A 455,518-nucleotide genomic window follows, 5' to 3' on the forward strand; every position below is an offset into this window, starting at 1 on the left:
CGTTCGACTGAAAATCGAAAGGTCACCGGATCGATGCCGGTCGGAGCCACGGAAGAGAACCCCCGGATCCGTTGCGGATGCCGGGGGTTTCTCGTTGCTGCCCAGGTGTGGGCGAACGACGAAGGCGGGTGCGGCCGCACCGGCCGCACCCGCCTCCACTCGTCACTCGTCAGGCCACGCCGTTGCCCACGGGGGCGATGAGGCGGTCGGCGAACAGGCGGCTGACCGCGACGCCGTCGACCTCGAGTGCCACGTCCATGTTCGGCGGCAGCTTCTTCGGGTTGGTCCGGAGCATGTCCTGCTTGCCGTTCGTGTTGTGGATGTACATCTCGAACTCGACCGGCGAGGCGTTGTACTCGGCCTCGATGTGCAGGGGGTAGGTCTGCATCAGCGTGCGGTCGAAGGCGTGCATGACCGTCAGCGGGTCGTGCAGCCAGAGCGCCGTGTGGTCGGTGGGGATGCCGACGGCGGTGTAGATGAGCTTCTCCTGCGGCGGCCACAGGTCGAAGATCTTCGTCGCGAGCTTCGCCGTGGGGCTGTCGCTCGTGCGGATCCGCTCCAGGTCCTCGTCCAGCAGCGGGGCACCCAGGGTGACGTCGATCGGGATCAGGCTCATCGGCATGCCAGAGCGCAGCACGAGCTCGGCGGCGATCTTGTCGTTGTTGAAGTTGTACTCCTCGATCGGGGAGCGGCGGACGCCCTTCTCGTCGACGATCGGCACGATGACGCCGGCCATCATGATGAGTTCCTTGATGTTGTCGACGACCTTCGGCTCCTTGATGATCGCGTGCGCGATGTTGGAGACCGTGCCCAGGGTGACGACGGTGATCTCGCCCGGGTTGTTCATGATCGTCTCGATCATGAAGTCGACGGCGTGCTGCTCCTCGTACGCCGGCTCCTCGCCCGGCTCGAGGATGCCGTCGCCTTCGAAGCCGAACATCAGGGCTTCGTCGCGCATCGGGACGCCGATGCCCTTGAACACCGGGATGTCGCTCCGGCCGGAGATCTCGAGGACCTTGGCCGCGATCTGGGCGCGCAGGTGGGTGTCGCCGTAGCAGGTGGTGACGCCTTCGACGATCAGCTCGGGGCTCTGGGCGGCGAACATCACGGCGACGGCGTCGTCGTAGTAGGTGCCGATGTCGGTGTCGAGGATGATTCGGGTCTGTGCCATGGGGGGTTCCTTTCGTTTCAGCGCAGGATCAGGTTGAGGACGGTCGCGACGGCCAGCGCGGCGCAGAGGACTGCGCGGGCCGCGTTCTGGCCTCCGCGGAGGATGGTCGGAGGGTTCATCGGCGTCAGAAGTCGTACTGGTCGACGTTCTCGGAGTCGAACACGATCGGCTTGCCCGCCTGGACGATGCCGCCCTTCTCGACGGTGTACTCGCCGAGCTTGCCCGCGGTGAACGTGTCGCCCTCCTTGCCGGTGATCTCGCCCTTCTTAAGGGCCTCGATCGCGTAGGTGGCGACGCGGCCCATGTCGGCCGGGTCGAACAGGACGAACTTCTTGATGGTGCCGTCCTTCAGGTACGCCTTGGTGGCGTTGGGCATGCCGATCCCGGTGAGCGCCACCTTGCCGGCGAACGAGGAGTTGCTGATGTAGCGCGCCGCCGAGGCCGTCCCGACCGTCGAGGTCGAGATGATGCCCTTGAGGTTGGGGTTCTTCTGCAGGGTGGCGGCAGTCTTGTCGAACGACTCCTGGTCGTCGTCGTTCCCGTAGAACTTCTCGACCACCTTGAGGCCGGGGTGGGAGTCGGCGACGTACTTCTCGATGCCGCTGATCCACGCCTTCTGGTTCTTCGCGTTCGGCGAGGCACCGAGGATCGCGAACTCGCCGTTCTCGCCGACCTGCTCGATCAGGAGGTCGACCATCGCCTTCGACAGGCTCATGTCCGGCACCGGCGACACGAACAGGTCGCGGTACTCGGGCGCGACGTCCGAGTCGAAGGTCACGATCTTGGTGCCCGCCTGGCGGGCGGTCGACAGCGCCTGGCCGAGCGCGCTGGGGTCGCTGGCCGACAGGACGATGCCCGACTTGCCCTGCTGGGCGAGCGTGTTGATGAAGGGGGTCTGCGCGTCGGCGGCGCCCACCTGCGGGCCCACCTGCGTGTACGACCCGCCGAGGTCCTTGGTGGCCTCCTTCGCGCCCAGGCCGGCCTGGTCGAAGTACGGGTTGCCCAGCATCTTCGGCAGGTAGCCGATGCTGAGGTCGTCCGAGGACCCGGCGTCACCGGCAGAACCGGCGGCGCAGCCGCTCAGCGTCATGGCCGTCGCGGCCGCGATGGTCGCCAGGACGGCGGTCAAGCGTCTCTTCGTCGAGAATGTGCTCATTTTCTTACTTGCCTTTCAGTGCAGGGACTCTGCCGGGCCAGTCGGCACGGCGTGGTGTCGTCGCGCAGAGGCGAACGTCTGTGCGGCCTGTGCGATGACAGGCGGGAGGACCACCGAGGCGACCAGGAGGCCGCCGACGGCGATGTTGATGGAGTCGTCGGAGCTGTTGAGGAAGCGCAGCGTGCTCTGCACGATGCCGATCAGCAGCACGCCGCCGATCACTCCGGCGATGCGTCCGCGGCCGCCGAAGATCGAGACGCCGCCGAGGACGATGCCCGCGATCACCGCCAGCTCCAGTCCGGTCGCGTTGTCGCCGCGCGAGCTTCCGTAGCGGAAGGTGTAGAAGACCCCCGCGATGCCGGCGAGCAGCCCGCTCAGCAGGAAGAGGGTGAACTTCAGCCGCACCGTGCGGACGCCCGAGAAGCGCGCCGTGTCCGGGCCGCGTCCGACCGCGAAGACCGCTCGTCCGAACGGGGTCGCATGCAGGAGCGTCGCGAAGACGGCGATGGCGATGAGGACGAGCACCATGATCAGCGGGATGCCCGTACCCGGGATGTTGGAGTTGGCCAGCAGCTTCACCTGGACCGGGAAGTCGGTGACCGACTCCGTCCCGAGCATCCCGACGGCGATCCCCCGGAAGAGCGCGAGCGTTCCGATGGTGACCGCCAGGGACGGGAGCCCGACGACCGCGACCAGGACGCCGTTCACCACGCCGACGACCGCGCCGCAGAGGATCGCGGCGGCGATGGCGACCGGCAGCGGCACCCCGTGGGCGAACAGCCAGCCCAGCATGACGTTGCTGATGCCGACCGCGCTCGCCACCGAGAGGTCGATCTCGCCGGAGACGAGCACCAGGGCGACCGGCAGCGCGCAGAGCAGGATCGGCGTGAGGTCGAGCAGGAGGTAGCTCAGCGTGAGCGGCGACGCGAAGTGCGGCACCGAGGTCACGGCGATGATCGCGACGATCGCGGTCACGGCCCAGATCATGGTCTCGTGGGTGAGGATCGTCCGTCGCCACAGCGGCTCGCCGTGGGCCGGATAGACCCGCTTCCGCACGGCGACGGGCGGTGCGATGCGTGTGTCAGTCATGTTCGTTCTCCCTGATCGCGGACAGGCGGCGACGACGTCGGAGCGCCAGAAGTCGGTCGAGCACGATGGCGCCGATGATGAGGAGGCCGACGACGGCCTGCTGCCAGAAGTCCGGGACGCCCATGATGGGGAGCGCCCGGTTGATGGTGATGAGCAGCACGGCGCCGATCGCGGCGCCCCAGACGGTCCCCGAGCCGCCGAAGATGGCGACGCCCCCGAGGACGGCGGCGGCGACGGCGCTCAGCTCGAGGCCGCTGCCGGCCTGCGAGTCGACGGCGCCGTAGCGGGCCGCGTACATGAACCCGGCGAGGCCGGCGATCGCGCCGCTCGCGACGAAGACCAGGAAGACCCGGCGCTTGCCGCGCAGCCCCAGGAGCGTCGCCGCCTGCGGGTCCGATCCGATCGCGTAGAGCTCGCGGGCGGTTGGCCGCTTGTACATGTACCAGGCGACGACGACCACGAGCAGCACGGCGATGACGCTGAGGTTGGGCAGGGACAGGAACCCGCCGACGCCGAAGCGCAGGAAGTCGCCGGGCATCTTCGCGGCGCCGATCACCTTCCCGTCCGCCCAGAGGACGTTGATGCCCCGGAAGGCGTAGAGGGCGCCGAGGGTGACGACGAGGGCCGGGGCGCCGAGGACGGCGACGAAGAAGCCGTTGACCGCTCCGGCGACCGCGCCGAGGAGGACGGCCATCAGCGCCACGAGGATGGGCGGCGTACCGGGCTGGTTGGCGAGCGTGCTGGCCGAGAGCCAGGCGCCGAGACCGAGCACGGACCCCGACGAGAGGTCGATGTTCCTGGTGATCAGGACCACCGCCTGGCCGACCGCGAGCAGCACCAGCAGGGCCGGTGTCAGCAGCAGGTCGCGGACACCGTCGGCGCCGAACAGGAAGTGCGGGTTGGATGCCGTGGTCGCCGCGATCACGACGATCAGGGCGACGACGACGGCGGTCTCCCTGGACAGCGCGACCGCGCCGACCCGGCGCGCCCACGGCGCGCCGAGAGAGGGTTGTGTGATCGACACGTCAGTTCTCCGTTCCATGTGTCGCGGCGTACATGACGGACTCCGCGTCCGCCGTCTCGTGGCCGAGCTCGGCGGTGATGCGCCCTTCGCGCATCACCAGCACCCGGTCCGCCATCCCGAGCACCTCGGGCAGGTCGGACGAGATCATGAGGATGCCGACGCCCTGGCGGGTGAGGTCCGCGAGGATCTGGTGGACCTCCGCCTTCGTCCCGACATCGATCCCACGGGTGGGCTCGTCGACGATGAGCACCCGCGGGTTGGTCGCCAGCCACTTGGCCAGGACGATCTTCTGCTGGTTGCCGCCCGAGAGCGTCCCGGCCCGGGTGTCGAGAGCGCGTGCCTTGACCTGGAGCTTCGAGAACCAGTCCGCCGAGACCCCCTCCTCCCGCGCGCTGCGGATCAGGCCGAACCGCGCGAGCGCCTTGCGGACGGCCAGGGCGGCGTTGCGGGCGAGTCCGAACTCCAGGATCAGGCCCTGGCTCCGCCGGTCCTCCGGGACCAGGCCGAGGCCCATCTTGATGGCGGCGCCGACGTTCAACCGGGGCACCGCACGGCCCGAGAGGGTCACCTCGCCGGCGTCGTAGGCGTCGACGCCGAAGACAGCGCGGGCGACTTCGCTGCGCCCGGCGCCGACGAGACCGGCGAGGCCGACGATCTCACCCTCGCGCACCTCGAAGTCGATGTCGTGGAAGGTGCCGAGGGAGGTCAGCCCGCGGACTTCGAGGAGCGTCTTCCCGCTCCGTCGCTCGCCGCGCGGGTAGAGGGAGTCGACGTCCCGTCCGACCATCTGCCGCACGACCTCCCGCTCGGAGGTGTCGGCGATGGCGGACGTCGCGACCCACGCGCCGTCCCGCATCACGGTGACCGTGTCGCAGAGATCCCACACCTCTTCGAAGCGGTGGGAGATGAACAGGATCGCGCAGCCCTCGTCGCGCAGGCTGCGGGCGATCGTGAAGAGGCGCTGGACCTCCGCCGGGCTCAGGGCCGCGGTCGGCTCGTCCATGATGAGGACGCGCGCGTTGATCGAGATGGCCTTGGCGATCTCGATCAGCTGCTGATCCGCGATGGACAGGCCGTCGGCGATCCGGTCGGGGTCGAGGTGCACGCCCAGGCGTGCGAAGAGGGCGCGCGCCTCCCGCCGCATGCGGCCGCGGTCGACGTTGCCCGATCGCGTGAGCGGCGTCTGCCCCATGAAGATGTTCTCCATCACGGAGAGGTCGGGAAGCAGCGTCGGCTCCTGATAGACGACGGCGATGCCGGCGCTCTTCGACTGCGCGGTGGAGTCGAAGACGACGGTCTCGCCGCCGAGGGACATGGTGCCATCGTCGGGCTGGTGCACGCCGGCGATGACCTTCACCAGGGTGGACTTGCCAGCGCCGTTCTCGCCCATCAGCGCGTGCACGGCCCCGGAGCGCAGCGTCAGCTCGCCGTCGCGGAGCGCCTGGACGGCGCCGAACGACTTGGCCACCTGACGCAGCTCGAGCACCGCGGCCCCGCCGGGCAGTTCGGGTGTCAGTTCGTCGTTGAACATGGGGAGGAGCTCCTACTCGTCCAGATCCGGATGGCAGCCGCAGGACTGCCCGATGGTGAGTTCGGCGGGGACCGCCCAGTGCAGCTCCGCCTGCTCGTCGGCGAACAGCCGGCGCAGGGCCGCTTGCGCGATCACCTTGCTCGGCTGCCGCACCGACGTGAGGGTGGGGCGCAGGACCGTGCCCTGCGTCGTGCCGTCGATGCTCGTCACGGCGAGCGCCTGGGGGACGGCGACGCCGTCGTACATGGCGGCGGCGATCACACCGCGCGCCTGGTCGTCGCTGGCGCAGAAGACGGCCTCCGTGTCGGGAGCGGTCTTCCGCAGCTCGGTCCATGCGTCGCGGCCGCCCTCGAAGGAGTACGGGTGGCGGAGGACCGCCGCCGGCTCGTGCCCCGCCGCCTCCATCGCGCGCCGGAAGCCCGTGAGGCGGTCGTCGCTGACGAAGGTGCTCTCGAGACCGGTCAGGCACGCGATCCTGGTGTGGCCATGGCCGACGAGGTGCCGGGTGGCGAGCTCTGCCGCCTCGGCGTGGTCGATGCTCACCGAGCGGATCTGCGCGGCCGGGTTCGGACGGTCGACGACGACGAGCGGGATGCCCGCGTCGACGGCCGGCTGGAGGGAGGCTCGTTTGCTCACGCCGATGAACACCATGCCGTCGACGCGGTGGCGGATGAAGCTCTGCACGTATTGGGACTCCCGGCGGCTGTTCTCGGCGGAGTTGCCGAGGAAAACCAGGCGGCCGAGCTTGGAGGCCTCCTCCTCGACGGCGAGCGCGAGCTCGGCGAAGAAGCTGTTCTCGATGTTCGGCACGATCATCCCGATGGTGTGCGTACCGCTGCCGGCGAGGGACTGCGCCATGGGATTCGGGCTGTAGCCCAGCTCTTCGATGGCCGCGAGCACGCGGGCACGGCGTTCGGGGCTGACGTTCTTGGGTCCGCCGTTGACGACGTAGCTCACCACGGCGACCGAGGTCCCGGCCAGGCGGGCGACGTCCTCACGGCTCACGGCCTTCTTCACAGGACCACCTCCGCGAACGACGGGTAACCTTCGGCGGCGCCGGCGAAGCGGACGGACGCCGAGCCGGCACGCACGGCGTGCTCGACCGCGCGTCCCAGCGACTCCCCACGGGCGAGGTGGGCGGCCAGGACCCCGACGGTGGCGTCTCCGGCCCCGGTGGTGTCGACGATGTCGTCCACCCGCGGCGCGGGGACGTGAAGCACGTCGGCGCCCTCCGTGTACACCGCTCCTCGCGCGCCGAGCGTGACGACCACGCTCCGGACCCGCTCGCGCAGCTGCTTCGCCAGCTCGACGCCGTCCGTCTCGACGGTGTCGAGCAGCTGCGCCGCCTCGACCTCGTTGACGACCAGCGGGTCGGCCCAGCGGATCGCGCCGCCGATCGACGTGACAGGCGCGAGGTTCACGACCACCCTGGTGCCCAGGCGCCCGGCCGTGTCGATGACGAGGCCGGTCACCTCCGGGGGCAGCTCCCCCTGGACCACGACGACCTCCGCCCGCACGATGGCGTTCTCGAGCTCCGAGAGCGGGAGGTCGCCCGCGGCGTTCGCTCCGGAGTTCACCACGATGAAGTTCTCGCCGCTGACCTCCCGCACCACGAGCGCCGAGCCGGACGGGACACCGGCGACCGCGATGACACCGGAGACATCGACCCCCAGCACCTGGAGCCGCTCGAGGATGCCGCGCGACTGCGCATCGTCGCCGATGAAGCCGATCAGGGCGGACCGTGCGCCGGCACGGGCGGCGGCGACCGCCTGGTTGGCGCCCTTGCCGCCGACGCCCTGATTGAGCGAACGCGAGATCACGGTCTCGCCACGGCGGGGAAGGATATCGACGCAGACCTGGTGGTCCAGATTGATGGATCCGATGGTCAAGACATCGACGGTGTCCGGAAGCGGCATCATTGCTCTCCTGAAGATTTCTACGCATTTGCTACGCGCGTAGATGAGACGGTAGCAGCGGCCGAGCACGCCTCCCCCTCTCGGGGAGGGCAGGACATCCGCAAAGCGAACATCGCGTCGGGATGGGCCGGAGCGTCAAAAGGAAAACCCCCGGTCGGTGTAGGAATCCGGGGGTTTCGATGGGGTTGCGAGAACCTTCGGCTACGACGCCGCCGGCCGGCTCAGCAGATCGGCGTGGTGGATGGCCGCCACGTTCGGGTGCGCGCGCAGCCGGTACCGCAGGGCGTTGTCGCCGTAGGTCTCGAGGATCGGGCTGTTCGTCGGGTCGGACGAGAGCCCGCGCGCCTCGGCCTGCAGCTCGGCCGGCAGTTCGAGGCGCGGGACCGTGGAGTCCAGCGCCGGGTTGAAGAAGAAGGGGATCGAGATGCGGTCGGTCCCGATCCTCGGGGACTCGACGCGGTGCAGCGTCGCCTTCAGGTACCCGTCGGTCGCCAGCTCCAGCATCTCGCCGATGTTGACCACGAACGCGCCGGGGATCGAGGGGGCGTCGATCCAGTCGCCCTCGTGCTCCACCTGCAGGCCGCCCTTGCCCGGCTCGACGAGCAGCAGGGTGAGCACGCCGCCGTCGCGGTGGGCGCCGACACCCTGCTGGGCGACGTCGTCGCTCGTGCCCGGGTAGCGCACGATCTTGATCAGCGAGAACGGGTGGTCGGCGAACGCCGCGTCGAACACGTCCGCCGGCGAGCCGAGCGCCACCGCCCAGGTGCGCAGCAGACGCAGGGCGAGCGCGCTCAGCTCTTGGCGCCAGCGCGTGATCGCCGCCTCCAGCTCCGGGAGCGCTTCCGGCCACAGGTTCGGGCCCTCCAGCCGCTGGAAGGCCGGGCCGCCGTCCACCGTCGCGCGCTCCTCGCCGATGTCGATCTGCTCGCGCCAGTCGACGGCACCGTTCGTCAGCTCTTCGCCGGTGCGGGTGTAGCCGCGGAACTGGGGGCTGTGCACGTTCTCGATCGCCAGCTTGTCCGCCTCCGGCAGGGCGAAGAAGCGCCACGAGACGTCGAGCACCTCGTCGATCAGCTCCTGCGGGATGCCGTGACCGACGAGGTAGAAGAACCCGACGTCATGCGTGACCTGGCGCAGCTTCGCCCGGAACTCCGACGCGGCGGCCTCCCCCTGGTCGAGTTCGGAGATGTCGAGGATGGGAAGCGAATCGAGTGACATGCGTCCATCGTCGCAAAGTGCTCGACGGATTTCCGCTGTGTTACCGACGGGCCATCGGCATCCGACTAGGCTCCCCTCCATGACGGGTCGGGTGCACGTGATCGGCGCGGCCACCTCTGCCGGGGCGCACGGTCCCGGGCAGGAGCTGGCTCCTGCCGCCTTCCGCCGGTACGGCCTTCTCGCCGGGCTGGCGGAGTCCGGCCTGGAGGTCGTCGATCACGGCGACGTGGTGACGGCCACGATGCGGCCCGACCCTGGTCATTCCGGTGTGGCGGATGTGGATCGTGTCATCGAGGCCGCCCGCACCGTGTCGCGGAGCGTTCAGGAGGTGCTCGAGGCCGACCCCACCGGGCGGGTCCTCGTGCTCGGCGGTGACTGCACCATCCAACTCGGCGTGATCGCCGGGGCGAAGGCGGTGCAGGGCGACTCGGTCGCCCTGGCCTATATCGATCTGGACTGCGACCTCACCTCTCCCGCGAACGGCAACGGCATCGCCGACTGGATGGGCGTCACCCACCTGCTGGACGCACCCGACGCGTACCGGCCGCTGTCGGGCATCGACGGGAGGCCGCCGTTGCTGACGGCAGACCGGCTCCGGCTCATCGCCGCCGACCGCGCCACCCCGTATGAGCAGCGGCGGCTCGACGAGCTCGGTCTGATCCGTTACACCTCGGAGCAGGTCTCGGCGAGCACGACGGACGTCGCCGCGGAGCTCGGCGCGTGGGCCGACGGCGTGGACCTGCTGTCGGTGCACGTGGACGTCGACGTGCTCGACCAGACCGCGTTCCTGATCGCCGAGGAGCAGCGCGACGTGCCGGGGCTGAGCCTGGCGACGCTCGATCGTCTGGTCTCGGCGCTCATGGCGCACCCGGCTGCTCGCGTCCTCACCATCACGGAGGTCAATCCCAGCCGCCCGCCGGACCCGGCAGCGGCGTTCGGCGCTCTCAACGACCTCGTGATCGCGGCGCTCGCCCGTTAGACAGGGCTCTCGCTCCCCCGCGGTTCCAGGATAACGGGGCACACCCCTCTTGCAGCAAGACCCCGGTGGTGGTCCAGAATCGTCAGGCTCTGCACGCCGGAAGGACCTGATGACCGCTGCTCACCTGTATCCGTTCGCCCTCGACGCCCACCCCACCAAGGCCGATCCGGCCCTCGTCGGCGACGACGTGCGGCACTTCGCCCGGCTGGAGCGGAGCCTGTCGGCCGAGCTCGAGGCGCTGGAGCGGCGGCTCGCCGTCGTGCTCGCGACGGCCGCCGAGGGCCAGGACGCGTACGAGCGCGATCTCGAGGTGCGGCGCCTCACGCAGCGCGCGGGGCTGTTGCGCAGGTACGGGCCCGACCTGTGCATCGGTCGGCTGGTGAGCGAGCAGGGGACGCTGTACATCGGCCGCATCGGCGTGACCGACGACGATGGCGACCGGCTGCTCGTGGACTGGCGCACCCCCGCCGCCGAACCCTTCTTCGGTGCGACCCGGGCCGAACCGATGGGCGCGCGGTCGCGCCGCCGGTACCGGTGGACCGACCGCCGGATCACCGACTACTGGGACGAGGCCCTCACCGACGACGCGTCGGAGCCCACCGCGGCCCTGGACGACCAGTCCGTGTTCATCGCCAGCCTCGGCGCTTCGCGGACCCGGCGGATGCGGGACGTGCTCGGCACCATCCAGGCCGACCAGGACAGGATCATCCGGGCGAGCGGGCGCGGCACCCTGGTGGTCGACGGCGGCCCCGGCACCGGCAAGACGGTCGTGGCGCTGCACCGCGCCGCGTACCTCCTGTACTCCGATCCGGTGCTGCAGAGCGGTCACGGCGGCGTCCTGTTCGTCGGGCCATCGCACGCCTATACCGACTACGTCGCTGACATCCTGCCCGGGCTGGGCGAGGAGGGCGTCCGCACGTGCACGCTCGCCGACCTGGTGCCCGGTGGTGACGCGGCGGGCCCCGAGGCCGACGCGCGCGTCGCCGCTCTGAAGGGCGACGCCCGCATGCCCGGCGCCGTCGAAGCCGCGATCCGGCTGGCGGAGCGGCCGCCGCGCCGCCCGACGGTCATCGACACCGCCTGGGGCGAGGTGCGGATCGGGCAGCGGGAGTGGGCGGAGGCGCTGGGAGCGGCGGATCCGGCCGCGACGCACAACGACGCCCGCGGCGAGATCTGGAACGCGCTGCTCGACCTCGTCGTCGACGTCGTCGCCGCACACCGCGGAGACGGCGGCGCGCGACGCGACGGGCCGTGGGGCGATGAGGGCTGGGGCGACGCCGGCTGGGGCGACGCCGGCTGGGGCGACGCCGGAGCGGGCTGGGAGAGCGAGGAGCGCCGGGGGTTCGACGACGAGGAGCAGTTCGACGCGTACGGCCTCGACCACGCGGACGCCGACGCCGACGCGATCCGGCGCGGCCTCACCGAGGACACCGAGCTGCGTCGCGAATTCGACACCGTGTGGCCGCTGCTCGACCCCGCCGCCGTCGTCCGCAGCCTGTGGACGTCACCGGACCTTCTGCTGCGCTGCGCATCGTGGCTGTCGCCCGAGCAGGTGGCCCTCCTCCAACGTCCGTCGTCCAGCTCCTGGACGCTGTCGGACCTCCCGCTGATCGACACCGCCCTCCAGCGCGCGGGCGATCCGCAGCGGGAGGTGCGGCGCCGGCGGGCCGAAGCCGCCGCGGCCGCCGACCGCGCGGTCATGGACGACGTGGTGCAGAACCTCATCGCCGGCGACGACTCCGAGCTCAAGACGATGTCGATGCTCCGCGGCCAGGACCTCCGCGGGGTGCTGGACACGCTCTCCACCCCGGTGGCGTCGGGCACCGAGCTGCTGGCCGGGCCGTTCGCCCACATCGTCGTCGACGAGGCCCAGGAGCTGACGGCGGCGGAGTGGGGCATGCTCCTGCGTCGCGTCCCCTCCCGCAGCCTGACCGTGGTGGGCGACCGCGCGCAGGCCCGGCACGGCTTCCCCGAGACGTGGGAGGAGCGGCTCGCCGGTCTCGGGCTGACCGATGTGACGGTGGCGACCCTCTCGGTGAATTACCGGACGCCGGCGGCCGTCATGGCGGAGGCGGCTCCCGTCATCCGCGCCGTGCTGCCCGACGCCAACGTTCCGACCTCGATCCGCGACAACGGCCTCCCGGTCCGACGCGCCGCCCGCTCCGAGCGCGACCGCATCCTGCGCGACTGGCTGGCGGAGCACGACGAGGGAACCGCCTGCGTGATCGGAGACGCCTCGTGCGCCGGCACCGAACGGGTCCGCTCCCTCAGCGCCGTCGAGGCGAAGGGACTCGAGTTCGACCTGGTGCTGCTGGCCGACGACTCCGGCCTCGACGGCCTGTCACGCGGTGCGATCGAGGCAGCGGTCAACCGGTATGTGGCCATGACGCGGACGACAGGGGAGCTGGTGCTCCTCGGTGATGGGTGAGCCCGAGAGGTGCTCGTCGACGGCTACCGGCGCTCCTCCGCGTCGCCCGCGATCAGCGTCCCCGTCATGACCCGCGCCGCCCGGCGGGCCGCGGCGATCACGGCCTCGTCGGGTGCGTCCGTGGCGGCGGCCGCCTGCACCGCCGCATTGATCGACAGGAGCGCCATACGGAGCAGGACGACCGTCTCCGGGGTGCGCTCAGGGAGGTGGTGGCTCAGGTCGTCGGCGAGCCGCGACAGGCCGGCGCCGACGCGGGGCTCCTCGCCCTTCGGGGTCGATCCGGCCAGCAGGAGCGGGTTCGCGGCGAGGAAGCGGATGCCCTGCAGCTTCTCGGCGGTGAAGGAGTCGACCCACCGCAGCACCGCGTCGGTGATCAGGGTCGGCGAGGGCGGTTGCTCCCCCACCCAGGCGAGGAGCTCCTCCACCTCGTCTCCGCGCTGATCGAGGAGCGATTGGACGATCGCCTCCTTGCCGTCGAAGTAGTAGTACAGCGATGCCTTGTTGATGCCGACCTCGTCGGCGATCTGCCGCAGGGAGGTCGCCTCGTAGCCCTGCTCGGTGAACAGCCGCAATGCCACCCGCTGCGCCGCCTCGCGGGTTTGCGCCCCGCGATTGCGTGCGGCGGACTCCTGTCGCTCGCTCATGCCCTCACTCTACCTACCCGGCGGTAGACAATCTACCTATCGGTAGGTAGATTGAGGCGACACGCGAGGAAAGGCGACGTCCATGGCCGAATACACCGTCATCCGGGAGTACCCGTATCCGATCGAGGAGGTGTGGGCCGTCCTGACCGAGCCGGAGCAGGTCGCACGGTGGACGACGACCGGGCAGGGCGGCCGGCCGGAGGGCTTCGCCGCCGTGCCGGGAACGAGCTTCCGGTTCGTCGGCAAGCCCACGATGGGCTGGGCCGGGGTGGTCTACTGCGAAGTGATCTCCGTCGACGGTCCGCGCTCGCTGCACTACACGTGGAGCGGCGACGAGGACTCCGACGATGTCACCGACGTGACCTACCTGCTCGAGGAGACGCCGGAAGGGACGCGGTTCACCTGGCACCACACGGGCTTCACGGGCGTGGGCGGCTTCGCGATGTCGAAGCTGCTCGGCAGCGTCCGGAAGAAGATGCTCACCGAGGGCGTGCCTCCGGTGCTGGAGGCGTACCACCGGGCAGCGCGCTGATGCTCCACGACCCCAGCGGAGCCGCCCGCAGCACGGCGGCGATGCCCGCCTGCTCGAAGGCGCGGCGCGTGTCCTCCGCTCCGTAGGCGAAGTGCTCCCAGCCGTCCTGGTGGGCGACGACGACGTGGGGCGCGCCCAGGATCTCCGCGGCGGCGGCCAGGCGGTCGGGGGTGAAGGTGAGCGGGCGGTCGTCGTAGCGGTTCGGGACGTGCGCGCCGCCGCCGTTGAGGAGCGCGACGTCGATCCGCGGGAACCGGCGCACGACCTCCACCACCGCGGAGAGGGAGGCGTTGTCGCCGCCCACGTAGACCGTCGGGCCACCGGGGGCCTCGATGACGAAGCCGTCGACCTCGCAGGTGACGTAGCCCTCGGGGGTCACCTCGTCGGCGGGGCCGTGCAGCGCCGGGGTGGCCGTGATCGTGAGGCCGGCGGCGTGCGCGACGCTCTCCCAGCGGGCGAGGCCCCGGGCGTTGGGACGTCCGAGGTCCGCCGCACCGCTCGGCGTGGTGAGCACGAGCGGCGCGGCCAGGGCCAGGTCGCGTCCGCTGTCGTCGAGGTTGTCCGGGTGCTGGGTGTGGCTCACGAGCAGGACGTCGATCGGGCCGAGCGCCGACGCCGGGAGGGTCGGGCCGGCCGTCTTCCGGAGGTAGCCGTGGTCGCCGGGCGGGTCGAACGTGGGGTCGACGAGGATGCGCACGCCGTGGATGTCGATGACCGTCGTGGGGCCGCCGATGACGCCGACGCCGACGCCGAAGGGAAGGCGGTCCGCGCCGATGGTGCCGGGGTTCGTGGTCGTCATGACGTCAGCATGCCACGGCGGGCACACTCTGTCGGCGGTCAGCCCGTCACTCCACGATCAGCGCCACCCCCTGCGGCCCCAGCTCCAGCCCCGTGGCCGACGCGCCGGTGAGGAGGTCCGTGCCCGGCAGGTCGAGCGTCACCGGGCTCGGCGAGTGGTTGATCGCGGCGAGCACGTCTCCGCGCTGCACCAGCTCGACTCCGGCGATGGACGGGCGGCGCTCGACGGACGCGGCCGTCAGGACCGCGTCGAGGAGGCGCGCCAGCGGCTCCGGGTCCAGGCGGGTGGCGATGTACCAGGCAGAGCCCTCGCCGTGGGAGCGACGGGTGATCGCCGGGTGTCCGGACAGGGGGCCGTGGTCGAACACGGCCTCCACCTCCGCGGCCTCCGCCCGCACGTACTCGGCCCACTGCGCAGCGGACGCGGCCCCGCCGATCACGTCACCGCGCACGGCCACCGCGGGCGGCTCACCGCCGCCGGTCGCGGCAAGATCCGGTGCGGCCGGCGGCGCGAACTCCTCGATCCAGACGCCCAGCGTGTCGCGCAGCGGGCCGAGGTAGCCGCCCGTGCGGACGTGGAGGTGCGGGTCGAGCACGCCGGTCAGGAATCCGACCACGAGGGTGCCGCCGTCGCGGGCGAAGCGGTCGAGGGCCTCCAGAGCCGGGTCGCCGGCGACGAAGAGCGTCGGGGCGACGACGGCGCGGTAGCCGGTGAGGTCGCCGCCCGCCCGGACGAAGTCCACCGTGACGCCCGCGGCGGCGAGCGCCGCGTACCAGGAGAACACCTCCTCCAGGTAGCTCGTCCTCGCCGGTGACGCCTCCTGCTCGACGGCCCACCAGGAGTCCCAGTCGAAGACGATGGCGACCTGCGCCGGGACCCGGGCGCCGAGCAGGCCGGGCCGGGTCGAGAGGGCGCGCAGCTCGCCGCCGAGCTGCTCGACCTCGCGGAAGACGCGGGTGTCGGTCCCGCCGTGCGGCACCATGCCCGAGTGGAACTTCTCGGCCCCCGCGACCGCCTGGCGCCACTGGAAGAACAGGATGCCGTCGGCGCCGCGGGCGATGCTCTGGTACGACCACGCGCGCATCTGGCCGGGCAGCTTGGCGGCGTTGCGCTCCCGCCAGTTGACCGCTCCCGGCGACTGCTCCATCAGCAGCCAGGGCGCTCCGCCGCCGAGCGAGCGCATGAGGTCGCGCTGCATCGCGGCGTACACCGGCGAGCGCGGGTCTGCGGGGTCGGGGTAGGAGTCGTCGGACACGACATCCACCTCTTGCGCCCACGCCCAGTAGTCGGCCGGCTTGAAGAACCCCATGAAGTTCGTCGTCACCGGCACGCTCGACCGTGACCGGATGATCGCCTTCTCCATCCGGAAGCAGTCGAGCAGCTCGTCGGAGCTGAACCGATCGAAGTCGAGCAGCTGGGTCGGGTTGCGGAAGGTCGGTGCGGCGCGCGGCGGCAGGACCTCGTCGAACGAGTCGTAGTGCTGCGACCAGAACGCCGTGCCCCAGGCGTCGTTGAGCGCGTCGACGGTCGTGTACTTCGCCTCCAACCAGCGCCGGAAGGCCGCCGCCGAGGCGTCGCAGTAGCAGTGGCTCACGTGGCAGCCGTACTCGTTGTTGATGTGCCAGAGCTCGAGGACGGGATGGTCGGCGTAGCGCTCGACGATCGCCTCCACCAGCCGGGCGGCGTAGCGGCGGTACACGGGCGAGCTGGGGCAGTACGCCTGGCGGCTGCCCGACGAGAGGGTGACGCCCTCCGCGGTGACGGGCAGCACCTCCGGGTGGGCGATGGCGAGCCACGGCGGCGGGGAGGCGGTCGCCGTCGCCAGGTCGACGCGCACGCCGCCGGCGTGCAGCAGGTCGAGCACCTCGTCGAGCCAGGCGAAGTCGAACTCGCCCTCGCGCGGCTCGATCCGCGCCCAGGAGAAGATGCCGACCGACACCAGGTTCACCCCGGCCCGGTTCATCAGCTCGACGTCGTTGCGCCACACCTCGGGCGCCCACTGCTCGGGGTTGTAGTCGCCGCCGTATGCGAAGCCGCCGGCCAGCACTGCGCCGGTCACTCCTTCACGCTCCCGCTCGCGAGACCGGTCGTCCAGTACCGCTGGAGGAAGAGGAACGCGATGACCAGCGGGATGATCGAGACCAGGGAGCCGGTGATGACCACCGAGAACAGCGCCTGCGAGCCTCCACCCGCCGCACTGGTCGCCTGCTGCTGGGCGAGGCCGACGGTCAGCGGGTACAGGTCGGAGCTGTTGAGCATGATCAGCGGGAGGAAGTAGTTGTTCCACGTGCCGACCAGCGCGAACAGGAACACGGTGACGATGCCGGGCGCGAGGAGGCGGAGGCCGATCTGCCAGAAGATGCGGAACTCCCCCGCTCCGTCGACCCTGCCCGCCTCGATCATCGAGTCGGGGATGGCGTCGGCGGCGTAGACCCGCATGAGGAACACGCCGAAGGGGCTGACCAGCGACGGCACGATCACGGCCGCCGGGGTGTTCGTGATGCCGAGCTGGCTGAACATCAGATAGGTCGGCAGCGCGAGAGCGGTCAGCGGGATCATGATGGCGCCCAGCACGACGCTGAACATGAGGATCGCACCCGGGAAGCGGTACTTGGCGAACGCGTATCCCGCCATCGTCGCCAGCAGCGAGGCGCCCACCGCGCTCACGAGCGCGTACACGAGCGTGTTGATCGCCCAGTGGGTGTAGATGCCGTTCTGCGCGGTGAAGACGGCGCCGATGTTCGAGAACAGCTCGAAGGTGTGCCCGAAGGCGAAGCCGAACGTCGTGAACAGGTCGGCGTTGCTCTTGGTGGAGGCGATGAACAGCCAGACGATCGGCAGCACGAAGTAGAGGGCGCAGATCCACAGCAGCACGGTGAGGAGCGTGCTGCGCCGGGTCTCGCGGTTGTACGCCTTCACCCTGCCGCCCGCGCGGTCTCTCGGCGCGGGGGCCGTGCCGGGAAGCCCGGCACGCGTCGCGGTCTCAGTCATTGCGCGCCTCCTTGCGCTGGGTGGACAGCTGGACGACGTACGAGACGACGGCGATCACGATCCCGAGGAGGAAGGCGATGGCCGCCGCGTAGTTGACGTCCTGGTTCGTGAACGCGAGGTTGTACGCGTAGTAGTTCGGCGTGTAGCCGTTGTCGATCACGTTGGGCGCGATCGCGTGCAGCAGGCTCGGCTCGTTGAAGAGCTGGAAGGTGCCGATGATCGAGAAGATGACGGTCAGGATGATCGCGGGCCGGATGCCGGGGATCTTGATGCTCCACGCCACCCGCCACTGGCTGGCGCCGTCGATCTCCGCCGCCTCGAACAGCTCGGTCGGGATCGACCGCAGCGCGGCGTACATGATGATCATGTTGTAGCCGACGAAGGCCCAGGTGACGATGTTCATCATCGACCCCAGCATGTTCTGCGCGTTCAGGAGGTCGGGGGCCGCGAGCCCGACGGCGCGGAAGGTCTGCGCGATGGGGCCGAAGTCGTTGCCGTACAGATATCCCCACATCAGCGTCGCGACGACGCCGGGGACGGCGAACGGCAGGAAGATCAGCAGCCGCAGCGCGATGGAGCCGCGCACGCGCCCGCTGTCGAGCGCGAGCGCGAAGAACAGCGAGAGCGCGAGCATGATCGGCACCTGGATGACGAGGAACAGCGCCATCCGGCCGAGTCCGGCGAGGAAGTCGGGGTCGGTGAAGGCGCGCACGTAGTTGGCGAACCACGCGAATGTCTGGCCGCCGATGAGCTGCGTCGTGAACAGGCTGAGATAGCCCGAGTAGAACAGCGGCAGGAGCAGCATCAGGACGAAGACGAGCATGAAGGGCGCCACGAACAGGTACGCGGCGCGGTTGAGCCGCCTCTGCGTGGCGCTGCGCCGGGGGCGCTGACTCGCGGCCTCCCGCGCGCGCACCCGGCCGGGTGCGGCGGACTGGGTCATGATGAACTCCCTTGTTCGATCGGGGGCGCCCAGGCGGCGGCGGGAGTCGCCTCCCGCCGCCGCCCCGCGCTACTTGTTGACGGAGAAGCCCTGCTGCGTGCCGTACTTCACGAGCGCCTGCTGCCAGGCGTCGAGCCCGGCCGAGAGGTCGCCCTTGGCCGAGAGCGCCTTGCCGACGGTCTCCGTGTAGCTCGAGTACGCGTAGTCCATGTAGGGCAGCCACTCGAACTTGGTGTCGACCGTGGTGGAGATGCCGGCGAACAGCTCGTTGACCTTCTGGCCTCCGTAGAACGGCGCCTGCTGGTCGACGAACTGCGGGTCCTTCAGCGTGGCCGTGGAGGTCGGGAACAGGAACTGCTTGTTCGCGAACATCAGCGTCGACTCCGCGTCGTTGTTGATGAACTTGGCCAGCTCGTACGCGGCGATCGGGTTCTTCGTCGTCTTCAGCACGGCGTCGGACGAGCCGCCCCAGTTGCCGGAGGCGGGCTTGGCGCCCGGCGTCTGCGGCAGCTCGGCGGCCCGCCAGAGGCCGGAGGTCTTCGCCGCCGTGCCCTGCAGGAACACCGGCGCCCAGGCCGCGGTCAGCCAGCCGGCGTACTTGCCGTTGGCGAGGCCCTGGTACCAGCTGTCGGTGAAGTCGGGGTCGGTGGAGACGTAGCCCTTCTGCACGAGGTCCTGCCAGTATGCGGCGACCTTCTTGGCCTCCGCGCTGTTGACGTCGACCGTCACGCCCTTCTTGCCGTCGTAGCCGAACGGCTTGACGCCGGCCTGCCACAGCAGCCCGAGCATCTGGCCGGCCTGGCCGGAGGCGAGGTTGGACATGAAGACGCCCGTCTTCTCCTTCACCGTCTTGGCGTCGGCCGCGTACTCGTCCCACGTCTTCGGCGGGGTGGTGACCCCGGCCTTGGCGAGGATGTCCTCCCGGTACAGGTTGCCCATGGGGCCCGAGTCCTGCGGGATGGCGTAGACGGCGTCGCCCTGCTTGACCTGGTTCCAGACCCACGGCACGTACTGGTCGCCGAGGTCGGACGCGCCGTAGGGGGCGAGGTTCAGGAGGCTGTCGGTGACGGTGAACGACGAGATGTACTGGAACTCGACCTGCGCGACGTCCGGGGCGCCCTTGCCCGCCTTCAGCGCGGTGCGCAGCTTCTGGTAGTGCGGAGCGCCCTGGCCGACGTTCTCGACGTTGACCTTGATCGCGGGGTACTTCTTCTCGAAGAGCGCCACCTCGTTCTTGATGTCGGGGACCCACGTCCAGAAGGTGAGGGTGGTCGGCGTCTTCATCGCCTTATCGATGTCGGCCTGCGAGACCGGCTTGGTGTCGCCGGTGGAGCCTCCTCCGCCTCCGGTGCAGCCGGTGAGTGCGAGTGCGACGGCCAGAAGGCCGGTACCCAGCGCCACTGCTGTTCTCGGAGCTTTCTTCCTCATGATCGTTCTCTTTCTCTTGGTGTTCCTTCTCACGCGTGTGAGTCGGCGACCTCGAACACGGCGACGCCGCGCGGTTCGAGGGAGTAGGTGGAGCCGGCGGCGAACCGCTCGCCGGTCTCGACGTGCACGGCGTCGGCGGGCACCGTGACCACGTGCTCGGCGGCGGACCAGTTGTGGAGGAAGACGAGCCTCCCGGCGCTGGTCCGTCCCGTGCTGACGGTCACCGGGCGGTCGGTGCGCCAGGTCGCCGCTGCGGTGTCGGGCACGAGCCAGCGCGCGAGGCTGCGCGCGAACGGCTCGTTGGGGACGGTGCCGACGTAGGTGACCCGGCCCGCGCCGAAGGCGGCGGTGGTGACGGCGGCCTCCGCACCGAGCTCGGTCGGCCGGTAGGAGACGACGGTCTCGGCGCCCTCGGGGTGCAGCACGTCGACCCAGGCGGTGGCCTGCGAGCCGGGCTCCAGCGCGAAGCCCCCGGCGGCGGTCACGTCGAGCGGCTCGGCCAGGTTGCTGTACTCGTCGTACCAGACACCCGCGGCGTCGTGCAGCCGGTCGGGCGCGACGCCCCTCCTGGCCCGGGCGAGCTCGTCGCCGTAGCCGGTGCGGATGCCGAGGACGAGGTGGCCGCCGGCCTCCGCGTAGGCGCGCAGGGCGTCGAGCACCGCGTCGTCGGCGACGTACTCCGCCGCCGCGACCAGCACGGGGTACCGCTTTACGAGGTCGACGGCCGAATGCTCGACGAACTGGCGGGTGTGCTGCACGCGGACCTGCGCGCCCGCCTCGCTGAAGCCGCGGTAGAAGGCGTCGACGATCCGGGCGTAGGAGCGCCGGTCGGCCTCCCCCTCGTCCGTGGCGAGCGGCGGGTAGAACTCGAACGACCACGTGGTGTCGGTCGAGTGCAGCATCAGCACGTCGGCGTCCGGCTCGAACCCGTCGAGCGCGCTGCCGAGGCGCTTGAGGCTCGCGCCCAGCTCGGCCACCTCCCGATAGATCCGGCCGGGCACCTGGCTGTGCGGCAGCACGCCGCCCCAGTACGTCTCCACACCGAAGTGGAGGGTGTGCCAGTGCCAGTACTCGACCATCCGGGAGCCGCGGGCGACGAGCGCCAGCGCCGCCTGCTTGATCTGGCCGGGGTACGGCGGCTGGTTCTGCCAGGGGCCGCCGATCGACTGCGCGTTGGTCTCGGTGACGAGGAAGCGCTCCTGGCGCGACGAGTAGGCGCGGTCGGCCCACTGGAGGAGCGCCCAGGGCCCGGTGTGCCACCAGTCGGCGCGGCGCGGGAGGTCGACGTCGGCCGAGAGGCCGTCCTGCATCAGGTAATACGGGTTGCCGGCCGTGATGTCGAGGGAGGCCGCGAGCTGGTCGTCCGAGATCTGCGGCCGGGAGTACGAGATGCACGTCGTGACGAACTGGTCGTCGCGGGCGTACTCGCGCACGATGCCGGCCTGCCACGCGATCAGATCGGTCGCCTGCTCGCCCTGGAAGCGCCTCCACTCCAGCTGGTACTGCGGCATCAGGTTGCCGCCCGGCCGCCACAGCTCGCTCCACTCGGCGATGCGGTGCGACCAGTAGACGAGTCCCCACTCCTCATTGAGGCGCTCGACCGTGCCGTAGCGGCGGCGGAGCCAGGCGACGAAGGCCTGGAAGGTGCTCTCGTTGTGCGGCAGGTTGTTGCCGGGCTCGTTGTCGACCTGGTAGCCGATCACGGCCGGGTGGTCGGCGTAGCGGACGACGACCTTGCGGATGATCCGCTCGGCGTACCAGCGGTAGACCGGAACGGACTGGTCCATCTCCTGCCGGGCGCCCCAGCCGTGCGCGTGCCCCTGGGCGTCGACCGACGCGATCTCGGGGTGGAGGGTCTGCAGCCATGGCGGGATCGCGTAGGTCGGCGTGCCGAGGATGACCGCGATGCCCCGCTCGTGCGCCGCGTCGAGCACCGGCTGCAGCCAGTCGAGGTCGAACTCGCCGTTGCGCGGCTCCCACGTCGACCACACCGACTCGCCGACGCGGATGACGGTGAACCCGGCCTCCACCATGAGGTCGAGGTCGCGCTCGAGCGTCCCCTCCTCCTGGTACTCCGCGTAGTAGGCGGCTCCGAAGAGCACACCGGGGAACGTGGGGTTCAGCGTCATCGTCGACCTTCCGCATCATTGCGCCGTGTCGTCGACGGGTCTCCGCCAGCGCGGATGTTGTCGACAACATTTTGAGTTGTGAGCAGAATACACAGCGCCGACCCCGCCCACAACAGTCGTGACGCGACCGTTACCGGAAGGGTCCGGGGACGGCCTAGCGGGAGGCGTCGGCCGGCTGGGCGACGGCGGTCGACCCGCGCGCGACGAGCTCTGGCAGGTGGTAGCGGGGCACCTCGCCGATGTCGCCGCCCTCGATCTTGGCGATCAGCATGTTCATCAGGTACGCGCCCTCCCCCTCGAAGTCGAGGCGGATGGTCGACAGCGGCGGGAGGTGGAAGCGCGACTCCGGCGCATCGTCCATGCCGATCACGCTGACCTCGTCCGGCACCCGGATGCCGCGCTCCGCGAGGCCGTAGATCAGACCGATCGCCATGCTGTCGTTGGCCAACGCGACGGCGGTCGCCTCCGCGGGCAGCTCGGCGGCGGCCCGGTAGCCCGACCCGGCCGACCAGTCGCCCTCGTACTCCCAGACCACCTGCAGGCCGCGTTCGGCCGCGACCTCCACGAAGCCCTGGCGGCGCTGGTTCGCCGCGATCCACACGGGAGGGCCGCTGACGTAGGCGACGCGCCGGTGGCCGAGCTCGGCCAGGTGCTCGGCGGCGAGCCGCCCCGGCAGCGCGCGCGGGTTGAGGCTGGTGGACGAGAGCCCCTCCGCCGAGTCCATGGCGATCGGGATGTCGAGCCCGCGGCTCTCGATCGCCGCGCGCACGACGTGCGTCTGCGCGGTCGCGAACACCCCGGCGATCTGGTGCTCCATGATCACGTTGAGCGCCTCGTCCACCGATTCGCCGTCCTCGCCGTTCATGGAGGCGATGTCGAGCACGTAGCCGCGGGTGCGCGCGGCGGTCGTTGCTCCGGCGACGATGCGGCCGGGGCCCGACAGCTCCATGCGGTGCGCCAGGATGCCGATGCGGTTGGACTGCCGCGACCGCAACCAGCGCGCGGCGCCGTTGGGGCGGTAGTTCAGCTCGTCGAGCGCCGCCTGCACCTTCTCGCGGGTCGTCGGCCGGATCCCCTCGAACCCGTTGAGATACCGCGTCACCGTCTGGTGCGACACGCCCGCGAGGCGAGCCACGTCGTAGATGGTGGCGCGCTTCATGTGACGCAGTCTAGCCACAGGCCGCGGGCAGGCGGCCGCCGCCCTCCCCCGATCGCCGGCCGAGCACGGCCGAGCCGCTGTACGGGCCTCCCGGCCCCTCGGCGAACCGGAGCACATTGCGGCCGCCGGCGGTATCGAGCCGGTACCGACCGGCCGCGAACGGGTCGTAGCCGTCCACCGGCAGCGGGCCGGCGCACGGCGGGACGTAGTGGAAGCGCCAGCCGTCCCCCTCCAGGAGCCGGATGCTGCGGTGATGCCACGTCGTCGTCATGACGACCACCCGGTGGCCCGGCACATCGAGCGGACGGTACGCGTTCACCGTGGTGAACGCGGCGGCGACCAGCAGGACATACCCGACGGGGAACGCCGCCAGGAGCAGCAGGGTGGAGAGCACCCGCGCGATCACGCGCAGCACACGCCAGGGGATGCGGTGGGCCAGAACCGCTACCTGCACGAGCGCGACGAAGCCGCAGGCCGCGGCGGCGAGCACGAGGAGCATGCCCGCCTGGATCGCGTCCGGGGCGCCCGCCGGGCCGATCAGCAGGACGTCCGGGCCGGCCGTGCACAGGCCCACGCCAGCGGCCGCAAGCGTGACGGCGAGCGCGGCGGGCGTCCAGGGCAGCAAGGTGGAGGCGCGCATCCCGCCACTCTCCCGGCCGGTGGGTCGCGGGGGCATCGGGCGCGAGAGGGAGAGGGGTCGGTCGGAAGGAGGGATCTCCGCCGCGTACCCGCTGTACAGTGCCGCCCGGGGGTATCGATGAACAACTGCAGCCAGGGCGGAGCGTCGTGACGTTCTTCACGCAGGAGCCGGAGCCGCGCGGTGGCCCGCAGGAGGCATCGGCGGCGGAGGGACGCCGCTCGGCCGTGCACGGCTTCGGCGCGGTGGGTCTCGTGGCGCTCCCGATCATCCTGATGGTCGCGTACGTGCTGGCGGCGTTCCAGGGCTGGCAGGCGACCGATGCCGAGCAGGCCGCCGTCGATCAGAAGGCGTTCCCCCTCCTGATCACCGCGGGCGTCGTCATGGGCGTCAGCGCCGTGACGGTCGTCGTGCTCCGCGCGGGTGTGCGCGGGCGGTTCGCCGGGGGCACCGCGTGGGTCGTGCTCGCCGTGCTCTCGGCTCCGATCGCCGCGTACCTCGTGTTCGCCGGGTTCGCGAGCCTCGACCGGGGGTGAGGCGCTGAGCCGTCGGGTCTAACCGACGGTGTCGGCCGGCACGCCCTCCTCCGCGTCGGCCGTCGCCAGCGCTCCCGTCTCGGACTCGGGGCGGCGCAGGACCATCCAGCCGTCACCGGGGCGCAGCGTCAGCTCGCCGTCGAAGCCGGGCGCGTGGGCGAAGAACGTCGCGCCTCCCGCTCGTCCGGCCGGGCCGCCGAAGACGGCCAGCAGCTCCTCACCCGCGGGAGACCGCAGGACGTACGCGCGCTTGGGGGCCAACGTTGCCCAGTCCTCGACGCTGTCGACCACCTGCTCGCCCGAACCGACGACCTCCGCACCCACGGCCACCCTCATCTCTCCGCTGCCGACAAACACGGCCGGGACGCAGCGGCATGCGGGCGCATGCGGAGCGGTCGGCCGACCCCACTGTCCGCCCGTTCTGCGGCGAGCGCAACGGGCTCATGCGCGGCCGGGTCTCAGCGGGGAGCGCGCGCCACCACCCGGAACTCCTCCAGCACCAGCTCGGTCGCGGCGGTCGCCTCCGGCCAGACCGACAGGTGGGCGTCGCGCCAGGCGGCCACCGTGTCGAGGCCCTCGCCCTCGGCGTGCGCGTGGTGGGCGTCGACGTCGTCGAAGCTGCGGAGGCGGACGCGGGTCACCTCGATGATCGCGATCGCCGCATCGGCGGAGTCGACCAGCCGGTAGAGCGCTCCGACGGTGGGGAGGGGCTCCTGCTCGGCCGCGTAGTCCGCCAGGAGCGAGGTGGTGGCCGTCTTGACGCCGGTGAGGATGCGGCGCGTGAGGTCGTCGCGCTCGGGGCCCGGGCGGCCGATGGTGGAGGCGGGGAGGCTGCGCGCCCGCTGCGCGAAGTCCAGCGCGGCGGAGGCTGGTCCGGGGCGGGTCATGCATCCGAGCCTAGGGGCGGGCAACGGTCCGGGCCCTGGGCCGATTCATGAAGACCATCCGGCGCATCCACAGGCTCCGTAAGAATCGGCAAAGAATACGGGGACATCGTGGGTCTCATGGATCAGACGCTCACGCTCCCCGTGCCGGCCCGCCGCGCGCGACGCGGCTCCACGGCGGTGCGGCTGCGGCGCGGTGCGCTGGCGGTCAGGGCGGCGCTCGTCCTCGGCGTCGTCGGGGTGCTCGCGATGTGGTGGCTGAGCGTGCCCGTCGGGTTCGGCGCGACGCCCGCGAACGCCGCCACCTCGGTCGGCGAGCTGAGCGGGATGGCCGGCGCGTTCCTCGTCTGCGCCCAGGTGCTGCTGATCGCCCGCGTGCCGTGGTTCGAGCGGGCGGTCGGGCTCGACCGGCTCGTGTCGTGGCACCGGTCTCTCGGGGCGTCGGTGCTGTTCCTGGTGATCGCACATGTCGTCTTCATCGTCATCGGCGGCGAGCTCGCCGACCGCAACCCGCCGTGGACCGAGTTCGTCACGGTGCTGCAGACGTACCCCGACATGATCACGGCGCTCGTCGGCACGATCGCGTTCCTCGCCGTGGGACTGAGCAGCGCCCGGCTGGTCCGGCGGAGGCTGTCGTACGAGGTCTGGTACTGGCTGCACGTCACCACCTACGCTGCGATCTTCCTCACCTTCTTCCACCAGCTGAGCGGCGGCGCGCACTTCGTCTCCGACCCGGTGAACCGCGTCCTGTGGATCGCCCTGTACCTGGGCACCGCGGCGGCCGTGCTGACCTGGCGGTTCCTCCTCCCCGGCCTCGACGCCTGGCGCGGACGGATGCGCGTCGCCGCGGTCGTGCCCGAGGGCCACGGCATGACGAGCGTCTGGCTCACCGGGCCGCACGTCGAGCGGATGGACGTGCGGGCAGGCAACTTCCTCCTCTTCCGCTTCCTGCGCTGGGGGCACCTCGGCACCGCGCACCCGTACTCGGTCTCGGCGGTGCCGCGCGACGGCTCCCTGCGGATCACGGTGGGTGCGCTCGGGGACCACTCGGGGAGGCTGCCCCTGCTGCGGCCGGGCACGCTCGTGTTCGCCGAAGGGCCGTTCGGGCACTTCACCGCCGACACGGCGAGCCGTCCGCGCATCCTGCTCGTCGCGGGCGGTGCGGGGATCGGGCCGATCCGCGCCCTCGCCGAGGAGCTGGCGTCGCGCGGCGCCCAGCCCGTCGTCCTCTACCGCGTCAGCGGCCGCGAGCAGCTCGCCCTGCTGGGGGAGCTGCAGGCCATGCCGGGCGTCGCCGTCGTGCCGCTGGTCGGCCGCCGAGCCGACCTGGGCTTCGACCCGCTCGGTCCCGGCTCCCTCAGCCGCATCATCCCCGACCTCCACGACTGGGAGGCGTTCATCTGCGGCCCAGAGGGCATGGCCTCGCAGGTCGAGCGCTCGCTGCGGGAGCTGCGGATGCCGAAGCGCTACATCCACCGAGAAGAACTGAGCATGTCATGAACAACCGATCCTGGCGCGGAACCGTCCTCTTCACCGTGATCCTCGTGGTCATGGGAGCGACGGTCGGGCTGAAGCTGTACGGCGTGGGGCAGGAGGCGGTCAGCGCGCCGACGTCGATCACGTCGACCCCGGCGGCGGGCACGACGGGCGGTGCGACCGGCGGCTCGACCGGCGGCTCGACGCAGGCGGCGCCGTCGACCGGCTCCGGCTCGTCGACCTCGTCCGGCTCCGGCTCGGGCTCCGGGACGAGCTCCACCGGCACCAGGACCATCACCGGCTCGGCCGTGCAGACACGCTACGGCGCCGTGCAGGTGCAGCTCACGCTCTCGGGCGGCACGATCACGGCCGTCGACACCCTCCAGGCGCCCGACGGGAACGGTCGCGACATCGCCATCAACCAGGACGCGCTGCCCATCCTGCAGCAGGAGGTGCTCCAGTCGCAGTCCGCGGACATCGACACCGTCTCGGGCGCCACCTACACGTCCGAGGGCTACAAGCAGTCGGTCCAGTCGGCGCTCGACCAGCGGTGAGGCCGCCGGAACCCCCGACCTATACTGCGCAGATGGACGAGACCCGGCGGGTGCTCATCGCGGAGGACGACAGCCGTCTCGCCGCGATGCTCGCGTCGCTGCTGCGCTCCGAGGGCTTCGAGCCGGAGGTGGCCGCCGACGGGCAGCGGGCGCTGCACCGGGGGCTCACCGGCGATTTCGACGTGCTGGTCCTCGACCGCGGCCTTCCCGCGGTCGAGGGGCTGAGCGTGCTGCGCGGCCTCCGTGACAGCGGGGTGACGACGCCGGTCCTCGTGCTGTCAGCGCTCGGCACGGCGCCCGACCGCGTCGACGGGCTCAACGCGGGGGCCGAGGACTACCTGGCGAAGCCGTTCGACATCGACGAGCTCGTGGCGCGGGTGCGTGCGCTCACGCGCCGCGCCTCCGCCACCGTGCCGACGGTGCGTTTCCCCGGCGGCAGGCTCGACCCCGACAGCCGCACGGTCACGCTCGACGACGGGTCGAAGACGCTGCTCTCGGAGCGGGAGTCCGCGCTGCTGGAGCGGCTGGCCCGGCGGCCAGGACAGGTCTTCTCGCGTGCGGTCCTGCTGGACGAGGTGTTCGCGGACGCCGACGACCCGGGGGTGGTCGACACCTACGTGCACCACCTGCGCAAGAAGTTCGGGCGCGCGCTGATCGAGACCGTGCGCGGGCTGGGCTACCGGATGGGCGCGCTGCCGTGACGGGCGGTACGGCCGGCGATCCCCCCGACCGCGAGCTGCGCTCCGCCTCCCGCCGGCTCGCCACCCAGTTCGCGGTCATCATCCTCGGGCTGGTCGTCGCGCTCGGCGTCGTCGTGTACGTGGTCGTCGCGGCCGGTCAGGCCGAGGCCGCGCAACGGGTGCTCGCCGACGCGTCGATGGTGGACTCGCCACACGATGCGCCGCGCAACCTCCTCGTCACCGTGGTGACGCCCGACGGGGTGCAGAGCTCTCCCGGCCTGCCGGACGGGCTGCCCGACCGGCAGGCCATCGAGCAGGTCATGGAGCACGGCGGGACGCGGTCGAGCACTGTGGAGGCCGGCGGCGAGCGCTACCTCACCGAGACCGACGTGCGGCACGGCCGGGTGGTGCAGATCTCGTACGGGCTCGGCGAGCAGGAGGAGGAGCTCGAGCGCCTCCTCGTCGCCCTCGTCGCCTCCGGCGTCATCGCGACGGTCGCGGCGGCGGGCATCGGCCTGCTGCTGGCCCGGCGCGCCATCCGCCCGCTCGCGGACGCGCTCGCCCTGCAGCGCCGCTTCGTGGCGGACGCCGGGCACGAGCTGCGCACGCCCCTCACGCTGCTCAGCACCCGTGCCCAGCTGCTCCGCCGCCATGTCGCCGGCAGCGACACGGCCGGAGGGGACGAGGAGGTGCGCTCCGGGCTCGACGAGATCGTCGACGACAGCCGGGCGCTCACCGAGATCGTGCAGGATCTGCTGACGGTCGCCGACCCGCGGCAGACCGCCGAGGTCGAGGGCGTCGACCTGGCCGCGCTCGCCCAGGCGGTCGCCCGCTCGGCGGCGGGGAAGGCGGAGGAGCGCGGGCTGCGCATCCAAATCGACGGCGCGCGCGAGGCGGTCGTCACCGGCGCCCCGGTGTCACTGCGGCGCATGATCGTCGCCCTGGTCGACAACGCGCTGGACCACGCGGCGACCGACATCGCGCTGCGCCTGAGCGAGGAGCGCGACGAGGTCGTGCTGAGCGTCACCGACGACGGACCGGGCTTCTCCCCCGGCGTGGAGGCCACGGCCTTCGAGCGGTTCGCCTCGGTGCGCGACCCGCAACAGGCCGACGGTCGCGCGCGGCACTACGGTTTGGGCCTCGCGCTCGTGGCGGAGGTCGTCGCCCGCCACCAGGGAACCGTCTCGGCGGCCAACGCGGAGCCGGGCGGCGCCGTGGTCACGGTGCGGTTGCCTCGTCGTCGGTGAAGGGCTTCGGCCGCATGGGCGGCGCCTCCCCCGGCCCCGCCCGCGCCGCGCGCAACGCCGCCAGGATCGTCGCCAGGTCCACCACCTCCTGCAGCAGCGCCCCGACGACCGCCGGGATCAGCCCGAACGTCGCGATCACCATCAGCACGACCGACGCCGCGATGCCGAGCCAGATGCTCTGCAGGGCGATGGAGACGGTGCGACGGCCGATGACGACGGCGTCGGCGACGCGGGCGACGGCGTCCACCAGCAGCACCACGTCGGCGGACTCGCTCGCCGCGGTCGCGCCCTTGGCGCCCATCGCGACGCCGACGTCGGCGCTCGCCAGCACCGGCGCGTCGTTGACGCCGTCGCCCACCATGATGACGGGGCGCTCGGTGATGGAGGAGACGCGCTCCACCTTGTCGGCGGGCAGGCACTCGGCCTGGAAGCGGGTGATGCCGAGCTCGCCGGCCACGCTCGCGGCGGTCTCGGCGGCGTCGCCGGTCAGCAGCTCGATGTCGCCGATGCCCAGCTCCCGCAGCCGCCGGATCGTGCCGGGAGCGTCGGGACGCGGCGGGTCCCGCTCGATGATGGTGCCGCCGAAGGCGCCGTCCACCGCCACGTAGATCGCCAGCTCGCCGGCGGCGAACGGCTGACGCTCGACGTCGGGTGCGAACGAGCGCACGAAGCGGAACTTCCCGACGGCCACCTCGCGGCCGCCCACCCTGGCAACCACTCCGTCGGTCGCGCGCTCCTCGGCGTCGGTCACCGGCCGCAGGGCGAGCCCGCGCTCCGCGGCGGCGGCCACGACGGAGGCGGCGAGCACGTGCGACGAGTACTGCTCGGCGCTCGCGGTCAGCGCCAGCAGCTCGTCCGCCTCCATCCCCGCGGCCGGGCGCACCTCGCGCAGCACCGGGCGGCCGGTGGTGAGGGTCCCTGTCTTGTCGAAGACGGCCGTGCGGGCGGAGGCGAGCCCCTCGAACACGGTGCCGTTGCGGACGATGATGCCCGAGCGGGCCGCCCGGCTCATCCCGCCGATGAACGCCACCGGCGCCGCGATCAGCAGCGGGCACGGCGTGGCGAGCACGAGCACCTCGGCGAACCGCACCGGGTCTCCGCTCACGAACCAGGCCGTGCCGGCCAGCAGCAGCGAGAACACGGTGAACGGCACGGCGAACCGGTCGGCGAGCCGCACCACCTTCGCCTTGCTCTGCGACGCCTGCGCGACCAGTGCGACGATCTGCTGGTACTGGCTGTCCGCGGCGAGCGCGGTCGCCCGCACTCGCACCGCCTCCGTGCCGTTCAGGCTCCCGCTCAGCACGGTGTCGCCCGCGGCCTTCTCGACGGGGAGGCTCTCGCCCGTGATCGAGGAGACGTCGAAGGCGGCGTCCGCCGACACGAGCTCCGCGTCGACGGGGACCACCTCGGGGGGGCGGACCAGCAGGAGGTCGCCGACCCGCACCTCCTGGATCGGCACGTCGACGACCGTGTCGCCGTCGTAGCGGTGCGCCGAGCGCGGGTCCCTGGTGAGGAGGGCGTCGAGCTCGCGCCGCGCCCGCCGGTTCGCGTAGTCCTCCAGCGCCTCCCCGCCGCTCAGCATCAGCACGACGATGAGGGAGGCTGCGATCTCGCCCACGAGCACGGTCGCGACGATCGCGACGATCGCGAGCAGGTCGACGCCGACACGGCCGGCCCGCAGCTCCCGGACCATCCGGACCGTGTAGCCGAGCGCAACCGCGAGCGCGTACGCGCCGCCGATCCACGCCGCTGCTTCCCACTGGCCGGCCAGGGCGAGGATCGCGCAGACCAGTCCGACGACGACGGTCAGCGACACGACGCGGTAGCGGAGCACCAGGCGGGCGACGCGCATACGGCCTCCCCCCTCCGGCTGCGCGGACCCTCGCGAGGATAGTCGCCGGCGCGGCGCGGGGATAGACCGGCCCGGCGCTACCGTGGGTGCTACCGCCCGCCGCTATCGCCCGCCGACGTTCAGCCCGCCGAACGGGAGCGCGCGGAACGCGTCGATCGTCGCCAGGTTCTTCGCGAGGCGGCGACGCCGTCGCGCGTCGCGCAGCTCCGCCTTCAGCCGGAGGATCGTGTCATCCTCGCGGGCCACCGCCGCGCCGGGGAGCTCGATGTCAGACATGTCGGTTCCTTCCCTCACGCGCGGCGCCGGAAACGTGCCACGCTGACCAGTGGTCGTCGCCGACCCGCCCGTTTCGACATTCCGCCCAGGCCGTGTCGAGATCGCAGGCTCGGCTCCGACCTGGGGGTGACGCTCACGAGCGGGAGGGAGCAGCGGACATGCCGACGGACGACACGATCTTCGACGCGAACGTGCGCGCGGTGATCCCGCTGGTCACCGCCGCCCTCGTGTCGCGCTACGGCGACTTCGCCGACTGCGAGGACGCGGTGCAGGAGGCTCTGCTCGAGGCCGCGGTGACCTGGCCGCGCGAGGGGCGTCCGCGAGACGTGCGCGGCTGGCTGCTCACGGCCGCCCGCCGCCGTTACATCGACGTCGTGCGGTCGAATGTCGCCCGGCGGGCGCGCGAGGAGCGCGATGCGGCCCTCGAGGTGCGCGACACCGACGAACGCGACAGGGAGGTGCGCGACACCGACGACTCCCTCGGGCTGCTCGTGCTGTGCTGCCACCCGGCGCTGCAGCCTCCCGCGCAGGTCGCGCTGACCCTGCGAGCGGTGTGCGGGCTGAGCACCGCGCAGATCGCCGCCGCGTTCTATGTGGGCGAGGCGACCATGGCCCAGCGGATCACGCGGGGCAAGCGCGCCATCGACGCAGCGGGGAGGCGGTTCGGCCTTCCCGGAGCACGGGAGGTCGCGGAGCGGTCCCCCGCGGTACGCACCGCGCTCTACCTCATGTTCAACGAGGGGTACGCGCCGACCGACGGCGCCTCTGCGGTGCACGCCGAGCTGGTCGCCGAGGCGATCCGGCTCACCCGGCTGCTGCACACGGCTGCGCCCGGCGACGCGGAGACGACGGCGCTGCTGGCCCTCATGCTCCTGACCGACGCGCGCACCGGCGCCCGCGCCGACGACGACGGCGGGCTGATCGCGCTGCCCGTCCAGGACCGGAGCCGCTGGGACCGGGCCGAGCTCGCCGAGGGCCGCCGCCTGGCCGCCGCCGCCCTCGCTTCCGGCCCCGCGACGCCCCTGGTCATCCAGACCGCGATCGCCGCCGTGCATGCCGCGGCGGACGACGCCGACGCCACCGACTGGCGGCAGATCCTCGCCCTCTACGACGCGCTCGTCCGCGTCGACCCCGGCCCGGCGCCGCGGCTCGGGCGGGTTGTCGCCGTCGGCATGGTGAGCGGTCCGCTCGCCGGGCTGGCGGAGCTGGGCGAGCTGGAGGCGGACGAGCGGCTCGCGGGCAGCCACCGCCTCCCCTCGGTCAGAGCCGCGCTGCTGGAGCGTGCGGGCGCACTGGACGCCGCCCGCGACGCGTACGCCACGGCCCGCGACCGCACCACGAACGACGCGGAGCGCCGCTGGCTCTCCGCCCAGGTCGAGCGGCTGTCACCGCCCGACGGACCCACCCCCACCGCCTGAGAAGGCCCCACCGCAGGAGAAGGAGAACGACCATGACCGACACCACCAACCAGTACCTGCTGCTCTACCTGACGGCGCCCGACGGCGAGCCGTGGAGCGAGGCCGACGACGACATCGCGGACTGGCTCGCCGCCGGCGAGGCTGCGGGCGCGCTGATCTTCGGCGAACGCGTGAAGGAGATGGCGGACGCGCGCATGGTCGCGAAGCGCTCCGGGCAGGTCGCCGTGACCGACGGGCCCTTCGCGGAGTTCAAGGAGTGGTTCGCCGGCTTCGACCTGATCAACGCCGCCGACCTGGACGCCGCCGTGGAGATCGGCTCCCGGCACCCCTGCGCCCGCTACGGCAAGGTGCTCGTCCTGCCTCTGATGGACCCGGTCACCTCGAACGAACTGCTCGAGGCGACCATCCGGGCGCGCAGCGCGGCGGTTTAGGGCGCCGGGCGCAAGCCCGGCCCGGCCGCATCCTGATCCTGGATGCGGCCGGGCCGTCGCTCAGTTGAGCGGGCGGCGGCGCAGCATCAGCAGCGTCCCCACGGCGAGCGCTCCCAGGGCGAGGATGCCGACGCCCCACGCGATGGTCGAACCCGTCCGAGCCAGGCCGGTCGGGTCTGCCGGATCGCCCTGGCCGGCCGGATCGCCCGGCCCTGCCGCAGTGACCACGTCGTCGATGGTCGCCGTCGACGGGTCGGAGGACACGTCGCTCCCGGACGGGGTGCCGGAGAAGGCCGTCGCCGTGTTCGTCAGCGGCTTCCCGTCGAGGTCGGCCGCCACGACCGTGTACGGCGCGGAGCAGGTCGCGGTCTGCCCCGGCAGCAGCGTGCCGAGCGAGCAGTCGAGGACCGGAGCCGTGCCGCGGCCGGAGAACGCGCCCTCCTTCACGCCGACCTTCGTGGCCGTCGTGTTGCCGGTGTTCGTGACCGTGAAGCTGTAGGTCACGACCTGCCCGGCCGCGGCGAGCTGCTTCGTGTCGGAGGTCTTCAGCAGCGCCAGCGAGGGCTTCGACGGCTCCGGCACGGTGACCGACGACGACGGCGGCGCCAGCGGGTCGGTGCCGGCGGGCCCGACACCCGTCGCCGCGGCCGTGTTCGTGACCGAGGCGGCGTCGATGTCCGCCTGCGTCACCGTGTACACGGTCGAGCAGATCAGCTGCGCACCGGGCGCGAGCGGATCGGCCGACGCACAGACCGGAGCGTCGAGCGTTCCCGTGCCGGTGAAGTGGCCCTCCTGAACCGCCGGGTCGGTGACCGTGACGTTGCCGGTGTTCGTGATCACGAACGTGTAGGTGATCTGCTGCCCGGCGACGAAGTCCGCCGGGGCCGACGGCGACGCCGACTTCACCAGCGACAGGGCCGGCTTGCGCTCGATCGACACGGTCGCTGTGGACGGGTCGGAGGTCACCGTCGCGACGCCCGCTGTCGCCGTGGCGACGGCGGTGTTGGTCACCGTCCCCGCATCGACGTCGGCCTGCGTCACCCGGTAGGTGAGCTCGCACGAGCGGTCGGCGCCGGGAGCGAGCGGGGCGCTGCCGCAGCCGGGCACGGCGATCCCACCGGTTCCCGAGAACCCGGTCTCGGCGACGGCCAGCGCGGTCAGGGTCACGTTGCCCGTGTTGGTGACATGGAAGGTGTAGGTCACCGCATCACCGGCGGAGGCGGCCGAGCCGGGGTCCACGGTCTTCTCCAGCGTGAGGGCCGGGGTCTGAACGGCGGCGACGGTAACCGTGGACGGGTCGGAGACGACGCCCGCGCCTGTGGCGGTCCGGCCGGATGCGGTCGCCGTGTTGACGATGCTTCCGCGGTCGAGGTCCGCCTGCGTGGTCTCGTATCCGGCCGAGCAGGTCACGACGTCACCGGGGGCGATGTCACCCGTGGGGCAGTCGATCGCGCCCAGAGCGGCGGAGCCGGTGAAGTCGCCCTCCGTCACAGCCACGTCGCTGAGCGCGACGTTACCGATGTTCGTGACCGCGAACGAGAACGTGATCGCGGTGCCCACAGCCGTGAACGACGCGAGGTCCGCCGTCTTCTCGACCGAGATGCCTGGCGCCGCGTTGACCGTCACGGTGGCGGTCGACTTCGCCGAGGTCACGCCGGCGTCGTTCGGGTCGACGCCGGTGGCCTCCGCCGTGTTGACGATGCTGCCGGAGTTCATGTCGGCCTGGGTCACCGTGTAGGTCGCCGTGCAGTCGACCTCCTGCCCGGGGACGAGCGTGGTGGTCGGACAGGTCGTCACGGGCGTCCCACCCGTGCCCGAGAACGCCGTCTCGGAAGCGGCCACGTCGTGGACGGTGACGTTGCCGGTGTTGCGGATCGCGAAGGTGTACGTGATCGTTTCACCGGTCGCATTCACGTAGGCGGTGCCGGCCGTCTTGGTGAGCGTCAGCTTCGAGACCGCCTCCTGCGGCGTGGTGGCCGTCGAGTCTTCCGCCGTGACCGGGCCGGTCGACGCGTTTCCCGTGGCGTTCGCGGTGTTCGACAGCGAACCGGAGTCGACGTCCGCCTGGGTCAGCGTGTACGTCGACGTGCAGGTGAACTGTGCGGCCGGATCGAGGGCGGTCGCCGGGCACGAGATCGCCGACGGGATGCCCGTTCCCGTGAACGTCTTCTCGTTCACCGCAATGCCGGTCACCGGGATGTTGCCCGTGTTCGACACGACGTAGCTGTACGTGATCAGCTGCCCCGCGTTGTAGGCCGCCGAGGAGGACGGCGTCGCGGACTTCACGATCGCCAAGCCCGCGACCTGGTTCACCGTGACGGTGGCAGTGGAGTCGGCCGAGGCGACCGTGACGCCGGCCGGGGTCTTGGCGCTCGCCGCCGCCGTATTCACGACGGAGCCGGCGGTCAGGTCGGCCTGCGTGATCGGATACGACGCCGTGCAGTCGATGGAGGCGCCGGGTGCCAGCGCGTCCGGCGGGCAGGTGATCGAGGACAGAGCGCCGGAGCCGCTGAAGGACTTCTCGGTGATGCCCAGGGTCTTCAGGGTCAGGTTGCCCGTGTTCGTCGCGGTGAAGGTGTAGGTCACGACGTCACCGACCGAGTCCACCGTGTCGGGGGTGGCCGACTTGGTGAGGCCGAGGGCGCCGTTCTGCGTGGCCGTCACGGTGACGACCCCGCTGCTGTTGCTCAGGCCGGGACCGCTCGGCGGGTCCGCCGTCGCCGTCGCCTGGTCCGAGATGCGCCCGTGGTCGAGGTCCGCCTGCGTCGTCACGTACCGGGCCGTGAACGTGGCGGACTGCCCGGGCACGAGGGTCGTCACGGCGCCGGAGCAGGTGGCTGCCGGGCTGCTCAGCGCCGAACACGTCGCCGCCGGGGCGATGCTCGAGGGTGCTGCGTCGGTGAGCGCGTCGGCGACCCGAACGTTCGCCAGCGTGACGGCCGTGTTGTTGGTGACCGTGAAGGTGTAAGTGATCGCCTGGCCGACGGCGTCGACCGTCGTGCGGTCGGCGGTCTTCGTGACGGCGGGCTGGGCGCTCTGCGCCTGCAGATCGGTCACGGAGGACTCGGCCCCGGTGCCGACCAGGGCGTCGCCCGCCGTCGCGTTGGTGCCGACGGTGTTCTTGGCGACCTGTCCGGCGACGACCACCGGGGTGGACACCGTGTAGGTGGCGGCGAAGACGGTGCCGACGGTGACGCGACCGGCATAGGAGAACTTCAGCGCCGTGGTCTTCGACAGCGGCGACGGGGCGGTGGCGGACCAGTCGTCGACGCAGCCGGGGTTCGTCGCGAGGACCTCAGGCCGGCAGGGGTTGACGGCCTGCGAGTATGCCACCGAGAGGCCGGACGGCAGCGTGCCCACACCGGTCAGCGTGACCGGGAACTGCGAGCCGCGCGCCGTGGTCTGGGAGGCCAGCGTGTCACCGACCCGCGGGAGCAGGTCGTACATGACCGGGTTGTCGAGCGTCGCCTCGCCGCTGTTCTTGAACGACACCGTATAGGTGGCGGCGCCTCCGGCGTTGCTGACGTGCCCCGGGTTGCCGATTCCGACCGGGGACGGGTCGAGGTTGCCCTGCACGGTCTTGTCGACGGTGAAGCCGGCCCGGATGGGAGCGATCTTCAGCGGAGCGGACTCGCCGCAGTAGTTCCCGGCGGTCGGGGCGCCGTTCGCGCGCAGGTCGGTGCTGGACCACGGGTTGAGCGGTGCGGCCGAGATGCTCGCCGTCCGCGCGTTGTTCAGGTAGCACTGCGTGATCGGAGCGCCATAACCGATGGTGACGTCGCTCTGATAGGTGCCCGCGCAGCCCGCCTCGAGAGTGAGGCTGACGAAGGACGCCGACGTGATCCGGTACAGACCGCCGAGCGTCGCCGTGCCGGCGGGGATGACGTACCGCACGAGGGTGCGGCCCGTCCCGTTGTGGTCCTGGGTGAGCGTTGGGGCGATCGCGGGGGTCGTGGACGGCCGGACGCCCTGGCTGAGCGGGTTGAGCGCGTTCAGCGTGAACGTCGTCGTCGGGGCGTTCACCGCCGTCGCACCGACCGGGGCCAGGTAGTCGATGTAGATGGCCTGCGACGGCGCGGTCGGGATCTCGATCCGGCTGCCGCTGTAGGTGTTCGTTCCGGTGAGCGTGACGTTCGCGGCGCAGGTGGTCCCGACCTGAGTGGTGTTGAGCGCCGGGAAGACGAGGGCGCCGTTGCCGGCCGGACGCGCCGTCACGAGTTCCACGCGCGACGCGGTCTGCGTCGCGACGAGCGGGGTCGACGAGCCGACGGCGTACGGCGTCGAGCTCACCGTGTTCTTGATCTCCGAGGGCGTCTGCGCAGACGGCGACGCGTAGCCGAACAGCCGGAGGGTGATGTTCGCCGCCGAGTTGGAGCCCTCTCCGGCGAAGGCCGGGATGTTCACTTGCGCCACGGCCGGTGTGGTCGGGATCACCCACCCCTTGCCGGTCGTGTACGGCACCGTGCCGGTCGAACCGTCGGTGTAGACCAGCGTGATCGCGTCGGCGGCCGTGACCGGGAAGTTGAAGGGCGTCAGAAGGGTCGGGATGTAGGCCGGGGCCGTGCAGTACGTGCCGACGGCGTTGGAGGAGTACACACCTCCGGAGAGGTTGGTCAGACACGGCATCGGGTCCTTGATGTCGAACATGACGCCGCCGTTCGTCGGACCACCGACGCTGCCCGCGAGGATGTCGAAGTAGGTCGACTGGCCCGTGCCGTCCCAGTCGCCGGGGTAGGTGTATGGCGGGGTGGAGCCGTCGGTGAATTTGTACTGCCCGAGGTTCCCGAGCGTGCTCGTGGCGACGTTCTTGCCGACCACGGTCGCCGCGGCGATCACGGTCGAGCACTGCGACGGGTTCGTGGCCGAGCCGGGGACACCGTCCAGGTAGGTCCACGTCGACGTCGACGTGATGCAGACCTTGCTGCCGACGGCGTCCGGCACGCCGTTGGTGGCCGCGTTCCCGGTCACGACGAAGACGATCCGGCTGGTGACGCCGCAGGAGGCTCCCGTCGGGTCCGAGTACCGGATCACGCGGGTGGCGGGGTCGTACACCACCGTGCCGGGGAGGTTCGACGAGCTCAGCGAGTACGTCTGGTAGTCGAAGCCGGCCGGAAGGGTGGCCGCGAGCTCGATGGTGGACGTGCCGAGGTCTCCCTGCGGTGCGGTGGTGTTCGCGGCGCAGTTGAACACCATCGTGTAGTTGAACGGGTTGCCCTGGATGACCTGGCCGGGGATCTGGATGGACTGCGTGATGTTGTGGGCGGCGGCCGCGGTCAACGTGACGGGCGCGGAGGTCGCGGACGCGGAGTTGGTGCTCGAGAGCGTGGCTGCGATCGACGCCGACGCGTTGTTCAGCGTCTGGAAGTCGGGCGGGGTCACCGTGAAGGTGCAGGTGGCCGTACCGGTGCTGAGGGTGCCGAGACTGAACGACACCCGGCCGGCCACCGACTTGTTCACCGCCGGACAGGTGCCCGTCTTGACCCACGAGGAGAAGTCCGTGTTCGTGCCGTTGCCGGTGACGGTCGTCGTCGGGATCGTGGCGACGGAGTCGGCGCAGCTTCCGGCGGCGTTGCTGCACGAGTACGTCAGCGTGTAGGTGACGGCCACTCCGCTGTTGACGGTCGGCGTCGTCGGCGACGTCTGGGTGACCGAGACGGTCATGTCGGCCGCCAGCGCGGGCGTCGGCGACGCGACCGCCACGAGCGCCACGGCCAGCGCGGCGACGAACCCCGCGACCCCGAGCCGCCGGCCGAGCGCACGGATCGAGAACCCCTCTCGGTCGTCTCGATGCCGCTTCTTCCGACCGCCTACGCCTTCGGCCACGTCCTGCCCCTCCACTCCCGGTGACGCGGCGGTCGTGGCCATACCACGCCCCCGCTCAGCGAAACGCTATCGACGGGAGGATGACGGCCGTCCGGTTTTCACCCCGCGCTCACCCTGGCCGCACCACCCCCTTTCGGGGCACGGCTCAGTCGTGCTCGGGGAGCAGGTGCCGCTCGCGGGCGACGGCGACGGCGTCCTCGCGATTGGAGACGCCGAGCTTGCGGTAGACGCTGCGCAGCTGCGTCTTGACCGTGTTCACCGACACCACCTGCACCGCCGCGATCTCGGACACCGAGCCCGTGCGCACCAGCCCCCTCAGCACCGCCAGTTCGCGATCGCTGAGCAGCGCCTCCGGCTCGACGTCGCGCAGCAGGAACCGGTCGGGGAGGTCCGCGGTCACCCGCGTGTACCCCTGCGCCGCGAGCGTCCCCGCAACCCGGTCGACGTCGGCGGGTGGCAGCAGCGCGAGCGGCAACCGCAGTTGGGTGCGCTCGAGCAGGGCGCCCAGCCGCTGGATCACCCCGTCCCGGCGCGGGGTGGGCGAGATGCGCAGGAGCACGGCCGACTCGATGGCCGCTGCTTCGGCGGCGTCGCGCAGCGAGAGGTGCTCGCTCCTCAGCGTCCGCAGCTCGTCCAGGGCGGTGCCGGTCTGCCCGAGGGCCAGGGCGACGCGGGCGCGCTGGATCTGCGCCCCGGGCCCGGGCGGGATGTCGCGCTGGGCCACGGCGAGCGCGGCGTCCGGGTCGCCGAGGGCGAGCAGCAGCAGCGACCGCGTGCGCGCCAGGTCGGAGCGCGCCCGGGTCGAGCGCCCCTCGGCGGCGCGGAAGTCCGCGAACTCGTCGAGGGTCGCCAGACCCGCGGCCGGGTCGCCATCGACGAGCTCGATCGCTGCGGCGACGCGGGCGATCGTCGTCCAGTGCTCGTTGGCGTGCCGGCCGGAGGTCATGGCGAGCAGCGAATCAAGCTCGGCACGCGCTGTCGCCGCGTCGAAGCCTTCGAGAGCGGCGACCGCCTCCGCGACCCGGTAGAGGGTGCCCGAGTAGCCGTTGCGCTGCTGGTCGGTCCACGGGCCCGTCCGCGCGTACGCGAGGTGCTCGCGGGCGTGCGGGAGGTCGCCGCGCAGGGCCAGGACGCCGGCGAGCAGGGCGAGCGCGCCCATTCCGTTGGAGGGTGGCGTCGGCGACGCCTCCGCCAACCCGCGTGCCGCCGCCTCCATCGCCGTCTCGGGATCGCCCGCGTACAGCAGCGAGACGCCGAGGACGGCGTAGATGCGCGGGAGGTCGCTGATCGAGCCGCTGTCCTCGTCGCTCAGCGCTTCCAGGTGGCCCAGCGCGGCGTGGGCGGCCGCCGCCGAGGACGCGGTGCGCCCGAGCAGGCGGAAGGCGGCGGACTCGCTGGTGCGGATGAGGACGCGGTCGACCGGATCGAGGCTCGTGTTCCGCATCGAGCGCGCGCTGCGGACCGCCATGAGGAAGTAGCGCAGCGCCCGGATGCGATGGAAGCGCAGCTTGTTGTACGCGATCCCGAGCTCCATCGCGAGGAGCGGGTTGGCCCGCAGCACGCCGGCCGGCGCCTTCTCGAGCACCGCGCGTGTGAGCTCGCTGTCGGCGGCGGCCAGCTCGAACCAACCGGCACGGACCACGGCCGTCGCCGCCGCCCAGTCCCGGCCGTCGACGGCGGCCCGGAGGGCGTCGAGGTGCACGCTGCCGCCGCCCTCGACGAGCCCATCGGCCGGTGCCGGCTCGGTCGCGTCGGTCACCGCCGCTGCGGTCCGAAGCGGTGCAGGGCGTCGGCGGCGAGACCCGCGAGAGCCGACGCGGCCAGCTGCCCGACCAGGCGACCGGCGAGAACGGCTGCGAGGAAGAGCGGGAGGCCCCGGTTGACCGGCGAGAACACCGGCAGCGAGACGATGAACAGGACCAGCGCCGAGACGGCTGCGGCGATGGTGAACACCCACCGGTCGCGATCGGCGAGCCACGGCGCCCGGGCGAGAGCCCACGCGACCGCGTCGTAGGCCGCGCCGCCGGCGACGAACGGGACGACGATCAGCAGCCCGATCGGGCTGATCGGCGCCGAGAGCACGCCCGCCAGGCAGCCGGCCGCCGTGGCCGCCCACGGCAGCCCGAGCAGGCGCCGGGCGAGGAACGGGAGGAAGCTGTAGCCTCCCGCGACCACCGCGTACAGCGGAGCCGAGAACGCCGCGGCGGCGGCACTGAACGGAGAGAAGGCCAGCACGATCAGCGCGCTTCCTGCGCCCGCCGCCACGAGCGTGAACAGCACCCGGAGGAGCGGCAGGCGCCGGTCCCCGGCCGTGGCGGACTGGTGCAGAGTCATGGCGATACCCCTAGTGCGAGCGGTCAGGTGTTGCAGACGGTCAGGAGGTGCGAGCGGTCGGGCCGCGCGCGCGTTCGGGTGATTCACATCTTGGCACGCATGAGAAAACGGAAGCAATGACGCCCCTCCTGCCCGGACCCTCCTGGTGTTCGCTACGCTCCGCTCAAGGAGCGAGGGGGATGCGATGACGACCGAGGACGACACGACTCCGGCACGCAGGACCCGCACCTGGCGCACGCTGATCGCGGTCGCCGCCGTGCTCATCCTGGTCGCGGGAGGGATGATCGCGGGCGTCGTCGGGACGCTTCTGCTCGCCGCGCCCCGCGGCAGCTGCGACGCGGCGGCGGTCGCCGACCGGGTGCTGCCGACGATCGTGACCGTGCAGGTGCGCGGCGACGGCGGGTCGGGCAACGGCAGCGGGCAGATCATCGACGGCGACGGGCACGTCCTCACCAACAACCATGTGATCGCGCCCGGGTCGACACCGGTGGCGCTCGTGGTGCGGCTGAGCGACGGCGAGGAGCTGCCCGCAACGCTCGTCGGTCGTGACCCCAAGACCGACCTCGCGGTGCTGAAGGTGACGAGCGAGGAGTCGCTCCCCGTCATCCGGACCGGCGACTCCGGCTCGCTCTCGGTCGGCCAGCCGGTCGTCGCGCTCGGGGCGCCGCTGGGACTGTCCAGCACGGTCACCGCCGGAATCGTCAGCGCGCTCGGCCGCACGGTTCCGGTGCCGAGCAACGACGCCACGAACGCGGTGCTCGCCGGCGCCATCCAGACCGACGCCTCCATCAACCCGGGCAACTCGGGCGGCGCCCTCGTGGACTGCGACGGCCGGCTCGTCGGCGTGAACACCGCCATCGCGACCGTTCCGAGCGGCGGCGGCCAGTCGAGCAGTGGCAGCGTCGGCATCGGCTTCGCCGTCCCGGTCGCTCAGGCGCTGCCGATCGCGCGCGAGCTCATCGAGCACGGGAGGGTCGACCACCCGAGCGCCGGTGTCTCGGTCACGCCGATCCCGCCGTCGGTGGCCGCCGCCTTCGGCATCACCGACGGGCTCTTCGTGCAGTCGGTCGCGTCCGGCGGCCCGGCGGACGAGGCCGGCATCCGGGCGGGCGACATCCTGACGAGCGTGAACGGGCGCCCCGCGACCAGCGTCGACGCGCTGACCGCGGTGCAGGTGACGAGCAGTGCCGGCGACACGGTCGACGTGGAGTACCTGCGCGGCGGGGCGAAGCACACGGCGACGGTGACGCTGCGCTGAGGAGGAGGCGGCGCTGAGGTCGTCAGCCGGCTTACTATCGAGGTAGGCTGACGGAGGCGGAAGGAGCCCCAGTATGCTGCGCGTCCTCAGGAACGTCGTCGTCGCGATCGTCGCGGTCGTCGCGCTGGTCGTCGTGGGCTTCCTCGCCTGGGCGTCGACGCCGATGATGGGCGACCGCGCAGCTGCGCTGACGGTCTGGCGCAACCCCGCCGTCCAGATCGAGGACGCGGGCGACGCCGTCGTCCTGACGCCCGCCGAGGGCGCCTCCGGCACCGGGCTGGTCTTCGTGCCCGGCGCACTGGTCGACCCGTACGCCTACCTGTCCACGCTCTCGGGTGCGGTGGAGGAGGCCGGCCTCACGGTGATCATCACCAAGCCGACCCTCAACCTGGCCTTCTTCGACCAGCGGCCGCTCAGCGCCTTCACCGCCCATGCCCCGGAGGTGCGCGACTGGTACGTCGGCGGCCACTCGCTGGGCGGGGTCCGGGCCTGCCAGCTGGCCCACTCCGCCGACGTGAAGGGACTCATCCTGTTCGGCTCGTACTGCGCGACCGACGTGAGCCGGACGCCGCTGCGGGTCCTGTCGATCGGCGGCGAGCGCGACGGCCTGAGCACGCCGCAGAAGATCGCCGCCGCACGGCACCTGCTGCCGGCCGACGCGCGGCTCGTGGAGGTGCCCGGCATGAACCACGCGCAGTTCGGTGCCTACGGGCCGCAGCCGGGCGACCGTACGCCGACCATCGACGACACGCAGGCGCGGGCCGCGATCACGCAAGCGCTGGTCGGATTCCTCGGCTGACCCGGCCGGGCGAGGCATGGACCGGCCCGATGACACGCAGCCCGAATCCCGGTCCTTGACGCCCGATTCCGCACGGCGCTAGCTTGGCGACGCCGGTCGCGGAGGGGGTTCGCAGACATGTCGGTCGCCGAGAAGACGCAGAGCAGTACCGCCAAGCTGTCCATGCTGACGATGGCCGGGATGGTCGTCGGCTCGATGGTCGGCGCGGGCATCTTCACCCTGCCCGGCCGGTTCGCGCAGGAGACCGGGGTCCTCGGCGCCCTGATCGCGTGGTCGGTCGCCGGGTTCGGCATGCTGATGCTGGCCTTCGTGTTCCAGCTCCTCGCGAACCGCAAGCCCGAGCTCGACGCGGGGGTGTACGCGTATGCCAAGGCCGGGTTCGGGCAGTACCTCGGGTTCTTCTCCGCCTTCGGCTACTGGGCGAGCGCGGCGATGGGGCTGGTGTTCTACTGGGTCTTCATCATGTCGACCATCGGGGCGGTCGTCCCGGCGCTCGGCGACGGCGACACCCTCCTGGCGATCGGCATCTCGTCGGTCGGACTGTGGGGGTTCTTCCTGCTGATCCGGCGGGGCCTCCAGCAGGCGGCGGTCATCAACCGCATCGTCACGGTGGCCAAGCTGGTCCCGATCGTGGTCTTCGTGCTGCTCGCGCTGTTCGCGCTCAAGCCCGAGGTATTCGCCGAGAACTGGGCCGGCGCCTCGTACGCCGGGCCGCTGTTCGACCAGATCACCGGGACGATGCTGGTCACGGTCTTCGTCTTCCTCGGCGTCGAGGGCGCGAGCGTCTACTCCCGGCACGCCCGCCGCCGGCAGGACGTCGGCACGGCGACCATCCTCGGCTTCCTCAGCGTGTTCGCCGTGTTCGCCTCGGTCACGATCGTCTCGTACGGGGTGCTGCCGATGGGCGAGATCGCGCAGCTGCGCCAGCCGTCGATGGGCGGGGTGCTGGAGGCGGCCGTCGGCCCCTGGGGCGCCTGGCTGGTGAGCATCGGCCTCATCGTCTCGGTGCTCGGGGCCTACCTCGCCTGGTCGCTGATGGCCGCCGAGGTGCTGTTCGTGGCGGCCAAGGACGAGGACATGCCGCGGTTCCTCGCCCGCTCCAACACGGCAGACGTGCCGGGGCCCGCGCTGCTGATGACCGCGATCTTCGTGCAGGTGATCCTCGTCGTCACCTACTTCTCGCAAGACGCCCTGAACTTCGCGCTCGATCTGACGAGCGCGCTGACCCTCATCCCGTTCTTCCTCGTCGCCTGCTACGCGCTCAAGCTCGTGACGACGAGAGAGACCTATCGGGAGAGCCCGAAGGGGTGGATGCGCGACCTCGTCGTCGCCGTGCTCGCGACCCTCTACACCGCGTTCCTGCTCTACGCGGCCGGGCTCCGGTTCGTCCTGGTGTCGCTGATCATCTATGCGCCGGCGACCATCCTCTTCGTCATGGCCAGACGCGAACAGGGCAGGAGGCTGTTCTCGGGCCGAGAGCTCGTCATCCTCGCCGTCTCGATCGCGGGCGCGGTCCTCGGGATCGTCGCCCTGGCGGTCGGCTGGATCACGATCTGACCGCATCCCATGGGAAGGAAGTCACGTGTCTGATGCAACCGCGCCCCACGGCGTCCACTCCGAGGTCGGGCAGCTGCGCAAGGTCCTCGTCTGCTCGCCGGGCCTCGCGCATCACCGGCTGACGCCGACCAACTCCGACGAGCTGCTGTTCGACGACGTGATGTGGGTCGACAACGCCGTCCGCGACCACGCCGCCTTCGTCGGCGACCTGCGCTCGCGCGGCGTGGAGGTGGTGGAGCTGCACGAGGCCCTCGCCGAGACCGTGGCGACCGCGGAGGCGCGCGACTGGCTGCTCGACCGCAAGCTCCAGCCGTCGCTCGTCGGGCCGGGGCTCGTCGAACCGACGCGGGAGTACCTGGAGACGCTCACGCCGGCCGAGCTGGCGCGGTTCCTGATCGGGGGCCTGTCGGCGCGCGACCTGCCCGAGCAGTACGGCAACGACCATCTCGCCCTGGCGCAGGACTCGACGGGAGGGTGGGAGTACCTGATGCCGCCCCTCCCCAACACCCTCTACACCCGCGATACGACCTGCTGGATCTATGGCGGCGTCACGCTGAACCCGCTGTACTGGCCGGCGCGACACGACGAGACGCTGCTCATGAAGGCCGTCTACCGGTTCCACCCCGGGTTCGCCGGCTCGACCGTGTGGTGGGGCGACCCGGAGGAGGATCAGGGCCGCGCCACCCTCGAGGGCGGCGACGTGATGCCGGTGGGCAACGGCGTCGTGCTGATCGGGATGAGCGAGCGCACCTCGCGCCAGGCGATCACGCAGCTCGCCGCAGCACTGTTCGACCAGGGCGCGGCCGAGCGGGTCATCGTCGCGGCGATGCCCCGGCTGCGCTCCGCCATGCACCTCGACACCGTCTTTACGTTCGCCGACCGGGACATCGTCACGCTGTACCCGCGCATCATGGACCAGGTGCGCACGTTCACGCTCCGGCCCTCCGACCACGCGTCCTCCGACCATGCGTCCCCCGGCCGGACGCCCGTAGTGGCGGTCATCGACGAGGGGCAGCGCGCGTTCGTCGACGTCGTCGCGTCGGCGCTCGGGCTGGACCGCCTTCGGGTGATCGAGACGGCGGGCGACAACTACGAGTCCGAGCGGCAGCAGTGGGACAGCGGCAACAACGCCGTGGCCCTGCGCCCCGGCGTCGTCTACACGTACGACCGCAACACCGCGACCAACGCGCTGCTGGAGAAGGCCGGCGTCGAGGTGATCCCGATCGTCGGCGCGGAGCTCGGCCGCGGCCGCGGCGGCGGGCACTGCATGACGTGCCCGATCGCGCGTGACGCGGTCGACTACTGAGCACGCGGCACGGAGTGACGCCGGGGATCCGTTAGGAATCCCGCCCGGGCCGTATGGATTCCGTTAGCACCCGCTGAGGGGCCTCCGCACCGGTGTTGGATCGGGCATTGCGCCTGTGGGCGTGCGGCCGCCGACCGGCGGGCGCCATCCCTCCTGACTGGAGTGTCTCTCGTGCTTGACGTCGTCTACGTACTGGGCGTGATCGCCCTGTTCGTGATCTTCGGCCTGGTCGGCAGGGCGGTGGAGAAGCTGTGATCGTCTTCGAGCTGATCGCCGCCGCCCTCGCCGTGGCCGCCCTGTTCTATCTGGTGGTCGCCCTCGTGAAGCCGGAGAAGTTCTGATGACCTGGTTGTTCGCGATCGCGGCCCTGCTCACGGTCGCCCTCGTCCTCGCGGTGCTGTACCGCCCGCTCGGCGACTACATGGCCTGGATCTACACGTCGCGGAAGGACTGGCGCGTCGAGCGCGGCATCTACCGCCTCATCGGCGTCGACCCCCGCTCCGAGCAGACCTGGCAGGCCTACCTGCGCAGCGTGCTCGTCTTCTCCGCCGTCGGCCTGCTGCTCCTCTACGGGCTGCAGCGGCTGCAGCAGTGGCTGCCGTACTCGCTCGGCCTCCCGGCCCCGTCGGAGGACCTCTCGTTCAACACGGCCGCCTCCTTCGTCGGCAACACCAACTGGCAGTCGTACTCGCCGGAGCAGACGCTCGGCTACACCGTGCAGTTCGCCGGGCTCGCCGTGCAGAACTTCGTCTCGGCGGCCGTCGGCCTGGCGGTCGCCATCGCCCTGGTGCGCGGGTTCGCCTCCCGCCGGTCCGGCACCATCGGCAACTTCTGGGTCGACCTGATCCGCGGCTCCCTGCGCCTGCTGCTGCCGATCGCGGTGATCGGCGCGATCGTGCTCCTCGCGGGCGGGGTCATCCAGAACCTCAACGGGTTCACCGACGTGACGACGCTGAGCGGCGCCACGCAGTCGATCCCCGGCGGCCCGGTCGCGTCGCAGGAGGCGATCAAGCTGCTCGGCACCAACGGAGGCGGCTTCTTCAACGCCAACTCGGCGCACCCGTTCGAGAACCCCACCGCGTGGACCAACGTGGTGGAGGTCCTGCTCATGCTGGTCATCCCGTTCGCCCTCCCGCGCACCTTCGGCCGCATGGTCGGCAGCAACAAGCAGGGGTACGCGATCCTCAGCGTGATGGGCATCCTCTACGTCGCCTCGTTCGCGATCCTCACCGCCCTCGAGACCGCCGGTCGCGGCACCGCCCCCGAGCTGGCCGGCGCGGCGCTGGAGGGCAAGGAGGACCGCTTCGGCATCCTCGGCTCGACGCTGTTCTCGACCACCAGCACCGGAACCTCCACGGGCGCGGTCAACGCGATGCACGACTCGTTCACGGCCCTCGGCGGGATGCTGCCGATGCTGAACATGATGCTCGGCGAAGTCTCGCCCGGCGGCGTCGGCTCGGGCCTGTACGCGATCCTCGTGCTCGCCGTGATCGCCGTCTTCATCGCCGGGCTGCTGATCGGCCGCACCCCGGAGTACCTGGGCAAGAGGATCGGCCCGCGCGAGATCAAGCTGGCCGGCCTCTACATCCTGGTGATGCCCGCGACGGTGCTGATCGGGACGGCGCTCAGCTTCGTCCTCCCCGGCGTCCGCGAGAGCGTGGAGAAGACCTCCATCCTCAACCCGGGCGTGCACGGGATGTCGGAGGTGCTCTACGCCTTCACCTCGGCGGCCAACAACAACGGCTCGGCGTTCGCCGGCCTGACCGCGAACACCCCGTGGATGAACACCGCGCTCGGCGTGGCCATCCTCGTCGGCCGGTTCGTGCCGATCGTGTTCGTGCTCGCGCTGGCCGGATCGCTCGCGGCGCAGGACAAGGTGCCCGCCAACGCGGGCACGCTGCCCACGCACCGCCCGCAGTTCGTCGGCCTGCTCACCACGGTCACCGTCCTCGTGACCGCCCTCACCTTCTTCCCCGTTCTCACGCTGGGTCCCCTGGCGGAAGGGCTGCAGTAACGATGTCCATCACCACCACCGCAACGACACCCGCGCCCGCGGGCCACGAGCCGCACGGCCCCGCGCCGCGGACACCCGCCGGCGCGTTCTCCTGGAGCCAGATCGTGCAGGCGCTCCCCGGCACGTTCCGCAAGCTCGACCCGCGCCTGCAGTGGCGCAACCCGGTCATGTTCGTGGTCTGGGTCGGCGCCGTGCTCACCACCGCACTGGCCGTGGCCGAGCCGTTCCTCGGCGGCCCGGCGGAGTCCGGCGGCACCGTCGTGCCCTGGTCGTTCACCGGGGCCATCGCGATCTGGCTCTGGCTGACGGTCCTGTTCGCCAACCTGGCCGAGGCCGTGGCCGAGGGGCGCGGCAAGGCGCAGGCCGACACGCTCCGCAAGACGCGCACGAGCACGACCGCGCACCGGGTCGCCGACTATGACGCCTCCGTCGATCCGTCCGCCGAGCGGGCCGTGATGGAGGACGTCTCGTCCGCCGACCTGCGCCTCGGCGACACGGTCGTCGTGGCCGCCGGCGACCTGATCCCCGGCGACGGCGACATCGTCTGGGGGATCGCCTCGGTCGACGAGTCGGCCATCACCGGCGAGTCGGCTCCGGTCATCCGGGAGTCAGGAGGCGACCGCAGCGCCGTCACCGGCGGCACCCGCGTGCTCTCGGACCGCATCGTCGTGCGCATCACGTCGAAGCCGGGCGAGACCTTCGTCGACCGGATGATCGCGCTCGTCGAGGGCGCCGCCCGGCAGAAGACGCCCAACGAGATCGCGCTGTCGATCCTCCTCGCCGCCCTGACCATCGTCTTCGTGGTGGTGGCGCTCACCCTGAACCCGATCGCGTCGTACGCCGCGAAGCCGGTGAGCATCGCGGTACTGGTCGCCCTGCTGGTGTGCCTGATCCCGACGACCATCGGCGCCCTCCTGAGCGCCATCGGCATCGCCGGCATGGACCGGCTGGTGCAGCGCAACGTGCTGGCGATGTCCGGCCGGGCCGTGGAGGCCGCGGGCGACGTCACCACGCTGCTGCTCGACAAGACCGGCACGATCACCTACGGCAACCGCCGGGCGAGCGCCTTCGTGCGGCTCGGCGGGGTGCAGGAGCAGGAGCTGATCCGCGCCGCCGCGCTGTCGTCGCTCGCCGACCCGACGCCGGAGGGCACCTCGATCGTGGAGCTCGCCGTGCGCGAGGGCGTCGACGTCGGGACCACCGCCCCCGGCGAGATCGTGCCCTTCACCGCCCAGACCCGCATGTCGGGGCTCGACCTGCCGGACGGCACGCAGATCCGCAAGGGCGCCGGCTCGGCGGTCATCGCCTGGCTGGAGGCCGACGGCACGCGCCTCGCCTCGAGCCTGGTGGCGGAGCTGGAGGAGCACACCGAGCACATCTCGCAGAGCGGCGGCACTCCGCTCGTCGTCGCCAGGAAGAGCGCCGACGGCACGGGCGAGGTCCTCGGCGTCGTCCACCTCAAGGACGTCGTCAAGGAGGGGCTCGCCGAGCGCTTCGCCGAGCTGCGCGCCATGGGCATCCGCACCGTGATGATCACCGGCGACAACCCGCTCACCGCGCAGGCCATCGCGAAGGAGGCCGGCGTCGACGACTTCCTCGCGGAGGCCACCCCCGAGCAGAAGCTCGCCTACATCCGCACGGAGCAGGAGGGCGGCAACCTCGTCGCGATGACCGGTGACGGCACGAACGACGCCCCCGCGCTCGCGCAGGCGGACGTCGGCGTGGCGATGAACTCGGGCACCTCGGCGGCGAAGGAGGCCGGCAACATGGTCGACCTCGACTCCGACCCGACGAAGCTCATCGACATCGTCCGGATCGGCAAGCAGCTGCTGATCACCCGCGGAGCGCTCACCACCTTCTCGATCGCGAACGACGTGGCGAAGTACTTCGCCATCATCCCGGCCATGTTCATGGGGGTCTTCCCCGGGCTGTCGGTGCTCAACATCATGGGCCTGCACTCCCCCGCCTCCGCGGTGCTGTCGGCCGTGATCTTCAACGCGATCGTGATCGTGCTGCTCGTCCCGCTCGCGCTGCGCGGCGTCCGCTACCGGGCCGCCAACGCCTCCGCCACCCTCAGCCGCAACCTCCTGGTCTACGGCGTCGGCGGCATCATCGCCCCCTTCATCGGGATCTGGCTGATCGACCTGGTCGTCCGCCTCATCCCCGGATTCTGAGCTCAGGAGCCGTACGCAATGAACACCACAACCCGCTCCACCGGCCGCCTCACCTGGGTCGCGATCCGCTCGATGGTCCTGCTGACCCTCGTGCTGGGCGTCGGCTACATGCTCGTGATCACGGCCGTCGGCCAGCTCGCGCTGCCCTGGCAGGCGAACGGCTCGACCGTGAAGGACGAGGCCGGCCAGGTGGTCGGCTCCGCCCTGATCGGGCAGTCCTTCTCCGACGGGGACGGCAAGCCGCTGCCGCAGTTCTTCCAGCCGCGCCCGTCCGCCGCCGGCGACGGGTACGACGGGAAGGCCTCCTCCGGCTCCAACCTCGGCCCCGAGAACCCGGACCTGATCGCGGCGATCCGCGAGCGCAAGGCGGCCGTCGCCTCCTTCAACGGCGTCGCCGAGAGCGCGGTCCCCGCGGACGCGGTGACCGCCTCCGGCTCGGGCCTCGACCCCCACATCAGCCCCGCGTACGCCGAGCTGCAGGTGCGCCGGGTCGCCGAGGCCCGCGATCTCTCCGAGGCGTCGGTGCGCACGCTCGTCGCCGAGCACACCCAGGGTCGCGACGTCGGGTACCTCGGCGAGCCGACCGTGAACGTGCTGCAGCTCAACCTCGCGCTCGAGAAGCTGAAGGGCTGACCATGACCCACCGCGGGCGGCTCCGGGTGCTGCTCGGCGCCGCCCCGGGCGTCGGCAAGACCTACACGATGCTCGAGGAGGGCAAGAGGCTGGCCGGCGAGGGCACGGACGTCGTCGTCGCGATCGTGGAGACCCACGGTCGCGCGGCGACGGCCGCCATGACGGCCGGGCTCGAGATCGTGCCGCGGCGGTCGCTCTCGCACCGGGACGTGGAGCTCGACGAGCTCGACCTCGACGCCGTGCTGCGGCGAGCGCCGACGATCGCGCTGGTCGACGAGCTCGCCCACACGAACGCCCCCGGCTCGCGCAACCAGAAGCGCTGGCGGGACGTGGAGGAGCTGCTCGCCGCGGGCATCCACGTCATATCGACCGTCAACATCCAGCACATCGAGTCGCTGAACGACGTGGTCGAGCAGATCACGGGGGTCCCGCAGCGCGAGACGATCCCCGACGAGGTGCTCCGGGCCGCCGACCAGGTCGAGGTGATCGACCTGGCCCCGCAGGCGCTGCGCGATCGCCTCTCGGGCGGTTTCGTCTATCCGGCCGAACGGATCGACGCCGCGCTCTCCAACTACTTCCGCCTCGGCAACCTCACCGCGCTGCGCGAGCTGGCACTGCTCTGGCTCGCCGACGAGGTCGACCAGGCCCTGCGCGACTACCGCACCGAGCACGGCATCGACAGCACCTGGGAGGCGCGCGAGCGCGTCGTCGTCACCCTGACCGGCGGGCAGGAGGGCGAGACCCTGCTGCGCCGCGGCGCCCGGATCGCCGCCCGCTCCTCCGGCGGTGAGCTGCTCGCCGTGCACGTCACGAGCCAGGACGGCCTGCGCGCCATCGACCCGGCCGCCCTCGCCCAGCAGCGCTCGCTGGTGGAGCAGCTCGGCGGCACCTTCCACCAGGTGGTCGGGACCGATATCCCGGAGGCCCTGGTCGCCTTCGCCCGCTCGGTCAACGCCACCCAGCTCGTCATCGGCGTCTCGCGGCGCAGCCGGCTCGCCGCCCTCCTCACCGGTCCGGGGATCGGCGCGACCGTCATCCGGGAGGCCGGCAACATCGACGTGCACATCGTCAACCACGACGCCGCGGGCGGCCGGTTCGCGCTCCCGCGCATCGGCGGGGCGCTGACCCTGCGACGCCGGCTGAGCGGCTTCCTGCTGGCGCTGCTCGCCGGCCCGCTGCTCACGTGGCTGCTGGTGACCTTCCGCTCGGCCGACTCGATCACCAGCGACGTGCTCGCCTACCAGCTGCTCGTCGTGGTCGTCGCCCTGGTCGGCGGCATCTGGCCCGCCCTGTTCGCGGCCGTGCTCTCGGGGCTGACCCTCGACTTCTTCTTCGTGGAGCCGTACAACACCATCACGATCAGCCGGCCCCTCCACCTCGTCGCCATCGGCCTCTACGTCGTCAACGCGGTCCTCGTCAGCGTCATCGTCGACACGTCCGCCCGCAAGACCCGCGCGGCCCAGCGCTCGGCGGCGGAGGCGGAACTGCTGCAGACGATCGCGGGCAGCGTGCTCCGCGGGCAGGGCGCCGTGCAGGCCCTGGTCGAGCGGACCAGGGAGGCGTTCGCGCTGCCCGGCGTACGGCTCGTCCGCGGCGACACCGTGCTCGCGACGAGCGGCGAGGGGCTCCCGGACGACCGGCACACCGCCCTCCCCGTCGGCGAGCATGCCGTGCTGGAGCTGCACGGCCCGGACCTGCCCGCCTCGGAGCGGAGGCTGCTCGCCGTCATCGTCGCGCAGCTCCGCGCGGCGCTCGAGCACAGCGACCTGCAGGAGGCCGCGGACGAGGCCCTGCCGCTCGCCGCCTCCGACCGGATCAGGACCGCCCTGCTCTCGGCTCTCAGCCACGACCTGCGACGCCCACTAGCGGCCGCGGCAGCCGCCGTCGGCGGGCTGCGCACCGCCGGCGCCCACCTCGACGAGCGCGACCGGGAGGAGCTGCTCGCCACCGCGCACGAGAGCCTCCGCACCCTCACCGGGCTCGTCACCGACCTGCTCGACGTCAGCCGGCTGCAGGCCGGCGTCCTCGCCGTCTCGCCCGTCCCCGTCGACGTCGCCGACACCATCGCGCCCGCCCTCGACGAGCTCGCCCTCGGGCCGGATGCGGTCGAGCTGCACGTCGGCGACGACCTCCCTCCCGCGCTCGCCGACCCCGGCCTCCTGCAGCGCGTCGTCGTCAACCTGCTCGCGAACGCCGTGCGGCACAGTCCGGAGGGCCGGCCGGTGCGGCTCAGCGCCAGCACCTTCGCGGGCAGAGTGGAGTTGCGGGTCGTCGACCACGGCCCCGGCATCCCGCCCGAGCGCCGCGACGACGTGTTCGTGCCGTTCCAGCGGCTCGGCGACACCGACAACACGACCGGCCTCGGCCTCGGGCTCGCGCTCTCCAAGGGGTTCGTGGAGGGGATGAGCGGCACGCTCTCGCCCGAGGACACCCCCGGCGGCGGGCTCACCATGGTGGTGTCGCTGCCGGCGGCGCCCGCTGAACGCGCCTCCACCCCCACCCCCGCCGCCACCACCGACCGGGAGGACGCCCGATGAAGGTCCTGATCGCTGACGACGACCCCCAGCTGCTGCGCGCCCTGCGCATCACGCTCGGGGCGAAGGGCTACGACATCCTTCACGCCGCCGACGGCGCCGAGGCGGTCTCGGTGGCGGTCGACCACCACCCCGACCTCTACCTGCTCGACCTCGGGATGCCGCAGCTCGACGGCATCCAGGTCATCCACGCGATCCGCGGCTGGTCGGACGCGCCCATCCTCGTCGTCTCCGGCCGCACGAGCGCCGGCGACAAGGTCGACGCGCTCGACGCCGGAGCCGACGACTACATGACCAAGCCGTTCGCCATCGAGGAGCTGTTCGCCCGCATCCGGGCGCTCACCCGCCGCACGACGCACCACGACGTCGACACCGTGGTCGCGCTGGGCGACGTGACGATCGACCTCGGCGCGCGCGCCGTCACCCGCACGACGCCGGAGGGGTCGACCCACGTCCGCCTGACGCCCACCGAGTGGCAGGTGCTGGAGGTGCTCCTCCGCAACCCCGGCCGCCTGGTGAGCCGCCAGACCATGCTGACCACGATCTGGGGCTCGGAGCACGTCAGCGACTCGGGCTACCTGCGGCTCTACGTCTCACAGCTGCGGAAGAAGCTGGAGGCCGACCCGGCCCACCCGCGCCACCTCCTCACCGAGCCGGGCATGGGCTACCGGCTGGAGCTGGACGCCGAGGAGCCCGCGGGCTAGCGGGGCACGCGGCGCAGCGACTCCTGCTCGGGCACGGAGTCGTAGAGCAGCCCCCACTCGCGCTCGTACCCGACCGGGTCGAGGTCGCCCGCGGCGCGCCGATCCTCCAGCTCGCGGAACCGGCCGATCACCTCCCGCACCCGCACCGGGTCGCCGTAGACGGCGTCCTCGTACGCGGTGCGGTAGAAGACGGCCGTCACCGTTCGCGACCGCGCCCGCAGCCCGGCCGTACGGCGGTGCAGCGCCCAGCACGACGCGATGTAGCAGGCGACGGCCAGGAACCCGGCGAGCACCGGAGGCACATGGTCGGCGGCGACGGCCATCCCGAAGACCCCGATCACCGCGCCGGCGAACGGCCACCACCGGCCGGCATGCAACAGCCGGCGCTCGGCCGTGGTCACGCCCGGCGGGTACACAGTGACGGTGATGCGCCGCCACACCGTGGGAGACGCGGGGGCGTGCTCCACGGCGCCCCAGCGGAGCGAGCCCTCGGTCAGACGCCTCAACAGTTCGCGCACGACTCCATCGTGTGCCGCCGACCGCCGGGCGATCCCACCCCTGACGGAACGCATACGCGTCTGCGCGATCTCCTGACGCTTCCCCTACGCCACGCGGGCCGACCGTAAGGGTTCCGTGTTTTTCCGGGCGGCCGCCGCATGGGTCTCGTCAGGGCCGCCCCTCCGCCGCCTTCGCTCGCGTAGACCGGAGCGCATGACCCTGACACGCATCCTCCCCACCCTGCGCCGCACCCTCCCCGAGCCCCTCCACCCGGCGCACTGGCCAGCCCACACCCGCGCGACCGTCGACGACGTGGTGGTGGCCGGCGTCTCGATGATCCGGCTGGCCGCGTGGTGCGGAACGCCGTGCCTGCACACCGACGAGACGCTCTCGGTGATCGTCACCCGCGTCCAGCACCTCGAGCGCCGCGCCGACGGCTCCCTCGCGCTGTGGTTCGACGCGGACGTGTCGACGGTCGACGCCGACATGGAGCAGGCGCGGCTCGTCGGCCGCCTCACCGTCGCGCCGGCCCGGCGGGTGCTGGTCGGGGGTGGGGAGGTCGAGCTGCCCGGCGACCTCGTCGTCGGCGACCTGGTGGTGATTCCGGCGCGGTCGATGGTGACGCTGCACGAAGTGGACCCGCGGCGGCGGGGGGCGGCGGGTGCGGCGTCGGAGGGAGGCCCGGCGTCGGCGGACGAGTGGAGCGGGCGCTGCGGGCGGTGAGCCCGACGCGTCCGGTCCTCCCGCCCCGCCGCCGCTCGATGCCCTAGGCCACCGCGCCCTCGTCCACCCCCACCTTCGCCTTCGCCCACGACCGCCCGCGCGTGTCCTTCAGGATCGTGTACTCCACGTCCACGTGCGGTTCGATCGCGCTGTACTTGTCGTTCGGGGCGCCGATGACGAGCTGGAAGCCGAGGCCGCGCCAGGCGCCGATGGCGCGCTTGGTGAAGTGGGCGTCCGCCTTGATCAGCGCCTCGTCCATGAAGACCGGGGCGTAGCGGGGGCGCTCGGCGCCGGCGTCGCCGAGCTGGTAGCGCAGGGCCGCTCCGACGATGAAGGCGATCAGCTCCTGGGACTCGCCGCCCGACTTCTCGCCGATGTGGTCGTAGAGGGCCACGTGCTGCTTCGTCGTCGCCTCCACCCGCTCGGCGCTGACCCGGACGTGGTTGCGCACGTCCACCAGCTCGGCGAAGTCGGGGGCGGAGCGGCGGAGGTGGCCGATCAGGCGGGACATGCGGCGGTAGGCCTGCTCGCGCTCCTCCTCCGTCGACGCGGCCTCGATGAGGGCGCGCACGTCGCGCAGCTCGCGGCGGAACCGCTTGCGGGCGTCCGACTGGTTCTCGCGCGTGGCGATCTGCAGGCGGTGGCCGTCGTCGTAGAACGGCAGGTCCTGCATGATCCGGTTGATCGGCTCGATGCGCTCCCTGATCTCGCGCAGCGACCGCGAAAGGGTCGAGTCGAGGTTGGTGAGGTCATTGCCCGAGAGCTTCAGGAGGCTGCCCCTCCACTCCTCCTCCAGCTCGTGGAGGCCGCTGGTCTCGAGCGCGACGAGCATGCGCTCGAAGTCGTCCACCGACGTGTCGGGGTCGGCCAGCAGGTTCGGGTTCTCCCAGCGGTCGAGGAAGGTTCGCATCACGCGCGCCATGCTCTCTCGGAGGTCCTCGTGGGCGTCCCGCGCAGCCCGGCTGTCCTCCGCCAAGCGCTGGGCGGCCATCCCGAGCGCCGCGTCGAAGCGGGTGAGGAGGGCGGAGGCGCCGAGCGACTCCCGCCCGCCGTCCAGGGTGAAGCGCTCGTCGAGGTACGCGGCCTGGTCGGCGGTCAGCGCGCGGCCGGCGTCCTCGGCGTCGTCGATGATCGACTGCGCCGCGTCGACGTCGTCGGAGATGCCGGCCCACTGCTGCTCCAGGCGGTCGTGCTCGCCCTGGTCGCGGCCGACCTGGTTCTGCAGGTCGGCGGCCTTCGCGCGCAGCTCGGCGATGCGCTCCTTCAGGCGGCCGATCTCCGGGTTGCTGCCGGTGACCTCCGCCTCCAGCGCCGCCCAGCGGTCGCGGTCGGCCTCGGCGGCGTCGACGTCGACCTGCTCCCAGGTCAGCTCGGCGACCCTCCCGGACGCGGCCCGGCGGTCCTCGAAGGAGGCGTACGCGGTGTCGGCGTCGGCCAGCGACGACTGCGCCGCCGCGAGGCGTGCGCGCGCCCGGTCGAGCTGCTCGTCGAGCTCGCGCAGCCGCCGTCCGCTGGAGAAGCCGAGCACGTTGAGCCGGCCGTGTCCGCCGTGCGCGCCGCGGCTGCCCTGCGAGATCTGCCCGGCGATGGTGACGGCCATGCGGTGGAGGGACAGGTCGGCCGGGTCGTCGACGCAGACGAAGCCGAACCGCTCCTCCAGCCGCTGCCGCAGCCAGCCGGTGAACGGCGACTCCCGGTAGTCGAGGCGCCCGGGGAGGGTCAGCGGGTCGCTTGCGCCTCCCGCCTCCAGGCCCGCCTGTACGCCCTCGTAGCGCAGCCGCTCCGGCGTGCGCACGGCATCGACGGCGGCGCGGAACCGGCTGAGGTGGGCGGCATCGATCAGCAGGGTGGTGGCGAACCCGCCGAGGGCGAGGTTGAACGCCTCGCGCCACGGCTCGAACTCGGTCCGCACCTCCACCAGCTCGCCGACGAACGGCAGCTCGTCCGGCGACAGCCCGGCGGCCTCGGCGAGCAGCAGCCGCGACTCGTGCAGCCGGCGCGGGATGCTGCCCGTGTGCAGCTCGGCGCTGCGGCGCTCGCCCTCCAGCTCGGCGACCTCGGCCTCCGCCGCCCGCTGCGCGGAAACGGCCTCGGTGTACGTCGCCAGCACGGCGCGGCGGGTGTCGGCGTCGGCCCGGCCGGCGGTCGCCCCGGCGATCAGGCCGTCGAAGTCGGCGCGGCTGCCGACCTCGGCGCCGAGCACCTGAAGGTCGGCGTCCAGCCGCTCGCGGTTCTGCCGCACGGTCGTCAGGCGCGCCTCGGCGGCACGCAGCTCGCGCTGAGCGGTCTCGAGCCGGTCGCCGCCGGAGGCGCGCAGCACGTCGGCGAGCCCCTCGCGCTCGACCTCCGCGGCCTCGGCGAGGGCCGCCTTCTCGCGCAGGGCCGCGTCGAGGGCGCGCGTGCGGTCGCGGACCTCGGACTCGACGGCGCGCAGCAGCTCCAGTCGGCGCTGCGCACGCCACAGCGACACCAGCGACGACGGGTCGGCCGGCACGCCCAGCTCGTCGATCAGCCGCATGCGCTCGGCCGCCGACGCCATCCGCTCGCGCAGGCCGCGGATCGGTTCCAGCGCGGCGACCTGCTGCTTGGCCTCCAGCATCCGCAGGCGGGTGCCCTCGAGCTCGTCGAAGTGCGCGACGACGGCGTCGGCCGTCGTCATCGTCTCCGGCTCCTCCAGCACGAGCCGCTTGTAGAGGTCGTCGACCGTGGTGATCTGCTGGCCCGCCTGGATGCGCGCGAGCAGGCTCATGGCCTTGGCGCCCGCCCCCGCCGCGCCGATGCCGAGCACCGCGTGCAGCCGGGCCGAGAACTCGCGGTCGGTGCCGATCGGGCCGAGGCCGGCGGCGCGCAGGGACGCGTCGGTGAAGCGCTGCGTCGCCGCCGCCTGCAGCGCAGCGAGGTCGAGCGGGCCGTCGACGGTCGCCCGCACCCGCACGGTGTCCTCGAGGATGCGCGCGGCGGCCGGGATGTACCAGGCGCGGACCGCGGTGAACCGCGACCCGTCGTGGTCGAGCCAGGTCATCGCCACGGCGGTCCAGGTGTCCTCGCCGTCGCCGCGGAGCACCCGCACCTTCGTGCCCTCCTCGGTGCGGGTCTCGTCGAGCTTTCCGCGGCCGTAGGAGAGGATGTTGCGCTGCTCGTCACCGCGCGGGCGCCCGGTAACTCCCCCGTTGGAGGCGCCGTTGAAGGGGGTCGTGTGCGGCATCATGAGCGCGATGTACGCGTCCATCAGGGTCGACTTGCCCGACCCGGAGCCGCCGCAGAGCAGGGTGGCTCCGGGCGAGAAGCGCACGCGGTGGGCGCCGTCGTAGCCGCCCCAGTTCACCAGCTGGAGGTCCTCGGCGAGCCACTGCTGGCCCCGGGAGGCGGCGGGGATCAGCCCGAAGAGGGTGTCGAGCATCGTCACAGGGCAGCGTCCTCCTCGGCGGGGGCGGTCTCGGCGTCGGCGGTCTCGGCGTCGGCGGTCTCGGCGCCGGTCTCGTCGTCCTCGTCCTGCACGGTCTGGTCGCGCAGCCACTCGCGCAGCTCGAGCAGGCGCTCGGCGCTCAGCACCACCTCCACGAGCGGGCTGATCCGGTAGCGGCCGGCCGACTCCTCGGTGACGATGCCGTCGCGCGCCAGCCGCTCCAGCGCCTTGCGCACCGCCTTCTGCCGCCGGGAGGTGCCGCCGTCGTGATCGGCGAAGTAGCTGAGCACGGTCTGCTCGATGTCCTCGACGTCGACCCGCACCGACGGCTCGCCCGCCGCCGACTCGCGCTGGTACACCGTGCGCAGGTGGACGAGGACCAGCGTCTCCGACCGGGTGTACGGCACATCGCGGAGCAGGATCGGCACCTCCACCTCGTCGGAGCGCACCTGCTGCTTGTACGCGAGCCCGCGGCCGTGGTCGATCACCAGGCGCACGTAGAGGTCGTTGAGCCGCGACTCGATCACCTGCTGGTGGTCGAGCAGCACCGTCCATTCCTGCCGGTTGCGCTCGGCTGCGAGGAAGCGGCGCTGGAGAAGGTGCACCAGCACGCGCCGTACCTCCGGGTCGAGCACGCCGCGGTCGCCGGGGAACAGCTCGTCGGGGTCGTCCTCCATCGCGACGGGCTCGATGAAGGGGGCGTCGGCGCCCACCTCATCCGGCTCCTTCAGCGTCACGGTGTCAGTCATGGTCGTGCTCCCTCATGGTGCGGGCGGTCACCGCGCCGAACGCGAACCGCCTGGACGTGCCGTCGGGTCGCAGCGCCTCGACGACGGAGACGCGTTCGCTCTCCGTCATGCCGTTGCGGTGCGCGATCTCCAGCAGGCCGAGCAGGTCGACCGGCCGCCTCGTCTCGTCGTCGGCGCCCTCGAACGCGTCTCCCAGGTCGAACTCGTCGCCGAGCCCTGCGACGTACGCCTCCAGCTCGGCGTACCGCGGGCCGCCCCAGGCGCGGGTGTCGTCGCCGACGAACTCGACGTCGGCGGGGTCGTCGGTCAGCGGCGCCGGCCGCCCCGGCGCGCGCAGGTCGCTCACCGACTGCCGCAGGTGGCGGATCGCGGCGTTCGGGAGGCTGCGCACCGGCGTCACCGGCGCGTCCGGCGACGACGTGCTGGTCCAGGCCTGCAACCCGGCGATCACATCCCGCAGCAGCTCGTCCACCTGCCGATCGCGCACCGGGTCGTGCGTCTTTACCTGCCCGGTGATCACGTGGGAGGCGCGGCGCTGCGCGGTCAGCACCTCCTGCACCCCCAGCTCGATGCGCCGGGCGACCGCCTGCAGCTCGTCGCGCTGGGCGGCGTCCATGAGGCGCGAGAACGGCAGGGCGAGCAGGTCGTGCAACTGCTCGGTGAGCGCGTCGATGCGTTCCGGGTCGCCGATCAGGCGCAGCGCGCCCGCGAAGGCCCGACCCTCGGCCGTGGCCTGCATGACGTGCTGGCCGCGCTCCAGGTACTCGCGCAGCACCTCGCCGGTCGGCCGCACGTCCCGGCGCAGGTCGGCGACCACGTCCCGCTGCATCGCCTTGATCGACTCGGCGACGCGGGTGAAGTCGGCGGGCAGCTCGCGGGCGAGGTGGAGGATGTTCTCGGCCTCCTCCAGCAGCTCCTCGTCGTCGGCGGGCTCGGCGAAGCCGTCCTCCAGGCGCGCGATCTCGGCGTCGAGAGCCTCGCGCTCCTGGCGCAGCCGGGCGAGCCGGCGGGCGGGGTCGACCTCGGCGTCGCCCGCGAGGCGCTCGACGGCCTCCAGCAGTGTGCGCACGCGCGAGTTGGAGACGCGGGCCCGGCCGCCGCCGGTGCGCCCGGTGATCTCGAGGGCGCCGACGGCGTGCGCCGAGAGCCGGTACACCTCGGTGTCGCCCTCGATCTGCGGCAGCAGCCAGCCCGCCCGCACCCACTCGCGGCAGATGTCGCGGGCGGAGCCGGAGGGCAGCCTCCGCTCGTCCTCGTCGTACCCGGCCGCGCGCAGCTCGTCGAGCACCTCGCCCAGCTCGGCGTGCGCGTCCGCGACCGCGACGGCCGGCCGGTCGGCGGTGAAGAGGAGGGAGAGCACGGCGACCACGAACGGCGCGGACCGCCGGTGCAGCAGGTGCAGGGTCGGGGTCTTGAACGCGTTCACGGAGCGCACGTACGCCGCCTCCGCGCGCGTATTCGTCATGAGTTCACGATAACCGGCGCGGCAGGGGGCTCCGGACGCTGCACGGGGTCAGGACTCGGCGCTCAGCGCGATCGTCCCGATCCCGAGCGCGGCGAGGATGCCGGCGGAGACGCGCTCCAGCCACGTCGTGACGGCGGGGCGCTTCAACCACGCCACCGCGCGCCCCGCGAGCAGCGCCACCGCGACGAGGTAGGCCGACCCGACCAGCGCGTCGATCGCTCCCAGCAGCAGGGTGCTCGGGATGGCGGAGCCGTCGTGCGGGACGAACTGCGGCGCGACCGCGAGGAAGAACAGGCCGACCTTCGGGTTCGTGAGCGTCGACAGCGCCCCGGCGAGGAACCCGGAGCGCAGGGAGGTGCGACGCACCTCCAGGTCGACGGCGTCGGCGGCCGTGTGCTTGCGGCTCGCCAGGAACGCGGCGACGCCGAGGTAGACCAGGTACAGGCCGCCCACGATCTTGAGCACGCGGTAAATCTCTGCCGACTGCTCCAGCAGAGCGGCCAGACCGAACGCCACCGCAACGGCCCACACCATCGAGCCGAGGGCGGAGCCCGCCGCGGCCGCCATCCCGGCGCCCGGTCGCGACAGGCTGAAGCGCAGCACGAGGAACGTGTCGGGGCCCGGCGTGATGGCGAGCACGAGGCACAGGCCGGCGAAGGCGAGCAGGCTGGCGGCGGTCATGCGGACAAGTATGCCGCGACCGGGACCGCTCCCTCCGCCTTCAACCGCTTCATGACGAGCGTCGATGTGAGCCGCTGGACGCCGGGGAGCCGGCCCAGCGTGCCGTCGTAGAGCCGCTGGTACGCGGCGAGGTCGGGCGTGAGCACGCGGAGCATGTAGTCCGGGTCGCCGAAGAGGCGCTCGGCGGCGACGATCTCGGGGATGGCGACCACGGCCTCCTCGAACGCCTCGATCGTCTCCAGGTCGGTGCGGCCGATGGTCGCGAACACGACCGCCTCGAAGCCGAGGCCGACCGCCTCCGGCGACAGCACCGCGCGGTAGCCGACGATGGCGCCGTCGCGCTCGAGCTCGCGCACCCGGCGGTGGCAGGCGGAGAGGCTGAGGCCGATGCGCGCGGCGAGATCGGTGACCGTCAGCCGGCCGTCCGCCTGGAGTTGCGCAAGGATCTCCCGGTCGAGTGCATCCACGCGAGCGATTCTTCCACGTGTTCGGCCGGTCGGCGCAGAACTTCGGAGCACATTCGGCGCCGTTTCCCGTAGCTTCTTCGACGAAAGGAGGCCGCACCGTGGATCCCGCCCTCGTCGCCCAGTTCTGGACCATCGGCCTGCTGCTCGTGCTCACGCCCGGCGCCGACTGGGCGTACGCCATCGCGGCGGGCGTGCAGACCCGCAACGTGGCCCCCTCGATCCTCGGGATGCTCGCCGGATACACGCTCGTGGTCTCGGCCGTCGCACTCGGCGCCGGCGCTCTGGTGACGCGCATCCCGGGTGCGCTGATGGCGCTGACCGTGATCGGCGGCGCCTACCTCATCTGGCTCGGCATCCGCACCCTGACCAGCCCGGCCGGGCCGATCACCGCGGGCGACGCGACGATCGACGGCGTGCCACTGAAGCGCTTCCTCCGCGGCGCGGGGGTGAGCGGGATCAACCCGAAGGGGCTCCTGCTGCTGCTCGCGCTCCTCCCCCAGTTCACGACCCCGCACGCGCTGCCGCCGACGCTGCAGATGTTCGGCCTGGGCGCCATCCACCTGATCAACTGCGCGGTCGTGTACTCGATCGTGGCGGTGCTCGCCAAGCGCCTCCTGCGCTCCCGGCCCCGCGCCGCCTTCTACGTGACGAAGGCGGCGGGTGTCGCGATGGTCGGGATCGGGCTGGCGCTGCTCGCGGAGCGGGTGGCGGAGGCGGTGGGGTGACGGCTTACATTATTTGATACGTGTAATTTCACACGTTACACTCGCGATGCTCGTCGAGACAGGCGAGAACACCACAGGAGGTGCATCGTGGGCCGGAAATCACAACCATCGGGTTGGTCGGCAGTCCTGGCAGCAGCAGTTCTACTGGCATCAGGGGCGGTCGCTGGTTGCTCGCAGCAGTATTCGTCTCCGATCGGGCAGTGCTCGCCCAACTACACCCTTACCAATCCCCACGGACGATTCGCCATCCAACAGGCGGGAAGGAATCAGTCGGTACAGTGGGGCGTCTATCCGAGCGCCGACATCCAGGCGCGCGCCCGACGTTACAAGCTCGACGTCTACGTCGGGTCCCGCCGTGTCGACTCGAAGACCCAGGCCTATGCCCCGCACGGTTCGATCTCCCAACGAGATGTCAGCGGCAAGAACGGGCAGATCGTGAAGATCAGCGGAACCGTCAGCGACGCAGCGAGCAATATTCTCTACCTGACCGTGCAATGCCACCTTGCCCGCTAGCCGATAGGACGTAGTCATGGTTGATGGCTTCACCGCAGCGGAACTGGTCGAAATCAGATCTCTGGTCCTCGCGGATGTTGCGACCTCGGGAGTCGCTCTTGGCGAATTCACCCTGTTCGACGGGCGAAGCAGCGCGGGCACCTCCCCGGATGCTTACCGCGTGATCGAGGGGGACATCGGCCCTACGGATGATCTTTTCGCACAGGTGGACGGGCACTGGATGCGGATTGCCGCCGACACGGTTCCCGATGCGGCCTCGATGGTCCTCGCGCAGCTGCAGGACGACATCATCGACGCGCTCGGCCGCGGTTGGCCGGAGATCGTCGATGCGAACAACCGCTTCGAGGGAGTCGCTGTGGCCAGAGGCGAATCTGCCGGCGAGCCCGCGGGCTGGTATGTGAACACCCGGCGGCTGTGCGCGATCGGTCGACTCGCTCGTCACCAGTGACCCTCATCACTTCGACCGGCCGGCCGCCCGCAACGGCTGCCAGCGCAGCCTCGGTATTGCTCGGCATCGCGGTAGCCCTGTCGCTGTTCCCTTCCGCCATCCCCTACCTTCTCGCAGGGGCAGTTGCGACGATGGTCGCGCCGACGCGCCACCAGAAGGTGCTCTCCGCCGCCCTCGTCGCTACCGTGGGCTGGACGCCCTGGCCTTTGCCTGCCGCCTTCGGCGCCGTCGCGTGGTGGATCTCTGGAGGGCGACCCCCGACTATTGGGCCGAGCACCCAGGCGGTCCACGCCCGCAGCCTGGCATGGCAGCTGCCTCGGCCGCGGTCCTCGGTCTGATCGGTGTCGCGATCTCCTGGGACAGGATCGGTGGCGACGCTTCGCCGCTGATGCCGCTCGAGCGGCCGCCTGTTCTCGTGACGATCGTCGTCGTGGCCGCCCTCGCGGCTGCGAACGCCGGGGCGGAGGAGGCCTTGTGGCGGGTTGCGCTGCTGTCCGAACAGTCCGCCGACCCAGCGCCGAATATGTGGCTTGCGCAGGCGATGTCCTTCGGCATCGCGCACTGGGCGGGCCTGCCGTACGGACCGGCCGGTGTCTTGGCATCCGGGACGTTGTCCCTCGTCCTGATGCTCGCGCGAGCGCGATACGGATTCCTGCGCGTGCTGATCATCCACGGGGTCGTCGATGTCGTCATCTTCGCCGCCGTGTTCATGTTCGCGATCTACCCGCCGAGTTAGCAGACCCCCAAACCCTTCACCTCGGAAGGCCGCTGCTTCACCCTCGCCGCGTCGGCAGCCGGGGAAGAGAAGGCGTCTGATTGCTCCCGAGGCCGCCGCGCCGGCACCCGACAAGGATTCGGCACTTCAGCCCGGGCACCCCCGGACGCTATGGTGATGCCGATCGGGGGTCGATCCCGCGGTCCGGCAGCCGGTCACCGAGTCAGCGGGGGAAGCCATGATGCGACGAAGCACTCGCCTCCGGGCGGCCGTCGGCGCGCTCGCGGTGGTCACGGCGGCTGCGGCGGCCGTTCTGGTCGGCGCGGGCGGCGCCCAGGCCGCTCCGGGCGACCCGTTCCCGGTCAACCCCGCCAACGTGTTCATCGCGCAGGGCTCGCCCACGGGTCTGTACACGGCGGTGCAGGGCGACGGCGCCATCCAGTTCCAGCCCGAGGGGCCGACATCGGCGATCGGATACAACGCCATCGGCTACCGCCAGGCGGACGGCTTCATCTACGGCATGGAGGATGTCGGGACCACCCTCGTGCGGATCGGTCAGGACGGCGTGGTGACGACCGTCGGCACCGTCGCGGGCCTCCCCAACACCGCCGCCGCCTGGAACGCCGGCACGTTCGGCGAGGGGCCGTACGCCGACACCCTGTTCGTCCGGGTCGCCGGACTCGGTGCGGCGGCGAACATCTACGCGATCGATGTGACGACCCTCACCGCGACGACGATCCCCCTGTCGCCGACGCCGGCGAACACGCCCGACCTGGTCTTCCTGGCCGGGGCGATTTGGGCCTTCCCGAACGGGCAGACGGCCTACCGGATCGACCCGGCGAGCGGCGCTGTGGAGGAGTTCGCCACCGGGCTCGCCCTCACGGGGTCGTTCGGCGCTCAGTGGGTCTACGGCAACGGCGACATCGGCCTGTCGGACAACAACACGGGTGTCATCTCCCGGATCCGGATCGACGACGCGGCGGGCACGATCCCCACGTTCACGCTGGTCAGCCAGCAGCCGGGCACCGCCAACGCCAACAGCGACGGCACCTCCTCCCCCGGCTCCCCGATCGACCTCGGCATCGTGAAGACGGGTACCGCCACCGCCGCCGCCGGCGGGCCGGTCGCCTACACGCTCACGGTGACGAACAACAGCAGCACGGAGTCCACCGGCTCGCTGGTCAGAGACGAGGTCCCCGCCGAGCTCACCGGCGTCACCACCGGAACCACCGGGTGCGATGTGACCGGCAACGCGGTCGAGTGCTTCCACGGGCCGCTCGCGCCGGGCGCCTCCTTCATCGTGACGGTGGAGGCCACCCTCGCCGCGTCCGCGACGGCGTGCTTCACCAACACCGCGACCGTGCTCGGCAACGAGGCGGACCCCGCACCGGCCAACGACGAGGCGTCGGCGCAGACGTGCCCGCTCCTCCCCGCCCTCGCCATCGACAAGACCTCCGCCGCGGTGAGCGGCGCCGGGGCGGGCGACATCGTGACGTACACGGTCGTCGCGACGAACGTCGGCGATGCCCCGTACCCGGCGACCGCCCCCGCGGTCGTTCTCGACGACCTCTCCGGCGTCCTCGACGACGGCCAGTTCTCCGGCGACCCGACCGCGTCGGCGCCGGGGACGCTGGGGTTCAGCGCGCCGATCCTCTCCTGGAGCGGTCCGCTCGCCATCGGCGCGTCCGTCGTGCTGCGCTACCAGGTCCAGGCCTCCGACGCCGGGGACGGCGTGCTCGCGAACGTGGCGTGGTCGCCGCTCGACCCGGCCGCCGCAACCGCCCCCGCGTGCGACCCGAGGGACTCGAACGGTCGTGACGTCGTCACCGGCGAGCCGTGCGCGCGCACGAGCCTCGCGCTGGCGACGACGCCACCACCACCGCCGCCGGGAGGGACGCCGGGCGGAACCCCCGGTGGCGGCGCGTCAGGAACGGCCGCCGGCGGAGGCGGTGTGACGACCGAGCTCGCGGACAGCGGCAGCACGGCACCGCCGTGGGGCCTCGCCCTGATCCCCCTGGTCGGCGGCGCGGCCGCACTGCTGCTGCCGGCGCGGAGGCCGACGTGGGCGACCGAGCGACGCGGCCGAGCATGACCGGGACCAGGACGGAGCCGGCCGGGAGCGGGTTCGTGCGCTTCCTGAAGCGCAAGTGGCTCGCGATCGTGCTGGTGGTGCTGGCGGTGATCGTGGCGATCCAGAACCTGGTGGGCGGCGATCAGGCGACCGTGTTCCTGCTGTGGAGCGAGTTGGTGATGCCGACCTGGGCGCTCGTCGTGATCGTGTTCCTGGTCGGAGGCATCGTCGGGTGGGTGTTCGCCCGCAACCGCGCGGCCCGGCGGGAACGGCGGCGGTGAACGGTCGCCGCGCCGCTTGACGGGAGGCGCCCGGCGGGGTTCTTTGGAACCATGATTGCTCTCATCGTGATCCTGCTCGTCATCTGGGCCATCCTGGCGATCCTCGGATTCGCCATCAAAGGCCTGCTCTGGCTCGCCATCCTCGGCATCGTCTTCTTCGTGATCACGCTGATCGTCGGCTGGCTGCGACGCGGGGCCAGCCGGAGCTAGCCTCCCGCCCGCCGAACAACACGCGAAGCGGGCGCGCCCGGCCGATGCCGTGGCGCGCCCGCTTTCCGCGTCCGCGGAGGGGTCTGCGCAGTGCGCTCAGGGCTGCTCCCGGTCGAGTGCGCCTCCCTCCGGCTCCTGGCCCGCCGCCGTCTCCTGCTTCTCCACCGGGGTGTCGGAGGGCGCAGGCGCGCCCCACGGCTCCACCCCCGCCGGCGGCTGGGTGGTGTCGGGCTCGTCCGGCAGCGAGCCGTCGGGGACCGGGTCGCCGGAGGAACGCTTCGGCTGCTGCTCGTCGTCGCTGGGAGTCAGTTCGTCTGTCATGTCCGCCATGCCACGCCTCCCCCTCCCCCGCGCGCTAGGGGTTGACACCGGTCCGCGCGCGTCATGCGGCGCGATCCATTGGACTTCGCGGCCGGTCAGCGGTACCTCTGGAGCATGGCCTCCTACGTTCCCGACCCCACCCGCTACGACGACATGCAGTACCGGCGCACCGGCCGCAGCGGCCTCGACCTGCCGGCGCTGTCGCTCGGTCTCTGGCACAACTTCGGCGACGACCGCCCGCTCGAGACGCAGCGCGCGATCATCCGCCGCGCCTTCGACCTCGGCATCACCCACTTCGACCTCGCCAACAACTACGGGCCCCCCTACGGCTCGGCGGAGCGCAACTTCGGTCGCCTGCTCGCCGAGGACCTGAAGCCCTATCGCGACGAGCTCGTCATCTCGTCGAAGGCGGGCTGGGACATGTGGCCCGGCCCGTACGGGCAGGGCGGCGGCGGCCGCAAGTACGTGCTCGCGTCGCTCGACCAGTCGCTGCAGCGGCTCGGCCTCGACTACGTCGACATCTTCTACTCGCACCGGCCCGACCCCTCCACCCCGCTGGAGGAGACGATGCAGGCGCTCGACACCGCCGTGCGCAGCGGCAAGGCGCTGTACGTCGGCATCTCCTCCTACGGGCCGGAGGAGACGCGCCGCGCCGCCGAGATCCTGCGCGACCTCGGCACGCCGCTGCTCATCCACCAGCCGTCGTACTCGATGATCAACCGCTGGATCGAGACGGAGGGGCTGCTCGACACGGTCGACGAGCTCGGCGTCGGCGTCATCGGCTTCACCCCGCTCGCGCAGGGCATGCTGACCGACAAGTACCTGAACGGCGTCCCGGAGGGGTCGCGCGCCAGCCGCGGCGACTCCTTCGACGCGTCGTGGCTGACGGACGACGCGCTCCGGAGGCTGCACGCGCTCAACGAGATCGCCGCCGCCCGCGGCCAGTCGCTCGCGCAACTCGCGCTCGCGTGGGCGCTGCGCGACCGCCGGGTCACGTCGCTCGTGATCGGCGCGAGCAGCGTCTCGCAGCTGGAGCAGAACGTCGCGGCCCTCGGCAACCTCGACTTCACCGACGAGGAGCTGGCGGCGATCGACGAGCACGCCGTCGACGCGGGCGTCGACCTCTGGGCGGGCGCGCGCCGCGGCGAGGTCTGAGCCGCACCCTCCCTTCGCCCCCTTCATCCAGTTGGCACGACATGCCGTGCGGCCGCCGGGCTGCACGGCATGTCGTGACGAATGGATCGAGGTGGGGGTGGGGATGACGGCGGGGTGAAGCCGGGAGGGCGTGGCCGCGTCAGCGGGTGAGCTCGATCAGGACCGTGCGGTGCGTGGAGACGCGGACCCCGGTCTCCTGGAAGCCGAGGTCCTCCAGGTCGTCCATCCCGTAGGTGTGCTGCTCGCCGTCGATGACCAGCTCCAGCAGCCACACCCGGCGCACACCGTCGAAGCGGCCGTGCTGCGCCGCCCGCGGCACCGAGTACGCCCGGTCGGCCCAGCCGATGTTGCGGTCGTACGGGACCTGCAGGGTGACGTCGCGCACCTCCGCGAAACCGTCCGGATAGGTACGCATCGCCAGTCGCGGGCGCTGCGACGGGCGCGCTCGCTCGTCGAAGACCACGGCGTCGCCGGGCCGGGCGTGCGCGGCCACGGCGGCGCTGACCTCCGCCCAGTCGCTGTCGTTCTTCGCATAGGGGCCGCGCTGCAACACGTAGACGGGCGCGCAGGCGGCCACCACGACGAGGGTGATCGACGCGGTGGCCACCATGGCGCGGCGGGCGGAGGTGCGACCGAGCCGCCGCCCGATCACGAGGACGCCCTCCGCCATCGCCAGCGCGGCGAAGGGCGCGGCGAACGTGGAGTAGCGGGCCGCGTACAGCGGGAAGACCAGGTCGGCGAGCACCAGCCCGCCGGTCGGGAGCAGCAGCACGCACAGCGCGACGGTGGTCGCCGAGATGGGTGGAGGCGCGCTCACCGCCGCTGCGCCGGCCCGGCGCCGCAGCCGCCAGGCCCGCCACACGGGCACCGCCGCGGCGACGATGAGCGCCCACGCGAGCACCGCGAACCACGGCGTCCAGAACCAGGGCGCCCAGAGCAGGGTCGAGTAGTCGAGCGTCTGCGCGCCGAGATAGCGGATCTGCCGCCGCTCCAGGAAGGCGACCACGATCAGCGGGGCCAGTGCGAGCACGGCGGCCGCCGTCGAGATCGCCCACGCCCGCAGGGCCGGGCGGGAGGCGCGCGAGAGGAGCACGATCGCCGCGTGGGCGAGAGCGATCGAGACGAAGTACAGGAACAGGTATGACCCGGCCGCCAGCCCGACGCCGTAGAGCACCCAGCCCAGGCGCCTCCGGGACGGGGAGGCGTCGCGGCCCGCGCCGTCGAGCAGCCAGAGCAGCAGCAGGGTCAGCCACACAGCGACGGCGGCGGTGAGGGCGTAGGAGCGCGCCTCCTCCCCCGCATAGGTCAGCCGCGGCAGCACGGTCGCGACGACGCCCGCGACGATCGCGGCGCTCGGCCCGCCGCGCCGGCCGGCGAGCAGGGTGACTCCCGCGACCGCGGCGCCGACGGCGATGGCGCTCGGCAGCCGCAGTGCGAACGCGCTCTCACCCGCGATGCGGATCCAGCCGTGCATGCCGAGGTAGTAGACGCCGTGCACCGCGTCCACGTGCGTGACCATGCGGGCGAGGCTGTCCAGCGGCCGCTTGGCCGAGAGGAGCGTGGCCGCCTCGTCGCCCCAGAGCGACGGGATCCAGCTGCCCGCGGCGCACACGACCGCCGCGACGAGCCCGAAGGCGAGGGCGATGGTCCAGGGGCGTACCGCCGCCAGCGGCTCGGCGCGGGTGCGCCGGGCCTGCCCGGTCAGAACGGTCATGGTCTCAGCCTCGGACTCGTCGGTGAACGGAAGGGAACGCTCAGCAGCCAACCAGGCGAAGCCGGACGACCCCTGGGCGCGTGGTGCGGGTCTTCGAAGAGAGGGGCCCCCACCACCCCGATTCACGGTACGCCGGGGCCCGGTGCAGTGGCACCGGCGGGTTCCGACCGGTGTGCGGGGCACGGCCTGGGGTGCGGGCCGTGGCTGGGTTCGGGCCGCCGGCGCTGCCCGTTCCCGTCGGCCGGGATAACCGGGCCCCGGGCACGACGAGGCACCGCCTGCCCGGGACCCGCCCCACGCACGCCGGGAAGGAGGCGACGCGAGAGCCGCGTCGGCGACCGCATCCGGCGCACGACAGGAACGGTAGGCCGGCCCGCGGCGGAGGAGCAGGGGATGACAGGCGTTTCGGCCGGTGGTATCCGCCCGCCGCGCCTCAGCCCTCGTCGACCGGCCGGATCAGCTCCGGCCCGTCGTCGGAGGTCTTGAACGGCGCGACCTGGTCGAACCGCAGCGTCTCCGCCTCGGCCACGCCGGCCCGCACCGCCTCGTCGACGAGCGCCTGGTCGCCGACGATGGACGGGTCGAGCCAGTGCAGCCAGAGGTCCGGCGGCAGGATGACGGGGTTGCGGTCGTGGATGTCGGCGAGCGTCTGCACGGCGTCGCTGGTGAGGATGGTCGCGGTGAGCGTCCAGCGCTCGGGGTCGTCGTCGGCCTTCGACTTGTCGCGCCACCACGAGTACAGCCCGGCGAAGCCCATCAGCTCGCCCTCGGGGTAGCGGATGAAGTAGGGCGTCTTGCTGCCCTTCGGCCCCTGCCACTCGTAGTACCCGCGGGCGAGCACGATGGCGCGGTGCGACTTGACCGGCTCGCGCCAGGTCGCCTTGTCGACGATGCCCTCGGCGCGCGCGTTGAAGGTCGGGAACTTGGGCTTGAGCGTCTCGGACCACGACGGCACCAGCGACCAGTGCGCCCGCTCGAAGCGCAGCTCGCGGTTCTTGGGCGAGTCGATGAGCACCGGGATGTCGTCGGTGGGCGCGATGTTGTAGTCGGCCTCCCAGTCGGCGCGCCACTCGTCGGGCCTGCGCCCGGTGGCCTCCACGAACTCGGTGATCTCGTCGTTGACCTTGTCGTCCATCGCGAACCTGCCGCACATGCCCGCCAGCGTAGTCGCGACCACCGACGAAGGACCCGTCGTCACATTCGTCGCGAATGCAGGTTCTGGGCGCGGCAAAGCACACATTCGTCACGAATGCAGGTTCTGGGCGCGGCAAAGCACACATTCGGCACGAATGTCGGGCGGAGGTGGAGGCGGGGTGGAGGCGGGGCGGAGTCGGCTCAGCGCACCACCGACGGCGACCACGCGTGCCGCAGGTACAGCGTCGGGCCCGCCGAGCCGTCGGCCGGCACGGAGTAGATGTCGCTGTCGCCCGGGGCGGTGGTCGAGGCCAGACCGTATAGCAGCGTGCCGTCGTCGAGCCAGAGGGCCTGGTCGTCCACACTCTGCTCGATCGGGAGCCGCGTCTCCACCCCGCTGGCGAAGTCGAGCACCGCGAGGGTCCAGTGCGGGCTCGCGGCGTCGGGGGTGAGGTTCTTCTTGTAGGCCACGCGGGAGCCGTCGGGCGAGAGGGAGGGGCACTCGGCGCCGTCCTTGATCGCGACCAGCGTGCGGCCGCGGAGGTTGCCGCGCACCAGGTAGGTGTGGTGGGCCGTCGCGCCGGTGGCGTAGAACGTGTTTCCGTCGTCGGCGAAGGTGACGCCCCAGAAGTTGCGGTCGGGCGCGGTGACCTTCTGCCCGTCGACGAGGAACGTGAAGTCCTCGAGCGAGCCGTAGTCCGCCCCGTTGACCCGGGAGATCGTGGTCTGGGTCGAGAAGGCGACGGTCCCGTACGCCTCGCCGGTGACGAACGAGGTCTGCGCGATGAGCTTCGAGTCGGCGGAGATGCGGGTGCGGCTGGGCACGCCCGGCAGCGGCCAGGACTTCAGCTCCTTCCCGTCGGCGGCGTACAGGGTCTCGGTGAAGGTCGTGACGACGCCGCGGTCGGTGTGGAGGCACGTCTCCACCTCCCTGGTCGCGTAGACGCGGTCGCAGGCCGGGCCGCTGACCGTCCGCTCGCCGGACGGGTCGTCGAGCGGCACGGAGGCGACGAGCCCGTACCCTTTCCCACTCGCCGTGTTGCGGAACACCAGTCGCGGGCCGGCCGGCAGCGCCGACGGCGAGGCGGTGGTCGCGGCGACCTCGCTGGGAGCGCCGGCCCGCGCCTGGTAGTCGGCGAACGCCACCGCTCCGTAGGCGATCGCGCCGCCGAGCAGCAGCACCGTGATCGCCGCCAGCGACCACCGGCGGACGCGGGGGCTCATGCGGTGATTCTCGGGGAGGTGCGGAATCCGCGCAAGAGCACGGCCACGAGCGGGATCACCACGGCGAGCGCCACCGCGGCCACGATCATCGCCGGGGTGCGGCCGAGCGCGAACCAGAGCACGCCGAAGCCGGTGGAGGCGACGAGCCGGCTCAGCGCCACGACCGTCTGCGCCGCCGCGATGCCGCTCGCCCGGCTGCCCTCCGGCGTGCTCTCGGCCGCGAGGGCGGCGAGGATGCCGTCGGTCGCGGCGTAGAAGGCGCCGAGCAGCAGCAGGCAGAGCACCGTCAGCGGGAGGCCGGCGACCGGCAGGGCGGCCGCGACGTACGTGCCGAGCAGTGCGAGGTGGCCGATGACGAACATGCGGGCGCGGCCGATCCGGTCGGACAGCCTCCCGAACGGCACCGCCAGCGCCAGGAACGCGATGTTGGTGCCGACGTAGAGCAGCGGGAACCAGGCGGCGGCGAACGCGCTGCGGCTCTGCAGCACCAGGTAGACGAAGCCGTCGCCGATGGTGAGGAGGCCGAGCAGGCCCGCCACCAGCAGCACGCGGCGCAACCGGGGGTTGGAGAGGTCGCGCCAGGCGAAGCGGGGGCGGGCCGTGCCCGACGTGCTGCGCTCGGCGCGCGGGCGCTTGTCGGGGATGACGAGGCCCAGCACGGCGACGCCGACGAGGGCGCACGCGAGCGACACGACGAAGACGGTGTGGTACCCGTCGGGGATCAGGAACAGGATCAGGAAGGCCAGCAGCGGGCCGATGGCAGCGCCGACCGTGTCGAGCATGCGGTGCACGCCGAAGGAGCGGCCGAGGTCTTCGGGCCGCGACGACGCGGTGATCAGCGCGTCGCGCGGCGCGGTGCGGATGCCCTTGCCGATCCGGTCGGCGGTCACGATGCCGACGATGGCGCCGAGGCCAGAGGCGAACAGCAGGAAGACGCGGGCCGCGGCCGAGAGGCCATAGCCGGCGAACGCCACCCACTTGGGCCGGTCGCCGCGGTCGGAGGCGTAGCCTCCCGCGATCCGGACGATCGCGCTGACGCCCTGGTACAGGCCGTCGACGAAGCCGAAGGCGATGGTGGAGAGGCCGAGGGCCCCGGTGAGGTAGAGCGGCAGGATGGCCGCGACGGACTCGGACGAGATGTCGGTGAGCATGCTCACGACGCCCAGGCCGACGACGGTGGCGGAGACGCGCGTGGCGCGCACCCCGTCCCGCTCGGCTCGCAGGGCCTGGTCGTCCGTGTCCTTCTCACGCCGGTCGGAGAGCGAGATGTACACGAGGGTCAGCCTTTCGCGGTGAAGGTCCCGAAGATGACGTACGTCGAGCCGTCCTCGGTGGGGGCGGCGGTCACCGTGACGGAGCTGCCGTCGCGGTCGAAGCGGAGGGCCGTCGCGCCGCCCTGCGCGGGTGCGGGGGTGTCGTACATCCCGTACTTCGCGAGCGCCGTGCGGTAGAAGGCGAGGATGTCGGTGACGCCGGAGGGGGTGGTCGCGGTCATGGTCACCTGGAGGCGGCTGCCCTGCGAGGCGACGGAGCTCGTCTTCACGCGGGCGCCCGGGGTGATGGGCAGCACCTTCTCGGGGTAGCCGGACACCAGGCCGCCGGTCGCGCTCGCGGTCCGCGGCAGCGGCGCGGAGACGGGAACGGGCAGCGGGTCGCTCGGCGGGAGGGCGGGCGACGTCTTCTCGACCGGCGGCAGCACCTCGGTGCTGTACCGCTTGCCCGCGGACGGCGTATCGGGACCGGCCCCGGCGCCCGAGCCGGGGCCGGCCGTGCTGGACGGCGCCGGGCCCGAGGTCGAGGGGGCCGAGGTCGAGGGAGCCGTCGGGGCGGGCGTCGCGGCGTGCGGACGCGCCGTCGGCGAGGCCGACCCGCTGCGCGAGGCGTCGGTGGCGGCGGGAGTCGGGAGCTGGGTGAGCGTGAAGGCGCCCGCCGCGATCACCGCCGCGGCGGCCAGCCCGGCGACGATGAGGGTGCGCTGCTTCATGGCCGTGCCACGTCTGCATCGATGGCGGCCGGGCTCAGCACGCCGTCGGCCTCGACGTAGCGACGCCCGCTCTCCGGGCACACCCAGGAGCCGGGAGCCTCCTCCCGCAGCGGGACGCCGGCCTCCCCCACCCAGCCGATGCGGCGGGCGGGGACGCCCACGACCAGCGCGTAGTCGGGGACGTCGGCGCGCACCACCGAGCCGGCGGCCACGAGCGCCCAGCGCCCGATGGTCACGGGGGCGATGCACACCGCCCTGGCGCCGATGGAGGCGCCGGTGCGCACGGTGACGCCGACCGCGTGCCAGTCGTCGGCCGACTTGAGCGAGCCGTCCGGGTTGACCGCGCGCGGGAACACGTCGTTGGTGAAGACGGCGGCCGGCCCGACGAAGACGCCGTCCTCGAGCACGGCCGGCTCGTAGACCAGCGCGTAGTTCTGCAGCTTGCAGTTGTCGCCGACGACGACGCCCGGTCCGACGTACGAGCCGCGGCCGAGGATGCAGTCCGAGCCGACCACGGCCTCCTCGCGGATCTGGGCCAGGTGCCAGACACGGGTCCTGGCGCCGACGGCGGCGCGCGGGTCGACGTCGGCGGTGGTCGCGACGACCGGCGGGTCGTCGATGGTGATGGTGTTCATGGCGTCGCCCCCAGGTCGTCGCTCGATGATGGTGGTGCGGCGCGCTCAGTACGCGCCGGTCGGATGGAGGAGCACCCGGGCGGTGCGCCAGAGGATCACCAGGTCGCCGGTGAGCGACCAGTTCTCCACGTAGTACAGGTCGAGCCGCACGCTCTCGTCCCACGAGAGGTCGGAGCGTCCGTTGACCTGCCACATCCCCGTGAGACCCGGCTTGATGTACAAGCGGCGGTGGACGTGGCTCTCGTACCCGTCGACCTCGCGCCGCAGCGGCGGGCGGGGACCGACGAGGCTCATGTCGCCGACGAGCACGTTCCACAGCTGCGGGAGCTCGTCGAGCGAGTACTTGCGGATGAAGCGGCCGACGCGGGTGACACGCGGGTCGTCCTTCATCTTGAACAGCAGGCCTGCGCCCTCGTTCTGCGCGCGCAGGGCGGCGAGCCGCTCCTCCGCGTCGATCGCCATGGACCGGAACTTGAGCATCGTGAAGGTGGAGCCGTTGCGGCCGACGCGCTCCTGCCGGAAGATCGCGGGCCCGGCGCTGTCGAGCCGCACCGCGAGACCGATGATCAGCAGGAACGGCAGCAGGAGGAGGATCGCGGTGCCCGAGACGACGACGTCGAGCAGGCGCTTCAGCACGTGCTTGCCGCCCTCGAACTGCGGGATCTCGACGTGGATGAGCGGCAGACCCTCGACCGGGCGGAAGTGGATGCGCGGACCGGCCACGTCGGTCAGGCGCGACGCGAGCACCAGTTCGGTCGCGGTCCCTTCCAGGGCCCAGCCGAGGTCGCGGATGAAGCGGCTGCCGCCGCGGGGCTGGCCGGCGACGATAACGGTGTCGGCGCGCAGCCTCCCCGCCGCCTCCGTCACGTCGGCGAGGCCGCCGACCACCGGCACGCTCTCGCCCTTCACGCGGATGGCGTCGAGTCCGGGGTCGTCGACGGCGGCGCCCACGACCTGGTAGGCGGCGCCGGACTTGTCGCGGATCTGGCCGGCCACGTACTCCACGTCGTCCGCGGCGCCGATGACGATCGCGCGGGAGAGGTAGTGGTCATAGCGGCGCTGCCCGATCAGCCAGCGGCGCCACATCCACCGGCTGCCGACGAGGGCGACGGCGCCGATGGGCAGCGCGAGCACGAAGTAGCCGCGGGCGATGTCGACCTTGGCCACCAGGAAGACGATGGCGAGCACGCCGAAGGTGAGGGCGCTGGCGCTCGCGACCCGGCGGTACTCGGTGACGCCGAGACCCATGATGCGCGGGTCGCGGGTGTGCGCGGCCGAGAGCGCGACCGTCCAGCAGACGGCGATGGCGACGGAGATCGCGAGGTACTGCAGCGGGAAGCCGGAGAGGTTCGTGGCGATGTCGTCGGGGCCGAACCGGATCAGGAAGGCCGTGCCGATGGCGCCGACGATGATCAGGGTGTCGGTGATCCGCAGCCGGGTGAGGTAGGCGTGCGCCCAGCTGCGCCCGTTGGCGGAGCGCGGGCCGGTGGCCGCCGCCGCCTCGGTGAGGCGGTCGAGCGACCAGCGGCTCGGGGCGGACAGGTCGCCGGCGAGCTGGCGGGGGCGGATGACGGTCATGGCTGGTTCCCCTTCCCCGGAACGGCCAGGACGGCGACCGAGTGGACAGAACCGGCGGCGGCTGGGGGAAAGCCGCGGTCTCGAACGGCCTTGCCGCCGCCGGCTCCGCTGGGGAGGGAGGCGCGACGGCGTGCGGTGCCGGCGCCGTGCGGCGCACGCGGCTCATGACGACGGTCCATCACGCATCCCCTGCTTGTTCGGGTCCACAGGTGCAATCGGGTTGTGCGACAACCGAGACCACAAGGAGCTCAGTCGTATCGGGTGTATAAAACTGACTGTTCCTCAGCTATCGCAGAACTGAGAATACATCGACTTTTGTGGTCCGTCGCTATCCCCCTTTCCGGGGGCCAAGCCTCCGGAAAGGCCCGCCGCTCAGACCGGGATGGCCTCGGCGACCAGGTGCTTGGCGATCTCCAGGGCGCTCGTCGCGGCCGGCGACGGCGCGTTGAGCACGTGCAGCTGGTGCGGGGCGTGCTGGATGACGAAGTCGTCGGCGAGGGCGCCGTCGGGCCGCACCGCCTGCGCGCGCACGCCGGAGCCGGCCCGGACGATGTCGGCCGACTCGATCGCGGGCACCAGCCGGGCCAGGCTCCGCGCGAAGGCGTTCCTGCTCAGCGAGCGCGCGACCTCCCTGGCCCCGGTGCCGAGGTTGCGGGAGGCCATGCGCAGGAAGCCGGGATAGGTCAGCGCCTCCGCCGCGTCGCGCAGCCGCACGTCGCGCCAGCGGTAGCCCTCACGGGCGAGCGCCAGCACGGCGTTGGGCCCTGCATGCACCGACCCGTCGATCATGCGGGTGAGGTGCACGCCGAGGAACGGCAGTTCGGGGTCGGGCACCGGGTAGATCAGCCCGCGCACGAGGTCGCGGCGCTCGGGCCGCAGCTCGTAGTACTCGCCGCGGAACGGCACGATGCGCACCTCCGGCTCGACCCCGGCCAGCCGGGCGATGCGGTCGGCGTGGAGCCCGGCGCAGTTCACGAGTCCGTCCGCGCGGGCCGCGCCCCGGGTGTGCTCGACCACGACGCCGTCGGGGGTGGAGCGGATCGCCGTCACCTCCGCGCCCGTGAGCAGCTCGGCCCCGGCCTCCTGCGCCAGCTCGGCGAGCACGCGGCACACGGCCGGGTAGTCGATGATGCCGGTGGACTCGACGCGGAGCGCCCGCAGCGCGTACACCTCCGGCTCGTAGTCGGAGGCCTCGTCGGCGTCGATCAGCCGGCAGGGCACGCCGTTCGCGACCGCGCGGCGGTGCAGCTCGTCGAGGCCGGCGAGCTCGCGGTCCTCGACGGCGACGATCAGCTTGCCCGGAACGGCATGCGGGATGCCGTGCTCGCGCGCGAAGGCGAGCATGGAGGCGTTCCCGGCCGCGCACATCCGCGCCTTCAGCGAACCCGGCTTGTAGTACGGGCCCGCGTGCACGACCCCGCTGTTGTGGCCGGTCTGGTGGCCGGCCCAGCGGGACTCCTTCTCGAGCAGGGTCACGGCGACGCCGGCCCTGGCGGCTCTGGCGGCCACGGCGAGGCCGAGGATGCCGCCGCCGACGATGACGATGCTGCGCGACATGGGGGTCCTCCCGGGTGGTGGTGGATGGTGCGCTGGCGCCGATGCTAGCCGTGTTTACGCAAAAATGAGCATGCCTCACCCCCACATTGGGGTGACCGAGGAATCCTCAGTAATGCTAGCGTCGTCGGCGTAGGTGAGAAATCTTCACCTGCTCGCCAAGGTCTCGTGGCGACGCCCTCGCCCGGGCCCATGAGCGCGATACCCGACCCGAAGGGAGTGCGCTGTGAGCCATTCATCCGTCCTGCCCGGAAGCACGCCCGGCCGTGCCCCGATGCCCGGCCGCGCCAGCCTGCCCGGCCCCGCCCGCGTCACCCTCGCCGGCACCGCCGTCGACCTGATGGACGCCGCGGAGGCGCTGCGCATCATCGAGGGGCATTGGCACCTCGACGACGCCACCCCGCTCGCCGTCTGCTCGGTCAACCTCGACCACATCCATCACTTCGGCACAGGCGCCCGCTGGCACGGCACCGGCAGTCATCACGCCGCCCCCGGCTCCCGCCCGATCGAGTGGCTCAACCTGGTCGACGGCGCCCCGATCGCCGCTCGTCTGGAGCGCGCCACCGGCACCGCGTGGCCGCGGCTCGCCGGCAGCGACCTCATCGGCCCGATCCTCGAGCGGGCGCAGGCGAGCGGCCTGCGCGTCGGCTTCTTCGGCGGCAACGAGGCCACCCACGAGCTGCTCCGCGAGCGCCTCGGCCTCGAGCGCCCTGCGCTGCGCATCTCCGGCTGCTGGGCGCCCTCCGCCGCCGAGCTCGCCGACCCCGCGCGCTCGCGCGAGTTGGCCGCCGAGATCCGCGCCGCCCGCACCGATGTGCTCGTGGTCTGCCTCGGCAAGCCGCGCCAGGAGGTGTGGATCGCCGAGTACGGCGAGCTCACCGGCGCGAAGACGCTGCTGGCCTTCGGCGCGGTCGTCGACTTCCTGGCCGGGCGCGTCGAGCGCGCGCCGCGCTGGGTCGCGGAGCACGGCCTCGAGTGGGCCTGGCGGCTGACCCTGGAGCCCAAGCGGCTCGCCCGCCGCTACCTCGTGCAGGGGCCGGGCGCACTGCTCGCCGTGCGGCGGTCACGTGTGGCGCGGATCCCGCTCGCGGCCCCGGCGACACCGGCCGTGCCGCGGGTGCGGACGGGCGGCGCTGCCGGAGCCTTCACCGCCTCCACCAGTTCCTCCTCCGCCTCCGCCTCCACCACCTCCGAGGCCCGCTTCGCCGGCATCGACGAGCGCCCGGAGGTCACCGCGATCACCGTCACGTACAACAGCGCCCCCCACCTCGATGCGTTCGTCTCCAGCCTGCGCCGCGAGGCGGCCGGAACCCGCCTGCGCCTGGTCGTCGCCGACAACGGCTCGACCGACGCGACCCGCGACCTCCTCGGCGCCCACCCCGACGTCACGGTCGTGCCGACCGGCGCCAACCTCGGCTATGCGGGCGGGCTCAACGCCGCGCTCGCGGCCGTCGGGCGCACGGAGGCCGTGCTGGTGCTGAACCCCGACCTCACGGTCGAGCCGGGTGCGGTGCGCGCCATGCTCGACCGGATGCGCCGCAGCGGCGCCGGCATCGTCGTCCCGGCGATCCGCGAGAGCGACGGAACCCTCACGAAGTCCCTCCGCCGCGAGCCCACGGTGCGCCGCGCCCTGGGCGACGCCCTCTTCGGCGAGCGCGTCATCCGCCGCGGCGGCGCGCTCTCGGAGATCGACTGGGACGACACCAGCTACCGCTACCCGCACCGCGTCGACTGGGCGACCGGCGCCGCGCTGCTCGTGCGCGGCGACCTCGCGCAGCGGCTCGGCCCGTGGGACGAGCGCTTCTTCCTCTACTCGGAGGAGACGGAGTACTTCCGTCGCGCCCGCGACACCGGCGAGACCGTGTGGTTCGCCCCCGAGGCGACGGTCGTGCACGCGCAGGGCGGCTCCGGCGTGCGCCCCGAGTTCACCGCGCTGATGGCGGTCAACCGCGTGCGCTACGCGGAGGCGACGGGAGGCCGGGCCTCCGTGCTCGGGACCCGTGCGGTCGCCGTGCTGCACGCCGGGCTCCGCGCCTACCAGCCCGCGCACCGGGCGGCGCTGCGGACGCTGCTGGACCGCGGATCGTGGCGGCGGCTGCCGCACGCGCAGCGGCCGGCGACGGCGGCTCCGGCCTCCACGCCCGGACCCGTCACGACCAGCCGCGGCAGCGTGCTGATCCCGCAGTCGACGCGGCCGACGGAAACGCCCGCCAGCGCGGTGCCCACCCCGGCCGCGGCGCCCACCCCGGTCAGCTGGCCCCGCGTCTCCGCCGAGCACGTCATCCGCCCCCGGCAGCACCGGGAGGCCGGACGATGAGCGAGCGGTTCGACCAGGTCGTGCTGACGCGCTTCAACCTCCCCTCGGAGGGGTACGAGAGTCTGGTCCGCGCCCAGGAGGGCTGGCTGCGCTCCCGGGTCGGCCTCTTCGAGCGGTACTGCCTGCCGTCGATGCGGGCGCAGACCGCCCGCGCGACCTGGATCGTGTACTTCGACCCGGAGAGCCCGCAGTGGCTGCTGGAGTGGATCGCACGCGTGAACGACGGCGACTTCCTGCCGCGCTTCCGGGCGACGATCTCGCCGGCCGAACTGGTGGCCGACATCCGCGCCGCGGTGCTCACCACCTCCGGCGCCCTCCGCGGCGGGCTCATCACCACGAACCTCGACAACGACGACGCGCTCGCCTCCGACTTCCTCGCCCGCACGGCCGCCGCGGCCCGCCCCGGCGAGCGCACCGCGATCTACCTCGCCGACGGCATCATCGCCGACCGCGACGGCGCCTACCGGCGCATCGACCGCCACAACGCGTTCTGCTCGGTGGCCGAGCCGTGGGAGGCGCCGGTCACCTGCTGGGCGGCGGCGCACAACCGGCTGGGCGAGACGATGCCCGTGCGCTCGCTGCGCGGGCGGCCCGCCTGGCTGCAGGTCATCCACGGCGAGAACGTCAGCAACCGCGTGCGCGGCCGGCTCGTCTCCCCCGCACGCTCGCGCGCCGCCTTCGGCGACCTGCTCGACGACCGGCCAGAGCCCGGCGCGCTGCGCATCGCCCGTGACCGCGTGCTCGGGATGCCCGCCAGGGCCGCCCGGGAGGCCGCCCGCGCCACGGCGAAGCGCACGGCGGTCGCGCTGCTCGGCCGCGACAGCCTCGACGCGGTGAAGTTCCGCGTCGCCCGCCTCACCGGCCACCGCGCCCGCTCGGACGGCGCGCGATGACCACCCGCTCCCTGCTCGCGATCGCCGGGAGGCGCTGGTACGTCATCGTCGTCGGCATCGCCCTCGCGCTGTTCGCGTTCGTGCTGCTCCAGCAGGAGGGTGCGTACACGACCCAGGCCCGCGTCGCCTTCATCGGCCCCGGCACCACCCGGGTCGGGCAGACCGACGACGGCAAGCTCGAGACGCTCACCGCCTTCGCCGCCGCCGTCGAGCGGGAGTACCACCACGGCAAGCAGAGCGACCGCACCTCCGAGAACGCCACGCTGTACGGCGCCGGCCTGAACGAGGGCGTGCAGGTGCTGCTGCCCAACACCGGCGGCCAGTGGCAGATGACGTTCGCCAACGCCGCCATCGACATCTCCGTCGTCGGCCCGACGCCGGAGTGGGTGTCGGACCGCCGCGACGCCGCCGTCGCCCGCGTGCAGGCGATCGCGACGCGGCTGCAGCAGCAGTCGGGCGTCGCTCCGGCCGAAACCATCACCACCACCGTCATCCCGGACGCGCCGCAGGTCGGCCGTATCTGGTCCACCAAGAGCATGGAGGCGCGGGCGCTGCTCGTGCTGGTGCTCATCGGCGGGAGCCTCTCGCTGGGCGCTGCGGCGCTCGTCGACGGGGCGGTCTCACGGCGCCGTCTCCGCCGGGCGCACACCGTCCGTCCGCCCGTCACGGCGGCGGCCCGACCCGCAGGGGGAACCCCATGACACTGAAGAGCCTTCTGATCAGCCTCGGCCGCAGGTGGTACGTCACGCTCGCCGGCGTGCTGATCACCGCCGGGCTGTGCGGCGCCGCGTACCTGAACACCTCGCCGACGCTGGAGCGCTCGGCGAGCGACCTCCTCGTGCCGGGCAAGACGACGATCCCCGAGGGCGGCAACCCGTACCTCTACCTCGGCGGCCTCGGCCAGGTGGCGGACGTCCTGGTGAGCTCGTTGCGGTCGGAGCAGGTGCTCGGCGGCATCACGGACGACTTCCCCGGCACGACGCTCGCGGTCGGCCGCGACGCCAGCACCTCCGGCCCCATGATCACGATGACCGTCTCCGGCAAGTCGGATGCCGCGGTCGAGGGCGCGCTGACCGCGCTGGCCGCCCAGGTGCCGAAGGCGCTCGAGCAGCTGCAGACCACGGCCGGCGTGCCCGACCAGGCCCGCATCAGCGTCCTCACGCTGACGAAGGACACCACCAGCACGGTCATCCAGAAGGGCCGCATCGAGGTCGTCGGCATGATCGCCGCCGCCGGGCTGGTGCTCACGGTGCTGCTCGCCGGACTGGTCGACGGCCTCGTGCGCGGGCGGCGTCAGCGGGTCGCGCAGCCGCAGGACGACCCGCAGGGCGGGGCCGCGCGCGAGCCGCGACGGGGTGGCAAGCCGAAGCGCAAGGCGCACGGCGCGGTGCCGGTGCCCGAGGCGGAGAGCATCAGCGACGCGAAACGTGCGGAGGTGGAGCCGGAGTCGGAGACGGCGTCAGCCCCCTCCCCCGAGCCCGCGCCCGTCGCGGCCTCGGCAGACGACGTCGATGGCTCGGATGACATCGACCGCGCCGACGAGGTCGACCGTGCCGATGACGCGGACAGCACCGCCGACATCGCCGACGAGATCGATTGGGACTCGTTCTTCGCCGAGACCGGGCACCGGCCCGTCCGCGAGAGCCGTGAGCGATGAGCCGCACGGCGGCGCCTGAGCGCGCATCGACGGACAACGGCGCGGCCTCCCGCCTCGCCGCCGCCGACCGCGCCCGCACCGCCCTCGGCCGCTTCCCGAGCCGCGGGCCGGACGCGGTCACGGTCCTCACCGTCTACCTCGTGCTGCTGCTCGTCGTGCCGTCGAGCATGTCGTTCGCGGCGCTCGGCTCGGTCGCCGGCCGCCCCGCCTCGGCGTGGGCGCTCGCGGCGACCATCTGGTGGTGCTGGTATCACCTCCAGCGCTCCCGTCCGCTGAAGGCGCCGATCCAGCCGGTCCGGCTCGCGGTGGCGGGGCTGCTCGTCGCCGCGGGCATCAGCTACGCGTGCGCGATGCTGCGCGGCCTGGTGGGGCCGGAGATCAGCGTCGCCGACAACGGGCTGCTGCGGCTGGTGTCGTGGGCGGGCATCCTCCTCGTCGCCAACGACGGCCTCGACGACCTGGAGCGGTTCCGGACGCTGCTGCGCCGCATCGCGATCGCGGGCGGGCTCATGGCCACGCTCGGCATCCTGCAGTTCATCACCGGGGAGTCGCTGATCTCGTGGATCAACATCCCGGGCATGAGCTCGGCGGTGTCGTTCGCCGGTGTGGATGTGCGCTCGGGCTTCGTGCGCGCGGCCGGCACCGCCTCCCATCCCCTCGAGTACGGCGTCGTGCTGTCGATCGCGTTCCCGATCGCCGTCTCGCTCGCGCTCGAGGACCACGGCCGGTCGCGCATCGTGCGCTGGTTCCCCGTGCTCGCGATCGGTGTCGCCTCGCTGCTGTCGGTGTCGCGGTCCGCCCTGATCGGGCTGGTGGTGGGGCTGCTGCTGCTCTTCCCGACCTGGACGCGCAGAGTCCGGATCCTGTTCGCGACCGTCGGCCTCGCAGCCGCGGCGGCGGTCGTGGCGGTGGTGCCGGGGCTCGCGGGGACCATCCGCGGGATGTTCACGGGCATCTCCGGCGACTCCAGCGCTCTGTCCCGCGTCGACAGCTACGACAGCGCGGCCGAGTACTTCTCGCGCTTCCCCATCGTCGGGAAGGGGTTCGGCACCTTCCTGCCGAGCTACCACATCCTCGACAACCAGTACCTGCTGCTGGCGATCGAGCTGGGTGCGCTCGGCATCCTCGCCTTCGCCTCGCTGATCGGGGCCGCCTTCTGGTGCGCGCACCGGGCGCGGCGCCTCTCGCCGACCCCGCTCGACCGCTCGCTCAGCCAGGCGATCTTCGCCTCGGTGGCCGCGGGAGGGACGCTGATGGCCTTCTTCGACGGCTTCTCGTTCCCGATGTCGGTCGGGATGCTGTTCCTGCTCCTCGGGATCTGCGGCGGCGCCCGGCGGGTGATGATGAGCCGGCCTGCCGTCTGAGCGGGCATCCCCCTCAGAACGCCCGGAACACCGCCGCGATGTCCTCGCCGCCGTGGCCCTCTGCGCTGGCGCGCGCATACACCGCGTCGAGGCCCGCGAGGAGGTCGGTCGCCACCCCCTCCGCGCCGGCAGCGTCCGCGGCGAGACGCACGTCTTTCAGCAGGCCGTCGAGCGCGAACGACGGCGGGAACTCGCCCGCCAGCATCGCGCCGCCTTTGATGTGCGCGTAGGCCGAGTCCGACTGGCCGCCCTCGATCGCCTGCAGGAACAGCCGCGGGTCGAGGCCGAGCGCCTTCGTCAGGGCGAGGGACTGCGCGGTGCCCGCGGTGATCGTCGCGATCCACGCGTTGGCGGCGAGCTTGAGGCGGGTGGCGGCGCCGACCGCGTCGCCCGCCACCACGGTTTTCTGTCCCATGGCATCGAGCACGGGCCGGATCCGCTCCACGGCGGCGGCGTCGCCCCCGGCCAGCATGACGAGCCTGCCCTGCTCTGCCGGGCCTTTCGTGCCGAGCATCATCGCCTCCACGAGCGTGAAGCCGCGGTCGCCGTACTCCTGCACGATGCGCGCGGTCGCCTCCACGCCGATGGTGCTGCACTGCACGAAGACGGCGCCAGGCCGCAGCGCGTCGGCGGTCTCGGCGAGCACCTGCTCCACGGCGACGCCGTCGAACAGGATCGCCAGCACGACATCCGCACCGGCTACCGCCTCGGCGGCCGACGCGGCCACGGTCGCACCCGGCGCGTCGTCCGAGGGCCGCGCGAGCGGCTCGGCGCGCTCGGGCGTGCGGTTCCACACGGTCACGCGGAAGCCGTCGCGCAGCAGCGTGCGGGCGACGGCGGCGCCCATGGTGCCGGTGCCCAGCACGGCGACGTGGAGCGGGGAGGCGGAGGTCTGGTCGGCGTCGGTCATGAGCGGTTCCCTTCGAGCGTGCTCCGTCCATTCCAGCACGGCTAGGCTCTCCCCTGTGCGCCGCCTCCGCTCGTTCACCATCGTCGCCCCCGGCATCGCCTTCGCCGAGGGGCCCGCCGCGAACTGGGTCGTCTTCACCGGCCGCGATGCCGTCGAGCTGGTCGACGCCGGCTATCCCGCCGACCGCGCGCTCGTGGAGGCCTCCATCCGCTGGGCGGGCGGCGACGTCTCGCAGCTGCGCCGCATCCTCCTCACCCACGGGCACTCGGACCACCTCGGGGCGAGCCGGGAGCTGGCGGCGCGGACCGGTGCGACCGTGGAGACCATGCCCGAGGAGCTCGGCAACGTGCGCCGCGACATCACCGAGCAGGTGACCGTGGCCGACCTGTTGCCCTCGATCGCGAAGCGCGGCACCGTCCGCTGGGCCGTCTCCGCGATCCGCGCCGGCGGGCTCGGCGAGGTGGGGGTACCCGACGCCGCCGCGCTGACCGGCGACGACGTCGAGCTGTCGACCGGCCACCGCCTGCGGGTGATCGCCACCCCCGGCCACACGAGCGGCCACACCGCGTTCTTCGAGCCGGAGGCGGGTGCGCTGATCAGCGGCGACGCCCTGGTGACCGGGCACCCGCTGCTGCGCGACTCCGGCCGCCCGCAGCCGCTCCCCGCGTTCTTCCACCACGACCGCGAGGAGGCCGCCCGCTCGGCCGCCGCCCTCGACCTGACGGGCGTGCGCCTGCTCCTCCCCGGCCACGGCCCGCTCCTGCGCCTCTGAGACACAGAGGTCCCGACACGCCGCTCGCCTCGCGGGCGGGCGGCGTGTCGGGACCCTTCTGCGATCCCGGCGACCGCGCTACAGCGCGATCTTGTAGATGTGGTACGTGTACTCGTTCGCGAACGTGTCCGTGAACGTGCCGTTCGCGCCGACCGTCAGCGACCGGTTCTCGTTGACGACCTCGACCGACTTGCCCGTCACACCGGCGGGGAGGGTGAAGGTGCGCGAGCCCGGCTTCGACGAGCCGTCGATCATCGAGAAGACGTACGCGTAGCCGTCCTTCGCCTTCAGCATGGTGTTCAGGCCCGGGCCGAACGACCACTGGTACGACTGCGTGTTGATCACGGGCGCCAGGGCGTGGATCCGGTTGTTCACCTCCTTGGCCGCGGCCACCTGGGCCGCTCCGCAGAAGTTCTTGTTCACCTGCGCCTGCCGGAACACGTTGCTGGCCTGGCAGTTGCCGCTGAAGCTCTGGTTGAAGTACACGATGCCGCGGGCCTCGTTGATCACCGAGCTCATCACCGCGCCCTCGAGCTGCCCGGGCGTGATGTACACCGGAGGCGCGCTCGGGCCGGGCCCGCCGTTGAGGTTCTCGACGAACTGCCACAGCGGCTGCAGCTTGCCGTCGGCCGCGTCCTGCTTGCGCAGCGACTGCATGGTCTTGCCGTAGCTGGAGGCGGTGCGGCAGTTGGCCTGGTCGATCGGCGTGATGTAGACGTCCCGGTACGGCTTCCAGTCGCAGTAGGGGATCGTGTACCAGTACATGTCGAGCGAGACCGCGTCGGTGAAGTTGTTCACGAACGCCTGCGAGTCCGCCGCCTTCATGTCGGTCGCCATCACCATCTGGGTGAAGTTCGCGTACTTGAACCGGCCGTCGTTCCCGAGGGAGTCGACGATCTGCTTGAGGTACGCGTGGCCCTCCGCCGGCGAGTACCGGCCGTCGACCTCATCGTCCAGGAAGTCGCCGACCCAGTTCGTGCTGTTGGCGTTGAACGAGCTGTTCAGCTTCTCGCCGATCCAGTACACGTCGTTGTCGCCGAACAGGCTGTACGGAGTGGCGGCGTCCATCCCGATGTAGGTGTTCAGGCCGAGCGACTTGTCGTACGCGACCTCGGCGTTGGAGCTGATGCCGTTGTACCAGGAGACGATCGGGAAGAACGACGGGTCGTCCCAGCCGGCCTTGTCGGTGGCCGGGAACTTCTTCCAGTACGCCGGGCCGCCCTCCCACGCGATGCGGGGCAGGTTCAGCGCAGAGGACCCGCCACCGCTTCCACCGCCCGCGGGAGGCGGCGTCGTCGGCGGGGTGGTCGGCGGCGTCGTGGTCGGGGGCTTCGTCGGCTGGGAGGTCGGGGCCGGGCTCGGCGCGGGGGTCTTGGTGGGCGTCGGCCGCGGCGCCGTGGTAGTGGTCGGCGCGGGCTTCGGCGGCGTGGTGGTGGAGCCTCCCGCCGGGGTGAACAGCACGTCGACGTAGTAGTTGCTGTTGAACCAGTTGGCGGTCGGGTAGCCGCCCGCCTTGCCGTACGCGTACACACCGCCGCCGGCCGGGACGGTCAGGTCGCCGACCTTCTTGGCGGTGGTGAAGTAGTTGATGTCGTCGGCGTAGCCGCCCTTGGGCGCGAAGTACGACGCGACATAGGTCTTGCCCGCGGTGACCGCGACCGGCGCGGTGAAGTACGCGGTCTGCCAGCCGGACGCCGACTCGCCCGCGAAGGCGACGGACGCCAGGCGCTTGCCGCTGGTGTCCCACAGCGAGCCGGTGTGCGGGCCCGCGTTCTGCGGTCCTCGGTAGTAGCGGATGCCGTTGACGGTGCCGTTCTTCGCGGCGCTGAACCGCATCCCGAGCTCCACCGGCAGGCGCTCGGAGTCGCTCACCACCTTCGGGCGCGAGCTGCCGAGCACGCTCGCCTGGGCGGGGAGCGCCCCGCCGACGATCGCTGTCGTCACACTCACCGCCGCGACCACGGCGACGCCGATGATCGCCCGCAACCGTTGCCGCTTCGCCGTGGCGTCCGGTCCGCTCCGGTGTCGTCTCCTGGCGTGCATCGTCGATGGGCGCGCAGAAACCATCCTGGTTCGCTCCTCTTCAGAGTCGGTCAATCGGGTGGTCGCGCCATCGATCGGACCAGAGAGTAGCACGAAGCGGTGAACGACACGTACCCCGGATACGGGGTGGACACGTCATCCTCCTTGCGGACCGGGCTCCAGCCCGAGCTCCGTGAGCAGCTGGTCGGCCCTGGCGCGCCACGAGTGACGCTGGGCGAAAGTACGCCTGCTCTCGCGGTCGGAGGCGGTGCCAGGGGCCGCCACGGCGGCGACGACGGCGTCGGCGAACGCGTCCGGATCCCCCGCGATCTGCACGAGCGGCGTCTGCAGCCCGCGCGCCGACGGCAGGTCGGTGCTGACCGTGTGGAGGCCGGAGGCCAGGTACTCCAACGTCTTCAGCGGGAAGCTGGCCCGGTTGAAGGCCGAGTCGGCGTACGGCGTCATGCCGACGGACACCGTGGCGAGCCGGCCGGGGATCTCCTCGGGCGGGATCTCGCCGAGCCAGGTGACCGTCGGGGCGTCGAGGAAGGCGCGCAGCCGCTCCCGCGTCCCGGGGTCGCGGGCGGTGAGCGGCCCGATGGCGAGGATGGGGACGCCACGGTCGCGCACCGCCTCCAGCACCCGCAGGTCGAGCCGTTCGTTGAGCTGGCCGACGAGGCACGCCACCGCTTCCGGCGCCTGCTCGGCGACCGGCGGGATCAGGCAGCCGTTCGGGAGGACGACCTCGCGCGCTCCCGACGGCGGGCGCTCGACGTCGGCGGTGACGGCGGCGATGATGTCCGCCTCCGCCGCGTTGCGCCGCAGGGAGCGCTCGACGCGGTCGCGCGAGAAGCCCATCAGGTCGGCGCCGGCCAGCCAGTCGTCGGTGAGGTAGAGCACCTTGCGGCCGGGGACCCCGCGCGGGAATCGCTGCAGCGGCGACGCGAGCACCGTGCCCGCGCAGCCCACGCCGAGATCGGCCACTGCGCGGCGCACCGACGCACCGACGAGGGCGTTCGCGACGTCGGCGATGAGCGGCCGGGTGAAGCCGGGAGGCGCGGTGGTCCGCACGCGGCGGATGCCGGGGGCGACCGCATCGCCGGAGGCGGAGGCCGCGGGGCTGCGGTCGGCGCCCTTGGTCAGCACCGACCGCGGCGGGTCCACCCACAGCACGTCGACCCGCTCGGAGAGCGCCTCGGCCATGCGCCGGTCCGTCCCGGCGACGTCGTTCCAGCGCGACCCCGGGATGTAGACGACGGTCTCGGTCATGCTCATGCCCTCCGCCCGATCGGTCGTGTCACATCGTCTCGCGCCGCGGCGGCGGCCGCCAGCACATCCGCGTGGCCCGCCGCCATCGCGGCGAGGAGGTCGGCCGCCGGGGTCGGGTGCGTGCGCCGCTCCTCGGGGGACCGCGACGCGATCGCGTCGACGGCCGCGCCGAGCTCCGCCGCGTTCGGCTGGTGCCGGGTGCGGCGGCGCGCCCGCGCGACGGCGGCGTCCGACACGGCGTCGGCCGGGCCGGTCGGGTTCGGGATGAGCACCGAGCGGCCGGCGTCCCGCGCGACGAGCTCGCGCGCGCCGCCGAAGTCGGCGAGCACCAGCGGCAGCCCCGTGGCCGCCGCCTCCGTCGCCGCGATGGGCCAGCCCTCGAAGAACGAGTCGAGGATGAAGACGTCGGCCGCCGCCAGCAGCGTGCGGGCGTCCGACTGGCCCAGCAGCCCGACGCGCGCCGGGTCGGCCGCGGACCGGCGGATCGCGTCGGCGCGGCCGAGCTCCGCCCAGTCCCAGGCGTCGCCCGCGATCACGAGCCGCACCGACGGGTCGGTGACGTGCGCGAGGAACGACGACACCAGCCCGCTCGCGTTCTTCTGCGAGTCGTACCGGATGAGGCTCGCCAGCACGACGGCGTCGCCGAGGTCGGCGCCCAGCACCCGCCCGAGCGCTGCGCGCGCGGCCCGGCGCTCCTCCGGCGAGGGCGGCCCGGCGGAGAGGGCGGCGTTCGGGACGACGAGGATGTGCGACCGGAGGTGCTCGGGCACGTGCGCCGCGTGGAACGCCCGCACGGTCTCGCTCACCGCGACGGCCGCGTGCGAGTGGGCCAGCAGATCGCCGAACCGGCGCCAGCGCGCCGGCGTGAAGTGGATCTCGGTGTTGTGGAGCACCGGGACCAGCGGGAGGCCGCTGGCGAGCGCCGCGTCCTCCAGGTGATCGGGGGCGCCGTGGAGCTGGATGACGTCGGGCGCGCGTTCGCGCAGCACGCGCTCGGCCTCCTCCGCCGTCCCGCACGCGACGACCTCCACCCCGCGCGCCCGCAGCCGCGCCGCGCGGGGCCCGTCGTCGGTGGAGAGCACGAGGACGCCGACGCCCGCGCCCGGGAGAGCCGTGGCGAGCATCTCGATGACGGAGCCGATGCCGCCGACCTCGATCAGCCCGGTGACCATGGCGCAGGTGAGCAGCGGCGGCTCCGCGCTCGCGGTCCCGGCGGCCTCGCCGGGCGCCCGGCGCTCGGCGATCGGGCCGAGGGAGGGAAGCGAGCGGCGGAACAACCGCCGGGTGACCGGGTGCACGTACGCGTATCGGAGGCGCGGCGGGAGCAGGTCGGTCGCGGTGACCAGGCCGCCGAAGGCGAGCGCGGCGCAGCGGGCGGCGAAGCGGGATGCGGCCATGATCACGCCTCCCCGTTCTTCGCTGCCGGGGCCCCTGTCGCGGCCGTCGGCGCAACCGTCATCGGCGCAACCGTCACCGGGACCTCGGGCGCCGGCTCGACGGGGACCGCCTCGGCGAGCGCCTCCTCGGCGAGCGTCTGCTCCCCGGCCGGCGCGCGCAGCTCGCGCAGCCTCCTCCGGATCCACGGCCACATGAGCGCCGCGTACACGAGCACCGCCGCGAGCCCGCCGACGAGGATCGCGAGCACGGAGTTGCCGATGAACGCCTCCGCCGCGGCCGCCGCGAGCACCGCCGGGATGGTGGCGACGGTCGGCAGCCACACCGCGCGGGCCAGCTCGCCGATGCGGACGCCCGCGAGCCGCAGCGCGATCAGGTACGCGGGAAGGGTGACGACGACCGCGACGATGACGTGCGCCCACGCCGCTCCGACGATCCCGTAGCCCTGCGTGGCCACCACCATCGCGACGACGAGGGCGACGAGCCAGGCGATCTGGATCCAGAGCACCGGCTTCGATCGGCCCTGCGAGTACAGGTAGGCCGCCGCGATGTCGAAGGCGACGCGGAGGCTGCCGTACAGCCCCAGCACCGCCAGCACGGGCGCACCCGGCAGCCACTTGTCGCCGTACAGCACCTCGATCAGCGGCACGCTCAGCGCCGCGAGCACCGTGCCGGCGGGCAGCGCGGCCGCCCAGGCGATGGCGGTGACCGTGGCGAAGGCGCCGCTCCCGCCCTGCGTGCGCGAGAAGTACGGCAGCGAGATCGAGCGGACGACCTGCGACAGCGCGTTCATCGGCCAGCTCGAGATGGTGAAGGCGAGCACGTAGAAGCCGAGGGCCGTCGCGCCGGCCACCCGCGCCAGGATGATGTTGTCGACGTTGAGCAGGGTCCACGAGAGGAGGTTCGCGGCGGCGATCGGGACGCCGAACGCGAGCACGCCCTTCACCACCGTCCGGTCGATGCGGTACCGCGGCACGACCCTGGCGAGCACGAACTGCAGCGCCGACGAGACGACCTGGGCGGCGACGCGGCCGATCGCGAGGCCCATCACGCCGAAGCCCAGGGCGACGAGAACCAGCGTGACGACCGTCGAGATGACGAAGTCGGTGAGCCCGACGAAGAACAGCTCCCGCTGCTGGAAGCGCCGCTGCAGCATGGCGTTCGGCACGATCGTGCCGCCGGCGAGGAGGAGGGTCAGCGCGAGCACCGCGATCGCCGGTCCGGCCTCCGGGCTGCCGAGCAGGGTCGCCAGGCCGCCGCTGAAGCCCGCGGTCACCAGCATGGTGATCGCGCCGGTCGCGAGGCCCAGCGCGCCGACCGTCGAGGCGATGCGCTCCGGCTCGCGCGAGCGGATCAGGTCGGCGGTCAGGCCGAGGTCGGCCACGGTCATCAGGATCGCCTGCACGGTGAGCGCGACCGCGTACACACCGAACTGCTCGGGGGTGAGGATGCGCGCGAGCACGATCCCGACGACGACGCCGCCCATCCGCAGCACGATGGTGCTGACCCCGCTCCAGGCCGCGCCGCGCGCCGCCTTCGAGCGCAGCGACGCCTCGGCCTGCCCGCTCACAGCCCGACCGCCTGGTCGCGACGGTAGCGGACCTTCCAGCGCAGCCCCTCCACCCGCCGCACGAGCCGCGAGCGGGCGCCGGCCAGCACGGTCCAGCGCCACGCGGCGGAGTGCACGGCGTCGGGCGAGATGCCGCGGGCGAAGTCCTGCAGCTCGACGGCCGCGCTGCGCACCTCCCCGGTCGCCTCGAGGAAGGCGGCGCGCAGGAGGGCCTCACGGGCGACCGAGCGCCGGGCCTGCTGCCGCAGCCGGTCCGCCTGCGGCAGCACGGAGCCGTCACGCTCGAAGAAGCGCTCGAACACCTCGTGCGCCTGCCGCATGTCGTCGGCAGCGCCCCCGAACTGCGTCGAGTGCATGTTGGCCCCGTGGATGCGGTAGTACGCCTGGCGAGGACCGCCGACGAAGCCGACGTCGGCGAGCGTCGCCGCCTGCAGCCACAGGTACATGTCGGCCGCGTGCGGGAAGTCGACGTCGTACCCACCCGCGCGCTCGTACACCGAGCGGCGCAGCACGGCCTCCGGGTTCACGATGCAGTTGCGTCCGCGGCGCACGACCCGACGCACCCACTGCTCGCCCGGCCAGACCTGCCAGCGGACGCGGCCGATGCGGGCCGCGGGAGGCTCGCCCTCGAACCAGTCGACGCCGCCGTAGACGAGCCCCACCGAGGGGTGCGCCTCCATCAGCGCGACCGCCCGCGTCAGCGAGTCCGTGGTCAGCGCGTCGTCGGCGGAGAGCAGGACGACGTAGTCGCCGGTCGCCCGCGAGAGGCCATCGTTGTAGGTGCGGATGTGGCGCATGTTCTGCTCGTGCTCGACCAGCGTGACGCGCTCGTCGGCGGCGGCGAGCCCCCTGGCGACCTCGACGCTGCCGTCGGTCGAGCGGTCGTCGACGATGATCACCTCGACGTCGACGCCATGCTGGTCGAGCGCGGACGACACCGCCGTCGGCAGATACCGGCCGTAGTTGTAGTGCGGGATGACGACGCTCACCGTCGGCCGGCGGGTCAGCGCCCTCGGGGCGGCGAACCTCATGGCCGCACGGCTTCCGCGAGCTCCTCCGCGACGAACTCCTGCTGGTCGGCGGTGATGTGCGGGTAGAGGGGGAGGGAGAGGATCTGCCCGGCCGCCGCCTCCGCCACCGGGAACGCCCCGGCGCCGAGACCATGCCCGCCGTACGCCGCGGTCAGGTGCAGCGGGGTCGGGTAGTGGATGGAGGCGCCGATCCCGGCCTCGTTGAGCCGCGCCATGACGCGGTCGCGGTCGGCGACCCGCACGACGTAGAGGTGCCAGACGTCGAGGTTGCCGGGGACGCTCTGCGGCAGCCGGACGCCGTCGACCCCGGAGAGCAGGGCCTCGTAGCGGGAGGCTGCGACCCGGCGCCGGCGGTTCCAGTCGGCGAGGTGGCGCAGCTTGACGCGCAGCACCGCGGCCTGGAGCGAGTCCATGCGCGAGTTGAAGCCGATCACGTCGTGCACGTACTTCTTCTCGCTGCCGTGCGAGGCGATGAGGCGCACGGTGCGCGCGATCTCGGGGTCGGCCGTGGTGACCGCTCCCGCGTCTCCCGCCGCACCGAGGTTCTTGCCCGGGTAGAACGAGGTGGAGGCGACTAGGCCCAGGCTGCCCGCCCGGCCGTCCGCGCTCTCGGCACCCTGGGACTGCGCGCCGTCCTCGACGATCGGGATGCCGCTGCCGCCGAGCGCGGCACGCAGCGCGCCCACCGGGGCCACCTGTCCGAACAGGTGCACCGGGACCACGGCCTGCGTGCGCGAGGTGACCGCCGCTGCGGCCGCCGCCGGGTCGAGCAGCAGGTGCTCGTCGTCCACGTCGGCGAAGACGGGCACCGCGCCGATGCGCGACACGGCCTCGGCCGTCGCGATGAAGGTGTTGACGGGGAGGACGACCTCGCCTCCCGCCGTCACGCCGGCCGCGCGCAGCGCCAGCTCGAGCGCATCGGTGCCGTTGCCGACGCCGACGCAGTACCCGGCGCCGGTGGCCTCCGCGTACTCCTGCTCGAACGCGCCCACGTCGGAGCCGCCGATGTACGAGGCGTTCGCGAACACGCCGTCGACGGCCGCGCGGATGTCGTCGCCCGTCTCGGCGTTCTGCGCCACCAGGTCGACCAATGGGACTCTCACAGTCTTACCCCCAACTCCTTCGCCGGAACCCCGGCCCAGATCTGTCCGTCCGGGACGTCTGCGAGCACCACGGCTCCCATCCCGATGGTCGCGTCCGCCCCGATGGAGACCCTCTGGCGTACGGACGAGTTCATGCCCAGGTACGCGGCCTCGCCGATGCGGGCGACCCCGCCCACGGCGACCCCGGCGGCGAACGTCGCGAAGTCGTCGACGATGTCGTCGTGCGTGAGCGTGCAGTGCGGCATGAGCACCACATGGCGGCCGACCAGCACGTCGGCGGTGAGCACGCAGCCGGCGAGGACGATCGTCCCCGGGCCGAGCGCGCTGCCGGCGCCGATGCGGGCGGAGGTGTCGACGAGCGTCGCGAAGCGGTCGTCGCCGATGCCGAGCGCCGCGAGGCGGCCGACGATCATCCGGCGGCCGGCCCCCGCGCCGACGCAGACGGCGAACCGCCCGGGGAGGCGCGCGGCGAGCTCGATGCCGCCGAGCACCTCCACGCCCCCGACCGACTGGCCGTGCAGGGTCGTGTCGTCGTCGAGCACGCCGACCACGCGGTGGCCGCTCTGGTCCATCGCGATCACCTCGCGGGCAAGCCCGCTCGCAGCGATCAGGATCACGTCCGTCATGCGGCACCCCGCAGCAGCGCCGCCGAGCGCAGCGCGTCGACGACCCGCCGCTGCTCGGCGTCGGTCAGCTCGTGGAAGAGCGGGAGGATGAGCGTCCCGTCGGTGAGCCGCTCGGTGACCGCGAGCGACGCCGATCCGGTGTCCCGGTCGCGGTACGCGGGCTGCCGGTGCGCGGCCATGATGCCGCGGCGGGCCGAGACGCCGGCCTCGGCCAGCACCTCCATCGTCCGCTCGCGCGTCGACGGGAAGCCGGGCTCGACCTCCACCCAGTACGACTGGAAGTTGCCGGTGCCCCAGGCGGGGTCCCGCACCGGGCGCAGCCCGTCGATGTCGGCGATCAGCTCGGCGTACCGCGCGGCGAGCTCGCGGCGGCGGGCCACGATCTGGGGCAGGCGGCCCAGCTGGACCAGCCCCACCGCGGCCTGCAGGTCGGTCATCCGGTAGTTGAAGCCGACCTCGGTGTAGACCTCGGCCGGGGCGAGCACGCTCGCCTGCCGGTCGGCGGCCGAGATGCTCATGGCGTGCTCGCGCAGGCGGCGGGCTCGGTCGGCCCACTCCGCGTTCGCGGTCGTCAGCATCCCGCCCTCGCCCGTGGTGAGCAGCTTGCGCGGGTGGAACGACCAGGCGGACACGTCCGCCCCCGCCCCCACCGCGCGGCCCTTGTACCGCGAGCCGGCGCCGCAGGCCGCGTCCTCGATGAGGACGATGCCGCGCGGCTCGGTCACGGCGCGGATCGCGTCGAGATCGGCGGGGACGCCGCCCTGGTCGACGACGATCACCGCGCGCGTCGCGGGGGTGAGCGCCGCCTCCACCGTCTCCGCGGTGAGGTCGCCCGTGAGCGGGTCGACGTCCGCGAAGACCGGCCGCGCCCCGACGTACGTCGGCGCGTTGGCGGTGGCGATGAAGGAGAAGGACGGGACGACCACGTCGTCGCCCCGTCCGATCCCGGCAACGACGAGCGCGAGGTGCAGCGCCGTCGTGCAGTTGGAGGTGGCGACCGCGTACGGCGCGTCCATCGCCGCGGCGAACTCCTCCTCGAACCGCGCGACGCGCGGCCCCTGGGCGACCCAGCCCGACGCGATGACCTCGGTGACCGCGTCGATCTCCTCCTGGCCGAGCCAGGGCTTCATGACGTTGATGCGGTTCACGAGTTCACCAGCGCCCGTCCTGCGGCGATCTCCTCGCGGAGCGGACGCCACCACTCGACCAGCTCGCGCAGGCCCTCCTCGAGCCCCACCTCTGCGGTGAAGCCGAGGTCGCGCTGCGCGGCGGAGGTGTCGGCCAGCCGGCGGGTGACGCCGTTGACCGCGCGCTCGGGCCCGTGCTCGACCGACAGGTCGGAGTCCATGGCCCGCAGCAGCGCCTCCGCGAGCCCCAGGAGGCTCGTCTCGGTGCCGCTCGCGATGTTGTAGACGCCCTCGTGGAGGTCCGCGGAGGCCGCGAGCAGGTTGGCGCGGGCGATGTCGCGGGTGAAGACGAAGTCCATCGTCTGCTGCCCGTCGCCGAAGATCAGCGGCGGCTTGCCGTCGGCGATCCGCTCCATCCAGCGCACGAGCACCTCGGTGTAGAGGCCGTGCACGTCCATGCGCGGGCCGTAGACGTTGAAGTAGCGGAGGATGACGTAGTCGAGCCCGTTCATCGCGCGGAAGCTGCGCAGCATCCCCTCGTTGAACGACTTCGCGGCGCCGTAGAAGGTGTCGTTGTTGTGGTGGTGGTGCCGCTCGGTGGTCGGGAACTCCTCCGCCAGGCCGTAGACCGACGCGCTGGAGGCGCTGACCAGCTTGTCGACGCCGTGCTCGACCGCCGCCTCGATCACGGTGAACGTGCCGTCGACCAGAACCTCCAGGGCGAGCCGCGGCTCCTCCGCGCACTGGGTGATGCGGATGGCCGCCTCGTGGAAGACGAGGTCCTTGCCGCGGGTCACGTCGTGCACCAGGTCGCGGTCGCGCAGGTCGCCCTCGACGAGCGTCACCCGGCCGGAGGCCAGGGCGTCGTCGAGGTTGGCCAGGCGTCCGCGCACGAGGTTGTCGAGCACGTCGACGTGGGCGGCGCCCGCGTCGAGCAGCTGGTCGACGATCTGCGAGCCGATCGTGCCGGCGCCGCCCGTCACCAGGACGGAGGCGCCCTGCAGCGCGGTCACAGCGCACCCGCCAGCGACTCCTGAGCCTCGGCGGGCTGGGCGGTCTCGGTGGGCACGGCGGACCCGCCGGTCGCGAGGCTGCGGCTTGCCGCCTCCAGCACCGACAGCACGCGGAGGCCCGCCTCGCCGTCGGTGCGCGGGGCGCGGCGCTCGCGGATGCTGTCGGCGAACTCCGCCGCCATCTGCGACAGCGCCTCCCGCTCGGGGAGGGCAGGCGACCAGGTGTCGCCGAGCCGGTAGGAGACGGTGGCCGCGGTGCGCTCGACGCCGTCGACGGCCTGCAGGCCCAGGTCGACGCCGCGGTCGTAGACGCTGATCCGCTGCTGCGGGTTCAGGTCGTCCCAGACCAGCGTGCGCTTGGTGCCGCCGATGACCATCTGCCGGATCTTCGTCGGGCTCAGCCAGTTGACGTGCACGTGCGCCATGGCGCCGTTCGGCAGCGGCAGCACGAGGTAGCCGACGCATGACTTGCCGGCGCCGAGCGGGTCGGCGCCGTGCGCCGACACCGTCTCGGGCCGGAGGCCGCCGGGGACGACGAAGTCGATGATCGACAGGTCGTGCGGCGCGAGGTCCCAGAAGACGTCCACGTCCGGCTGGATCAGACCCAGGTTGATGCGGGTCGAGTCCACGAACAGGATGTCGCCGAGCGCACCCTCCGCCACCAGCTCGCGGATCTTCAGCACCGCTGGCGTGTAGCAGTAGGTGTGGTCGGCCATGAGGACCAGACCGCTCGCCGACGCAGCAGCGACCATGGCGCGACCCAAGTCACCTGCGTCGGCGAGCGGCTTCTCGACCATCACGTGCTTGCCTGCGGCGAGGGCGCGCAGGGCGATGCCGTGATGGGTGCGTGCGGGAGTGGCGATGGCGACGGCGTCGACATCGTCCCTCTGCAGGAGCTCGTCGAGGTCCGTGTGGACGTCGACCCCTCCCACGCGGGCGGCGAGACCCTCCGCCCGGTCGCGATCAAGATCGCAGATGGCCGCCAGGTCCCATTCGGGACTGGCAGCGAAGTTGCGGGCCAGGTTCGGGCCCCAGTAGCCGGCGCCGATCACGGCGATGCGCAGTCGTGTTTCCATCAGTGCTCCCCAGCACCTTTCTTGATATCGGGACCGCCGTCGGGTCGACGGCCCCTGGTCGGGTTGTCGGCCCCGCTACCCTCCGGCGACGAACAGCACGTCGGCCCAGTAGTTGTGCGAGACCACATGATCGGGAAAATCGGTCGAGTATTGGTAGACGCCGCCGTTGGCGGGCGTCGACAGCGGCCCGTTGGTCACGGGCGCCGCGAGGGCTCCTGGATCGACCGCGTAGGTCGCCCCGGTCGTGTAGTAGGTGGCGCGGTACTCGGTGTTCGCCTGCACCGCCACCGGGGTGGCGAAGGCGACGGACTGCCAGCCGCTCACCGTCTCGCCGGTGGAGGGCGCGGTCGCCATCACCTGCCCGGTCGGCGACCAGAGGTACACGGTGTGCGTCCCGGTGTCGCCCGCGCCCTTGTAGAAGCGGATCCCGGTGATCGTGCCCGCCTGCGAGGTGGTGAAGCGCACGCCGACCTGCAGCGGCGGGGTGTCGGGCCAGGTCTGGTTGGCCGGCGTCGCCGTGGTCGGGAAGATCGAGACGCCGGCGGGGGCCGGAGTCGGCGTGGGAGTCGGCGTCGGGGTGGGAGTCGGGGTGGGCGTGGGAGTCGGCGTCGGCGTCGGCGTCGGCGTGGGAGTCGGCGTGGGAGTCGGCGTCGGCGTCGTGCCGCCACCCGTCGTCCCGGTGCCGCCCCCGGTGGAGCCCGCGGCCGGCTTGAACACCACGTCGACGAAGTAGTTCGTGGCCTGGTAGCTGAAGGTCGGAGCGCCGAGCGTCGAGCCGTACAGGTACCGGCCGTTGCTGCCGCCGGGCGCGGTCAGCGGCCCGCTCGTCATCGCGGAGGCGAAGCCGTTCGACGTGTACGCGTAGTTGCCCTTCGGGGCCAGGTACGACACGACGTAGGTGGTGCCGGGCGTCAGCGTGACCGGGGTCGAGAGCTGCGCGGTCTGCCAGCCGGTGGCGGTCTCGTTCTGGAACGTCACCTCCGCCAGCTTGTCCGTGCCCGACCACAGCGCCCCGATGTGCGTGCCGGTGTTCGTCGCCCCCTTGTAGAAGCGGATCGCGGTGACGTCTCCGGCCTGGCTGGTGCTGAACGCCATGCCGAGCTGCACCGCCGAGGCGTCGTCGGTCGCCGCGGGCACCGCAGGGGCGGCGTTGCCGAGCACGGTGTAGGAGGCGACTTCCGCGGCCTTGACCGTGAAGCTCCACTTCTGCGTGGCGAGCGTCGCGCCCTCGGTCGATGTCACGCCGCCGAGCGTCATCGTCACGGCCGCGCCGGACGGCAGCGCGGCCGCCGGGGTGAACGTGATCGTCTTCGCGTCGGCCGAGAGGGCGGCCGAGCCGGCGATCGGCGTCGAGCCGGTCGCGGCCGTGAGGCTCCAGCCCGGGCCGACCGGGGCGGAGAGGGTGACGGACGGCGTGGCGGCCGGGTCGACCTCCACGGCTCCGCTCGCCGGGTCCGCCGAGACGACCGCGATCGGGTCGGGCAGCTTGGCCAGGACCACGTCGACGAGGTAGCTGGTGCTGACCTGCGTCGTCGGGGCGACGCCGTCGGCGTAGCTGAACGTGCCTGCCTCCGCCGGGGCGGTCAGCGGGCCGCGCGTCACGGCCGAGCTGAAGGCGCCCGGCGTCGCGGAGTAGTTCCCGGTGGTCGTGCGGTACGAGACCGTGTACTCGGTGCCCTTGGTGACATCCACCGGCTGCGAGAAGGTCAGCGTCTGCCAGCCCGCGGTCGACTCGTTCTGGAACGTGCCCTCCGCCACCTTGTTCGTGCCCTGCCACAGCGCGCCGACGTGCGTGCCGGTGTTCTGCTGGTTCTTGTAGAAGCGCACGCCGGTCACCTGACCGTCGATGCTCGAGACGAACCGCATGCCGAGCGTCACCGGCTGGTCGGGCACCTGCAGCACGCTGGGCGTGGTGGTGTCGGTGAAGACGCTGCACGGGCAGGTGCCGGCAGCGGTGTCCGGCTTGGCCGAGGTGAAGCTCCACGAGCCGCCGGAGGACAGCGCGATGCCGTTCGCGTCGGTCGCCGTGAGGGTGACCGAGAACTTCACGAAGCCGTCCAGTGCGGAGCTCGGGGTGAAGGTCGCGGTGCGGGTCGAGGAGGCGTACTGCACGGTCCCCGCGACGCTCGCGCCGTTCTGGTCCTTCACCGTGAAGGCGATGTTCGCGCCGGGCACATCCCGCGACAGCACCGCGCCGATCGTGGTGTTCGCCGGCACCGACGAGGAGCCGGGGAGCGGCCACTGCCCGCTCGCCACCAGGGGCGAGGTGTCGGTCGGCGTGAAGATCGGGTCCACCCAGTAGTTGGCGCCCTGGTACACGCTCTGCGGGTACTGGCCGAGCGTCGTGTTGTAGGTGCCGCCCGGCTCGGCGCCGTAGCCTCCCGCGACCGTGAAGGGCGCGTTCGTCTCGGGTGCGTACGGCCACTGGTACGGCGTCGCCGCGTAGTGCCCGTTGGGCGCGGAGTACGAGATCGTGTAGGCCGTCCCGGCCGTCACGGCGACCGGCGATGTGAAGTTCGCCGCCTGCCAGCCCGAGGCCGACTCGGTGCCGAAGGTCACGTTCGCCAGCCGGGTGCCGGAGGCGTCCCACAGCGAGCCGGTGTGCGTGCCGGTGTTCGCGGCCGACTTGTAGAAGCGCACGCCGCTGATGAAGCCGTTCTGGGTCGGGGTGAACCGCAGGCCCAGCTCGACCGCAGCGCCGTCGCCGCCGTCGGCCGTCTTGGGCGCCTCCGAGCCGAAGTACGAGTACGGACCGGTCACGTTGACCGTCCGCGAGACCGGGGTGGAGACGTTCGCGCTGTCGTCGGACGCGCGGACCCTGAGCGACACCGCGCCGATCCCGTGCTGCGAGTAGGTGTACGTCCACGAGGTCGTGCCCGTCGCGGGGTGCCACGTCGTGCCGCCGTCGACCGAGACCTCCACGCCGGAGACCACGCCGCCGGAATCGCTCGCCGTGCCGCTGAAGGTCACCTGCGTGCCGTTGGGGATGCTCGCGTTCGCGGCGGGCGTCGAGATGGTGACCGTCGGCGCTGTCTTGTCGGTGCTGGCCGTCGCCGCCTTCAGGGTCGTCGAGAGCGTGCCGGCCTGCGCGCCCATGTCGGCGAGGAGGTTGACCTGCGCCTGCTGCATCCGCACGTCCGCCGCAGGCCCCTGCCCGTCGTGCTCCGCGTCGAGGCCCCAGGTCCACTGGATCGTGCCGGCGCTGAACACCAGCGCTCCGCTCGCCGCCTTGTAGAGCGTCATGCTGTGCGTGGTGGTGCCGGCGGCGACCACCTGCCCGAAGTCCTGCAGGTACTGCGGCACCGCGCCGGTGGTGGTGGAGACGCGGATCAGCCCGGCCGGCCGGAAGCCGTTGTCGACGTCCTCGTCCGACTCGTAGCCGACCGTGTGCGCGGCGAGCGCCGTGCTCGAGCTGAACATCGACGACAGGCCGGTGTTGCGCCAGAGCCGCTGCTTGCCCTGCGCCTGGGTGACCGTCACCGCGAGGTCGCTGAAGTTCGCCATGTACATGGTCCCGGTGAGCCCGTTCTCGGGCAGGCCGGCGCCGTTCGCCTGCGACGCGAAGCGCGGGTCCCGCCAGGTGCCCGTCCACTCCGGTGTGCTGGTGTCGATCTTGTCGTCGCCCCAGGTCTCCTTGTACGACACGAGCGTGCGGTACGCGGTGGAGGGGCCGGCGATGGAGTTCTCGTACCGGGTGTGCCAGTAGGCCTCGTTGCCCGAGAGGAACTGCAGATTCACCCCGGCGTCCCGCGCGGCCAGGACGTTGGCGCGCTGCGCCGCCGACCAGTACTCGTCGTGCCCGACCGAGAGGAACACCTTGTGGTTCTTCAGCAGCGAGCCGTACCGGTCGGTGTCGACGCCGCTGAAGTAGGTGGTGTTGTACCCGTTCTTCTCCAGGAACCGGACCATCGGGTACTCGGCGCTGAAGTAGAAGTCGCGGCCGTCGTTGTCGCTACGCGTGACCACGGGCCGGTTGTAGCTGATCTTGTACGCGCGGTTGTTCTGGCCGCCCTGGTAGAAGTCGGACCCGCCGTACGTGTTGTACGCCTGCCAGGTCGGGTCGGAGGTTTGGAACAGCACCGGCGCCGTGCTCGCGTCGTTGCGCACGATGAAGGTGATGTGGCTCTTGCCGTGGGTGTCCCCGCGCTCCAGCACCGCGATGTAGACGCCGGAGACGGCGTTCGGCGGCACGGTCCAGCTGGCGGTCTGCGCCCAGTTGCCGCAGTCGTAGAGGTCGGTGGTGTCGTCCTTCTTGCACTCGGGCTGTTCGCCCACGATCGTCACGGGCACCGAGTCGATGCGGCGAGCGCCGTCGCCGCCGTAGTAGCCGGTGCGGTAGATCGTCATCGTGTACGAGGAGGCGTCGGTGTCGACCTTGAAGCCGATGGTGCCGCCGATGTTCACGCTGATATCGGTGGAGAAGCCCTGGATCGACGGGTCGCCGGACCCGTTGATGTCCCACACGTCGGGGTCGGTGCCGCCGAGCGCGTTCTCGCAGACGATCGGATTCGGCTGGGCGTTGCAGCCGGCGTCCGCCTGGGCGGGACGGCTGACGGCCACCGCGGCCCACGCGGCGAGCGCGAGCACCACGACGATGGCGATGGCGACCATCACCCCGCGCCGGCGGTCGAGGCCGTCGAAGCGCATCCAAGCAGACTGAGCTTTACTCACGTCTGAGAGAATCTCACAGATTGCTGAGGATTGCTCACCCCCTTAACGGGGGAGGACGGGGGGCCACCCCATTCGGTAGCATCCCGCAAGAAGTGATCTTTACTCACTTTACTCGCGACCCGACACGAGAACAGGTCTCCACCGATGCCAGCGAACACCCCCGACGCCCGGCCGGCCCCGCCGACCGGAGCCGTCATCGTCCCCGCCCACAACGAGGAGCGCGTGATCGAGCGTACGCTCCACCGCCTCCTCCCGCTCCTCGCGCACGACACGGTCGAGGTGATCGTCGTGGTCAACGGCAGCACCGACGGCACGGCCGCCGCCGCCCGGCACGTGCCCGGCGTCACCGTGATCGAGAGCGGCATCGGCTCCAAGCCCGCCGCCATGAACCTCGGCGACGCCGCCGCCACCCGCTGGCCGCGGCTCTACCTCGACGCCGACATCGACGTCGAGCCGGAGGCGGTGGAGGCGGTGTTCCGGTCGCTCGCGGATCCCCGCGGCCCGCTCGCCGCCCGCCCCGCCTCCGTCATCGACACCTCGGCCTCCTCCTTCCCCGTGCGCGCGTACTACCGCGCCCGGGCGCGCATCCCCGAGCGGGGCACGCGCCTCTGGGGCGCCGGCCTGTACGCCGTCTCTCGCGAGGGGCACGAGCGCTTCGACGCCTTCGCCGACGTCACGGCCGACGACTCCTGGTTCGACGCGCTCTTCGCCGAGGACGAGAAGGAGGTGCTTCCCACCTCCCCCGCGCGCGTGCACGCCCCGACGAACACCGCGGCGCTCCTCGCCATCCTGAGCCGGCACCGCCGCGGCTACGTGGAGCTCGACGGTGACGCCGCCGCGCAATCCACCGACCGGGTCGCGGCGCTGCTGCGGACCATCCGCGGCCCGCGCTCCGCCTTCGACGCCTGCTGCTACGCCGCCCTCGCGGCGGCCGCCCGCCTGCGCACCCGCCGCACGGTCGGCGCCGGCACCCGCCGGTGGGAGACCGACGGCACCACCAGGGCCGGACGGCCCGCACACGGGACGGTGGGCGCCCGATGAGACTCGACAGCCTCCCCGCCGACGACGAGCACTACGGCCTCGTCGTGGTCGGCGCCGGCCCCGTGGGCCTCGCCCTCGCCCTGGAGGCGTCGCAGACCGGCACGCACGTGCTCCTGCTCGACGCCGGCGCCGAGGACGCGGGCCGCCGCGACAAGCCGCCGGCGCGCCGCCGCAACGACACCATCGTCGACCCCGACCGGCACGCCCCCGAGCTGCAGACCACCCGCGTCGGCCTCGGCGGCGCCTCCTGGATGTGGGGCGGCCGCTGCGTCACCTACGAGCCGGTGGACTTCGAGCAGCGCGACCATGTGCCCGACTCGGACTGGCCGATCGGCTTCTCAGCGATCGAGCCCTGGCGCGCGAAGGCGCAGGAGTACCTCGATTGCGGCGCCGGGCCCTTCGCCTCCGCCGAACCGGACTGGCCGGGCCTGGGTGAGTTCCGCATGTCGCAGCTGGAGCGCTGGGCCCGACAGCCCAAGCTCGGCCCGCGCCTCGGCGCGCGCGTGCTCGCCGACCCGCTGATCGACCTGCTGAGCGACGCGCCCGTCGTCGGCATCGCCTTCGACGACGACGGCAGCACTGTCCGCGGCCTCCGCATCCGCCACGGCGACCGCCCCGCGATCGTGCGCGGTGACCGGTACGCGCTGGCGGCGGGAGGGATGGAGACCGTGCGCCTGCTGCTGGACGCCCAGCGCACCCTCCCCACGGCGTTCGGCGGTGTCGACGGCCCGCTCGGCCGCTACTACATGGGCCACGCCACCGGCAGCATCGCGAACATCGTGCTGACCGACCCGGCCGACATCGCCCTCCTCGACTTCCACCGCGACGAGCACGACAGCTACGTGCGCCGGCGCTTCTCCCTCCCGGCGGAGGCGCTGAACGAGCACCGCCTGCTCAACGCGAGCTTCTACCTCGACAACCCGCCGTTCTACGACTACCGGCACAAGAACGCGACGCTGTCGGCCGTCTTCCTGGCGCTGGCCGTGCCGCCCGTCGGCCGCCGCATCCTCGCCGAGGGCATCCGCGTGCGCCACATCGGCCCGGAACCGCGGCGCTACGGGCCGCACATCGTCAACGTGCTGCGCAACCCGGTGCGCGCGGTGATCGACTCGTGGGACATCCTGCGCCGCCGCTACCTGTCGCGCGTGCGCAAGCCCGGCTTCCTGCTGCGGAACCCGGGAGGCACGTACGCCATCCACTACCACTCGGAGCAGATCGCGAACCCCGACAGCCGCGTCCGGCTCGACGGCGGCGTGAACCCGGACGGCACGCCCAGCATGCTGATCGACTTCCGCTACACCGACCAGGACGTGGACTCGGTGCTCCGCTTCCACGAACTTCTCGACGACCGCCTCCGCGCCTCCGGCAAGGGCCGCGTCGAATACCTCGACCCGCCGGAGCGCCGCGCTGCGGGCGTCTGGGAGCAGGCGATCGACGGCTTCCACCACATCGGCACCACCCGCATGAGCGCCCGCCCGGGCGACGGCGTGGTCGACGCCGACTGCCGCGTCCACGGCGTCGACAACCTCTACATCGCCTCCAGCAGCGTCCTCCGCACCTCCGCCGAGGCCAACCCCACCTTCACCACCGTCTGCCTCGCCCTCCGCCTGGCGCACCACCTGGCGGAGACGCCTGCGCTCACCCACCCCCGGAAGGACGAGGCCGCGGTCGAGGGCTGACGCGTAGCTCTGGAGTCGCGGCCGCGCTTCCGGCTCACCTCCGGAGTTGCGCGCACCACTGCGGCGTGTCGCGACTGCGCTCCGGAGTTGCTGCGGCCGACGCCAACTCCGGAGCCCTGCTCCGACACGCCGCACCGCGGCGCCCTCCTCCGGACACGCGCCGGCGCGTCGCGCCCACCCTCCGGAGTTACCGCACGCGTCCCCGCCCGCTACTCCCCCGCGAACCGATCCGTCGCCTCCACCAACGCATCCAGAATCCCCGGCTCGTCGAAGGCGTGCCCCGCGTCCGGCACCATCCGCAGCTCCGCCTCCGGCCACGCCCGGTGGAGGTCCCAGGCCGTCATCGGGGGCGTGCACACGTCGTATCGGCCCTGGACGATCACGGCCGGGATGCCGGCCAGCCGGCCGGCGTCGCGGATCAGCTGCCCCTCCTCCATCCAGCCGCCGTTGACGAAGTAGTGGTTCTCGATGCGCGCGAACGCGACAGCGTAGCGCGGCTCGGTGAAGGTGGCGACGAGGTCCTCGCGGGGCAGCAGCGTGATCGTCGACGACTCCCAGCGCGACCAGGCCACGGCCGCCGGCTCGTGCACGGCGGGGTCCGGGTCGTTGAGGAGGCGGTGGTAGGCGCGGATCAGGTGCGCACGTTCCTCCACAGGCACCGGCTCCACGAACCCTTCCCACAGATCGGGGAACAGCGCCGCCGCGCCGCCCTCGTAGAACCAGTCGAGCTCCTGCGCCCGCAGCGTGAAGATGCCGCGGAGCACCAGCTCCGTCACCCGCTCCGGGTGCGTCTCCGCGTACGCCAGCGCGAGCGTCGAGCCCCACGACCCGCCGAACACCTGCCAGCGTTCGATGCCGAGGTGCTCGCGCAGCCGCTCCAGGTCGGCGACCAGGTGCCAGGTGGTGTTGACCGAGAGGTCGGCGGAGGGGTCGCTCGCGTGCGGGAGGCTGCGACCGCACCCCCGCTGGTCGACCAGCACGATCCGGTAGCGGGACGGGTCGAACAGCCGCCGGTGCGCGGGCGTCGTGCCGCCTCCCGGGCCGCCGTGGAGGAACACCACCGGCTTGCCGCCCGGGTCGCCGCTGGTCTCCCAGTACAGCTGTTGGCCGTCGCCGACGTCCAGCATCCCGCTGTCGTACGGCTCGATCTCGGGGTACAGGCTCCGCATGGGTCGACCCTAGCGGCCGGCCGACGCCCCGCTCACAGCTCGGAGCCCGACACGCTGAAGGTGTCGCACGACGGCGTCCCGCCCTTGTACCCGGCGGTGAACCAGCGCTGCCGCTGCTCCGACGAGCCGTGCGTCCAGCCCTCCGGGTCCACGCGACCCGTGGCGGACTCCTGGATGCGGTCGTCGCCGACCGCCGCCGCCGCACTCAGCGCGTCCTGCAGCTGCGTCTCGGTGATCGGCTGCAGGAACGGCACGCCGTTCTCGTCCTTCGTGGTCGCCGCCGCCCCGGCCCAGGCCCCGGCGAAGCAGTCGGCCTGCAGCTCGGTGCGCACGCTGTCGGAAGTTGGTCCGGTCTCGCGGCTGGAGTGCGCCTCCATGATCCCCGTCAGGTTCTGGATGTGGTGCCCCCACTCGTGCGCCACCACGTACAGCTCGGCCAGCGGCCCGCCGCTCGCCCCGAATCGCGACCGCAGCTCGTCGAAGAACCCGGTGTCGACGTACACGGTCTGGTCGGCGGGGCAGTAGAATGGACCGGTCGCGCTCGTCGCCCCGCCGCACCCGGTGGAGGTGGAGTCGGTGAACAGGATGAACTCCGGCGACGCGTACCGGCCGCCCTGCGCCGGCACCTCGTCGGACCAGTACGCCTCGAGCGAGGCCGCGGCGCCCTGCATGCGGCAGTCGATGCTCGCGTTGGCGTCGGCGCCGGTCTCGCAGTTCTGCAACTGCTCGCCGGTGCCGATCTGCTGCGTCTGGGCGACGTCGCCGCCGAGGAACGGGGTGATGTCGACGCCGAGCAGCTGCGAGATCAGCACGACCGCGATGGCGCCGATCCCGACCCCGCCGGCGGCGATCCCGGCGGTGCGGCCCCGGCGGCGGACCTTGCCGCCGCCGATGTCGGAGTTGGGGTTGAACGTCATGCCGCACACCGTACGCCCGGCGCTACGCTCGCAGAATGGACACCGTCCCCGCCGCGACCCCGCCTCAGCCCGTCACCGTGACCGTCACCGGGGCGGGAGGCCAGATCGGCTACTCCCTCCTCTTCCGCATCGCGTCGGGCCAGCTCCTCGGCCGCGACGTCCCGGTGCGGCTGCGCCTGCTCGAGATCCCGGCCGGCCGCCGCGCCGCGGAGGGCACGGCGCTGGAGCTGCAGGACGGCGCCTTCCCGCTCCTTCACGGCATCGACGTCACCGAGGACGCGACCGCCGCCTTCGACGGCGTCGACATCGCCCTGCTGGTCGGCGCCCGCCCACGCGGACCCGGGATGGAGCGCGCCGACCTCCTGGAGGCGAACGGCGCGATCTTCGGCCCGCAGGGCGCCGCGATCAACGCCGGTGCCGCCGACGACGTGCGCGTGCTCGTGGTCGGCAACCCCGCCAACACGAACGCGCTGATCGCGAGCGCGGCCGCGCCCGACGTGCCGCCCGAGCGGTTCACCGCGATGACCCGCCTCGACCACAACCGGGCCGTCGCGCAGCTGGCCGCGCACCTCCACGTGCCGGTCCGCTCGGTCGACGGCGTGATCGTGTGGGGCAACCACTCCGCCTCCCAGTACCCCGACCTCAGCCATGCCACCGTCGACGGCCGCCCGGCGACCGAGCTGGTCGACGAGCGCTGGCTCGCCGACGAGTACATCCCGCGCGTCGCCAAGCGCGGCGCCGAGATCATCGAGGTGCGCGGCAGCTCCAGCGCGGCGTCCGCGGCGAGCGCCGCCATCGACCACGTGCACGACTGGGTGAACGGCACCGGCGACCGCTGGACCTCCGCCGGCGTCGTCTCGGACGGCAGCTACGGCGTGCCGGAGGGGCTGATCTCGTCCTTCCCGGTGCGCTCGGCCCCGTCCGGTGCGGGCGACGGCGCCTGGCAGATCGTGCAGGGCCTCACCATCGACGCCTTCTCGCGCGAGCGCATCGACCGCTCCGTGGCGGAGCTGGTAGAGGAGCGGGAGGCCGTGCGCGCGCTGGGCCTCATCCCCGCCTGAACGTCGAGTTGACGCAACACGCCGCCCGGCGGTCGTGCCGGGCGGCGTGTCGTGACAACTGGGATGGCCGGCCGGGATCAGCGCTTCTTCTGCGACTTCTCCGGGACCGGCAGCGTCCCCGCCGCGCGCCGCTCCGCGTAGTACGCCCGGGCCTCCGCCTGGCGCTCGGCCTCGGCGCCGCTCGCGATCTTCGCGCGGACGAGCTCCGGCCCGTAGCCGAAGGCGTCGACCAGGTCGACCGCGTGGGGGCGGATGCGGGTGAGCAGCCGGTCGATGTACGCCGTGACCGCCTGTGCGCGCTGGGGTGAGAGCCGGCCGTTCATCAGGTACCAGGCCAAGTGCTTCTCGATCAGGCCGAAGCCGAAGAGGTCGCGCAGCCAGGTGAGCACCTGGCGCGTGCCGGCGTCCTCGGTGTGCTCCAGCGCCTCCGTGAACGCCTCCCACTGCAGCAGCTCGCCGTGGGCGCGGGCGGCCTCGATGAGCTCGTTCTGCTGCGCGTTGAACAGGTCGGCCGCGGCCTTCTTGCCCAGCTTGGAGGCGGGGCGCAGGCGGCCGGCGATCTGGCCGATCATCGTCTCCACGCGGTCGGTGAGCAGCTCGCGCTGCGTCGCGGGCTCCTGCAGCCAGTTCACCGAGCGGGCGGTCGAGCCGAAGTCGCGGACCGTCTGCGCGACGCTCCGCAGGCCCGTGCCGTGGTACGCGCGGCCGGCGGCCTGCGTGACGACGTACCGGGCGAGCGCGCCGGCGTCGGCCTTCGCGAACTTGCGGCTGAAGTCGGTGAGCAGGCGCTTCGCGACCAGTTGCAGCAGCACGTTGTTGTCGCCCTCGAAGGTGACCCAGATGTCGAGGTCCTGGCGCAGGGAGGTGAGGCGGTTCTCCGTGAGGAAGCCCGCGCCTCCACAGGCCTCGCGGGCCTCCTGCAGGGTGTCGAGCGCGTGCCAGGTGCTGAGCGGCTTGAGCGCCGCCGCGATCGTCTCGAGGTCCTGCCGGTCGGTGTCGCTGTCGGCCACGCCGCTGAACACGTCGTCGAACTTGTGCAGGAACACCTCGTGGGCGAAGCTCGCCGCGTACGTGGTCGCCAGCAGCGGCAGCAGGCGGCGCTGGTGGCGCTGGTAGTCGAGGATCACCTCCTCGTCGGTGTCGCTGCCGGCGGTGAACTGGCGGCGCTGGTCGGCGTAGGTGATCGCGATGGTCAGGCCCAGCTTCGCGGCGATCGTCGCGGAGCCGTCGAGCGAGACACGGCCCTGCACGAGCGTGCCGAGCATGGTGAAGAAGCGACGGCCTGGGCTCTGGATGGGCGAGCTGTACGTGCCGTCCTCGGCGACGTCGCCGTACCGGTTGAGCAGGTCGGTGCGCGGGATGCGGACGCCGTCGAAGTGCAGCCGCCCGTTGTCGACGCCGTTGAGGCCGCCCTTCTGTCCGTCGTCCTCTCCACCGATCCCGGGGAGGAAGTCGCCGTTGGCGTCGCGGATCGGCACGTAGAAGGCGTGCACGCCGTGGTTCACGTTCTTGGTGACGAGCTGGGCGAACACGACGGCGGCGGTGGCGTCGACCGCGGCGTTGCCGAGGTAGTCCTTCCACGCGGCGCGGAACGGGGTCTGCAGGACGAACTCCTGCGCCTCCGGGTCGTAGGTCGCGGTGGTGCCGATGCTGGCGACGTCGGAGCCGTGCCCGGTCTCGGTCATCGCGAAGGCGCCCGGCACCTCCAGCGACATGATCGCGGGCAGGTACGCCTCGTGGTGGCGTTCGGTGCCGAGGTGCAGCACGGCGGCGCCGAACAGGCCCCACTGGACGCCGGACTTGATCTGGAGGGACGGGTCGGCCGCGACCAGCTCCTCGAACGCGGCGATGTTGCCGCCGTTGTCCTCGCCGCCGCCGACGGACTTCGGGAAGGCGCGGTGCACCTGGCCGTTCTCGACCAGGAGTTTGAGCTGCTCGAAGACGCGCTTGCGGTGCTCGGCGACGGGGAGGCCCTCCACCTTCTGCATCTCCGGGCGCTTCGCGAGCTCGCGAGAGGCGAGGCGGACCTCGGCCCAGTCGCCCAGGAGCTGACGGCCGAGCGATTCGACGTCGACGCGCGGGGTGGCGCCGGCGGGGGCGCCGGTTGCGCCTGCATCCTGCTGGGCGGCGGGCGGGGTGTCGGAGGCGTTGACGGCGGCGGACGCGGCGGCAGGGGCGGACGCGGCGACGCGCTCGGAGGTGTCGACCATGAGGCTCCTCTTCGATTCTCGTCGGGACGCTGACACGCTACGACGCCCGGCCGCGGGCGCGAAACGCTCGGTGCGCGGCCTACAAACCGGCGGGAGGGCGTCCCGATGACGCGTTGCGGAATCCTCCAAATGGGGGACGGGCGGGTGCTGTGCTGTCTACAAGGCGGAGGTGGCCGGCCGGACACGCAGAAAGGGTCCCGACTCGCCGTCCGCCTGTGGGCGGGGCGGCGTGTCGGGACCCCTCTGGTGAGGTGATTTCGGGTTCGGTACGTCGGCGGAATGCCGACCGGGCGCTCGGCGCCAGGCGCTAGGCCGCGCGCCGGGGAGCCTGGCGGCGTGCCGCGCGCGGGGGCTGCTGCGCGCGGGTGGCGCGCGGGACGCGCGGGGCCGCGGTGAGGGCGGCCCGGGCGGCGGCGGCTCCGCGGAGCTGCACGACCGCGCCCTCGGCGAGCTGGGCGTCGCGGTCGACGCGCGCGCCGTTGCCGATCATCGTCTTGGCGCCGAGCTTGGCGTTGCTGCCGATCTTCGCGCCGCTGCCGACGACGCTGCCCGCGCCGACGTGGACGTTCGCGCCCACGAACGCGCGGTCGCCGATCGTGGCACCCGAGTCGATCCAGCTCCCGGCGCCGATGTAGGCGTCGAGGCCCACCCGGGCGTCGGCCTCCACGTACGCTGTCGGCTCAACGTAGGCCGACTCGGCAACACGCGCGGAGGGCGCGACGAGCCCTCGTCCGTTGGCGTGCCGCTTGTACTTGATCACTGCGCCGGTCTCGTCCTCGAGCTCCTCGATCATTCGTGCCATCTCATCCTCCTTCGAGATCGTCGCGATCCAACAGTGGGGAAAACGCGTTCCAGGATCGGAAAATTCCCTGGTCGCCCCAGGGAACGGCGCGTTCATGGCCCCATGAGACCGGCACAGTACGCCGCGCTCCCGCGGCGGACCAGGGGTGCGCAGCGAATCGGACCGCGCCGGGAGGGTGTCCGGGCGGCGTCAGGAGGAGATCGGGAGGCGTCGCGAGGAGGAGTCAGGAGGCTGCGGCCACCACCTCCAGCAGGGCCTCGCCGTACGCCTCGCGCTTCTTGGCGCCGATGCCCGAGATGCCGTCGAGGTCGGTGAGCGAGGCGGGGCGCGCCGCCGCCACCGCCCGCAGGGTCGCGTCGCCGAACACGATGTACGCGGGTACGCCCTGCGACCGGGCCTCCCCCGCGCGCCAGGTGCGCAGCGCCTCGAACAGCGGCTGGTCGGCGGCCGAGACCTCGGCGGCAGCCGCGCTCCGGCCGGAGGACCGGCTCGCGCGCTCGGGACGCTCCGGCTCGCGCCGGAGCACCACGCGCCGCTCGCCCGAGAGCACGGACGCGCTGGCCGGGGTGATGGTCAGCACGCCGTACTCCCCCTCCGGCGTGAGCAGCTCCTGCGCGATGAGCTGGCGGACCACCCCGCGCCACTGGCTCTCGCTGAGGTCGTCGCCGATCGCCCAGGTGGCGAGCCGGTCGTGGCCGTACTGGTCGACGCGCGGCGTGCGCTTGCCGCGGAGGATGTCGACCAGATGACCGGCGCCGAACCGCTGGTTGCGCTCGCGCTGCAGCCGCACGACCGTCGAGAGCAGTTTCTGGGCGGGAACCGTGCCGTCCCAGCTCTCCGGCGGCTGCAGGCAGGTGTCGCAGTTGCCGCACGGCGTCGAGCGCTGCCCGAAGTAGCCGAGCAGGTTGACCCGTCGGCACTGGACCGTCTCGCACAGCGCGAGCATGGCGTCGAGGTGCTGGGTGAGCCGCCGCCGGTGGGCGAGGTCGCCCGGGGAGTCGTCGATCATCCGGCGCTGCTGCACGACGTCTTGCAGCCCGTACGCCAGCCACGCGGTCGAGGGGAGGCCGTCACGGCCGGCGCGGCCGGTCTCCTGGTAGTACCCCTCGACGGACTTCGGGAGGTCGACGTGCGCGACGAACCGCACGTCGGGCTTGTCGATGCCCATGCCGAAGGCGATGGTGGCGACGACGATCACGCCCTCCTCGCGGAGGAACCGCGACTGGGTGCGCGCCCGCAGGCCCGCGTCGAGGCCGGCGTGATAGGGCAGAGCGGTCAGACCGCGGGCGGAGAGGAACTCGGCCGTGCGCTCGACCGAGTTGCGCGAGAGCGCGTAGACGATGCCCGCGTCACCCGGGTGCTCCACGGTGATGAAGTCGAGGAGCTGCTTGCGCACGTCGACCTTGGGCACGATGCGGTACTGGATGTTGGGCCGGTCGAAGTCCGACACGAAGTGCTCGGCGCCCTCGAGCCGGAGCCGCTGGGTGAGCTCCTTGTGCGTCGCCTCGGTCGCGGTGGCGGTGAGGGCGATGCGGGGGACGTCGGGCCAGCGGTCCGCCAACTCGGACAGCGCGAGGTAGTCGGGCCGGAAGTCGTGCCCCCACTGGGAGACGCAGTGCGCCTCGTCGATGGCGAACAGGGCGATGCGGCCCCGCTCGAGGAAGCGCTTGGTCGCCTCCGACGACAGCCGCTCGGGCGCCACATAGAGGATGTCGAGCTCTCCGCCGAGGTATGCGCGTTCGACCGCCGCGCGCTGGCCGGCATCCTGCGTGGAGTTGAGGAAGGCGGCCCGCACGCCGACCGCGGTCAGCGCGTCGACCTGGTCCTGCATGAGGGCGATCAACGGGGAGACCACGACGCCGGTGCCCTCGCGGACCAGCGACGGGATCTGGTAGCACAGGCTCTTGCCGCCGCCCGTCGGCATCAGCACGACGGCGTCGCCGCCGGCGGCGACCCGGTCGATGATCGCCTCCTGCTGGCCGCGGAAGGCGTCGTACCCGAACACCTCGCGCAGCGCCTCGCGCGGGGACGCGAAGCGCGCCGGCGTCGCCCGCGGCGCGGCCGGTGGACGAGGAGGAGCGACACGCGCACCCGCGCCACCCGCGCCACCCGCGCCGCCCGCGCCACCCGCGCCGCCCACGCCACCCACCGGCGCCACCGCCCACGTGGGCTCCGCGAACGGATCGCCCGCGTAGCCGTCGACCAGCGACGGGTCGTCGGCGACGTCGGGGAAGGGCGGCTCCTCATCCGGCGGCGGCGCGTCCCGATCGTCGGGCACCCAGGCGTTCCAGTTCATCTCTCGATCGTAACGAGGGCCGCCGACCGCCCGGTCGGCGGGGCGCCGAATCTGTGGAGAGCTCGCGGCCTCCACAGATGCATTTCCGGGCGTCTGCACCTCTCGCCCCCGCCGCGGACGCTCGGGTAGCATCGCGGACATGCCTCGCCTGATCGTCACCCAGTTCATGACCCTCGACGGGGTCGTGGAGGCGCCGGGCGGCGAGACGACGCACCGCCACTCCGGCTGGACCATGCCGTACGGCACCGACGACCTGGTCGCCTTCAAGCTGCGGGAGGTGCAGGAGGCCGGCTCGCTGCTCCTCGGCCGCCGCACCTACGAGCAGTTCGCCGAGGCGTGGCCGCCGCGCGAGGGGCCGTTCGCCGACGCCATGAACGCGCTGCCCAAGACGGTCGTGACCTCCCGCGCCGGCGAGCTCGGCTGGAACGCCACGGCCCTGGTCGCCGACCGGCAGCTGGGCGGGGTCCGCGCGGCCGTGCAGGGGCTGAAGGAGCAGGAGGGCGACGCGCCCATCCTCGTTCCTGGCAGCGCGTCGCTGGTGCGCTCGCTGCTGGTCTGGGGGCTGGTCGACGAGCTGCGCCTCCTGACCTACCCGGTGCTCGTCGGCGGCGGGGTGCGCATCTTCCCCGACGACCGCGAGAAGTGGGCCTTCGAGCTGACGACCCTCGACCGCTTCGAGTCGGGCGCCGTGCTGCACATCTACCGCCTGGCCGGGAGCTGATGCCGGCCGCCCTGCTGGGGCTGCTCTCGGCACTCGTCTACGGCTCCGCGGACTTCGTCGGCGGCGTGGCCGCGCGTCGCGTCGGCGCTGTGCGCACGACGGCGCTCGGGGCGGTGAGCGGGCTCGCGCTGCTGCTCCTGGCGCTGCCCGTCGTCGGCGGCGCGTGGTCGGCATCCGCGGTCGGCTGGGCCGCGGCCTCCGGCGTCGTCGGGTCGGCGGCCATCTTCCTGCTGTACGCCTGCCTGGCCGTCGGGCCGATGAGCATCCTGTCGCCGCTGACCGCGGTGGTGTCGGCCGTGGTGCCCATGATCGTCGGCCTGATCGGCGGGGACCGGTTCGCGCCGATCGGCTACGTCGCCCTCGGGCTGGCGCTGGTAGCGGTGGTGCTCGTCGGGTTCGTTCCTGAGCGAGGGGCCGTGCGCCCCTCCGGTCGCGCGCTGCTGATGGCGGTCGGAGCGGGAGCCGGCATCGGCCTGTTCCTGGTGCTGCTCGACCAGACCCCGGCCGACTCGGGCCTGGTGCCGCTGATCGTCAACCGCGCCGTCAACGGGGCGATCATGTGGAGCGTCGTGGGCGCGATGGTGGTGGCGGCGCGGCGGGCGCGGGCGCCCGGCGACCGCCTCCCCGGTGCTGGCCTCCCCCGTGCCCGCCTCCCCCGTGCCGGCCTCCTTCTGGCCGCCCTCTCGGGCGTGATCGACGCGACGGCGAACACGATCATCCTGCTGGGCCTGCGCCTCGGCGACCTCACGACCATGTCGGTGTTGGTCGCGCTGTACCCGGCCGGCACGATCCTCCTCGCCGCCCTCGTGCTGCGCGAGCGCGTCGCGCCCGTGCAGTGGGCGGGGCTCGCGCTCGCCGTGATCGCCGCCGCCCTGCTCTCGATCGCCTGAGACGCACCGCCGACCCCCCGAGCGGGGGCAGGACGCTGCGGGTAGTGTGGGCGACCGAGCACGACCATGCAAGGAGGAGCGCCATGTCGGCACCCCATGACCCCGCTGACGACCTGGAGAACCGGCGCGAGCACCTCGGCGACGTGAGCCAGGCGGTCCAGGACTTCGCCAGCGAGCAGGAGGGCTACCACAAGTCCCTGTCGTCGCGGCAGCTGCAGATGATCGCCATCGGCGGCGCCATCGGCACCGGCCTCTTCCTCGGCGCCGGAGGGAGGCTCGAGCAGGGCGGCCCCATCCTCGTGCTCGTGTACGCGGTGTGCGGCTTCTTCGCCTTCCTCGTGCTGCGCGCGCTCGGCGAGCTGGTGCTGCACCGGCCGTCGTCCGGATCGTTCGTGTCGTACGCGCGCGAGTTCTACGGCGAGAAGATGGCGTACGTCGCCGGGTGGATGTACTTCCTCAACTGGGCGATGACCGCGATCGTCGACTCCACCGCCGTCGCCCTCTACGTGAAGTACTGGAGCGCCTTCTCGTCGGTGCCGCAGTGGCTGCTGGCGCTGATCGCGCTGATCGTCGTCGTGAGCCTCAACCTCATCTCGGTGAAGGTGTTCGGCGAGATGGAGTTCTGGTTCGCGCTGATCAAGGTGGGCGCGCTCGTGGCCTTCCTCCTCGTCGGCATCGTCGTGCTGGCGGCCGGCTGGCCGACCGACCTCGGCCCGACCGGCATCCCGATGCTGGCCGAGAACGGCTGGCTGCTGCCGAACGGCGTCGGCACCATCGCGATGGCGCTCGTGCTCGTACAGGGCGTCGTCTTCGCATACGCGGCCATCGAGCTCGTCGGCATCGCGGCCGGCGAGACCGCGGAGCCCGAGAGGATCATGCCGAAGGCGATCAACAGCGTGGTCTTCCGCATCGCCGTCTTCTACTGCGGCTCGGTGCTGCTGCTGGCCCTGCTGCTCCCGGCGAGCGCGTACAGCGGCGACGAGAGCCCCTTCGTCACCTTCTTCACGCACCTCGGCGGTCCGCAGACCGGCGCGATCATCGGCTCGGTCATGAACTTCGTGGTGCTCACCGCCGCGCTGTCGAGCCTCAACGCCGGCATGTACTCCACCGGCCGCATCCTCCACTCGCTCGCGCAGACCGGCGCCTCCCCCGCCTTCACCGGCCGGATGAATGCTCGCGGCGTCCCGTACGGCGGCATCCTGCTCACCGCGGCGATCGGCGTGCTCGGCGTCTTCCTCAACCTGGTGGTGCCGGAGGAGGCGTTCAACATCGTGCTGAACGTCGCCTCCCTCGGCATCATCACCAGCTGGGCGATGATCGTGCTCTGCCAGATGCAGCTGCGGAAGTGGTCGCTGCAGGGAAAGCTGGAGCGACCGTCGTTCCGGCTGTTCGGGGCGCCGTTCACCGCGTGGCTGACGCTCGCCTTCCTCGCGGCGGTGCTGGTGCTGATGGCATTCGACTACCCGACGGGCACGTGGACCGTCGCGTCGCTCGTCGTCATCATCCCGCTGCTCGTGCTCGGCTGGTACCTGCAGCGCGGCCGCATCCTCGCCATCGCGAAGCAGCGCGAGGGCTACACGGGGGCGCACCCGGTCATCGCGGCGCGCCCGGGTCAGGAGCGGGGTCAGCAGGAGCGGAGCCAGGAGGAGCGTCGCCGGCGCGGCTCCACTCCGGGCGGAGACGCTCCACGCCGTCGAGGATGAGGTCGAGGCCGGTCGCGAACTCGGCGTCGTAGTCGTAGCCCTGCGCGGCGAGTTCGGCCACGACCTCCATCAGATACGGGAAGGCGGCGGCCAGCTCGGCCGGGGGCCGCTCCTCCTGCTGCTGCTGGGCGAGCTTCTGCGCGGCGAGCGCGCCCGACTCCTCGGCCGTGTCGAAGGGGAGGGTCTTCTCCTGCAGCGCGAAGCCGTAGACGTAGGCGTCGAGCACCGACGTCACGTGCACGGTCGTGCGGAAGGAGAAGCCGGCGCGACGCAGGCACCCCATCATCGCGTTGTGCTGGAACAAGTTCGCGGGGCCCGGCCGCATCCGCGTCTCCATCAGCCCGACCGCCCAGGGGTGACGGCGGAGGGCCTGGCGGAGGGAGGCTGCGCGGGCCCGCATCGCCGGGCGCCAGCTCTGCAGGTCGGCGGCGTCGGGCGGGTCGGCGGCGTCGGGCGGGTCGGCGGCGTTGGGCGGGTCGGCGGCGTCGGGCGGCTCGACCTCCGCCCAGACCAGGTCGACGATGCCGTCGATCAGCTCGTCCTTGTTGGCGACGTGCTTGTAGAGGGCCATCGGCACGACGCCGAGCCGCTGGGCGAGCGCGCGCATGCTGAGCCCGTCGAGGCCCTCGCGGTCTGCCATCGGGAGGGCGGCGGCGAGCACGGCGTCGCGTGAGAGGCGCGGGCGGGAGGCCCCCTTCGCTCCGGTCGCTGCGGTCACTTGACGAAGTGTACGCCGTACACCTATGCTGCAGCAAACGAGGTGTACGCCGTACACCTCCGCCGCCGGCATCCGTAGAAGGAGCAGCATGACCGCCCTCGCCACACCCCTGTCCGTCCGTCACCGGCGCTCCTCCCTGACCGCCGGTGTGCTCTTCCTCGTCACGTTCGTCTCGGCCATCGTGGGCGCGCAGCTGTACGGAGGCGCGCTCAGCGACCCGCGCTGGGTGCTGGGCGGAGCCTCCGACACCGGACCCCTGATCGGCGCCGTGTGCGAGCTCGTGCTGATCGCGGCGAACATCGGCACCGCGCTCGCGCTGCTACCCGTGCTGCGCGAGCGGTTCCCCGCCCTGTCGCACGGCTACGTCGCCGCACGGCTGGTCGAGTGCGGCTTCATCGCGGTCGGCATCCTGAGCGTGCTGACCGTGGTGACGTTGCAGCGCGCGGCCGGCGACTCCGGCTCCGGCTCCGGCTCCGGGTCCGGCTCCGCTGACGGCGCGGCGCTGGTGACGACGGCCGGGGCGTTCGTGGCGCTGCACGATTGGACGTTCCTGCTCGGCCCCGGCTTCGTCGTGGGGCTGGGCAACGGCCTCCTGCTCGGCTGGATGATGCTCCGCTCGGGGCTCGTGCCGCACTGGATGGCGTGGTTCGGCCTGATCGGCGGCCCGCTGGTGTCGCTCTCGGGCATCGCCGTGATGTTCGGCGCGTACGGGCAGTTCAGCCCGGCCTCGGCGGTGCTGACCCTTCCCGAGATCGTGTGGGAGGCGTCGCTGGGCATCTACCTGACCGTGCACGGCTTCCGCCGCCCCGGGGTGGTGGGAGATGTGGCGCAAATGTCGGCTTAGGCGCGCTCCTTCCCTACATTCGGCACGAATGTCGGGCCGGGTCAGGAGGGGGCGGGGAGCAGCTGCGCCGCCTCCTCCAGGGCGGGGAGGGCGGCCGCGATCGTGCGGCGCTGCGCAGGCGTGAGCTCGGCGAGCACGGCCGAGACCGCGCGGGCGCGGTCGGTGCGGGCCTCCAGCAGCAGGGCGATGCCGGCGTCGCTGGCCGAGACGAAGAAGGAGCGGCCGTCGTCGGGGTCGGGCTCGCGCGCGACCAGGCCGCGCCCCTCCAGGTCCGAGATCACCCGCGTGATCGTGGGAGCCGCGACCACCTCGATCGCCGCCAGCTCGCCCGGGCGCAGCGGGCCGCGGCGCACGATCGTCGACAGCGCCGAGAGCTGACCGTGGCTGAGGCCGCCGGTGGAGGAGCGGATGCGGCGGTTCAGCCGGCCGATCGCCAGGGCCAGGCGGCCGGGGACATCGTCGTCCTCGGCCGTCGGCCGTCCCAGATCGTCATGCTCGGTTCGCACCGACTTCCTCGCCTTCGTCGCTGGTCGACCGCGCGGGCGCCGCGGTCTCCCCATGAACATACTTCGCCCCGCCGAGGAACGACGCCACGGCTCCGATGATGCTCATGATCGCCGCCGCCCAGAACACGACGACCAGTCCGTCGTGGAAGGGGCCGGAGATCAGCTGCGGGAAGAACTCCTTGCCGACCAGGGTCGCGCCGTCGACCTTCGGGCTGTCGAGGATCCCCGTGGGGCCGAGCAGGCTCTGGATCGGGTTGTAGCCGAGGAACGCGGCGAACAGGCTCCCGACCGGCGGCGTCTGACCGATCTGCGCGGCGACGTGCTGCGGCACGCCGTGCGAGGTGAGGCCGTGGGTCAGCGCGGTCGGGAGGGTCGTCGACAGGCCCGCGATCATCAGCGAGAAGAACACGCCGATCGAGAGCGAGCTGCCCGCGTTGAGTGCGACGCCCGCCATGCCGGAGGCGGCTCCGCGCTCGTTCGCGGGCACGCTGTTCATGATCGCTGTGCGGTTCGGCGATGAGAACAGTCCGGAGCCGACGCCGTTGAGGCCGGTCAGCAGCGCGAACTCCCAGTAGTCGAAGTTCACGGGGATCAGCAGCAGGCCGATGAAGGTCGCGGCGACCAGCACGAGTCCGACGGTCGCGAAGGCGCGGGCTCCGAACCGGTCGGACAGCGCTCCGGAGATCGGGCCCGCGACGAGGAAGCCGATCGTGATCGGCAGCATGTAGATGCCCGCCCACAGCGGCGTCGACTCGTAGCTGTACCCGTGCAGCGGCAGCCAGATGCCCTGCAGCCAGATGATCAGCATGAACTGGAGGCCGCCGCGGCCGATCGACGCCAGCAGTCCGGCGAAGATGCCCGACGAGAAGGCGCGGATGCGGAACAGCTTCATGTCGAACATCGGAGCCGGAACCCTCCGCTCCACGAGCACGAACGCCACGAGCAGCAGCACACCGGCAGCGATGGAGCCGATCACCCACGGGTTGCCCCAGCCCTGCGAGCTGTCGCCGTAGGGCTGGATGCCGTAGGTGATGCCGGTGAGGAGGGCGACCAGGCCGACGCCGAAGGTCGCGTTGCCGAGCCAGTCGATCCTCCCCGGGTTCTTCTGCCCGACCTCGTGCAGCGACTTGTACGACCAGATGGTGCCGATCACGCCGAACGGGACGGACACGAAGAAGACGGCCCGCCAGTCCACCTCGGCCAGCACGCCGCCGAGGATCAGGCCGATGAACGAACCGGCGATGGCCGCCACCTGGTTGAGGCCGAGCGCGAAGCCGCGCTTGTGGGCCGGGAAGGCGTCGGTGAGGATCGCGGTCGAGTTCGCGAACAGCATCGCGCCTCCGACGCCCTGCACGAACCGCCAGGCGATCAGCCACAGCGCGCCGGGGCCGCCGGTGAACGGGTCGAGGCACAGCGCGATGGCGGAGATCGTGAAGATGACGAACCCGAGGTTGTAGATCCGCACCCGCCCGAACTGGTCGCCCATCCGGCCGAACATCACGACGAAGACGGCGGTGACGAGCATGTAGCCCATCAGCATCCACAGCAGGTACGACACATTGTCCGGCTCGAGCGGGTTGAGCTTGATGCCGGTGAAGATCGCGGGCAGCGAGATGATCACGATCGACGAGTTGATCGTCGCCATGAGCATGCCGAGGGTCGTGTTGGAGAGGGCGACCCAGCGGTAGTGCGGGTGGTCCTTGGTGAAGATGCCGGAGCGGGGCACGGGAGGGAGTCCTTCGGGGATCGGGACTCGCACGGCGATGGGCGAGAGCGCACGGTGTTGTTCAGGTGCATTAACTATATGCCCGGGCTATGGATTCGGGAAGGGCAGTGACGGCGGAGAGGAGGCAGAGAAAGGCCGCATCCCCGGGTCGTGTCGGACCCGGGGATGCGGCCTGGCGCGGCGGCCGTGGCCGAAATGGAAGCATTCCCCCCGGTGCTTCCCGGCCGCCGCCGTCGGTCGGCCTCAGCCGACGGTCGCGCCGGCGCCGGAGATGGTGCCGTTGGTGTGGACGGTCGCGGTCATGGACCACGACGTCGTGATCCAGGCGGGCTGGTTGACGTTCCATCCGCAGTACAGGTTGCGGGAGGTGGTCGAACCGCTGTCGCTCTTGCTCACGTTGCTGATGGTCCAGCCCGTCACCACGTAGTTGGTGAAGCAGGCGTGGGAGCCCGTGTACCCGGAGTAGCTCTGCGTCACCCAGACCCGCGAGCCGTTGTAGTAGAACGTGCCGTTCTGCGTCTGCGTGTAGGCCACCCCCGTGACGAACTGCGACCAGTGGTTGGACGAGACGGCGAGCGTCCCGTTCGGCGAGGCGGTCGCGAGGATCTCCGACTTCTGGGCAGCCGACAGGCCGGGATCGGCGAGCACCTGTGCTCGCGTCGAACGCTCCGGGGTACCGAGGCTCACACCGGTCGTGTACGTGCAGTCGGAGGCGGCCCTGCCCGCCGAGAGACAACCGGGGTCGACGAGCGTGCCGGTGGTGGACTGGCCGGCGGCGATCGTCGCCGCGCCCGACGAGTCCGTGGTCCCCGCCTGGGCGGGCAGCGCGGCTCCGAGCACGACGAGTGCGGCGCCGGCGATGGTCGCGCACGCTCCGAGGAGTGCGCGATCCCTGAGTGCTTTCATCCGTGTATTCCTTCCCCGATACATGGTGGATCCGGGCCTCCGGAAGGAGGTCGCTACAAGGGGATGTCCGGCAGATCCTGGCCGGTTCCCACGAATCCTGCGACGCGCCGGAGCCCTAGGAGAACCCGTTTCCGGCGTGCTAACGTCGCCGCTCACAGGCCTCCGCGAGCGGCAGATCGCCGACGCACGAGAGGTGGAGGAGGTTCTCATGAACGCCCCTGACGTCGTCGGCTGGGTCCTCATCGTGGTCGGTTTCGTCGCCCTGGCGGCGTGGCTGACCTTCATCGTGATCGCCGCGGTCCAGATCGTCCGTTCGAGCCGGATGGAGTACACGAGCAAGGTGCTGTGGATCGCGGCGCTGATCGTGTTCCCGCTCATCGGAGTGCTGTGCTGGTACGCCTTCGGCGACCGCACGCGCCGCATCGAGAACGCGGTGAGCAGCCACCTCCGCTGAACCGCTCCGACCCTCGTGTTAGCCTCTGTTCGATCTCAACAGGGGGAGTCGAGGGTGGTCGACGAACGGGCCGACGCCGCTCTGTGGCTGGAGGCCACCAGCGGCACCGAGCGCTCGTTCGCCGTCCTCTTCGACCGGTACCGGAGGCGCGTCTTCCGCAAGGCGTACGCGCAGCTGAAGAGCGTGCACGACGCCGAGGACGTGGTCGCGATCGTCTTCCTCGAGGCCTGGCGCAACCGGGCGAAGGTACGCATCGTCGACGGGTCGATCCTGCCCTGGCTGCTGAGCGTCACGAGCTACGTGCTGCTCAATCATGCGAGAAGCGCCCGGCGCTGGAACCGGCTGCTCGCGGCGCTCCCCGAACCCGAGCAGCACGCCGACCACGCCGACATCGTGCTCGACCGGCTCGACCACGACGCCGAGCTGCGCGCCGTGTACGAGGCGATGGCCGTGCTCACCGCCCAGGAGCGATCCATCATCGACCTCAGCGTGATCGAGGAGCTCCCGCTTGCAACCGTGGCGGCCGTGCTGGACATCCCCGTAGGAACGGTGAAGTCCAAGCTGCACCGCGCTCGCGAGAAGATCCGCCGCCGGATGCCGAGCCATCTGACCAACGACACCCGCAGCGAGCTCACCGCCCGACTGTACGGAGCCGCCCAGTGACACCCCTCTACGACGACGGCGACATGCCGGAGATGACCGAGCAGCGTACGGACGCGATCCGCGAGACCCTGCTCACGCAGGTGCGCACCGAGGCGAGCCGTCGGCGGCGTGCGCTCCGGCGCAGGTTCGCGCTCTGGGGCGGCATCGGGGTGCTCGCCATCGGCGGTGCGGCGACGGCGGCCACCGCGATCCTCCACTCCCAGGAGGTCACGAACACCGACATCGTCTACTGCCTCGCGTCGCCGCAGCGCGGCGCCGACGGTCAATTCACGTATGCCGCCGCGACGCTGCACGACGAGGCGAGCGGCGAGGGAACGGTCTCCGACCCGATCGGCGTCTGCCGGGACATGTGGCGCCGCGGAGCGCTCGACAAGGACACGGACCAGCTCGCCGCCACCCCCGGCCCGCACGAGGTGCCGAAGGAGCTGCAGCTCTGCGTCATGGGCGACGGGAGCCCGGCCGTCGTTCCCGGACGGCCCGGCATCTGCCAGTCCGCCGGGCTCGCCCCGGAGCGGTAGCGCTCAGCCCGCCGGCCGGAACACCAGCGAGAGGACCCGGTCGTTCAGCGCCCCGAGGCTCGCGCAGTTCGGCGTGCACAGCAGCTGCGATCCGCCGTACGAGGGCGCGGAGTACAGCGAGACATGGCATCCGGCGAACGCCTTCGCCGAGCTGATGACGTTCCGCCACCCGGCGTCGAGCGCTGCGAAGCCGAACGTCACCCCGGCGCAGCTCCCGCTCCCGTAGAAGGACAGACTCCCTCCCGCGTAGCCGGCGTCCTTGTAGACGGTGCCGAGAACAGTGCTCGCCGTGGTCGCCGCGGCCAGGGCGGAGGTGCCGCGCGGCGCTGTGACCACGGCCAGGTAGGCGCGGAGCTCGTCCGGCGTCCGGAAGCAGACGGGGGTCGCGGGGTCCACGCCCGACGCGAGCGGCTCGATCCGGACCGCGCAGTATTCGCCCGCCGAGGGCGCCGCCGGCTCCTGGTTCGGCGGTGCGGCGGCCGTGGTCGTGACGGACAGGACGGCGGCCAAGGCGGCCGCCGACACCAGCGCCGGTGCGCGCTTCATGCATACTCCTCGAGGACACGGCCGCGCCCGTGTGCGGGCGAAGGCCGACGGTGCAGCGTCGGCGGATGCCGACGCTCACACGGGTATGTCCGCGACGTGAGCGCTGGTTGCGCCTCGCGCGCCCTCCCTCTACCGCCCGTTCGGGTTCCGGTCCGTCGGCGTCTGCACGGAGTTCGCCTCGGGGTCCTGAGCCGGCACGGCCTCCCACTCCCCGTCGTCGCCGCGCCGCCACTCCACGCGGTCCTCGACGCCGACCCGCACCCGCTCGCGGCGCAGCCAGTACGTCTCGTCGGGGCTCCAGCCCGCGATGACGGAGGCGGCCTCCTCGGTCACCGGGATCGCTCTGCCCGCCAGGCGCAGGTAGCCCGCGACGCTGAGGTGCACCCCGTCGTAGTGCTGCGCGACCGCCGCCCAGTCGGGCCGCAGCCAGACGCCGGCGCGACCCGTGGTGCGGTACCAGTCGTGGCGGTGGGAGGCCGTGGCCGTCAGCGGGAAGCGGCGGCACAGGCCGGCCCACGCCTCCGGCGAGTCGACCTCGTACACCGAGGCGCCCTCCACCCGGACCGGGGCGGAGACGGCGCGGTCCCAGCCGAAGCCGTCCTCCACGAGACGGAGGCCTGCGGGGGCCCCGGCGAGGGTGCGCGTCGTCGTGAGCGTCGCCGGGCGGGTGAAGGGGATGCTCCACCAGGCGCCCGACCAGGGGGCCTCGGGGTCGGTCGGTCGGTCGGTGGCGGCGGCGAACTCCTCGGCCACGGCCTCCTCGCGCCATTCCGCCCAGTCGGGGTCGGCCGCGGCGTCGGCGTCGACGTCGGCGGGGACGTCGTCCCGCATGCCCTCCGGCGTCTCGAACACCACCTCCCACTGGTCGCGGGGCTCGATCGGCTCGCCCCAGGTGCGGGCGTCCGGGTGGGCGAGCACGGCCTCCATCACCCGGAGCAGCGCGGGTCGCAGCTCGGGCAGGGCGGCGAGCACATCCTCCCCGTCGGGCTCCTGCCAGTAGCGCGCGCTGTCGACGGCGCTGGTCAGGGCGGGCAGGAGGCTCGGGAGGCCGGCGACCGGGGCAGCGGCGAGCACGGTCGCGAGCTGGGGGACGGTGAGCCATTCGGGCTCGGGCGGCTCCGGCTCGCCCTCCGGCACGAGCGTGAACGTGACCGTCGACCGCCCGCTGCTCACGTCGAGGTCACCCGCGAGCCGCATGACAGACGCGCCGATCAGCCAGTGGTCGGGGTCGTCGCCGTCGAAGGACTGGAGCGCCGCCTCCAGCGCCAGCCGGCGCCCGCGGGGTCCGTCGAGCAGGGCAGCGGCGTCCAACGTCATCCGCTCACCCTATCCGCGCGAGCCCGGGCGGGGTCACGCGAAGAGGAGGCGGCGGGCGGTGTCGACGAACCAGGCGCGCAGTTCGTCCTCGGTCCAGCCGAAGTCGCGCACGTAGAGCTGGTACGGGTCGAGGCCGGTCAGCAGGGCCAGGGTGTCGGCGTGCTGCTCCACCGTCGCGTCGGGGCGCAGCCAGCCGCGGGAGTCGAGGATGCGGGCGAGCGCGCGCGCATCCTCCCGCCTCCGTCCGGCGAGGGCGCGGTAGACGGCCGCGAGCTCCTCGTCGTCGTCGGCGGCCGAGCTGAACGCGCGCCAGATGCCGATGGCGCGGGAGGCGCTGGTGACCGCGAACTCCGCCGCCGCCTCCAGGAACTCCTCGCGGTCCTCCAGCGCCAGGATCGGCGCCGCGAAATCGCGCTCGACCGTGCCCTGCTGGCCCTCCTCACCCGCGAGGGACTGCTCGAAGGCGGCGAGGATGAGCGCGCGCTTGGGTCCGTTCGCGGCAACCGACTCCACCGACACCTCGGCGCGCTCGGCGATCTGAGCGAGGGTCGTGCGGGCGTAGCCGCGCTCGGCGAAGCACTCCGCCGCCGCCGCGACGATGCGCCGCCGCGTCTCCGCCGCCTGCTCGGCCCGGCGGGCCGAGTTGTAGCGGCGCTTCGCAGGGGTCTTGCGCCCGTCGGCCGGATCCATTACCTTGCTCATATTCAATACAGTACCACCGTGTTCAATACTTCCAAACCCGAAGGAATGTCTCCATCATGGCCCACCTCCTCCTCTGCAGCTCACCGATCTGGGGGCACGTCGCCCCCATGCTCCAGGTCGGCGCCGACCTGGTCGCCCGCGGGCACCGCGTCTCCCTGCTGACCGGCGCGAAGTACCGCGCGCGCGTCGAGGAGGCGGGGATGCGCTTCCTGCCGCTGCCCACCGAGTGCGACTACGACGATGCGAACCTCGACGCTTGGCTGCCTGGGCGCGCGGGAAAGAAGGGCCTGGCCGCCGTCCGCTACGACATCACCGGCATGTTCGTGCGCGTGATCCCCGGCCAGCACCGGGCGCTGACCGCCGCGCTCGACGCCGACGCGTACGACGCGATCCTCTGCGAAGGCGTGTTCACCGGTGTGCTCCCACTGCTGCTCTCGACGCCGCGCGGCAACCGCCCGCCCGTCATCGGCATCTCAGCCCTACCGCTCACCGCGCGCAGCGTCGACACCGCACCGTACGGGCCGGGCATGGCGCCGGGCAGCGGTCCGCTCGCCCGCGTGCGCAACCGCCTGCTCAACGCCATGATCTACGGAGGCGCGCTCAAGCCGATCACCGACGCCGCCAACGAGCGGCTGTACGTATGCGGCTCGCGCCCCCTCGACGGCACGATCTTCGACATGGTGCGGCTATTCGACCACACGTTCGAGCTCGGCGCGGCCGGTCTCGAGTACCCCCGGCGCGAGCTGGCCGGGCACGTGGAGTTCGTGGGCCCGCTGGGCCTGCCGGCCGCGGCCTCCACCGCCCTGCCCGAGTGGTGGGCGGACCTGCGCGGCTCGCGTCCGGTCGTCCACGTGACGCAGGGCACCATCGACAACGCCGACCTGTCGCGGGTGCTCGCGCCGACCCTCCGCGGGCTCGCCGGAGAGGACGTGCTCGTGGTCGCCTCCACCGGCGGCCGCCCGGTCGACGAGGTCACCCGGCTGCTCGGCGGCACGCTGCCGGGCAACGCGCGCGTCGCGGAGTTCCTGCCCTACGACCAGCTGCTGCCGCTGACCGACGTCGTCGTCACGAACGGCGGCTTCGGCGGCGTGCAGCAGGCGGTCGCGCACGGCGTGCCGCTCGTGGTCGCCGGCACCACGGAGGACAAGCCGGAGGTCGCCGCCCGGGTGGCCTGGTCGGGCACTGGCCTCAGCCTCCGCACCGGCACCCCCACCCCCGAGAAGGTGCGCAAGGCCGTGCTGCGCGTGCTCGCCGACGACCGGTATCGCGCGGCGGCCGCGGGCATCGCGCGCGAGGTCGAGGCGCTCGGCGACCCGCTGGAGAGGATCGTCGCGGCGCTTCCGACGAGAGAGACGCGACGCTCGGACGCGGCCGGGCGCTAGCGGACCGGGGCCGTCGCCTCCGCCTCGTCGAAGTCCCAGCCCACCAGCGCTCCGTTGACGGCGGCGCCGGACATCGCGCCGGCGCCGATCGACATCGGGACGGTGGCGTTCGGGTTGACGACGTTGCCGATCGCCCAGACCCGTTCGTCGCTGGTCCTGCCCGCGAAGTCGACGGCGAGGAACGAGCCCGCGGGCATGTCGTTCCGGTCGAGCCCGAGCGGCGCGAGGACGGAGTCGTGCGGGCGAGGAGCGCCGCCGGTGAAGATCGCGTCCAGTTCCACCTCCCGGCCATTGTCGAGCCGCACGCCGGTGACGGCCCGGCCGTCGCCCAGGACCTCCACGACCCGTTCGGACACGAGCTCGACGCCGCGCGACCGCAGGCGCCGCTCGGTCTCCGCAGAGAGCCCGCCGAGGCCGGCGGTGAAGACCGTGACCCGGTCGCTCCACTGGCGCACGAGCTCGGCCTGGTGCAGGCTCAGCGGCGAGCTGGTGAGGACACCGAGGCGCTGGTCGCGCACCTCCCAGCCGTGGCAGTAGGGGCAGTGCAGCACGGAGGCGCCCCACCGCTCCGCGAGCCCCGGGACGTCCGGAAGCTCGTCGCTCAGACCGGCGGCCAGGATGAACGCGCGGGTCGTCGTGGTGACGCCGTCGCCGCCCGTGATCGCCAGGCCGTCCCGCAGGCGCGTGACCTGCTCGACGGTCCCGTCGGCGAACGCGACGCCGTACCCGGCCGCCTCCTCGCGGCCGCGAACGAGCAGTACAGCGGGCGACGTCCCCTCGTTGCCGAGCACGCCGTGCATGTGCTCGGCGAAGCGGTTGCGCGGCCGGCCGGCGTCGATGACGAGGACCCGGCGCCGGGCACGCCCGAGCATCAGGGCGGCGGAGAGGCCGGCGGGACCGCCGCCGGCGATGATGACGTCGTGATCGTGCATGCCCCCAGCCTGGACGGCTCGCTGTCGAAAGTGCAAAGATGTTTGCTAAATCGGCAAGGAGGTCCGGAATGGTGGATGAGCTGCGTCAGCTCGGCGGCCGGCTGCGAGCGGCCCGCCAGGCACAGGGGCTCACGCTGCAGGACCTCGCCGACGGCGCGGGGATGTCGGTCAGCACGCTCTCGCGGCTGGAGTCGGGCAAGCGCCAGGCGAGCCTCGAGCTGCTGATCCCGGTGACGCGACGGCTCGGCCTGCGGATCGACGACCTGCTGCGGCCGCAGACGGCCGACCCGCGGGTGCGGCGCGCGGTCATCCGGCGCGAGGGAATGATCATCGCCCCGCTGACACCGGAGAACTCGCCCGTCGCCACCTACAGGATCACGTATCCGGTCCACCCGGAGACGCCGGCCCTCAAGGTGCACGACGGCTACGAATGGCTCTACGTGCTCAGCGGCCGGCTGCGCCTCCTCCTCGGCGAGCAGGACCTCGTGCTCGGGCAGGGGGAGGCGGCGGAATTCGACACCCGCACCCCGCATGCGATGAGCGCCGCCGGCGACGAGCCCGCCCAGGTCATCAGCATCTTCAACGAGACCGGCGCGCGGATGCACACGCATACGGCCGACTGAGCAGCGTCAGCCCACCAGCTCCCGCGGCTCCACCACCACGTCGACGAGGGCGCCGTTGCGCCAGAGTGTCAGCTCCATCCGGCGGCCGATCGCACGCTCGACCATGAGCCGCTGCAGCGCGGTCGGATCGGTGACGTGGCTGCCGTCGAGCGACACGACGACGTCGCCCGGGCGCGTGCCGGCCTCGGCGGCGGGGCTGCCCGGCACCACGGAGACGACCTGGATGCCCATCGGCGCGCCGACCTTGGCCGCCGCTTCGGGGGCGAGCCGGACCTTCGTGCCCGCCACCCCCAGCCAGGCGCGGCGGACGCGCCCGGCGGCCGTGAGCGCCTCCACGATCTCCAGCGTGGTGGCGTTGATCGGCACCGCGAGCCCCAGGCCGACGCCCGCGACGGCGGTGTTGACCCCGACCATGCGGCCCGCGCTGTCGGCCAGCACGCCGCCGCTGTTGCCGGGGTTGAGGGCCGCGTAGGTCTGGATCACCTCGTCGATGACCCGGCCGGAGGAGGTGGGGAGCGAGCGGCCGAGCGCCGACACGATCCCCGCGGTGACGCTCCCGGCGAGGCCCAGCGGGTTGCCGAGCGCGACCACGAGCTGCCCGACCCGGAGCCGCGCCGCGTCGCCCAGCGGTACCGGCCCCGGCGTCGGGTCGACCGCGCGCAGCACCGCCAGGTCGGAGAGCGGATCGGCGCCCAGCACCTCCGCGCCGGTCGAGCTGCCGTCCGAGAAGGCGAGCTCGACGGCCGTGGCCCCGGCGACCACGTGCGCACTGGTGAGCAGGTGGCCGTCGGCGCTGATCACGGAGGCGCTGCCCGCTCCGGCCCCGCTGCGCGTGCGCACCGTCACGGCCGCGACCGACGGCAGCACCGAGGCCGCGACCCGTACGACGGCGGCGGAGTATGCGTCGAGTGCAGCGTCGTCGAGTGCAGCGGCGTCGAGGGCGGCGGGGTCCAGCGCAACGGGTTCGAACCCCTCGGCATCGCGCGCCTCGCTGCCCCGCGCCTCTCCGCCGCCCGCGACCGCGTCGTCCATATCGTTCATGTCAGCAGTGTCGCTCCGCGCGGAGGCGGGAGCGAGCGGTTTCGCGCATGGCGGACGATCACCCCCGGCCGTGCGTCACCGGCCGCCGGAAGGGCGCGCCGATCGTCGGCACGACCGCCCGTCGCCGCGCCAGCAGCAGCACGACCGCCAGCACCGCGTACACGCCCGACACGAGCCAGCGCGCCTCCGTCGACGAGAAGACGAACGTCGCCGCGAACAGCACGAACAGCGCCACCGCCCAGCGGCCGCTGAACCGCAGGCCGAGCAGCATCGAGACGCCGAGCAGCGTCTGCGCGGCGGTGAGCACGAACTCCTCGGTCTGGCGTCCGTCGAGCGGCAGCATCCACCCGCCGCCGCCGAGCGCGTGGGCGATCGGGAGGGTGCCGACCAGCGCCGTCCACTGGTTCACCTTGCTGGCGAGCAGGATGCCGACGGCCATCGCCGCCCTGCCGCGCGCCGCGAAGACGATCGCGATGACGAACTCCGGCGCCTCGGAGGCCAGCGGCGCGAGCCACTGCACGAGCAGGAAGTCGTCGATCCCGGCCGCCCGTCCCCCGGCGATCAGGCTGTGCGCGAAGGGCTCGGCGAGCAGCAGGATGACGACCGCCGACAGCGCGAAGATCACGATGACCGTGACCCGCCTTGCCACGGTGGGGAGCGCGCCGATCGCCTGCGGAACCCCGACGAGCTCCGGCTCCTTGCTCTCGCCGCGAGCCGCTCGCCAGAGGTAGTACGCGAAGAGCGCGAGCAGCACAACGCCGAGCATCACGTGGATGCCGCCGGTCAGCGGGATGAGCAGCGTCAGCAGGGAGGCGATCAGCAGCAGTCCCAGCTCCACCCGGTTGTCCTCGGGCAGGCGCACCGCGAACGGCCGGCGCTCGATGCCGGGGTCGAGGGGGCGGCGGCGTGCGCGGGAGGCGCGGAACACGAGGAACGCGACCAGCAGGATGAACGGCCAGCCGAACCCCAGCAGCAGCCGGTTCGAGCCGGTCATGTTGGCGGCGGCGTACGGCGCCTGGCTCGGATCGGACCCGGCGCTGAAGGCGAAGTACAGGTCGATCGCGTACTCGGGCAGGATCGCGATGATCGCGAGCAGCCCGACGGCCAGCCCGCCGGAGATGTCGACCTCGGCCGCCTCCCCGGCCCACGCCAGCGCGAAGGCGGCGGCGACGATGGCGAGCCCGAACATCAGGATGCCGACGAGCGGCTCGGGCTCGACGCCGCTCAGCCGCAGGGCGACGCCCTGCGCGGCGACGAGTGCGACGACGCCGAGCGGGAGGACGAGCCGCCGGAACGGCCGGCCTCCTCGCGGCGAGGTGCGGTGACTGCTCTGGCTCGTGGTGGGTGCTGTGGACATAGCCGGTCCGGCCTCTCGGTCGAGGCGGCGGACAGCACGCAGCAAGGAGAGTCCGGTCGCCGTGATGGGACCGAAGGTCTCGCTCGCCCGGGCCGCGACGCGCGGGAGCGCCACCCCTGCACGTGCATCGGCGGTCGCCCTGCGGCGGCGGACGGGAGGCACGCCGGGCCGCGATGGCGCGGCCAGTGTGTCGACGTGCCCGCACACCCCGGTGGCCGCACGTGCGGCCGGCGGGCGCGGAGCTACTCCCCTTCGCGAGATCGATCCTCGCAGGCGCGGCCCGCCCGCCGCCGCCTCAGCACAGCCATCGGCGGCGGATTGGCAGCGTTCTGCACGGCCTAACTTCTCGCGACGCCCACCCGATCACCACCGCACATTCGGCACGAATGTAAGGAAAGACGCGACCTAACCGCACATTCGGCACGAATGTATCGCGCCGGCGACCGGCGCAGGTTTCAGGCCCCCGCGACCTCCTCCGCCGCCCGCCGCAGCACGAAGAACTTCGCGCCGTAGGCACCGATGCTGAGGGGGAAGCTGCGGAGGTTGTCCACGGTCCCGATCTCCTGGTCGTCGGCGGCGTCGACGACCGCGGCGCCCTTGGGCAGGGCGTCGGAGCGGACGGTGCCGTCGACATCCTCGGAGCTCATGTTGAGCACGGTCAGCTGCACCTGCGGCAGGCCGTAGTCGTCGAGCGTCTCGAGCTCGTGCACCAGGACGAGGAGGCCCGGGTGCGCCACGTCGGGCACGTCGACCTGGCGCGCGCTCGCGATACCGGAGCGGGAGCGGATGCGCAGCAGCTCGCCCAGCCGGCTCGCGAACGAGTCGGCGTCCTTCAGCTGCTCGGGCAGCGGACCGTACAGGGAGCGGGCGCGCGGCATCCCGGACGCCGAGCGCTCCGCCTCCGGCGCGAGGCCGAGCAGGTCGTGCGCGCCGCGCTCGACCCAGCGGGTGTCGCCCTCGGCGATCAGCTCGGCGACCTCCTCCTGCGGCAGGGTCAGAGCGCCGAGCAGGTCCCACCCGGACAGCGCGAACACGCCCGGCTGCCACGCGTTGAAGGCCGCGAGCAGCAGGTGCGCGTCCCGGATCGCCGGAACGTCGGCCTCGGTGATCGAGTCGAGGGTCGCGTGGCCGCGGGTCGCCGCGATGAGGGAGGCCGTGGTGCAGGCGATCCCGTTCGTCGTGAACACGAGGTTGTAGTCGGCCGTCGGCGCGGTGAGCGCATCGGTGAGGTCGGCCCGGATGATCTCGGCGAGCTCGCCTCCGGTGATCTCCTGGTACCGGAACGGGTAGATGTCGTCCCGGTGCAGGGTCGCCCAGTGCACCAGCTCGTAGGTGAGCTCGTCGTGATTCTGCAGCCCGTGCACGAGGCTGACCGGCTCGACCCCCAGCTCGAGGGAGGTGCGCAGCGTCAGCCGCAGGAACTCCGTGTCGCCGGTCGCGAGCGCGTGGTGGTACGCCGGCCGGTTGATGAAGTCGTACGACAGGTCGGCGCCGACAGCGCCCGTGTCGCGGATGTCCTCCACGGTCAGGTTGAGCTCCTGGAAGGTGAAGCCGCCGACCTTGCGCACCATGCCCGCGATGACGTGGTTGGCCGCGTGCGAGAGCGGGTGCCCCTCCGACCAGGCGGGCAGCCCCTCCGCGCTCTTCTCGACGCCGAGGAACCCGTTGGCGTCGAGCCGCAGGGCGCTCGTGCCCAGGTCGCCGAGCGAGTGGAGGGCGTCGCCGATCACCAGCCGCATCCCCGAGAACGTCGGGTCGAGCCAGTTGACCGAGGGCTGCCCCTCCTTGAAGTAGTGGAGGTACACCCAGCGCCGCGTGACGCCGTCGACCCCCACGACCGGCGCGGTGACGCTCCAGTTGGTCTCCTTGACGCCGGGCGCGAAGAAGATGACGCGCTGCAGCTCGCCGATGATGTAGCCGCGGGCCGCGAGCGCGGCCTCGGTGTCGGCGTCGAGGTTGACGGAGTCGCGGTGCTCGGGGACCGTCGGCAGGAGGTGCCACTCCTCGGGCGGGATCTCGACCATGTGGTAGATGCCCGGGTAGTCCTTGTACGCCATCTCGGCCAGCCGGAAGTCGGCTCCCTTGCCGGTGTGACCCGGCACGATGTCGTCGATGACGACGCCGCCGTGCTCCTCGGCGACATCGGTCATCCGGCGGAAGGTCTCCTCGTCGCCGAAGATCGGGTCGATCTGCGTGCCGATCCGGTCGAAGTGCCCGTCGACGCTCGGCGTCTCCTGCCAGCCGCGGATGCCGCCGGCCCGCTTCACCGGCCCGGTGTGCACGCCGTTGATGCCGATCGCCTCGAACGCGCTCCACAGCTCGGGATCGGCGAGCGCGTTCAGGAACGACTCGCCGGGCCGCGTGATGAGCGAGATCGGGTACGCGGTGAACCACACGTCGGAGGTCGACACCGCGCGCCGGGCGTCCGGCCGCGCGTACGGGTTGCGCCACATGCTCGGCGACCCGGACAGCTGCCGGCTGAGCACGTCGGCGTCCTTGAGCATGGACTGCCGCACCAGCCACTCCACGTACGCCGGGTTCAGCCCGTTCGCCGCACGAGGGTCGGAGAAGCTGCGCCGCAGGGTGCCGCTGCGGAGGTTCGCGCGCGGCCGCAGACGGCGCGGCCGGGCCGGGTACAGCTGCTCGTCGTAGGTGATCTCGGGGGCGTCCTGCTCGTCGTCCTCCTCGGACTCCGGCACCTGCCCCTCCACCTCGAGCGCATCCGCCACCCGCTCCGGGCTCTCGACGATCTCGTCGTCCACCTGGGCTCCTCTCCCGTACGTCGTAACAACCCTATTCAGCCCGCATCGGAAGCGCAGGCCAAGGGGTCTCTCCGAGATAGTGATGAGAAGGGTCACGCGAATGTGACATTTCACATGTGAACTGATTGTGTTCCTTCAGAGTTGCGGATCTCGTCGCTCCCAGGCACGTGGGCATGGGACACGTCCGCTCCGTTCGACGACGAACGAGAGGAAGAGCATGCGTCGTTCAAAAATGCTGGGGGTCATCGCTGCTGCCGCTGGAGTCGCGGGGCAGCTGACCGGATTCGCCTGGGCTGATGCCGACGAGGTCACGACCGCGAACGCCATCGCCGCCGTGCAGGAGGCCGCACCGGACGTGATGGCCGATGCTGCCGACGCCCCGGAGGCCGCGGATGTTGCTTTCCCGGTACAAGCTGAGCATGGCATCGAAATGGGTGGTGACGCCGATCCGATCACCATCGGGTTGCCTTTTGCCGAGGCGGCCTCCGACGCGATGGAATCGGACGTCACCGGCGTGGTCGTCTATGACAACAAGAACGGATCAGCCACGGTTCCGGTCCCGCTCGAGGATGGTGGCGTTCAGATCAACACGGTGATCTCAGGCCCTGACGCGCCCGCCCGTTACGACTATCCGATCGATCTTCCCGAGGGACACTCGATGCGGTTGAACGACGATGGGTCAGTGTGGGTTCTCGACGCATCGGGCGTCCCGACCGTGGGAATCGCCGCCCCCTGGGCGAAGGATGCGACCGGGCGGCCGGTTCCTACGCACTTCGAGATCAGGCAGAACGTTCTCGCCCAGGTGGTCGACTTCACGAGCGGCACCGCATTCCCGGTCGTTGCTGATCCGAGTGTGTCTTACTACTCGTACAACTGCGTGTCGCCGACCGGCAGCAGCTATTTCATGAAGCCCGGCGAGAACCTCGTCAACTGCAAGGGCAGCTACCTGCAGAAGTACATCAGCGGCAAGATGGTCAAGTCCGTCGGGCTGAAGTACAACGGCGGCGCGAAGGTGAAAGTGACCGGCGCGGGCTGGTGCGTCGCGTCGCTCACCGGCGCCGTGCCCCTGGCGTTCTACCCGCCGACAGCCACCTTCATGTGGTCACTCACCGCTGGATCGGCGCTTCTCGGCGTCTACGGCAGCTGCAAGGGCTTCTAGGTGACCGGCATGAGCAACACTCGCGCAACCACCCGGATGACGGGACACGTTCCGCGACACATCTGGTTCCACCTCCTCCTGGCGGCATTTGCCGCGGGGGCGATCGTCGCCTTCGCGTCGGTGCCGCTTCGGATGAGCGGTCTCGTCTCATTCCTGACCGTCATCGTAGCGATCACGGTCGACCGATCCACCCGGTTCATCGGTGGCACCCGACCCAGGGGCCGGCGTGCGACCACGTATTCGGTCCTGGCCGGACTCCTCTTCGTCGTTTCCTTGGGCCTCGCCGTCGCCGCCGCACACTTCGGCGAGGCGCCGTGGGTCGCGTGGATGCTTGCCGTCGTCGTATTCGTCGTAGCCCTGGCCGGCGCCTGGGTACCGGACGAGGCGGAGCAAGACCCGCCGATCCAACGCTGACGCCCCTAACGCCCCAGGGTCAGCTCCGGCTTCCACTGCGGCGAGCGCACCGCCGCGCGCAGCCGCTTGAGGGCGGCCGGTGTCGCCGTCGCCGGGTAGAGGGACACCAGGAGGCTGTCGCGGAGCCGGGAGTGCTCTTTCGAGGTCGACGGGTCAAGGCCCGCGACCTCCGCGAAGACGCTCTCGAACTCCGGGAGTTCGGTCTCCGCCTCCGCCGTGCTGGGAGGCGGCGAGCGCGCATGCGAGCGATCCATTCGCGTTGGGTCTGGGCCTTGCACTTCGGCCAGCGGGCGAGGAAGCCGGCGACGTCGCCCGCCTCGGCATCCTCGGTCATGCGGCTCCCCTCCGTGGGCGGAACGGGCCTCGATCCTACCGCAGGAGGCGGTCGCAGGCCTCGCGGTAGCGGGCGTACGCGGCCACGATCTCCGCAGCCTCGACGTCGTCTGCCGGCCGGATCGGCGGCTCTGCCGCCGCCGACACGTCGCCGAGCGTCCAGAGGCCCGCCCCGACGGCGGCCAGCGCCACCGCCCCGCGTGCAGAGCCTCCCTCGACCCGGACGACGTCGACCTCCGGACCGACGGCCGCTGCGAAGGTGCGGCACCACTCCGCCGAGCGCGTGACCCCGCCGACGATGCGCAGCTCACGCGGGGTGCCGACCACGTCCACGACCGCCTTCACTGCATCGGCGCAGGCGAAGGCGACCCCCTCGAGCACCGCCCGGGCGAGGTGCGCTGAGCCGTGCCGCTCCTCCTGGCCGATGAAGGCGGCCCGAGCGCGATCGTTCTTGATCGGGACCGTGGAGCCGAACATGAACGGCAGATACGTCAGTCCCGCGCTCCCCGCTGGAGCCTGGATGACGGCATCACCGATCGGGGAGCCGGCCAGCAGCGTGCGCTCCGCCCACCGGATGCTCGCGCCGGCGGCATAGAGCGAGGCCATCGTGACGAAGCTCTCGCCGGTGGCCGAGAGGAAGACGAACCCGGCGCCCGGGTCCGGGAGCGGCGAGAGGCCCATGATTTGGGCCGCCGTGCCCACGTTCACGCTGATCTGGTCGGAGGCGACGACCCCGGAGCCCAGCACGACCGCCGGCACGTCGCCGGCGCCCGCGATCACGGGTGTGCCCATGACAAGACCGGTGGCGGCGGCAGCAGCAGTCGTGATAGCGCCGGCCATCTCCTCCGGTCGCAGCACCTCGGGAGCGAGGGCGGGGTCGGCCCCGACGGTCTCCCACAGCTCGCGCCGCCACTCGCGCGTGGTCACGTCGTACAGCAGGGTGCCCGCCGCGTCCGTCCGGTCGGTCGCCCACCGGCCGGTCAAGCGGAAGCGGAGGTAGTCCTTCGCCAGCACGAGGCGCCGCGCGCGGGCGAGCGCGTCCGGGTGACGCTCGGCGAACCAGGCGAGCTTGGGGGCGGTGAACGCGTCGACCACGTCGTTGCCCGTGTGCCGGCGGAACGCCGGGTCACCGCCGAGTCGCCGCGTCTGCTCGGCGACACGGCGATCGGCCCAGGTCATGGCCGGCGCGACCGGCTCGTCGTCCGCTCCGATCAGGAGGAGGGAGTGCATGTGACCCGACATCCCGACGGCCCGGACGGCCGACGCGTCGAGCCCATCGAGCGCCGAGCGCAGTGCCGCGACCGCCGCCTCCCACCAGTCCGCGGGGTCCTGCTCGTGGGCGCCCGGCTCGGGAGACCGGGTGGGGTACTCGCGCACCGCGTCGGCGACCGGACGCCCCGTCGCGGCGTCGACGACCAGCACCTTCAGAGCGGTGGTGCCGGCGTCGACGCCCACGACGAGGCCGTCAGGGTGAGCGGTCACTCTCAGGCGGCCCGCTCGCGCTGGGTTGTGAAGCCGTACTCGCGCAGGAAGTCGAGCGACTCCTCCGCGACCCGGTCGAAGTTCGACAGGCCGATGCCGGCCGGCTCGCCGACCCCGATCGGGCCGCCGACCTGCCAGCCCTCCCACTCGACGCTCACGAAGCCGTCGAAGTCGATCTCGGCCAGGGTGTCGAACGTCTCGCGGAAGTCGACGAGGCCGCCGCCGAACCAGATGTGGTTGGTGTTCACGATCGTGGGGAGGCCGACCTCGTCCTTGATCTGCACGATGTCGATGTACTTCGCGAGGCGCTTGATGCCCTGCGGCACGGTCATGAACGGCTTGACGGCGACGTAGAAGGCGCCGGTGTCCATGGTCATGCGGAGGTTGGAGGCGCCGATCTCGTCGAACATCCGCTCCACCGACTCCACCTTGTTGAGGATGGTGCCCTGCAGCAGCTCGATGCTGACGTTGAGGTCGAGCGTCGCCGCGTAGTCGCAGACCTCGGTGATGGCCTCCTTGGCCTGGCGCCACGCCTCCTTGCGAGTCATCAGAACGTTGAGGGGCGGGTCGTAGTAGCCGTCGCCGAGCAGCGTGCAGGCGGACTTCGCGCCGAGGGCCTTTGCGGCGTCGAGGGCCTCCTTGAACGAGGCGATGCCGCGCTCGCGGTCGTACTCGCGCGGGCTGACGAACGTCGTGTGGTTCGCGACGTAGCCCACCTCGATGCCGGCCGCCTCCGCCGCCGCCTTGGTGTCGGCCAGGCGCTGTTGGTACTCGGCCTGCGGGCCGTTCTTCAGGTGGCCGAGCAGGAAGTCGACGGCGTCGTACCCGTAGTCGGCCACCTTGGTCGCCGTCTCGGCCGAGGTCAGGTCGCCCCAGGAGTTCCAGGCCGGACCGGCGGCCTCCAGGCGGCCCCACGGCATGTTCGGCCAGACTTCGAAGCTGATCTTCATCGTGTTTCTCTTCCTTGTTTCGTTTCTCGTGCGGGAGGCGGTGCTAGATGTGCGGGATGCGGTCGCGGAACCGGTCGGCCAGCGCCCTGTTGTGCTCGGCCGCGCCGGGCATCCCGGCACTGAGGTAGATGTCGGGCTGCGCTCCGCCCTCGGACTGCAGGGCGAGCGCCTCCACGATCACGGCGTTCAGCAGGGCGATGCCGACGGCGCTGGAGCCCGGCCCGGCCTTGGGCAGGCCCGGCGCGATGGAGACGAGCGCGTCTCCGGGTGGGCAGTGGTTGTCGAGCACGATGTCGGCCACGTCGTGGAGGCGTCGCCCCGGCGCGCTGGTCGAGCGTGCGTACGCCACGGACGTGATCGCGATGACCGGGAGGTCCCGACGCTTGGCCGCCAGCGCGACCTCGATCGGCAGGGCGTTCGAGCCCGAGTTGGAGACGACCAGCATCGCGTCGACGCCCGAGCGGATCGGATAGTGGCCGAGGATGTCCTCCGCGTGCCCCTCCTGGCGCTCCAGCTCGGTGCTGCGCTGGGCGCTCACGTGCAGCATGTAGTCGTCCTGCAGGATGGGCGAGATGCGCGCCGACCCTCCCGCCCGGTAGAACGCCTCCTCGGCGAACACGTGCGAGTGGCCGCTGCCGAAGACGTACAGGATGCCGTCGCGGTCGAACGTGTCGGCCACCGTCTTCGCCGCGCGCAGGACGGCCGGCAGCTCGGCCTGCGCGGCCTCGGCGAGCACCTCCTGGACGCGGCTCAGATACACCTCGGACGTGCTGGTGGACTCGGTGATGACGGTCACTTGGTGGCTCCCGCGATCAGGCCGCCCACGAAGTAGCGGCCGACGAACAGGAACAGCACCACGGTCGGGATCAGCGTGGAGACGGTGCCCGCCATGACCAGGCCCCAGTTGACCGTGTACTGGCCGACGAGGGCGCTGAGCCCGATGGGCAGCGTCTTGAGCGTGTCGCTGACGATGAACTGCGAGGCGAAGACGAACTCCGTCCACGAGTACACGAACGAGTACACCGCGACGGTGGCGACGCCCGGCGCCATGAGCGGCAGGACGACCTGCACCATCGTGCGGAGCGGCCCCGCGCCGTCGATCGACGCGGCCTCGTCGAGCTCGGCCGGGATGGAGTGGATGAAGCCGCGCAGCAGCCACGTACAGAACGGCGCCGTGAAGGCGACGTTCACCAGCACGAGCCCGGCGTAGCTGTCGATCAGGCCGAGACCGGCGAGCGTCTTGTAGAGCGGGACGATGAGCAGCGTCCCCGGGATCATGTACGACACGAGCACGATGCCGGCGATCTTGCCGCTGCCCGGCACCTGCAGCCGGTACAGCCCGTACGCCGCGGCGAGCGACACGATCAGCGTCACGACCGTGGTGGCGACGCCGACGATGATGCTGTTGCGCAGGTAGACGCCGTAGTCGGTGGTCAAGAAGAGCTGCTCGAAGTTCGACAGCGTGAACGACTGCGGGAACCAGGTCGGCACGGCCTGCAGGATCTCCTGCCTGCCCTTGAACGCCGAGCTCAGCACCCAGTAGAGCGGCCCGAGGACGAGGATCGTCAGCACGATCATCGCCAACAGCGCGGGGAGGCGGTTCAGGCGCAGCGTGGCCCTCATGCGAAGTCCTTCGGTCGGGCGAAGCGCACGAACAGCACTCCGGCGATGGCGAGCACGATCACGGTCAGCACGCTCGCTGCCGCGGCCTCGCTGGACCGGAATGCGCTGAACGCGGTGTCGTAGATGTAGACCGGCATCGTCGTGGTCGCGCCGGCAGGGCCGCCCTTGGTGGTCAGGTAGATCGTGTCGAGCACGTTGAACGACCACAGCGAGCCGACCAGGCCGAGCGCGAAGAGCACCGGCTGGAGGAGCGGGAAGGTCACCGACCAGAACGTCCGCCAGGCGTTCGCGCCGTCCATCTTGGCGGCCTCGAGCACCTCGTGGGGCACGGTCGCGAGCGCGCCGTAGATGACGACCGCGCTGAGCGGGAACCAGTGCCAGCTGTTGACGAGGATGACGGTGAGGAGGGCGACAGGGCCGTCCGCGAACGGGGCGCCGATGTCGATCCCGACGCCGGCGAAGATCTTGTGGATGATGCCGTACTGGGAGTTGAGCAGCCACTGCCAGATCACCGCGACCGCCACGGTCGGCACGACCCACGGCAGCACCAGCCAGGTGCGGGCGCTGCGCGACCACCAATTGCTGCGCTGCAGCAGCAGCGCGGTGGCGAACGCGAGAATCGTCTGCACGATCATGTTCACGATCAGCCAGATGCCGGAGCGGCCGAGCGCCGACCAGAACTTCTCGTCGGTCAGCACCTTCGCGTACGTCTCGAAGCCGACGAAGTCCGCCGGGCTGCCGATCACGCGCTGATCCTGAAGGCTGGTCACCACCGCATTGACCAGGGGGAAGGCGATGACGACGGCCATGATGATGACGATCGGCGCGACCAGCGCGTAGCCGAGCACCTTCGTCGAGGCGGACATCTGGCGTCCGCCGGCCGCCGCCGAGCGGCGCGGACGGACCGAAGCCGTCCGCGCCACCCGGGTCGTTGCAGGAGCGGTCATTTGTCGATCGCGTCCTGCATCTGCTGCTGGGCCCACGACACGGCCTCCTTGGCGCTCTTGCCGTTGACGGTCATCTGCTGCACCGCCTGGGCCAGGATGTTCTGGCCCGAGATCTCGCCGATGGAGTCGATGTACTGGCCGTCGACGAAGCCGAACAGCTCACCGGTCTCCGACTGCTTGAGCATCGCGTCGACGCACGTCTTGTACGTGCTGATGACCGGGTTCTCGCGCCAGTTGCTCTCGGTAGCGCCGTTGTCGGTCACCGGGAGGAAGAGGCCGGGCTCCGCGTTCAGGAAGTCGCCGTACTGCTTCGGGTCGAGGACCCACTTGAGGAACTCGCCGGCGGCCTTCTGCTTGGCGTCGTCCTTGCTGAGGACCATCGCACCGTTGGAGTAGTAGATGCTGCCGGTCTTGCCGCCGTCGTCCGCGACCGGGATCGGCGCGCAGCCGAGGTCGGTGGCCGGACGGCCGGACTCCTCCTCGAAGGGAGCCAGATACTGGCCCTTCTCGACGGCCATCGCCGTGGCGCCGCTGTTGAGCGCCGCCTGCGGCTCGGGCCAGGAGTAGTTGCCCGCGTCCTTCGGCGACAGCTCGGCGAGCTGCTTGTACAGCTCGAACGCGGCAACGGTCTTCTCGTTGTCGATCGAGACCTTGCCGTCCTTCGTGAACATGTTCGCCGCGCCTCCGGTGACCATGAAGCTGTAGAGCACCTGGTCGGTGGCGAGGTTCTTGCCCGACGGGACCGCGATGCCGGTCTGGCTGCCGGTGGACAGCTTCTTGGCGTCGGCGACCAGCTCGCTCCACGTGGCCGGGGCCTTGTCGATGCCGGCCGCCTGGAACAGGTCGTTGCGGTACCAGAGCATCTGCACCATGCCGTAGAGCGGCACGGCCCAGACATCGCCCTTGTCGGTGTATGGCGCGGTGGCGGCCTTGATCAGGCCGTCGGACTTCTTCACGTCGTCCACGACGTCGTTCACCGGGTCGCCGAGGCCGAGGCCGCGGACGTAGGTGGCGAAGTCCGGGATGGCGAACAGGATGTCGGGCTGCTTGCCCGACTGGGCCGCCGCCGCGATCTTCGTGTAGACCTGGCCCCAGTCCTGCACCTGGATCTTGACCTTGTAGTCCGGGTCGGTCTTGTTGTACTCCTCGGCCAGCTGCTGGAACGCCTTCTCGCGGGAAGGGGTGTTCTCCATGTGCCAGAGGACGATCTCCTTGTCGCCGGAGCTCGCCGATGGCGAGCCACCGCACCCGCTGAGCCCCACGACCGTCGCTGCTGCTAGAGCAATCGCGACAAGTGCTTTAGAACGCATTGCATTTCACCTCTCTGTGATCCGGCGCTCAACCGTGCGGAATTCGGGCTGTTACTGTGTGCTTGTGGAATCGAGCGACCGTGTTCACCTACGATAACTGCTATAGATCAATTCCGCCACAGATTTGTATCAATAAGGTTTCGGACGCATGACTCTTTTGTTTCGACGCGCACAGCGCAAGGAGGCGTAGACCGTGGGCGCACCCCGCTACATCGAGATCCTCGACCAGCTGCGCGAGCGCTGCGCCGGGCTCGCACCCGGCACCAAGCTCGCCTCCGAGCGGGCCCTCGCCGAGGAGTTCGACGTGAGCACGATGACCGTGCGCCAGTCGCTCGCACGCCTCGCCGACGAGGGCTGGGTGCACCGCTCGCAGGGCAGCGGCACGTACGTCAGCCGGCCGACGGTGACGATGGGGCCGAGCCTCACCTCCTACACGGAGGACATGCGGAGGCTGGGCCTCGAGCCATCGTCGAAGGTCCTGCGCTTCGAGACCATCAAGCCCGACCTCGAGACAGTGACGCGGCTGGAGCTGCGCCCCTCCGAGCGGGCGATCGTGCTGGAGCGCCTGCGGTTCGCCGACGGTGAGCCGATGTGCCACGAGATCGGGGTGTTCCCGTCCCGGCTGGCGGACGCGCTCGGCGCGGCGGACCTCGCCGGGTCGGTGCACGAGGCGCTGGCGGAGTGGGGCGTCGCTCCGTACTCGACCTTCCGGCGCGTCCGCGCGGTCGTGGCGCCGGAGCGCGAGTGCGAGCTGCTGGGGCTCCCGTCGCCCTCCCCGGCGCTGGAGATCAGCGACACGTTCGCCGACGCGCTGGGGCAGCCGTTCCAGCACGTGCGCACGCGCTACCGGTTCGACCGCTACGAGGTCCTCAGCAAGATCGACCGCCTGCCTGGCGCTGCGCGCTGAGCGAAGACGGCCACGGCCGCCTTCAGTCCGCATCCGGCACCTTGATGCCGTGGCCCGTGAGCACGGCGACGACCGGACCGTCTGCACGCTCGGCCTCCCACTCGGCGGCGACCAGGGCGATCGCCGACGACGGCTCCACCCAGAGACCGTCCGCGCGAAGCCGCCGCGTCGCGTCGGCGATCCCCTCCTCGTCGACGGCCACCGCAGCGCCGCCCGTCGCCCGGATCGCTTCGAGCGTCAGCTCCCCCTGCCGCTCGTAGCCACGCAGGGCGTCCGCGATGGCGGTGGCGGAGGTGGTGTGCCAGCGCGCCCCCGCGTCGCCCAGGGTGCTTCGCCAGATAGCCGGGTCCTCCGGCGACGCCTCCCAGGCCCGCACGATGGGCGATACCGCCTGCGCCTGCACACCGATCAGCCGCGGAACGGCTCCGCCGCGCAGCGCCTGCAGGTCGGCGAAGCCCCGTTCGATGCCGCGCAGCAGCGGCCCCGCCCCGATCGGGACGCACACCACCGCCGGCACCCGGCCGAGCTGCTCGACGAGCTCGAACGCGACACCGCGGTACGCCTCGCCGGGAACCGGGTTGCGGAAGGTCGTCGAAACGTTGAGCCAGCCCTCCCCTTCCAGCGCCAGCGCCTCGGCGTAGGCGGCGCTGTAGTCGCCCGTCACCTCGGTCACCTCGGCCCCGTACGCGCGGCACGCGCGGAGCTTGGCGGCGGCATTGCTCTCGGACCCGACGATGACACGGCAGCGCAGCCCGGCCCTGGCCGCGTAGGCGCTGGCCGAGGCGGCCGCGTTGCCGGTGGAGGCGACGACCAGGCCCGCGTAGCCGCCGTCGAGCGCGAACGAGACGGCGAGCGCCATCGCGCGGTCCTTGAACGAGAGGGTGGGGTTCGCGCTCTCGACCTTGAGCCGCACGCCGTCCGGTCCGTCGAGCAGCGGGGTCTCGCCCTCGCCGAGGCTGACGTGCGCGGTCACGCGCGGCAGGAGGGCCGCGCGGCGCCACACGCCCGGCGCCGAGCGGTCGACCGGAGGTTCGGCGGCGAGAGGTTGCGCCTCCACGACCACGACCCCGCCACACCGCGGGCAGGCGTAGCGGAAGCCGCCGTCCGACCAGTCCCCCTCGACGCAGGCGAAGCGCACGTCGCGGCCGCCGGATGCACGCGTCGTCGTCATGAGACCTCCATCGCCGATGATTGTGGAAAGGTGTTCTAAAAGCTACACTCACGATCGTCCCAGCCCGAAATCCGAACGGAGGCGCCGCGTGGAGGTGCTCGAGCTCACCCAATCCCTCGTCGCCATCGACTCCCAGAACCCGGGGCCGCTCGAACCAGCGGTCGCGGGGTTCGTGCTCGACTGGGCCGGCGAGCGCGGGTTCGCCACCGAGACCATCGAGGTGCGGGCCGGCCGCCCGAACGTCGTCGTCACCGCCGACCGGGGCCCGGGCCCGCGCCTCGGGCTCTCCGGGCATCTCGACACCAAGCCCGTGGGCGACGCGCTCGCGCTGTGGGACACCGACCCGCTCGAGCTCACCGTGGTCGGCGACCTCGCGTACGGGCTCGGCGCGACCGACATGAAGGGCGCCGTCGCCGCGATGATGGTCGCGCTCGAACGCTTCGCCGCGCGACCGGGCGCGGGCTCCCTCAGCCTGGTCCTCACCGCGGACGAGGAGCAGGGCTCCGACGCCGGCGCCAAGGCGCTCGCCGAGACGGGCCGCGTGCCTCGGCTCGACGCGCTCGTGATCGGCGAGCCCAGCGGGATCGACGAGCCGTGGGAGGCGCTCCACCTCGTCTCGCGCGGCATCTGCTGCTTCGAGGTGGAGGTCGTCACCCGGCAGGGCCACAGCGGCCTCTCCCCGCGGCTCGGCCGCAACGCGACCCTGGTCGCCGGCGATCTGCTGCGCGCCTTCGAGTCGTTCCGCCCGACGGTGTCGCATCCCGGCGCCGTCCCGGCGACCCCGACGGTCAACCCCGGGATCTTCGTGAGCGCCGGCGTGAGCTGGGGCACCTGGCCCGGAAGCTGCCGCGTCGGCGTGGAGATCCGGCTGGTGCCCGGCATGGACCGCGACACGGTGCGCGCCGAGGTCGACGCCTTCGTGCGCGCGAACCTCCCCGAGGAGGCGGACTACCGCATCCACTACGTGCCGAGCGGCCAGGGCTGGATGCCCGCGGTCGAGCTGGCGCCCGACACCCCCGTCGCGATCGCCGCCCTCGGCGCGGCGGAGGAGGTGCTCGGCCGCCGGCTGCCGGTCGCCGCGTTCCCGGGAGGGACCGACGCGACGTACTTCCTCGGCGCCGGCGGCATCCCCACGGTGACGAGTCTCGGTCCGGGGTGGATCAGCGTGGCCCACGGGGCCAACGAGTGCGTCGGCGTCGGCCAGCTCACCGAGGCCGCCGACCTCTACACCCGGCTGGCCGAGCTGTTCAGCGCCGGACGCGGCGCAGAGGCCCGCCCGATGGTGGCGGCGACGCCCGCGCGGGAGGGCTCCGCTCGATGACCGCGCGCCGGATCACCGACACGGTGTGGGCCGTCGGGGGCAGCAGCGGGCCAGAGCGCACCAGCGACCACGACGGCATTCAATACCTGCTCTGGGACGGCACGGACGGGCTCCTCATCGACGTCGGCACCGGGCTCGGCGCCGACGCCTGGCTGGCCAACGTTGGCGAGGTGTGCGCGGATGCCACCCCCTTCGGCGCCTTCGTCAGCCACTACCACGCCGATCACGCGGGAGGCGCGGCGGCCGCCATGCACGCGGGCATCGACGTGTACGCGGGTTCGGTCACGGCGGCCGCGCTGGCCACCGCCGACGAGCAGGCCACATCGCTGGAACGGGCGAGGCGGGCCGGCGTCTACCCGGAGGACTATCGGCTGGCCGCGGCGCCGGACGTGCGCATCCTCCCTGACGCGTCCGCGCTGACGATCGGCTCGTTCACCGTCACCGTCCTCGACGCCCCCGGACATTGCGACGGCCATCTCGTCTTCCTGGTCGACCACTACGGCCGTCGCTCGCTGTTCAGCGGCGACACGCTCTTCTCCGGAGGGAGGGTGAGCATCCAGGCGATCCCGGACTGCCGCCTCGACCTCTACTCGGACACCGTGCGCGGGCTGGCCGAGCTGGAGGTCGACGAGCTCTTCCCCGGGCACGGCGAGCCGGTCCTCGCGGACGCCTCGGTCGATATCGCGCGGGCGGCCGAGTCGTTCCGGCGCCTGGTCCCTCCGCCCAACATCCTCACAGCCTGAGCGATGCGGCCACCGGGCCGCGTCAGAGGGTGATGGGGCGGCCGAGCCGCGCCGACTCCACAATCGCCTCGGCGATGGCGACACCCCACACGGCCTGCTCCAGCGGCATGAGCGTGTTGGCCCGCTCCCGGCGGAACACCGACGCGGCATAGGCGACCTCGCTGCGCAGAGCGCCGCCGACCCGGCCGTCCTCCTCCGGCCAGAGGGAGAGATCGGGCGCGAGGCTCAGCTCGTCGGTCCAGACGGTGAGGGCGTCGCCGATGAGACGCTGGCGGGCGGTGCCGGCCGATCCGATGACCTGCACCTCGCCGTCGATCGAACCGTCGAGGGCGAGGAGGCCGGCGAGGCTCTGCGGTCCGCGTGCCGGCACGGTCCACGCCGACTCGATCGTGCTGGTCGCCCCGGACGCGAAGGTCACGATCGCGCTGATCACGCTCGGCGCCGCGTCGCCCGCCGCGCCCGACTCGCTCGCGTAGACCTTCGTGGCGGGCTCGCCGTGCAGGAACACCGCGAGGTCGATGTCGTGGATGCACGACTCCCACACCGGATGGACGCGGTCGCCGAAGTCGGCGAACCAGGCGCGGCTGAAGTCGCGGCGGAGCCGCGTCGCCCACAGGGTGCCCAGCAGGCCGTCCTGCAGGGCGGAGCGGAGGTAACGATAGGGCTGCGCGAAACGCGAGATCTGGCCGACCACGACCTCCCGGCCTCCCGCCGCGGCGGCGGCCGCCGTGCGCTCGGCGGCCTGCGTGCTGAGGGCGAACGGCTTCTCGACGAACACGTCGCATCCGCGCGCGATGGCCCCGTCGGCGAGCGAGGAGTGCGACCCCTCGTCGGAGGCGACCACCACGGCATCCGCGGGCGTCCGTTCCAGCACGTCTGCGAGGCTCGCCCCGTGCCGGCCGACGCCCCAGCGGGAGGCGACCTGCTCGGCACGCGCCGGGTCGACGTCCACCACGCCGACGACCTCGGCAGCAGCCTCCTGCCAGGCTCGCAGGTGCAGTTCGCCGAAGCGCCCCGCGCCCGCGATGACCACGCGCAGCGGTGCGACGGTGCCCTCCGCCGTCATCCGATCGGGCCCTGGTGACCGATGGCCGAGGAGACGCGGCGCGCGGCGTCGGCGACCAGCTCACCGATGACGGCCATCCGCTGGTCGTCGAACCGCTCCGCGGGCACCGAGACGCTGATGGCGGCGATGACCCTGCCCGTGTCGTCGAAGATGGGCGCGCCGACGCAGTCGACCCCCGGCTCGTTCTCCTCCCGATCGACGGCGTAGCCGCGCTCCCGCGTGTCACGGAGGACGGCCTCCAGCACATCAGCGGCGATCTCACGGCCGAGGAGATTGATCGTGGCCTCGCGGACGGAGTCGACGACCGGCTGCGGCGAGTAGGCCAGGATCGCGCGGCCGAGGGAGGTGAGCACCGCCGGCGCGGTGCCACCGATGCGCGACGCGGTGCGGACGGCGTGGACGGTCTCCAGCTTGTCCACGAACACGATGTGCGGCGACGCGAGGGTGCCCAGGTGGATCGCCTCGCCGGTCCGCTCGCGCAGCTCGGACATGACGGGCAGCGCCTCGACCCGGAAGTCCAGTCCGCCGAGGAAGCCCCGGGCGAGCACGAGCGACGCCGGTCCGAGAGCCTGCATGCCGTTCGGCGTCTCACGAACGAGCCGGCGCTCACGAAGCGCTCCGACCATGCGGTGCACGGTGCTCAGCGTGATGCCGGTCTCGCGCGCGATCTCGGCGAGCGAGATGCCCTGCGGCCGCGATGCCAGCAGGAACAGGATGCTCATGGCCCGGTCGAGCGCCCGCAGCCCGTCGGGGCCTTTGCGTCTGGGGTCGTCCTCCGCGGCCGTCTGCTCGATCGTGGTCACGTCGTCCCCCCTATTTCGGAATACCCGTCCATTATCGTATCGAGTCCCGCCGGGGTTCGGCCAGTGCGGGCGGAGGCTCAGTGGAGGATCAGCATCCCCACGATCCCCACCACCACGACGACGAACACGAGCAGGTCCGTCCAGGTGGCCACGGCCTCCTCCGCCCCCTTCCCCCGTTTGGCGACGTGCCGCAGTCCCGCGAGCCCCAGGTAGAGCGCCCCGGGCAGCGCACCGAGGATGCCCCAGCCGGGGACGAACGGCGCGAACAGCGCCACCGCGCCGAGGCTCAGGTTCGCGTAGCCGAGCTCGTGCACGACCTGCTCGGCACCCGCGTCGTCGATGCCGAGGATTCCCTTCGTCGTCCGCGCGGGGTTCGCCAGTTGGCTGATCCCGGCCACGAGGAGGCGTGTGCCGACGCCCCAGAAGGCCCACCACATCCCGAACACCACCAGAGGGCTGCCGCCGGAGACGAGGAGGTGCACCGCGCCGGAGACCAGCGGCAGCACCACCGTCTGCGCGATGACGAGCGTGATGTACATGCGGACATCATGCGGGCCGCCGCCGCCTCCCGGCCAGACCCCACCTCCCGACGGCCCCACCGCTAGGGTGGCGATACACGTACGTCGGAGAACGAGAGGACACCGATGACCGCCTGGGGCATCCTCGGAACGGGCGGCATCGCCGCCGCCATGACGCGCGACCTGCAGCTGGCCGGGCACACCGTGACCGCCGTCGGCTCGCGCACGCCGGAGTCGGCGGCGCGGTTCGCCGCGGCGCACGGGCTGGAGCGGTCGCACGGCAGCTATGAGGAGCTGGTCGCCGATCCGGGCGTCGACGTCGTCTACGTCGCCACCCCGCACCCGCAGCACGCCCCGAACGCCCTGCTCGCGCTCGGCGCCGGCAAGCACGTCCTGGTCGAGAAGCCCTTCACCATGGACCAGCGGGAGGCGCAGCAGATCGCCGACCTCGCCGCCGCCAACGGCCTCGTCGCGCTCGAGGCGATGTGGACGCGCTGGCTGCCGCACATGACCCGCATGCACGAGGTCATCTCCGACGGCACCATCGGCGAGGTGCGCATGGTCATCGCCCACCACGCCCAGCGCACCAGCCAGGACCCGGCAGGCCGCATGCTGGCCCCTGAGCTCGGTGGAGGCGCGCTGCTCGACCTCGGCATCTACCCCGTGTCGTTCGCGTGGGACGTGCTCGGCGCTCCCGACCGCCTCCTGGCGCAGTCGACACCCACCGACACCGGCGTCGACCGGCAGACCACCATCCTCCTCGGCTACCCCGGCGGCGCGCAGGCGGTGCTGACCTGCGAGCTGGATGCGCGGGGCTCCAACAGCGCGATCGTAGTCGGCACCGAGGGGCGCATCGAGCTCGACGCCACCTTCTTCGCCCCCACGACCTTCCGCGTCATCGACCTGGACGACACCGTGGTCGAGACCTTCACCTCCCGGGTGGAGGGGCGCGGGATGCAGTACCAGGCGGCCGCGATCGAACGTCTCATCGCGGCGGGCGGCGGAGAGGACCCGCGCCTGCCGCTGTCCAAGTCGGTCGCGATCATGGGCACGCTCGACGCCGTGCGCGAGCAGATCGGGCTGACGTACCCCTGACCGCCGCCCGCGCGCGAGCAGATCGCGGACGTTATCAGATCATGCGTTCTGGAGGGTGAACGGCGGGTGTCGCCCGCGTCACCTGAGCGTCTCCTCAGGTTCACGCCGCGTCCGTAGGGTGCACAGGCCACTTCGGCGACTTCCCACCCGATCAGGAGCCTCAGCGCCGCCATGCCTCGCATCCCCCTCCGCACCCCCATCGCCGCCGCGGTCGCTGTCGGCCTCGCCGGACTCGGCCTGACGGCCGCGGCGACGCCCGCAGCGGCCGCCCTGCCCGCCGGGGCGCTCTTCATCTCGGAGATCGCGCCCGACAACGCCGGCAGCGACAACTTCGAGTACATCGAACTGCAGAACACCACCTCCACCCCGATCGACCTCGCCGCCGAGGGGATCGTCGTGCAGTACGCGGCGAGCAGCCCGAAGAACCTCGCGCTGAGCGCCGGCGCGGTGGTGCCGGCGAACGGCGTCCTCGTCGCGCGCATCGACTACACGGTCGCCGGCGGCGTCGACGTCTCGGCGCACCCCGACGAGGAGTTCCGCTCCTACTGGGCGGGCGTCACCGGCACCCCGGACAACGGCTACCCGATCGCGCACCTCACCGGGCAGGACGGCATCGCCAACGCCGGCAACCGCACCTTCCTGCTCGCCGACTCCGCGGGCACGGTGATCGCCTCCTCGCTGCTGCCGACGCGGACCGCGACCGCCGACAAGGTCGCGCAGTTCACCAACCCGGCCACCGGCACCACGGCCACCCTGATCGCCGACCTCGCCGCCCCCACCCCGGGCGTCGGAAGCGCGGTGACCCCTGTCACGCCGACCGACCCGACCGATCCCACGGACCCGACCGACCCGACCGACCCCGGCACCCCGCCGGTGCCGCAGCCGGACCCGTCGCTGACGACCACGCCCCTTCAGATCACCGAGCTGCAGCCCGACTCCCGCACCAACGTGCCGGGCACCAGCAGCGACGCGTACGAGTTCATCGAGCTCTACAACGCCACCGACCGCGACATCGACCTGTCGGACTACACGATCACGTACCTCTACCCCGAGACCGGAGCGAGCGCCGACTGGCCGTTCACCCCGGCCGACGCCGTGATCAAGAGCGGCAAGACCGTCGTCCTCTGGATCAAGAGCGCGACCAACGCCGCCTTCACCGCTGCGCAGTTCAATGCAGAGTTCGGCAGCGCGCTCACCGAGGGCGTCGACCTGCTGACGATCGACTCCGCCGGCATGGCCAACAGCGGCGCCCGCGCCATCCAGGTCACGACGAAGAGCGGCATCCCCGTCAGCAAGGCCCTGTTCAGCCTGAACGGCACCGACGACGCGGTCGCCGGCCAGCCTGTCCAGTACGGCCCGCCGGCCGCCGGCTCCGTCGAGCAGACCCGCCTCGCGCTCGGCACGCCCACCCCCGGCGCGGTGGCCGCGAACCAGATCCCCGCCGGCCTGATGGTCGTCCCCGCCGACACCACCGCGCCGGTCGTCGCGGACACCACGCCGACGACCATCACGCCGGGGTCCGATTTCGCCTTCGGCTTCACCGTGACGGACGACGTGCAGGTCAGGCGCGCCACCCTCGAGCTGACGAACAGCGCCGACAGCACCCCCGCACTGCACGAGCTGACCGTCGGCGCGGGCGGCGCAGCGAGCTACTCCATCCCGGCGGCCGACCTCACCGGCAAGAAGTGGTTCGACTACGTGCTCACGGTCTCCGACGGCAGCAACCACGTCACCACGACGAGCAAGCGGGTGCTGGTGGAGGGCGCGGTCGACGAGCCGCTGACGCTCAACCTCACCGACGGCCAGTTCGTGGCGGGCACGACCCCGGTCTCCGGCATCGCGGACGCGCTCGACGACGACGTGACCGTCTCGGTCGACGGCGCCGACGTCTCCCCGACCCGTCCGGACCTCGGCGGCACCCCGGTGTTCGCCTTCGAGGCCAGCGGCGTCAACACGTTCTTCCGCAACGGCGTGCTGATCGGCGACGACATCCTCACCATCTTCGACGAGGGCATCCCGACCGGCTGGAAGACGATCCCGACGACGGTCCCGCTCTCGTACGTCACGAAGGGCAAGACCCTCACGGTCAGCGTCTGGGCCGGCACGAAGGCCGCGCCCGAGCTGAGCCCCGAGAACAACGACGACTTCGAGATCCGCAACCCGCGGCTGGTGCTGCCGAACGGCCACACCCTGACGCCGAGCGGCTACACGCCGGGCGCCTCGCTCAAGATGGGCGACAGCGCGGGCAAGCTCGACTACTACGACGCCGTGTTCACCCTGCCGGACGACGCCTTCACCGCCCAGACCTACGACTGGGACACCACGAAGGTCGCCGACGGCGAGCACACCGTCTCCACCCGCACCACGACCGACGCGCAGATCTCGGCGACGGTGAAGGTCGACAACACCGTGCCCGCCATCACCACCTCCGTGGAGGACGGCAAGGAGTATCGCGGCGGCTTCACCATCGACGCGTCGATCGCCGACGCGGGGTCGGGCATCCCCGCCTCCTCGGTCCCGGTGATCACGCTCGACGGCGAGGACGTGCGGCACCTGCTGCCGATCAGCACCTCCTCCGTCACCCTCCCGGCCGGCACGCACGTGCTGCACGTCGAGCAGTCCGACGCCGTCGGCAACCGCGCCGTGCGCGACGTCACCTTCACCACGCCGGTCGAGCAGCCGACGGTGAGCGGACTCACCCCCGGCGACGGGACGACCGTGAAGCAGGGCGATGTGACGCTCGGCGCCACCGTCGCCGACCCGAGCGGCGACCGCCTCACCGCGGAGTTCCGCACCGGCGAGCACCTCGACACCACCACGGGCGGCGTCACCTCGAGCAGCGGCACGACCTCCGTCGCGACCGAGGTGCAGAAGCCGACGGCCCTCAGCATGGCGAAGCTGGACGCGCTGACCGGCACCGACGGCGTCGACACGAGCGTCTCCTCCGACACCGCCCTCCCGTACCAGCTGTTCGACGTGTCGGTCCCGGCCGGCGCGGGCGACGGCTACCAGGCGCGGCTCACCTGGACGGGCTCCGCCAACGCCGAGGCGAAGGTGCTGCTCTACGTCAAGAACGTGACCACCGGAGCGTGGGAGGAGGTCGACCGGCACATCACCGGCGCGGCCGACGACGGGAAGACGTTCACGCTCACCGCCCTGGTCGCGGCGAAGGACCACGCGGAGGGCGGGAGGATCACCGCGCTCGTGCAGCACTCCGAGGGCTACGCGGCCGGAAACCTCAGCACCCGCGACTCCACGATCACGCCCGCCAACCCGGGCGACACCCCGCGCTCCGACTACGACTTCACCATCGGCTGGGAGTCGGACACGCAGTATTACAACGAGAACAAGACGGGTGTGGAGTACCAGCACCAGGTCGACATCCACGACTACTTCCTGCAGCAGCGCCAGAACATCAACCTGCAGTACGTGGTGCACACCGGCGACATCGTCGACAACTCCAAGGTCCCCGACCAGTGGACGCGCGCCGACGCCCAGTACGACCGCCTCGACGCCGCGGGCCTGCCGTACGGCGTGCTCGCCGGCAACCACGACGTCAACCACAAGGACGAGGACTACACCGAGTACTCCGCGAACTTCGGCGAGGCCCGCTTCGGCGCCAACCCCTGGTACGGCGGCGGCTACCAGGACAACCGCGGCCACTACGACCTCGTGTCGGCCGACGGCCTGGACTTCATCTTCGTCTACATGGGCTGGGGCGTGTACCAGGACCAGATCGACTGGATGAACGAGGTGCTCGCGCAGTACCCCGAGCGCATCGCGGTGATCGACCTCCACGAGTACCTGCTGACCACGGGAGGCCTCGGCCCGGGCCCGCAGGCCGTCTACGACCAGGTCGTCGCCACCAACCCGAACGTCCGCATGGTCATGTCGGGCCACTATCACGACGCCTACACCCGCGTCGATGGCTTCGACGACGACGGCGACGGCACGGCCGAACGCAAGGTCTACCAGATGCTGTTCGACTACCAGGGTCTGCAGGAGGGAGGCATGGGCTTCCTCCGCCTGCTGCAGTTCGACAACGAGGGCCGCGACGTGACGGTGCGCACCTACTCCCCGTCGCTCGACCAGTACGACACCGACGACCCGACGGTTGCCGACGACCCGGCGAACCCGAACAAGTACCAGGAGTTCACCATCCCCTACTCCGACCTGAACATCACCCCGCGCACCCGCGTGCTCTCGACCGACTCGTTCACCGCCGACATCCTCGGCGACCGCGTGATCGGCACCTCGACCGACGTGGCGAGCGGCTCGACGGTGACGGCGTCGTGGAAGGGCGCCCCGGTCGGCACGGCCGGCTGGTACGTGCGGGTCACCGACCCGTACGGCGCGGTGACGGACTCGCCGGTGCAGCACGTGACGGTGACCGCGGCCGGGGGCGGGAACCCCGGTGGCGGGAACGGCGGGAACCCGGGTGGCGGGAACCCCGGTGGCGGCGACGGCGGCCCCGGCGACGGTGGGTCCGGCGACGGCAGCGGCTCGGGAGGCGGCACCGCCCCCGCGGGCGCGGGCGACCCGTCCTCGGTCGGCGCCGACGGCTCCCTCGCCCACACCGGCACCGACGCGGACGCCGTGACCGGAGCGGTGCTCGCCGCGATCCTCGTCGCTTTCGGCGGCCTGGCCGTCGCGATCCGGCAGACGCGGCGCCGCCGGCACGGCTGACGCGCGGAACGATAGAGGGTCCGGCGGTTCGACCGCCGGGCCCCTTGTCGTCAGCCCTGCTGATCGAACTTAGTCACAGTCCTGACAGCGTCCGACGCTCGCAGATACAGCACGCGAGTACTTCCGTCCGGAAAGGGCGTGAAGCCGAACCGCTCGTAGAAGCCCACGGCGCGGTCATCTTTCGCGTGAACGATGATGGCGCGCATGCCGATCGTGTCCGCCACCCGAATGGACTGAAGCACTGCGTGCTCCAGCAGCGACGAGCCCAGCCCGTTCCCCGCATGTCGCACGTCGACGGCCAGCCGTCCGATCAGAACTACGGGGATGGGATCGGGCATGTTGCGGGATAGCGCAGCCGGCGCGTCTTTCCGCACCAGGGAACTCGCGGCCAGGCAGTAGTAGCCGGCGACACGTCCGGTATCCTTGGTGACAGAAACGAACGTGCGCGAGCCGCCACGCGCCTCATTGTGACGGGCCCAACCGCGAAGCCAGCGGTTCAAGCCGTCATGACCGCAGTCGAATTCGGAAATGATGTCGCCGGCTCTCAAGGAACGCGGCCCGTGGTAGCTGCTCAACGCAAGTGGTGCTTCGTCGTGCGGGTCAGTCGATGAACACGGAAGGGCGGCGCAGCAGATCGGTGAGCCCGTCGATTGTTCGTGCAGGTTCGTCGAGAAGCGCTGAGAAGCGATCGAAAGTCTCCGCCTCCATCTGCAGTTCATGCTCGCGTCGAATGACCTCCGTCGCTCGCTCCGTCAGTGCGATAGTGGCGAACTCTGACAGGTTGCGCCCCTCGATAGCAGCAGCCTGCTCGATGAGCTCCTTCTGGTGCCCGCTAACGCGGACTTCCAGTCTCTTGTCCTTCATGGTCGCCATGATTCGAGTGTACGGCAATTTTCCGTACGTGAGGGCACCTAATTTGACAGCACCCCCCGTCGCAGCCCCAGCATCCCCTCCACCGCGCCCGCGAGCAGCGGCCCGCGGTCGCGCGCACCGCCCCAGCGAACGAGGCCCTGCGCGTTGAGGCCGTCGATCATGCCCAGCAGCAGCCAAGCCACGGTCGCCGGGTCCTCGGCGGTGAAGTCGCCGGAGGCCACGCCCTCCTCGACCACGCGGCGGATGATTGCCTGCCAGGCGTCCATCTGCGAGCGCACCGCATCGGCGAGCGCGTCGTTGCGGCGGCCGAGGGCCCACGCCTCCACCCAGACGACCGTGACCTCGTCGCGGGTGCCGTCGAGCAGCGTCGCGACGAGGGCGGAGATGCGGGAGGTCGGGTCGGGCCGCGAGCGCAGCAGACCCTCCACCTCCACCAGCTCGGCGGAGACGATCGCGGCGAAGGTCGTCGCCACCAGCTCATCCATGACCGGGTGGTAGTGGGCCACCAGCGCGGGCGTGACCCCGGCGCGCGCGGCGACGCCGCGGAGCGTCACCGCGGCGAGGCCGTCGGCGAGCGCCAGGTCACGGGCGGCGGCGGCGAGCTCGGCGCGCCGCTCGGCCGGCGGGCGGCGGCGGGTCTGCGGCTGCGCTGCTCTTGACATCGTGCGATCAGTATAGGTACTTTCGGTCGTGTTGTTGATCGCGCGATCAACAACTTGCACCGCCGCACCGACGCACACGGAGGCTCCCATGACCTGGCGCATGCCCGCCGAGACCGCACCGCACGAGCGCACCTGGATGGCCTTCCCGCGCGCCGGCCTCACCCTCGGCGACGACGCCGCCTCCGCCGAGGAGGCGTACGCCGCCTGGACCGCCGTCGCGCACGCGACCGCCGAGTTCGAGCCGGTCACCATGGTGGTCGACCCGTCCGAGCGCGAGCGCGCCCGCCGCATGCTGGGGTCGCATATCGAGCAGGTGGAGGCTCCGCTCGACGAGTTCTGGATGCGCGACTTCGGCCCCACCTTCGTCCTCGACGACGAGCGCCCCGGCGTCCTCGGCGCCGTCGACTGGGTCTTCAACGGCTGGGGCGACCCCGACTGGGCCGAGTGGGAGAAGTCGGCCGAGATCGCACGCTTCGTCGCCGCGCAGACGGGCGCCGAGCTGGTCAGCTCGCTCCTCGTCAACGAGGGCGGCGGCATCCACGTCGACGGCGACGGCACCGTGCTCGTCACCGAGACCGTGCAGCTCGACCCGCGCCGCAACAAGTACGCCGACAAGGCCAGGGTGGAGGCGGAGCTCGCCCGCACCATCGGCGCCACGCACGTGGTCTGGCTGCCCCGCGGCCTCACCCGCGACTACGACGACTTCGGAACCAACGGCCACGTCGACATCGTCGCGACCATCCCCTCCCCCGGCCGCCTGCTGCTGCACACCCAGCGCGACCCGGAGCACCCCGACCACGCGGTCAGCCGCGAGCTGCGCGCCCTGCTCGCCGACACGACGGATGCCGCCGGCCGCAGCTGGGACATCGTCGACCTCCCGGCGCCCGCGACCCTGCGCGACGAGGAGGGCTTCGTCGACTGGAGCTACGTGAACCACCTCGTCGTCAACGGCGGCGTGATCGCGTGCGGGTTCGGCGAGGAGAAGGCCGATGCGGAGGCGACCGAGATCCTCGAGGCCGTCTACCCGGGCCGCCGGGTCAGCATGATCGACTCGCGCCCGATCTTCGCGCGCGGCGGCGGCATCCACTGCATCACCCAGCAGCAGCCCGCCCTGCCGAAGGTGGTCAGCGAGTGAGGGACCGCGCCCCCTTCGACGTCGTCGAGGCCGGCATCGCCGAGCTGCGGGAGGCGCTGGAGGCCGGCAGCACCACCGCCGTCGAGCTCGTCACCGCCTACCTCGCCCGCATCGACGCCTACGACGCCGCCGGTCCGCGCCTCAACGCCGTGGTCGTCCGCAACCCGGACGCACTGGAGGAGGCCCGCGCCTCCGACGCCCGGCGCACCCGCGGCGAGACGCTCGGCCCGCTCGACGGCATCCCGTACACCGCCAAAGATAGTTACCTCGCGAAGGGGCTCACCGCCGCGGCCGGCTCGCCCGCGTTCGAGCACCTGGTCGCGCAGCGCGACGCCTTCACCATCGAGCGGCTGCGGGCGGGAGGCGCGATCCTCCTCGGCCTGACCAACATGCCCCCGATGGCGAACGGAGGGATGCAGCGCGGCGTCTACGGACGCGCCGAGAGCCCGTACAACGGCGACTACCTGACGGCCGCCTTCGGCTCGGGGTCGTCCAACGGCTCCGGCACCGCGACGGCGGCGAGCTTCGCCGCGTTCGGCCTCGGCGAGGAGACCTGGTCGTCGGGCCGCGCCCCGGCCTCCAACAACGGCCTCTGCGCCTACACGCCCTCGCGCGGGGTCATCTCCGTGCGCGGCAACTGGCCGCTGGTGCCCACGATGGATGTCGTGGTGCCGCACACGCGCACGATGGCCGACCTCCTCGAGGTGCTCGACGTGATCGTCGCCGACGACACGGAGACGCGGGGCGACTTCTGGCGCGCGCAGCCCTGGGTGCCGCTCCCGGCCGCGTCGGCCCTGCGGCCGGCATCGTACCCGGCGGCCGCCGCCGACGCCTCGCTCGCCGGTGCGCGCGTGGGCATCCCGCGCATGTACATCAACGCCGACCCGGAGGCGGGCACCGCCCAGAACCCGGGCATCGGCGGCCCGACCGGACAGCGCATCGAGACGCGGCCGTCGATCGTGGAGCTGTGGGAGGCCGCCCGCCGCGACCTCGAGGCCGCCGGTGCGACCGTGGTCGAGACCGACTTCCCGGTGGTGTCGAACTACGAGGGCGACCGGCCGGGCGCGCCCACCGTGTTCACGCGCGGCCTCGTCTCGGCGGAGTACCTGCACCGCGAGATCGTGGACCTCTCGGCGTGGGCGTGGGACGACTTCCTGCGCGCCAACGGCGACCCCGCCCTCTCGACGCTCGCAGACGTGGACGGCGCGACCATCTTCCCCGCGCCTCCCGGAGCCCTGCCCGACCGGTACACCGGCTTCGACGACGACATCACCGAGTACCCCGCGTGGGTGCGCGAGCATCCCGGCGCCGCGCTGACCGACATCCCCGAGCTGGAGGCCGGACTCCGCGGCCTCGAGGAGACCCGCCGCGTCGACCTGGAGGAGTGGATGGACGCGAACGGCCTCGACGCCGTCGTGTTCCCGGCCGTGGCCGACGTCGCGCCCGCCGACATGGACGTGAACCCCGCCTCCGCCGACCTCGGCTGGCGCAACGGCGTGTGGGTGGCGAACGGCAACCTCGTCCCGCGGCACCTCGGCATCCCGACCGTGACCGTGCCGCTCGGCACCATGCCCGACACCGGGATGCCCGTCGGCCTCACCTTCGCAGGCCGCGCTTACGACGACACCCGCCTGCTCGCCCTGGCCGCCGGCTTCGAGCGCCTGGCTCCCCGCCGCACCGAGCCCCCGCGCACCCCGCGCCTCTGACCGTCCGCCCGTCTGCCCCCGCTGGGTAACCGTCGAGTACGCACGAATTCGACCCGAAACCGCCGAGTACGCGGACAGTGCGCGTACTCGGCGGTTTCCGGCGCGAGGTCCATCGGAAGAGGGAGGCGGATGCGGCTCGGGGTGGACGCGGAGGCGGCAGGGCGGCTGGCAGCGTGGAGGGATGCCCCACGCACCGCGCCTCATCCGCACCGCCCTCGCCGTCTCGCTCCTCGTCGCTCTGAGCGGTTGCACCTCCGTGGGCCTCGGGGCGCCCCTTGCGAGCGGTGGCGGTGGCGGCGACACCGCACCCGGAGCGCAGGGCGGCTCCGGCGCGATCACGGACGCCGGCCAGCTCACCGACGACGACGGGTACATCGCCGACGGCTCCTCGCTGACCCTCGACAATGACCTCCCCGCCGTCCAGCGCCTGAACCCGGCACTGCTCGATGCCCTGCGCGCCGCCGACGACGCGGCCGAGCAGCGGGGCACCGAGCTCACCATCGCCGACGGCTGGCGCTCCGAGCGCTACCAGGCGTATCTGTTCGCCCAGGCGGTCGAGCAGTACGGGAGCGAGGAGGAGGCGTCCCGCTGGGTGAAGCGCGGAGCCGACTCCGAGCACGTCTCCGGCGACGCGGTCGACATCGCGACGGCCGACGGCGTGGACTTCCTCAACCGGTTCGGCGCCGAGTGGGGCCTCTGCCAGGCCTACGCCAACGAGGCCTGGCACTTCGAGCTGCTCACCGAGCCGGGCGGCGAGTGCCCGGCGCCGGCGGCGGATGGGCGGGGGTAGCCTCCACCTCCCCCGCTAAGCTGGATGCCGTGTCCAAGGTTCTGAGCAGTCTTCCGGTCGGCGAGCGAGTCGGGATCGCGTTCTCGGGGGGTCTCGACACCTCCTGCGCGGTCGCGTGGATGCGTGAGAAGGGTGCGATCCCTTGCACCTACACCGCCGATATCGGGCAGTACGACGAGCCCGACATCGCCTCGGTCCCCGGCCGCGCCGGCCAGTACGGCGCCGAGATCGCCCGGCTGGTCGACGCCAAGCGCGCCCTGGTCGAGGAGGGCCTGATCGCGCTGCAGTGCGGCGCCTTCCACATCCGCTCCGGCGGCAAGACGTACTTCAACACCACCCCGCTCGGTCGCGCGGTCACCGGCGTCATGCTGGTGCGCGCGATGATGGAGGACGGGGTCGAGATCTGGGGCGACGGCTCCACCTACAAGGGCAACGACATCGAGCGGTTCTACCGCTACGGCCTGGTCGCCAACCCGCGCCTGCGCATCTACAAGCCGTGGCTCGACGCGGCGTTCGTCGAGGAGCTCGGCGGCCGTAAAGAGATGAGCGAGTGGCTCGTCGCGCGCGGCTTCCCGTACCGCGACGCCACCGAGAAGGCGTACTCGACCGACGCCAACATCTGGGGCGCCACCCACGAGGCGAAGCGCCTGGAGGAGCTCGACGCCGGCCTCGACATCGTGGACCCGATCATGGGGCTCGCCGCCTGGCGTGAGGACGTGGAGGTCACCCCGGAGACGGTCTCCGTCCGCTTCGAGGCCGGCCGCCCGGTCGCCATCAACGGCGTCGAGTTCGACGACCCGGTGGCGCTCGTGCTCGAGGCCAACGCGATCGGCGGACGCCACGGGCTCGGCGCCTCCGACCAGATCGAGAACCGCATCATCGAGGCGAAGAGCCGCGGCATCTACGAGGCCCCCGGCATGGCGCTGCTGCACATCGTCTACGAGCGCCTCCTCAACGCGATCCACAACGAGGACACGGTCGCGAACTACCACAACGAGGGCCGCCGCCTCGGCCGCCTCATGTACGAGGGCCGCTGGCTCGACCCGCAGTCGCTCATGCTGCGCGAGTCGCTGCAGCGCTGGGTCGGCTCGGCGATCACGGGCGAGGTCACCCTCCGCCTCCGCCGTGGCGACGACTACACGATCCTCGACACGACCGGTCCGGCGCTCAGCTACCACCCGGACAAGCTGTCGATGGAGCGCGTGGGCAACGCCGCGTTCGGTCCCGGCGACCGCATCGGCCAGCTGACCATGCGCAACCTCGACATCGCCGACTCCCGCGCGCGGCTGGAGCAGTACGCTGCGGCCGGCCTGATCGGCGGCCCGACCGGCGAGCTGGTCGGTGCGCTCGAGGAGGGCAGCGCCCGTGCGATCCTCGAGGTCGACGTCGCACCGGCCGACGAGGAGCTGTCGCGCGAGATCGACGCGAGCTCCGAGGGCGCCGCGTTCGACTCCGGCACCGACTGACCGGCGCCGCCCCATCCATTCGTCACGACACGCCGCCTGGGCACCCGCCCAGGCGGCGTGTCTCGTCAACTCGACGGGGCTGGCACGGCTCGTAGGATGAGGGCATGACTCGCGACGCTGTCGAGGCGGAGGTGCACCGCCCCGAGAACTGGCCGCTCGGCCGGCTGCTCGGCGCCGCCTCCCGCGCCGTCGAGCGTGCCTGGGCCGACGCCCTGGAGGCCCGCGGCCTCACCCACGCCGGCCTGATCGTGCTGCACCTGCTCGAGAACGGCGTGAGCTCGCAGGCCGACCTCGCGCGCATCGCCCAGGTGGAGGCGCAGACCATGTCGCGCACGGTGGACCGGCTGGAGCGGGAGGGCCTCGTCACCCGGACCCCCGACCCCCGCGACCGCCGCCGCCACGTCCTCGCCGTCACCCCGGCCGGGCGCGACGCCTTCGCCGGCGTGAGCGGCCTGGAGGACGAGGTGTTCCCCGAGGTCGACGACCGCGACGCGCTGCGCCGGGCGCTGATCCAGATCGTGGCCGAATCGTTGCCGGGCGGTCGCTGAGCGGTCGGCGGCGGCCATTATTCCCATGACACCGCTCATGCACGGGGACGGCGTCCTCGACGGCACCCCGGGCGGCTCTGCGACGTACTTCCTGGGCCCGGTCGACGGACGGTACCTGGTGTTCCAGGTCGCGCCGAACGCGTCCGGCGCCCGCACCGTCGAGCAGATCGCGACCTCCGACAAGCCGTCGATCATCGACTACTGCGACTGACTCAGGCGTCCTTCGGCACCCGCACGTTCAGGCTGCGCGGGTCGATCCACGTCTTGAGGGCGGAGGCGCGGCCGAACAGGTCGCCGTCCAACTCGACCTCCTGCGCGCGGCTGAGCTTGAGCACGAACTCGCGGCCCTTGAGGTAGTTCATCGCGCGCACCTCCTTGTTCTCGCCCATCAGCCGGCGGCCGACGGAGGTGCGGCGCATGATGCCGTTCTCCCAGAAGATCTTGACGATGATCTGCACCCAGCCGACGAACCCCTCCGGCCGCAGCACCACGATGTCGAACTCGCCGTCGTCCACCGCCGCCTCCGGCAGCAGCAGGATGTTGGCGGGGAGGCTGCCGCAGTTGCCGATGAGCACCGTGTGGGCGCGCATCCCGTGCACCCGCCCGCCGTCGAGCTGGTAGCGCAGCCGCAGCTCGTTCTTGTCCCGCAGCACCTTCCCGATCGCCTTCACGTACGCCAGCCAGCCCGCCTTGGCCTTGAGGTCGTCGTCGGTGGCCGCGATCATCTGGGCGTCGATGCCGAGGCCGGCCATCACGAGGTAGGCGTGGCGGCGCGTGCGGTTGTCGCCGTCGGCGTCGCGCAGCTCCACGACGCCGACATCGATGGGGCGGTCGGTGCCGTTGAGCGCCGTGTCGAGCGCGTGGTCGACGTCGTCGAGGGTGAGGTCGAGGTTGCGGGCGAGGAGGTTGCCGGTCCCGCTGGGCAGCAGGGCCAACGGGGTCCCCGTGCCGCGCAGCACCTCCGCGACCGTCCGCACGGTGCCGTCGCCGCCCGCCGCGATCACGACGTCGGCGCCGCGGTCGAGGGCCTCGCGCGTCTGACCGGTTCCCGGGTCCTCCTCGGTGGTCTCGATCCAGTGGGTGGGCTCCCAGCCCCAGCGCTCCTCCGCGGCCGTCAGGGCGGCGCGCAGGGCGTCCGCGTCGACCTTCACGGGATTGACGACGATCGCGGCAGTGCTCATGCGGTTCCTTCGGGGTGCGGCGGGCGGACGTGCCGTGCGGGGAGGTAGAGGCTGCGTGCGGTCCCCCGCGACAGGCGGTGCCTCCCGACAGTACCTGCGGTGGAACCGCTGCGTAACCCGGCTCCGCGTCATGCCAGGCTGGAGGGATGCACCACCTGCTCGACAACCCCGCCTGGCACGCGCTGACCGGCGCGCACCGGTCGCTCGCGATCGGCGACGATCGCGCGCGCCGCTACCGGGCGGACGTGTCCCCCTTCGCCGCGGTCGCCGATCCCGGCGATCCGGCGGCCTTCCGTCACCTCGGCGAGGTCGTGGGCGCCGGCGCGACCGTCGGTGTCTTCGCCGACGAGCCTCCCGCGGGCTGGCAGACGCTCGCAGCCTATGACGCCGTCCAGTACGTCTACGAACGGCCGGAGGCGCCGGTGCTGCCCGCGCTCGACGGCGAGGCGCGCCTCGTCCCCCTCGGCGACGCCGATGTGCCGGAGGCGCTCGACCTCGTGGAGCGCACCCGGCCCGGCCCGTTCCTGGAGCGCACGATCGAGTTCGGCGGCTACCACGGTGTCCGCGTCGGGGACCGGCTGGCGGCGATGGCCGGCCAGCGGATGCGGCCGGAGGGTTGGTGCGAGGTGAGCGCGGTGTGCGCAGACCCGGCCTTCCGCGGGCGCGGCTACGCGGCGCAGGCGATGGCGGCCGTGATGGCCGGCATCGTCGCCCGCGGCGAGCGGCCCTTCCTCCACGTCGAGGCCGCGAACGACCGGGCGGTGGCCGTGTACGAGCGGCTCGGCTTCCGGGCGCGGCGCTCGGTCACGATCCTGGTGTGCCGGGCGGGGTAGGCCCTCCGGCGCTACTTCTTCGCGCCTTTGCCCTTGCCGCTGTTGCTGCCGGGGCCGTTGCCCTTGGCCGGCTTGTCCTGCTTGGCCGGCTTGTCCTGCTTGGCCTCCTTGGCCGGGCCGTCTCCGGCGCCGTTCCCGTTACCCGATCCGGTGCTACCCTGGTCGCCGCTCCCCTGGCCGCTGTTGTCGTCCACCGCCGGCTGGGCGTCATCGGGGACGGTCTGCGTGTCGGGCGCGACGGCCGGAGCGACCGTGGCGGGAGGCGCCTGCACCGTCGGCGTGGGGCGCGGCGTGTGCACGGTCTCCGTGCCCGGGGCCGCCGGAGCCGGCGCGAGGAGGCTGCCGACGACGAGCGTGGTCGCGGCGACCGCCGCGATGCCTCCACCGACCACGAGCCCGAGCGCCGTGCGGCGACGCCGGGTGCGACGCGGACGCGAGAGCGGCGCGGTCGGCGCCGTGGTGCCGACCGTTGCGGCCCGTCGCCCCGAGAAGCCGGCCGGCCCGGTCATGGCCGCTGCGCCACCGTCTGCGGCTCCGATCACCGTGACCCCGGCCGAGACGCCGCCCATCACGCGCGTCTCCTCCTGCTCCGTCTCCCCCCTCTCCGCGGCATCCGGGGTCCACCCGGCGAGCTGGGGCGCCAGTTCGCGCGCCATGATCGCGGCTTCGAGGGCCGTGGGCCGGAGTGCTGGGTCGCGGGCCGTCATCGCGGCGAGCAGGCCGCGCCAGTCCTCGGGGAGGCTCCCCGGGATCCGCGGGTCGCGGATGACGCGGGCCGCCACCGCCTCCACGGGCGTGCCGGGGAACTCCGTGCGGCCGGTGAGCGCCTCCAGCACCACCAGACCCAGGGCGTAGATGTCGGCGGGAGGCCCGGCCTCCGCCCCCGACGCCTGCTCGGGGCTCAGGTAGGCGGCCGTGCCGATGATGGTGCCGACCGTGGTGAGCCGCTCCGCGCCGACGAGGTGCGCGATCCCGAAGTCGGCGAGCTTGACGATCGGGCGGCCGCCGGGCACCGCGGGATCGGCGACGAGGATGTTGGCGGGCTTCAGGTCGCGGTGGACCATCCCCGCCTCGTGGACGGCGACGAGCGCGTCGGCGATGTCGGTCGCGATCGTCGCGGCGAGCTCCGGCGCCACCGGCCCGTCGGCCATGCGGGAGCGCAGGTCGCTGCCCTCCACCAGCTCCAGCACGAGGAAGGTCGGCGTCGTGTCGCCCTCGGCGGCCAGGTGGGCATCGTGCAGCGCGACCAGATGCGGGTGGCTCAGCCTGCCGAGCAGGGTGGCCTCCGCGCGGCGGCGGGCGTCGTCGACGGCCGTGCCTGCGGGGAAGAGCTTGACAGCCACCGAGCGGCCCAGCTGGGTGTCCAGGGCGCGGTACACCGATGCCATGCCGCCGCGGCCGAGCCGTTCGTGCAGCTCGTACCGGCCGAGCAGGAGTCCGTCTTCCACGTCGGGGAGCATACGCGCGTCAGGGAGGCGGGCCCACCCAGGGAGTCGGAATTCGCGTGGCCGTGAATACGCTCACAGTCCGGCGCGACCCGGTTGCATCCTCGCGTCGGTAGGGCCTCAGTGGAACGCGTGGAGCACGTTCGGGAGCCGCAGGAGCCGCAGGATCAGACTGCGAGCGGCCCGCGCCCGGGCGGCGCCACCGACCGGGAGGGTGCCATCAGCCCGGGCGGTGCTCCCCGTCCCGACAGCGACGTGCTCGAGGCGTTGCAGGTGTACCGGGCGGCAGAGGCCGCGATGCGCCGCCGGACCGGGGCCGCGATGGGGATCGGCGACAACGACCTCCTGGCGCTCCGCCTCATCCTCGACAACACCGCCGCCGGCCGCCCCACGGCCGCGAAGGACGTGAGCGCCTATCTGGGAGTATCCAGCGCCTCCACCAGCGCCCTGATCGACCGTCTCGTCCGCGGCGGATTCGTGGAGCGGCGCCCGAGCCTCGTCGACAAGCGGTCGACCGAACTCGTGCCCACCACCGCCGCTCTCGGCGACACCGGCCCGCTGCTTGCGGCCGCCCAGGAGCAGATCGCCGCGGCCACCGCGGAGCTGAGTCCCGACGAGGCGCAGACCGTCACGCGGTTCCTGCAGAAGATGCGCGAGACGGTGGACCGCATCTCGTCGCGCACCGCGAACGACTAGGACGAAGCCCTCCCCAAGTCAAGGGGATTGCTAGGCAAATGAACGAGTTGTTGGGTGGATCGTGTCAAGGAAAGGACACTTCTCCATGAACATCCTGCTCATCATCATCGCCATCATCGCCATCATCCTTCTGCTCACGGGCGGCTTCGTCTCGTCCCTGAACTTCCTGCTCTGGGTCGGCATCATCCTGCTCGTCCTCGCGGTGATCGTCTGGCTGGTGCGGCTGCTGACCGGCAGCCGCCGGGTCTAGTAGGAGGCTCTCCATGAGCCTCGGCACGGGGATCGTGCTGTTCGTCATCGGCGCCATCCTCGCGTTCGCACTGAACGTCCAGGTCGACTGGGTCGACCTCCACCTGGTGGGCTACATCCTGATGATCGCCGGCGCCGTCGGCATCATCATCGGGATCGTCCTGCTCACCCGGCGTCGCAGCTCGGTCGCGACGACACGCACGGCGGTCGATCCTGCGACCGGCGAGCGGGTCACCCGCCGCAGCAGCGAGTCGGACGACATCGTCTGACACCCCCTCTCTCGATGGGATGAGCCCCGCACCGGAATCCGGTGCGGGGCTCGTCGCGTTGCGCGGGGCGGTGCGCTCGGGTCACTCCATCGAGTCGAGGATGGCCACCAGGTCCTCGAACCGCGTCAGCGGGTTCAGGATGGCGAACCGCGTGTTCGGGCGGCCGTTGTGCGAGCTCGGGGTCACGAAGGCGCGCTGCTCGTCGAGCAGGCGCGCGGACCAGCGGGCGTAGTCCTCCTTGGTCCAGCCGTCCTTCTCGAACACCACGACCGACAGTTGCGGGCGGCGCACCAGCCGCAGCCCGTCGCGCCGCTCGATCTCGGCCGCGATGCGCTGCGCGAGCTCGAGGGAGGCCGTGACGGCCTCCCGGTACGCCTTCGCGCCGTGGCTGGCGAGCGAGAACCAGAACGGAAGGCCGCGTGCGCGCCGGGTGAGGTGCGCGGCGTAGTCGGACGGGCTCCACTCGGCCGTCTCGGTCAGCGTGTCGAGGTACTCGGCGTGCTGCGTGTGCGCGCGGCGCCCGGTCTCGGGGTCGCGGTAGATCAGGGCGCAGGCGTCGAACGGGGCGAACAGCCACTTGTGCGGGTCCACGATGACCGAGTCGGCCTCCTCGACACCCGCGAACAGCGGTCGTCCCAGCGGCGACAGCATCCCGGCGAGGCCGTAGGCGCCGTCGACGTGCAGCCAGAAGCTGTGCTCCGTCTTCAGTTCGGCGATGGAGGCGATGTCGTCGACGATCCCGAAGTTGGTCGAACCGCCGGTGGCGACCACCGCGAACACCGCCGGACCGTACTCCTCCAGCGCCGGGCGCACCACGTCGCCGGTCAGCACGCCCGACTCGCCGGGCTGCACCGCGACCACGTCGACGTCCATGACGCGGGCGGCCGAGGCGACCGAGGAGTGCGCCTCCGCGCTGCACACGATCACCCAGCGGCCCGCCGGGTTGCCGCGGTCGGCCCGCGCGGTCTCGCGCGCCGCGACGAGCGCGGACAGGTTGCCCAGCGTCCCGCCCTGCACGAATACGCCCCCGGCGGTCTTCGGGAGGCCGAACTCGCTCGCCAGCCACGCCAGCACCTGGTTCTCGGCGTAGACGGCGCCGGATCCCTCCAGCCATGAGCCGCCGTACACCGCACTCGCGGAGACGACGAGGTCGAAAGCGGTGGCCGCCTTCGTCGGAGCCGTCGGGATGAACGAGAGGTACTGCGGGTGGTCGGTCGTGATGCACGCCGGAGCCAGGACGTGCTCGAACAGCGCCAGCGCGCGCTCGCCGCCCATCCCCTCCTCCGACACGGTCTGACCGGCGAGCCGGCGCAGCTCGAACTCGGGCAGCGGCTTGTCGAGCGGGGTGTCGGTGCTCAGGATGCGGCGGCGCGAGTAGTCGAGCACGAGGTCGACGAGACCGCGGGTCTCGGGGGTGACGGCGTGCATGCGGTCGGGCGTGTTGTTCATGGAACCTCCGCAGCAATGCTTCCACACGAGGCGTGCAGGTTCGCGTATGCAGGCGCATCTTTTGTGCGCGTGATCGCCGCATCGTGCACGTTTTGCGCGCGCTTGGTGCGTTGAGGCGTGACTAGTTGCGAGTTCGCGCGACCAGACGCCACGAGATGCCACCACTCGACGGCGGCGCCGGCACGGGTGCTAGCGTCGGACGGTGCGCGCGAACCTGACCCCCGAGGCCGACATCGCGGCGGACGAGCCGCTGGTCGCACGCCTCATCGCCGAGCAGCACCCCGACCTCGCCGCGCCGCTGCGGCTGGTGTCCGACGGCTGGGACAACCGGGTGTTCCGGCTGGGCGACGACCTGGCCGTTCGAATCCCGCGCCGGGAGGCCGCTGCCCATCTGGTCGAGCATGAGCAGCGGGCGCTCCCCGCGATCGCGGCGCGCGTCGGCGTGCCCGTGCCCGCGCCGGTGCGGGTGGGTGTACCGAGCGCGACGTTCCCGTGGGCGTGGAGCATCCTCCCCTGGTTCGAGGGAGTGGACGGCGCCGCGGTGGACGGCGCGGCGCGGCGCGGCATCGCGGACGAGTTGGCCGCGTTCGTCGGCCGGCTGCACGTGCCGGCACCCGCCGACGCCCCGCACAACCCGGTGCGCGGGGTGCCGCTGATCACGCGCGACGCCGCGGTGCAGGAGCGGCTGGACCGGCTCTCCACGCGGCTCGACGTCGCGCCGCTGCGCGCTGCCTGGGCGGAGGCCCTGGCCGCGCCGCCGTGGGACGGGCCGGCGCTGTGGCTGCACGGCGACCTCCACCCCGGCAACCTGCTGCTGAGCTCCTCCGGCGGGCTGGCCGCCGTGCTCGACTTCGGCGACGTGACCGCGGGCGACCCGGCGACCGACCTCGCGACGGCCTGGCTGACGTTCGACGAGGAGGGACGGGAGGCGTTCCGCGCGGCCATGCCGCAGCCTCCCTGCGCCGATGCCGACCAGTGGGCCGCGACCTGGACCCGCGCCCGCGGCTGGGCGGTCACGATGGGCTCGGCGCTGGCCGCGCACTCCGACGACAACCCCCGCATGGCCTCGCTCGGCCGTCACGCCCTTACCCAGCTCGCCTAGCCCACCTAGCAAGCCGCCGAGTACGCAGATTGTCTGCGTACTCGGCGGTTTCCGGGGGATTTTCTGCGTACTCGGCTGTTGCCTGCCTGGGGGGGGAGGGGAAGGGGAGGTTACTGGGCGAGCGTCAGGAGGTGGTCGTCGCCCGGCGCGGTCGGGACGAAGTCGGCCTCGATCTCGGCGCGCTCCAGCAGCTCGTTCATGCGGCGCTGGCGGTGGCGCGGGATCAGCGTGACGACCGTGCCCTGCTTGCCGGCGCGGCCGGTGCGACCGGCGCGGTGCAGGTACGTCTTGTACTCGTCCGGCGCGTCGGCCTGGATCACCAGGTCGATGTCGTCGACGTGGATGCCGCGGGCGGCGACGTCGGTCGCGACCAGCACGTTCACGCGGCCGCTGGTGAGCTGCGACAGGTTGCGCGTGCGGCGCGACTGGTTCAGGTCGCCGTGGAGGCTGACCGCGGGAATGCCCGCGTCCTCCAGCTGATCGGCCAGCATCTCGGCGAAGGCGCGGGTGCGGGCGAAGACGAGCGTCTTGCCCTCGCGGTCGGCGAGCTGCTCGATGATGGCGCCCTTGTCGCGGTGCTCGATCACGAGCACGCGGTGGTCGATGGTCGAGGACGCCTGGTCCTCGCCCGCCACCTCGTGCACGGCCGGGTCGACGAGGAACTCGTCCACCAGCTGCGCAACGCCCTTGTCGAGCGTCGCCGAGAAGAGCAGCTTCTGGCCGCCGTCGGCGGTGTGACGCAGGATGCGCTGCACCGGCTCCAGGAAGCCCAGGTCGCACATGTGGTCGGCCTCGTCGAGCACCGTGATGACGACCTCGCTGAGGTCGAGACGGCCCTGCTCCACGAGGTCCTCGATGCGGCCGGGGGTGCCGATCACGATGTCGACGCCGCGCTGCAGCGCACCCACCTGGCGGCCCTGCGGCACGCCGCCGTAGATCTGCGTGGTGAAGAGGCCGACGCTGCGAGCGATCGGCTGCACCGTGCGGTCGATCTGCAGGGCGAGCTCACGGGTCGGGGCGAGGATCAGCGCGCGGGGGGCACGGCCGAGCTGGCGCTTGCCGCCCGCCTTGCCCGACTCCGCCCAGAGCTGCATGAGGCGCTCGACCATCGGGGCGCCGAACGCGATCGTCTTGCCGGAGCCGGTGCGGCCGCGGCCGAGCACGTCCTTGCCGGCGAGCACGTCGGGCGCGGTCGCGGCCTGGATCGGGAACGGCGTCTCGGCGCCGAGCTCGGCGAGCGCGCGCACGATGTTGCCGCCGAGGCCCAGGTCGCCGAAGGTCACGCCCTCGACATCCGCCGCCTCGATGGCCTCGGCCTCGAGGCGCTCCAGAACGACGTCGTCGGTCGGCGTGAAGGCCGGCTTCTCGTCGCGGGACGGGTAGAAGGAGGAGTCGCGGCGCGGGCGCTCGCCCTGATCGAAAGAGCGACGGGGGCGCTCGTCGCGGTCGAAGGAGCGGCGCGGACGGTCGTCGGCGTCACGACGCGGGCGGTCGTCGCGGTCGAACTGACGACGGGGACGGTCGTCCTGGTCGAAGGAGCGACGGGGACGCTCGTCGCGGTCGAACGAACGACGCGGACGGTCGTCGGAGTCACGACGCGGGCGGTCGTCGCGGTCGAACTGACGGCGGGGACGCTCGTCCTGATCGAAGGAGCGACGGGGACGCTCATCGCGGTCGAACGACCGACGCGGACGGTCGTCGCGGTCGAACGACCGACGCGGACGGTCATCGGAGTCGCGGCGCGGACGGTCGTCGCGATCGAACTGACGACGCGGACGGTCGTCGCGGTCGAACGAGCGGCGCGGACGGTCGTCGGCGTCACGACGCGGACGCTCGTCACGGTCGAACGACCGACGCGGACGGTCGTCGAACTCGCGGCGCGGACGCTCGTCACGGTCGAACGAACGACGCGGACGGTCGTCGCCGTCACGACGCGGACGCTCGTCACGGTCGTACTCGCGGCGCGGGCGCTCGCCCGCGCGGTCGCGGCGCTCCCACTCGCGCTCGGTGCGGCGCGCGTCCTTGCCGCGCGGCTCCCAGTTGGGGCGCTCGCCACGGCCGCGGCCGGAGCCGGACTCGTCACGGCTGCCGTAGGTCGCGCGGCCACGGGCGGCGCGGTCCTCGTCGGTCCAGCGCGCCTTCTTGCCGGCGGCCGGCTCCTCGGCGCGGTAGCCGCGGTGCTTCGGGCTGCGGCTGCCTGCGGAGGCGGAGGCGCCGCGGGCGGCGGGGGCGCCGCGTCGGTCGTTCTTCTTGTACGGGGGCATGCGTGATTCTTCCTGGGTTCGTTTCTGGTGCGCGGCGGCGCGCAGAAACGCACCGGAGAATCCCCGGCAGAGCATCGCCTGGGGCCGTTCACATCGTGATGATCCGCACCGCCGATCGGGTGCGGAACCGGCCCGCTTGACTGACAAACCCATCCGCGCAACAGAACGCGGTGTCAAGAGCCGACTGATCGAGCTTACCGGATGGATGCTGTGAAGCGTCTGCTGATCGGCGAGACCCTCCGAATCCTGGGTGCCAGGGGTACAAAGGGGTCATGCCCTCCATCGACGCCCTCGACGCGATCGTGATCGGCTCCGGACCCAACGGCCTCGCGGCCGCGCTGACGCTGGCGAGGGCGGGGCTCTCCGTCCGCGTCTACGAACGCAACGCGACGCCGGGCGGAGGGATGCGCACCGACGAGCTCACGCTGCCCGGATTCCTGCACGACCAGTGCTCCGCGGTGCACCCGCTCGCGTTCGCCTCCGGCTTCTTCCGGAGGTTCGAGCTCGACAAGCGGGTGCGGTTCGTGACGCCCACGGCCTCCTACGCCCATCCTCTGGACGGCGGACGCGCGGCCGTCGCCTACCTCGACCTCGAGCGCACCGCTGACGCGCTCGGCGTCGACGGCCCCGCGTGGCGCGCGATCATCGGGCCGCTGGCCCGCGAGGCGGACGCGGTCGCGCAGTTCACCGGCTCGCAGCTGTTCCAGGTGCCGCGGCATCCGCTGGTCGCGGCGCGGTTCGGGCTCACGGCGATCGCGCAGGGCGGCCCGTGGTGGAACATCCCGTTCCGCACCGAGGAGGCGCGCGCGATGCTGACCGGCGTGTTCGCGCATACGACCCTCCCCCTCCCCAGCGTCGCCGGAGCGGCCGCGGGGCTCACGCTCGCCTCCTACGCGCACGCGCGCGGCTGGCCCGTGCCGATCGGCGGGTCGCAGTCGATCGTGACCGCCATGGTCGACGACCTCGTGGCCCACGGCGGCGAGCTGGTGACGGGCGTCGACGTGCAGAGCCTCGCCGACCTCCCCGACGCCCGCGTCCTCGTCTTCGATACGCATGTGGAGGCTGCTGCGCGGCTCGCGCAGGACCGCCTGCCCGCCTCCTACTTGCGCCGGGTGTCCCGGTTCCGCTCGGGCAACGGCGTCTGCAAGGTCGACTTCGCGCTCTCCGGCCCGGTGCCGTGGGCGAACCCCGAGCTCAACGAGACGGCGACCGTGCACCTCGGCGGCACCCGCTCGGAGGTGGCCCGTGCGGAGACGACGGTCGCCTCCGGCCGCGAGAGCGACGACCCGTACGTGCTCGTCTCGCAGCCGTCGCTGTTCGACGGCTCGCGGGCCCCGGCGGGCAAGCACGTGCTGTGGGCGTACACGCACGTCCCGGCCGGCTCGCGCGACGACCGCACCGAGGCCGTCATCCGCCAGATCGAGCGGTTCGCTCCCGGGTTCCGTGACCTCATCCTCGCCACCGCGGTGAAGACGGCGGTCGACATGGAGGCGTACAACCCGAACTACAGCGGCGGCGACATCTCCACGGGCCTGCCGAGCTTCTCGCAGCTGATCGCGCGCCCGGTCGCCTCGCCCGACCCGTGGCGGATGCCCGGCCAGGGCCTGTACCTCGCGTCCGCCTCCGCCGCGCCCGGCCCGGGGGTGCACGGGCTCGGCGGCTACTACGCCGCTCGCAGCGCGCTGCGCCACGACTTCGGGTTCCGCAGCATGCCATCGCTCGCGCCCGCCTGATCCCTTGCGCCGCGTCGCCCGATCCCGACCCGTTGGAGGCTCCCATGTCCGTCACCATCCGCCGCATGAAGGCGACCCCCGAGCAGATCTTCGCCGTGCTGGCCGACCCGTGGCTGTACCCGACCTGGGTGGTGGGCGCGTCACGGCTGCGCGCGGCCGACGACGGCTACCCGGAGGCCGGCTGCCGCCTCCACCACTCCATCGGCGTCTGGCCGCTCGTGCTGAACGACGAGACCAGGGTCGACGAGTGGACGCCGCCGCGGCGTATGGTGCTGCAGGCCAAGACGCGGCCGTTCGGCGAGGAGCGCGTGACCATCGAGGTCAAGCCGCGCGGCGACGGCAGCGTGGTTCGGATGGAGGAGCACCCGACCTCGGGGTTCTCGGCGCTGCTCCCGAAGCCGGTCGCCGACGTCATCCTCGACATCCGCAACCGCGAGACCCTGCGGCGGCTCGAATGGGTGGCCGTCGGCCGGCAGGAGTAGGCCGCGAGCTGGACGCCGGCTGTCAACCCGGTTCTGCCCGCCCCGATCCCGGCCTACCGTGAGGCCCGACATCGTAAGCGAACGAGAAGGAGAACCGATCGTGGCGACGGCGACCAAGGCGGACAAGAGCACGAAGGACACCAAGACGGCGGCGAAGAGCGGCCCGCGCACGACGAGCGTGCGACGCAGCGACGTGGGCGTGGCCTCCACGCGGCGGGAGCACGCGGAGCGCGGCTTCGTGGCATCGCCCGAGCTGGCGAAGAACCTCCAGCGCGTGCACGTCGACCTGATCGAGCTGCACCTGCAGGGCAAGCAGGCGCACTGGAACGTGGTGGGCCGCAACTTCCGCGACCTGCACCTGCAGCTCGACGAGATCGTGGAGGCCGCGCGCGAGTTCAGCGACGACGTCGCCGAGCGCCTGCGCGCGCTGCACGCGACCCCGGACGGCCGCAGCGCGACCGTGGCGGAGCAGACGAGCCTCCCCGAGTTCCCGAACGGCGAGGTCGACACGGCCGAGACCGTCGACCTGATCACCGAGCGCCTGGAGGCCGTGGTCGGCACCATGCGCGACGTGCACGACGACGTCGACGAGGAGGATCCGACCTCGGCCGACATCCTCCACGCCATCATCGAGCGCCTGGAGCAGCTGGCCTGGATGGTGAGCGCGGAGAACCGCACGCCGAATCGCGCCTGACATTTATATGTACTAGACAAGATTGTTCATTTCATGACACTCTCGTTCCGGGTCATCAGGGCCCGGAACGAGAGGACATGCATGAAGAAGCTCACGATTTCACTGGTCGCCTCGGGATTGGCCGCCCTGGTGGTGCTCGGTGGCGCAACCGCCGCCAACGCCACCGTCGCCTATCCCGAAGGCGGTACATGGGATTACGGAGTCAAGTGGGGCGGCGGTGGGACCGACTTCGTCAAGTCGGACTACCACCACATGACGCGGACGCATAAGTCGACCGCCTGCTCGACGGGCGCATGCTCGTACTCGGGGTGGACGGTCCCTGCTCGCTGGGCGCTCGCGTCGACGGTGGCGAGCACCTGGGGCAACGCGTCGTACTACGACGTCCAGTGATGCACGGGCTCGCGAGCCGGCGTCACCTCGCAGTCGTTGCCTCCATCGTCGTCATCGCACCGTTCACGGCAGGCTGCGCTTCGACGGCGTCCTCGCCGTCCCGCTCGACACCGGCGCGAGGTGAGGCACCTCACCTCACCGGTCCCTGGGCGGCGGAGTTCCAGCGGGAGTACGAGCGAGCGACTACGGAAGCGATCCGGGCCGCCTTGGCCGACGGCACGATCTCGGACCAGGAATACGCAGAGATGAGGGCCGCATACACCGAGTGCCTCAAGGCGGGCGGCATCACGCTCACTAGGTACGACCAGTTCGGCTCCGAGACATCGTTCAAACCACCGCTCACGGCTGATACCGCCCACAAGGCCGCGCAGGAATGCAGTGAGACGTCGGGCGAGTTCCCCATCGCCTTCCTTTATTGGAACGCCCGGACGAATCCTGCCAACACCGACCAGGTGCCCTTGATCGTCGAGTGCTTCAAGCGCAACGGACTGGTGGAGAAGGGCTATACGGTGCAGGACTACTACGCCGGGGACTTCTCGTTCGAGACCAATCAGGAGAAGTCCGAGAAAGCGCAGCGCTGCAACACCGATCCGAGCGGGCGCCTGGGTGGGTAAGAGGCCGCCGTCACGGGGCTTCGGCCTGGGATGGCTCGCAGTGGCCGTTCTCGTCGCGGCGGCGGGAGGTGGCGCAGTCTCGGCAGCGACAGTCGTGCCTCCTCCCGCCGATCTGCGCCACGCTGCACCGATCGCCGAGGTCGCGGTGGGCCACGACGTCTTCGACGACGCGAGAGAGGTGAGTGTGGCGGTGTCGAGTCCGACGCCTGTTCCGATCACCGCGCCCGCCGGTGGGCGGCTGACCGCATTCGACTGCCAGCCCGGGAGCACATTCGCGTCAGGGAGCGCCCCGCTCTCCATCGACGGCGTGCCGCGGTTGGCCTTGGCGACCAGCGTGCCGCTCTGGCGAGATCTGAACGCCGGCAGCCGAGGGGCCGACGTACTCGCCCTGCAGGACGAGCTGACCAGGCTCGGCTATCCCGTCGCGCGCGACGGCGAGGTGGGGGCCAACACGCTCGCTGCCGCGCGGTCGGCCTTCGAGAGCGTCGGCATGGACCTCGAACCGACGGCCGTCATCCCGGCGTCGTCGGTGCTCTGGCTGCCGGCCCCCTCCTCGACGGTGGCATCGTGCGACCTGGCCGTCGGCGTCCTTACATCCGCGGGAGCCATCCTGGGCGCCTTCACAAGTATTGCTCCCACCGCGTCAGTGGTTTCCATGCCGACCGACTTGGTAGACGGAGACCGCGTTGTCGAGGCAGCCGGGGCGCGTGTCCTCGTCGACCCCTCCGGAACGATCAGAGACCCCGGCGGGCTGGCCGCCCTCGCTGCTGCCGGCTCGGGACCATCCGCCGACTCGGGAGGCGCCGACACGGCCGCAGGAGGCGCTCAGGGCCTGGGCCGGATCAGCGGACGCCTCATCCTGGCCGAGCCCGTCGCCGTTTCGATCGTGCCCCCCGGGGCAGTAGACGGACTGTCCGGCTCGCACGGCTGCGTGCACTCCGGGACACGGTCCTACCCCGTGCGAATTCTGGGCTCACGGCTTGGGCAGACGATGGTGACCTTCGAGGGCCCGGCGCCGAAGCGGGTCGCGCTGGGCCACCGGACGGAGACGCCGTGCACGTGACGTTGGAGCGTGTCGGACACCGCTACTCGGACGAGTGGCTGTTCCGCGGACTCACCCGTACGCTCACGCCGGGGGCCGTCTATTCGTTGACGGGGCCCTCGGGCTCCGGCAAGAGCACGCTGCTGTCGATCCTCTCCGGCTGGCTCCCGCCACGAGAGGGCGCTGTCGAACGTCCGAAGGACCTCCGTACCGCTTGGGTCTTCCAGAATCCGCACGGCACCGCGCACCGCACCGCGCGCGATCATGTCGTACTGCCCTTGCTCGCCCATGGCCTCAGCACGAGGGAGGCCGACGAGATGGCGGAACGGCATCTCGAGACGGTCGGCCTGCACACCCTGACCGATCGGGCATTCCACGAGCTCTCGGGAGGAGAGGCGCAACGCCTCATGCTGGCACGCGGACTCGCCTCCGCACCTCATCTGCTGCTCGTCGACGAGCCGACCGCACAGTTGGATCAGCGCACCGCAGCAACCGTCAACACGGCCATCCGCGCGATCGCCGCCGACCACACGATCGTCGTCGTGGCCACGCACGATCCGCGCACACGTGATGCCTGCACCGATCACATCGCGCTGGACGCTTACTCGACCGGATCGGCGCAGGCATGAGACTCCGCGCCGTTCTCCGGGAAGCTTGGCGGAACACCCTGACGGGCACGTCTCGAGCCAGAACGCTTGCCATCACGCTCGCCCTTGTCATGCTGCTCCTGAGTGGAGCTGACATGTCCTCGATCTGCCAGTCGCTTGCGGCCGCGGAGGCGTATCGGTCGACTGGCGCGTCGATCACGATCATGACGGCGGACGGCCAGGTCGATGGGTCGCGTTGCGACGGCCTGGCGCAGCTGCCGGGAGTCGTCGCCGCGGGTGCGCTGCGCGCAACATCCACTCCTCTCCGGGCGACCGTGCTTTCTTCTGCTCCGCTACCGGTGGAGGAGTCGTCACCGGGCTTCGTCCACATACTCGGAGCCCCGCCCCGTCGTGCGGGGGTCCTGGTCGGAGCGGAGGCAGCGACCTCCCTCGGTCTGACCTCCTCCAGGAGTATCGCCACCGGCACGAGCACCGTTCCCGTGGGCGGCGTGTATCCCTGGCCGGACGACGGAAGACGTCCTGGCCTGTCGTATGCCGTGGTCTCCCCTGTTCTGCCCGACAGGCCGTACGACGAATGCTGGGTGAGCGTGTGGCCTCCGACCGAGGAGGTGATCAGCGCTCTATTGCTGACCCGCACCTTGTCGGTGGCCGAGGCGAAGCCACCATCCATCTCGCAACTCAACAGCAGGCTCGGCACCGGGTTCCACGGTGACACGTTGTTCGCGGAGCGGATCACCCGCTTCGCCGGCGGGGTCGCGTCCCTCGCCGGACTCGCCCTGGGCGTCGTGGCCACTCGCGCGCGCCGCCTCCAGTTCGCCTCGGCGCTGCACGCGGGCGTGTCTCGCCGGGCGTCGCTCGCGATCCTCCTTGTCGAGACGTCACTCTGGTGTGCTCTCAGCGCCGCTCTCGCGCTGCCCTGCATCTGGCTCGCCGCCGTCGCGCTCGGCAAAGCACCGTGGGAGGTGTTCCCGGCGGGGATCGCCGCGGCGGCTCCGGCAGTGCTCGGCACGTCGGCAGGCGCCGCTCTCGCAATGGCGATGACGCGCGAACAGCACCTGTTCCGTTACTTCAAGGTTCGCTGAGCGCGGCCTCCTGCCAGCCGGCGCGATTCTGCGCTAGACCCCCCGGATCCGCCGCGACAGCTCGGCGGCCGCGTCGCGCACGCGCGCGGCCAGCGCCTCCCACCGCTCCGGCGGTACGTTCTCGCGCGGGAAGGTGACCGCGATGCCCGCGGCCGGCCAGCCCGCGTGGTCGCGCACCGACACGGCGACCGAGGCGAAGCCGGGGGTCACGTCGCCGTCCTCGGTGGCGTAGCCGCGCTCGCGCACGGCGGCGACCAGGCGGCGCAGCTCGGCGTAGGAGTGCGGGCCGGCTCCCGTGCGCTCCTCGAACGCGTCGCGATCCGGGTACAGCGCGCGCAGCTGCTCGGCGGGGAGGGAGGCGAGCAGCGCCCGTCCGCTCGCCGTTAGGTGGGCGGGGAGCCGCACCCCCACGTCCGTGACGAGGCGCGGACGGCGCGGCGCCCGCTCCTCCACGATGTAGACGACGTCGCGGCCGTGCAGCACGGCGACGTGACCGGACTCGCCGAGCGCGTCGACCAGGGCGGCGACGATCGGGCGGCCGAGGCGGCTGAGCGGCTGCTGCCGCGAGAAGGCGCTCGACAGCTCGTACGCGGCGACGCCGAGGCCGTAGCGGCGCGCCTCCGGGAAGTGCAGCACGAAACCGTGCTCGGCCAGCACCGCGAGCAGGTGGTACACCGTCGACCGCGGCAGCCCCAGCGCGGAGGCGATGCCGGCCGCGGGCACCGGGCCGCGCTGCGCCGCGAGGTGGCCGAGGATGCGCAGCGTGTTCTCGGCGGCGGGCACCTTGCTCTCGCCCATCCGTCCCCCTCTCGTCGGCACCGGCCCGTCTGGGATACCGGACACCTCCGAGCCTAGCCACCGCGCGCGACAGCGGCGCCCCGTCGCATCATCGAGGCATGCTCCACACCGCCGGCACCACCGCACCACTTCCCGACGCCGCCACGACGCCTCCCGTCACCGTCGGCGCCCGCCCGCTCACCATCGCCGACGTCGTCGCCGTCGCCCGGCACGACGCTCCCGTCGCGCTCGACCCCGCCGCGCTCGACGCCGTCGCCGCCTCCCGCGCCCTCGTGGAGGCGCTGGCCGACGACCCGCAGCCGCACTACGGCATCTCGACCGGCTTCGGCGCGCTGGCCACCACCTTCATCCCGGCCGAACGCCGCGCCCAGCTGCAGGCGAGCCTCGTGCGCTCGCACGCCGCGGGCAGCGGTCCGGAGGTCGAGCGGGAGGTCGTGCGCGCCCTCATGCTGCTGCGCCTCGCCACCCTTATGACCGCACGCACCGGCGTGCAGCGACGCACGGTCGAGACGTACGCCGCCCTCCTCAACGCCGGGATCACCCCGGTCGTGCACGAGTACGGCTCGCTCGGCTGCTCGGGCGATCTGGCACCGCTGGCGCACTGCGCGCTCGCGGCGATGGGCGAGGGGAGGGTGCGGGTCGCCGGCGAGCTGCTCGACGCCTCCACCGCCCTGGCCGACGCCGGCATCGAGCCCGTCGTGCTGGCCGAGAAGGAGGGCCTCGCGCTCATCAACGGCACCGACGGGATGCTGGGGATGCTCGCGCTGGCGCTGCACGACCTCCACGGCCTCCTCGTCACCGCCGACATCGCCGCCGCCATGAGCGTGGAGGCGCTGCTCGGCACCGACGCGGTGTTCGCCGACGACCTGCAGCGGCTGCGCCCGCACGCCGGGCAGGCTGTGTCGGCGGGCAACCTCCGTGCGCTGCTCGCCGGGTCTCCGCTCGTGGCCAGTCACAAGGGCCCGGAGTGCACGCGCGTGCAGGACGCGTACTCGCTGCGCTGCGCGCCGCAGGTGCACGGCGGCGCTCGCGACACTCTCGCGCACGCGACGCTCGTCGCCGAGGGCGAGCTGGCCTCCGCGATCGACAACCCCGTGCTGACCCTCGACGGGCGCGTGGAGTCGAACGGCAACTTCCACGGCGCGCCCGTCGCGTACGCGCTCGACTTCCTGGCGATCGTCGTGGCGGATGTGGCGAGCATGTCCGAGCGGCGGACCGACCGGTTCCTCGACCCGGCGCGCAACCAGGGTCTACCGCCGTTCCTGGCGCACGAGGTCGGCGTCGACTCGGGGCTGATGATCGCGCAGTACACCGCGGCCGGGATCGTGTCGGAGCTGAAGCGGCTGGCCGCCCCGGCCTCCGTCGACTCCATCCCGTCGTCGGCCATGCAGGAGGACCACGTCTCGATGGGCTGGGCCGCGGCGCGCAAGCTGCGGCGAGCGCTCGACGGGCTCGGCCGCGTGCTCGCGATCGAGCTGCTCACCGCCGCGCGCGGCGCGGAGCTGCGGGCGCCGCTCGCCCAGGGCGCCGCGACCTCCGCTGTGACGGCGGCGCTGCGCACGGTCGCCGCGGGGCCGGGCCCCGACCGCTTCCTCGCGCCCGAGCTGGAGGCCGCCACCGCCCTCGTCGCGTCCGGCACCATCCGCACGGCCGCCGAGCAGGCCCTCGCCTCCCCCCTCCCCTGACCCGCCCGTAGCCGCCGAGTACGCACGAAATCGACCGAGAACCGCCGAGTACGCAGAGAATCCGCGTACTCGGCAGTTGGAGAAAGGACTCCACGAATGCAGGGAGCACGTCCCGTCCGCGCCCCGCGCGGCACCGCCCTCAGCGCCAAGAGCTGGCAGACCGAGGCGCCGCTGCGCATGCTCATGAACAACCTCGACCCCGAGGTCGCCGAGCGCCCCGACGACCTCGTCGTCTACGGCGGCACCGGCCGCGCCGCCCGCAGCTGGGAGGCGTTCGACGCCATCGTCGCCAGCCTCCGCGACCTGGAGGCCGACGAGACCCTGCTGGTCCAGTCCGGCAAGCCGGTCGGCGTCTTCCGCACCCACGAATGGGCGCCGCGCGTGCTGATCGCCAACTCGAACCTCGTCGGCGACTGGGCCACGTGGCCCGAGTTCCGCCGGCTGGAGGCGCAGGGCCTCACCATGTACGGCCAGATGACCGCCGGCTCCTGGATCTACATCGGCTCGCAGGGCATCCTGCAGGGCACCTTCGAGACCTTCGGCGCCGTCGCCGCGAAGCTCGCCGCCCGCCAGGGCGGGTCTGACGAGCACAGTGGCGGGACGCTGGAGGGCACCCTCACCCTCACCGGCGGCTGCGGCGGCATGGGCGGCGCGCAGCCGCTGGCCGTCACGATGAACGGCGGCGCCGTCCTCATCGTCGACGTCGACCGGGCGCGCCTCCAGCGCCGCGTCGACCACGGCTACCTCGACGAGCTGGCGCCCGACCTCGATTCGGCCGTCGAGCGCGCCCTCGCGGCCAAGGCCGAGCGGCGCCCGCTGTCGGTCGGCGTCGTCGGCAACGCGGCAGAGGTCTTCCCCGAGCTGCTGCGCCGCGGGGTCCCGATCGACATCGTGACGGACCAGACGAGTGCGCACGACCCGCTCAGCTACCTCCCCGCCGGGTACGACGTCGAGACCTGGCACGAGCGCGCCGCCGCCGACCCGGAGGGCTTCACGGCCGCCGCGCGCGCCTCCATGGCGGCCCAGGTGGAGGCGATGGTCGGCTTCCTCGACGGCGGCGCCGAGGTCTTCGACTACGGCAACTCGATCCGGGCGGAGGCGCAGCTCGGCGGGTACGAGCGCGCGTTCGACTTCCCCGGCTTCGTGCCTGCGTACATCCGCCCGCTGTTCGCCGAGGGCAAGGGCCCGTTCCGCTGGGCGGCGCTGTCGGGCGACCCCGCCGACATCGCGGTCACCGACCGGGCCGTGCTGGAGCTGTTCCCGCACGACGAGCACCTGCGCCGCTGGATCACCCAGGCGGGCGAGAAGGTGCACTTCGAGGGCCTCCCGGCCCGCATCTGCTGGCTCGGCTACAAGGAGCGCCACCTCGCCGGCCTGCGCTTCAACGAGCTCGTGGCGAGCGGCGAGCTGTCGGCGCCCGTGGTCATCGGCCGCGACCACCTCGACTCGGGGTCGGTCGCCTCCCCGTATCGCGAGACGGAGGCGATGGCCGACGGCTCCGACGCCATCGCCGACTGGCCGCTGCTGAACGCGCTCCTCAACACGGCCTCCGGCGCGACGTGGGTGTCGATCCACCACGGAGGAGGCGTCGGGATCGGCCGCAGCATCCACGCGGGCCAGGTCGTCGTCGCCGACGGAACGCCGCTGGCCGCCGAGAAGATCGAGCGCGTGCTGATCAACGACCCCGGAACGGGCGTGATGCGGCACGTGGATGCGGGGTACGAGCGGGCGGTCGAGGTGGCCGAGGAGCGCGGGCTGCGCATCCCGATGCGGGAGGCGGCGGAAGGGCGGGCAGCGACTTCGCGAGCCGCCGCCACCGCCGCCACCACCCCGGTCGCCGGAGCCTGACGTGACCGCCACCCTGCTGACCGGCATCGGCGAGCTGACGACCTTCGACCCGCAGCACGAGGGTCCGCTCGGAATCGTGCGCGACGCCGCCCTGCTCGCCGTCGACGGTCGCGTGGAGTGGACGGGCCCAGCCTCCGCCGCTCCCGTCTCCGACGCGGACCGGGTGGAGGATGCGGGCGGCGCTGCGGTCATCCCGGGCTTCGTGGACAGCCACACGCACCTCGTGTTCGCCGGCGACCGCGCCGCCGAGTTCGAGGCGCGCATGGCGGGCCGCCCCTACAGCGCGGGCGGCATCCGGAGCACGGTCGCGGCCACCCGGGCGGCGTCGGACGAGCACCTGCGCGCCCGACTCGCCCGGTTCGTCACCGAACTGCGCGCCCAGGGCACGACCACCTTCGAGATCAAGAGCGGCTACGGCCTGACCGTCGCCGACGAGGAACGGCTGCTCCGGCTCGCGCGCGAGGTCACGGACGAGACGACGTTCCTCGGCGCGCACGTCGTGCCTCCCGAGTTCGCGGACGACCCCGATGCCTACGTCGATCTCGTCACCGGCCCGATGCTCGACGCGTGCGCGCCGCACGCCCGGTGGATCGACGTGTTCTGCGAGCGGGGCGCCTTCACCGTCGAGCAGTCGCGTCGAGTCCTGGAGGCGGGCGCCGCCCGCGGACTCGGCGTGCGCGTGCACGCGAGCCAGCTCGGCGAAGGCGCCGGCGTCGCGCTCGCGGTCGCGCTGGATGCGGCGAGCGTCGACCACTGCACCTACCTGACCAATGACGACGTACAACTGCTGGCTGCGTCGGAGACCGTCGCGACCCTCCTGCCCGGAGTCGAGTTCTCGACGCGGCAGCCCTACCCGGACGCCCGCCGTCTCCTCGACGCGGGCGCGACGGTGGCGCTGGCGAGCGACTGCAACCCCGGCTCGTCGTTCACGTCGTCGATGGCCTTCTGCATCGCGGTCGCCGTGCGCGACATGGGGATGACCGTCGCGGAGGCGCTGCGGGCCGCGACCCTCGGCGGCGCCCAGGCGCTGCGCCGCGACGACGTGGGCCACCTCCGCCCCGGCGCCCGCGCCGACTACGTCGTGCTCGACGCCCCCTCGGCCGTGCACCTCGCGTACCGCCCGGGCGTCCCGCTCGTGCGCGCGACGCACGTCGCGTAGCTCCGCGCCGCGCGCCCTTCGCCCTGGCCGCCGAGCACAGGAAGAACGTCGCGGATCGGGCGAAATCGCGACGTTCTTCCTGTGCTCGGCAGCCAGCGGCCGGCGCCTACCGGCCCCGCGCCGCCAGGCCGGCCGCCGCCTCCAACACGAGCAGGGCAGCGAGGCGCACCGTGCGGCCATCCGGGGCGTCGGCCGTCGCGTCGACCTCGGCGATGTCGATCGACCGGACCAGCGGGGAGGCCGCGGCCAGGCGCGCGAGCCGGCGCAGCTCCCACGCGGCGATCCCGCCCGGGACCGACGCCGGGCACGCGGGCGCCACCGACCGGTCGCACACGTCGACGTCGAGGTCGACGTGCACCGGGCCTCCCGCCGCCCCCGCGATCGCCAGCGCCTCGGCCATGACCTCGTCGAGCGGCCGCTCACGCAGCTCGTCACGGGTCACGACGTGGATGCCGTGCTCGGCCGCGCGGGCCGTGTACGCGGCCGAGTTGGCGAAGTCCGCGATCCCGAGCTGCACCACCCGGCGCCCGTCGAGCCCGGCCTCCAGCAGGCGACGGACCGGCGACCCGTTCGAGACCCCGTCCCGCAGGTCGTGGTGGGCGTCGACCGTGATCAGCCCGGCGGTCGCGAGGTCGTCCGCGGCCGCGCCGAGCATCGCCGGGACCGTGAGCGCGTTGTCCCCGCCGACCGCGACCGTGAGGGAGGCCCGCTCGGCCACCCGGCGCATCGTCGCCGTGGCCCTGGCCTCCCCCTCCACACCGTCGGGCTCGTCCACATCGCCGGCGTCGACGATGCGCAGCGCCTCCACGTCGAGCCCCGGAGCGGAGGCCGAGTACCGTCGCAGCGCCTCCCGCACCGCCGCCGGCGTCGCGCCCGCACCGGTCGGCGACAGCGAGGTGCGCCAGGTCGGGATGCCGAGCAGCGCGAGGTCGACCCGCTCGCCCTCGGCGACATCATCGAGCGCCGGCCAGTCACCCGCCCGCGGCCACAACGGATCGACGGACAGCGGACGCGGCGACGCACTCATGCCCGCACGCTACCAACGCCCCACATGCCCGCCGCCCCCGGAGACCCGGACGACCGTCCGGCATCCCAGACACGGCCATCGACCCTTCGCCCACCGCGCCGGGCGCCCTCCACCGACTACGCGCAGAATCTCCCGGAAGCCGCCGAGTACGCGCACTCTCCGTGTACCCGCGAGCTGCCGACTCCGCCGACTCCGCACGAATTCCGCCGGAACCCACCGAGTACGCAGAGAGTCCGCGTACTCGACGGGTGCCGACCGACGTCAGAGCTGGCGGCCGCCCGCCGGCGCCGTGAAGACGGGAGGCTCCGGCCGGTCGTCCTCCGGCCCACCGGCACCCGGCCCACCGGCACCCGGCCCACCGGCACCCGGCCCATCGGCACCGCCGCCTCCGCGCGCCGCCTTCCGCGCCAGCCGTCGCTCGCGCGCACCCTCCACGAGGTTGTACAGCGTCGGGAGCACGACCAGCGTCAGCACGGTCGACGACACCAGGCCGCCGATCACGACGATGGCGAGCGGCTGCGAGATGAAGCCGCCGTGGCCGGTGAGGCCGATCGCCATGGGCGTCAGCGCGGCGATGGTGGCGAGCGCCGTCATCAGGATGGGCCGGAGTCGCCGGGAGGCGCCGTGCTCCACCGCGTCCGCGACCGACAGCCCGCGCGCCCGGTACTGGTTGACCAGGTCGATGAGCACGATCGCGTTGGTCACGACGATGCCGATCAGCATCAGCACGCCGATCAGCGACGCCACGCCGAGCGGGATGCCGGAGACCAGCTGCAGGAGGATCGCACCGGTCGCCGCGAAGGGCACCGACACGAGCAGCAGCAGCGGCTGCCGCAGCGAGCGGAACGTCGCGACCATGACGATGTAGACGATCAGGATGGCCGCCAGCAGCGCGATCCCGAGCTGCTGGAATGCGTCGGTCTGGTTCGACGAGACGCCGCCGACCTTCGCCGTGGCGCCGTCGGGCAGGTCGGCCTTGTCGAGCGCCGCGGCGACCTCCGTGTTGGCCGTCGTGAGGTTGTCGGTCGCGGGCGTCGCGGTGACGGTGGAGGTGCGGAGTCCGCGCTCGGTGGTCACGGTCGCCGGGCCCTTGGCCTCCTGGACGGTGGCGAGCGAGCTGAGCGGTACCGGGCCGGCCGCGGTCGGGATCTGCAGCTCCGACAGCCCCGCGACGGTCGTCGGCGGGTTCGCGTTCTGCAGGTAGATCGTCAGGGTCGTGTTGTCGATCGCGACCGAACCCACCTGCGTCGGCTGCATGGTCTGCGACACGATCGTGCCGACCGCGACCTCGCTCAGCCCGGCCTGCGCCGCCTTCGTTCGGTCCACCGCGACCGAGATGTACGGCAGGGAGGCGCTGAGGTTGTCGGTCACCTGCGACAGCGACTTCTGCTTCTTCAGCTCCGCGACGACCGAGTCGGTGGCCTTCTGGAGGTCCTGGTCGCTGCTCGCGGTGATGTCCACCTCGATGTCGGTGGAGGCACCGAACCCGCTCTGCGACGACACCGTGATGTCGCCCTGCCCCTTCAGGTCGCCGAGCTCGCCCTCGATGGTCGACTGCAGCTTCTCCTGGTCGGCGTCGGGGTCGGTGGTGATCGAGAAGGTGGTGTTGCCGCCACCGCCGCCGGTGAAGGCGTCGCGGAGGCTGGAGCCGCTCGATCCGATCGACACCTGCACCGTCTGCACGCCGTCGGTGTCGAGCAGCTTCTGCTCGACCGTCTTCGCCGCGTCGTCCTTCGCCTGGAGGCTGGCCCCCGGCTCCAGGGTCTGCGTGACCGTGAGCGAGTTCTGCCCGCTCGACCCGAGGAAGTTCGTCTTCATCAGCGGCGCGAGGGCCGCCGTCCCGATCAGCACCACGATGGCGAGCACGACGGTGAGCGCCGAGTGCCGCAGGGTCCAGCGGATGATCGGGAGGTACCCCTTCTGCAGCCGCGACGGGTGCTCGAGCTCGTCCTCGCCGCCGGCCGCGGCCTCCTCGACGGAGAGGTGGCCGGCCCCGGCCTCGGCGCCGCCCTCGTGCTTATGCGCCTTCGGCGCGCGCAGGAACCAGTACGCGAGCACCGGCACGATCGTCAGCGCCACGAGCAGCGACGACAGCAGCGCGATGGTCACCGTGAGCGCGAACGGCCGGAACAGCTCGCCGGTCACGTCGCCCACGAACGCGAGCGGCAGGAACACCGCGACCGTCGTGATGGTGGAGGCGGTGATCGCGCCCGCGACCTCCCGCACGGCCCGCACGATGGTCACCGCCCGGTCGGCGCCCGGCACCAGCTGCCGCTTGATGTTCTCGATGACGACGATGGAGTCGTCGACCACGCGCCCGATCGCGATGGTGAGCGCGCCGAGCGTGATGATATTGAGCGTGTAGCCGGTCGCCCACATCACGATGAAGGTGATCAGCACGCTGGTCGGGATGGAGATGGCCGTCACCAGCGTCGACCGGATCGACAGCAGGAAGATCAGGATGACGATCACCGCCATCAGGAGGCCGAGCAGCCCCTCCTCGGTCAGCGACTGGATCGACTGCTCGATGAACGGCGCCTGGTCGAAGACGACGGTGATGGTCGTGCCGGCGCCCAGCTTGTCCTTGAGGTCGGGGAGGAGGTCGCGGACCCCGTGCGACACCTCGACGGTGTTCGCCGAGGGGAGCTTGGTGACCGCGATCGTCAGCGCGGGCTTGCCGTCGACGCGCGAGAGGGAGGTCACCGGGTCGTCGACCTCGGCGACCGCCGCGACCTCGCCGATGGTGGCCGGCGCAGCCGGCGCGACGACGCCGGGGAGGGCGGCAGCGGCCCCGGAGGCGCCTGCGGCGGCGCCCGAACCGGCGGCTGCGCCAGAGCCCGCGGCGGCACCCGAGCCCGCGGCGCCACCGCCCGCGGCCGAGCCGCCCGCGGCAGAACCCCCGGCCCCGGCTCCGGCCGAGCCCCCGCCCGACGCCACCAGCGGCAGCGCCGCGATGTCGTCCACCGACCCGAGCTGCGTGCCGGACTGGATGGAGAGCGTCTTGTCGTCCTCGGTGATCGACCCGCCGGGCAGCAGCACGCCGTTCTGCTTGAGCGCGTCCGTGATCGACTGGCGGCTCACACCCGCGGCGGCGAGCTTCGCGTCGTCGGGAGTGATGGTGATGCGGCGGCCGACCTCGCCGACGAGCTGTGCGTCGTTGACGCCGGCGACGTCCTTGATGTCGGGCAGGGCGAGCCGGGTGATGTCGTCGCTCAGCTTGCGCTGGTCGTCGCCTCCGCTGACCGCCAGCTGGATGACGGGGAGGTCGTCGATGCTGCCGGAGAGCACCTGCGGCTCCACGTCGGCGGGCAGGGTCGACGAGATGCGGTTGATGGCGCGCTCGATCTTCTGCTCGGCCGTCGCCAGGTCGGTGCCGTAGGTGAATCGCGCGGTGATGATCGACTGGTTCGTGCTGCTGACCGCCGACGTGCTCTCGAGGTCGGGCACGCCCTGGATGGCCGCCTCGATCGGCGTGCTCACGTCGTTGTTGACGACCTCCGGCGACGCGCCGGGGTAGCTGGTCAGCACGGCGAGCTGGGGGAACGAGATGGAGGGGGCCAGCTCCTGCTTCAGGTTCGTCAGCGCGAGGCCGCCGAACACGGCGGCGACGATGGTGACCAGCGCGATCAGGGCGCGGTTCTTCATGCTGAGCACGGCGAGAAAGTGCACGGATTCCCCTCGGGTGAAGACAGGACCCTCCGATCCTGCCACCCGTGACCGGGAGCGCGCCTCATGCCCCGGTACCACTCTCGGGCCGCAGGGCGGCGCGGCGCGGGAGCGGCGTGCCGCTCAGACCACGCTCGGCAGCGCCCCCGCGTCGAGGAACGGCGACGGCTCGGCCGAGGTGACGGCCCAGGCACGCGCCAGCGCGGCGACGGCGCGCGCCGTCTCCTCCGGGGTGTACGTGATCGGGATGCGCAGGAAGCGCTCGAACGCACCGTCGAGCCCGAACCGCGGCCCGGCCGCGATGAGCAGCCCGTGGTTGCGGGCGGCGAGCGCGAGGGCCGAGCTGACCGGCGCGCCGATCCCCACCCAGGCCGCGAGTCCGCCGCGCACGGCGGGCACCTTCCACTCGGGGAAGGTCTCGCCCACGAGCCGGCGCACGGTCTCGCGCCCCTGGCGCAGCTGCTCGCGACGCTCCTCCACGATCTGCGGCACCTGCGGCAGCATGCGCGCGACCACGAGCTGCTCGAGCATCGGCGTGCCGAGGTCCGTGGACGGCTTGGCCGCGATCAGACGCTGCACCACCGGGCGGTCCGCGCGGATCCAGCCGATGCGGAGGCCGCCCCAGAGCACCTTGCTCGCCGAGCCGATCAGGATGACGGGCGCGTCTCCGGCGCTCCGCTCGCCGTACAACGGGAACGGCAGGTGCTCGCCCGCCCGGTCGATGTCGAGGTCGGCCGTCGTCTCGTCGGCGACGACGACCGTGCCGTGCGCGGCGGCCGCGGCGATGACGCGCTCGCGCGTCCGCGGCGACATGGAGGCGCCGGTCGGGTTGTGGAAGTCCGGGATCAGGTACGCGAGCGCCGGGTTGGCCCGGCGGAACGACTGCTCGACGGCCTCCACGTCCCAGCCGTCGCCGTCGTCGTCGAGCGCGTGCGGACCGGCCGCGGGCGGGGTGACCGTGATCGGCACGAGCCTCGCCCCCGAGAGCCGCAGCGCCTCCATCGCGTGCGGGTACGTCGGCATCTCGATCAGCGCGCGGTCGCCGCGGCCGAGGAACGTGCGGGCGATCAGCGCGATGGCCTGCTGCGCGCCGACCGTGACGAGCACCTGGTCGGGGTCGGTGGGAAGGCCGCGCTGGCGGTACCGCTCCGCGATCGCCTCGCGCAGGTGCGGCAGCCCGACCGGGTCGTAGCCGGAGTCGGGGAGGAAGTGCGGCAGTTCCTCCGCAGCGGCGCGGGCGGCGGCGGGGAGGGTGGAGGCGGCGGGCAGCGCTGCCTTGGTGAAGTCGAGCAGCCCCTCCCCTCCGGTCGTCGCCAGCGCGAGAGCCGGGCCGGGGAGGCGGACGACGCTTCCGGAGCCGCGCACGCTGTCGGCGAAGCCCGCCTCGCGCAGCTGCCGGTAGGCGGCCGTCACGGTCGTGCGGCTGAGGTCGAGGCGACCGGCGAGGTCGCGCTCGGCCGGGAGCCTGGTGCCGATCGGGATGCGGCCGTCGAGCACGAGCAGACGGATGCGGTCGGCGAGCTGGAGGTACTGCGAGCCGGGGCCGCGCCACTGGCCGAGCAGCGTCTCGAGCGAGCGGGCGGTGAGGTGGGCATCCGACATGCAGGCCACCTTATGCGAATTGGCATCTTGAGGGAAGTCCAATCGATCCGATTGGATGGTCCCCGTGACCGCCTCCCTCCTCCTCACCCGCCGCATCGTGCAGCTGCTGCTCGGCCTGTTCCTCTACGGGATCGCCATCGCGCTCATGGTGCAGGCCGGCATCGGCCTCTCGCCATGGGACGTGCTGGCGCAGGGAGTCTCGATCAAGTCGGGCATCGCCTTCGGCCTGGTCACGAACCTGATCGGCGTCGTCGTGCTGGCGTTCTGGATCCCGATCCGCCAGCGGCCCGGGCTCGGCACCGTGCTGAACGTGCTGCTGGTGGGGCCGAGCGCGCAGCTCGGGCTGTGGCTGATCCCGCCGATCACCGAGCTGTGGGCCCAGGTGCTCGTGTTCATCGCGGGCCTGCTGCTGCTCGCCGTCGCGACCGGCCTCTACATCGGGCCGAAGCTCGGGCCTGGTCCCCGCGACGGGCTGATGACGGGCGTCCACGCGCGCACCGGCTGGCCGATCTGGGCCGTGCGCACCGGCATCGAGGTGACCGTGCTGATCATCGGCTGGCTGCTCGGCGGCAACGTCGGCGTGGGCACGCTCGCCTTCGCGCTGCTGGTGGGTCCGCTGTGCAGCATCACCCTTCCGTTCTTCGCCATCCGGCTGCCGCGGGACGCTGCAACGTCCGCGCACCTGGAGGGCGAGTTGGAGGGCACGGCCGAGCAGTCGGCCGGCCTCCAGGACGAGCGGGATGCCGTCCGTTTCGACGTGCGAGACGGCATCCTGCTCGAGTCCGACGCGGCGGCACGCGGCCGCATGGCGGACCACGCGGACTCCCCGCTCGTGGGCCGCCGGCAGCCCGACGCCGCGCCGCCCGCGCCGAAGCCGGCGCGCACCTCCCGCGCCTCCCGCCTGATCGCCGCCCACTGGCTCGACGACCGCCTCACCGGCCGCGCCCACCACTCCCGCGCCTAGCCTGCAACCGCCGAGTACGCACGAATTCGCGCCGAAACCGCCGAGTACGCAGACTTTCCGCGTACTCGCGAGTTCCCCGGGCCGGCGAGTACGCGCGAAGTACAGCGAAAACCGCCGAGTACGCGGAAAGTCCGCGTACTCGGCGGTTAGCCAGCGAGGCTAGTGATCAGTGCAGGTGGGCGGCCGCGTACGCGCGGAGCGCGTCGCGCACGAAGGTCGCGCCCTCCACCCCGCCGTAGTTGGCGGCGAAGCGCGGGTCGGCGACGTACATGTCGCCCAGCCCCTCGAGGTACGCGCGCGGCGGCACGCCGGTCTCCGAGCCGGGCGTGCCGGGGATGCTCCCCAGCCACTCCGCGTGCCGGCGAGCCAGCGCCTGCGCCTCCCCCGAGTCGGGCGCGACGCCGCTCGCCGCCGCCGACATCCAGTCGGCCGCGAGCTGGTGCTGCCGCTGCTGCCAGTCGCGCCGCTCCTCCGGCGTCATCCCCCGCCACCAGCGGTCGGAGGCGGCGTACGCGTCCTTCCCCCAGCGCTCCTCCACCTCGTCTTTGTACTGCGTGTGGTCGAACCCGTCGAACATCTCCTCGACCATGAGCTCTCCTCCTGTCTCGATCGCCTGAATGGTCGTCTCGACCGACGCGATCTGCCGCGCCAGCCGTTCCCGCTCGCTCCGTAGCCACCCGAGGTGGTCGCGCAGGGCGGGCGCCGCATCCGACCGGTCGTCGAGCACCCGGGCGATGGCCGGAAGGCCCAGCCCGAGGTCGCGGAGCAGGAGGATGCGCTGCAGCCGCACGAGGGAGTCGCGGTCGTAGTACCGGTAGCCGTTGCCGCCGACGCGACTGGGCGTCAGCAGCCCGATCTCGTCGTAGTGGCGGAGCGTGCGGCTGGTCATCCCGGCGAGCCCGGCGATCTCTTGCACGCTCCATTCGGTGGCCGTCGCCATGACCGCTCCTCCTCTCGTGCGCTTGCCCAGCCCACGCTAGAAGTTGACGTTACGTCAAAGTCAAGTCCGTGCACACAAGCGAGCGGCCACCCTCCACGAAGGGAGGATGGCCGCTCGATACAGCAGGAGGCTCAGCCGATGCGGATGAGCTTCTTGTTGACGAACTCGTCCGCGCCGAACCGGCCCAGCTCACGGCCGGAGCCCGAGCGCTTGATGCCGCCGAAGGGCAGCTCCGCGCCGTCGGCGAGCACGACGTTCACGAACACCATGCCGGCCTCGATCTGGTCGGCGACGCGCAGGGCCTGCTCCTGGTCGGTCGTGTAGACGTACGAGCCGAGGCCGAACGGGGTGTCGTTGGCGATACGGACCGCGTCGGCCTCGTCCTTGGCGCGGTACACCTGCGCCACCGGGCCGAAGAACTCCTCCTTCGACGCCGGGTTGTCGGTCGTGATGTCGGTGAGCACGGTGGTCTCGAAGAACGCGCCGTTGCGGCCGCCGCCGCGGACCAGCGTGGCGCCGTTCTCGACCGCGCGCTTGACCTGCTCGTCGAGGTTCTCGGCGGCGCGGAGGGACGAGAGCGGGCCGAGCGCGGCGTCGTCGGCGTTCGGGTCGGTCGCCTCCACCTCCGCCAGCTTGGCGGTGAACTTCTCGAGGAACGAGTCGTACAGCCCGTCGGCCACCACGAAGCGCTTGGCCGCGTTGCAGGACTGGCCGTTGTTGTCGAGGCGGGCGTCGACCGCGGCCTGCACGGTCGCGTCGAGGTCGTCGGTCGAGAGCAGCACGAACGGGTCGGACCCGCCGAGCTCGAGCACGACCTTCTTGAGGTTGCGGCCCGCGATCTCGGCGACCTTGGCGCCGGCGCGCTCGGAGCCGGTGAGCGAGACGCCCTGCACGCGCGGGTCGGCGATGACGCGCTCGATCTGCCCGTGGTCGGCGTAGATGTTCACGTAGGCGCCCTGCGGGAAGCCGGCGTCGAGGAAGATGCGCTCGATCGCCGCGGCCGACTCGGGGCACTGCTCCGCGTGCTTGAGCAGGATGGTGTTGCCGATGATCAGGTTCGGCCCGGCGAACCGCGCCACCTGGTAGTAGGGGAAGTTCCACGGCATGATGCCGAGCAGCACGCCCAGCGCCGAGCGGCGGATGACCGCAGAGCCCTCGCCGTCGAGCAGCGTGATCGGCTCGTCCTTGAGGAACTCCGTCGCGTTGTCCGCGTAGTACTCGTAGATCGCGCCGGCGAAGTCGGCCTCGCCCAGGGCCTGCTCGCGCGTCTTCCCCATCTCGCGCACGATGATGTCGGCGAGCTCCTCGCGGCGCTCGACGTGCAGCTCCCCGACCCGGCGCACCAGGGCCGCGCGGTCCTCGACCGTGGTCGTCTTCGACCAGGTGCGGAAGGCGTCGTCGGCGGCCGCGATCGCGGCGTCGAGGTCGGCGTCGCTGATGGTGTCGTAGGTCTTGACCGTCTCGCCCGTGGCGGGATTGGTCACGGCGTAGCTCATAGCGTTCCTCTTCTCCATCGGATGGGCAGGCGTATCCGCACGACACTACGCGTCAGACGATCGGCACGCCTCGACACAGTGTCCCAGTTCTCGAGCCGCGATCGCCAGCGCGTACAGGGAGGACGGCGGCGCGGGAGGGGGTCAGGCCCGCAGCTCGACCCGCTCGTCCGCGGCGGCGAGGCCCGCCTCCGCCCGCCCGGGCCGCGAGCGCGCGATCAGGCGGAGGGAGGCGACCGCGACCCAGCCGACCAGCGTCGTGATCGCCAAGGCCGACGCCACGGCGGCCACGACCCCGACGACGGGCGCCGGCGCGAGCACCTCGGTGAGGAACGCCGCGACCGCGGCGAAGGGGAACGTGAACGACCACATGCCCAGGCTGAACGGCGTGCGCCGGTACACCGGCAGCAGTGCCGCCTGCACCGCCACCAGCAGCACGGTCAGCCCGGCGAGCCCGTCGACGACGGGGCCCTCGGCGCTGCCGGTCAGCGCGATCCAGGCGAGGCCGCCGACCGCGGGCGGGGCGACCAGGATCGCGAGGGTCGGCGTCAGCGGTGCGGGGAGGGCCGGCACGGCCACGAGCCGCACGAGCAGCGCCGCGAACACGACGACCCAGAACAGCATCCCGACCGCGAAGGCCGCCCAGCCGAGCCCCGTCCAGCCGATCTGCGCCGCGGCGGACGCGGCGACCAGCCCTGCAGCCACGGTCGGCAGCAGGTATCCGCCGTGCGCGGAGGCGGGTGTCGCCTCGCCACGCAGCCAGCGGGCCACGAGCCAGCCGGCCAGCACCAGGGCGGCGGCGATGGAGGCGAGCACGAGCGCGCTTCCGGCGACCGGCAGTACGCGCGCGAGCCGGGCGCCCAGCAGCATCCCGACCACCGGCACGAGGGCGGCCACGGGTCCCTGCGCGGGGTGCCGCAGCTGCTCGGCGAGCGGAAGGCGCACACGCACCCCGCGCACCACGTGCGCGACGATCATGGCGACCCAGCCGGCCGCGGCGATGAGCCAGAACACGTCAGCGACCACCTCGGGCAGGCCGAGCACGGAGGAGGAGGCCGTCCAGGCCTCGGCGAGGCCGGCCAGCCCGAATGGGACGGCGAGGGTGTTGAGCGGGATGCGTTCGCGAGGCGTCATGGCTGACATGACGCTGAGACTAATGGTTTTGTTCCCGATAATCCATTAGATACGCGTAGACTGACCGCATGGCCTCCTTCACCCTGCTGGGCGAGCCGCTCGCGATCGACCTCGTCAACACGCTCAAGACGGCGCACACCCCCGCGCTCGACCAACTCGACGCCGACGGTGCGGTGGAGGCGTTCTGGGCGTTCGAGGCGACGCGCGGCACCGCGCAGGGCGAGCCTCCCCTCGCTCCCCTGGAGGCGGAGGAGACCCGCGGACTGCGCGCACTGGCGGGCCGCATGCTGGCGGCGATACGCGCTGGAGAGGCGCCCGACGCGGCCGACCTCGCCGAGGCGAACCGCCTGCTCGCTGCGGCGCCGACGCGGGTGGAGCTCGTAGCCGGCGACACCGGCCTCGCGGCACGCACCCCATCACCCGCCGACGGCACGGTCGACGGGACGCGCGCCGCGGTGCTCCGCTCGCTCCTCGACGCCGCCGACGCGGCCAGAGCCGGGCGTCTGCGGGCGTGCGCGGCCGACGACTGCGATCAGCTGTTCGTCGCCACCAACGCCAAGCGGCGCTGGTGCACGCCGGAGGGGTGCGGCAACCGCGCCCGGGTCGCGCGATTCGCGGCGAGGGCGCGCGTCAGCGCGTGAGCGGGTTCAACGCTTCACCCGCTGCTTGCCCGCCGCCGGAGTGACCGCAGGCGTCTCCGCGGGCGGAGCAGCGGGAGGCGTCACCGGCGCCGTCGAGCCGGCCCCGCCCTCCTGCTCCCCCACGCCGAACGGCACCGAGTGGATGTGGATGCGCGCGTGCGGCTTCGACGCCGGCACCAGCGGCCGCCGGGCGACCGGGCGCACCGGCTCGCCGCGGCGGTCCTGACCGGGCAGCGGGCGGGAGCGACGGCCGTAGATCAGCGACGACGAGTCGAGCAGCCACGGCACCAGCGCGACCGTCACGCCGTGCACGAGCATCAGCTGCTTGCTGATCCGGCGGGCGCGGTGGTTGTGCAGCAGCGACTCCCACCAGTGGCCGACGATGTACTGCGGCAGGTACACGGTCACGACCTCGGAACCGTGCTCCTCGCGCCGGTGCTTGATGTATTTGACAAGCGGGAGGCCGAACTCGCGGTACGGCGACTCGATGATCGTGAGCGGAACGTGGATGTTCTGCTCGATCCACTGCCGCTGCAGCTTCTGCGTCGCCTCTTCGTCGATGGAGACGTGCACGGCCTCGATGGAGTCGTGCCGGGCGGCGATCGCGTAGTCGAGCGCCTTCAGGGCGGGCTTCTGCATCTTGCCGATCAGGACCACGGCGTGGTCGCCGACGCTGCCGAAGGTGGTGACCGGGTCGACCTCCACCTCCTTCTCGACATCGCGGTAGTACCGGTTCACGCCGAGCATCAGGAACCACAGGATCGGCATGAACAGGAACACGAGCCAGGCGCCGTGCGTGAACTTGGTGATGGTCACGACGACGAGCACGATCGCGGTCAGGCAGGCGCCGAACGCGTTGATGCAGAGCGACCGCACGATGCTCGTGCGCTCGCGGCCCGTCTGCCCACCGGAGCGCAGCAGCGTGATCCAGTGCTTCACCATCCCGGACTGGCCGAGGGTGAACGAGACGAAGACGCCGATGATGTAGAGCTGGATCAGGTGCGTCAGGTTCGCCTGGTACACGAGCAGCAGCGCGATGGCGGCGAGCGCCAGCAGGATCATGCCGTTCGAGTACACCAGCCGGTCGCCGCGCGTGTTGAGCGCCTTGGGGGCGTAGGAGTCGCGAGCGAGCACCGAGCCGAGCAGCGGGAAGCCGTTGAAGGCGGTGTTCGCCGCCAGCAGCAGCACCACCGCGGTCGCGGCCTGGATCAGGAAGAAGAAGACGGTGTTGTTGCCGAAGGTCGCGGCCGCGATCTGCGCGATCAGGCTGCGCTGCGGCTCGGTCGCGCACTGCGCCCAGCCCTGCAGGTCGCACGGGTTCTCGGCGTAGTGCACGCCGCTGATCAGGGCGGTCGCGGTGAGGCCGGCGAACAGGACGATCGCGATGCCGCCCATCATGCCGAGCGTGGCACGGGCGTTGCGGATCTTCGGGGTGCGGAACGCGGGGACGCCGTTGGCCACGGCCTCCACACCGGTGAGGGCGGAGCAGCCGCTCGAGAAGGCGCGCAGCAGCAGCAGCACGACCGCCGCCTGCGTGAGCCCGTCGGCGTGCACCTGGAACGACGCCGACTCGGCCACCGGCGCGTCGCCGAAGACGGTCCGGACGAGCGCCGTGATGATCATCACGAAGATGCTGCCGATGAAGATGTAGGTCGGCACGGCGAAGGCCTTGCTCGACTCGCGCACGCCGCGCAGGTTCACCGCGGCGATGATGACGACGCAGAGGATGGCGAGCTCCACCCGCCAGGCCGAGAGGAACGGCAGCGCCGAGATGATGTTGTCGACGCCGGAGGCGACCGACACGGCCACCGTCAGCACGTAGTCGACGAGCAGCGCGGAGGCGACCACCAGGCCGGCCTTCTCGCCGAGGTTCTTGTGCGCGACCTCGTAGTCGCCGCCACCGGAGGGGTACGCCTTCACCAGCTGGCGATAGCTCAGCACGACCGTGATCAGGAGCACGACGACGGCCGCCGCCACCCAGGGCGCGAAGCTCAGGAACGCGAGTCCGCCGAGCAGCAGGATCATCAGCAGCTCCTGCGGCGCATACGCCACGGAGGAGAGCGCGTCCGACGCGAAGATGGGTAGGGCGAGGTGCTTCGGGAGCAGCTGTCCTTCGAGCTTCTCGCTCGGCAGCGGGTCACCGATCAGCCAGCGCTTGGGGGACTTCCCCTCGATTGTCACGAGATGCGAGCATACGCGCCGGGAATACGCTGTCAAGTCGGCGCGGCGTCGCCGCAGAACCGTGCGGGTCTGCAAAGACTTGACCCCGCGCAGCCGCCTGCCCGGCCGCCGCGGAATCGCGCGGCGGCGCGAGCAGGCGCGGCCTCACTGGGAGCCGGATGAGCATGAGCCGAGAGTTGCTGCGAGTGTCTGGAAAGCCGTTCCGACCGGCGGATTCATGACCGGCCGAGCGCCTGCAGCACCGCGCGCTTCGCCCGGGTGAGCTCGTCCTTCAGCAGCGTCACGACCTCGTCGGGCACCGTGCCCCGGGACGCCTGGAGGCGGAACTCCGTGCGCAGTTGCTGGCGGAAGTCGTTCAGCAGGGCGTCGGCCTCGCGGGCGGCCGCGCTGGCCGCCGACCGGACGTCACGAGCGGCGTCCTTGCGCTCCTGGCGCGGGTCGACGCGTTCGCCGCCGCGCCGCGCCTCCTGGGCGGCGGAGGCGAGCTCCGCGCGCAGAGCACGCATGGCGCCGTCGACGCCGGAGCGGACCTCGTCGGCGAGGCGGCGGACCGAGTCCGTCAGCTCGTCCTCGATCGCGTCGAGGTCCGAGCGGCGGGCGGCCAGCTCGGCCCTCCCGGCGTCGGTGATGGCGTAGACCGTCTTGCGGCCGTCCGCGGTCTTGGTGACGAGCCCCTCCTCCTCCAGCTTCGCCAGCCGGGGGTAGATGGTGCCGGCGCTCGGGCTGTATGTGCCGCCGAAGCGGTCCCCGAGCGCCTGGATCAGCTCGTAGCCGTGCCGCGGCCGCTCGTCGAGCAGGCTGAGCAGGTACAGCCGGAGGCTGCCGTGCGAGAAGACGGGGGTCACGCCGTCGCCCCCTCGCTGCGGGCGTCCGAGGCGCTGCGCAGCACGGCCACGTCGCCCGAGACGGAGTTGACGCTGACCTCGACCCACGAGCCGTCGAGCGAGCCGGAGGTGCCGGTGTAGCCCTTGCCCGCGTGGCCGACGACGGTGATGTTGTCGAGCTGCACCTTGCCGGACACCGTGTTGACGCGGTACCGCGCGCCGAGGGCCTCCGGGAGGCGGATGGTGGAGTCGCCCGAGACCGTGTTGATCTGGATCTCGTCCGGCGTGCCGGAGATGTCGACCATCACGTCGGACGAGACGCCGTCGACCGAGAACCGGCGGATGGCGCCGGTGGCCGTGACGTCGCCCGAGACGGTGTGCGCGACGATGCGGCCGGTGTGGTCGCGCGCCGAGAGCTCACCGTTGACGGAGTTGAGCTCGATGTCGCCGGTGAGGCCGTCGACGACGACGTCGCCCGAGACGGTGCTGAGGCGTGCGTCGGTCGCCAGCCCCGAGATGAGGGCGGAGGCGGAGACGACCCCGAACTTCAGGGCGACGTCACGCGGGACGAGCACGCTGATGTCGGCCTTGGCGCTCGACCGCATCGAGGAGAACACCTCGATGAAGTTGTCCCAGCGCAGCTGCGGGTGGTCGATCTCCAGCCGGTCGCCGTCGATGGTGATCTTGAGGTCGCGGCCCTGGACCGAGTGGACCTCGACCCGCGCGCCCGGCTCGTCGTGCCCGATGACGTCGATCTGGCCGCCGAGGAGGCCGACCTTGAGCGTGCGGACGACCTCCACGTCGATGGTGCGGCTCTCGCCCGGCTGGACCAGCCACTTCTCCTGTGCCATTGCTTCTCTCCCTGTGTCGGTGGTTTGTTCGGTGACTCGCGATATATCGCGATGTTGACAAAAGTCACGATATATCGCGTTGCCGGGTCGGGGCAAGCGTCCGCGGGAGATCTCAGGGTGCGCTCAGGGTTCCCCCCGAGCGGCGGCGTGCGGGCGGGTCAGCGCCGCAGCCAGGGCTGCAGCACCCGCGTGACGAAGGGGAGAAGGAGGTACGTCATCGTCGGCGTGAGGCACAGCGTCGTGATCAGCACGGTGGCGAGCGGCCACAACGCGTGCCACCCCGGGATCAGCCAGCCGGTCAGGTACGTGAAGGCGAGCGAGAGCGGGAAGAACCCCAGCCAGATCGTCACCGCCTGCTTCCACCGCGGCGGTGCGGCGGGCGCACCGGGCTGCGGCTCGTCGAACCAGCCCTCGATGCCGGTGCGCCGCTCCACCCGTGACACCTCGACCAGCTCGCGGCCCTCGTACAGCCAGTCCGCGCGGTCGTCGGAGGCCTCCCACGCCTCCAGCGCCTCCGCGTCGGCGAAGCGGTACAGCATGTGCCACTCGTCGGAGTGCGCGTTGGCGCGCACCCAGCCGGAGCCGAGGAAGCCCTCGTACCGGTTCGCGAGGTTCACGCCGGCCTGCACCCAGCGGGTGACCTCCGGCAGGCGGGTGCCGTCGACGCGGCGGGTGATGGAGACGGTGATCGGGACGCGGAGCGCTCGTGGCGCCTCCTGGAGCGGCTCTTGTGGAGTCATGCCTCCATTGTCGGCGGCGCGCGTTTCGCCGGTGTTTCGCGCCCGCCCGGACGTCAGTTCGGGGAGACGAGGGCGTCGCCGGAGCGGACGACCAGCCGCGGCGCGATCAGGCGGTGGCGGGGGTCCTCGACCGGGGCGTCGGTGTCGACGCGACCGCCGTGCGCTCCGGTCAGCAGCTCGAGCACGCCCGCCGCCACCTCGTCCAGCGGCTGCTCGACGCTCGAGAACCCGAGCGAAGCCGCGATCGGGGTGTTGTCGTAGCCGACGATCGGGATGCTGCGGCCGACGACCGTGAGCGCGCCGAGCGCGAGGGAGTCGGAGGCGCAGACCAGGGCGTCCAGACCGCCTCCAGCAGCCGCCGCCTCCAGCAGCCGCCGCATCGCCTCCGCGCCGGACGGCACCATGTCCTCGGAGGCGGCCTCGAGCGACGCGAGCCCGGCCTCTGGAACGGTCCCGGCCTCCCGCATGGCCTCGAGCCAGCCGAGCCGGCGGTCGTCGCCGGTGCCAGAGCCCGCGGGCCAGCCCAGGTAGCCGACGCGGCGCGCCCCGAGCCCGAGCACGTGCCGGGTCGCGTCGCGCAGGCCGGAGCGGCCGTCCACATCCACCCAGAGGTGCTGCGGGTCGGTCATGTCGTCGATGCCCCACGGGCGGCCGAAGGTCACGAAGGAGCGGCCGTGGTCGATCAGCCACTGCGTGCGCGGGTCGCCCACGAACGTGGAGGTGAGCACGAAGCCGTCGACATCGGCCGCGTCCGACAGCCGGCGGAACTGCTCGATCTCGTCGTCGGGGTCGTCGGCGGTGAAGAGGAGCACGCGCAGTCCCTGCCGGTCCGCCCGCTCGGTGAGGGCGTGGAGGAACCGGTCGAGGATGCTGCCCGAGATGCCGTCCTGCGTGGTCGGGTCGAGCCGGATGCCGATGGTCGAGCTCTTCTGCGTGCGCAGGCGGCGTGCGGAGGCGTGCGGCCGGTAGCCGAGCACGCGGATCGCGTCCTCGACGCGCTCGCGAGTGGCGGGGCGGACGAGCTCCGGCGCGTTGAGGACGTTGGAGACGGTCTGGCGCGAGACGCCGGCGATGTCGGCGACATCGCTCACCGTGGGCTGCGCTCCCATGCGGCCTCCTCCCGTCTTCACTCTGTTGAGACCCTAGCGGTCGGGTTGACACCCTCGGAACACGATGGTTATGGTGTGACCACTCCCGTTTGATCGTTCAAAGTGCAGGCTAGCACTGCATGATTTGATCGATCAAACACCGTCACGGGAGACCAGTCAGGGCCAGAGGAGGTCGGATGCGCGCAGCGAAGCGAGGCGTCCCCGCACCCCTCTCCGCACTCGTCCCGCGTCTGTCCACAGCCGCCGCACTCCGGCCGGTTCTCCACGACTTCGCCCCCAGAGCCCGCGCGCGCTCGTAGCGCCGGGCACACTCACACCAAGGAGAAGGAACACCACCATGCACCGTCACATCCCCCGCTGGCTCGCAGGCGGCGCCGTCGCCGCTGCGGCCGCGCTCGCCCTCACCGCGTGCGGCTCCGGCTTCAACGGCGGCAGCAGCAGCGACGACTCGGGCAAGCTCACGTCGTCCGACAAGGCGCTGACCGTCATGATCGGCTCGTCCGGCGACGCCGAGACCGCCGCGGTCAAGAAGGCCGTCGGCGACTGGTCCAGCGACTCCGGCACCAAGGCCAGCGTCGTCGCGGCCACCGACCTCAACCAGCAGCTCTCGCAGGGCTTCGCGGCGAAGAAGCCGGCCGACGTCTTCTACCTGTCGACCGACGCGCTCGCGGGCTACGCCTCCAACGGCTCGCTCCTCGCCTACGGCGACCAGCTCAGCAACAAAGACGACTTCTACCCCAGCCTCGTCAAGTCCTTCACCTACGACGGCAAGTTCTACTGCGCCCCGAAGGACTTCTCGACCCTCCAGCTCGTGGTCAACACCGACCTGTGGAGCGCGGCCGGCCTGACCGACACCGACTACCCGAAGACCTGGGACGACCTCCAGGCCGTCGCCAAGAAGCTCACCACCGGCAACCAGGTCGGCCTCGGCATCTCGGGCGAGTACGCCCGCGTCGGCGCCTTCATGGTCCAGGCCGGCGGCAACCTGATGAACGATGACAGCACGAAGGCCACCGCCGACAGCGACGCCAACGTGAAGGCGCTCGACTACGTGCAGCAGATGCTCAAGGGCGGCGAGCTGAAGTTCGCCAAGGATCTCGGCGCCGGCTGGGGCGGCGAGGCGTTCGGCAAGGGCTCGGCCGCGATGACCATCGAGGGCAACTGGATCACCGGCGGCCTCAAGGCCGACTTCCCGAACGTGAAGTACAAGATCGTCGAGCTCCCGAAGGGCCCGGCCGGCCAGGGCACGCTGCAGTTCACCAACTGCTGGGGCATCGCCGCCGACAGCCCCAACCAGGCCGCAGCGCTCAAGCTCGTCGAGAAGCTGACCAGCAAGAGCGACCAGCTCGCCTTCTCCGAGGCCTTCGGCCCGATGCCGTCGATCAAGTCGGCCGCCGACGAGTGGAAGTCCGCCAACCCCGAGCTGGTGCCGTTCCTCGATGCCGCCGACTACGCCAAGGGCGTCCCGACCGCCAAGGGCTCCGCCGACGTGGTGACCGACCTCAACAGCAAGCTGGAGTCGCTGGCCACCGGCGACCCGAAGTCGATCCTCGAGGCCACCCAGAAGAACCTCGAAACCCTGGTCAAGTAAGGGACAGTCAGCATCATGTCTAACGCCACGAGTCGGTCTCGCCGTTCCGGAATCCGGCGCGGCGAGGCCGGTTCGGGGTGGTTGTTCACCGCCCCGGTCATCCTGCTGCTCGGCGTCTTCCTCGTCGTCCCCGTCCTGATGGCGCTCTGGGTCAGCTTCTCCGACTGGGGCGGGCGCGGCAGCCCCTTCTCCTCCGACGTGAACTTCGTCGGGCTCGACAACTACCGGCAGCTCCTCGCCGGCGGCGGCCTGGCCGAGCAGGACTTCGGCATGTCGCTCAAGAACAACGCCTGGTACGTCATCCTCGTGGTGCCGATCCAGACGGCGGTGGCGCTGTTCCTCGCCGTGCTGGTCAACCGGGCCGTCCTGCGCGGTCGCGGCTTCTTCCGCACCGCCTTCTACTTCCCCTCGGTGACCAGCTCCGTCGCGATCACCGTGCTCTTCCTCTTCCTGTTCTCCACCTCGGGAGCGGTCAACAAGGCGCTGTCGTGGCTGGGCATCCACGGGCCGAACTGGCTGAACGACCCCCGTGGAATCATCCACAACCTGCTCGGCGTCTTCGGCGTCACGCAGGGGCCGCAGGCCCTCACCGGCAACGACATGCTCGGCATCTCTTGGTGGGACTGGCTGGGCGGGCCCTCGGTCGCCATGTCGGTGTACATCATCATGGCGATATTCACGACCAGCGGCACCTTCATGCTCCTGTTCATCGCCGCCCTCCAGAACCTCGGCGGCGACGTGACGGAGGCGGCCATGATGGACGGCGCGAACGGCTGGCAGCGGTTCTGGCGCATCACGCTCCCCCAGCTCCGGCCGACCCTGTTCACCGTGCTGACGCTCGGCCTCATCGGCTGCTGGCAGGTGTTCGACCAGATCTACACCGGCGGCCGCGGCGCCCCCGGCAAGACGACGCTGACGCCGGCCTACCTCTCCTACAAGACCTCGTTCGTCGACCAGGAGTGGGGTCAGGGCGCCGCGATCGCCTTCATCCTGTTCGTCATCATCGTGCTGTTCACCCTGTTCCAGCGCTGGGTGCTGGCGGAGCGCGCGGTCTCCAAGCGCCGGCTGCGGCTGTACCAGCCGGCCATCTCGGCCGCTACCGCAGCGGCGAACGCCGGCGGATCCACCGCGGGCGGCTCGGCGCCGGCCGGCGGCGACGACGCCCGCACGAAGGGAGCCCGGCGATGACCACCGCGACACAGTCCATCCCCGCAGACGCCACAGCGTCGCCCATCACGCCGCACCGGGCGCCCGGCCCGCGCCGCCGCTCCACCGGGACGGTGGTGGCCACCTCGATCACGTACGCGATCCTCGTCGTGCTCGCGGTGATCTACATCATGCCGTTCCTCATCCAGCTGGCGACGTCGTTCAAGACCGACGCCGACGCCTCGGCGAACCCGATCTCCCTCATCCCCGAGACGTTCACCAACGCCGCGTACACGCGGCTGTTCGTGAACTCCGACTTCCCGGTGTGGTTCGGCAACTCCGTCATCGTGACGGTGTTCGTGACGCTGGGCCGCGTGTTCTTCGACTCGCTCGCGGGTTACGCACTCGCCCGGCTGCACTTCCGGGGCCGCGGCGTGATCTTCGCCGCGCTCGTCGCTGTGATGTCCGTGCCGGCGGTCGTGCTGCTGATCCCGAAGTTCCTCGTCATCAACCAGCTCGGCATCTACGACTCCTACACCGGCATGATCCTGCCGCTGCTGACGGATGCCGCCGGCGTCTTCATCATGAAGGGCTTCTTCGAGTCCATCCCCACGAGCGTGGAGGAGCAGGCCAGGATCGACGGCGCCGGCACGTTCCGCGTGTTCTGGTCCATCGTGCTGCCGATGGCGCGGCCGGCCCTCGTGACCATCATCATCCTGTCGTTCCAGGGATCGTGGAACGAGCTGGCGCACTTCATCGTCTCCACGCAGGATCCGGGCCTCACCACCCTGACCAAGGGCGTGGCCGGCCTCGCCAGCGGTCAGCTCAGCCAGGGCAGTCAGTACCCGCTCAAGCTCGCCGCGGCGGCGATCATGACCATCCCGGTGGCCGTGATGTTCTTCATCTTCCAGCGCCGCATCATGAACTCGAGCGAGGGAGCGGTGAAGGAGTGACGGCCGAACGACCCACCATCCTCGCCACCTGCGGCGGGCTCGACGGCGGCACGTGGACGGACTCCGTCTACGGGCCCCTCCTGCTGCACGCGATCGAGCTCGCCCGGGTGAAGGGGCGGCGGCCCCGCGTCGCTCATCTCAACACCGCGGGCGGCGACCAGCGGCACGTCGAGGGCGCAGAGCTCGAGGCCGCGCGGGCGGCCGACGTCGATGCGAGCCACATCCGCTTCTTCCCGCACCCGAACATCCCGGACCTGCGCGCGCACCTGCTGGCTCAGGACGTCGTCTGGGTCAGCGGCGGCAGCGTCGTGAACCTGCTCGCCGTCTGGCGCGCTCACGGGCTCGACGCGCTGCTGCGCGAGGCCTGGCAGGCGGGCGTCGTGCTCGCCGGCGGGTCGGCGGGGGCGCTCTGCTGGCACGAGGGAGGCACGACCTCCTCGTACGGCCCCGCCGTCTCCGCCGTCCGCGACGGCCTCGGATTCGTCCCCGGCTCGCTCGCCGTGCACTGGGACTCCCAACCGGCGCGACGACCGGCGCACCTCGCAGCGGTGAGCACCGGCGGCCTGCCCGGCGGGTACGCCCTCGAAGAGGGCACGGGCCTGGTGTACCAGGATGCCCGCGTCGTCGACATCGTCACGGAGCGCCCCGGCGCCGCCGTCTGGCGCGTCGAGCGATCCGGCGCCGAGGCGGTGGAGTCGCGGCTCGAGCCGCGGCTGCTGCCCGGCGCCTCCGGCTCCGCCCCGGGCACCTCCGGCGTCGGCCCCGCCGGCTCCGGCCTCCCGACTCCCCCTCTCCCATCCGCACCACTCGACCAGGAAGCACCCGCCGCACGATGACCCAGCCGCTCCAACCGCTCCTCCACGACAGCGTCGTGGTCCTGACCGCGCCCAGCCAGGCCTGGTCGAGGCCCGACGGCACGGTGGACGGCGCGGGCATCCAGGGCTTCTACCACTCCGATCTGCGCGTGCTCGGCCGCATCGGGCTGTCGCTCGATGGCTCGGCGCTGGAGCACATCGCCACGGCATCTCCCGACGCCGCGACCGCCGTCTTCACGTCGCTCGCCCGCGGCATCGACGACGAGACGGCCGACCCGCGCGTGCGCCTCGACCGCACGCGCGAGGTCCGCGCCGGCGTGCTGCGCGAGACGATCGTGCTCCGCAACGCCCTCCGCACCCCGGTCACCTCGACCGTGGAGGTGGAGGTCGCCGCCGACTTCACCGCCATGCAGCGCATCAAGGCGGGCCTCACCGGCGCGGAGCATCCCGTCGAGACAGTGGCGGAGGAGGGCGGCGTCGTGTTCCGCTCCGGCCGCGTCTCCGCGCGGGTCAGCGCCGAGGGTGCCCAGATCGACGCGACCGACGGTTCGGTTCGGCTCCGCTGGCCCGTGGAGGTCGCGGGAGGCACTGAGGTCGTCGTCGCCTGGCAGGTGGAGGTCGACGACCCGACCGCCGTCGTGGCGGGGGCCGCCCCCTCCGACGAGTGGGCCGCCTTCCGCGCCAGCACGGGCGACTCGCGGCTCGCAGCATGGCTGGAGCAGGCGGTCACCGACCTCCAGGCGCTCCGCATGTCGACGACGGATCGCCCGGGCGACGTCTTCCTCGCCGCGGGAGCGCCGTGGTTCTTCACGCTGTTCGGTCGCGACTCGATCTGGGCGGCGCGGATGCTGCTTCCGCTCGGGACCGAGCTCGCCGCCTCCACCCTCCGCGTGCTCGCGCAGCTGCAGGGCACCGCCGAGGTCGCCGAGACCGCCGAGCAGCCCGGCAAGATCATGCACGAGCTGCGGCCATCGGTGCTGGAGATACCCGGCGAGGGCGTCGTCCTCCCTCCCCTGTACTACGGCACGGTCGACGCGACGGCGCTCTGGGCGATGCTGCTGCACGACGCCTGGCGCTGGGGCATGCCCGCCGCCGAGGTGGAGGCGCTGCTCCCGCACCTGGAGGCGGCACTCGCCTGGATGCGCGACTACGGCGACAGCGACGGCGACGGGTTCCTCGAGTACGTCGACACCACCGGCCACGGGCTTGCGAATCAGGGCTGGAAGGACTCGGGCGACTCCATCCAGTGGAACGACGGCTCCCTGGCCGACGGCCCCATCGCGCTGTGCGAGGTGCAGGGCTACGCGTACGAGGCCGCGATGGGCGGCGCGGCGCTGCTGGAGGCGTTCGGTCGTCCCGGCGCCGACGAATGGCGCGCCTGGGCGGAGGCGTTGAAGGCGCGGTTCGCCGAGTCGTTCTGGATCGACGATCCGGCCGGCGCCTACCCCGCGGTGGCGCTCGACGCGGCGAAGCGGCCCGTGGACTCGGTGACCAGCAACATGGGCCACCTCCTCGGCACCGGCATCCTCACGCCCGAGCAGTCGGCGCTCATCGCCGACCGGCTGGTGTCGCCGGAGCTCGCGTCCGGCTACGGCCTGCGCACCATGTCGAGCGCGGCCGGCGGCTTCTGGCCGCTGAGCTACCACGGCGGCAGCGTGTGGGCGCACGACACCGCGATCGCGATCGCCGGCCTCGCCCGTGAAGGCCACACGGAGCAGGCGGCCTCGCTCGCCGACGGACTCCTGGCAGCGGCGGAGGGCTTCGGCTACCGCATGCCGGAGCTGCACTCGGGCGACAGCGCCGCCGACACGCGCGCGCCCATCCCCTACCCCGCCGCGTGCCGCCCGCAGGCGTGGTCGGCAGCGGCCGCCGTCGCGGTGCTGACGGCGCGCCTCGGCCTGCGCGCCGACGCCCCGGGCGGCCGCTTCGACATCGCCCCCGACCCGGCCGCAGGCGCGATCCGCGTCTCCGGCCTGCGCTTCGCGGGCGAGCCCCGCGACGTCGACGTTCCGTAACGGTCGCCCCAGAGACCCCGTCGCCCCCTGCGCACGGCGGAGGCCGCGCCGCCCACCCGAGCGGCGCGGCCTCGTCTCGCCCCGTCCCGACGGCGACCCGCGAGTACGCGCAAAGTCCGCGTACTCGACGGGTCGGGCGCGAGTTCGCGCGTACTCGACGCGTGCCCCGACGGCCACCGACTCCCGAGTGCGCGGAAAGTGCGAGTACTCGGCGGGTTCCGGGCGAATTCGCGCGTACTCGCGTCGCCCGGTGGCCACTGGCTGCCGCCGCGGGAGTGCGCTGACTCGGCTGGGTCGGCGCGAAATCGCGCGCACGCGCGAGCGATCGAGTGGCGCGCGGCGTACGCCGCGGGGCGAGTGGCGCTACAGCTGCGCCATGATCTGGCGGGCGATCACGCGGCCGGCCCGGTTCGCCCCGATCGTGCTCGCCTGCGGGCCATAGCCGGCGAGGAATATGCGCGGGTCCTGCCAGGAGGCTCCCGAGCCGACGGTGAGGCCGCCCTCCTTCTCGCGCAGCTTGAGGGGTGCGAGATGGCGCAGTTCCTGCCGGAAGCCCGTCGCCCAGATGATCGCGTCGGCCAGGGTGAACGAGCCGTCCGGCCAGCGCACGCCGTCGGGCTCGATGCGCGTGAACATCGGCCGCTCCACGAGCAGCCCGCGCTCGACCCCGGCGGCGATGCGCCGGGTGCGCGGCACGCCGGTGCCGGAGACGATGCTCGGCAGGGCCTTCCCCGCGCGGGCGGCGGCGTCCTGCATCGCGACGGCCGCCACGCCGCCTTCGATGGTCAGCTCCGACTCGTCGCGGAAGTCCACCGGGCGTCGCGTCGCCCACGTCAGGGACGACGCCACCCCCTCCAGCTCCAGCAGGAACCCGATGGCGCTCGTGCCACCGCCGACGACGACGACCGACTGGCCAGCGAACTCTTCGGCCGAGCGGTAGGTGGACGTGTGCACATGCCGGCCGCGGAATTCGTTCATCCCCGGGTACCAGGGCACGAAGGGTGCACCCCACGTCCCGGTCGCGTTCACGACCACCCGGGTGACCGTCTCGCCCTCGCTGTGCCGGACGACCAGGTCCGCGCCCTCGTTGAAGACGCTGTCCACGGTCACCGGGCGGTGCACGTCGAGGCCGAAGTGCTCCTCATAGCGGCGGTAGTAGCCCGCCACGATGTCCCGCGCGGGGAGGGAGCGGTCGGCGGTCGAGAAGCTGAGCCCGAGCTCCGCCATCCCCGGCAGATCGTTGACGTGGTGGGCGCTGCCGAGCTTCAGGGCGTCCCACCGATGCTGCCAGGCGCCGCCGGTCGAGGGACCCCGGTCATAGACGATGAAGTCGACCCCGGGAGCCAGCTCGAACCGGCGCAGATAGTAGGCCACGGCGAGGCCCGCCTGCCCCGCGCCGATGATCACCACCTGGGTCTGGATCCTGGTCGTGGTCACGCGCTCATCCCACCATTCCTCGCTGTGCGCCGACTCCAGGCCCACTAGGGCCTGCATGCTAAACTCGATGCTAGTTTTCTTGTTTCTGTTCGATTCCCGGGAGCCACTCGCCCGGGCGGGACCAAAAGGGGGTCACGCATGGGGCGCGGCCGTCAGAAGGCAAAGCACACCAAGATCGCTCGCCAGTTGAAGTCCTTCAGCCCGGACGTCAACTACGACGCTCTCGAGCGTGAGTTGACCGGACATTCTCACCACGAGGATCATCAGTACGACGATTGGGCGGACAAGTACGAGCCCGAGGGCTACGACCCCGAAGACGACTACGAGGACACGGAGACCGAGACGCCCAAGCGCGCCTGAGGTCTGGTGCGCGCCTGAGGTCCGGGTGGGCGCGGCTGTCGCGGCAGGCGCAGCGGTGCAGATCGGCGCCCTCCTGACGCGCGTGGCGCAGGTCGTTCGCGACGAGCTCGCGGGCAAGGCACCCTGGCCCTGACCGCGCGTCGAGCGTCGCTTCACGGCCGCCCGGCCCCTCGACGCCACGCGGGCGCCGCCAGCACCCCACGGCGACACCGGCATCGCCATCAGGCGCGGGCGTCCCGCATCCCGACGCCCCGGACGACGCTCACGACCCCGAGAACGCCGGCACCCGTGAGCGCGGCCGCGACGATCATCAGCAGCAGGTCCTGACCGGCGGGCGTCTCGCCCACGGCGGTCGGGTCGGCGGCGGGCAGTGCGGACGACGGGCCGTCGACGGTCTGCTCGGAGACGGTCGCTGACACGCTCGAGCCGGCAGCGCCTCCCGTCCCCACCGCAGCGGGGGCGGGCGGCGCGGCCACGGCAGGTAGCCGCACGGTCGCCGAGGCCGTGGTGACGGCGGTGGAGGCGCGCTGCAGCAGCACGAAGAAGGTGCCCGCCGGTGACCCCGCCGGCCGGGCCAGCAACGGGACGCGCACGGTCGCCGAGCGCACGCCGTCGTGGAGGGTCACTCGCGTCGCCGTGGCCGTGTAGTCGACGCCGGCCCGCGCAGTGCCGTCGGCCGTCGCGAGGTCGACCGACGCCTCCCCCGCGGCCGTGGAGCGGGAGACCGTCACCACTGCGGAGGCGCTGCCCGCGACAACGCTGTTGACGGCCACGATGAGAGGGCCGCTCGGCGCGGACGCCAGCACCTCGCCGGAGGCGGTCGAGTGGAGGATGCCCGAGCCCTCCTCCGGCACGAAGCGTGCGGTGACAGTGTGGCGGCCGGCAGCGGTGACGGTGAGGTCCGCGCGCGCGAGGCCGCCGACGACCGGTGCGCTGACCGGGGCGGCGCCCGCCACCGAGAACTGGACGCTTCCTCCCGCGGGAGCGGCCAGCAGCAGCCGCGAGACGGCGGCGGTGGCGGTGAACGCGGATCCCGCCTCCACGCCGTCGGGCAGCGCGAGCGTCACGGTGGTCGCCGCGGTGCAGGCGGGAGCGGAGTCGTCGAGCGCGGCGACCGCTCCGCCGAGTCGCCACTGCAGCGACGGCTCAGCGCGCGCGTCGAGCGAGAGGAGCGCGACGCCGTGGTGCTCGCCCGGCTGGAACGTGGTCGGCTGGCCGCGGTCGGCGGCGCCTGCGGAGATGTCGTTCGCCCCGCCTCCCGCCGGAACGGTGACGGCGGCGGAGGCGGTCGACCGGTAGCCGAGCACGATCGTGCGCGAGACCACGTCGCCGAGCGGGGCATCCTGGACGCAGTCGACCAGCGGGGTCAGCCCCGAGGCGTCGGCGCTCGGGGAGGGAGTCGCAGATGGCGTGGATGGAGCGCCGGGAGCGGCGGCAAGCGGGCTCGCCGCGGAGGCGCCTCCGCTCTGCTCACCACCGCTCGCGAGCGCCGGCCCAGCGGTCAGGAGCAGGGTCACCGCCGCGAGGCTCACGCCGCACGCCAGGCGCAGGCGGAGGGACGAGCGGCTCACGCCGCCACTCTAGCGAGGTCGGGGCCTCGTCCGCTCCGACCAGAACGGGGCACGAGCCGGAACGTCCGCCGAGGGGCGTCGTTCTGCCGCGATTCCACGCGAATACCGGCACCACGACGCCCCTCGTCCGTCCGTTGTGGGCTCAGCGCGCGGGCGGCCGAAGCCGGGCGCGGCCGGGTTACTCCGCGTACGCCCCCACGAGCCGGACCGCGCCGCCGTCCACGCCCTTCGCGCCCTGCTCGAAGCCGGTGAGGTCGCGCGCCGACATCGACACCGTGCCGACGGGCCAGGTGGGGATGCCGTCGGCGGTGATCGCCGCGGCCACGGCGTCCGCCGCCTCCGGGGCGACGACGGCGAACATCCCGATGCCGAGGTTCCAGGTGCCCTCGGCGGACTCCAGGGTGCTGCCGGCGAGGTCGCTGAGGACGCGGAAGACCGGGGTCGGCGACCAGGTGCCGCGGTCGACCTCCACCCACGAGCCGACGGGGAGCACGCGCGCGAGGTTCGCCGCGATGCCGCCGCCGGTGACGTGGCTGAGCGAGTGGATCGCGTCGCCGAGGGCGGCGTCCTGCAACACGCGCAGCAGCGGGGCGGTGTAGAGCCGGGTCGGTTCCAGCAGCGCCTCGCCGACGACGCCGCCGAACTCGTCCAGACGGTCGGTGAAGGCGATGCCGCGCTGGGCGAGGATGTGGCGGACGAGCGAGAACCCGTTCGAGTGGATGCCCGAGGAGGCGAGCGCCAGCACCACGTCGCCGTCGCGCACGCGCTCTGCGCCGAGCAGCCGGTCGGCCTCCACAGCACCGACGGCGGCGCCGGCCACGTCGTAGTCGTCCGGCCCGAGGAGGCCGGGGTGCTCGGCCGTCTCGCCGCCGACGAGCGCCGTGCCCGTCTCCTCGCAGGCGCGGGCGATCCCCGCGACGATGGCGGCGATGCGCTCCGGCACGACCTTGCCGCAGGCGATGTAGTCGGTCATGAACAGCGGACGCGCGCCCACGACGACGATGTCGTCGACGACCATGCCGACGAGGTCCTGGCCGATCGTGTCGTGCTTGTCGAGCGCCTGCGCGATCGCGACCTTCGTGCCGACGCCGTCGGTGGAGGTGGCGAGCAGCGGGCGGCGGAAGTCCTTGAGGAACGACACGTCGAACAGCCCGGCGAACCCGCCGACGCCGCCGAACACCTCGGGGCCCTGCGTGCGGGCGACCGCAGCCTTCATCAGCTCGACGGCGCGATCCCCCGCGGCCGTGTCGACGCCGGCGGCGGCGTAGGAGGCGGACGAGGATGCGCTGCTGTCGGTCACCGGACAATCGTACCGGGGCGGGTCGGGGTGGGGCGGCGAGGCGGCGTCAGGCCGCAGGCACTCGCGTCACCTCGCGGCCGTGCAGCGGCTGCACCGGCCGGTGGTTGCCGGCATACGCTTCCGTCAGGGCGCGCAGCTGCGCCGTCGAGAGGGTGACGCCCGAGAGGTAGACGTTCCAGCGGACACCCTCCGTGCACGGCGGGGTCGTCAGCGAACCCTCGTACTGTGCGCTCGCCGACCCCGCCGGCAGCAGGGCCGCCGCGTCGATGGCGTGGGTCAGCTCCGCCTCCTTGCCCGACGTCGGGATGGCACCGAGCAGTTCGTCCAGTGCCGGGTTGTCGGCACCCGGGTCGAGCAGGACCGCCAGCACCACGACCTCGCCCTGCTTGGATTTGTGGACGAGGTGGAGTTCCGCGGTCGCGTGCTTGCCGTCGACGGTGTGCTCGCTGGTGGCGTGGAAGTGGAACTGCTGGAGGAAGTACCGGGTGCCGTCGAGCTCGATGGCGTCGGCGGTGAGGTCGGCCGGGACGGCCTCCACCGTGTGTCCGGTGTTCTCCACCGTGAACGAGGTGGGGTGGTAGTCGATGCGCACGGCCTGCGTGGCCGAGCCGCTCTTCAACGTGCCCGTGACGATGTCGATGGGCGACTCGTGGGAGGCGCTGGTGTTGCGGCACGTCTTCGCGACCGCATCCCAGTGGGCCGGCCCGGTCGCGCCGTTGTACGACCAGTCGCTCGCCGACGGCACGGGCGTCGCCGTGGCGGCCGTGCCGGGCCCAGCGCAGCCTGACAGTACCAGCACCGCGGCGCCAACGAGACCCGGCGCCACCGCGAGCAGCCGCCGCCGCGGATGCCGCCGCCCGAGAGAACGTGAAAGAGGGACGACGGAACCGCGGATGACGCTCATGACATCAAAAGTATCAGATGCCAGTTACGTCGCCGCGGGAGTCGAGTGCTACTCCTGCCGCCCCGGGTCGCCGTACGAGACGAGGCGCTCGTACTCGGCGTCGGGGCCCGGCTCGCAGCCGTCCGAGGTCGCGTCCGAGCCGTCGTCGGTCGCGGCGACGGCGGGGCGCTCCAGGAGGTTCTTGCCGAGGTGGTGGGCGTCCGGCAGCTCGATCGGGTACTTGCCCGTGAAGCACGCCGTGCAGAGGCGCTCGCGCGGCTGCTCGGTGGCGCCGATCATCCCGTCTTCGGAGAGGTAGCCGAGGCTGTCGGCGCCGATCGACTGGCGCACCTCCTCCACGCCCAGGCCGGTGGCGATGAGCTCGGCACGGGAGGCGAAGTCGATGCCGTAGAAGCACGGCCAGGTGATGGGCGGGCTGGAGATGCGGACGTGCACCTCGGCCGCCCCGGCCTCCCGGAGCATCGAGACGAGCGCGCGCTGCGTGTTGCCGCGGACGATGGAGTCGTCGACCACCACGAGGCGCTTGCCCTTGATGACCTCCTTGAGCGGGTTCAGCTTGAGCTTGATGCCGCGCTGGCGGATGGTCTGCGACGGCTGGATGAAGGTGCGGCCCACGTACGAGTTCTTGACCAGGCCCTGCCCGAACGGGATGCCGGAGGCCTGCGCGTAGCCGATGGCCGCCGGGGTGCCCGACTCGGGCGTCGGGATGACGAGGTCGGCCTCCACCTCGTGCTCGCGCGCCAGCTGGCGGCCCATCTCGACGCGGGCCTCGTAGACGCCGCGACCCGCGATGGTGGTGTCGGGGCGGGCGAGGTAGACGTACTCGAAGACGCAGCCGGCGCGCTTCTCGGTGGCGAAGCGGCTGCTGCGGAGGCCGTTCTCGTCGATGACGATCAGCTCGCCCGGCTCCACCTCGCGCACGAAGCTCGCGCCGACGATGTCGAGCGCCGCGGTCTCGGAGGCGACGACCCAGCCGCGCTCCAGGCGGCCGAGCACCAGCGGGCGCACGCCCTGCGGGTCGCGGGCCGCGTAGAGGGTGTGCTCGTCCATGAAGACCAGGCAGAAGGCGCCGCGCAGTCGCGGGAGCACCTCCAGCGCCGTCGCCTCCAGGGTGTGGTCGAGGTCGCCGGTCAGCAGCGCGGTGACGACGGCGGTGTCGGTCGTGTTGCCGCGGGTGAGCTCGCCGTCGAGCTCGGGGTAGCGCTCGTGCACCAGGTCCATGAGCTCGGCGGTGTTGGTCAGGTTGCCGTTGTGGCCGAGCGCGACCGTGCCGCTGGAGGTGCGGCCCAGCGTGGGCTGCGCGTTCTGCCAGCTGGAGGCCCCGGTCGTCGAGTACCGCGTGTGCCCGACGGCGATGTGGCCGGGGAGGGAGTTGAGCGCGTTCTCGTTGAACACCTGCGAGACCAGGCCCATGTCTTTGTAGATCAGGATCTTGGAGCCGTCGCTGGTCGCGATGCCCGCCGACTCCTGGCCGCGGTGCTGGAGCGCGTAGAGGCCGAAGTAGCTGAGCTTGGCGACCTCCTCGCCGGGGGCCCAGACGCCGAAGACGCCGCAGGCGTCCTGGGGTCCCTTCTCGCCGGGCAGCAGATCGTGACTGAGAAGACCGTCGCCACCGGCCACGGGGAACCCCTTTCTCGAGGTTTGGGGGATGTTCAGCTCTCGACGGGCGGGTCGCCCGGCTTCGGCTCTTCGGGGACGTGCACGTCGATTCTATCCGCGCGCACGTCGCGCGCCCTCCTCGCCGTCATCCGGTCGAGGATGAGCGCCAGCACGGCGCCGAGGGTGATGCCGACGACGACGCAGATCGCCAGCAGGAAGCCGAAGACCGCGCCGCGGTCGTATGTCGGGTTCTCCGGGAAGGCGAAGGTGAGGATGAGCGCGACGATCGCGAACAGGATCGCGCCGGTGAGCATGAACCGGAAGTAGCGCGGCGACCGGCGCACGCGCACCTGCGCCTCGGTGACGGTGGCGCCTTCTTCCGGGTCGTTGCTCATGCACCCATTCTCCCAGACGGAGGCTGGGACGACGCCGCGTCAGAAACGCAGCGGGAGGAGGCCCTCCAGCGAGGCGCGCTGCCCGGAGGCGTGCACGGCGCCCGACGCCACCCCGTCGTCCCAGCTCAGGTCGCCCGCGGCGAGCGCCAGCCAGGTCGCCGGGTCGGTCTCGATGACGTTCGGCGGGGTGCCGCGGGTGTGCCGGGGACCGGGGATGCACTGGACGGCGCCGAACGGCGGGACCCGCACCTCCACGGTGTTGCCGGGGGCGCGCTCGGCGAGGAGCTGCAGCAGGTAGCGGACGGCGGTGGCGGTCGTGTCGCGCGGGGCATCTCCGGCACGGGCCGCCCTGACGGCGGCGCCGCCCTCGGCGTCGGGGATCTTCGCTCGGGCCATGCGGCCATCTTCCCACCGGCCCGACCTCTAGCATGGTTCGCGTGAAGATCCTCGTCCTCGGTTCCGGTGCCCGCGAGCACGCCATCATCACCGCACTCCTGGCGGAGGAGGCCGGGCACGAGATCGTCGCCGCGCCCGGCAACGCCGGCATCGCGGCCGACGTCGCGGTCGAGACGGGGCTCGACCCGCTCGACGGCCCCGCGGTCGCCGAGTACGCCATCGAGCACGACATCGAGCTCGTGGTGATCGGGCCGGAGGCTCCACTCGTCGCCGGCGTGGCCGACCCGCTGCGCACCCGCGGCATCCCGGTTTTCGGGCCGGGGAAGACCGCGGCGCAGCTCGAGGGCTCGAAGGCGTTCGCAAAGCGGATCATGGAGGCCGCCGGCGTCCCGACCGGGCGTGCGGTCCGCGCCGCGACGGTCGCCGAGGCGGAGCGCGCGCTCGACGAACTGGGCGCCCCCTATGTCGTCAAGGCCGACGGGCTCGCGGCCGGCAAGGGCGTGCTGGTCACCTCCGACCGCGCCGCCGCGCTCGACCACGCCACGCAGTACCTCCGCCACGGCAGCGTGCTCGTCGAGGAGTTCCTCGACGGGCAGGAGGTGTCGCTCTTCCTCGTCAGCGACGGCCACGACGTCCTCCCGCTGAGCCCGGCGCAGGACTACAAGCGCCTGCTCGACGGCGACGCCGGGCCGAACACCGGCGGAATGGGCGCCTACTCGCCGCTGCCCTGGCTCCCCGACTCCTTCGTCGACGAGGTGATCGACACCATCGCGCTGCCCACGGTTCGGCAGCTCGCGAAGGAGCAGACGCCCTTCATCGGCCTGCTCTACTGCGGCCTGATCGTGACGGACCGCGGAATCCGCGTGATCGAGTTCAACGCGCGCTTCGGCGACCCGGAGACGCAGGTCGTGCTCCCGCGACTGGTCACGCCGCTGTCGTCGCTGCTGCTCGCCGCCGCGACCGGGGCGCTCGCCGGCATGCCGCGGCCCGAGTTCGCGCTCGACACGGCGGTGACCGTCGTGCTGGCGAGCGAGGGCTACCCGGAGGCGCCGCAGACCGGGCGGCCGATCAGCGGGCTGGCGGAGGCCGCGGCGGTGCCCGAGGTCACGATCGCGCACGCCGCGACGACGGTCGACCCGGCCACCGGCGGGCTCGTCGCTACTGGCGGCCGCGTGCTGTCGGTGGTCGCGCGGGGGACGACATTCGCGGAGGCGCGCTCGCGCGCCTACGAGGCGGTCTCGCGCATCGACCTGCCGGGCGCGCAGTACCGCACCGACATCGCGGCGCGCGTCTCGTAGCCTCCCGCCCCTCCCCAACCGGCGAGTACGCGGACTCTCTGCGTACTCGGCGGTTATTGCTGGAATTCGTGCGTACTCGGCTGTTGGGCGGGTCAGCCGAGGAGGCGGGTGAGGAAGGCGTTGCGGAAGCGGCGCTCGGGGTCGAAGCGCTCCGTCAGGGCGCGGAAGTCGCCGAGGCGCGGGTAAAGCGTCGGGACGACGCCGTCGCGGTCCAGGTAGAGCTTGCCCCAGTGCGGGCGGGCGCCGAGCGGGAGCAGCGCCTGCTCGAGGGCCGGGAGCACCGCCTCCACACCCTCCTGATCGCGCAGCCAGGTGAAGTGCAGGCCGACGACGTCGGTCTCGTACGCGCTCGACATCCACAGCGCGTCGGCGGCGGCGGTGCGGATCTCGCTCACCTGCAGCACCGGCGCGATCAGCGGGCCGAGGGCGCGGACCGCCTCGATCGCCTCCACCGCCCGCGGCCGCGGCACGAGGTACTCGGACTGGATCTCCGCGCCGTTCGACGGGGTGAACTCGAACCGGAAGTGGGCGAGGCGCTCACTCCACGGGCCGGGGACGCCGAGCTGCTGGGTGGTGTTGCGCACGTCCATGGCCGGGATCATGTGCCGGGCCTCGGTGAGCGCAGGAGCGCCGAAGAAGTCGTCGCCGACGGTCGCCTCCACGCCGTCGAGCTCTTTGATCCAGGCGAGGTCGAGCGCGGGCTCGTCCCAGGTGGTGAAGAGCGAGACGCTGTACGCGGCCGAGGTGATCTCGTCGAAGCGGCCGGTCACGGCCTCCCACGGCACGCCGCCGAACAACCGCTGGCGGGCGTCGAAGGTGGGGCGGATGTCGAGGGTCACCTCGGTCACGACGCCCAGCGCGCCGAGCGAGACGACGGCGCCGTCGAAGCCTTCGTCGCCGCGGCGCAGCTCGACCGTCTCTCCGGAGGCGGTGAGGATGCGCAGGCCGGCGACGGCCGTCGCCAGGTTGCCGTTGCGGTCGCCCGACCCGTGCGTGGCGGTCGCGATCGCGCCGGCGACGGAGATGTGCGGGAGGGAGGCGAGGTTGTGCAGCGCCCATCCGGCCTCCTGCAGCTCGCGAGCGAGGTCGCCGTAGCGCACGCCGCCGCCCACCGCGACCGTGCGCGCCTCCTCGTCGATGCGGATGCCGGCCGGGAGGCCCGCGGTGCTGACGAGGAGCTCGTCGTCGTCCGCGAGGTCGTTGAAGGAGTGCCTGCTGCCCAGGGCGCGCACCGACCGGGCGGAGGTCACGAGGTCGCGCAGCTCGTCGATGGTCCCGGGCCGCGCGATGCGCTGCGCGCGGTACTCGTAGTTGCCTGCCCAGTTCAGCTCGCCCACGCGGACCTCCTCGCGACCGGCGTCCGTCGCCGGATCGTCCGTTCAGTCTAGGGAGGCGGCGGGCCGGGCACGGCCTTCCTCACACCGCCGAACAGCACTCTTGCCGCGCCGCGAACGCCACGCGTATCGTCAGCGCCGAGCGGGGCCGGGCCGTGCGCGCCAGGCCCGTGGAGGGAGGGCCGTCATGGCCGGATTCGAGTACGGGCCCGCGGAGTTCATCGTGGCGCAGTTCGACAGCGATCGGCCGTCGGAGGGCGTGGTCGAGGCGATCCTCGACCTGGTCGAGAGCGGCACCGTGCGGCTGCTCGACCTGCTGTTCGTCTCCCGCCGCGAGGACGGCACGATCGAGATCCTCGAGCTGGAGGAGATCGGCGACGAGATCGGCATGGCCGACGTCGAGCTCGACGCGAGCGGGCTCGCCGGCGACGAGGACGTGGAGGCGATCGCCGAGCTGATCGAGCCGGGGACGACCGGCGCGGTGCTGGTGATCGAGCACCTGTGGGCGAAGACGCTGGCGAGCCGGTTCTTCGAGTCGGGAGGCGAGGTCGTCCACATGGAGCGCATCCCGGCGCCGGTCGTGAACGCGGTCGTGGCGGGGACGTTCGACGAGTTGCTGGCCGACCAGCCCGGTGACGAGGCAGCAGGCGACGGACCCGCGTACGGCGAGGGCGAGCAGGCGGCCGAGCAGGAACGCACGACGGCCGCGAACTAGCGGACGCCGGTCGACAGGACACAAGGAGGAGACATGCCACTCGGACGAGGTGGACGGCCCGGCCTGATCGGGATGGCGGCCCGCACGGCCGTCGTCGCGGGCACGGCCACGGCGGTGTCGGGCAACGTGGCGCGGCGCCAGCAGCGCCGCGAGCAGGGCCGCTACGAGCAGGAGCAGTACGAGCAGCAGCAGGCCTATCAGCAGCAGCAGGCGATGGCGCAGCAGGCGGCGCAGGAGCAGGCGTACCAGCAGCAGGCGTACCAGCAGCCGCCGGCAGCGCCCGCTGGAGGTGGTGGCGGCGGCGGCGACATGATGGCGCAGCTGCAGCAGCTGGCGACCATGCACTCGCAGGGCATCCTGTCGGATGCGGAGTTCGCGACGGCGAAGGCGAAGCTGCTCGGCTGAGGCCGCCGCCGAGCCGCTCGCCGAGCCCGCCGGCGGCCAGCCCGTACGATGGTCGGGTGAGCGAACTGGCGGGCTGGAACCACACGTATTCGGGCAAGGTGCGCGACCTGTACGTGCCGGAGGGCGCGAGCGGGCTCGACGACGCCGACGCCGTGCTGGTCGTGGCGAGCGACCGCGTGAGCGCGTTCGACCACGTGCTCGAGCCGGGCATCCCCGGCAAGGGCGAGCTGCTGACGACGCTGAGCCTGTGGTGGTTCGACCGGATCGACGTGCCCAACCACCTCCTCCCCGACCACGCCCTCGCCGGCGACCGCGTGGTCGAGCGCATCCCGGCGGAGGTCTCCGGCCGCGCGATGCTCGTGAAGCCGCTCGACATGTTCCCGATCGAGTGCGTCGTGCGCGGCTACCTCACCGGCAGCGGCTGGGCGGAGTACCGGGAGGCGCAGAGCGTGTGCGGCATCCCGCTTCCGGCCGGTCTGGAGAACGGCGACCGCCTCCCGGAGCCGATCTACACCCCCGCGTGGAAGGCCCCGCTCGGGCAGCACGACGAGAACATCAGCTTCGAGCGCACGGTCGAGCTGGTCGGGGCCGACGTGGCCGAGGAGCTGCGGAGGCTGTCCCTCCACGTGTACGAGCGCGGCTCGGCCATCGCGGAGGCGCGGGGCGTGATCATCGCGGACACCAAGTTCGAGTTCGGCGCCGACCGGTCGACGGGCGAGATCACGCTGGCGGACGAGGTGCTGACCAGCGACTCCAGCCGGTACTGGGACGCCGAGGCGTACGCCGCCGGCACCACGCCCGAGGCGCGCATGGCGAGCTTCGACAAGCAGATCGTGCGGGACTGGCTGGCGGCCAACTGGGACAAGACGGGCACGCCGCCCGCGCTGCCCGCCGACATCGTGGAGCGGACCGCGGCGCGCTACCGGGAGCTGCTGGAGCGCCTCTCCCGCCCCTGACCCTCTTGCGCAGGCGACCGCTGCGGTAGCGTCGGGCGGGTGAGCGTGGGCGAGGAGCAGACGGTGCAGACGGAGCTGCCGGCGACGGCGGCGGTGGCGGACGCGGCGGTGCGGCTGGGAATCGCGGTCGGGACAGCGCCTGTGGGGCTCGTGCCGCTCCTTCCCGGGCGGCCGTTCCAGGGGCCGGCGGCGCCGGTGACGCACCTGGGCAGCGTGGACGTGCTGCTCGAGACCATCGACGACGCGTCTCCCGGAGCCGTGCTCGTCATCGACAACGGCGGCCGCGACGACGAGGCGTGCGTCGGCGACCTCATGCTGCTGGAGGCGGCGGAGGCCGGGATGACCGGCGTCGTCGTCTGGGGCCGGCACCGCGACACCGCGCAGCTGCGCGAGATCGGCCTGCCCGTGTTCAGCCGCGGCGCGCACCCGTACGGTCCGCGGCGCGTGCCGCCGGCGGGCAGGGCGATGCGGAGTGCGTTCCTCGACGGCGTGCCCGTGACTCCTGCGGACTGGATCCTCGCCGACGACGACGGGGTGCTGGTCATCGGACCCGAGCGGCGGGCGGAGCTGTTCGAGACCGCCCTGCGCATCCAGCAGGTCGAGGGCGCCCAGTCGGAGCGGATGCGGGCCGGGGTCTCGCTGCGCGACCAGCTCGATTTCCGCCGCTACCGCGAGCAGCAGGCGGCCGACCCGACGCTCACCTTGCGGCGGTATCTGGCCGAGACCGGCGGAGCCATCGAGACATAGGGCGGAATTTCCGCTCTCACCGGGCGTTGAACCTTCTATGCCCGAGATACTCCCCGCCTCCTCCGCCATGGGTGCGGTCACCCTCCGCGTCGCCGACCTCGACGCGATGACCGCCTACTACCGCGACGCCGTCACCCTCACGGTGCTGGCCGCCGAGGGAGGGAGGGTCGTGCTGGGCCGCGACGGTGTGCCCTCGGTCATCCTCGAGCACGCTCCTGAGCTGCGCCATGCGGGCCCGCATGAGGCGGGGCTGTTCCATACGGCGATCCTGTTCGATACGCAGGAGGCCCTGGCCGCCGCGGTCTACTCGGTCGCCCGCCGCGCCCCCGGCACCTTCACCGGCAGCGCCGACCACCTGGTGAGCCAGGCCTTCTACTTCACCGACCCCGAGGGCAACGGCGTCGAGCTGTACTGGGACCGCGACCGCAGCCTGTGGAGCTGGACGCACGGCCAGGTCGAGATGGACACGCTCTACCTGGACCCCAACGCGTTCCTCCGCGAGCACCTCACCGATCGCGGGGCGGCGCTGGCCGAGGGCGACCGGGCCGCAGGCGCGGCGGACCCGGCGCTGGAGCTGGGTGGCGCGTCGGTCGGCCACGTGCACCTCTCGGTCGGCGACGTCGCCACGGCGCGCGCCTTCTACGTCGACCGGCTCGGCTTCGAGACGACCGCCGCGCTGGGGTCGTCGGCGCTGTTCGTCTCGGCCGGCGGCTACCACCACCACATGGCGATGAACACGTGGAACAGCCGGGGCGCCGGGCCGCGACGGCTCGCGCTCGGGCTCGGCGAGGTGGTCATCCACGTCCCGACCGCCGACGACCTGGGCGAGCTGACCGAGCGGATGCGGCACTACGGCGTGCAGGCGCGCGACGACGGCCGCTCGGTCGCCTTCGACGACCCGTGGGCGAACGCCGTGCGGGTCACCGCGGGGTGATCCCGGTGCACATGGGCCGCCGGGCCGGAGCTGCCGAGTCGTGAGCACATGTCACGACTCGGCGCGAAACGTGACATCACTTCACGACTCGACGGAGGCCGCGAGGCGGAGGTAGCTCTCGATCTCCTCGCCCAGATCGAGGTCGGCGTGTGACGGCCCGACGAACGGCGGGCGGGTGACGCGGTTCGGGATGACGTGTCCGGTGCCGTGCTGGGTCACGAGCCGGACGCCTGGCCACTCGACGCGGGTGATGCCGACGAAGGTCGCGGCGGCGCCATCCGGCTCGGCCCCGGCCACGGCCTCCACACCCTCCCCCGCATACGCCTGCGCCGTGGCGAGCGCGCTGCGCACGGTTCCCTTGGTGCGGCCCAGCAGGCGCGTCGCTCCGCCGTCGTACGGGACCACCGGGTCGGCGGTGCCGTGGACGATCAGCAGGGGGATGCGGTCGGGCGCGACGCCCGCGAGCGCGAAGTCCTCCTCCACCGGCAGCCCCGCCGCGACGATGACGGCGCCCGCGAGCAGCCCGGGCGCCTCCCGCACGATGCGATGGATCAGCTGGCCGCCGTTGGAGTACCCGATCGCGATGGCGGGGCGGCCGAACCGCTCGACGACGGCGCGGACGAAGCCGACGTCGTCGACATCGGCCCGCTGCGCTGCGGAGGTCGCGGTGAGGCGGCCGTCGTTCCAGGCGCGGCGGTAGCCGTCGAGGTAGACCAGGTCGGCGCCGGTCCGCTCGGCGAGGGCGTCCAGGGTGCGCCCGCTGAACCGGCGCATGGTCGCGCCCGTCTGCGTGGTGCCGTGGAGGGCGAGGAGGAGCGGTGCGCTCGCGTTCGATCGGACAGGGGCGACGTGGAGGTACGTACGGCGGCGACCGCCGATCAGAAGGGTCTCACGGGTCATGGTGCCGAGCGTAGCACAAACGGATTATCTATCCATTTCGATGATCCATCCGTTACAGTGGTCGCCATGACCACGCTCCGCCGGGACGCACTGCGCAACCGCGACCGCATCCTCGCCGCGGCGCGGGACATCGCCGCCTCGGGCGAGCCGCTGCAGCTCAACGCCGTCGCGCGCTCCGCCGAGGTGGGGGTGGGCACGGTCTACCGGCACTTCGGCACGCCGGAGGCCCTCGCCGAGGGTCTGGTGGAGTGGCGGTTCACCGAGCTCACCGACGCAGCGCGTGCCGCGGCGGACGAACCGGATGCGGCGCTCGCGCTCCGGGCCTTCCTCTCCGCCGCGCTCGAGGCCTACGCGGCGGACCCGTTGTTCGCGGACGCCACCGTCGCCTCCACGCCCTCACGACCGGAGACGGTCGCCCTGCGCCGCGAGCTGATCGGCGCACTCGCGGCGCTGGTCGATCGCGTGTCCGACCGGCTGCGGGCGGGACTCGACCCGGCCGACCTCATGATCCTGATGTGCGGGCTCGGTTACGCGGCGCGGCTCCGGCCCGAACGGGGACCGCAGTACCTCGAGGCGATGCTCGACGGCGTGCTGCGCTGACGACCGATCGGCCGCGGAGACGACGATGCCCTCCCGCTGCGGCAGCGGGAGGGCATCGCGTCGTTCGTCGTCAGTCCACGACGGGTGCGGCGTGGGCGCCGTGCGGAGGCTCCTCGCCGGCGCGCGCGTCCGTCAGCGGCGCGGCGTCGGCGGCGTGCGCGCCATGCGACACGGCGTCCGCGGGGACGGGAGCCGCGTGGGCGCCGTGCGGCGCGCCGACGAGCTCACCACCGGCCGGAGCGGCGGCACCGGCGGGAGCGGCGGCACCGGCAGGAGCGGCGGCACCGCCCTCACCGGCACCCGCGGCCCGCGGACCCCACGCCGGCGGCTTCGGCCGCGCCCAGAAGGCGACGATGACCGCGCCGACCAGCGCCACCGCGGCGGGCAGCAGCAGCGACTCCGCCATCGCCTGGGTGAAGCCGGCGTGCAGGAAGTCGGGCAGCTCGGCGCCGGCGTTGATCTCGCTCGGGGCGGCGCCTCCCGGCGTCCGCGGCAGGTCGAGCGCCAGCCGGCCCTCGATCAGGGCGGCGATGGAGGCGGAGCCCAGCACCGCGCCGATCTGGCGGGTGGTGTTGAAGACGCCGGAGCCCGCTCCCGCCTGGTTCATCGGCAGGTTGCGCGTCGCGGTCGTGGAGATCGGGCCCCAGACTCCCGACATCGCGATGCCCATGAGGGCGCTCGGGATGAGCAGCCACCAGATCGAGATGTCCGGCGACAGCATCCGCGAGTAGAGGAACAGCGCGATCGCGAACAGCAGGAGGCCCGGCGTCGCGATGTAGCGCGGATTCACCCGGTCGATGATCTTGCCGACGAACGGTGCGAGCACACCCGAGAAGATGGCGGTCGGCGCGAGCATCAGCGCCGACTGGGTCGGGGTCAGGCCGCGCACGGTCTGGAAGTAGAACACCAGCGGCAGCGACATGCAGGTGACGGCGAAGCCGACCATGGTGATGGCGCCGTTCGACAGCGAGAAGTTGCGGTCGCGGAACAGCGCGAGCGGCAGGAGCGGCTCCTTCTTGTTGACCGCCTGCCAGACGACGAAGGCGATCAGCACGACGATGCCGGCGACGATCATGGTCCAGACTCCGGCGTTCCAGTCGAAGGTGTTGCCCTCCTGGATGCCGAAGACGAGCAGGAACATGCCGGCCGCCGAGAGGATCACGCCGACGATGTCGAAGCTGTGCGAGTGCGTCGGCAGCTTCGGCACCAGGCGCATGGCGAGCACGAACGCGACGACGCCGACGGGCACGTTGATGAAGAAGATCCACTCCCAGCCGAGGCTGTCGACCAGGATGCCGCCGAGCAGCGGGCCGACGAGCGTGGCGACACCGGCGACGGCGCCCCAGAGACCCATGGCGGCGCCGCGGCGGTCCGGCGGGAAGATGCGGGTGATGACGGCCATGGTCTGCGGCGTCATCAGCGCGGCGCCGAGGCCCTGGACGACGCGGGCGGTGATCAGCATCCCGATTCCGCCTCCGGGCATCACGCCCGAGAACCCGCACCACGCGGAGGCGAGGGTGAAGATCACGAGGCCGATCAGGTAGATGTTCTTCGGGCCGAAGCGGTCGCCGAGGCGGCCGGTGATCAGCAGCGGCACGGCGTACGACAGGAGGTAGGCGCTGGTGACCCAGATCACCGCGTTGTAGTCGTTGCCGAGTTTCAGGCCCTCCATGATGGAGGGGTTCGCGACCGACACGATGGTCGTGTCGATCAGGATCATGAAGAAGCCGATGACCAGCGCCCAGAGGGCGGGCCAGGGCTTGAGCTCGCGTTCCATAGGTCTTCTCTCAGTGTTTCTCGTCGGTCCAGGACAGTACGCCCGTCCGGAGGTCGTGGATGAGGCCGTCGAGCCAGTCGGCGTCGGCCTGTGCGAGCGCACGCTGGTAGCGCACGTCGAGCCAGTACTTGTCCGGCAGGCCCTTCGCCTGCACGGTGTGCACGGCGTGATCGAGCCGCGCGATGTCGTCGCGGATCAGCGCGACCCGCCGCGACAGCAGCTCGATCACCGAGTCGAGCGGGAGGTTGTGGGCCTCCCCCAGCCCGAGCGGGAACTCGGGGTACTCGTTGACGGGGGTGGCGATGATCTCGGCGACGCGCTCGCCGAGCGCCCGGGTGCCCTCGTCGGTGATCTCGTAGGTGGTGCGCTCGGGCCGGTTGCCCTCGCGCTCGGTGCCGGTCGCCCGCACGAGGCCCTGCGCCTCCAGCCGGCCGACCGTGTGGTAGAGCGAGCCGGGCCGCACCTTGACCACCCGGTCCTCCGACCGGTGGAGGAGGGTCTGGTACATCTCGTACGGATGCGTCGGACCCTCCGCCAGCAGCGCGAGCGCGGCGACGGCGAGGTTGGTGAGGGCGGCGGGCATGGGCTCCGGATTCGTGTTGGGAGGAGGGGTGCAGGGACACCGGGGTGTTCCGCGATGATTATTCCACGTGGAATATACGGCGCGGACTAGGTCGATGTCAAGCTCTGCAGGGGTGGAAACGCCCTAGATCAGCGCACTGTTGAGCTCCAGCAGCTGCTCCTGGAAGAGGCGCGCGCCTCCCTGGGCCGGATGCCGGATCGCGGGCGCCTCGATGCCGGCCATCGCGAGCGCCCCCTGCGCCTTGCGGCCGACCGCGACCACCGTCTCGAAGCCGAGCGCGCGGACCAGCTCGAGCGCGGGGGCGGCGCCTGCGCGCACCTCCGCCGGACGCGGCGTGCGGTTGGTGCGCGGGTCGCCCGCCACGAACGGGTGGTGCGGATAGATCGGCCACGACAACGGGATCGGACCGCGCCACTCCCGCAACGTCGCCCAGACGACGCGGCTCGACGCCTCCCACGGCGCCTGCGGGTCGGCGGGCAGCTCCAGTCCGGGCACGACGCCCGCCTCGGCCTCGCGCACCGACGTGAACGGGACGCCGGTGACCGTCATCCCTCGCCAGCCCGGCGCCTCGCCCAGGAGCAGGACCGACGCGTGCGGTAGGGCGAGGTAGCGGCGCAGGTTGCGCTCGCGACGCCGCCCCTCCTCGTCCTCGCCGTACAGCAGCTCGGCGTCGTCGGGCACGGGGGTGGCACGGATCAGGCGGAAGAACTCGCCGAGGGGGTCGGTCATGGCGTCGCTCATGGCGTCCACAGTGCCACGGCCGCGGCGCAAGGTCTGGGCGTGGGGCCGAACGCCCGCTCAATGCCCGCGGACCCGGCGGAACTCCCGCGCCAGCCGCGAGTACTCTCTGCCTTTGTCACGCCGCTGTTGGGTGCCCCGCCCGACCGTGCCCTCGTTGCGTCGCGCTTCTGCGAGCGTGCTCAGGTAGCGCCGGTAGCGGCTGGCGTCCAGCTCCCCAGCGGCGAGGGCGGCGGTCACGGCACAGCCCGCATCCCGCACGTGTGCGCAGTCGGCGAACCTGCACGCATCCGCCAGGGCGGTCACCTCCGCGAAGACACTCTGGACCGCGGACGGCGAACCCATCCCGATCTCGCGGAGGCCAGGTGTATCCACGATCGAGCCACCCGCATCGGGGAGCATCCGAAGAGACCGTACGGTCGTGGTGTGCCGCCCTTTGGAGTCCCGCTCCCTGACCTCGCCCACCGCAGCGACGTCAGTGCCGCCGAGCCAGTTGAGCAGCGTCGACTTCCCGACACCCGAGTGGCCCAGGAGCACCCCCGTCCGACCGGCCGGCAACAGGGCGAGCAACTCGGTCCGGCCTTCGTCGGTCCAGGCGGAGACGAAGGAGGTGGGGATGCCCGGAGCAGTCGTCTCGATCAGCGACCCGACGGCCGCCCGTTCCTCCGCTGACCCGAGGTCGCACTTCGTGACGACGTAATGGGGAACGGCCCCCGACTCCCACCCGAGCGACGCCAACCGCTCGAGCACTCCAGGGCGGTGGGCCTCCTCCAGGGAGACAACGAGGAAGGCGACGTCGACATTGGCGGCGAGCACCTGGGCGGCACCGCCCTCCTTCGCCCGCACGACGCTGCTCGTGCGCTCCAGCCTCCGCATACTCTGCTCAGCGTCGAGCTGCACCCAGTCGCCCACCGCCAGCTCCGCGCCACGCAGAGGAACCAGGAACCCGTCCGTGTCGCCGTCGGCCGCCAGCACGGCGGCGGTCCGATCGATGCGGATGACCCGAAGCGTCTCCCCGGCAGGAGAGGCGACGTCGATCGTCTCAGCCATGCGCGGCCTCCCTTCTGGCGGGCGCGCGCAGGCTCAACTGGTCGACCTCCGCGCTGAGCATCGTCGCTGCGAGTGCCGCCACCTCTTCACGGCTAACGCCCTGCACCGTCTCCATCAACTCCGAGAGCGCAGGTACACGGTCGAGGTACTGGACCGAGGAGAGCAGAGACCGGAGACGAGGCTGCTGATCCGTCCACGCGGCGTGTGTTGCGCACGACACCTGGCGGACGGCGTATTCGAGCCGGCCCTGGGAGAACGCGCGCCCTGCCACCGCCTCGAGAGCGCCCCGGATGCGTCGAGCCACCTGGGATGCATTCTCCCGCGACGTGGGAGCGCAGATCGTGAAGCATCCCGCCAGTCCGTAACCGGTGTAGAAGGCCCGCGGCGAGTACACCAACTGGTTCTTCGCCCTCAGCGCGGAGACGAGAAGCGAACCGAAGCCGCTCCCCAGCAAGGCTGCCAGCACAACCGCGACGGCTCGGCCTCGGTCCCGCACCGCCGGCGCCGAGAACGCCTGGATGACGGGGATCACCGCGCCGCCGTCACCCTCCTCCACCGCGACGGCACTCCGAAGCGGTGGCAACGCCTCCACTCCGTCGTCGCGCCCGCAGCCGTCTGCCACGGACGGTTCCGTGCCGAGAGACTCGCACACCATCGAGACGACCTCGCGGTGCTCACGAGGTCCAACGATCCCGAGGTCGATGGCGCTCGGCCGATACTGCAGCGACCAGAAGCGACCAATCTCCTCGGCACTGAGGTCGAGGATGTCCGCCCGCGATCCGATCGGCGGATGCTCGAGCTCCGAGCCGGCGAAAACTCGAGACTCGGCCAAAGTGAGGGCGGATCGCACGGCATCCTGGTCCGCCCCGGCCAGTTCCGCGAGAATCACGCGCTTCTCGGCGTCCAACACCCGCCTGTCGAAGCCGCCGGCGGTCGAGACCGCATGAAACAGTGCCTGGATCGCGTCCGCCGAGTCCGAACACGGCAGGCGGACGCTGAAGCAGGTCGCCTCCTTGCCGGTGACAGCGGCGGGGTGCGCGCCGAGGGCGTCCATGGCGGCTGCGAGCCCTGAGGTCCGAACCGTCGCCGCCTTACCGAGTACGAGGTGCTCGAGGCAATGCGCGCTCCCCCTTGCCGACCGTGCCTCCTGAGCAGACCCCGCCCGGACGTTGAGCGCTATCGCGTCCATCGGCAGACCAGGACGGCGGACGGACGCAACGCGCATGCCGTTCTTCAAGGTGGTCACACTCATCGCGTGGAGTCTCAGTACAGGTCCAACGCGGCGCGCCGTTTGGCGAGCGACTCGAGCAGCTTCATCAGCACCAATGCTCCGGCGGTCCAGGCGGCCGCGACGGCCAGTTCCATCAGGAGCGGGGCAGCGAGCGCAGGGAGGGCACCGCCGGACAGCAGGTCCCGGATACCGTCGATGCTGTGAGTCGTCGGAAGCACATCGCCTAGTCCACGGACCCAGCCCGGCAGCGCGGCGCGATCGATGTTGGCCCCTGAAACGACCATGAGCAGGAGGTAGGCAGCGGTCGCGATCTGAAAGATCTCTCGGTAGATCAAACCGAACGCGCTCAGAGCCAAGCCCATCGCCGAGCAGGAGACAGTCGCGACACCGATCGCGAGGGCGTATCCACCGACCTGGGACAGGGTGGGCGCCCGGCCGACCGCCAGCAATCCGACGCTGGACGTGAGCGCGGCGACCGCGAAACCGCACGCCATCCCGGGGAGCATCCGACCGACGAAGACGGCGATCCGCGAGGTGGGCGCTCCGAGGACCATGCTGAGGGTGCCGAATCGCCGCTCGTCCGCGATCACGCTCACCATGCCGGCGATCCCGGCGGTAGCGGCCACCTGCACGCCGTTGCCCACGATGAAGAAGACGGGGTTCTGGTAGTCGAACGCGGCACCCACTGCGACGAAGAAGACGATCTGCAGGGCCGGCGTGAGCACAAGGGACGTCACGAAGAGCCCCGGGGTGTTCCAGGCGAAGAGTGCGCGGAATCCCAGGACGCCGGACAGAACGACGGTCCGGACGGTTCTCATCGCAGCCTCAACGTGCCTCGTGTGCGAGCGAGCAGGTCGATCCGCTTCAGAAGGACGACGCCCGCAGCGAGATAGCCTGCGGACAGGAGCACTGCGGGGCCGGCCGCCTGAAGCGCATCGCCGCCGTGAGTCGCCGCATCGACCACCTCCATCGACCATCCGAGGGGGAGCAGTCTGCCCACCAGCTGTAAGGGTCCCCAAAGGGCGGCAGCGGGGACCAGGACACCGCACACGACCCAGATCGGGTACTCCATGACGTTGGTGATCTCGATTCCTTTCCGTGTCACGACGTACACGCCTGCCAGCAGAAAGCCGATTGCGGTGAGAGACACGAACGACAGCGCGAGCCCGGCCAGCAGGGACGGCCAGTCCACGCCTTCGCTGCTCACGCCGAGCACACAGGTCGCCCATAGCCACGAGGCGGCGCTCGAGTACAGGCCCAGCGAGACCGTCGCGCCTGCGAAACCGAGGACGGGGGCGACCAAACTGCGGGGGGCGCCGATCAGCAACTCGAGAGTGCCGCTGAAGCGTTGCATGAAGAGGGCCTCGGCTGCACCGAAAAGCGTGGTGGACCACGCGCCCATCAGCCCGGCGCCGATGACGGCACGCGCGGTCGCCTGGCCGCCGGACATCAGCACGGCGACCGTGCAGTAGGCGATCGGCGTTGTCACGGCCATCCCCAAGAAGAAGGGCGATCGGGACAGCAGGCGCAGCTGCAACCACCAGGAGGCGACGAAGAGGCGCATCATGCGTCCGCCTCGATGATGGAGACGTACGCATCCTCGAGCGTCGGCCTTCGGTCGAAAGCACGTCCGAATCGATGGTCCGGCATGCGGGAAAGGACGTCGGCGATGGTGGTGTCACTGCCGACCGCGAGGCGGATGACAAGGCGCTCCACTTCGCCTCCGGGGATGCAGTCGACCGTCGACACAGAGGGCATCTGTTCGATCAGCCGGATCGCCGGCGTCGGGTCGTCGTAGGTCTCGACCTCGAGCACGCGGCCGAGGTCCACCTCCGACTTCAACCGCTCCGGTGTGCCCAGCCGCCGGACGGAACCCTGCACGATGACGGACACCCGATCACACAGCTCATCCGCCTCGACCATGGAATGCGTCGTGAGGAGGATGGTCCTGCCCTGACGGCGGAGTTCCGCGACCAGACCGCGCAACGCCCTCGACGCGACCGGGTCGAGTCCCGACGACGGCTCGTCGAGGAAGAGGATCTGGGGGTCATGGATGAGCGCCCGAGCGATGTGCAGCCGCTGCTTCATCCCGCGGGAGAAGGTCTCGACACGCACCCCTGCCTTGTCGGCGAGGCCCACCGTTTCAAGGAGCTCGTCGATGCGCGTACGAAGGCGACGAGGGTGGACACCGTAAAGCTGGCCGGCGAACCGGAGGTTGTCCCTCGCCGACAGCCGGTCGTACAGCCCGCGCTCGCCACCGAAAGCCACGCCGATTCGTCGGCGCACCGCATTCGCCTCGTGGACGACATCCATCCCGGCGACGCGCGCGGCCCCGGTGGTCGGAGTGAGCAGCGTGGACAGGATCCGGACGAGGGTCGTCTTGCCTGCGCCGTTCGGGCCGAGCATGCCGAAGATCTCGCCGTCCGCGATGGTCAGGGTGATGCCCCGCAACGCCTCGACCGCAGCTCCGCCCCGCTGACCTGCGAAGGTGCGCGAAAGGTCTTCGATCTCGATGGTCACGTCATGCTCCCAGAGGTGTAGTCAGCCAGAACTGCTCCGGCAGGCCTTCGACCTGCTCGGCGTCGCGTGGTCGGCCCAGCTCCAGATAGCACCGCCGCAGCATCTTGCGGACCTGGCGGACGACGAAGGGGTCGTACTCCGACCGCAGGAGGTCATGCGCCTCCAGTAAGAGAGGAAGTGCGTCCTCCGGCAGGCCCGCCCGAAGATGCACGTAGGCGAGCGTTGAGAGCGACGTGTGCAACGAGCCAGGATCGTGCGCCCGCGAGAACTCCGCGAGCTCGCGAAGGTCGCGCGTCGCGGCCGCGAAACGTCCCTCGTAGATGTCCAGCTGGATGAGGTTCAGCTTCGCCATCCACTCGTAGCGGCGGCCTTCCTCGAGTCCGATGACGCATCCATCATCCGCGAGCGCATTCCCGCTCTCGAACTGCCCGATCGCCGCGATCACGATCTCGCGAGCTGCGCCGGAGGCTTTCCTGCGGATCGCGATGAGCCCCCGGAAGTTGCACAGCATCCCCGATGCGATCAAGCGGTCTCGATGTCGGATGCCCGCATCGGCCGCCTCGCGCTCCAATGCGTCGATCAGCGACTCCGCCGCTTGGATGCGTCCCCGCCGCTTCGCCTGGATGGACGCCCAGCGCAGGCCTGAGAACACGCGCTCCACCGGGTGAGGCATCGAGCTGAGAGCGGTCGAGAAGAGGATGTCGCTCTGCGCCTCGTCTCCGCAGAGCCCGAGCACCACGGCCGCCAGAGCTCGGGCGCTCGACTCGGGGAGCGAATCCCCCCATCGGTCCGCGCTGTCGAACACCTGCCTGGCGACGCCCCGGGCGTCCTCCCAGATGCCGAAGGCATTGACGTATTTCAACATCGAGACATATGCGGACAGTGGGTCCTGATCGGCTGAGACGGCAGCGGCCGCCTCCGGTCTGTCGGAAGTCAGCCAGCCGTGCACTCGGGCCGCGGTGCCGTCCATCTCCTGCGGACCGACCGATGTCAGTTCGAGGATCGCCTGCTCCAGGTCAGGCAGGCGCGAGACGAGGGCTCGCAGATTCAGCCGGAGCATCGCGGACGAGCTGGTGTCTCGCCGGAGCCGCAGATCGGTCAACGGAGCATGATCGCGCCGTGCCGCGGCCAGGTATGCGTTGCCCGGGAGAGCGACGTGACTCATCACGTCCGCGAACCGCGGGTGCGCGACCTCTGGCAAGGTCAGGGAAGCGTCGGCAAGCGACTTCGCCAACGCCTGAGTGGTGGGGTGGACCAACGTCTCCGTCTCCCTTCAGCGGACGGAGGGGCCGCCCCAGCGGGCGGCCCCTCGTGGAATCGGGGAGATCACATCATCGCGGCGCCGTGGTTCCACCCGGCGAAGAGGGAGGCCACGAAGCCCTGCGCGTCGCTCATCTCGGCCACGATCTCGTCGTAGTTCTCGTTCATCCTCGTCATCCTTTCCGAACAGAGAGCTCTGGTGAACTCCTCTGTCTATGGTGGCGAGGCGGGAACGAGCGCGGACGCGAACGGTGGCACTTTGCGCGGTCGTGGCACCGGATTCAGTAGGGGATGAGGCGTTTCACCCAGCCGGAATGACCGGCTGCCGTGTCGGTGGCACCGGAAACGACGACGTCAGGGCGTCAGCGCGTCAGTGCTCTGCACTTCTCGCGGTGCGGGACATGCGGTCGATGGCCGCGAGGGCGACGGCCGAGAGGATGAAGACGACGTGGATGACGACCTGCCAGAACACGCCCTGCGGCGTGTAGCTCTCGCCGGCGATGGAACCGCCGCCGACCGCGCCCAGGTCGCCCACGGCGATGAAGGTCTTGAGCAGGTGGATCGACGAGATGCCGATGATCGCCATGGCCAGCTTGACCTTCAGCACGTTGGCGTTGACGTGCGACAGCCACTCGGGCTGGTCGGGGTGCCCCTCCACGTTCACCCGTGACACGAAGGTCTCGTACCCGCCGATGATCACCATGATGAGGAGGTTCGCGATCATGACGACGTCGATCAGGCCGAGCACCGCCAGCATCACGTAGGCCTCGTCGACGTGCGCCGGATCGCTGACCACCTCCTCGGTCAGGTGCCACAGCTCCACGACGAAGACGTACACGTAGACCGCCTGGGCGACGATCAGGCCGAGGTAGAGGGGCGCCTGCAGCCAGCGGCTGAAGAAGATCAGCGAGCCGATGGTGCGGCTGGCCGGTCCGCGGGGGCGGGGAGGCGGCGTGGAGCGGCTGGTGGAGGCGGCTGGCGGTGCGGGAGGGGCGGGCGGGGTCTCGATCACGGGCGTTGTCCTCACGGTCGGGGCGGGGACGAGCCTAAGGAGTGAAAGATGTGAGAACGCTCAGGATGCGGATGCGGGGTTCGGCAGCCGATGAGGGCTCAGGGCCGCACGGCGACGCGCGGGTGGTCCGAGCCGGCGAGGGCGGCATCCACCTCGGCCAGCGCGAACGCCTGCCCGACCTGGTCGGCGAACGGGTACCGCTGCCAGGCGTCGGCGAGGTAGCGCACGGCGGCGTCGAGATGCTGCGGCGCGTACGTGTGCACCCCGCGGATGGTGAGCAGCTTGCGCATGAACTGCTCGGGCGCGATGGTGAGGTCGGGCCCGGGGGAGCCGGAGCCGGCGAGCACGAGCACGCCGCCCACGTCGATCGCCGAGAGCAGCGAGCGCACCGCCGACGCCGCCCCCGAGAACTCGAGCGCGATCGTGGGCGCCGCGGCGCGACCGCCCGCCTTGGCGAGCGCGGTGGCCAGCCCGGTGGGCGAGTCGGACGCGCTGCGCGGGTCGACCACGGCGACAGCGCCGAAGGCGAGGGCGCGCTCACGCCGATCGGGGCGCGGGTCGCTGACGACGACGCGGGCCCCCGCATCGGTCGCCATCGCGGCGGCGGTGAGGCCGCGCATCCGGGCGCCGGCGACCACGACCAGCGAGCGGTCCAGCGGGACGATGGAGGTCGCCGCTTCGAGCGCCGCCGCCACGGTGGCCGTGGAGCAGGATGCCGGAGCCAGCACGGCGGCGGGCACATCCTCGGGGACGGCGACGATCGCGGTGCCGTCGAGGAGGTGCGCGTGGGTCGCGAACCCGCCCGACAGCTCCCAGCCGCGCCGCATGCGCTCGTGGCCGTAGCGCTGCAGCGTCATGCACTTCTGCGGGAGGCCGCGGCGGCAGCGCGGGCAGGTGCCGCACGGCACCGCGACGGACCAGACGACCCGCTCTCCGAGGCTGACGCGACGGCCGTCCGTCGTCTTCGCGCCGCCGCGACCCAGCGCGACCACACGGCCGACCTGCTCGTGGCCCAGGACGAGCGGTGTCGCCGACGGCCGCTGCCCGCGCACGGCGCGGAGGTCGGAGCCGCAGACCGTCGCGAGCTCGACCTCCACCAGCACGTCACCCGGCGCGAGCCGCACACCGGGCACGGCGACGGCCTCGTGGGCGTGCCCCTCCCCCGGCCAGACCATCGCGGTGGCCGACGGGTAGGCGCTGATCGACATCCCGAGTCCCGCCGGCGGCGCGACGACGCGCGGCGTGACCGCCCGGACGGTCACCGGCGGCCGCGTCGGCCGGAGCCGGCAGTGGCGGCGGTGCCGGCAGTGGCGGCGGTGCCGGCAGTGGCGGCGGTCTCCCAGCGGTCGTACGGGTCGAAGAAGTCCTCGGGCTCGAGTGCGTCGAACAGGTCGTCCTCGAGCGAGCGGAAGCCGGCTCGGAACGCCCGGCCGCGGGGCACGGCGCCGGCCGCGTCGATGACGGCCGCGTCGTCGAACTCGCTGGTGATGAGACCGTCGGGAGTCATGGCCGCCTTTCCTGGTCCGCCGCTGCGGGCGCTGCCCCCCACCGTCCGGCGCGGACATCCGCCACGTTAGGAGCGGGGAGCGACGGAGGCGGGACGCTCCGGTAACCGCCAGGTGAACGAAGACCCTCCGGGGGACGAACCCGTTGCATCCTCGTGACGATCGACGCAGAATTGCAGCATGACCGCCGACAGCAACACGCGCGCCTTCGACCCCGGCATCGTCACGGACTTCCGCGAACGCATGTCGTACGGCGGCTACCTCGACCTCGACACCCTGCTCAGCGCCCAGAAGCCGGTCAGCGTGCCCGAGCATCACGACGAGCTGCTGTTCATCATCCAGCACCAGACGACGGAGCTGTGGTTGAAGCTGGTGCTGCACGAGCTGCTGTCGGCGCGCGACCTGCTCCGCGCCGACGACCTCTCCCCCGCCCTCAAGCGCATCGCCCGGGTGAAGCACATCCAGCGCACCCTCACCGAGCAGTGGTCGGTGCTCGCGACGCTCACCCCGACGGAGTACGCGGAGTTCCGCGGCTTCCTCGGCAACTCGTCCGGCTTCCAGTCGTACCAGTACCGCGCGGTGGAGTTCCTGCTCGGCAACAAGAACCGCCGCATGCTCAGCGTGTTCGAGAACGACCCTGCCGCACACTCCCTCCTCTCCGACCTCCTGGAGTCGCCGAGCGTTTACGACGAGTTCCTGCGTCTGCTCGCCCGGTCGGGCTTCGCCGTGCCGCAGGACGTGCTCGATCGCGACGTGACGCAGGCGCACGTGTTCTCGCAGGAGCTCGTGGAGGTGTTCCGCGGCATCTACGAGCACGCCGACGACCACTGGCGCGAGTACGAGGCGTGCGAGGAGCTCGTCGACCTGGAGGACAACTTCCAGCTCTGGCGCTTCCGCCATCTGAAGACCGTGCAGCGCACCATCGGCATGAAGACGGGCACCGGCGGCTCGAGCGGCGTCTCGTTCCTGCAGAAGGCGCTCGAGCTCACCTTCTTCCCGGAGCTGTTCGCCGTCCGCACCGAGATCGGCGTGGAGCGGTGAGCGACCCGCACGTGGCCGGCAAGGCCGCGGTCGAGCCGGCCACGGTCGACCAGTCTGCGGTCGGGCCGGCGAGCGCGTCACCGGCGCCCGGCACGCGCATAGCCTTCGACGCCGTCTGGACCGGTACCGGCTTCCTCCCGCCGACCGTCTACGAGCTCGTCGGAGACCGCCTCCATCGCACCGACCTCCCCGTGACCGCGGCGAGCGCACATCCCGGCGGCACCCTCTTCCCCCGGCTCACCGACCACCACACCCATCTCGGCCTGACGGACCGGCGGGCGGTGTTCTCCGGGGGCATCACCCATGCCGTCGACCTCGGCTGGGTCCCGTCCGTCGCGGCCTCGTGGCTGGCCGAGGACGCCGCGCTCCGGCACCCGGCGGCGGCGATCGCGGGCGCGCTGATCACCGCGCCCGGCGGGTATCCGGTGAACGCGGGCTGGGGTCCTCCGGGGTCGTCGGCGGAGGTCGGCGGCCCGCGCGAGGCGCGGCAGGCGGTGCGAGAACAGCTCATGCGAGGAGCCTCCCGCATCAAAGTCACCCTCAACACCGAGGCGGGCGAAACTGTGGATGACGCCACGCTGGCCGCGCTTGTGGAGGAAGCGCACGCGGCCGGCGTGCCGGTGACGGTCCACGTCCAGGGCGACGGGCAGACCGCCCGCGCCGTCCGTGCGGGGGCGGACCAGCTCGCGCACACGCCGTTCACCGAGCGCGTCGACGACGAGCTGGTGCGGGAGGCCGTGCGCCGCGGCATGACCTGGGTGACGACGCTCGACATCCACGGCTGGGGCGATCCCACCCCGCAGCACGGAATCGCGCTCGACAACCTCCGCCGGTTCACCTCCGCCGGCGGTCGCGCGCTCTACGGCACGGACCTCGGCAACGGCCCGCTGCCCGACGGCGTCGACGCGCGCGAGCTCGGCGGGATGGTGGAGGCCGGGATGACGACCGCCGCGATCCTCCAGGCCATCGCCGGCAGCCACCCGCGCCACGAGACGGTCGGCCCGCGACTGGCCTGGGTGCCGACGCCTCCGCCGGGAGCGGACAGCCCCGGCGAGGTGGACGCCGCGCTCCCCGCCTCCGCCGTCCCCGCCTGGCTCGCGACCGCCCGCGGCCTGCTCGCCACCGACTTCACCACCCCGACACCCACCGAGGACGCCGCATGACCGACTTCGACACCGCCCCCTCCTCCCTCCTCGCCCCCGACCCGCTGAGCGCCGCCCGCGCTCTCGACGCCGGCGACCCGCTCGCCGCCTATCGCAGCCGCTTCGTCGGCACCGACGACGGCGGCGTCGTCGCCTACTTCGACGGCAACTCGCTCGGCCGGCCGACGCTGGCGGGGGTCGAGCGGGTGCAGCGGTTCCTCGTCGACGGCTGGGGCGGGCGGCTGATCCGCGGCTGGGACGAGGAGTGGATGGAGCTGCCGTTCACGATCGGCGACGCGCTCGGCCGGGCGGCGCTCGGCGCTGCGGCGGGGCAGACGTTCATCGGCGACTCCACCACCGTGCTGCTCTACAAGCTCGCGCGCGCCGCCGTGGACGCGCTGCCCGAGCGCAGCGAGATCGTGCTCGACACCGACAACTTCCCGACCGACCGCTACGTGCTCGACGGGATCGCGCGCGAGCGGGGCCTGCGGCTGGTGTGGATCGAGTCCGACACGGAGGCGGGCGTCACGCCCGAGCAGGTCGCCGCCGTCGTCGGCCCGCAGACCGCGCTCGTGGTGCTCAGCCATGTGGCGTACCGGTCCGGCTTTCTGGCCGACGTCGCCGCCATCACGCGCATCGCGCACGACGCGGGCGCCCTGGTGCTGTGGGACCTCTGCCACTCCGCGGGCTCCGTGCCGACCGAGCTGGACGCCTGGGGCGTCGATCTCGCCGTCGGCTGCACCTACAAATATCTGAACGGCGGCCCCGGATCACCTGCCTTCGGCTACGTGCGCCGCGAGCTGCAGGAGCGGCTCGTGCAGCCGATCCAGGGATGGATGGGCGTGCGCGACGTCTTCCTGATGGGGCCCGAGTACCAGCCGGCGGCGAGCGTGCGCCGGTTCCTCAGCGGCACCCCGCCGATCGTGGGGATGCTGGCCATGCAGGACACCATCGCCATGATCGAGGAGTGCGGGATGGAGGCCGTGCGCGCCAAGTCCGTCGCCCTCACCGACTTCGCGATCGCGCTGGCGGAGGAGTGGCTGACCCCGCTCGGCGTCGCTCTCGCCAGCCCGCGCGACCCGGAGCGGCGCGGTGGCCACATCACGCTGAGCCACCCGGCCATGCGCGAGGTGACGGCGCTGCTCTGGCAGCGGGACGTCATCCCCGACTACCGCGACCCCGGCGGGCTGCGGATCGGGCTCTCGCCGCTCAGCACGAGCTTCGAGGAGACGTGCACCGGGATGGCCGCCGTGCGCGACGCGCTCGGCGAGCTGACGCATGACGAGTGAGCGGGCGGTCGCGACAGCGGTGACGGCCGCGACGAGCGCTCGCGCGGCGGCCTCCCGCGAGAACCTGGCCGCCCGCGAAGACCTAGAGGCTCGCAGCGGCAGCGCCACGGCCCTCCTGCGCACGGTGGTCGGCGCCGTGCTGCGGCCGATCGGCGGCTGGCTGAGCGCGTCCGGTGCTGTCGCGCTCATGGCGTCGCTCGACGTGCCTGCCGCGACCACGCGGTCGAGCCTCGCGCGGCTCTGCGCGCGCGGCGTGCTGGTGCGGGAGCAGCGGGAGGGCGTGGCCGGCTACGCCATCGACCCGGCGGCCCTCCCGATGCTGGAGCGCGGCGACGCGCGCATCTTCGGGCCGCGGCAGGAGGCCGAGCGCTGGTGCCTGGTGTCGTTCTCGTTCCCCGAGCATCAGCGCTCGCTGCGCCACCGCCTCCGCTCGCGACTGTCGGCGCTCGGCTGCGGCACGGTCGCCGACGGGCTCTGGATCGCGCCCGCCGCGCTCGAGTCAGAGGTCGCGGAGGCGATGGAGGCGGCGGGAGGCTCCGCGACGCTGTTCGGCGAGGCGGCGGTGCGCGGCGATCTCGCGGCCGGGCTCGCCCGCTGGTACGACCTGCCCGCGATCCGGGCGCTGCACGACTCCTTCCTGTCCCGCTTCTCCGGGCTCGACGGCTTCTCCGGGCTCGACGGCTTCCCCGGACTCGACGGCTTCGGGCTCGACGGCTTCGAGCCCGACGGCGCAGCGGCGCCCGCCGACGACCGCGCCGCCTTCGCCGCGTGGATCCGCGCGCTCGACGAGTGGCGGGTGATCCCGTACCGCGACCCGGGACTCCCCGCCTCCGCGCTGCCGGACGACTGGCCGGGCGCCGCCTCCGCCGCCCTGTTCGACCGGTTGCGACGGGAGCTGGAGCCGCGGGCCGTGCGGCACGCCGCTCTCAGCAGCGCACGGTAGAATCGACTGCATCCCCCGGAGCGCGAAGGAAGCGGAGCACGCCTGTGTCGACGATCGTTGTGGAAGTGATGCCCAAGGCCGAGCTGCTCGACCCGCAGGGCAAGGCCGTCGCCGGAGCCCTCGCGCGCACCGGCCGCGGCCGGTTCGACGTCCGGGTCGGCAAGCGGTTCGAGCTGACCGTCGACGGGCCGATCGACGACGAGACGCGGGAGGCGGTGCGCGAGATCGCCGCCGAGATCCTCTCGAACTCGGTCATCGAAGACGTCGTCGGCATCCACTACCCGACCGGTGAGCGCGAAGAGGTCACGGCCTGATGGCGGACACCATGCGCATCGGCGTCATCACCTTTCCCGGCTCGCTCGACGACCGCGACGCGTTGCGGGCCGTGCGCCTCGCCGGCGGCGAGCCCGTCGCGCTCTGGCACGGCGAGCACGACCTGCAGGGCGTCGACGCCCTCGTGCTGCCCGGCGGCTTCAGCTACGGCGACTACCTGCGCGCCGGCGCGATCGCCAGCATCTCGCCGATCATGACCGAGGTGGTGGACGCCGCCGCGAAGGGCGTGCCCATCCTCGGCATCTGCAACGGCTTCCAGATGCTCGCGGAGGCGCACCTCGTCTCGGGCGGCCTGATCCGCAACGACCACGGCAACTTCATCCGCCGCGACCAGCACCTGATCGTCGAGAACGCCTCCACCCCGTGGACGAACGGCTTCGAGCAGGGCCAGGAGATCGTCATCCCGCTCAAGAACGGCGAGGGCGGCTTCATCGCCTCGGCCGAGGAGCTGAAGCGGCTCGAGGGCGAGGGCATGGTCGTCTTCCGCTACCAGGGCGTCAACCCGAACGGCTCGCTCAACGACATCGCCGGCGTGCGCAACGAGCGCGGCAACGTCGTCGGCCTGATGCCGCACCCCGAGCACGCGGTCGAGCCGGGCTTCGGCCCCGACACCTCCGCCGCGATGCGTTCCGGCACGGACGGGCTCACCTTCTTCACGTCGGTGATCCGCTCGGCGCTCGTCGAGGCCTGACCCGCCGCCTCCCCCTACCGCAACCGCCGAGTACGCAGACTTTCTGCGTACTCGGCGGTTTCTCGTGGAATTCGCGCGTACTCGATGGTCAGCGCAGGCCCCAGGAGGCGAAGTAGGAGGTGAGGTCGGTGCCGGCGACGGCCGACGCCGTCTTCATGAACCGCTTCTGCATGCCCGCCGTGTCGGTGGGCGACACGACGCCGGCCGCGGCCTCGGCCCTGTACTGCTTGTTCAGTCGCGGATAGAAGTCGTCGCCGAACTTGGCGCGGAGATCGTCGAACATCCCCAGCTTGACGAAGAGGTCCGTCTCGTCGTCGTAGACCCGCGTGGCGTCCGGCTTGGCGAGGTAGGCGGTGATCGCGTTCGCGGTGCCGGTCTGCGCGAGCCGGTTGGCCTGGCCGAGGCCCAGCTGCACGGCGATGGACGAGATGTTCACGGTGACCTCGCCGAGGCCTGCCCACTTGTACTGCTGTGTCTGGTACGTGTGGCCGATCTCGTGCCACAGGCCCCACTGGTCGGTGACAGGAGCCGTGAAGAGGTGGTCCGCGGCACCCGTGCCGACCTGGAACGAGATCCGGTCCTGGGTGGCATAGGCGTAGCCCGCACCCGTATCCGGACTGGAGATGTACACGCGGGCCGGCGACTTGCGGTCGAGACCCGCGCCGTCGAGCGAGAGGCCGTAGGTGCGGTCGGTGACGTTCACCACCTGATCCCAGGAGGCCAGGCGGGCGTTGTCGAGGTTGGCCTGGTTCTTCAGCACCGTGGGGCGCTGGAAGGCGGCGACCGTGCGCTCGGTCGACGTCACGACCAGGGGCGAGTCCGGGAACAGCGAGAGCTCGAGCGCGAACTCGGCCGGCGAGGTCTGGCCCAGCGTGAACATCGGGACCGGCGCTCCACCGCTCACGGTGACCTCGACCGGGCCGCCGGCGACTTTCTCGAGATACACGAGACCGTCGCGGTCGGCGATGACGGTGGAGGTCCCACCCGCGAGCGCGGTGGTCTTCACCCCGAGGTCGCTGCCGCCGTTGAGCGCGGCATACGGACCGTACTGGCCGACCGCGAGCCGGACGTCCGAGGTTCCGCCGGGAAGCGCCACGCGTAGGGAGTCACCCTTCTTCACATAGCGGCCGACGGGCTCCAGGGTGCTGTGCCGCAGACCGCGGTTCTCCCGCTTGCGGTCGGCCTCCGCGTCGCCCCGCGAGGCCAGCTGGAGGGTCGAGGCGGCGGCGCCGACCTGCACCCGGGGAGCGCTGGTCAACGTCGTCGACGCGAGCAGAGTCGCCGTGCTCTTGTCGTACGCGCCACCCGGGGCGCCGGGTACGACGCCGACCTCGATGCGGGTTCCTCCTCTCACCGGAGTGGAACGGTGGAGAGTGGCGACCCCGTCCGCGATCGTCACGCGGTCGAAGTAGTAGGACTTCCCCGTAGCGGCTTCGGCGGAGTACGCGCCATCGACCCACGCGATCACCCGCTTCGACGAACGGTATACGGCCTCCGGAACCGCGACGGTGTACCCCATACGGCCGTCGGCAGCGACCGTGGCCGACTGGCCCGCGATCGTCGAAGCGAGCACCAGGGCCTTCGCCGGGTCGGTGGAATTGCCCGGGACGCCGGGCTGCAGCCCGAGCCGTACCGTCTGCCCGGAGGCGACGGTCGTCGTCGAGGCGAGGGTGACGACGTCGCCGCTTCCGCTCACCGCGAGGTAGTAGGCGGATCCGTTGTACGTCTCGGCCGCGTACTTGCCGTCGACCCACAGCACGACGCGGTTGGTGGAGCGGTACAGCGTCGAGCTCATGGTCACCTGGAGCTTGCCCGCCGCCGAGACGGTCAATGAGGGGATGAGTGCGGAACCGCTCAGGGAGGACGCCTGAAGCGGAAGCGCGGCGGGGTCGGGGGTCGCGGCGCCCGCGGGCGCTGCGACGAGGAGTCCCGCGGCGGCCAGCGCCACCGCGGTCGCGGACGCGAGCAGGGCGCGTCCACCATGTCGGGTGTGGTGTGTCATGGCGGCAGCGTAGGAATGCTGCCACGCACCCACAACGAGGGGGTGCCTCCGCCGGATACTCGAGCCGGGGCCGCCGGGCACGCAGACCAGTGAGGCCTACCCGGCGGTCTCCGTGTCCGCGCCGCCGATGAGCGGGCGCGGACACGGCGACTTACGCGCGGCGGCGGAGGCGATGCGTCAGGAGGACGCCGCCGGCCGCCAGCACGAGCAGGGCGGTCAGGAGGAGCGGCAGTGGGTCCGCCGCTCCGGTCTCGGCCAGTGCCGAGGGGCCGGCGTCGGAGACTGCGGTCGCCTCGCTCCCGTCGCCGGAGTCGTCCACGACATCACCGTCACCGGGGCCGCCGTCACCAGGGCCGCCGTCACCAGGGCCGCCGTCACCAGGGCCGCCGTCACCCGGCCCACCGTTTCCCGGCCCACCGTCCCCCGGGTCCCCGCCACCGGGTCCGCCGGGCGCCGCCGCCACGCGCACGTCGGCCGTCGCCGTCACGCCGTTGACCGTCACGGTCAGCGTCGCGGTGCCCGCGGCGAGCGCCGTGACCTCGCCCGTCTCCGGGTTGACGCGCAGCACGCCCGTGGCGGCGACCGCCTTCTCGAGCTTCGTGCCGAGGCCGTCGTCGACGACCACGCCGTCGCCTCCCCACTGCGCCGACACCGGCCAGGCGACCGGCACCTCGCGGGTGCCGTCCTGCACGAGGGTCGCCGAGACGGCGGCCGTCTCGCCGGCGGTGAGCACGGCGGGGGCGGTCAGGCGGAGGGAGTCGACGCGCGGCTTGATCTCGGCGCGCATCCAGCGGGTGCGGTCCGCGACCGTGACGGGGTCGGTGCCCACGACGCCGGAGGAGGGGTTCAGGCCGAGCAGGGTCCAGCCGGTGAAGCCTCCGGTCGCCGGGGTGCCCGACGGGCTCTTGCCCGAGTTGCCGTTGATCAGCTGCGAGACGCCGGAGGTGCTGGTCGCCGAGAAGGCGCCGACGTGTCCGTTGATCACCGCGGCCGACTTGCCGCTGTCGGAGCGGAACTCCGCGACGCGGGCGGTGAACGCCGCCGCCTCGTAACGGTCGCCGAGCTGGCTCGCCTTGTCGGGCTGCGGGTCGTCGGCCGGGTGGTGGGCGAAGACGAGCACACCGGTGACCGAGCGATCGGCGGCCGCCGCGTCGAGCTGGTCGTCGAACCAGGCCAGCTGCGCCGGGTCGGAGCCGCGGAAGGTGCCGGCCGAGCTGTTGAGCGTGATGATGCGCGTGCCTCCGACCGTCGCCGTATGGTTCGTGGCGCCGAACACCGCCTGGAAGTTGGCGATCGAGCCTCCCATCACCTCGTGGTTGCCGGGGACGTACAGGTACGGGACGGCGTCGCCGACCTCCTCGTCGAGCACCTCCTTCGCGAGAGCGAAGTCGGCCGGGCTCGCCTCGTCGACGAAGTCGCCGTCGATGACGAGGAAGTCGGGCTTGGCCGCGACGATCTCGCGGAGCGTGCGGCGGGCGGCCTGCACGAGGTCGCTGTCGGGGTTGCGGCCGACGAACTGCGCGTCGCTCATGACGGCGATCCGCTGGCCGCGGCCGTCGACCGAGCCGTTCGCGACGACCACCGGGTCGTGGACCACGGGCGCGGCGGGCTGCTCGACGTCGGGGGCGACCACGGCCTCCAGCCCGGCGATCTCGACGTGGCCCTTGTAGCTCGCGGTCGACTTGGTCTCGAGCATGCGGATGCGCTGCAGCGACAGCGGGTACGGGGTGCCGGCCGGCACAGGGAACCGGATCTGCTTCCACCCCGTGAAGTCGACGAACGGGCCGTCGAGGTTCACGGTCGTGCCCGCGCCGTTCTTGAGCTGGATGCGCGGCCACGCGCCGGAGCCGTCGCCCTTCAGCCACAGCGTGAGCGCCTGCGGCTGGCCGGCGACCTGGCGGCCGAGGCTGCCCGCGGTGCTCATCTCGGGGAAGACGGCGTAGAAGCCGCGGGTCGCCGTGCTCGTGGTGAAGTCGTAGTCGAGGGCGAGGGCGGGCTCGCCGTTCGGGCCGGTGCTCGTCGTCATCGTGCCGGTGGCGCGGTCGGCGGCGGTCTTCCAGTCGGCGCCGTCGGAGAAGTCGGCGACGGACTCGCTGCGGTAGCCGATGGTCACGGCGACGTCGACGCTCCTGCCGCCCGCCGTGAAGGTGACGGTGGCCGAGCCGGAGCCGGTGGTCGGCGTGATGCGGAACGCGTCGCGTCCCTCCGCGGTGACCGTGACGTCGGGTCCGCTGGTGACGGCGACGTCGGCGGCCTCGAGCGGTGCGCTGAACCCGTCGCCGTCGACACCGCTGACCGTGATGGCCGCGGTCTGCCCCGGGTCGGGCAGCGCGACGACGGTGCTGCTCGGCCGGAGGCGCTGCAGGTCGCCGAGCACGCGGACGGGTGTCGTGGCGGTCTTGCCCTGCGCGGTGTAGCTCACTGTCGTGGCGCCGGGCGTCGCACCGATCACGCGGGCCGTCGCTCCGTCCACGGACGTGATGGTGGCACCGGCGGCCGCCGAGAACGTGCCCGATACCGCGACACCGGCGTTGTTCGCGTCGAGGCCGACGCCGCTCAGGGTGCGGCCGAGGCCGGGGAACACCGCGTCGCTGTCGGGGAGTGTGGAGGCGGGGGCCACCTTCACGTCCTTCGCTCCCGTCGCGGGTGCCGTCGAGAAGAAGGCGAGGCTGTTCGCCACCGCGCGCTCGGTGCCGTCCGACGGCCGGTTGATCACGGCGGGCTCCGTGGTGCCGGGCCGGCGCGCGATGAGGGTGGTCGAGCCGCCGCCGTCGAGGTTGACGGCGTTGTACGCGCCGAGGTCGAGCAGCAGACGACCGAGCTCCTGGATGGTCATGCCGCGGCCGTCGCCCTGTCGCCCGTCGATCGAGACCACGGTGACCTCGGTGCCGTCGCGGCTGACGCCGACGGCGGTGCGCGCGGCCTCCACCTGGTCCTCTGTGGTCTGCACGCCGTCGACGATCATGCGCTGCGAGCCGCCGACGGCGAGGTCGACATCGCTGCCGACGGTGACGTCGACCTGCTGGCCGACCGTCAGCGCGCCGAGCGTGGCGGCGCCGGCCTCGCGGCCGATCAGGACGCCGGTTCCGTCGGGGATGCTGGTCGGCCCGGAGACCGCGGCCGGGTCGGTGGTCACCGACTCCACGACGCCGTCCTTGACGGTGACCATTGCGACGCTCGCGGCGAGCGCATCCGGCGCTCCGAGCGGGCGGCTGAGCGGGTGGGCTCCCCAGGCGGCGGTGTACCAGCCGATCTTCCCGGAGGCCAGGCTCGGGGTGTTCACACCGCCGAGCGTGAGGGGCGCCCCGCCGTCGATCGCGACCGTCCCTGACACGAGCAGGTTCTGCACCGCCGCGACGCCGTCGGTGATGGTGAAGCTCTGCCGCGGGGATCCGGCGGCGCTGCGGACACCGGTCGTCGGCGAGATGTTCGTGCCGACCGGGGCCCCGGAGTAGTTCATGTCGAAGTAGTCGCCGTTGACGGCGGCGATCGCTCCCGAGCCCGTGATCTGCTCGCTGACGGGCGCACCTCCGGACACGCTGCCGCCGTCGAGCACGTCCAGCTTGAGCGTCGGCGTGCTGAGGTCGGCACGCATGACGTGGCCGGTGACCCAGCCCGCGGACTGCAGGCGGCGGAAGTCGGTCAGCGTCAGCCCGGGCGCGAGCGCGTCGGTGGAGGCGGTGAGGAGGCTGGAGCCGTCTCCCGCCAGGTTCAGCCCACCGGTGTCGGGGGCGGCGGCCGCGGTGTCGCCGCCGAGCGTGCTGTAGGCCGGGACCGCGGAGGCCGCGAGGCCGAGCGCCAGGGCGAGCGCGACGACGCGGGCGGGGCCCACGCGGCGGGAGGGAGGGGTGGCGACGTTCTCAGAGCGCATGCGGGGGCCTTCGTGTGCGGGCGGGGGGGTGCCATCGAACGCTAGGGATCACATGTGTATTGGCAGGGACCGGGCGGTTACGGGGACGTGAACCCGCCTCCCGCACCCCGGTAGACTGGCCCCATCCCCCCGCCGCCCGCTCAGCCTGGAGTGCCCGCGTGACCGACACCACCCTCCCGACCCAGAACGTCGTCGACACGGTCGCCAATGCGGCCGCGACGCCCGAGAAGGAGCAGCCGTACGCCGCGCTCGGCCTCAAGGACGACGAGTACGCGCGCATCCGCGAGATCCTGGGCCGCCGCCCCACCAGCGGCGAGCTGGCCATGTACTCGGTGATGTGGTCGGAGCACTGCTCGTACAAGTCGTCGAAGATCTACCTCCGCCAGTTCGGCCAGAAGGTCAGCTCGGCGATGAAGAAGAACCTCATGGTCGGCATGGGCGAGAACGCGGGCGTCGTCGACGTCGGCGAGGGCTGGGCCGTCACGTTCAAGGTGGAGTCGCACAACCACCCCTCCTACATCGAGCCGTTCCAGGGCGCGGCGACCGGTGTCGGCGGCATCGTCCGCGACATCATCTCGATGGGCGCCCGTCCGGTCGCGGTGATGGACCAGCTGCGCTTCGGCGCCATCGACGATCCCGATACCGCACGCGTCGTGCACGGCGTCGTCTCCGGCATCTCCTTCTACGGCAACTGCCTCGGCCTGCCGAACATCGGCGGCGAGACCTACTTCGACGCGGTGTACCAGGGCAACCCGCTCGTCAACGCGCTCTCGGTGGGCGTGCTGCGCCACGAGGACCTGCACCTCGCCAACGCGTCCGGCGTCGGCAACAAGGTGGTGCTGTTCGGCGCCCGCACGGGTGGAGACGGGATCGGCGGCGCGAGCATCCTCGCCTCCGACACGTTCTCGGCCGGCGGTCCCACCAAGCGCCCGGCGGTGCAGGTCGGCGACCCCTTCGCCGAGAAGGTGCTCATCGAGTGCTGCCTCGAGCTGTACCGCGACAAGCTGGTCGAGGGCATCCAGGACCTCGGCGCCGCGGGCATCTCGTGCGCGACCAGCGAGCTGGCCTCGAACGGCGACGGCGGCATGCACATCACGCTCGACCACGTGCTGCTGCGCGACCCCACCCTCACGGCGGAGGAGATCCTCATGTCCGAGAGCCAGGAGCGCATGATGGCGGTCGTCAAGCCCGAGCTGCTCGACGCCTTCCTCGCCGTCACGGCCAAGTGGGACGTCGAGACCAGCGTGCTCGGCGAGGTCACCGACACCGGCCGCCTGGTCATCGACTGGAAGGGCGAGGAGATCGTCAACGTCGACCCGCGCACGGTCGCGGTCGACGGCCCGGTGTACGAGCGCCCGGTCGCCTACCCGGCGTGGATCGACGCACTGCAGGCCGACAGCGCCTCCACCCTCCCCCGCCCCACCACCGGCGACGAGCTGCGGGAGCAGGTGCTCGCCCTCCTCGGCAGCGCCAACCTCGCCGACAAGGGCTGGATCACCGACCAGTACGACTACTTCGTCGGCGGCAACACCGCGCTCGCCTTCCCCGACGACGCCGGCATGATCCGCGTCGACGAGGAGAGCGGCCTCGGCTTCGCCATCGCGACCGACGCCAACGGCCGCTACTGCCAGCTCGACCCCAAGCAGGGCGCCAAGCTCGCCCTCGCGGAGGCGTACCGCAACGTCGCCGCCACCGGCGCCGTGCCGGCCGCGGTCACCGACTGCCTCAACTTCGGCAGCCCGGAGAACCCCGAGGTGATGTGGCAGTTCTCGCAGGCGGTCGAGGGCCTCTCCGACGCGTGCCTGGAGCTGGAGGTGCCGGTCACCGGCGGCAACGTCTCCTTCTACAACCAGACCGGCGACACCCCGATCTTCCCGACGCCGGTCGTCGGCGTGCTCGGCGTGATCGACGACGTCGCCCGCCGCATCCCCGCCGGCTGGCAGGACGAGGGCGAGAACATCTACCTGCTCGGCGTCACCCGCGAGGAGCTCGACGGCTCGGCGTGGGCCGGCACCATCCACGGTCACCTCGGCGGTCGTCCGCCCGCGGTCGACCTGGGCGGCGAGCGACGGCTGGCCGAGACGCTGCACGCGGCGGCGCAGGAGGGGCTCGTCTCCTCCGCGCACGACCTCGCCGACGGCGGTCTGGCGCAGGCCCTCGCCGAGAGCGTCATGCGCTTCGGCGTCGGCGCGCGCGTCTGGCTGGGCGAGATCACCGAGCGCGACGGCGTGGACGCGGCGACCGCCCTGTTCAGCGAGTCGACCGGCCGCGTGATCGTGTCGGTGCCCCGCGAGGACGACGTGAAGTTCCGCGGCCTGTGCGAGGGCCGGGGCATCCCGGTGCTGCGCATCGGCGTCACGGACGCCGAGGTCGGCACGCAGCCGGTGCTCGAGGTGCAGGACCTCTTCACCGTCGGCGTGGAGGAGCTGCGCGGCGTGCACCGCTCGACCCTCCCGGAGCACTTCGGGCCGACGGTCGCCTAGCGGTTCACGCAGAGGGGTCCCGACATGCCGCCTCCCGCTCCGGCGGACGGCGTGTCGGGACCCCTTTGTTTGTCACAACACGCGTCAAACCGATGCTGCGGATGCTGCGGATGGCGCGGATCAGGCGGAGCGCTCGGCGACGGCCAGCTCGGCCTGCCGCCGGGTGAACAGCCGCACCCGCTGCTGCGTCAGCAGGATGCCCCCGAGCACGACCAGCGCGCCCACCGGCTCGTTCCAGCTGAGGTGCTCGCCCAGGATGAGGATGCCCAGCGCGACGCCGACGACCGGCGTCACGTACGTCACGCCGGAGGTCGCGGTCGGCCCCCACGCGCGCAGCACGTTCATGTTCCAGATGTAGACGACTCCCGTGCCGAGCGCGCCCAGCGCCAGCAGCGACAGCAGCACCGGCCATGAGAAGTCGATCGGGCTCCACGCGACGATCGGGGTCAGCACCACCATGATCGCGGCCGCCAGCCCGATGTTGAGGAACGCCGTGGTGGTCGCAGGGATGTCGCGGTGGCTGATGAACTTGCGGATGTACCCGAAGCTGAAGCCGTAACAGGTCACCGCGCCGAGGCAGGCGAGCTGGCCCCACACGCTGCCGCTCAGCGCCTCCACGCTCCACGGCCCGACGATGACCACGACGCCGACGACGCCGATCAGCACGCCGAGCACCTGGTCGCGGTTGAGCTTCTCGACCCGGAACGCGGCGGTCGCCAGGATGGCGGTCGTGATCGGCGTCACCGCGTTGTAGATGCTGGCGAGGCTCGACGAGACGTATTGCTCCGCCCAGGCGAAGAGGAGGAACGGCACGACGCAGTACGTGATCGCCACGACCACGAAGTGCAGCCAGACGATCGGCTCGCGCGGCAGCCGGCTGCGCATCACGAGCATGATCACGCCGAGGGTGAGCGCTCCGAAGACCAGCCGCGCCCAGGCCACCTGCCCGAACGAGACGCCATCGAGGGCGACCTTCATGAACAGGAAGCTGGCGCCCCAGACGAGCCCCATCGCGACGAACTGCAGAGCGACTTTCACTCCTCGACGGTAGCGGCAGCCACCGACGGTCCGCGCGCGGAAATCGGACAGGGATGGCAGAGATCCGGCCAGCGGGCCTTTGATAGCGTTCCCGAGGGGGGAACATGAACAGACGGAACAGCCCGCGTCGCGCAGCGGCTGCCGTGGGGATGCTCGCGGCGCTCACGATCGCGCTCTCGGGATGCGCGCTCTTCGCCGGCGCGGAGCCGCGGGCGGTGTCGCACACCCGGCACGCGACTCCGAAGCCCACGCGCACGCCGGCCGCGCCGACGCCGAACGCGACGCCCACCCCGACCCCGACGCCGACCGCGCCACCGGCTCCCCCGCCCACGCTCGCGTCCCTGCCGGCCGGGACGACCGTGGCGGAGGCCGACGTCGCCTCCCCCAAGGGCAGCATCCACTTCCACTACCGGGTCGTGGCCGACGGCGACAACACCTACTCGATCGAGTACTCCGGCTTCACCTCGACGGTCCCCGTGCCGATCTCGGTGACGCTGATCGACGTCCCGCCGCGGGTCGGCGACGGGATCACCTGGCACGGTGTGGGCGACCATCCCCTCGGCGGACCGACCACCTCGGCCGCGCCGTCGTCGTCGGTCCCGCTCGACAACGTCGGCAACCCGTCCGACCTCGGCACGCTCCTGACCTACTCCTCGGCACCCTCCGCGGACGGGGTCCCGGTGGAGTTGGGCCCCGGCAAGATCCTGGCCGTCGACCGGGTGCGATGGTCCATCCCGACCAGGGACACCAACGTGCACCCGGCCGACAGCGGACCACGGCCGGGCGCCAACGGCCGGGTCAGCGAGACCACCGACTCCGGAGCGCCGGCGACCTACGTTGTCGGGACCGACGACACCTTCGACGCCGTCGCGGGGCGGTTCGGGATCAGCGCCCAGGCGCTGCTCTGGCTGAACCCCGGCGAGCGCTCGTTCGACGGCGGGCTGAACCTGTTCGAGGGCACCTCCGTGAACCTCGACCCCCAGGTCCTCTGAGGCCGGCCTACCCGGCGGTGACGGGGTGCGCGAGGATGGGGCTGCGCTCCCGGGAATAGACCGGCGCCCGTCACGTTATATGCGTTTGCATACAAACGGCGAGAACGACCACAAGGAGTCAGCCATGCAGTTCGGGATCTTCTCCGTCAGCGACATCACCCGCGACCCGGTCGCGGACGCCACGCCCAGCGAGGCGGAGCGCATCGACGCGATCGTCAAGATCGCGGTCCACGCCGAGGAGGTCGGGCTCGACGTCTTCGCGGTCGGCGAGCACCACAACCCGCCCTTCTTCTCGTCGTCCCCCGCCGTGCTGCTCTCGCACATCGCGGCCCTCACCGAGCGGCTCGTGCTGTCCACCTCCACGACCCTCATCACCACCAACGACCCGGTGCGCATCGCCGAGGAGTACGCGATGCTCCAGCACCTGTCGAAGGGCCGCATGGACGTCATGCTCGGCCGCGGCAACACCGGCCCGGTGTACCCGTGGTTCGGCAAGGACATCCGCCAGAGCCTGCCGCTCGCCCTCGAGAACTACAACCTGCTGCACCGGCTGTGGCGCGAGGACGTCGTCGACTTCGAGGGCCACTTCCGCACGCCGCTGCAGGGCTTCACCTCCACCCCGCGCCCGCTCGACGACGTGGCGCCGTTCGTCTGGCACGGCAGCATCCGCACCCCGGAGATCGCCGAGCAGGCCGCCTTCTACGGCGACGGCTTCTTCGCGAACAACATCTTCTGGCCGAAGGAGCACTACCAGCGCCTGATCGCCTTCTACCGCGAGCGCTTCGAGCACTATGGCCACGGCACCGGCAAGCAGGCGATCGTCGGCCTCGGCGGCCAGGCGTACATCGCGAAGAACTCGCAGGACGCCAAGCGCGAGTTCCGCCCCTACTTCAACGAGGCCCCGGTCTACGGCAATGGCCCGACCATGGAGGAGTTCGAGGAGGCCACCCCGCTGACCGTCGGCAGCCCGCAGGAGGTCATCGACAAGACGCTGACGTTCCGCGAGTGGGCGGGCGACTATCAGCGCCAGCTGTTCCTCATGGACCACGCCGGCCTGCCGCTGTCGACCGTGCTCAAGCAGCTCGACCTGCTGGGCGAGGAGGTCGTGCCCGTGCTGCGCAAGGAGCTGGAGGCCCGCCGCGACCCCGAGGTCCCCGACGCGCCGACCCACGCCTCCCTGGTCACCGCCAAGTACGGCGACGAGGCCCCGCGCCAGCCGCGCCCGAACGCCAACCGCGGCGACAACGTGACCGGCGCCTCCCCCTACCAGGACACCGAGGAGCAGTTCCAGGCGAGCTACCCGTCGCTCTGAGCGACGGCCGGCCTGAAGCAGCGATCTCGTCTCGAAAGAAGGAATGATGACTGACACCGAGCGCCGCCCCTTCCGGGTGGTCGTGGTCAACGCGGGCGTGAGCGACCCGTCCTCCACCAAGATGCTGGCCGACCGGCTGGCCCTGCGCGTGGAGGCGGCGGCGCAGCGCGGCGGCGACACCGTCGAGACGCTGCACCTGGACCTGCGCGAGCTGCTGCCCGAGCTCTCGGGGGCGCTCGCCTCCGGGCACCTCGGCCCGAAGTTCACGAAGGCGATCGAGGCGCTGCGCGACGCCGACGGGATCATCGCGACCGCGCCCGTGTACAAGGCGGGGCCGAGCGGGCTGTTCAGCTCGTTCTTCCAGGTGCTCGACAACGACCTCCTGATCGCCAAGCCCGTGGTGCTCGGCGCGACCGCCGGCACCGCACGGCACGCGCTGGTCGTCGACGAGCAGATGCGGTCCCTGTTCGCCTTCCTGCGGACGATGACGACGCCGACCTCGGTGTTCGCCTCGACCGAGGACTGGCAGGACAAGGCGCTCGGCAAGCGCATCGACCGGGCGGCGCGCGAGCTCGTCGTGCTGATGGCGTCGGGTGTGGAGGCGCAGATCAAGGACAGCTCGTGGGAGCACTACCAGCACGTGTTCGGCTCGGCCGGCGGCAGCGAGCTGGGGATCGACCTCAATTCCGACCTGATGCGGCTCGCCGCGGGAGGGTCGCTCGGCCCGCAGAAGTGACGTGTCCGCGCGCCTGACATTCTCCACAGCGAACACCTTTCGGGGTCCCGTCCACAGCGGGGCCCCTTTCGCTTCCCCGGCGGTACCGCTTCGATAGGGTGGCGGGTAGACGAAGGGGGTTTCCGTGGACGTGCTGGCGGTGCTGCAGTGGATCGGGGTGATCGTGTGCCTGATTCTGGCGCTGAGCGGGCTCATCCCCGTCGTGGCGGCCGCGGCGACGTTCTTCACGATCCCGTTCCACGCGTGGATCAACCACTACGGCAAGGCGGCGCCGTACCTTCCGCGGGTGGCCATCGTCGTGCCGGCGTGGAACGAGGGCGCGGTGATCGGCGCCTCCATCGACCGGTTGATGAAGCTCGACTACCCGCGTGAGGCGCTGCGCATCTACGTCGTCGACGACGCCAGCACCGACGACACCCCCGACGTCGTGCGCGACCGCGCCGCGCGGTACCCCGGCAATGTGCACCTCCTGCGGCGCGAGCAGGGCGGCCAGGGCAAGGCGCACACGCTCAACCACGGCATCCGGCTGATCCTCGAGGACGACTGGATGGAGGCGCTCCTCGTGATGGACGCCGACGTCATCTACACCCCGCCGTCGCTGCGCAAGATGACCAGGCACCTCGCCGACCCCGAGGTCGGGGCGGTGTCGGCGTACATCCGCGAGGGCAGCACGTCCGGGCGCAACTATCTCACCAAGTTCATCAGCGTGGAGTACGTGCTCTCGCAGCCCGCCGCCCGCCGCGCGCAGAACGTGCTCGGCGCGCAGGCGTGCCTCGCCGGCGGCGCGCAGCTCCACTCGCGCGAGAACCTCGTGGCCATCGGCGGCCGGATCGACACGTCGTCGCTCGCAGAGGACACGATCACGACCTTCGAGACCCAGCTCAAGGGCAAGCGGGTCGTGTTCGAGCCGCACGCGCACGTGCTGGCGGAGGAGCCGGCCGCGGTCGACGCCCTCTGGAAGCAGCGGCTGCGCTGGGCCCGCGGCAACGTCACCGTGACGGCGCGGTACAAGAACATCTGGTTCCGGCCGTCGAAGGTGCACCACCTCGGCGCCTGGACGTTCGGGATCGTGTGGTTCAGCCTCTGGCTGCTGCCAGTGATCATGGTGGTGTCGTCGATCGGGCTCGCGGGGCTGCTGCTGCTCGACAGCACCTTCGCGACCGCGGTGTTCCGGGTGCTGTGGATCTCGGCGGCGCTCGCCTACCTGTTCGTGCTGATCCTCGGGTCGCTGACCGACGCGACGACCACGCGGCGCGAGCTCGGGCACGTCCTGCTGTTCCCCGGCATCGTCAATGTGCTCGTCATGCTCGTGGCGCTGTTCCCCGAGGTGATGCTGGTGTGGCTGCCGGGGCTGTTCGGCGCGACGCTCGATGGGCCGACGCTGTGGGTGCTGACCCTCGCGATCTACGTCTGGATCCCGTTCTCGATGGTCGTCGCCTGGCTGGCGCGGGTCTCCGAGCGCACCCGGGCGGGGCGGTGGCTGGCGCCCGCGCTGATCTACCTCGCCGGGTACGGGTCGCTGCTGTGCGCGATCACATTCGACTCCTACCTGAAGGAGCTCGCCGGCGCCGAGGCGCGGTGGGACAAGACCGAGAAGGTGGGCCGCGTCGGCGCCGAGTCGTGAGGGCGACCCGGCGCGACGCGCGCCGGGGTTACTCGACGACGGTCAGCTTGACCGGGATGTTGCCGCGGGTGGCGTTCGAGTACGGGCACACGTGGTGCGCCTTCTCGACGAGCACGTCCGCCTGCTCGCGGCCGACGCGCGGGATGTAGACGTCCAGCTCCACGGCGAGGGCGAAGCCGCCGTCGCCGTTCGGGCCGATGCCGACGCTGGCCGAGACGGCGGCGTCGGTCGTGTCGAGCTTCTCGGCGCGGCCGACCGCGTGGATCGCGCTGAGGAAGCACGCGGAGAACCCGGCCGCGAACAGCTGCTCCGGGTTGGTGCCGTCGCCGGAGCCGCCGAGCTCGCGGGGCGGGCGGGTGTCGAGGTCCAGGCGGTCGTCCTCGCTGCGGACGTGGCCGTCCCGTCCCCCTCCGGTGGCGTGCGCGATGGCGGTGTATGCGATGTCCATGCCCTCAGCCCATCCCAGCCGTCTGGATAACGGCTGGGAGACGCGTCACCATCGCGGGTGTACGGCACGCGCGGCGGTGCGCTGGCGGGCCGGGAGGCTCGGGTAGCGTTGATCCGTGCCTCCCGTCGTCCCGCCTCCCGCCGCCCCTGCCCGCAGCGGAGGAGTCGCCTGATGCGGGTGCGCGGACTGGTGCAGCCGAGCGCGACCCAGGAGGTCACCGCCGAGGCCGACGACGCCCAGACGGCGCGGGCTCTGGTCGAGGAGCAGGTCCCCGAGGGCTTCGAGCTGCTCCAGGTGCACAACGCGATGCCGCGTGGGGGCCGGGTCATCGCGACCGGCGTGATCCGCCGCACCGCGATCCAGGAGCTGGAGGCCGAGGGCGCCGACTACGCCGCCGCGCGCGAGGCGCTGCGGGCGTCCGTCCCGGCCGACCACCTCCTCCTGTCGATCGTCGTCGTCGACTGAGCAGCCCCCTCACCGCTCGCCGGAAGGGCTACGGGAGGGGGAAGGGCTGGGCGGCCGCGGCCTCCAGGAGCGGCCAGAGGCGGGCCCCGGTGCGCGGTGAGCGCGACGCGCGGGTCGGGTGCGCCTGCACCGGGATGCCCTTGGTGCGGGCGAGCGGGCCGAGGTAGTCGTCGCCGGTGAGGGCCGGGTCGAGCATGGCCCGCACCGGAGCCCAGGCGCCGTGGTCCTTGCCCTGGGTCCAGGCGGCCTGCAGGTTGTCCACGAACCGCTTCGCACGCGAGGGGTGGTTGACGCCGCGGATGCCGGGCGTGCGTCCCGAGGTCGAGTAGCCGGGGTGCACGACCAGGCTCGTGACGCCGCTCCCTGCCGCCCGCAGCCGGCGCTCCAGCTCGAAGCCGAACGCCTGCAGCGCGATCTTCGAGCCGGAGTACGCCCGCCAGGACGAGTAGGAGCGCTCGAGCTGGAGGTCGTCGAGCCGCAGCCTCCCGAGCCGCGTCGCCAGCGAGCCGAGCGAGACGATGCGGGGGCCGATGACAGGCTCGGCGGCGGCCTCCGCAGTCCGCTCCAGCGCCGGGAGCACGCGCGCGACCAGGCGGAAGTGCCCCAGCACGTTCGTCGCCAGCACCAGCTCGTTGCCGTAGCGGTCGCTGCGGCGCGTGCGCGGCGCATGCACGACGCCGGCGTTGAGGATCAGCCCGTCGAGGCGGTCGCGTTCCAGGAGGGCGTCCGCGGCGGCGTCGACGGAGGCGCGGTCAGCGACGTCGAGCGGCGTCGCCTCCACCCGGGCGCCGCGCACGCGGCGGCGGATCGCGGCGACCGCCGCCTCCGCCCGCTCCTGGTCGCGGCAGGCGAGGATCACGTGTGCGCCGGCTCCCGCGAGCTGCTCGGCGGTGAAGTAGCCCACTCCCGCGTTCGCGCCCGTGATCGCGATCGTGCGGCCCTGCGCGTCCGGCAGGTCCGCGGGGTTCCACACCATGCCGTCAGGCGCCGTTCTCGGTGGCGATGCGCTCGTGGTGGTGGATGACCTCGGCGATGATGAAGTTGAGGAACTTCTCGGCGAAGGCGGGATCGAGGTGGCTCTCCTCGGCGAGCGCGCGCAGGCGCTCGATCTGCTCACGCTCGCGCTCGGGGTCGGCGGGAGGGAGGCCGTGCGCCGCCTTGAGCGCGCCCACCTGCTGGGTGAACTTGAACCGCTCCGCCAGCATGTGGATCACGGCGGCGTCGATGTTGTCGATGCTCTGCCGGATGCTGTGCAGGCGCGCGACGGCGTCGGCGACGGACTCGTTCTCAGGCATGCTCCGACCCTAGCGGGTGGGGGAGACGGGGATGGACGGAGAGCTCACAGGCTCGGCGCCGGGTCGGCCAGCACCCTGTTCAGCACGGGCCGGGTCGCGAGCAGCGCCAGCCGCACCAGGAGCACGCCGGCGAGGAGGCATCCGGCGATCACCGCGAGGCTCAGGGGCGCGACGATCAGGCTGGCGCCGGCGAGCGGGAACACGACGACCGCCGCTGTCAGCGCCGCCGTCACCGTGGTCACGCGCAGCGGCGACATGATCGCGCGGGTGCGGGCGGCCTCCAGCTCCTCCCTCGGCATCCCGAGCCGGTCGAGGCTGACGTAGAGGTCGCGGCGGTCGAGCACGGCGGCGGCCTGATTGACGCCCGCCGAGCACGCCACCATGAGGAACGACGCCACGACGGTGATGACGATGCCCGTGCGGATGTCGGCGAGCAGCTGCGCGGACTCCTCGTCCTGCCCCATCGCGCCGAGGAGGGCGACGCCGACGCCCGCGAAGACCGCCATGAAGCTCGTCATGGCCACGCCGGACACCTGCCGCCACGCCGCCTTGGGCGACTCGAGCACCGTGCGCGCGGCGATCAGGCGGCGGGCGGTGCGTGCCCGGCGCGACTGGCGGGCGGCCACGACGCGCAGCAGCCAGGGGCCGACCAGGTTCAGCACGGCGATCGTGCCGCCGAAGCCGAGGGCCAGGATCGTCAGGATCACCACGACACCGCCGGCGAGCTGCAGGGCGCTGAGCGCGGCGAAGGCGACGGCCACCACGGCCACACCGATCAGGAGGCGCGCCCAGTGGAGGCGCGGAGCCTCCTGCTTCGTCCGCACGCCGAGCGGGGAGAGCACGACGCGACGCAGACCGACGAACGCGCTCACCGCGGCGAGCGCCCCGATCCCGACGACGCCGACCGCCAGGGCGGCAGGAGGGAGCTGCACCGCCGCCCCGAGCGGCTCCCCGCGGAACGGGATCAGGCCGACGGCCGGGGCGACGGCGACGAACACGACCGTGCCCACGACGGCTCCGGCGAGCGCCAGCACGGTCGACTCGATCACCGTGAGCGCGGTGACGAGACCGGGCGTCGCACCGAGCAGACGGAGGGTCGCCAGCCGGTCGTCGCGCCGGCGGGCGGAGAGGCGTGCGGCCGATCCCCCGAGTGCGACGAGCGGGACGACGAGCAGCGCGAGCGCGACGACGGCGAGCGCCTGATAGAGGAACGCGGTCTCGTCGGTCCAGGAGAAGAAGGCCTGCGCGCCTCCCGCCACGATGAGCAGGAGGGCGGTGACGACGGAGAAGGCGACGATCGGCAGCACGACGGTGGAGCGATCGGCGGCGCCGCGACGCGCGAACAACCACGCGAGGCGGAGTGTGGCGGTCATCGGGGTGGCGCTCCTCGGGCTGGTGGTCATCGGGGTGGCGCTCCTCGGGGCGGCGTTCACCGGGTCACCGCCTCGTCGACGATGCGGCCGTCGGCCAGGCGGACGACGCGGGAGCAGCGCGCGGCGACGTCCTCGTCGTGGGTGACGACGACGAGCGAGCGGCCGCGGCCGGTCGTGGAGGCGATCAGTGCCTCCATCACCTCCGCCGAGGTGTGCGAGTCGAGCGCGCCGGTCGGTTCGTCGGCGAAGACGACGGCGGCGCCGCCGACCTGTGCGCGGGCGATCGCGACCCGCTGGGCCTGGCCGCCGGAGAGCTGGCCGATGCGGCGGTCCTCGAAGCCGGAGAGGCCGAGCGTGGCGAGCCAGGCGGCCGCGGTCTGCTCGGCGGCGCGGCGGTCGTGGCCGGCGAGGAGGAGCGGCAGCGCGGCGTTCTCGATCGCCGTCAGCTCGGGCAGGAGGAGGCCCTGCTGGAAGACGAAGCCGAACGCCTCGCGGCGCAGCCGGCTGCGCTCCCCCTCGCCGAGGGCGGTGACCTCGATCGGACCGCGCGCGCTCGCGAGGACGACCGAGCCGGCGTCCGGCCGGATGATGCCCGCCAGGCAGTGCAGCAGCGTCGTCTTGCCCGAGCCGGAGGCGCCCATGATGGCGACGGACTCGCCGGGCAGGACGCGGAAGTCGACGCCGGCGAGGGCGGTGGCCGGGCCGTACGTCTTGGTGAGGCCGGTGGCGGCGAGGGCGGGTCTGCTGCTGGATGTCATGCCTCCAGCCTTCCGCCGCCGAGTTGTCCACACATCGGCCGACGGCGGCATCTCTCCACGGATTCCGTCATCCTCGCGGCGTAGCACCCGCGGTCGATACGGTGGAGCCATGGAGCAGAACACGCCGTCTTCGTCCGCCCCCATCGACGAGCAGGCCGCCAGCGACGAGCACGCCGCCAGCGTCGACCGGGCCCCCATCGACGAGCAGGCCGCCAGCGCGTTGACCGGGTCCGGGCTGCGGCTCGCCCTGGTCGACACCTCCGACGACGCCGCCTTCACCGAGTGGATCCGCGCCGACTTCCGCGGCTTCCACAGCCCCGCACCCAAGGAGGAGGTGCTGACGGAGGCGCGCGGCTACCTCCGCGACCGCCGCACCACCGCGGTCTACGACGACGCCATCCCGTCGCCGACCCCGGTCGGCACGGTGAACTCGTGGGTCGCGCCGCTCACCGTGCCCGGGGGCGCGCGCGTCGACGCCTGGGCGATCAGCTCGGTGACCGTCGCGCCCACGCACCGGCGACGGGGCGTGGCGAGGGCCCTGCTGGGGTCGGAGCTGCGCACGGCGGCGGCGCAGGGCGTTCCGCTCGCGATCCTGACCGTGTCGGAGTCGGTGATCTACGGCCGCTGGGGCTTCGGGCCGGCGACCTTCGCCTCCGAGTGGCGCATCGACACCAAGCGCGTGCGCTGGGCAGGCCCGCAGACCGGCGGGCGACTCTCGTTCACCGACCCGGAGTCGTACCGCGAGACCGGCTACCGGGTGCTCGACGCGGTGATGGCCTCCCGGCCGGGCGAGATCGGGCTCTCGCCGTATCTCGCCGACCGCCTCATCGGGCCGCTCAAGGGCACGCCCGACGCCGAGCGGTTCCGCCTGGTGCGCTACGACTCCGCCGACGGCGAGCCGCAGGGCTTCGTGAGCTACACCGTGAAGGGGGAGGACGACTTCACGCGCCACAAGGTCGAGGTGGAGTACCTCGCCGCGGCGACCGACGAGGCGCTGGTGGCGCTGTGGCGCTTCCTCCTCGAACTCGACCTGGTCGCCGAGGTGCGCGCCTGGACGCGCGGCGTCGACGAGCCGCTCCCCGCCCTCGTCTCCGACGTGCGCGGGGCACGGGTCACGGCTGTGGAGGACCACCTCTGGGTGCGCATCCTCGACCTTCCCGCCGCGCTGGAGGCTCGCGGGTACGAGCGCGACGGCTCGCTGGTGCTCGACGTGTCCGACGACCTGGGGCTCGCGAACGGGCGGTACCGGCTGACGGTAACCGACGGCGTCGGCCGGGTGGAGGCGACGGAGGACGCACCCGACGTCATCCTCCCGGTGTCGACGCTGGGCAGCGTGTACCTCGGCCACGACCTGGCGCGCGGGCTGGCGCTCGCCGGCCGGATCACCGGCGACGCGGCCGCCCTCGACCGGCTGTTCCGCACGGCGGTGCCGCCGCGGCTGAGCACGTGGTTCTAGGGAGCGACGTGCGCTCCTAGCCGGGGCGACCGATCAGCAGGGGCGACGTGCGCCGCCCCGCTCAGTCGACCAGGTCGTGCCGCACCACGATCTCGTCGCGGGCGGGGCCCACGCCGATCGCGGAGATGCGGGCGCCGGACATGCGCTCCAGGGCGAGCACGTAGTCCTGGGCGTTCGTCGGGAGGTCCTCGAAGGTGCGGGCGCCGCTGATGTCCTCGGTCCAGCCGGGGTACTCCTCGTAGATCGGCTTCGCGTGGTGGAAGTCGCTCTGCGACGACGGCACCTCGTCGTGGCGGACGCCGTCGACGTCGTACGCGACGCAGACCGGGATGCGGTCGATGCCGGTGAGGGTGTCGAGCTTGGTGAGCACGAAGTCGGTGACGCCGTTGATGCGGGCCGTGTAGCGGGCCACGGGGGCGTCGTACCAGCCGGTGCGGCGCGGGCGGCCCGTCGTGGTGCCGAACTCGAAGCCGCGCTCGCGGAGGAACTCGCCCCACTCGTCGAACAGCTCGGTCGGGAACGGGCCGGCGCCCACGCGCGTGGTGTACGCCTTCACGATGCCGATGACGCGGTCGATGCGGTTCGGGCCGATGCCGGAGCCGGTGGCGGCCCCTCCGGCGGTCGAGTTGGAGGAGGTCACGAACGGGTACGTGCCGTGGTCGACGTCGAGCATGGTCGCCTGGCCGCCCTCGAACAGCACGTACTTGCCGTCCTCCAGGGCGCGGTTGAGCTCCAGCGACGAGTCGACGACCATCGGGCGGAGGCGCTCGGCGTACGAGAGCAGGTCCTCCACGATCTCGTCCACGCCGATCGCGCGGCGGTTGTACACCTTCACCAGGAGGTGGTTCTTCTGGTCGAGGGCGCCCTCCACCTTCTGCCGCAGGATGTTCTCGTCGAAGAGGTCCTGGATACGGATGCCGACGCGGTTGATCTTGTCGGCGTAGGTCGGGCCGATGCCGCGCCCGGTCGTGCCGATCTGGCGCTTGCCGAGGAAGCGCTCGGTGACCTTGTCGATCGTGCGGTGGTACTGGGTGATGACGTGCGCGTTGGAGCTGATGCGCAGCCGCGAGACGTCGACGCCGCGGGCGATCAGGCCGTCGAGCTCCTCGAACAGCACCTCGAGGTCGACGACGACGCCGTTCGCGATGACGGGCGTGACGCCCTCCGTCAGGATGCCCGACGGCAGCAGGTGCAGGGCGTACTTCTCGTCGCCGACGACGACCGTGTGACCGGCGTTGTTGCCGCCGTTGAACTTCACGACGTAGTCGATGCGGCTGCCGAGCAGATCGGTGGCCTTGCCTTTGCCTTCATCGCCCCACTGGGCGCCGATGATCACGATCGCGGGCACGTGCTCACGTCCTCTCGGGTGGTTGACGCAACGGTGGATCCCCGACGACCGCTGCACTCGATCCTATCGCGCCCCGGACGAGGGGTCGGGGGAGGGGGGTCGGCGACTCAGAAATTGCAAATTTGTAGGATGTAATACTTCTGGTCGATATGTTGAATGAGTCTGCGCTCTTGTCCAGCGCAGATTGGAACCGGGCCTTGCACTCACTCTCACGGGCACGAGACTCGAAGCGGTCGTCCGCGATCACCGCTTGCGTTGGCATCGCGATGCTCGCGGCCCAGCTCTTGTTCGCGGCGCCGGCCATGGCCGACACGCACGCTCTGGACAGCTTCGTGAAGATAACCGGGATGACGCGGACGAAGTCACAAGGCCTCTACATCTACGTGAAACGGCTGAAAACGATCTCGCCTCGCGTTGGCATCCGGGTCGCGATCATGCAGCCTCGCGCGTCGCGGTCGACCGCCGCTCTCGACTCCTGGGCCATATCCGGAGCCCCCGGCTCCGAGACGCTGATCACCCAATTCCCACGAAAGATCGGCGTCTTCCGAGTGGTGCTCTCCCTCGCAGCTCCCGGGCTCTACGAGGAACGCAGTACCATGCAGCTGAATGCGCCGCCAACCTTTATAGCCACAACACGCGTGACGCCCGCACTCGTCGTATCGAACATCGTCGCCCAGCACCTTCCCGGAATCGCCCTCATGTTCTTTCCCCAAGTCAAACTCGTGAAGGTCAGCGGTTATGTGATCGAGGGCTGGGCTCTTTATAAGGACATTGAACAGGCCTTCAGCGGTGCCCTCAGGGGTTGCCCTCCACTCAGGGCCGGCCAGGTGATCACTTCGACATCGTCGGTGAAACAGATCGGCCCCTCTGTGCAGGTATGGCTCACGACTAGGATCTGGACGAGTCAGGCCAACAAAGACCGCGGCCTCACCCCCGCATGCACGCTGACCACGAAGCTCACCGAGTACAGCTAGGACAGCGAATGAAAGCCACGCACAAAGCCGCGCGTTACATGATCGGCGTCGCCTTCGGGTTCGTCGGCCTAGCGGCCGCATGGGGCCTTCTCTCATGGACCGTGTCAGCCCTCCGCCCGACGACGGTGGCGGATCTCTTTGCGCACCCGGGCTTCTCTGTCGTGAGCGCAATCGCAACACTCGCTGTCATCTCCGCTCTCGGAACCGGCGCCATGCGGTCATTCGACGCGGCAGCCGCAGGAGTTGCCGCTGCACGTGCACGCAGAGCTGCCGAGCAGCATGCCCGGGTCGACGCATCTCCGCCCCGATAGAGCCGGCGGCCAGCGGTCCGGCCGGACCACACCCAGGAAGAACGCCCGCGCGACCATTGCGGGCCGGTTTACCGCCCCGAGCTTCCGTCTGATCGACTCGATGTGTTGCGCCACGGTCGATCGGGAGATGTGCAGATACGTCGCAAGCTCCGCATGAGACCGACCTGCGCAGATTCCCTCGAGGACCTGCGCTTCGCGCGGCGTCAGATGCATGGCGGTGCAGGCCGGGTCCTCACAGCGTCCTCGATCCACCGCCTGTCGCCTCCGATGTCGAATCACCCTGAGCGATGAATCAACCGGGTAAGGTCGCGCGACGAAGCTTCAACTCTCGTGCTGAGGCTCCCACCATCGGGACGCTCGCCGCATCCGTGCCTGCTCTGAACACGGCCTCCCCTCGCCGTTGCCGCAGAGTTGAGCAACGCTCTACATTGAGCCGATGTCGTCCCTGCTGTACACGCTGGGTCGCTTCGCCTACCGGGCGCGCCGGTGGGTGCTGGCGCTGTGGCTGGCCGCCCTGGCGCTGCTCGTCTCTGTCGCCGCACTGCTGAGCACCGGCACCGACAACACGTTCACGATCCCGGGGACGGAGTCGCAGGAGGCGCTCGACGCGTTGGCGCGCACGTTCCCCGAGGTCAGCGGCGCGTCCGCCCAGCTGATCGCGGTCGCGGCGCCCGGCGGGGACGTTCGCGAGCCCGCCTTCCAGTCCGCGGTCGAGCGCACCGTCGGCGAGCTGAGCGCCGTCCCGCAGGTGACCTCCGCCTCCGATCCCTACAGCGGTCCGTCGTCCGGCAACGTCAGCGTCGACGGATCTGCGGTCTTGGTGCCGATCCAGCTGTCGGTCGGCACCACGCAGGTGCTGCCCAGCACGAGTGAGGCGCTGCAGGAGGCCGGGGTTGCGCTGCAGAAGGAGCTTCCGGCCGGGTCGCAGGTCGCCGTCGGCGGCCAGCTCTTCTCGCAGACAGCCGCCGGGATCAGCGTGACGGAGCTGCTGGGGCTCGCAGTCGCGTTCGTGGTCCTGCTCGCGACGTTCCTGTCCGTGGTGGCGGCCGGGATGCCCCTCATGACCGCCATCCTCGGCGCCGGCGTGACGCTGTCGATCGTGTTCGCGGCGACGCAGTGGCTGACCATCGCCTCCACGACGCCGCTGCTCGCCCTCATGCTGGGTCTCGCCGTCGGCATCGACTACGCGCTGTTCATCATCTCGCGGCACCAGGAGCAGGTGCGGCAGGGCGTTCCGCCCGAGGAGTCCGCCGCGCGGGCGGTCGCGACCGCGGGGTCGGCGGTCGTGTTCGCGGCGGTGACCGTGATCATCGCGCTACTCGGGCTCGCCGTGGCGAACATCCCGTTCCTGACGACGATGGGCGTGGCGGCGGCGCTCGGGGTGGCGATCGCGGTGGTCGTCGGGCTGACACTGACGCCGGCGCTGCTGGGGTTCGCGGGCGTGCGCATCGTGGCGAAGCGGTTCCGGCCGGGGGCGGCGGAGGCGCGCGCGGCGGAGGCGGAGGCGCGGGTGGCGGAGGCGCGGGCGGCGGAGGCGCGGGAGGCGCGAGAGGCGCGGACGAGGCGGCGCAAGCCTCCCCGCCCCCACCGCCCCCACCGCCCCCACCGCCCCCACCGCGACCACCCGATCGCTCGCGGCTGGGTGCACCTCGTCACCCGCCTGCCGATCGTGACCGTCGTGCTCGTGGCCGCCGGACTCGGCGCGCTCGCGCTGCCCGCGGCCTCCCTCCGCCTGTCCCTGCCGGACGCAGGGTCGCTCGACGAGGGGGAACCGGCGCGCGTCGCCTACGACCTCGTCGCCGAGCACTTCGGGCCCGGGTACAACGGCCCGCTGATCGTGACCGGGTCGGTCATCGGCAGCACCGACCCGGTCGGGCTGATGAACGACCTGGGCGCCGAGCTGAAGACGGTCCCGGGCGTCGCCGCGGTGCCGCTCTCGACGCCGAACCCGTCCGGCGACACCGGCATCGCGCAGGTCGTGCCCGACGGCGCACCCGACTCCGAGCAGACGCAGGCCCTGGTGGCGCGGCTGCGAGCGCTGCACGACCACTTCGAGCAGGAGTACGGCATCGACCTCTCGGTCACCGGCTACACCGCGGCGGGCATCGACATCTCCGCGCGGCTGGGCGGCGCGCTCCTCCCCTTCGCCCTCCTCGTCGTCGGGCTCTCGCTGGTGCTGCTCGCGATGGTGTTCCGCTCGATCGTCGTGCCGGTGACCGCCGCGCTCGGCTACCTGCTGAGCGTCGGTGCGGCGTTCGGGGTGACGAGCCTCGTCTTCATGAGCGGTTGGCTGGCGGGGCCGCTGGGCGTGGCGCACGTCGGCTCGATCATCAGCTTCATGCCGATCATCCTGATGGGTGTGCTGTTCGGGCTGGCCATGGACTACGAGGTGTTCCTGGCGAGCAGGATGCGAGAGCGGCACCTGCGCGGCGACCCGCCGGGCGACGCGGTGCGCAACGGCTTCGTCGGGTCGGCGCGGGTGGTCACGGCGGCGGCGGCGATCATGTTCGCGGTGTTCACGGCCTTCATCCCCGAGGGCGACGCGTCCATCCAGCCGATCGCGCTCGGGCTCGCTGTGGGAGTGGTGATCGACGCGTTCGTCGTGCGCATGACGCTCATCCCGGCGGTGCTGGTGCTGTTCGGGAGGGCCGCGTGGTGGTTCCCGCGGACGCTCGACCGCGCCCTCCCGCACGTCGACATCGAGGGCGAGGGGCTGCAGCAGGAGCTGGACGCCGCCGACTGGCCCGAGCCGGCCGAGCCGTACGCGGTCGCGGCGTCCGGAGTGCGGGCCGGAGGCTCCGATCCGGTCGACGCGCTGGTCCCTCCTGGCGGCGTCCACGTCGTCGCGGGACCCGACCACACCGCGGTGCTGCTGGCGATGGCCGGCCGCGCACCCCTGACGAGCGGCCGGCTCAAGGTGGCCGGGCTGCTCCTGCCCACCCGCCGCGGCTCGGTACGGCGCCACGTCGGTGTCGCGCTGCTCGGCGGCCCGGGCGGTGCGGTGGAGGCCGTGCGCGCCGCTCGCACCGGACGCCCGGCCGTGCTCGTGGTCGACGCGGCAGACGCGGTGAGCGGCGGCACGCGCTCGCTGGTCGCCCGGGAACTGCGAGCCGCCACGGCCGGTGGGACGGCGGTGATCCTGGGCGCGGAGACGGCGGAGGGGGTGGCCGCGCTGGTGGCGGAGATCGCTCCCACCGCCGAACCCCCGGACACGTCGCTCCTGGTTGACGAACTCGAACGACGGGAGCCCATCCCATGACCCGAAACCGCGATCACCGGCCTGTGGAGACGGCTCCCGTCCCACCTGCTCCCTTCGAACCTCGCCCCTTCGGCGCTCTGGCCGGCGGCGAGCGCACGCGCACCCTGACCATCGCGGGGCTGGCCCTGGCGCCGCTGCTGGTCGTCGGCGTCCTCGCCTGGGGACTCCTCTCGCCCGGACGCCACCTCGACCGCGTCACCGCCGCCATCGTCAACGACGACGTGCCGGTCACCTCCTCCGACGGCGCGACGGTCCCGCTCGGCCGCCAGTTCGCCGGAGCGCTCATCGCGGGCGGCCAGAGCGCGACCGCGGCGGCGGGCGCGACGACCACGACGGCGGGCGCGCCCACCACAGCGCCCGTCTCCACCTCCACCTCCACCACCGCGGCGTCGTCGCCGAGCCCCACACCGAGCCACATCCCCACCCCCGTCCCCACCGAGCCGGCCCCGACCGACGACGCCTCGAACTTCGCGTGGGTGCTGACCAACGACGACGAGGCCGCCGCCGGGCTGGCGAGCGGGCGGTATGCGGCCGTTCTGACCATCCCGCCGTCGTTCTCGGCCGACGCCACCTCGCTCGGCGGACCCGCGGACAGCGCGCAGCAGGCGACCGTCACCGTGCAGACCAGCCCGTCGGCCGCCATCGTCGACCCGGCGCTGACGGCGGCCGTGACGGAGGCGGCGACCGCCTCCCTCAATCGGCAGCTCACGGTGCAGTACCTGAAGAACGTGTATGCCGGCTTCACCTCGATCGACCAGCAGATCGGGCAGGCGGCGACCGGCGCCGAGTCGCTGTCGGAAGGCGCGGCTTCCCTTGCCGCGGGCACGCAGTCCCTCGCCGACGGCACGGCTTCGCTCGCGGCGGGCACCCAATCGCTCAGCGCAGGCGCTGATTCGCTCGACTCCGGACTCGCAAGCCTTGCCGCGGGCACGCAAGCGTTGCCCGAGCAGACGGCTCAGCTGGCCGCGGGGGCGACGGCGGTATCGGATGCCGTCGGCGCGCTCGCGGCCGCCACGGCGAACGCGACGACCGGTTTCGGCCAGGTCGTCGCCGAGGTCTGCGCGACACCGGCCGCCGGACTGTGCGCGCGAGCGACCGCGGCGCTCCAGCAGTTGCAGCAGGCGAATGGAGGCGCGGCGACCCTCGCCCGGGCCGCCGGAGCCGTGGCAGCGGGCAACGACGCGCTCGCGGCCGCCATGCCGCAGGTCGTGGACGGCATCGACGCCTCCGCGTCCGGCGCGTCGGAGGTCGCCGCGGGCGCGGCGCAGTCCGCGGACGGCGCCGAGCAGGTCAGCGGCGGGGCCGCGTCCGCCGCCTCGGGGGCTCAGCAGACCGCGGCGGGCGCTGCGCAGCTCGCCTCCGGGCTCGAGCAGGCCACGGCCTCCATCCCGAGCTACACCGACAGCCAGGCCTCGGCGCTCGCGGCCGTCGCCGCCGAGCCGGTGATCGTCGACCAGACCCCGCCGTCTCCCGGACTGCCCGCCCTCCCGCTGTACTGCGTGCTCGCCCTGTGGGTCGGGGCGATGCTGACCACGCTGGCGCGGCGGGCGATCCCGACGCACCAGCTGCTGTCCTCGGTCGCGTCGGGCTCGATCGCGCTGCGCTCGGCCGCGCTCGTCGCCGCGATCGGGGCGGGCCAGGGACTGCTGGTCGCCGGCGCCGCGCAGTTCGGCCTCGCCCTCGATCCCGGCGCCTGGACGCTGTTCGCGCTGGCGTGCGCGGGCGCCGGGGCCGCGTTCTGCCTCGTCAACCAGGGACTCGCGGCGGCGTTCGGCGGAGTGGGGAGGCTGGCCGCGCTGGGGATCGCGGTGGTCGCACTCGTCGCGGGCTTCGCCTCCACCGCTCCCCCTGCCCTCGTCTCGCTCGCGGGCGCGCTGCCGACGGCGCCCGGCCTGCAGCTCCTGCGCGGCGCGGCGAGCGGAGACGGCGGGAGCGTGTGGGCCGGCGCGGGGCTGCTGCTCCTCTTCGCGCTGGGCGGGGTCGCGCTGACGTTCGCGGGGGTCGCGGCCCGGCGGTCGGTGCGGCTGCCTCGCACTGGCCGGGAGGTGACACCGACTTCCGCCTAAGTTGCACACCACTGTGCAAAAAAGGAGTAGGATGCCGGTATGCCCACTTCCTCCCCCCGTGCTCCGCGGCGCGACGCCGCCGCGAACCGGGAGGCCATCCTCGTGGCCGCCGCCGCGGCCCTGAACGAGGACATCGACGCCTCCCTCGAGACCATCGCCGCGCGCGCCGGGCTCAGCCGCCGCGCCATCTATGGGCACTTCTCGACCAGGGACGAGCTCCTGATCGACGTCTACACGCGCGGGGCCGCCCGGCTCGCCGCGCTGCTCGAGCCGGTGTCGCACCCCGACTCCCGCGTCGAGATCGCGCTGCTCGGAGCGACGCTCTGGGCCGAGGTCGAGCACATCCGGGTGAGCGCGGCCATGGCCGTGCGCGGACCGCACCGCGCGCTGGTCGGCAGCGCGATGGACCCGGCCAGGGAGCGCCTGCGCGAGACGGTCCGCCGCGGCCGCGAGGCGGGCGAACTGCGCACCGACCTCGAGCTGGAGACGGTGACCCGCCTCATCGAGAACGCGGCCGTCTCCGTGCTCGACGAGGCGACCCGCTCCGGTCTCTCCCCCGCCACCGGCCATCGTCTCGTGATGCTCGCCGGGCTCGGCGCTGCGGGGCTGAGCTGGCGGGAGGCCGACGCGCTGGTCGACGGGGCGCCCGAGCTCGCGTTCGAGGCCGTCCAGGCGCAGCACGCGACCCAGGTCGCTCCCGCCGCCTCCGCCTCCGCCCCCGCGGGGGCCGCCCGGTGAAGGTCGTGCTCGACGGCGTCGCCAAGGGTCCCCGGCACGCCGCCCTCCCTCCCACGTCCGCGTCCTTCCAGACCGGCCAGGCCGCGCTGGCCCGCGCCGAGACGGAGCAGCGGCCGACCGTGCTCGGGCTGATCGCCTCCGGGCGGATGCGGCCCGACACCGGCACCGTCACCATCGACGGCGCGACCGACTACGCCGCCATGCGCCGCCGCATCGCGCTCGTGGACGCCCCCGACGTGAGCGAGCCCGCCGCCGACGTGAGCGTGGCCGGGATCGTCGCCGAAGAGCTGATGTTCGCCGGCCGCGCCTCCCACCCCCGCGCCGTCGCCCGCAAGCTCGCCGAGCTCGACGCGGCCGATTACGCGCGCTGGTCGATCGGGACGCTGCCGCCGACACTGCGCATCCGACTGCTCGCCGAACTCGCGCTCATGCGGAAGGGGGTGGAGGCGCTCGTGATCGTCTCCCCCGACCGCCACGGCGGCGACCCGGTCGAGTGGTGGCGGTTCGCCCGCGCGCTCGCCGGGCGCGGCATCGCCGTGCTCCTGATCGCCGGCGACGCCTCCGCCGCGGCCATCGCGGCCGCCTCCTTGGTCTCGCGCATGGACGAGACCGCACCCCAGAACGCACCTCGCACCTTCGACGAGGACCCGGGCAGGGACGACACCGACGACCTGCCCGACCTGATCGTGACGAAGCCCATCGTGACGAAGCCCATCGCGACGAAGCCCATCGCGACGAAGCCCATCGTGGAGAAGCCCATCGTGACCGAGCCCATCGAGGAGGGCGCATGAAGATCCCGCAGATGATCGCGGCGGAGTTCCGCCGCCTGACCGCCAGCCCGATGTCGATCGTCGCGCTCGTCGCGCTGATGGCCGTCCCGGTGCTCTACGGCGGCCTGTACCTGTGGGCCAACCAGAACCCGTACGCCAACCTCGACAAGGTGCCCGCCGCGATCGTCGTCGACGACGCCGGCGCCACCGTCGACGGGGTGGAGACCAACTACGGCGAGAAGGTCGCCGACCAGCTGGTGAAGGACGGCTCGTTCGACTGGACCGTCGTCTCCTCCCCCTCCGCCGCCGCCCGCGGCGTGGACGACTCGGCCTACGACTTCAGCATCACCTTCCCGGAGGACTTCTCCTCCGCGCTCGCGTCGGCCTCCGGCGAGAACCCGCACCGGGCGGTCGTGACCCTGACGACCAACGACACCAACAGCTACCTCGCCTCGACCATCGGCACGCAGGCGGCGGAGAAGATCCGCACCTCCATCGTCCAGCAGGTCAACGAGCAGGCGGCGAAGCAGTTCCTGGTCGGCCTGGCCGACATCCGTTCGAGCCTGGTGAAGGCGGTGGGAGGCGCCGACCAGCTGGTCGACGGCAGCGCGAGCGCGCAGTCCGGCGCCTCCGCCCTGGCCGACGGCACCGCGCAGCTGGCCGACGGGTCGCAGACGCTCGCCACCTCGCTCGGCACCCTCGCCTCCGGCGCTCAGCAGGTGAGCGACGGCGCCGCCCAGCTCAAGGACGGCGCCGCGCAGGTCGCGGCCGGCAACGACCAGCTCGCCGCGAAGGCGACGGAGGCCGGCCAGGTCGCCGCGCAGGTCGCCGCCGACGCGCCGGCCGTCGGGCAGCAGCTCATCGAGCGCTTGAAGGCCGCGGGAGCGACCCAGGAGCAGCTCGACCAGGTGCAGGCGGCGCTCGACCAGATCGACGGCAAGGTGCAGGGCGGCAACTCCCAGGTGCAGGCGCTCGTCGGCCAGGTGAACCAGCTCGCCGCGGGTGCGGACCAGGTCTCTGCGGGCGCGACGCAGCTCGCTTCCGGTGCCTCGCAGGTCGCGTCCGGCTCGCAGCAGGCCGCGTCGGGCTCGCAGGAGCTCGCCTCCGGCGCGGCCAGCGCCTCCACCGGCGCCGCACAGCTTCGCGACGGCCTCACCACGCTGCACGACGGCACCGTCAGCCTGCGCGACGGGCTGAAAGACGGCGTGAAGCAGATCCCGGACTCGTCGGCCGACCTGCGCCAGAAGCAGGCGTCGACGATCGCCGACCCGGTGAACCTGAAGAACGACACCATCACCTCCGCCGGGACCTACGGCGCCGGCCTCGCGCCCTTCTTCGTGGCGCTGGCGGGCTGGATCGGCATCTACGCCCTCTTCCTGATCGTGAAGCCGGTCTCGCGCCGGGCGATCACGGCCCTCCACTCGCCGATCAAGGTCACGCTCGCCGGCTGGCTGACGCCGGGCCTCCTCGGCGCGGTGCAGATGGTCGGCCTGTTCGCTATCGTGTCGGGCGCGCTCGGCTTCCGCATCGACAACCCGCTCGGCATGTACGGGCTGATGGCGCTCGCGTCGGTCACCTTCGCGGCGATCATCCTCGCGCTGAACGTCTGGCTGGGCAGCGTCGGGCAGTTCCTCGGCCTCGTGCTGATGGTGCTGCAGCTCGTGACGGCGGGAGGGACGTTCCCGTGGCAGACGCTGCCGGGGCCGCTCGCCGCGCTGCACCACGTGCTCCCGATGTCGTTCGCGGTCGACGGCATCCGGCAGCTCATGTACGGCGGCAATCCCGCCACGGCCTGGGCGGATGCGGGCGTGCTGGCGCTGTGGATGCTGATCGCGCTGCTGCTCGCGACGATCGGGGTCACGCGGATGACGCACTTCCGGACGCTGCGCGACCTGCGGCCGTCGCTGATCGGGTAGCGCGGAGCCCTGGCGCCGGCGGGGCTATCGGCCGGGCGGGGCCTCCCACTAGGGTGCTGCCTGTCGGCGCCGGTCGCCCGGCCGGACGCCGCGGGACGAGGAGGGACGACCATGGCCGATCTCGAGGTGCAGGCGGCGCTGTCAACGGCGCGGCAGGCGGCGAGCGCCGCCGCCTACGACATCCAGAAGCTGCCGGAGGACTCCATCGAGCGCCAGGCGTTGCACAACCTGAGCACGGCGATCGACGCGATCATCGAGGCGCTCGACACGGAGTGACGCCGGGCGCGGTCGCGTCGGAGGGCCCCGGTATGGTGGCCGCGTGACGGCTCCCCTGCGCATCCTCCACCTCAGCGACACGCACCTCACCGGCGACGGGAGGCTGCACTACGGCATCGTCGACAACCTCGCCGGGCTCGACCGCGTGCTCGCGCGCGCGGGCGGTGCGGAGCAGGTCGACGTGGTCGTGGTCTCCGGCGACCTCTCGGACGACGGGAGCGCCGCCTCCTACCGCCTGCTCGCGGGCACGCTCGAGCCGTGGGCCGCGCAGCGCGGCGCCCGCATCGTGTACGCGATGGGCAACCACGATCTCCCCAATGGCTTCGAGGAGGTGCTCGGGGCTCGGGAGGCCGTGGTCGACGTGCGCGGCTTCCGTGTCGTGACCGTCGATACGACCGTGCCGCGCGCCGGGTACGGCCGTGTCGGCCAGGAGCGGCTGGAACGGCTGCGTGCCGTGCTCGCGTCGCCCGCTCCGCACGGGAGCGTGATGGTCCTGCACCATCCGCCCGTCCCTCCGACGACCGGGCTGTTCGAGCCGCTGCGGCTGGTCGACCCGGAGCCGCTGCTGGCGATGTGCGACGCGACCGACGTGCGACTCATCCTCGCCGGGCACTTCCACCACGGCCTCGTGACGCAGGCGGGCGAGCGCGGCATCCCCGTCGTCGTCGCCCCGGCGGTTGCGAACACGACCGACGTGCTGTGGCCGGCGCCGGGCGAGCGCGCGGTCCGCGGTGCCGGCTTCGCCTGGGTGACGCTGCCGGCCTCCGGCCCGCTGCGTGCGCACCTGATCGGGGCACCCTCCCCCGACGACGGCGAGACGGTCTACGAGCTCGACGCCGACGCGATCGCCCGCATCGCGGCCGACGCCGGCTACCCCGGCTGACCCGCTAGCCGCCGAGCTGACGGCTCACGACTTCGGGAACGGGACGTGCGCGCGGATCCACGCGTGCATCGCGACGGCAGCCGCGGCGGACGCGTTGATCGAGCGGGTGGAGCCGAACTGCGCGATCTCGACGACCGCGTCGGCCGCGGCGAGCGCCTCCTCCGACAGCCCCGGCCCCTCCTGACCGAACAGCAGCACGCACGCGCGAGGGAGGTCGAACGTCTCGATCAGCACCGACCCGGGGACGTTGTCCACCGCGATGATCGGCAACCCGGCCTCCCGGGCCCAGGCCACGAAGGCGGCCACGTCGTCGTGGTGCTGGAGGTGCTGGTACCGGTCGGTGACCATCGCGCCGCGCTTGTTCCACCTCCGGCGCCCGATGATGTGCACGGTGTCGGCCGCGAACGCGTTGGCGCTGCGCACGATCGAGCCGATGTTCATGTCGTGCTGCCAGTTCTCGATGGCGACGTGGAACGGGTGCCTGTGCTGGTCGAGGTCGGCGACGATCGCCTCCATCCGCCAGTACCGGTACCGGTCGATGACGTTGCGGGTGTCGCCGTGGCGCAGGAGGTCGGGGTCGTAGTGCGGGTCGTCCGGCCATTCGCCCGCCCAGGGGCCGACGCCGTGGGTGGTCAGCTCGTGGGTGGGCGTCGGTGCACCCTCGGGAGCCGGGCCGCCGTCGTGTTGTGCGTCGGCCTGCTGCCGGTCGGGCTGCTGTTCGCTCACCGGGACAGCGTAGCCGGGCCCGCCCGGACGCCCTCGGCGCGAGGCAATAAGCTGGTCGCGTCCGCCCACCGGCCACCCGGCCCGCACGAAAGGATCCCCATGTCCCGTCGCGACGAGATCGAATGCTGGCTGACCGACATGGATGGCGTGCTCGTGCACGAGAACCAGGCGCTGCCCGGCGCGCCCGAGCTCATCCAGCAGTGGCGCGACCAGGGCGTCCCGTTCCTGGTGCTCACGAACAACTCCATCTTCACGCCGCGCGACCTGGCCGCCCGCCTGCGCGCGTCGGGCCTGCACGTGCCGGAGGAATCGATCTGGACCTCCGCACTGGCCACCGCCGACTTCCTCAAGTCGCAGGCCCCGGGAGGCTCGGCCTACGTGATCGGCGAGGCCGGCCTGACCACCGCGCTGCACGAGGCCGGCTTCATCATGACGGACACCAACCCCGATTACGTGGTCGTCGGCGAGACCCGCAGCTACTCGTTCGACGCGATCACGAAGGCGATCCGCCTGATCGGCAAGGGCGCCCGCTTCATCTCGACCAACCCCGACGCGACCGGCCCGAGCGCCGAGGGCCCGCTGCCGGCGACCGGCGCGGTGACGGCGATGATCACGAAGGCGACCGGGATGGACCCCTACGTCATCGGCAAGCCCAACCCGATGATGTTCCGCTCGGCGATGAACCGCATCGGCGCCCACTCGGAGAACACGGCCATGATCGGCGACCGGATGGACACCGACGTGGTCGCGGGCATCGAGGCCGGCCTCCACACCATCCTGGTGCTCACCGGCATCAGCGACGAGGCCGAGATCGGCCGCTACCCCTTCCGCCCCGACGAGATCCTGTCCGGCGTGAACGAGCTCGTCACGAAGGAGCCCGTCGAGACGGAGCTCTGAGCGGGGCGGTCGGGCCACGTCTTCCCGGCTGCTGCCCCGGCCCGGGCGCGACGCGCCCCGGCGCCCGATCCCGCCCCACCGAGTTGGCGCAACACGCCGCTTCCACCCGCGCCGAGACGGCACGTCGTGACAAACGGATGATGGAGGCCGGCGTCAGCCGGTGGGACCGCCTCCAGCGACCGACGAGGTGAGCGGCTCGCCCGTCGAGCGCGATGCGAAGCAGTAGTACGAGCGCTGGCCGGCAGCCCACTGCTGGTCGGTGGCCGGGAACGATCCCTGCACCTGGAGTCCCGTGTACTGCGCGCCCGCGTCGAGGTCGATGACGCCCGGCGCGGTGCACAGCGCGCCGATCTGCTGGGCCAGGGCGTCCGCGCCCGGGTACGGGGCGGCGAGGTCGGCGGAGAGCACGTCGGTCCACACCATCTGGGCGGCGTGCGGAGTCGCGCAGTCGACGACCGTGAACGTCTCCGCCCACGGTGTGGTGAACGGCTGGATGCACTCGCCGCCGCCGAGCGCATCCCACTTCTGCTCGCCGGCGGCGGCAGGGGCGGCCGGCTTCGGCGTGACGGTCGGGGTGGGCGTGGGAGTCGGAGTCGGAGTGGCGGACGGCTTCGCCGACGACGGTGCGGAGGCCGCAGGGACCGCCGGTGCCGCGGCTCCGAACATCGAGGGGAGCCGCGTACCGAGCGCGAACAGCCCGACCAGGACCAGGAGAATCGCCAGCCCGCCCGCGATCGCGAACAACAGCCGGTGCTCCTTGAGGTCGAACGGCCCGCGCGGCCCGCTCGTCGTGGTCGAGGTCGCTGACGCGGCGGCGCCGCCTCCGGACCCTGCCGCGGCGGTCGCGGTGAACGGCGAACCCGCGGCGGTCCGAGCGGCGACGCCGGCCGCGGTCGCAGAAACCGTGTCCGATCCGGCGCCGGCCACCGGACGCGACGGCTGCGTCTCTCCCGGGGGAACGCTGTGGCTGAGGGAGGACGCGGCGTGGGCTGCCGCGCGCGGCGGCTCCTCGGCGCGCGGGGCCGCCGCCTCGTCCGCATCGGGCTGCGTCGAGAACGCAATGGTCGGAGCGTCGAAGTCGAACACCGGTGTCGGGGCGGTCAACGGCGGGACGCCCTCGGCGGCGGCCGTGCCCTGGGCCTGCGGGCCCTCGCCGGCCGCACCGGGCTCGTTGGCGCCGGGCTCGTAGGCGCCGGGCTCGTCCGCGTCCGGCTCGTCCGTGCCGGTGGTGGTCTCGTCGTCCGTCGGGAAGAGGATCGCGTCGATACCGGACGGTTCCGTCGGCGTGGCCGGTGTGGCGGACCCCGGCCCGGGGTCGCCAGAAGCAGGGGCAGCCACGAGAGGTGCGACGGCCAATGAGTCGGCGGCCGGCTCTTCCCCACCGCTCACGTCGGTCGCATGATCTCCGGCGACTTCGCCGTGATCGGTCTCCTGCTCGGAGACAGTGTCCCCGAACAGGAGGGCGAGGCCGTCCTCCTCGTCGTCCTCGCCGTTCGGGGCGAACGCATCCGGTCCGGGACCGGTGGCGACCTCGTCCGGCGCTCCCGCATCGGCGATGTCGGTCGCGGCGAAGGGCTCGAACGCGGGGCCCGCATCCACCGTCTCTGCGATGGCGTCGTCCGGCTGAAGGTTGGAGGCCGCCTCCACCGGCTGGGTCGCGTCCGCGCCCGGCCTCGGCAGCGCGTCGACCGACGGGGCCGCGTCAGCAGTCACACCGACGGGAGCCACGTCAGCAACCGCTGAACCGACGGGGGCGGACGCCGCGTCATCAGCCGCGATGCCTGCAGAGGTGGATGCCGTGTCAGCACCTGCGGCCGACCCGGTCCCCGTGTCCGCGAGGAGGGCTGCGATCTCAGCAGTGTTCAACTGAGCGGTCGGCACGTCGGCCCCGCCCGTCGGCTCGAAGATGTGGGAGGCGGGAGGCGGCGGCAGCACCGGCTCGGCGGCTGCCGGCGGCTCATTGTGCGCCGCGAACGCCGGAGGGACGGCGGGCGCCGACGGAGTGGTGACGGCCGGCGGCACCGGCGCAACAGGAGGAACCACCGGTTCGGACGCGAACGGGGGCACGAACACGCCCGCCGGCATGTCCGTCGTCAGGCCGTCCGACGCGGGAGGCTGCTGCGCGCCACCCCGCGGACGAACCGCGTCCCGCGGAAGCGGGATGATCCCCGTCGTGTCCCCGATGACCGACCACTTCGGAGGCGTGTCATCGGCGGCGGGACCGAGGCCCAGCAGGGCGGCGAGCCCGTGTCCTCGCTGGTCCGCATCATCCGACGCGTCCTCCGTCGTGGCCGGCGACGGCTGCTCATCGACGGGAGGCTGCACGGCCGATCGCTCGGTCGCCGCGCCTTCGCCGGGTGCGTTCTCGGCCGGCCGGTCCTCGTGCTGCGCCCCAGGCGGCTGCGGCATCCGGAGGGAAGCGGCGAAGCTCGGCGCCTCGAACGCGCCGGGAGCTGTCGGAGTGGTCGGAGTGGTCGGCTCGGGCGCGACAGGCTCGGGCGCGACAGGCTCGGGCGCGACCGCCATAGCCGCCTCCGACACAGGGGCCTCCGCAGCCCCGCGCACCGGCTGCACGCCGGGTGTCAGGTTCCAGTGGAAGCCTCCCGCCTCCTCCGGTTCCTCGTCGACCCGCGGCTGGTCTGCGGCGCGGAGCAGGGCCTCGAAGCCGCCCTCCTGGTCGATCGGCGGAATGCTCGCCGCCGCCGGAGCGGTCTCCTCCGCGACAGGCGCGGCCTGGTCGGGAGGCGTCGGTCCCCCGCCGGTCACCGCCGGATCAGCAGCGGAGCTCTCCTCAGCACGACCGAACACGGCCGGACCAGAACCGGTGCCGGGCCCACCGCCAGGCGCCGGAGCGACCGGCGCAGACGGCGCCTCCCCGGTGTCGGCACGTCGACGCACCCGGCGCCCCCCGGTCAACTGCTGCAGCAGCCACTCCGAGCTCCCGATCTCCGGCTCAGGCTCAGGCTCAGGCTCAGGCTCAGGCGTGTCCGGCGAACCAGCCGCCTCCACAGACCCCGGCCCAACCCCCTCCGCCGTCTCCTCCACCGCGTCGCCGCGCGACGGCGCCACCGGGTCGGGACGCTCCGGTCCCTCCGGCTCGCCGGGCTGCGGCTCGCGGTGCTCGGCCACTACTCCAGCCCCAGGTCCTTCAGGCCGATCGCGGCGTAGTAGGGGTAGCCGGCGGCCTCGATGGCCTCGCGCGCCCCGGTGTCGCGGTCGACCACGACGGCGACGGCGGCGATCACGGCGCCCACCTTCTCGAGGGCCTCGGCGGCCTTGAGCGGGGAGCCTCCCGTCGTGGAGGTGTCCTCGAGCACGATCACGCGCTTGCCGGCGAGGTCCGGGCCCTCGACCTGCTTGCCGCGGCCGTGGTCCTTCGGCTCCTTGCGCACGACGAAGGCGTCGTAGGCGAGCCCGCGCGCGGCGCCCTGGTGCAGGATCGCGGCGGCGACGGGGTCCGCCCCCATGGTCATGCCGCCGACGGCCGACACATCCTCCACCCCGGCGATGAGGTCGAGCATGACCTGGCCGATCAGGGGCGCGACCCGGTGGTCGAGGCTGACCTTGCGCAGGTCGACGTAGTAGGTGGCCTTCTTGCCGCTGGTCAGCGTGAAGTCGCCGTGGAACACGGCCTCGGCCGAGATGTAGTCGATGAGCTGCTGTCGTGCGTCGGTCACATCCCTGATTCTAGGGCGAAGGGCGGCGTCGGCCCCGGCCGATACGATCGGGGCATGCGCATCGCCACCTGGAATGTGAACTCCATCCGCACCCGCGTCTCCCGCGTCGTGGACTGGGCGGTGCGCGAAGACGTGGATGTCCTGGCCATGCAGGAGATCAAGTGCAAGCCGGAGCAGTTTCCGTACGCGCCCTTCGAGGAGGCCGGGTACGAGGTCGTGCTGCACGGCCTGAACCAGTGGAACGGCGTCGCGATCGCGAGCCGGCTGCCCATCGCCGACGTCGAGATCGGCTTCCCCGACATGCCCGGCTTCCTGAAGGACCACGACGGCCCCGACCTGCCCAAGGAGGCCCGCGCGATCGGCGCCACGATCGAGGGCGTGCGGCTGTGGAGCCTGTACGTGCCCAACGGCCGCGCGCTCGCCGACCCGCACTACACGTACAAGCTGGACTGGCTGGCCGCGCTGTCCGCGGACACGCGCGCCTGGCTGGCGGCCGACCCCGACCTCCCGCTGGCGCTCATGGGCGACTGGAACGTCGCCCCGCTCGACTCCGACGTCGGCGACCCGAGCCTGGTCCCCGGCCTCTCGACGCACATCTCGCCGCCCGAGCGCGCCGCGTTCGCGGACTTCGAGGCGGCGGGCCTGACCGACGTCGTGCGCCCGCTGGTGCCAGAGGGGTACACGTACTGGGACTACAAGCAGCTCCGCTTCCCACGCAACGAGGGGCTGCGGATCGACTTCATCCTGGGGTCGCGGGCGTTCGCCGACCGGGTGGAGGCTGCGAGCATCCACCGCAACGAGCGCAAGGGCGACGCGCCCAGCGACCACGTGCCCGTGCTCGTGCAGCTCGCGGACCCGGCCGCCGCCGAGGACGACGACGACCGGCCGATGATCTTCGGCTGATGGACGCGCCGCCGCCGGTCCGCCCGACGAAGCTCTGGGACGTCATCACGACCACCGTCCTCCTCGTGGTCGGCCTGGTCGTCGCGGCGATCCTCACCTTCTTCGCCTTCTTCCTGGTGTTCGCGAGCGACCCGTGCGGCTCGTCGACCCCGTGCGACACCGGGCGCATGGGAATCGGGTTCTTCGTGGCGCTGCTCGGTCCCGGCGCCGTGACGCTCGTCGCGATCGTGGTGGCGATCGTCCTGCTCGTGCGGAGGCGGATCGCCTTCTGGGCCCCGCTCGCGGGCATCCTGCTCGCGATCGGCGTGTGGATCGGCGGAGCGGCCCTCGTGATCTCGGGCGTGCCCGGCGCAACCTTCTGAGCCGTCCGCACCGACCTGCGCAAGCTTTCGTTACGCCGCGTTGCGGGCTGAGGACGCGGCTGCGGGAGGCTTCGGTAGCGTCGGACCATCATGGCCGCCACCGCCGCATCCACCGCCTCCCCCGTCGAGTTCGCCGGCGTGGGCCGGTCGTTCGCGGCGCAGAAGCGGCGGGGTCACGACTCCGGGGTCCGGACCGTCCTGCGCGACATCACCCTCCGCGTCGAGCCCGGTGAGGTCGTCGCGATCCTCGGCCCGAGCGGCTGCGGCAAGTCGACGCTGCTGCGCATCGCCGGCGGCCTCGACACTCCGACCGCCGGCACCGCGCTGATCGACGGCACGGCCGTCTCCGGCATCGACCCGCGGTGCGCGATCGGCTTCCAGGAGCCGCGGCTGCTGCCGTGGCGCTCCCTCGCCGACAACGTCGCCCTGGGCCTGCCGCGCGGCCTCGACCGCGCAGAAGGCCGTCAGCGCGTCGCGCGCCTGCTCGACCTGGTCGGCCTCTCCGGCTCGGCCCACCTGCGGCCGCGGGAGGTCTCCGGCGGCATGGCGCAGCGCGCCTCGCTCGCGCGCGCCCTCGCCCGCAACCCCGGCGTGCTGCTGCTCGACGAGCCGTTCGGCGCCCTCGACGCGCTGACCCGGCTGAAGATGCAGGACCTCCTGCTCGACGTGCACGCGGCAGCGCCCACCACGATCCTCCTCGTCACCCACGACGTCGACGAGGCCCTCCAACTCGCCGATCGCATCATCCTGCTCGGCGCGGCGGAGGACGACACCGCGGAGCCGCCCGGCGCCACCGTCCGCCGGGTCACCACGGTCCCCGGCGAACGCCCGCGCGACCGCGGTTCGGCGGAGCTCGCCGAGCTGCGCGCCGAGCTGCTCGACGGGCTCGGCATCGACCGGCACGGGAACGCGCACCACCCGGGCGCCGCAACGTTCTCCACACCCGTACCCGCGCGCGGCTGACTCCACAGATTCCGGATCGGGCACCCGCCGGGCGAGCGCCCTCGCGAGGATCGTCCTGTCGCCGCCGCACCGCACGCAGCACCACAGCACAGCACCTCCGCTCCGCCGGCGTCGCACCGCCCAGCACCCACAGACCAGCACCGACCAGCACAGACCAGAGAGGCCACCATGCGCCGCACTCCCACCATCGTCACCGCCCTCGCGGCCGCCGCCGCGGCGACGGCCCTGCTCCTCACCGGCTGCGTGGCCGGCGAGGGCTCGGCCGCCGAGCCGAAGAGCACCTCCGGCACCACCCAGGGCGGCACGCTCAACATCGACTTCGCCACCTACAACCCGCTCAGCCTGGTCATCAAGAAGGAGGGCTGGCTCGAGAAGGCGCTGAAGAAGCAGGGCATCACCGTCAACTGGGTGCAGTCCGCCGGCTCCAACAAGGCCAACGAGGCGCTGCGGTCCGGCGCCATCGACGTCGGCTCGACCGCAGGATCGGCCGCGTTGCTCGCCCGCTCGAACGGCTCCCCGATCAAGACGATCGACATCTTCTCGCAGCCCGAGTGGTCCGCGATCGTGGTCGGCCCGAACTCCGACATCACCTCGGTGGAGCAGCTCAAGGGCAAGCAGGTGGCCGCGACCAAGGGCACCGACCCGTACTTCTTCCTGCTGCAGGCGCTGGAGGCCAACGGGCTCTCGGCCGGCGACGTCACCATCCAGAACCTCCAGCACGCCGACGGCTGGGCCGCGCTGCAGAACGGCTCGGTGCAGGCGTGGAGCGGGCTCGACCCGATCATGGCCAACGCCGAGAAGTCGGGCGCCAAGCTGATCTACCGCAACGTGTCGTTCAACACCTACGGCTTCCTCAACGCGACCGAGTCCTTCCTGAAGGACAAGCCGGATGTCGCGCAGACCGTCGTGAACACGTACGAGTACGCCCGCGCCTGGGCGCAGGAGCACCCGGACGAGACGGCGCAGATCCTCTCCGACGTCGCCGGCATCGACAAGCAGGTGGCGACGACGGTGATCACCGAGCGCACCAACCTCGACGTCTCGCCGATCCCCGGTGACGCGCAGGTGAAGGTGCTGAAGAAGGTCGGCCCGATCTTCGTCGAGTCCGGCGACGTGCGGGCGCAGAGCGATATCGACGCCGCGCTGAAGTCGCTGCTCGACCCGTCGTTCGCCAAGGCCGCCGACCCGAGCGCCATCGCGGGCTGATCCCGCCATGTCGTATCAGAACGCACCGGAGGGCGACGGCCCGCTGATCGTGGTCGGGGGCCCCGGCGAGGGGCTCTCGGGCATGTCGGTCGCACGCGAGCGCGGGCGGCCGCCGGCCGACCCGGTCGTCGTGGACGGCGGCGGAGGGGCCGCCGCGCGCACGCCGTTCCTGTCGCGCCGTTGGGTGCGGATCACCGGAGGGCTCGTCCTCCCCGTGATCCTGCTCGTGGTCTGGCAGGTGGCCTCCACCTCCGGTGCGTTCACCTCGGCGCAGCTACCGTCCCCGGCGATGGTGTGGGAGGCCGCGGTCGACCTCGCGCAGCGCGGCCTGCTCGGGCTCTACATCGCCATCTCGACTCAGCGCGTGCTGATCGGCTTCGCCTGCGGAGCGGCGCTCGGGCTGCTGCTCGGCGCGGTCGTCGGGCTGTCCCGCCTCGCCGACATCCTGTTCAGCTCGACGCTCGCCGCCGTGCGGGCGGTGCCGTCGCTGGCGTGGGTGCCGCTGCTGATCCTGTGGTTCAAGATCGGCGAGGAGTCGAAGATCATCCTGATCGCGATCGGCGCCTTCTTCCCCGTCTACACGACCGTCGCTGCCGCGCTCCGGCACGTCGACCGCCACCTGGTGGAGGCGGGGCGCGCCTTCGGCCTCCACGGCGTCCGGCTGTTCTTCACGGTGCAGCTGCCCTCTGTGCTCCCCTCGGTGATCTCGGGGCTCCGGCTCGCACTCGCGCAGGCGTGGCTGTTCCTCGTCGCCGCGGAGCTGATCGCCTCGTCGATGGGGCTCGGCTTCCTGCTGAGCGACTCGCAGAACAACGGCCGCACCGACCGGCTGTTCCTCGCGATCATCCTGCTCGCCCTGCTGGGCAAGCTGACGGACTCGTTGCTCGGGTTGTTCGAACGCTGGTCGACGCGACGCTGGACGTGACGCGGCGGGCGTCGGCGGGCGTTCTCCGCCGACGGCTGACCGCCGCACGCTATCAGTCGATCGCGCCGCCCTACGTGTTGATCGCCTCCGTGACCTGCACCGGACTCTCGAACGTGCGGTCCGGCAGATTCTTGAGCGCGTCCAGCACCTCCTGCGGCGCATTCTCGCGCTCCGCGGGCGCCTTCCCGCCACACCTACCCTCGATTCCCCGGCTCGCAAGTCCTTGCAGCGCCTTCCGGCGAAGGGTTGGTTCGGTCGCGTTCCCACAGACCGAGACCAGACGCGCAAGGAGGTTCCGATGGAACGCGGAAACACGAAGCACGGTCCCGCCCAGGACGAGCAGCTCAAGCACGAGGCGCAGTCGATCGTGCAGGGGCACGGCGGCAGCAGCCACGTCGAGGAGTGGCGGCAGACGGAGCCGATGCCCGACGACACCGACGACGCGGAGGTGATCGCGGCCTCCGGGATCGACGGGGAGGAGCGCGACGCCGGCGCCCCCGTGTCCGGCGCATCACCGGCCACGGATGCCGACCTGGGCGGCGAGGACGAGGTCATCTTCAGCACCGAGACGGAGGGCGGAGCCGGCGACGAGACCCCTGCCGGCCAGGGCGGTGGTACCGTCGCCGATGCCCCCGGCGCCGAGGAGGCGGCCACCGCAGGCGACGAGGAGGCGACCCCATGAGCGCCCGCGACCTCCTCTCCGGTCCGCTGGCCGAGCCGGGACCATGGGTGACCGTGCTCGCAGACGTCTCCCGCGACCTCAACGACCCCAAGCGGACGAACGACCTGCGGCACCGCGCCATCCTCGACTCCCTGCTGGAGCAGGGGGCGACACAGGCCGATCACGACGCCGTGCAGCAGGCGCTCGCGGCCGAGCACCACAGCCCGAGCCCCTCCGCCCGCTTCCTCGCGGTCCGTGAGGGGGCGGTCGAGGTGAACCAGGTTCTGCTCACGCAGATCCAGGGCGACGGCTGGGGCCGGGTGGGCAACGCGCTCGACCCGCTTCCGCTGCTCGCCAGGGACGCCTTCGACTTCGACGCGCTGCTGGTCGAGGCCGAGCGGGACGGGGCCACCATCTGGCACCGGCGCTCGGAGTTCTCGGACCTGCGGGAGACCGACCCCGGCGAGCGCGTCGAGGGCGCGACGGACAGCCTCCACAAGGTCCCCGGCGGCGGGTGGTCGCACCTGCGCTACCAGCACCACACCGAGGAGACCTGGAAGCACAACGAGAAGGAGGTCGCCCAGCGCGTCTCGGAGCTCGTCGAACGGTTCCACCCGCGCATCATCGTGCTCGCCGGCGACCTCAGGGCCGTGCAGCTGGTGCGCGACGCGCTGCCCTCCGCCGCGACCGAGTTGCTCGCCGCGGAACCGCTCGAGGCCTCCGCCGGCGACGACCGTGAGGCGCTGTTCCAGCGGTTCGAGCGGCTCATCGCTGACGTCGCGGCGACCGACGAGTACGCGCGCACGCAACGCCTGTTCTCCCGCTCGGAGGGCGAGAGCCGCACGGAGGCGCTCGGCATCGGCGAGGTCGTCTCTGCGCTGCAGGAGAGCCAGGCGGCGACGGTCTTCGTCCCGCAGGCCGCACCGCTCGGCGACGACGAGGGCGAGCGCACGGTCATCGCGCTCGATGCGGCGCCCTGGGTCTCGACCGCGCCGGAGCAGGACTTCGGCGCGGGCGAGCTGGGCACCGTGCCCGCCTCGGTCGGCATCGCCCGCGCCGCGGTGCTGACCGATGCGGAGGTCGTGGTCACCGCCTCCGGCGAGCTGCCGGACGACGCCCCCGCCGCCGCACTGCTCCGCTGGCCGGTCGGCCCGCCGCAGCCGGAGTAGCCCGGTCGACACGCGAGGCGCATCCATCCCAGTTCGGCGCGCACTCTCGCACGATCGCCCGCCGATGTCCAGGCCCTCGCCCGTCCCCGCGGCGGGGGCCTATCGTCGGCGCCGATCCCACCCCGATCGTTCGAAACGAAGAAGAAGGAGATCCCATGGCTTCGGTCACCGAGTCCATCGACGTGGACGTCCCCGTCAGCACCGCCTACAACCAGTGGACGCAGTTCGAGTCGTTCCCGCACTTCCTCGACGAGGTCGAGGAGATCCGTCAGATCGACGACACCACCAACCACTGGCGCGTGAAGATCGGCGGCGCCGAGCGCGAGTTCGACACGCAGATCACCGAGCAGCATCCCGATGAGCGCGTCGCCTGGAAGAGCGTCGCCGGCGAGGTGGAGCACGCCGGTGTCGTGACCTTCCACCGCTTGTCCGACACCACCTCCCGCGTCACGGCGCAGATCGACTGGGCACCGTCCGACCTGCTCGAGAAGGCGGGAGCCGTCTTCGGCGTCGACGACCACGCCGTCAAGAAGGACCTCGAGAACTTCAAGAAGTTCATCGAGAGCCAGGGCAGCGAGACCGGCGCCTGGCGCGGAGACGTGGAGCCCGGCCCGCAGGTCTGAGCGCGACCCGAGCACATCGAAGCGGCGCCGTCCCGGAAGGGCGGCGCCGCTTCTGTGTGCGGGCTCCGCTACAGGATCGGCCGCCCGCCCGTGACCGCCACGCGAGCGCCCGAGACGTACGACCCGTCGTCGGAGGCGAGCAGCACGTACACCGGCGCCAGCTCGGCCGGCTGCCCGGCGCGCCCGAGCGGGGTATCGCTTCCGAACTGGGACACCTTCTCCTCCGGCATGGTGGCAGGGATGAGCGGCGTCCAGATCGGCCCGGGCGCCACGCTGTTGGCGCGGATGCCGCGCTCGCCGAGCAGCTGCGCGAGCGACGCCGTCATGTTCGCGATCGCCGCCTTGGTCGCCGCGTACGGCAGCAGCGTCGGCGACGGCATGTCGGAGTTGACCGACGACGAGCCGATGATGCTCGCGCCCGGCTTGAGGTGCGGGAGGGCCGCCTTCGTCAGGTGGAAGAAGGCCGACAGGTTCGTGGCGATGGTGTGGTCCCACTCCTCGTCCGTCACCTCCTCCAGCTGCGGGTGGTCCATCTGGTAGGCGGCGTTGCTGACGAGGATGTCGAGCCCGCCGAGCTCCTCGACCGTCGTCGCGACGAGGTCGCGGCAGTGCTGCGGGTCCGAGACGTCGCCCGGGAGGAGGAGCGCCTTGCGCCCCGCCTCCCGCACCCACTTCGCCGTGTCCTCGGCGTCGTCCTGCTCGCTGAGGTACGAGATCGCCACGTCGGCGCCCTCCCGCGCATAGGCGATCGCGACGGCCTTGCCGATGCCGCTGTCGGCGCCGGTGATCAGCGCGACCTTGCCCTCGAGCTTGCCGCTGCCGCGGTAGCTCTGCTCGCCGTGATCCGGCCGCGGCTCCATGGCGTCGGTGGAGCCGGGAGGCTGTTGCTGCTGTTCGGGAAAGGACATGCGTTCCTCCGCTTCGTCGATGGTGATGCCTCCACGGAACACCTGTGATGCGCGGCCGTCAGGGGCTTGGGAGGCGCGCGACCGGCGCGTACCGTGCAGCGAATGGACGACACGCGCAATCCCGCCGGCACCGAGGGCGGCGACCTCGGCGACCGCGACCTGACCGCCAAGGACCGCTCTTACAGCCCCTCCAGCGAGCGCGAGACCGCCGCCAAGCAGGACGACCCGACCGGCGACGACGTCATGCCCGGCACGGGAGGCCCCGACGACACCGGCGACGTCGACGTGCCGCCGGAGGACGACCTCGACCCCGCGACCATCGTCCAGCGCGGCGACCCCGGCCCCGGCCCGGTCGACACGGACCACGTCGGCACGGACGACGTGGGCGGCCGCCGCCCCGGCGACGGCTGACCGACTCCGCCCGGTCCTCCCCTCATCCACTTGGCGCAACACGCCGCCTCGCACAAAGGCGAGACGGCATGTTGTGCCAACTCGATGGATCAGCAGCAGGAACTCAGCGCCGCCCGGCGCCCGCCGTCTCGCGCCGCCGCCGCGCCAGCACGTACAGCCGCTCGACCACCCACAGCAGCACGCCGATCGCGAGCAGCACCAGCGCGATGCCGTACTGGCCGCCGGGCCGACCCGACGTCCACGGGAACACCAGGTACAGGCACGTGATGGCGCCGATGATCGGCAGCACCCGCGGCGTGCGGAAGTGCTTGTGGTCGACGGGCTGCCGCCGCAACACCAGCACCGCGATATTGACGACCGCGAAGACCGCGAGCAGCAGCAGGGAGGTCGTCCCGCCGAGCAGTGCCACGATCGAGCCCTTCGGGTCGATGGACACGTAGATGATCAGGCCCACGGCGAGCGCGGTCGTGAACAGGATCGCCGCCCACGGCGTGCGGCGCTTGACCGCGACCTTGGAGAGGAACGGCGGCAGCACGTTCTGCCGGCTCATGCCGTAGAGCAGGCGGCTCGCCATCATCATGTTGATCAGCGCCGTGTTGGCGACGGCGAACATCGAGATGAACGGCAGGAGGTCGTTGATCGGGAATCCGGGGGCCGCGGCCTCCACCGCGGTCACCAGCGGCGTCTCGCTGCCGGCCAGCTCGCCGATCGGCACCAGCGCCACCACGGTGATCGACACGAGTACGTAGATCACGGCCGCGATCCCGAGGCCGGAGAGCATCATCTTGGGGAAGATCCTGCTGGGGTTCTTGGTCTCCTCCGCCATGTTGACCGAGTCCTCGAAGCCGACCATCGCGAAGAACGCCAGCGAGGTCGCGGTGCTCACCGCGAGCAGCACGCTCTTGTCCTCGGGCGTCTCGAATGCGACGACCTGCGACCAGTCCGCGTTGCCTCCGGTGATCGCCCACAGCCCGATGAAGATGACCAGCAGGAGGCCGGAGAGCTCCACGAGGGTCAGCACCACGTTGAGCCACACGCTCTCCGACACCCCGCGCAGGTTGACGAGCATGATCAGCACGATGAAGGCGAGCGCGATCAGCAGGGTCGTCAGGTTGTCGTCGGGGATGCCGAAGCCGACGGTGAGGTTCACCGCGAACGCCCGCGACGCCGTCGACGCCGACGTGATGCCCGAGGTCATCACCACGAAGCAGACCAGGAACGTGAAGAAGTGGATGCCGAACGCCTTGTGCGTGTAGAGCGCCGCTCCCGCCGCCTGCGGGTACTTGGTGACCAGCTCCAGGTACGAGAACGCGGTCACCGTGGCGACGCCGAACGCGAGCAGGAACGGCAGCCAGGCCGCGCCTCCGACCTCCGCGGCGACCTGGCCGGTCAGCGCGTAGACGCCGGTGCCGAGGATGTCGCCGACGATGAACAGCAGCAGGAGGCCGGGGCCGAGGGCCCGCTTGAGCTCCGGCTGCTCCGGCTCGACGGTCTTGACCACCTGGGTCCAGGACGGATCGCTCACGATGTGCCCCCTTCGGCGCTGCGTTTACTCTCTGGTGCGGAACACTGTATGTGAATCCCCACAGAAATCCACCACATCGGGGGTGATCCGTGCATTCTGCCGTGCGGAGGCTCAGTCCTCCCGCCCGGTGAAGGCGTCCATGGAGTGGTAGACACCGAAGACGCGGTCGGCGACGGCATCCCACGCGCGCTGCGGCAGCACGCCCTGCAGCGTCTTGGCCAACCGCACGGAGCGCGGCAGCATCAACATCGGCTTGCCGGCGAGCATCGCGCGCCATACCCGGTCGGCGACGTACTCGGGCGTGAGCACCGGCGTCAGCAGCGGACCGCGCGCGCCCTCGAACATCCCCGTGCCGACGTAGCTCGGCGCGACCGTCGTCACCTTCACGTGCCCGAAGCCCTGCTGGTCGAGCTCGAGGCGGAGGCTGTCGCTCCACCCGATCACCGCCCACTTGCTCGCCGCGTAGACGCTCATGCGCGGGTTGGCGATGGTGCCGGCGGCGGACGCGATGTTGACGATGCGGGCCTCCCTGGCACTCTGCAGCATCCCGGGGAGGAACTCGCGCGTCGTGTACATCGGTGCCAGCGCGTTGACCTGCATGGTCGCGCGGGTGTCGTCGCCGTTGTCGTGCTCCCAGAAGTACTTGCCGCGCACGATACCCGCGTTGTTGATCAGCACGTCGATGCCGTCGAGCTCGCGCCGCACCGCCTGGGCGGTCTGCGCGATGGCGCCCAGCTCGCCGAGGTCGAGCACGTACGGCAGCACGGTGGAGGCGGGACGCCCGGTCGCGGAACTCGGCGACCGCGGCGGCGCGCCCCACGCGGCGGCGGTCCGCCCGGCGAGGATCTCGGCCCGCAGCCGGTGCGTCAGCTCCGCGAGCGCCTCCGCGTCGCGGTCCCACAGCACGACCGCCCGGGCGCCCTCGTGCACCGCCCGCTCGGCGTACAGTCTGCCCATCCCCGATGCCGCCCCGGTGATGAGCACGCGTGCGCCACGAACCGTTCTCGCCATGCCCTCCATCATCGCAGGAGGGTCGCGGATCGGACGGCTCAGACCGGAGCGAGCGCCTCCAGCGGCCCGCTCGGAAGGCGCACCTCGATCGCGTCGCCGGGCCTCACGACGCCGCCCGACAGCACGACCGCCATGGCGCCCGCCTTCCGGACGACGTCTCCCTCCTGGTCGACACCGACGACCTGCTTGAGCAGCCCGGGCCGGAAGCGGTCGATCTGCACGCACGGATTGCGCAGCCCGGTGAGTTCGACGACGGCCTCTGCACCGACGTGCAGCCGGGTCCCGCGCGGCAGGGCGAGGAGATCGAGACCCTCGGTGGTGATGTTCTCGCCGAGCTCCCCCGGCGCCACGTCCACCGTCACCTCGGCGAACAGCTCCCGGTGGATGAGGTGGACCTGCCGGAGGTTCGGCTGCGAGGGGTCGCGCCGCACCCGGGAGAGGTGCTGCACGGTCGCGCCGAAGTGCGCATCGCCCTCGACTCCGAGACCCTCCACCAGGGTGATCTCGTCCTCCCGCGGCTTCGAGAAGCGGTGCTCGTCGTCCCTGCTGACACTCACCACGCGTGCGCTCGTCATACGACCATGGTGCTGCATGCGCGGAACATCCGAGCAGACCAGCACATCCGTTGCGTCCCGGCGCCGGCCGGCGCACTTTTCCGCCGATATGGGCAATAAAACGTCCGGGATGCGCGGATAGGCTCGATGTGGGCGCCGTTCCGCGTCCGTCCACACCGTTGCCGCTGTGCGCGGCCGACCCGATGACGGGAGGTTCGTCATGTCTCAGTTCGTCCAGCAGTTCACTCAGGACGCGATTGTCGGGGAGCCCGAGGTCGTCGAGGACGGCCGGCCCGTCCGCGAGGTCGCGAACGACCCCGCCTGGCTGCGCCTCAAGGACGCCGCCACCGCCCTCCAGTCCCTTCAGGTGAAGGACGGCTCGGTCGAGCAGGAGGCCGACAAGCCGGCCGCCGCCGCCCACGTCGACACCATCGTGGACGCCATCGCCGCGCTCGCGCCGGCGTTCCCGCACGACGCCGCCTACCTCACCGCGCTGCAGGCCGACTTCCGCCGCTGGCGCGACGAGGGCTTCGGAGTCCCGGACTTCCTCGACGCGCTGAATGCGTTCCAGCCGCAGCAGCACCGTGTCGACGGCCTGGGGCACCTCGTCGTCTTCCCGATGTATACGCAGAACGGCTCGTCGAACCGGCTGGTGGAGGCGGTGCTCGTCGAGGTCATCTGGCCCGAGTTCATCGCCGAGCTGGAGGCGGGCGAGTACGGCAACAAGCTGTTCGTCGCCCTGCGCTTCGTCGACTTCACCCCCGGGTACGACACCAACTCCGCGGTGCTCTTCCCGGAGACGGTCGCGATGCGCGAGATCCCGCAGTTCACCTGGGGCGCGATCTTCCAGGACCGCGAGGCCGCCCGGTACCGCCGGGTCGTCCGCGCGGCCGCCGAGATCACCAAACTCGAGCTGCCGGCGGACGCCGCCGCGATGCTGGACGACCAGACGCTCACGGAGGAGACCTTCGTGATGTGGGACATCATCCACGACCGGTCCCACATGCGCGGCGACCTGCCGTTCGACCCGTTCATGATCAAGCAGCGGATGCCGTTCTTCCTCTACTCGCTGGAGGAGCTGCGCTGCGACCTGACCGCGTTCCGGGAGTCGGTCAAGCTGGAGCGCGAGCTCTCGGCGCTGCCCGACGCCGAGCTGTCGGACGCGCAGCGGCAGATCCGCGACCACGCGCACCTCGTGCAGTACGCGGTCATCTTCGACCGCATCTTCCGGTTCGCGATCACCGGCAGCCGCGTGCGCAACTACGACGGGCTCGGCGGCCAGCTGCTGTTCGCGTGGATGCACCAGCACGACGTGCTGCACTGGACCGACACCCAGCTCACCATCGACTGGGAGAACGTCCCCGATGTGGTCGTCGCGCTCAGCGACCGGATCAACGAGCTCTACTGGCGCTCGATCGACCGGCCGAAGGTGGCGCACTGGCTGGCCGCCTACGCGATGCTGACCGAGACGCTCACCCCGCACCCCGCCTCCAACTGGGCGCGCGGGCTGTCGGACGAGGTGCTCTCCGGGCCGCCGAAGGGCTACACCGACCAGGTGCTCGACGACGAGTTCCCGCTCTCGATGTTCTACGAGGCGCTGAACAAGAAGATGGCGGGCGTCATCGAGTCCACGGCCGGCATCACCGGCGCGACGGACGCGTGAGCGACGCCCCTCTCGCCGGCCGGCTGGTGCTCGTCGCGGGTGCGACGAGCACCAGCGGGGAGGCCGTGTCGCGCGCGCTGATCGGCGCGGGCGCCACGGTCCTCGCCGTCGGCACACGGCCGGAGGCGCTGTCCGCGCTCGAGGCGGCGGTCCCCGGCGTCGACACGCGCACCTGCGACCTGGCCGACCGCGACGCGGTGGCCGAGCTGGCGATGCGCATCCACGTGAAGTTCGGCCGCATCGACGGCCTGGTGCACCTGGTCGGCGGCTGGCGCGGCGGCGGCGGCATCGCCGGGCAGTCCGACGAGGACTGGGAGTTCCTGGAGCGCGGGTTCCGCACCCTGCGGAACACGACGCGCCTTTTCTACGACGACCTCGTGGCGTCGCCCGCGGGCCGGCTCGCGGTCGTGTCGTCCACCGCGGTCGACAAGCCGTACGCAGGAGGCGCGAACTACGCCGCCGCGAAGGCCGCGGCCGACGCCTGGACGCGCGCCGTCGCGCAGGGCCTCGCCAAGCAGGCTCCGCAGTCGGCGGCGGCGATCTTCGTCGTCAAGACGCTCGCGGGCCTGGAGGAGCGTCTCGGCGAGGAGGTCGTGCGGCTGTGGTCGACGGAGGCCGCGGCCGTGAACGGCGCGCACCTCCCGCTCGGCGACTCCTGAGCCGGCCCGCCGACGAGCGCTACGCGGCGGGCTCGCCCAGCCGCCGCAGCAGCCCGGCGCCCACGAGTGCGCGCGCGACAGCGACCACGTCGGCGACCGGTGCCCCGCCGGCGGGAACGCCGTGCGCGTGCACCACGCGCTGCACCAGGTCTGCGACGCCGGCCGGCCGCGCGCACGCCTGCCAAACGACGGGCGCGATGCCGTCGAGCACCCCCACCCGGCCGCCGGCGAGCACGATCAACCGGTCGCCGTCGGGCAGCGTCTCGGCGTCGGCGGCCTGCGCGTACCGCAGCTCCTTCGCCTTCGCGGTCGGCCATTCGAGGAGGGGACGCACCAGCTCGGCAAGCTCCGCGGCCTCGGCGTAGCGCACGCGGCGGACGCCGTCGCACGCGTCGATGACCGAGCTCAGCCTCCGGAGCCCGTTCGGCCGAGCAGACAGCGCGCTGACCTGACCGACGAGATCACCGACGGCCTCGTGCAGCGGGAGGCCCGACAGTCGCGGCCCGCCGATCCGGTCCCCTGGCGCGCGGTCGAGCAGCAGGATGGCGCTCAGCCGCGGCGCGCTCCCGAGCCGGCGGAGTCCGAGGTCGTCCGGGCCGAGCTGCAGCTTCGGCGATCCGGGCCGCGGGTCGACGACCGAGAGAGGGCGGGGGAACGGCACGACGGAGGCGTCGTCGCGGATCGCGACCGTCTCGTCGGTGACGTAGCCCCACCGCTCGGCGAGGATGCGGGCCGCGGTGGTCTTGCCCCGGCCGGACGGCCCGACGAGCGCGACCGTGCGGCCGCTCACCGGGTCGCTGACAGCGGCCGCGTGCAGCAGCAGGAGGTCGCGCGAGCGGCGGCGGATGACGTTCGTCGTGAGAGCCGAGGTGAGGCGGGCGGAGACCTCCGCGAAGTCGGGCGAGGCGATGTCCGCACCGGCGGCCACCTCCTCGCGATGAGAGGTCAGCGCCGCCGAGACCGTCGCGCCCTCGCCGTCGTCGTCGGCCGGACGGGCGCCGCAGCGGGCCCAGGCGCGCGTGACCGCCCCCACCTGCTCGTCTGACATGCCGGCGAGCGCGACCCGGTAGGGGCGCTCGAGCAGCGTGAGGTCGAGGAGAGAGGGCACCCCACCAGCTTAGCGGTGAAATATGTATATGACATGTGCGACTGCCGTGCGGGAACCGCATGCCGGGAATGCGAGGATGGACGGGTGACACTCCAACTCCACGACCTGAACCTCCGCGGGTTCGCGTCCGACAACTACGCCGGCGTGCACCCCGAGATCCTCGACGCCATCGCCGCCGCCAACCAGGGCCACCAGATCTCCTACGGCGAGGACGTCTACACCGAGCGCCTGCACGAGGTGTTCGCCGAGCACTTCGGCGAGGGCGTGCAGGTCTACCCCGTGTTCAACGGCACCGGCGCCAACGTGATCGGCCTGCAGTCGATGCTCCCCCGCTGGGGCGCCGTCATCTGCGCGAAGACCGCGCACATCAACACGGACGAGGCCGGCGCACCCGAGAAGGTGGCCGGCATCAAGCTGCTCACCGTCGACACCCCTGACGGCAAGCTCACGCCCGAGCTGATCGACCGGGAGGCGTGGGGCTGGGGCGACGAGCACCGCGCGCAGCCGCTCGTGGTCTCCATCACCCAGACGACCGAGCTCGGCACCGCCTACTCGGTCGAGGAGGTCCGTGCGATCGCCGATCACGTGCACGCCAAGGGCATGAAGCTGCACATGGACGGCGCCCGCATCGCCAACGCCGCCGCGACGCTCGGCGTGCCGCTGCGCGCCTTCACCACCGACGCGGGCGTCGACGTGCTCAGCTTCGGCGGCACCAAGAACGGCATGCTCTACGGCGAGGCCGTGGTCGTGCTGAACCCGGAGGCGTCGGAGGGGCTCGTCTACCTGCGCAAGCTCAACATGCAGCTCGCCTCCAAGATGCGCTTCATCTCGGCGCAGCTCATCGCGCTGCTGACCGACGACCTCTACCTGCGGTCGGCGTCGCACGCGAACGCGATGGCGGCGCGCCTGCGCGGAGCCCTCGAGGCCGGCATCGCCGACGGCAGCATCCAGGGCGTCGGATTCAGCCAGGCGACGGAGGCGAACGGCGTCTTCGCGACCCTCCCCGCCGGCGTCGCCGATCGCCTGCGCGAGCACTTCCGGTTCTACGACTGGGATGCGGCCCGCAACGAGGTGCGCTGGATGTGCTCGTTCGACACCACCGAGCAGGACATCGACGACTTCGTGGCCGCGCTGGTGCGCGAGCTGCGGGCCTGAAGCAGCTCACCCCCCAGACTGGGGACAACCGGGGTACAAAATTGTCCTCCATTATGCCGACATGGAGGACCCGTTCCGCGCTATGCTTCAAGAGCGGTCGGGGGAACCCGAAAAATCCCCGATCGTAACCCCGAACGTATGCCGGGCTGTGTGGAAGACCCTAGCTCCCACACCGCCCGGCATCGTGGTCTCCGGGGCCGGTCGGTTCATCGGGCCGCAGGGCCCGCGACGTCAGGCGTCGCCCATCATCAGGCCCTCGATCGTGTGCTTCTGCGTGATCGGCGTCAGCTCGTCCACCACCGGGCAGACCAGGTGCTGCGTGATCCGCTCGGGCAGCGAGTCGTAGAACTCCCGCGTGACCGCCATGTCGTGGTGCTCGGCGTTCCCCGCGCCCGGCGCATCCACCCCGAGCACCAGCACGGGCCGCGACTTCTGTGAGGTGTTCTCGGTCCCCCGGTGCAGCGTGAGCGCCGACCGGGCGGAGATGTCGCCGCGCTGCGGATACTTGCGCACGGCGCGCTCCAGGAACCGCGGGTAGAGCTCCTTCTCCGGGAACATCTCGTGCTCGAAGCCCTCGGGAAGGTCCCACTGCGTCCCCGGCGCGATCTCGAACGGTCCCATGTCCTCGTCGGTGTCGACGGCGGTGAGGTTGAAGGCGAGGGAGGTCAGCCTCCCCGTCTCCTTCGTCTCGTCCGGCATCGGGAAGTCGCGGTGCCACGGCTGGTCCTTCGCCCCCGGGCCCGGCACGTCGAAGCCCAGCTCGACGATCTGGTAGTCGGGGCCGAGCACGGCCTCGCAGACGCCGCGCACCCAGGGGTGGTCGACGAGCTCGACCCAGCCGCGCATCTGCTCGGGATGCATCTCGACGTAGTAGCGCTTGGTGCCGCGACCCACCGCGCCGCCCGGGCGGCTCAGCGCCTCCGCGAACGCGACCTCGATGTCCTCGCGGAGCTGATCTGCCCACTCGGTCGAGAACGCGCCCTTCTTGCCGACGACGCCGTCGGTGTAGAGGGCCGTGACCGCCTCCTGCAGCTCCGGCTCGAGCCCGGTGGTGTCGGGAGGCGCCGGGGTGACGCGGGGAACGGTGTCGGTCATGGTTCGTCCTTTCGTCGGTGAACGGAGAAGTCAGCCTTCGGAGTACTCCAGCCGCCCCAGGTGCAGCATGCGGCGGGTCGCCTCCGCGTCCCAGGAGTGGAACGCGATGATGTCGGAGCCGTCGGGCGCGATGGTCAGCGAGTTGTGGCCAGGGCCGCGGAGGTCGTCACGCGTGCTGAGCAGCGGCGGCTGGTCGACGTGCTCCCACGGCCCGAGCGGATGGTCGGCGACGGCGACGCCCACGGCGTAGCCCGGCCCGGTCCACGCGCCGCCCGAGTAGGTCAGCCAGTAGCGACCGTCGCGGCGCAGCACGGCCGGCCCCTCCAGCGTGTGCCAGTCGTAGCGGCGGCCGTGGATGTCGCGGTCGCGCTCGTACAGCTGCCAGTCGGCGTTCGGCGCGAGCGCCGCGACCACAGGCCCGGCGAAGGAGGTCATGCTCGCGTCGAGCGGCGCCACGGCCAGGTGCGTGCCCGGTCGCTCGTGGTCGAGCACGTCGCGCGCGAAGAAGAGGTACCAGCGGCCGTCGTCGTCGCGGAAGGGGTGCGCGTCGATGGCGAACACCTCCCCGGGCGTGAGGTCGACGCCGAGATCGCGGAAGGGGCCCTCCGGCCGCTCGGCGCGCGCGACCCGGAGGTGGTGACCGTCGATGCCGCGGCCCACCGAGTAGTACATCCAGTAGGCGCCGCCCCCGAACGCCACCTCCGGCGCCCAGTAGTCCTCGCCGAACGACTCGGGGAGGCGCTCCAGCACCGCGCCGGCGCTCCGCCACTCCACGAGGTCGGGCGAGAGCAGCGCCTCGAAGACGCGCTCGTCCTCGCGGCCGGGGTGCGTGCCGTACGCCGCATAGCCGCCCCCAGGGAGGCGCAGCACGAACGGGTCGGCGAAGTACCCCTCCCAGACCGGGCCCCAGTGCTCGGCGACGCGGAGGTGCTGCTCCGTCATCGCGTGCCCTCGAGCTGCGGCTGCGGGAGGCCGTTCTTCCACGTCACCGGCACGGCGTGCATGCCGCGATAGACGACGGCGTCATCCCACGAGTGGAACAGCATCCAGTCCTTGCCCGTGAATGTCACGAGGTCGGCGCCGCCCGGACCGACGTAAGCGCCGCCGGTGCCCTCGGTCGAGAGCAGCGGCTTCTTCTCCTTCGTGTACGGGCCGGTCAGCGCCGTCGCCGTCGCGACACCGGTCGCATAGGAGCCGCCACCGTAGTCGTTCGCGGAGTAGAGGAGCACGTACTCGTCGTCGTGCCGGACGATGACGGGAGCCTCCACCAGGTTCCCCTCCCACTCCTGCGTCTGCTTGACCAGCCGCACCGCGTCTCCCGTCAGCGAGGTGCCGTCGGCGGAGAGCGGAGCGAGCTGGAGCCAGGTGTCGAAGCCGCAGCAGTTGCCGTCGTTCTTCCAGACCAGGTGCCGGCTGCCGTCCTCGTCGGTGAAGACGCTCGCGTCGATCGCGCCGCCCTCGTCCACCGGGCAGACGAGCGGCTTGTCGGCCGTGGAGGTGAAGGGCCCGGTCGGGCTGTCCGCGAACGCGACGCCGATGCACTGGTGCCTGCTGGCGGTGTCGGCGGCGGTGAAGTAGAGCGCGTACCGGCCGTCGGCCAGCTTCGCCGGACCGGGAGCCCAGGTCTTCCCGGGCGTTGCCCACGAGGGCAGCTCCGGCAGCGCGTCCTCGTCGCTCACGGTCCACTTCTTCATGTCGCGGCTCGACGCGACCTGCACGTTCACGGCCGGTGTGTTCGTCGCGTACGCGTAGACGGTGTCGCCGTCGACGAGCGCACCCGGATCGGGGAAGTCGTCGTCGATCTGGAACGGCGCGAGGGTCGACGCGTCGGTCGCGGCGCCCTCCGGCGCGGCGCCGGACGAGCACCCGCCCAGCGCCGCGACCGCGAGCACGGCCGCGCCGAGCGCGACGACCGCCCGCGCCCTGCTCATCCCTTGACCCCGCTGGTCGCGACGCTCTCCACGATCTGCTTCTGGGCGAAGAAGAAGAGGATGAGCACCGGCACCGACGCGATCACCGCCCCCGCCATGACGATGGCGTAGTGGGTGGAGTACGCGCCCTGCAGCTGCGACAGACCCGGCTGGAGCGTCAGGTTCTCGGGGCTGAGCAGGACGTACACCGGCCAGAGGAAGTCGTTCCAGTTCGACAGGAAGCTCAGCACCGCGAGGGTCGCGAGCGCGGGGCGGGCGAGCGGCAGCACGATCCGCAGGAAGATGCGGAAGTCGCCGGCGCCGTCGATGCGGGCCGCCTCCTCGATCTCCACCGGCAGCCCGACGAAGAACTGCCGCAGGAAGAACACGCCGAACGCGCTCGCCGCCCCCGGGATCGTGATGGCCCAGATGGTGTCGAGCCAGCCCAGGTTCTGCACGATCAGGTAGTTCGGGATCAGGAAGATGACCGGCGGCACGAGCAGGGTCGCCACGATCAGGCCGAACACGATCCGCTTGCCCCAGAACTCCAGCCGGGCGAGCGCGTAGGCGGCCAACGAGGCGGTGACCAGGATGATCACCGTCTGCAGCGCCGCGGCGGCCAGGCTGTTCAGGAACCAGCGGAACACCGGCTGCTGCCCGCTGGAGAGCGTGGTGTACGCCTCCACCGAGAACGGGTTCGGGACGGCCGAGTACGGGTTGCGGATCGCGTCGCCGTCGGTCTTGAAGGACGTCATCAGGATCCAGAACAGCGGCAGGATGATGATCAGCGCGAGCACGATCAGCACCGCGTACAGCACGCTCTTGCGCAAGGCGGCCTGGGTGGTGGGCTTGCGGCGCTGCGGCACAGCGCGGCCGGCCTGGGCCTCCTCGATCTCGGGGGTCGTCGTCGTCATGAGGCGCTCTTCTCTGCCCGCTCGCGCTGGAGGCGGAAGTTGATGATGCTGATGATCGCGAGGAAGGCGAACAGCACGTAGCTCATCGCGGAGGCCGCCGCCATGTTGTTCTGCGAGAGGCCCTGGTCGGCGATGTACATGATCGCCGTGCGCGTGGTGTTGCCCGGACCGCCCTTGGTGATCAGGAACGACTGCCCGAACATGTTCGCGCTCGCGAGGATGGTGATGGTCACCACGAAGGTCATGACTGGCCGCAGCCCCGGCAGGGTGACACTGAAGAACTGGCGGACCGCGCCGGCTCCGTCGAGCGCGGCGGCCTCGTACAGGTCGGCGCTGATGCCCTTGAGGCCGGCGAGGATGATGACCGTGTTGAACCCCATGGTCCACCAGACCGTCACGCCGACGAGCGTGAACCAGGCCCATGGCACGTCGACCGTCCAGGGCAGGTTGTCCGGCAGGCCGATCATGCCGAGCAGGTGGTTGACGATTCCGGACTGCGTGTCGAGCAGGTACTTCCAGATCACGCCGATGACGGCGACGCCGAGCACGTACGGCGCGAAGAAGATGCCGCGGAAGAACGATCCGGCTCGGATCTTCTGGTTGAGCAGCACCGCGACGAGCAGCGGGATGACCAGCAGGAAGGGCACGCTGCCGACGGTGAAGATGAGCGTCGCCAGCATCGACTGCCAGAAGTCGCCGGAGGTCGCCGACCCCGCGGTGAACAGCTGGATGTAGTTCTCGAGCCCGACGAAGGACTGGTCGACCCGGAACGGGCTCCAGTTGGTCAGGCTGATCCACAGTCCGAAGATCGACGGGTACAGCACGAACACCGCGAACAGGACGAGGAACGGCGCCAGGAACAGGTAGGCCGTGCCGGTCCGGCGCTTGCCGGTGCGGCTGCGGCCCTCGGCGCGGCGCGGGCGTGGCGCCCCGGTCTCCCGGGGCGCCACGACAGAAGCGGTGCCGGTCACGTTACTTCCCGGAGCCGTACTTCTGCTGGTTCTGCTTCAGGAGGGCGTTGGCCTTCTGCACGCCGTCGTCCAGCGCCTCCTTCGGCGACTTCTTGCCGGTGATGGCCTCGTTGACCGCCGTGGTGATGGTCGCGCCCACGGTGGTGATGCCGGGGGCCGAGGTCTCGTAGTGCGCGTACTGCAGCTCGTCCAGGAACGGCTTGAGGTGCGGGTACGTCTGGAGCAGCTTCGGGTCCTCGCGGACCGAGTTCTTCGCCGGCAGCTCACCGGTCTGCGGCCAGTCTGCGGAGTGGTCGTTCATCCACTTGACGAAGGTCGCGGCGGCCGCGGTCTTGTTCTTGTCCTGGCCCTTGTTGTTGGCGAACATCCAGTGCGTCGAGCTCGACCAGACGGCCTTCTGGTCGCCGATCTGCGGCACCGCGACGGCCTGCCACTGCAGCTTGTCGAACGCCGTGTTCGTGGTCTGCCAGACGCCGTTCCAGTTGAAGGCGGTCTTGCCGGCGATCAGGGCGTTGATGTTGCCATCCTGCGCGACGTCCTTCGGGCTGTAGCCGTTCTTGATGAGGTCGGTCATCCAGGTGAGCGCCTTGACGCCCGCGTCGGAGTTGAACGTGGCCTCGGTGACGTCCTTGTTGTACAGGTCGCCGCCGAACTGCCACAGCAGCGACTGGAACTCGAACGTGCCGGTGAACACGTAGCCGTCCACCCACTCGCCCTGGACGCCGGCCGCCTTCAGCTTGTCGAGCGCGGCGAGGTACGACGTCTTGTCGGTGGGCAGGTTCTCGGCGTCGACGCCGGCCGAGGTGAGCACCGACTTGTTGGCGAACAGGCCGAGCGGCGTCACGCTCCACGGCACCGCGTACTGGCTGCCGTTGTACTGACCGGCGTCGAGGAGGCCCTCGGGGAAGTCGCTCGCCTTGTACCCGAGGGACTTGACGATCGAGTCCGCCTTGAGCACGAGGCCCTGCGCGGCGTAGGTGGCGATGTCGTCGCCGTGGCCGACGGCGACGTCGGGGCCCTTGCCCGCCTTGATGGCGAGCGGCATCTTGCGGGCGATGTCGGCCCACTCCATCGGGACGTCCTTGACGACGATGTTGTCGTGCTCGGAGTTGAACTTGTCGATCAGCTTGGGGACCAGCACGGGAGCGGCGCCGCCGGTCCAGCCGTTCCAGAAGCTGATGGTGACCTTCGGGCCCTTGTAGTCGCCGGAGGAGACCTCCGCGCCTCCCGAGCCTCCGCTGCCGCCGCACGCGGTGAGCGCCAGGCCGAGCCCGACGGTTGCCGCGATCGCGATCGCACGTGCGGCTGTACGCATCTTCATGTGATCTCTCTCCCTTGAGTGCAGTGCCCGCCGCGGCGGGGTCATGCCGCCGCCGGTGGCGACGCTATGCATGTTCCGCGAATTTACAGCGCTATACGTTCGCCGTCAAGCGGCCTGCGCTGTAAAGTGAGCAGGCCCGCCACGGCGCGGGCGAAGGCGAGGGGGTTCGGGATGGCCGTCAGACTGCAGGATGTGGCGGAGTACGCCGGCGTCTCGATGAAGACCGTCTCGAACGTCGTCCACGACTACCCGCACGTGAGCCCCAAGATGCGGGAGCGCGTGCGGAAGGCGATCGACGAGCTCGGCTACCGGCCCAACATCATGGGCAGGCGCCTGGCGACCGGCCGCACCGGCCTGCTCGCGCTCGCCTTCGCCGACGTGACCCTGCCGTACTTCGCGCAACTGGCCCGCGTGGTCGCCGACGAGGCCGAGCGCCGCGGCTACCGCGTGCTGCTGGAGCAGACGGAGGGCACGATCGAGGGCGAGCGAGCGGTGGTCAGCGCCAGCGAGTCCGGCCTCGTCGACGGGATGCTGTTCCAGCCGAGCGTCATGAACTCCGCCGAGCTGGCGCAGAGCCGCACCGACGTGCCGATCGTCGTGCTCGGCGAGAACGCGGCCCCGCTGACGCTGGACCGCATCATGATCGACAACGTCGCGGCGGCCACGGCGGCGACCGAGCACCTGCTGGCCCTCGGGCGGCGGCGGATCGCGTTCGCCGGATACGAGGAGCACGGGCCGACCCGCACCTCCCAGCTGCGCATCGCCGGCTACCAGCACGCCCTCGAGGAGGCGGGCCAGACCGCCTCGCCCGACCTGCTCATCGCCTCCGAGACGGTGTCGGCCGCCGCCGCCGCGCAGGCGGTCGGGGCCGCCCTCGACCGCGGCCTGCGGTTCGACGGCCTGGTCTGTCGCGACGACCTGGCCGCGATCGGCGCGCTGCGCGCCCTGCAGGAGCGCGGCCTCCACGTGCCGGACGACGTGGCGATCACCGGCTGGGACGACACCCCGATGACCGCCGTCACCTACCCGTCACTGACCTCGGTCGCGCCCGACCTGCGCGGGCTCGCCGAGCGCGCGATCGAGATGCTGCTGGAGCGGGTGGAGGGCTACGACGGCATGGGCCGGCACGAGCTGGCCGCCTTCTCGCTGGTCGAGCGGGAGAGCTCCTCCGCGTCCTGATCGACGCCTTCCTGTCGCTTTACAGCGCTGCACGAATGCGGCATGCTGGGGTGATGCTCAGCGACGACCTCGCCCTCGCCGACGCCCTGTCGGACGAGGCGCCCCGCCTCCCCCTCGCCTCCCGGCTCGACGGAGCGCACCCGCGCCCCCAGCTCGTGCGGGCGGCGTGGACCGATCTGTCCGGGCCGTGGGGCTTCGCCTTCGACGACGAGGATCGCGGGCAGGGCGAGCACTGGGAGCGCGAGGGCACGAGCGCAGACTTCGGCGCCACCATCCAGGTCCCTTGCCCGTTCGAATCGCCCGCCTCTGGCATCGGTGACACGGGCTTCCACCCGGTCGTCTGGTACCGCCGCGTCCTGGAGCGCGACGAGGTGCCCGCGGGCGAGCGCGTGCTCCTGCACTTCGGCGCGGTGGACTTCCGCTGCGCGGTGTGGGTCGACGGGAGGCTCGCCGGGCGGCACGAGGGCGGCTCCACGCCCTTCTCGTTCGACATCACCGACTTGATCGACGGCGAGCGCGCCACGATCGTCGTGCGCGCCGAGGACGACCCGGCCGACGTCTCCCAGCCGCGCGGCAAGCAGGACTGGCGACGTCACCCGCACTCGATCTGGTACCACCGCACCACCGGAATCTGGCAGCCGGTCTGGCTGGAGGGCGTGCCTGCGGCGCACGTCGAGCAGCTGCACTGGGTCGCCGACGTCCCGGCCGGCGAGGTCACCGCGACGCTGCGCTTCTCGCGCGCCCTGCCGGCGGGGTCGGTGCTCGACATCGTCGTGACGCGCGAGGGCGAGCGGCTCGCGGCGGCGGCCGTCGAGGTCTCGGGGAGGCGCGCGGAGGTGCCGCTGCGCCTGGCGGTGCAGGAGAACGGCCAGGCGTACGAGGAGCTGCTCTGGTCTCCCTCCCACCCCACGCTGCTCGACGCCGAGGTGCGGCTGCGGCCTGCCGGCGGCACGGCGGGTGCGGCATCGGGTTCGGCCTCGGGGGCGGATGACCGCGTCGCGTCGTACTTCGGACTGCGCTCGACCGCGGTCGCCGGCGGACGGTTCCTGCTCAACGACCGTCCCTTCTATGTGCGGTCGGTGCTGAACCAGGGCTACTGGCCCGAGTCGCACTCGGCGGCGCCGAGCGCGGACGCCCTGCGGGCCGAGGCCGAGCTGATCCTCTCGCTCGGTTTCAATGCCACCCGGCTGCACCAGAAGTACGAGGACCCGCGGTTCCTGTACTGGGCCGACCGGCTGGGCCTGCTGGTCTGGGGCGAGGCGCCGGCCGCCTACGCCTTCACGCCGGAGGCGGTTCAGCGCACGGTCGCCGAGTGGACCGCCATCCTCGACCGCGACCGCTCGCACCCGTCGATCGTGACGTGGGTGCCGCTCAACGAGAGCTGGGGCGTGCAGCACCTCGCCGCCGACCCGCGCATGGTCTCCTACTCGGCCGGGCTGGTCGAGCTGACGCGGGCCGTGGACCCGACCCGCCCGGTGATCTCGAACGACGGGTGGGAGCACGTGCGCTCCGACATCCTGTCGATCCACGACTACGACCACGACGCGGAGCGGGTGCGGGAGCGCTACGCCTCGCGCGAGCAGGTGCTCGGCTCCGCGTTCACCCTTCCCGGCCGCCGCCTCATCGTCGGCCCCGAGCAGCGCACGGACGCGCCGCTCATGCTGACCGAGTTCGGCGGCATCTCGTACACCGAGAACGGGCCGGAGGACGCGTGGGGTTACTCCGCCGTCTCCAGCCCGGCCGAGCTGGTCGAGCGGCTCGACGCCCTGGTGGGCGCGGTCGTCGCCTCCCCCGCCCTCGCCGGCTACTGCTACACGCAGCTCGCCGACACCGGCCAGGAGACGAACGGCCTCGTCTTCGAGGACCGCCGCCCGAAGGCGCCGCTCGAGGAGCTGCGGCGGATCTTCTCGCGGCGGCCGTAGCGATCGGGGCGCTCAGCGCGTGAAGTAGCTGTAGCCGGATGCGCGGCGGAAGCCGAGCGATGCGTAGAGCGCGTGCGCGGGCGCGTTGCCGGCGAGCACCTGCAGCCACAGGCGCTCCACGCCGCGGCGCGGCGCCTCGGCGGCGAGCGCCTGCATGAGCGTGCGGGCGAGGCCGCGGCGGCGGGCGGAGGGTCGGGTCGCCACCGCGTACAAGCCGCCCCACTCGCCGACGATGGCCAGGCGGGCGACGGCGTCCGGCGCCTCGGGGTCACCGGTGGAGGCGTAGAGGGCCGGGCCTCCGGTGAGGATGCGGCGGGCGACCTCGCGCTCGGTGGCGCCTCCGCGGCCGTCGACGGACCACCAGGTGTCGAGCCAGGCGTCGGACGGCGTCGGGGCGACCTCCACCTCCACTGGCCGATCGGCGTGAGAGGCAACGGCCGGGAGCGTATCGGCGACCATGATGTCGGTCGGCGAGCGCTCGCGATAGCCGTGCGCCGTCAGCGCGGGCGCGAGAGCTGCCGGCGTTGCCGGGCTGACCTGGAACACAGCAGGGAGGTCGCGAACGGCGTACCAGCGCTCGGCGGAGGCGATGGCGGCATCGAGGTCGTCCGGCTCGCCCACCGTGAGCACCGAGTTGGCGCGGTTCGTCACGCCCGCCGCGGCCCGCAGCGTCCACGGGCCGAGGGGTTCGCGGTCGAGCGCGGGCCAACCGCGGTCGGCGAGGCCGTCGAGGAGCGCCGGGTCGAGGAGAGCCGGGTCGAGGCCGGTGGACGGATGCCGCATCCCACGAGGCTAGCGGGAGGCGTACCGTGCACGGCATGACCGACACCACCGCTTCCGACCCCCTCCCCTCCGCCGAGATCGCGGGACTCAGCGCCAAGACGGTCGCGCATGTCGTCCACTACCGACGCAAGACCTACGTGACGAAGCCGGCCGAGGGGTACGCGCTGCTCAAGCGGGTGCGCACGCTGCTGCGCGACGGGACCACGGACCTCGTGCCGCTCGTGCACCGGGACGGCTTCGTGTGGCTGTCGGTCGGGCCGAACATCCCGATCGCCATCGACGAGATCGAGACCGACCCCGGCCACTCCGAGAAGCACACCCTGAAGCGCCTCGGCCTCGATTGACCCTCTCCCCCGCCCGCCCGTCCCGCAGCCAGCCGCCGAGCACAGGAAGAATGTCGCGATCCGGGCAGAATCGCGACATCCTCCCTGTGCTCGCGGGCTGCGGGCGGGTCAGGCTCCGGCGACGGGGACGAGCTCGCGCTTGCGCGGGCGCGCCGCGGGAGCGGCGGGAGCCGCAGGAGCAGCAGGTGCGGCGGGCCGCGCCGGCAGCGCCGGGGCGACCGGCTCCTGCGCGGCCGTGAACTCGCGCAGCCACGGCACGAGCTGCGGGCCGAGGTCGTCGCGGGCCGCGGCCAGCTGCACGATCGCCTTGATGTAGTCCAGCCGGTCGCCCGTGTCGTAGCGGCGACCGCTGAAGATGACGCCGTGCACGCCACCCGTCCACGCCGGGGCGGTCGCGAGGCCCTGCAGCGCGTCGGTCAGCTGGATCTCGCCTCCCTTGCCCGGCTCGGTCTTCTCGAGGATGTCGAAGATCTCGGGCCGCAGCACGTAGCGCCCGATCACCGCGTAGTTCGAAGGGGCGTTCTCCCGGCTCGGCTTCTCGACCAGGCCGGTGATGCGCACCACGTCGTCGTCGTCGGTCTCGACCACCGCGGCGGCGCCGTAGAGGTGGATGGACTCCGGCGGCACCTCCATCAGGGCCACGACGGTGGTGTTGAGGGCGTGCTGCACCTCCAGCATCCGGCTCAGCAGCGGGTCGCGCTCGTCGATGATGTCGTCTCCGAGCAGCACCGCGAACGGCTCGTGGCCGATGTGCGATTTGGCACGCAGCACGGCGTGACCGAGACCCTTCGGGTCGCCCTGCCGGACGTAGTGGAGGTCGGCCAGCGAGGTCGAGTACGCCACCTTCTGCAGCTTGTCGGTGTCGCCCTTGCGCGCGAGCGTGTCCTCCAGCTCGGTGTTGCGGTCGAAGTGGTTCTCGAGCGCGTTCTTGTTGCGGCCGGTGATCATGAGCACGTCGCTGAGACCGCTGGAGACGGCCTCCTCGACCACGTACTGGATGGCCGGCTTGTCGACCACCGGGAGCATCTCCTTCGGCATCGCCTTGGTCGCCGGAAGGAAGCGGGTGCCGAGTCCCGCGGCGGGGATCACGGCCTTGGTCACGTAACTGGTCATGCTGGTCTCGTTTCTCTGTGCGTGCGGCTTTGTGCGTTGCGGCTCTGTACGTGCAGTTCGGCTAGCGGAGGGGCGCCGCGGCGAGCGCGGCGAGGTCGTCGGCGAGCGGGGCGGCCTCGGGCACGCGGCCCATGCCGTGCACGGTCCAGCCGGCGGCGCTCCAGGCGGAGGCGTCGAGGCAGTTGCGCGCGTCGATCACCGTGCGGCCGTCGACGATGCCGCCGAGGGCGACCGGGTCGGCGCCGGTGAACTCGTCCCACTCGGTGAGCACGACCGTCAGGTCGGCGCCGGTCAGTGCCTCCTCCATCGAGTCCGCGTAGCCGAGGGTCGGGAAGAGCCGCTGCGCGGTCTCCCGCGCCTGCGGGTCGTAGACGACGACCTGCGCGCCGCGCAGGTGCAGGGCGGCCGCAACGTTCAGCGCGGGCGAGTCGCGCACGTCATCCGTGTGCGGCTTGAACGCGGCGCCGAGAACGCCGATGCGGCGGTTGAGCACCGAGCCGCCCAGCGCCTTCAGCGCCAGGTCCATGACCCGCTGGCGGCGGCCCATGTTGATCTCGTCCACCTGCTGCAGGAGGCCGACCGCTGCGTGCGCGCCCAGCTCGTTGGAGCGGTGCATCAGCGCCCGGATGTCCTTAGGCAGGCAGCCGCCGCCGAAGCCGAGGCCCGCGTTGAGGAACTGCCGGCCGATCCGCTTGTCGTGGCCGAGGGCGTCCGCCAGCAGCGAGACGTCGGCGCCGGCCGCGTCGCACACCTCCGCGATCGCGTTGATGAACGAGATCTTGGTGGCGAGGAAGGCGTTCGCGCTCACCTTCACCAGCTCGGCGGTCGGCAGGTCGGCGACGAGCACGGGCGAGCCCTCGGCGATCGGCTTCTCGTAGATGCGGCGGAGGGTCGCCTCCGCCTTCGCCGAGGTGCCGCCGAAGACGAGGCGGTCGGGCGACAGCGTATCCTCGACGGCCTTGCCCTCGCGCAGGAACTCGGGGTTCCAGACCAGCTCGACGTCGATCCCCGCGGGCGCGGCGTCCGCGACGATGGCACGGAGGCGCGCTCCGGTGCCGACCGGGACGGTCGACTTGCCGACGATCAGGGCGTCGTGGGTGAGGTTCTGCGCGATGCCGCGGGCCGCGGCCTCCACATAGGAGAGGTTCGCGGCGAACGAGCCGGACTGCTGCGGCGTGCCGACGCAGATGAAGTGGACGTCGGAGACGGCCACCGCCTCCGCGATGTCGGTCGTGAACGTGAGCCGGCCGGCGGCGACGTTCGCGCGGATCAGCTCGGGCAGGCCGGGCTCGAAGAAGGGGGCGCGCCCCTCCTTCAGCTCCTCGACCTTGCGCGGGTCGGTGTCGACGCCGATGACGTCGAAGCCGAGCTCGGCCATGGCGGCCGCGTGGGTGGCGCCCAGGTAGCCGGTGCCGATGACGCTGATGCGGGGAGCGGGCTGCGCGTCCCGGCTCTTCTTCGTGGTGCTGGAGCTGGTCATGATGCTGTCCTTCCGAGTGGGCGGAGCTGAGGGCGTCGGCTCAGGTTGGCCGGGGTCAGGGGGCCGGGGTCAGGGTGAAGTCGTCCTCGGGTCTGGTGAGGCCGGCGATGAACGCCGAGAGGGTGTCCGCGCGGGAGTCGATGCGCCAGTCGTTCGTGGCGCGCACCCCCTCCACGTAGCTCGTCACGGCGAGGTTGAACCACGAGAAGCCGATGATGTCGCTGTTCTCGGGCTTGGAGAACGCGTCGAAGAAGGAGGTCACCCACTTCGGCTTGTAGCCCCCGGTCTCCGAGGCGCCGACCTCGGAGAGGATGATCGGTTTCTTCGTCAGCGCCCGCAGCTCGTCCAGGCTGGCCCCGAACGTGTAGTCGAACGTGATGTCCTGACCGGCCTTGTACGGCGGCCGCAGGTAGCCGGAGAGGCCGACCCAGTCGACGTAGTCGTCGCCCGGGTAGAGCGAGGCGAGGTAGCCGTCGGCCTTGTGGGAGGCGGGGAGGTTGTTGACGATGTTCGGCGACCAGACCCAGATCACGAGGTCGTTGGCGCCCTCCGCCTGGAAGATGTCGTGGACGTGCCGCCACATCTTCACGTAGTCGCCGGGGTTGTTGCCGTTGATGGAGTTGCCCTTGCCGTCGGTCTCGGCCCACGGGTACCAGATGCCGTTCATCTCGTGGTCGAGGCGGATGGCGAGCGGGAGGCCGGTGGCGACGATGTCCTTGGCATACTGGCGCAGGTAGTCGTCCCACTTGCCGTCGATGATGGTCGGGAGGGAGTACTCCGGCCGGTCGACCGTGTCGTTGCCGTCGCTGATCGGGCGCGACTCCCACGTCATCATCGGCAGACGGCCCTGCTGCCAGGAGCGCGTCACGGCGTTGGCGCGGAAGGACTCGTCCCAGCCGCTGAAGTACCCGACCAGGTTGGGCGAGACCCCGACCTTCGTGCTCGTCGCGTCGAAGGTGGCCCAGTTGAAGGGGGCCTGCTCGGTGTACATGCCGTAGTAGCGCGAGGCCGGCTGCAGGAGGTCGGCGCGAGGCGGTGCCGTGATCGGCGTCGGGGTGTCGCCGCCGCCGGAGCCCCCGTCACCGGGGCCGGTGCCGCCGCCGGAGCCGCCCGACCCGGTGCCGCCGGAGCCGCTGCCGCCGGAACCGGAGCTTCCGCCGCTGCCCGAGCCAGAGCCTCCCGTCGCACCGGAGGCGTTCGTCGCGCCGTGCCCGCCGGTCTTGGCCGCTGCGAGCTGAGCCTTGACGTTCGCCAACTCGCTCTTCGCGGCGGACGCCGCCTGCTGCGCCGTGGCCAGCTGCTTGGCGGCGCTGGCCTGCGCCGAGAGCTGCTGCTGCTGGAGGGCCGTCAGCTTGCCCTTCTGCGAGGCGATGGTCTGCGTCGCGCGCTCGAGGTTGCGGCGCAGCTCGGTGTTCTGGGCGGCGTACGGCGTGATGGCCGTCGTCGCCTGCTCGACCACCTTGCGAACCGGGGCGCCCGTCGGCGAGGTCCAGACGTAGGCCGAGATGCCGAACAGCACGCCGGTGAGCACGAGCGCCGCCAGGGCGGTGGTCCGGGAGCGGGTCTTCGACGGGGCCCACCAGTGGTGGGCTTTTGCGGTGACGGTCGAGCCAGAGGACAGGGAAGGGCTAGACAAGGAAGAGAGCCTCCAGGGTCAGGATCGCGAAGCCGATCAGGTACGGGACGGCGGCCAGCGGGTTGAGCCGGCGCCGTGCGGGTGCGGTCGGGGTCGTGGTCGTGGCGGCCCGGCGGGAGGCGCGGGTCGCGGGGGCGGGAGCGGGAGCGGCGGCGGTGAGGGTCTCGGTCCTGGTCGCGAGCTCTGTCCGAGTCGCGAGCGCGGTGGCCGTGGTCATCCCGCCGACGGAGTCGGGCAGCGTGCGCGTCGGCGCCGGTTCGGCCGCCTGTGCCGCCAGCTCGATCTCGGCGTCCGAGCTGATCTCGTTCGGGCCTCCGGAGTAGGCGCCGGCCCTGGTGCCCCACCCGCTGGCGTGCGCCATGCGGAAGAAGCCGATGAGCCGGATCGGCATGAGGAAGAACGTCGAGACGATGATGAAGATCGGCAGCCGGAAGAAGTCGCTCGGCTTCTCGGAGAGGTGCCGGATCTGCCGGATCGACATGCTGATCACCGACGACGCCACCATCAGCGCGACCACGGTGATGATGCCGCCCTGGATGCCGTAGGACTGCAGGAACCCCTGGTAGAAGTTGTAGCCCTGCCCGGTGATCGACCGGTACACCCAGCCGCCGAGCACGCCGGCGAGGACGAACGGCAGGATGATGTCCATCACGAAGAAGAACGCCAGGACCGGCGCGTGCCCGAGCATCCACGGGAGCATGCGGAGGGTGTTGTACTGGCTGCCGCGAGCCCAGCGGAGCTGCTGCTTGAACAGCTTCTTCACCTTCAGCGGGGCGTCCGTGTAGACGAGGCTGGTGTGCTGGTAGACGGTGCGGTAGCCCTCCTTCAGCGTGAGGTTCGTCAGCGTGCGGTCGTCGGAGACCTCGAGGAAGACGCCGAGGAACTTCTCGGTCATGAACTTGTCCATGACCCGCATCAGGATCGACCGCCGGAACGCGATGGTGCGGCCGGGGAGGCAGCCGATCTGGCCGACGACCGACTGCGCCGGCATCGAGTAGAGCGCCCGCGAGTTCTCCAGCCAGTCCGCCCAGCGGGTGATCCAGCTGCGGGTGGGTTCCAGGATGCGCTGCTTGGTGGTGACGCCGCCCACGCGCTGGTCGGCGAACGGCTTGACCAGCTCGGCCAGCGTGCCCTCGGTCCAGATCGTGTCGGAGTCGACCAGCACGGTGATCTCGCCGGTCGACATCTTGGTGCCGATCATGACCGCGTTGCGCTTGCCGGGGATCGGCGTGTGGACCCAGCGCACCAGGGGCGCGAACTCCTCGCAGACCTCGGCCAGCTCGGGGTTCGGCGCGCCGTTGATCACCACGATGATCTCGCCCGGCTTCTGCTCGACCATGCGGCCGAGCACGTCGCGGAAGAGGTCGAGCGGCTCGTCTACCACCGGGACGACGACGCTGGTCGTGCCGTGGAAGTCGTCGGTGTACGGCCGGTAGCGGCGCGACATCAGCACCTTCACCAGCCAGATGACCCAGATCAAGGCCGAGTAGACGGCGAACAGATAGAACTCCGGATGGCCGCCGATCATGTGCCGGAGTTGCAGCAGGAAGATGAACACGGACGTGACCTCGCAGTGCTGGAAGGGGGGTGGCATCCACGTCGGTGGGGATCTGGTCAGGCTCGGGTGGCCCCAGTTCTACGGGAGTTCGGAGATGCCCCGCAAGTGGGGGTGCACCGGGGTGACCACCCGGGCCGGAGGGGCCGTCAAGGGGCCCTGTCCGCGTGTCGGCGGACAGCCTCCATGGCCCGTCATCACCGGCGTGTCGCGGGCAACGCCCCGCGCAGAAGTGCCGGTCAACTGAGCAATCGTCGACACGGCCGCACGGCGGCGGCGAGACGTACCGTTGGAAGGTTTTGTCCCCCGCTTTGTACCCCGATCGCCGGCCGCGCCGCGGTCGCCCCGTGTTACGAAGTTTTACATCGGCGACACATGGCGTTCACGTGCCGGAGACGCTCGCTCGACATCTCAGGACGGTGTGGACGGGCCGAGCGCCGGAGGTGTCGCCGCGCCGTCGGGCCGAGGCTCCTTGAGCTCGACCAGGATGGTGTGCGTCGGGGAGTCTCCGATGTTGCGGCCCAGGTGCGACTGCTCCGCGATCCAGAGCGCGCGGCCGGCCTCTAGCTCGACCTCCGCCTCGCGGCCGTCGACCTCGAGCCGGCGACGGAACCCGCTCAGCGTCACCATGACCGAGTCCGGGTGGTGATGGAGGTGCGTGGTGTCGCCGGGCTCGTCGTCGTAGGCGAGCACGCGCACGCGGTCGTTCTCCCAGAGCACCCGATAGCGTTCAGGGTCGGTCCGGACGGGATCGTCGTCGACCATGCGCACAGGCTACAGCGCGGCGAGCCCCGGGGATATGCTGGCGCCGAGATCGCTGCCCCGGCGAACGGCTGCCGGGCGGTATGGCTGCCGAGAAGGCGAGGACCCCGTGATCCGGACGCGCACGACACCGACCACCAGGCGGGCGAGGAGGGGTGCCGTCGCGGTGGGTGTCGCGGTCGCGTCCCTCCTGCTGTTCACCGGCTGCGATCTGTTCGCGCCGCAGGACACCCTCGACATCAGGGACGTGACCGACGGCGCCTCGGGCTCGGTGGGCGACGTCCATATCGCGAACGCGGTACTGATCACCGAGAACAAGGGCGACCCCGCCAATCTGGTCGCCACCCTGGTCAACGAGTCGAACAAGGACCAGGAGGTGTCGATCCACGCGGGCGGCGCGTCGGAGTCCGTGTCGCTGACGGGGTCGGAGGTGCTGCAGCTCGGCACGTCCGGAGGCCAGAGCATCGTGTTCGAGAACCTCGACGCGACGCCCGGCGGCCTGACCGACATCACGTTCGCCGGCGCCGACGAGTCCACGACCCTCCAGGTGCCCGTCCTCACCGGCGGGCTGCAGGAGTACCGCGACCTGGTGCCGACGCAGACGCCGACCTCCACGCCGGGGTCGACCTCCACACCGGGGTCGACCTCCACACCGGAGCCGACGCCGACCGCGAAGACGGACGAGTCGAACGGAGGCTGACCTCAGCCCTCGTCGGCGGTGTCGGCCGTGCGCGCCGCGGCGATGACCGCCGTCATGGTCCGGTGCAGCTCACGCAGGTCGTCGGCGCCCATGCCGAGGCGGCGCATCATGGTCGCCGGGATGGTCTCGGCGTAGGAGCGCAGTTCGCAGCCCGCGTCGGTGAGCCGCACCTCCAGCACGCGCTCGTCGGCGCTGGAGCGCTCGCGGGCGACATAGCCCAGCGCCTCCAGCCGCTTGATCAGCGGCGACACCGTGCCCGGCTCGAGGCTGAGGAGGTCGGCGAGCCCGCTCACCGAGAGCGGCTCGCGCTCCCACAGGGCGAGCATCACCAGGTACTGCGGATGGGTCAGCCCCACGGGCTCCAGCACCGGCCGGTAGGCCGCGATGACCGTGCGCGCGGCGACGGCGAGGGCGAAGCAGACCTGGCTCTCGAGCGCGAGCGGATCGGCCGCCTGCGCGGGCCGTTCGGTGACGTCGGTCATCGCTCGGGGCAGTAGAAGCGGGTGGAGGTGCGCGAGTCGGCGGTGCGCTCGATGCGGTGCTCGCTCATCGGACGCCCGCACATCGGGCACGCAGGGTCGGCGGGGCGGATGTCCGGCCCCTCCGGGTGCCCGGCGCCGATGTCGGCCGGACCGGTGAAGGTGCGCACCACGTCGTTCGCCTTCTCGTAGAACCGCCAGAATCGGCCCGTCATGCTTCGGCCCTCCCATTCGTTAGTACACCAACGATTATTGCACTAATCGAATGACAGGGGGCTGGGAGCCCCTCGGAATAACGCCGGGGTCGATGTGTTTACATGGGTATAGCTGGGCAATGGAGCCTCATCGATCCATCGACATCCGATCCACGAGGAGCACCAATGTCTCTCACCGACCTCGCCCCGCGCACCGCGGACACCACCGCCCGCCTCCTCCCGGCGCTCGCCGAGCGCTGGAGCCCGCGCGCCTTCGACGCCGACGCCGCCATCGACGAGTCGCTGCTGCACGCGGCGCTCGAGGCAGCCCGATGGTCGCCGTCGGCCAACAACACGCAGCCCTGGCGCTTCATCGTCGCCCGCCGTGGTGGCAGCGCCTTCGACACGATCGCTGAGAACCTGGCCGGCTTCAACAAGGCCTGGGCCGGATCGGCCAGCGTCCTGATCGTCGCCGTCGCGGAGCCGACCGACGCCGAGCGCAACGAGCGCCCGTGGGCCGAGTACGACCTGGGCCAGGCCGTCGCGCACCTGTCGGTCCAGGCCCACCACGACGGCCTCCACACCCACCAGATGGGTGGGTTCGACCGGGAGGGCCTGCGCCACGCCTTCGACCTGGACGACCGCCTCGTGCCGGTGTCGGTCATCGCGCTCGGCACGCTCGGCGACCCGGAGGGGCTGCCGGAGGTGCTGCGCGAGCGCGAGCTCGCCCCGCGCACCCGCCGCCCGCTCGACGAGACTGTGCTCGTCGACGCCTGAGCGCGCAGCACGCGCACACGACGAAGGCCCGGATCCATTGAGGATCCGGGCCTTCGTCGTGTGTATCACGCCCGAGAGCGCGTCACGCAACAGCGCATCACGTAACAGCGCATCAGACGGGACAGACCGCCGAGGCGATGCCGATGCCGTAGCCGTAGAACGCGTTCGTGTGCACACCGAACGCCTTCAGCGACACGGTCTGGGCGGGCTGCCCGGCGAGCGCCGTCGCCTTGCTCACCGTGCCGTCGGCGTTGCCGGTCCAGATCCAGACGGTGCCCGAGGAGTCGAGCGCCTGGTAGAAGCCGTCGGAGGCGACGACGTCGACGATGGCCTTGCCCGTCAACCCCGCCACAGTCACCGACATCCAGTCCCAGTTCGATGCACTGAAGGTCTCCAGCACGCCTCCATCGCGGGTGAGCATCGCCAGGCCGGCCACCTGGTTGGCGGTGGTGGCTGTCCAGCCCGAGAATCCCGCGATACCGGTGTAGCGCTGCTGCCAGGTGCTGGATCGGAATGCGTTGCCGATCGTGAACAACCGGCCGTCAGCGGTGAGGACCGCCACTGCATTGTCGCCGGCAAACGTGTCTGTGATGTTCAACGGAGCGCCGGTGAGTTCCTTCGTGCTCAGCGCCGCCTCCGCGTTCGCGGTGACCTGGTAGACCTTGCCCGACGGCATGACGAAGACGCCTCCGGTGTAGAACTTGCCCGAGTTGGTGCACCACGTGCTCAGGTGCGTTGCTCCGGCGCTGCCCGCGATGCCCCGCAGGGCGGTCATGCTCGAGCCGTTCATCGCTCCGCCGCCATAGAAGACGCCGTCCGTCGTCAAGAGGTAGAGGGCGTTGTCGTGCACGCGGACATCGAGGATCGCCCCCGTGAACCCGGTCAGCCGGGTGGGCGCCGACAGTGCGCCCTGGCCGGATGACGTGGCGTACCATGCCGCGACGCCGTCGGTCACGAGGATGCCCGCGTACCATCTCGAGGTCAGCGTCGACCACACGGCGGCCTTGGTGATGCCGGTGATCGCCGACATCGTGCCGACGATGCCGTTCGGCGCGAACGCGTCGCCCCAGTAGGACACGCGCCCGGCAGGGTCGACGGCCACGAACGCGTTGTTCGCCACGGCGACGACGCGAGACAACGGCCACACCGCATCCTGCTTGACGACCGGGGCGGAGGAGTCGACCTGCGACCAGGTGAAGAGGGCACCGGCGGCGATCTCGGTGACCGGGACGGTGACCGCACCCGTGCCGGTCGCCTTGGGCGTTGCATACGTCGCGTTCACGGAGTAGGCGCCGAGAGCGCCGACCGCTCGCACGGCGGGGACGGTGACCGCCCCGCCGACGATGCTGAGGTCGATCTCGTGCGGGTCGGTCCAGCCGACGAACTGCAGGCCGTCGGGGAGCGTGACATGGACGACACCGCCGTCTTTGGCGGGCACACCGTCGACGGTCACCGCGAACCGGATCGTCGATGCCGGGATGACGCTGCAGCGGGCGACACCGGGGAGGGTGGGCGTGGCCGGCGTGACCAGCACGACCGGCGGATCGGTGGACGCGGCGGCGGCCGGGCTGGCGGCGAGGAGGGAGATCGCGGGGACGGCCCAGGCGGCGCCGGCGATGGCGGTGCGCCGGGAGAGGGAGGGGCGGTCCGTGCCCGCAGCCGGGCTCGGCGCAGAAGCGGAAGGCGCAGAGGGGGAGGGCGCCGAGGAGGACGGCGGAGTGATGTGCTGGTTCATGCTCAGATTCCGGATTCTGGATTTCAGGACGTTCCATGGTAACCCATGCGTCGGCGATCCGGAAGCGCTCGCTGTGGAGACGCGTACGCCGCGGGGATGCACACCGAGACTGCCTGCACCCGGCGCATCCCCGCGGCGACGTCTCCATCACAGCGCAGCGGCGGCGGGACCACGCGACCGCTGACCGCATCCCGCGCCGTCTCTGCGTGGTCGGCCGGCCGACGGACGTGGGGCGGCGCATCGGCTTGGGGGTCGACGGAACCCCGGCGAGCGCTGAAGGGGCGCTCGCCGGGGTGCCTGCCACGCAGCCTGGTGAAGGGGTCAGGCGGCGGTCTGGGTCGCTGCGAAGGGCAGCGTCACGTCCAGCGACTGGCCGGCGACGGCGATCGTGGCGGACGCGGGAAGGGTGACGGTCATCGCAAGGGTGTGACCGGTGCCGCTCGTCCCGTTCGCGCCGATGGCGAAGTCGGAGAAGGCGGCGCCCGACAGCGCACCGGAGTACAGCACGTCCGAGGTCGCGGAGTCGACGATCTCCAGCTGGAGCACGTCCTGCAGCGCGTCCACCGGCGTGCCGGCGGAGTTCACGACGGTCGGGGTGGCGAGGGCCAGGGTCGCGTCGAGCGAGCCGGAGTTGAAGACGGTGAGGTCGCGGGTGACCGAGTCGCCCGGCGTCAGGCGGTCGAAGCCGTCCGAGAACTGCACGGCGTACGCCGCCGGGTTGCCCTGCTGGTCGTCGTCGAACTTGAGGTCGAGCGAGCCGGTCGCGAGCTGGGTCTGGACCTGCCCGGAGTCGGTGAAGGCGGCCACCGTGGTGGTGACGCCCACGGCGAGGACGACCGCGGCGGCGGCGACGATCCTGGCACGGGCGGAGATGGCGAGAGGCATGGGTGCTCCTGTGTTCCTGTGCGGGCAGCTCGCACGGACGATCGGTGGAAGCCACCGCGGGGGAGCTGGTCCGAGACTGCCTGCACCCGGCGCATCCCCCGCGGCGACACATCGATCACAGCGCAGGGCGGAGGGGCGTTCACCACTCAGCGGGCGGTGCGGAGCCCTGCTGAGTGGCGGGGTGAGTGCGTCCCGGCCTCTCCGGGGAGCGGAGGCGGGCGCCTCAGGCCCGCACGGTGGTCTCGGGCGTCAGCTCCGCCCGCGTGATCCCCGTCTTCTGGCGTACGCGGTAGAGGTGGTTCTCCACGGTGCGGAGGCTGAGGAACAGCGCCTCGGCGATCTGCCGGTTGCTGAGGCCGTCCTTCGCGAGCTCCAGCACCTCCCGCTCCCGGTCGGTCAGCGGCGCGGGGCGGTCGGGCGTCTCGGCGGCGAACTCCCTCCAGCGCTCGGCGACGGCCGCGCCCGCGACGCGCTCGACGTCGTTCCCGGTCAGCGCCGCGCCCGTCTCGTCGAGCCAGCGCTCCGCCGCCGTGCGCAGCGCGGCGCGCTCCAGCGGCCCGCGCGCGCGGTGATGGGCGAGCGCGCGCAGCACTCGGGCCGCATCCCCTGCGGCGAGCGCCCGGTGGAGCCGGACGGCCGGCTGCAGCAGGGAGGCATCCACCCGGGACCAGGCGTCCCCGAGCTCTGCCAGCCGCTCGGGCGGCAGAGGTGCGGCGATGTGCAGCCAGCACAGCAGTGCGGGGAGGACGGCGCCGCGGTCGCGCTGCCGGAGCCCCGCCTCCCACAGCAGGTCGCCCGCCCCGGTGTCGGCGGCGTCGGCGGCGTAGCGCAGCTCGGCCTCGCTCCACTCGGCCATGATGTCGAGCCGCGGGCGCACCAGCGGATTCAAGCGCCGCAGCTCCGCGGCGAAGCTCTGCGCTCCGCGCAGGTCGCCGCGCCGGGCGCTCAGCACGGCGGCCAGGCCGAGGACGCGTTCGTCGAGCGCCGCGCTGATCGGGCCGGGCCGGCCGACGCGCAGGGCGGCGCTCAACGCGCGCCAGGCTCCCTGCTCGTCGCCCGCCGCGAGCTGCGCGGTCGCGAGCCCGCGCGCATGGATCTTGACGGTGAAGGGGTCGCCGCGGTCGAAGCCCTCGGCCAGCTGCGCACGCGACCAGGCGATCGCCTCCGTCACCCGCCCCGAGAGCAGGAGCGCGTCGGCTCGCGTCGCTGCCAGCCGGTCCAGGAGGTCGGCGGGGGCATGGGCGGAGGTCACGGCGTGCGCGAGCTCCTCGGCGTCGGCGGTGCGCCCCTCCTCGAGCGCGGCCTCTGCTCGCAGGAGCTGCACCGTGTTGCGCAGCGTCGGGGGGACGTCAGCCGGCTGGGAGCCGAGCACCTGGCCCAGCGGGACGCCGGCCCGCAGCGGGCGGAGTAACCCGTCGACCGCCTGGCCGATCGCCGGCCCCCAGCCGCCCGCGTCCCAGCCCGCCGGGACGAGGGCGGCCGCCTCCTCCTCACGTCCGGTCGCGAGCTGCCACTGGTGGCGCAGGACCACGTACGCGGCGACGTCCTCCGCCGTGTCGCCTGGTCGCAGCTCCGTCGCCGCGAACACCTCCGACAGCCGCACCTCGTCGCCGATGGTGACCATGAGGATGCGCAGCAGCGGGAGCGCCCGCGTCACGTCCCGCTCGGTCAGCCACTCCCGGCGCAGGGCGGCGATGCGCGAGCGCAGGCGCTCGGTGAGCAGCGTGATCGCCACCGGCAGGCGGGGATCGGGAGGGTCGAGCTCGCCGACCGTCTGCCACCAGACCGGGTCGGCGTCGACCACGGCGGTCGCTTCTGCGGCGTCCTCGCCGAGCCGGGCCTCCACGTCGTCGGCGATGGCGGCGCGGTCGACCGGGTTCAACCGGGCCAGCAGGGCACGGGAGAGGGCGGGAGGCGAGACGACGACGGTGCGATCGTCGTCGGCCGCCGCGGTCACGACGCGTCCGGCGGCGGCGAGCGCCCGCAGCGTCTCCGCTCCCACGAGCCGGCGCGCGCTGAGCAGCGGGACGGCGCCGCACCACGCGAGCAGCCGCAGAGCGTATGCCCGGTCCTCCGGCAGGTGTGCGAGGAAGACGGCGAGCAGCTCCGCCGGCTCGCTCACCTCGGTGACGCCTGAGCCGGACCAGACCCCCGCCTCCCGGCGTACGGAGCCCGCGCGCACCCCGGCCTCGAACAGCAGCAGAGCGATCAGCGGGTTGCCGCCCGAAGCGGTGGTGAGCTCGGCCACCAGCCCCGCCTCCACGGTTCCACCCGTGTGCTCGCCGAGCAGCTCGCCCATGCCGCGGATGCCGAGCGGAGGGACCTCCACCAGCGAGGCGGTCAGGCCGAGGTCGCGCGATGCCAGCGACACCTCCTGTCCGCCGGAGACCACGGCGGCGACGCGCGCGCCCACCGTCTGCGCCACGGCGAGGAGCAGCCCCAGGGAGGCGCGGTCCGTCTCCTGCACGTCGTCGAGCAGCACCAGCGGCCGCGGTCCGTCGAGGGTGCGGGTGAGCCACGCGAACACGTCGGCGGCTCCGGGGCGCGGCTCCACCTCGGCGAGGAAGCCGGGGACACCGTGCATGGCGGAGAACGGCACCTCCTTGGCCGCCCTCCTCGGCCGGACGAGCAGAGCGGGCCGCCCCGCGTCGTGCGCGCGCCGGGACAGCTCCGCGAGCACCCGGGACCGGCCCGAGCCGGCATCTCCGGTGACGACGACATCGAATCCCGCGTCGAGGCGCTGCAGCGCCGCGTCGACCGCCGCCCCGTGCACGGCCATCCCGAACCCCCGTCCCGGCGCTCGCCGGCGGGCGCCATCGGGCGCAGTCTAGCGGCGGCGGGCGTGCACTCAGCCAGCGGGACGCGACCCGCGGCACGACACTCAGTACGCCACTCCCCTGCGTGCCGGAGAGCGCGCTGAGTACTGCGGTCCGGGGCCGCATACGGCGTACTGGAGGCACTCCCCTGCCTGTGAAAGGAGCCCCATGTCCACCGCCACCGCCACCGGTCGCCGCTCCACCCGCGTCATCGGCCGCGCCGCGAAGATCGTGCTCAACACGGCCGCCGTCCTCGGCCTCCTCATCGCCGCCGCGGTCGCCGCCGCCCTGCTCGCGGGCGTGCGCCCGATCGTGTTCGTCAGCGGTTCGATGCACCCGGCCATCGATGCCGGTGCGCTAGCCCTGACCAAGCCGGTCGAGGCGGGCGCGATCCGCGAGGGCGACATCGTCAGCGTCGTCCGGGACGACGACGTGCGGGTGACCCACCGCGCCGTCGAGACGAGCGAGTCCGAGGGGCGTGTCCTCCTCACGATGCGCGGCGACGCGAACAACGCCGTCGACGCCGACCGCTATGACGTCAGCGACGGCGCCGATCGCGTCTTCTGGCACCTGAACGGACTGGGCACCTTCCTCACCTCGCTCCGGACCCCCTGGCTGATCGCCGGGGCGGCCGCCCTGCTGCTCATCGCCGTGATCCCCGGGAAGAGGTCAGCCCGTCGTCGTGCCGAGAAGGCGCGGAGGCGCGCGGAGGCGGCCCGATGACCGGTCCGGCTCTGACGATCAGAGCCGCGCTCGCCGCCGGGACCGTCGCCGTCCTCGCGGCGCTGGTCGCGGTGACCCCGACGACGGCCGCCTTCGTCGACGACGCCGCCGCGCAGACCGCGCTCGCGACGACTCCCCCACGCGATGTCGCGTTCACCGACGTGGAGGCGGGGCTCGACCACACACTCGCCCTCTCCTCCGACGGCAAGGTGTACGGCTGGGGACGGAACACGCACGGGCAGGTCGGCGACCCGGTGAGCGGCAACTTCACCACGAGACCGGCTGCCATCGCGGTGACCCCGCACCGGGTCACCGGCATCGACGCCGGGCGCTACGTCTCCATCGCCCTCGACGAGACCGGCGCCGTGTACACCTGGGGCGCCTCCACCGCGACGACGGCGGGAAGCACGCCGACGCGGGTCGGCGGGCTCCCGGCGAACATCGCCGGCGTCTCTGCCGGCGCCATGTTCTTCCTCGCCTGGACCACCGACGGACGGTTGTACTCGTGGGGAGACAACGCCAGCGGCAAGCTCGGCCGCGGCGTGGAGAACGTCACAGACCTCGTCCCCGGGCAGGTCACCGCCGCGGGCGTCGCCACGGGCATCGCCGGTGCCGACGCCGGGCGCGCCGGCGGGGTCGCCTGGAGGGCGTCCGGCACCGTCTACCAGTGGGGCGAAGGCCGCTGGGGCGCGCCGGGGATGACCACTGGCGGCGTGCCGGCCGGAGCGATCGCCACGGCCGTGCAGGGGTCGGAGACGACGATGCTGCTCATGGCCTCCGGCGCCCTGTACTACGCGCTCGGCGCCGGGGCGTTCCAGGCGCAGACGGCGATCACGGGAGTCACGCGGGTGGCCGCGAACCACGCCGAGACCCACGACACCGAGACCTTCATGGCGACGACCTCCGCCGGCACGCTCTACGCCTGGTGGGACAACGGTGTCGGCAGATTCGGCGACGGCACGACGACCCGCTCGGACTACCCGCGCGCCATCTCGCTCGCGGCCTTCGGATCGCCGCGGCTCAGCGACATCTCCGCCGGCGTCGGCCACTCCGCCGTGCTGACCGAAGCGGGCACACCCCTGCTCACAGGCGCCAACAGCTACGGCCAGCTCGGTGTGCTCGGCAGCCTGACGAACTCCGCCACCTACATCCCGCTCGCCCCGGTCGCGGTCTGGCCGTGATCCCGTCTGGCCGTGATCCCGTCGTCGCGCCGCCGGATCAGGGGCGGACGAGCGACTTGATCGCGCGCCGCTCGTCCATCGCCGCGTACGCCTCGGCGATGTCGCGCAGCGGCAGCTCGAGGTCGAAGACGCGGCCGGGCTCGATGGCACCGGACCAGACGTCCTGCAGCAGCTCCTCCACGTAGTTGCGCACGGGAGCCACGCCGCCGTTGACGCCGATGTTGTCGTTGAAGAGGGGCCGGACCGGGAGCTCGGGGCCGCCATTCGGGACGCCGACATAACCGACCATGCCGCCGGGGCGGGCCGAGCGGATGGCCTGGTCCATCGACTCCTTGGTGCCGACCGCCTCCAGCACGCAGTCGGCGCCGATGCCGTCGAAGAGCGCCTTGACCGCCGCGACGCCCGCATCTCCACGCTCGGCGACGATGTCGGTCGCGCCGAACTCGCGCGCGAGCTGCTGACGCGACTCATGGCGCGACATGGCGACGATGCGCGAGGCGCCGAGCCGCGCCGACGCGAGGACCGCGCACAGGCCGACCGCGCCGTCGCCGACGACCACGACGGTGCTGCCCTCGGTGACGCCGGCCGAGACGGCGGCGTGGTGGCCGGTCCCCATCACATCCGACAGGGTGAGGAGGCTCGGGATCAGCTCCTCGCGCGGGTACTCGGGCGTCGCCACGAGCGAGCCATCGGCGTGCGGCACGCGCACCCGCTCGCCCTGCCCGCCGTCGGCGTAGCCGCCGAGCTGGTCGTTGGCGCCCCACCAGCCGCCGTGCAGGCAGGAGGTGCTGACGCCGTTGCGGCAGTTCACGCAGGTCATGTCGCAGTCGTAGAACGGCGCGATCACGAAGTCGCCCGGCTTGATGGTGCGCACCTCCGGGCCGACGGCCTCCACCACGCCCACGAACTCGTGGCCGATGCGCCGCGGCTTCGGCGTCGGGGTCACCCCGCGGTAGCCCCAGAGGTCGGAGCCGCACACGCAGGCGGCGACGACGCGGACGATCGCGTCGCCCCCGGTGGACAGGACGGGGTCGGGAACCTCTTCGAGGCGCACATCGCGCTCTCCGTGAAGGACGGTGGCAAGCATGCTCCCAGGCTACGCCCGGCGCGTGCGCCTCCGTGCCGCGAGCGCGAGGCCGCCGAGGAGGAGCGCTCCGGCCAGGAGGGCCAGCGCGGAGACGTCGAGGCCGGTGGAGGCGAGGTCACCCGTGGACGGCTGACCGGCGGCAGCGGGACCTCCCGCGCCCTGGCCCGGCGTGGACGGGCCCGGCGTGGACGGGCCCGGCGTCGACGGGCCCTGCGCTGCCGGCAGCACGATCCCGCTGCGCAGCTCGCGCACCGAGCCGTCCGGCGCCGTGCCGACCGCGAGCAGCGTGTGCGAACCGGTGTAGCCGGCCGGGAGCACGACGGTCGCGGTCGCGGTGCCCTGGGCGTCCGCGTCCACCACGGCGAGGACGACCGGCGCGGAGTAGATGCCGAACGTCACCGGCGAGAAGGCCGCGAAGCCTGTCGCGACGAGCGTCACGCTCTGGCCCGGCGCCGGGTTGCCGGGCACTCCGCCCAGCGGGCCGTCGGCCGCGGGGGCGAACGGTGGCAGCGGCAGCACGGCGGCGTCGGTCACCGTGATCGCGATGTCCCGCGTCACGTCCGGCATGCCGGGAGCGGTCGCCGTGAGGGTGGCCGTATAGGTGCCGGCCGGTTCGGTCGTGATGCCGGTGATCGTGGCCGTTCCGTCCGGTCCCTGCGTGAGGGTCAGACCGCTCGGGAGGCCGGCCGCCGTGATCCCGGACACCGCCGGGAAGGCGTGGGCGGTCGTGATCGCGGCCCGCACCTCCACACCGCGCGTCACCGCGAGTGCGCCGGAACCGGTGAAGGAGGTCGCCTCGTTCACGGTCAGCAGGACGGCTTGCGTCGCGGGCGCGGAGGCGCCGTTCGTCGCCGAGACGGTCACCGCGTAGGTTCCTCCGGCGCCCGTCGGGGGCGTGCCGGCGATCGTCGCCGTGCCGTCGCCGTTGTCGGTGAACGAGACCCCGTCGGGCAGCGGACCGGCGACGGCGATCGTCGTCGCGACGGGCCAGCCGGACGTCGTCGTGACGGTGAACGTGCCGGCGGCTCCGACGGAGAACGACGCCGCGTCAGCGCTCGTGATGACGGGCGCTTCGCTCGCATCCAGCGTGAGGACCTGCGTCGCCCTCGGGTCGTAACCGTTCTCGGCCGCGAGGGTGAGCGTGTACCGGCCCGCCGATCCGGCCGGCGGTGCGGCGGCGAGAACGGCCGTGCCATCACCTTGGTCGGTCAGCGTCGCCCAGACGGGGAGGCCGGCGCCGGTGATCGCCGCGGCGGGTGTGCCGCTCGTGGTCACGGTGAACGTCTGAACGCCTCCACCCGCGGCCATCGTCGCCGTGTCCGCACTGGTGAACGCCGGCGAGGTGCCCACCGCGAGTCGCGCGTCGGTGCTCGCCGAGCCCACGGCGTTGGTGAAGGTGGCGCGGTAGACCTTCCCGGCATCCGCGAGGGCGGCCGGGAACGACAGCGACGTGCCGGTCTCGCCGTCGAGCGGACGGAACGTCGTGCCGTCCGTGGACACCGACCACTGGACGCTCGGCGCCGGGAAGCCGGAGGCCGCGGCCGTGAATGTCACGGTCTCCCCTGCCTTCACCGAACGGTCGGCCGCCGGAGTCGTGATCTGCGGGGCTTCACGGACCGTGAGCGCCACGGTCTTCGACGCGGGTGCGCCGACGCCGTTGGTCGCGACGATCGTGACCGTGGCGACGCCGCCGGGGCCCGTCGGCGTGCCGCCGAACGATCCGGAGCCGTCGCCGTTGTCGGTGAAGGTGATGCCGGCGGGCAGCCCGGAGGCCGTGAGCGCGGGCGCCGGGTAGCCGCGCAGCGCGGTCGCCGCCAGGGCGAACGAGGTGCCGACGGTGGCCGTGGCTGAGGAGGCGACGGCAAGAGCCGGCGCCTCCCGCACGGTCAGGGTGAACGCCTGGGTCGTGGCGGGTCCGACGCCGTTCGACGCGGCGAGCGTGATCGGGTACACCCCGCCGGCGCCGGCGGCCGGCGTGCCGCCGAGCACGGCGGTGCCGTCGCCGCGGTCGACGAGGGTCACGCCGTTCGGAAGGGATCCTCCGGCGAGCGACACCGCGGTCGTCGCCGGCCAGCCCGCCCTGGTGCTGACGAAGAAGCCGTCGGCCTCGGAGGCGGTGAAGGTGGCGGCCGGCGCGCTCAGGAAGGCGGGGGCCTGCGTGACCGTCAGGGCGAAGCTCTGCTGGGCCGTCGGCTGGAATCCGTTGGCCGCGCTCAGGACGAACGGATACACGCCGCCCGAGCCCTGCGGGGCGGTGCCCGACAGCAGACCCGTGCCGTCACCGTTGTCCGTGAGGGTCAGCCACGCGGGGAAGCCGGAGCCGGACCTCGAGAGGGTGGCGGCCGGGTATCCGGACGTCGTGACGGCGAAGGAGAGCGCTGCGCCCTCCGCGACGGTCGCCGCCGCCGCGCTCGTGAAGCCCGGCGCGGTGCCGACCGACAGCGTGGCCGCGGTCGTGACGGCGCTGCCTGCGACGTTGCTGAAGACGGCGCGGTACAGCGCCCCGTCGTTCTGCGCCCCGGCGGTGAAGCTGTACGTGGTGGAGGTGGCTCCCGCGAGATTCGCGTAGTTCGCCCCGCCGTCGGTCGAGCGCTGCCATTGGACGGTCGGCGCCGGGAAGCCGCTCGCCGTCGCCGTGAAGGACGCGGTCGATCCGTCGGTGACGGCCTGAGCGGCCGGGTTCAGCGTCACGGCGGGGGCCTGATGGACGTTCAGCGTGAGCGTGCCGGTTGCGGGCGAGCCCGCGCCGGTCGCCGTGAGGGTGACGGTGCTCACGCCTCCCGAACCGGTCGGGGTGCCCGAGATGGTGGCGACGCCGCTCCCGTTGTCGGTGAACACGAGCCCCGACGGCAGCGTCCCGGTGAGGGCGATGGCGGCTGCCGGATACCCGCTCGTCGTGATGGGGAAGCTGAACGGCGTGCCGATGCGGGCCGTGCCCACCCAGCCGCTCGTGAAGGCGGGCGGCTGCTGCACGGTGAGCGTGAAGCTCTGCGTGGCGCTCCCCTGACCGTTGGCCGCGGTGAAGACGAGGCCGCCCTGACCGCCCGTCCCGTTCGCGGGCGTGCCCGCGATCGTCGCGGTGCCGTCGCCGTTGTCGGTGAAGGTCAGACCGTTCGGGAGGGCGCCGGTGCGCGAGATGGTGGGCGTGGGACGGCCCGAGGTCGTCACGGTGAAGCTGCCGGCGACGCCCGTGGTGAACGTCGCGGAGTTCGCGCTCGTGAAGGCAGGGGCGGCGGTCATCGCGTACGTGAGGGCCTGCGTCGCCGGGCTCCCGACGCCGTTGGCCGCGGTGACGGTGATCGGGTAGTCCCTGGCCTGCCCGGTCGGCGTCCCCGCGATGGTCGCCGTGCCGTTGCCGTTGTCGGTGAAGGTGACGCCGGCGGGCAGCGAACCGCTCGCCGCGAGCGTCGGGACCGGATACCCGGTCGTGGTGACGGTGAACGAGCTCGCCACCCCGAGGGCGCCGGGGACCGTCGAGGCGGAGGTGATCGCCGGCGGCGCCGCAACGGTCACCGGCGTCGCGACGCGCGCCTGATCCAGCGCGGCCGTGACCGTCGCCGGACCGACAGTCGACGCGGTGAACGTGGTCGCGCCCGAGCCCGAGGCGAGGGAGGCGGAGGTCGGGGAGACGGTGCCGCCCGTCGCGGTCCACGCGACGCTCAGGTCGCGGAAGGCGGCGAGGGAACCACCGGGCACCGCTGTCCCCGAGGAGTCCTGGAGCCGCACCGAGACCGTCGAGGTCGGAGAACCGGGGAGCGCGACCTGCGCGGGGACCGCCGAGCCGGCCAGCGTCAGCTGCGGCTGCACGGCCACCCCGCCGGAGACGGTGTCGCAGCCCGCGGCGCCCGGCGTCCCGCCGCAGCCCCACCATGTGCGCGTCATGTCGGCCGAACCCGACACCAGGCGCGCGGCGGGCGTGGTGTTGCCGGTGATGCGGTTGTAGCGCGCGGTCAGCGCACCCGCCGTCACATCGATCGCGGAGGGGGAGCCCGCCGAGGCCGTGTTGCCGGTGAAGGTCGACCCCGTGATGCCGAGCGAGCCTCCATCGAGCCAGACGCCCGCCGCGTGGGACGAACCGCCGGTGGTGGAGTTGGCGGAGAAGACCGAGTCGGCGATGCTCATGGGCGCCGTGGCCGCGCTCCCCGCGATCGCGACAGCGCCGCCGCCGGTCGCGCCGGAGGTTCCCGACGCCGTGTTGCCCTGGAACGTGCTGTTCGAGATCGAGAGCGTCTGCGCGCCTCCCTGCGCCGCCTGGTAGTACACCGCGCCGCCGGAGCTCGACCCCGAGCTGTTGCTGCGGAACACCGCGCGGTCGATCGAGAGGGCGCCGCCGATGAACTGGATCGCCCCACCCGGGTTGTTCGTGGCGGTCGAGGCCGTGTTGGCGCGGTTGTTCTCGAACACGGAGTCGGTGATCGTCAGGGAGTCGGTGGCCGCGACGACGCTTCCCGCGCCGCCGATGACGGCGGCGCCTCCGAAGGTGTTGTCGACGCCGTCCGCGATCGTGACGCCGCTGATGCGCACATCGATGCCGCCGACGATGTTCGCGTCGAGGTTCAGGACCTGCTGGGTGCCTCCGCCCGAGATCGTGACCGCGGAGGCTCCGGCGCCGACGATGCTGATGCTCGTGCCGGAAGTGCGACCGACGAGGAGCGGTCCGCGGGTCAGCGCGTACGTACCGGCCGGGACGTTCACGACGGTCGTGTCGCCGGCGTTGTTCGCCGCGCACAACGCGTCGCGCAGGCTGACCGGCGGGGCGACGGTCGTCGCGCCGCTGCTGCAGACGCCGGCGTCGCTGTCGGTCGTGGTGGACACCTGCAGGGTGCCGCTCGCCTGGGCCGGAAGCGCCACCCCGACGAGCGAAGCGACGACCGCGAGCGAGACGGCGAGCGCGGCGGGGAGGAGAGGGCGTCGGAGCGAGGACGGCATGCGGGGGCTTCCGGTGGATTCGGGTTCGGGAGGCGGAGCGATCGTGCTGCCGACGCGGTTCGGGCGCGCGAGAGTGCGAGTGTTCTCACACTAGTGGTGATGAAAATCGCACGTTGTCCCCTTTCTGCGGGACAGAGCGCCCGCCCGCGGATGCCCTAGGCTCTCCCCATCCCCCGCCCGAGGAAGGACCGCCGTGCCCGAGGTGTCCCGCCGTACCGTCATGGCCTCCGTGCTGGGCGGGCTCGGCGTCGCCGTCGCGGCGCCTGCGACCCCCGTGCTCGCAGCGGCCGGTGTCGCGGCGCCCGTGAGCGCCGCTCCTGCGGCTCCCGGCACTGCCGCGCAGCCCGCGCTGCCGGTCCGCTCGCTGTTCACCCCCGCCATCGGCCGACCGTTCCGCGCGGTGGACGGCGACCGCACGCTCGACCTGCGGCTGACCGCCGTCGACGACCTGGGCCCGGACAGCGCCGGCGACGAGCACCGGTTCGCACTGCGGTTCACCGCCTCGGGGTTCGACGCGGCCGACGGCACCTTCACCCTCCGTCGCGCGGGCGCACCGGACGTGCAGCTCTTCCTGACCCCGATCGGTCCGCGCGGCCTGACCCGCACGTTGCAGGCCGTCGTGAACCGGACCGCCTGATGGCCGTGCGCACCGTCGCCCTCCGGCCGGCCCTCGCGTCCGACGAGCCCTTCCTGCGGCGCGTCTTCACCGACGCCCGCCGGTCCGAGTTCCCCGGTGTGCCCGCGGCGGACCTGGAGCCGCTGCTCGCCCTGCAGTACCGGGCGCACAGCGCGGACAGGGCGTCGCGGCACCCGCACGCCGAGGTGGCGATCATCACCGACGATAGCGAACCGGTCGGCTCGGTCACCGTCGACCGCAGCGACGGGCGCCTCCACCTCGTCGACATCGCCGTGCTGGCCGACCACCGCAGCCGAGGGGTGGCGACGGCGGTGCTGGAGGACCTCCTCGCGTCCGCCGAACACGTCACCCTCACGGTGTGGGCGCTGAACACGGCCGCGCGGAGGCTGTACGAACGCCACGGCTTCTCGGTCGTCGCCGAGCAGTTCGGCTACGTCCTGATGGCGACGGAGGCCGCCGCGTGACCGCGCGCCGCCTCACCCCGCGAGCGATGAGCGAGGAGGACTGATGTCGGAGCCCTACATTTGCGAGATCCGGCTGTTCGGCGGCAACTTCGCCCCCGCCGGCTGGGCCTTCTGCTGGGGACAGAGCATGTCCATCCAGCAGAACTCCACGCTGTTCTCGCTGCTCGGCGTCAACTACGGCGGCGACGGCGTGAACACCTTCAACCTCCCCGACCTGCGCGGGCGCTTCCCGCTGGGCTGGGGCACCAACCCGCAGACGCAGGTGGCGTACCCGATCGGCGGCGCCGTGGGCCAGGAGGCCGTCACGCTGACCACCGCTCAGCTCCCGATGCACGGGCACACCGTCCAGGCGGGCGGCGCGTCCACCACGGCGAGCGCCGCCGGCGCCTACCCCGCGGCGTGGGCGGACAATCCGTACTCGACCGACCAGACCGCACCCGCCGCGATGTCGCCCGCGGAGGTGCTGCCGACCGGAGGGTCGCAGCCGCACGAGAACCGGCAGCCGTACCTGGGCCTGTCCTTCATCATCAGCCTGTACGGCGTCTACCCCTCACGGGGCTGAGGCGGGAGGAGACCGCACCGTGTCCGAACCGTTCATCGGCGAGCTCCGGCTCACCGCCCTCAACTACGTGCCGCCCGGCTGGGCCATCTGCAACGGCCAGACGCTGCCGATCTCGCAGAACGAGCCGCTGTTCGCGCTGCTCGGCACCCGCTTCGGCGGCGACGGTCAGACCACGTTCAACCTCCCGGACCTGCGCGGCCGCGTGCCGCTCGGCCCCGACAACGTGCAGTACTCCCTCGGCCAGACCGGCGGCGAGGCGGCGCACACGCTGACGCAGCAGGAGATGCCGGCGCACGGGCACGCACTGGGCGTTGCCACGACGGCATCGGCGGCGTCGCCGGCCGGGGCCGTGCTGGCGCAGCCGGGCAAGGCCGCCTACGCGGCGACGGCCGCCACGACGATGTCCCCCATCACCGCGGCCGGCCCCGCCGGGCAGTCGCAGGCGCACGAGAACCTGGCGCCGTCGCTCGGCCTGACGTTCATGATCGCCCTCCAGGGCGTCTTCCCGAACCCGGAGTGAGAGAACCGTGTCCGACTACTTCCTCGGCGAGATCCGACAGATCGCCTTCGACCGCGCCCCCAAAGGCTGGGCGCTCTGCCAGGGGCAGCTGTTGTCGATCGCGCAGAACACCGCGCTCTTCTCGCTCCTCGGCACGCAGTACGGCGGCAACGGGCAGACGACGTTCGCGCTCCCCGATCTGCGGGGCGTCACCCCGCTCGCCGCGGACGACAGCGGCCGCTTCCCCGTCGGCGCCCGCGGCGGCGCCGCGCAGGTGACTCTGACGCAGGCGAACCTGCCCGCGCACAACCACCAGCTCGTGGGGACGTCCGGCAACGGCACGACGCCGTCGCCGCAGGGCGCGCTGTTCGCGACGCCCCGGGTGGGCCGGGCGGCTCAGCCCGCCTACGGCTCGACCGCTGCCGTCAGCACGGCGCCCGACACCCTGGCGGTGCAGGGCGGCTCGCAGCCGCACAACAACCTCCAGCCGTACCTGACGGTGAACTTCATCATCGCCCTCAACGGCATCTACCCGTCCCGCGGCTGAGCGCGCGGGACGGGTAGTCCGTACCTCGGGCGAGTGGTCCTACTCGCGCACGGCCCCGACGGTCAGCCGGTCGCCGCTCGGGTCGAGGTCGACCCGCACCAGGTCGCCGTCGCGGATCTCGCCGGCGAGCAGCGCGGTGGCGAGCCGGTCGTCGATCTCGCGCTGCATCAGCCGGCGCAGCGGACGCGCGCCGTAGATCGGGTCATAGCCGCGCTCGGCCAGCCAGCGCCGGGCGTCCGGGGTGACCGCCAGCTCCAGCCGGCGCTCCGCCAGGCGGCGGACCAGCCGGTCGATGTTGAGCTCCACGATCTCGCCGAGCTCCTCCTGGGTGAGCGCCGAGAACACGACGATGTCGTCGAGGCGGTTGACGAACTCCGGCTTGAAGGCCTGGCGCACCTGCTGCAGCACGGCCTCCTCGCGCTCCAGCTCATTGAGCGACGGGTCGACCAGGAACTGGCTGCCCAGGTTGGAGGTGAGGATGAGGATCGTGTTGCGGAAGTCGACCGTGCGGCCCTGACCGTCGGTCAGCCGACCGTCGTCGAGCACCTGCAGCAGCACGTCGAACACCTCGGGGTGCGCCTTCTCGACCTCGTCGAGCAGGATCACCGAGTACGGCCGGCGCCGGACCGCCTCCGTGAGCTGGCCGCCCTGCTCGTAGCCGACGTACCCCGGGGGCGCGCCGACCAGTCGCGAGACGGAGAACTTCTCCCCGTACTCGCTCATGTCGATGCGGACCATGGCCTTCTCGTCGTCGAACAGGAAGGCGGCGAGCGCCTTCGCCAGCTCGGTCTTGCCGACACCGGTCGGGCCGAGGAACAGGAACGAGCCGGTCGGCCGGTCGGGGTCGGAGATTCCGGCACGGGTGCGCCGGACCGCGTCCGCGACCGCCTGCACCGCCTTCTTCTGGCCGATGATCCGCCGGCCCAGCTCGAACTCGAGGTGCAGCAGCTTCTCGGTCTCGCCCTGGGTCAGCCGGTCGACCGGGATGCCGGTCCACGCGGCGACGACGGCGGCGATGTCGTCGGCCGTGACCTGCTCGTTGACCATGCGCGGGTGGTCGGTCTCGGCCCGCTCGGCCTCCGCCAGCTCCCGCTCGATGCTCGGGATGGTCTCGTACTCGATACGCGAGGCCTCCTGGTAGCGACCGTCGCGCAGGGCGAGGTCGCGCTTGGTCTTGGCCTCGTCGAGCTGCGAGCGCAGTGCGCCGACCCGGTTCAGCGACGCCTTCTCCGCACGCCAGCGGGCCTGCAGCTCCTCCAGCTCGCGCTCCTGCTCGCGGAGGCGCTCCTGCAGCTGGGCGAGGCGCTCCTTGCTGGCCTCGTCCTTCTCCTTCTTCAGCGCGAACTCCTCGAGCTTCATCCGCTCGACCACGCGCTGCAGCGTGTCGATCTCCACCGGGGCGGAGTCGATCTCCATCTTGAGCCGGCTCGCCGCCTCGTCGATCAGGTCGATGGCCTTGTCCGGCAGCTGCCGCGCGGTGATGTAGCGGTTGCTGAGAGAGGCCGCGGCGACGAGCGCCGAGTCCTCGATGGTCACGCCGTGGTGCGCCTCGTAGCGGCCCTTGAGGCCGCGCAGGATGGCGACGGTGTCCTCCACACTCGGCTCGCCGACGTAGACCTGCTGGAAGCGGCGCTCCAGCGCGGCGTCCTTCTCGATGAACTCGCGGTACTCGTCGAGCGTGGTCGCGCCGATGAGCCGCAGCTCGCCGCGCGCCAGCATCGGCTTCAGCATGTTGGAGGCCGCGACGGAGCCCTCGCCGCCGCCGGCGCCCATCAGGATGTGGAGCTCGTCCACGAACGTGATGATCTCGCCCTGGGCGTCGTTGATCTCCTTGAGGACGGCCTTCAGCCGCTCCTCGAACTGGCCGCGGTACATGGCGCCGGCGACCAGCGCGGAGAGGTCGAGCGAGACGAGCTGCTTGCCCTTGAGCGAGTCGGCGACGTCGCCCGCGACGATGCGCTGGGCCAGTCCCTCCACGACGGCGGTCTTGCCGACGCCGGGCTCGCCGATGAGCACGGGGTTGTTCTTGGTGCGCCGGGTCAGCACCTGGCTGACGCGGCGGATCTCGGCATCGCGGCCGATGACGGGGTCGAGCTTGCCGCTCTTGGCGATCTCGGTGAGGTTCACGCCGTACTGTTCGAGCGCGCTCTTGGCGTCCTCCTGCGTGGAGGGCGCGCCCTGCATGTTCGCCATAGGTGGTCCTTTCCAAACGGGGGCGAAGTTGAGTCTACTAGGCTCAACTTTGGTTGGCGAGGGGGTATTCCGCCCGAGGCGAACTTCCTGCGACCGGCCCGCAGTATCCTGTCCCACGATGATCGACCCCATGGATCTGCACGTCGTCCTGATGGACAGCGCGACCGCCGCCGCCCTCGCGCAGATCCTGCCGCTGCTGCTGCTCACCCTGATGGTGGAGCTGCGCCGGGTGGAGGTCCACCGCCGCGGGCGCGTCGTGCTCACGCGGGCGATGCTCGGCGCCTTCTTCCTCGTCTTCGGCGTGATCGAGACGATCCTGGTGCTGTCGATCGACGGCAGCTTCATCCCGTTCAGCTGGGCGGACCTCGCCGCGGGCCTGGTCATCTTCGGCCTGCTCGCGCTGCTGTTCGTGCTCTCGCTGCTGGACTCCCCCAGCGCGCGCCGCGGTGCGCGCGAGCGGAGCGACGACTCCTGACGCGGGGCTAGCCGCGCCGTGAGGCGGTGACCGTGAACTTGGTGTTGCGGGCGATCTGCCGCGTCGGGCCGACTGTCCGTTCCAGCGCCGGTCGATAGCCGAGGTGGGAGTTCCACACGGTCCACAGCTCGCCGCCGGGAGCGAGCACCCGGCCGGCGTCCGCGAAGAGTCGATGCGCGATGCCGGTATGGACGGCGGCGCCGATGTGGAACGGCGGGTTGAGCACGATCAGGTCGGCCGAGGCGTCTGGTTGCGACGCGAGACCGTCGTCGCGGACGACCGTGACGCGCTCCGCGACGCCGTTGGCGGAGGCGGTCGCCGCGGCGGACGCGACGGCCGCGGCGGACTGGTCGGTCGCGACGACGCGCAGCGCCGGCCTGCCGACCGCGAGCGCCGAGGCGAGCACCCCGGTCCCGCACCCGAGGTCGACGGCGGTGCGCGCCTCCGGCACGGCCCGGTCGAGCACCGACAGGAGGAGCCGGGTGCCGATGTCGACGGACGTCCCGGCGAAGGCGGCGCCGTGCGCGCACACCCACAAGCCGGTCTCGGCGTCGAGCGACCGTTCGGGCCAGCGGTCGAGCACGGTCGCTGCCGCCGGGTGCGGCTCTGACACCGTAAGCACCCGAGCCTTCTGCCGCGCGAGCGACACGTGCACCTCGCCGAAGACGTCGGCGAGCACGGCGTTCATCGCGGTCGTCATGTGTTTGAGCATTCCGCCGGCGTACACGGTGACATCCGGGCGGGCGTGCTCGGCGATCAGGGTCGCGATCTCGGCGAGCGCGTCGAGGCTGCGCGGCAGGCGGAGCAGGACGACGCGGGCTCCGCGAACGAGCGAATCGTCGAGCGGGTGATGCTCGTACGTGCCCTGGAGGCCGAGATCTACCGCGTTGGCGTCCAGGGCGCGCTCGCCGGTGAGGAGGTCCTGGTGCACCCGGATGCCGTCGGCGCCGCGCGCCGCCGCCGCGAGCGTCAACGCTCCGTAGGCGTCTCCCACCACGACGAGCCCGCCGCCGATGACGGTGTCGCCGGCGAGGTCGGCGATCAGCCGGTCCGCCGAGTCGGAGGCGAACAGGTTGGGCGCCTCCACATCCGGTCGGCGGCGGAGGCGCTCGTACGGGAAGCCGGGCGCGCGAGGGGGAGTCGACACCCCGCCAGTCAAGCACGAACGCTCCGCCCGGTTGCACGGCGGAGCCGCCGTGGAGGTCGTTGTGCGATCTCCACGGCGGCTCCGTTCGGCGCGGCTGAGTGGTGCTCCCGTCCCTGGGCTTGGCTGCCTGGCCGGCGGCCTCAGCTCTCCTGGGGCCGGCGGCGGAGCATCAGGACGAGTCCACCGATCAGCAGGAGGCTGAGGGCGCCGAGGCCGATGGGGAGGGCATCCTGACCGGTGCGGGCCAGGGTCTCCCCGAGATCCGGCGTTTCCGCCGCGGGTGCCAGCTGCTGCGGAACCTGGACGTTCACCGTGTTGCTGCCACCGTCGACGGTTTTACCGCCACCGGTGCCGTGCGCCCACGCCGTGTTCTCCACAGTGCCCCGCTGAATGTTCTCCGCGGTGAGGGCGTAGGTCGCCGTGGCCGTGACCGCCTGCCCGGGTTCGAGGTGTCCGGGCGTGCCGGGCCAGTCGCCGAACGCGATCGGGCTGACGCCGGGGAGCGGATCGCTGATGCTGACGCTATCGAGCGGGACCGACCCGGTGTTCGTCACCACGAAGGTGAACAGCACCTCATCACCGACCTGGCCCAGCGATCCCGGAGCCAGCGAGCCGGACTTCGTGATGCCGATGGCCGGTTCCCCGCTCTGGGGCTCCTCGACGTGCGGAAGCGGGACCGTGGCAGGGGTGTCGGGGGTGGTGACATCGTCACCGCCCGGCGTGCGACCCTTCGCGATCGCGACGTTCGACACCGCCCCCGCCGCAACATCGGCGGTGGTGATGATGTAGGCCGCGGTCGCTGTGGCGGTCTGCCCCGGCGCGAGCACGGACGTCGCACCCGGCCAGGTGTACTCGATCCCGCTCAGCCCAGCCAACCGGTCGCTGATGCTCACCCCGGTGAGGGTGACACCGCCGGTGTTCGTCACCGAGAAGGTGTAGTTCACCGCGTCCCCGGCAGCACCCTCGCCGGGCTGTGCCAGGGTGGCCGTCTTGACCACGCTCAGACCCGGTGTCGGGTTCAGCGGCACCACGGCCTCCGCGGGCGGAGCGTCCGTCGTGTCGCCGCCGGGCGTGGTGCCGGTCGCGGTTGCGACGTTCCCGACCGACCCGGCATCCACATCCGCCTGCGTGATCGTGTACGACGCGGTCGCGGTCGCCGCCTGTCCCGGCGCGAGCACCCCGGCCTCGGCGGGCCAGCTGTACTCGGGCGACGACAGGCCGGCCAGGCGGTCAGCGACGGTCACCTTCGACAGGGTGACACCACCACTGTTGGTCATCGTGAAGGTGTAGGTCACCACATCCCCGGCAGCACCGGTCGCGCCCGACGCGAGGGCCGCCTTCTTCACCACGGTCAGCCCCGGCGCCGGGTTCAGCGGCACCACCGACTCCCCCGGCCCGCTCGGCACGGTCTCACCACCGGGCGTCTTCCCGGTCGCGAGGGCCGTGTTCGCCACCGATCCGGCATCCACATCCGCCTGCGTGATCACGTAGGACGCGGTCGCGGTCACCACCTGACCAGGAGCCAGGACACCGGCGGCACCGGGCCACGCGTAGCTGATTCCGGACAGCCCGGTCAGCTGGTCCTCGATGGTGACATCCGACTCGGTGACCGTGCCGGTGTTCGTCACCGTGAAGGTGTACTCGACACGATCACCGGCGACACCCTTCGCCCCCGCGACCAGGCCACCCTGCTTCACCATGCTGAGCCCCGGAGCCGGAGTCAACGGCACCACGGAGGTGCCCGGGTCACTGGGAACCAGGTCACCGTCCGGGTCGGTCCCCGTAGCCGTGGCCACATTCGCCACCGAACCCGCATCCACATCCGCCTGCTTCAACGTGTACGACGCCGTCGCAGTGACGGACTGCCCCGGGGTAAGGGTGCCGGCGACACCCGGCCAGCTGTACGCTACCTTCGACAGGCCGGCCAGCTGGTCGGTGATCGTCACACGCGTCAGAGTGACGGTGCCCGTGTTGGTCGCCGTGAACGTGTAGTTCACCGTGTCACCCGCCTTGCCCGTCGCGCCCGGTGCGAGCGCGCCCTTCTTGGTGATGTCGAGCGCGGACGTCCCGTCGACCGGCACCACGGCCTCCGCCGGAGGAGCGTCGACGTTCGAGCCGTCGGGCGCCTCACCGGTCGCCGTGGCGACGTTCTTGACGCGTCCCGCGTCGACATCCGCCTGCGTCAGCGCGTAGGTCGCCGTGGCCTTCGCGCTCTGGCCGGGGGCCAGGACGCCGGCCGCACCGGGCCATGCGTAGGCGATCGTCGACAGGCCGACGAGCTGGTCGTCGATGGTGACGCCGGTCGCCGTGACGGTACCGGTGTTGGTGATCGTGAAGCCGAAGTTCACGGTGTCACCGGCCTTACCGGTCGCACCGGCCGCAAGCGCGCCCGTCTTGGCGAGGCTCAGCGCCGGAGCCGGAGCCACCGGAACGATGACCTCGGCGGGCGGCGTCTCCAGATTCGAGCCGTCCGGGTTCCCACCCTTCGCGATCGCGACGTTCCGCACCGAGCCCGCATCGACATCGGCCTGCGTCAGCACGTAGGTCGCCGTCGCCGTGGCCTTCTGCCCCGGCGCGAGGGTGCCTGCGGCACCCGGCCACGTGTAGCTGATCGTGGACAGGCCAGCCAACTGGTCGCTGATCGACACACCCGTCGCGGTCTTGGCGCCGGTGTTCGTCACCGCGAAGGTGAAGTTCACCGTGTCACCAGCCTTGCCGGTCGCGCCCGTAGCGAGTGCACCCGTCTTGACCAGCGTCAGAGCCGGCTTGCCGTCCACCGGGACGATGACCTCCGCCGGCGGGGTGTCGACCTCCGACCCGTCCGGGTTCTTACCCGTCGCGGTCGCGACGTTCTTGACCGAACCGGCATCCGCGTCGGCCTGCGTCAGTACGTAGGTCGCCGTAGCGGTGACCTTCTGCCCCGGAGCAAGCGTTCCCGCAGCACCCGGCCAGGTGTAGGCGATCGTGGACAGGCCGGTCAGCTGGTCGGCGATCGACACGCCCGTAGCGGTGGTGGCGCCGGTGTTGGTCACCGTGAAGGTGAAGTTCACCGTGTCACCCGCCTTGCCGGTCGCACCGGCCGCGAGCGCACCCGCCTTGACGAGGGTGAGGGCCGGCGTGCCATCGAGCGGCACCGTGGTCTCCGCCGGCGGGGTGTCGACGGTCGAGCCGTCCGGGTTCTTCCCCGACGCGGTCGCGATGTTGGTCACCGAGCCCGCATCCACATCCGACTGCTTCAGCGTGTACGTCGCGGTCGCGGTCGCAGACTGCCCCGGAGCAAGGACTCCGGCAGCCGCCGGCCACGAGTACGTGATCGTCGACAGGCCAGTCAGCTGGTCCATGATCGACACACTCTTCGCCGTCTTGGCACCGGTGTTGGTCACCGTGAAGGTGAAGTTCACCGTGTCACCCGCCTTGCCGGTCGCACCGGCCGCGAGCGCACCCGTCTTCACGAGCGTGAGGGCAGGCTTGCCGTCCAGCGGCACCGTCGTCTCCGCCGGCGGGGTGTCGACATTCGAACCGTCCGGGTTCTTCCCCGACGCCGTCGCGATATTGGTCACCGAACCGGCATCCACATCCGCCTGCTTGAGCGTGTAGGTCGCCGTCGCGGTCGCGGACTGCCCCGGAGCCAGCGTGCCCGCAGCGCCCGGCCACGTGTACGCGATCCCGGACAGACCCGCCAGCTGGTCGGCGATCGTCACACCCGTTGCCGTCTTGCCACCGGTGTTGGTCACCGTGAACGAGAAGTTCACCGTGTCGCCGGCCTTGCCGGTCGCACCGGCTGCGAGCGCGCCCGTCTTCACCAGCGCGAGTGCGGGCCTGCCGTCCAGCGGAACGATGGCCTCGGATGGCGGGGTGTCGACGTTGGAGCCGTCCGGGTTCTTACCCGTGGCGGTCGCGACATTCTTCACCGAGCCCGCATCGACGTCGGCCTGCGTCAGCGTGTAGGTCGCCGTTGCGGTCGCCTTCTGCCCCGGCGTCAACGTTCCTGCAGCGCCCGGCCAGGTGTAGGTGATCGAAGACAAGCCGGCGAGCTCGTCGGCGATCGAGACGCTGGTCGCCGTTGTGGCGCCGTTGTTCGTGACGGTGAAGGAGAAGTTCACCGTGTCGCCGGCCTTCCCGGTCGCACCGGCCGCGAGCGCGCCCGTCTTCACCAGGGCAAGGGCGGGAGCTCCGTCCAGCGGGACCTCCGCCTCGGACGGCGGGCTGTCCACGGTGGAGCCCTCGGGGTCCTTGCCCGTCGCCGTGGCGACGTTCTTCACGGAGCCCGCGTCGACATCGGCTTGGGTCAGCGCGTAGGTCGCCGTCGCCGTGACTTTCTGGCCCGGAGCCAGCGTGCCCGCAGCACCCGGCCACGTGTACGTGATCGCGGACAGACCGGTCAGCTGGTCGACGATGGACACACCCGTCGCCGTCTGCGCGCCGTTGTTGGTGACGGTGAAGGAGAAGTTGACCGTGTCGCCGGCCTTGCCGGTCGCACCCGAGGCGAGCGCACCCGTCTTCACCAGCGTCAGGGCCGGCTTGCCGTCCAGCGGTACGGTCACCTGGGCCGGGCCGCTCGGGATGGTGGAGCCGTCCGGGGCCTTACCGGTCGCGGTCGCGACGTTGACCACCGAACCCGCATCGACGTCGGCCTGCTTCAGCTTGTAGGTCGCTGTCGCGGTCGCCTGCTGCCCAGGGGTCAGCACCCCGGCAGCAGCCGGCCAGGTGTACGTGATGGTCGACAGCCCGGCGAGCTGATCGGCGATCACGACTCCCGTCGCCGTGACAGCGCCGGTGTTGGTGACGGTGAAGGAGAAGTCGACCGTGTCGCCGGCCTTCCCGGTGGCACCGGCGGCAAGCGCACCCGTCTTCTGCAGTGCGATCGCCGGCCTGCCGTCGAGGGGAACCTCCGCCTCCGACGGCGGCGTCTCGACGTCGGAACCGTCGGGGTTGGTGCCCTTCGCGATCGCGACGTTCTTCACCGAGCCCGCATCGAGGTCGGCCTGCGTCAGCGTGTAGGTCGCCGTCGCCGTGACCTTCTGCCCCGGAGCCAGCGTGCCTGCGGCACCCGGCCACGTGTACGTGATCGCGGACAGACCTGTCAGCTGGTCGTCGATGGACACACCGGTCGCCGTCTTGGCTCCGGTGTTGGTGACGGTGAATGCGAAGTTCACCGTGTCGCCCGTCTTCCCGGTCGCGCCAGGAGCGAGGGCACCCGTCTTCACCAGCGTGAGGGCGGGCTGGCCGCCGAGCGGGACCTCCGCCTCGGCCGGCGGAGCCTGCACGGGCGTACCGTCGAGCGTCGTGCCCGCGGCCGTCGCCACGTTCGTGACCGAGCCGGCATCGACGTCCGCCTGCGTCAGCTTGTAGGTCGCCGTCGCGGTGGCCTTCTGGCCCGGGGCCAGTGTGCCCGCAGCACCCGGCCACGCGTACGTGATCGCGGAGAGCCCGGCCAGCTGGTCGTCGATGGTCACGCTCTTCGCCGTCACGGCACCCGTGTTGGTCACCGTGAAGGAGAAGTCGACCGTGTCACCGGCCTTCCCGGCCGCGCCCGAAGCGAGCGCTCCCGTCTTGGTCAGAGCGAGGCTCGGCGCGCCGTCGACAGGGACGACGACCTCGGCGGGCGGCGCGTCGACGTTCGAACCGTTCGGGTCCTTGCCGGTCGCCGTCGCGACGTTCTTCACGGAACCCGCGTCCACATCGGCCTGCGTGAGTGTGTAGGTCGCCGTCGCCGAGGCCTTCTGGCCCGGAGCGAGCGTGCCCACGGCGCCCGGCCACGTGTACGTGATCGCGGAGAGCCCGGCCAGCTGGTCGGCGATCGAAACGCCGGTGACCGTCTGAGCACCCGAGTTGGTCACGGTGAAGGCGAAGGCGACCTTGTCGCCGGCCTTACCAGTTGCCCCGGCAGCAAGCGCACCCGTCTTCTCGAGCGTCAGCGCGGGCCGGCCGTCCAGCGGGACGGTGGCCTGGGCAGGCCCGGTGGGGACGGTGGATCCGTCCGGAGCCTTGCCGGTGGCCGTGGCCACGTTCACGACCGAGCCTGCATCGACGTCGGCCTGCTTCAGCGTGTAGGTCGCCGTCGCTGTCGCCGCCTGGCCCGGGGCGAGCAGTCCCACCACGGACGGCCACGTGTACGTCAGGGCGGACACGCCGGACAGCTGATCCGCGATCGAGACGGCCGTCGCAGTCACGTTGCCGGTGTTGGTGACCGTGAAGGTGAAGTTCACGGTGTCACCTGCCTTGCCGGTCGCGCCGGCAGCGAGCGCACCGGTCTTCGTCAGCGTGAGCGCGGGCTTCGGGGTCACCGGCACCTTCGCCTGGGCGGGGGCACCGTCGACCGGTGACCCGTTCGGGGCGGTCGCGTGCGGCACGGCCACGTTCGTCACCGACCCGGCGTCCACATCCGCCTGGGTCAGCGCGTAGGTCGCGGTCGCGGTGGCCTTCTGACCCGGTGTCAGGACGCCGGCCGCAGCGGGCCAGGTGTAGGCGAGCGCGGAGACACCAGGCAGCTGATCGGTGATCGCGGCCCCTGTGAGGGTCTGCGCGCCGGTGTTGGTGAGCTGGAAGGTGAAATCGACCCGGTCGCCGGCCTTACCCGTGGCGCCTGCGCCGAGCGCGCCCGTCTTCGTGAGCGCGATCGACGGCGTCGCGCCGGGGAGGGGGACCTCGACCTGGGCAGGGCCACCGTTGACGGGGGAGCCGTCCGGGGCCTTGCCCGAGACCGTGGCGACGTTGGTGACCTTTCCGGAATCGACATCCGCCTGGGTCAGCGTGTAGGTCGCGGTCGCGGTGGCGACCTGGCCGGGCTTGAGCACCCCGGCGGCTGCGGGCCAGGTGTAGGTGGGGGTGGAGACACCGGCCAGCTGGTCGGTGATCTGGACACCGGTGACGGTGACCGCGCCGGTGTTGGTGACCGTGAAGGTGAAGTTCACCTTGTCACCGGCCTTGCCGGTTGCGCCGGCCGCGAGGCTGCCCGCCTTGGTGATCCCGAGGCCCGGGGTCGCGCTCAGCGGCACACTCGCGGCCGCCGGGTTGCTGGGAACCGTGGAGCCGGAGGGGGTCGAACCGGTCGCGGTGGCCACGTTGTCGACCTTGCCCGCGTCGGCGTCGGCCTGCGTGACCGTGTAGGTGGCGGTGGCGGTGACCTTCTGCCCAGGGGCGAGGGTTCCCGCGGTTGCCGGCCACGCGTATGTCAGCGCGGACAGGCCCGGCAACGGGTCGCTGATCGTCACATTCCGCAGCGTGGTCTGACCCGTGTTCTGCGCGGTGAACGTGTACGTGATGTTGTCGCCGGCGACACCCGTCGCGCCTGCCCCCAGGGCGCCCGTCTTCGTCAGGGCGAGCTTCGCATCCTGCGCCAGCGGCACCGTCGCCTGCGCCGGACCGTCCGTGACGGGCTTCCCGGTCGGGTCGGTCCCGGCCACCGTGGCCTGGTTCGTCACCGCGCCGGCGTCGACATCGGACTGCTTCACCGTGTACGTCGCCGTTCCGGTGACGGTCTGGTTCGGCTTGAGCACACCCGCGGAGGCCGGCCAGGTGTAGACGATGCTGCTGATCCCCGGCAGCTGGTCGCTGATCGACACGGCGGAGATCGTCACGTTGCCGGTGTTCTTCACGGAGAAGCTGAACTGGACCGTGTCACCCGCCTTCCCCGTCGCGCCGGCCGTAAGGGCACCGGTCTTGGTGATGGTGAGCTTGGGGGTCGTCGTGAGCGGCACGACCGCGTTCGCGGGGTCGCTCGTGGTCGGATCCCCGTTGGGCTGCACACCGGTCGCCGTTGCCGTGTTCGCGACGGAACCTGCGTCGAGGTCGGACTGCTTCAACGTGTACGACGCGGTCGCGGTGGCCTGCTCGTTCGGAGCGAGGACGCCGGGGGCGCCGGGCCACTGGTAGACGGGAGCGGTCATGCCGGCCATCTGGTCCGCGAGCGTCACCGAGGAGAGGGTGAGGCCGCCGACGTTCTTGACGGTGAAGGTGTAGTCGACCACATCGCCGACCGCACCCGTCGCTCCCGGGTGCAGCGCAGCGGCCTTGGTCAGCGCGAGCTTCCCGGCAGCGCCCAGCGGCACCTCGGCCGAGGACTCGTTGCTGTCCACCTGCGAACGCGTGAGGAGGTCGCCGTGCGCGATCGCGGTGTTCCAGATTCCGCCCGCATCCACATCGGACTGCTTGATCACATACGTGGCCGTCGCGACCACCGTCTCCCCCGGAGCGAGCACACCGGCGGTGCCCGGCCAGGCGTAGCTCATCGGCGACAGGTCCTCGAGGGGGTCGACCACGACGACGTTGCGCAGGGTGAGGACACCGGTGTTGGTGACCGTGAACTTGTAAGTGACCACGTCTCCGGCCGCCCCACCCGTGGTGGCCGCGACCTTCTTCACCAGATGCAGCGCCGGCGTCTGGCCCAGCTGCACCGTCGCGGACGCCTTGCCGCCGTCAACCGGCTTCCCGGTCAGCGTGGTGCCCGCGGAGGACGCGGTGTTGGCGATCGACCCGGCGGACACGTCCGCCTGCGTCACCGTGTACGTCGCGGTCGCGGTCACCTTCTGGCCGGGGGCCAGCGTGCCCGGCGTCCCCGGCCACGTGTACGTCAACGCCGACATACCCGGCAGCGGGTCCGTGATCACCACATTCGTCAACGTGATCGGCCCCGTATTCGTCGAGCTGAACGTGTAGTTCACCGTGTCACCGACCCGGCCCACCTGGCCGGAGCCCAGCGCCGCAGCCTTCGTGATGTTCAACGCACCACGCGTATCCAGCGTCACCGTCGCCTGCGCATCATTCGACTTCACCGGCGCACCGGCCGGCGTGCGACCATTCGCGGTCGCGATGTTCGAGACGGCACCCGCATCCACGTCAGCCTGCGTGAGCGTGTAGGTGGCGGTCGCAGTCGCCCGCTCGCCGGGAAGGAGGACACCCACAGCACCCGGCCACTGGTACGTCAGTGCACTCATCCCCGGGAGGTTGTCCGTGATCACCGTGTTCGAGACGGTGACGCGACCCGTGTTGATCACGGTGAAGGAGTACTGGACCTTGTCGCCGGCGACCCCGGAGGAGCCGGCGGCGAGCGCGGCGTTCTTGGTCAACGTCAACTCCGGCGCCACCGACAACGGCACGGTCGCCTGCGCCGGCCCGGCGTTCACCGGAGACCCATTCGGCGCCACACTCGTCGCGGTCGCGACATTGTTCACCGAACCCGAGTCAAGGTCCTTCTGGGCAACGGTGTAGAAAGCGGTGGCAGTCACCGACTGACCCGGCATCAGGATCCCCGCCGTCCCCGGCCACTGGTAAGCCAGCGCGCTCATCCCGGCCAACTGGTCCTGAATCGTGACATTGCTCAACGTCTGATTGCCGATATTGGTCGCGACGAACGTGTACTCCACACGGTCACCCACGACACCCTGCGCACCCGCCGCAAGCTTCGCCGTCTTCGTGATCGAGAGCGCAGGGCGAGGAGACAGCGGGATGGACACGGAGGCCCTGCCGCCGTCGACCGCGGCCCCGCCCGGCGTCGTACCGGCCGACGAGGCCGTGTTGTTGACGACTCCGGCATCGATGTCGGCCTGAGTGATGGCATAGGTGGCCGTCGCTGTGACCTTCTGGCCCGGCGTCAGGACGCCCACAGCACCCGGCCACTGGTAGCTGAGCGGAGAGAGTCCGGCGTGCGGGTCGGTGATGGCGACGTTGTGGAGAGTCACGTCGCCGAGGTTGGTGGCGCTGAAGGTGTACGTGATCCGGTCTCCGGCGACTCCTGTGGCGCCCGCCGCCAGCGTGCCGTTCTTGGTGACGTTCAGCGCGGCCCTGGGGTTCAGGGTGACGGTCGCGGGTGCGCGGCCGCCGTCGACCGTGCTGTTGTCCGGCGCCTTACCCGTGGCCGTCGCGACGTTGGAGACGGCGCCGGCGTCGACATCGGCTTGCGTCAGGCGGTAGGTGGCCGTCGCGGTCACCGACTGCCCGGCCTGCAGCACACCGGCCGCACCCGGCCAGGCGTAGCTCAGGCCCGAAAGCCCGGGCAGCGGGTCGTTGATGGTGACGCCGGTCAGCGTCACGTTGCCCGTATTGGTCGCCGTGAACGTGTAGTTCACGATGTCACCGGCCTTGCCGGTCGCGCCCGGCGCCAACGCGGCCTTCTTCGCGATGGTGAGCTTCGCGCTCTGCACCACCGTGGTGACCGTGGTGGAGGTGTTGTTGCCGGTGTTGGAGTCGATGTCGACTCCAGCCACGGTCGCCGTGTTGGTGATCGTCGTGCCGACGCCCGTCGGTGCGGTCGCCGTCAGGACGATGGGCGTCGAGGTCTGGCCGGGAGCCAGGACGGTCTGGTGCGCTGCTGCCGAATCGCTGCAGCTGAGGTCGGCGACGGTCGAGACGGATGGATCGGTCGTGGCCGAACACCCCGGTGGCACGATCGAGCAGACGAGATCCCTCCCGGACAGCGTGCAGCCCTGGGGGGCCGAGGCGATCTGGGCGTTGGTCACATTGGCCGGCACCGCGTCCTTCACGACGAAGCCGTGCGAGTTCATCGAGCCGGCGTTGGTGACGGCGATGTTCCACGTGATGGTGCCGTTGGGGTCGGCGGTGGCCGGCGCGGTCTTCTTCACGGAGAGGTCGGTGACGGGCACCATGACGCGGAGGCCGAACGCGGCGGGAGCGGCCATCAGCGGGCAGAACGTGGAGGTCCAGGGGACGATGATCGCGTTGCGCTGGTAGAGCGTGAAGGTGAAGCTCTGGATGACACCCTTGAGCTGCAGGACGGCACCGGAGCCCCCGCCGAGCGGGTCGCAGGGGTTGGAGTTGACGGTGCTCTGGGACACCGTCCAGGACATCGGTGACGAGTGCACGTACGGGCCGGACGGCTCGGTGAGCGTGGAGAAGTCGTTCGAGGTGGCGCTCCGGCCGTTGATGGAGGACAGCGTGGTGTCCGTCCAGCCGAGGATGCAGCCCTTCGAGGTCGCCTCGGAGACCGAGTAGTACGTCGAGCTCTGCATGGCGAACGGCACGACGGGGTCCACCACGGGCTGACCGAAGCTCACCGTGTAGGTGTACGTGTCACAGGTGTTGATCTGATAGCGCGACTTGCCGGAGACACACGGCGCCGTGCTCGTGCTGACCGCGCTCATGCTGGAGACCGTGCGGTTCGAGTCGCCCAGGCTCATCTGCTGCTTGGAGGAGCTCACGGTCAGCGTCGCCCCGGGCAGCGAGGAGAAGTTGCCGGGCAGCGACGCCGTCGCTCGCGACGAGCTGGACTGCGACCAGACCAGCTCCGGCAGATTCGATGCGGCCGAAGCCGCCCCGGCCGGCACCAGCACGGAGAACAGGAGGGCGAGCACCGTCACCACGGCGACGATCGGCGTCCTCCAACGCGGAGTGCGCCCCTCGGTGTCGAACGCCGTGTGCGCGAGCGCGCCGCGCGCCTGCTGCGAGCCGTCCATCTGTCCTCCCGGTGCCGTGCAGGAGGGCCCGCCGACGGCGCAGCTCTCCCCCTCAGAAATATGAAATGCAATCTGCAGAGTATCGAGTGCGACGGATGCAGAGGAATGCAAGTGGAGGAGTTGCGTGTGGCACGGCAGGCTTGCGTGCCGACACGCCGACGCGCCGCGGCACATCGGCCGCGGCGCGTCAGAATCGGGACGCTTCGTCCCCTGAATGGGTGTGGTCGAGAATCAGTTGTGCGCGTACTCCTCGTCGCCGGCCTTCTCGCTGAAGTCCATGACAGGAGGGCGGCGGCGGAAGCCGCGCGTCAGCACCGCCAGGTAGACGACGCCGATGACGATCCACGAGATGCCGACGATGAAGGTGGTGGCCGTCAGCGACGTCCACAGCCACACCGTGAGCAGGAAGCCGATGGCCGGCAGCACGCCGTAGCGCACCCACTCCCCGGCGGACGGCCGCTCCCGCCCCTCCGCCGGGAAGAGGAAGGTCCGGATCACGGACAGGTTGACCATCGAGAAGGCGGCGAGGGCGCCGAACGAGATCATGGTCGCCGCGACGTCGAGCGTCAGGACCAGCGCCAGCAGGGACACGATGGAGACGACGAGCGCGGCGAACCACGGCGTCCGGAAGCGCGGGTGCAGCCTCCCGAACACCGCCGGCAGCACCCGGTCGCGACCCATCGAGTAGATGATGCGGGACACGCTGACCTGCGTGGTCATGCCCGAGCCGAAAGCGCCGACCACGTACACGGCGACGAAGAACGACGTGAGGAAGGTGCCGCCGACCTTCGCCATGAGGTCGACGCCGGCCGAGTCGACGTCCGCGAAGGCCCGCCAGTCCGGGTAGACGAGGGCGCCGAGCCAGGAGACGACGATGAAGATCGCGCCGCCCACGAGCGTGGTGAGGAGGATGGCGCGGGGGATATCGCGCTTGGGGTTCTTCGCCTCCTCCGACAGCGTCGACACGGCGTCGAAGCCGAGGAACGACAGCGCGAGCACCGCTGCTCCGGCGAAGATCGGGCCGAGACCGCCGGATCCGGGGAGGAACGGCTCGATGAGGCTCGGGGTGTCGGCGGAGGGATTCGCCACCAGTTCCTTGATCGACAGCACGGCGAAGACGACCACCAGCAGGACGGACAGGGCGACGATCGCGACATTGAGCTTGTTGACGAGGGTGATGCCGAGCACGTTGAAGAGCAGCACGAGCAGCAGCGCCGCGAGCGCGAACACCCACTGCGGCACCGCGGGGAACTGCGTGTTCAGGTAGATGCCGATGAGCAGGAAGTTGATCATCGGGAGGAACAGGTAGTCGAGCATCAGCGTCCACCCGGTGAGGAAGCCGACGTGGCCGCCGAACGCCTGCTGCGTGTACGTGTACGCCGAGCCGGAGACCGGGTACCTCCGCGCCATCGCGCCGTAGCTCAGTGCGGTGAACAGCATGGCGACGAGCGCGACGACATAGGCCGACGGGAGGTGATTGTCGGTGGTCTCGGTCACGATGCCGTACGTCGTGAACACGGTGACGGGCGCGAGATACGTCAGCCCGAAGAGGAGGAGCGCCGTGGGTCCGAGGGCGCGCTTGAGCCGTGGCGCCGTCGGGAGGTCGGTCTGAGTCATGCGGTGGGGCCTCTCTGCGTGAGGTGGTGCATCGGGTCGGGGGAGGGTGGAGCCGATGGTGCGGTGGTGCAGGGGAGGTGGTGCCGGATGGTGCGGTGAAAGGAGGCGGTGCCGGATGGTGCGGTGAAACGGAGGGGCGGCGGCCGGTCAGGTGCGGCGCGCGCCCTCCACCCAGGTGCCGAGCACGCGGACGGAGCGCAGGTCGTGCGGGTCCATGGTGCGGGGGTCGCGGTCGAGCCACACGAGGTCGCGTGCGGCGTCGGCGTAGGCCTGGTGGGCGACGCCGGAGGAGTAGGCCTCCAGCGCGTCCGTGAGCGGGAGGCGTTCGGCGGCCTGCCAGCCGCCGTGGGGGATGCGGTCGGCGGTCTGCCGGGTGGCGGCGGTGGCGACGCCCGGCCGCCAGTCGTTGTCGCTGACCGGCCAGTCGCTGCCGAACGAGATGCGGCCGGCGTCGTGGAGGCTGCGGATGGGGTACTGCAGCTCGCGGTCCGGGCCCAGCCGGGGCAGGGTGAGGGCCAGCATCACCGGGTCGAGCTGCGCCCAGAGCGGCTCGAAGTTCGCGATGACGCCCAGCCGGGCGAAGCGCGCCAGGTCGGTCGGATCGACGCGCTGCACGTGCGCGATCACCGGGCGACGGTCCCGCGGGCCGTTCTGCGCCTCCACCGCTTCGAACACGTCGAGGGCGGTGCGGCAGGCGGCATCGCCGATCGCGTGCAGATGCAGCTGGAAGCCGAGCCGGTCGAACGTGATGGCGGCCGTGCGGAGGGCGTCGGCGTCCCAGTTCGGGAGGCCGCGGTCGCCGGGGGCGTCCGCGTAGTCATCGAGCATCGCGGCGGTGCGGTTCTCGATGACGCCATCGACGAAGACCTTGACGGTGCCGGCGGTGAGGAGGCGGTCGGCCAGCTCCTCGACGCGGCGGCGGCCCTCCACGAACTCCGGCACCTGGTCGCGCCAGCGTTCGGGGTCGGCCCGCAGAGCGAGGTTGACCCGGGTCGAGAGGAGGCCGCGCTTGGATGCCGTGAGGTACGCCTCCAGGTCGGCGGGCTCGACCCACGCATCCTGCAGCCAGGCGACGCCGAGAGCCGCGTACTCGGCGGTCGCCAGGCGCAGCGCCTCCACGCGCTCCTCGTGGGTCCGGCCGGGCTCGGCGGCGAGCAGCAGATCGACGGCACCCGGCTCCTGCAGGATGCCCAGCGGGCTGCCGTCCTCGCGGCGCGGGATGCGGCCGAGCGCGGGCTCGGGCGTACTCGCGTCGATGCCCGCCCTGCGAAGCGCCTCCGAGTTCACCCACACGGTGTGGTAGTCCCAGGCGCGCAGCACGACCGGACGGTCGGGCACCGCTTCATCGAGCCAGCGGGCGTCGAAGAGCCCCTCGGAGACGAGGGTGGCGTCGTAGCTGCCGCCGTAGATCCAGTCGAGCTCGGGATGCGCCTGCGCCCACTCCCGGACGCACGCGACGATCTCCTCCACACTGCCGCACGAGCGCACCTGCGGCCCGAGCTTCTCGAGGCCGCCCTGCACCGGGTGCGCGTGGCCGTCGCCGAAGGCGGGCGCGAGCACGCCTCCGGCGAGGTCGACGACCTCCGCCGCCCGGCCCCGCAGAGCCTCCGCCTGGGCGCCGCGCGCGACGACACGGCCGTCGTCGATGGCGAGAGCGGAGGTCGCGGAGGCGTCGCTGCGATAGCTGGAGAGGACAGTGCCCCCGACGAAGACCGTGACGCCCATCCCACCTCCGCTTCCCGACGGCCGTCCCACAAAATGAACGCCGTTCTTTTATTTCGTCAGATACTAGGGTGTGATCGTGCCCGAGCGGAAGCCCACCGGAGGAACCAGCCGCTCAGCCCGTCGCGTCGGCCGCCCGACCACGACCGTGCTGACCAGGGATCTCATCGCGCACGCGGCCCTCCGCCTCCTCGACGAGGGCGGCCAGGAGGGGTTCACGATGGCACGGCTGGCGCAGGCGCTGCGCGTGCGGCCCAGCGCCCTGTACAACCACGTCGACGGCAAGGACGACGTGATCGCCGCCGTCCGCGAACTGGTCAGCGACCGCATCGATGTGAGCGCCTTCGCGACCGAGCCGTGGGACGCGGCGATGCTGCACTGGGCGCACTCGTACCGGGTCGCCTTCGCGGCCCATCCACCCACCATCGCGATGCTGGCGACCATGCCGCTCACCGGCGCCCGCCGGACGATGCGCATGTACGACACGGTCGTGGCGGCGATGGTGGCGGGCGGATGGCCGGAGGCGGAGGTGCTGCCGGCCATCGTCGCGGTCGAGTCCTTCATCCTGGGCTCGGCGCTCGACGCCATCGCCCCCGGCGACATGTTCGACCCGGCGGGTGAGGAGGAGGCGGTCCCGGCGTTCGCGGCGGCCTACGCCGCGCGGGCGCGGGCGATCGGGGACGCGCCTCCCGCCGACGGGGCGTTCGAGGCCGGGCTGGAGGCGATGGTAGCGGGGCTGCGGGTGCGGTTCGCGGAGCTGGCACCCGGGCGGGCGACCCGCTAGATCCACCCCTTCCGCTTGAACGCCCAGTACAGCCCGATGCCCAGCCCCAGCATCAGGACGAGCGCGAAGGGGTAGCCGTAGCGCCAGTGCAGCTCGGGCATCCGGTCGAAGTTCATGCCGTAGATCGTGCCCACCAGCGTCGGGGTGAAGAGGATGGCGGCCCAGCCCGAGATCTTCTTCACCTCGTCGTTCTGCGCCTGGCCGACCAGCGTGGTGTGAACCATGAGCGCGTTCTGAAGGATCTGCCGGAAGCCGTCGGCGCGCTCCGTCACGCGAATGACGTGGTCGTCGACGTCGCGGAAGCCGTTGCGCAGCCCGTCGTCGGCTCCGTGCGCCGCCAGGGCCTCCCGCAGCGTCTGCAGCACATCGCGCAGCGGGTTCACCGCGCGCTGGAACATCATGACCTCCGTCGACAGCTCGTAGATGCGGCGGGAGACCGCGCGGTCGCCGTTGAAGAGCTGGTCCTCGATCTCGTCGATGTCGTTCTCGAGGCCGGCCAGGACCGGTGAGTACTGGTCGACGACCTGGTCGAGGATGCCGTAGAGGGCGGCGATCGGGCCGTGCGCGAGGAGGGCGGGGTCGGCCTCCAGGCGGTGGCGCACCTCCGCCAGGTCGGGCTTGTCGAAGTGGCGCACCGTGATGAGGTAACCCTCGCCGAGGAAGACGTGCACCTCGCCGAACTCCACCTTCTCGGTCTCGTCGACGTAGGAGGCGGGGCGCAGGACGACGAAGGTGGAGTCGCCGTACTTCTCGAGCTTGGCGCGCTGGTGCCCGCTGAGCGCATCCTCGACGGCGAGCGGAGGGAGGTCGAACTCGGCCGCGACGGCGCCCAGCTCCTCCTCGGTCGGCCGGTAGAGGCCGATCCAGGCGAAGCCACCGCGGTCGCGCACCGTCTCGAAGGTGTCCTCCAAGGTCACCGGAGAGGTGCGCCTGCCGTCCACGTAGACGGCGTTGTCGACGATCATGCCGCCTCCTTCCCTCGGACACGCTAGCCCGCGAGCACAGGAAAGATGTCGTGAATCAGTGGCCGGGTCGACGTTTTTCCTGTGCCCGACGGCTAGGCGGCCGGCTGCGCCTCGTCGCGCGCGGCGATGAACGCCTCCACGCAGCGGCGGATGTCCTCCTCGGTGTGCGCGGCAGACAGCTGCACGCGGATGCGCGCGCGGCCCTTCGGCACCACCGGGTACGAGAAGGCGGTGACGTAGACGCCGTGACGCTGCATGCCGTCGGCGATGCGGGCGGTGAGGGCGGCATCCCCGAACATCACAGGGACGATGGGATGCTCGCCCGGCAGCAGATCGAAGCCCGCCTCGGTCATCAGCCGGCGGAACAGGGCCGCGTTCTCGACGAGCTGGGCGCGGAGGTGATCCGACTGCTCCAGGAGGTCGAGGGCCGCGAGCGTCCCGGCCACGATCGAGGGCGCGAGCGTGTTCGAGAACAGGTACGGGCGCGAGCGCTGGCGGAGGAGGTCGACCACCTCCTGGCGGGACGAGACGTAGCCTCCCGACGCTCCGCCCAGCGCCTTGCCGAAGGTGCCCGTGTAGATGTCGACGCGGTCGGCGACGCCGCAGAACTCCGGCGTGCCGCGGCCGTGCTCGCCCACGAAGCCGACGGCGTGCGAGTCGTCGACGAAGACCAGCGCGCCGAACTCGTCGGCGAGGTCGCAGATCTCGCGCAGCGGGGCGATGTAGCCGTCCATCGAGAAGACGCCGTCGGTGACGATGACCGTGAAGCGTGCTCGCGCCTCCCGAGCGGCCTCCAACTGCGTGCGCAGGTCGGCCATGTCGCGGTTGCGGTAGCGGTAGCGCTGCGCCTTCGAGAGCCGGATGCCGTCGATGATCGAGGCGTGGTTCAACTCGTCGGAGACGATCGCGTCGTCGGCGGTGAACAGCGTCTCGAACACGCCGCCGTTGGCGTCGAAGCACGACGAGAACAGGATGGTCGCCTCTGTGCCGAGGAACGTGGACACCCGGCGCTCCAGCTCGAGGTGCTGGTCCTGCGTGCCGCAGATGAACCGCACGCTCGCCATCCCGTAGCCGTCGTCGTCGAGGGCGCGCTTGGCCGCTTCGCGGAGCGCCGGGTGGTCGGCGAGGCCGAGGTAGTTGTTGGCGCAGAAGTTGAGCACCTCCTGCCCGTCGGCCGTGATCAGCGCCTTCTGCGGACCGTGGATGCTGCGCTCGCGCTTGGTGAGCCCCGCCTCCTCGATCTCGTTCAGCTGCGTCGCGAGGTGCTCGCGGAACGACCCGTACATCAGACCTCCGTCCAGTCGAGGATGACCTTGCCGCCGCCGGCGGACGCCGCGGCCGCGAATCCCTGCTCCCAGTCGCGGGCGGGGAAGCGGTCGGAGACGATGGAGGCGACGGCGTCGTGCAGCGTCTGCGACGTCTGCAGCATGGCGCCCATCGCGTTCCAGGTCTCGAACATCTCGCGGCCGTAGATGCCCTTGAGGGTGAGCATGTGGGTGACGACGATGCCCCAGTCGATCGCGATGCGCTCGGCGGGCAGGCCGAGCATCGCGATCCGGCCGCCGTGGTTCATGTTCTCGATCATGCGCGGCAGCGCGGTGGGCGCGCCGCTCATCTCGAAGCCGACGTCGAAGCCCTCCCGCATCCCGAGCGCCCGCTGCGCCTCGTGGATGTCGTGGGACGAGACGTCGACCGTGTAGTCGGCGCCCATCCCCTTCGCCAGTTCGAGGCGGTTGGCGCTCACGTCGGTGCCGACGATGAAGCGGGCGCCGACGTGCCGGGCGACGGCGATCGCCATGAGGCCGATCGGGCCGCAGCCGGTGACGAGCACATCCTCCCCGACGACCGGGAAGGCGAGCGCGGTGTGCACGGCGTTGCCGAGCGGGTCGAACAGCGCCCCGACCTCCGGCTCGATGGTGCTGTGGTGCACCCACACGTTGGTCGCGGGCAGCACGAGGAACTCGGCGAAGGCGCCGTCGCGCTGCACGCCGACGCCCTTGGTGCGGATGCACATCTGGCGGCGGCCGGCGCGGCAGTTGCGGCAGGTGCCGCAGACGATGTGGCCCTCGCCGGAGACCAGGTCACCGACCTCCACGTCGTGCACCAGGTCGCCGACCTCGACGACCTCGCCGTAGAACTCGTGGCCGGGGATGAGCGGCGCGGCCACGGCGGAGGCGGCCCAGTCGTCCCAGCGCTGGATGTGCAGGTCGGTGCCGCAGATGCCGGTGCGCAGGACCCGGATCTTCACGTCCTCCGGGCCGATCTGCGGCTCCGGTCGCTCGACCAGCTCCAGGCCGGGTGCGGCCGCGGACTTGTACAGGGCTCTCATGGTCACGTCCTCGTGGGGTCTTCGAGTGCGATGCGGGTACGGCCCCGCCTCGTGAGCAGCGCCGCGCACCCACATTACCTGCGGACGACGAAGGGCGGTTTCAGCGCTCCAGTGGCCGCCAGACGACGACCTGGTTGCTGCGGCGCGTGCGGGTGCCCGCGCGCAGCGTCACGACCTCGCCCTCCGAGCCGGCGGCGAAGACGCGGCGGCCGGGGCGGTTGAGGAGCTCGTCGGCGAGGGCGGACTCCAGCTCGCGGACGCGGCCGTGCAGGTCGCGCACCTGGTCCTCGAGTTCGAGGATGCGGCGGATGCCCTCCAGGCTCACGCCCTCGCTGCCGAGGCGGGCGATCTCCTGCAGCTTCTCGATGTCGCGCATCGAGTAGCGGCGGGACTTGCCCGCCGTGCGGCCGGGCGAGACGAGGCCGAGCCGGTCGTACTGGCGGAGGGTCTGCGGGTGCATCCCCGCCAGCTCGGCCGCGATCGAGATCACGAAGACCGGGCTGTGCTCGTCCATCGTCAGCTCCGCGCCTTGGCGAGGAGGTCGTCGCGCGGGTTCTCGTCCGGGAGCGTGCCGGCGAACTGCTCCAGCGCCTCCTTCGCCTTGTCGGACAGGTGCGACGGGACCGCCACCTGCACCACGGCGAGCAGGTCGCCGGTGCCCTTCGACGTCTCCACGCCGCGACCCTTCACACGCAGCACGCGGCCGCTCGGGGTGCCGGGGGCGACGCGCAGCTTGACCGGGTCGCCGCCGAGCGTCGGGACCTCGATGGTCGCGCCGAGCGCGGCCTCCGCGAAGGTCACCGGCACGTTCACGCGCAGGTTGAGGCCGTCGCGCTCGAACACCGGGTGCTTTCGCACCGACACGGTCAGCACGATGTCGCCGGGCTCGCCGCCGTCGGGGCTCGGCTGGCCCTTGCCGCGCAGCTTGATCTTCTGGCCGTCGGCGACGCCGGCGGGGATCTTCACCTTGATCGGCTTGCCGTCGGAGGCCTGGAGGGTGATCGTCTCGCCCTTGGTGGCCGTGATGAAGTCGATGGTGGTGTGGGCGGTCACGTCGCGGCCGCGGGTCGGGCCGCCGTAGCCGCGGAAGCCTCCACTCGTCTGGCCGAACCGGCCGTTGCCGAACAGGCCGCCGAGCACGTCGTCGAACTGGCCGCCGCCGGGGTAGCCGCCCTGCTGGAACGTGTATCCGCGTTGGCCGCCCTGCCCGCCGAACATCCCGCCGAAGACGTCGTCGAAGCCGCCCTGGCCGCCGCTGCCCGGTGCGGTGAACCGCGCCCCGGAGCCCATCGCGCGCACCTGGTCGTACTCTTTGCGCTCCTCGGGATCGCTGAGGACCGAGTAGGCCTCGCTGATCTCCTTGAACTTCGCCTCCGCGGCGGCGTCGCCCGGGTTCGAGTCAGGGTGGTACTTGCGTGCGAGCTTGCGGTAGGTCTTCTTGAGGTCCGCCTCGCTGACGTCCTTGGAGACGCCAAGGACCTTGTAGAAGTCCTTGTCGAACCAGTCCTGGCTTGCCACGGCGCCTCCTCTCTCAGTCTGTCGTGGTCGTGGGTGTGGACATGGATGGTGTGGTCTGCGGGGATGGAGGAGCGGCGGGACGTGTGCCCCGCCGCTCCGTCATCGCGTGCGTCGTGCCGGTCAGGCCGGCACCGAGACGACGACCTTGGCCACGCGGACCGTGGTCGAACCCAGCCGGTAGCCGGTCTCGACCACCTCGGCGACGGTGTCCGTCGTCACGTCCGGGGTGGGCTGCTGGAAGATCGCCTCGTGGATCTGCGGGTCGAAGGGCTCGCCCTTCTCGCCGTACGGGGTGAGGCCCAGACGCTCCACCGAGGTGCGCAGCTTGGCCGCGATGCTCGCGAACGCGCTGCCCTCGGGGAGGTCGCCGTGCTTCTCGGCCCGCTCGAGGTCGTCGAGCACGGGGATGAGGCCCTTCACGGCCTCACCCACCGCCCGCTCGCGCTCGATCTCGCGGTTGGCCTCGGTGCGCTTGCGGTAGTTGGCGTACTCCGCGGTGACCCGCTGGAGGTCGCCGAGCCGCTCCTGCGCGAGCTGCTCCGCCGTCGTCTGGCCGGAGAGGATGTCGAGGTCGTCGTCCGACAGGACGGTCCCCTCCTGCTCCTCGCCCGGCCCGACGTCGACGAGCTCCTCGTGCGAGAGGTCGTGGTCGGCGGCCGCATCCGCACCCTCGGCGTCCGGCTGGCGAACCTTGCCGGTCTCGGGGTCGATCCTGCGCTTGTCGCGGATGATCGGCTCCTCGCGCTCGGGCTCGTTCGAGCCCTGCCCGTTGGGGTTCTGGTCGGACATGGTTACTTCTTCTCCTCGTCGTCGACGACCTCGGCGTCGATGACGTCCTCATCGTCGGAGCCGGACGGCTGCTCGCCCTCGGCCTGCTGCTCGCCGGACGGGGCCGACGCGTCGGCCTGCGCCGAGGCGTAGATGGCCTCGCCGAGCTTCTGCTGGCTGGCGTTGAGCTTGTCGAACGCGGTCTTCACGGCCTCGTCGTCGTCTCCGGCGAGAGCCGTCTTGAGACCGTCGACGTCGCCCTGGACCTCGTTCTTGACGTCCTCGGGGAGCTTGTCCTCGTTCTCCTTGATCAGCTTCTCGATCGAGTAGACGAGCTGCTCGGCCTGGTTGCGGGTCTCGGCGGACTCGCGGCGCTTCTTGTCCTCGGCCGCGTGCTCCTCCGCCTCGCGCACCATGCGCTCGATGTCGTCCTTCGGGAGGCTGGAGCCGCCCGTGATCGTCATCGACTGCTCCTTGCCGGTGCCCTTGTCCTTGGCGGACACGTGCACGATGCCGTTCGCGTCGATGTCGAAGGTGACCTCGATCTGCGGGATGCCGCGCGGGGCCGGCGCGATGCCGGTCAGCTCGAAGGTGCCAAGCGGCTTGTTGTCGCGGGTGAACTCGCGCTCGCCCTGGAAGACCTGGATCGCGACGGACGGCTGGTTGTCGTCGGCCGTGGTGAAGGTCTCGCTGCGCTTGGTCGGGATGGCCGTGTTGCGCTCGATGAGCTTGGTCATGATCCCGCCCTTGGTCTCGATGCCGAGGGACAGCGGGGTGACGTCGATGAGGAGGACGTCCTTGCGCTCGCCCTTCAGGACACCGGCCTGCAGCGCGGCGCCGACGGCGACGACCTCGTCCGGGTTCACGCCCTTGTTGGGCTCCTTGCCGGTCTCCTGCTTGACGAGCTCGGAGACGGCGGGCATGCGGGTCGATCCACCGACGAGCACGACGTGCGCGATGTCGCCGACCTTGATGCCGGCCTCGCGGATGACGTCCTGGAACGGCTTCTTGGTGCGGTCGAGGAGGTCGCTGGTCATCTGCTCGAACTGGGCGCGCGAGAGCGTCTCGTCGAGGTTGGCCGGGCCGTTCTCGGTCAGCGAGAGGTAGGGCAGCTGGATGCTGGTCGACATGCTCGACGACAGCTCCTTCTTGGCCTGCTCCGCCGCCTCCTTGAGGCGCTGCAGCGCGATCTTGTCCTTGGAGACGTCGACGCCGGTGCTCTCCTTGAAGCGCTTGATCAGCCACTCCACGATGCGCTGGTCCCAGTCGTCGCCGCCGAGGCGGTTGTCGCCGGCGGTCGCGCGGACCTGGATGGTCGAGAAGTCGTCGTCCTTGCCCACCTCGAGCAGGGAGACGTCGAAGGTGCCGCCACCGAGGTCGAAGACGAGGATGAGCTCGTCCTCCTTGCCCTTGTCGAGGCCGTACGCGAGGGCCGCGGCGGTGGGCTCGTTGATGATGCGGAGCACGTTGAGGCCCGCGATCTCACCGGCCTCCTTGGTGGCCTGCCGCTCGGCGTCGTTGAAGTACGCCGGGACGGTGATGACCGCGTCGGTCACGGTGTCGCCGAGGTACTGCTCGGCGTCGCGCTTGAGCTTCTGGAGGATGCGCGCCGAGATCTCCTGCGGCGTGTACTTCTTGCCGTCGATCTCTTGAGTCCAGTCGGTGCCCATGTGGCGCTTGACGGACGAGATGGTGCGGTCGACGTTGGTGACGGCCTGGCGCTTGGCGGTCTCACCGACGAGGACCTCTCCGTCCTTGGTGAACGCGACGACCGACGGGGTCGTGCGGAAGCCCTCCGCGTTCGCGATGACCGTGGGCTCGCCGCCCTCGAGCACCGAGACGACGGAGTTGGTGGTTCCGAGGTCGATACCTACTGCACGTGACATGTGTGCTTGCTCTCCTTATGTTGCGTGGTACGAAAGTCATGGGGTCAAGAGTTGAGCCTCGACGACTCAACACTGTCATCCACGAGGGATGCTGTCAAGGTCGGAGTCCAAAACTTGAGTACATCTGACTCAACTTTGGGAGAGTGGTCGGTATTCCCTAGCCCAGCGACATCCGCTCCCCCGTGTCCGACGGCGCCGGATCGGGGAGCCGCCGCATCCGCAGCGAGATCGCGATGCCCGCGAGTCCCGCGACGATCGGCACGCACAGCGCGATCTGCAGGGCGATGGGGCGCGAATCCGTGTTGATCCGGATGATCTCGGCCTGGACGTCCTCGGGCTGACCGGCGAGCTGCTCCTCCAGGTGCGTGTTCGACATCACCTGGGCGTCCTCCTCGAGCGCGGCCGCAACCTGCTGCTTCTCGTCGCCGGCGAGGACGGTGCTGGAGGCGCTCGCCGCGCCGAACGTGGAGGCCAGCGTCGCCAGCATGATCGCGCCCGCGAACGCCAGGCCGAACGACAGGCCGAAGGAGCCAGCGGCCGAGTTGACGCCCGCCGCCTCGCTGACGCGCTCGTCCGAGATGGGCGAGAGCGTGTAGTTGTTGAGCTGCGACACCAGTAGGCCGAGGCCGCACCCCGCGATGATCAGGGGCAGCGTGAGGTACCAGCCGGAGGTCGCGATCGGCACCAGCGGGATGATCACCGCGACACCCACTACGAGCAGGCAGAACCCCCAGAGGATCAGGTTCGCGGGCCTCCCGCGGGCGAGCCTCCCGGCGATCAGGGCCACAGCGAACATGCTCAGGGACAGCGGCGCGATCGACAGGCCCGCCCAGAGCGCGTTGTACTCGAGCACCATCTGCAGGTATATCGGGAGCGCGATCATCGTGCCGCCCAGTGCCACCTGCTGCAGCAGCTGCCCGGTCGTGCCCGACTGGAACAGCTTGGAGCGGAACAGCCCGGGGTCGAGCAGGGTCGCCCTCCCCCTCTTCCGTTGCGACAGCAGCCAGACGACGAGCCCGCCCAGGGCGGCCACACCGACGACGATGAGGAGGAGCACGCGTTCGCCGCCCTCCTGCCACACCAGGATGCCCGTCACGATGCCGCCCATGCCGACCACCGACAGCAGGGCGCCCACCAGGTCGATCGAGCGGGAGCCGGTGTACGGCACGTCCTTCACGAGCCCGATGCCCGACAGGACCACGGCGATGATCAGCGCCTCGATCAGGAAGCCGACCCGCCACGACAGGAACGTCGTCACCACACCGCCGAGCAGCGGGCCGACCGCGGCGGCGATGGCGGCGGAGGCGCCGACCAGGGCGTAGACGCGCTTCTGGTGCTCGCCCTCGAAGTTGCCGTGGATCAGCGACTGCATGGCCGGCAGCAGCAGGGAGGCGCCGATCCCGCCGATGACCGCCCAGAACAGGATGATCGCGCTCAGGTTCTGCGCCAGCGTCATCGCGATGGCGCCCACCGCGTAGCCGAGCAGCCCGAGGATGTAGGCGAGCTTGCGGCCGATCAGGTCGCCCGTCTTGCCGCCGATCAGGATGAAGGCCGCCGACACCAGCGCCTCCAATGCGATGGCGCTCTGCACGCCGCTCACCGTCGTGTGGAGGTCGCGCACCACGGCCGAGATCGACACGTTCATCAGCGATGTGTCGACGACCAGCACGAACATCGCCATCGCCAGGAGGATGGCGAGGCGCCCGTTGAACGGCGCCGCTGCGCCGCCTGACCCGCTCATGGGCACACTGAAGCACACGCGGTGGCGGCACGGCGACGGTGCTGTTCGAGGTCGTGGAGAAAAAACTTCTGCACAGGTGTCGATCGCGGGCGTCGCCGTTCGACGCGATAGTAGGAGGGCGCCGACGGGGCGCCCCCGGACGCACACACGCTGATGCGAGGACGCAAGGAGAACCCCATGAAATACATGCTGATCATGCGAGCCACCGACGCCGCCAAGGACGCCTACGACGAGATGGACTTCAACGAGGTCATCACCGCCATGGGCACGTACAACGAGCAGCTCATCAACGCCGGCGTACTCCTGGCGGGCGAGGGCCTGTCCGACGACGTGGCGACGACCGGGTTCGTGGTCGACTTCTCGACCACGCCTCCGACCGTCACCGACGGCCCCTACGGCGAGACCCACGAGCTCTTCAACGGCTTCTGGATCCTGCAGGTCGGGTCCAAGGAGGAGGCGGCGGAGTGGGCGAGCCGCTGCCCGCTCGGCCCCGGATCCAAGCTGGAGGTGCGCCGCGTGACCGACGAGAGCGACTTCGCCGGGTACGAGGACAACGAGTACCTCCAGAAGGAGGCCGGCTGGCGCGCCGAGCTCGGCGAGAAGGCCTGATCCGGGCATGTCCGACGTCGCCGCGCGGGTGGAGGCGGTGTGGCGCATCGAGAGCGCCCGCATCGTCGCCACCCTCGCGCGCGTCACCGGCGACGTGGGCCTCGCCGAGGATCTGGCGCAGGAGGCGCTCGTGGAGGCGCTGGGCCAGTGGCCGCGCGACGGCGTCCCGGCGAATCCGGGCGCCTGGCTCACCGCGGTCGCGAAGCGCCGCGCGATCGACCACTGGCGCCGCCGCGACCGGCTCGACGAGCGGTACCGGGCGCTGGCCCACGACCTCGACGACACGACCGAGGACGACTGGGAGCCGATCCCCGACGACGTGCTGCGCCTCGTGTTCACGGCGTGCCACCCCGTGCTCTCGAGGGAGGCGCAGATCGCCCTCACGCTGCGGGTCGTCGCGGGCATGACCACGCAGGAGATCGCCCGCCTGTACTTCGTGCCGGTCGCGACCGTGCAGCAGCGGATCGTCCGGGCGAAGAAGACGATCACGGAGGCGCGGGTGCCCTTCGAGACACCCGACCCGGCCGAGTGGACCGCCCGGCTCGGCGCGGTGCTGAGCGTCGTCTACCTGATCTTCACCGAGGGCTACGCCGCCACCTCCGGCGACCGCTGGGTGCGAGCCGAGCTGGCGGAGGAGGCGCTCCGCCTCGGCAGGATGGTCGCGGCGCTGCTGCCGCGTGAGCCGGAGGCGCACGGGCTCGTGGCGCTGATGGAGCTGCAGGCGTCGCGCTTCGCCGCGCGCACCTCCCCCGACGGCACGCCGGTCCTGCTCGCGGACCAGGACCGCACCCGCTGGGACCGCGCCCAGATCGCGCGCGGCAGGGCGGCGCTCGCCCGGGCCGACGCGCTGGGCCGCGGGCGCGGGCCGTATGCGCTGCAGGCAGCGATCGCCGAATGCCACGCGATCGCCCCGAGCGTCGAGGCCACGGACTGGGCGCGCATCGTTCTGCTGTACGAGATCCTCGGCAGGGTGGCGCCGGGGCCGATCGTGGAGCTCAACCGCGCGGCCGCCGTCTCGATGGCGACCGGGCCGGCGTCCGCCCTCCTCATCGTCGACCGCCTGGCTGCGGAGGGCGCGCTGCGCGGCTCGCACCTCCTCCCGAGCGTGCGCGGGGAGCTGCTGGCCCAGCTCGGGCGGCACGAGGAGGCGGCTGCCGAGCTGACCGCGGCCGCGGGGCTCGCCGGGAACGAGCGGGAGCGGGAGGTGCTGCTGCGGAAGGCGGGGGAGGTGCGGGGGCGTGGGTGAGTGTCACGATTCGACGACGATTCACACCGCCTCCACAACCGCCGTCGCTACCGTGAGACCATGCCGCAGGACCTCGACGCCGACGCCGCCCCCGCACCCCAGGGACCGTTCACCGGGCCCGCGCCGCTCGCCGGCGAGCACGGCGGGCCGCTGCTCTCGTCGCGGGCGATCGAGGCGTTGCAGAGCATCGACCCCGACACGCTGAGCGAGGTGCAGGCGTTCCGGGCCGATTTCGCGCGGTTCATCATGCCGTACAAGTTCGGCATCGACGAGATCTCGACGAAGGTGTCCATCCTGCGCGAGGAGTTCGCCGAGCTGCACGACTACAACCCGATCGAGCACATCTCCAGCCGGCTCAAGTCGGCGGAGAGCATCGAGCAGAAGGTGGTCCGCAAGAACTGCGAGCCGTCGTTCGAGGCCATCCGCGACGCGATCACGGACATCGCCGGCGTGCGGATCGTATGCTCCTTCGTCTCCGACGTCTACCGCGTCTTCGAGCTGCTCACCGCGCAGGAGGACGTGCGGGTCCTGCGGGTGAAGGACTACATCGCCCACCCGAAGCCGAACGGCTACAAGAGCCTCCACGTGATCGTCGAGGTTCCCGTGTTCCTCAGCGGCGGCCCGGTCGACGTGCCGGTCGAGATCCAGCTGCGCACGGTCGCCATGGACTTCTGGGCGAGCCTCGAGCACAAGATCTACTACAAGTACGACGGGGAGGTGCCGGGCGCCCTCCTGCGCGACCTCACCGCCGCCGCGAGCACCGCCGGACAGCTCGACGTGACGATGGAGGGGCTGCACCGTCAGGTGCGCGGCGACACCGGCGGGGTGCAGTACACGCTGCCTCAGCGCGTGTAACCGCACCCCGCCTCCACCTCCACCCCGCGTCGGGGCTACTCGGCACTCGGCACCCGCTCCACCTCCGTGAGCCAGGCGTCGAACGTCTGCGTGCCGAGGCGCGCGGCCGGGCCGGCGAGGAGAGTGCCGTCGCGCAGCGCACGGCCCCAGCGCCCCGGCAGCGGTACGGCGAGCACCCGTCCGCCGTCGCCGATCGCGGCGAGGTAGCGGCGCACGAGCGTCGGCATGTCCTCGACACGCGGGCCGGCGATGTCGCCCGCGCGGCCGCGGGGCTCACCCACCGCGATCCCGGCGAGCGCCGCTCCGACCTCCGCGGCGGCGACCGGCTGCGAGGTCATGGCGGGCACGATCCGCAGCCGGCCCGGCTTGCCCCGGCCGGCCAGCTGCGCGGCGAACTCATGGAACTGGGTGGCGCGGAGGATGCTCCAGCCGGTGCCCGACTCCTCCACGAGCTGCTCCTGGAGGGCCTTGCCGGCGTAATAGGCGGCGGGAGCCTCCGCCGCGCCGATGATCGAGAGCGCGACGTGATGCGGGACGCCGGCGGAGCGCTCCGCTGTCAGCAAGGTCTGCGTGACACTGCGGAAGAAGCGCTTCGAGACCGAGCCGCTGAGCGTCTCCACGGACGCGACGTCCACCACGGCGGCGCAGCCGGCGAGCGTCTTCGCGACGGCGTCGACGGCCGCGGGGCCTCCGGTCAGGTCGACGCCGCGCGAGCGGCTGAGCACGACCGGCTCGTGGCCGGCCTGCTGCAGGGCGGTGACGACGTGGCGGCCGACGACGCCCGTCCCTCCGGCGACGGCGACCCTCATCGGAGCACCTCCGCTGCGGTCGGGCGGCCTTTTGTGACGGTGTGCTTGCGGACGGGCAGCAGCAGGGCCAGGCCGAGGAGGGCGCTCAACCCGAGCGAGACGAGCGCGCCGGCGATGTCTCCGGCCGACCCCTCGGGGTGGGAGGCGTGATAGCCGAAGTGCAGCACGCCGAACACCGCCCAGGCCAGCCCGACGACCCTCCCCGGCTGGGCGGAGCGGGAGAGCGCCGCGGCGAGGCTGGCGGCGCCGAGGCCGAGGTAGAGGGCGCCGACGTCGCGGATGAGGTGCTCGTTGAAGGGGCCGTCGACGTCGATCCAGTGCAGGCCGAATCCGGGGAAGGAGCGGTAGAAGGCGTCCGGCGCCGCGAAGGCCCAGCCGCCCACGTACGCCCCGAGGGCGACGCCGAGCGCGAGCAGCGCCCGGCGGAGAGGTGTGTTGTCCATACCCCTGTTGACGAAGTGGAATGCAGGAATGTGAGGTGGAAAGTCACACCGGGGCTTGCTGATCCGTCTTAATGGTCGAGACGGAAGGGGACGGCATGGTTCAGGAGGATGCGGTGACGGTCGACGAGGCGGTGATCGCCGAGCGGCGGCACCTGCTCGCGCTCGCGTACCGGATGCTGGGCACGGTGTCCGAGGCCGAGGACGCCGTGCAGGAGACATATGCGCGCTGGTACCGCCTCACGGCCGCCGAGCGCGATGCGATCCAGTCGCCCGCCGCCTGGCTCACCAGGGTCGCGAGCCGGGTGTGCCTCGACGTGCTCGGCTCGGCGCGGGCGCGGCGCGAGCGGTACGTCGGGCCGTGGCTCCCGGAGCCCGTGCCGTCCGATGCGTTCGCGGGGGCGTCTGCACCCGCCGACCCGCTCGACCGGGTGACGCTGGACGACTCGGTGAGCATGGCCCTCCTCCTCGTGCTCGAATCGATGACCCCGGCCGAGCGCGTCGCCTTCGTGCTGCACGACGTGTTCGGGATGCCCTTCGACGAGATCGCGGAGACCGTCGGCCGCTCCCCCGCCGCCTGTCGCCAGCTGGCGACCTCCGCGCGGCGACGGGTCCGGGAGGGGCGCGAGCAGCCGGTGGCGCGTGCCGAGCACGACCGGGTGGTGCGCGCCTTCGCGGCGGCGACGGACGGTGGTGACCTCGCCCAGCTCGTCGCGGTTCTCGATCCGGAGGTGGTGCTGACCTCCGACGGCGGCGGCATCGTGAGCGCGGCGCGGCGGCCCGTGCACGGCGCGGACAACGTGGCCCGGTTCATCCTCGGGCTCGTCGAGAAGTTCCCGGAGGCGAGGCTCGAGCCGCGCGAGACCGCCGACGGTCTCGGCTTCGTCGAGGTGCAGGGCGACCGCATCACGGGCGTCATCACGCTGAGCGTCCGCGACGGCGTGGTGTCGGGCATCCGGGCGGTGCGCAACCCCGAGAAGCTCACGCTCTGGGGCCCGGCGTGAGCGTCGCGTCGTTCACCCTCCGTTCCCCGCCCGGCCCTACGCTGTCCCCATGACGACCGACCATCCGGGAGGCCGTGGTGCGGGCGACGACGCCCTGGTGACCACCGCGACCCCGCTCTTCGCCGACAGCGCGGCCGACCGCCGCATCCCCCGCCGGTGGGTGGTGTCGTGGGCGGCGTGGGACTGGGGAGGCGCGGCCTTCAACGCGGTCATCACGACCTTCGTCTTCACGGTGTACCTGACGAGCAGCCTGTTCGTGGACCCTCCGGTCGTCGCCGCTCGGGATGCCGAGACGTCGGGCTCGGGACCGGCGCACACCGCGTACGAGGCGGCGGTCGCCACGCTCTCCAGCGGACTGGCGTGGGGCGTTGGACTGGCGGGTGCCGTGGTCGCGATCCTCGCGCCGGTACTGGGGAGGCGCACCGACGGCTCCGGGAGGCGCAAGCTCTGGCTCGGCATCAACACCGGGGCCGTCGTGGTCGCGACCGCGCTGATGTTCTTCGTCGTCGGCTCGCCGGCGTACTTCCTGCTCGGCGTGGCGCTGGTCGCGATCGGCACGGTGTTCTACGAGATCGCCACGGTCAACTACAACGCGATGCTGGTGCAGGTGTCGACGCCGCGGACGGTCGGCCGGGTCAGCGGCATCGGCTGGGGCGCGGGCTATCTCGGGGGCATCGTGCTCCTCCTGATCGTCTACTTCGGGATGGTGACCGGCAACGACGACGGCACCGGCGGGCTGCTGCACGTCCCGGAGGACGGCGGGCTGAACATCCGCATCATCGCGCTGATCGCGGCACTGTGGACGCTGGTCTTCTCACTGCCTGTGCTGTTCGTCGTGCCCGAGATGACACCGAACGCGCGGACCAGGCGGGTCGGATTCTTCGAGTCGTACGCGGTGCTCGTCAGGGACATCGGGAGGCTGTGGAAGGAGAGCAGGAACACCGTCCTGTTCCTGATCGCGTCCGCGCTGTTCCGTGACGGGCTGGTCGGCGTGTTCACGTTCGGCGGCATCCTGGCGCAGGGCACGTTCGGCTTCACCAGCGGCCAAGTGATCGTGTTCGCGATCGCGGCGAACGTGGTCGCCGGTGTCAGCACCCTCCTCTCCGGGAGGCTGGACGACCGCTTCGGACCGAAGGCGGTGATCGTCACGTCGCTGATCGGCCTGATCATCGCGGGCACGGCGGTCTTCTTCACGCACGACCTGGGCGCGACGGCGTTCTGGGTGGGTGGGCTGGTGCTGTGCCTGTTCGTGGGGCCGGCGCAGTCGGCGAGCCGGACCTTCCTGGCACGCGTCACACCGGCCGGACGTGAGGGCGAGGTGTTCGGGCTGTACGCGACGACCGGGCGGGCGGTGTCGTTCCTGGCGCCGACGCTGTTCGCGGTGTTCGTCGCGATCGGCGGGGCGCAGTTCTGGGGGATCCTGGCGATCGTGCTGGTGCTCGCGGTGGGGCTGGCGTTGCTGGTGCCGGTGAAGGCGGTGCGGTAGGCCCGGTTGGGTGCGTTGGGCGCTGAGCGCGGGGGTCGGGGTTGGGCGGCCGGGCGCGCATCGGGGTCGGTGGTTGGTAATGCAGGAGACTTCGCCCGACACGCCGGTGAAGTGCGGGTAAGTCCGGAGATTCTGGCCGGGAGAGGCCGAATCTCCTCCCTTTCCGACGGGGTGCCGGTCGGCCGGTGGGCGGGGCGGATGGCGAAGCCGGGTCAGAGAGGGACGGTCAGGCGCGCGGCCAGGACTGGGCGAAGCGCGCGAAGAGGGTGGCGAAGGTCTGCGCCTCCTCGGGGGTGAAGTCGGCGAGGGCCGCCTCGACGGCGGTCCGGCGGTGCGAGCGGACCTCCGAGAGCTGGGCGCGCCCGGCGGTGGTGAGCTCGAGCAGCGCCCGCCGCGCGTCGGAGGGATCGGGCACGCGGCGGACGTGGCCGCGCTCAACGCCCTCCTGCACCAGCCGGCTCGCGCGCGGCTGATCGACGCCGATCGCGGCCGCCAGGGTGCTGACCGAGAGCGGACGTCCGGCGCTGTCGGCGGCCTCGAGCGCCTCCAGCATACGGAAGCGTGCCATGCGGCCGAAGGCGGCGTCGCGTCCGCGGGCTGCGCCGCGCGAGCGGTCGGCCTCTCGCCGGCGCGGGTCGTCGCCGAAGGCGCCCTGCGGGAGGTTCGGTTCGCCGGGTGCGCCCCTGCCGGCGCTGGCGTTGCCCGTGGACGCGGCATCGGATACGTCGTGCGCGCCTGTGGCGTGCGGGTCGCCGGAGGAGTTTGCGCCGCCCGAGGCGTGCGGGTCGCCGGCGGCGTGCGCGTCGCCCGAAGCGTGCGCGTCGCCGGGGCCGTGGCCGGCATGGGGGCCCGGCCAGCCTCCTCGTCCCGGCCAAGCGCCGCGGGGGCCGTGGCCGGGGGCGCCCTCCCACGGACCATGCTGGCCGGCGCCGTGGGCGCCCGGGCCGTACGGGCCCGCGCCGTGCGGACCCCACGGGCCGCGGCGGCGGGGGTCGCGGCGCAGCGCGGCGAGCGCGGCCTCGATCATCGCGATGACGTCCGCCGAGGGCGAACCCTGCTGGTCTTGACCATGCTCCGACATGTATGTAACTATACATTCAGTTGTATCAGTACATGCAAACAGAAAGGTCGAACGATGACGAACATCGACGATTCGAACACCCCCGGCGCCTCCGGGCCCGACATGCCGCCCGGATACTGGTTCGGCGAGATCCAGAGCCGCCTGCGCGAGCGGATGCGCGACGCGCTCGCCGAGCAGGACCTCCGCCGTGGCAGCTGGCGCATCCTCCACCTCCTCGCCGACGGTCCCGCCACCGCGCAGGAGCTGGCCGACCGATTGCCACGCGGGCGCCGGCACGGTCGCGCCGAGTCCGCCTCAGAAGGCCGCCCCGGCTGGTACGGACGCCCGGAGTGGCGCGGCGGACGCCCGCATCCCGGGTTCCGCCGCCAGGACCCCGACTTCCGCGAGACAGGCCCGCGCGGAGGCGGTGAGCGTGTGCACGGCGACGCGTGGCACCATGACGATCACCGCCAGGACCCCGACGACCGCCGCCACGAGTACGGCCGGGACCACGAGCGCCAGGACGACCAGCATCCGCAGCACCACGACCACCACGGGCACCACCACGACGAGCACCCGCAGCACCACGACGAGCACCCGCACCACCACGACGAGCGCGGACAGCACGACCACCAGCACGACCGCCACGACGAGCGCGACCACCACGACCACCACCCCGGCACCGAGGCCGCCTTCGAGCGCGGGTTCGAGCGCGGGTTCCTGCGGGGCTTCGGTGCCGACCTGCGCCGTCACTTCGACCCGCGAGCGGGCTTCGGGCGCCCCGGCTTCGGGCCGGCCGGACCCTGGTTCGGCAGAAGGGACTTCCCGGGCCGCCCCTTCGGCCCGCACCCCCACCACCGCCCGCGCCGCATCGAGCGCACGCTCGCGGACTTCACCGAGCGCGGCTGGGTGTGGTTCGACGGCGACCGCGCCACGTTGACCGACGAGGGGCGGGCCGCGCACGACGCCGCCGAGCAGCGGGTGGAGCAGGTCCGCGCCTCCCTCGCCGACGGGATCGACCCCGCGGACTGGGCGACCACCATGCGCACGCTCGAGCGGATGGCCGGGAATCTCGGCTGGGAGCGCCCGGCGTAGGCTGAAAGCATGACTCCCCCGACGAGCCGCTCCGGCCGCGAAGAGGTCGTGCTGCTCGCCGAGGACGGCACCCCGATCGGCACCGCCGACAAGGCCACGGTGCACACCACCCAGACGCCGCTGCACCTCGCCTTCTCGTGCCACCTCTTCGATGGGGAGGGCCGCATCCTCGTGACGCGGCGGGCGCTCGGGAAGGCGACCTGGCCGGGAGTCTGGACGAACTCGTTCTGCGGTCACCCGGCTCCGGGCGAGGCGATCGAGGATGCGGTCGTCCGGCGGGCGCAGGACGAGCTCGGCACGCGGATCGACAACCTGGCGCTCGCGCTCCCCGACTTCCGCTACCGCGCGGTCGACGCCGCCGGCATCGTCGAGTACGAGATCTGCCCCGTCTACACGGCGACCATCGTCGGCGAGGTTGCACCCTCCCCCGCCGAGGTCGCCGAGTGGGAGTGGGTCGACCCGCGCGTGCTGCTGACGGCCGTGGACGCGACACCGTGGGCCTTCAGCCCGTGGCTCACGCTCCAGCTGCCCGCGCTCTACGCCGAGACCGGCGCCGAAGCTTCGGGTCAGCTGTGAGAAGCGCTCATATTCTCCACCTGTGAATGAAGCTGTGGATAACTGCCGTCGCCCATGCCGGCCGGGGCATCAGTTCGCCCACACGCGGTCCACGCTGAGGCGCGGGACGAGGTGGCCGTCCCTCCCGTCGCTCCACTCGGGGAAGTCGAACACCGCCAGCATCAGCTGCAACGGATAGGCGGGCGGCGCGTCGAGAAGGCGCAGCACCCGGCCGTCGACGAGGAAGGCGGCGCGGGAGTCGTCCCAGCGGGCCTCGTACGCGTGCGGCTCGGTGACGTCGATCGGGACCGGGATGCGCGCGAAGTCCTCCGCCAGCCCCGGGTCGCGGAAGCGGTGGAAGCCGATGCCGACGAGCGCCTGGTCGCGCGCGATGTCCCGACCGAACACCTCCATCACGCACAGCTCACCGCTGCGCTCCGGCTGATCCTCGAAGCCGATCAGCCAGAGCGACGCCATCGACCGCGGCGAGAGGTGCAGGGAGGCCCGCAGCCCGGCCCGCGCCTCCCGGGCGCCGCCGCCGACGAGGCAGCCGCGGAACTCCTCCTGCGCCTCCTGCACGGTCAATCCGTCGCGGAACGGCTGCTGGCCGATCGTCGAGCCGACCGGGCCCGAGTAGTTGCCGGTCTGCAGACCCGACACCCGCAGCGGCGTCTCGTGCACGCCCTCCGCCCAGAGACCCTGCTCCGGCGGGATGGTCAGCTCGAGGCGGGAGGAGTGGATGCGGTAGGTCGCGCGCGAGGCGCCTTGCGAACTCCACGCTGGCAGATAGTGCGGGAGCCAGACGCTGCGGTCGAGCTCCGGCTCGTCGAAGTCGTCGAACACGGCATCACCCGCGGTCAGGCCGTCCGGACGGCGTCGATGTGCTGCTCCAGCCACCAGGTGCGGCCGTCGTCGTCGGAGACCCAGCCGTCCCACTCGAAGGACTCGTCCGTGATGCCCGAGAAGTTCCAGCGGATCGGCCGGCCGTCGGTCTGCGTGCCGTCCTGCCGGATGCCGTCGCGGTGATGGGCGTTGGCGACGAGGGTGCAGAAGTCGCCCGCCGCCGCGCCGAACCAGCTCACCCGCCAGCCGCCGAGCGTCGGATCGTAGACGCGGACCGTCGTGCCGCGGGCGGCGCCGGCCTCACCGTCGGCCGGGACCAGCACGTCCTGCACGGCGAGGCCGCCGAGCGTGTAGGCGAAGATCCAGTCGGCCGTCGACTCCCGCCAGGCGCCGGTCGCCTCGTCGAGCAGCCGGGTCTCGGCGCGCCACGACCCCACGAGCTGGCCGAAGAGGTGGAGGCGCTGGCCGCGCTCCGGGCTCGGTCCTGCCGCGATCAGGGCCCTGGCGAAGGCGGCATCGGTCGTCTCGCTCATGTGCGCCCCTCTCGGTGGTGGTCCGGTGCTGGTGTCAGCCGACCGGCCGTCCCGCCTCCGTGCTGGAGACGTCGGTCCGGTGGAAGTTGAGGAAGGAGCGGGAGGCCGTCGGCCCACGCTGCCCCTGGTAGCGGGAGCTGTACTCGCTCGACCCGTAGGGCTTCTCGGCAGCGGAGGAGAGCCGGAAGAAGCACATCTGGCCGATCTTCATGCCCGGCCACAGCTTGATCGGCAGGGTTGCGACGTTGCTCAGCTCGAGCGTCACGTGCCCCGAGAAGCCGGGATCGATGAAGCCGGCCGTGGAGTGTGTGAGCAGCCCCAGCCTCCCGAGCGAGCTCTTGCCCTCGAGCCGTGCGGCGACGTCGTCGGGCAGACTCACCAGCTCGAACGTCGACCCGAGGACGAACTCGCCGGGGTGGAGGATGAAGGGCTGGTCGGCATCCACCTCCACGAACCGCGTCAGCTCGGGCTGATCGACGGCCGGGTCGATGAACGGGTACTTGTGGTTGTCGAACAGCCGGAAGAACCGATCGAGCCGCACATCGATGCTCGACGGCTGGATCATGGCCGGCTCGAACGGCTCCAGCGCGATGCGCCCGGCACCCAGCTCGGCCTTGATGTCACGGTCGGAGAGAAGCACGAGGTCAGCCTATCGGGGAGCGCGTCGCCCGCGCAGGGTCGCACTGGTGCGACGAGTGACGGGCAGGCTCTCCCGTGTAGTTTGTTGATACAGTCGTGCTAACAAACGGAAGGCGGGGTCATGATCCTTGGGGCGATCGTCGCCTGCGAGGTGGGGTTCTGGTTGGCCATCGTCGCCGGCCTCCTCGCCCGGTACCCGGGCCGGCGACCACGGCTCGGCGCCGCCCTCCTCGTCGCCGCTCCCCTGATCGACGTCGTGCTCCTCGCGCTGGTCGCGGCGGACCTGATCGGAGGCGCGACCGCCTCCTGGCACCACGGCCTCGCCGCGCTCTACATCGGCATCTCGGTCGCGTACGGGCACCGCATGATCGCCTGGGCGGACGCGGCCTTCGCGCACCGCTTCCGCGGCGCCGCCCCGCGGGTGAAGCCGACGGGCTGGGCCTACACCGCCGCCTGCTGGAAGGACGTGGCCCGCACACTGCTCGCCTGCCTCGTCGCCGCCGCGATCCTCGGCGCGCTGATCGTCGTCGTCGGCGCTCCCGAGCGCACGGCGGAGCTGCTGGCGTTCTTCCCCGCGCTCGGTGTGATCCTGGGCATCGACACGCTCTGGGCGATCAGCTACACGCTCTGGCCGAAGAAGCCGGCCGCGACGGCGAGCTGACGATGCCCCGCCTGATCGATCACGAGGAGCGCGAACGCGAGATCGCCGACGCCGCGCTGCGGGTGCTGTCCCGCGACGGGCTCACGGCGCTCTCCGTCCGCAACGTCGCCGCGGAGGCCGGGATCGCCACCGCCTCCCTCCGCCGCGCCTTCCCGGACCAGGACGTGCTCCGGCGCTTCTGCCTCGGCCACATCCGGCAGAACGTCACCCGCCGCATCGAGCGGGTCCGCGGAGAGGGCCGGGAGGCGGTGCTCGCGGTGCTGCACGAGCTGCTGCCCCTCGACGACGAGCGCCGCGTCGAGTTGACCGCGCACCTCCAACTGGGCGCGCTCGCACTGAGCGACGAACGGCTGCGGCCGGTGCTGCTCGCGTTCAACACCGCGCTACGCGACCTGTGCGCGGCCCTGATCGCCGAGCTGGCGCGCGCGGGGGAGCTGTCGCCCTCCGTGGATCAGGCGGTGGAGGCGGATGCGCTGCACGCGCTCGTCGATGGCACGGCGTTGCACCTGCTGTGGAGCGACGGAGCGGCCGACCGGGAGCGGGCGCTGAGAGCGCTGGCGGCACGGGTGGAGGCGCTCGGTGCGCGGTAGGGCTGCGTCGCCCCTCAGCGCGGGTCGACCCGCACGGTCGCCGCGCGCGTCTTCGCCGTCACCATCGGCGGGTAGTACGGGCTGGTGCCGTACTTCGCCTCGTAGGCGCGGTCGATGCGGTCGTTGAGCTCGATGGCAGCGGGCTCGGTATCGCCGATCGGGGTGAACGCGACATCCTTCTCCACACCGCCGGCGGTGATGCGGCCGGCGCGCTGCGACCGCGCCGACTGATACCAGCGCGAGTTCGTGCCGTTGTAGGCGCGCACGTAGACGTTGCCATCGACGACGACCGACCATATCCAGGTGAGGGTGCCGAGCGTGGTTCCGTCGGCCCGGAACGGCGCGATGTGGAAGTCGTCGGTGGAGGCGATGGCCCGCAGCACGTCAGGGGTCCAGGTGGTGGCGTGGTCGGTCATGCCTTCGACACTAGGTCGGCACCGCACACGGAGGGATGCCCTGCTGGTACACCCGACCGGTTTGGCCGAACTCCGGCGACCAGGTAGTCTGGGCGACAGCCTCCATCCCAGTGAATCACTGGGATTCCGGGCCGCGCGAGTGTAGTTCAATGGTAGAACCTCAGCTTCTCCTACTCTGGATATCAGAGAGTCCCACTCGACCTATTAAGGCTCGTTGATCGGGGCTTTTCCTACTATTGACGTACTCCTGTGATCTATACGAAACGCCGTGGATCACGCCCAAAGCGGTGAGTAAACGGTGAGCTACGACAGCCCGGCTCCTGAATCGCCGCGCACATTGAAGCGTTCGAGGATCGCCGTCGAGTCGGGTACCTGCACAACTCGCGGCAGATAGGACTGCTCTGTCGTGGCGTACGTCGAGTGGCCGAGTTGGTGCTGCGCGCGCTCCAGGCCGACGGCGTCGCGAAGGGCCGTTGCGACAGTGGACCTGAACTCCTTCGGCACCCGGCCTTCAAAGCGCGTGCCCTTCAATGCGATGTGCCACTGAAGTCGGAAGTTGTCAGGGATTCGCGGCGTGAGCGTTGAGGAGGGGAAGACGAGCTCCGAAAAGGATTCCACGCGTCGACGAAGGAGCATCTTTCCCACGAACGTGGGCAGGAACAGTCGTCGGCCGCCGCCGGTCTTCGTCTTGTTCTGCACGGTCCAGCGACCTTCGCGGTTCTTCGCCATGGTCCGGTGGATGTCGACTGTGAACGGCTGGATCGTGAAGTCGACGTCCTCCCACATCAGCGCGAACACCTCGCCTGGTCGGCACCCCGTGCCAAGGAAGAAGTCCACCGGATCCGCTAGATCGGTGCCGCGGCGCCGACCGGATGCGTCCAAGCCGGCGTCCCAGCGAGCGAGAATCTCCCGCAACTCGGCGACATCTTCGAGGGAGAAGGTGGCGACTTGATGATCCGGCTCCTCTACCGGCGCGACTGATTTCATCGGGTTGGATTCGATCGCGTCATGCCGGACGGCCATGGCGAACATCCCTGTGAGCAGGACGACGGCGATGCTCGCGTTCGAGTAGCCGTTCAGCCGGGCGGTTTGCTTGATGAACCGATCCAACTTCGAGACGGAGGCCTCACGGATCATCCAACCGCCGAGATTCGGCACGACGTACTTGTCCAGGACCGCCTCGTAACGACGCAGTGTTCCGTTCGAGCGGGAGGTGTGGCTGAACTCGTCCCACCAGACGATCGCCAGGTCGGCGAGCCGGGTCTCCGGGTTGAGCTCGCCGTCGCCGAGCGGCTTGATGCGATCCCGCATCGCTTCTCGGAGAAGTGCTTCGGCCTTCTGTTTGGTGCGCCCGATGCGTTCGATCTGTCGTGTGCGACCATCGACGTCGCGATAGCGGGCACGCGCGGCCCAGCGGCCTTGCGTAAGCATGCGCGTGGTGACGGTGCCCCACGTCTCGGAGACCAAAGGAGGACGGGACATGATCAGCGACCCCCGTTCTCGATACGCGAGCCAGTCGGCCCGACTCCGCCGTTGCGGAGCTCGGGTGTCAGCGCGGGAAACGGCGATCCGTCGAGGTCAGCGGAATCCCGCTCGGGACTACGCGTGGCCCCCATGCTACGCGCGCGCTGCTGGGGTCGGCGAGGGTCGTTGAGGCGAACGAATGGAACGCACGCCGCCTCTGCCGTCAGCGCTGCCAATCGTCCGATCGGCGTGAGCGGGTCGGCTGCGATCGCCCATCCATCCATCGCATAGCGGCTGACGGTCTCGACGCACTCCTTCTTCTCTTCCAGGCTCGGGCTGAACGAGCCGACCACACCGATCAGCCCACTCTGCAGTTCCGGACGCATGTTTCTGGTGTCCATGACGATTACCCGCATGATGATCACTCCCCTGTCTCTCGTTCTTGTTTGCCTTCCGGCGGAGAGATCGAGAGCGAGTGGGAGGTGACGCAGTGCCGGGACCGTGGAATACCGGAGGGAGCGAAGCGAGTGAGGATATGCCGCGAAAGCCCGGCACGGAGCACCGGAACGAGCTACGATCGGCCGGCGGAAAGACAAACAACACGGCTGACGCAGCGCCGCCCGCGGGCGGCTCCGCCCACAACAGCACCCGACGACATTGGTCTGCTGGGTCACATCGATGCCCGCGGTCACAGCGGCTGGTGAAGTCGATGGCGCTGCCACCGCAGCACGGTCGTGGTGGCTGTTGGTGACCTGTCCGGGTCCGTCATCGTTGATCGCTGACGCACGTTGTCGTTCCCGCCGGTCTGCCTGGCGCCCTTCGGGCTTATCTCGCGGCAGATCGGCGGGCTCCCGGGGCCTCAGTGGCGCAGCATCAGCTGCGCTGACGGGTCTACGTGCTCAGCCACGGAGGTCCTTCTCTGACGGCGAAGGGCATTACCGAAGCGACGGAGGACGAACTCGCACCGGCGCGAGCCAGGCTGCGACCGTGACCGCTGTGATCGATCCCGCGCACATGATGGCCGCAAGTACCACGACCTGGAACCGGCCGGCCTCCAGCGGTGAGACGCCGCCGAAGATGGCTCCGACGAACGCACCGGGGAGCGTGACGAGACCTGTGGTCTTGGTCTGATCGACCGAGGGGATGAGCGCCGAGTACACCGCGGTGCGCGCCAACTGCTGCGTGGACTGACGGGGTGTGGCTCCGAGCGCGAGCCATCCCTCGACCTCGTCCCAGCGGTCGCCGGCCGCCTCGGTGAAGCGGCGGCCGCTGAGGGTGGCGATGCTCATCGCGTTACCGATGATGATGCCGCCGATCGCGAGCGCGTAGCGGGCGGAGAACGTGAGCGCTCCTGATGCGAACACGATGGTGAGGGTGACCACCACGCCCACAGCCATCGCGGTAACCATCATGAAGGCGTGGTCGCCCGACCAGCCCACCCGGTGCGTCGCGGTGGCTGCGGCCACACCGAACATCACCAGGAGCGCGAGCGCGACCCAAAGCGGGTTGGTGATCACGCCAGCGAGCACGAGGCTGATGATGGCGAGCTGGGCGGCGCCGCGCACGATGGCGAACAGCGGAGCCCACCGGTGAGGGACACGGTAACCAGCGAGCACGGCCGTCGCGATGAGCGCCAGGACGGATACTCCGAACAGGGTAGGGAGCAACTCGCGCAGGATCAGCACTGGCCGAGCCTACATCGGGCGGTCCACGGGTCTCGATGCATCCGTCGCTATGAGATCTTGGACGTGTCGGCGTGCCCGCTCTCTGTGCGGAGGCGGGCGTCGCGGCGCGTCCTGGCGCGGCGACGCAGCGCGCTGATCAGGACGGGAAGCACGGAGACTGCCACGACGACGATCATCAGCACGTCGATGTTGTTCGCGATGAACGGTATCCCGCCGAGCAGGATCCCGAGAAGGACCATGACCGCCACCCAGGCGACGCCGCCGAGCGCATTCCAGATCAGGAACCTTCGGTACGGCATGGCGGCGATCCCGGCCGAGAGCGGCACATAGGTGCGGACGAACGGGACGAAGCGGCCGAGAACCAGCGAGGGTCCGCCGTACTTCGCAAAGAACGCCTCTGCGGCTTCGAGCCGCTCGGTCTTCAGGACGCGGGCATCCGGCTTGAAGAGCCGCCTCCCGAACCGCTTTCCGAGCCAGTAGCCGGCCTGGTCGCCCGCGAAGGCAGCGACCGCGGCCACGACAGCGACCTGCCAGACCTGGATGCCGAGCTGGGGCGCCAGAATAGCGGCAGTGATCAGAAGCGAGTCACCCGGCAGAAAGGGAAAGAGCAACCCCGACTCGATGAAGACGACGACAGCGATGCCGACGAGGACCCATGGACCGAAAGCGTGGAGCCAGGTCGACGCATCGAGGAGGGGAATGGAAGCGCGCGAGATCATTTCGATCCTTTCTGTCGGGTGGCGGCAGGATCGTCGGGGCCGGCCTCAGAACGGAGGCCGCGTCACGACGAGATCGGAACCTGTCGCCGACGATTGACGAACACACGTGCGGCCACCAGGTTCCACAACCCGGCGAACAGGATGGCGCCGGCGACGCCGTTGATAAAGGATCCGGCCACATCCGCGCCATAGTGCACTCCGACGTACAGCCGGGACCACGCGACCAGCAGCACCAAGATGGCACCGACGGCGATCACCACACCGCGCGACCCGGCGCTGCGGCAGACCATCGCCAGCGCAGCGGTGAGCGAGACGGCGAAGACGACATGCCCGCTCGGGAAGCTGAGCGTCGACGGGGCGACGGCTATTTGGTGCGCGAGAGCGGCTGTCGATCGCGGCTCGGCGACGATCGCCTTGACGGCCAGCGTCGTGATCCATCCGAAGCCGGTGACCAGGCACACCGCCACAGCGCTTCGCCAGCCTTTCACGAAGAGGACGACGACGAAGACGACCACGAGGATGCAGCCGACAACGAACACGTGATCCAGCTGGTCCAGGAGCAGGGCCGTGCGATCCAGGAGGGGGGAGTTCACCGCATTCACCGACGCGGCGAGACCGTCGAGCCGGAGCGCCGGGACCAGTTTCGCAGCGAAGCCGAGGAGGAAGGTCGCCGCGAACAGAACGATGGTCCACGCGACCCAATGACGGGGCGTGCGCAGCAGAGCCGGATACATGTGAGCTCCTCTCGAAGGACGTGCCGAGCTAGTCAACCCACTCGCCACTAAGCAATCTCTAAGCCGCCGTCGGGTCGGGGACTTAGAGGCGTCATCGGCTGTGGCGTTAGGTTGAAACCATGGATGACGATCGCCTCCGCCTCCTCCTGGTCGAGGACGATACGCAGCTGGGCCCGCTCATCGAGGACATGCTCGCCGAGACCTACGACGTGCTCCGGGTGAGCGACGGACCATCCGGCCTGGAGCACGGCCTCACCGGTGTCTTCGACGCGATCATCCTCGACCGTCGCCTTCCCGGAATGGGCGGCGCGAACATCGTCCGGACGCTGCGCCAGCGGCGCATCGTGACCCCCATCCTGATGTTGACAGCCCTCGGCGCTCTGAACGATCGCGTCGAGGGGCTCGACGCTGGAGCGAACGACTACCTCGTCAAACCCTTCGAGTTCGACGAACTGCTAGCACGATTGCGCGCCCTGACGCGGACGTTCACCGGTGAAGGCCGCGAGCTGACCATCGGCGAATGGCGGCTGTTCCCGGACAGCCGCTGCATCTACTCCCCCTACGATGGCCGCATTCAACTGACCGAACGCGAAAGCTCGCTGCTGAAGCTCTTCGCCGAGAACCCGTTGCGCATCTTCAGCCGACCCCAGATCCTGAACGCGGTGTTCCAGGCAGACGAACAGCCTGGGACTGTGGACACCTACGTGCACTACCTGCGCCGAAAGACCGACCCCGAAATCATCACCACGGTGCGTGGCGAGGGCTACCGGCTGGGCCAGCCGTGAACGACGCCCGTCAGAGCGATTCACGTGAGGTCCGACGGGCGTCGAGGATCGTCGGACTGCAGCTCACCCTCGCCTCCGGAGCCCTGGCGGTGGCGGTCATCGGCATCGCCTTCTTCGTCATCCTGGACGAGCTCCGCCCCTCGGAGGTCAACGAGCCGCCCAAGCCCGGCGAGCACAAGATCTACATCGACACGACCGAAGCGATGGCGGCTCTGATCGTCGTCGGCGTCCTGGCCGTGATTGTCGCCGGCATGATGAGCCTGATCGTGACACGCAGGGCAGTGCGGCCACTCGGGCGCGCCCTCCAGCTCCAGCGCGACTTCGTGGCGGATGCCAGCCACGAGCTCCGCACACCACTCGCCGTCCTCGACCTGCGGTTGCAGACACTCCAGCGGAGCCTGCCTCCAGACGACCCGTCCGCACCCACGGTCGCCAAGCTCCGCGCTGACGCCCATAACCTCATCGAGGTCGTCAACGACCTGCTGCTCGCTGCGGGGACCAGCCCAGCCGCGGACGCACCACCGTCATCGTTCACGGAGGCTGTCGAACGCGCCGTCGAGGCGCTGCAGGTCCTTGCGGCCGAGGCAGGGGTGGAACTCGTGCTCCAACGGCAGGCGCTCCTGGCGACCCGCGTCCCGGCATCAAGTATCCAGCGCTGCGCGACGGCCCTGATCGACAACGCCCTCGCCCACTCACCGGCCGGTACGAAGGTGACCGTGACGGTGGCTCGCGACGGTCACGACGCGCTCCTTCGTCTCGCCGATCAGGGTACCGGCATCGCCGGCATCGACCCGTCCCGGATCTTCGACCGATTCGCCCGCGCCCAGCCGAACAACCCGCGACACGAGCGCTCCAGCTACGGCATAGGACTTGCCCTGGTGCGCGAGATCGCGACCGGGCACGGTGGCGACGTCCGGGTAGCCTCCACGGGAGTGAGCGGCACGGTGGTCGAGCTGCGCATCCCGACCGCCTGAATCTCAAGGCCGCCCAACCGCCGCAGATCGATAGCAGGAGCGGCTGGTGGCCCTGGGACGGCGGGCGATCTCAATGGGTACAACTCGACTCGACATCCGGGTAAGGAGGAAGGTATGACACCTGCGCTCGGCGACTTCCCCACCTGGCTCAACCTCATCGCCTGGGCCTCACTGTCCCTCGGGATCGCCTGTGCGCTCGGCGTGACCGTCGACGTGATCCGGCGTCCTCAGAAGATGGCCGTCATGAACGTCGTCTGGCCGGTGTCCATGCTCTTCGGAGGCGCGCTCTGGTTGGGGGGCTACCTGCGCTGGGGACGAACACCCGCGGCGAACCCTGGCGACGCGCAGACGCCCATGGCCGTGGCCGTCGGCACCGGCGCCAACCACTGTGGCGCCGGTTGCGCCCTTGGAGACCTCATCGCCGAATGGGTGGCCTTCCTGTTCCCGGCCGTCGCCGTCGCCTTCGGCTGGGGCTGGCTCTTCCAGGACAAGATGTTCGCCGTCTGGATCCTCGACTTCATCCTCGCCTTCGGACTCGGCATCGTCTTCCAGTACTTCGCCATCGCTCCCATGCGCGGGCTCGGGCTCCGCAAGGGTCTGACCGAAGCGCTCAAAGCCGACGCCGCCTCCATCACCTCCTGGCAGGTCGGGATGTACGGCGCGATGGCGCTCGTCCAACTCCTCTTGTTTCCCGCCCTCTTCGGCGGCCGTGCGCCGGTGAACTCCCCCGAATTCTGGTTCGCCATGCAGTGGGCCATGCTGCTCGGATTCGCCACCGCCTACCCCGTCAACTGGCTGCTCATCCGGGCCGGAATCAAGGAGCGCATGTGACGACGAAGGCCGCCGGCTCACCTCACGCACCCGCGATCACACCGCAGCCAATCGGCGGGCCGACTCGGCGGACGCTGCCACCCAGGTGCGGTAGCCGCCGTCGAGGTTGACGACGTCGAAGCCGTGCTGGGCGAGGATGCGGGCAGCGGTGTGCCCGCGCTGCCCCACCTGGCAGTGCACCACGACCGGTCCGGCCGGCAACTCGCTGAGTCGGTCGCGCAGCTCGTCGACCGGGATGTGCAGCGCTCCCGGAATCGCGCCCGCCGCGTACTCTCCCCCGGTGCGGACGTCTACCAGGGTCGCACCGGCCGCGACCGCGGAGTCGAGCTCGTGCCACTGGATCGCCCGGGTGGCGCCGGTGCGGAGGTTGTCGGCCACGTAGCCCAGCTGGTTCACCGGGTCCTTGGCCGAGCCGAACTGCGGCGCGTACGCGAGCTCGAGGCGGGCGAGACCGGATGCGGTGATGCCGCCCGCCATCGCCACCGCGATCACGTCGATCCGCTTGTCCACGCCCTCCCCGCCCACGATCTGCGCGCCGAGGATCCGGTCGGTGGCCGGGTCGACCAGCAGCTTCATCGACATGGGCTGCGCCCCCGGGTAGTACGTCGCGTGCGAGGTCGGGTGGGTGTGGATGACGCGGTGTTCGCGTCCGGCCGACAGCAGCTGTCGCTCGCTCCAGCCGACCTTCGCGGCGACGGTGTCGAAGACCTTCACGATGGCGGTGCCGAGCGCGGGGGTGTTGCGCTCCTCGTGGCCCGCGATCACGTCGGCGACCGAGCGGCCGTGCCGGTTGGCCAGGCCGGCCATCGTGACCAGGGCCGCGTCGCCGGACAGTGCGTCGATCTTCTCGACGCCGTCGCCGACCGCGAAGATGTGCGGGTCGCTGGTGCGGTTCTGCGCGTCGACCGCGATCCCGCCGGTCGGGCCGAGCCGCAGGCCGGCGGTGCGCGCGAGGTCCACGCTCGGCGTCACGCCGGACGCGTCGACGATGAAATCGGGACGCAGCGCACTGCCGTCGGCGAGCACGACGACGCCGCCCTCCACCGCGTCGATCGTGACGGCGGTGCGCACGTCGACGCCGTGGCTGCTCAGTTGGGCCTCCAACGGCGCCACCATCTCGGCGTCCAGCGGGCTGAGGAGGTGCGGGCCGCGCTGGATCAGCGTGACGTGGATGCCGCGGCGCACGAGGTTCTCGACGGCCTCCAGGCCGATGAAGCCGCCGCCGACGACCAGCGCCGACGGGTTGTCGGCCGCCGCCGCGACCAGCGCGCCGATCGCGTCGACGTCCTCCACCGTGCGCAGCGTGTGCGTGGGGATGCCGGGGTGCCCCGCCGCCTCCCGCGCGGACGCGCCGACCGCGAGGATCAGCTCGTCGTAGCCCTCGGTCGACGTCTCGCCGCTCGCGGCGTCGAGCACCGTGACCGTGCGCCGCGCGGCGTCGACGGCCAGCACCTCGTGCCCGGTGCGGACGTCGAGCCGGAACCGGGACGCCAGTGATTGCGGCGTCTGCAGCAGCAGCGACGACCGGTCGCGGATGACCCTGCCGACGTAGTACGGGAGGCCGCAGTTCGCGTAGGAGACGTAGGGGCCGCGCTCGAAGACGACGATCTCGCGCGTCTCATCCAGCCGGCGCAGCCGGGTGGCGGCCGACATGCCTCCGGCGACGCCGCCGACGATGATCGTTCTCATTCTGCGAGCTCCTCCCGAGAGTCGTTTGTTATACCCTCCCGGGTATCGTACTATACGGGGGAGGGTATATTTTGCACCGACCCGAAGCCGCTCATCGAGAGGACGAATCCATGTGTTATCCCGTCACCTGCAAGGTCTGTGGCAAGACGACTTGGAGCGGTTGCGGGCAGCATGTCTCCGACGTGCGCCGCGCTGTGCCCGCAAACCAGTGGTGCAACGGCACCCACACCGACGCCGAGAGGGCGGCCGTCTCCGGCCGCGGGTTCTTGGGACGCCTCTTCGGCCGAGGCTGAGCGCGAAGGAGCGTCCTAGAGCATTCGGTCATCGACTTCGGCCCCCGCCGCCCAAGCCTGAGCAGTCGCTATACCCTGGTGGGTACGCAGAGAGTAGGACACCGTGGCAGAGAACACCACCCCAGCCGACATCAAGCCCGTCCTGAATCGGCTTCGCCGCGCACAGGGCCAGTTGAACGCCGTGATCGCTGCTGTCGAGGGCGGCGGCAAGTGCCGAGACGTGGTCATCCAGCTGGCCGCGGTCTCCAGCGCACTCGACAAGGCCGGCTTTCAGATCATCTCCACCGCCATGCAGAAATGCCTGAACGACCCGGAGGACACCACCGATCCGATGACCGTCGAAGAGCTCGAAAAGCTCTTCATGACGCTCGCCTGAGACCGTGACGGAATCCAGCACTGGCGTCGTCGTCCACCTCGACGAAGGCGAGCCGGCCAAACACGCGTCGGTGCTGAGAAATCTCGGCAACCTGCTCGATACTCTGGGCCCGCAGACTCGGGTCGAGCTCGTCGTCCACGGAGCCGGGATCGACCTCCTCCTCGAGGGCAGCCCGCACAGCGAGGACGTCCGCGGGTTGCAGGATCGCGGCCTGACGGTCGACGCCTGCGGCAACACCCTTAGCAGTGCAAACATCGCCCGGGAGCGGCTCCTGCCCGGCGCAGTGGTCGTGCCAAGTGGAGTCGCCCACCTGGTCATACGCCAGCGCGAGGGCTGGGCGTACGTGCGCCCGTAAAAACCCGCACGAACCGTGCCCCCGGTCCGGTCCGCCGAGAAGCGTGACCGTACCTCCGGGATCTGCTTTTTACGTGCGCAGTCAGCGCTGCGCCTGCGCTTCAGCCCCAGCCGTGACCACGGCGGAGGAGAGCCCCGCGGCGGCGGGCGAGTCCCGGCCGGTGAACGGCGACGGCTCGACACCAGGGTGGCGACGGGATTGCACGATGAAGAGCACAACACCGATCACGACCGCGACGAACGAGGCCCACACATTGGCCGGTATGCCGAGGAACCCGTCGGAGGTCGGGTCAATCCGGATCGCCTCCAGCCAGCTGCGCCCCAACCCGTACCAGATGAGATAAAGCGCGAGAACCTTGCCCCATTGCAGCTGGAAGCGGCGCTCGAGGAACAAGATGAGCGCCACCCCGACCAGGTTCCAGATGATCTCGTAAAGGAACAGCGGGTGGAAGAGCGTGCCCGCCGGCAGCCCCGGCGGGAACTTCGCGTTCGTTGCCTCGATCTGCAGCCCCCACGGCAGGGTGGTGGGCAGTCCGAAGAGTTCGTGGTTGAAATAGTTGCCGAAACGACCGAGCGATTGAGCGATGAGGAGAGCGGGCGCGAGTGCGTCGGCGAACGCCCAGAACCGCAGTCCGGTCCGGCGGCACGCGATCAGGATGCCGAGAGCGCCGCCGAGAAGCGAACCGTAGAGGGCGTTTCCGCCATCCCAGATCGCGAGAACGTTCCACAGATTCGCGCCGGGGAAGAAATAGTCGCCGACGTGAGTGAAGACGTGGTAGAACCGAGCGCCGATGATGCCAAGCGGCACCGCCCAGAGGGCGACATTCAGCACCACCCCTCGCCGCACTCCCCGCCGGTCGAGCCGATGCCCGGTGATGAGCACCGCGGCGACGATACCGGCGAGGATGCACAGTGCGTAGGTGTGGATGGTCACGGGCCCGAGCTGGAACTGAGCCCACTCCGGCGGCGGGCTGGGGATGCTGGTCTTCATCGGCAGACTCCTCTCGGCGGACTCCGCAAGCGCGGCTCTGGAAGCCTAACCGCGACGGTCACCTCTTCCGTTCGATCCATTCCACTGTGTACAAGCCCTCAGTCACAGTCCCAGCTGCGGACCCATGATCCGGTGCCCCTGGCGACCATCCCATTCCGGTCGACGGTGGCACACTGTCAACCGGAGCAGTCGCGGGCACGACGCAGCGCGTTGGCGATACGGATGGGCCGCTCGGCACGGCGCGCGGCGTTGGCCGGCGACGGGTGCGGTGCCGCGAAGACCGGCAGCACCACCGGCCCGTCGTGCAGGGTGAGATAGCGCATGCTGCCGGCGAGCGCCGCAGAGCCGAGGGCGACGATGCCGCGAAGCCGCGGAAGCGCACACAGCAACACATGCAGCGCGTCCCGCGCCTCGTCGATCTCCGCGATCCGGAGCGGCGACAGGCTACCCGTCGAAACCCACGGAACGATGTTCCACCGTAGGATGTCTCCGCGATCCACGCCTGCCGCCATCCGCGCCGCCCGGAATGCACGCGAGCTTGCGGATGCGTTGTCCTCAGAGCTGAAGCCCTTCGAGCCCGCCGCCACTGTGCTGGGCGCAGGGCGCTCCAGCAGGACCAGCACCCGGGCGTTCACCCCACCGTCATCGGGGTCGAACCACGGAACGAATCGTCGGGTGTCTGCTGACCGCCACGATTCCACCAGTCGGTTGAGCGGCGCCACGTGCGGATCCCGCACTCGTTGCGTCTTTGAACTGGTGAGTGCCGTGTCCATGGGTCGAGGTGCGGCCTCCTTCACGCCACCGGCATCGGCGGGGCAAGGAGAGTCCCCCGGATGACGCTGCCGTGGAAGGTGCGCACAGCGACTGTGATCCACGCCGTGACAAGTCCTGCGTACGCGATGATCGCGAGCCCCTGGAGAACCACAGACCCGGTGTGGAGGGCGAGGCCGGTGATGCCGGTCACGCAGGTCCCGACCGGGAAGGTGAACGACCACCAGGTCAGCGAGAACGGCAGCTTCTCGCGCGCCGTCCGGAGTGTGATCCCACCCGCCAGCGCGGCCCACAGCAGTGCGAAGCCGAGGACCGGGACGCCGTAGACGATGCCGAACAGCTCCAGGCCGCGAGCGAAGGTCCCGGAAAAGACGAGGTGGGCGTTTCCCCCGAGAAGATTCGCGGCAGTGATCGATTGCCCGAGCGGCCCGAGCACGATCCAGAGTGTCGGGACGGCCGCCGCCGCACCGACCTTGTGCCGGGCGAGGCGCCCCCAGATCAAGGTGATGACGATCACCGAAGCCACAAGGCTCAGGCCGAACATCGCATAGCACGCGAGCAGCATCGTCAGTCGGGGCTGGCCGGCGGGGACGTACGGCAGCAGCAGCGCACCCGTCGCCGCTGAGACCATCGGCGGGACGACCGGCATCAGCCACCCGCCGAAAGCCGAGTCTTCGGCGATCTCGTGCCGCGTGAACGTGAGGTAGGGCACCGCGATCGCGCTGAACAGGCCGAGCACAGTTCCGATGGCCCACAGCACCGAGTCGACGGTCACGGCGGCCGGGAGGCCGATCACGTCTTTCCCCAGCAGCAGTGTTCCCGCGCCGACCGTCAGCATCGCCATCGGCGGGGCGCCATAGAAGTGCGCCATCACCGGGTTGAGGTGGTGAGAGAGCGCCGTCTGGCGGTGGCGGAGCCAATGAACCGCCGTAGCGCCCACAAGTGCCACCAGCAACAGGGCAGCGACTGCCCAGACGATGGTCGCCGGAATGCGCAGCACCGGCGCGATGATCGGGAGAGTCGCAGCCGCGTTCGCGACAATACCGGTTCCCATAACCGACGCGAACCAGTTCGGGGTGATGTTCGAGAACGCCTGCGCTGGGTGCACGAGGTCGCGAAGGAGCAACCGTCGCGATGCGACCGGCGCCGGCGCCGGCGCCGGCGAGAGGGTGACCGATTTCATGCTTCCAGACTGTCGGTCATCGCGGTCGAGCGCGACGGGCCTACGCTTGTAACGTCACAAGGCGTTCTTGTATCGGGGGGTCGCATGTCCATTCGGGTCGACATCGACACCCTTCGCCTGCTCACCGAGATCGGACGGTCCGGGAGCCTCTCCGGCGCCGCCCGCGAGAACGGCGTCTCGCAGCAGGCGGTGTCGGCGCGGATGGCCTCGCTGGAACGAGAGATCGGCATCACGCTCCTCCACCGGACGCCGCAGGGGACCTCCTTGACCGAAGCCGGGGTGTTGGTGACGGAATGGGCCCTACCGCTGCTGGAAGCCGCCGACCGCTTCACATGGGCGGCCACCACGCTCCGGTCGACATCGTCCACGAGTCTGCGCATCGCTTCCAGCCTGACGATCGCCGAGCACCTCGCACCCGATTGGATCGTCGCACTCCGCACGGCCGATACGGCTCTCCGGATCGAGCTGATCGCACTGAACAGCGCCACCGTTGCGGAGAGCGTCCGTGCCGGCAACGTGGACATCGGGTTCATCGAGACACCCGACATCCCCGACGACCTCGCCTTCAAGAACTTCGCCACCGACGAGCTGATCGTCGTCGTGGGTGCGACGCACCCGTGGGCGAACCGACGATCCGGCGTCACAGTCGCTGAACTCGCCTCCACTCCCGTGCTCTCCCGCGAGCGCGGCTCCGGCACCCGCCTCGCCTTCGAGCGTGCCCTGACCGAAGCCGGGCACCCGCCGGTCGACCCGGCCGCAGAGCTGTCGACAGCCGGCGCCATCCGCTCCACAGCCGCCGCCGGGCAGGCCCCCGCCGTTTTGAGCATCTTGGCGGTTCGCGAGCAGCTCGCCACCGGCGTCCTCCGCCGGGTGACTCTGCGCGCAATGCGGATCGTGCGGCCCCTGACCGCGATCTGGCGCGGCGACCGCGAGACCTCCGCGGTCCAGCGAGTTCTCGATGTCCTCGCGGGCCGCTGATCGACGCACACAGAACAAAACGGGGCGACGGGCCCGAGGAAGGCGGTCAGTTGTGCGCGGAACCTCACGCCGTGCCGGGAATCGGCTCCTGGTCCAGCTGCACAACCGACCACACGCCGTGCTCGAGCAGCAGTTCGCTCCAGGATCCCGTACGCACACGTGCGGTCCGACTTGCCGGGTCGATGGCTTCAAGGAGCGGTCGAATGACCGCATCGTGGGTGACGACGCACACCGCCCCGTCGGACGCTCCCGCGAGCCGATCGAGCGCGCGCATGGCCCGCTCGAGGACACGGGAGAGGGGCTCCACGCCCGGAGCGGCGTCGATGCTACCGAACTCTGCGACGACCTCCTGTTTGACCTGGCCTGTCCAGTGTCCGTAGTCGCGGTCGTTGAACGCTGAGTCGGTCTCCACCGCGCAACCGCAGCGTTCAGCGATGATCCGCGCTGTTGTGACGGCGCGGTCGAGGGGGCTGGAGCGAACTTCCACGACTCCACGAGAGGCGAGCGCGTCGGCAACAGCACGCGCTTCGGCGATGCCGGTCTCGTCGAGGGGCGGGTTGGCGAGCCCGCGCAGTCGGCCTTCGGCGTTGAGGGCGGTCTGGCCGTGCCGGACGAGGAGGAGCGGGTGCGGGCCGTCGTTCATCTCGCTCCCTGGGATGGGAGTGTCGGTTGCAGTTCGTCGGGGTCCAGTGTCGTCCCGAATATCCGTTCATACAGGTCGGCGCCGAAGCTGGTGGGCAGTGGGATGCCCCGTTGGATGCGGAAGTCCCGGTGTCCGTCGTCCTCTCGGCCGGCACGGAGGAAGACGGTGTCCGTTCGCTTCTCCTCGTGAGCACGGCTCGCGTACTCGTACAAGTGGGTGACGAAGGCGACGGAGACTCCGCTGTCCCGGAGCGCCCCGATGACGTTTCGGGCGATTTCTGAGCCTTCGCGTTCGTTGGTCGATGCGAAGGACTCGTTGAGCAGGGTGAGCCCGCCCGGTTGGGCTGCATCGACGGTGGCGCTCATGCGTGCCAGTTCCTCGTCGAGGCGACCGCTGGTTCGCGCGGCGTCTTCCTCGCGGGTGAAGTGGGTGTGGATGGTGGTGCGCAAGGCTGTGGAGAAGGACTCGGCCGGCACGAACAGGCCGCAGTGCGCTAGCAAGGTGGCCTGGCCAATGCTGCGGAGAAAGGTGGACTTGCCTCCTCTGTTCGCGCCGGTGATGACGGTCACGGTGGTGTGGTTCAGGTCCAGCGTGTTCCCGACGACCGGTGACCCGGACAACAGGACCAGCGCCGCGTCATAGAGACCGGTGCAGGTGAATCCCGGGGACGCGTGGAAGCTTGGCAATGCAACGGGCTCTTGGAAGGAATTCAGCGCATTGTGAAGGTTGCACGCGCCGACGAAGAAACCTGCCTCTGTCCGTAGGGCGTTCCAGAAGCCGGTGAGGTGATCGGCCGCCTGACCGAGCGCGTCCGCGACCGGGTCTAGTGCGCGGTCCTTGAGCTCGCTGAGCGCCTTGTATCCTGCTTCGTCACGGTCGGGAAGGGTGAAGGTGTGGTCGGGGCGTCGGAACCCCAGGCGCACCAGGAGCGGGGGTCGGGTCAGCGGTGGCCGAGTCAGGGTGATACCGGTGGCCTTGTTCGCGGTGCCGAGCGTGGCGGCTGCATCGACGCCGTGGGGGAAGGTCAACTCAGTGAGCAGCACGGTGACTTGCTCGAGCCACTCGTCCGACACGTCCTGTTCGAGTGCAGCGAAGAAATCGGTGAACGCCTGCGACTGGAATGTCGCGGCGTTCGCGCGTGCGAGTTCGCGCAGTGCTTGGAGGTGCCGAACGTGGATGCGGAGCACCTCGATGGAGTGATGCACCACCCCGGCGGGCGTGAACAGTCCCCATCCGTATGCCTTCTTGACCTCGTCCAGGGCGTGCTTCGGCGCCTGATAGAGCTCCAGGATCGTCTCGGAATTCGCTAGGGCGTCCCGCACCGCCGCCTGTCGGTAGGCGATGGCGGCTGGGTCGTTGAGCGGTTGGTGCAGCATCGCCGTCGCGACGGTCTCGACGGTCGTATCGTCGCGGGCCATCGCCCGCACGAGAGCGCCAAGCTCGAGGTCGACGAATCGGTCGCGCGCAAGCTCATCAGGTTGGTATTCGACCGTGGCGTCACGGTCGCGATACAGCAGTCGCGGCCTCATGAGAGGACCCGTTCTCGGATGCGCTGTGGCGATAATCCGTACTTCTCGGCGATCGCGGTGGCGTGCGCGAGTCCATCCGGTGGCCGGCGGACAATGCGGAATGTGCGGCGCATGGGGTCGTCCGCAGCGACCTCGGCCACGACGCTGACCACTGACGGCGTCATCACCGCCAGCTCGTCCAGGAAAGTGACCGTGACCCCAATTGCGCCGGCGTCGAGCAGCGCGTGGAGGACGCGTTCGTTCAGGGAGAGCGCGTCCTGGGCGGTGGTCGAGCTGAAGAGCTCGTTCGCGATGACGATGGAGTTTGAGGTAACGCGCTCGAGGATGTCCCGTACGCGGATGAGGTCGTCTTCGAGGCGGCCTCGCAGCAGAGCGAGGTCCTCCTGACGCTCAAAATGCGTCAGTAGAAGATCGAAGCGAGCCAGCCGTGCGGTGCGTGCGGCGACCGGGAACCCGAGCGCGGCCATCCAGTGCAGCTGACCGAACACGCGGGCGAAGGTCGACTTGCCACCCTGGTTGGCCCCGGTGACGACAAGGAACTGCTCGCCCGGCGCGAGACGGATGTCGTTCGGGACGATGGACGCGCGGGTTTTCGGTTGGGCGGCGAGTTGCAGGTCGTAGCCGTCGACGACCTGCACGCTTCGGTCCGTGGTGAGTTCGGGCAAACAGGTAGGTAGTGTCTCTCCGGCCGCCGCCTTCAGGTGATCCAAGACGGAAAGGTACAGGTGCAGTCCGCGTTCATATCGCGCGACAGTCGTGGCTAGGAATGCGGCATGCTCGCCGGCGAAGCGTTCGAGCGCTTGGAATGCGGAGGGGAAGACTTCCGCAACGAGGTCGAGGACGCCCGCTTCGACGCGGTTCATCTCGACAGCGTCGACGAACCGTGTGCGATGCGAACCCGCGTCCGTCTCTTTGAAGCGGGCGAAGGCGCCGGCGACAGCAGCACTCTGATCCGTGCCGCTTGCGTCTGCCAGAACGGTGACGCTTCCGCCCTGAATGTGGAAGTCGTACTTGACCGCGTCCAGTTGTGCAGCGACCGAGCGGGCATCCATGCTCAGGCGTGTGAATGGCTCAGAGCGAACATACTCGGCGAGTACTTGTGCGGCGGCTTGCAACGCTTCCGAGCGGAGCGGGCACCTGGTCAGAGCATCGGCGGCGGTGCCTACGACGCCGGCGTATTGACGGGCGGCATCCAGTAGAACCCGCTGGGCCTGTCGCGGATACCGCAATCGCCGGGCCAGGCCGAGGGATTCCCGCACCGCCGCGATGCCTGCGACGAACGTGCGGCAGGCAGCAATCACGTTTGGAGTGTCGAGATCGGCGAAAACGCCGTGGCGGTACTCGACCGTGGGAGCATCGGCCACGGTCCAGAACACCGCGGCCAGCTCCAGCGGGTCGTCGCCGAGCACGTCGGTGACGATCTGATCCAGGCCGAGATCAGGGAAGCATCCCGGCTGTTCTTCCGCCAGCTGCTTCGGCTGGCCGGGTGGGAACAGCAGACTGGTGGGCGTTACCTCGCGGTCGGTCATCGGCGCTCCTCTACCCGGACGCGTGCAGCGTCACATTCAGGTAGAAGCCATCAGCGGGGACCCGCGGTTGCCGGTGAGCCTCATCACCGTGGTGCGTGCCGTAACCATAACACCGTCGCATCCGGACTTGTACCCGCGACGGCTTCTGGCATTATGGGAGCTGACGGTTCGCCGTCGCGGTGGTGGGGCTCGCCGCAACCAACCTCGGCTTCGCCGACAACGGTCCCTATCTCGTGAGACGCGCACGCCCGTGCGCCCGGAGATAGGAGCACGATGACCGATCACAGGCCCGAACCGCCGCCGCGTGGGGTCATTCTCGTCGGAGTGGCGAAGGATCTCGCGGACGCCGTCCTGGTCGTCGCCTCGCGCCTGGCGGCGGACCTCGGCTGTGACCTGGTCTGCGCGACAGTGGACCCGAACCGCTACGCCGTCGACGAAGGGGCCGACGGCACGGTCCGCTCCGTTCCGATCGACCCTGATCTGCCGGAGTTCGAGGAGGATGTCTTCGATCCTGCACTGACCCGCCGGATCGAGAAGCTGCTCGCCGGGACGCGGGTCTCCTGGAGCAAACGCACTCTCGCCGGCGATCCCGCGCGTGCCCTCGGCCACCTTGCGGAGAAGCTCGATGCCCGGATGATCGTCGTGGGAACCCACGAGGCTGGGCTGCGCACCAGCATGCGCGAGTTCTTCCGGTCCTCCGTCGCTGTTCATCTCGCTCACCGGCAACGCCGACCCGTCCTCGTCGTACCGCTCTCCCCGGTCGACGATGGCCGAGCCTTGCCGTGGGAGTGAGGGAACGGGTCGCCGAGGTCTACCTGCTCCGCCACGGTGAGAGCACGGCCAACGCGCGAGGACTATTCACCGGTGTCCTGAACCCGGGGCTGAGTGAACTCGGCCGGGAAGAAGCGCGACGCGCTGCAATGCTCCTGGCGCAAGCCGGCGTCCGTCCCACTCGGGTGTTCTGCTCAGCGCTGCGGCGAACAATCGAGACCGCGCAGGAAATGGGCGCGGTCATGGATTTGCCGCGGGCCGAAGTCGAATGGCGACTCGACGAACGCAACTACGGGGCCCTGACCGGACTCTCGAAGACGGAGGTCGCCCGACGTGCAGGCCAGGCACGCTACCGGGAGTGGCGACGCTCCTACGACGTCGCACCGCCGCCGATGTCGGAGGCCGAGATGGCCCGACTCCGTGGCAGGCCGCCGTTCAATCGGTTGCCGTCCCAGGCGCTCACAGCCACGGAATCTCTCGCCGATGTCGTACGCCGGATCACACCGTTTCTCGACGATGTACTTCTCCCTGCGGCCGGCGCCGGCCGCCCGATCCTGGTGATCGCGCACGGTAACTCCCTGCGCGCGTTGCTGTTCGTGGTGCAGCAGTTGACGCGCGAGCAGGTCGAGCAGCTGAACATTCCAACCGGTCACCCGCTGCGCTGCCGGTTCGAGCTGAGTCACGGCCGCTTCCGGCTGCGGTCGGCAACCTACCTCGACCCCGAGGCGGCGGCCGACGCCGAGGATGTCCTTCGAAGCCAAGGGGGTACCTGAATGGTGTCCCGTCGTGAAAGGAGCCGGCTCCTGAATACCGAGAGCCACACCATGCCCGTCGATCCCGACGTCGTCGCCGACGATGTCCCGGCGAGGCGGACACGCCCTGTCCACCTCCACTGGAGATACATCGGCCTCGTGTTCGCCGGCGGCGCCATTGGCACCACGATCCGCTATCTCCTGTCGCTTTCAGTTCCGACCGTCGACGGGATACCCGTGATCACCTTCGCGATCAACGTGGTGGGTGCGTTCGCCCTGGGCTGGCTTCTCGCCGGTCTCTCCCGGGGGCCGGACCAAGGCATGAGACGAGTTGTGCGGCTCTTCGTCGGGACAGGGGTACTCGGCGGGTTCACGACCTACAGCTCCTTCGCTGTCGACACCGATGGACTCATCGTCGCCTCCAACATCGCGGGAAGCATCGCGTACGCCGTCGCGACTCTCCTCGTCGGTGCGCTCGCCTCGCTCGCCGGCATCGCCCTCGGCACGGCCATCAACCGCCGCGCGAGCGGAGGGACCCGATGACCGGCTTCCTGGTTGCCCTCGCAGTCGCCGCCGCCGGTGGAGTGGGCGCGGCCAGCCGACTTGTCGTCGACGGCATCGTGAAGTCACGAGTGACGATCCCGTTCCCACTCGGCACGACCATCATCAACATCTCGGGGTCGTTCCTGCTCGGGCTCGTAACCGGTCTCGCCACCTTGGCGCTGCTTGCACCGGAGTGGCGGGCCATCATCGGAGTGGGACTGCTCGGCGGGTACACCACATTCAGCACCGCAAGCTTCGAGACCGTCCGCCTCGCGCAGGAGGGCCGATATCGTGCCGCGGCCGTCAACAGTGTCGGCATGCTCGCCGGCGCTCTGCTCGCCGCGGGGCTCGGCCTGTGGATCGGCTGGCTGGTATGAGAAAACCATCCGCACGGTGTTCCGTTTCCCCCGATTGTGTGCCACACTCCCAACCAGCGCTTCGGCGCTTCGGCGGTGGGGCTCGCCGACACCAACTTCGATGCCGACAACAGTCCCTATCTCACGCGATCACGCACGCCTGGAGATAGGAGACACCATGCACGAGCACGGCTACACCGGCCACATCGACGCCGCCCACCAGGGCCACTACATCAGCCACCCCGAAACGCACCCGGTCGCGATCGAGCGAGTCACCGCCCGCCAGATCCTCGACTCCCGCGGCTACCCCACGGTGTCGGTCACGCTCCACCTGCACGATGGCATGCAGGTCTCTGCCTCCGCGCCCGCCGGAGCATCAACGGGGGCGTATGAAGCCGTCGAGCTCCGCGACGACGGGCCCTCCTATTCCGGTCGAAGCGTTCACCGCGCCGTTGCCGGCGTCGAGACGGAGATCTCGCCCGTGCTGGCGGGCCGCCATTGGACGACGCTGCGTGAACTGGACGATGCCCTGCGAGCGCTCGATGGAACCGAGAACCTTACTCGTCTCGGCGCCAACGCGGTGGTGGCCGTGTCCATCGCCGCAGCCCGCGCTTTCGCACACGCCTCGGAAGTTCCGCTGCATGTGTGGCTTGCTCGGGTCACCGACAGTGCGCAGAGACTCCCCGTCCCGCACTTCAACGTACTCAACGGCGGCGCTCACGCGGCCAACCCGCTGGAGTTCCAGGAGTTCATGATCGCCCCCGTCGGGGCCGCGGACGAGGCAGCCGCAGTGGAGGCCGGAGCAGAGATCTACCACGCCCTCGCCGCCCGGGTGAAGGCTCGATTCCACACCGCCGGCCTCGGCGACGAAGGCGGCTTCGCCCCCGACATTGCCAGCCCAGAAGAAGCGATGGAACTCCTGGTGCAAGCCATCCAGGACGCGGGGTACACCCCCGGTCTGAACGACGTAGCAATCGCCATCGACCCTGCAGCGAACGGCTTCTACGAGCGGGAAGGAAAGTACAAGATCGCCGGAAAGCTCCTGGGTCGCGACCAGCTCGTCGACTACTACATCAAGCTCCTCGACGAGTACCCGCTGCGCTCCATCGAGGACGGCTTCGCCGAAGACGACCATGCCGGATGGAAGCTGCTCTACGACGCCGTCGGCGACCGCACACAACTCGTCGGCGACGACCTTTACGTGACCGACCCCCGGCGAATCTCCGACGGCGCCCGCAACCACTACTCCAACGCGGCACTGATCAAGCCCAACCAGATCGGCACTGTCAGCTCCACGCTGGACGCCATCGCAACCGCCCGTCGACTCGGCATGCAATCGATGGTCTCCCACCGCTCCGGCGAGACAACCGACGCCTTCATCGCCGACCTCGTCGTCGGAACAGGAACCGGGCAGATCAAATCCGGCGCCCCCGCCAGAGGAGAGCGCGTCGTCAAGTACAACCGACTGCTCGACATCGAGCTGGACAACAAGTCCCTCCCCTACGGTCTCGAGCTGGCTCCCACCCACGCACCCGAGGTGGCGTTGGAGCCCTGAGAACACTTCCGCCCACATCGGGTTATCCACGTGACCCGGCGCGGGAGTGAGAGGGGGAGCGCCTTCACACCGAGGCGCTCCCCCTCGTTTGGACTGAAGGAGAGCCGGTGACATCGCCGCATAACGCTCGCAAGGACGAGGACGCGAAGTGGCTCACGCTGGGAGTCGCCTCCATCGGTGCGGCCAGCTTCTTCTCGGATGCCGGCCATGAAATCGCGACGAGCGTCATGCCCGCGTTCCTCACCTCCGTCCTCGGCGGCAGCGCAGCAACTCTCGGCCTCATCGAGGGCATCAGCGACGCACTCACGGGCACCATGAAAGTGATCGGCGGCCCGCTCGCCAACGACCCTGCACGGCGGCGCAAGCTCGCCACCGGTGGGTACATCGTCACCGCTGCAGCCACCGCCGCGATCGGGTTCGCCACAGCGGTCTGGCAGGTGGGGGTGCTTCGAGCCCTCGCCTGGGCAGCTCCGGGGGGGTGCGATCACCCGCCCGGGATGCGCTCCTCGGCTCCCTTGCCAGACCGCATACGTTCGGACGGGCGTTCGGTCTTGAACGCGCGGGCGACAACCTCGGCGCCGTGGTAGGGCCGCTCCTGGCGGCTGTGCTCGTCGCGTGGCTCGGTCTTCGACCGGCGATCTGGTTCGCATTCGTCCCTGGGATGCTCGCTGCCATCGCCATCATCGTCGCCGCCCGTGAAGCGAGAGGACCCACGACTGGAGTGCGTCGCCCAATGCGCTTGGACGTTCGGGGGCTCCGCCGCGCCGGGATCGGAAGGCCGCTTCTGCCCGTGCTGCTCTTCGAGTGCGGCAATCTCGCAACCACGCTGTTGATCCTGCGGGCGACGGACCTGTTCACGACCCTCGGGTTCGCAAACGCTGCCTCGCTCGCGATCCTGCTCTACGCGGGCCACAATGCCGTCGCCGCCCTGATCGCCCTTCTGGGAGGCTTCTGGCTCGACCGCGTCGGGCCGCGGCGCGTGTTCGCGTCGGGGGCGATCGCCTATGTCCTCGCGTACGGGCTCATCGCCCACGCTTCGATCCACTGGGGGTTCGCCGTCGCGGGCTTCCTGCTCGCAGGAGCGGGCATCGGCCTGGCCGAGACAGCTGAGTCCGCTCTCATCGCTCGGATACTCCCGGACGAACTCAGAGGCAGCGGATTCGGCGTCGTCGGAGGAATCCAGGCAGTGGGGAACATCGTCGGAACGGTTGTTGCGGGGGCGCTCTATGCGACAGTCTCTCCGGCCGCTGCGTTCACGTACGCGGGAGCATGGATGTTGCTGTCAGCTTGCACGGCCGGCGTCTTCCGAGCGCGGGCACCGTCAGGGCAGAACCCGGGGTAGCCAATCACCGCATAAAGCGGCGAGACGCGCCACTGCACAGACACTGGTTCGTGCCAGCGATCATCGAAAAGAAGGTTCTCTCATGCAACCGCCCGTGCGCGGTGCCAATGGGGATGGCGCCTTCGCCACGCCGTTATCACATAGCGGCGAGCAGTGCGGCACACGCCCGTTCGCAGCGCCGACATACCTCAGCACAGATTCGGCAGTGCTCGTGCATGTCGGCATGCTTCTCGCATTCATCCGCACAGGCGCCGCATACGGTGCGGCACGATTCAAGCGCCGCCCGCGTGACGTTGGCGTCATATTCGGTATGACGGGAGAGGACATTGCCGGTCGAAGCACAGATGTCTGCGCAGTCGAGATCCGTCCGGATGCACTTGATGAGCTCGGCGACCATCTCCTCGCTGAGGCATGCATCCGCGCAGGCCGTACAGGCCTGTGCGCACTCGATGCATGCCTCGATACAGCCGCCCAGCTTGTCGCGGTCCACGCCTCCGAGATCCGCCGGATATGTCTCGAGCATTCGCGTTGCGGTCGACATGGTGACTGCCCTTCCTCTTCATTGATCCCGCCTGCCCATGCGACGGTACCCGCCACATCGCCGTTCTCCACCCGCAATCGCGACTTGCGGGAATACCGCCCAGGGGTATCCTGTTGGTAAAGCGGTGATACCCTCCCTGGGTATGCACGATTCGATGGAGGAACGATGGAAACAATCGACTACCAGGTGACAGGGATGACCTGCGAGCACTGCGAGCGTGCAGTGTCCACCGAGGTCGGTCAGGTGACCGGCGTCGACAGCGTGAAGGTGTCCGCGAGCGACGGCATCTTGCACATCACTACCGGAACCGGAGTCGACGACGCGGCGGTGCTCGCCGCGGTCGATGAGGCGGGCTACGCCGCCGTCCGCAAGTAAGACCGAGACCTCGTCTCACCACCGCAAGGAGCCCAACGTGTCAGCATCTCCCACCACCGCCGCCGCCGGATCGACCCTTGAACTCGAGGTCGGCGGGATGACCTGCGCGTCGTGCGCCATGCGGATCGAGAAGAAGCTGAACCGGCTCGACGGCGTAACGGCGACGGTGAACTATGCCACTGAAAAAGCTCGCGTGACGATTCCGGCCGGCATGGACGTCACGGCGGTCATCGAGGAGGTCGAAAAGACCGGATACACCGCAGCGCTGCCGGCCGCCAAGCCGGACGCAGCTGGGAAAGACGACGACCCGGAGCTCACCGGACTGCGCAACCGCCTGATCGGAAGCGTGGCGCTGTCGGTTCCGGTCATCGCGCTGGCGATGATCCCCGCTCTGCAGTTCACCTACTGGCAGTGGCTCTCACTCACCCTCGCTGCACCCGTCGTGGTCTGGGGCGCGTGGCCGTTCCACAAGGCCGCCTTCATCAACGCCCGCCACGGGGCGGCGACCATGGACACACTCGTCTCGATCGGCACCCTCGCGGCGTTCGCGTGGTCGCTGTATGCGCTGTTCTTCGGCACCGCCGGGATGCCGGGAATGACCCACGGGTTCAGCTTCACGGTCGCTGCCTCCGACGGCGCCGGAAACATCTACCTTGAGGTCGCATCCGGGGTGACCACGTTCGTCCTCGCCGGGCGCTACTTCGAGAAGCGATCCAAGAGGCAGGCTGGCGCCGCGTTGCGAGCCCTGCTGGAGTTGGGCGCGAGGGACGTCGCGATCCTGCGGGACGGTCAAGAGACTCGCATCCCGATCGAGAAGCTGCACGTTGGTGACGAATTCATCATCCGGCCCGGCGAGAAGATCGCCACGGATGGTGTCGTCGTCGACGGTGCGAGCGCGATCGACATGTCGCTGCTGACCGGCGAATCGGTGCCGATCGAGGTCACCGTCGGGGATACGGTCTCCGGTGCGACCGTCAACGCCGGCGGCCGCCTGCTCGTCCGGGCCACCCGGGTGGGCAGCGACACCCAGCTGGCTCAGATGGCCAAGCTGGTCGAGGATGCCCAGTCAGGCAAGGCCGAGGTGCAGCGCCTCGCCGATCGAATCTCCGGAATCTTCGTGCCCATTGTGCTCGGCATTGCCGTGATCACTCTGGCCGCGTGGCTGATCACCGGCCATCCGGTCGCTGCAGCGTTCACCGCCGCGGTGGCCGTGCTGATCATCGCCTGCCCATGCGCACTCGGCCTGGCCACCCCGACAGCGTTGCTGGTCGGGACGGGTCGCGGCGCGCAGCTCGGCATCCTGATCAAAGGACCGGAGGTGCTGGAGTCCACCCGCACCGTCGACACCATCGTGCTGGACAAGACCGGAACCGTCACCACCGGAAAAATGACACTGATAGACGTCGTGACGGCTCCGGGGGTCGACGAGACCGAGCTCCTGCGCGTTGCGGGCGCCGTCGAAGCAGCATCGGAGCACCCCATCGCCCGCGCCGTCGCCGCCGCAGCGACGGATCAGAGCGGCGCGCTTCCCGTCCCGGAGTCCTTCGTGAACATCGAGGGCCGCGGAGTGCAAGGCGTCGTTGATGGCCACCTCGCGCTGGTGGGCCGCGCCACCCTTCTCGAGGACTGGTCGATCACACTCGACCACGCCCTCACCGCCGCCAAGAACGCTGCGGAAGCGGCCGGCCGAACGGTCGTCAGTGTGGCCTGGGACGGCGAAGCCCGCGGCCTGCTTGTAGTCGCTGACGCCATCAAACCGACCAGCCATGAGGCGGTTGCTACCTTCAAGCAGATCGGGCTCACTCCGATCCTTATCACCGGCGACAACGCCATCGTCGCCCGAGAGGTCGCCGAGGCCGTCGGTATCGAAACGGTGATCGCCGACGTGCTCCCCAAAGACAAGGCAGAGACCATCCGCCGGCTTCAGGCCGAAGGCAAGACCGTGGCGATGGTGGGTGACGGCGTGAACGATGCGGCAGCCCTCGCAACCGCCGATCTGGGTCTCGCGATGGGGACGGGCACCGACGTCGCTATCGAAGCGGCCGACGTCACGCTGGTCCGCGGCGACCTGCGGGCCGCCGCTGATGCGGTTCGCCTGGCCCGTCGAACGCTGGGCACGATCAAGACCAACCTGTTCTGGGCATTCGCCTACAACGTCGCCGCGATTCCCCTGGCCGCCCTGGGCCTGCTCAACCCGATGATTGCCGGAGCCGCGATGGCGTTCTCCAGCGTCTTCGTCGTCAGCAACAGCCTCCGCCTCCGCAGCTTCCGCCCCCGCGGCACAGCCACCACTCCGACCACCAACACCCCCACCCGCGTCCTCGAGACCGCCTGACCACCCATGAAAGGGAACACCATGAGCGACAGCTGCTACAGCACCACCAGCAACCTCCACGACGACGCCGCCATGCCCGCCGGGGCCACCAACCTCCTCGGCGGCGCCGGCGCAGACGACCTCACTGAGTGCGTCGTGATGAAGGGCAGCACCGTCAGCAAGGCGAAAGCAGAAGCAGCCGGCCTCTACCGTGACTACAACGGTGAGCGGTACTGGTTCTGCTGCGCTGGCTGCGCACCCCGTTTCGACGCTGATCCCGCACGCTACGTCGCCGCGTAACCGTCACCGCCCGGTACAGGCGGACTCCAGCACATCACCCAAGTGAAGGGCTAACACCATGACCGATCACAACGGGCACGACCACCACGCCGGCCACGTCATTCCAACCGGAACCGAATCTGTTCACCAGCAGCACGCCGGAGACTTGAGTGACAGTGGACACGACGCGAGCCAGCATGCTGGACACGACATGACCCGGCACTCCGGACATGACATGGCCGGACACGGCGGACACGGTGGGATGGGCGGCCACGCCGGACACGGTGACCACGTCGGCCAGTTCCGGCGGCTGTTCTGGATCATGCTGATCATCGCCATTCCCGTTGTCGGGTTCTCTCCGATGTTCGCCATGATCCTGGGATACCCGCTGCCGGACGCGGTCTGGGTGGCATGGATCTCACCAGTCCTCGGCACGGTCATGTACGTGTGGGGCGGCCGTCCCTTCCTCACCGGCGCGGTAAGCGAACTGCGAGCCCTCAAGCCAGGGATGATGCTTCTGATCGCGCTGGCGATCACGGTCGCGTTTCTGGCCTCCTGGGGCGCCAGCCTGGGCATCCTGGATCACGAACTCGACTTCTGGTGGGAGCTCGCACTCCTGATCGTGATCATGCTGCTCGGGCACTGGATCGAGATGCGGTCCCTGGCGCAAACCACCTCCGCCCTCGACTCGCTCGCCGCCCTGCTACCCGATGAGGCGGAGCGTGTGGAGGGCGACATCACCGTGCAGGTCGCCCCCTCTGACCTTCAGGTCGGCGATATGGTCGTGGTCCGCCCCGGCGGGCGGATCCCGGCGGACGGGCGGATCGTCTCCGGGTCGGCGAGCATGGACGAGTCGATGATCACCGGCGAATCCCGCACTGTCCGCCGTGACGTCGGCGACGCCGTCGTCGCCGGCACCGTCGCCACTGACTCCGGTCTGCGTGTCGAGATCACAGCTGTCGGCGACGATACCGCCCTCGCCGGTATTCAGCGCCTGGTGAGCGACGCGCAGAACTCCTCCTCTCGGGCCCAGCGGATCGCTGACACCGCAGCCGCCTGGCTGTTCTGGTTCGCCCTCGGCGCCGCCGTTATCACCGCGTTGGTGTGGACGATGATCGGGCTCCCCGATGAGGCCGTCGTACGGACCATCACCGTTCTGGTGATCGCCTGCCCGCACGCGCTCGGCCTGGCCATCCCGCTGGTGGTCTCCATCGCCACCGAACGCGCCGCGCGCGGTGGTGTCCTGGTGAAGGACCGCCTTGCCCTGGAGAGCATGCGGACCGTCGACACGGTGCTCTTCGACAAGACTGGCACCCTGACCAAAGGCGAACCCACAGTCACCGCCATCGAGACCATCGATGGCACCAGCTCCGATCAGCTCCTGGCTCTGGCAGCAGCTTCCGAAGCCGACTCCGAGCATCCTCTTGCCCGGGCGATCGTCAACGCCGCCGCGGCGCGCAACCTGCAGGTGAGCGGGGCGAGCGGTTTCGAGTCGTCGCCGGCTGTTGGCGTGTCGGCCACAGTCGACGGCCACCATATCCAGGTCGGCGGCCCCAACCTGCTGAACGAGGCGGGCGTTGAGGAACTTCGTGTCGCCGACGCCTGGCGGGAGGATGGCGCGATCATTCTGCACGTTCTCATCGACGGGCACGTGGCAGGCGCGCTGAAGCTCGCCGACGAGATCCGCCAGGAGTCCCGGCAGGCCGTCGACGCGCTGCACGCGCAGAACGTGCAGGTCGTGATGATCACCGGCGACGCCGACACCGTCGCCAACTCGGTCGCGACCAACCTCGGCATCGACCGGTACTTCGCCGGAGTCCGACCAGAGGACAAGTCCGCCAAGGTCAAAGAACTCCAGGCGGAAGGCCGCAGGGTGGCGATGGTCGGCGATGGCGTGAACGACGCCCCCGCCCTCGCCCAAGCCGACGTCGGCATCGCCATCGGCGCCGGTACGGATGTCGCCATCGCCTCTGCAGGAGTCATCCTCGCCAGCGACGACCCCCGCTCCGTGCTCTCGGTCATCGAGCTCTCCCGGGCCAGCTACCGCAAAATGAAGCAGAACCTGTGGTGGGCGGCCGGTTACAACCTGATCTCCGTGCCACTCGCCGCCGGCGTCCTCGCACCCATCGGCTTCGTCCTGCCCATGTCCGTCGGCGCCATCCTGATGTCCCTGTCCACCATCGTCGTCGCGCTCAACGCCCAACTGCTGCGCCGCCTCGACCTGCGACCCGAGACCAGCGCGCGAACCGCCCTCGAACGATCCCGTACTCTGCCTGAGACCAAGCAACCCGCCTCCCGCATCTAACCCTCCTTGGAGCGCTCCATGAACGACACCGCAACTGCCACACAACACGAACACGAACACGGCTACATCACCGACAAAGCCAGCTACATGCGCCGCCTCAGCCGCATCGAGGGACAAGCCCGCGGAATCGCGCGGATGGTCGATGAAGAGCAGTACTGCATCGACATCCTCACCCAGATCTCGGCGCTGACCTCCGCCCTCAAGAGCGTCGCCGTCGGCCTGGTCGACGACCACCTCAAGCACTGTGTCGCCGACGCTGTCCTACTCGGCGGCGAGGAAGGACAGGAGAAGATCAAGGAGGCCAGCGACGCCATCGCCCGGCTCGTTCGCTCCTAGGAGCGCCACCCGTACACGGCCGTCTCGTGCGTCCTCGTACTCCCAGAAGATCATCGCCCTTGAGCCTGTACCCTGAACCCTGAATCCGGTCGAAACGTCGTAGGAGGTGTCGTGGTCAGCAACAGCATCCGCTTGCCACGGCTCAGCGGGATGCAGCGCATCGTCGTGCTGCTGCTCGCCGTGACCGGCATCGTCGTCGGTCTCCTCGCCATGCACACGCTCACCACGGTCGCCGGAGACCACACCACCCACCACGCCACCGCCGCAGCGACTCACGACCACGCCGCGGTGGCTTCCACCGCAACGGCGGCAGTACATCCTGCCGCCATTGCCGACAACGCCATGACGGGCATGCCCGGCCCAACGAGCGACTGTAACGGCACCTGCGACTCCGGCCACAACATGGCGAACATGGTCTGCCTGCTCGCACTACTCGTGCTCACGCTAGTCGTTACCCTGCGGGTGATCTTCACCCGATGGGGCAACGACCTGCACCGGCTCGTCGCCGCGCTGACCGCCGCCCTCCCCGCCGTACTGGCGCCTCCCTCACCACCCTCTCTTCACATCCTCTCCATCAGCCGAACCTGATTCGACCGTCCCCGGCCCTGCTCCGGGCACCGAGGCCTGCCCACCGGCCGGTCTGACGAATCAGTTTTCGAGCAAGAGAGAAGTACGCACATGAAGATCAAGACGATGGCGCTCGCCTCCAGCGCCGCCCTGGCCACCGCCCTCATCCTGGCTGGCTGCTCCAGCCCCACCACCGGCGGTCACTCCGGAATGGACATGGGCGGATCCTCCGCCACCAGCACCGCCACGAGCGAGCACAACGACGCCGACGTATCGTTCACCCAGAACATGGTCATGCACCACCAGCAGGCCATCGAAATGTCCGACATGGTCCTTGCCAAGACCGGCGTCGACGCAAAGGTCACCGAGCTGGCGCAGAAGATCAAGGCCGCGCAGCAGCCGGAGATCGACACGATGAACGGCTGGCTGAACAGCTGGAACGTGTCCATGGGCATGTCCCACGACATGGGCGGCATGATGTCCGAATCCGACATGAGGGACCTCAAGGACGCCTCCGGTGCGGACGCAAGCAAGTTGTTCCTCACTCAGATGATTCAGCATCACCAGGGCGCCATCGAGATGGCGAACGAGGAAGTCAAGACGGGGAAGAACACGGATGCCGTGGCCCTGGCGAAGAAGATTGTCACAGATCAGACCGCCGAGATCGCCACGATGAAGGACCTGCTCAGCAGCCTGTAGTCCGTCCCACCGACGGGCGGGTGTCGCCGCATCCCCCAATCCCCCCTGCAGCGGCGGCACCCGTCCTTTTCCTCCCCTCGCCTCCCGTCGGAAGAGCCATGACCTCCCCAACCCCTTCGTACTCACGCAGACGCGATCTTCGATCGCAGCGCCGCAACGTGGCGCCGAAATCCGCGCGCCGGAAGAACCGACCCTGGCAGACCATCATCGCCACCGCGGCCGCCACTCTGCTCGCCGCACCCTTTGCCCTCCCCGCCTTCGCCGACTCTGCCGAACCGGACGCTATCGACGTGATCCGCGTGCTCGAGCAAGCCCAGACCGTCAGCATCAACGCGGACGCGACCGGCGTGGCGATCACGCGCGAGGGCTACACAGTCACCACGCCACCACCACCCCCACCACTCGTGCCCGCCCCTCAAGCGCTGACCGGCGGCTACGCTTCCACGGCCGATACGTTCACCAACAACCCGGCCTCCCCGGTCCAGTGGCCCTTCACTCAGGGCGTGCCCATCAGCGACGGGTTCGGATACCGCAGCGCACCCTGCGCCGGCTGCTCCTCCAAGCACCAGGGCATCGACATGAACCCAGGCCGCGGCACCCCCATCCAAATCATCGCGGACGGTGTGGTCTCAGAAATCGGCAACCCCAGCGGCGAACTCGGCGTCTACGCGATCATCGACCATGTCATCGACGGGGAAAGGATCAGCAGCCTCTACGCTCACATGCTCGCCGGTTCCCTTCGCGTGAATGTCGGAGACCAAGTCCGAGTCACCGACATCGTCGGACAGGTTGGCAGCACCGGCATGAGCACCGGCGCCCACCTCCACTTCGGAATCATGCGCGATCGCGCCTTCATCGACCCGTACCCCTACATGAAAGAGAAGGTCGGCTCGTGAGCGCCCCCATCCGCTTTGCCCTGACTGCAGGTCTAATCGTTACCGGGCTGCTGCTCACCGGGTGCACTCTCCCGACCGGCGAACCATCCCAGCGGACCGTCGATCCAGTCGCCGCGCTCGCCCATGTCCACGACCTCGCCATCGACGACAAGCAACGCGTTCTTGTCGCAACACACGACGGCATCTACCGCCTCCCCGAGATCGCCGGCGGAACGGAGCTGACTGGGCCGCTCGGCGGAGCACGCTTCGATGCCATGTCATTCACCACCGTCGGCGACACCACGTTCGCCTCAGGGCACCCCGGCAGTGATTCCCCGGCAGCTTTCCAAGCGCCCAATGTTGGACTGATGCGCGTCTCCGGCGACGCCGATGAGTGGACCAACACATCACTCGGCGGACGTACCGACTTCCACGCACTCACCTCCGCCCGGTTCGATACGACGGTTCAGCTCTACGGCGTCGACGCAGCCTCCGGTGCGCTCCTGCACAGCCAGGACAGCGGCGACACCTGGTCCGTTGGCGCAACTCTGGAAGCAACCGACCTCGCCGCCTACCCCGGGAAGGCTGACACCATCTACGCCGCCACCCGAGCCGGAGTCGCCATCAGCACCGACGGCGGCCGCACATTCAAAACGGACACCAGCGCCCCCATCCTCAACCAGCTCGCCATTGCTGGCAAAGGCACCGTCTACGGCATCGGGCCAGACGGATACCTCTGGAAGCACGCCGGAGCCGCGTGGACCCGCGGCGAGGTCCTGCCGGGGACAGCCCAAGCGCTCACCGCTACCGACGACCGCGTCATTCTCGCCACAGACCGCGGGATTTTTGCGACCGCGGACATGGGAGTGCAGTGGACGCCACTCTGGACGCCCTGACACCTCGAGTACACCGCACTCACTCCTGGCGCATACGCAACTGAGGAACGGCCTTCACGAGGACAAGCGGCCTGGGCGGGACACCCTCGGCGTGCTGCCCCCTTGGGCTTCTTTCCGATCCGGCAGCCGATCATAGCGACCTCCGACGGCTCCGTTCCCTCCGCTCGCTATTTGCAGACTGCGCTCGCTTCGCTCCCTGCGCTTAGCAACCGCTTCCTCAGGGCACTGCGCCGCCTCCGCTCGCTCTTGATCCCTGTGCCGGAACGGCAAGAAGAGCGATCAGGGAGGTCGGGGTCATGGGCGGCAAGAGCACCACAAGGAGCGCAGAAGATCGACGGACCGAGGCGGAGGCACTGCAGGCGTCGATCGTGAAGCAAGTCCAGCAACTTAGCGACAGCGGCCAGTGGCGCGCGTTCCTAGAGTTCGCCCGCTCCTTCCACACCTACAGCCTCAACAACGTCCTGCTGATCTTGTCGCAGAACCCGCAGGCGACCAATGTCGCCGGATTTCGTCAGTGGCAGGCCAAGGGACGACAAGTTCGCCGGGGCGAGAAATCGATCAAGATTTTCGGATACCGGGAGAAGAGATTCGCTCATGATGACGACCAGAAGAAGGCGACGGAGGACGACGAACGCGTAGTCCGGTACTTCCCCACACTGTCCGTTTTCGACATCACACAGACCGACCCGATCGAGGGAGCCCAGCCGCTCCCCGAGGACCCGGCCCAACGGCTGATCGGGGACGACGACCACGGCCTCATCGCCCCCCTGACCCGCTATCTAACGGGCCACGGATGGGGCATCCAACGCGAGCCGCTCACCATCGCGAGCGGGTACACCGACCCTGAGCGGCGTCGCGTCGTCCTCGCCAAAGACCTTGCCCCCGAACAGTCGGCTAAGACTCTCATTCACGAGACCGCGCACATCGAGCTGCGCCACATCGACGACATCGACGACTACCGCACGCACCGCGGACAGATGGAGGTCGAAGCCGAATCAGTCGCATACATCGTCGGCGGCATGAACGGGTTCGACACCAGCGCCTACAGCATCGGATACATCACGGGCTGGGCGGATGAAGACACCAACGCGATCCGCGCGACTGCCGTGCGCGTGCTCGGAACAGCGCACACCATCGCAGAAGCCATCGAGCACCACGCATAAGTCCCGCTCAGGAAACCCCGGTCCAAATGGTCCGGGGTTTCCTCATGCTCAAACGCGTCAACTCAGGATGCGAGCGCTTCTGGATAGGCGACAGACGAAGCAGGAAGCACCAAGTCGAAGTAGAGATAAAAGCGACACGGACGAGACCGACAAAGTAGCGAACGAAGTGAGGACGACGCCGAGAGAAGGGAGACAGAGCCGAACAGCAAAAGAGAGTGAATGCACGCAGGCACTTTTTGTGGAATGCGAGTATCGTGGGCGGCATGCGCGGGGGTGTGGCGCGGTGGAAACGAGGGGTTGCCTCACAGGGGGTGAGGCAAGCGATCGCTTACGCGTTCGGCGGTGTCTGCGACTCGCACCTGACGGCGAAGACCGCGGAAGGGGTGCTCGCGGCGGCGGATTACGCGGGTGCGGTGATGACCCGGTACGTCGTGGAGGACGGGTCCATCCGCGATGATCTGCTCACCCGGAAGCAGCTGCGCACCTGGGTCGATGGCAGCGACCCACTCACCGGTGAGCATCGCGGGTTCGAGATGTCCTCCCCCAATGCGGATCTGGTGTTGGACGCGACGATCAACGCGCCGAAGTCGTTCAGCATTGCGGCGATGCTGGATCCGGAGTTGAACGCTGCGTACGAGGACCTCCAGGACCGACTGAGGGACCGGATCATCCACCTCTGGCAGGAGGAGCTAAACGCTCGGCGTGGGAAGGGCGGCTGCATCAGGGAAGACCTCGCTCGGGTCGAGGTGGTCGAGCTCAAGCATGAACGCTCCCGCTCGCTGGATCCGCATAAGCACCGGCACCTGTGGTTGAACGTGAAAGTCCAAGGCCTCGACGGGAGGTGGTCGAACGTGGACACTCGGGTTGCGTTGCGGTTCCAGAACGTCATCAATGCCGAAGGCGACCTCGCCGCCCGCACCGACCCCGCCTGGGCCACCGCTCTGGCAGCGAAAGGCTTCACCCTTAACGAGAGTGGGGAAATCGCCCAGTTGCAGCACCTGGTGCGACCGTTGTCGAAGCGGTCCGCGCAGATCGAAGCCAACAAGATCGCCCGCACCGCCTGGTGGAAGCAGCAGCACCCCGGACAGGAACCCTCCCACGACGTGTTGAACCAGATCGACCGGTGGGCGTGGGCAGCCAACCGACCCAACAAGCCCGGCGATCTGAACGAAGACGACTGGGCCGCGCTCGTCCGCGAAGAACTCGCTGCCGTTGACCCCGCGCTCCTTTCGGCGCGCCCTCGTATCGAGGCGGCTTGGGCATCGATCGAGGATCTCGACATCGAGCTCCTCGCCGCCAAAGCCATCGTCGATGCTGACGCTCGAGCAACCGGCACCGGTGGCCGATTCAGCCTGATGGACGTCCGCGCCGGCGCACTCCGCGCCCTCGCGGCGACCGGCGTCATCGCCGAACTCACAGAACTCGCGACCATAGCCGAGCAGGTCATCGCCGCCGCACGAGCACACACCGTCACGCTGCTCGACCAGCCCGATGTTCCTTCACACATCAAGTCCAGAATGGCCACCTCCACCGCTGCACTGAAGGCCACGATCGCCAACCGAATCGAAGCACTCTCCGCGCCCGGCACCGCGGCCCCCGTCGAGGAAATCACCGCTATCGCTCACGTGCTCGACCCCGAGCGACTCCTGGACAACGATCAAACCGATGGCGCATCGGCTATTGCCGGGACCGCATCCGTCGTCGCCATCACCGGGGGGGCTGGCACGGGCAAGACGTCCATGCTCAAAGTCGCCAGCGCTACCTTGCGCCGCCACGGGCGAAACATGATCATCGTCGCCCCCACCAAGAAGGCCTCCACCGTCGCCGGACGCGAAACCCACAGCGCCGCCTCCAGCCTCCACCAGCTCCTTCATGACTACGGCTGGCGATGGAACACCGGCATCGCCGGTAACACGGAATGGAAATTGCTCCAGCCCGGCGACACCGACCCCACGACCGGGCAGTACTACCGAGGCCCACGAACCCGGATCCGCCCTGGTGATCGGATCGTTGTCGACGAGGCCGGCATGCTCGACCTCGAAGCCGCTAACGCGCTCATCGACGTCATCCACCGTACGGGCGCGACCGTCGCAGTCGTCGGCGACGACTACCAGGCCCTCCCCGTTGGGCACTCCGGCGCGATGGCTCTCTTCCGCCGGTCCGCCTTTGAGAAGATCGAACTCACCGAGATCCACCGGTTCCGCGACCCAGAATGGGCCGACCTGTCCGCGCGTATACGCGACTCACGTGGTCTCGCGGAGTCTCGCGCGATCGCAGAAGAGATCGAACAGGCGGGGCATCTCATGCTCGTCACGAGCGAAGCTGAAGCATACCAAACGATGGTTGCCGCATGGCTCGAGTCATCGCGCAAGGCGCAGACGATCGCGCTAGTGACGGGTACGCACGCAGAAGCTCAACGGGTCAACGAAGCGATTCAGGCACGGAGAATCGAGTCTGGGGCTTTGGACACACGAACATTCGCAGTGGGCCAGTCGGGGCAGCCTGTGTTGGTTGGCGATGTGGTTCAGACCCGCAGGAACGACAATGCGTCCGGAGTAGAGAATCGCCAGAACTGGATCATTAGGAGCATCACGGACGAGCACCTCACACTGGCGTGCACTTCCGACTCAAGCTCGCTGCGGCGGATCACACGCGAATACGCAAGCGCCAATCTTCACCTCGGCTACGCCAGCACTGTCTACGGCGTCCAAGGCGAAACCACGGATCGTGCCATTGTTGGTCCCGGCGTCGACGCCGCCGGCCTCTACGTCGGGCTTACTCGCGGACGGTCGCGAAACGATGCCGTCGTTATCGCCTCGTCGGTCGAGGCCGCAAAGACGGAACTGGCTGCCACGATGCAGCGACAGCTAAGAGAAGAAACCATCGAGAAGTCTCGACTCGCCGCTCGGGAGGAACTGGCCCGTGCCGCGAGGAACGGCGCCGCACGACCATTGGCGACCGTCGACGCACCGTCGCCCACATTGTCTCGATGATCCGACAGCCCGGCCGTTACTCGGCCAGCCCCGTCGCGATGATCTCCCGCCCGAGACGGCTTCTGCCGTCGAGCGCTCGGTCCCGTTCCCGATAATTGAGGAGCGCCACCCCAAGAACGTCGGCCCGTTCTTGCGCGACTGGGCGCACACCGCCGCGCAAGAAGATGAGCGGCTGACGCCCATCTGTAGCTGCCAACGCCGCAGCCTTCTCCACAGCATCGACGTCGAGGTTTCCACGGCTGTTATCAACCCAGCCCAGGTAGCGAGAGCTATAGAGATCGCATGAGTTTCGTGCGGCCCCAGCGGCCACGACCGAGTCAGCTGCGCCGAGATAGATCATCCACTCTCTGCACAACTCAACTGCTTCTTCGCCCGACACTCCAGAGGGCCTCGGTCGGGGTGGTTCGCGCTCCACCCCTCCAGTGTGCCTGACACCCCCGGCCTCAACTCAAGTTCTGTTCGTCAAAGTGTGAAGTTGCCCCGCGACTTGCGCTCGCGCTCGCGCTCTTCGCGTCGTCTTATATCGACGAGGTGAGCGTTTCGTAGATGACACGCACGGGCACGAACAGATGGAGTGCTCGCTTGGAGATGCGATGGCCCAAACACTGTCGGCGGCCCACGCTAACGTTCAGCAACCAAACGAAAGTGACTGGAGTGGCAAACCACAACGACAGCGGCCCCGATAGACGGATCATTTCCGCCGACGAAAAAGGTTTGGAGTTCGCTATCCAGAGCATGGCGTCATCCCTGGCAAGCCTTCGCGCCGGTGAGACGCTTGCTGACCTGGTAGCGCGTGGACCAGACGTAATACGCGAACAAGTCGAAGCTATTGCAAAGGCCGTCCGTAAGGCGGACGCATTCGATGTCATCGAACTGATGCGGCTCCGCGAGACCCCGATCGTGCTCGAGGGCTACCGCGAGAGTCTTTCAGATCAGCGACCCGCGGCTGTCGAGCTCGTCGCATTGATTCTGCTGGCGCGAGGAATGCGCGTGCCGCCAGGCGTCGATCCGCGCGCAGCGCACCCGGCAAGAGCGATACCCGACATCCATGACAGGACGGGGACATTGCTCAGCCTGGGGCAGTTCATGCTCTTGTCGGACGGGCAGGCCGAGAAGTTTGGCCCTTTGACGAGCCTGGCCGCCACTTACGTGGGCCACGAGCTCAATGTGAAGTTCAAGCAGTACGCGCACATCCACGACGGACTGAACCATGCTCTGTTCAGCAGCGAGCACCTCGGCGCGCTTCTGGTGGAATCCCTCGGCTTTGCGTACGAGGACTTTCTGCTAGTTCGCGAGGCAATCCGAACTGTTTATCTGGATCGCTTCTTCGCGGCCCGAGACACGCTTGGAGAAGTTTCTGGGGAGTGGGAGGCGAGCGGTCGACGCGACCAGGCGCCGGAACGGGTCGAGCAGGGGAGGGCGGCGGCGGACGATCTGATGTTCTTCCCTGGAGAGCGGGCGAGTTTCACTGCAGCCGAGATCGCCGATGCCTCTGCAGTCCCCTTGGGCCGTGTCGAGCGGGTTTTGGAACGCTTCAGCGTCGCGTTAGGCGGGGAGGGCGATCCGGTCGCTGCGGTCGCGTCGTTCCTCGCCGGAGATAATCCTTTCCGGAGTGCGTCCCTAATCACCGACGGTGCCGGCAACTACATCACAATGAACGTCCCGATTGGGACTGATTGTCTCCGTCAGGTGGTCGAGGCGGGGCTCAAGGGCCACGCGGCACGATGGCGGCGGTATGAGAAGCACCGGATGATCGTAAGTGAGCAGTCGTCCATCAGGTATATGACCGAACTGCTCGGCACGGATCCGGCGCACGTGAACCTCAAGTACTTCCGACCCAACCCCGGGGTGAGTCGTGGCGAATTGTCGTCGGCCGCAACGAACATCACGTCAATCGCCGAGCAGACGGAGGCCGACGCCCTGTTCCTCGTCGAAGATGTCGCGATCTGCGTCGAAGTCAAAGGGCGGAGCGTCTCACATCAGGCTCGAGGGGGCCATGTCCAGCGACTGACGGGTGACCTTAGAGCCACGGTGGGCGACGCTACGAACCAGGCCCTGCGGCTCGAGGGGCTAATCCGCACCAACGGCGGGCTCTGGCTTGAGAACCAAACGTGGCTCGACTTGTCGGCGGTCCGGGAGGTGAGATCGGTTGCGGTTTGCCTCGACGATATGGGGCCGCTGGGGACCGCGCTGGACGAGTTGGTCCGCGGCAATGTCATCAAGTCCGATCGGTTCCCGTGGATCGTCTCTCTCCATGACCTCGCGATCATCTCGGAGGTGCTCGATCGGCCGGCAGAATTCCTGCTCTACCTTCGACGCCGCACCGAGTCTGAAGTCTCGCTGAACTATTGGGCCATCGATGAACTGGACCTGTTCATGCTCTTCCTATCGGGGCAACTATACGTGGAGCCTGATCCGGATCGCATCAGCGAGGAGTTCCTGGGCGTGCGCCGCCCAACCAACGGCGATCGGCAAAGATATCGCAGCAACGCCGTTCCGACGCGGGTGATGACGCACACCGATCCACTTGACGCATGGATCTACTTCAACGAAGGGTCAGTACGTGAGCCATCACCCAAACCCAAGTTCGAATCCCACCGCAGCGTGCTTGAACTCGTCGATTTTCTGCAGGACGGTAACAAGCCGGGGTGGTTCCGCTTCTCGGCAGATCTACTAAATCTCGCCGGGGAATCGCAAAAAGGACTCGCGCGAGGGATCAACGATCTGATCGCCGCGACCAAAGCTGATAGCCGGCCCCACCACTACTTCGTCGGGCTGGCTGGCGCCTGGGGCTACCCAACTCTCTTCATCGGTACCATGCCCACGAAAATGTCCCCTAGCGATGCCAGCCGTTCCTTAGCGACATACGGAACGGCTAAGAAGCATCAGATCAAATCCGATCGAGCGTTGATGGTCCTGTTCGATCAGCGCGGAAACATCCGATCCGTTCGCTACGACAACGCTCCGCCCGGCGAACATCGCGAGCTTGATGCGCTCGGAGAGACTATCGGGCTTGTGCCAGTCGAGGTCATGGGGCGTCCCGTGCCACCGTCTGCCCGGAGGGCGACGAAACGGTTGAATCCCAGAAACAAGAAGCACCGGTAGAAGCCGATCCCGCGAGCGGACGACACTATGGTCACTAGCTGCATCGTGGGAGTCGCTGTAAGGGATCCGCTTGGGGACGTTTAGACAAGAGAATGTATCCATGACACCTCCGCCCGCGCACGTCTCTTGGATCGGGTTCACCAAGGATCAGCACGAGCTCCTCGAGTCGCTGCACTTCATCGGTAACAACGGGTGGGATCGAAACGGGCAAACCGACGAGATGATGCCTAGGCTGCTAGAACGCGCCGCCGCCGAGGGCCTCTCGCTCGCGCGCATCAAGGAAGCCATGTCGGCGGTTGGTCACTCACAGGCGGAGCTGCACCAACTCGAGCGGTGGGAATCCAGACGCACTACCGGAAGGTTCGGGCGCTGAAAGAGACGCGGGCAACGCGACATAGACGTCCGACGTCGGGCACCCGTACGGGGACTGCCGAGGATTCGTCACCTACTCATACGATCGATCCTATGAAGACTCACAGCCTCGCCACCGCAGCGGCTTTCACCACCGTGACGCTCGCGTTGTCAGGGTGTGCGGTGAACGGGCCGGTCGCGGTCTCGTCTCACGTTGCGAGCCCCTCCGCAACGCCTACCCCCACACCGACGCCCGCGCCGCAGGCCGCTCTCGGCAGTCGAGCGAACCCGTTCCCCGTCGGCACCCCGGGCAAATACGACCCGGCCTCGGTCTGGACGTTCACCGGTCAGGCCACGAACCCGGACGCCACCGCTGAGGTAATCGCGGGTAACCAGTTCAACCAGTCGCCGCTGGCCGGCCAGACCTACGTGAAGACGAAGTTCACCATCTCCTTGGCGAACACCCCCGAGGTGGCTAACGGTGCGGACCCGGGTAGCAGCTTCCGTATCGCCTACGTCGGCAACGACGGAAACACCTACCAGGATCAGGGATGCACGCCTGCTTCACCGGAGGTGAACTACGGAAGCCTCGGCACGATGTACGGCGGCGCGACAGCGACGGGGGTCGTCTGCGTAATGGTGCCCGCCACCGCGATTCCGGGCGGCACCTGGAGCATCAACTCTCAGGTCAAGCAGGCGGTCGCATTCTTCGCAGGTGCGCCAGCCTCTTGACCATGCGCGGGAACGAGGACACTCGGTTGTTCCAGCCGATAGCGCCGAGCCACCGTCGCGGAGTCGTTTAAGACATCGACGAGCTGGCTCGCCGGCTGTCACCATTCTCAAAGCGGTGAGTAAACGGTGAGTTTGGCCAATAACCATTGAGCGGGTAGTCTGGGCGCCAGCCTTACTTCCCAGTGTTTTACTGGGATTCCGGGCCGTGCGAGTGTAGTTCAATGGTAGAACCTCAGCTTCCCAAGCTGATAGCGCGGGTTCGATTCCCGTCACTCGCTCCACTTCTGGCTTCCCCGGGCTCGTCGAGCCCTTCCCTCCCTTACGTCTGGCGTAGGCGGGCGTCAGGCACCATCCGCAGAACCCGGTGCGGCCGCGACGGTGGTGGTCTGCGCCGACCTCTTCGCGACCGACCTCTCGGGCAGGAGCAACGCCGCGACGCACCCGATCACCACGACGACCGGGAGCAGCCAGAGTGCGGCCTGGAAGTCGGCGATGGTCGGCGATTCGGGCAGGAACGCGGAGGGGATGCTGGTGAGCAGGCCGCCGATGATGAAGCACACTCCGTTGACGATCGCGGAGGCGCTGCCGATGAGAGCGCCTTCGACGGCCTCGCCGGCGACGGTGAAGCCGAGCATGTGACCGCCGGCGAAGAATCCGATGGCGAACATGAAGGCGAGGGCGGCGCCGTTGGCGACGTTCGGAAGGTAGATCACCAGGGCGATCGCCGCCGCCTGCAGAAGCAGGGCGTAGAACGCCGGCCACTTGCGGCTGTGCCAGCGGTCGGACACCACGTTGACCAGCGGTGCGCCGACGGCGAGTCCGAGCCAGGCGAGCGCGGTGAGGACGGTGGCGAAGTTCGCGTCGGCGCCGTGTGCCTCCATGATCCGGGGGCCCCACAGCGTCCCGACGGCGAGCATCGCTCCGAACGATGCACCCGCGAGGATCGACGACAGGACGACACGGTAGTTGGCGAAGGAGTGGCCGAGGTCGCGGAAGATCTCGCCGAAGACGTTGTCCCGCCGCTCCGTCGGAACGGGGACAGCCGGATCGGGCGCAGGGTTGCGCACGAAGGCGATGAACAGGACCACCAGGAGCACACCGAAGCAGCCGAACGCGACCAGCAGCTGCTGCCACGTCAGCGCGGACAGCGACGCCTGAATGAGCGGTTGACCGATCGCGGAGCCGAGGGATGCGACGGTCTGCACCAGTCCGAACATGAGTCCGTACCTGGCCGCGTCGAACCATTTGCCGCCGACGTAGCCCGCCCCCACGAATCCGAACGAGGAGCCGATCGCCAGGACGGCCTGTGCGAGGACGAGCGTGGCGAAGTTGGTGGTCCCGGCGTAGAGGAACGCGCCGATCGTGACCAGTGCTACGGCGATGGCCATGAGCGGTCGGGTGCCGAAGCGGTCGAGGAGAGCGCCGGAGAAGAACTGCACGACGGCGAACACCCACGTATAGGTCGACGCCGCCAGGCCGACCTGGGCGATGGTGAGGTTCGCGGTCTTCTGGATGTCAGGAGACACGACCGCGTATCCGGTCTGGATGGCGAACAGCCAGACGACGAAGATCGTGGCGAGCACCCAGATCAGCCAGGCCTCGGGGCCCCCGATGGTGCGGTGTCCTTCGAACCAGCGATGTGAGCCGTGGTAGTAGGCCGCGTGTCCGCTCGATGACATGGTGTCCCCTCCCCTGAGCGCGTTCAGGCCGCGTGGCCGTCGCGCGAGTATGCGAGTTCGCCGCCGACGTAGGTGGCGGCGACGGTGCGGTCGTCGCCCATCGTGGCGAGCACGAACAGTTGCTCCTCCAGTGATCCGACCTGGGCGCTGCGGAATGCGAGCAGGTCGGTGGCCTGCGGATCGAGGACGATCACGTCCCCCTCTTTGCCGACCTCCAGCGACCCGACCTTGTCCTCGATGCCGAGGGCCTGTGCGCCGCCGAGAGTGCCGAGGTAGAGCATCTTGATCGAGTCCAGCGGGTACTGGGTGAGCTGGGCGACCTTGTACGCCTCGTTCATGGTGGAGAGGATCGAGAAGCTGGTTCCGGCGCCGATGTCGGTGCCGAGCCCGACAGTCATGTTGTGGTGCAGGTTCTTGGCCTGGTGGACGTGGAACAGCCCACTGCCCAGGAACAGGTTCGACGTCGGGCAGTGGGCCACGGCGGAGTGCGTCTCCGCGACCCTGATCCGCTCGGCAAGGGTGAGGTGCACGCCGTGCGCGAGGACGGCTCCCGGACCGAGCAGGCCGGAGGTGTCGTACACGTCGAGGTAGCCCTTGCTCGTGGGGAAGAGGGAGCGCACCCAGGCGATCTCCCCGAGGTTCTCCGAAACGTGCGTGTGCATCAGCGCACCCGGCGTCTCCCGACGGAGCGTCGCGGCCACGTCGAGCTCTTCCTGCGTGCTGGTCGGCGCGAACCTCGGGGTGACGGCGTAGAGGTTGCGGCCGTTGCCGTGCCAGCGTTCGATGAGCGCCTTGGAGTCGTCGTACGCCGACTGCGGGGTGTCCAGCAGCGCCTCCGGGGCGTTGCGGTCCATGAGCACCTTGCCGGCTGCCATGCGGGTGCCGCGGCGCAGCGACTCCTGGAAGAAGGCGTCGACCGAGCCGGGGTAGACGGCGGCGAAGGCCAGGGCGGTGGTCGTGCCGTTGCGCAGCAGCTCGTCGAAGAACACCTTCGCGACGGCGGCGGCGTAGGCCGGGTCGGAGAAGCGCTGCTCGGCGACGAACGTGTACTCGTTCAGCCAGTCGATCAGTTGCGCGCCGAACGCGCCGATGATCCCCGTCTGGACGTAGTGGACGTGGGAGTCGACGAACCCGGCGGTGATGATCCGGTCGGGGTAGTGGTCGACGTGGAGGTCCGCCGTCAGCCGGTCGCTGAGCTCGCCGTACGGGCCGACGGCGGTGATGAGTCCGTTCTCGATGATCACCAGCCCGTCGGCGATGTCGACGAGGACGTCGTCGTCGCCTTCGACGAACGGATCGCCCTTCACGGTGACGATGTGGCCGCGGACCGCGTGGGTGCCCGCCCCTCCGTGCTGCGCCTCGTAGAACACCATCGGATCCCCCTGACCGAACACGCGTCATGTCGAACACACGTCATGTCGAACACACGTCATGTCGAACACGCGTCATGCCGAACATGCATCATCGCGAATGAGCGCAGATTAGCGCCGGCTGCGTGCGGGTGGCCAGTCCTGGATCACGCGTGGGCCCGAGGACGTTCCCGCAGCAGCAGGGATGCCACCACCCCCACGGCGAGGACGGCCGGCATCAGCCACAGCACCGACCGGTAGTCGGCGAGCTCCGGGGTGTTCGGGAGGAACGCGCTCGGGATGGACGTCAGCAGGCCGCTGACGATGAAGCAGCACCCGTTCACGATCGCGGACGCGCTGCCGATCAGACTCCCGTCGACGGACTCCCCGGCGACCGTGAATCCGAGCATCTGCGCACCGGAGAACAGGCCGACTGCGAACATCAGGACCAGCGCCGCTCCGGACACCTCTGTCGGCAGATAGATCACCAGCGCGATCGCGATCCCCTGAAGGGCCAGCGCGATCGCGGCAGGGCGCTTCCGACTCCCCCACCGGTTGGAGACGATGTTCGCCACGGGTGCGCCGATCGCCAGGCCCAGCCACGCGACGGCCGTGAGCACGGTCGCGAACGCGGTCGACATCCCCCGGGCTTCCATGATCCGCGGGCCCCACAGCGTGCCGACGGCGAGCATGGTGCCGAAGGACGCCGCGGAGAGGGCCGCCGCGAGCACGACCTGCCGGTTCGAGAAGCATCGCCCCAGCTCGGTGAAGATCTGCGCCAAGACGTTCTTGCGCCGCGGACCGGGCACCGCGTCTCCGGCCGTCGTGGGGTCGCGCACGGGGTCGCGGACGAAGATGACGAAAAGCACGACCAGCAGCACGCCCACGCAGCCGAAAGCGACCAGCAGCTGCTGCCACGAGAGCGCTTGGAGGAACGCGAGGATCGCCGGCTGCCCGACCGCGGAACCCAGCGAGGCGAACGCCTGCACCAGCCCGAACATCAGTCCGTATCTCGCCGCCTGGAACCACGTGCCACCCACGTAGCCGGCACCGACGAACCCGAAGGATGCCCCGATCGCCAGCACGGCCTGTGCGAGCGCGAGCACGGCGAAGTCCGTCGTCCCCGCATAGAGGAACGCTCCGACGGTGACGAAGCCGACGGCGATCGCGAGCAGCGGCCGGCTGCCGAACCGGTCAAGCAGGGCGCCGGAGAAGAACTGCACGACGGCGAACACCCACGTGTAGATCGACGCGGCCAGGCCGATCTGCTCCAGCGATAGCGCGGCGGACTTCTGGATCTCCGGCGACACGACGGCGTAGCCGGTCTGGATGGCGAACAACCACACCACGAAGATGGTCGCCAGCACCCACACCAGCCACGCTTCCGGTCCGCCCAACCGCGTCGTCGCCGGAACCGGCGCCCCGCTCACGTCCGTCATCCGCGACCCTCCCCTCCCGTCCTGGTGGACAAGCTCGGTTCTACCGGAAGCGGTGCCCGGCGACTAGGTTCGGTCAGCAACGGGAGGAGCGAGCGCATGCGCAACGGGCTCAGCTGGTCCTGGTCCCTCTTCCTTCTCGGCCTCGTGCTGGCCCTCCCCGCGGCCGTCGCCACACCGTTCGACCCGTCGATCGGCCTCGGGCTCGCGATCGGCGTCATCCCCGCCGCCGCCAACCGGCTCGCGCCTCGACGAGCCGGGCGCTGGGTCACCGTCCTCGTCGGCATCGTCGCCGCCGCCGCCATGACCTTCGGCGCATCCCTCACGCGCACGCCCGTCCTCGCCGTGGTCGCGATCTTCGTGATCGGGCTCGTCGCCCCGCTCTGGGCCACGCGGAGCCGGGCCGGCGCGCTCGTCGTCTCACTCGCGCTCCCGCTCACCGGCATCGGGCTCAGCTTCAGCAGCGTCGGCACCACGGCCGTCCTGGGGCTGTTGATGATCGGCGGCTCCGTTTACGCCTGGCTGGTGTCGCTCGCGTGGCCGCAACGTCTTCCGCCGGTGCGTCAGCAAGCGCCCCCTCCAGGATCGCGCGCAGCGCTCAGCTACGGCGTCCTGCTGGGATGCGCCGGCGCGCTGGCGGCCACGACCGGCTACCTCCTGCATCTCGAGCACGTCGGATGGGTCACCGGCGCCTGCCTGCTCGTCATGCGGCCGACACGATCACTCCTGTTCCTCCGCACGATCGGCCGTGCCGTCTCGGTCACGCTGGGCGCCTTCGCCGCCGCGGCGTTCTCGGCCTGGGGGCCACCGGACCTCGTCCTAGCCATCGCGGTCGTCCTCGTCCTGGGAGCGGCGACGGCGACACACGACAGCCGCTGGTACGTCACCCCCGGCTTCACCACCTTCATCGCCCTCTCTCTGATACTTCAAGGCAATGGCGAATCACCCGCTGGGCGATTCAACGAGCGCACACTCGAGACGCTCCTCGGCGTCGGGATCGCGCTGATCTTCGGATGGCTTGTACCCGCAGTGCTCTCGCGTGGTGAATCAGCGTCCGTTGGAGCAGAAAGGTAGCACGCCCTGTTACGCCCAAGTAGCGTGAGAATGCCCAACTAGCCTAGGACGTGACACCACTTCCCTCGTCTGGTTCGCAGGCTTCTTGTGACTTCTTGAGCTATCTGGGCTTTTCTCGTTCTAGCTGGGCGTGGGCGAGGAAGTACTGACCACGTACATCAGCCGCGAGTCGGTCGCCGATCTCCGAGGGTGACGGGGAGGCTCAACTGACGCGGCGGCCACCGAACTGCGCAATCTCCTCAGCGCATCCTCGAGCTGCTCGAGCCCTTCCGCACCCAGATGATCCGCGATTTGCTCGCGGAGACGGTCGAACGCTTCGGCGCCGATGCGATGCATCTCCATCCCCGCGGCGTGACAACGAGTCGCTTCCGCCGGGCATCGGAAGGGTCGGCCCGCCGCTCGACGTAACCGAGCTCTTCCAGCGATGCGATCGCCTTCGCCGCCGCTTGCTTGGAGACACGGAGGGCGCGGCCGAGGTCCGACGCCGTGCCAGCACCAGCGTCGACAGCCCGGAGGGCGAACTCGTGATTCGCGGTGGCTCCGACATGTCCGGCCTCCTTCAGCTGGGCCACGACCACATCGACCCTCTCGCTGAATCCATCGAGGAGCAGTAGCGCGAGCTCTGCCCCGCGACTGGTGGGAAGGTGCGGTGCGTCAGCGGACATCTCCAACAGCGAGACGTTCGTCGACTTCCTCTGCGCCAACGAGCACACCTACCGCGCACGAATCTACGACCGCGTACGCGCAGCAGGATGCCCCGAGTGCATTCGTAACGCCAACGCCGCGTCCAAAAGGAACCTCGTCGCCACACACCCAACCGTCGCCGCCGAATGGCACCCCACCGCCAACGGCGACCTGCGCCCCGAGCACTTCGCCCACGGCTCAAAACGAAGAGGTCTTCTGGCTGTGCCCGAAGGGCCACGACTACGAGCAGCGCATCGACCGACGTGCCGCCGGCTACCAGTGCTCCGTCTGCTCACGACGACGCCTCGTCAGCGGTACGAACGATGTCGCCACCGAACACCCCAAGCTCATCAAGGAGTGGCACCCATACCTCAACTACCCGAAGAAGCCGAGCGAGATATTCCCTGGCACGGAGAAGCACTACTGGAAGTGCAAGGCAGCTGGCCAGAAGACCTACCAGTCGATCCCGCACAGGCTGAAGTCCAAGGGATGCACGGAGTGCCGGCCGGTAGACCGGCTACTCGCACGCTGAGGGCCGACGACGCGGGACTCATCCCCAGTCAGCGGAGGTTGCCTCATCCCAGTGTCGCAGGACGTACGAACCCACTTGGCTTAGAGACACATCGACGATGTCGACGGACGCAGGATCAGCATCCCAAGCTGCCGGATAGGGTCCAGGATCCGCCTTTCGCAGCATCGACACCATCGACTGGTCATTCGACAGCAGAGCTGCGACCCGAACGCGGTCCAGCGTCGGGTTCGGTCGCCGTGAAGTGATGCTCCACGTCACATTCGCTCCGGCAATCTCGTCAGCAGACCATCTTTCCGACGCGAGCGCGTCTGCTTCGATGCGTAGCAATCTTTCCGGGTTGAGCCTGCGGAGACGATCGAACCATTCGTCAACACCTCTGTCCGACAGAGGAGACACCGCACTCTGGAGCTCGCGCGCCGCTCGCTCCTCCAATAGTGAGCGCTGGGCTTCGATCCAATCCACATAGTGGCGCGACCCCGAGGGGTGAGCCTCATCGAGCAAGACCCCGACGTCGAGCGGGTTCAATGCCTGGGCTCTCGCGAAATCCAGCCCGTCCAGAAATGTCTGGCTCCCAAGTCTCAGTACCTCCTCAGCGAACGAAAGTAACTGGGTCTCGCCCCTAACGCCGAAAGGACCTGTCCTGTAGCTGAGCTCCGGCGCATCTGCCAACTCGGAGAGGAAAGGGTAGAGAGCTTCGACGGAAACCGCAGTTTCCCAGCGCCGACGCATAGTGTTCATCGTCGCCTCTGGCGCCGCTGAGAAAAGCGCCCGCAGTTCACCAGCCGCTCTACTAGCCTCCTCGGCCAGGTCTAGCCGGGCCAACAGTCCATTGACTACAACGTCCGAAACTTCTCCCGGCGGAAGGGCGTACGCGAAGTATCGGTCAAAGAACGCGGGATCTCCGATTCGTTGTCTCGTTCCACTGGAGTAGGTGCGTGCCGACGGCGCCTCCTTCCGATCAGCCGCAAAGTTCGGAAACAGGTAGTCGAGAATCTCCAAAACGTCTTCGCGCTGGTACGTGGCTCCGACGACAGACTCGATCGTTTCTACCACCTGGCGGGCTAGCACCTTGTTGCCGTCGTTCAGAGTTCGCAACCGGAAGCCGGCGGAGACACCTGCAAACACATCGGGGTGGTTTGCCACCAACTGCCAGACGCCCGGATAAGAAACGCGAAGAAGACAGATTAGGCACCAGTCGAGGAAATTCACTTCGCCATGCAGCCGTTGCGGCAGCGCCATAACGCTGTCTAGGAACCGTGCGGCGATCCGCGGAGTGGGCAGCATCTGCCAGCCGAATGACTCCATTCGCCAAACGAATTCCTCCTGCGCATCTTCGTCGGCGGCGTACATCGGGTGGGTAGCGAGTCCAAAGTCAACGAGCGGCACGAGCACCTCGTTGCTCCACTGCGAGTGACTCATTCGTGGAACATAGACCTTGCGTTCGACGATCTTCTCGAGATACTGCCTCGCTCGCTCTCGACTACCGGCAATGGGCGTCCTGGCGAGCAGCTCTAACAACGCCTCTTCGTCGTAGGCAAGAACATATACGAGACCCGGGACATCCCCGATCAAGCGGATGAGCTTGAAGAACAGCAGAAGCTCTTCAGGAGTCAGCCGATCGAGGTCGTCCACAAGCACATACGCCGGCCCGGCATTCTTCGAGAAGCTCTTCCTCAATTCCTCGCGGATTGAGCTGGGAGAGTCGAGTCCACGAAGCGCGGACGCCGCCTTCATGGCCGTTCCGCTCACATCGAACCCCAGCCCTTTCATAGAGGGACCGAGATAGTCGAGCGCGGTCGCCATGCGCTTGCGCGCGCGCCTATCTTGTATCCGCTCCAAAAGGAAGGCCGCGAAGCCCCGGTACAAGCTCAGCTCGTCAGAGAAAAGCCATGGATTGAACTCACGGGTATGCCCACCAAGGTCGCCACGCACGCGATCGAGGATCCATGTCTTGCCGCTTCCCCAAGAGCCCACGATGGCAACAAAGCGGGCGCGATCATGTGTCGCGGCGTTACCCAGTACTTGCTTGACTAACTCACCAAGTAGCGCGCCGCGGTTGAAACGATCCTCTTCCTCCACACCGCTAATACTGCACGCTCCTTTCCCGTAGAACGCGACCGTTACACACTCCTGAAGAGATCGGCGGCTGAGCCATGCCACGATTCGCACGTACGAGCTGAAGCACCGATCGGTTCTTCCCGAGCTCCGCACCGTTCACGAACGCTGGGCGCGAGCGCGGCCAACCGACCTCTCGAGCTCCGGCCATCATGCCGCCGACGAATCGCCTTCCGGTGGCACGATAGCGCGAACGCCCAAGTGTCGTGTCCTGAAGACCATGTGAAGGTCGTAGCTGACCAACGTGACACTCTTGGCAAACGGCCGAACAGACAATGCGGTGTCGATGATCTCTGAGTCGTTCTTAGGCAGAGGTCGATGATGGAGCGACTCGAACATCAAGACCGCATAGAGGGCGGAAGACGGACCTGACTCGCCTCGCGAGAACGGGCGCACCTCCACCCGCTGGAAGTCACTCACAAAAGTGCGTCGAAGCCATCCCAATGCGAGCGTGGCGAGCCACTTGCGATCGTGCGACTCGCCGTCTATCTCCATCTTGCCATTGGCATGCTTTAACGTGTCCAGTTCCTCGATCACTACCGCCGGAATAGCGATAGCGATGGACTGACCTCGGCGAGTATCCGTGAGGGCAGACCAGTCAAGGTCCGGCATCGCGCCCTTACTCCGCATCAACACGTTTGTGTCCACAACCGCCGCATGCAGTCGCTCTGGAAACGAGGAGTCCAGGCTCGGTACGTTCCAAATGGCGACCTCACGCTTGAGCATCTCCTCAGCGATTTGGAGTTCGCCGATTCGCTCGTTCAGCTCCAAGGCAATCAGGTCAGTGAGCGTCGCTCCATAGGCGACCGGGTCCATGACCTGAATGGTCCAAGACCGTTGTGACGTTAGGAGTCGGCGAACCTCGGACGCCGGAAAAGCGTTGGCGAGTAGTCGCTCCTGCGAAGCGGCCCACCCAAGGTAGTCGTTGAAAAGCGCTATCGCGGCGCTACCTCTACCCAGAACGTTGCCTGCCTCGCGAGATGCATCCGCCAAGAGCTTGATGGCAGCATTCGGGTCCACCCCCTCGTTGATGCGCACTTGCTCATCGAGCCGGGAAATGGTCATGTCTGATGCTCCTATGGATTCCGACACACAGCAACACCCGCTGCCGCCCCGCGAAAACGAGTCACGGCCAGCTGCCATGGGCAGTTCCAGAGCCAGCCGTCAGCCCAGACCGGACGTCAGTGATTGCCTCCGATGCCCTGCTTTTCTCATGGCGCCACTCCCGCAAAGCCCAACTAGCTTGAGAAAGCCCAAGTAGCGCGAGACGTGACACGTCTCGCCTTCGTCACGCCCGCAGCGACTCACCACGCGCACGCACTCAGTGACGCCGCAGACGCCGTGAGCACCGCAGGGCCGCCGACGAGTTCGACCGTCGTGACGCCCAGGCGGCGGAAGTCGGCCAGCACGCCGCGCGGCACGCAGCTCGAGGGTGCCAGGTAGAGCGGCGAGGCGGTCTTGCCGGCGAGCGTCGTCGCCGACAGGGCGTCCGGGAAGCCGAAGCCGGTGGCCAGCAGCGCAGTGGTCGCGTGGCTGTAGGCGTCCTTGTTGACGGCGAGGGCCGTTCCATAGCGGTCGGCGCCGGCGAGGCGGGTGACGGTGTAGCCCTTCTGGGTCAGGGAGGCCGCGAGGCCGGCCGACACGGCGCTCGGGCCGCCGACCAGGCGGACGTTCTTCGCCTTGAGGGACGCGAGGAGGGACGCGGTCGCCGGGTCGACGCTCGGCGCGTTCCCGTCCACCAGGAGGATCGGGGCGCCCTTCGCTCCGGCGGCGCCGCCCGCGCTCAACGCATCGGGGAAGGTGTTGCCGGAGGCCAGGTACACCGTGCTCGCGGTGGTGAAGGCGCCCGAAGCGACCGCTCGCGACGTGGCGAAGCGGTCGTCTCCCGCCGCTCGCGACACGGTCGCTCCGGGGACCGCGGCGCGCAGCTGCGTGAGCACCGAGTCTCCGATCGGGAACGGGCCGCCCACGACGACGATCGTGGAGGGGTGGAGGCGCTTCACCTCGGCGACCACATCGCCGGGCACCTCGTACGGCGTAGTGAGCAGCAGCGGGCCTCCCCGCTTGGTGGCGGCCGGTCCCGCGGCGAGCGCGTCCGGGTAGTTGACGCCCGAGGCGATGTAGACGACGGGCGCGGCACCGGGGAACTCGGCCCGGGACACGGCGACGGAGGTCGCGTACCGGTCGCCGCCGGCGACGCGTGAGACGCCGAGGAGGCGCAGGGCGGCGATGCTGGTGTTGCCCGAGAGCGCACCCGAGACGTAGGCGGTACCGGACGTGGTGTCGACCGCGACGTCGGCGGGCGTCGGGAGCGGGCTGCTCGCGACGACGGCCTTCGAGCCGGTGCTGATGGCGACCAGCTCGTTCACGGTGCCGCCCTCGAACGGCTGGGAGACGGCGGCGTAGAGGATCCCGGCGGCGGGATCGGTCTCGAGCGAGGCGGCCTGCGCGGGGAGGCCGATGGTCGTGCTGACAGACGCGGCGCCGCGCGCCACGACCGCGACGCCCGAGCCGCCCGGCGTGCGCTGGGAGACGTAGACGGTGCCGGTCGTGGCATCCGTGGTGAGCGTGTTCGGCATCCCGCTCAGCGGCACCGTGCGGACCAGGGCGTTCGATGCGGCGTTGATGACGTACAACGACGACCCCGAGAGTCCGGCAGCCGCCGCATAGACGAACCCGCCTCCCGCGTCGACGGCCACCGAGGCCACCCGCTTCGAGGCATCGGGAAGCACGACCGCGGTCGGCGTGACGGCTGTGCCGCCGATGGCGGCGGCGACCTGTGCGGCGCTGACGGTCAGGACCTCCGGAACCTGGGCCCCGTTCTTCGAGGACGCCCCGGCGACGTAGACGGCCCCGGTGGCGGTGTCCACACCGATCCCGCTGTCGCCGCTCGCGCCGGTCACCTGGAAGGCGCCGAGCGGGACGGTCGCGACGTGCGCCCTGGTCGCCGTGGCGAAGACCCAGAGGGCGGAGGTGCCCGCGGCGAGATCGCTGACCGTTAGGTAGACGTATCCACGGCCGGCGTCGATGGAGACCCCGTTCGGCAGGCTCGGCACCGTGACGGTGCTCTTCACGGTGTTCGTCGCCGTGTCCACCACGGCGAGGCTGCTGTGGTTCCGCCCCGCTTCGAGGGCGTAGAGCGTGTGCTTCGCCGCATCCACCGCCATGTTCGGCACCGTCGCGAAGGCGTCTCCGCCGTTCGGGGCGGTGACCGAGCCGACAGCGGCGAGCGTCGGCGTTGCAGCCGTGCCGGCGGTCGCCGGCGACGCCAGCAGCGCTGTCACCACCACGGCCGCAGACGTCGCCAGCGCGGCGGCGGCGCGCCTGATCCTCGAGTTAACTGCGTGCATCGAAGTCCCCCCATGTCCCCGCCCGGTGCGAGCCCAGGGCGATTATGGCAGCGGGCACGGCGCGAAATCGGAACGTGCGAGCTTTATCAGAATGCGTCTGGTTTCAGAATGCGTTTGGTATTGGAATGGGCGTGGGGAGGGCGGTCAGCGCCCATCTCCCCGCACCCCTCTCCCCCGCAGTATCCTTCCCCCACCCATGGTGGGGACGGACCGCGGAGGGGGCGGCATGGCGGAGCTCATGGTGGACTACATCACCTCGCTCGACGGGTTCGGGTCGGCGGAGGGATGGCCGGGCCTGTGGGGCATGGGCGGCCCCGAGTACTACGAGCTGCTGCGAGTCGACGCCGAGCGCGACTACATCGTGCTGCTCGGGACGCGGACGTACCGGCTGTTCGCCGAGTTCGCGCGCACCGGCGCCGAGGACATGGCGGAGCTGACCGCACGCCCCAAGATCGTGTTCTCCCGCTCGCTGGACGAGCCGCTGGAGTGGGCGAACACGCGACTGGTCGCCGCGGATGCGGTGGAGGCGGTGCGCGAGCTGAAGCGCGGCGAGAGCGACCTCCGGACCATCGGCAGCCCCAGCCTGTGCCGTTCGCTGCTGCAGGCCGGGCTGGTGGACCGGTTCCGGGTGGTCGTCTTCCCCGTCGTCAACGGGGCGACCGGTGCCGACCGCCTGTACGACGGGTGGCCGGATGTCGTCATGGAGTCGACCTCCATCCGGGTGCTGGACGGGCGGCTCGTGCTCTACGAGGCGGTCCCGGTCGTGGTGGACGGGCCCCCGGACGGCGGGGGCGCCGGCACCGCATGACCCTGCGCCTGGAGCCCTGGCAGGAGGGCGACCTCCCCCTCCTGCAGGCCGCCAACACCGTCGACATGACCCGCCACCTCGGCGGCCCCGAGAGCGCTGAACGGCTCGCCGTGCGGCATGCCCGCTACCTGCGCGGGTGGGAGACCGGGGAGTGCCGCATGTACCGGATCACCGACGGCACGGGCGTGGTCGGGTCGATCGGGTGGTGGTCGACCGAGTGGCGGGAGGCGGAGGTGCACGAGACCGGGTGGTTCATCCTCCCCGGGGCGCAGGGGCGGGGGCTGGCGGCAGCGGCCGTCCCGCTGATCGTGGACGACCTCCAGGAGCACGGATGGCTGCCCCTGCTCGTGGCGTTCCCGAACGTCGACAACCGCGCCTCCAACCGGGTGTGCGAGCGGGCGGGATTCACGCTCGCCGGGGTCGACGACTTCCCGTACCGGGGCGTGACGCTGCACTGCAACGTGTGGACGCTGCGGCTGCCGGAGCACGAGGGCTAGGCCGGCTTGGTCGCCTTGCCGTCGAGCCACAGCGTGTCCGACTCGTCGCGGTGGACGCTGTCGGCGCCGACGAACTTCGCGTCGATCGTCGGACCCTTCGTGATGACGTGCACCATCGCCATGCCGTGGCCGCGGCCCAGGTCGTAGTCGTCCTTCAGCCAGGCGAGGATGTCGCCGACCTTCGTGTCCGGCCCGAAGCCCCTCGACTGCGCCTCGGTGAGCAGCTCGCGCGGCGTCCGGCCGGTCTTGTCCTCGATGGTGTCCAGGTACGCCTGAAAAGACATGGTCCAGGTCTACCATGACGGCCACATCCCCCGTCCACCCCCAGAAGGAGCCCACCATGGCCGTGCTCACCGACACCTTCACCCTCTCCAACGGCGTCACGATCCCGAAGATCGGGTTCGGCACCTGGCAGATCCCCGACGGGCCCGAGACGTACGACTCGGTGCGCACCGCGCTCGACGCCGGGTACCGGCACATCGACACCGCCCGTGCGTACGGCAACGAGGAGAGCGTCGGGCGCGCGGTCCGCGACAGCGGTGTGCCGCGCGACGAGATCTTCATCACGACCAAGTGCCCGGCCGAGGTGAAGGACGCGGAGGGAGCGCGCCACGCGTTCGAGCGCTCCACCGCGCTGCTCGACCTCGGGCCGGTCGACCTCTACCTCATCCACGCGCCCTGGCCGTGGAGCAAGCAGGGGAGCGACCACCGCGCCGGCAACATCGAGGTCTGGAAGGTGTTCGAGGAGCTGTACGAGGCCGGCCGGGCGCGCGCGATCGGGGTCAGCAACTTCGAGCCGGACGACCTGGAGTCGCTCACCGCGGCCACCGACGTCATGCCGCACGCCAACCAGATCCGCTGGTTCGTCGGCAACACCCAGCCGGAGACGACGGCCTGGTGCCGGGAGCACGACGTGCTGGTCGAGGGCTACTCGCCGCTCGCCACCGGCCGGCTGCTCGACAACGGCGACATCGCGGCCATCGCCGAAAAGTACGGCAAGTCCGTCGCGCAGGTGAGCATCCGCTACCTGCTGCAGAAGGACATCCTCCCGCTCCCGAAGTCGACCACGCCGAGCCGGATCGTCGAGAACGCCGACGTCGACTTCGAGCTGTCGCCGGAGGACGTGGCGGCGCTCGACGCGCTCGACGCGGGCGACCGCTAGGGGGTCGGGTGCGGCGGCCGCCGCGTCAGCTGATCCGGAGGCTGGCGATGCGGTCGCCGCGCAGGCCGAAGACCAACGGGCCGGTGCCGTTGTAGCCGTCACCGGAGACCGTCATGGTGACGACGACAGTGTCGGCGTCGGGCCCCGGCTCGATGCCGACCACGTCGAAGTGCGAGTTGACGCCGATGTTGTCGGTGCGGTCCCAGTCGCGTACGCCGTCGTGGCCGTGGAACTCGCGGCCCCAGTCGTTCAGGTAGGCGTCGTCGGTGAACACGTCGACGAAGGCCTCGGAATCGCCGCGGTTCGTGGCGTCGACGAAGCGCTGGACGGGCGGAGGGAGCTGGATGTCGGGCATGCGTTCAGTCTGCCGCTCGGTGAGGGGCGGTGGGAGGGAGTGCTGATCCCCGGGTGGGTCGGTCCCCCGCTACGCCGGCGCCTCGGTGCCGGCGTCGGGTGAGGCCACGGTCAGCCGGAAGCGCGGCGGCGCCTTCTCGTCGTGCAGGGCGAGGCGCGCGAGCACGTCGCCCACCGCCGGCCCGAACTTGAAGCCGTGTCCCGAGAAGCCGGTCGCGACGACGACGGGGCCGACGCGGTCGAGCACGAAGTCCTCCTGCTCGGTGTTGTCGTAGAGGCAGCTGATCCCCTCGGGGCTGGTGGAGTCGACCCCCGGCACCCAGCGAGCCACGTACTCCTGGAGACGGTGGAGGCGGGCGACGTCGATCGCGCGGTCGCGGTCGTTGGGGTCCACGACCGGGCCGACGCCGTGGAAGCCGACCTTGACGCCCTCGCCGGGGGTGAGGAGGCCGTACGCGCTCGGCAGGGAGTCGTCGGTGGGATGGTGCACGAAGCTCGGCCAGGCCGCCTCTCCGTCGGGCTCGCCCGGCACCAGCGGGAAATGCGCCGGCTGCTCCTCGGTGACGGCGACGGTCGGCAGGGCGGCGCCGTGAGCGGCGAGCCAGGGACCGATCAGCGCGGGGGTCCACGAGCCGGCCGCGACGACGAGGCGGTCCGCCGTGTGCTCACCGTCGGCGGTGGTCACGGTCACGGCGTCGTCGGTCGGTGCGATCGACGTGACGCGTGTCTCGAACCGGAGCTCCGCTCCCGCCGCCTGGGCCTGGTCGAGCAGCGCGTCGACGGCGTGATCGGCGCGCAGCCGCCCGCCGCCCGGGCTGAACAGCACGTGGTCCTCGAAGCGCAGGCCGGGCCAGCGGCTCGTCGCCTCGGCGGCGGTGAGCCATTCGTACGCGAGGCCGGCGGCCTCCTGCGCCTCGGCGATCGCGCGCAGCACGCCGAGGTCGCCGTGGTCGACCGCACCGGTCGCATCGAGCAGTCGCCGGCCGCTGCGCCGCTCGAGCTCGCGCCACCCGGCCAGGGCGGCGACGGACAGCTCGACGTAGTCGGCCTCGGCGTACCCGTGCCGGAAGATGCGCGTCGCGCCGTGCGACGAGCCGCGATCGTGCCCGCGCTCGAACGCCTCCAGCAGCAGCACCTCGGCGCCCTGGCGCGCGAGCGACCACGCGGCGGCGGCCCCGACGACGCCGGCGCCGATGACGATGGCGGTGGTGGGCATGCTCGACACCTTAGCCGCACGGGCGGCGACCCAGCCGCCCTGACCCTCGCAAGCGGGCTGCCGGGGCATTCGGGCATCCCGGCAGACTGGAGGCCACCCGAACCTGTGAGGAATCAATGCGCGCCCGAATTCTGCTGACCGCCCTGCTGACGGCCGGCGTGCTGGCCGCGGCACCGCTCGCCGCCCCGCCGCCCGCCACGGCTGCCGCTACCGAAGTGGTGATCACGACCTCCGTCGACGCGGGAAAAGGCAAGGTCACCGTCCCCAAGGTGGTCGGCCTCGACGGCAAGCGCGCCAGCAAGAAGCTGAAGGCGGCCGGGCTCAAATGGAAGTGGTCGAAGGTCGTCATCGTCAAGGGCAACTGGACCGTGACGAAGTCCTCGCCGAAGGCGGGCAGCGCGGTCAAGGCCGGGACGACGGTGAAGCTGACGGTCAAGAAGAAGACGGGCAAGGGCGGATCGACGTCGACACCGGTTCCGACGGTGACGGAGACGCCCGCTGCCATCGACGTTCCGTCGACGCCCGCACCGCCCGCGCCCGCTGATCCTGCGCCACAAGCTCCCGCACCCGTCGCACCAGCGCCTGCTCCCGCTCCCCCAGCGCCCGCCCCCGCTCCTCCGGCTCCGGATGTGAGCTACGCGAACTGCACGGAGGTGAGGGCGGCGGGCAAGGCGCCCCTCTATGCCGGACAGCCAGGCTACGCACCCAAGCTCGACCGGGACGGCGACGGCGTGGCGTGCGAGTGACCGCAGAGGACTACGGCGCAGGCGGCCGCTGGAAGTAGGTGGGCGCGACACCCGCCGTAACGCCCACCGCGACGGCGACGGCGATGCCCATCAGCACCGTCGCGCCGCTCACGAATGCGATCGCCACGATCGCGCCGAGGGCGCCGATGACGAACGGTGCGATCTGCTGCGTGCGGCGGGCGAGCGTGCGCGGCGCCGCTCGCCAGGCGGCGTCGGCGTCGGCTCCGCGGAGGCCCGCGAACCGGCTGAGGGCGGACATCGCGACGACGGCCACCAGCAAAGCCCAGGACCAGCGGAGGCCGAACGGGTCCTGCAGGCCGAGGGCGACACCGAGTGCGAAGGCCGCGATCACGGCGACCGGCACGGCAAGGCCGACCCAGCCCCACGGCCCGAACAGCGGCGCAGCCGGCGGCCGGGGGCCCCGCCCGAGGGTCGCCCCCGCGACCTCGCGATTCTGCAGCATGCCGCGACCCTATCGGGTGGGCGCCGACCCCGTCACTCCTTCCCGCAGCGGGTGCGGGCCTCCTGGCGCCCCGTAGTGGAACGGCGAGATCACGGCGAGCGCCGCCGCGAGCAGGGCGGCGACGGTGGCCATGGCGCACCAGTGGACGACCACCGCGCCGGTCCGCTCGCGCAGCGCGCGCCGGAGCGCCGCCAACAGCAGGAGTCCGGCGAGCGCTCCGGCCGTGTTGAGAATCACATCGGTGATGTCCGAGCTGCCGACGGCCAGGACGTACTGGGTCGCCTCCAGCGCGAGGCTCGTGAGCACGGCCGCCCCCGCGACGCGGAGCCAGGACCACCGCGGCGCGACCAGTCCGGCGTACACGCCGAAGGGCACGAACAGGGCGACGTTCGCGAGCATCTCGAACCCCGTGCTGACGCCGTAGCCGTCGCCCGCCACGAAGGGGACGAGCTTCACGGCCCGCTGCTCGCCCGTGCCGAGGTACGGCACGCCCAGCTTCCACAGCACCGCCCAGACGAGCAGCGCGAGGTAGACCGCGAACAGCGCGACGGGGAGGCTGCGCGGGCTCTCGCGGACGACGGGCAGGGACCGGGTGACGCTCATGCTCCGACGATAGGAAACGGTCCGCCGCGGCGGATCGGTCTCGCGGCCCCTTCGCGTCCTCCTGGAGGATGACCGCGCTCAGCGGTCGAGCAGCCGCGTCTCCCCGTGGGCCTTCAGGAACTTCTTCGCGTAGCCGGGGACTGTGCCGCCCAGCACCTCCCAGCGGGCGGTGTTGATCCACTCCTCGGTTCCGGTCGCGGCGGCGGCCTGCATGGCGAGGTCGCCGATGCGGACGACGTCGGGCGGGCTGCCCTCGATGACGACCGTCACCCACTGGTCCGCGTCGGGGAGGATGCGCGTCTTCACCAGCCAGACCCGGGCGCGGAGGCGCTCCTCCTGCAGCCGCTTCAGGAACTCCGCCCGCCACGGCACCAGCTCGCCGTCGGCCAGCACCTCCAGCTCGGCCGGCTGCTGCAGCTGCGTCGGGAAGGCCTGCGCCCAGTCGAGCAGCGCGGCGCGGTCCTGCGGCCAGATCGTGATGGGGTCCTCCCAGAACGGGTCGATGCCGATGGGGAGGGCGGGGTTGCTGTGCCGCAGGAGGTCCGGCATGCCGATCGCGAGCGTCGTCCCGGCCGGGTCGCTCCAGACGACCGGGATGAAGTCGGTGTTCGTCACGGCGATCAGGTACGTGGTGCCGTCGGGCGCGACCATGCCCGCGAAGGAGGTGGGATCGGCGGGGTCCACCTGCACGAGCACGCGCGACGTGGCCAGGTGGTAGCGGGAGCGGCGCATGCGCTCACGCTCCTCGGCGGAGCGGGCCAGGCGGCCCTCCGCGGAGAACGGGTCGAGGGCGGGCTCCAGGATGACCTCCGTTATCGGGACGCCGCCCAACCTACGCCGCGCCGCCCGACCGGCGGGCGTGCGCCTTCTGCATCTTCACGGCGTTGCCGCAGCCGGCCATCGTGCACCAGCGGCCGGACCGGTTCTTGGAGTAGTCGTAGTACGCCCAGCGGCAGGAGTCGCGGTCGCAGACCTTGAGCCGCGGCCAGGTGCCCTCCTCGGTGGAGGCGCGCACGGCCTCCACCACGCGGGCCAGCGCCCGGCGCACCGGACGCCCGCTCGCGGGGAGCAGCCCGAACCCGTCCGCCGCGGCGAACGACACGCGCACCGGGAGCTCGGCGAGCGCGTCGTCGAGGCGCGCGATCGCCGCGGTGTCGGCGTCGTGGCCGGCGTGGGTGGCCAGCACGCTGCGCAGGCCCTCGCGGATGGTCAGGGCGAGGGCGAGGTCGTCGGAGGTGGGGGCGTCGTCGCCGGCGCCGTCGAGCAGGTCCCGGGCGCGCAGCCAGGCGCCGAGGTCGCCGGGGGTGACCCATCCCTCCTCGTCCACCTGGTACTCCACTGTGTTCACGAAGTCGTGGGGAGCGGCTCGTGGGAGTGTCGCCGTGGGCGTTCTGGGGGCTGCATCGGTAGCGCGTTGCTCCCTCCGCGTGCCCTGTTTTGGTGGGGAGAGGTCCCCATAGAGCGGATTCCAGACGGCTGTTATCGTTTGTGTCGCCCGCCGTCGAGCCCCTCGTCCGGGGCGTCTGGCGGAGCATCTTCACCAGAGCGACCCCAGGGGGAACCACTTGAGCGATCCGAACACGCCTGCGCGCGACCAGAACGACGCGCAGGACGCACAGCAGCCCGCGGCGGAGCAGCCCGCCGCACCCGAGCAGCCGGCAGCACCCGAGCAGCCCGCCGCACCCGAGCAGCCGGCCCAGCAGTACGACACCGCGCAGCAGCAGCCTTACCAGGGCCAGCAGCCGGGCCAGCCGTACCAGGGCCAGCAGCAGCCCGGCCAGCCGTACGGCGCCACCCCGGGCCAGCCCTACGGCGCCCAGCCCGGCCAGCCCAACCCGTACGCCCCCGCGCCGGGCGCGAAGCGTCGCGTCAAGCCCTGGGTGTGGTGGGTGATCGGCGGCGCGGCGGCGTTCGTCGTCCTGGTGGTCGTCGGCATCATCCTGCTGTTCACGGTCATCCTCGGCGGCAACGGCGCCAAGTCGGTCGCGCAGGACTACCTGAACGACATCGCCAAGGGCAACGCGACCGCGGCCAACAAGCTCGCCCGCGTCGACACGGACGAGGACGCCAACCGGCTCCTCACCGACGACGTCCTGGGCGAAGCCGAGCACATCACCAAGCCGGTCGTCAGCCGCACGCTCACCAGCCGCAGCAGCGACCTCACGCAGGCCACCGTCACGTACAAGCTCAACGGCAAGTCGTACCGCGGCACCATCGAGCTCGACAAGGACGACAAGGGCTGGTACGTCAGCCGCGGCCTGAGCTACCAGCTGCCGTTCGTCTCCTCCTCCATCCCGGGGTACTCGGTGCCGGGCGCGTCGTCGTCGATCACCTCCCGCGACAACGACCTCGTCGCCTACCCGGGCGTCTACTCCATCACGGCGCCGAACAAGTACTACGAGATCAAGGGCGAGCCCACCCTGACGGTCGCCGCCGACTCCTACCAGCTGAAGAGCCTGGAGCTGACCCCGTCGCAGGCGTACCTGACCGAGGTGCAGAAGCAGGTCGACGACCACTACGCCGCGTGCGCCAAGCAGACGAACTTCTACGACGTCGAGGACTGCGGCATCGAGCTCAGCTACCCGGCGAACCTGTCGACCTCCAAGTCGACGGTCGCGGTGAAGGTGGACGAGTCGCCGAAGGTGACCGTGGGCGGCAAGGACTCGCTGTACGAGTTCGAGATCGGCGCCGGCAAGTTCAGCGCGACCATGACGGGCACCGACTACAGCGGAAACCCCGGTACCGAGAGCCTGACCGGTGAGGCCGGGTACATCAGCGCCGACATCAAGATCGCCGACGACAAGGTCGAGGTCACGTTCAACTGACCCTGACCCTCACCGCCGGAACCGGTTGTCACGACACGCCGTCTCGCCCCCGGGCGAGGCGGCGTGTTGCGTCATCTCGATGGGAGCGGGGCGCCGGCGCGCAGGATCGACTGCAGCTTCTTGCCGCGCGCGAGCTCGTCGACGAGCTTGTCGAGCCAGCGGATGCGCTGCATGAGCGGGTCCTCGATCTGCTCGACGCGCACGCCGCAGACGACGCCGGTGATGAGGGAGGCGTTCGGATTCAGCCTCGGCGCCGCGGCGAAGAAGCCCTCGAAGTCGGTGCCCGCGTCGATGACGGCGTCGAGACCCGCCTGGTCGTAGCCGGTGAGCCAGCGGATGATCTCGTCCACCTCCTCCTTGCTGCGCCCCTTGCGCTCGGCCTTGGCCACGTACAGCGGGTAGACGCTCGCGAAGGGCATGTGGAAGATGCGCTCGGACATGCCGACAGGGTAGCGCTCAGGCCTGCGCGGGCGGGAGGCCGTCGTCCGGCGCGGACGGCGTGGAGGCGTGCGGCGCGTCCCGCCAGATCCGCGGCCCCCACAGCCGGAACGTCGCGTACTGCACGATCGCGACGACGCCCAGCAAGTAGCCGTCGCGGTCGAGCTCGTGCAGCCAGCCGGGAGGTCCCGGCACGATCCGCACGGCCTCCAGCAGCAGGATGACGATGGCGACGAGCCCCGCCCCCTTGCCGCCATGGAAGTGCAGCCCCATGAACGGGATCGCCGCGACGAGGCACACCAGCGCGAGCGCCGTGCCGAGCATCGCCGCGCCTCCGGACAGCGCGCGGGCGCGGGTGAGTGCAGCCCCCTCCGGCGCCGTGAGGCCGGCGTGCACGCGCGCCACGCCGACGACCACCAGGCCGAGGAACAGGCCGAGAACCACGAGGATCGTGAAGACGCCGAGCGGGGCCACGATCCACACGAGGCCGCCGAGGAACAGGACGTCGAAGACCGCTTCGAGCCAGGCGTCGCCGGCCTGGGGGATCAGGGTCACGGCGAGCACGATCACGATCAGGGCATGCGCCGCGATCAGCAGCAACCACTGCCACCAGCGCAGGAGCCAGGTGCCCTGCGTCTGCCTGCCGCGGCGCTTGCGCGGGCGGCGGCGCGGCCGCGGGCCCTTCCCCTGGTCGCCCTGCAGCGGCAGCACGAACAACGCCTGACCGGTGCCGACCAGTCCGCAGACGAGCAGCAGGAACCCGATGGAGTCGTCGGCCGGCGAGACGGCGGGGTCGACGGCGGCCAGCCACAGGGCGATCGCGATCCAGCCGAGCACGGTCACGACGCCGAAGCCCCACCAGCGCAGCCGGTCGTCGGCGAGCAGGCTCCGCAGCGGGCGGGTGGAGGCCGCGAGCAGCTGGGGGAGGCTGCGCGGGTCGGTGCGATCTGCCGTCACGACAACACACGATATGCCGTCGTCGGATCGTCGCCGGGCATTGACAGTTAGATTTCTAACTATTAGAGTTCTAACCATGACATCGAGGACCGAGCGCCTGACCGAGCTGATCCGCGCCGTCGCCTTCGCCGGGCGGGACGCCGCCGAGGCCTGGGTGCGCACCAGCGGACTGACCCGGCAGCAGGCATTCACCCTCGGCTACCTCGAGCAGAACCGCGATCGCGACGTGATCGCCCGCGAGCTCGCGGAGATGTCAGGCACCACGCCGGCCAGCGTCACCAGCCTCCTGCAGGGGCTGGAGGAGCGAGGCTACATCACGCGCGCATCGTCACCCGGCGACGCGCGCGTGAAGATCGTCCGCGTCACCGACGAGGGCGCGCGCGTCGTCTCCGGGTTCGACGACGCCATGTCCGCGGAGCAGCAGAAACTGTTCTCCGCACTCGACGCCACCGAGCAGGATCAGTTGATCGCCCTGCTCGAACGGGTCGTCGCCGCCGGCTGAGCCCGGCCTCCCCCTCCATCGTCTTCTCAAAGCCGTTCACCGGAACGGAGGTGCCGTCATGTCTTCATCCAACCGCCACTACCTCGCCTCGGCGCCCATCTGGCGCTCGCTGGTGCACCTGTGCGTGCCCATGATCGCCGGCTTCTCGGTCGGCAGCGTCTACAACGTCATCAACGCCGGCTTCGTCGGCTCGCTGCACTCCACTCCCCTGCTCGCCGCACTCACCTTCTCGCTGCCCGTCTTCGCCCTGCTCATGGCGATCGGCGGCGTGTTCGGCGTCGGCGGCGGCACGTACATCTCGCGGCTGCTCGGATCGCAGGAGCAGCCGGGGGCGGATGCCGCCGCCGGCTCCGCACGCATCCGCCAGATCTCCGCCTTCACGCTGTGGGGCTCGCTCGCCGCCGGCGCGGTGATCGGCGCGCTGGGCGTCGTGTTCGCGACGCCGCTGGCCATGCTCGTCGGGGCGACGGGAGCCTCCCTCGCGCCGACCGCGCTCTACATCGGCGCGATGTGCGCCTTCACGCCGGTCTACGTCGCCGCGTTCGCGCTGGAGCAGCTCGTGCGCGCGGAGGGGGCGGCCGTCGCCTCGATGACGGGCCTGATCGCCTCCACCATCGCGAACCTCCTGTTCGACGTGCTGTTCATCCTGCTGCTGGGCTGGGGCGTGCTGGGCGCCGGTCTCGCTCTCGGCCTGTCGAACCTGGTCACGGTCGGCTATTACGTGTGGTGGCTCTCGCGCCGGAGCACGGTCATGTCGCTCGCGCCGCGGTTCTTCCGCGCCGATCGGGAGATGCTGAAGACTGTGTTCGGCGTCGGCGCCTCCGAGCTCCTGTTGTCGTCGTTCCTGATCGTGACGACCCTGCTGATGAACTGGCTCGCCATCGCCTACGGTGACGCGCTGCTGGCCGCAATGGGTGTGGCCCTGCGGATCTCGCAGCTGCCGGAGATGATCGCGATGGGCGTCTTCATGGGCGCGATCCCGCTCTTCGCCTACGCCTACGGCGCCCGCAACCACGCTCGGCTGCGCTCGGCGATCGTCGGGAGCGCGGTCGCCATCGCCGGGATCGTGGCCGTGTTCTCGACGGCCGTGTTCCTCTTCCGCGACCAGGTGTTCGGGCTGTTCAGCGCCGACCCGTCGCTGATCGCGGACGGCACGCTCATTCTCACGGCCATGCTCGTCTCGACGCTGTTCAACGGCTTCACCGGGCTGATGATCGCGGTCTTCCAGGCCACCGAGCAGATGCGCAACGCCACGATCATGTCCGTCGCGCAGGGCGTGTTGTTCATCCCCGTCGTGCTCGCGATGAACACACTGCTCGGGATGAGCGGGCTGATCTGGGCGATGACCGTGACGGAGGTGCTGGTGTTCGCGCTCGGGGCGGCGCTGTTCCTGGCGTCGCGGCGGGCGCTGACGGCGGCGCCGTCGGCGGCGGCGGTCGAGGCGGCCGAGGCGGCGCTGGCGGAAGAGGGTCCGGAGGAAGGTGCGGAGGAAGGTGCGGAAGCCTCCCCCGCTGCCGCCGCCCGCTGACCCGGCGTCAGCCGCGCGCGGGCGGCGCGATGTGCGCCACGGCCTCCAGGTACACCTCGCGGTCGAAGTCGCGGAACAGGACGGACTGCGTCACGAAGCCCTGGATGATGCCCATGTAGAGCGTCGCGTCGGCCTGCGCGCGGGTCTCGGCCTCTGCGCGCGGCAGGCCCACGCCCTCCACGTACCAGTCGGCGAGGTAGTCGCGGAAGAAGCCGCGGATGCGCGAGCCCACGCGTTCGGCCATGTCGCCCAGGCGCGGATTGATCGGCACCTGGCCCCAGATCTGCATGAGCAGCGGGAGGTTGTCGCCCAGTTGCGCACTGAGGCCGTCGACCAGCAGCCGCACCAGGGCGGCGGGCTCGAGCATCGGCTCCGCCCGACGCGCCGCGGCCACGTCGAGGAAGCGGGCGTCGAGCACCTCGGAGACCGCGAGCTCGACCAGCTCCTCCTTGCTCTTGTAGTGGCCGTAGATCGCGCCGGCCGAGAGCCCGGACTCCGCGATGATGTCGGCCATCGACGCCTGCTGGAAGCCGGAGCGCGCGAAGCAGCGGAGGGCCGCCTGCGCGATCTGGTGCCGCCGGGCGGCTCGGTGCTCGTCCGTGACCTTCGGCATGCGCGCTCCCGTCGCCGGTGACAAAAAGAATGATCGTTCTTGACAATAGCCGATCGGGCCCCCACCATAAAGAACGAGTATTCGTTTTTAAAGGAGCAGGAGCCATGGCCACCATCGATCGGACCGATATCGGAGCTGCGGAGGTGCGCACCTCGGCCTCGCCCGCATCCCCCACTCCGCACACCCCCTGGGCGCGCGCGCTCGGCCTCGCCGTCGCGGCGGCGGCCGTCGTCGTCACCGTGCTGCTCGCCTTCCTCTGGCCGACGGTGACCTCGTCGGTCAAGGATCTGCCGATCGCGGTCGCGGGCCCCTCCGCCGCCGTCACCGCCGTGGAGAAGCAGCTCGACACCGCCGCGGACGACGCCTTCGCCGTCACCGGGGTCGACGACCGGGCGGCGGCTGTCGAGCTGATCCGCACGCGCGACGTCTACGGCGCGATCGTGCTCGGCGAGAAGCCGGAGGTGCTGACGGCCTCCGCGAACGGCGCCGTCGTCAGCCAGCTGCTCGGCCAGGTGGCCGGGAAGCTGCAGGCGCAGGCCCAGCAGCAGGCCGACGCCGCCGTGCAGCAGGCGATCGCGGCGGGCAAGGCGCCCGCCGGAACGGAGGCCCCCACGATCCAGGTGCCGGTGACCGACGTGGTGCCGCTCGCCTCCACGGATGCCCGCGGAGTCGGACTGACGGCGTCGGCCTTCCCGCTGGTGCTCGGCGGGATGCTGGGAGGCATCCTCATCTCGATCCTCGTCGCCGGCAGCTGGCGACGGCTCGCCGCGGTCACCGCCTACGCCGTCGTCACCGGGCTCGCGGTGACGGGGGTGATGCAGGGGTGGTTCGGCATCCTGCAGGGCGGTTACTGGCTGAACGCGGCCGCCGTCTCGCTCTCGATGTTCGCGACCGCGGCCTTCATCGTCGGGATGAACGCCCTCCTCGGCCGGGTGGGGATCGCGGTCGGCGCCGTGCTGACCATGCTGATCGGCAACCCGCTGGCGTCCGCCGCCCAGCCCCTCCAGTTCCTGCCGGGACCGTGGGGCGAGATCGGCCAGTGGTTCGTGCCGGGGGCGTCGGTCTCGCTGCTGCGCGACCTGTCGTACTTCCCGGACGCGAACGCCGCCTTCCCGTGGCTGGTGCTGGCCGCCTGGGGCGCGGTCGGCGTCGTCGCCATGCTCGCGGGGCACTTCCGGAACCAGGAGGTGAGCGAGGCGGCGGCGTGACGCCTCCCCCTGAACGCGGAACGCCCGCGCCGGCCCTGGGGGAAAGGGCCGGCGCGGGCGGCTTGATGCGGCCAGCGCCTAGCCGACGCCTTCGAGCGCGTCGGTCTCGGTGTTGCCGATGTTCTGGATGACCTCCGGGCGGCGCTTGCGCAGGTAGGCGAACCACGCCACCGCAGCGACCAGCGTCAGCAGGAACAGGTACGGGATGACGTTCAGCGGGAACGCGGGCACCGGCCACACGTTCGCGAAGAAGACGTACGCCATGGCGGCGACGGCGACGACAGCGCATACCCACACCAGCTTGTTCGGGATGCCCGCGCGGCGCGTGTAGACGATGCACGCGATCGCGACGAGCGCGTAGGCGACCATGTAGCCGTAGGTGCCATAGGTGTCGACCCACACGGTGATGTCCATCGGGTCGGAGCCGATGGCGAGCAGGATGACATCGAGCACGATCGCGGCGGGCCCGGCCACGAGCAGCACGCGGTGCGGGGTCAGGTGGCGCTCGTGGGTGCGACCGAAGCGCTCGGGCACCACACCCTCCTTGCCCATGACGTAGATCACGCGGCCGACGACGTTCAGCGGGGCCACCACGACGGCGAAGAACGAGGCGCCGACGCCGAAGGTGAGCACGGGGCCGAACCAGGCGGGCATGCCGATCAGTGCGGCGATGTCCTCGAGCGGGCTGGCGCTGGTCGCGAGGTCGTCGTGGAGCACGGCGATCTGCGTGTAGGCGGCGAAGACGTAGAGCACGCCGACGACGACGGCGCTCCACATGATGGCGCGGGGGATGGCGGTGTACGGGTTCTTCGCCTCGCGGCCGAGGGCGTCCGCCGACGAGAAGCCGACGAAGCCGAGGATGCCGAGCACCATGCCGGCGGCCACGCCCTGGAACGGGGCGCCCTGCGCGAAGACCTGCGCCGGATCCCAGGCGGCGGGGCCGGCCCAGATCAGCGCGGCGACGAGCAGGATGGTGATGATCGTCACCGACACGAGCTCCAGCACCAGCGACACACGCGCCGACAGACGGATGCCGCGGATGGTGAACAGCGTCGCGAGTCCGCCGAGGACGATGGCGAGGCCGATGTACCAGCCCGCACCTCCCGCCGGCACACCGAGCAGCGCGAGGAACTGGTTGAAGTACGCGACCGAGCCGCCGAGCGAGCCCGCCGCGATACCCCAGCAGCCGATGATCAACGTCACGCCGGCGAGGTAGGCGCCGGTCGGGCCGAGGCCCTTCGCCACGTACGTGTACAGCGAGCCGGCCGACGCGTGCTTGCGGGCGAAGACGACCACGCAGTAGCCGACGCAGAGGATGACGATGGTCGCCAGGATGAACGAGTAGATCGTGCCGTTGCCGGCGCCGACGAAGATCGACATGGCGGTGAAGGCGATCACGGCGCTGGGCGCGATGTTGGCGATCGCCTGCGCGGCCAGCTCGGGGCCGCTCATGACGCCGCGGCGCAGGCCGGCGTCGGTCGGGCCTGCTGCCCGGTTCTGGGTGGTGGTCATGGCTCTCCAGTGAGTCGGTACGGGTTTCGGGGGCGTGCGGGGTGGTGCGGCGTTACGGGATGAGCAGGGTGCGCAGGACGGACCCCTTCTCGAGGTCGTCGAAGGCCTCCGCGGCCTCCGCGAGCGGGCGCCGGCCCGAGATCAGCGGGTCGAGCTTCAGCTGGCCGTCCATGTAGCGGTCGACCAGCGCGGGGATGTCGATGGAGGGGCGCACCGAGCCGTAGTTGGAGCCGAGGATGCGCTGGTCGGCCTCCGCCAGCACCAGCGGCTCGAACGACGCCTTCGCGCCCGTCGGCGGCAGGCCGACGATGACCGCGGCGCCGCCGAGGCCGAGCATGCGGATGGCCTGCTCGGTCGTGGAGGTGCGGCCGATCGCGTCGAACGCGTAGTCGACGCCGTCGGGGATGAGCTCGAAGAGCTGCTCGACCGCGTCGGCCTGCGAGGCGTCGATGCGGTCGGTGGCGCCGAACTGCAGCGCCATCTGGGTCTTGTCGGCGAGCACGTCGACGGCGACGATCCGCTCGGCGCCGGCGAGCTTCGCGCCCTGCACGACGTTGAGGCCGACGCCGCCGCAGCCGATGACGGCGACGGTGGAGCCGGGCTCGACGGCGGCGGTGTTGAGCACCGCTCCGACGCCGGTGGCGACGGCGCAGCCGACGACCGCGATCACGTCGAGCGGTGCGTCGTCGCGGACCTTCACGGCGCCGGAGGCCGGGACCACGACCTCCTCGGCGAAGGAGGAGACACCGAGGTAGTGGTGCAGCGGCTCGCCGTCGCGCGAGAGCCGGGATGTGCCGTCGAACAGCACGCCCTTGGGCGCGACGACGGTGGCGACCTTCTGACAGCGCGCCTCGTGCCCGGAGCGGCAGTAGCGGCACTCGCCGCACGGCGGCACCCAGCTGAGGACGACGTGGTCGCCGACCGCGAGCGAGGTCACGCCCTCGCCGAGCTCGGTCACGACGCCGGAGCCCTCGTGGCCCATGACGAGCGGGGCCGGGGCGTCCCACTCGCCGCGCTTCACGTGCAGGTCGGAGTGGCAGACGCCGGCGGCGGCGATCCGCACCCGCACCTCGCCGGCGCGCGGGGCGGCGAGCTCGACGTCGGTGAACGCGATCGGGGCGGACGGTTCGGCGAAGACGACGGCCTTCATGGGACTCCTTCGTGCGATGGTGCGGGCGGTGCTGCGATCTCGCTCGATGCTATGGAGGCGGTTCCGTCGCTGTCATTCACCGAATGTGTGGATTCACGGCACTGATTCGACAATCCGTACACTCTGACGCATGACCCGCGACGTCGCCTCCCTTGTCCGCCCCCTCGGTGGACGGCTGATCGAGGGCGCGCTCGATGCCGGGATGAGGGTTGATGCCGTCGTCGGGTTGGACGAGTTCACGCTCGTTGGTCATCCCGCCTTCGCCACGGTCGTCGTCGTGCCCGGCCGCCGGGTCGCCGCCGCGCTGGACGCGGGCGACGCGCGCACCGACTCCCTCCGCGGCGCCGTCATCGTCACGCACGGCGGCGACGCGTCCGTCACCCGGGCCATCGAGCGCGCGGGGGTCACCGCGATCGTGGCGACCGAGCCCTCCGACGACCTCCTCGCGCCCGTGCTCACCGCGCTGCTCGCGGTGGACCAGGCCGCCGAGGACCGCGCCGTGACGACCGCGATGAAGGTGCTGACCCTCGCGGCCCGGCGCGGCGGCGTCTCCGGCGTCGTCGCCGAGCTGGCCCACCGCATCGACGGCTGGGCGGTGCTGCTCGACCGGCACGGGCAGGTGATCACGACGGCGGGCGCGGGCGGCCTCCACGTCGACGATGCCCGGGCGGTCGCGCTCGGCCGCCCGGTGCGCGTGCGGCATCGCGCGCTCCAGGTGCACGCGGTCGGCGCCGACGAGGACCTCTCGGCGCGCCTGGTGGTCAGTCCGCGCACGGCTTCGTCGAGCCGCGCGCGCGAACTCGGCTCGCAGGCGGCGGCCCTGCTCGACCTGCTGCTGCGCACCGACGACCCGAGCCGAACTGAGCGGCTGGGGCGGGCGGTGATGGTGGAGGCGCTGCTCGCGGGCGGCGAGCCGGCGCGCTCCCTGCTGCAGGCCTGGGGCGTGCACGAGAGCTCGCTGACCGCCTTCGCCCTCACCGCCCGGTCGGCGTCGGTCGAGGTGGAGCGGCTCGTGTCGCACTGGCTGGACGAGCTGGGCGCCGCGCACATCCTCACCGAGAGCCGCGGAACGGTCACCGGGTTCGTCCGCGACGACCACGCCGACGCGCTCGCGGCCCGGGTGGAGGCGTACTCGTCGGCGCTGTTCCTCGGCCTCGGGACGCCGGCATCGACCGACGCGCTGGCCGGCGGCGCGGACGAGGCCCGGCACGCTCTCGAGGCGGCGCGGGCCGAGGGCCGCCGCGTGGTGCGCTACCGCGGCATCCCCACGATCCGCTTCGTGCTCGACCGCCTCGACCCCGCCGACACCCGCCGCCTCGCGCACCTCCTCGACCCCCTCCGCGACACCGCCGGCCGCCACGGCGACCTCACCGAGACGCTGCGCGCCTACCTCGCCGAGAACGGCGCGTGGGGCGCGACCGCCGACCGGCTCGGCATCCACCGCCAGACCCTCACGGCCCGCATCCACCGGGTGGAGGCGCTGCTCGGGCTCTCGCTCGCCGATGCGGACGACCGCGCGGCGGCGTGGCTGGCGCTGCGGGCGATGGCGGGGTGAGGAGGCTCAACCCGTCGGTCCGGACCCGTCGCTACCGACCCCCGGTCCTCGACCGCGTTGGGCGTCTCGGAACCAGGAGCGAATCGCGTTGATCATGCGGCTGTTGTACTGGGTGACGAATTCCACGGGACGCGGGTTGCTCCAGAACGGCGTCAACGGCGTGACCCGTCGACGGCCTGCCTTCGTGACCCAATACACCGCGGCGTACCCTTTGCTGACCCGGCGGATGGATGACAGTGGGATGCGCCTGCTCCACAACAGGCCGTGGACGACCAGCGTCGCACCGTCGAGCCGCGCGCCGGAGAGAAGGGTCCACCGCGCTGCTCCGGCCGCAGAGGGGACCACTGCGAGCAGGGCGATAACCAGCGTCTCGACGCGTGGTTCCGTTGCCAACACCGTCAGCGAGGCATAAGAGACCGCCGCGGCCGGAATGAGCATCCCGAAGCGAACCAAAGGGTGCGGCCTGAGTCGCACGCGATCACGATCGCCACTCCCGGCCGGTTCTCTCACCAGTCTCCTCGCACCCGCGGCGACTGCACTTCTCGCCGTCGGCGCCTCCATCCTGGGTGATGGCAGCGTATCGGACCTCGGGGCGCGGTCCGCGTCAGGGCGAGGGTCTCCCCGCGCCCCACCCCACTCCCTACACTGAGCCGCACATCCTCGACCGGGAGGGGCGCAGCATGCCGTCATCCGCCGTGTACCTGAGCTACGACGACGCGGGGGCCGTCATCGGCTGGCTGGAGGCCGTGGGCTTCCATGTGACGCAGCGCATCCCCGGGGAGGACGGGCGCATCATGCACTGCGAGGCCGTGCGCGAAGATCTCGTGCTCATGGTCGCCTCGGACGACGCGCCCTATCGCGTGCCCGAGCTGCTCGGGAACTCGACCGGCGTCGGCGTCTACCTCGTGACCGACGACGTGGAGGGGCTGTACCGGCGGGCGATCGACGCCGGGGCGGTCAGCGTGCATCCGCCCGAGGACACCGGGTGGGGCAGCAGGCGGGCGCGCGTACTCGACCCCGGCGGGCGGGAGTGGAGCTTCGGGTCGTACCGGCCCGGGGAGGCCGAGGGGTAGGCGCAGGAGGAGGCCGCCCTCCCGCTCCGCGTACGCTCGGAGCATGAGCACCGCAGCCTCCACCCGTCCCGTCGCCCTCGTCACCGGCGCCTCCCGCGGCATCGGCCGCGCGATCGCCGTCGAGCTGGGGGCGACCCATCATGTGCTCGTCGGCGGCCGCGACGAGCGGGCGGTGGCGGAGGTCGTGGCGGCGCTGCCGTCGGCCGAGGGGTTCGTTGCCGATCTGGTGCACGGGCCGCTCCCCGCGCTCCCCGAGCGACTCGACGTGCTCGTGCACTCGGCGGGGGTGGAGGACGGCGGCACCATCGCGGACACCGACGCGGAGGTGTGGCAGCACGTCTTCGAGGTCAACGTCTTCGCGGTGGCTGCGCTCACCCGTGCCGCACTCCCGGCGCTGCGCGCAGCGGAGGGGCTGGTCGTCGCAATCAACTCCGGCTCGGGCCTGACAAGCGGGCCCGGCGGCGGCGTGTACGCGGGGTCGAAGTTCGCGCTGCGGGCCCTGACCGACGCGCTGCGCGAGGAGGAGCGGCCGCACGGCGTGCGCGTCAGCAGCATCCACCCGGGCCGCGTCGACACCGACATGCAGCGGGCGCTCGTGGCGCGCGAGGGCCACGACTACGACACGACCTACACGATCACGCCCGAGATGGTCGCCGCCGCCGTGCGCACCGCCGTCGACCTCCCCGCCTCCGGCACGGTGGAGTCGCTGAGCGTGCGACCGATGCGACGCCGCTAGTCGCGCGCCTCGTGCACGTCGCGCGCCTTGAGCGTGCGGTACGTCGTCACCGGGTGGGTGCCGAGCACGATCTTGCCGCGCGAGTGCAGATTCTTCAGGTCGTCGTAGGCGGTCGCGATGTCGTCGAGCGGGTAGTAGCCGGAGATGAGGAGCGTGAAGGCGCGCTCGTCGGCGAGCCGGGCGACGCGCTCGAGCTGGGCGGTCGCGTGCGCGATCGACGCGGGGTCGTCCTGCAGCAGGCGCAGCTCGGTGTCGCGCCGGTCCTCGCTCGACCGGTACCGGGAGGCGGGGACGCCCAGCTCGTCGGCCAGCGCCCGCCCGTCCTGCCCGAAGTTGTCGATCAGCGCCGTGACGCCGAGGGGCGCGAAGGCGCGGATGCGCTCAGCGATGCCCTCGCCGTAGGTCACCGGCCGGATCCCGAGCTGGCGGAGGTAGTCGAAGTTGCGCTCGCCGCACGTGCCGATCACCCGGGCGCCGCGGTGCTTGGCGAGCTGGGCCTCGATGCTCCCGACGCCGCCGGCCGCCGCCGAGATGACCACCGTGTCGTCAGGGCCGATCCGCAGGTCGTCGAGCGTGTCGAGGGCTGTGACGCCGGCGAGGAACAGGCCGCCGGCGACCTCCCACGCCACGTGCGGCGGCTTGCGCACGAGCGCGGCGACCGGGACGACGATGTGCGTGGCGTGGGCCCCCTGCCGGACGTGCCCGATGACCTCCTCGCCGCGCTTGAACCGGCCGGCCGCGTCGGCGGTCACCACGATGCCGGCGAAGTCGCTGCCCGAGCCGCGCGGGAAGGGCTCGTCGGCCCAGGCGGTCTCGCGGCCGCTGCGGATGAAGCCGTCGATGTGGTTGACGCCCGCAGCGATCACCTCGACCAGCGCCTCCTCCGGCCCCGGGACCGGGAGAGGACGGGTCTGCGCCGTCAGGACGTCGGTGCCGCCGTTGCGGTCGTACTTCATGACCGTCATCTCGTCGCGCTTGCTCATCGCCGGCCTCCTCACCGCTCCAGTTGCGTGTGCCAGCGACGCTATACCTAGCCAAGCGAGATTCTCTACTATCTACCTTGTTTTCTCAGACTGGCGCATGCCGTGCTCTGGACCCAGCCCCGCGCGGTGCGGCAGACTCTGCCCGTGAGTGCGCCCTCGAGCGAGTCAGCGGAGGTCCGGTCGCGGATGCTGGAGGAGCTCCGGCACCGGATCCGGCCGATGACCGGGCGCGATCCCGGCGAGCGCGGGCGCGCGACCACACCCCTGGAGCTGCTCTACGACCTGACCTATGTCGTCGCCTTCGCCGCGGCCTCCGACCAGCTCGCGGAGCAGCTCGCCCACGGCGACGTCTGGCCGGCTCTCGGCGCATACGCGTTCGCGGTGTGGGCGGTCAGCTGGGCATGGCTCAACTTCACCTGGTTCGCCTCCGCGTACGGCAACGACGACGTGCTGTTCCGGCTCGCGACCATCGTGCAGATGGTCGGCGTGATCGTGCTGACCTACGGACTGCCGGTGAGCTTCGAGGCGGCGGCGCACGGGGAGAGCCCCAACAACCTCCTTCTCGTCATCGGCTACATCGTCATGCGCGTGCCGCTGATCGTGCTGTGGGCGCGCGCCGCACGGCAGGACCCGCGGCATGGGGGGATCGCGCTCTCGTACGTGGTGATGATCGCGGTCGCGCAGGTGGGCTGGCTGCTGACCGCGATCCTGCCGCTGCCGACCGGGGTCACCGTGGTCCTGCTCGTCGCGCTCGCACTGGCCGAGATGATCGGACCGGTCGTGGCGGCGCGCAGGTTCGGGTACTCCCCCTGGAACGCCGGACACGTCGCCGAGCGGTTCGCGCTGCTCACCCTGATCACCATCGGCGAGGTGATCGCCGGCACGACGGCGGCGGTCGGGGCGCTCACCCAGGAGAAGGGGTGGACGGTGGAGGCGGTGCTCATCGCCTCCTCGGGACTGGTCATGGCGGCATCCGTCTGGTGGACGTACTTCCTCGTGCCGTCGCGGACGGTGCTGGAGCGGAGACCGCAGCGCACGTTCGCCTGGCGGTACGCGCACCTCGCCCTGTTCGGCTCGATCGCGGCGATCGGCGCCGGGCTGCACCTGACGACGATCGCGCTGGAGCACGGCGGGGTCTCGCTGCTGGGGATCGCGCTCGCGCTCGCGGTCCCGCTCGCCCTCACGATCGTGCTGATCTTCCTGACCTGGAGCGTGCTGCTGCGGGCCTTCGACGGGACGCACCTCCCGCTGCTGGCCCTGACCCTGGCGCCGCTCGTGCTCGCCGTCGTCGTCGGTGCGCTCGTGCACCCCGGCGAACCCCTGGACCTCGAGCGGCCGGGCGACCTGACGGCGCTCAGCACGGTCGTCGGACTGGTCGCGCTGGGGGCGATCGTGGAGGTGGTCGGGCACGAGATCGTCGGCTACCGGCACACGATGCGGGCGTGGCGGCAGGACGGGGAGGCGCAGGGGGAGGCGGCCTGAGTCGAGGGCGCAGCACGGTGCCCTTCAGGCGCGAAGCGTCTCGCGCGGGTTCTCGCCGTACTCGGCGCGGTAGGCCGCCGAGAAGCGGCTGAGCTGCACGAAGCCCCAGCGCCGGGCGATCTCGGCCACCGTGGTCGCGCCCGCGTCGCCCGCACACAGCTCCTCGCGCGCGCCGGTCAGCCGCACCCGGCGCAGCATGGCCGTCGGCGTGGTGCCCAGGCGGCGGTGGAAGAGGTCCTGGAGGCCGCGGGGGCTCATCCGCGCCGCCTCCGCGATCTCGCGCACGCCGATCGCCCGCTGCGCGTTGTCCTCGATGAACCGCACCGCCCGGCGGAGGGAGGCGGGGGCGCCGCTCTCCCGGTCGTGGACCTCCGCACCCGCCACCACGATGGCGAAGGAGGTCAGCGCGCCCACGTAGAGCGCGTCGCTGGTCGCCGTGCGGATGAGGTCGTTGTGGAGCAGCTCGGGCTCGGTGAGGACCTGCTCGCCGTACGCGCTGACCCGGCGCCAGTGCTCGGCGCTCGTGGGGGAGACCGGCGCCACGTTCTCGAAGCGCAGCCGCGCCGAGCTGCCACCGTCACCGGTCGCGTAGTGGGCCAGCACGTCGAGCCGCAGGTTGACCAGCGTGAGCCGCAGGTCGTCGGACCACGACCGCACCTCCCCCGGGCGGAACAGGAACGGGCCGTCCGCCGGGATCTCGTCGCCGTTGGTCGTCGCGCGGTACGAGCCGGCCGCCCGCTCCCCGACGCTCAGCACCTCGAAGTCGACCACGGCCTCCGTCTGCGACGACAGGTCGAACCGGGCGACCGTCACGCGGTCGTCGCCGAACACCGCCTGCCGGAACGCGAACGGACCCTCCCCCTCGATCAGGCGCACCCGGCGGTACATGCGGCCGATCAGTGCCGCGGCCTCCCCCGGGTCGGCGGTGCGGACGTCCTCCTCGAGGATCACCGGTCGAGCACCCACCGCGGGTTGCGGTCGTAGGTCTGGCGGTACAGCCGGGCGAACTCGCTCGGGCTGGCGAAGCCCCACCGCTGCGCGATGGACCGCACGGTGTCGCCCGCCGTCGGGTCGCCGCGCACGAGGTCGGCGTGGGCGGCGGCCAACCGGGTCAGGCGCAGCTGCTGCGCCACCGACTGGCCCAGCGGGGAGTAGCCGCGGAAGATGCCGTCCAGCTCGGCGGTGCCGACGCCGGCGGCCGCGGCGGCGTCCTCCGGCGTGATCGGCAGGGACGCGTGGTCGTCGATGAACTGGGTCGCCACGCGGTAGCGCCGCAGCCTCCCCTCGGCGCTGATCGCCCGCGCAGGAGGATCGCCGCGGAGCTTGAAGGTCTCGAACACGCCGATCGCGATGTTGCGGTACAGGGTGGAGCGGATGAGCGGCTCCTCGAACGCCCACGAACCGGCGAGCTGGTCCGCGTACTGCAGCGTCGCGGCCAGGAAGTTCGCGCGCTCCTCCGAGATCGGCGTGGAGCCGTCGAAGTCGAGCCGGAAGGTGTCGTCGCCGTAGAGGGCGCGGCCGAGACGCAGCAGCGGCTCCTTGCGCAGGTAGGCGACGACCTCCTGCATCGCGCCGGGCACCTCCACCTCGGTCGGCCGGTCGACGCCCTGCAGCCACGGGAGGTTCGCGGCGCCCGTCTCGTCGCCCACCCGCCAGCGAACGATGCCCGACAGCGCGTAGGGGATGGTGATGGTCTCGTCCGGCTCGTTCTCGCCCGAGAGGCCGCCTTGCAGCTGGAGGCGTGCGATCGAGAAGCGCTCGTCGCCGTCGATGCTCAGGCGGTAGCGGGGATCCGCCTCCCGGGCGAGGCGGGCGTGCGGGGAGATGCGCCGGAGACTCTCCTCGGCCTCGTCGGCCTGGACGGCCTCCAGCCGCCAGTGGAAGGTGTCCATCGCCACTCCTGGTATTCGCCGGGGCCCGCTCCGCACGGCGGAGAGGACGTCGGTGCTGCGAACACTAAACCCGAGGGCTGCGGTCCGCCAGGGTCTTGGAGCGGACTCCTAGGAGCGCTCGTGGGCGCTTCGGAGAGTGCGGGGCGGCTCCAGCCAGCCGTCGCACACGACCACGTCGATCGTGCGGGCCAGCGGCTCGCCCGGACGCACGGTGACGGGGGCGTCCCAGGCGAGGGCGGAGCCGACCGCGGGATACTCGGCGGACCGGACGAACCAGGGGTCGGTGGTGTCCGGGGATGCGGTGGTCTCCGGGCGTGCGGTGCCCTCCGGCGGGGCGGTGCCCTCCGGCGGGGCGGTGCTCTCCGGCGGCGCGGTGCCCTCCGGCGGCGCGGTGAACAGGAGGCTGGCCGGCGCGCCGTCGAAGGTCGCGCGCCACAGGAGCCACGGCGAGCGCGAGCCGTTGACCGCGTGCTCGCCCGCCGCGTCGGCCGTGCGGATGTCGATGCCCTTGCACGGCGCGAACCGCCAGAGGAAACCGCCGTATCCGGCGCCCTCCCGCCCCTTCGCGCCCGGGCTTCCGAGCTCGACGGGCCCGCGTGCAGCGTCGAGGGAGAAGTGGAGGCGGAGGCGCCAGGAGCGGTCGTCGACCTCCTCCCACCGCCACTCCCGCGTCTCGTGGAGGAGGTCGGCGCCGGCGGAGTCCCGCCAGGCGAGGTGCTGGGTGAGGGCGCCCGGCTCGCAGCGGGTGTCGAGGAGGGCCGCGCTGCCATGCGTGCGGCGCCAGCGGTAACCGGACGCGTCTGCCGCCGGCACGTAATCGGGGCCGCCCCAGAGGTTCGCGCCGTTCGCATCGGGCAGCCCGACGCCCACGCCCAGGTGCCAGGGGTGGTCGAGCGGGAGGTGATCGGTGAGCGCGACGCCGGCCCGGGTGCGGACGGGGTGGAGGTAGGGGCGCGGCGACAGGGAGGCGGCGAGGTCGGTGCCGGTGCGGGCGTGCGCGATCGTGTCGGGGCCGAGGCGGAGGGGGTCGGCGTCGAGGCCGGCGCGGTCGACCGCCCACGGCACGCCGAGCTGCGTGAAGGTCGCCTCGGCGGTGACCGCGCGCAGCAGCGTGCGCTCGATGTCGCGCACGACCAGGTGCTCCGCAGGCCCCTCGCCGACGCGGTCGACGAACGCCGCCGGGATCGGGTGCGGGTCGGGAGCCGTGCGCACCGTCTCCAGCACCGTCATGTAGGCCTCGGTGTCGGCGAGCGCGCTCAGCAGCTCGGCGCTGCCCGCGCGGGCGTCGAGCAGGTTCTCGAGCAGGTCGGTGCGGTCGAAGCGGTGCGCGTGGGAGCCGTCCGCACCCTCCACCCGCACCTCGTCGAGCACGTAGAGGAGGGTGGCCGACGCCTCCGACCCGTGCACCGTGATGAAGGGCTCGGCCTCCTCGGGCCCGCACAGCGTCAGCGCGCAGGTGACGTCCGGGCGGCCGTCGGCGCGGCGCACCCGGACGACGCTCGTGTCGTCGCTCTCGGTCGGGTTCGCGCGGTGGAGGTCGACCTCCACGCGCATCCCCTCCTCGGCTCGGCGGACCCCGGCGACGGCCAGTGCTGTCACGACTGCGTGCGACAGGGCGTTGGTGACCACGCCGTCGACCACGTCGACGCCGTCGAGCGTGCGGCGGCCCGCCCATCGGGAGCGGGAGAAGTACGCGCGGTCGCGGGTCCAGGCGCCGACCGCGGTCACCGCCCGCACGTCGCCGAGGCTCCCGTCGGCGATCGCCGTGCGCAGCCACGGCAGCGCTTGCGAGCCGAGGCTCTGGAAGCCGACCTGCACGAGCCTCCCCGCCTCCTCCGCCGCGTTCCGCAGCCGCGCGAGCTGGGCGAGGGAGGTGACCGGCGGCTTCTCGAGGTAGAGGTCGGCGCCCGAGGCCAGCACGCGCTCGGCCAGGTCGAAGTGGGTGTGGAGGGGCGTGGAGACGATGACGACGTCGAGGTCGGCCTCTCCCTCGAGGAGGGCGGGGAGGTCGGAGTAGGCCCGCGTGCCCTCCGGCAGTTCGCCGGGGTGCAGCGGGGAGGGGTCGGCCACGGCGACGAGCCTGGCCCGGCCCAGGCCGGCGAGGCGGGCGAGGTTGCGGCGGTGGACCGCGCCGAAGCCGTGCGCGCCGACGAGGGCGATGCGGGCGGGCGGCTGGTCGGTCATGGGCGCTTCCCTTCTGGTCGGGTGGGCGGGCAGTGTTCGAGCGGCCCCGCGGGGGGCCGGGTCGAGAGGCCGGGTCCAGGGGACCTTATCGACCAGTCTGGTCGCCCCTCCGCCCGTGCGGCCGGTCTCCCGGCACAGGGGTCCCGACACGCCGTTCCGGTGCGTGTCGGGCGGCGTGTCGGGACCCCTGTGGCATGTGCGCGGGTGTCGCGCCCGCCGGGTCAGGCCCGGCTCGTCCGCGCGTCGGGCGTTGCGCCGGGCACGGTCTCGGCCACGCCGTCGGCCGCCGGCGTACCGGACGGGTGCTTCTGGTCGAGCGCGTCCAGCCCCAGCTTGGCGGTCTCGCGCGAACGCCACGCGGCGGCGGCGGAGACGAGCGACAGGACCAGGGTGGCGGTTCCGATGATGAGCGGCACCGACGAGCTCCCGGGCGGGGCGATCGCGGTGAAGATGCTCGGCAGGAAGCCGGTGAGGAACAGCGCGATGTTCTGCGACACGGCGAAGCCGGTGACGCGGGTGCGGGTCGGGAACAGCTCCTGGAAGTAGCTCGCGAAGGTCGCGTTCCACATCTGGTAGAGCACGCCGAAGATCAGGATGGCGAGCAGGATCGTCAGCCCCACGTTGCCCGTGCTGACCACGAACAGGTACGCGAACGACAGCAGGCCGGCGGCGAGCGGGCCGAAGATCATCAGCGGGCGGCGGCCGATGCGGTCGGAGAGCATCCCGAACAGCGGGATCAGGATGATCGCCACGATGTTGGCGAGCACCGGGATCCAGAGGTAGACGGACGGGCTCATCCCGACCCCGTAGGCCGGCTGCGTCGCGTAGGCGGTGCCGAACACCACGACCGTGGTGCCGATCACGTTGGCGAGACCCATGCAGACCGCGCGGAAGACCGTGCCGCCGTTCTCGCGGAACAGCTGGGCGACGGGGACGCGGGGCACACGATCCTGCTTCTCCTCGCGGAGGAAGGCGGGCGTCTCCTCCACCCGCGTCCGGATGATCAGGCCCGCGACGATGACCACGACGCTGAGCAGGAACGGGATGCGCCAGCCCCAGGCCTGGAAGGCCTCCGGCGACAGGAAGGTCGACAGCGGGATGAAGCTGGCCGACGCGAGGATGCTGCCGGCCTGCGTGCCCTGGAGGCTGAAGCTCGTGAAGAACCCGCGCCGCCCCTCCGGAGCATGCTCGACGATCATCGCGCTCGCGCCGCCGAGCTCGCCCGCGACCGCGAAGCCCTGGATGAGCCGCAGCACCACGAGGAGGATCGGCGCCAGCACGCCGACCTGCGCGTAGGTGGGCAGCAGGCCGACCAGGAGGGTCGAGATGCCCATCAGCATCATCGCGAACACGAGGACGCGCTTGCGGCCGTATTTGTCGCCGAAGTTGCCGAGCACGAAGGCGCCGATCGGGCGCGCGACGTAGCCGACGCCGTAGGTGGCGAGGGAGGCGATCAGCGCCACTGCGGGGCTCTCGCTGGGGAAGAAGATCTGCGGGAAGACCAGCGCCGCCGCTGACCCGTAGACCGCGAAATCGTAATACTCGAGCGCACTGCCGAACCAGCCGCTGATGGCGGCCCGCCGGGGCATGCGCCGCTCGTCCGCCGATGTCACGCCGTTGTCGGGCATCGTCATCTCCTGTCGTCGTCGACTAGTGGATGGTAACGGAGCGCTCGTTGGTAAGCGCTTTCCGTATGGTTGGGACAAGGTTAGGTTGGATCGATTCAGGTGTCAAGACTCGGGGTGCGGATGCGGGAGATTGCATGCATTTCGGGGCGCTGGAGGTGGTGGTGCGCTACTCCGGAGGATGTGGCTGCGGGCGGGGCGGATTCCGGAGTTGGCCGCGTTCTTGCGGCGTGGCGGTTTGGGTGTCCGGAGTTGGGGCGGCTGGCGTCGGCCGCGTGGCGGGGTGCTTGGAGTGGTGGAGGCGCGGGGCGGCGGGCCGCCGAGCGGCGGGAGGCGGGGAGCGGGGAGCGGCGGGAGGCGCGCGCAGTGGAGGTAGGGCACGCGGCGAGGAGACGCGGACGTCTGCTGTTAGGGCGGCCGATAGCGCGGCCGGAGGCCGCCAGGTGGCGGCCTCTCCCGCGGCCCAAGGTCGGGTAGCGGCCGAAGGCCAGGTGGCCGCCCATAGGCGGCCGAAGGCCAGGTGGATCGCGCGCCGTTTCGCCGGCGTGGTGGATGTCCGTAACCACGGAGACCGCGGCGCGTCCTCGGCGCGTCGGCCGGTTGCGCCGGACATTTCGGTCGCGCGGGGTCTGAACTCCGGAGTTACGAACGGCGCGTCAGCGGGCGGCGCGCGCCAGCGCGGCGGCCGCCGCGCGCGCCCAGCGCGCTGGCGCCGCCATCGCGGCGGCGGCACCGCCGGCGAGCCGGTCGAGGGCGACGGCGGCGGCGAAGCCGTCCGGGTCGGCCGCCAGCGAGCCCGCCACCAGCAGCGGCGACGCGCCCGCGGCGCGCGCGAGCTCGGCCACGTAGGTCGGCACCTTGCCGGCCGCCGACTGTGAGTCGAAGCGGCCCTCGCCGGTGATGACGACATTCGCGTCGGCGATGAGGGCGGGCAGTCCGATCACCGAGCCGACCGCGGAGGCGCCGGAGGCGAGTTCCGCTCCCCAGGCGAGGAGGCCGTAGCCGGTTCCGCCCGCCGCACCCGCCCCCGGCGAGTCGGGGCGGCCGACCACGGTCAGCAGCGCGGCGAGTCCGGCCTCCAGCTTCTCGATCTCGGCCGGGCCGGCGCCCTTCTGCGGGCCGAAGACGGTGGCGGCGCCCAGTGGACCGAGGAGCGGACTGGTCACGTCACTCAGAATCGTCGCCCCGCCGGGCGGCAGCGCGCGCACTCCGGAGAGGTCGACCTCCGCGATGTCGCGCAGGCCCCGGCCGCCGAGCGGCACCGGCTCGCCCGCCGCGTTGAGGAACCGCGCCCCGAGCGCGGTCAGGGCGCCGGTGCCTCCGTCCGTGGAGGAGCTGCCACCGATCGCCAGCACCAAGCGCTCGGCGCCCGCGTCGAGGGCGGCGCCGATCGCCTGGCCGAAGCCGAGGGTGTGCGCGTCGAGCGGGAGGAGACGTTCGGAACCGTCCCTGGCCAGCAGCCCCAGCCCGCTGGTCGCTGCCAGCTCCACCACTGCCGTGCCGTCCGGCAGCAGCACCCACGCCGCGTCGACGGGAGCGCCTGCGGGTCCGGTGACGCGCACCGGGCGGCGGGAGGCGCCGGGGACGGCGGCAAGGAAGGCGTCGAGGGTCCCCTCTCCCCCGTCGGCCATCGGCGCCAAGACCGCCTCGTCCGCGGGGCGGGCGTCGCGCCAGCCGTCGGCCAGGGCGGTGGCGACCTCCGTGGCGGAGGCGGTGCCCTTGAAGGAGTCGGGGGCGATGACCACACGGAGAGGGTGTCGGTCGGTGTCCGCGGCGTCCTCGTCCATACGCCTCAGCCTGCCACGGCCGGATTCGCGGCGTGTCCGGCGGCGACGGACGCAGCCGCACCGGTCTCACCCTCACCGGCCCCTCCGCGCTCCCCCAGCGGCACATACCGCCCGAACGCCTCCACCGTGCGGGCGACCGCCTCCACGGGCGGCGCGGCCCAGAGGTCCGCGTTGAAGATCTCGACCTCCACGTCGCCGGTGTAGCCGGTCGCCTCCACCGCCTCCGTGAGCAGCGCGAAGTCGATGTGGCCGTCGCCGGGCAGGCCGCGGGCGAGCAGTGCGTCGGCGGGGATGGGCGTCAAGAAGTCGCACACCTGGTATGTCGCGATCCGTCCGGAGGCGCCGGCGCGGGCGATCTGCGGGAGGACGTCCGGGTCCCACCAGATGTGGAACGTGTCCACAGCCACGCCGACCGACGCCGCCGGGAACGGGTCCGCCAGGTCGAGCGCCTGCGCGAGGGTCGACACGACGGCGCGGTCGGCGGCGTACATGGGGTGCAGCGGCTCGATGGCGAGCGTCACGCCGGCGGCGCGCGCCTCCGGCTCCAGCTCGGCGATGGCCTCGGCGACGCGGAGGCGCGCCCCCGGGAGGTCCGTCGACCCCGCGGGCAGGCCGCCGGCGACGAGCACGAGGACGGCCGCCGAGCCGGGAGCGCCCGCGGCGGCGAGGGCGGCGGTCTCGTCGATCGCGCGCCGGTTGTCGTCGAGCGCTGCGCGGCGTTCCGGTCCGGGAGGGGCGGTGAAGAACCCGCCGCGGCACAGGCTGGAGACGCGGAGCCCGGAGTCGGCGACCATCCGCACCGCCTCCGCCAGCCCCACCTCGGCCACCGGCTCGCGCCAGAGCCCGATGGCCGGGACGCCCGCGTCGCCGGTGGCACGCAGGGCGTCGGCGAGGCTCGCGTGCTTGATCGTGGCCTGGTTGATCGACAGGCGGGGGTGCGCGGCGGTCACGACTCCACCCCGTTCACCGCGAGCAGCCCGCGCCAGCGGCGTGCGATCGGCCGCATGCAGCCGAGGACCCCGGTGAACGAGAGACGCGCCCCGGCGGCGGTCACGACTCCACCCCGATCCCGGCGGAGGCAGGCGGCCGGCTCCGGGCAATCGAAGGCCCCGCCGACCGCAAGGCGCGGGTGCGCGGCCGTCACGACTCCACCCCGTTCACCGCGAGCAGCCCGCGCCAGCGGCGTGCGGCCAGCTCCGGATGCTCCAGCGCTCCGCAGGCGGCGGCGAGCCGGACGATCTCGGAGAGATGCGGGAGGCTGCGGGCCGCGTGCAGGCCGCCCACCATGCTGAACGCCTCCTGGTGGCCGTTGAGCCACGCGAGGAAGGCGACGCCCGTCTTGTAGAAGTAGGTGGGCGCGGCGAACACCTGGCGCGAGAGCGCCTGGGTCGGCTCGAGGATGGCGCTGAACGCCTCCGGCGAGCCCGCGTCGAGTGCCTGGATGGCGGCGGAGGCCGACGGGGCGAGGGCGGCGAAGGCGCCGAGCAGCGCGTCGGAGTGCCGCTCGCCGTCGCCCGCGATCAGGCCCGCGTAGTTGAAGTCGTCGCCGGTGAACATGCGGACGCCGTGCGGGAGGCGCGCCCGCAGCGCCACCTCCGCCTCCGCGTCGAGGAGGCTCAGTTTGATGCCCGCGACGCGGTCGCCGGCGGCCTCGATGATCCGCAGGACGGTGTCCGCGTCGCCGAAGTATCCCTCCAGCTCGGGATCGAAGGCGGTGCCGAGCCAGTGCAGGACGACCGGCGCGGCCGCCGCCTCCAGCACCTCCCGGTAGACCCGCTCGTAGTCGCCGGGAGTCTGCGCGGCGCGGGCGAGGTGGCGGCTGGCCATGAGCACGACGCCCGCTCCGGCGTCCTCGGTGAAGTGCAGCTGCTGCTTGTACGCGTCGATCACGGAGTCGAGGGGGATGACGCGCTCGTCGACGTGGTCGGTGTTGACGCCGGCCACGATGCTGCCGCCGGCGGCCCTGGCCTCGGCGGCGCTGCGGGCGATCAGCTCGCGGGTCGCCGCCGCGTCGAGGCCCATGTTGCGCTGGGCGGTGTCCATCGCGTCCGCCACGCCGAGGCCCCACGACCAGAGGTGGCGGCGGAACGCGAGCGTCGCCTCCCAGTCGATGTCGGCC

The 455,518-nt window shown here is 71.3% G+C and carries 406 protein-coding genes, 1 tRNA gene, 2 pseudogenes and 1 riboswitch (1 of these 410 cut by a window edge); of the genes and pseudogenes, 191 read left to right on the forward strand and 218 right to left on the reverse strand.

Going from position 1 to position 455,518, the window contains the following annotated elements:
* Positions 1-169: 169 nt before the first annotated feature.
* The 8 genes from P5G50_RS00005 to P5G50_RS00040 form a co-directional block, all read right to left on the reverse strand.
* On the reverse strand, positions 170-1,171 hold the full coding sequence (locus P5G50_RS00005) for a nucleoside hydrolase (RefSeq protein ID WP_301209635.1): 1,002 nt from the start codon (positions 1,169-1,171) through the stop codon (positions 170-172).
* A 124-nt stretch (positions 1,172-1,295) separates the two neighbouring features.
* On the reverse strand, positions 1,296-2,300 hold the full coding sequence (locus tag P5G50_RS00010; protein ID WP_301209636.1) for a rhamnose ABC transporter substrate-binding protein: 1,005 nt from the start codon (positions 2,298-2,300) through the stop codon (positions 1,296-1,298).
* A 42-nt stretch (positions 2,301-2,342) separates the two neighbouring features.
* Positions 2,343-3,416: an ABC transporter permease gene (locus P5G50_RS00015; RefSeq protein WP_301209637.1), complete on the reverse strand. Its 1,074-nt coding sequence runs from the start codon at positions 3,414-3,416 to the stop codon at positions 2,343-2,345.
* Positions 3,409-4,440, reverse strand: coding sequence for an ABC transporter permease (locus tag P5G50_RS00020; RefSeq protein ID WP_301209638.1), 1,032 nt, complete (start codon positions 4,438-4,440; stop codon positions 3,409-3,411). Before P5G50_RS00020 ends, P5G50_RS00015 begins: the two co-directional genes overlap by 8 nt.
* A gap of 1 nt (position 4,441) precedes the next feature.
* Complete coding sequence (locus tag P5G50_RS00025) at positions 4,442-5,971, reverse strand: sugar ABC transporter ATP-binding protein (protein WP_301209639.1); 1,530 nt, start codon at positions 5,969-5,971, stop codon at positions 4,442-4,444.
* Between the two features lie 12 nt (positions 5,972-5,983).
* Positions 5,984-6,976 (reverse strand): LacI family DNA-binding transcriptional regulator, encoded by a 993-nt coding sequence (locus P5G50_RS00030; RefSeq protein ID WP_301209640.1) that lies wholly within the window; start codon positions 6,974-6,976, stop codon positions 5,984-5,986.
* Positions 6,977-6,984: 8 nt separating this feature from the next.
* Positions 6,985-7,860: a ribokinase gene (locus P5G50_RS00035; protein ID WP_301209641.1), complete on the reverse strand. Its 876-nt coding sequence runs from the start codon at positions 7,858-7,860 to the stop codon at positions 6,985-6,987.
* A 228-nt stretch (positions 7,861-8,088) separates the two neighbouring features.
* Positions 8,089-9,105, reverse strand: coding sequence for an isopenicillin N synthase family dioxygenase (locus tag P5G50_RS00040; RefSeq protein ID WP_301209642.1), 1,017 nt, complete (start codon positions 9,103-9,105; stop codon positions 8,089-8,091).
* Between the two features lie 79 nt (positions 9,106-9,184).
* Here P5G50_RS00040 and P5G50_RS00045 point away from each other — a divergent pair, with 79 nt between their 5' ends.
* Entirely contained in the window at positions 9,185-10,084 is a 900-nt protein-coding gene (locus tag P5G50_RS00045) for an arginase family protein (protein WP_301209643.1), read from the forward strand.
* Between the two features lie 109 nt (positions 10,085-10,193).
* Entirely contained in the window at positions 10,194-12,512 is a 2,319-nt protein-coding gene (locus P5G50_RS00050; protein WP_301209644.1) for a HelD family protein, read from the forward strand.
* Between the two features lie 23 nt (positions 12,513-12,535).
* Here P5G50_RS00050 and P5G50_RS00055 read toward each other — a convergent pair whose 3' ends face one another.
* Entirely contained in the window at positions 12,536-13,156 is a 621-nt protein-coding gene (locus tag P5G50_RS00055; RefSeq protein WP_301209645.1) for a TetR/AcrR family transcriptional regulator, read from the reverse strand.
* An 82-nt stretch (positions 13,157-13,238) separates the two neighbouring features.
* Between P5G50_RS00055 and P5G50_RS00060 the strand changes: the two genes are divergently transcribed.
* Entirely contained in the window at positions 13,239-13,688 is a 450-nt protein-coding gene (locus P5G50_RS00060) for an SRPBCC family protein (protein WP_301209646.1), read from the forward strand.
* On the opposite strand, the gene P5G50_RS00065 is transcribed toward P5G50_RS00060, so the two are convergent.
* The 8 genes from P5G50_RS00065 to P5G50_RS00100 all read right to left on the reverse strand — a co-directional run bounded on the left by P5G50_RS00065 (position 13,636) and on the right by P5G50_RS00100 (position 23,777).
* Positions 13,636-14,487, reverse strand: a complete 852-nt coding sequence (locus P5G50_RS00065) for an MBL fold metallo-hydrolase (protein ID WP_301209647.1) — start codon at positions 14,485-14,487, stop codon at positions 13,636-13,638. The genes P5G50_RS00060 and P5G50_RS00065 overlap by 53 nt on opposite strands.
* A 46-nt stretch (positions 14,488-14,533) precedes the next feature.
* On the reverse strand, positions 14,534-16,546 hold the full coding sequence (locus P5G50_RS00070) for a beta-galactosidase (RefSeq protein ID WP_301209648.1): 2,013 nt from the start codon (positions 16,544-16,546) through the stop codon (positions 14,534-14,536).
* Entirely contained in the window at positions 16,543-17,478 is a 936-nt protein-coding gene (locus P5G50_RS00075) for a carbohydrate ABC transporter permease (RefSeq protein WP_301209649.1), read from the reverse strand. The genes P5G50_RS00070 and P5G50_RS00075 overlap by 4 nt, the downstream gene beginning before the upstream one ends.
* Complete coding sequence (locus tag P5G50_RS00080; protein ID WP_301209650.1) at positions 17,471-18,421, reverse strand: carbohydrate ABC transporter permease; 951 nt, start codon at positions 18,419-18,421, stop codon at positions 17,471-17,473. The genes P5G50_RS00075 and P5G50_RS00080 overlap by 8 nt, the downstream gene beginning before the upstream one ends.
* 69 nt (positions 18,422-18,490) lie before the next feature.
* Positions 18,491-19,822 (reverse strand): ABC transporter substrate-binding protein, encoded by a 1,332-nt coding sequence (locus P5G50_RS00085; RefSeq protein ID WP_301230548.1) that lies wholly within the window; start codon positions 19,820-19,822, stop codon positions 18,491-18,493.
* 56 nt (positions 19,823-19,878) lie between these two features.
* The gene (locus P5G50_RS00090) at positions 19,879-21,978 is read right to left on the reverse strand and encodes a beta-galactosidase (protein ID WP_301209652.1); all 2,100 of its coding nucleotides are present in this window, start codon (positions 21,976-21,978) and stop codon (positions 19,879-19,881) included.
* Between the two features lie 154 nt (positions 21,979-22,132).
* On the reverse strand, positions 22,133-23,137 hold the full coding sequence (locus P5G50_RS00095) for a LacI family DNA-binding transcriptional regulator (protein WP_301209653.1): 1,005 nt from the start codon (positions 23,135-23,137) through the stop codon (positions 22,133-22,135).
* 10 nt (positions 23,138-23,147) lie between these two features.
* On the reverse strand, positions 23,148-23,777 hold the full coding sequence (locus tag P5G50_RS00100; RefSeq protein WP_301209654.1) for a hypothetical protein: 630 nt from the start codon (positions 23,775-23,777) through the stop codon (positions 23,148-23,150).
* A gap of 146 nt (positions 23,778-23,923) precedes the next feature.
* Between P5G50_RS00100 and P5G50_RS00105 the strand changes: the two genes are divergently transcribed.
* Entirely contained in the window at positions 23,924-24,310 is a 387-nt protein-coding gene (locus P5G50_RS00105) for a hypothetical protein (RefSeq protein WP_301209655.1), read from the forward strand.
* An 18-nt stretch (positions 24,311-24,328) separates the two neighbouring features.
* On the opposite strand, the gene P5G50_RS00110 is transcribed toward P5G50_RS00105, so the two are convergent.
* A complete protein-coding gene (locus P5G50_RS00110; protein WP_301230550.1) occupies positions 24,329-24,634 on the reverse strand; it encodes a hypothetical protein in 306 nt (101 codons plus the stop codon).
* Between the two features lie 134 nt (positions 24,635-24,768).
* Positions 24,769-25,197 carry an ASCH domain-containing protein gene (locus P5G50_RS00115; protein ID WP_301209657.1) on the reverse strand — a complete coding sequence of 143 codons (429 nt, stop codon included), beginning with the start codon at positions 25,195-25,197 and terminating at the stop codon, positions 24,769-24,771.
* 117 nt (positions 25,198-25,314) lie between these two features.
* Here P5G50_RS00115 and P5G50_RS00120 point away from each other — a divergent pair, with 117 nt between their 5' ends.
* Genes P5G50_RS00120 through P5G50_RS00135 form a run of 4 tightly spaced genes read left to right on the forward strand, consistent with a single transcriptional unit; the run spans position 25,315 to position 29,151 of the window.
* Complete coding sequence (locus P5G50_RS00120; RefSeq protein ID WP_301209658.1) at positions 25,315-26,694, forward strand: ferredoxin reductase family protein; 1,380 nt, start codon at positions 25,315-25,317, stop codon at positions 26,692-26,694.
* Positions 26,691-27,224 carry an FMN-binding protein gene (locus P5G50_RS00125; protein WP_301209659.1) on the forward strand — a complete coding sequence of 178 codons (534 nt, stop codon included), beginning with the start codon at positions 26,691-26,693 and terminating at the stop codon, positions 27,222-27,224. The genes P5G50_RS00120 and P5G50_RS00125 overlap by 4 nt, the downstream gene beginning before the upstream one ends.
* 32 nt (positions 27,225-27,256) lie before the next feature.
* Complete coding sequence (locus P5G50_RS00130) at positions 27,257-27,925, forward strand: response regulator transcription factor (RefSeq protein ID WP_301209660.1); 669 nt, start codon at positions 27,257-27,259, stop codon at positions 27,923-27,925.
* Complete coding sequence (locus P5G50_RS00135) at positions 27,922-29,151, forward strand: sensor histidine kinase (protein WP_301209661.1); 1,230 nt, start codon at positions 27,922-27,924, stop codon at positions 29,149-29,151. The genes P5G50_RS00130 and P5G50_RS00135 overlap by 4 nt, the downstream gene beginning before the upstream one ends.
* Here the strand turns inward: P5G50_RS00135 and P5G50_RS00140 are convergent.
* Together P5G50_RS00140 and P5G50_RS00145 are read right to left on the reverse strand one after the other, a co-directional pair.
* Positions 29,123-31,003, reverse strand: a complete 1,881-nt coding sequence (locus P5G50_RS00140) for a heavy metal translocating P-type ATPase (protein ID WP_301209662.1) — start codon at positions 31,001-31,003, stop codon at positions 29,123-29,125. The genes P5G50_RS00135 and P5G50_RS00140 overlap by 29 nt on opposite strands.
* 102 nt (positions 31,004-31,105) lie before the next feature.
* The gene (locus tag P5G50_RS00145) at positions 31,106-31,279 is read right to left on the reverse strand and encodes a hypothetical protein (RefSeq protein ID WP_301209663.1); all 174 of its coding nucleotides are present in this window, start codon (positions 31,277-31,279) and stop codon (positions 31,106-31,108) included.
* 158 nt (positions 31,280-31,437) lie between these two features.
* On the opposite strand from P5G50_RS00145, the gene P5G50_RS00150 reads away from it, so the two are divergent.
* Entirely contained in the window at positions 31,438-32,697 is a 1,260-nt protein-coding gene (locus P5G50_RS00150) for an RNA polymerase sigma factor (RefSeq protein ID WP_301209664.1), read from the forward strand.
* Between the two features lie 32 nt (positions 32,698-32,729).
* Positions 32,730-33,128 (forward strand): YciI family protein, encoded by a 399-nt coding sequence (locus P5G50_RS00155; protein ID WP_301209665.1) that lies wholly within the window; start codon positions 32,730-32,732, stop codon positions 33,126-33,128.
* 60 nt (positions 33,129-33,188) lie between these two features.
* On the opposite strand, the gene P5G50_RS00160 is transcribed toward P5G50_RS00155, so the two are convergent.
* The 3 genes from P5G50_RS00160 to P5G50_RS00170 all read right to left on the reverse strand — a co-directional run bounded on the left by P5G50_RS00160 (position 33,189) and on the right by P5G50_RS00170 (position 41,285).
* Complete coding sequence (locus P5G50_RS00160; protein WP_301209666.1) at positions 33,189-38,951, reverse strand: DUF7507 domain-containing protein; 5,763 nt, start codon at positions 38,949-38,951, stop codon at positions 33,189-33,191.
* Positions 38,952-39,096: 145 nt separating this feature from the next.
* Complete coding sequence (locus P5G50_RS00165; RefSeq protein ID WP_301209667.1) at positions 39,097-40,710, reverse strand: helix-turn-helix domain-containing protein; 1,614 nt, start codon at positions 40,708-40,710, stop codon at positions 39,097-39,099.
* Positions 40,707-41,285, reverse strand: coding sequence for a hypothetical protein (locus P5G50_RS00170; RefSeq protein WP_301209668.1), 579 nt, complete (start codon positions 41,283-41,285; stop codon positions 40,707-40,709). Before P5G50_RS00170 ends, P5G50_RS00165 begins: the two co-directional genes overlap by 4 nt.
* 184 nt (positions 41,286-41,469) lie before the next feature.
* Between P5G50_RS00170 and P5G50_RS00175 the strand changes: the two genes are divergently transcribed.
* From P5G50_RS00175 to P5G50_RS00220, 10 genes are all read left to right on the forward strand, one after another.
* Positions 41,470-42,543 (forward strand): S1C family serine protease, encoded by a 1,074-nt coding sequence (locus P5G50_RS00175; RefSeq protein WP_301209669.1) that lies wholly within the window; start codon positions 41,470-41,472, stop codon positions 42,541-42,543.
* Positions 42,544-42,616: 73 nt separating this feature from the next.
* Positions 42,617-43,342, forward strand: a complete 726-nt coding sequence (locus P5G50_RS00180) for an alpha/beta hydrolase (RefSeq protein WP_301209670.1) — start codon at positions 42,617-42,619, stop codon at positions 43,340-43,342.
* Between the two features lie 117 nt (positions 43,343-43,459).
* On the forward strand, positions 43,460-44,899 hold the full coding sequence (locus P5G50_RS00185; protein ID WP_301209671.1) for a basic amino acid/polyamine antiporter: 1,440 nt from the start codon (positions 43,460-43,462) through the stop codon (positions 44,897-44,899).
* 25 nt (positions 44,900-44,924) lie between these two features.
* The gene (locus tag P5G50_RS00190; protein WP_301209672.1) at positions 44,925-46,205 is read left to right on the forward strand and encodes an arginine deiminase; all 1,281 of its coding nucleotides are present in this window, start codon (positions 44,925-44,927) and stop codon (positions 46,203-46,205) included.
* A gap of 251 nt (positions 46,206-46,456) precedes the next feature.
* Complete coding sequence (locus tag P5G50_RS00195; RefSeq protein ID WP_301209673.1) at positions 46,457-46,546, forward strand: potassium-transporting ATPase subunit F; 90 nt, start codon at positions 46,457-46,459, stop codon at positions 46,544-46,546.
* Positions 46,546-48,219 carry a potassium-transporting ATPase subunit KdpA gene (gene kdpA, locus P5G50_RS00200; protein ID WP_301209674.1) on the forward strand — a complete coding sequence of 558 codons (1,674 nt, stop codon included), beginning with the start codon at positions 46,546-46,548 and terminating at the stop codon, positions 48,217-48,219. The genes P5G50_RS00195 and kdpA overlap by 1 nt, the downstream gene beginning before the upstream one ends.
* Before the next feature lie 2 nt (positions 48,220-48,221).
* Entirely contained in the window at positions 48,222-50,393 is a 2,172-nt protein-coding gene (gene kdpB / locus P5G50_RS00205; RefSeq protein WP_301209675.1) for a potassium-transporting ATPase subunit KdpB, read from the forward strand.
* Positions 50,394-50,411: 18 nt separating this feature from the next.
* Positions 50,412-51,026 (forward strand): potassium-transporting ATPase subunit KdpC, encoded by a 615-nt coding sequence (kdpC, locus tag P5G50_RS00210; protein WP_301209676.1) that lies wholly within the window; start codon positions 50,412-50,414, stop codon positions 51,024-51,026.
* A 2-nt stretch (positions 51,027-51,028) separates the two neighbouring features.
* Positions 51,029-53,563: a DUF4118 domain-containing protein gene (locus P5G50_RS00215; protein WP_301209677.1), complete on the forward strand. Its 2,535-nt coding sequence runs from the start codon at positions 51,029-51,031 to the stop codon at positions 53,561-53,563.
* On the forward strand, positions 53,560-54,264 hold the full coding sequence (locus P5G50_RS00220) for a response regulator (RefSeq protein WP_301209678.1): 705 nt from the start codon (positions 53,560-53,562) through the stop codon (positions 54,262-54,264). The genes P5G50_RS00215 and P5G50_RS00220 overlap by 4 nt, the downstream gene beginning before the upstream one ends.
* On the opposite strand, the gene P5G50_RS00225 is transcribed toward P5G50_RS00220, so the two are convergent.
* Entirely contained in the window at positions 54,261-54,782 is a 522-nt protein-coding gene (locus P5G50_RS00225) for a DUF6611 family protein (protein WP_301209679.1), read from the reverse strand. The genes P5G50_RS00220 and P5G50_RS00225 overlap by 4 nt on opposite strands.
* Before the next feature lie 193 nt (positions 54,783-54,975).
* Between P5G50_RS00225 and P5G50_RS00230 the strand changes: the two genes are divergently transcribed.
* Positions 54,976-55,485, forward strand: coding sequence for a hypothetical protein (locus P5G50_RS00230; protein ID WP_301209680.1), 510 nt, complete (start codon positions 54,976-54,978; stop codon positions 55,483-55,485).
* Positions 55,486-55,528: 43 nt separating this feature from the next.
* Here the strand turns inward: P5G50_RS00230 and P5G50_RS00235 are convergent, their stop codons facing one another.
* The 5 genes from P5G50_RS00235 to P5G50_RS00255 are packed head-to-tail and all read right to left on the reverse strand — an operon-like array spanning position 55,529 to position 62,253.
* Positions 55,529-58,891, reverse strand: a complete 3,363-nt coding sequence (locus tag P5G50_RS00235; RefSeq protein WP_301209681.1) for an ATP-binding protein — start codon at positions 58,889-58,891, stop codon at positions 55,529-55,531.
* On the reverse strand, positions 58,888-59,640 hold the full coding sequence (locus tag P5G50_RS00240; protein ID WP_301209682.1) for a DUF4194 domain-containing protein: 753 nt from the start codon (positions 59,638-59,640) through the stop codon (positions 58,888-58,890). The genes P5G50_RS00235 and P5G50_RS00240 overlap by 4 nt, the downstream gene beginning before the upstream one ends.
* The gene (locus tag P5G50_RS00245; RefSeq protein ID WP_301209683.1) at positions 59,633-61,105 is read right to left on the reverse strand and encodes a DUF3375 domain-containing protein; all 1,473 of its coding nucleotides are present in this window, start codon (positions 61,103-61,105) and stop codon (positions 59,633-59,635) included. Before P5G50_RS00245 ends, P5G50_RS00240 begins: the two co-directional genes overlap by 8 nt.
* Before the next feature lie 48 nt (positions 61,106-61,153).
* Complete coding sequence (locus P5G50_RS00250; RefSeq protein WP_301209684.1) at positions 61,154-61,786, reverse strand: LysE family translocator; 633 nt, start codon at positions 61,784-61,786, stop codon at positions 61,154-61,156.
* Positions 61,783-62,253, reverse strand: a complete 471-nt coding sequence (locus P5G50_RS00255) for an Lrp/AsnC family transcriptional regulator (RefSeq protein WP_301209685.1) — start codon at positions 62,251-62,253, stop codon at positions 61,783-61,785. Before P5G50_RS00255 ends, P5G50_RS00250 begins: the two co-directional genes overlap by 4 nt.
* A gap of 98 nt (positions 62,254-62,351) precedes the next feature.
* Between P5G50_RS00255 and P5G50_RS00260 the strand changes: the two genes are divergently transcribed.
* From P5G50_RS00260 to P5G50_RS00290, 7 genes are all read left to right on the forward strand, one after another.
* Positions 62,352-62,978 carry a LysE family translocator gene (locus tag P5G50_RS00260; RefSeq protein WP_301209686.1) on the forward strand — a complete coding sequence of 209 codons (627 nt, stop codon included), beginning with the start codon at positions 62,352-62,354 and terminating at the stop codon, positions 62,976-62,978.
* Positions 62,979-63,065: 87 nt separating this feature from the next.
* On the forward strand, positions 63,066-63,491 hold the full coding sequence (locus P5G50_RS00265; RefSeq protein ID WP_301209687.1) for a hypothetical protein: 426 nt from the start codon (positions 63,066-63,068) through the stop codon (positions 63,489-63,491).
* 16 nt (positions 63,492-63,507) lie between these two features.
* Entirely contained in the window at positions 63,508-63,939 is a 432-nt protein-coding gene (locus P5G50_RS00270) for a hypothetical protein (protein WP_301209688.1), read from the forward strand.
* A 304-nt stretch (positions 63,940-64,243) separates the two neighbouring features.
* Positions 64,244-64,675 (forward strand): CPBP family glutamic-type intramembrane protease, encoded by a 432-nt coding sequence (locus tag P5G50_RS00275; protein WP_301209689.1) that lies wholly within the window; start codon positions 64,244-64,246, stop codon positions 64,673-64,675.
* A 220-nt stretch (positions 64,676-64,895) separates the two neighbouring features.
* Positions 64,896-66,746 (forward strand): DUF11 domain-containing protein, encoded by a 1,851-nt coding sequence (locus P5G50_RS00280; RefSeq protein ID WP_301209690.1) that lies wholly within the window; start codon positions 64,896-64,898, stop codon positions 66,744-66,746.
* Entirely contained in the window at positions 66,743-67,006 is a 264-nt protein-coding gene (locus P5G50_RS00285; RefSeq protein ID WP_301209691.1) for a DUF1049 domain-containing protein, read from the forward strand. Before P5G50_RS00280 ends, P5G50_RS00285 begins: the two co-directional genes overlap by 4 nt.
* Positions 67,007-67,057: 51 nt before the next feature.
* Positions 67,058-67,216, forward strand: a complete 159-nt coding sequence (locus P5G50_RS00290; protein ID WP_301209692.1) for a hypothetical protein — start codon at positions 67,058-67,060, stop codon at positions 67,214-67,216.
* Between the two features lie 96 nt (positions 67,217-67,312).
* Here the strand turns inward: P5G50_RS00290 and P5G50_RS00295 are convergent, their stop codons facing one another.
* A complete protein-coding gene (locus P5G50_RS00295; protein ID WP_301209693.1) occupies positions 67,313-67,546 on the reverse strand; it encodes a hypothetical protein in 234 nt (77 codons plus the stop codon).
* A 105-nt stretch (positions 67,547-67,651) separates the two neighbouring features.
* Here P5G50_RS00295 and mgrA point away from each other — a divergent pair, with 105 nt between their 5' ends.
* Positions 67,652-68,692 carry an L-glyceraldehyde 3-phosphate reductase gene (gene mgrA / locus P5G50_RS00300; RefSeq protein ID WP_301209694.1) on the forward strand — a complete coding sequence of 347 codons (1,041 nt, stop codon included), beginning with the start codon at positions 67,652-67,654 and terminating at the stop codon, positions 68,690-68,692.
* A gap of 139 nt (positions 68,693-68,831) precedes the next feature.
* Here mgrA and P5G50_RS00305 read toward each other — a convergent pair whose 3' ends face one another.
* The 8 genes from P5G50_RS00305 to lhgO all read right to left on the reverse strand — a co-directional run bounded on the left by P5G50_RS00305 (position 68,832) and on the right by lhgO (position 78,518).
* The gene (locus P5G50_RS00305; protein ID WP_301209695.1) at positions 68,832-70,406 is read right to left on the reverse strand and encodes a glycosyltransferase family 39 protein; all 1,575 of its coding nucleotides are present in this window, start codon (positions 70,404-70,406) and stop codon (positions 68,832-68,834) included.
* A gap of 433 nt (positions 70,407-70,839) precedes the next feature.
* Positions 70,840-71,559, reverse strand: coding sequence for an SOS response-associated peptidase (locus P5G50_RS00310; RefSeq protein ID WP_301209696.1), 720 nt, complete (start codon positions 71,557-71,559; stop codon positions 70,840-70,842).
* Positions 71,560-71,741: 182 nt separating this feature from the next.
* Positions 71,742-72,764, reverse strand: coding sequence for a TolB-like translocation protein (locus P5G50_RS00315; RefSeq protein ID WP_301209697.1), 1,023 nt, complete (start codon positions 72,762-72,764; stop codon positions 71,742-71,744).
* On the reverse strand, positions 72,761-74,038 hold the full coding sequence (locus P5G50_RS00320; RefSeq protein ID WP_301209698.1) for an MFS transporter: 1,278 nt from the start codon (positions 74,036-74,038) through the stop codon (positions 72,761-72,763). Before P5G50_RS00320 ends, P5G50_RS00315 begins: the two co-directional genes overlap by 4 nt.
* A gap of 5 nt (positions 74,039-74,043) precedes the next feature.
* A complete protein-coding gene (locus tag P5G50_RS00325; protein WP_301209699.1) occupies positions 74,044-74,748 on the reverse strand; it encodes a hypothetical protein in 705 nt (234 codons plus the stop codon).
* Positions 74,745-75,383, reverse strand: a complete 639-nt coding sequence (locus tag P5G50_RS00330; RefSeq protein ID WP_301209700.1) for an acyltransferase — start codon at positions 75,381-75,383, stop codon at positions 74,745-74,747. The genes P5G50_RS00325 and P5G50_RS00330 overlap by 4 nt, the downstream gene beginning before the upstream one ends.
* A gap of 45 nt (positions 75,384-75,428) precedes the next feature.
* On the reverse strand, positions 75,429-76,961 hold the full coding sequence (locus tag P5G50_RS00335) for a sugar transferase (protein ID WP_301209701.1): 1,533 nt from the start codon (positions 76,959-76,961) through the stop codon (positions 75,429-75,431).
* A 372-nt stretch (positions 76,962-77,333) separates the two neighbouring features.
* Positions 77,334-78,518: an L-2-hydroxyglutarate oxidase gene (gene lhgO, locus P5G50_RS00340; RefSeq protein ID WP_301209702.1), complete on the reverse strand. Its 1,185-nt coding sequence runs from the start codon at positions 78,516-78,518 to the stop codon at positions 77,334-77,336.
* 223 nt (positions 78,519-78,741) lie between these two features.
* On the opposite strand from lhgO, the gene P5G50_RS00345 reads away from it, so the two are divergent.
* The 5 genes from P5G50_RS00345 to P5G50_RS00365 are packed head-to-tail and all read left to right on the forward strand — an operon-like array spanning position 78,742 to position 84,746.
* Positions 78,742-80,832, forward strand: coding sequence for a WecB/TagA/CpsF family glycosyltransferase (locus tag P5G50_RS00345; RefSeq protein WP_301209703.1), 2,091 nt, complete (start codon positions 78,742-78,744; stop codon positions 80,830-80,832).
* Positions 80,829-81,725 (forward strand): glycosyltransferase, encoded by an 897-nt coding sequence (locus P5G50_RS00350; protein ID WP_301209704.1) that lies wholly within the window; start codon positions 80,829-80,831, stop codon positions 81,723-81,725. The genes P5G50_RS00345 and P5G50_RS00350 overlap by 4 nt, the downstream gene beginning before the upstream one ends.
* Complete coding sequence (locus tag P5G50_RS00355; RefSeq protein ID WP_301209705.1) at positions 81,722-82,426, forward strand: hypothetical protein; 705 nt, start codon at positions 81,722-81,724, stop codon at positions 82,424-82,426. The genes P5G50_RS00350 and P5G50_RS00355 overlap by 4 nt, the downstream gene beginning before the upstream one ends.
* On the forward strand, positions 82,423-83,382 hold the full coding sequence (locus P5G50_RS00360; RefSeq protein WP_301209706.1) for a hypothetical protein: 960 nt from the start codon (positions 82,423-82,425) through the stop codon (positions 83,380-83,382). Before P5G50_RS00355 ends, P5G50_RS00360 begins: the two co-directional genes overlap by 4 nt.
* Positions 83,379-84,746 (forward strand): O-antigen ligase family protein, encoded by a 1,368-nt coding sequence (locus P5G50_RS00365; protein WP_301209707.1) that lies wholly within the window; start codon positions 83,379-83,381, stop codon positions 84,744-84,746. Before P5G50_RS00360 ends, P5G50_RS00365 begins: the two co-directional genes overlap by 4 nt.
* Positions 84,747-84,759: 13 nt before the next feature.
* Here P5G50_RS00365 and P5G50_RS00370 read toward each other — a convergent pair whose 3' ends face one another.
* Positions 84,760-85,656: an NAD(P)-dependent oxidoreductase gene (locus tag P5G50_RS00370; RefSeq protein WP_301209708.1), complete on the reverse strand. Its 897-nt coding sequence runs from the start codon at positions 85,654-85,656 to the stop codon at positions 84,760-84,762.
* A 55-nt stretch (positions 85,657-85,711) separates the two neighbouring features.
* On the opposite strand from P5G50_RS00370, the gene P5G50_RS00375 reads away from it, so the two are divergent.
* Complete coding sequence (locus tag P5G50_RS00375) at positions 85,712-86,428, forward strand: MBL fold metallo-hydrolase (RefSeq protein WP_301209709.1); 717 nt, start codon at positions 85,712-85,714, stop codon at positions 86,426-86,428.
* Positions 86,429-86,506: 78 nt separating this feature from the next.
* Here P5G50_RS00375 and P5G50_RS00380 read toward each other — a convergent pair whose 3' ends face one another.
* The 11 genes from P5G50_RS00380 to P5G50_RS00430 form a co-directional block, all read right to left on the reverse strand.
* Positions 86,507-88,414, reverse strand: coding sequence for a DUF4082 domain-containing protein (locus P5G50_RS00380; protein ID WP_301209710.1), 1,908 nt, complete (start codon positions 88,412-88,414; stop codon positions 86,507-86,509).
* A 192-nt stretch (positions 88,415-88,606) separates the two neighbouring features.
* Positions 88,607-89,719, reverse strand: a complete 1,113-nt coding sequence (locus tag P5G50_RS00385) for a glycosyltransferase (protein WP_301209711.1) — start codon at positions 89,717-89,719, stop codon at positions 88,607-88,609.
* Positions 89,720-89,721: 2 nt separating this feature from the next.
* A complete protein-coding gene (locus P5G50_RS00390) occupies positions 89,722-91,116 on the reverse strand; it encodes a glycosyltransferase (protein WP_301209712.1) in 1,395 nt (464 codons plus the stop codon).
* A gap of 2 nt (positions 91,117-91,118) precedes the next feature.
* The gene (locus P5G50_RS00395) at positions 91,119-92,684 is read right to left on the reverse strand and encodes an oligosaccharide flippase family protein (protein ID WP_301209713.1); all 1,566 of its coding nucleotides are present in this window, start codon (positions 92,682-92,684) and stop codon (positions 91,119-91,121) included.
* Complete coding sequence (locus P5G50_RS00400) at positions 92,681-93,715, reverse strand: glycosyltransferase family 2 protein (RefSeq protein ID WP_301209714.1); 1,035 nt, start codon at positions 93,713-93,715, stop codon at positions 92,681-92,683. Before P5G50_RS00400 ends, P5G50_RS00395 begins: the two co-directional genes overlap by 4 nt.
* A complete protein-coding gene (locus tag P5G50_RS00405) occupies positions 93,712-94,818 on the reverse strand; it encodes a DegT/DnrJ/EryC1/StrS family aminotransferase (RefSeq protein ID WP_301209715.1) in 1,107 nt (368 codons plus the stop codon). Before P5G50_RS00405 ends, P5G50_RS00400 begins: the two co-directional genes overlap by 4 nt.
* The gene (locus P5G50_RS00410; RefSeq protein ID WP_301209716.1) at positions 94,815-95,444 is read right to left on the reverse strand and encodes a NeuD/PglB/VioB family sugar acetyltransferase; all 630 of its coding nucleotides are present in this window, start codon (positions 95,442-95,444) and stop codon (positions 94,815-94,817) included. Before P5G50_RS00410 ends, P5G50_RS00405 begins: the two co-directional genes overlap by 4 nt.
* Complete coding sequence (locus tag P5G50_RS00415; RefSeq protein ID WP_301210030.1) at positions 95,441-96,574, reverse strand: DegT/DnrJ/EryC1/StrS family aminotransferase; 1,134 nt, start codon at positions 96,572-96,574, stop codon at positions 95,441-95,443. Before P5G50_RS00415 ends, P5G50_RS00410 begins: the two co-directional genes overlap by 4 nt.
* A 14-nt stretch (positions 96,575-96,588) precedes the next feature.
* On the reverse strand, positions 96,589-97,584 hold the full coding sequence (locus P5G50_RS00420) for an NAD-dependent epimerase/dehydratase family protein (protein ID WP_301209717.1): 996 nt from the start codon (positions 97,582-97,584) through the stop codon (positions 96,589-96,591).
* Positions 97,581-98,660: a Gfo/Idh/MocA family protein gene (locus P5G50_RS00425; RefSeq protein ID WP_301209718.1), complete on the reverse strand. Its 1,080-nt coding sequence runs from the start codon at positions 98,658-98,660 to the stop codon at positions 97,581-97,583. Before P5G50_RS00425 ends, P5G50_RS00420 begins: the two co-directional genes overlap by 4 nt.
* Before the next feature lie 75 nt (positions 98,661-98,735).
* Positions 98,736-103,307, reverse strand: coding sequence for a DUF4082 domain-containing protein (locus P5G50_RS00430; RefSeq protein WP_301209719.1), 4,572 nt, complete (start codon positions 103,305-103,307; stop codon positions 98,736-98,738).
* Positions 103,308-103,475: 168 nt separating this feature from the next.
* On the opposite strand from P5G50_RS00430, the gene P5G50_RS00435 reads away from it, so the two are divergent.
* Positions 103,476-104,372, forward strand: coding sequence for a glycosyltransferase (locus tag P5G50_RS00435; protein ID WP_301209720.1), 897 nt, complete (start codon positions 103,476-103,478; stop codon positions 104,370-104,372).
* Positions 104,369-106,051 carry a GMC oxidoreductase gene (locus P5G50_RS00440; RefSeq protein ID WP_301209721.1) on the forward strand — a complete coding sequence of 561 codons (1,683 nt, stop codon included), beginning with the start codon at positions 104,369-104,371 and terminating at the stop codon, positions 106,049-106,051. Before P5G50_RS00435 ends, P5G50_RS00440 begins: the two co-directional genes overlap by 4 nt.
* Positions 106,052-106,260: 209 nt before the next feature.
* On the opposite strand, the gene pip is transcribed toward P5G50_RS00440, so the two are convergent.
* Both pip and ypfJ read right to left on the reverse strand, forming a co-directional pair.
* The gene (gene pip / locus P5G50_RS00445; protein WP_301209722.1) at positions 106,261-107,220 is read right to left on the reverse strand and encodes a prolyl aminopeptidase; all 960 of its coding nucleotides are present in this window, start codon (positions 107,218-107,220) and stop codon (positions 106,261-106,263) included.
* Between the two features lie 32 nt (positions 107,221-107,252).
* Positions 107,253-108,137, reverse strand: coding sequence for a KPN_02809 family neutral zinc metallopeptidase (gene ypfJ / locus P5G50_RS00450; protein ID WP_301209723.1), 885 nt, complete (start codon positions 108,135-108,137; stop codon positions 107,253-107,255).
* 35 nt (positions 108,138-108,172) lie between these two features.
* Here ypfJ and P5G50_RS00455 point away from each other — a divergent pair, with 35 nt between their 5' ends.
* Complete coding sequence (locus P5G50_RS00455) at positions 108,173-109,198, forward strand: malate dehydrogenase (protein ID WP_301209724.1); 1,026 nt, start codon at positions 108,173-108,175, stop codon at positions 109,196-109,198.
* Between the two features lie 77 nt (positions 109,199-109,275).
* Here the strand turns inward: P5G50_RS00455 and P5G50_RS00460 are convergent, their stop codons facing one another.
* The 3 genes from P5G50_RS00460 to recQ form a co-directional block, all read right to left on the reverse strand.
* On the reverse strand, positions 109,276-111,408 hold the full coding sequence (locus P5G50_RS00460; RefSeq protein ID WP_301209725.1) for an acyl-CoA dehydrogenase family protein: 2,133 nt from the start codon (positions 111,406-111,408) through the stop codon (positions 109,276-109,278).
* A 307-nt stretch (positions 111,409-111,715) separates the two neighbouring features.
* Positions 111,716-112,210 (reverse strand): DapH/DapD/GlmU-related protein, encoded by a 495-nt coding sequence (locus tag P5G50_RS00465; RefSeq protein WP_301209726.1) that lies wholly within the window; start codon positions 112,208-112,210, stop codon positions 111,716-111,718.
* Positions 112,211-112,433: 223 nt separating this feature from the next.
* Positions 112,434-114,506 carry a DNA helicase RecQ gene (gene recQ, locus P5G50_RS00470; protein WP_301209727.1) on the reverse strand — a complete coding sequence of 691 codons (2,073 nt, stop codon included), beginning with the start codon at positions 114,504-114,506 and terminating at the stop codon, positions 112,434-112,436.
* Positions 114,507-114,645: 139 nt separating this feature from the next.
* Here recQ and P5G50_RS00475 point away from each other — a divergent pair, with 139 nt between their 5' ends.
* The 3 genes from P5G50_RS00475 (at position 114,646) to P5G50_RS00485 (ending at position 117,820) form a co-directional block, all read left to right on the forward strand.
* Complete coding sequence (locus P5G50_RS00475; protein ID WP_301209728.1) at positions 114,646-115,227, forward strand: dihydrofolate reductase family protein; 582 nt, start codon at positions 114,646-114,648, stop codon at positions 115,225-115,227.
* Positions 115,227-116,117 carry an EamA family transporter gene (locus P5G50_RS00480; RefSeq protein WP_301209729.1) on the forward strand — a complete coding sequence of 297 codons (891 nt, stop codon included), beginning with the start codon at positions 115,227-115,229 and terminating at the stop codon, positions 116,115-116,117. Before P5G50_RS00475 ends, P5G50_RS00480 begins: the two co-directional genes overlap by 1 nt.
* An 83-nt stretch (positions 116,118-116,200) precedes the next feature.
* The gene (locus P5G50_RS00485; RefSeq protein ID WP_301209730.1) at positions 116,201-117,820 is read left to right on the forward strand and encodes an amino acid permease; all 1,620 of its coding nucleotides are present in this window, start codon (positions 116,201-116,203) and stop codon (positions 117,818-117,820) included.
* Here P5G50_RS00485 and P5G50_RS00490 read toward each other — a convergent pair.
* Positions 117,711-118,538 (reverse strand): TetR/AcrR family transcriptional regulator, encoded by an 828-nt coding sequence (locus P5G50_RS00490; RefSeq protein WP_301209731.1) that lies wholly within the window; start codon positions 118,536-118,538, stop codon positions 117,711-117,713. The two genes, P5G50_RS00485 and P5G50_RS00490, sit on opposite strands and share 110 nt — an antisense overlap.
* A gap of 88 nt (positions 118,539-118,626) precedes the next feature.
* On the opposite strand from P5G50_RS00490, the gene P5G50_RS00495 reads away from it, so the two are divergent.
* A complete protein-coding gene (locus tag P5G50_RS00495; RefSeq protein ID WP_301209732.1) occupies positions 118,627-119,382 on the forward strand; it encodes a DUF4386 domain-containing protein in 756 nt (251 codons plus the stop codon).
* A 41-nt stretch (positions 119,383-119,423) separates the two neighbouring features.
* On the opposite strand, the gene P5G50_RS00500 is transcribed toward P5G50_RS00495, so the two are convergent.
* The 3 genes from P5G50_RS00500 to P5G50_RS00510 form a co-directional block, all read right to left on the reverse strand.
* On the reverse strand, positions 119,424-119,888 hold the full coding sequence (locus P5G50_RS00500) for a MarR family winged helix-turn-helix transcriptional regulator (protein WP_301209733.1): 465 nt from the start codon (positions 119,886-119,888) through the stop codon (positions 119,424-119,426).
* Complete coding sequence (locus P5G50_RS00505) at positions 119,872-121,614, reverse strand: MFS transporter (RefSeq protein WP_301209734.1); 1,743 nt, start codon at positions 121,612-121,614, stop codon at positions 119,872-119,874. The genes P5G50_RS00500 and P5G50_RS00505 overlap by 17 nt, the downstream gene beginning before the upstream one ends.
* 243 nt (positions 121,615-121,857) lie before the next feature.
* Positions 121,858-122,520, reverse strand: a complete 663-nt coding sequence (locus tag P5G50_RS00510) for a hypothetical protein (RefSeq protein ID WP_301209735.1) — start codon at positions 122,518-122,520, stop codon at positions 121,858-121,860.
* A 208-nt stretch (positions 122,521-122,728) separates the two neighbouring features.
* On the opposite strand from P5G50_RS00510, the gene P5G50_RS00515 reads away from it, so the two are divergent.
* The 3 genes from P5G50_RS00515 to P5G50_RS00525 are packed head-to-tail and all read left to right on the forward strand — an operon-like array spanning position 122,729 to position 124,155.
* A complete protein-coding gene (locus tag P5G50_RS00515; protein ID WP_301209736.1) occupies positions 122,729-122,974 on the forward strand; it encodes a PLDc N-terminal domain-containing protein in 246 nt (81 codons plus the stop codon).
* 54 nt (positions 122,975-123,028) lie between these two features.
* Complete coding sequence (locus tag P5G50_RS00520) at positions 123,029-123,637, forward strand: RNA polymerase sigma factor (RefSeq protein ID WP_301209737.1); 609 nt, start codon at positions 123,029-123,031, stop codon at positions 123,635-123,637.
* Complete coding sequence (locus P5G50_RS00525; protein WP_301209738.1) at positions 123,634-124,155, forward strand: hypothetical protein; 522 nt, start codon at positions 123,634-123,636, stop codon at positions 124,153-124,155. Before P5G50_RS00520 ends, P5G50_RS00525 begins: the two co-directional genes overlap by 4 nt.
* Before the next feature lie 3 nt (positions 124,156-124,158).
* Here the strand turns inward: P5G50_RS00525 and P5G50_RS00530 are convergent, their stop codons facing one another.
* The 3 genes from P5G50_RS00530 to P5G50_RS00540 form a co-directional block, all read right to left on the reverse strand.
* The gene (locus tag P5G50_RS00530; protein WP_301209739.1) at positions 124,159-124,701 is read right to left on the reverse strand and encodes a hypothetical protein; all 543 of its coding nucleotides are present in this window, start codon (positions 124,699-124,701) and stop codon (positions 124,159-124,161) included.
* Between the two features lie 129 nt (positions 124,702-124,830).
* Positions 124,831-126,018, reverse strand: coding sequence for a hypothetical protein (locus tag P5G50_RS00535; protein ID WP_301209740.1), 1,188 nt, complete (start codon positions 126,016-126,018; stop codon positions 124,831-124,833).
* 33 nt (positions 126,019-126,051) lie between these two features.
* Entirely contained in the window at positions 126,052-126,720 is a 669-nt protein-coding gene (locus P5G50_RS00540) for a TetR/AcrR family transcriptional regulator (RefSeq protein WP_301209741.1), read from the reverse strand.
* A gap of 56 nt (positions 126,721-126,776) precedes the next feature.
* Here P5G50_RS00540 and P5G50_RS00545 point away from each other — a divergent pair, with 56 nt between their 5' ends.
* Positions 126,777-128,102, forward strand: a complete 1,326-nt coding sequence (locus P5G50_RS00545) for a nucleotide disphospho-sugar-binding domain-containing protein (RefSeq protein ID WP_301209742.1) — start codon at positions 126,777-126,779, stop codon at positions 128,100-128,102.
* On the opposite strand, the gene P5G50_RS00550 is transcribed toward P5G50_RS00545, so the two are convergent.
* A complete protein-coding gene (locus tag P5G50_RS00550; protein ID WP_301209743.1) occupies positions 128,099-129,034 on the reverse strand; it encodes an NAD(P)/FAD-dependent oxidoreductase in 936 nt (311 codons plus the stop codon). The genes P5G50_RS00545 and P5G50_RS00550 overlap by 4 nt on opposite strands.
* Before the next feature lie 68 nt (positions 129,035-129,102).
* Between P5G50_RS00550 and P5G50_RS00555 the strand changes: the two genes are divergently transcribed.
* The gene (locus P5G50_RS00555; protein ID WP_301209744.1) at positions 129,103-129,657 is read left to right on the forward strand and encodes a helix-turn-helix domain-containing protein; all 555 of its coding nucleotides are present in this window, start codon (positions 129,103-129,105) and stop codon (positions 129,655-129,657) included.
* Between the two features lie 6 nt (positions 129,658-129,663).
* On the opposite strand, the gene P5G50_RS00560 is transcribed toward P5G50_RS00555, so the two are convergent.
* The 3 genes from P5G50_RS00560 to treS form a co-directional block, all read right to left on the reverse strand.
* Positions 129,664-130,698, reverse strand: coding sequence for a S1C family serine protease (locus tag P5G50_RS00560; protein ID WP_301209745.1), 1,035 nt, complete (start codon positions 130,696-130,698; stop codon positions 129,664-129,666).
* Between the two features lie 58 nt (positions 130,699-130,756).
* Positions 130,757-132,055 (reverse strand): sodium:proton exchanger, encoded by a 1,299-nt coding sequence (locus tag P5G50_RS00565; RefSeq protein WP_301209746.1) that lies wholly within the window; start codon positions 132,053-132,055, stop codon positions 130,757-130,759.
* A gap of 455 nt (positions 132,056-132,510) precedes the next feature.
* Positions 132,511-134,784, reverse strand: coding sequence for a maltose alpha-D-glucosyltransferase (gene treS / locus P5G50_RS00570; RefSeq protein WP_435870911.1), 2,274 nt, complete (start codon positions 134,782-134,784; stop codon positions 132,511-132,513).
* A gap of 250 nt (positions 134,785-135,034) precedes the next feature.
* Between treS and P5G50_RS00575 the strand changes: the two genes are divergently transcribed.
* Together P5G50_RS00575 and P5G50_RS00580 are read left to right on the forward strand one after the other, a co-directional pair.
* A complete protein-coding gene (locus P5G50_RS00575) occupies positions 135,035-135,976 on the forward strand; it encodes a hypothetical protein (RefSeq protein ID WP_301209747.1) in 942 nt (313 codons plus the stop codon).
* Positions 135,977-135,985: 9 nt separating this feature from the next.
* On the forward strand, positions 135,986-136,390 hold the full coding sequence (locus P5G50_RS00580) for a hypothetical protein (RefSeq protein WP_301209748.1): 405 nt from the start codon (positions 135,986-135,988) through the stop codon (positions 136,388-136,390).
* A gap of 5 nt (positions 136,391-136,395) precedes the next feature.
* Here the strand turns inward: P5G50_RS00580 and P5G50_RS00585 are convergent, their stop codons facing one another.
* The 7 genes from P5G50_RS00585 to P5G50_RS00615 all read right to left on the reverse strand — a co-directional run bounded on the left by P5G50_RS00585 (position 136,396) and on the right by P5G50_RS00615 (position 142,918).
* Entirely contained in the window at positions 136,396-136,644 is a 249-nt protein-coding gene (locus P5G50_RS00585) for a hypothetical protein (protein ID WP_301209749.1), read from the reverse strand.
* Between the two features lie 115 nt (positions 136,645-136,759).
* On the reverse strand, positions 136,760-138,205 hold the full coding sequence (locus P5G50_RS00590; RefSeq protein WP_301209750.1) for a xylulokinase: 1,446 nt from the start codon (positions 138,203-138,205) through the stop codon (positions 136,760-136,762).
* A 2-nt stretch (positions 138,206-138,207) separates the two neighbouring features.
* Positions 138,208-139,155, reverse strand: coding sequence for a sugar phosphate isomerase/epimerase family protein (locus tag P5G50_RS00595; protein WP_301209751.1), 948 nt, complete (start codon positions 139,153-139,155; stop codon positions 138,208-138,210).
* Between the two features lie 43 nt (positions 139,156-139,198).
* Positions 139,199-139,951, reverse strand: a complete 753-nt coding sequence (locus P5G50_RS00600) for an SIS domain-containing protein (RefSeq protein ID WP_301209752.1) — start codon at positions 139,949-139,951, stop codon at positions 139,199-139,201.
* Positions 139,948-140,778 carry a carbohydrate ABC transporter permease gene (locus P5G50_RS00605; protein WP_301209753.1) on the reverse strand — a complete coding sequence of 277 codons (831 nt, stop codon included), beginning with the start codon at positions 140,776-140,778 and terminating at the stop codon, positions 139,948-139,950. Before P5G50_RS00605 ends, P5G50_RS00600 begins: the two co-directional genes overlap by 4 nt.
* A complete protein-coding gene (locus P5G50_RS00610) occupies positions 140,775-141,725 on the reverse strand; it encodes a carbohydrate ABC transporter permease (protein WP_301209754.1) in 951 nt (316 codons plus the stop codon). The genes P5G50_RS00605 and P5G50_RS00610 overlap by 4 nt, the downstream gene beginning before the upstream one ends.
* The gene (locus P5G50_RS00615) at positions 141,722-142,918 is read right to left on the reverse strand and encodes an ABC transporter substrate-binding protein (RefSeq protein WP_301209755.1); all 1,197 of its coding nucleotides are present in this window, start codon (positions 142,916-142,918) and stop codon (positions 141,722-141,724) included. The genes P5G50_RS00610 and P5G50_RS00615 overlap by 4 nt, the downstream gene beginning before the upstream one ends.
* Positions 142,919-143,228: 310 nt before the next feature.
* Between P5G50_RS00615 and P5G50_RS00620 the strand changes: the two genes are divergently transcribed.
* On the forward strand, positions 143,229-143,942 hold the full coding sequence (locus tag P5G50_RS00620; protein ID WP_301209756.1) for a GntR family transcriptional regulator: 714 nt from the start codon (positions 143,229-143,231) through the stop codon (positions 143,940-143,942).
* Positions 143,943-143,964: 22 nt separating this feature from the next.
* Here the strand turns inward: P5G50_RS00620 and P5G50_RS00625 are convergent, their stop codons facing one another.
* Positions 143,965-145,113, reverse strand: coding sequence for a threonine synthase (locus tag P5G50_RS00625; protein WP_301209757.1), 1,149 nt, complete (start codon positions 145,111-145,113; stop codon positions 143,965-143,967).
* A gap of 88 nt (positions 145,114-145,201) precedes the next feature.
* Between P5G50_RS00625 and P5G50_RS00630 the strand changes: the two genes are divergently transcribed.
* The gene (locus tag P5G50_RS00630) at positions 145,202-146,434 is read left to right on the forward strand and encodes a M20 family metallopeptidase (RefSeq protein WP_301209758.1); all 1,233 of its coding nucleotides are present in this window, start codon (positions 145,202-145,204) and stop codon (positions 146,432-146,434) included.
* Positions 146,431-147,177, forward strand: a complete 747-nt coding sequence (locus tag P5G50_RS00635; protein ID WP_301209759.1) for an MBL fold metallo-hydrolase — start codon at positions 146,431-146,433, stop codon at positions 147,175-147,177. Before P5G50_RS00630 ends, P5G50_RS00635 begins: the two co-directional genes overlap by 4 nt.
* 22 nt (positions 147,178-147,199) lie before the next feature.
* On the opposite strand, the gene P5G50_RS00640 is transcribed toward P5G50_RS00635, so the two are convergent.
* The 3 genes from P5G50_RS00640 to P5G50_RS00650 form a co-directional block, all read right to left on the reverse strand.
* Positions 147,200-148,243, reverse strand: a complete 1,044-nt coding sequence (locus tag P5G50_RS00640) for a Gfo/Idh/MocA family protein (RefSeq protein ID WP_301209760.1) — start codon at positions 148,241-148,243, stop codon at positions 147,200-147,202.
* Positions 148,240-149,046: an IclR family transcriptional regulator gene (locus tag P5G50_RS00645; protein ID WP_301209761.1), complete on the reverse strand. Its 807-nt coding sequence runs from the start codon at positions 149,044-149,046 to the stop codon at positions 148,240-148,242. Before P5G50_RS00645 ends, P5G50_RS00640 begins: the two co-directional genes overlap by 4 nt.
* A gap of 77 nt (positions 149,047-149,123) precedes the next feature.
* Positions 149,124-149,585, reverse strand: coding sequence for a hypothetical protein (locus P5G50_RS00650; RefSeq protein ID WP_301209762.1), 462 nt, complete (start codon positions 149,583-149,585; stop codon positions 149,124-149,126).
* 105 nt (positions 149,586-149,690) lie between these two features.
* On the opposite strand from P5G50_RS00650, the gene P5G50_RS00655 reads away from it, so the two are divergent.
* Together P5G50_RS00655 and P5G50_RS00660 are read left to right on the forward strand one after the other, a co-directional pair.
* Positions 149,691-150,659 (forward strand): Gfo/Idh/MocA family protein, encoded by a 969-nt coding sequence (locus P5G50_RS00655; RefSeq protein WP_301209763.1) that lies wholly within the window; start codon positions 149,691-149,693, stop codon positions 150,657-150,659.
* 171 nt (positions 150,660-150,830) lie between these two features.
* Positions 150,831-155,345 (forward strand): lamin tail domain-containing protein, encoded by a 4,515-nt coding sequence (locus P5G50_RS00660; RefSeq protein WP_301209764.1) that lies wholly within the window; start codon positions 150,831-150,833, stop codon positions 155,343-155,345.
* A gap of 50 nt (positions 155,346-155,395) precedes the next feature.
* Here P5G50_RS00660 and P5G50_RS00665 read toward each other — a convergent pair whose 3' ends face one another.
* The 3 genes from P5G50_RS00665 to P5G50_RS00675 are packed head-to-tail and all read right to left on the reverse strand — an operon-like array spanning position 155,396 to position 156,880.
* Positions 155,396-155,920 carry a GNAT family N-acetyltransferase gene (locus P5G50_RS00665; RefSeq protein ID WP_301209765.1) on the reverse strand — a complete coding sequence of 175 codons (525 nt, stop codon included), beginning with the start codon at positions 155,918-155,920 and terminating at the stop codon, positions 155,396-155,398.
* Between the two features lie 25 nt (positions 155,921-155,945).
* Positions 155,946-156,218 (reverse strand): type II toxin-antitoxin system TacA family antitoxin, encoded by a 273-nt coding sequence (locus P5G50_RS00670; RefSeq protein WP_301209766.1) that lies wholly within the window; start codon positions 156,216-156,218, stop codon positions 155,946-155,948.
* Positions 156,219-156,256: 38 nt separating this feature from the next.
* Positions 156,257-156,880 (reverse strand): TetR/AcrR family transcriptional regulator, encoded by a 624-nt coding sequence (locus tag P5G50_RS00675; protein WP_301209767.1) that lies wholly within the window; start codon positions 156,878-156,880, stop codon positions 156,257-156,259.
* Between the two features lie 88 nt (positions 156,881-156,968).
* Here P5G50_RS00675 and P5G50_RS00680 point away from each other — a divergent pair, with 88 nt between their 5' ends.
* From P5G50_RS00680 to P5G50_RS00705, 6 genes are all read left to right on the forward strand, one after another.
* Positions 156,969-158,015 carry an agmatine deiminase family protein gene (locus tag P5G50_RS00680; protein ID WP_301209768.1) on the forward strand — a complete coding sequence of 349 codons (1,047 nt, stop codon included), beginning with the start codon at positions 156,969-156,971 and terminating at the stop codon, positions 158,013-158,015.
* A complete protein-coding gene (locus tag P5G50_RS00685) occupies positions 158,012-159,721 on the forward strand; it encodes an amidase (RefSeq protein WP_301209769.1) in 1,710 nt (569 codons plus the stop codon). The genes P5G50_RS00680 and P5G50_RS00685 overlap by 4 nt, the downstream gene beginning before the upstream one ends.
* Before the next feature lie 181 nt (positions 159,722-159,902).
* Positions 159,903-160,511 carry a D-alanyl-D-alanine carboxypeptidase family protein gene (locus tag P5G50_RS00690; protein ID WP_301209770.1) on the forward strand — a complete coding sequence of 203 codons (609 nt, stop codon included), beginning with the start codon at positions 159,903-159,905 and terminating at the stop codon, positions 160,509-160,511.
* 29 nt (positions 160,512-160,540) lie between these two features.
* Positions 160,541-161,977, forward strand: a complete 1,437-nt coding sequence (gene argG, locus P5G50_RS00695) for an argininosuccinate synthase (RefSeq protein WP_301209771.1) — start codon at positions 160,541-160,543, stop codon at positions 161,975-161,977.
* A 104-nt stretch (positions 161,978-162,081) separates the two neighbouring features.
* Positions 162,082-162,525, forward strand: a complete 444-nt coding sequence (locus tag P5G50_RS00700; protein WP_301209772.1) for a MarR family winged helix-turn-helix transcriptional regulator — start codon at positions 162,082-162,084, stop codon at positions 162,523-162,525.
* Between the two features lie 25 nt (positions 162,526-162,550).
* Positions 162,551-162,736 carry a hypothetical protein gene (locus P5G50_RS00705; protein ID WP_301209773.1) on the forward strand — a complete coding sequence of 62 codons (186 nt, stop codon included), beginning with the start codon at positions 162,551-162,553 and terminating at the stop codon, positions 162,734-162,736.
* A 1-nt stretch (position 162,737) separates the two neighbouring features.
* Here P5G50_RS00705 and P5G50_RS00710 read toward each other — a convergent pair whose 3' ends face one another.
* Positions 162,738-163,706, reverse strand: coding sequence for a diacylglycerol/lipid kinase family protein (locus tag P5G50_RS00710; protein ID WP_301209774.1), 969 nt, complete (start codon positions 163,704-163,706; stop codon positions 162,738-162,740).
* A 146-nt stretch (positions 163,707-163,852) separates the two neighbouring features.
* Here P5G50_RS00710 and P5G50_RS00715 point away from each other — a divergent pair, with 146 nt between their 5' ends.
* Positions 163,853-164,539 (forward strand): GNAT family N-acetyltransferase, encoded by a 687-nt coding sequence (locus tag P5G50_RS00715; RefSeq protein WP_301209775.1) that lies wholly within the window; start codon positions 163,853-163,855, stop codon positions 164,537-164,539.
* An 11-nt stretch (positions 164,540-164,550) separates the two neighbouring features.
* Here P5G50_RS00715 and P5G50_RS00720 read toward each other — a convergent pair whose 3' ends face one another.
* Positions 164,551-165,987, reverse strand: coding sequence for a serine/threonine-protein kinase (locus P5G50_RS00720; RefSeq protein ID WP_301209776.1), 1,437 nt, complete (start codon positions 165,985-165,987; stop codon positions 164,551-164,553).
* Between the two features lie 129 nt (positions 165,988-166,116).
* On the opposite strand from P5G50_RS00720, the gene P5G50_RS00725 reads away from it, so the two are divergent.
* From P5G50_RS00725 to P5G50_RS00735, 3 genes are all read left to right on the forward strand, one after another.
* Positions 166,117-166,680, forward strand: coding sequence for a MarR family winged helix-turn-helix transcriptional regulator (locus tag P5G50_RS00725; protein WP_301209777.1), 564 nt, complete (start codon positions 166,117-166,119; stop codon positions 166,678-166,680).
* An 85-nt stretch (positions 166,681-166,765) separates the two neighbouring features.
* Positions 166,766-166,930 carry a hypothetical protein gene (locus P5G50_RS00730; protein WP_185276055.1) on the forward strand — a complete coding sequence of 55 codons (165 nt, stop codon included), beginning with the start codon at positions 166,766-166,768 and terminating at the stop codon, positions 166,928-166,930.
* 13 nt (positions 166,931-166,943) lie between these two features.
* On the forward strand, positions 166,944-167,198 hold the full coding sequence (locus P5G50_RS00735; RefSeq protein WP_301209778.1) for a DUF6458 family protein: 255 nt from the start codon (positions 166,944-166,946) through the stop codon (positions 167,196-167,198).
* An 81-nt stretch (positions 167,199-167,279) separates the two neighbouring features.
* On the opposite strand, the gene P5G50_RS00740 is transcribed toward P5G50_RS00735, so the two are convergent.
* Positions 167,280-168,647 carry a pyridoxal phosphate-dependent decarboxylase family protein gene (locus P5G50_RS00740; RefSeq protein ID WP_301209779.1) on the reverse strand — a complete coding sequence of 456 codons (1,368 nt, stop codon included), beginning with the start codon at positions 168,645-168,647 and terminating at the stop codon, positions 167,280-167,282.
* Between the two features lie 202 nt (positions 168,648-168,849).
* On the opposite strand from P5G50_RS00740, the gene P5G50_RS00745 reads away from it, so the two are divergent.
* Entirely contained in the window at positions 168,850-169,749 is a 900-nt protein-coding gene (locus tag P5G50_RS00745) for an aminoglycoside phosphotransferase family protein (RefSeq protein WP_301209780.1), read from the forward strand.
* Between the two features lie 110 nt (positions 169,750-169,859).
* Here P5G50_RS00745 and P5G50_RS00750 read toward each other — a convergent pair whose 3' ends face one another.
* Complete coding sequence (locus tag P5G50_RS00750; protein ID WP_301209781.1) at positions 169,860-172,013, reverse strand: DEAD/DEAH box helicase; 2,154 nt, start codon at positions 172,011-172,013, stop codon at positions 169,860-169,862.
* Between the two features lie 272 nt (positions 172,014-172,285).
* On the opposite strand from P5G50_RS00750, the gene P5G50_RS00755 reads away from it, so the two are divergent.
* From P5G50_RS00755 to P5G50_RS00790, 8 genes are all read left to right on the forward strand, one after another.
* Positions 172,286-173,746 carry a phytoene desaturase family protein gene (locus P5G50_RS00755; protein ID WP_301209782.1) on the forward strand — a complete coding sequence of 487 codons (1,461 nt, stop codon included), beginning with the start codon at positions 172,286-172,288 and terminating at the stop codon, positions 173,744-173,746.
* A gap of 44 nt (positions 173,747-173,790) precedes the next feature.
* The gene (locus tag P5G50_RS00760) at positions 173,791-174,228 is read left to right on the forward strand and encodes an SRPBCC family protein (protein WP_301209783.1); all 438 of its coding nucleotides are present in this window, start codon (positions 173,791-173,793) and stop codon (positions 174,226-174,228) included.
* 178 nt (positions 174,229-174,406) lie between these two features.
* Complete coding sequence (locus P5G50_RS00765; protein WP_301210032.1) at positions 174,407-174,922, forward strand: Dps family protein; 516 nt, start codon at positions 174,407-174,409, stop codon at positions 174,920-174,922.
* A gap of 81 nt (positions 174,923-175,003) precedes the next feature.
* Positions 175,004-175,312: a lactococcin 972 family bacteriocin gene (locus P5G50_RS00770; protein ID WP_301209784.1), complete on the forward strand. Its 309-nt coding sequence runs from the start codon at positions 175,004-175,006 to the stop codon at positions 175,310-175,312.
* Positions 175,312-175,926, forward strand: a complete 615-nt coding sequence (locus P5G50_RS00775; protein WP_301209785.1) for a hypothetical protein — start codon at positions 175,312-175,314, stop codon at positions 175,924-175,926. The genes P5G50_RS00770 and P5G50_RS00775 overlap by 1 nt, the downstream gene beginning before the upstream one ends.
* A 40-nt stretch (positions 175,927-175,966) precedes the next feature.
* Positions 175,967-176,989, forward strand: a complete 1,023-nt coding sequence (locus P5G50_RS00780) for a peptidoglycan-binding domain-containing protein (RefSeq protein WP_301209786.1) — start codon at positions 175,967-175,969, stop codon at positions 176,987-176,989.
* Entirely contained in the window at positions 176,986-177,597 is a 612-nt protein-coding gene (locus P5G50_RS00785) for an ATP-binding cassette domain-containing protein (RefSeq protein ID WP_301209787.1), read from the forward strand. Before P5G50_RS00780 ends, P5G50_RS00785 begins: the two co-directional genes overlap by 4 nt.
* Before the next feature lie 113 nt (positions 177,598-177,710).
* Entirely contained in the window at positions 177,711-178,658 is a 948-nt protein-coding gene (locus P5G50_RS00790) for a hypothetical protein (protein WP_301209788.1), read from the forward strand.
* Between the two features lie 33 nt (positions 178,659-178,691).
* Here the strand turns inward: P5G50_RS00790 and P5G50_RS00795 are convergent, their stop codons facing one another.
* On the reverse strand, positions 178,692-179,456 hold the full coding sequence (locus tag P5G50_RS00795) for an IclR family transcriptional regulator (RefSeq protein WP_301209789.1): 765 nt from the start codon (positions 179,454-179,456) through the stop codon (positions 178,692-178,694).
* A gap of 98 nt (positions 179,457-179,554) precedes the next feature.
* On the opposite strand from P5G50_RS00795, the gene hutH reads away from it, so the two are divergent.
* The 3 genes from hutH to hutI all read left to right on the forward strand — a co-directional run bounded on the left by hutH (position 179,555) and on the right by hutI (position 184,148).
* Entirely contained in the window at positions 179,555-181,141 is a 1,587-nt protein-coding gene (gene hutH, locus P5G50_RS00800; protein WP_301209790.1) for a histidine ammonia-lyase, read from the forward strand.
* Positions 181,142-181,237: 96 nt separating this feature from the next.
* Complete coding sequence (gene hutU / locus P5G50_RS00805) at positions 181,238-182,989, forward strand: urocanate hydratase (RefSeq protein ID WP_301209791.1); 1,752 nt, start codon at positions 181,238-181,240, stop codon at positions 182,987-182,989.
* 1 nt (position 182,990) lies between these two features.
* Complete coding sequence (gene hutI / locus P5G50_RS00810; protein WP_301209792.1) at positions 182,991-184,148, forward strand: imidazolonepropionase; 1,158 nt, start codon at positions 182,991-182,993, stop codon at positions 184,146-184,148.
* 106 nt (positions 184,149-184,254) lie between these two features.
* Here hutI and P5G50_RS00815 read toward each other — a convergent pair whose 3' ends face one another.
* The 3 genes from P5G50_RS00815 to yczR all read right to left on the reverse strand — a co-directional run bounded on the left by P5G50_RS00815 (position 184,255) and on the right by yczR (position 190,443).
* Positions 184,255-185,175, reverse strand: a complete 921-nt coding sequence (locus tag P5G50_RS00815) for an arginase family protein (protein WP_301209793.1) — start codon at positions 185,173-185,175, stop codon at positions 184,255-184,257.
* A 261-nt stretch (positions 185,176-185,436) separates the two neighbouring features.
* Positions 185,437-188,844 carry an efflux RND transporter permease subunit gene (locus tag P5G50_RS00820; RefSeq protein WP_301209794.1) on the reverse strand — a complete coding sequence of 1,136 codons (3,408 nt, stop codon included), beginning with the start codon at positions 188,842-188,844 and terminating at the stop codon, positions 185,437-185,439.
* 120 nt (positions 188,845-188,964) lie between these two features.
* On the reverse strand, positions 188,965-190,443 hold the full coding sequence (gene yczR / locus P5G50_RS00825) for a MocR-like transcription factor YczR (RefSeq protein ID WP_301209795.1): 1,479 nt from the start codon (positions 190,441-190,443) through the stop codon (positions 188,965-188,967).
* Positions 190,444-190,507: 64 nt separating this feature from the next.
* Between yczR and yczE the strand changes: the two genes are divergently transcribed.
* Entirely contained in the window at positions 190,508-191,407 is a 900-nt protein-coding gene (gene yczE / locus P5G50_RS00830; RefSeq protein ID WP_363319447.1) for a membrane protein YczE, read from the forward strand.
* 166 nt (positions 191,408-191,573) lie between these two features.
* Here the strand turns inward: yczE and P5G50_RS00835 are convergent, their stop codons facing one another.
* From P5G50_RS00835 to P5G50_RS00845, 3 genes are all read right to left on the reverse strand, one after another.
* Entirely contained in the window at positions 191,574-192,347 is a 774-nt protein-coding gene (locus P5G50_RS00835) for a MerR family transcriptional regulator (protein ID WP_301209796.1), read from the reverse strand.
* Between the two features lie 131 nt (positions 192,348-192,478).
* Entirely contained in the window at positions 192,479-193,843 is a 1,365-nt protein-coding gene (locus P5G50_RS00840) for an NAD-dependent succinate-semialdehyde dehydrogenase (RefSeq protein WP_301209797.1), read from the reverse strand.
* Positions 193,844-193,984: 141 nt separating this feature from the next.
* On the reverse strand, positions 193,985-194,983 hold the full coding sequence (locus P5G50_RS00845) for a TDT family transporter (protein WP_301209798.1): 999 nt from the start codon (positions 194,981-194,983) through the stop codon (positions 193,985-193,987).
* Positions 194,984-195,042: 59 nt separating this feature from the next.
* Here P5G50_RS00845 and P5G50_RS00850 point away from each other — a divergent pair, with 59 nt between their 5' ends.
* Positions 195,043-195,615 (forward strand): CGNR zinc finger domain-containing protein, encoded by a 573-nt coding sequence (locus P5G50_RS00850; RefSeq protein ID WP_301209799.1) that lies wholly within the window; start codon positions 195,043-195,045, stop codon positions 195,613-195,615.
* A 6-nt stretch (positions 195,616-195,621) separates the two neighbouring features.
* Here P5G50_RS00850 and P5G50_RS00855 read toward each other — a convergent pair whose 3' ends face one another.
* The 5 genes from P5G50_RS00855 to P5G50_RS00875 all read right to left on the reverse strand — a co-directional run bounded on the left by P5G50_RS00855 (position 195,622) and on the right by P5G50_RS00875 (position 201,320).
* A complete protein-coding gene (locus P5G50_RS00855) occupies positions 195,622-197,763 on the reverse strand; it encodes an APC family permease (protein ID WP_301210033.1) in 2,142 nt (713 codons plus the stop codon).
* A gap of 248 nt (positions 197,764-198,011) precedes the next feature.
* Positions 198,012-198,641, reverse strand: a complete 630-nt coding sequence (locus P5G50_RS00860) for a PadR family transcriptional regulator (protein WP_301209800.1) — start codon at positions 198,639-198,641, stop codon at positions 198,012-198,014.
* On the reverse strand, positions 198,638-199,471 hold the full coding sequence (locus P5G50_RS00865; RefSeq protein ID WP_301209801.1) for a DUF4097 family beta strand repeat-containing protein: 834 nt from the start codon (positions 199,469-199,471) through the stop codon (positions 198,638-198,640). The genes P5G50_RS00860 and P5G50_RS00865 overlap by 4 nt, the downstream gene beginning before the upstream one ends.
* A gap of 158 nt (positions 199,472-199,629) precedes the next feature.
* Entirely contained in the window at positions 199,630-200,211 is a 582-nt protein-coding gene (locus tag P5G50_RS00870) for an antibiotic biosynthesis monooxygenase (protein ID WP_301209802.1), read from the reverse strand.
* Positions 200,212-200,264: 53 nt separating this feature from the next.
* Positions 200,265-201,320 (reverse strand): LacI family DNA-binding transcriptional regulator, encoded by a 1,056-nt coding sequence (locus P5G50_RS00875; protein WP_301209803.1) that lies wholly within the window; start codon positions 201,318-201,320, stop codon positions 200,265-200,267.
* A gap of 337 nt (positions 201,321-201,657) precedes the next feature.
* Between P5G50_RS00875 and P5G50_RS00880 the strand changes: the two genes are divergently transcribed.
* Genes P5G50_RS00880 through P5G50_RS00900 form a run of 5 tightly spaced genes read left to right on the forward strand, consistent with a single transcriptional unit; the run spans position 201,658 to position 207,840 of the window.
* Positions 201,658-202,911, forward strand: coding sequence for a sugar ABC transporter substrate-binding protein (locus tag P5G50_RS00880; protein ID WP_301209804.1), 1,254 nt, complete (start codon positions 201,658-201,660; stop codon positions 202,909-202,911).
* A gap of 15 nt (positions 202,912-202,926) precedes the next feature.
* Entirely contained in the window at positions 202,927-204,099 is a 1,173-nt protein-coding gene (locus tag P5G50_RS00885) for a carbohydrate ABC transporter permease (protein WP_301209805.1), read from the forward strand.
* The gene (locus P5G50_RS00890; protein ID WP_301209806.1) at positions 204,096-205,010 is read left to right on the forward strand and encodes a carbohydrate ABC transporter permease; all 915 of its coding nucleotides are present in this window, start codon (positions 204,096-204,098) and stop codon (positions 205,008-205,010) included. Before P5G50_RS00885 ends, P5G50_RS00890 begins: the two co-directional genes overlap by 4 nt.
* The gene (locus tag P5G50_RS00895) at positions 205,007-205,846 is read left to right on the forward strand and encodes a Type 1 glutamine amidotransferase-like domain-containing protein (protein WP_301209807.1); all 840 of its coding nucleotides are present in this window, start codon (positions 205,007-205,009) and stop codon (positions 205,844-205,846) included. Before P5G50_RS00890 ends, P5G50_RS00895 begins: the two co-directional genes overlap by 4 nt.
* Positions 205,843-207,840: a glycogen debranching N-terminal domain-containing protein gene (locus tag P5G50_RS00900; RefSeq protein ID WP_301209808.1), complete on the forward strand. Its 1,998-nt coding sequence runs from the start codon at positions 205,843-205,845 to the stop codon at positions 207,838-207,840. The genes P5G50_RS00895 and P5G50_RS00900 overlap by 4 nt, the downstream gene beginning before the upstream one ends.
* A 363-nt stretch (positions 207,841-208,203) precedes the next feature.
* On the opposite strand, the gene P5G50_RS00905 is transcribed toward P5G50_RS00900, so the two are convergent.
* On the reverse strand, positions 208,204-209,277 hold the full coding sequence (locus tag P5G50_RS00905; RefSeq protein WP_301209809.1) for an NAD(P)-binding domain-containing protein: 1,074 nt from the start codon (positions 209,275-209,277) through the stop codon (positions 208,204-208,206).
* A 138-nt stretch (positions 209,278-209,415) separates the two neighbouring features.
* On the opposite strand from P5G50_RS00905, the gene P5G50_RS00910 reads away from it, so the two are divergent.
* Positions 209,416-209,637 (forward strand): DUF3073 domain-containing protein, encoded by a 222-nt coding sequence (locus P5G50_RS00910; protein WP_301209810.1) that lies wholly within the window; start codon positions 209,416-209,418, stop codon positions 209,635-209,637.
* A 221-nt stretch (positions 209,638-209,858) separates the two neighbouring features.
* On the opposite strand, the gene P5G50_RS00915 is transcribed toward P5G50_RS00910, so the two are convergent.
* The 6 genes from P5G50_RS00915 to P5G50_RS00940 form a co-directional block, all read right to left on the reverse strand.
* The gene (locus tag P5G50_RS00915) at positions 209,859-211,208 is read right to left on the reverse strand and encodes a Calx-beta domain-containing protein (protein WP_301209811.1); all 1,350 of its coding nucleotides are present in this window, start codon (positions 211,206-211,208) and stop codon (positions 209,859-209,861) included.
* A gap of 178 nt (positions 211,209-211,386) precedes the next feature.
* On the reverse strand, positions 211,387-212,508 hold the full coding sequence (purM, locus tag P5G50_RS00920; RefSeq protein ID WP_301209812.1) for a phosphoribosylformylglycinamidine cyclo-ligase: 1,122 nt from the start codon (positions 212,506-212,508) through the stop codon (positions 211,387-211,389).
* Positions 212,509-212,554: 46 nt separating this feature from the next.
* Positions 212,555-213,412 carry a carbonic anhydrase gene (locus P5G50_RS00925; protein ID WP_301209813.1) on the reverse strand — a complete coding sequence of 286 codons (858 nt, stop codon included), beginning with the start codon at positions 213,410-213,412 and terminating at the stop codon, positions 212,555-212,557.
* Positions 213,413-213,460: 48 nt separating this feature from the next.
* Complete coding sequence (purF, locus tag P5G50_RS00930; RefSeq protein ID WP_301209814.1) at positions 213,461-215,032, reverse strand: amidophosphoribosyltransferase; 1,572 nt, start codon at positions 215,030-215,032, stop codon at positions 213,461-213,463.
* Between the two features lie 32 nt (positions 215,033-215,064).
* Complete coding sequence (locus P5G50_RS00935; protein WP_301209815.1) at positions 215,065-215,406, reverse strand: hypothetical protein; 342 nt, start codon at positions 215,404-215,406, stop codon at positions 215,065-215,067.
* Positions 215,407-215,445: 39 nt separating this feature from the next.
* Positions 215,446-215,802 (reverse strand): sterol carrier family protein, encoded by a 357-nt coding sequence (locus P5G50_RS00940; RefSeq protein WP_301209816.1) that lies wholly within the window; start codon positions 215,800-215,802, stop codon positions 215,446-215,448.
* 41 nt (positions 215,803-215,843) lie between these two features.
* Here P5G50_RS00940 and purD point away from each other — a divergent pair, with 41 nt between their 5' ends.
* The gene (purD, locus tag P5G50_RS00945; RefSeq protein ID WP_301209817.1) at positions 215,844-217,100 is read left to right on the forward strand and encodes a phosphoribosylamine--glycine ligase; all 1,257 of its coding nucleotides are present in this window, start codon (positions 215,844-215,846) and stop codon (positions 217,098-217,100) included.
* Positions 217,101-217,192: 92 nt separating this feature from the next.
* Here purD and P5G50_RS00950 read toward each other — a convergent pair whose 3' ends face one another.
* The gene (locus P5G50_RS00950; protein ID WP_301209818.1) at positions 217,193-218,437 is read right to left on the reverse strand and encodes an FAD-binding protein; all 1,245 of its coding nucleotides are present in this window, start codon (positions 218,435-218,437) and stop codon (positions 217,193-217,195) included.
* Between the two features lie 184 nt (positions 218,438-218,621).
* Between P5G50_RS00950 and P5G50_RS00955 the strand changes: the two genes are divergently transcribed.
* From P5G50_RS00955 to P5G50_RS00975, 5 genes are read left to right on the forward strand one after another with little or no spacing between them, the layout of a single operon-like run.
* Complete coding sequence (locus tag P5G50_RS00955; protein WP_301209819.1) at positions 218,622-219,149, forward strand: DUF6325 family protein; 528 nt, start codon at positions 218,622-218,624, stop codon at positions 219,147-219,149.
* Between the two features lie 33 nt (positions 219,150-219,182).
* Positions 219,183-219,554: an SHOCT domain-containing protein gene (locus tag P5G50_RS00960; RefSeq protein WP_301209820.1), complete on the forward strand. Its 372-nt coding sequence runs from the start codon at positions 219,183-219,185 to the stop codon at positions 219,552-219,554.
* Positions 219,555-219,610: 56 nt separating this feature from the next.
* Positions 219,611-220,510, forward strand: coding sequence for a phosphoribosylaminoimidazolesuccinocarboxamide synthase (locus P5G50_RS00965; protein WP_301209821.1), 900 nt, complete (start codon positions 219,611-219,613; stop codon positions 220,508-220,510).
* 39 nt (positions 220,511-220,549) lie between these two features.
* Positions 220,550-221,257 (forward strand): RraA family protein, encoded by a 708-nt coding sequence (locus tag P5G50_RS00970; protein ID WP_301209822.1) that lies wholly within the window; start codon positions 220,550-220,552, stop codon positions 221,255-221,257.
* Positions 221,258-221,294: 37 nt separating this feature from the next.
* Positions 221,295-222,191: a VOC family protein gene (locus P5G50_RS00975; protein WP_301209823.1), complete on the forward strand. Its 897-nt coding sequence runs from the start codon at positions 221,295-221,297 to the stop codon at positions 222,189-222,191.
* Between the two features lie 81 nt (positions 222,192-222,272).
* Here the strand turns inward: P5G50_RS00975 and P5G50_RS00980 are convergent, their stop codons facing one another.
* A complete protein-coding gene (locus P5G50_RS00980; protein ID WP_301209824.1) occupies positions 222,273-223,091 on the reverse strand; it encodes a CE1 family esterase in 819 nt (272 codons plus the stop codon).
* A 66-nt stretch (positions 223,092-223,157) separates the two neighbouring features.
* Between P5G50_RS00980 and P5G50_RS00985 the strand changes: the two genes are divergently transcribed.
* Complete coding sequence (locus tag P5G50_RS00985) at positions 223,158-223,691, forward strand: TetR/AcrR family transcriptional regulator (RefSeq protein ID WP_301209825.1); 534 nt, start codon at positions 223,158-223,160, stop codon at positions 223,689-223,691.
* A gap of 70 nt (positions 223,692-223,761) precedes the next feature.
* Here P5G50_RS00985 and P5G50_RS00990 read toward each other — a convergent pair whose 3' ends face one another.
* From P5G50_RS00990 to P5G50_RS01045, 12 genes are all read right to left on the reverse strand, one after another.
* A complete protein-coding gene (locus P5G50_RS00990; RefSeq protein WP_301209826.1) occupies positions 223,762-225,468 on the reverse strand; it encodes a DHA2 family efflux MFS transporter permease subunit in 1,707 nt (568 codons plus the stop codon).
* A 10-nt stretch (positions 225,469-225,478) separates the two neighbouring features.
* Complete coding sequence (locus P5G50_RS00995) at positions 225,479-226,051, reverse strand: PadR family transcriptional regulator (protein WP_301209827.1); 573 nt, start codon at positions 226,049-226,051, stop codon at positions 225,479-225,481.
* A 123-nt stretch (positions 226,052-226,174) separates the two neighbouring features.
* Positions 226,175-226,792, reverse strand: a complete 618-nt coding sequence (locus tag P5G50_RS01000) for a uracil-DNA glycosylase (protein WP_301209828.1) — start codon at positions 226,790-226,792, stop codon at positions 226,175-226,177.
* Positions 226,793-226,849: 57 nt separating this feature from the next.
* Positions 226,850-227,839, reverse strand: a complete 990-nt coding sequence (gene rsgA, locus P5G50_RS01005; protein WP_301209829.1) for a ribosome small subunit-dependent GTPase A — start codon at positions 227,837-227,839, stop codon at positions 226,850-226,852.
* The gene (locus P5G50_RS01010; RefSeq protein ID WP_301209830.1) at positions 227,832-229,091 is read right to left on the reverse strand and encodes a M16 family metallopeptidase; all 1,260 of its coding nucleotides are present in this window, start codon (positions 229,089-229,091) and stop codon (positions 227,832-227,834) included. The genes rsgA and P5G50_RS01010 overlap by 8 nt, the downstream gene beginning before the upstream one ends.
* A gap of 11 nt (positions 229,092-229,102) precedes the next feature.
* Entirely contained in the window at positions 229,103-229,888 is a 786-nt protein-coding gene (locus P5G50_RS01015) for an ABC transporter permease (RefSeq protein ID WP_301209831.1), read from the reverse strand.
* Complete coding sequence (locus tag P5G50_RS01020; protein WP_301209832.1) at positions 229,885-230,637, reverse strand: ABC transporter permease; 753 nt, start codon at positions 230,635-230,637, stop codon at positions 229,885-229,887. The genes P5G50_RS01015 and P5G50_RS01020 overlap by 4 nt, the downstream gene beginning before the upstream one ends.
* On the reverse strand, positions 230,634-231,590 hold the full coding sequence (locus tag P5G50_RS01025; protein ID WP_301209833.1) for an ABC transporter ATP-binding protein: 957 nt from the start codon (positions 231,588-231,590) through the stop codon (positions 230,634-230,636). The genes P5G50_RS01020 and P5G50_RS01025 overlap by 4 nt, the downstream gene beginning before the upstream one ends.
* Before the next feature lies 1 nt (position 231,591).
* A complete protein-coding gene (locus tag P5G50_RS01030; RefSeq protein ID WP_301230554.1) occupies positions 231,592-232,848 on the reverse strand; it encodes a hypothetical protein in 1,257 nt (418 codons plus the stop codon).
* 372 nt (positions 232,849-233,220) lie between these two features.
* Positions 233,221-233,862 carry a TIGR00645 family protein gene (locus P5G50_RS01035; protein ID WP_301209835.1) on the reverse strand — a complete coding sequence of 214 codons (642 nt, stop codon included), beginning with the start codon at positions 233,860-233,862 and terminating at the stop codon, positions 233,221-233,223.
* A 98-nt stretch (positions 233,863-233,960) separates the two neighbouring features.
* Entirely contained in the window at positions 233,961-235,124 is a 1,164-nt protein-coding gene (locus P5G50_RS01040) for an alcohol dehydrogenase catalytic domain-containing protein (protein ID WP_301209836.1), read from the reverse strand.
* Entirely contained in the window at positions 235,121-235,369 is a 249-nt protein-coding gene (locus P5G50_RS01045; RefSeq protein ID WP_301209837.1) for a hypothetical protein, read from the reverse strand. The genes P5G50_RS01040 and P5G50_RS01045 overlap by 4 nt, the downstream gene beginning before the upstream one ends.
* Positions 235,370-235,547: 178 nt before the next feature.
* Between P5G50_RS01045 and kynA the strand changes: the two genes are divergently transcribed.
* The 6 genes from kynA to purQ are packed head-to-tail and all read left to right on the forward strand — an operon-like array spanning position 235,548 to position 240,806.
* The gene (kynA, locus tag P5G50_RS01050; protein ID WP_301209838.1) at positions 235,548-236,408 is read left to right on the forward strand and encodes a tryptophan 2,3-dioxygenase; all 861 of its coding nucleotides are present in this window, start codon (positions 235,548-235,550) and stop codon (positions 236,406-236,408) included.
* Positions 236,405-237,571, forward strand: a complete 1,167-nt coding sequence (locus P5G50_RS01055) for an amidohydrolase family protein (protein WP_301209839.1) — start codon at positions 236,405-236,407, stop codon at positions 237,569-237,571. The genes kynA and P5G50_RS01055 overlap by 4 nt, the downstream gene beginning before the upstream one ends.
* Positions 237,568-238,839, forward strand: a complete 1,272-nt coding sequence (locus P5G50_RS01060) for a kynureninase (RefSeq protein WP_301209840.1) — start codon at positions 237,568-237,570, stop codon at positions 238,837-238,839. The genes P5G50_RS01055 and P5G50_RS01060 overlap by 4 nt, the downstream gene beginning before the upstream one ends.
* Positions 238,829-239,782 (forward strand): PaaX family transcriptional regulator, encoded by a 954-nt coding sequence (locus P5G50_RS01065; RefSeq protein WP_301209841.1) that lies wholly within the window; start codon positions 238,829-238,831, stop codon positions 239,780-239,782. The genes P5G50_RS01060 and P5G50_RS01065 overlap by 11 nt, the downstream gene beginning before the upstream one ends.
* Positions 239,783-239,826: 44 nt before the next feature.
* The gene (locus tag P5G50_RS01070; RefSeq protein ID WP_301209842.1) at positions 239,827-240,096 is read left to right on the forward strand and encodes a phosphoribosylformylglycinamidine synthase subunit PurS; all 270 of its coding nucleotides are present in this window, start codon (positions 239,827-239,829) and stop codon (positions 240,094-240,096) included.
* An 11-nt stretch (positions 240,097-240,107) separates the two neighbouring features.
* Positions 240,108-240,806 carry a phosphoribosylformylglycinamidine synthase subunit PurQ gene (gene purQ / locus P5G50_RS01075; protein ID WP_301210034.1) on the forward strand — a complete coding sequence of 233 codons (699 nt, stop codon included), beginning with the start codon at positions 240,108-240,110 and terminating at the stop codon, positions 240,804-240,806.
* 88 nt (positions 240,807-240,894) lie between these two features.
* On the opposite strand, the gene P5G50_RS01080 is transcribed toward purQ, so the two are convergent.
* Complete coding sequence (locus tag P5G50_RS01080; RefSeq protein WP_301209843.1) at positions 240,895-242,808, reverse strand: M60 family metallopeptidase; 1,914 nt, start codon at positions 242,806-242,808, stop codon at positions 240,895-240,897.
* Between the two features lie 151 nt (positions 242,809-242,959).
* A complete protein-coding gene (locus P5G50_RS01085) occupies positions 242,960-246,679 on the reverse strand; it encodes a phosphodiester glycosidase family protein (RefSeq protein ID WP_301209844.1) in 3,720 nt (1,239 codons plus the stop codon).
* Positions 246,680-246,837: 158 nt separating this feature from the next.
* On the opposite strand from P5G50_RS01085, the gene purL reads away from it, so the two are divergent.
* Positions 246,838-249,162: a phosphoribosylformylglycinamidine synthase subunit PurL gene (purL, locus tag P5G50_RS01090; RefSeq protein WP_301209845.1), complete on the forward strand. Its 2,325-nt coding sequence runs from the start codon at positions 246,838-246,840 to the stop codon at positions 249,160-249,162.
* Between the two features lie 120 nt (positions 249,163-249,282).
* On the opposite strand, the gene P5G50_RS01095 is transcribed toward purL, so the two are convergent.
* Positions 249,283-250,200, reverse strand: coding sequence for a DMT family transporter (locus P5G50_RS01095; RefSeq protein WP_301209846.1), 918 nt, complete (start codon positions 250,198-250,200; stop codon positions 249,283-249,285).
* Between the two features lie 104 nt (positions 250,201-250,304).
* Here P5G50_RS01095 and P5G50_RS01100 point away from each other — a divergent pair, with 104 nt between their 5' ends.
* From P5G50_RS01100 to P5G50_RS01115, 4 genes are all read left to right on the forward strand, one after another.
* On the forward strand, positions 250,305-251,192 hold the full coding sequence (locus P5G50_RS01100; RefSeq protein ID WP_301209847.1) for a LysM peptidoglycan-binding domain-containing protein: 888 nt from the start codon (positions 250,305-250,307) through the stop codon (positions 251,190-251,192).
* 124 nt (positions 251,193-251,316) lie between these two features.
* On the forward strand, positions 251,317-252,504 hold the full coding sequence (locus tag P5G50_RS01105; RefSeq protein WP_301209848.1) for an LLM class flavin-dependent oxidoreductase: 1,188 nt from the start codon (positions 251,317-251,319) through the stop codon (positions 252,502-252,504).
* A 46-nt stretch (positions 252,505-252,550) separates the two neighbouring features.
* A complete protein-coding gene (locus P5G50_RS01110) occupies positions 252,551-253,240 on the forward strand; it encodes a CE1759 family FMN reductase (protein WP_301209849.1) in 690 nt (229 codons plus the stop codon).
* A 139-nt stretch (positions 253,241-253,379) separates the two neighbouring features.
* Positions 253,380-254,864, forward strand: coding sequence for a glycosyltransferase (locus P5G50_RS01115; RefSeq protein WP_435870912.1), 1,485 nt, complete (start codon positions 253,380-253,382; stop codon positions 254,862-254,864).
* Positions 254,865-254,892: 28 nt separating this feature from the next.
* On the opposite strand, the gene P5G50_RS01120 is transcribed toward P5G50_RS01115, so the two are convergent.
* A complete protein-coding gene (locus P5G50_RS01120) occupies positions 254,893-255,312 on the reverse strand; it encodes an organic hydroperoxide resistance protein (protein ID WP_301209851.1) in 420 nt (139 codons plus the stop codon).
* Between the two features lie 171 nt (positions 255,313-255,483).
* On the opposite strand from P5G50_RS01120, the gene P5G50_RS01125 reads away from it, so the two are divergent.
* Positions 255,484-255,777 (forward strand): hypothetical protein, encoded by a 294-nt coding sequence (locus P5G50_RS01125; RefSeq protein ID WP_301209852.1) that lies wholly within the window; start codon positions 255,484-255,486, stop codon positions 255,775-255,777.
* A 28-nt stretch (positions 255,778-255,805) separates the two neighbouring features.
* Here P5G50_RS01125 and P5G50_RS01130 read toward each other — a convergent pair whose 3' ends face one another.
* Genes P5G50_RS01130 through P5G50_RS01145 form a run of 4 tightly spaced genes read right to left on the reverse strand, consistent with a single transcriptional unit; the run spans position 255,806 to position 259,203 of the window.
* Positions 255,806-256,753 (reverse strand): SDR family NAD(P)-dependent oxidoreductase, encoded by a 948-nt coding sequence (locus P5G50_RS01130; RefSeq protein WP_301209853.1) that lies wholly within the window; start codon positions 256,751-256,753, stop codon positions 255,806-255,808.
* A 4-nt stretch (positions 256,754-256,757) separates the two neighbouring features.
* On the reverse strand, positions 256,758-257,072 hold the full coding sequence (locus P5G50_RS01135) for a chorismate mutase (RefSeq protein WP_301209854.1): 315 nt from the start codon (positions 257,070-257,072) through the stop codon (positions 256,758-256,760).
* Positions 257,073-257,116: 44 nt separating this feature from the next.
* Entirely contained in the window at positions 257,117-258,445 is a 1,329-nt protein-coding gene (locus P5G50_RS01140; RefSeq protein WP_301209855.1) for an FtsX-like permease family protein, read from the reverse strand.
* Between the two features lie 56 nt (positions 258,446-258,501).
* Positions 258,502-259,203, reverse strand: a complete 702-nt coding sequence (locus P5G50_RS01145) for an ABC transporter ATP-binding protein (RefSeq protein ID WP_301209856.1) — start codon at positions 259,201-259,203, stop codon at positions 258,502-258,504.
* 109 nt (positions 259,204-259,312) lie between these two features.
* On the opposite strand from P5G50_RS01145, the gene P5G50_RS01150 reads away from it, so the two are divergent.
* On the forward strand, positions 259,313-260,659 hold the full coding sequence (locus P5G50_RS01150; protein ID WP_301209857.1) for a GNAT family N-acetyltransferase: 1,347 nt from the start codon (positions 259,313-259,315) through the stop codon (positions 260,657-260,659).
* A 61-nt stretch (positions 260,660-260,720) separates the two neighbouring features.
* Here P5G50_RS01150 and P5G50_RS01155 read toward each other — a convergent pair whose 3' ends face one another.
* Positions 260,721-262,007, reverse strand: coding sequence for an adenylosuccinate synthase (locus P5G50_RS01155; protein WP_301209858.1), 1,287 nt, complete (start codon positions 262,005-262,007; stop codon positions 260,721-260,723).
* 302 nt (positions 262,008-262,309) lie between these two features.
* Here P5G50_RS01155 and P5G50_RS01160 point away from each other — a divergent pair, with 302 nt between their 5' ends.
* On the forward strand, positions 262,310-262,981 hold the full coding sequence (locus P5G50_RS01160) for a hypothetical protein (RefSeq protein ID WP_301209859.1): 672 nt from the start codon (positions 262,310-262,312) through the stop codon (positions 262,979-262,981).
* A 218-nt stretch (positions 262,982-263,199) separates the two neighbouring features.
* Here the strand turns inward: P5G50_RS01160 and P5G50_RS18560 are convergent, their stop codons facing one another.
* Positions 263,200-263,505: a LuxR C-terminal-related transcriptional regulator gene (locus tag P5G50_RS18560; RefSeq protein ID WP_363319489.1), complete on the reverse strand. Its 306-nt coding sequence runs from the start codon at positions 263,503-263,505 to the stop codon at positions 263,200-263,202.
* A 223-nt stretch (positions 263,506-263,728) separates the two neighbouring features.
* Between P5G50_RS18560 and P5G50_RS01165 the strand changes: the two genes are divergently transcribed.
* The 7 genes from P5G50_RS01165 (at position 263,729) to P5G50_RS01195 (ending at position 273,200) form a co-directional block, all read left to right on the forward strand.
* Complete coding sequence (locus P5G50_RS01165) at positions 263,729-266,551, forward strand: MMPL family transporter (protein WP_301230555.1); 2,823 nt, start codon at positions 263,729-263,731, stop codon at positions 266,549-266,551.
* On the forward strand, positions 266,548-268,617 hold the full coding sequence (locus tag P5G50_RS01170; RefSeq protein ID WP_301209861.1) for a hypothetical protein: 2,070 nt from the start codon (positions 266,548-266,550) through the stop codon (positions 268,615-268,617). Before P5G50_RS01165 ends, P5G50_RS01170 begins: the two co-directional genes overlap by 4 nt.
* A gap of 39 nt (positions 268,618-268,656) precedes the next feature.
* The gene (locus tag P5G50_RS01175) at positions 268,657-269,355 is read left to right on the forward strand and encodes a TetR/AcrR family transcriptional regulator (RefSeq protein WP_301209862.1); all 699 of its coding nucleotides are present in this window, start codon (positions 268,657-268,659) and stop codon (positions 269,353-269,355) included.
* Positions 269,352-270,146 carry a hypothetical protein gene (locus P5G50_RS01180; protein WP_301209863.1) on the forward strand — a complete coding sequence of 265 codons (795 nt, stop codon included), beginning with the start codon at positions 269,352-269,354 and terminating at the stop codon, positions 270,144-270,146. The genes P5G50_RS01175 and P5G50_RS01180 overlap by 4 nt, the downstream gene beginning before the upstream one ends.
* Positions 270,143-272,041, forward strand: coding sequence for a YhgE/Pip domain-containing protein (locus tag P5G50_RS01185; RefSeq protein ID WP_301209864.1), 1,899 nt, complete (start codon positions 270,143-270,145; stop codon positions 272,039-272,041). The genes P5G50_RS01180 and P5G50_RS01185 overlap by 4 nt, the downstream gene beginning before the upstream one ends.
* A gap of 111 nt (positions 272,042-272,152) precedes the next feature.
* A complete protein-coding gene (locus P5G50_RS01190; protein WP_301209865.1) occupies positions 272,153-272,317 on the forward strand; it encodes a hypothetical protein in 165 nt (54 codons plus the stop codon).
* A 43-nt stretch (positions 272,318-272,360) separates the two neighbouring features.
* Positions 272,361-273,200, forward strand: a complete 840-nt coding sequence (locus P5G50_RS01195; protein WP_301209866.1) for a metallophosphoesterase family protein — start codon at positions 272,361-272,363, stop codon at positions 273,198-273,200.
* A 24-nt stretch (positions 273,201-273,224) separates the two neighbouring features.
* On the opposite strand, the gene P5G50_RS01200 is transcribed toward P5G50_RS01195, so the two are convergent.
* The gene (locus P5G50_RS01200) at positions 273,225-273,836 is read right to left on the reverse strand and encodes a TrmH family RNA methyltransferase (protein ID WP_301210035.1); all 612 of its coding nucleotides are present in this window, start codon (positions 273,834-273,836) and stop codon (positions 273,225-273,227) included.
* Between the two features lie 189 nt (positions 273,837-274,025).
* On the opposite strand from P5G50_RS01200, the gene P5G50_RS01205 reads away from it, so the two are divergent.
* The gene (locus tag P5G50_RS01205; RefSeq protein WP_301209867.1) at positions 274,026-274,823 is read left to right on the forward strand and encodes an HAD-IIA family hydrolase; all 798 of its coding nucleotides are present in this window, start codon (positions 274,026-274,028) and stop codon (positions 274,821-274,823) included.
* Between the two features lie 153 nt (positions 274,824-274,976).
* Here the strand turns inward: P5G50_RS01205 and P5G50_RS01210 are convergent, their stop codons facing one another.
* Entirely contained in the window at positions 274,977-277,631 is a 2,655-nt protein-coding gene (locus tag P5G50_RS01210) for a septum formation family protein (protein ID WP_301209868.1), read from the reverse strand.
* 320 nt (positions 277,632-277,951) lie between these two features.
* On the reverse strand, positions 277,952-278,500 hold the full coding sequence (pyrE, locus tag P5G50_RS01215) for an orotate phosphoribosyltransferase (RefSeq protein ID WP_301209869.1): 549 nt from the start codon (positions 278,498-278,500) through the stop codon (positions 277,952-277,954).
* A 54-nt stretch (positions 278,501-278,554) separates the two neighbouring features.
* Here pyrE and P5G50_RS01220 point away from each other — a divergent pair, with 54 nt between their 5' ends.
* From P5G50_RS01220 to P5G50_RS01240, 5 genes and pseudogenes are all read left to right on the forward strand, one after another.
* Entirely contained in the window at positions 278,555-279,403 is an 849-nt protein-coding gene (locus P5G50_RS01220) for an exodeoxyribonuclease III (protein ID WP_301209870.1), read from the forward strand.
* Positions 279,343-279,765 (forward strand): annotated as a pseudogene (locus tag P5G50_RS01225) (hypothetical protein); the annotation flags it as partial. The gene P5G50_RS01220 and the pseudogene P5G50_RS01225, both read left to right, overlap by 61 nt.
* Before the next feature lie 90 nt (positions 279,766-279,855).
* Complete coding sequence (locus P5G50_RS01230; protein ID WP_301209872.1) at positions 279,856-280,728, forward strand: ABC transporter ATP-binding protein; 873 nt, start codon at positions 279,856-279,858, stop codon at positions 280,726-280,728.
* A gap of 168 nt (positions 280,729-280,896) precedes the next feature.
* Positions 280,897-281,934, forward strand: a complete 1,038-nt coding sequence (locus tag P5G50_RS01235; protein ID WP_301209873.1) for an aliphatic sulfonate ABC transporter substrate-binding protein — start codon at positions 280,897-280,899, stop codon at positions 281,932-281,934.
* 82 nt (positions 281,935-282,016) lie between these two features.
* Positions 282,017-282,859, forward strand: a complete 843-nt coding sequence (locus P5G50_RS01240) for an ABC transporter permease (RefSeq protein ID WP_435870913.1) — start codon at positions 282,017-282,019, stop codon at positions 282,857-282,859.
* 70 nt (positions 282,860-282,929) lie between these two features.
* Here P5G50_RS01240 and P5G50_RS18565 read toward each other — a convergent pair whose 3' ends face one another.
* Entirely contained in the window at positions 282,930-283,253 is a 324-nt protein-coding gene (locus P5G50_RS18565; protein WP_363319448.1) for a DUF2795 domain-containing protein, read from the reverse strand.
* On the opposite strand from P5G50_RS18565, the gene P5G50_RS01245 reads away from it, so the two are divergent.
* From P5G50_RS01245 to P5G50_RS01255, 3 genes are all read left to right on the forward strand, one after another.
* Positions 283,158-283,541, forward strand: coding sequence for a hypothetical protein (locus P5G50_RS01245; RefSeq protein ID WP_301209875.1), 384 nt, complete (start codon positions 283,158-283,160; stop codon positions 283,539-283,541). The two genes, P5G50_RS18565 and P5G50_RS01245, sit on opposite strands and share 96 nt — an antisense overlap.
* The gene (locus P5G50_RS01250) at positions 283,538-284,689 is read left to right on the forward strand and encodes a baeRF2 domain-containing protein (RefSeq protein WP_301209876.1); all 1,152 of its coding nucleotides are present in this window, start codon (positions 283,538-283,540) and stop codon (positions 284,687-284,689) included. The genes P5G50_RS01245 and P5G50_RS01250 overlap by 4 nt, the downstream gene beginning before the upstream one ends.
* Before the next feature lie 155 nt (positions 284,690-284,844).
* Positions 284,845-285,312 (forward strand): SRPBCC family protein, encoded by a 468-nt coding sequence (locus P5G50_RS01255; protein WP_301209877.1) that lies wholly within the window; start codon positions 284,845-284,847, stop codon positions 285,310-285,312.
* Positions 285,313-285,380: 68 nt separating this feature from the next.
* Here the strand turns inward: P5G50_RS01255 and P5G50_RS01260 are convergent, their stop codons facing one another.
* Complete coding sequence (locus P5G50_RS01260) at positions 285,381-286,220, reverse strand: SDR family oxidoreductase (RefSeq protein ID WP_301209878.1); 840 nt, start codon at positions 286,218-286,220, stop codon at positions 285,381-285,383.
* A 102-nt stretch (positions 286,221-286,322) separates the two neighbouring features.
* Between P5G50_RS01260 and P5G50_RS01265 the strand changes: the two genes are divergently transcribed.
* On the forward strand, positions 286,323-286,631 hold the full coding sequence (locus P5G50_RS01265) for a hypothetical protein (protein WP_301209879.1): 309 nt from the start codon (positions 286,323-286,325) through the stop codon (positions 286,629-286,631).
* Between the two features lie 103 nt (positions 286,632-286,734).
* Here P5G50_RS01265 and P5G50_RS01270 read toward each other — a convergent pair whose 3' ends face one another.
* From P5G50_RS01270 to P5G50_RS01280, 3 genes are all read right to left on the reverse strand, one after another.
* A complete protein-coding gene (locus P5G50_RS01270) occupies positions 286,735-288,156 on the reverse strand; it encodes an APC family permease (protein WP_301209880.1) in 1,422 nt (473 codons plus the stop codon).
* A 111-nt stretch (positions 288,157-288,267) separates the two neighbouring features.
* Positions 288,268-289,167 carry an SDR family NAD(P)-dependent oxidoreductase gene (locus P5G50_RS01275; RefSeq protein WP_301209881.1) on the reverse strand — a complete coding sequence of 300 codons (900 nt, stop codon included), beginning with the start codon at positions 289,165-289,167 and terminating at the stop codon, positions 288,268-288,270.
* A 38-nt stretch (positions 289,168-289,205) separates the two neighbouring features.
* Entirely contained in the window at positions 289,206-289,742 is a 537-nt protein-coding gene (locus tag P5G50_RS01280; RefSeq protein WP_301209882.1) for an MOSC domain-containing protein, read from the reverse strand.
* Between the two features lie 199 nt (positions 289,743-289,941).
* Between P5G50_RS01280 and P5G50_RS01285 the strand changes: the two genes are divergently transcribed.
* Both P5G50_RS01285 and P5G50_RS01290 read left to right on the forward strand, forming a co-directional pair.
* On the forward strand, positions 289,942-291,384 hold the full coding sequence (locus P5G50_RS01285; RefSeq protein WP_301209883.1) for a DUF6421 family protein: 1,443 nt from the start codon (positions 289,942-289,944) through the stop codon (positions 291,382-291,384).
* The gene (locus P5G50_RS01290; RefSeq protein ID WP_301209884.1) at positions 291,381-292,043 is read left to right on the forward strand and encodes an SDR family NAD(P)-dependent oxidoreductase; all 663 of its coding nucleotides are present in this window, start codon (positions 291,381-291,383) and stop codon (positions 292,041-292,043) included. Before P5G50_RS01285 ends, P5G50_RS01290 begins: the two co-directional genes overlap by 4 nt.
* Before the next feature lie 19 nt (positions 292,044-292,062).
* On the opposite strand, the gene P5G50_RS01295 is transcribed toward P5G50_RS01290, so the two are convergent.
* Complete coding sequence (locus tag P5G50_RS01295; RefSeq protein WP_301209885.1) at positions 292,063-293,151, reverse strand: hypothetical protein; 1,089 nt, start codon at positions 293,149-293,151, stop codon at positions 292,063-292,065.
* 84 nt (positions 293,152-293,235) lie between these two features.
* On the opposite strand from P5G50_RS01295, the gene P5G50_RS01300 reads away from it, so the two are divergent.
* Complete coding sequence (locus P5G50_RS01300; protein WP_301209886.1) at positions 293,236-294,306, forward strand: threonine aldolase family protein; 1,071 nt, start codon at positions 293,236-293,238, stop codon at positions 294,304-294,306.
* Positions 294,307-294,537: 231 nt separating this feature from the next.
* Here P5G50_RS01300 and P5G50_RS01305 read toward each other — a convergent pair whose 3' ends face one another.
* Genes P5G50_RS01305 through P5G50_RS01330 form a run of 6 tightly spaced genes read right to left on the reverse strand, consistent with a single transcriptional unit; the run spans position 294,538 to position 300,517 of the window.
* Entirely contained in the window at positions 294,538-295,401 is an 864-nt protein-coding gene (locus P5G50_RS01305; protein WP_301209887.1) for a phytanoyl-CoA dioxygenase family protein, read from the reverse strand.
* A 30-nt stretch (positions 295,402-295,431) separates the two neighbouring features.
* On the reverse strand, positions 295,432-296,343 hold the full coding sequence (locus P5G50_RS01310; protein ID WP_301209888.1) for a glycoside hydrolase family 43 protein: 912 nt from the start codon (positions 296,341-296,343) through the stop codon (positions 295,432-295,434).
* A complete protein-coding gene (locus P5G50_RS01315; protein ID WP_301209889.1) occupies positions 296,340-297,332 on the reverse strand; it encodes a glycoside hydrolase family 43 protein in 993 nt (330 codons plus the stop codon). The genes P5G50_RS01310 and P5G50_RS01315 overlap by 4 nt, the downstream gene beginning before the upstream one ends.
* Positions 297,329-298,225, reverse strand: coding sequence for a carbohydrate ABC transporter permease (locus tag P5G50_RS01320; protein ID WP_301209890.1), 897 nt, complete (start codon positions 298,223-298,225; stop codon positions 297,329-297,331). Before P5G50_RS01320 ends, P5G50_RS01315 begins: the two co-directional genes overlap by 4 nt.
* Positions 298,222-299,196 (reverse strand): carbohydrate ABC transporter permease, encoded by a 975-nt coding sequence (locus P5G50_RS01325; protein WP_301209891.1) that lies wholly within the window; start codon positions 299,194-299,196, stop codon positions 298,222-298,224. Before P5G50_RS01325 ends, P5G50_RS01320 begins: the two co-directional genes overlap by 4 nt.
* A 1-nt stretch (position 299,197) precedes the next feature.
* Positions 299,198-300,517, reverse strand: coding sequence for an ABC transporter substrate-binding protein (locus P5G50_RS01330; protein ID WP_301209892.1), 1,320 nt, complete (start codon positions 300,515-300,517; stop codon positions 299,198-299,200).
* A gap of 171 nt (positions 300,518-300,688) precedes the next feature.
* On the opposite strand from P5G50_RS01330, the gene P5G50_RS01335 reads away from it, so the two are divergent.
* Together P5G50_RS01335 and P5G50_RS01340 are read left to right on the forward strand one after the other, a co-directional pair.
* Positions 300,689-301,696: a LacI family DNA-binding transcriptional regulator gene (locus tag P5G50_RS01335; RefSeq protein WP_301209893.1), complete on the forward strand. Its 1,008-nt coding sequence runs from the start codon at positions 300,689-300,691 to the stop codon at positions 301,694-301,696.
* Between the two features lie 53 nt (positions 301,697-301,749).
* Entirely contained in the window at positions 301,750-303,618 is a 1,869-nt protein-coding gene (locus P5G50_RS01340) for a glycoside hydrolase family 2 protein (RefSeq protein ID WP_301209894.1), read from the forward strand.
* Between the two features lie 12 nt (positions 303,619-303,630).
* Here the strand turns inward: P5G50_RS01340 and P5G50_RS01345 are convergent, their stop codons facing one another.
* Complete coding sequence (locus tag P5G50_RS01345) at positions 303,631-304,401, reverse strand: GNAT family N-acetyltransferase (protein WP_301209895.1); 771 nt, start codon at positions 304,399-304,401, stop codon at positions 303,631-303,633.
* A 35-nt stretch (positions 304,402-304,436) separates the two neighbouring features.
* Here P5G50_RS01345 and P5G50_RS01350 point away from each other — a divergent pair, with 35 nt between their 5' ends.
* A complete protein-coding gene (locus P5G50_RS01350) occupies positions 304,437-304,745 on the forward strand; it encodes a hypothetical protein (RefSeq protein WP_301209896.1) in 309 nt (102 codons plus the stop codon).
* A gap of 108 nt (positions 304,746-304,853) precedes the next feature.
* On the opposite strand, the gene galU is transcribed toward P5G50_RS01350, so the two are convergent.
* From galU to P5G50_RS01375, 5 genes are all read right to left on the reverse strand, one after another.
* Positions 304,854-305,858, reverse strand: a complete 1,005-nt coding sequence (galU, locus tag P5G50_RS01355) for a UTP--glucose-1-phosphate uridylyltransferase GalU (protein WP_301209897.1) — start codon at positions 305,856-305,858, stop codon at positions 304,854-304,856.
* Positions 305,859-305,919: 61 nt separating this feature from the next.
* On the reverse strand, positions 305,920-307,338 hold the full coding sequence (locus P5G50_RS01360; RefSeq protein WP_301209898.1) for a UDP-glucose dehydrogenase family protein: 1,419 nt from the start codon (positions 307,336-307,338) through the stop codon (positions 305,920-305,922).
* 55 nt (positions 307,339-307,393) lie between these two features.
* Entirely contained in the window at positions 307,394-308,974 is a 1,581-nt protein-coding gene (locus P5G50_RS01365) for a glycoside hydrolase family 26 protein (RefSeq protein ID WP_301209899.1), read from the reverse strand.
* Complete coding sequence (locus P5G50_RS01370) at positions 308,967-310,532, reverse strand: glycosyltransferase family 2 protein (RefSeq protein WP_301210036.1); 1,566 nt, start codon at positions 310,530-310,532, stop codon at positions 308,967-308,969. The genes P5G50_RS01365 and P5G50_RS01370 overlap by 8 nt, the downstream gene beginning before the upstream one ends.
* Before the next feature lie 408 nt (positions 310,533-310,940).
* Complete coding sequence (locus tag P5G50_RS01375) at positions 310,941-311,294, reverse strand: cupin domain-containing protein (protein ID WP_301209900.1); 354 nt, start codon at positions 311,292-311,294, stop codon at positions 310,941-310,943.
* 106 nt (positions 311,295-311,400) lie between these two features.
* On the opposite strand from P5G50_RS01375, the gene P5G50_RS01380 reads away from it, so the two are divergent.
* A complete protein-coding gene (locus P5G50_RS01380; RefSeq protein WP_301209901.1) occupies positions 311,401-311,991 on the forward strand; it encodes a hypothetical protein in 591 nt (196 codons plus the stop codon).
* A 2-nt stretch (positions 311,992-311,993) separates the two neighbouring features.
* Here P5G50_RS01380 and P5G50_RS01385 read toward each other — a convergent pair whose 3' ends face one another.
* Together P5G50_RS01385 and P5G50_RS01390 are read right to left on the reverse strand one after the other, a co-directional pair.
* Positions 311,994-312,473: a MarR family winged helix-turn-helix transcriptional regulator gene (locus tag P5G50_RS01385; protein ID WP_301209902.1), complete on the reverse strand. Its 480-nt coding sequence runs from the start codon at positions 312,471-312,473 to the stop codon at positions 311,994-311,996.
* Positions 312,470-312,685, reverse strand: a complete 216-nt coding sequence (locus P5G50_RS01390; RefSeq protein WP_301209903.1) for a hypothetical protein — start codon at positions 312,683-312,685, stop codon at positions 312,470-312,472. Before P5G50_RS01390 ends, P5G50_RS01385 begins: the two co-directional genes overlap by 4 nt.
* Positions 312,686-312,850: 165 nt before the next feature.
* On the opposite strand from P5G50_RS01390, the gene P5G50_RS01395 reads away from it, so the two are divergent.
* A complete protein-coding gene (locus tag P5G50_RS01395; protein ID WP_301209904.1) occupies positions 312,851-313,441 on the forward strand; it encodes a nitroreductase family protein in 591 nt (196 codons plus the stop codon).
* A 112-nt stretch (positions 313,442-313,553) separates the two neighbouring features.
* Here P5G50_RS01395 and P5G50_RS01400 read toward each other — a convergent pair whose 3' ends face one another.
* The 3 genes from P5G50_RS01400 to P5G50_RS01410 form a co-directional block, all read right to left on the reverse strand.
* Entirely contained in the window at positions 313,554-315,176 is a 1,623-nt protein-coding gene (locus P5G50_RS01400) for a hypothetical protein (protein ID WP_301209905.1), read from the reverse strand.
* Between the two features lie 321 nt (positions 315,177-315,497).
* Positions 315,498-316,061: a TasA family protein gene (locus tag P5G50_RS01405; protein WP_301209906.1), complete on the reverse strand. Its 564-nt coding sequence runs from the start codon at positions 316,059-316,061 to the stop codon at positions 315,498-315,500.
* A 223-nt stretch (positions 316,062-316,284) separates the two neighbouring features.
* Positions 316,285-318,840 carry a helix-turn-helix transcriptional regulator gene (locus P5G50_RS01410; RefSeq protein WP_301209907.1) on the reverse strand — a complete coding sequence of 852 codons (2,556 nt, stop codon included), beginning with the start codon at positions 318,838-318,840 and terminating at the stop codon, positions 316,285-316,287.
* Positions 318,841-319,045: 205 nt separating this feature from the next.
* Here P5G50_RS01410 and P5G50_RS01415 point away from each other — a divergent pair, with 205 nt between their 5' ends.
* Positions 319,046-319,600 carry a signal peptidase I gene (locus P5G50_RS01415; protein ID WP_301209908.1) on the forward strand — a complete coding sequence of 185 codons (555 nt, stop codon included), beginning with the start codon at positions 319,046-319,048 and terminating at the stop codon, positions 319,598-319,600.
* On the forward strand, positions 319,597-320,781 hold the full coding sequence (locus tag P5G50_RS01420) for an RCC1 domain-containing protein (protein WP_301209909.1): 1,185 nt from the start codon (positions 319,597-319,599) through the stop codon (positions 320,779-320,781). Before P5G50_RS01415 ends, P5G50_RS01420 begins: the two co-directional genes overlap by 4 nt.
* 37 nt (positions 320,782-320,818) lie before the next feature.
* Here the strand turns inward: P5G50_RS01420 and P5G50_RS01425 are convergent, their stop codons facing one another.
* A complete protein-coding gene (locus tag P5G50_RS01425; protein ID WP_301209910.1) occupies positions 320,819-321,868 on the reverse strand; it encodes a zinc-dependent alcohol dehydrogenase family protein in 1,050 nt (349 codons plus the stop codon).
* A gap of 9 nt (positions 321,869-321,877) precedes the next feature.
* Positions 321,878-326,797, reverse strand: coding sequence for a beta strand repeat-containing protein (locus P5G50_RS01430; RefSeq protein WP_301209911.1), 4,920 nt, complete (start codon positions 326,795-326,797; stop codon positions 321,878-321,880).
* 193 nt (positions 326,798-326,990) lie between these two features.
* Here P5G50_RS01430 and P5G50_RS01435 point away from each other — a divergent pair, with 193 nt between their 5' ends.
* From P5G50_RS01435 to P5G50_RS01455, 5 genes are read left to right on the forward strand one after another with little or no spacing between them, the layout of a single operon-like run.
* Positions 326,991-327,434, forward strand: a complete 444-nt coding sequence (locus P5G50_RS01435; protein WP_301209912.1) for a DUF6916 family protein — start codon at positions 326,991-326,993, stop codon at positions 327,432-327,434.
* Positions 327,434-327,898: a GNAT family N-acetyltransferase gene (locus P5G50_RS01440; RefSeq protein ID WP_301209913.1), complete on the forward strand. Its 465-nt coding sequence runs from the start codon at positions 327,434-327,436 to the stop codon at positions 327,896-327,898. The genes P5G50_RS01435 and P5G50_RS01440 overlap by 1 nt, the downstream gene beginning before the upstream one ends.
* A gap of 43 nt (positions 327,899-327,941) precedes the next feature.
* The gene (locus P5G50_RS01445) at positions 327,942-328,460 is read left to right on the forward strand and encodes a phage tail protein (RefSeq protein WP_301209914.1); all 519 of its coding nucleotides are present in this window, start codon (positions 327,942-327,944) and stop codon (positions 328,458-328,460) included.
* Between the two features lie 19 nt (positions 328,461-328,479).
* The gene (locus P5G50_RS01450) at positions 328,480-328,980 is read left to right on the forward strand and encodes a phage tail protein (RefSeq protein WP_301209915.1); all 501 of its coding nucleotides are present in this window, start codon (positions 328,480-328,482) and stop codon (positions 328,978-328,980) included.
* A gap of 7 nt (positions 328,981-328,987) precedes the next feature.
* Complete coding sequence (locus P5G50_RS01455; protein WP_301209916.1) at positions 328,988-329,506, forward strand: phage tail protein; 519 nt, start codon at positions 328,988-328,990, stop codon at positions 329,504-329,506.
* 39 nt (positions 329,507-329,545) lie between these two features.
* Here the strand turns inward: P5G50_RS01455 and P5G50_RS01460 are convergent, their stop codons facing one another.
* Positions 329,546-331,699: an ATP-dependent Clp protease ATP-binding subunit gene (locus P5G50_RS01460; protein ID WP_301209917.1), complete on the reverse strand. Its 2,154-nt coding sequence runs from the start codon at positions 331,697-331,699 to the stop codon at positions 329,546-329,548.
* Between the two features lie 118 nt (positions 331,700-331,817).
* On the opposite strand from P5G50_RS01460, the gene P5G50_RS01465 reads away from it, so the two are divergent.
* Positions 331,818-332,174: a hypothetical protein gene (locus tag P5G50_RS01465; protein ID WP_301209918.1), complete on the forward strand. Its 357-nt coding sequence runs from the start codon at positions 331,818-331,820 to the stop codon at positions 332,172-332,174.
* Between the two features lie 7 nt (positions 332,175-332,181).
* On the opposite strand, the gene P5G50_RS01470 is transcribed toward P5G50_RS01465, so the two are convergent.
* The 4 genes from P5G50_RS01470 to P5G50_RS01485 form a co-directional block, all read right to left on the reverse strand.
* On the reverse strand, positions 332,182-333,321 hold the full coding sequence (locus tag P5G50_RS01470) for a class I SAM-dependent methyltransferase (protein WP_301209919.1): 1,140 nt from the start codon (positions 333,319-333,321) through the stop codon (positions 332,182-332,184).
* Between the two features lie 140 nt (positions 333,322-333,461).
* Positions 333,462-344,732 (reverse strand): DUF7507 domain-containing protein, encoded by an 11,271-nt coding sequence (locus P5G50_RS01475; protein ID WP_301209920.1) that lies wholly within the window; start codon positions 344,730-344,732, stop codon positions 333,462-333,464.
* 231 nt (positions 344,733-344,963) lie between these two features.
* A complete protein-coding gene (locus tag P5G50_RS01480) occupies positions 344,964-346,349 on the reverse strand; it encodes an APC family permease (RefSeq protein ID WP_301209921.1) in 1,386 nt (461 codons plus the stop codon).
* Positions 346,350-346,496: 147 nt separating this feature from the next.
* Positions 346,497-348,074 carry an amidohydrolase gene (locus tag P5G50_RS01485; RefSeq protein WP_301209922.1) on the reverse strand — a complete coding sequence of 526 codons (1,578 nt, stop codon included), beginning with the start codon at positions 348,072-348,074 and terminating at the stop codon, positions 346,497-346,499.
* A gap of 76 nt (positions 348,075-348,150) precedes the next feature.
* Between P5G50_RS01485 and P5G50_RS01490 the strand changes: the two genes are divergently transcribed.
* The gene (locus P5G50_RS01490) at positions 348,151-348,855 is read left to right on the forward strand and encodes a TetR/AcrR family transcriptional regulator C-terminal domain-containing protein (RefSeq protein ID WP_301209923.1); all 705 of its coding nucleotides are present in this window, start codon (positions 348,151-348,153) and stop codon (positions 348,853-348,855) included.
* Here P5G50_RS01490 and corA read toward each other — a convergent pair.
* From corA to P5G50_RS01530, 8 genes are all read right to left on the reverse strand, one after another.
* Complete coding sequence (corA, locus tag P5G50_RS01495; protein WP_301209924.1) at positions 348,852-349,820, reverse strand: magnesium/cobalt transporter CorA; 969 nt, start codon at positions 349,818-349,820, stop codon at positions 348,852-348,854. The genes P5G50_RS01490 and corA overlap by 4 nt on opposite strands.
* A 92-nt stretch (positions 349,821-349,912) precedes the next feature.
* The gene (locus P5G50_RS01500; RefSeq protein ID WP_301209925.1) at positions 349,913-351,106 is read right to left on the reverse strand and encodes a glycine C-acetyltransferase; all 1,194 of its coding nucleotides are present in this window, start codon (positions 351,104-351,106) and stop codon (positions 349,913-349,915) included.
* Positions 351,106-352,149: an L-threonine 3-dehydrogenase gene (gene tdh / locus P5G50_RS01505; RefSeq protein ID WP_301209926.1), complete on the reverse strand. Its 1,044-nt coding sequence runs from the start codon at positions 352,147-352,149 to the stop codon at positions 351,106-351,108. Before tdh ends, P5G50_RS01500 begins: the two co-directional genes overlap by 1 nt.
* A 100-nt stretch (positions 352,150-352,249) precedes the next feature.
* On the reverse strand, positions 352,250-352,663 hold the full coding sequence (locus tag P5G50_RS01510; protein WP_301209927.1) for a heat shock protein transcriptional repressor HspR: 414 nt from the start codon (positions 352,661-352,663) through the stop codon (positions 352,250-352,252).
* Positions 352,664-352,665: 2 nt separating this feature from the next.
* A complete protein-coding gene (locus P5G50_RS01515) occupies positions 352,666-353,667 on the reverse strand; it encodes a DnaJ C-terminal domain-containing protein (RefSeq protein ID WP_301209928.1) in 1,002 nt (333 codons plus the stop codon).
* A gap of 120 nt (positions 353,668-353,787) precedes the next feature.
* On the reverse strand, positions 353,788-354,456 hold the full coding sequence (locus tag P5G50_RS01520) for a nucleotide exchange factor GrpE (protein ID WP_301209929.1): 669 nt from the start codon (positions 354,454-354,456) through the stop codon (positions 353,788-353,790).
* A gap of 2 nt (positions 354,457-354,458) precedes the next feature.
* Complete coding sequence (gene dnaK / locus P5G50_RS01525; protein ID WP_301209930.1) at positions 354,459-356,321, reverse strand: molecular chaperone DnaK; 1,863 nt, start codon at positions 356,319-356,321, stop codon at positions 354,459-354,461.
* A gap of 157 nt (positions 356,322-356,478) precedes the next feature.
* Positions 356,479-358,062, reverse strand: coding sequence for an MFS transporter (locus P5G50_RS01530; protein WP_301209931.1), 1,584 nt, complete (start codon positions 358,060-358,062; stop codon positions 356,479-356,481).
* A 177-nt stretch (positions 358,063-358,239) separates the two neighbouring features.
* Here P5G50_RS01530 and P5G50_RS01535 point away from each other — a divergent pair, with 177 nt between their 5' ends.
* Genes P5G50_RS01535 through P5G50_RS01545 form a run of 3 tightly spaced genes read left to right on the forward strand, consistent with a single transcriptional unit; the run spans position 358,240 to position 360,772 of the window.
* Complete coding sequence (locus tag P5G50_RS01535; protein WP_301209932.1) at positions 358,240-358,671, forward strand: YciI family protein; 432 nt, start codon at positions 358,240-358,242, stop codon at positions 358,669-358,671.
* Positions 358,672-358,678: 7 nt separating this feature from the next.
* A complete protein-coding gene (locus tag P5G50_RS01540; RefSeq protein WP_301209933.1) occupies positions 358,679-359,917 on the forward strand; it encodes an RNA polymerase sigma factor in 1,239 nt (412 codons plus the stop codon).
* A 60-nt stretch (positions 359,918-359,977) separates the two neighbouring features.
* Entirely contained in the window at positions 359,978-360,772 is a 795-nt protein-coding gene (locus tag P5G50_RS01545) for a GTP pyrophosphokinase (RefSeq protein WP_301209934.1), read from the forward strand.
* A gap of 35 nt (positions 360,773-360,807) precedes the next feature.
* Here the strand turns inward: P5G50_RS01545 and P5G50_RS01550 are convergent, their stop codons facing one another.
* Together P5G50_RS01550 and P5G50_RS01555 are read right to left on the reverse strand one after the other, a co-directional pair.
* Positions 360,808-361,581, reverse strand: a complete 774-nt coding sequence (locus P5G50_RS01550; protein WP_301209935.1) for an SDR family oxidoreductase — start codon at positions 361,579-361,581, stop codon at positions 360,808-360,810.
* Complete coding sequence (locus P5G50_RS01555; RefSeq protein ID WP_301209936.1) at positions 361,578-362,024, reverse strand: hypothetical protein; 447 nt, start codon at positions 362,022-362,024, stop codon at positions 361,578-361,580. Before P5G50_RS01555 ends, P5G50_RS01550 begins: the two co-directional genes overlap by 4 nt.
* Positions 362,025-362,119: 95 nt before the next feature.
* On the opposite strand from P5G50_RS01555, the gene sigJ reads away from it, so the two are divergent.
* Positions 362,120-363,025: an RNA polymerase sigma factor SigJ gene (sigJ, locus tag P5G50_RS01560; RefSeq protein ID WP_301209937.1), complete on the forward strand. Its 906-nt coding sequence runs from the start codon at positions 362,120-362,122 to the stop codon at positions 363,023-363,025.
* 49 nt (positions 363,026-363,074) lie between these two features.
* The gene (locus P5G50_RS01565; RefSeq protein ID WP_301209938.1) at positions 363,075-364,511 is read left to right on the forward strand and encodes an MFS transporter; all 1,437 of its coding nucleotides are present in this window, start codon (positions 363,075-363,077) and stop codon (positions 364,509-364,511) included.
* Positions 364,512-364,737: 226 nt separating this feature from the next.
* Here P5G50_RS01565 and P5G50_RS01570 read toward each other — a convergent pair whose 3' ends face one another.
* Positions 364,738-365,592: a MarR family winged helix-turn-helix transcriptional regulator gene (locus P5G50_RS01570; RefSeq protein ID WP_301209939.1), complete on the reverse strand. Its 855-nt coding sequence runs from the start codon at positions 365,590-365,592 to the stop codon at positions 364,738-364,740.
* 54 nt (positions 365,593-365,646) lie between these two features.
* Between P5G50_RS01570 and P5G50_RS01575 the strand changes: the two genes are divergently transcribed.
* Together P5G50_RS01575 and idi are read left to right on the forward strand one after the other, a co-directional pair.
* The gene (locus P5G50_RS01575) at positions 365,647-366,666 is read left to right on the forward strand and encodes a hypothetical protein (protein ID WP_301209940.1); all 1,020 of its coding nucleotides are present in this window, start codon (positions 365,647-365,649) and stop codon (positions 366,664-366,666) included.
* Positions 366,667-366,675: 9 nt separating this feature from the next.
* Complete coding sequence (gene idi / locus P5G50_RS01580) at positions 366,676-367,242, forward strand: isopentenyl-diphosphate Delta-isomerase (protein ID WP_301209941.1); 567 nt, start codon at positions 366,676-366,678, stop codon at positions 367,240-367,242.
* Between the two features lie 69 nt (positions 367,243-367,311).
* On the opposite strand, the gene P5G50_RS01585 is transcribed toward idi, so the two are convergent.
* The 3 genes from P5G50_RS01585 to dcd are packed head-to-tail and all read right to left on the reverse strand — an operon-like array spanning position 367,312 to position 369,237.
* Positions 367,312-368,064 carry a glycoside hydrolase family 16 protein gene (locus P5G50_RS01585; protein ID WP_301209942.1) on the reverse strand — a complete coding sequence of 251 codons (753 nt, stop codon included), beginning with the start codon at positions 368,062-368,064 and terminating at the stop codon, positions 367,312-367,314.
* Positions 368,065-368,078: 14 nt separating this feature from the next.
* Positions 368,079-368,597, reverse strand: coding sequence for a hypothetical protein (locus tag P5G50_RS01590; RefSeq protein WP_301209943.1), 519 nt, complete (start codon positions 368,595-368,597; stop codon positions 368,079-368,081).
* A 34-nt stretch (positions 368,598-368,631) separates the two neighbouring features.
* Entirely contained in the window at positions 368,632-369,237 is a 606-nt protein-coding gene (gene dcd, locus P5G50_RS01595) for a dCTP deaminase (protein ID WP_301209944.1), read from the reverse strand.
* Between the two features lie 120 nt (positions 369,238-369,357).
* Between dcd and P5G50_RS01600 the strand changes: the two genes are divergently transcribed.
* The gene (locus tag P5G50_RS01600; protein WP_301209945.1) at positions 369,358-369,897 is read left to right on the forward strand and encodes a hypothetical protein; all 540 of its coding nucleotides are present in this window, start codon (positions 369,358-369,360) and stop codon (positions 369,895-369,897) included.
* Positions 369,898-369,899: 2 nt separating this feature from the next.
* Positions 369,900-370,487 carry a TetR/AcrR family transcriptional regulator gene (locus tag P5G50_RS01605; protein ID WP_301209946.1) on the forward strand — a complete coding sequence of 196 codons (588 nt, stop codon included), beginning with the start codon at positions 369,900-369,902 and terminating at the stop codon, positions 370,485-370,487.
* Between the two features lie 14 nt (positions 370,488-370,501).
* Here the strand turns inward: P5G50_RS01605 and P5G50_RS01610 are convergent, their stop codons facing one another.
* From P5G50_RS01610 to P5G50_RS01635, 6 genes are all read right to left on the reverse strand, one after another.
* Complete coding sequence (locus tag P5G50_RS01610; protein ID WP_301209947.1) at positions 370,502-370,903, reverse strand: DUF2255 family protein; 402 nt, start codon at positions 370,901-370,903, stop codon at positions 370,502-370,504.
* 303 nt (positions 370,904-371,206) lie between these two features.
* Positions 371,207-372,370 carry a tyrosine-type recombinase/integrase gene (locus P5G50_RS01615; protein WP_301209948.1) on the reverse strand — a complete coding sequence of 388 codons (1,164 nt, stop codon included), beginning with the start codon at positions 372,368-372,370 and terminating at the stop codon, positions 371,207-371,209.
* Between the two features lie 17 nt (positions 372,371-372,387).
* Complete coding sequence (locus tag P5G50_RS01620) at positions 372,388-372,792, reverse strand: hypothetical protein (RefSeq protein WP_301209949.1); 405 nt, start codon at positions 372,790-372,792, stop codon at positions 372,388-372,390.
* A gap of 510 nt (positions 372,793-373,302) precedes the next feature.
* On the reverse strand, positions 373,303-374,052 hold the full coding sequence (locus P5G50_RS01625) for an ABC transporter permease (RefSeq protein ID WP_301209950.1): 750 nt from the start codon (positions 374,050-374,052) through the stop codon (positions 373,303-373,305).
* Positions 374,053-374,099: 47 nt separating this feature from the next.
* Entirely contained in the window at positions 374,100-374,771 is a 672-nt protein-coding gene (locus tag P5G50_RS01630) for a DedA family protein (RefSeq protein WP_301209951.1), read from the reverse strand.
* Between the two features lie 62 nt (positions 374,772-374,833).
* Positions 374,834-375,505 (reverse strand): phosphatase PAP2 family protein, encoded by a 672-nt coding sequence (locus P5G50_RS01635; RefSeq protein WP_301209952.1) that lies wholly within the window; start codon positions 375,503-375,505, stop codon positions 374,834-374,836.
* Between the two features lie 119 nt (positions 375,506-375,624).
* Here P5G50_RS01635 and P5G50_RS01640 point away from each other — a divergent pair, with 119 nt between their 5' ends.
* The 3 genes from P5G50_RS01640 to P5G50_RS01650 all read left to right on the forward strand — a co-directional run bounded on the left by P5G50_RS01640 (position 375,625) and on the right by P5G50_RS01650 (position 378,095).
* The gene (locus P5G50_RS01640) at positions 375,625-376,290 is read left to right on the forward strand and encodes a response regulator transcription factor (protein ID WP_301209953.1); all 666 of its coding nucleotides are present in this window, start codon (positions 375,625-375,627) and stop codon (positions 376,288-376,290) included.
* Positions 376,287-377,264, forward strand: a complete 978-nt coding sequence (locus P5G50_RS01645) for a sensor histidine kinase (protein ID WP_301209954.1) — start codon at positions 376,287-376,289, stop codon at positions 377,262-377,264. Before P5G50_RS01640 ends, P5G50_RS01645 begins: the two co-directional genes overlap by 4 nt.
* Positions 377,265-377,378: 114 nt before the next feature.
* Entirely contained in the window at positions 377,379-378,095 is a 717-nt protein-coding gene (locus P5G50_RS01650; RefSeq protein ID WP_301209955.1) for a DUF4396 domain-containing protein, read from the forward strand.
* A gap of 36 nt (positions 378,096-378,131) precedes the next feature.
* On the opposite strand, the gene P5G50_RS01655 is transcribed toward P5G50_RS01650, so the two are convergent.
* Positions 378,132-379,784 carry an FAD-dependent oxidoreductase gene (locus P5G50_RS01655; protein ID WP_301209956.1) on the reverse strand — a complete coding sequence of 551 codons (1,653 nt, stop codon included), beginning with the start codon at positions 379,782-379,784 and terminating at the stop codon, positions 378,132-378,134.
* A gap of 110 nt (positions 379,785-379,894) precedes the next feature.
* On the opposite strand from P5G50_RS01655, the gene P5G50_RS18665 reads away from it, so the two are divergent.
* The 3 genes from P5G50_RS18665 to P5G50_RS01670 all read left to right on the forward strand — a co-directional run bounded on the left by P5G50_RS18665 (position 379,895) and on the right by P5G50_RS01670 (position 380,808).
* Positions 379,895-380,077 carry a hypothetical protein gene (locus P5G50_RS18665; RefSeq protein ID WP_301209957.1) on the forward strand — a complete coding sequence of 61 codons (183 nt, stop codon included), beginning with the start codon at positions 379,895-379,897 and terminating at the stop codon, positions 380,075-380,077.
* 103 nt (positions 380,078-380,180) lie between these two features.
* Positions 380,181-380,453, forward strand: a complete 273-nt coding sequence (locus P5G50_RS01665) for a metal-sensitive transcriptional regulator (RefSeq protein WP_301209958.1) — start codon at positions 380,181-380,183, stop codon at positions 380,451-380,453.
* A gap of 4 nt (positions 380,454-380,457) precedes the next feature.
* Positions 380,458-380,808 carry a DsrE family protein gene (locus tag P5G50_RS01670; RefSeq protein ID WP_301209959.1) on the forward strand — a complete coding sequence of 117 codons (351 nt, stop codon included), beginning with the start codon at positions 380,458-380,460 and terminating at the stop codon, positions 380,806-380,808.
* An 81-nt stretch (positions 380,809-380,889) separates the two neighbouring features.
* Here the strand turns inward: P5G50_RS01670 and lgt are convergent, their stop codons facing one another.
* The 3 genes from lgt to P5G50_RS01685 form a co-directional block, all read right to left on the reverse strand.
* Positions 380,890-381,798, reverse strand: a complete 909-nt coding sequence (gene lgt / locus P5G50_RS01675; protein ID WP_301209960.1) for a prolipoprotein diacylglyceryl transferase — start codon at positions 381,796-381,798, stop codon at positions 380,890-380,892.
* A 176-nt stretch (positions 381,799-381,974) separates the two neighbouring features.
* Positions 381,975-382,571, reverse strand: coding sequence for a uracil-DNA glycosylase family protein (locus tag P5G50_RS01680; RefSeq protein ID WP_301209961.1), 597 nt, complete (start codon positions 382,569-382,571; stop codon positions 381,975-381,977).
* A 20-nt stretch (positions 382,572-382,591) separates the two neighbouring features.
* Positions 382,592-383,752: a TDT family transporter gene (locus tag P5G50_RS01685; RefSeq protein WP_301209962.1), complete on the reverse strand. Its 1,161-nt coding sequence runs from the start codon at positions 383,750-383,752 to the stop codon at positions 382,592-382,594.
* Between the two features lie 84 nt (positions 383,753-383,836).
* On the opposite strand from P5G50_RS01685, the gene P5G50_RS01690 reads away from it, so the two are divergent.
* Complete coding sequence (locus tag P5G50_RS01690; RefSeq protein ID WP_301209963.1) at positions 383,837-384,730, forward strand: LysR family transcriptional regulator; 894 nt, start codon at positions 383,837-383,839, stop codon at positions 384,728-384,730.
* 64 nt (positions 384,731-384,794) lie between these two features.
* Here P5G50_RS01690 and P5G50_RS01695 read toward each other — a convergent pair whose 3' ends face one another.
* The 3 genes from P5G50_RS01695 to P5G50_RS01705 are packed head-to-tail and all read right to left on the reverse strand — an operon-like array spanning position 384,795 to position 388,431.
* The gene (locus tag P5G50_RS01695) at positions 384,795-385,373 is read right to left on the reverse strand and encodes a histidine phosphatase family protein (RefSeq protein ID WP_301209964.1); all 579 of its coding nucleotides are present in this window, start codon (positions 385,371-385,373) and stop codon (positions 384,795-384,797) included.
* The gene (locus P5G50_RS01700) at positions 385,370-386,902 is read right to left on the reverse strand and encodes a MutS-related protein (protein ID WP_301209965.1); all 1,533 of its coding nucleotides are present in this window, start codon (positions 386,900-386,902) and stop codon (positions 385,370-385,372) included. Before P5G50_RS01700 ends, P5G50_RS01695 begins: the two co-directional genes overlap by 4 nt.
* Positions 386,899-388,431 (reverse strand): MutS-related protein, encoded by a 1,533-nt coding sequence (locus P5G50_RS01705; RefSeq protein WP_301209966.1) that lies wholly within the window; start codon positions 388,429-388,431, stop codon positions 386,899-386,901. Before P5G50_RS01705 ends, P5G50_RS01700 begins: the two co-directional genes overlap by 4 nt.
* A gap of 34 nt (positions 388,432-388,465) precedes the next feature.
* Positions 388,466-388,528, reverse strand: a riboswitch (Fluoride riboswitch).
* 176 nt (positions 388,529-388,704) lie between these two features.
* Between P5G50_RS01705 and P5G50_RS01710 the strand changes: the two genes are divergently transcribed.
* The 7 genes from P5G50_RS01710 to P5G50_RS01740 all read left to right on the forward strand — a co-directional run bounded on the left by P5G50_RS01710 (position 388,705) and on the right by P5G50_RS01740 (position 393,750).
* Positions 388,705-389,223, forward strand: coding sequence for a universal stress protein (locus P5G50_RS01710; RefSeq protein ID WP_301209967.1), 519 nt, complete (start codon positions 388,705-388,707; stop codon positions 389,221-389,223).
* Positions 389,220-389,975, forward strand: coding sequence for a 2,3-bisphosphoglycerate-dependent phosphoglycerate mutase (locus tag P5G50_RS01715; protein WP_301209968.1), 756 nt, complete (start codon positions 389,220-389,222; stop codon positions 389,973-389,975). The genes P5G50_RS01710 and P5G50_RS01715 overlap by 4 nt, the downstream gene beginning before the upstream one ends.
* Before the next feature lie 51 nt (positions 389,976-390,026).
* On the forward strand, positions 390,027-390,497 hold the full coding sequence (locus P5G50_RS01720) for a fluoride efflux transporter FluC (protein WP_301209969.1): 471 nt from the start codon (positions 390,027-390,029) through the stop codon (positions 390,495-390,497).
* Positions 390,494-390,874, forward strand: a complete 381-nt coding sequence (gene crcB, locus P5G50_RS01725) for a fluoride efflux transporter CrcB (protein ID WP_301209970.1) — start codon at positions 390,494-390,496, stop codon at positions 390,872-390,874. The genes P5G50_RS01720 and crcB overlap by 4 nt, the downstream gene beginning before the upstream one ends.
* A 157-nt stretch (positions 390,875-391,031) precedes the next feature.
* Positions 391,032-392,408 carry a phosphopyruvate hydratase gene (gene eno, locus P5G50_RS01730; RefSeq protein ID WP_301209971.1) on the forward strand — a complete coding sequence of 459 codons (1,377 nt, stop codon included), beginning with the start codon at positions 391,032-391,034 and terminating at the stop codon, positions 392,406-392,408.
* Positions 392,409-392,515: 107 nt separating this feature from the next.
* Positions 392,516-392,995 carry an MFS transporter gene (locus P5G50_RS01735; RefSeq protein ID WP_301209972.1) on the forward strand — a complete coding sequence of 160 codons (480 nt, stop codon included), beginning with the start codon at positions 392,516-392,518 and terminating at the stop codon, positions 392,993-392,995.
* Positions 392,887-393,750, forward strand: coding sequence for an MFS transporter (locus P5G50_RS01740; RefSeq protein WP_363319449.1), 864 nt, complete (start codon positions 392,887-392,889; stop codon positions 393,748-393,750). The genes P5G50_RS01735 and P5G50_RS01740 overlap by 109 nt, the downstream gene beginning before the upstream one ends.
* A 136-nt stretch (positions 393,751-393,886) precedes the next feature.
* On the opposite strand, the gene P5G50_RS01745 is transcribed toward P5G50_RS01740, so the two are convergent.
* Positions 393,887-394,291, reverse strand: a complete 405-nt coding sequence (locus tag P5G50_RS01745) for a four-helix bundle copper-binding protein (protein WP_301209974.1) — start codon at positions 394,289-394,291, stop codon at positions 393,887-393,889.
* Positions 394,292-394,456: 165 nt separating this feature from the next.
* Between P5G50_RS01745 and P5G50_RS01750 the strand changes: the two genes are divergently transcribed.
* The 11 genes from P5G50_RS01750 (at position 394,457) to P5G50_RS01800 (ending at position 407,093) form a co-directional block, all read left to right on the forward strand.
* Entirely contained in the window at positions 394,457-394,666 is a 210-nt protein-coding gene (locus P5G50_RS01750) for a heavy-metal-associated domain-containing protein (RefSeq protein ID WP_301209975.1), read from the forward strand.
* A gap of 97 nt (positions 394,667-394,763) precedes the next feature.
* Positions 394,764-397,001 carry a heavy metal translocating P-type ATPase gene (locus tag P5G50_RS01755; RefSeq protein WP_301210037.1) on the forward strand — a complete coding sequence of 746 codons (2,238 nt, stop codon included), beginning with the start codon at positions 394,764-394,766 and terminating at the stop codon, positions 396,999-397,001.
* Between the two features lie 21 nt (positions 397,002-397,022).
* Positions 397,023-397,280 (forward strand): YHS domain-containing protein, encoded by a 258-nt coding sequence (locus P5G50_RS01760; protein ID WP_435870814.1) that lies wholly within the window; start codon positions 397,023-397,025, stop codon positions 397,278-397,280.
* Positions 397,281-397,338: 58 nt separating this feature from the next.
* Positions 397,339-399,564, forward strand: coding sequence for a heavy metal translocating P-type ATPase (locus P5G50_RS01765; RefSeq protein WP_435870815.1), 2,226 nt, complete (start codon positions 397,339-397,341; stop codon positions 399,562-399,564).
* A gap of 18 nt (positions 399,565-399,582) precedes the next feature.
* Positions 399,583-399,900, forward strand: coding sequence for a metal-sensitive transcriptional regulator (locus P5G50_RS01770; protein ID WP_301209976.1), 318 nt, complete (start codon positions 399,583-399,585; stop codon positions 399,898-399,900).
* A gap of 111 nt (positions 399,901-400,011) precedes the next feature.
* Positions 400,012-400,488: a DUF6153 family protein gene (locus P5G50_RS01775; protein WP_301209977.1), complete on the forward strand. Its 477-nt coding sequence runs from the start codon at positions 400,012-400,014 to the stop codon at positions 400,486-400,488.
* Positions 400,489-400,578: 90 nt separating this feature from the next.
* A complete protein-coding gene (locus P5G50_RS01780) occupies positions 400,579-401,166 on the forward strand; it encodes a DUF305 domain-containing protein (RefSeq protein WP_301209978.1) in 588 nt (195 codons plus the stop codon).
* Positions 401,167-401,264: 98 nt separating this feature from the next.
* Positions 401,265-402,062, forward strand: a complete 798-nt coding sequence (locus P5G50_RS01785; RefSeq protein ID WP_301209979.1) for a M23 family metallopeptidase — start codon at positions 401,265-401,267, stop codon at positions 402,060-402,062.
* Positions 402,059-402,937: a WD40/YVTN/BNR-like repeat-containing protein gene (locus tag P5G50_RS01790; RefSeq protein WP_301209980.1), complete on the forward strand. Its 879-nt coding sequence runs from the start codon at positions 402,059-402,061 to the stop codon at positions 402,935-402,937. The genes P5G50_RS01785 and P5G50_RS01790 overlap by 4 nt, the downstream gene beginning before the upstream one ends.
* Before the next feature lie 296 nt (positions 402,938-403,233).
* On the forward strand, positions 403,234-404,100 hold the full coding sequence (locus P5G50_RS01795; protein WP_301209981.1) for an ArdC-like ssDNA-binding domain-containing protein: 867 nt from the start codon (positions 403,234-403,236) through the stop codon (positions 404,098-404,100).
* A gap of 311 nt (positions 404,101-404,411) precedes the next feature.
* Positions 404,412-407,093: an AAA family ATPase gene (locus P5G50_RS01800; protein WP_301209982.1), complete on the forward strand. Its 2,682-nt coding sequence runs from the start codon at positions 404,412-404,414 to the stop codon at positions 407,091-407,093.
* Between the two features lie 16 nt (positions 407,094-407,109).
* Here P5G50_RS01800 and P5G50_RS01805 read toward each other — a convergent pair whose 3' ends face one another.
* The gene (locus P5G50_RS01805; RefSeq protein WP_301209983.1) at positions 407,110-407,433 is read right to left on the reverse strand and encodes a hypothetical protein; all 324 of its coding nucleotides are present in this window, start codon (positions 407,431-407,433) and stop codon (positions 407,110-407,112) included.
* 314 nt (positions 407,434-407,747) lie between these two features.
* Here P5G50_RS01805 and P5G50_RS01810 point away from each other — a divergent pair, with 314 nt between their 5' ends.
* The 4 genes from P5G50_RS01810 to P5G50_RS01825 all read left to right on the forward strand — a co-directional run bounded on the left by P5G50_RS01810 (position 407,748) and on the right by P5G50_RS01825 (position 411,562).
* Positions 407,748-410,198 carry a hypothetical protein gene (locus P5G50_RS01810; RefSeq protein ID WP_301209984.1) on the forward strand — a complete coding sequence of 817 codons (2,451 nt, stop codon included), beginning with the start codon at positions 407,748-407,750 and terminating at the stop codon, positions 410,196-410,198.
* Positions 410,199-410,298: 100 nt separating this feature from the next.
* Positions 410,299-410,571 (forward strand): hypothetical protein, encoded by a 273-nt coding sequence (locus tag P5G50_RS01815; protein ID WP_301209985.1) that lies wholly within the window; start codon positions 410,299-410,301, stop codon positions 410,569-410,571.
* Between the two features lie 92 nt (positions 410,572-410,663).
* Positions 410,664-411,281, forward strand: a complete 618-nt coding sequence (locus tag P5G50_RS01820; RefSeq protein WP_301209986.1) for a hypothetical protein — start codon at positions 410,664-410,666, stop codon at positions 411,279-411,281.
* 207 nt (positions 411,282-411,488) lie between these two features.
* Positions 411,489-411,562 (forward strand) — tRNA-Gly (locus P5G50_RS01825).
* Positions 411,563-411,622: 60 nt separating this feature from the next.
* Here P5G50_RS01825 and P5G50_RS01830 read toward each other — a convergent pair.
* The 3 genes from P5G50_RS01830 to P5G50_RS01840 form a co-directional block, all read right to left on the reverse strand.
* Positions 411,623-412,960: an MFS transporter gene (locus P5G50_RS01830; protein ID WP_301209987.1), complete on the reverse strand. Its 1,338-nt coding sequence runs from the start codon at positions 412,958-412,960 to the stop codon at positions 411,623-411,625.
* A gap of 23 nt (positions 412,961-412,983) precedes the next feature.
* Positions 412,984-414,333 carry a guanine deaminase gene (guaD, locus tag P5G50_RS01835; protein WP_301209988.1) on the reverse strand — a complete coding sequence of 450 codons (1,350 nt, stop codon included), beginning with the start codon at positions 414,331-414,333 and terminating at the stop codon, positions 412,984-412,986.
* Positions 414,334-414,476: 143 nt separating this feature from the next.
* The gene (locus P5G50_RS01840; protein WP_301209989.1) at positions 414,477-415,748 is read right to left on the reverse strand and encodes an MFS transporter; all 1,272 of its coding nucleotides are present in this window, start codon (positions 415,746-415,748) and stop codon (positions 414,477-414,479) included.
* A 96-nt stretch (positions 415,749-415,844) separates the two neighbouring features.
* Here P5G50_RS01840 and P5G50_RS01845 point away from each other — a divergent pair, with 96 nt between their 5' ends.
* A complete protein-coding gene (locus P5G50_RS01845; protein WP_301209990.1) occupies positions 415,845-416,819 on the forward strand; it encodes an FUSC family protein in 975 nt (324 codons plus the stop codon).
* Between the two features lie 239 nt (positions 416,820-417,058).
* Here the strand turns inward: P5G50_RS01845 and P5G50_RS01850 are convergent, their stop codons facing one another.
* On the reverse strand, positions 417,059-417,523 hold the full coding sequence (locus P5G50_RS01850; RefSeq protein ID WP_301209991.1) for a MarR family winged helix-turn-helix transcriptional regulator: 465 nt from the start codon (positions 417,521-417,523) through the stop codon (positions 417,059-417,061).
* Positions 417,524-417,684: 161 nt separating this feature from the next.
* Here P5G50_RS01850 and P5G50_RS18640 point away from each other — a divergent pair.
* Positions 417,685-418,035: pseudogene (locus P5G50_RS18640) on the forward strand (zinc-ribbon domain-containing protein); the annotation flags it as partial.
* 18 nt (positions 418,036-418,053) lie between these two features.
* Here the strand turns inward: P5G50_RS18640 and P5G50_RS01855 are convergent.
* The 3 genes from P5G50_RS01855 to P5G50_RS01865 all read right to left on the reverse strand — a co-directional run bounded on the left by P5G50_RS01855 (position 418,054) and on the right by P5G50_RS01865 (position 423,500).
* Entirely contained in the window at positions 418,054-420,195 is a 2,142-nt protein-coding gene (locus tag P5G50_RS01855) for a KAP family P-loop NTPase fold protein (RefSeq protein WP_301209992.1), read from the reverse strand.
* Between the two features lie 105 nt (positions 420,196-420,300).
* Positions 420,301-421,215 (reverse strand): PIN domain-containing protein, encoded by a 915-nt coding sequence (locus P5G50_RS01860; protein WP_301209993.1) that lies wholly within the window; start codon positions 421,213-421,215, stop codon positions 420,301-420,303.
* Between the two features lie 239 nt (positions 421,216-421,454).
* Positions 421,455-423,500: a cell wall-binding repeat-containing protein gene (locus tag P5G50_RS01865; RefSeq protein WP_301209994.1), complete on the reverse strand. Its 2,046-nt coding sequence runs from the start codon at positions 423,498-423,500 to the stop codon at positions 421,455-421,457.
* Between the two features lie 196 nt (positions 423,501-423,696).
* Here P5G50_RS01865 and P5G50_RS01870 point away from each other — a divergent pair, with 196 nt between their 5' ends.
* Entirely contained in the window at positions 423,697-424,308 is a 612-nt protein-coding gene (locus tag P5G50_RS01870; RefSeq protein ID WP_301209995.1) for a dihydrofolate reductase family protein, read from the forward strand.
* Positions 424,305-424,805 carry a GNAT family N-acetyltransferase gene (locus P5G50_RS01875; protein WP_301209996.1) on the forward strand — a complete coding sequence of 167 codons (501 nt, stop codon included), beginning with the start codon at positions 424,305-424,307 and terminating at the stop codon, positions 424,803-424,805. The genes P5G50_RS01870 and P5G50_RS01875 overlap by 4 nt, the downstream gene beginning before the upstream one ends.
* Here P5G50_RS01875 and P5G50_RS01880 read toward each other — a convergent pair.
* Positions 424,802-425,089: a DUF4287 domain-containing protein gene (locus P5G50_RS01880; RefSeq protein WP_301209997.1), complete on the reverse strand. Its 288-nt coding sequence runs from the start codon at positions 425,087-425,089 to the stop codon at positions 424,802-424,804. The two genes, P5G50_RS01875 and P5G50_RS01880, sit on opposite strands and share 4 nt — an antisense overlap.
* A gap of 56 nt (positions 425,090-425,145) precedes the next feature.
* Between P5G50_RS01880 and P5G50_RS01885 the strand changes: the two genes are divergently transcribed.
* A complete protein-coding gene (locus tag P5G50_RS01885; RefSeq protein ID WP_301209998.1) occupies positions 425,146-425,967 on the forward strand; it encodes an aldo/keto reductase in 822 nt (273 codons plus the stop codon).
* A 25-nt stretch (positions 425,968-425,992) separates the two neighbouring features.
* Here P5G50_RS01885 and P5G50_RS01890 read toward each other — a convergent pair whose 3' ends face one another.
* On the reverse strand, positions 425,993-426,322 hold the full coding sequence (locus P5G50_RS01890) for a nuclear transport factor 2 family protein (protein ID WP_301209999.1): 330 nt from the start codon (positions 426,320-426,322) through the stop codon (positions 425,993-425,995).
* A 69-nt stretch (positions 426,323-426,391) separates the two neighbouring features.
* Positions 426,392-427,537, reverse strand: a complete 1,146-nt coding sequence (gene solA, locus P5G50_RS01895; RefSeq protein WP_301210000.1) for an N-methyl-L-tryptophan oxidase — start codon at positions 427,535-427,537, stop codon at positions 426,392-426,394.
* A gap of 116 nt (positions 427,538-427,653) precedes the next feature.
* Here solA and P5G50_RS01900 point away from each other — a divergent pair, with 116 nt between their 5' ends.
* Entirely contained in the window at positions 427,654-428,283 is a 630-nt protein-coding gene (locus P5G50_RS01900; RefSeq protein ID WP_301210001.1) for an excalibur calcium-binding domain-containing protein, read from the forward strand.
* A 10-nt stretch (positions 428,284-428,293) separates the two neighbouring features.
* On the opposite strand, the gene P5G50_RS01905 is transcribed toward P5G50_RS01900, so the two are convergent.
* From P5G50_RS01905 to P5G50_RS01920, 4 genes are all read right to left on the reverse strand, one after another.
* Complete coding sequence (locus tag P5G50_RS01905; RefSeq protein WP_301210002.1) at positions 428,294-428,746, reverse strand: hypothetical protein; 453 nt, start codon at positions 428,744-428,746, stop codon at positions 428,294-428,296.
* Positions 428,747-428,755: 9 nt separating this feature from the next.
* Positions 428,756-429,349 carry a VanZ family protein gene (locus tag P5G50_RS01910; RefSeq protein ID WP_301210003.1) on the reverse strand — a complete coding sequence of 198 codons (594 nt, stop codon included), beginning with the start codon at positions 429,347-429,349 and terminating at the stop codon, positions 428,756-428,758.
* A gap of 78 nt (positions 429,350-429,427) precedes the next feature.
* Positions 429,428-430,180 carry a hypothetical protein gene (locus P5G50_RS01915; RefSeq protein ID WP_301210004.1) on the reverse strand — a complete coding sequence of 251 codons (753 nt, stop codon included), beginning with the start codon at positions 430,178-430,180 and terminating at the stop codon, positions 429,428-429,430.
* A gap of 1 nt (position 430,181) precedes the next feature.
* Entirely contained in the window at positions 430,182-430,697 is a 516-nt protein-coding gene (locus P5G50_RS01920; RefSeq protein ID WP_301210005.1) for a CGNR zinc finger domain-containing protein, read from the reverse strand.
* Between the two features lie 217 nt (positions 430,698-430,914).
* Between P5G50_RS01920 and P5G50_RS01925 the strand changes: the two genes are divergently transcribed.
* The gene (locus P5G50_RS01925) at positions 430,915-432,174 is read left to right on the forward strand and encodes a nuclear transport factor 2 family protein (RefSeq protein ID WP_301210006.1); all 1,260 of its coding nucleotides are present in this window, start codon (positions 430,915-430,917) and stop codon (positions 432,172-432,174) included.
* Between the two features lie 71 nt (positions 432,175-432,245).
* On the opposite strand, the gene P5G50_RS01930 is transcribed toward P5G50_RS01925, so the two are convergent.
* Complete coding sequence (locus P5G50_RS01930; RefSeq protein WP_301210007.1) at positions 432,246-432,614, reverse strand: DUF2200 domain-containing protein; 369 nt, start codon at positions 432,612-432,614, stop codon at positions 432,246-432,248.
* Between the two features lie 16 nt (positions 432,615-432,630).
* Positions 432,631-433,569, reverse strand: a complete 939-nt coding sequence (locus tag P5G50_RS01935; protein WP_301210008.1) for a hypothetical protein — start codon at positions 433,567-433,569, stop codon at positions 432,631-432,633.
* A gap of 76 nt (positions 433,570-433,645) precedes the next feature.
* Here P5G50_RS01935 and P5G50_RS01940 point away from each other — a divergent pair, with 76 nt between their 5' ends.
* The gene (locus P5G50_RS01940) at positions 433,646-434,071 is read left to right on the forward strand and encodes a MarR family winged helix-turn-helix transcriptional regulator (RefSeq protein ID WP_301210009.1); all 426 of its coding nucleotides are present in this window, start codon (positions 433,646-433,648) and stop codon (positions 434,069-434,071) included.
* A gap of 58 nt (positions 434,072-434,129) precedes the next feature.
* The gene (locus P5G50_RS01945) at positions 434,130-435,599 is read left to right on the forward strand and encodes an MATE family efflux transporter (RefSeq protein WP_301210010.1); all 1,470 of its coding nucleotides are present in this window, start codon (positions 434,130-434,132) and stop codon (positions 435,597-435,599) included.
* A gap of 7 nt (positions 435,600-435,606) precedes the next feature.
* On the opposite strand, the gene P5G50_RS01950 is transcribed toward P5G50_RS01945, so the two are convergent.
* Positions 435,607-436,212, reverse strand: a complete 606-nt coding sequence (locus P5G50_RS01950; RefSeq protein WP_301210011.1) for a TetR/AcrR family transcriptional regulator — start codon at positions 436,210-436,212, stop codon at positions 435,607-435,609.
* A 104-nt stretch (positions 436,213-436,316) separates the two neighbouring features.
* On the opposite strand from P5G50_RS01950, the gene P5G50_RS01955 reads away from it, so the two are divergent.
* Positions 436,317-437,420 (forward strand): ABC transporter permease, encoded by a 1,104-nt coding sequence (locus tag P5G50_RS01955; RefSeq protein WP_301210012.1) that lies wholly within the window; start codon positions 436,317-436,319, stop codon positions 437,418-437,420.
* 78 nt (positions 437,421-437,498) lie between these two features.
* Here the strand turns inward: P5G50_RS01955 and P5G50_RS01960 are convergent, their stop codons facing one another.
* Together P5G50_RS01960 and P5G50_RS01965 are read right to left on the reverse strand one after the other, a co-directional pair.
* The gene (locus P5G50_RS01960) at positions 437,499-438,932 is read right to left on the reverse strand and encodes an APC family permease (RefSeq protein WP_301210013.1); all 1,434 of its coding nucleotides are present in this window, start codon (positions 438,930-438,932) and stop codon (positions 437,499-437,501) included.
* A gap of 52 nt (positions 438,933-438,984) precedes the next feature.
* Positions 438,985-440,082, reverse strand: coding sequence for an alcohol dehydrogenase catalytic domain-containing protein (locus P5G50_RS01965; protein ID WP_301210014.1), 1,098 nt, complete (start codon positions 440,080-440,082; stop codon positions 438,985-438,987).
* Positions 440,083-440,212: 130 nt separating this feature from the next.
* Here P5G50_RS01965 and P5G50_RS01970 point away from each other — a divergent pair, with 130 nt between their 5' ends.
* Positions 440,213-441,637: a helix-turn-helix domain-containing protein gene (locus P5G50_RS01970; RefSeq protein ID WP_301210015.1), complete on the forward strand. Its 1,425-nt coding sequence runs from the start codon at positions 440,213-440,215 to the stop codon at positions 441,635-441,637.
* Between the two features lie 6 nt (positions 441,638-441,643).
* On the opposite strand, the gene P5G50_RS01975 is transcribed toward P5G50_RS01970, so the two are convergent.
* Positions 441,644-442,075 carry a hypothetical protein gene (locus P5G50_RS01975; RefSeq protein WP_301210016.1) on the reverse strand — a complete coding sequence of 144 codons (432 nt, stop codon included), beginning with the start codon at positions 442,073-442,075 and terminating at the stop codon, positions 441,644-441,646.
* A 242-nt stretch (positions 442,076-442,317) separates the two neighbouring features.
* Between P5G50_RS01975 and P5G50_RS01980 the strand changes: the two genes are divergently transcribed.
* Positions 442,318-442,710 (forward strand): VOC family protein, encoded by a 393-nt coding sequence (locus P5G50_RS01980; protein WP_301210017.1) that lies wholly within the window; start codon positions 442,318-442,320, stop codon positions 442,708-442,710.
* Between the two features lie 43 nt (positions 442,711-442,753).
* Positions 442,754-443,446, forward strand: coding sequence for an SDR family oxidoreductase (locus P5G50_RS01985; protein ID WP_301210018.1), 693 nt, complete (start codon positions 442,754-442,756; stop codon positions 443,444-443,446).
* On the opposite strand, the gene P5G50_RS01990 is transcribed toward P5G50_RS01985, so the two are convergent.
* A complete protein-coding gene (locus tag P5G50_RS01990) occupies positions 443,443-444,429 on the reverse strand; it encodes an NADP-dependent oxidoreductase (RefSeq protein WP_301210019.1) in 987 nt (328 codons plus the stop codon). The two genes, P5G50_RS01985 and P5G50_RS01990, sit on opposite strands and share 4 nt — an antisense overlap.
* A 144-nt stretch (positions 444,430-444,573) precedes the next feature.
* On the opposite strand from P5G50_RS01990, the gene P5G50_RS01995 reads away from it, so the two are divergent.
* Positions 444,574-445,911: a low temperature requirement protein A gene (locus P5G50_RS01995; RefSeq protein ID WP_301210020.1), complete on the forward strand. Its 1,338-nt coding sequence runs from the start codon at positions 444,574-444,576 to the stop codon at positions 445,909-445,911.
* A gap of 24 nt (positions 445,912-445,935) precedes the next feature.
* On the opposite strand, the gene P5G50_RS02000 is transcribed toward P5G50_RS01995, so the two are convergent.
* From P5G50_RS02000 to P5G50_RS02030, 7 genes are all read right to left on the reverse strand, one after another.
* Complete coding sequence (locus P5G50_RS02000; RefSeq protein WP_301210021.1) at positions 445,936-446,862, reverse strand: helix-turn-helix domain-containing protein; 927 nt, start codon at positions 446,860-446,862, stop codon at positions 445,936-445,938.
* Complete coding sequence (locus P5G50_RS02005) at positions 446,859-447,803, reverse strand: helix-turn-helix domain-containing protein (protein ID WP_301210022.1); 945 nt, start codon at positions 447,801-447,803, stop codon at positions 446,859-446,861. The genes P5G50_RS02000 and P5G50_RS02005 overlap by 4 nt, the downstream gene beginning before the upstream one ends.
* A 108-nt stretch (positions 447,804-447,911) precedes the next feature.
* Positions 447,912-449,987, reverse strand: a complete 2,076-nt coding sequence (locus P5G50_RS02010) for a DUF6807 family protein (RefSeq protein WP_301210023.1) — start codon at positions 449,985-449,987, stop codon at positions 447,912-447,914.
* Positions 449,988-450,208: 221 nt separating this feature from the next.
* Complete coding sequence (locus P5G50_RS02015; protein ID WP_301210024.1) at positions 450,209-451,615, reverse strand: MFS transporter; 1,407 nt, start codon at positions 451,613-451,615, stop codon at positions 450,209-450,211.
* 653 nt (positions 451,616-452,268) lie between these two features.
* Entirely contained in the window at positions 452,269-453,399 is a 1,131-nt protein-coding gene (locus tag P5G50_RS02020) for a glycerate kinase (RefSeq protein WP_301230557.1), read from the reverse strand.
* A 5-nt stretch (positions 453,400-453,404) separates the two neighbouring features.
* Positions 453,405-454,349 (reverse strand): sugar phosphate isomerase/epimerase family protein, encoded by a 945-nt coding sequence (locus tag P5G50_RS02025; protein WP_301212697.1) that lies wholly within the window; start codon positions 454,347-454,349, stop codon positions 453,405-453,407.
* A 190-nt stretch (positions 454,350-454,539) separates the two neighbouring features.
* On the reverse strand, positions 454,540-455,518 hold the 3' portion of the coding sequence (locus P5G50_RS02030; protein ID WP_301212698.1) for a DUF993 family protein. The gene runs 185 nt beyond the window's last position; 979 of the gene's 1,164 nt are visible here — the last part of the coding sequence; its start codon lies beyond the right edge, outside the window — the gene reads right to left on this strand; its stop codon occupies positions 454,540-454,542.

The sequence above is a fragment of the Leifsonia williamsii genome (assembly GCF_030433685.1).
Taxonomy (GTDB): Bacteria; Actinomycetota; Actinomycetes; order Actinomycetales; family Microbacteriaceae; genus Leifsonia; species Leifsonia williamsii.

What these genes read in the sequence shown, in the direction of transcription:
- P5G50_RS00005 (WP_301209635.1), bottom strand. Translation starts at nt 1,171, where the DNA reads ATGGCACAGACCCGAATCATCCTCGACACCGACATCGGCACCTACTAC.
- P5G50_RS00015 (WP_301209637.1), bottom strand. Translation starts at nt 3,416, where the DNA reads ATGACTGACACACGCATCGCACCGCCCGTCGCCGTGCGGAAGCGGGTC.
- P5G50_RS00025 (WP_301209639.1), bottom strand. Translation starts at nt 5,971, where the DNA reads ATGTTCAACGACGAACTGACACCCGAACTGCCCGGCGGGGCCGCGGTG.
- P5G50_RS00040 (WP_301209642.1), bottom strand. Translation starts at nt 9,105, where the DNA reads ATGTCACTCGATTCGCTTCCCATCCTCGACATCTCCGAACTCGACCAG.
- P5G50_RS00045 (WP_301209643.1), top strand. Translation starts at nt 9,185, where the DNA reads ATGACGGGTCGGGTGCACGTGATCGGCGCGGCCACCTCTGCCGGGGCG.
- P5G50_RS00050 (WP_301209644.1), top strand. Translation starts at nt 10,194, where the DNA reads ATGACCGCTGCTCACCTGTATCCGTTCGCCCTCGACGCCCACCCCACC.
- P5G50_RS00055 (WP_301209645.1), bottom strand. Translation starts at nt 13,156, where the DNA reads ATGAGCGAGCGACAGGAGTCCGCCGCACGCAATCGCGGGGCGCAAACC.
- P5G50_RS00060 (WP_301209646.1), top strand. Translation starts at nt 13,239, where the DNA reads ATGGCCGAATACACCGTCATCCGGGAGTACCCGTATCCGATCGAGGAG.
- P5G50_RS00065 (WP_301209647.1), bottom strand. Translation starts at nt 14,487, where the DNA reads ATGACGACCACGAACCCCGGCACCATCGGCGCGGACCGCCTTCCCTTC.
- P5G50_RS00075 (WP_301209649.1), bottom strand. Translation starts at nt 17,478, where the DNA reads ATGACTGAGACCGCGACGCGTGCCGGGCTTCCCGGCACGGCCCCCGCG.
- P5G50_RS00080 (WP_301209650.1), bottom strand. Translation starts at nt 18,421, where the DNA reads ATGACCCAGTCCGCCGCACCCGGCCGGGTGCGCGCGCGGGAGGCCGCG.
- P5G50_RS00090 (WP_301209652.1), bottom strand. Translation starts at nt 21,978, where the DNA reads ATGACGCTGAACCCCACGTTCCCCGGTGTGCTCTTCGGAGCCGCCTAC.
- P5G50_RS00095 (WP_301209653.1), bottom strand. Translation starts at nt 23,137, where the DNA reads ATGAAGCGCGCCACCATCTACGACGTGGCTCGCCTCGCGGGCGTGTCG.
- P5G50_RS00100 (WP_301209654.1), bottom strand. Translation starts at nt 23,777, where the DNA reads ATGCGCGCCTCCACCTTGCTGCCCTGGACGCCCGCCGCGCTCGCCGTC.
- P5G50_RS00115 (WP_301209657.1), bottom strand. Translation starts at nt 25,197, where the DNA reads ATGACCCGCCCCGGACCAGCCTCCGCCGCGCTGGACTTCGCGCAGCGG.
- P5G50_RS00120 (WP_301209658.1), top strand. Translation starts at nt 25,315, where the DNA reads ATGGATCAGACGCTCACGCTCCCCGTGCCGGCCCGCCGCGCGCGACGC.
- P5G50_RS00125 (WP_301209659.1), top strand. Translation starts at nt 26,691, where the DNA reads ATGAACAACCGATCCTGGCGCGGAACCGTCCTCTTCACCGTGATCCTC.
- P5G50_RS00130 (WP_301209660.1), top strand. Translation starts at nt 27,257, where the DNA reads ATGGACGAGACCCGGCGGGTGCTCATCGCGGAGGACGACAGCCGTCTC.
- P5G50_RS00140 (WP_301209662.1), bottom strand. Translation starts at nt 31,003, where the DNA reads ATGCGCGTCGCCCGCCTGGTGCTCCGCTACCGCGTCGTGTCGCTGACC.
- P5G50_RS00145 (WP_301209663.1), bottom strand. Translation starts at nt 31,279, where the DNA reads ATGTCTGACATCGAGCTCCCCGGCGCGGCGGTGGCCCGCGAGGATGAC.
- P5G50_RS00150 (WP_301209664.1), top strand. Translation starts at nt 31,438, where the DNA reads ATGCCGACGGACGACACGATCTTCGACGCGAACGTGCGCGCGGTGATC.
- P5G50_RS00155 (WP_301209665.1), top strand. Translation starts at nt 32,730, where the DNA reads ATGACCGACACCACCAACCAGTACCTGCTGCTCTACCTGACGGCGCCC.
- P5G50_RS00170 (WP_301209668.1), bottom strand. Translation starts at nt 41,285, where the DNA reads ATGACTCTGCACCAGTCCGCCACGGCCGGGGACCGGCGCCTGCCGCTC.
- P5G50_RS00175 (WP_301209669.1), top strand. Translation starts at nt 41,470, where the DNA reads ATGACGACCGAGGACGACACGACTCCGGCACGCAGGACCCGCACCTGG.
- P5G50_RS00180 (WP_301209670.1), top strand. Translation starts at nt 42,617, where the DNA reads ATGCTGCGCGTCCTCAGGAACGTCGTCGTCGCGATCGTCGCGGTCGTC.
- P5G50_RS00185 (WP_301209671.1), top strand. Translation starts at nt 43,460, where the DNA reads ATGTCGGTCGCCGAGAAGACGCAGAGCAGTACCGCCAAGCTGTCCATG.
- kdpA (WP_301209674.1), top strand. Translation starts at nt 46,546, where the DNA reads ATGACCTGGTTGTTCGCGATCGCGGCCCTGCTCACGGTCGCCCTCGTC.
- kdpB (WP_301209675.1), top strand. Translation starts at nt 48,222, where the DNA reads ATGTCCATCACCACCACCGCAACGACACCCGCGCCCGCGGGCCACGAG.
- kdpC (WP_301209676.1), top strand. Translation starts at nt 50,412, where the DNA reads ATGAACACCACAACCCGCTCCACCGGCCGCCTCACCTGGGTCGCGATC.
- P5G50_RS00215 (WP_301209677.1), top strand. Translation starts at nt 51,029, where the DNA reads ATGACCCACCGCGGGCGGCTCCGGGTGCTGCTCGGCGCCGCCCCGGGC.
- P5G50_RS00220 (WP_301209678.1), top strand. Translation starts at nt 53,560, where the DNA reads ATGAAGGTCCTGATCGCTGACGACGACCCCCAGCTGCTGCGCGCCCTG.
- P5G50_RS00230 (WP_301209680.1), top strand. Translation starts at nt 54,976, where the DNA reads ATGACCCTGACACGCATCCTCCCCACCCTGCGCCGCACCCTCCCCGAG.
- P5G50_RS00240 (WP_301209682.1), bottom strand. Translation starts at nt 59,640, where the DNA reads ATGACTGACACCGTGACGCTGAAGGAGCCGGATGAGGTGGGCGCCGAC.
- P5G50_RS00245 (WP_301209683.1), bottom strand. Translation starts at nt 61,105, where the DNA reads ATGACGAATACGCGCGCGGAGGCGGCGTACGTGCGCTCCGTGAACGCG.
- P5G50_RS00250 (WP_301209684.1), bottom strand. Translation starts at nt 61,786, where the DNA reads ATGACCGCCGCCAGCCTGCTCGCCTTCGCCGGCCTGTGCCTCGTGCTC.
- P5G50_RS00270 (WP_301209688.1), top strand. Translation starts at nt 63,508, where the DNA reads ATGGTTGATGGCTTCACCGCAGCGGAACTGGTCGAAATCAGATCTCTG.
- P5G50_RS00275 (WP_301209689.1), top strand. Translation starts at nt 64,244, where the DNA reads ATGGCAGCTGCCTCGGCCGCGGTCCTCGGTCTGATCGGTGTCGCGATC.
- P5G50_RS00280 (WP_301209690.1), top strand. Translation starts at nt 64,896, where the DNA reads ATGCGACGAAGCACTCGCCTCCGGGCGGCCGTCGGCGCGCTCGCGGTG.
- P5G50_RS00285 (WP_301209691.1), top strand. Translation starts at nt 66,743, where the DNA reads ATGACCGGGACCAGGACGGAGCCGGCCGGGAGCGGGTTCGTGCGCTTC.
- P5G50_RS00290 (WP_301209692.1), top strand. Translation starts at nt 67,058, where the DNA reads ATGATTGCTCTCATCGTGATCCTGCTCGTCATCTGGGCCATCCTGGCG.
- P5G50_RS00295 (WP_301209693.1), bottom strand. Translation starts at nt 67,546, where the DNA reads ATGGCGGACATGACAGACGAACTGACTCCCAGCGACGACGAGCAGCAG.
- mgrA (WP_301209694.1), top strand. Translation starts at nt 67,652, where the DNA reads ATGGCCTCCTACGTTCCCGACCCCACCCGCTACGACGACATGCAGTAC.
- P5G50_RS00305 (WP_301209695.1), bottom strand. Translation starts at nt 70,406, where the DNA reads ATGACCGTTCTGACCGGGCAGGCCCGGCGCACCCGCGCCGAGCCGCTG.
- P5G50_RS00310 (WP_301209696.1), bottom strand. Translation starts at nt 71,559, where the DNA reads ATGTGCGGCAGGTTCGCGATGGACGACAAGGTCAACGACGAGATCACC.
- P5G50_RS00315 (WP_301209697.1), bottom strand. Translation starts at nt 72,764, where the DNA reads ATGAGCCCCCGCGTCCGCCGGTGGTCGCTGGCGGCGATCACGGTGCTG.
- P5G50_RS00325 (WP_301209699.1), bottom strand. Translation starts at nt 74,748, where the DNA reads ATGAAGCAGCGCACCCTCATCGTCGCCGGGCTGGCCGCCGCGGCGGTG.
- P5G50_RS00330 (WP_301209700.1), bottom strand. Translation starts at nt 75,383, where the DNA reads ATGAACACCATCACCATCGACGACCCGCCGGTCGTCGCGACCACCGCC.
- P5G50_RS00335 (WP_301209701.1), bottom strand. Translation starts at nt 76,961, where the DNA reads ATGACCGTCATCCGCCCCCGCCAGCTCGCCGGCGACCTGTCCGCCCCG.
- lhgO (WP_301209702.1), bottom strand. Translation starts at nt 78,518, where the DNA reads ATGTCGCGCAGCATCGTCATCGTCGGCGGCGGCATCCTCGGCCTCGCC.
- P5G50_RS00350 (WP_301209704.1), top strand. Translation starts at nt 80,829, where the DNA reads ATGAGCGAGCGGTTCGACCAGGTCGTGCTGACGCGCTTCAACCTCCCC.
- P5G50_RS00355 (WP_301209705.1), top strand. Translation starts at nt 81,722, where the DNA reads ATGACCACCCGCTCCCTGCTCGCGATCGCCGGGAGGCGCTGGTACGTC.
- P5G50_RS00360 (WP_301209706.1), top strand. Translation starts at nt 82,423, where the DNA reads ATGACACTGAAGAGCCTTCTGATCAGCCTCGGCCGCAGGTGGTACGTC.
- P5G50_RS00365 (WP_301209707.1), top strand. Translation starts at nt 83,379, where the DNA reads ATGAGCCGCACGGCGGCGCCTGAGCGCGCATCGACGGACAACGGCGCG.
- P5G50_RS00370 (WP_301209708.1), bottom strand. Translation starts at nt 85,656, where the DNA reads ATGACCGACGCCGACCAGACCTCCGCCTCCCCGCTCCACGTCGCCGTG.
- P5G50_RS00385 (WP_301209711.1), bottom strand. Translation starts at nt 89,719, where the DNA reads ATGACCGAGACCGTCGTCTACATCCCGGGGTCGCGCTGGAACGACGTC.
- P5G50_RS00390 (WP_301209712.1), bottom strand. Translation starts at nt 91,116, where the DNA reads ATGGCCGCATCCCGCTTCGCCGCCCGCTGCGCCGCGCTCGCCTTCGGC.
- P5G50_RS00400 (WP_301209714.1), bottom strand. Translation starts at nt 93,715, where the DNA reads ATGAGGTTCGCCGCCCCGAGGGCGCTGACCCGCCGGCCGACGGTGAGC.
- P5G50_RS00410 (WP_301209716.1), bottom strand. Translation starts at nt 95,444, where the DNA reads ATGACGGACGTGATCCTGATCGCTGCGAGCGGGCTTGCCCGCGAGGTG.
- P5G50_RS00415 (WP_301210030.1), bottom strand. Translation starts at nt 96,574, where the DNA reads ATGAAGCCCTGGCTCGGCCAGGAGGAGATCGACGCGGTCACCGAGGTC.
- P5G50_RS00425 (WP_301209718.1), bottom strand. Translation starts at nt 98,660, where the DNA reads ATGGAAACACGACTGCGCATCGCCGTGATCGGCGCCGGCTACTGGGGC.
- P5G50_RS00430 (WP_301209719.1), bottom strand. Translation starts at nt 103,307, where the DNA reads ATGCGCTTCGACGGCCTCGACCGCCGGCGCGGGGTGATGGTCGCCATC.
- P5G50_RS00435 (WP_301209720.1), top strand. Translation starts at nt 103,476, where the DNA reads ATGCCAGCGAACACCCCCGACGCCCGGCCGGCCCCGCCGACCGGAGCC.
- P5G50_RS00440 (WP_301209721.1), top strand. Translation starts at nt 104,369, where the DNA reads ATGAGACTCGACAGCCTCCCCGCCGACGACGAGCACTACGGCCTCGTC.
- pip (WP_301209722.1), bottom strand. Translation starts at nt 107,220, where the DNA reads ATGCGGAGCCTGTACCCCGAGATCGAGCCGTACGACAGCGGGATGCTG.
- ypfJ (WP_301209723.1), bottom strand. Translation starts at nt 108,137, where the DNA reads ATGACGTTCAACCCCAACTCCGACATCGGCGGCGGCAAGGTCCGCCGC.
- P5G50_RS00455 (WP_301209724.1), top strand. Translation starts at nt 108,173, where the DNA reads ATGGACACCGTCCCCGCCGCGACCCCGCCTCAGCCCGTCACCGTGACC.
- P5G50_RS00460 (WP_301209725.1), bottom strand. Translation starts at nt 111,408, where the DNA reads ATGGTCGACACCTCCGAGCGCGTCGCCGCGTCCGCCCCTGCCGCCGCG.
- P5G50_RS00465 (WP_301209726.1), bottom strand. Translation starts at nt 112,210, where the DNA reads ATGGCACGAATGATCGAGGAGCTCGAGGACGAGACCGGCGCAGTGATC.
- recQ (WP_301209727.1), bottom strand. Translation starts at nt 114,506, where the DNA reads ATGAACTGGAACGCCTGGGTGCCCGACGATCGGGACGCGCCGCCGCCG.
- P5G50_RS00475 (WP_301209728.1), top strand. Translation starts at nt 114,646, where the DNA reads ATGCCTCGCCTGATCGTCACCCAGTTCATGACCCTCGACGGGGTCGTG.
- P5G50_RS00480 (WP_301209729.1), top strand. Translation starts at nt 115,227, where the DNA reads ATGCCGGCCGCCCTGCTGGGGCTGCTCTCGGCACTCGTCTACGGCTCC.
- P5G50_RS00485 (WP_301209730.1), top strand. Translation starts at nt 116,201, where the DNA reads ATGTCGGCACCCCATGACCCCGCTGACGACCTGGAGAACCGGCGCGAG.
- P5G50_RS00495 (WP_301209732.1), top strand. Translation starts at nt 118,627, where the DNA reads ATGACCGCCCTCGCCACACCCCTGTCCGTCCGTCACCGGCGCTCCTCC.
- P5G50_RS00510 (WP_301209735.1), bottom strand. Translation starts at nt 122,520, where the DNA reads ATGAAAGCACTCAGGGATCGCGCACTCCTCGGAGCGTGCGCGACCATC.
- P5G50_RS00515 (WP_301209736.1), top strand. Translation starts at nt 122,729, where the DNA reads ATGAACGCCCCTGACGTCGTCGGCTGGGTCCTCATCGTGGTCGGTTTC.
- P5G50_RS00530 (WP_301209739.1), bottom strand. Translation starts at nt 124,701, where the DNA reads ATGAAGCGCGCACCGGCGCTGGTGTCGGCGGCCGCCTTGGCCGCCGTC.
- P5G50_RS00535 (WP_301209740.1), bottom strand. Translation starts at nt 126,018, where the DNA reads ATGACGTTGGACGCCGCTGCCCTGCTCGACGGACCCCGCGGGCGCCGG.
- P5G50_RS00540 (WP_301209741.1), bottom strand. Translation starts at nt 126,720, where the DNA reads ATGAGCAAGGTAATGGATCCGGCCGACGGGCGCAAGACCCCTGCGAAG.
- P5G50_RS00545 (WP_301209742.1), top strand. Translation starts at nt 126,777, where the DNA reads ATGGCCCACCTCCTCCTCTGCAGCTCACCGATCTGGGGGCACGTCGCC.
- P5G50_RS00550 (WP_301209743.1), bottom strand. Translation starts at nt 129,034, where the DNA reads ATGCACGATCACGACGTCATCATCGCCGGCGGCGGTCCCGCCGGCCTC.
- P5G50_RS00555 (WP_301209744.1), top strand. Translation starts at nt 129,103, where the DNA reads ATGGTGGATGAGCTGCGTCAGCTCGGCGGCCGGCTGCGAGCGGCCCGC.
- P5G50_RS00560 (WP_301209745.1), bottom strand. Translation starts at nt 130,698, where the DNA reads ATGAACGATATGGACGACGCGGTCGCGGGCGGCGGAGAGGCGCGGGGC.
- P5G50_RS00565 (WP_301209746.1), bottom strand. Translation starts at nt 132,055, where the DNA reads ATGTCCACAGCACCCACCACGAGCCAGAGCAGTCACCGCACCTCGCCG.
- P5G50_RS00575 (WP_301209747.1), top strand. Translation starts at nt 135,035, where the DNA reads ATGCGTCGTTCAAAAATGCTGGGGGTCATCGCTGCTGCCGCTGGAGTC.
- P5G50_RS00580 (WP_301209748.1), top strand. Translation starts at nt 135,986, where the DNA reads ATGAGCAACACTCGCGCAACCACCCGGATGACGGGACACGTTCCGCGA.
- P5G50_RS00585 (WP_301209749.1), bottom strand. Translation starts at nt 136,644, where the DNA reads ATGGATCGCTCGCATGCGCGCTCGCCGCCTCCCAGCACGGCGGAGGCG.
- P5G50_RS00595 (WP_301209751.1), bottom strand. Translation starts at nt 139,155, where the DNA reads ATGAAGATCAGCTTCGAAGTCTGGCCGAACATGCCGTGGGGCCGCCTG.
- P5G50_RS00605 (WP_301209753.1), bottom strand. Translation starts at nt 140,778, where the DNA reads ATGAGGGCCACGCTGCGCCTGAACCGCCTCCCCGCGCTGTTGGCGATG.
- P5G50_RS00610 (WP_301209754.1), bottom strand. Translation starts at nt 141,725, where the DNA reads ATGACCGCTCCTGCAACGACCCGGGTGGCGCGGACGGCTTCGGTCCGT.
- P5G50_RS00615 (WP_301209755.1), bottom strand. Translation starts at nt 142,918, where the DNA reads ATGGAGAACACCCCTTCCCGCGAGAAGGCGTTCCAGCAGCTGGCCGAG.
- P5G50_RS00625 (WP_301209757.1), bottom strand. Translation starts at nt 145,113, where the DNA reads ATGACGACGACGCGTGCATCCGGCGGCCGCGACGTGCGCTTCGCCTGC.
- P5G50_RS00635 (WP_301209759.1), top strand. Translation starts at nt 146,431, where the DNA reads ATGACCGCGCGCCGGATCACCGACACGGTGTGGGCCGTCGGGGGCAGC.
- P5G50_RS00640 (WP_301209760.1), bottom strand. Translation starts at nt 148,243, where the DNA reads ATGACGGCGGAGGGCACCGTCGCACCGCTGCGCGTGGTCATCGCGGGC.
- P5G50_RS00650 (WP_301209762.1), bottom strand. Translation starts at nt 149,585, where the DNA reads ATGTACATCACGCTCGTCATCGCGCAGACGGTGGTGCTGCCGCTGGTC.
- P5G50_RS00655 (WP_301209763.1), top strand. Translation starts at nt 149,691, where the DNA reads ATGACCGCCTGGGGCATCCTCGGAACGGGCGGCATCGCCGCCGCCATG.
- P5G50_RS00660 (WP_301209764.1), top strand. Translation starts at nt 150,831, where the DNA reads ATGCCTCGCATCCCCCTCCGCACCCCCATCGCCGCCGCGGTCGCTGTC.
- P5G50_RS00670 (WP_301209766.1), bottom strand. Translation starts at nt 156,218, where the DNA reads ATGGCGACCATGAAGGACAAGAGACTGGAAGTCCGCGTTAGCGGGCAC.
- P5G50_RS00675 (WP_301209767.1), bottom strand. Translation starts at nt 156,880, where the DNA reads ATGTCAAGAGCAGCGCAGCCGCAGACCCGCCGCCGCCCGCCGGCCGAG.
- P5G50_RS00680 (WP_301209768.1), top strand. Translation starts at nt 156,969, where the DNA reads ATGACCTGGCGCATGCCCGCCGAGACCGCACCGCACGAGCGCACCTGG.
- P5G50_RS00690 (WP_301209770.1), top strand. Translation starts at nt 159,903, where the DNA reads ATGCCCCACGCACCGCGCCTCATCCGCACCGCCCTCGCCGTCTCGCTC.
- P5G50_RS00700 (WP_301209772.1), top strand. Translation starts at nt 162,082, where the DNA reads ATGACTCGCGACGCTGTCGAGGCGGAGGTGCACCGCCCCGAGAACTGG.
- P5G50_RS00705 (WP_301209773.1), top strand. Translation starts at nt 162,551, where the DNA reads ATGACACCGCTCATGCACGGGGACGGCGTCCTCGACGGCACCCCGGGC.
- P5G50_RS00710 (WP_301209774.1), bottom strand. Translation starts at nt 163,706, where the DNA reads ATGAGCACTGCCGCGATCGTCGTCAATCCCGTGAAGGTCGACGCGGAC.
- P5G50_RS00715 (WP_301209775.1), top strand. Translation starts at nt 163,853, where the DNA reads ATGCACCACCTGCTCGACAACCCCGCCTGGCACGCGCTGACCGGCGCG.
- P5G50_RS00730 (WP_185276055.1), top strand. Translation starts at nt 166,766, where the DNA reads ATGAACATCCTGCTCATCATCATCGCCATCATCGCCATCATCCTTCTG.
- P5G50_RS00735 (WP_301209778.1), top strand. Translation starts at nt 166,944, where the DNA reads ATGAGCCTCGGCACGGGGATCGTGCTGTTCGTCATCGGCGCCATCCTC.
- P5G50_RS00740 (WP_301209779.1), bottom strand. Translation starts at nt 168,647, where the DNA reads ATGAACAACACGCCCGACCGCATGCACGCCGTCACCCCCGAGACCCGC.
- P5G50_RS00750 (WP_301209781.1), bottom strand. Translation starts at nt 172,013, where the DNA reads ATGCCCCCGTACAAGAAGAACGACCGACGCGGCGCCCCCGCCGCCCGC.
- P5G50_RS00755 (WP_301209782.1), top strand. Translation starts at nt 172,286, where the DNA reads ATGCCCTCCATCGACGCCCTCGACGCGATCGTGATCGGCTCCGGACCC.
- P5G50_RS00760 (WP_301209783.1), top strand. Translation starts at nt 173,791, where the DNA reads ATGTCCGTCACCATCCGCCGCATGAAGGCGACCCCCGAGCAGATCTTC.
- P5G50_RS00770 (WP_301209784.1), top strand. Translation starts at nt 175,004, where the DNA reads ATGAAGAAGCTCACGATTTCACTGGTCGCCTCGGGATTGGCCGCCCTG.
- P5G50_RS00775 (WP_301209785.1), top strand. Translation starts at nt 175,312, where the DNA reads ATGCACGGGCTCGCGAGCCGGCGTCACCTCGCAGTCGTTGCCTCCATC.
- P5G50_RS00790 (WP_301209788.1), top strand. Translation starts at nt 177,711, where the DNA reads ATGTCCTCGATCTGCCAGTCGCTTGCGGCCGCGGAGGCGTATCGGTCG.
- P5G50_RS00795 (WP_301209789.1), bottom strand. Translation starts at nt 179,456, where the DNA reads ATGGGCGAGAGCAAGGTGCCCGCCGCCGAGAACACGCTGCGCATCCTC.
- hutH (WP_301209790.1), top strand. Translation starts at nt 179,555, where the DNA reads ATGCTCCACACCGCCGGCACCACCGCACCACTTCCCGACGCCGCCACG.
- hutU (WP_301209791.1), top strand. Translation starts at nt 181,238, where the DNA reads ATGCAGGGAGCACGTCCCGTCCGCGCCCCGCGCGGCACCGCCCTCAGC.
- P5G50_RS00815 (WP_301209793.1), bottom strand. Translation starts at nt 185,175, where the DNA reads ATGAGTGCGTCGCCGCGTCCGCTGTCCGTCGATCCGTTGTGGCCGCGG.
- yczR (WP_301209795.1), bottom strand. Translation starts at nt 190,443, where the DNA reads ATGTCGGATGCCCACCTCACCGCCCGCTCGCTCGAGACGCTGCTCGGC.
- P5G50_RS00835 (WP_301209796.1), bottom strand. Translation starts at nt 192,347, where the DNA reads ATGGCGACGGCCACCGAATGGAGCGTGCAAGAGATCGCCGGGCTCGCC.
- P5G50_RS00840 (WP_301209797.1), bottom strand. Translation starts at nt 193,843, where the DNA reads ATGAGCTACGCCGTGACCAATCCCGCCACGGGCGAGACGGTCAAGACC.
- P5G50_RS00845 (WP_301209798.1), bottom strand. Translation starts at nt 194,983, where the DNA reads ATGTCAGCCATGACGCCTCGCGAACGCATCCCGCTCAACACCCTCGCC.
- P5G50_RS00850 (WP_301209799.1), top strand. Translation starts at nt 195,043, where the DNA reads ATGGCCTCCTTCACCCTGCTGGGCGAGCCGCTCGCGATCGACCTCGTC.
- P5G50_RS00865 (WP_301209801.1), bottom strand. Translation starts at nt 199,471, where the DNA reads ATGGCACAGGAGAAGTGGCTGGTCCAGCCGGGCGAGAGCCGCACCATC.
- P5G50_RS00870 (WP_301209802.1), bottom strand. Translation starts at nt 200,211, where the DNA reads ATGACTCCACAAGAGCCGCTCCAGGAGGCGCCACGAGCGCTCCGCGTC.
- P5G50_RS00875 (WP_301209803.1), bottom strand. Translation starts at nt 201,320, where the DNA reads ATGGGAGCGCAGCCCACGGTGAGCGATGTCGCCGACATCGCCGGCGTC.
- P5G50_RS00880 (WP_301209804.1), top strand. Translation starts at nt 201,658, where the DNA reads ATGCACCGTCACATCCCCCGCTGGCTCGCAGGCGGCGCCGTCGCCGCT.
- P5G50_RS00885 (WP_301209805.1), top strand. Translation starts at nt 202,927, where the DNA reads ATGTCTAACGCCACGAGTCGGTCTCGCCGTTCCGGAATCCGGCGCGGC.
- P5G50_RS00890 (WP_301209806.1), top strand. Translation starts at nt 204,096, where the DNA reads ATGACCACCGCGACACAGTCCATCCCCGCAGACGCCACAGCGTCGCCC.
- P5G50_RS00900 (WP_301209808.1), top strand. Translation starts at nt 205,843, where the DNA reads ATGACCCAGCCGCTCCAACCGCTCCTCCACGACAGCGTCGTGGTCCTG.
- P5G50_RS00910 (WP_301209810.1), top strand. Translation starts at nt 209,416, where the DNA reads ATGGGGCGCGGCCGTCAGAAGGCAAAGCACACCAAGATCGCTCGCCAG.
- P5G50_RS00925 (WP_301209813.1), bottom strand. Translation starts at nt 213,412, where the DNA reads ATGAGCGTCATCCGCGGTTCCGTCGTCCCTCTTTCACGTTCTCTCGGG.
- P5G50_RS00935 (WP_301209815.1), bottom strand. Translation starts at nt 215,406, where the DNA reads ATGAGCAACGACCCGGAAGAAGGCGCCACCGTCACCGAGGCGCAGGTG.
- P5G50_RS00940 (WP_301209816.1), bottom strand. Translation starts at nt 215,802, where the DNA reads ATGGCCCGAGCGAAGATCCCCGACGCCGAGGGCGGCGCCGCCGTCAGG.
- P5G50_RS00955 (WP_301209819.1), top strand. Translation starts at nt 218,622, where the DNA reads ATGGCCGGATTCGAGTACGGGCCCGCGGAGTTCATCGTGGCGCAGTTC.
- P5G50_RS00960 (WP_301209820.1), top strand. Translation starts at nt 219,183, where the DNA reads ATGCCACTCGGACGAGGTGGACGGCCCGGCCTGATCGGGATGGCGGCC.
- P5G50_RS00975 (WP_301209823.1), top strand. Translation starts at nt 221,295, where the DNA reads ATGCCCGAGATACTCCCCGCCTCCTCCGCCATGGGTGCGGTCACCCTC.
- P5G50_RS00980 (WP_301209824.1), bottom strand. Translation starts at nt 223,091, where the DNA reads ATGACCCGTGAGACCCTTCTGATCGGCGGTCGCCGCCGTACGTACCTC.
- P5G50_RS00985 (WP_301209825.1), top strand. Translation starts at nt 223,158, where the DNA reads ATGACCACGCTCCGCCGGGACGCACTGCGCAACCGCGACCGCATCCTC.
- P5G50_RS00990 (WP_301209826.1), bottom strand. Translation starts at nt 225,468, where the DNA reads ATGGAACGCGAGCTCAAGCCCTGGCCCGCCCTCTGGGCGCTGGTCATC.
- P5G50_RS00995 (WP_301209827.1), bottom strand. Translation starts at nt 226,051, where the DNA reads ATGCCCGCCGCCCTCACCAACCTCGCCGTCGCCGCGCTCGCGCTGCTG.
- P5G50_RS01000 (WP_301209828.1), bottom strand. Translation starts at nt 226,792, where the DNA reads ATGAGCGACGCCATGACCGACCCCCTCGGCGAGTTCTTCCGCCTGATC.
- rsgA (WP_301209829.1), bottom strand. Translation starts at nt 227,839, where the DNA reads ATGGCTGAGACGATCGACGTCGCCTCTCCTGCCGGGGAGACGCTTCGG.
- P5G50_RS01010 (WP_301209830.1), bottom strand. Translation starts at nt 229,091, where the DNA reads ATGAGTGTGACCACCTTGAAGAACGGCATGCGCGTTGCGTCCGTCCGC.
- P5G50_RS01015 (WP_301209831.1), bottom strand. Translation starts at nt 229,888, where the DNA reads ATGAGAACCGTCCGGACCGTCGTTCTGTCCGGCGTCCTGGGATTCCGC.
- P5G50_RS01020 (WP_301209832.1), bottom strand. Translation starts at nt 230,637, where the DNA reads ATGATGCGCCTCTTCGTCGCCTCCTGGTGGTTGCAGCTGCGCCTGCTG.
- P5G50_RS01045 (WP_301209837.1), bottom strand. Translation starts at nt 235,369, where the DNA reads ATGACTCCCGACGGTCTCATCACCAGCGAGTTCGACGACGCGGCCGTC.
- kynA (WP_301209838.1), top strand. Translation starts at nt 235,548, where the DNA reads ATGACCGCCGACAGCAACACGCGCGCCTTCGACCCCGGCATCGTCACG.
- P5G50_RS01060 (WP_301209840.1), top strand. Translation starts at nt 237,568, where the DNA reads ATGACCGACTTCGACACCGCCCCCTCCTCCCTCCTCGCCCCCGACCCG.
- P5G50_RS01065 (WP_301209841.1), top strand. Translation starts at nt 238,829, where the DNA reads ATGACGAGTGAGCGGGCGGTCGCGACAGCGGTGACGGCCGCGACGAGC.
- purQ (WP_301210034.1), top strand. Translation starts at nt 240,108, where the DNA reads ATGCGCATCGGCGTCATCACCTTTCCCGGCTCGCTCGACGACCGCGAC.
- P5G50_RS01080 (WP_301209843.1), bottom strand. Translation starts at nt 242,808, where the DNA reads ATGACACACCACACCCGACATGGTGGACGCGCCCTGCTCGCGTCCGCG.
- P5G50_RS01085 (WP_301209844.1), bottom strand. Translation starts at nt 246,679, where the DNA reads ATGCGCTCTGAGAACGTCGCCACCCCTCCCTCCCGCCGCGTGGGCCCC.
- P5G50_RS01100 (WP_301209847.1), top strand. Translation starts at nt 250,305, where the DNA reads ATGAACAGACGGAACAGCCCGCGTCGCGCAGCGGCTGCCGTGGGGATG.
- P5G50_RS01105 (WP_301209848.1), top strand. Translation starts at nt 251,317, where the DNA reads ATGCAGTTCGGGATCTTCTCCGTCAGCGACATCACCCGCGACCCGGTC.
- P5G50_RS01110 (WP_301209849.1), top strand. Translation starts at nt 252,551, where the DNA reads ATGACTGACACCGAGCGCCGCCCCTTCCGGGTGGTCGTGGTCAACGCG.
- P5G50_RS01120 (WP_301209851.1), bottom strand. Translation starts at nt 255,312, where the DNA reads ATGGACATCGCATACACCGCCATCGCGCACGCCACCGGAGGGGGACGG.
- P5G50_RS01125 (WP_301209852.1), top strand. Translation starts at nt 255,484, where the DNA reads ATGCGGGTGCGCGGACTGGTGCAGCCGAGCGCGACCCAGGAGGTCACC.
- P5G50_RS01130 (WP_301209853.1), bottom strand. Translation starts at nt 256,753, where the DNA reads ATGGTGTGGAACCCCGCGGACCTGCCGGACGCGCAGGGCCGCACGATC.
- P5G50_RS01135 (WP_301209854.1), bottom strand. Translation starts at nt 257,072, where the DNA reads ATGCCTGAGAACGAGTCCGTCGCCGACGCCGTCGCGCGCCTGCACAGC.
- P5G50_RS01140 (WP_301209855.1), bottom strand. Translation starts at nt 258,445, where the DNA reads ATGACCGCCACACTCCGCCTCGCGTGGTTGTTCGCGCGTCGCGGCGCC.
- P5G50_RS01145 (WP_301209856.1), bottom strand. Translation starts at nt 259,203, where the DNA reads ATGACATCCAGCAGCAGACCCGCCCTCGCCGCCACCGGCCTCACCAAG.
- P5G50_RS01150 (WP_301209857.1), top strand. Translation starts at nt 259,313, where the DNA reads ATGGAGCAGAACACGCCGTCTTCGTCCGCCCCCATCGACGAGCAGGCC.
- P5G50_RS01160 (WP_301209859.1), top strand. Translation starts at nt 262,310, where the DNA reads ATGGCCGACACGCACGCTCTGGACAGCTTCGTGAAGATAACCGGGATG.
- P5G50_RS18560 (WP_363319489.1), bottom strand. Translation starts at nt 263,505, where the DNA reads ATGCATCTGACGCCGCGCGAAGCGCAGGTCCTCGAGGGAATCTGCGCA.
- P5G50_RS01165 (WP_301230555.1), top strand. Translation starts at nt 263,729, where the DNA reads ATGTCGTCCCTGCTGTACACGCTGGGTCGCTTCGCCTACCGGGCGCGC.
- P5G50_RS01170 (WP_301209861.1), top strand. Translation starts at nt 266,548, where the DNA reads ATGACCCGAAACCGCGATCACCGGCCTGTGGAGACGGCTCCCGTCCCA.
- P5G50_RS01175 (WP_301209862.1), top strand. Translation starts at nt 268,657, where the DNA reads ATGCCCACTTCCTCCCCCCGTGCTCCGCGGCGCGACGCCGCCGCGAAC.
- P5G50_RS01185 (WP_301209864.1), top strand. Translation starts at nt 270,143, where the DNA reads ATGAAGATCCCGCAGATGATCGCGGCGGAGTTCCGCCGCCTGACCGCC.
- P5G50_RS01190 (WP_301209865.1), top strand. Translation starts at nt 272,153, where the DNA reads ATGGCCGATCTCGAGGTGCAGGCGGCGCTGTCAACGGCGCGGCAGGCG.
- P5G50_RS01205 (WP_301209867.1), top strand. Translation starts at nt 274,026, where the DNA reads ATGTCCCGTCGCGACGAGATCGAATGCTGGCTGACCGACATGGATGGC.
- P5G50_RS01220 (WP_301209870.1), top strand. Translation starts at nt 278,555, where the DNA reads ATGCGCATCGCCACCTGGAATGTGAACTCCATCCGCACCCGCGTCTCC.
- P5G50_RS01230 (WP_301209872.1), top strand. Translation starts at nt 279,856, where the DNA reads ATGGCCGCCACCGCCGCATCCACCGCCTCCCCCGTCGAGTTCGCCGGC.
- P5G50_RS01235 (WP_301209873.1), top strand. Translation starts at nt 280,897, where the DNA reads ATGCGCCGCACTCCCACCATCGTCACCGCCCTCGCGGCCGCCGCCGCG.
- P5G50_RS01240 (WP_435870913.1), top strand. Translation starts at nt 282,017, where the DNA reads ATGTCGGTCGCACGCGAGCGCGGGCGGCCGCCGGCCGACCCGGTCGTC.
- P5G50_RS01245 (WP_301209875.1), top strand. Translation starts at nt 283,158, where the DNA reads ATGGAACGCGGAAACACGAAGCACGGTCCCGCCCAGGACGAGCAGCTC.
- P5G50_RS01250 (WP_301209876.1), top strand. Translation starts at nt 283,538, where the DNA reads ATGAGCGCCCGCGACCTCCTCTCCGGTCCGCTGGCCGAGCCGGGACCA.
- P5G50_RS01255 (WP_301209877.1), top strand. Translation starts at nt 284,845, where the DNA reads ATGGCTTCGGTCACCGAGTCCATCGACGTGGACGTCCCCGTCAGCACC.
- P5G50_RS01260 (WP_301209878.1), bottom strand. Translation starts at nt 286,220, where the DNA reads ATGTCCTTTCCCGAACAGCAGCAACAGCCTCCCGGCTCCACCGACGCC.
- P5G50_RS01265 (WP_301209879.1), top strand. Translation starts at nt 286,323, where the DNA reads ATGGACGACACGCGCAATCCCGCCGGCACCGAGGGCGGCGACCTCGGC.
- P5G50_RS01275 (WP_301209881.1), bottom strand. Translation starts at nt 289,167, where the DNA reads ATGGCGAGAACGGTTCGTGGCGCACGCGTGCTCATCACCGGGGCGGCA.
- P5G50_RS01280 (WP_301209882.1), bottom strand. Translation starts at nt 289,742, where the DNA reads ATGACGAGCGCACGCGTGGTGAGTGTCAGCAGGGACGACGAGCACCGC.
- P5G50_RS01285 (WP_301209883.1), top strand. Translation starts at nt 289,942, where the DNA reads ATGTCTCAGTTCGTCCAGCAGTTCACTCAGGACGCGATTGTCGGGGAG.
- P5G50_RS01305 (WP_301209887.1), bottom strand. Translation starts at nt 295,401, where the DNA reads ATGACCGACACCGTTCCCCGCGTCACCCCGGCGCCTCCCGACACCACC.
- P5G50_RS01310 (WP_301209888.1), bottom strand. Translation starts at nt 296,343, where the DNA reads ATGACGGAGCAGCACCTCCGCGTCGCCGAGCACTGGGGCCCGGTCTGG.
- P5G50_RS01315 (WP_301209889.1), bottom strand. Translation starts at nt 297,332, where the DNA reads ATGAGCAGGGCGCGGGCGGTCGTCGCGCTCGGCGCGGCCGTGCTCGCG.
- P5G50_RS01320 (WP_301209890.1), bottom strand. Translation starts at nt 298,225, where the DNA reads ATGACGACGACGACCCCCGAGATCGAGGAGGCCCAGGCCGGCCGCGCT.
- P5G50_RS01330 (WP_301209892.1), bottom strand. Translation starts at nt 300,517, where the DNA reads ATGAAGATGCGTACAGCCGCACGTGCGATCGCGATCGCGGCAACCGTC.
- P5G50_RS01335 (WP_301209893.1), top strand. Translation starts at nt 300,689, where the DNA reads ATGGCCGTCAGACTGCAGGATGTGGCGGAGTACGCCGGCGTCTCGATG.
- P5G50_RS01340 (WP_301209894.1), top strand. Translation starts at nt 301,750, where the DNA reads ATGCTCAGCGACGACCTCGCCCTCGCCGACGCCCTGTCGGACGAGGCG.
- P5G50_RS01345 (WP_301209895.1), bottom strand. Translation starts at nt 304,401, where the DNA reads ATGCGGCATCCGTCCACCGGCCTCGACCCGGCTCTCCTCGACCCGGCG.
- P5G50_RS01350 (WP_301209896.1), top strand. Translation starts at nt 304,437, where the DNA reads ATGACCGACACCACCGCTTCCGACCCCCTCCCCTCCGCCGAGATCGCG.
- galU (WP_301209897.1), bottom strand. Translation starts at nt 305,858, where the DNA reads ATGACCAGTTACGTGACCAAGGCCGTGATCCCCGCCGCGGGACTCGGC.
- P5G50_RS01360 (WP_301209898.1), bottom strand. Translation starts at nt 307,338, where the DNA reads ATGACCAGCTCCAGCACCACGAAGAAGAGCCGGGACGCGCAGCCCGCT.
- P5G50_RS01375 (WP_301209900.1), bottom strand. Translation starts at nt 311,294, where the DNA reads ATGGTCGACGACGATCCCGTCCGGACCGACCCTGAACGCTATCGGGTG.
- P5G50_RS01385 (WP_301209902.1), bottom strand. Translation starts at nt 312,473, where the DNA reads ATGACCGACGTCACCGAACGGCCCGCGCAGGCGGCCGATCCGCTCGCG.
- P5G50_RS01390 (WP_301209903.1), bottom strand. Translation starts at nt 312,685, where the DNA reads ATGACGGGCCGATTCTGGCGGTTCTACGAGAAGGCGAACGACGTGGTG.
- P5G50_RS01395 (WP_301209904.1), top strand. Translation starts at nt 312,851, where the DNA reads ATGTCTCTCACCGACCTCGCCCCGCGCACCGCGGACACCACCGCCCGC.
- P5G50_RS01400 (WP_301209905.1), bottom strand. Translation starts at nt 315,176, where the DNA reads ATGAACCAGCACATCACTCCGCCGTCCTCCTCGGCGCCCTCCCCCTCT.
- P5G50_RS01405 (WP_301209906.1), bottom strand. Translation starts at nt 316,061, where the DNA reads ATGCCTCTCGCCATCTCCGCCCGTGCCAGGATCGTCGCCGCCGCCGCG.
- P5G50_RS01410 (WP_301209907.1), bottom strand. Translation starts at nt 318,840, where the DNA reads ATGGCCGTGCACGGGGCGGCGGTCGACGCGGCGCTGCAGCGCCTCGAC.
- P5G50_RS01415 (WP_301209908.1), top strand. Translation starts at nt 319,046, where the DNA reads ATGTCCACCGCCACCGCCACCGGTCGCCGCTCCACCCGCGTCATCGGC.
- P5G50_RS01420 (WP_301209909.1), top strand. Translation starts at nt 319,597, where the DNA reads ATGACCGGTCCGGCTCTGACGATCAGAGCCGCGCTCGCCGCCGGGACC.
- P5G50_RS01425 (WP_301209910.1), bottom strand. Translation starts at nt 321,868, where the DNA reads ATGCTTGCCACCGTCCTTCACGGAGAGCGCGATGTGCGCCTCGAAGAG.
- P5G50_RS01430 (WP_301209911.1), bottom strand. Translation starts at nt 326,797, where the DNA reads ATGCCGTCCTCGCTCCGACGCCCTCTCCTCCCCGCCGCGCTCGCCGTC.
- P5G50_RS01440 (WP_301209913.1), top strand. Translation starts at nt 327,434, where the DNA reads ATGGCCGTGCGCACCGTCGCCCTCCGGCCGGCCCTCGCGTCCGACGAG.
- P5G50_RS01445 (WP_301209914.1), top strand. Translation starts at nt 327,942, where the DNA reads ATGTCGGAGCCCTACATTTGCGAGATCCGGCTGTTCGGCGGCAACTTC.
- P5G50_RS01460 (WP_301209917.1), bottom strand. Translation starts at nt 331,699, where the DNA reads ATGGCGAACATGCAGGGCGCGCCCTCCACGCAGGAGGACGCCAAGAGC.
- P5G50_RS01465 (WP_301209918.1), top strand. Translation starts at nt 331,818, where the DNA reads ATGATCGACCCCATGGATCTGCACGTCGTCCTGATGGACAGCGCGACC.
- P5G50_RS01475 (WP_301209920.1), bottom strand. Translation starts at nt 344,732, where the DNA reads ATGGACGGCTCGCAGCAGGCGCGCGGCGCGCTCGCGCACACGGCGTTC.
- P5G50_RS01480 (WP_301209921.1), bottom strand. Translation starts at nt 346,349, where the DNA reads ATGACTCAGACCGACCTCCCGACGGCGCCACGGCTCAAGCGCGCCCTC.
- P5G50_RS01485 (WP_301209922.1), bottom strand. Translation starts at nt 348,074, where the DNA reads ATGGGCGTCACGGTCTTCGTCGGGGGCACTGTCCTCTCCAGCTATCGC.
- corA (WP_301209924.1), bottom strand. Translation starts at nt 349,820, where the DNA reads ATGATCGTCGACAACGCCGTCTACGTGGACGGCAGGCGCACCTCTCCG.
- P5G50_RS01500 (WP_301209925.1), bottom strand. Translation starts at nt 351,106, where the DNA reads ATGTACGGGTCGTTCCGCGAGCACCTCGCGACGCAGCTGAACGAGATC.
- tdh (WP_301209926.1), bottom strand. Translation starts at nt 352,149, where the DNA reads ATGAGAGCCCTGTACAAGTCCGCGGCCGCACCCGGCCTGGAGCTGGTC.
- P5G50_RS01510 (WP_301209927.1), bottom strand. Translation starts at nt 352,663, where the DNA reads ATGGACGAGCACAGCCCGGTCTTCGTGATCTCGATCGCGGCCGAGCTG.
- P5G50_RS01520 (WP_301209929.1), bottom strand. Translation starts at nt 354,456, where the DNA reads ATGTCCGACCAGAACCCCAACGGGCAGGGCTCGAACGAGCCCGAGCGC.
- dnaK (WP_301209930.1), bottom strand. Translation starts at nt 356,321, where the DNA reads ATGTCACGTGCAGTAGGTATCGACCTCGGAACCACCAACTCCGTCGTC.
- P5G50_RS01530 (WP_301209931.1), bottom strand. Translation starts at nt 358,062, where the DNA reads ATGAGCGGGTCAGGCGGCGCAGCGGCGCCGTTCAACGGGCGCCTCGCC.
- P5G50_RS01535 (WP_301209932.1), top strand. Translation starts at nt 358,240, where the DNA reads ATGAAATACATGCTGATCATGCGAGCCACCGACGCCGCCAAGGACGCC.
- P5G50_RS01540 (WP_301209933.1), top strand. Translation starts at nt 358,679, where the DNA reads ATGTCCGACGTCGCCGCGCGGGTGGAGGCGGTGTGGCGCATCGAGAGC.
- P5G50_RS01545 (WP_301209934.1), top strand. Translation starts at nt 359,978, where the DNA reads ATGCCGCAGGACCTCGACGCCGACGCCGCCCCCGCACCCCAGGGACCG.
- P5G50_RS01550 (WP_301209935.1), bottom strand. Translation starts at nt 361,581, where the DNA reads ATGAGGGTCGCCGTCGCCGGAGGGACGGGCGTCGTCGGCCGCCACGTC.
- P5G50_RS01555 (WP_301209936.1), bottom strand. Translation starts at nt 362,024, where the DNA reads ATGGACAACACACCTCTCCGCCGGGCGCTGCTCGCGCTCGGCGTCGCC.
- sigJ (WP_301209937.1), top strand. Translation starts at nt 362,120, where the DNA reads ATGGTTCAGGAGGATGCGGTGACGGTCGACGAGGCGGTGATCGCCGAG.
- P5G50_RS01565 (WP_301209938.1), top strand. Translation starts at nt 363,075, where the DNA reads ATGACGACCGACCATCCGGGAGGCCGTGGTGCGGGCGACGACGCCCTG.
- P5G50_RS01570 (WP_301209939.1), bottom strand. Translation starts at nt 365,592, where the DNA reads ATGTCGGAGCATGGTCAAGACCAGCAGGGTTCGCCCTCGGCGGACGTC.
- P5G50_RS01575 (WP_301209940.1), top strand. Translation starts at nt 365,647, where the DNA reads ATGACGAACATCGACGATTCGAACACCCCCGGCGCCTCCGGGCCCGAC.
- idi (WP_301209941.1), top strand. Translation starts at nt 366,676, where the DNA reads ATGACTCCCCCGACGAGCCGCTCCGGCCGCGAAGAGGTCGTGCTGCTC.
- P5G50_RS01590 (WP_301209943.1), bottom strand. Translation starts at nt 368,597, where the DNA reads ATGAGCGAGACGACCGATGCCGCCTTCGCCAGGGCCCTGATCGCGGCA.
- P5G50_RS01600 (WP_301209945.1), top strand. Translation starts at nt 369,358, where the DNA reads ATGATCCTTGGGGCGATCGTCGCCTGCGAGGTGGGGTTCTGGTTGGCC.
- P5G50_RS01605 (WP_301209946.1), top strand. Translation starts at nt 369,900, where the DNA reads ATGCCCCGCCTGATCGATCACGAGGAGCGCGAACGCGAGATCGCCGAC.
- P5G50_RS01610 (WP_301209947.1), bottom strand. Translation starts at nt 370,903, where the DNA reads ATGACCGACCACGCCACCACCTGGACCCCTGACGTGCTGCGGGCCATC.
- P5G50_RS01630 (WP_301209951.1), bottom strand. Translation starts at nt 374,771, where the DNA reads ATGATCTCGCGCGCTTCCATTCCCCTCCTCGATGCGTCGACCTGGCTC.
- P5G50_RS01635 (WP_301209952.1), bottom strand. Translation starts at nt 375,505, where the DNA reads ATGTATCCGGCTCTGCTGCGCACGCCCCGTCATTGGGTCGCGTGGACC.
- P5G50_RS01640 (WP_301209953.1), top strand. Translation starts at nt 375,625, where the DNA reads ATGGATGACGATCGCCTCCGCCTCCTCCTGGTCGAGGACGATACGCAG.
- P5G50_RS01650 (WP_301209955.1), top strand. Translation starts at nt 377,379, where the DNA reads ATGACACCTGCGCTCGGCGACTTCCCCACCTGGCTCAACCTCATCGCC.
- P5G50_RS01655 (WP_301209956.1), bottom strand. Translation starts at nt 379,784, where the DNA reads ATGAGAACGATCATCGTCGGCGGCGTCGCCGGAGGCATGTCGGCCGCC.
- P5G50_RS18665 (WP_301209957.1), top strand. Translation starts at nt 379,895, where the DNA reads ATGTGTTATCCCGTCACCTGCAAGGTCTGTGGCAAGACGACTTGGAGC.
- lgt (WP_301209960.1), bottom strand. Translation starts at nt 381,798, where the DNA reads ATGAAGACCAGCATCCCCAGCCCGCCGCCGGAGTGGGCTCAGTTCCAG.
- P5G50_RS01680 (WP_301209961.1), bottom strand. Translation starts at nt 382,571, where the DNA reads ATGGACACGGCACTCACCAGTTCAAAGACGCAACGAGTGCGGGATCCG.
- P5G50_RS01685 (WP_301209962.1), bottom strand. Translation starts at nt 383,752, where the DNA reads ATGAAATCGGTCACCCTCTCGCCGGCGCCGGCGCCGGCGCCGGTCGCA.
- P5G50_RS01690 (WP_301209963.1), top strand. Translation starts at nt 383,837, where the DNA reads ATGTCCATTCGGGTCGACATCGACACCCTTCGCCTGCTCACCGAGATC.
- P5G50_RS01695 (WP_301209964.1), bottom strand. Translation starts at nt 385,373, where the DNA reads ATGAACGACGGCCCGCACCCGCTCCTCCTCGTCCGGCACGGCCAGACC.
- P5G50_RS01700 (WP_301209965.1), bottom strand. Translation starts at nt 386,902, where the DNA reads ATGAGGCCGCGACTGCTGTATCGCGACCGTGACGCCACGGTCGAATAC.
- P5G50_RS01705 (WP_301209966.1), bottom strand. Translation starts at nt 388,431, where the DNA reads ATGACCGACCGCGAGGTAACGCCCACCAGTCTGCTGTTCCCACCCGGC.
- P5G50_RS01710 (WP_301209967.1), top strand. Translation starts at nt 388,705, where the DNA reads ATGACCGATCACAGGCCCGAACCGCCGCCGCGTGGGGTCATTCTCGTC.
- P5G50_RS01720 (WP_301209969.1), top strand. Translation starts at nt 390,027, where the DNA reads ATGCCCGTCGATCCCGACGTCGTCGCCGACGATGTCCCGGCGAGGCGG.
- crcB (WP_301209970.1), top strand. Translation starts at nt 390,494, where the DNA reads ATGACCGGCTTCCTGGTTGCCCTCGCAGTCGCCGCCGCCGGTGGAGTG.
- eno (WP_301209971.1), top strand. Translation starts at nt 391,032, where the DNA reads ATGCACGAGCACGGCTACACCGGCCACATCGACGCCGCCCACCAGGGC.
- P5G50_RS01745 (WP_301209974.1), bottom strand. Translation starts at nt 394,291, where the DNA reads ATGTCGACCGCAACGCGAATGCTCGAGACATATCCGGCGGATCTCGGA.
- P5G50_RS01750 (WP_301209975.1), top strand. Translation starts at nt 394,457, where the DNA reads ATGGAAACAATCGACTACCAGGTGACAGGGATGACCTGCGAGCACTGC.
- P5G50_RS01755 (WP_301210037.1), top strand. Translation starts at nt 394,764, where the DNA reads ATGACCTGCGCGTCGTGCGCCATGCGGATCGAGAAGAAGCTGAACCGG.
- P5G50_RS01760 (WP_435870814.1), top strand. Translation starts at nt 397,023, where the DNA reads ATGAGCGACAGCTGCTACAGCACCACCAGCAACCTCCACGACGACGCC.
- P5G50_RS01765 (WP_435870815.1), top strand. Translation starts at nt 397,339, where the DNA reads ATGACCGATCACAACGGGCACGACCACCACGCCGGCCACGTCATTCCA.
- P5G50_RS01770 (WP_301209976.1), top strand. Translation starts at nt 399,583, where the DNA reads ATGAACGACACCGCAACTGCCACACAACACGAACACGAACACGGCTAC.
- P5G50_RS01780 (WP_301209978.1), top strand. Translation starts at nt 400,579, where the DNA reads ATGAAGATCAAGACGATGGCGCTCGCCTCCAGCGCCGCCCTGGCCACC.
- P5G50_RS01785 (WP_301209979.1), top strand. Translation starts at nt 401,265, where the DNA reads ATGACCTCCCCAACCCCTTCGTACTCACGCAGACGCGATCTTCGATCG.
- P5G50_RS01795 (WP_301209981.1), top strand. Translation starts at nt 403,234, where the DNA reads ATGGGCGGCAAGAGCACCACAAGGAGCGCAGAAGATCGACGGACCGAG.
- P5G50_RS01805 (WP_301209983.1), bottom strand. Translation starts at nt 407,433, where the DNA reads ATGATCTATCTCGGCGCAGCTGACTCGGTCGTGGCCGCTGGGGCCGCA.
- P5G50_RS01815 (WP_301209985.1), top strand. Translation starts at nt 410,299, where the DNA reads ATGACACCTCCGCCCGCGCACGTCTCTTGGATCGGGTTCACCAAGGAT.
- P5G50_RS01820 (WP_301209986.1), top strand. Translation starts at nt 410,664, where the DNA reads ATGAAGACTCACAGCCTCGCCACCGCAGCGGCTTTCACCACCGTGACG.
- P5G50_RS01830 (WP_301209987.1), bottom strand. Translation starts at nt 412,960, where the DNA reads ATGTCATCGAGCGGACACGCGGCCTACTACCACGGCTCACATCGCTGG.
- guaD (WP_301209988.1), bottom strand. Translation starts at nt 414,333, where the DNA reads ATGGTGTTCTACGAGGCGCAGCACGGAGGGGCGGGCACCCACGCGGTC.
- P5G50_RS01840 (WP_301209989.1), bottom strand. Translation starts at nt 415,748, where the DNA reads ATGACGGACGTGAGCGGGGCGCCGGTTCCGGCGACGACGCGGTTGGGC.
- P5G50_RS01845 (WP_301209990.1), top strand. Translation starts at nt 415,845, where the DNA reads ATGCGCAACGGGCTCAGCTGGTCCTGGTCCCTCTTCCTTCTCGGCCTC.
- P5G50_RS01860 (WP_301209993.1), bottom strand. Translation starts at nt 421,215, where the DNA reads ATGACCATTTCCCGGCTCGATGAGCAAGTGCGCATCAACGAGGGGGTG.
- P5G50_RS01865 (WP_301209994.1), bottom strand. Translation starts at nt 423,500, where the DNA reads ATGCACGCAGTTAACTCGAGGATCAGGCGCGCCGCCGCCGCGCTGGCG.
- P5G50_RS01870 (WP_301209995.1), top strand. Translation starts at nt 423,697, where the DNA reads ATGGTGGGGACGGACCGCGGAGGGGGCGGCATGGCGGAGCTCATGGTG.
- P5G50_RS01875 (WP_301209996.1), top strand. Translation starts at nt 424,305, where the DNA reads ATGACCCTGCGCCTGGAGCCCTGGCAGGAGGGCGACCTCCCCCTCCTG.
- P5G50_RS01880 (WP_301209997.1), bottom strand. Translation starts at nt 425,089, where the DNA reads ATGTCTTTTCAGGCGTACCTGGACACCATCGAGGACAAGACCGGCCGG.
- P5G50_RS01885 (WP_301209998.1), top strand. Translation starts at nt 425,146, where the DNA reads ATGGCCGTGCTCACCGACACCTTCACCCTCTCCAACGGCGTCACGATC.
- P5G50_RS01890 (WP_301209999.1), bottom strand. Translation starts at nt 426,322, where the DNA reads ATGCCCGACATCCAGCTCCCTCCGCCCGTCCAGCGCTTCGTCGACGCC.
- solA (WP_301210000.1), bottom strand. Translation starts at nt 427,537, where the DNA reads ATGCCCACCACCGCCATCGTCATCGGCGCCGGCGTCGTCGGGGCCGCC.
- P5G50_RS01900 (WP_301210001.1), top strand. Translation starts at nt 427,654, where the DNA reads ATGCGCGCCCGAATTCTGCTGACCGCCCTGCTGACGGCCGGCGTGCTG.
- P5G50_RS01905 (WP_301210002.1), bottom strand. Translation starts at nt 428,746, where the DNA reads ATGCTGCAGAATCGCGAGGTCGCGGGGGCGACCCTCGGGCGGGGCCCC.
- P5G50_RS01910 (WP_301210003.1), bottom strand. Translation starts at nt 429,349, where the DNA reads ATGAGCGTCACCCGGTCCCTGCCCGTCGTCCGCGAGAGCCCGCGCAGC.
- P5G50_RS01930 (WP_301210007.1), bottom strand. Translation starts at nt 432,614, where the DNA reads ATGTCCGAGCGCATCTTCCACATGCCCTTCGCGAGCGTCTACCCGCTG.
- P5G50_RS01940 (WP_301210009.1), top strand. Translation starts at nt 433,646, where the DNA reads ATGACATCGAGGACCGAGCGCCTGACCGAGCTGATCCGCGCCGTCGCC.
- P5G50_RS01945 (WP_301210010.1), top strand. Translation starts at nt 434,130, where the DNA reads ATGTCTTCATCCAACCGCCACTACCTCGCCTCGGCGCCCATCTGGCGC.
- P5G50_RS01950 (WP_301210011.1), bottom strand. Translation starts at nt 436,212, where the DNA reads ATGCCGAAGGTCACGGACGAGCACCGAGCCGCCCGGCGGCACCAGATC.
- P5G50_RS01955 (WP_301210012.1), top strand. Translation starts at nt 436,317, where the DNA reads ATGGCCACCATCGATCGGACCGATATCGGAGCTGCGGAGGTGCGCACC.
- P5G50_RS01960 (WP_301210013.1), bottom strand. Translation starts at nt 438,932, where the DNA reads ATGACCACCACCCAGAACCGGGCAGCAGGCCCGACCGACGCCGGCCTG.
- P5G50_RS01965 (WP_301210014.1), bottom strand. Translation starts at nt 440,082, where the DNA reads ATGAAGGCCGTCGTCTTCGCCGAACCGTCCGCCCCGATCGCGTTCACC.
- P5G50_RS01970 (WP_301210015.1), top strand. Translation starts at nt 440,213, where the DNA reads ATGACCCGCGACGTCGCCTCCCTTGTCCGCCCCCTCGGTGGACGGCTG.
- P5G50_RS01975 (WP_301210016.1), bottom strand. Translation starts at nt 442,075, where the DNA reads ATGCTCATTCCGGCCGCGGCGGTCTCTTATGCCTCGCTGACGGTGTTG.
- P5G50_RS01980 (WP_301210017.1), top strand. Translation starts at nt 442,318, where the DNA reads ATGCCGTCATCCGCCGTGTACCTGAGCTACGACGACGCGGGGGCCGTC.
- P5G50_RS01985 (WP_301210018.1), top strand. Translation starts at nt 442,754, where the DNA reads ATGAGCACCGCAGCCTCCACCCGTCCCGTCGCCCTCGTCACCGGCGCC.
- P5G50_RS01990 (WP_301210019.1), bottom strand. Translation starts at nt 444,429, where the DNA reads ATGAGCAAGCGCGACGAGATGACGGTCATGAAGTACGACCGCAACGGC.
- P5G50_RS02005 (WP_301210022.1), bottom strand. Translation starts at nt 447,803, where the DNA reads ATGGACACCTTCCACTGGCGGCTGGAGGCCGTCCAGGCCGACGAGGCC.
- P5G50_RS02010 (WP_301210023.1), bottom strand. Translation starts at nt 449,987, where the DNA reads ATGACCGACCAGCCGCCCGCCCGCATCGCCCTCGTCGGCGCGCACGGC.
- P5G50_RS02015 (WP_301210024.1), bottom strand. Translation starts at nt 451,615, where the DNA reads ATGCCCGACAACGGCGTGACATCGGCGGACGAGCGGCGCATGCCCCGG.
- P5G50_RS02020 (WP_301230557.1), bottom strand. Translation starts at nt 453,399, where the DNA reads ATGGACGAGGACGCCGCGGACACCGACCGACACCCTCTCCGTGTGGTC.